Here is a 450,339-nt window from a genome sequence, read left to right on the forward strand (position 1 = left end):
ACTACTCAATGACCACACTCGACCGCACCGATCAAGATAGTTGACGCTGACCGCTCAGAATAGTTGACGCCGGGCAGCCGGATCGAGTTTTCCCTCTGGAGACGCCACGAGAAAGCCACGCTCAAGCGCACGTCGGACCTGCTTTTCATCGCAGCCTTCGAGCCGAGCGAACTCGCGGCGCGTGACCATTTCAACCTTGGGTTCGGACATCGGTGCGGACATTCAGTGCGGACATTGTTTTGAACTTGGCGCGGGGCGAGAGACGCGCGTGCGCAGTGCCCACGTTTCCTCAAAACCCCGGAAGGACCCGTTGTTTTTTAGCACACCCCTGGAAATGCACATGGATGGTGCGAAATGACGAAAAGACGCCGAAAACGCACCGATGCAGGTCGCTTCGCGGTCAAAAGCGCTTTCGCGAGACGGGGGTGACCGAAGTGACACACCCTTTCGAAGCATCACGACCTTCCACCGGCAACTCATCGGCTCGCCTTCTTCGACTCCGCAGCCAGGGCAGCGCTCATCCGAGACCCTGCAGCCTGCTGCGGCGAGCTGTGCACTTCGCCCCCGGCTCCGACTCGCGGGTTGCGAGCGGCCCGCGCCAGGTTGCGAGGATCCGCACTCACCGTCGCAGGCATGGTCTCCAGCAACGCGATGGCTTCCTTCCGAGGCATCCGGTCCTTGAATGCCAGCAACGCGGCAAGCTGAGGATTCTTCGCCGCTGCATCGCAGGACATGATGGCTTGGCACCGAGCCCTCTCCCGCGTGCGCGCGGCAGCGATCGGCCCGTCACCCCCCATCTCGGCGTCTTCATCCTGAGGAAGGCTGCCCGCGGCCAAAGGGTCAGATCTGAAATCCGACCCGCTAGCAGGCGCTGCATGTGCAGTGGCGGGCCTCGTGCCGCTGTCGGACTTGCTGCCGCCGCGAATGGGCGGGGCCGGCTTCGCGCCCTTCTTAGCATTCGGCGTCTTGCTCACCCCGAAAAAGTGGGCGAGGGAAAGATTGATGGCGACCCGGCGCAGCGCTGTCATCGGCTTTTTGACGTTCATTTGGCTGACGCCAGCGCCTTGGCCAGCGCGGAGCCCATTTCGAAGTTGAAGTTCGCGCTGATCAGTGCCTCGGCGCGGTCACGGTAGTTCAGGTGCTGCTTCACCGGCATGGCATCACCAAAGCGCACCAGCAGCTTCAGGTGACCGGTCGTGTTCATGAGCCTGGCGCCGCCACGGGCGCGGCCGGCCTTCAGCGTCTTGACATGAGGCCGCTGCCACACGCCGCTCACGCTCTTGCCGCTCTTCGTCTTGACAGTGCCCACGAAGATGTCGGATCGGGCCTTCAAGGCCGCCAGCTTCGACTTGGAGAAGTTGCCGTACTGGTTGAGCATGGCCTTGTCCTTCGGGTTGAGCCAGGTCTTGCCCTTGCCGATCAGCTTGTGGTCGCCGCCGAACTCGAACGGCGCCAGGTACGAAGCCGCGATGTCCTGGACGAACACGACGGCCTCGAGGTCGTCCTTGCGGGCGGGCTTCACCTTCACGGAGTTCATCGTGAACGGCGTCGGCCGGTCGAAGACGGACTGCATCGCCGCCTGCTCGCCGCGCTGCACGATCTTGGCAAGCGACGTCAATGCCGTGGCCGTGGCGAAGGGAAGCTGCTTCTCGATCAGCATGGTCATGCCGCGCGAGAACTCCTTCAGGTTGGTGCGAATCGAGATGTCCATCACGGCGTGCCGATCAGGCCACGGTGTCGACAGGCAGGCCCGCCGCTTCAGATGCGCGCTGCACCAGTTGGGCATGCTTGTCTTGCTGCGCCTTCGTGTCAGCGGCAACGAGTCGACCAGCCTCGACGTACATCTGCTCGAGCTGCCGCAAGATGTCACCGGTCACGACGCCTTCTTGGCGATCGGAATGCTCGATCGTCACCAGGCCGTTGGCGGCTACGCCGAGCCACACAGGCAACCCACGTGTGGCTGTGATCGTCTTGAGCCGACTGAAGACATCGGCGGCGGCCGGCGGATCGACATGCACAGCGATGCTGCCCGGGCCAGCGGTCAGCGCTGAATTGATGGCAATGAATTTCACTTGGTACCTTTCAGTTGTTGGGTGCCCCGATACGCTCGGGGCGGGCGTCCAACGCTCGCGGAAGGAATTGACATTTCCGACGACGCTGGCTGCCGGTGTTGCGTCCACCGCCGGCTGGGACCCGAGCGACCAGGCCGCGGCACCCTAATGCTGCTACCTGGCCCTTCCCGGCTTCATCGCGTGTCAGGCTTGCGCTGCAGCCTCGGAGGCCTGCTGGCCAGCGCGGCCGTGATAGGCTCTGCCCGAGCCCTTCACGACGTACGGCAGCTTCTGGCGGCTCGCAACCGTCTCGTAGGGACGATGTGAGGAGACCGCGGCAAGCGCCTTCTCGACGGGCGTGATCTGCTCGCGGATCGCGACGGCGAACTGCTGTCCCTCGGCATCGGGTTCCTGGTCATGCAGCCGATTGCTGGTCAGGCGTTCCGCCAAATCCATGCCGGTGAGGTACTGCGTGTAGGTCAACGGATCCGGCACCAGCGCATTGCTGAGGAAGTCCCTGTTCAGTCGCCAGCTGATGGCCTTCGCCTTGACCATGATGTTCACGAGAGGCTTGATCACCGCCCCGATCTCTACCGACATCTGTTCCTTGGTGGCCGTCACCCAGACCTGGTACTCGCTCTGCAGCGTCACACCGTTGGCAGCAACCTCGGCATCGACCGAGGGGGCCCTCTTCTCCAGTTCGACGATCTTCAGCAGCGCGCTTTCGATGTCTGCGGTCTTGGTGGTGCACTCCACCTTCTTTCCGTCGATGGTCTTGCGCAGCGCCTTCTTGGTGCCGCCGTCCTCGGCGAGCGCCTCGTCGACCTGCAGTCCGGCGATCTCCTGCTGCAGGGCGGCCTCCTCCGCTGTCAGGCTCGTGACCGTCTTGCCGGCCTCGTCAACGATTTCGCGGATCTTCTTCGCGCGTGCGATGGATGCGTTCACAGCGTCGACGGCTGCGAGCAGTTCGGGATGAACTACGTAGGCAGGGTGGAGTTGGACTTTCATGGCTGTTCCTTGGTGGTGGTGGTAGTGAAGATGAAGAGCACGTCACTCAGGCGTGTTCGTGGTCGCAGGGCCAGGCTGAACGCCGCCGTGCACGTGTGGATTGCCGATCTCGACGCCGTCGTGCTTGATGCTGGGCGTGTTGACGAAGTTGATGGGCTTGCCACCGCCGTCGATCACGATGCCGGTGCGGGTGATGTAGACCGACTGGCCTTGATCGTCATGGATGGCGACCTCACCGGGCTTCAGGTCTCGCATCCGGTTCTTCTGGTCGTTGGTCGCGATGACCACGCCGTTCGAGCGATCGCCACCGACAAACACGGTCACCGCATGACAGCCAGGCAGCGGCCGGGATGCAAGGCCGTACTCGCCCAGACGAGGCATGGCGTCGTGAATCTCACCCTCACCGAGCTGGACCTGCAGCTGTTGAACGACATCGTCGTCATTGCTGAACGTCACACGGCCGAGGCCGACCACAAGCTGCATGCGCCGCCAGAGTTTGCTGATCGCTTCGTTCATCGGTTGTGCCCCTCGTTGCTGTAGTTCGGCTTCCAGTACGGATCGCCGCGGCCGTTCAATTCCGCCTTCGTGGGCAGCTGGACGACGGGGGTTGGCAGGAAGGCATCGGGCGGCATCAGCGTGATGGCGGCGGTCGTGCCTGATTTAGCGTCGCGCCGGTAAGTGACCTCGGTGATCAGCCAGACTTCATACCTATCGTCGTAGCCGGCCTTCACGGATGGGAGCATCACCGGCACCAACGTGTTGGGCGTCCACAGCTTGCCGGCAGCATCGCGCCAGCCGTCGGTGATCAAGTTGATCTGCGCTGAGCGGCCGATGCGGCGGTTCTTCTCCCATATCACGCGCTTCTGGGCGAAGTCATAGCCGCCCGATGGCGCCTCGGAGATGATGATGCGGCCCCGATAGCGGGACACGCCAGCGTCTTGAGCGAACGCGAGCAGGTTCCCGCCCTCTCCCAGATCCTTGGTGCGATCCATGCTCTGCATCACACACGTGTAGACCGAGAAGCGGCCGTCCATCGACCTCGTCATGGTGCAGGACTCCACGTTGACGCCCTCGGCGAAGCCGCTCGCTGCGACCACCTGTGCCGCCTGGCTCAGCATCAGGTTCCCGTCCGGCATGTCGTACGCGAGCAGCGCACCGAAGCGGCACACACGCTCGATGATTTCCCAGGCGGTCTCACCGAGCATCAGGTTGAACTGCTGGATGACCACGCCCTTGCTGCCGGGCGCAGACACTTCGATGCCATACAGCTTGGCCAAGTCGCGTGCGATGGAGTACGCGTTCGGCGCCATGATCTGGCCGCCAGGCCATTCCGCGGCGCAGTCCACCAGATCCGCGCATTTGCCACGACCGATGACGGTGAGGCTGTGCTGCTCAGGGGTCATCGCGTTGACGATGCGGTCGACATACCCGGTCAGGACGAGGTCACGGCCCATGCGGACGACGCACTCGTCGCCGGCCAGCACTGGCACCAGCCAAGGCTTGTCGACGTTGCGATCCGTCAGCGAGATCTCGAAGTCAGAGGGACACCGTTCGATCCCGCGCGTAACGCGGACATCAACCCATTCGCTCATCTCTCGGCCGTTCACGGCCAAAGTGAGCTGGTCTTCTGGGATCCAGCTCATGGGCCCACCCCCATGTTCATGCCGACGGCGACGGGGACACGCGCACCGTCCGCGCTCCGGGCCGTGGCGGTCACGCCTGGCGGGAGGCCGCTGAGATGAATCTCAAGCGACTGCTTGATGGACGTTGCAGCTGCAGCGCGCCCTGCCGCCTCGCCGTCGGCATTGGCCGGCCGCTCGTACAGCCGCGACACGATCGATGCGGCCTGGCGCTCGTCGCCGGCGCCCTTGAGGGCGTCGCCCGCACGCTTCTCCGTACCCTGCGTGAGTTCGTAGTTCACAAAGCCCCGTTGTTCCTCTAACGAGGCTTGTCGGATGTTCTTGCCGGCCCACTTCATGAAGGCGCGCTGGCGGTCGTCGTGCCACTGCGCGACGCCGTATGCGTTGCCGCCGTCTCCGATGGCCGCCGTGTTGAAGCCCGACTCCTTCTGCAGGTTCGCCGCGATGCCGATCGCTTGCGCGTCCGACCAGCCCTTCGACTTGAAGAAGTCCACCGCGGTGCGGGCGCTGCCGGTCTGGTCGACATGGCTCCGGGCCTGCTCTGGGTTGATCCAGTCGTAGACCTTGCCGCCGACCGAAATGCCGTTCTTGTCGAGCAGGGTGTTGATGCCCTTGCCGACTTCCCAGCCGACCATGCCGCCAAAGGCCAATGCACCAGCTGCTCCAACACCCGAGAGCGCCTTCGACAGCAGGCCGGCCGAAGCTTCCGCACCACCGATCGCAGTGCCGAGAGCGGCCAGGCCGGTCACTGCGAGAGGGATGGTCCTGATGGTCAGCTCGGCCAAGCCCACGCCGACGTTGGTGATGCTCAGCAGCAGCGGGCCTGCCATGACGGCGCCGACACCGATCGCAGCGACCTTCCAGCCGCCGATCGACTCGACGAAATCGCCGATGCCCTTCCCCGCGTTCTGGGTGTCTGCGAACAGACCCCGAAGGTCGATCTCCTTGAGCCAACCGGCGAAGTCCCTGGCCCACACGCCGATCTGGCTGCCGATCGCCTCGCGGTTCTTGCCGATGAAGGTCGTCATGTCCTCGATCAGCGGTTGGAACACGGGGATCAGCGCGTCGCCGATCGTGTTCCGCAAGCCCTGCCCGGCCAAGTCGAGATAGTTCAGCGCGGTGCCGAAGCGCTCAGCTCGCGCGACCTGCGCCGGGCTCATCTCGGCGCCCAGTGCGCGCGCATTGCGCTCGAGCTCCTTGATGCCCTGCGAGCCGAGCCGCAGCAACGGCAGGCTCGCCTCCAGGCCGAAGCTGCGCGCGATGACGCCCTGCGTGTGCGCGCTGGATGTCGCCGCGATGGCATCCGAGAGTTCGTAGAACGCACGCGACGCGTCCATCGAACCGTCGGCCGTTTTGTGCATGCCGATGTTGAGCTTGTTCAACACCGCGAGGGCATCGTTGTTCCGTCCGTAGAAAGCGTCCTGCATCGTGTCGCCGAGCGACCTCACGCTGCCGGTCAGGTCCTCCGACGTCAGGCCCGCCGCTTGCGCGGCGCCGCGCAACGACTGCAGGCGCGTCGACGACGTGCCCAAGGTCTGCGCGGTGCGCGACACCTCGGAGCCGAGCCGGCCCCACTGATTGGCCAGCGTCACGATGCCGGCGATGGAGCCGCCGCCCACCAAGGCCAGGATCGGCGCTCCGATCTTGCTGACCTCGGAGACGGCGCCCCGCGCCTGCCCCGCCACATTAGCGATGGACTTCGCCATGGCATCGAGACCGAGTTCGCGGCCGAGCGCCTTGGCGGATTTCTCCACGTCGCGCAGCGGTCGCGAGATGTCGGCGACCGATGCGTTGATGCGCTTGACGACGGCCGTGGCCTGGTCGACCGCGCTGATAGTCAGCTTGAAGCTATTCACGATGGGATTCCTTGTTCATGCGCTGGGCCTGAGCAAGCCACCAGCTCAGTTCCGACCACGTCAGCCCCCACGCATCGCGCGGGGACCACCGGTAGAACCTGGTCAGATCGGCGACAACGTCTCGCCAGTTTTCTGGTCGGCCTTGCTGAAGCTGTCCAAAAAACTGCCGGCCTCCTTGAAGTCGCGTTGGCCCAGCGACTCGACGACCTTGCGCGGGACCTTGGCAACGATGCTGATCAGGTTGATGACCACGCCGAAATTCGTGGTGGCCTGCGCGGCCTTCTCCAGCTCGCCGGCCGTCGGCTCGCGCAGTTCCAGCGCGTCGTAGGTGACGTCGCCCAGGATGACGGGCGTGCGCAGCTGGACGAGCTTGGTGGTGGTATCGGTCATGAGGAAGTCCTTGAAGTTGAGGTTGTGCCGGCATGTCGGAATGACGCGCGCCGGCGGGCGCTTGGGATGGGAGAGCCCCGAGAGCGGGGGCACCTTGCAGAAGATGGCGAGCGGCGACGGTCATTTCGCACCGCCGCGATGGCTGGCCCAGTTCATCGGAATGACCGTCACGCCTTCGCGCAGGCGGTCGTACACGCGCGGGCCGAGCGTGGTCTTGATCTCGGGCGTGGGCAGATTCGAGATGAGCACCGTTGGCCGCTCGAGGCGGTAGCGCATGTCGACGATCGTGAAAAGCTGTTCAGCCTCCCAGTCGCTGCCGCGCGCGACGCCGATCTCGTCCAGCACAAGCAAGGGCACGCTGCCGAGGCGCTGAAGGAGCTGTTCGCCAGTCTCGAGCTCACCTTCCCAGGCTCTCCCCGAAGTGGCCTTCGTGCCGAAGCTGGCCTTGATCATCTGCATGATTTCGTGAACGCCGTGCACGCAGGCGCCCATGCCGCGCTGGTCGATCAGGTGGAGTGCCATGGCAGAGCCGAGATGCGTCTTGCCCGCACCAGGCTGACCGATGAGCCAGAGGCCACCGCCACCCGTGGAGGTGCAGGTCGAAGCGAAGGCGCGGCTCGCTTCAAGGGCGACGCGCTGCGCTGGCGTTCGAGCGACAAAGGTATCGAACGTGGTTCGCTTGAATCGGCCTACGAGCCCGCTTTCACCATGGTTCCAAATGCGGGAGCGCTCCGCGTCCGCAGCAGCCTTCGCCTGACGCTCTGCCGCTTCGCGGACGGTCCGTCGTTCGTCGGCCAAGCGAGCGCACTCCGGGCATCGCGACATCACGTGGTTGCCCCAACGTTGCACCTTGTACGTGCCGTGCCCTAGCGTGCACTCGCGCTGATCTTCGTCAGCCACGTCAGTCTGGTGCGGGACCATAGGCCACTCCTGCGTAACGCGCCTCGCCGAAGTCGTCATGGCGGCTGGGTCCGGTCTTGCCGGCGCGGCGCTGGCCAGTCGCGGCTTGGCACGTGGCCTTGAGAAAGCTCGCCGGGTCGGCCGGCTGCTCGACGACAGAGCGGCGCACCGCTTCGAGCACGACGTCATCGCCGTAGTCCCTCACGAGCTTGCCGACGAAGGTGCCGCACTGCGCTTCCGGCATGCCGGCATTGCTGAGCAAGGACTTCCCTGCCTTCTAAAGCTCGGCCTTCGTGGACGGCGTCGGCGGCGCCGACTGAGCCGCAGGCTCTGAACTTTCGGAATCAGGATTCAGAGATGAGGGAATCAGAGAATCAGAGAAGAGGGAATCAGCCGGGATTACCCCCCCTGCCATGGCACCTAAGCCCGAGGCTTGCCCGGTGCTTGCCTCGGGCATGTCTGAGGCATTGGCTTCATGCGATGGAATGGAAGCATCGGGCTTGCCTTGGGCTTCGTCGCCATCTGATGGATCAAAAGCCCCGGGCTTTTCATCCATGGGATCGGGCTTGGGCTCGACGTATCCCGGCATCGCGGGCAGTTCGCTGGGCTTCTCCTTGCGGTGCGGGTTCTGGTGCTTGGCGAAGGCCAGGATCTGAATCAGGCGCTTGCCGTCGACCACGTAGCGAGCGATGAAGCCCCACTGCGCGAGCTCGGCGAGCAGCGGCTCAACCTCGACCGAGTCATAGGCGAACAGGTCGCCCTTGATCCGCTTGGGGCGATCTTCGAGACGACCCTTGCGGTCAGCGATCGTCCACAGGCCGGCGAAGCACAGCCGAGCGAAAGCGGAACACTCGGCCAGATCTTCGTTCTTGAAGAACCCGGGCTTGATGTTTCTCGCGCGGGCCATCAGTCCTCGATTCCCGCAACGCGTGCGTCGATGGCACCGGTGAGACGTTGAGCCATCAGCGCGAGCCCTCCAGAGCCTTCTGGATCTGACGCATCAAGGCGCGGAGCTTCTCGCCTTCGCCGGCTGCTCGCAGTTCCTGAGCACGGACGAACAGTTCGTCGGGCAACGCATCGCCGCGCTTGATGCGAGCGACGAGCTCGAGGCCCTGCTGGCAGCCTGCGAGCGCACCGGTGACAGGATCATTGAAAGAGGTGAGCATCAGTCCCACTCCAAAGTGCGCACCGTCTGAACGGCGCTGAGGTGCTGCTTGGCCATCAGCAGAAGTGCATCGACGTAGTCGGGCGGAAAGCACCGCATGTCGGCTGCGACAACGCGGAGGCCGGCATGGGCCAGGACCTGCGCGAGCTTGTCGAGGTGATCGCTCAGCAGGCGGGAGATGGTCGACTCGGACACGCCCATGGCGGTCGCGATCGCGGTCTGGGTGGCGTCACGCTGCGTGGCCTTCAGGACTGAAGCCACGATCTTGCGAGCGCGCTCGTCAGGTGGGTCGAGCTTCATGCAGCGTCTTTCGAGGCAGTGCGGCGAGTTGCACGCGCATGCGCGGCTTTCAAGCCCGTGCAATGCCAGGCCGCGCGTCTTGCTGGTGCTTCCAGGCACGGAGCCAGAGACTCCATCTCCATGAACACACCACACCGCCCTACCCCCTTCGAGCCAGTCGCAGCGCTACCGCTCGCCGACGGCACCGTCTTGCACCGCAGCGTGCGCACGGCCATGTCCAGCAACCTGACTGCCGCGCCAGCGCCGAAGACGACGCTTGTCACGTCGCAAATGGTGATGTCGGTCATGCGCGGCGCCTTGCGCATCCGCATGACGGTGTGGGACATGGAGACCAGCCGGCGCGGACCGCAGCAAGGCATGGCGCGCAGCCAGCGGAGCGCGCTGTGAACGGCACGGGTGCCCACACCCTCCAGGGGCAGAATGGAAGTTCCTACACAACCATCCCCTGGAGGGGCAGACACGATGGATCCACTCGAAGCTATCGAGGAGCGGTTGGACTGGCTAGAGGCAGAGAATGCAGCCGTCATAACGATGCTGGTTGCATTCATTCGTGTTGCCCCCGATCCCAAGGCGCTACACCTCGCTTTGACGGCATCGTTCGAATCGGCTGCTGGCCCAAAGGCCGGTCCGTTTCAGAACATGTCGGATGCGCAGGTAGGGTACGCCCGCGAGATCGTGGAGCACATGGGAACGCTCGCCACCAGATTTGGACAGGCTCCTGGGTAGCGGCGCAGTTGCGGCAAATCTGCAGCCTTTGGTGGCGTGTGCTGCGCATCTCAGGCTGCCTTCGCTTCAACCGGGTCGATGCCCGCCTGCATGCGCAAGACATCCCACGCGACATCTGGACGGAGGTCTTCGCAACGGACAGCGCCATTGGTGGCGCGTTCGATCGCAGGACACTTTTCGGCCGGCACACGGCGGACGCTCCTAGCCCATTGCCACACAAGCTGACTTTGACAACCAAGAGCCGCAGCGAGCGCGGTCTGCCTGCCACGGGCCACATCGACGTATTCGCTTAATTTCATCAGCAAATACTAAGCGATATGACTAGCAATATCAAGCGCCATGTACATTGTGTCGGCAAAGCACATCGCTTGAAATAAGCATTGTGAAAACCGTTGCCCAGATCCGTCGAGAGAACCTGGAACTCCTAAGGAAGGAGTTCGGGACACTGGAGGCGCTTGCCGTACGCGCAGAAACAAGCTCCGTCTACCTCAGCCAAGTCCGGAATCAGACGATAGATCTGAAGACTGACAAGCCGCGCCAGATGGGGGGGTCGATGGCGCGACGCCTTGATCGTGCGTGCAACAAGCCCAACGGGTGGATGGATACAGATCACGCAGGGGAGGCTGCAGATCCGAACGCAGTAGACCCTCCGGTGATTGCCTCGGTAGATCAGAGGGTTCGAGTACCCGTTGTCGGCTCCGCACGCATTGACCGAGAGGAGTTCGTTGTTGATACCTCGCAGGGCGGCGGCTACGTAGTCGGTCTTTCCGGGGACGAACCCGACAACCTGTACGCCGTACGCATCGTCGGGGACGCGCCTTTTGGCTTTCTACGGGAAGGCCAATTTTTGGTCTTTGAGAGAAGCGGCGATCCCTTTCTGAACCTGTACTTCCTTGCGACGATCGACAACAAGCCGCAGTTGGCCGAGCTACTGAACAAGCGCGAGGACCGCGTGTCTGTAGAGGCGATGGTGAGCAAGAAGCGCGTCGTGTTCGACGTGTCTGAACTCACGGGCGGGGTGGACTGTGTGATGTGGGTTGTCTCCGCTGGGAAGTTTGAGGCACCAAGCGCCACGCCCGCTTGATATAAAGCGATTCGCTTGATTTTTTTGCGCGTGGCGCTTAATATTCAGGTTCGGCTGTTCTGGCCGCCTGGAGTGCCACATGCAAACCCTCTTCCGCGCCTTTGTCGCACTGCCCGCTAGGCTCTGCCTTGACGGCAGCCGGCACCAAGAGCGCACCGTCTTCTTCCAGGCGGAGTACGACCACGTCAACGGCGGCAATGCGGCCGCGGGGCGCGCACTCGAGCAACTGCTGACGCTCGCATGGGGCGTCGATGCCAGCGGCTGGTGCGAAGCCGGCGGCGTCTACAACATCACCCGCGAGCGTGGCCTGCTTGAGCAGGCCGTCGGGGACGGCGATACGCGGCTGCTGGAAATTGGATGGGGTGGCATGGCCGCATATCCACTACGCGAAGCGGGCCGACGTCGATCTGTTCGTCACGCCGCGGAACCGCGCCCGCATCGAAGCGGCTTTCGACCAAATCGCTGCGCTGGCGGTGCCAGCATGAACGCGCTGCACGACATCCGCACAGGCACGCGCCTTGTCCGCCGCGGTGCGATCGCGCTCGTGGCCATCGGCGGTCTCTTCGCCCTCTTCCTGGTCGGCTTGGCGCTGCGCGCTCTCTGGAGGGCGGCATGAGCAACTCCGACCTGCAGGACAACCGGCAGTTGCGCGAGCTCTTCTCGATGCCACCCGCCAGGCCGGTGGCCAGCACTGCACTGGCTGTGCCTGTGTTGCCGCCACGGGAGCGCGTCACCGGTGACGACGAAGTCGATGCTGTGCTGTGGCTGCAGCAGGTAGCGCGCACCGGACAGCCACCCCTCATCGCCAAAGCCATGGAGGCGGCGAAGCTCATCACCACGCCGATGAGAGCCTTGGCAGACCGGTACGCGCAGCACCTGCTGCGCCAGCATCCCGGGCAGGTCATGTTCACCGCGATGGCAACGATGGGATTCGGCGAGATCGAGAAGATCGCCGAGGTGTCGGTCGCTCGCGAGAAGCGGCGCCATGCCGCCCTCTTCCAATACGGAACGGTCGAGGAGATCTTCGCCAAGACGCCAGCCGAACTGGCCTGCGAGAAGGCGCTTCGCGGAGTGAGGAAAAGCAAGTCGTGGCCCACCTACTCAGACAGCATTGCGGACCAACGCTTTCCAAAAGACCCAGCACTGAAGCCGCACACCTTGGCCGACTGCCTCCATGTGATGAGATACAGCGACCGGCTGTACGCCCTCCGCAACGACGCATCGGACCACGCTGGCGACCACTGGCCAGCTTTTCAAGCCTACGACGTCTTTGCCTTCCGCGCGATGGCGCGCATCCGCCCTCGCTCCCGCGATGAGGCGCTGGCAGTACTGGAACACATGATTGCGAATGAGCAGATGGACTGTGACGAGACCAACGACATCCTGCGCAATCTGATCGGCTTGGGCAGCGAGGTGGCGCTGTGATCGCCGCCTTCGAACTGATCGAGCAAGCCACAGCCTTGCACATGGCCCAGCCGGGTGCCCAGCAACCCGACGAAGGACTGTCCTCGGTCGAGACCAGCGGGAACCGGAGGGTCGTCGTCCTGCGCAACGTGAACGGCGTGCTGGTCGTCTATCGCGTCCTGCGCGACGGCACCCTGTCGCTCGTCGCCGGCGTGCCGAAAGGACTGAGGCAATGAGCCCCCACATCAGAGCCGGCCCGTGCACCGCCGTTCTTTCCCTCCGCACAAAGAGCGAAGCCGAAATGCGCTTGGACCTGCATTCCGGCTTCTGTGACCCGCAACCCCAACAAGGAAAAACGAACCATGACGAAGGTTAGCACGCGACCACAAACTGGCGCCGCGACAAGCGGAAAGCGTCCGATCACCGACCGAGATGTATCGAGCGCCGCACTATCAGACGCCGATGCCGCGACTGGCATCACCGCGGCATTTGGTGCAATCCACGACGCGCTTCGAGTCGCATCCAACACCGACGAGTCACATCAGCATTCCGGCGAGTCTGATCGGTTGCTGCGCATCGCAGCCGACATCGCAGCAAGCGCCCGTGCCAATCCTGCGACAGCCGGCGGCGCCGAGAACATTGGCTTCGACATCGCAGCGCTCGTCAATGCTTCCCAGCTCGTGCCAGGCGATACGTGCTCCGTGGAGCGAGTGGCGCTGATCGATGAAGCTCGACCGCATTTGGAGTTCCTAACTGGCTGTTTGAATGTGCTGGAAGGGCAAGTGATGCAGCCACGATCGGCGCTCAATGCTGCGGTCGATGCGGCTGACCTCTCAGGCGAAGCGCTGGGGAAGAACGACCTGGGGTTGGGTCGCTCGCCGGCCCAGATCAAGACCGTCTTTGAACACATCGCTATGCACGCACGGACCCTTGAGTTGCTGTTGGGCGAGCTTGTCGCTCATGGCGGCGACGCCTATTGCGCTGCGGAGTTGACGACGAAAATTAACGCTTCCGAGATCATCGCCGCAAACATAGGTGCGATGGCCGACGACGCGATCGACGGCGAGATCTACGGGGACTGGCACAGCTGGATGTACGGGTCGAAATTCGCAGGCGCAGGAAAGGCGGTGCAAGCATGACCACAGTTGCAACCCGTCCTGCACATTCGGCAGCGACTGCCAATCCAACAAAACCCGAAAGCTGGCTCGACTACCTCCCCCTCGTACAACTTCGCGCTGACGGTCTCCTCGAGCACGTGTCTATGTCGAACATCGATTGCGACAATGAGACTTTGTATCGCCTGCCCCGCATTGCGCTGAAGACGCTCCAGAACATTCGCGCAGAAATGGCGCGCGAGAAAGTGGACGAAGCTATCTACGACGCCAGCGCTCTGATCGTCGCCGCCATGGCAACGGCTGAGGTCGATAGCCCCGCGTTCACTTCTTTGCACCAAGCGCTGGGCCTCGTTCACGGCCTCATGTGTGCCCACGAGCCAAACACAAGACCCAGTAACTTCGATGAGGTGAAAAAGGCGCTCGCCCTTGCTCCGGTCGGGAGGTCTGTTGAGGTGCGGGAGCGTGCCGAAGTCACCCAAAAGCCCGAATGTGCTGCGCAGGATGATCGTCGTCTGAGCATCGCTCGCGACGCCACCCACGAGATCGATGCGATTCTGCGGCTCCTCCGCAAAACGCGTCACGACAACGAAAGCTTCCTGGACGTGTTCAACGGGCTGTCGCTCCGATTGCTCGCTCTGAACAGCGTCGCTATTTCCGTGTTCGGCGACGACGCGGACTTTTGCACCGAGGAGATGCAAGCGGTAGTCCGCGGAGCCGATGCATGAACGCCGTCCACGCAACCACGGCCGGCGTGAAGCACTTCGAAGACCGGCTTGGAGACAACTACATCGGCACCGCTCAGGCGCTGCTCGACGCCGGCATCGTCACGCTGGGCCAATTACCGGGGATGCCCGTCATGCCGAAGGCCTCCGTGTCGTTCCTCGACGGCGAGCAACTGCCGCGCCAGGCCCGCGCCGTCCACGACGAACGCTGGATGCGCGTGAGCCTGTACGGAAACAAGGTGATCGTCTCCAAGGGCATCAGCGCCGAGGAGCGTGAGCGGCGTGATGCCGCGAAGGCCGCCGCAGCAGAGGCTGAGCGGAAAACTCGTGGCTTCCCTGCGATCGGCATTGATGCGGCCGCGCGCGAAGTGGCGCAGGCAAGCGCTCAGTTCCAGGTCGGCGACGCCGTGATGGTCGGTGGCCAGCCCGCGGTCGTGACCGGCTCATTCCGCCTGCGTGCGGTGACAGACAAGGATGGCGAGTACGTCGACCAGGATGGAGGCCGGCTGGCATACCAACCGGGCTACGTGTGCCGGGACACCGACGGTGGCGATTACTTCTGGCCTGCGCACAAGGTCAGGCTGCCCGACGGCTCGCGCTCGCACCTTCGGTTGGTGCGTGAACGGGTCGAGGTCGCTGCGCCGATCGAACCGGTGGCGCCGGTGCTTACGTTCTGGCCCTTCCCTGTTGTCGGCAGCACATTCATGGGCGCGCCCATCACCGTTCCGGGGATGCAGGCATGAGCACGGGCAAGCCATGAAGGGTTACGCCGTCGTCATCGGACCAAAGCGGAAGGTACTCGCGATCTCGAGAAGAGCCTTCGAGTGCCGCCACGAGGCCGCTGCAATGCTGGACTACCAAGCCATAGCCGGACTCACGGGCACGCATCACAACGTGACTCGTGTCCTCGGCGAGCATGGCGCAGCGCTGGTGCGCATCGACTACCGCCTGGCCCCTGCCGTAATGCAGAACAAAGGGACAAAGTGAGCGAATTCCTCGAGCCCGACGAATTGAAGCAACTGACGGCCTGCACGCCGGCGACGAAGCAAGACGCCTGGCTCACCGAGCACGGCATCCCGCACCAGGTCGATCGAAAGCGCGTGATCGTTTCCAGGGAACACGTCCGCGCTTGGCTGGAGGGTCGCCCACTGCGATCATCTGCCGGGCCGAACTGGGAAGCCGTCAATGCCTAAAGTCACGAAGTACCCGCGCCTGCGCGTGCACGTCCGCAAGGGCAAGAACGGGCAGCGCCGGACGTACTACTTCTACGACATGCGGCCCGACGGCCTGCCGGACATTTCGCTTGGGAAGGACTACGCCGAAGCCATCGCCCAATGGCGGGAACTGCACGAGCGGAAGCCGCGCATCGTGGGCCGCCTGCAGGAGGCCTTCGAGCAGTGGGAGCGGGATGAGCTGCCCGGCTACGAGAACCCCGAGACGCGCCGCAGCTACGGGCGCCAGTTGAAGCGCATCGCCAGCGTCTTCGGCGGCATGACATGGGACGAGGTGACGCTGCCCATCCTGCACAAGTACCTCAAGGTTCGGAAGGCCAAGATCCAGGGCAACCGCGAGCTGTCGGTGCTGTCGATCGTGTGGGGCAAGGCCCGGCTCTGGGGAATGACCCGGCTGCCGTGGCCAGCGGCCGGCGTGAAGAACTGGAAGAACGAGGAATCGGCACGCGAGTTCGAGGTAACGGACCCGCTGTTCGAGGCCGTCTACTGGCAGGGCGACCAAGTGCTGCGCGACTGCATGGACATCGCCACCGCGACAGGAATGCGCCTGACCGACGTGCGCACCGTGCTGCTGCCCGCGGACAACATCCTGCGTCTCAAGGCCAGCAAGACGAACAAGGGCGCCGATTTCGACTTGGCGCTCTCCCAGGTGCTGCCCGACCTGATCCAGCGCCGACGCGCCATCAAGGCCGATCACCTGATGCTGCTGTCGACGGCTGCAGGAAAGCACATCACGGCCCGCATGCTGCGCGACCGATGGGACGAAGCCCGCGAGCGCGCAGCCGTGATCGCCGGAATCTGGAATGCCGACGACTTCGGACGTGAGCTGAAGGCGATGTATCTGCGAGACATGCGCAAGCGCGCCGCCAACCTCGCGGAGGATCTCGAGGCAGCGTCGAAGCTGCTGCAGCATTCGAATTTAAAGCTGACGGAAACCCACTATCGACAGCGTGCCGTGAAGTTGAAACCGGTGCGATAAATGCGTTCCGCAAAGAATCGGCTCCAGAGGGAAAACGGGGCATCGATTTTCAGAGCTATTGCGGAACAGATCGGCTCCTAGCCCGCATGGATGCTACATTCGCGGTGAGACTCAAAATCCCCCGCCGCAAGGCGTGCCGGTTCGATTCCGGCCCCGGGCACCACGGTTTGCACCGTGCTTCGAGAGCATTCTCCAGTGCTCCGCTTGTTTGGCCATGACGCCGGCCTTGCACCTAGAATCCCGCCCGCGACTGCCGCGGTGCCCCTCCGCCGTGGGATCGCAGACTCCAGGAGATGCTGATGGCTACCGCAAAATCCACCCCGTCCCCGCGCCGGCTTCTTCGCTGGACGCTGACCCTCATCGTCGTCGCGGTGGTGATCTATGCAGTCATGTCGGTCGTCAGCTATCTCAAGCCCAGTCTGCATCTGCCAAGCATCGGCGGCGACCGGGACAGCGAAAAACGGGCAGCGATGGAGCTGTGCTGGCAGGAACAGGGCACGACCAAGCCCGGCACGCGAATCGAAGGTGGCGCATGCGACACGCTCGATCGCCTGTTCATGCCCAAGATCACCTCGGAAGCCTACGGCATCTACAACCCCAGCGCGAACACTCAGCTTCGCTGAGCCGCTGACGGCCGCTCCTCCAGCCGGCTAGGCAATCTGCACGAGCGCGGCATCGACGCGCGCCATCTCACGCAGCAGCACATCCACTGCCCCCAGAATCAGCGGCCAGTCCCGGTTGCGCAGTGCCGTCTGAACGGCCATCGCCGCGTTGGCGGCACGGAGCGCGGCGATGCTCGACAGCGCTCCCCTGAGCGTGTGGGCATGCTCCGCCACCAGGTCATGGTCGTGCGCATTCGCCGCCGACAGGATTTCCCGCCCGCGCTCGGCCATGTCGGCCCGCATCACCGCAGCCACCTCCAGCGCAGCACGCAGATCGCCACCCATGTTCTGCAGGAAGGCCTCGAGGTCGATCGCCTGCGACACATCGAACATGCCCGCCCATGGCGTCGGCATGAATGGCGGCATCGGCGCAGGAATCGTCGTGTCGACCGAAGCGCCCGAAAGCTCGACAGGCGCCGTCGGGTCGCCAGCCAGCGTCGGCGAGTCGATGCCCGACGGCATGTCGCGCGACGGCCGGCCTGCCGCCTCCAACGCCTCGCGGATCGCCTGAGCCAATTGCGCCAACGCGACCGGCTTGGAAACATAGGCATCCATTCCGGCGGCCAGGCATTTCTCGCGATCGCCCGCCATCGCGTGCGCCGTCAGCGCCACGATCGGCGTGCGGCGCCCGCGCGGGCGCGCCGACTCCGCCGCGCGGATGCGGGCCGTCGCGTCGAAGCCGCTCAGCAGGGGCATCTGGACATCCATCAACACCAGATCGAATTCACGTGCCTGCCAGCGGCGAACCACCTCTTCGCCGTCGCGGGCCACCGTCACGGCGTGGCCCATCTGGGCCAGCAGATGGGACATCAGCAGTTCGTTGACGGCATGGTCCTCGGCAAGCAGCACGTCCAGCCGCGGCGTGGGCACCGGTTCGAGAGGCATCGGCTCCGTCTGGACATTCAGTTCGTCTTCCGCCTGCGCGAAGACTGCCGTGAAACGAAAGGTACTCCCCTCATTCGGTCGGCTGATCACATGGATCACACCGCCCATCATCGCCACCAGGCGCGCGCAGATCGCCAGGCCCAGCCCCGTCCCGCCAAAGCGACGGGTGGTCGAGGCATCCGCCTGGGTGAACGCCTCGAAGATCTGCTGCTGCTTTTCCGCCGAGATGCCGACACCCGTATCGCGCACGGTGAACAAGAGGCGGAATTGATCGCGCGATAGATCGACCTGGTTCGGCGCCATTCGGATGGTGACCATCACGCGGCCACGGTCGGTGAACTTGACCGCATTCGAAACGAGGTTGGAAATGATCTGCCGCAGCCGCCCGGGATCGCCTTCGATCTTGCGTGGCACCTCGGGGGCGATGTCGACGCCGAGGTGCAGGCCCTTGGCCTCTGCCGCCGGCGCATGAAGCGCCACGGCTTCCCTGACCCAGCGCGCCAGATCGAAGCGGATCTGCTCGAACACCAGCTTGCCAGCTTCGATCTTCGACAGATCGAGGATGTCGTTGAGCAGCGCGAGCAAGGAAGTCGACGACCGATCGATGAGATCGAGATACTGGCGTTGCTGCGGGTCGAGAGGCGACTGATTCAGCAGCCGCGTCAGCCCCATCACCGCGTTCAGCGGAGTCCGCACCTCGTGGCTCACGTTCGCTAGGAACTCGCTCTTGGCGCGGTTGCTGGCCTCGGCCTGCGCGCGCGCCTGCTCGACCTCCGCATGCATCGTCCGCCGCGCCGTGACGTCGGTATTGAAGCCCGTGAGCCGCAACGGCGCGCCCCGGGCGTCGCGCTCGGTCACCGTTCCCATGCTTTCCAGCCAGATCCAGCCATCGGCGGCGGCCACGCGGTGTTCGACGGCGTAACGTCCCTCGGGCTCGCGCAACGCCTTCTTCAGCGCGGCCCGGACGGCGGGGACGTCTTCCGGGTGAACGCGCTTCTCCAGATCCGGAAGACTCCAGCTGCCGGCGCTGCGTTCTTCGCCCAGCATCTGGTCCCAGCGTGTGCCCAGGGCGACGCAGCCGGCGCCAACATCGAGTTCCCATTGCGCGATGCCGGCCGCCTCGGTCACCATCAGATGCCGCCGCGCCAATTCCAACGTTTGCCGCATGGCATCGATTTCCGCTGCCTGCCGCCGAACGATGGCATCCCCGGCCTCCTTTTCGCCGACAAGCCGTCCCATCCGGCGCAGCAGTTCGACCTGCCTCAACTTCATCGACTCCAGGCGATCGGACATCGCTTGCGGAGAGTCTTCGCCAGATTTTTCGGTCATTTGGGTACAAACGTATTCAGACGTGATAATCCCAGCGCCCGCACCGCGGGCGCCTCGCTCGTCCCCTTCATCCGGAAATCACCCTTGCGCGCAGCCCACCATGGCTCAAGACGTTACCTTTGCTTTCAGTGCGCATGAGTATGCACGGTAACTTTTTGTTCGATGACCTGGGACGGGATCAATCGATCGCGGCCACCGTTCTTCTGGTCGATGACCAGCCGGTGATCGGCATGGTCGTCCGAAAGATGCTTTCGGTCGACGCAGGCATCGCCTTCCATGTCTGCATGCGGGCGGCCGAAGCGATCGATACGGTCAAACGCCTGCGGCCGACGGTGATCCTGCAGGATCTCGTGATGCCGGGCGCCGACGGGCTGGAGCTGCTGCACACCTATCGGGCGCAGGCCGAATCGCGCGACACGCCCATCATCGTGCTCTCGTCGAATGACGATCCGGCGGTCAAGAAGGCCGCCTTCACGCTGGGTGCCAACGATTACATGGTCAAGTTGCCAGAGCCGATCGAACTGGTGGCGCGCATCCGCTATCACTCGCGCTCCTACATGGCGCTGATTCAACGCGACAACGCCTACCGGGCATTGCGCCTGAGCCAGGAACAGTTGCTCGAGAGCAATCTGGAGCTTCGCCGCCTCACCAATTCCGATGGATTGACCGGCCTGGCCAATCGGCGGTATTTCAACGAATACATCACGCAGGAATGGGTCGCGGCCCAGGAAGCCGGGACCGTGCTGTCCTTGCTGATGATCGACGTGGATTTCTTCAAGAGCTACAACGACCGGCTGGGGCATCTCGCGGGCGATGACGCCTTGCAGCGGGTCGCGCTGGCAATCGACCGGGCCCGCAGCGATCACCCAGCCAGTCTGGCGGCGCGCTTCGGCGGCGAGGAATTCGCGCTGGTCCTGCCCGGCGTCGACGCCGCGGGCGCCTGGGCGACCGCCGAAAAATTGCGAACCCAGGTCGAAGCACTGGAAATGAGCCATCCGTCGCCTTCCGGGCCGTATTTGACCGTCAGCGTCGGCGCCGCGACCGTCACGCCCAACTTCGACAATTCACCGACGTCGCTGATCGAACGCGCGGACGCCCATCTCTACGAAGCGAAATGCAAGGGTCGCAATCGGGTGAGTGCAGATGGCAAATCCCACGAACCGGCGCGGGAATCTTCCAGCTAGTCGGGGACACATGCCAACCTGTCACGCACGTAAGGCGTTGTCAGATAACAGCAGTGTGGGATCCGGGTGAGGGACGTTTGTTGTCAATCCCCCGCGCCTCCGTGACAATTGGTAATTGCCTATGAACTTTCCAGAAACACCCCTCGGCTACTACGAACGAACTTCCTGCTCCGCTCAATGGCTGGAGTTCAACCGGGCTCTTGCCGCCGAATTGAGCTCTGGATTACCGCCAGAAGAAGTTCGGCAACTGTTCGCGCGGATCGGCGCGCAGGTAGCGGGCGCGCTGCCCATCAGCCGTTGCGACTCCGTCGCAGAACTTCAGGCCGGGTTCAATTCCCGTTGGGAAAGCATCTCCTGGGGTTTCAGCAGCCTGAAAGAAGAGGCTGACTATCTGGAAATCACGCACGCCTGCAGCCCGTTTGCCATGGCCTTCGGCCCGGCATCCACAGACTGGGCCGGCGGCTTCTTCGAAGGCGCCTACCAGACATGGTTTGCGTCGCAAGGCATTCCTGCCGGGCTGCAGGTTCGTGTCGATGCCGCCGTTGCCGACGGCTCCACGCAAATCGTCTTGAGATTGGGCAAACAGCCATGAGCGTAATGGCAAGTCGCGTCAAGCCGAATTCCGCTGCGCCGCGGAGTGAAAAGGGTTGCAATGAGTGACAACGACCACGGAGGCGAAGACGTCGCAGGTCTGTTTCGCAAGTTCGGCGGTGATGTCAAGGGCTACCGGGAATTCGCCACGGAACCTCAGATGCACGAGCCGGCGCCATCGTGGCGCCTGGTATCCGGCGCCCGTGCGGGTGCCGCCGCACCGCAACCCGCACCGGCTGCGGCAGCACCGGTTCCCGCACCCACCCCGGTTGCACCCGCAGCTGCAGCGCCAGCGGCGGCACCCGTGAAATCATTGTTTGCACGGCCGGCGACTGCGCCGGTGGTGTCGCCCGCGAATGCCGTCGCACCGCTGCCGGCTCCGGCCGCTGCGTCGCAGACGCCGACGGCGAGCCCACTTACAGCACTGACAGGTTTGGCCGTTGCAGGCCAAACGCCGTCACCCGCACAGTCCACGTCCGCCGCGGCATCTGCCGTGCGCGAGCTGGACATTCTGTTTGCCCGGCTTGACGGGCAGCCGCCCCCGCAAGCGCCCGAAGCCGGCGGAAGCGGGCTGCTGTCCCGCTGGCGCAGGCCTTCCTGACGATGCACGTCATTGCCGTCATTGCGGCCAAGGGGGGCGTTGGGAAGACGACGGTGACTGCCAATCTGTGCACCACCCTGGCCGAGGCCGGGCATCAGGTGCTGGCGATCGACATGGACCCGCAAAATGCGCTGCGCTTCCACCTGTCGAACGACATCCAGGCCTGTGAAACGGGGCTGGCCAGCGCCCTCACGGGTGCACGCACCTGGACGGAAGTCATCCAGCCCGGCCGCGCCGGCACGCTGTTGCTGCCCTTCGGCACGGTCGACGACCAGCACCAGATCGAACTTGAACAGTATCTCGCCGGATCGCCGACGTGGCTGGCCGATACGTTGGCAAGCTTCGGCCTGCCGTCCCAGACCATCGTGCTGATCGACACGCCGCCCGGCCCGTCCGTCTACCTCCAGCAGACGCTGCGTGTGACGAATTTCAACGTCGTGACGATGCTGCCCGATGCTGGTTCGTTCGCAACCTTGCCAATCACCGATCGGATGATTGAGAAATATTGCACACCTCGGTCAGATTTCTTCGGAAATGGCTACCTGGTGAACCAGGTCGACCCAGGCAAAAGACTGAACCGCGACATACTCGAAGCGCTACGTGCCGACCTGGGCTCGCAGATGCTGGGCGTCGTTCACCAGGACCAGGCCGTCAGCGAGGCGCTGGCATCTGCCCTGACCGTGCGCTCCTATGCACCCTACTCCCAAGCCGCGCAGGACTTTTCCGAGTGCGCCGAGGTGTTGGTGCAGCGGCTGTCGATACCTGCACCCGCCGATGCCCGAGCAACCGCCTTGAGCCCCGACACGCCTACTCACTGACGCCATGAAGAACCCTGCATCGTTGCGCTCCGTTCCGAGCCGACTGGTCGACCTGCTGGGTGCCCAGCCTTTCCGGGGCATCGCCTGGGTACTGACACTGACCATCGTTGGCGTGCTGATCATCACGCCGATGACGCTGCAGCAGCAGCTGATCCTGTCGATCGGCATTCTGGTCGCAGCCATCCTCGTGAACCGCACGAAGGGAAAGCTCGGCACGCTGGTGTTGATCTTCCTGTCGGTCATCGTCTCGTCGCGCTACATGTACTGGCGCATCACCGAAACGATGTTCATGGACAACCTGCTCGACCTGGTGCTGGGCTTCGGGCTGCTCGTCGCCGAGGTCTACGCTTTCATCGTGCTGCTGCTGGGTTACGTGCAGACGGCCTGGCCGCTCGAGCGCAAGCCGGAGCCACTGCCCGAGGACTCCAGCACCTGGCCGACCGTCGACCTGTTCATCCCGACGTACAACGAGTCGCTGTCGGTGGTGCGATCGACGGTGCTTGCCTCGCAATCCATCGATTGGCCGCAGGACAAGCTCAAGATCTACGTGCTCGACGACGGCCGGCGCCCCGAATTCCGCGAGTTCTGCGAGCAGGTCGGCGTGATCCACGTCACCCGCGACAACAACCGCCACGCGAAGGCCGGCAACATCAATGCCGCGCTGAAGAACACCAGCGCGGAATTCGTCGCGATCTTCGATTGCGACCACATCCCGACGCGATCCTTCCTGCAGATCACCATGGGGCTGTTCAAGGATCCGAAGCTGGCCATGGTCCAGACGCCCCACTATTTCTTCTCGGCCGACCCGTTCGAGAAGAACCTGGACACCTTCGGCACCGTTCCCAATGAAGGCGAGCTGTTCTACGGCCTGATCCAGGACGGCAACGACCTCTGGAATGCGACCTTCTTCTGCGGCTCCTGCGCCGTCCTGCGCCGCACCATGGTGGAAGAAGTCGGCGGCATTGCCGTCGAGACCGTGACCGAAGATGCCCACACCGCGCTGAAGCTCCACCGCCTGGGCTACAGCACGGCGTATCTGGCGCTGCCGCAGGCCGCGGGCCTGGCCACCGAAAGCCTTTCCGGCCACGTGGGCCAGCGCATCCGCTGGGCGCGGGGCATGGCGCAGATCTTCCGGGTCGACAACCCGCTGTTCGGGCGCGGGCTCCAGTGGGCACAGCGGCTGTGCTACGTCAACGCCATGCTGCACTTCTTGTACGGCCTGCCGCGACTCATCTACCTGACCGCCCCGCTGGCCTACCTGCTTTTCGGTGCCAGCGTGATCCATGCCTCGGCATCGATGATCTTCGCGTACGCGCTGCCGCACATCTTCCACGCCAACCTGACCAACAGCCGGATCCAGGGGCGCTTCCGCTATCTGTTCTGGAACGAAGTGTACGAGGCGGTGCTGGCCTGGTACATCTTCCGGCCGACGGCGGTGGCGCTGATCAACCCCAAGCTCGGCAGTTTCAACGTGACGGCCAAGGGCGGTCTGATCCAGGAAGAGTACTTCGACACCTCGATCGCCAAGGCCAGCCTGTTCCTGCTGGCGCTGAACTTCCTGGGCGTGGCGGCCGGCCTCTGGCGGCTGACCTGGGTCGACCCGGACAACATCGCGACGGTCTGGCTGAATTTGGCCTGGACGTTCTACAACCTGGTGATCCTGGGCGCCTGCGTGGCGGCGGCCAACGAGTCCCGCCAGGTCCGCGGCGCACACCGGATCGCGCTGCGCGTGCCGTCCACGCTGCACTTCCCGGACGGCCACTCGATGCGCTGCCATACCTACGACTTCTCCAGCAGCGGCCTGGGCATCGACCTGCCGACCGAACTGCCGGCCGAGAACGGTGCGCCCGTCGAGGTGGCGCTGTTCCGTGGCGACATCGAATCGCGCTTCCCTGCGACCGTGCGCTTCAACCGCGGCAAGCGCATCGGCATCCAGTTCGATCCGCTCAGCTTTGCGCAGGAACGCGCGCTGGTGCAATGCACGGCGGCACGTGCCGACATCTGGGCGGCACGCTGGGGGAATCACCCGCGCGTCGGCGCGCACAAGGTGATCGGGCACATTGCGGCCATCAGCATGGTGGGTTTCCGCCAGATGTTCTCGCACTACTACCGCTCGGCAGCCAAGAAGCTGCGCCCCGCACGTCGGCCTGCCGAGCCAGCCAAAGAACCCTCCTGATCCGGTCCGTTTCACACGCTCTACCCATGAATCACCGCACTCCGAAACGAGCTACAGCCATCGCCTTGGCCCTCTTGGCCTGGAGCACGGGCTCGATCGAACTGGCCTCCGCGCAGACACGCAACCGCGTCACCACCCACCGTGCGGCGGCGGTGGCGCCCGTTGCCGCGACGGCCGCAGCGGCCGTGGCACCTGCCGGAAGCGCCACTGTGGCGCCCGTTGCAGCGGCGCCCCTGGCGGGAACGCTGCGCGAGCTGAACCTGACACAACTCGGCATCGACTACGCCATCAAGCTGCGCGGCGTGAGCGGCACGGTCGGCATCCCGTTCAGCGTTCGCGCGGATGAACTGATCACGGGCGCGTCGCTGCACCTGAACTACGCCTATTCGCCGGCGCTGATCCCCGAGCTCTCGCACATCAAGGTGAGCGTGAACAACGTGCTGCTCAGCACCCTGCCGGCGGACAAGGCCAATGCGGGCAAGCCGCTGACCGCCGACATTCCGATCGATCGCCGGCTGATCACCGACTTCAACCGGATCGACCTGGAGCTCGTCGGCCACTACACACGGGATTGCGAAGACCCGATGCACACCAGCCTCTGGGCCACGGTCGACGCATCGACGACGCTGCGGCTGAACGTCGCGCCGCTGAACACGGTCAACGACCTGGCGGTGCTGCCGCAACCGTTCTTCGACCGGCGCGACGTGCGCCGCCTGAAGCTGCCTTTCGTGTTCGGCAACGCCACGGCCACGCAGACACTCGAGGCCGCCGGCATCGTGTCCTCGTGGTTCGGCGCACTGGCCGGCTACCGCGGCGCGACCTTCCCGGTCAGCAACGGCGACCTGCCGCTGAGCAATGCGGTCGTGTTCGCGCTGCCCGACGCCACGATTCCCGGCGTCTCCCTGCCGTCCATCCAGGGCCCGGGGCTCGCCATCGTCGATCACCCACAGGACCCGCACCTGAAGCTGCTGGTCGTGAGTGGCCGCACGCCTGCCGAATTGCGCACGGCTGCATCGGCGCTGGCCCTCAACAACCGCGCGCTCACGGGCGCCACGGCCGGCATCCCCGAGTTCGAAATGCCGGCCGCCCGCAAGCCCTACGATGCGCCGCGCTGGATTTCGAGCGATCGCCCGGTGCAGCTCGGCGAGCTGGCACAGGCCTCGGATTTCTCGGTCGCCGGCTACACGCCGAACGTCATCCGGCTGAACATGCAGTTGCCGCCGGACCTGTTCACGTGGCGCAGCCGCGGTATTCCGCTCGACCTGCAATACCGCTACACGCCGCGCGTCCGGGCCGACCAATCGACCCTGAACCTGAGCGCCAACGACACCTTCATCGGATCGCTGCCGCTGCGCACGGCGTTCCCGACCGGTGACCACTGGTTCAACCCGGTGAGCCAGAAGCTGATGGCCGACGGCACCGTGCCGGAACGCAAGGAAGTGCTGCTGCCGACGCTGGCCGTCGGCTCGCGCGCCCAGCTGCAGATGCACTACTACTTCGAGCCTTCGAACGGCAAGTGCCTGCCGTTGCTGGACAACGTGCGTGGCGGCATCGACCCGATCTCCACGATCGACGTGTCGCACTTCCCGCACTACATCGCCATGCCCGAACTCGCGGCGTTCGCCAACAGCGGCTTCCCGTTCAGCCGGCTGGCCGATCTGGCCGACACGGCCGTCGTGCTGCCGGACCAGCCCGACGCCAGCGATACCGAAACCTACCTTGCTGTCATGGGCCAGTTGGGCAACGCCACCGGATTCCCGGCACTGCGCCTGACGGTCGGCCGTTCGTCGAACATCGGCCAGCTTTCCGACAAGGACCTGCTGGTCATCGGCAACCTGCAGAACCAGCCGCTGTTCACGCAGTGGGCTGCGCAGATGCCGCTGAAGCGCAACAACACCGCGCAGCAATACCGCTTCGGTGCCTGGGTCGACGAAGCGTTGAATTTCGTGACCGGCACCCGCAAGCGGGAAGACTTGCCGTCGAGCGCGCAGATCTCGATCGTGGACGACGGCGAGGATGCCGTGATTGCCGGCTTCGAATCGCCGCTGCGCGCGCAGCGCAGCGTGGTCGCGGTCGTCGCCACGGCGAAGTCGCAGCCTTCGCTGGTGAATGCGCTGATGACGCCCGACTTGATCAAGCGCATCCAGGGCAGCATGTCGCTGGTGCGCGGCACGCAGGTCAGCAGCGTGTTGACCGGTGACACTTATTACGTCGGACGGCTGCCTCCGGTCGCATGGCTGCAGTGGAATCTGTCGCGCAGCCCGATCGTTTTGATCATCGGCGCCGTGCTGATTGCCTTGATCGGCTCGGCTGCCGCTTATGCCAGCCTTCAGTTGCGGGCCCGCAAGCGCCTCCAGTAGGAATCGTTTGATCGCTCAATGACGCAACCCGACTTCGACGCCTTTCGCGAACCCGTGCTTGCGGGCCGTCGTCGCCTGCTGCAGGCGACGGCCTTGCTGCCGCTCGTCGCGGCGGCGCCTTCGTGGGCGCAGACGGCCGCGAGCAACTGCCTGAGCGTGTCCGACTGGACGACGTTCGCGACCCGGCACATCCAGGCCGACGGCCGCATCGTCGACTTCGACACGCCGCAGCAGCAGTCGACCTCGGAAGGCCAGTCCTACGGATTGTTCTTCGCGCTGGTGCACAACGACCGCCCGACCTTCGACCGCGTGCTCGAGTGGACGCACAAGAACCTGGCGGACGGCGACCTCGCGAAACGCTTGCCGTCATGGCAATGGGGCAAGAAGCCCGAAGGCGGATGGGGTGTGCTCGACAGCAACTCGGCCGCCGACTCGGACCTGTGGATTTCCTACACCCTGATCGAGGCATCGCGGCTCTGGAAGGACCCGTCGCTCCACAAGCTGGCTCGCGCCATGCTCGCCATGGTGGCGAAGGACGAGGTGATCAAGCTGCCGGGCCTGGGCCAGATCCTGCTGCCCTGGCCGCGTTCGGTCGCGACCGGCCCCGACTGGCGGCTCAACCCGAGCTACCTGCCATTGCAACTGCTGCGGCGGCTTGCGGAAGACAACCCGGGCGGCCCCTGGAACGAGATCGCCCAGAACACCGTGCGCATGCTCAGCAATGTGTCGCCGCAGGGCTACGCGCCGGACTGGTGTGCCTGGTCCGAAGACGACAAGACCTTCGTCGCCGACCCGAAGAAGCCGAACATCGGTGGCTATGACGCGATCCGTGTCTATCTCTGGGCCGGCATGCTGCATCGACAGGACCCGGCCCGCGCGCTGCTGCTGAAGACGCTGTACGGCCCGCGCCGCGCGATCGAGCAGCAGACCATGCCGCCGGAGTACGTCGACACCGCGACCGGTGCGATGCGAGGTAGCGGAGGCGTCGGATTCGCAGGCGCACTGCTGCCCTACCTCAAGGCGCAAAACCTCACCGCTGCAGTCGACGTCCAGGCGACGCGCGTGCGCAACCGTCTGGCGACCAGTTCGGCACCGGGCGCGCCATCGCCTCTCCCGTACTACGAGCGCATGTTGATTCTTTTCGGTCTGAGCTGGCTCGAAGGCCGGTATGCGTTCAGCAAATCCGGCCAACTGCAACCCAATTGGAGACTCCTATGTCCACCCGACCGGCCGGCATGAGCCCGGATACCCGCCCTGCGAAGCGCCTGAAGACGCGCCGCTCCACGGCCAGCCAGTTGATGGCGTGCATCGGCATCTTCGGCGCGTTGTGTGCCAGCGGCGCAGTGCATGCCCAGGCCGACGCCAACGCCGCGCTCGTCGAGCAAGGCACCTATTGGCAGAACATGGGCCGCGCCGACCTCGCCGAGGAAAGCTGGCGCAAGCTGCTGCGGGTCGACCCGCAATCGGCCGATGCGCTCTATGGCATGGCGCAGGTAGAGCTGTCGCGCGGCAACGCCGAAGCGGCACGTACCTGGGTCACACGCTTCAACACGGCCCACCCGAGCGATGCGCGCGCCCAGCGGCTGCGCCAGCAGGCGTCGCAGGGCACGGCCCCGTCGAGCGACCTGCAGCGCGCCCGCGCCGCCTCGCAGGCCGGCCGTTCGGCCGAAGCCGTGCAGCTCTACCGCAGCGTGATCGGCAACGGGCCGGTGCCCGACAACCTGGCCTTCGAGTATTACCAGGTGCTCGGCGGCACGCCGCAGGGTTGGGACGAAGGCCGGCGCGGCCTCGAACAGCTCGCCAAGGATCGCCCCGACAACCTCAACGTGCGGCTTGCGCTCGCGCAACTGCAGACCTATCGCGAGCCCACGCGCCGCGAAGGCATCCGCAACCTGGCGGAGCTGAGCAAGCAACCCGGCGTCGGCACCACCGCGCGCGCCAACTGGCGTCAGGCGCTGATCTGGCTGGATGCCCGCGCCCCGGACGCCACGCTGTACCGCGACTTCCTGACCGGCGGTGCCGATCCGGCCGTGACGGCGCGGCTCGAAAGCCTGACCGCGCCCAAGGTGGCGGCGCCACCGCCAGCGCCGCCGTCGGCGTCACAGCTGGCCGGTGCGCCGCTGGGCGAGGGCTTCCAGGCGCTCGACCGCGGCGATCAAGCCACGGCCGAGGCCCGCTTCCAGCAGGTGCTGAAGATCAAGCCGGGCGACAGCGATGCGACCGGCGGCCTTGGCCTGATCCGGCTGCGGCAGGAGCGTTTCGGTGAAGCGCAGGAACTGCTCGAGCAGGCCTCGCGCGGCGGCAACCGCAAATGGGCGCAGGCGCTCGCGAGCGCCAGCTACTGGAACCTGATGGGCCAGGCCAACACGGCGCGCCAGAACGGCGACCTCGGCAACGCGCTGGCGCTGTACGAGCGCGCGGTGCGCATCGACGGCCGCGAGCCTTCGGGCGTGATCGCGCTGGCCGACATCCGCTCGGCCAACGGCGACTTCACGCAGGCCGAACAAGGCTACAACCGCATCCTCGAGGCGAAGCCGAACGATCCGCAGGCGCTGCGTGGCCTGATCGGCGTCTACAGCCAGACCGGCCGCAGCAACGAAGCGCTCGCACTGTCCCAGCGGCTCACGCCCGAACAGGCCAGCCAGATCGGCGGATTGCAGACCGCGCGCGTCGAGCAGGCCCGTGCGCAGGCACGCCAGCAGATCGATGCGGGCGACCTGGTCGGTGCACAGCGCACGCTGGAAGATTCGCTGTTGATCGCGCCGGACAGCCCGTGGATCCGCCTCGACCTTGCCAACCTGTACCGCCGCCAGGGCTTCGCGGCGCAGGCGCGCGGCGTGATGGACGGCCTCCTGCTGTCGCAGCCGGACATGCCGGATGCGCTCTATGCCAGCGCGCTGCTGGCGTCCGACGCCGGCGATCCGATCGGCGGCCTGCAGTACCTCGAACGCGTGCCGGCCGGCTCGCGCACGCGTGACATGACGCAGCTGCAGCGCCGTCTGTGGGCGCTCGGACAGGCGCAGCAGGCGCAAGCACTGGCGCGTCAGGGCCAGAACGGTGCCGCGCGCAATGTGCTCGCGCAGACCGAATCGCTGCTGGGCAATGACATGCCCACCGAGATCTGGGGCCAGCTCGCCAACGCCTATGCGGACATCGGCGACACGCCGCGTGCCCTGGCCATGAGCCGTCAGCTGCTGACGCGCAACCCGAATCCGCCGATCAGCGACCGCCTGCTCTACGCATCGATCCTGATGAAGACGCAGCAGGACATCGAGCTGGCCGCCGTGCTGCGCCAGCTGCAGGCTTCGCCGATGACACCGGCGCAGCGCAGCGACTTCGACGCACTGCGCACCAGCTACAGCCTGCGCCAGACCGACGCGCTGCGAGAGGCCGGCAACCTGGAGGCCGCCTACAACGCGATGGCGCCGGTGTTGTCCGAGCGACCCAACGACCCGCAGGTGATGGGCGCGCTGGCGCGGCTTTACACCGCAGCCGGCGACGACCAGCAAGCGTTGACGCTCTACCAGCGTGTCCTGCAGCGCACGCCGACCGATCTCGACACGCTGCTCGCCGCGGCCTCCGCGTCGACGGCCATCAAGGACAACGCAGGCGCCGAGGCCTATGCGATGGCGGCGCTCAAGCAGGCGCCCGATCAGTCGCGCGTGCTTGCAGCCGCAGGCCGCGTGTACCGCGGCGCCGGCGACCATACGCGCGCCGAGCAGTATCTGCGCGCCGCCGTGGCGGCGGAGAACCGGGCCGCGACGGGCGTGGGCCTGGCATCGGCCGGCGGTGGACGTCCGACGGGCAATCCGTTCGCGGGCATCACCGGCGGTGCGCCGTCGGGAGCGGCCTTCGGCCTGTTCCAGACCTCGACACCGGCGGCGGCGCCAGCCACGCCTGCGTCCCCGTTCGCGGGCATGCGTGGCAACAATGCCGCCCTGCCGGCAGCGATGGCATTGCCGATGTCCGGCACGGCCGTCGCGCCGGCCAACGTCGGCGGTGCCTACCCGAACTATGCGGGCGCAGCCGTCGCGGCAAGCGGTGGCGTGGTGCCGTGGACCACTCCCGGCGCGACCGCGCAAAACAGCACGTCGACCGCACGCACGACAGCCACGACGGCACGCAACGCCGTGGCCAGCAACGCGGCGACCGGCACCAATGCCAACCGCGTGCGCACCTCGGCCACGCTGCCGGCGGCGCGCAGCACGACCACGGCGAACGCCGCCAACAACATCAACACCTGGCAGACGCCTGCGGGCACCAACATGGCTCAAGCGCCGGCCTACCCGGCCTATCCTGCAGCCTCGATGGCCGACAGCCTGCCTGTGCCCGGCCAGCCGCGCGCAGCGACGAGCCTGCCCAGTGCGCCGGGCTGGAATGCACCGCTGCGCACGCCGACCAATCCGCTGCTGTCGGAACTGCAGTCGCTGCAGTCCGAGCGCAGCACCTCGGTCAGCGTCGGTACCGTCTACCGCAACCGCGCGGGCGAAGACGGCATGAGCAAGCTGTCGGACCTGCAGATCCCGATCCAGGCGCGCATCCCGATCGGTGGCAGCGGTACCAAGATCGTCGTCAGCGCGACGCCGACGGTGATCGACGCCGGCACGCTGGGCTCCGACTACTCCACGACCAGCCGCTTCGGCAGCGGGCCATCGGGCGCACTCAACCAGGCGCTCGGCACGGTGCGTGCACCCGATTCGCAGAACGCCAGCGGCCTCGGCCTGGCCGTCGGCGTCGAGACCGAGCATCTGTCCGCCAACATCGGCACGACGCCACTGGGCTTCCAGGAAAGCAACGTGATCGGCAACGTGACCTACAGCGGCAACCTGACGGACAACCTGTCCCTGAAGGCCGACCTGTCGCGCAAGCCGGTGACGGACAGCCTGCTGTCTTTCGCAGGCACGGAAGACCGCCGCACCGGCGACAAATGGGGCGGAATCATCGCCACCGGCGGCCGCATGGACATGACGCACGACGACGGCACCTTCGGTGTCTACGGCTACGGCTCCTACCACTCGGTGACCGGCACGAACGTGCAGAGCAACAGCCGCGTGGAAGGCGGCGGCGGGCTCTACATGCACCTGCTGCGCGGCGCGGGCAACACCCTCACCGCCGGCATGAACATCGGGTTGATGAGCTACGACAAGAACCTGAGCTACTTCACCTATGGCCACGGCGGCTACTTCAGCCCGCAGAGCTATGTGAGCGTGGCCTTCCCGGTGGACTGGCAAGGCCGCAACAACCGGCTGTCGTGGCGGGTCAACGCGTCGCTGGGCATCCAGGCTTTCAAGCAGGACGATGCGAACTACTTCCCGAACGATGCGACGCGCCAGGCCAATGCGGCAAGTTCCGCGGCAGCCGCCACGGCACTCGGGCTGACCACCACGACGTTCACGGGCATCTACCCCGGCACCTCGCACACCGGCCTGGCCTACAACGTGGCAGGCGTGCTCGAGTACCAGGTGGCGCCTCAGCTCTACCTGGGCGGAACGGTCGGCCTGAACAATGCGCAGAACTATCGCCAACTGACGGGCGGTATCTACCTGCGGTACATGTTCGGGGAAGGCAGTTCGTTCGCCAACCCGACCATGGGCACGACGCTCAACCCCGTCACGTCGCCGTACACGCCGCTGCTCTGAAGCCGCACGTCGGCGAGAGATCGCCGACCCACAAAAAAAGGGCCCGCTTCGGGCCCTTTTTTCGTCTGGAGGATCAAGTCGGACGGGCGGTGCGCGGTGCACGCCCGCCACGTCAGCAATCGGAGCCGCGCCCCCAAGGCGGATTGCTTTCGAAGCCCGCGATCCATGCCGGAACCTGGGCTGCCGCCAGCGGCTTGGCGATCCCGTATCCCTGTCCGAGGTTGCAGCCCAGCGCAAGCAGCGCATCGCCGTGCGCGATGGACTCGACGCCCTCGGCGATGGTCTTGCGTCCGAGCGCCTGCGCCAACAGGAGGATTCCCTTGACGATCGCTTGGTCCTCCGGATCATCGAGCATGCCGCTCACGAAGGACTGGTCGAGCTTCAGCGAGCTCAATGGCAGACGGCGCAGGTAGGCCAGCGACGAATAGCCGGTGCCGAAGTCGTCCATGGTGACCGGCACCCCCATCTCGGTACAGGCCGTGATGAACTGCGACACGGCTGCGAAATCCTTGATCGCGGTGGTCTCGAGAATCTCCAGTTCCAGCACGCCGGCCGGCAGCTGCGGAAAGCGCCCGAGGTGGAAGTTGAGCCGTTGCACGAAGTCGGGCCGCAGCATGTGCCGCGCACTGATGTTGACGCTCACCGCGGTCTGCACACCCAGACTCAGCCATTCGGCCGCCTGGCTCACGGCCTCGCCGATGGCCCAGTCGCCGAGATCCTCGACCAGCTCGTGATCCTCGATCAGGTTCACGAACTCGGCCGGCTGCAGGAGACCGCGCTCCGGATGCTGCCAGCGGATCAGCGCCTCGAAGCCGATCACCACGCCGCACCGCATGTCGACCTTGGGCTGATAGGCCAGCAGGAATTCATTGCGCTGCAAGCCTTCCTTGATGGCCAGCAAGACCTGTCGCTCCTGCTGCTCGTCGCGTGCCTGGCTCGCGTCGAAGAAATGGATGTTGCTGCCGCCCGGCCTCTTGGCCAGGAACACCGCGTTCTGCGCGTGCTGCAGCATCACCTCGGTTTCCTGTTCGCCATAGGGCATCAGCGCCACGCCCATGCTGGCACGAAGGCGCGCCAACCGGTCCTGCAGCCGATACGGATGCGTGAGCCGTGCGAGCAGTTGTTCGGCGAATTCCTCGCACTGCTTTCGACCGGTGAAGGAAAGCACCAGCGCGAACTCGTCGCCGCCGATCCGCGCCACCGTCGCGTCGTATGGTGCAGCGGCCTTGAGGCGACGCGCCACCTCGCGCAGCACGGCATCGCCACCTTCGGGTCCGAAGCGGTCGTTGATGTCACGGAACCGGTCGATGTCCAGATAGCAGACGGCCAGCAGGCGGCCTGGATGGCCGGCATGGACATGAAGCGTCTGGTCGAGTTCATCGACCGAAGGAATGCGATTGGGCAGGCGGGTCAGTGGATCGCGTCGCGACAGCACGTCGAGCCGTTCGCCGCGCAATCCGCGCGAGCTCAGCGCGAAGGTCCAGAGAATGCAGCGGTCTTCCATTCGCTCGCCGCGCATGTCGACCTGCACGTCCCTGCCATGGCTGCCAAGCAGGGTGACACCGGGGTACTCGATCACGCCGAGCGCCGGGACCGGGATCTCGTTGCCCGTGGTTCCTGCCGAGCCCGAGGGCGAGGCATACACGTCGACCAGCGGCAGGTCGGCCAGTTCGCCGGGGGCGTATCCGAGCAGTTTGTGCGCGTCCTCGTCGGCCCAGAGAATCCGCCCGTCGCAAACCTTGAAGTGACCGGCGACGACGCGGGAGGGCATTGTTGAACGAGAAATCGGTGGGCTATAGAACGAAGAAAGACACTGGCCGCCATTTCGCGGACGGGCAGCTATTGTTGATCCAAAGCGTCTTTCGAAAGGGCATTTTTGTGCACTATTTGTGCAAATGCGACGCCGCTGGACTCAGCGTGAATCACGGTCCATCTCATGTTCACGGTAGTGCCGCGCCTTGTCCTCATACATCGCACGGTCGGCACGAAGGAGCGCGGCATCCAGCGTGTCGTTGGCGCCATGGCAGGTCGCCATGCCCACCGCGAGGCTGAGGGTCAGGCCGGTCTGGCCGGCATAGAACTGGTTGTTGAGTTCGAGCAGCGAAGCCACGCGGTCGCGCGCGGCTTGCGCACCGCGCTCGTCGGTCGCGGGCATCAGGATCGCGAACTCGTCGCCGCCGATGCGTGCAGGCCAGGCCGGTGAATCGACGGCCTTGGCCAGCACTTCGCCGACGCGTCGCAACAGGCCGTCGCCCGCGGCATGCCCGTTCTCGTCGTTGACCTGCTTCATCCCGTTCAGGTCGATGGCCAGCACCGACACGGGCCACGGACCTTTGCGCGACAGCCGATTCAACTCCTCCGTGTAGAAGGTCCGGTTGTTGAGCTGGGTCAGCACGTCGTGCTTGCCCAGATACTCCAGGTAGGCCTCGGCCTTCTTGCGCGCCGTGATGTCCATCAGCGACACCAGCACGAGATCCCAATGGGCCAGATGGTCGGCCATCACGGAGAACTGCATGTGGATGTGGATCAGTTCCCCGGTCAGCGAGTAGTTGACGACCTCCCGCTGCTGCAGCGTCTTGCCGTTCCACAGATCCTGCAGTTGCTCGGCGAAGGAGTCGCGCATCTCGTCGCGGAACACGCGCGGGATGTTCTGCAGGAGCATCTTCTTGTCGGTCGCGCCGAACATGTGGAGCGTCTCGCGGTTGACGTCGATCACGCGGATTTCCTGCATGCAGCGCGTGACGAACTCCGGATGCACCTTGATGAAGGTCGAGAAGTCCGTGATGCCGCGCTCACGGATATCGCCGAGCAGGCGCTTGATCACGCTGAAGTCCTCGACCCAGAGCGACACCGGCGAATGATCGAAGAGGTTGCGCGCATGGCGCTCGCTGTCGGCGCGTTGGCGCTTGGCAGCGACTTCGGCCGTGATGTCGTCAAGCGAAATGAGCGCGCGGTCCCAGCTCGTCTCATGGCCCGGAAGCATGCGGATGCGCACGCGCACGTCGAGCCGGCGGCCATCGAGCGTGTAGTTCACGGTCTGGGTCTGCACGCTCAGGTTGCCCTGCCACAGCTGATTGAGCTCGTACAGCGCAGAGGCGGTCATGTCGCCGCGGAAAATGCTGTCGAGCCGCGACAGCAGCTCGTCCTGCGAAGATGCCGCGAACAGGCTCAGCGTCGCCTGGTTGACGCGAAGCACCTGGTAGGTGGACAGGCATTCGCGTACACGCGACGGATCTTCGGTCAGATAGGCGGTCAGGTCCTGAACGCCTTCGGCACGCCATTCGTCGAACAGTTGCTTGAGTCGGCTGTAGTCCTCGAGCCAGAGCGACACGGGCGCGAGATCGAACATGGCATCGAGATCGGTAGAGGGTGACATTCGTTTGCGGCGCCTGGAAATTCCCAAGCGCAATTGTCATGCCGCCCAACCCTCGGAAACAATTCGTTTCCTCCTAAGTTGGTGGGTGAATACGCCACTTTGGCACACGATGAGCCGCTGTTTTTCAGGATTCGAGTACCGGTTTCGACTGTGGTGCGGGCGACGCCTGCCTGCGCATGATCCAGTTGAACAGCGGCGTGGCCATCAGCGTGGTCGCGATGGCCATTAGGACCAGCACCGCAAACAAGCCCGGCTCGATGACGCCCGCCTGCAGGCCGATGTTGATGATGATCAGCTCCATCAGCCCGCGCGCATTCATCAGCGCGCCGATCGCCATCGCGTCCCTGCCGGCCTCCCCGGAAAGCCGGGCCGCGGCCCAGCATGCCAGCCCCTTGCCGCAGAACGAGGCGGCCAGGATCGCCGCAGCGGCCAGCAGGATGCCCGGCTCGAAGAGGACCGCCATGCGCGTATTCAGCCCGGAATAGGTGAAGAACATCGGCAGCAGAAAGATCACGACGAAGGGCTGCAATTGCTCGCGCAGCTTTTGCGTGAGCGCCCCGCGCGGCAAGACCGCGCCCAGCAGGAAGCCGCCGAAGACCGCATGGATGCCGATCGCGTCCATGGCGAACGCGCTGAGCGCGAAGAGCACCAGCACCGTCGCCAGCAGCGTCGAGCTCAGGGGTGCGTCGGGCTGCACGTGGCGCGCCAGTCCGCGCAGCAACCGCGAGCCGATGAAGATCATGAACAGGGCAAAGGCCACGCCGCCGCCGATGGCCGCGTAGGCACCGCCCCACGATCCGCCGAAACTCGCCAGGACGATGGCCAGGATGCACCAGGCCGCCGCGTCGTCGACCGCGCCGGCCGTGAGCGCCAGCGTGCCGAGCGGTGTCCCGGCCAGGCCGCGCTCGTGGATGATGCGGGCCAGCATCGGGAAGGCCGTGATGGCGATGGCGGCGCCCAGGAACAGCCCGGCCTCCATGGGCTTGGCCTTGGCGGCGAAGAGGCCCGGAATGCCGTGCAGCCACGGGATCATGGCAAAGGCCAGCACGAACGGCACCACGATGCCGGCAGCGGACACGGCCGCGGCACTGCGGAAGCGGCTGCGGAAGTGGTCCGAGCGGAATTCCGTGCCGACCAGGAACATGTACATGCCGACGCCGAGCTGCCCGCCGACGTAGAGCATGCCCAGCGTCTCCTTGGGGAAGACGGCACGCTGCAGTTCGGGCCAGACCCAGCCCAGCAGCGACGGACCGAGCGCCACGCCGGCAATCATCTCGCCCACGACCTGCGGCTGCCCCAGCTTCTGCGCCAGGCGCCCCACCAACTGGCATGCAGTGATGATCACCGCGATCTGGAGGAAGAAATAGACGGAGAGCTGGGCAGTGGTCATGCGCTGGCACCTGGGTGTTCGACCGGGCCGAAGCGGCCATGTCCGGTTGGCATTATCTGTACGGCCCCCTGACCGGCAACGCCAGGTGCCGCCAGCGCGGCGCTGTCTCGCTCAATCGACAGGGCGCAGACCGCTGGCGACCGTCGGATGCCGCAGCCGCACACGCAGCTCGCGCTTCAGCCGTGCGTTGTCGAGCCGCCGCGACTCGCCCATGAAACTCAGCATCGACAACGGCAACTGTGTTTGCGCTACGTCGCGTGCGATGCGCGGCGGCCGGGGCAGGCCGTACAGGTCCGCCGCGAAATCGAAGTAGTCACCCATCTTCATGTCGGTGTCGTCGCTCGCATGGAAGACGCGAGGCGCGCCGCCGCGCCACAGCGCTGCAAGGCAGGCGCGCGCCAGATCGTCGGCGTGGATATGGTTGGTGTAGACGTCGTCCTCGCTGCGCAGCACCGGCGTGCCCTTGAGCAGCCGCGTGCGGGGCGTGCCGCCTTCCCGGTCGGGTGCATAGATCCCCGGAATGCGCAGGATCCGCACGGCCACGCCGGCCCGGCCGAACTGGCGCACCCGGCGCTCGGCGTCGACACGCCGGTGCGCGCGCGGCGTATGCGGATCGACGGCGCGCGTCTCGTCGATGCGCGCGCCACCGCAGTCGCCGTAGACACCGCTGGTCGAGCCATAGACCAAGGCCTTCGGCAAGGTGCGCAACCGAAGCGCGCGCAGCAAGCCTGCCGTTCGCAGGTCCCGCGACCATCCGGCGCCCTCCGCCACGTTGGCAGGTGGCGCCAGGTGCAGCACGCGTGTCGCCAGTCCGGCCAGCCGCCGCAGGCTGGCCGGCACGTCCAGATCGACCCGTATCGGCGTGGCGCCTGCGGCTCGCAACACGGCCAGGCGTTCGGGCGACGATGTGGTCGCCATGAGCCTGACGCGGCCGGCCAGCGGCGCTGCCACACGCAGGCCGACGTCGCCGCATCCGACGATCAAGACCCTCGCGCGGCGGAAACGGGCGGGCCGTGCGCCGAGCGGATGACTGATTGAAGGCAAAATCCGTTCTCCCCTTCGAGTTCCGTTCAGAAAATCCCCATGACCAGTGCAGCGCCGAATGCGGCAGGCTTCCAGATCACCGTCGAACCCAGTGGCCGCCAGTTCCTGGCCCAGGGAGACGAATCCATTCTCGCCGCGGGCATCCGCCAAGGTGTCGGCCTGCCGTATGGCTGCAAGGACGGCGCCTGCGGTTCGTGCAAGTGCCGCAAGCTGTCGGGCGAGGTCACGCACGGCCCGCACCAGAGCAAGGCCCTGAGCGCCGAGGAAGAAGCCAGCGGCTTCGTGCTCACCTGCTGCGCGACGGCGCAGAGCGACGTGATGCTCGAGTCGCGCCAGGTCACCGAACTCGGCGCCTTCCCGATTCGCAAGATGCCGGCGCGGGTGCTGTCGCTGGTGCGCAAATCGCACGACGTGATCCAGCTGCGCCTGCAACTGCCGGCCGGCGAGCCGCTGCAGTTCCATGCCGGGCAATACGTCGAATTCCTGTTGCGCGACGGCTCGCGCCGCAGCTACTCGATGGCCAATGCGCCGCACACGCTGAGCGAACCGGGCACCGGCGTCGAGCTGCACATCCGCCACATGCCCGGCGGCAAGTTCACCGACCACGTGTTCGGCGCGATGAAGGAGAAGGAAATCCTCCGCATCGAAGGGCCGTACGGCAGCTTCTTCCTGCGCGAGGAGTCCGACAAGCCGATCGTGCTGCTCGCGTCCGGCACCGGTTTCGCGCCGATCAAGGCACTGATCGAGCACATGAAGTTCAAGGCGGTCGACCGGCCGGCCACGGTCTACTGGGGCGGACGCCGGCCCGAAGACCTCTACATGGACGACTGGCTGAAGACGCAGCTCGCCGAGATGCCGAACCTGCGCTATGTGCCGGTGATCTCCAACGCAGTGCCCGAGGACAACTGGACCGGCCGCACCGGCTTCGTCCACCGCGCGGTGCTGGAGGACTTCGCCGACCTGTCGGGCCACCAGGTCTACGCCTGCGGCGCACCGATCGTGGTCGACTCGGCCAAGCGGGACTACGTGGCCGAAGCCGGCCTGCCCGAGGACGAGTTCTACGCCGATGCCTTCACGACCGAGGCCGACAAGGCCGTGCCCTGAGCTGGGCACGGGCGTGGCGGCAACGCCGCAGTGACTTTCAACGACAGGGACAACGAGGCTCGGGACAAGAGCCCCAGACCAAAAGAGACACCATGAATTCCAGGCACTTCCTTCTCTCGCTGTTGTCGGCGGCCGCACTGCTGGCGGCCACGACGCAGGCATCGGCGCAGCAGCGCACCATCCGGCTCATCGTGCCCTACGCAGCCGGCGGTCCGCTCGATGTGACGTCGCGCGTGCTGGCCGATGCGGTCAAGGATGCGCTCGGCGTCGTGATCATCGACAACAAGCCGGGTGCCGGCGGCAACATCGGCGCCGATGCGGTCGCCAAGGCGGCGCCGGACGGCCTGACCATAGGCCTGGCCGCGACGGCAACGCATGCGGTGAACCCATGGCTCTACAGCAAGATGCCGTTCAACGCGGCAACGGACTTCACGCCCATCACCCAGATGGTCCGCGTCCCCAACGTGCTGGTGATGAACGCCGAAACCGCCCAGCGGCTCAAGATCAACACCCTCGGCGACCTGATCGCCTATGCCAAGGCCAACCCCGGCAAGCTGAACTATGGCAGCGGCGGCAACGGCAGCGCGGGCCATCTCGCAGGCGAGATGTTCAAGCAGCAGGCCGGCATCTTCGCCGTGCATATCCCGTACAACGGCGGTAACCCGGCCCAGCTCGCGCTGCTGTCGGGCCAGGTCGACTTCAACTTCGACAACCTCGCCACGGCCGCACCCAACATCCGTTCGGGCAAGCTCAAGGCGATCGCGGTCACGACGCTCGAGCGCAGCAGCGCGCTGCCCAACGTACCGCCGGTGGCCGACACGCTCAAGGGCTTCTCGATCGACACGTGGTGGGGCCTGGTCGCACCGGCCGGCACGCCGCACGACGTGGTCGTCAAGCTCAGCCAGGCCTTCATCGCGGCCCTGCATACGCCGGAAACCAAGGCGCGCTTTGCCACGCTGCTGGCCGAACCGGTGGGCAACACGCCGGAACAATTCGGCGCGTTCATGAAGAGCGAGCTGGCCAAGTACGAAAAAGTCGTCAAGGTCAGCGGGGCGAAAGTCGACTGAGCCCCAGGCTTGCTCGCTTCGCGTAGCCACCACCCCCTTCCGGGGGCAACACCGGCGGCCCGGCGAAGCCGGTTCCGCGGTGTTTCTGGCAAGTCAAAGGCCGCGCGGTGCGGCCAGGGGTCACTCTCCCAGATACGCGGCGCGGACCTTCGGGTCGTTCAGCATGACCTTGGCGTCGCCGCTCATGGTGATCAGGCCGGACTCCATCACGTAGCCGCGGTCGGCCAGCTGCAGCGCACGGCTCGCGTTCTGCTCGACCAGCATCACGGTCACGCCCTGGTCGTACACGGTCTTCACCACTTCGAAGATCTTGTCGACCATGATCGGCGACAGGCCCATCGAAGGTTCGTCCAGCAGCAGCACCTTGGGCTGCGCCATCAGCGCCCGGCCCATCGCCAGCATCTGCTGCTCGCCGCCCGACATCGTGCCGGCCAGCTGGTCCTTGCGTTCGCGCAGACGCGGGAAGATCGTGAACATGCGCTCGATGTCCGTCGCGATGCCGCCCTTGTCGTTGCGGATGTAGGCGCCGATCTGCAGGTTCTCGGTGATCGTCATGCGCGTGAACACCCCGCGCCCCTCGGGGACCATCACCAGGCCTTCGCCCACCAGGTCCCACGCACCGCGGCCCTTGATGCTGCGCCCCAGGAACTGGATGTCGCCATCGGCATACGGCAGCGTGCCGGTGATGGCCTTCATGGTGGTCGTCTTGCCGGCACCGTTGGAGCCGATCAACGAGACGAGCTCGCCTTCATGCACCTCGAAGTCCACGCCCTTCACAGCCTGGATGCCGCCGTAGGCGACCTTGAGGCCGCTGACCTTCAACAGCACCTTGCCCGCCGGCTTGGTGGCGGCCGGCACCGCCACGGGAGTCATTGTTTCGTTCATCAGATAGCTTCCAGCGTCATGTCTGTTTCAGAAATACCGCGGAACCGGCTCTGCCGGGCCGCTGGTATTGCCCCCGGCAGGGGGTGCGGAGCGCTACACGAAGTGAGCGCGACCTGGGGGCGAGCCATCAGTGGCCGCCGGTGCCGAGGTACGCCTCGATCACCTTCTCGTTCTTCTGCACTTCCGCGGGCGTGCCCTCGGCGATCTGCTTGCCATAGTCGAGCACCGTGAGGCGGTCGCACAGGCCCATCACCAACTTCACGTCATGTTCGATCAGCAGGATGGTGCGGTTGTCCTTGCGGATGCGGCTGATCAGCTCGCGCAGCATGACTTTCTCGGTCGCGTTCATGCCGGCTGCGGGCTCGTCGAGCGCGATCAACTGCGGGTCGGTGGCGAGCGCACGCGCAATCTCGAGCCGGCGCTGGTCGCCATAGCTCAGCGTGCGCGCCTTGTAGTCGGCGAACTTGCCGATGCCCACGTAGTCGAGCAGTTCCAGCGCACGCTGCGCGATGGCGGCTTCTTCGGCCTTGAAGCTGCCGGTGCGCAGGATCGCGCCGATCACGCCCGAATGGGTGCGCACGTGGCGCCCGACCATCACGTTCTCGAGCGCCGTCATGTCGGCGAACAACCGGATGTTCTGGAACGTGCGTGCAATGCCGGCCTTGGCCACCTCGTGCACGGCGGTCGGCTGGTAGGGCTTGCCGGCCAGTTCGAAGCTGCCGCTGTCGGGCGTGTAGAGCCCGGTGATCACGTTGAAGAAGGTCGTCTTGCCGGCGCCGTTCGGGCCGATCAGGCCATAGACCTGGCCGCGCTGGATCTTGATGCCGACGTCCGACAGGGCCTGCAGCCCGCCGAAGCGCTTGGAAATGCCGCGGACTTCGAGGATGGTTTCCGTCATGTCTGTTGCTCCATCCATCTCAGGGGTTGATCGACATCGGACGCGAAGCCGAACCCGGCACCTCGTCGGCGGGGCTGTCGATGCCGGGTGCGTCGAGAGGCGTCACCGGCGTGGCGTCGCCGCCCTTGCGGCGCAGCGACTTGCCGTGCTCCGGTGACGGCCACAAGCCGCGCGGCCGCACCAGCATGATCACGATCATGGCCAGCGCAATGAACAGCTGGCGCAGGATCGACGCATCGAGCCGGCCGTCCGTCATCGCCTGCAGCGGACCCGCGACGTAGCGCAACACTTCGGGCAGGGCCGCGAGCAGCACGGCGCCCAGGATCACGCCCGGCAGATGGCCGATGCCGCCCAGCACGACCATCGCGACGATCATCACGGACTCCATCAGGCTGAACGACTCGGGCGAAACGAAGCTCTGGAACGACGCGAACATCGCGCCCGACACGCCGCCGAAGCTGGCACCCATGCCGAAGGCCAGCAGCTTCATGTTGCGGGTGTTGATGCCCATCGCCTTGGCTGCGATTTCGTCCTCGCGGATCGCCATCCAGGCGCGACCGACGCGCGACAGTTGCAACCGGTGCGAGATGATCACGGTGAGGATCACCAGCGCCAGGAACAGGTAGTAGTACAGCGAGACCGAAGAGATCGTGTAGTCGCCGATCTTGTACGGCTTGCCGAGATTGAGGCCCCAGAAGTGCACCGGATCGATGGCGTCCAGCCCCTTGGGGCCGTTGGTCACGTTGTACGGATGGTCGAGCGTGTTCAGGAACACGCGGATGATCTCGCCGAAGCCGAGCGTCACGATCGCGAGGTAGTCGCCGCGCAGACGCAGCGTCGGTGCGCCGAGCAGCACGCCGAACATGCCGGCCAGCACCAATGCCAACGGGATCACGATCAGCAGCGGCGCATGCAGCCCGCCCGGGAACATCGCCTTGATGGCCGGGAAGGTGTCGGTCAGGTGCGGCGAGCCGAGCAGTGCGTACAGGTAGGCGCCGATCGCGAAGAAGGCGACATAGCCCAGGTCGAGCAGGCCCGCATAGCCCACGACGATGTTCAGGCCCAGCGCCAGCATCACGTAGAGCAGCGCGATGTCGACGATCCGGACCCAGGCATTGCCCTGGGTCTGCAGCAGCAGCGGCAGCGCCAGCAGGGCGACGGCGGCGACCAGGAAGACGATGATGTTCTTGCTTTTCATGTGCGTGCTCCTTCAGGCGCGGTCGGCCACGCGTTCGCCCAGCAGGCCCGATGGCCGCACGGTGAGCGTCAGGATCAGGATCACGAAGGCGAAGATGTCGCTGTGCTGGCTGCCGAGCACGCCGCCGGTGACCGTGCCCAGGTAGCCGGCGCCGATGGCTTCGATGAGGCCCAGCAGGATCCCGCCGACCACCGCACCAGCCAGGTTGCCGATGCCGCCGAAGACGGCCGCAGTGAAGGCCTTGAGACCGGGGCCGAAGCCCATTGCGTGCTGCGCGATGCCGTAGTTCGAGGCGTACATCACACCCGCGATGGCGGCCAGCACGGCACCGATGATGAAGGTCGCCGAGATCACCATGTCGGGCCGGATGCCCATCAGCGAGGCGACCCGCGGATTTTCTGCCGTGGCGCGCATGGCGCGGCCGAGCTTGGTGTAGTTCACCAGCCAGGTCAGGATGGCCAGCGAGATCGCGGTGACCACGAGGATCATGATCTGCGTCGGCGAAATGGACGCCCCGCCGACGACGATCGACTCGCTGGGCAGCAGGGTCGGGTACGCCTTGTTGGTCGGGCGCCAGATGATCATCGCCAGCGTCTGCAGCAGGATCGACATGCCGATGGCCGTGATGAGCGGCGCCAGCTTGGGGCTGTTGCGCAGCGGCCGGTACGCGACCTTCTCGATCACGAAATTGAGCGTGGCGGCCACCACGCAGGCGATGATCAGCGCCAGCAGGAGGATCAGCCAGCCGGGTGCGCCGGGCATGGCGTCACGCATCAGCCCGATCGCGGTCCAGCTGGTCAGCGCGCCGACCATGAGCACCTCGCCGTGCGCGAAATTGATGAGGTTGATGATGCCGTACACCATGGTGTAGCCCAGGGCTATCAAGGCATACATGCTGCCGAGAACCAGACCGTTGATGATCTGCTGCAGCAATATTTCCATAACGAGAATTCCCTCTGTGTGATTGCACCCGGGTGTGGTGCTTTCCTCATCAAGTGCAACGGATCGGCACTGTCAGCCCATCTAGCAAAAAACCCGCCAGCGTGTGCCGCCAGGGGTTTGTCGGCGGGATTGTAGTCAGGGCCGACGAGGCCGCCGCAGAGCATGGGACAGGGTTTTCCCGCTTCGCTCATGCCGTTTCGGCGCACGGTCATGCGCAGCGTGAATGGACGCCAGAAGGCATTCCAAGCGTGCCGCCATGCGGCACGGGTCAGGTGCTGGCGGCGTCGTTGAGTCGACGAAGCTCGCGCAGCTTCTCGGCGATGCGGATCTCCAGTCCGCGCTCGACCGGCCGGTAGAACGGGGGCGTTTCCATGCCGTCCGGCATGTAGTTCTCACCCGCGGCGAAACCGCCCTCCTCGTCGTGCGCGTAACGGTAGCCCTTGCCGTAGTCGAGCTCTTTCATCAACTTGGTCGGCGCGTTGCGCAGGCGCATCGGCACCGGCCGCGTGCCATCCTTCTTGATGAAGGCGCGCATCTCGTTGTAGGCCTTGTAGACCGCGTTCGACTTGGGCGCGATGGCGAGATAGACCACGCATTCGGCCAGCGCCAGCTCGCCTTCGGGCGAACCCAGCCGCTCGTAGACTTCGGCTGCATCGAGTGCGAGCCGCAGCGCGCGCGGATCGGCCAGCCCGATGTCCTCGGTCGCCATGCGGACCAGCCGGCGCGCCATGTAGCGCGGGTCCGCACCGCCATCGAGCATGCGCACGAACCAGTACAGCGCCGCATCCGGGTCGCTGCCGCGCACCGATTTGTGAAGCGCGCTGATCGTGTCGTAGAACTGCTCGCCGCCCTTGTCGTAGCGCCGCATGCGCTCGCCCAGCACGCGCAGGAGCCAGTCATCGCCGATCGCATCGAGCTTCTCGGCACCCGCCGCGACGGCCAGTGTTTCGAGCGTGTTGAGGAGCCTGCGTGCGTCGCCGTCGGCATAGGCGACCAGCCGGTCGACCGCCTTGTCCTCGATCGCCGGAACGGCGCCGATCTGCTGCGCACGCGCCACGATCTGCTTCAGGTCGTCCTCGGCCAGTGACTGCAGCACGTACACCGCCGCCCGCGAGAGCAAGGCGGAATTGACCTCGAAAGAAGGGTTCTCGGTGGTCGCGCCGATGAAGGTGAACAGACCCGACTCGACGTGCGGCAGAAACGCATCCTGCTGGCTCTTGTTGAAACGATGCACTTCGTCGACGAACACGATGGTGCGGCGCTGCTCGAGCCCGTCGCGTGCGATCGTCGCCCGCTCGACGGCTTCGCGGATGTCCTTCACGCCACCCAGCACCGCACTGATGCTGAGGAACTGCGCGTCGAAGGCATCCGCCATCAGCCGCGCGATGGTGGTCTTGCCGGTGCCGGGCGGCCCCCAGAGGATGCATGAATGCGGCTGGCCGGATTCGAAGGCAATGCGCAGCGGCATGCCCGGGCCGAGCAGGTGCTGCTGGCCGATCACCTCGCCCAGCGTCTTGGGACGCAGGCGTTCGGCAAGGGGAATATGGTTGGAATTGGCCATGGCGGGGGCGGATTCTCGCTTGGCAAGCGCTCGGCGCGCCGCCGACCGCCGAGACCCGAAGCCTTACTGCTTGATCACGTCGGCGCCGGCTGGCGTCTTGAACGCAAAAGTGCCAGCACCGAGCGCCGGATTGACTTCGACCTTGCTGAACTTGAGCACCGACCGCTGGCCGAAGCTGTCGAGGATCTCCAGCGCCGCGAGCGCATCGCCCTGGAAGCCGACCTGCACGTTCTGCAACTGACCGTCCTTCGTCTTCGGCGTGGCCTTGACCCATTGCAGGCCGTCGCGCTCCGGCGCCGCCTCCAGGGTGAAATCGGCCTGCAGCGCCGTCAGATCGGACGCCGATGCGATGAGCGCAGCCGGTGTCGAACCCAGCGCCTGCGACTGGGTCCGCTGCGTCACCTGATTCAGTTCGGCGTCGTACAGCCAGAGATTCTGGCCGTCCGCCACGATGCTTTGCGCAAAGGGCTTGCGGTAGTCGAACTTGAATTGGCCCGGCCGCTGGAATTCGAAGGTGCCGCTGGACGTCTTGGTGCGCACCGGCTGGCCTTCGCGCGAGGGTGCAGTCACAGTCTGCGTGAAGTCCGCACGGCCCGACTTCGCAGTCTTGACGAAAGACTCCAGGCTTTCCATGCCACCGGCCAACGCACTGCCGGCGATGGCGATCAAGGAAACAGCAAGCAATTTCTTCAGCATTCGTTGGGGTCCCATCAGTCCGGTCATTCGGTGCGCGCAGGCACCAGGATTTCGCGCTGGCCGCTGGTGCTCATCGAACTGACCAGCCCGGCCTTTTCCATGTCTTCGACCAGCCGCGCGGCGCGGTTGTAGCCGATCTTCAGGTGACGCTGCACCAGCGAGATGCTGGCCTTGCGATTCTTCAGGACCACTTCGACCGCCTGGTCGTACATCGGATCCTTCTCGGCATCGCCACCGTCTCCATTCAGATCGCCGTCACCATCGACAGTTCCACCTTCGAGCACCCCTTCGATGTAGTCCGGCTCCCCTTGTGACTTGAGGTAAGCCACCACACGATGCACCTCCTCGTCGCTGACAAAGGCACCGTGCACGCGGATCGGCAAGCCGGTACCGCTCGGCATGTAGAGCATGTCGCCCATGCCGAGCAGCGCCTCGGCGCCCATCTGGTCGAGGATGGTGCGGCTGTCGATCTTGCTGGACACCTGGAACGCGATGCGCGTCGGGATGTTGGCCTTGATCAGGCCGGTGATCACGTCGACGCTGGGCCGCTGGGTCGCCAGGATCAGGTGGATGCCTGCAGCCCGCGCCTTCTGCGCGAGTCGTGCGATGAGCTCCTCGATCTTCTTGCCGACCACCATCATCAGGTCGGCGAGCTCGTCGATCACCACCACGATGTGCGGCTCGCGGCGCAGCGGTTCCGGATCGTCCGGCGTCAGGCTGAACGGGTTGTAGATGAACTCCTCGCGCGCCTTCGCCTCGTCGATCTTGGTGTTGTAGCCGGCCAGATTGCGCACGCCCAGCTTGCTCATGAGCTTGTAGCGGCGCTCCATCTCGGCCACGCACCAGTTCAGGCCGTGCGCGGCCTGCCGCATGTCGGTCACGACCGGCGCCAGCAGATGCGGAATGCCTTCGTAGACCGACATTTCGAGCATCTTCGGGTCGATCATCAGCAAGCGCACATCGCGCGCCTCGGCCTTGTAGAGGAGGCTCAGGATCATCGCGTTGATGCCCACCGACTTGCCCGAGCCGGTGGTGCCCGCCACCAACACGTGCGGCATCTTGGCCAGATCCGCGACCACCGGATTGCCGATGATGTCCTTGCCGAGGCCCATGGTGAGCATCGACTTGCCTTCGTGATAGATCTGCGAGCCGAGGATCTCGCTCAGCTTGATGGACTGGCGCTTGGCGTTCGGCAGCTCGAGCGCCATGTAGTTCTTGCCCGGAATGGTCTCGACCACGCGGATCGACACGAGGGACAGCGACCGCGCCAGATCCTTGGCAAGGCCGAGAATCTGCGAGCCCTTGACGCCGGTGGCCGGCTCGATCTCGTAGCGCGTGATCACCGGGCCCGGCGAGGCCAGCACGACGCGGACCTCGACGCCGAAGTCCTTGAGCTTCTTCTCGATCATCCGCGAGGTCATCTCCAGCGTGTCGCTGGACACCGTCTCCTGCCGCGCCTGTGCTGCATCCAGCAGATCGACCTGCGGCAGCTTGCTGTCGGGGAGCTCGCGGAACAGCGGCTTCTGGCGCTCCTTGACGACGCGGTCGCTCGCTGGAAGTTCGGTCAGTGCCGGCTCGATCTGGACCGGTGGCGCTGCCGGGCGACGCTTCGGACGCGGCGCAGCCGGCGGTGCTTCGCCTTCGAGTACCGGCTCGGTCGGCTCGTCGAATACGCGGTCACCGGCAGCAAGCTCTTCCCGCTCCCGGGCGGCCTGCCGGCCCATCGCCAGATCCTGCGCAATCTCGCGCTTCTCGCGCCGCGTCTCGAACAGCGAGTAAACCCGCGCGCCGATGGCTTCGGCGATCTGGCTCCACGAAAAACGAAAAACCAGTGCGGAGCCCACCACACCCGCGGCAATCGCGATCAGCGCGGAACCCGTGAATCCGGTCCACTTGACGCTGGGCGGCCCGACCAGATAGCCGAGGACGCCACCGCCATGTCCTGGCAGCCGGAACTCGAGGCGGTAGAGGCGCGACCACTCAAGCACGGCACTCGCGCAGAGGAGCAGCAGCAAACCCAGCCAGAAAGCCAGCCGACTTCGGTTGAAACGCCCTCGTGGCGTCGTGTCCGCACTGGTCCCCGCGGCCTCTCCGCCACGCAGCCAACCGGCCAGCGACGACAGCCAGACGCGCATGCCGGCGGCCAGGCACCACCAGATCGAGTAGCCCGCCATGAAGTAGCTGCCATCGGCAACCCAGGCACCAATGCGCCCCCCCCAGTTCTTGACCTCGCCGCCGGAGCCTGAGGTCGACCAGGCCGCATCGGACGGCGTGAAGCTCAGCATTGCGAGCAGCCAGAAGAGCAGGACGGCAAAGCCGACGATCAGCGAGATCTCCTGGGCGAAACGCATCGCCCGCAATCGAACGGGTGGCGTGGCAGTGGAGGATTGAAGTGTGTTCAGTGAATAGGTCATGAAAGGCACGGCACCTGCCCGCGGTCAGGCTGCGGGGGCAAACGAAGACTACAACGGAAACGCCGACGCCCCAACGGCGGCTGTGGAGCAGCCGCCGCCATGGCCTCCTGCGAAATCCCGCTCAGGTGAGTGAAGAAAGCCGGTCCTTGACCAGCATGGAGCCGTCGGGAAGCGTCTGGACAAAGCCACGCTCCTCCAGATCCTTCATGACGCGGCTCACCATTTCCCGAGAAGCTCCGACCATTTTCGCCAGATCCTGCCGCGAGATCCGGTCGCGGATCTTCAGATCGCCGGTACCGTCGTCGACGGCAAATTCAATCAGCGAGCGTGCCACGCGGCCGTAGACATCCATCAGTGCGAGCGACTCGATTTTTCGGTCTGCATTGCGCAGGCGCTGAACGAGCCCACGCATGATGTTGTGCGCCATCGACGAGTTTTCAGGCAGGCAGCGCGAAAAGGCATCGCGGTCGAGCACCAGAACGTCGGTCTGGACCTCCGTGCGCACCGTCGCCGAGTGCGGTTCGTCGTCGATAAGGCTCATTTCACCGACGTAGTCACCAGGATGCAGGGTCGCCAGGATCACCTCACGGCCTCGCCCGTCGGAGCTCACCACGCGCGCGCGCCCGGTGAGGATGATGTACAGCGCGTCCGATTTCTTGCCCTGCTCCACCACGTTCTCGGCGCGCTTGAACCGTCGCTTGACGATAGCGTCTGCAATGTGAGCCGACTGCGTTGGCGTCAACGCAGAAAACAACGGCACGCGTCGTAGCAATTCGAGGTTGGACAGCATCGACATTCATCATTCCCTGATGCGCACTTGGCTCTTGTCCACATTCATGGATAAATACAATCGCGCGTATTGAAAACACTCTCGGGCCGGCCAGCGCCCCTCGGGTGATACTCCCTAACAATCACCCTCAAAATGTACACGCTGAACACGTGTCACTCCCAGGCTTCTTACCATGTCTTCTACACAACACGCCAAGGTTCTGATCCTCGGGTCCGGCCCCGCTGGCTATACGGCCGCCATTTATGCGGCCCGCGCCAATCTGCAACCGCTGTTGATCACCGGCATCGCTCAGGGTGGTCAGCTCATGACCACCACCGAGGTCGACAATTGGCCTGCTGACATTCACGGCGTGCAGGGCCCTGAATTGATGCAGCGCTTTCTGGAACATGCTGAGCGCTTCAAGACACAAATCGTGTTCGATCACATCAACAAGGTCGACTTCAGCAAGCGCCCCTTCACGCTCACCGGCGACAGCGGCACTTACACCTGCGACGCGCTGGTGATCGCCACCGGCGCATCGGCCAAATACCTGGGGCTGGAATCGGAGCAGAACTTCATGGGCCGCGGCGTCTCGGGCTGCGCGACCTGCGACGGCTTTTTTTACCGGGAACAGGAAGTGTGCGTGATCGGCGGAGGCAATACTGCCGTCGAAGAAGCGTTGTATCTCTCGAACATCGCAAGCAAGGTCACCCTGGTCCACCGCCGCGACAAATTCAAGGCAGAGCCCATCCTCGTGGACAAACTGCATGAGAAGGCGGCCGAAGGCAAGATCGAGCTGAAGGTGCACAACACGCTCGACGAGGTGCTCGGCGACAGCACCGGCGTCACCGGTATTCGGCTGCGCAACACGTTGACGGGGGAGACGGAACAGATCGATTTGAAGGGCTGCTTCATCGCGATCGGTCACCATCCGAATACGGACATCTTTCAGGGCCAGCTCGAGATGAAGGACGGCTACATCGTGACCCGATCCGGCCTGCAAGGCTTCGCGACGATGACGAGCGTACCGGGCGTGTTTGCTGCCGGCGATGTACAGGATCACATCTATCGCCAGGCCATCACGAGTGCCGGTACCGGCTGCATGGCGGCGCTCGACGCGCAACGCTTCCTGGAGCAGGACGGCACCTTGTAATCTGCGGGCTCGCGCACTGCGCGTCGGCTCCGTTCAGTCGGAAGTCGGCTTGGCGGCCGACTTCGGTATGTTGCCGGCATGTGCCGTGGAAGGCTATAATCCGAGGCTTTGCCGAAAAGGGCTCATTCTGAGCGCCCGGCATCCGGGGTACCGCCACCCGTTTCTGGCGAGGTCAAGCTGCAAACCACCCCGCAAGGCCCCTCCAGGGTTGCGCGTGCGAGGTGCCAGCTGTTCAAGAAAGAGTGTCCAACATGGCACGCGTATGTGAAGTCACGGGCAAGGGCCCGATGGTCGGGAACAATGTTTCCCACGCAAACAACAAAACCAAGCGCCGGTTCCTGCCGAACCTGCAATACCGTCGTTTCTGGGTCGAGACTGAAAACCGCTGGGTTCGCCTGCGTGTTTCGAGCGCCGCACTGCGCCTGATCGACAAGAACGGCATTGATGCCGTGCTCGCAGACCTGCGTGCACGCGGCCAAGCTTAAGGAGCTGAATCATGGCAACAAGCAAAGGCGGACGCGAAAAGATCAAGCTGGAATCCACTGCGGGTACCGGCCATTTCTACACGACCAGCAAGAACAAGAAGACGACACCTGAAAAGCTGTCGATCATGAAGTTCGATCCGAAGGCGCGCAAGCACGTCGAATACAAGGAAATCAAGCTGAAGTAATTTCGGTTTGGCTTTCAAAAAACCCGCTGCGATCCAGCGGTTTTTTTGTTGTGCTGTCGATGCGTCTCTTTACTTCATCAATCAAAAACTGCTGATTGCAAAGAGCGTAAAAAAACCGGCACAAGGCCGGTTTTTTTGAGGGGGCGGACACCTATCCGCGCCGATGATCAATTGATCATTTCATTACGCACGCGCCGCGCGCAACCGCGTTGAAAAATCACGCAGCCCTGCAATGCCGCTCGCTTCGGCACGGTGACACCAAGCTGCCAGGTCCGACGCAAGCTGTTCGCGGGAATGCGAAGTATTGAGCCAAAGCTGGCGCAGCTCTTCACGCATCGTCACCATCTTGTCGAGCACGGGATGCGCCTCGCGCGCCTGGACGAGTTGCGTACGGGCCGACGCAGGCACCTTGTCGGCATCTCGATGCAACCAGCGCTTCGCGGCACGCAATACCGAGAGGTCAGACCCCTTGGCCTTCAACACGGCCAGCTCACCCTTGGTGACACGACGCATCTCGCGTGCATAGCCCGCCATGACTTCGTAACGGTTCGCGATCACGGCCTCCAGCGTCTTTTCGTCCGCTACCGGCTTGACATCGCCCGTGAGCATCCTCGGCGGCAATTTCTTGACCTTGGCCCAGCCGATTTTTTGCATCAGATTGATGTAGACCCAGCCAATGTCGAACTCGTATTTCTTGACGGAGAACTTGGCAGACGTCGGATAGGTGTGGTGGTTGTTATGCAACTCCTCACCGCCAATGATGATGCCCCAGGGAATCAGGTTGGTACTGGCGTCGGTCGCCTCGAAATTGCGATAGCCCCAATAGTGACCGATGCCGTTCACCACGCCGGCAGCCCAGAACGGAATCCAGACCATCTGCACGGCCCACACGGCCAAGCCAATCGCACCAAACATCGCCAGATTCAACACCATCATCAAGCCGACGCCCTGCCAGCTATAGCGGCTGTACAGATTTCGTTCGAGCCAGTCGTCAGGCGTGCCATGGCCGAAACGCTCGATGGTGTCGCGATTCTTCGACTCTTTTCGATACAGCTCGGCGCCACGCCACATCACTTCATCGATGCCCTTGACTTGGGGACTGTGCGGATCGTCAACGGTTTCGCACTTTGCATGGTGCTTGCGGTGAATGGCAACCCATTCCTTGGTCACCATGCCGGTGCCCAGCCAAAGCCACAGCCGGAAGAAATGCGACGGAATCGGGCCGAGATCCATTGCACGATGCGTCTGCGTGCGATGCAGGAAGATCGTGACGGCGGCGATCGTGATATGCGTGGTGGCGAGCGTGTACAACACGATCTGCCACCACGTGAGATCCCACAAGCCGTGTCCGAGCCAGTCGATGGCCGCGTTCAAGACGGCAGAGTCAGGAAGCATCATTGAAATCTTTACTCCATGGCCACACGAAGGTGCAGCCTCCAGGTCGAGTGCGATTTTAAAGGTCCGGCCCTGAAAAGGGGTCTAAATCCTTGATGTAACGCACGTTTTCCTGTTGTTTGGAGTCCTCGCACTACTTGCGGTTCCACACCGCGGCAAAGAAACCGTCGGTCGCATGCAGATGGGGCCAGAGGCGAAGGTAAAGCGTGCCGCTTTCACCCCCCGCACACAGTCGAGCGGCGTCGACCACCTTGAGGCCCGTCAGCAAGCTGCCCGCATCCTCCGCCACAAAGTCGGGGTTGGCCGCCGCGAAAGCTTCCGCGATGGCTTCGTTTTCCTCTGGCAGCACACTGCAGGTCGCGTAGATCAACCGACCACCAGACTTCACGAGCCGCGCAGCACTCTGCAAGATCGCCGCCTGCTTCTCCGTCAACTCGGCCACCGCCTTGGCCGATTGCCGCCACTTCAGGTCCGGATTGCGTCGCAAAGTGCCAAGGCCGGAGCACGGCGCATCGACCAGCACACGGTCGATCTTGCCCGCCAGGCGCTTGATGCGATCGTCACGCTCGTGCGCAATGGCGGCCGGATGGACGTTCGACAACTTGCTGCGTGCGAGCCGCGGCTTGAGCGCATCGAGCCGATGTGCCGACGTATCGAAAGCGTAGAGCCGACCGGTGCTGCGCATCGTGGCGCCGATCGCCAACGTCTTGCCGCCGGCGCCGGCGCAGAAATCGACCACCATCTCGCCTCGCTTGGCATCCAGGAGCAGCGCCAGCAGTTGCGAACCTTCGTCCTGCACTTCGATCGCTCCGCGCGTGAAAGCGTCCAGCTTTGTGAGCGCCGGCTTTCCATCGATCCGCAAACCCCAGGGCGAAAACGGCGTGGCCTCCGCTTTGATCGACACTGCAGCAAGCTCCTTCTGCACATCGGCGCGCTTGTCGTTCAACGCATTCACGCGCAGATCGAGGGGCGCGGGTTGCTGAAGGCTTTCTGCCAGTGGCCAGAAGCCCGTGCCGAGCTGCGCCTTGAGCGGTGCCACCAGCCACTCGGGCAGGTTGTGCCGATGGCGTTCAAGCAGATCCTCCTGCTTCACGCCGTCGCAGTTGTCCAGCCAGCGCTTTTCGGTGTCGTTGAGCGCGCTTTTCAGGAAGTCGCGCGGACCGTGAAAGCCGAGGATCGCCATCCGGCGCTCCTTCGACCCCGTCCCGGAGGGCGACAGGTGATCGAACAGGAGCTTCTTGCGCAATACGGTGTAGACCGTCTCGGCCAGCGTGGCGCGCTCGCGTGGCCCGAGCTCGCGGTGCTCGCGAAAGAAGCGTGAGACGACCTGATCGGCCGGGTGATCGAATTTAAGAACCAGGCCGACCAGGTCGGCGGTGGCTTCCAGCAAAACTTTGGGGTGCATGGCCCGATTGTCTCAGCCAAGCCGCGAAGACGACATTCACGCAGAATCGCGCGCATGAAAGATGACGACTTGCCTCCGCTGATCGAGACGACACCAGGCCGCTACCGGCATTACAAGGGCGGCGAATATGAGGTGATCGGCACCGTGCGCCACAGCGAAACGCTGGCGCCGATGACGCTGTACCGCGCGCTCTACGGGCAACGCGGCCTCTGGGTGCGCCCCGCCGCCATGTTCGAAGAATCCGTGGAGATCGACGGCGTCCGGCAGCAGCGCTTCACGCGCATCGCCTGACCTTCGCTGGACAGCTCAGGCGACGGCGATCGCCGCCGTCCCAGCGAGCCAGCCCGCAATGGCACGCGGATAGAGCTTGTGCTCCTGCGAGAGCACCCGCTGCGCCAGCATGTCGGCGTTGTCGCCAGGCAGCACCGGCACGACGGCCTGATCGAGGATCGGCCCATGGTCGAGTTCCGCAGTCACTTGGTGAACAGTGGCACCGGCAACCCGGCATCCCGCTTCGATGGCGCGCCGATGCGTGTGCAAGCCCGGAAACGCCGGCAGAAGCGACGGGTGGATGTTCAACAACCGCCCCTCATAGCGCGTCACGAATTCCGGCGTCAGGATGCGCATGAAGCCCGCGAGCACCACCAGCGCCGGCGCATGCGCATCGACGGTTGCCGCCAGTGCCGCATCGAAGCTCTCCCGCGTCGGGAATGCCTTGTGTGGAACGACCGCCGTCGCAAGCCCCTCGCCTGCCGCAAAAGCCAGGCCGCCGGCGTCCGGGCGATTGCTCACCACGGCGGCGATGCGCGCGCCGAATCGCGCGTTCCAACGTTCGCTTTTTGCGGCGCGGACGATGGCGGCCATGTTGGAGCCTTCGCCGGAGATCAGTATCACGATGTTCTTCATGGGACGCGGGATTATCCGTGGAGCCGCTTGCGGTCCCATGGGAGACGATCGCTCACATGGCGGCACGGCGTCGTGTGCGACGCAACGCGGGCGGCATCGATTTGTCACCGCGCGGACAGCCAATTAGCGCACGACCGTGCTAAAACTCCGGCTTCCCGGAGACACGCCGCCGATCGACGCGGCCCCCATCAACACAGCGAGGCACGCATGGATTTGAGCTTCACGCCCGAAGAACAGCAGTTCCGCGAAGAGATTCGCGACTGGGTCAAGAACAACCTACCGAAAGAGATTTCGCACAAGGTCCACAACGCGCTCGAATTGACGCGCGACGATCTGCAGGGCTGGGCGAAGATCCTCGGCAAGAAGGGCTGGCTCGGCTACGGCTGGCCCAAGGAATTCGGTGGACCCGGCTGGACCGCGGTGCAGCGCCATCTGTTCGAAGAAGAAACAGCGCTGGCTGGCGCGCCCCGGATCGTCCCCTTCGGCCCGGTGATGGTTGCACCCGTGATCATGGCTTTCGGCAACGCGGAGCAGCAGAAGCGCTTCCTGCCAGGCATTGCCAGCGGTGAAGTCTGGTGGAGCCAGGGCTACAGCGAGCCAGGCTCGGGATCCGATCTCGCTTCGGTCAAGACCAAGGCCGAGCGCAAGGGCGACAAGTACATCGTCAATGGCCAGAAGACCTGGACCACGCTCGGCCAGTACGGCGACTGGATGTTCAACCTCGTGCGCACCAGCAACGAAGGCAAGCCGCAGACCGGCATCAGCTTCCTGCTGCTCGACATGAAGTCGCCAGGCGTCACGGTGCGTCCGATCAAGCTGCTCGACGGCAGCTTCGAGGTCAACGAGGTGTTCTTCGACAACGTCGAGGTGCCGGCGGAGAACCTGATCGGCGAGGAGAACAAGGGCTGGACCTACGCCAAGCATCTGCTGTCGCACGAACGCACCAACATCGCCGACGTGAATCGTGCCAAGCGCGAGCTCGAGCGGCTGAAACGCATTGCCAAGAGCGAGGGCGTCTACGACGACCCGCGCTTCCGCGACGAGATCGCCAAGCTCGAAGTCGATGTCGTCGCGCTCGAGATGATGGTGCTGCGCGTGCTGTCCGCCGCCACGTCGGGCAAGAACTCGCTCGACGTCGCCGGCCTGCTCAAGATCCGCGGCAGCGAGATCCAGCAGCGGTATGCCGAACTGATGCTGCTGGCCGGCGGCCCGTATGCCCTGCCGCTGATCCGCGAAGCCATGCACGCCGGTTGGCAAGGCGACTTCCCTGGTGGCAATCCGGCGCTGGCGCCACTCGCATCGACCTTCTTCAACATGCGCAAGACCACCATCTATGGCGGCTCGAACGAGGTTCAACGCAACATCGTCGCGCAGACGGTTCTGGGCTGAGGAGACACACATGGACTTCAATTTTTCGGACGACCAGGAACAGCTGCGCGACGCAGTGCGCAAGTGGGTCGACAAGGGCTACGCCTTCGAACGCCGTCGCGGCATCGAAGCCAAGGGCGGTTTCTCGCGCGAGGCCTGGGACGAACTCGCTGAGCTGGGACTGGGCGGCCTCTACATCTCCGAAGAGGACGGCGGTCTCGGCATGGGCCCGGTCGCGGGCATGGTCGTGATGGAAGAACTCGGTCGCGGCATCGTGCTCGAGCCCTTCGCTCAGGCCTTGATCGCCGGCGGCGTGCTGAGCGGCTACGCCGGCACCGAACTGAAGGAAGCATGGTTGCCGCGCATCGCCGGTGGCCAGGCGATCGTCGTGCTGGCGCATCAGGAGCGCAAGGCGCGCTATCGGCTCGATGTGTGCGCAGCCACCGCGACGAAAGCTGGCGCCGATTGGACGGTCACCGGACACAAGAGCCTGGTGCCGGTGGGCGACGAAGCGGACGCCTATCTCGTTCCGGCGCAGGTCGACGGCAAGATCGCCCTGTTCCTCGTCGAACGCAGCGCGAGCGGCGTCGTGGCCCACGGCTACGGCACGCAGGACGGCAGCCGCGCCGCCGAAGTCGTGTTCGACAAGGCGGCCGGCACCTTGGTCACCGCCGATGGCCTGGCGGCGCTCGAGCACGCGATCGACATCGGCATCGCGGCGACCTGCGCAGAAGGCGTCGGCGTGCTGGACAAGACGCTCGACGTCACGGTGGAGTACCTGAACCAGCGCAAGCAGTTCGGCGTGACGATCGCCAGCTTCCAGGCGCTGCGCCACCGGGTGGCGGACATGAAGATGCAGCTCGAACTCGCACGTTCGATGAGCTACTACGCCACGCTCAAGCTCAACGCGCCGGCCGGCGAACGTCGCCAGGCGTTGGCACGTGCCAAATACCAGCTCGGCGTGTCGATGCGCTATGTGGCGGCGAACTCCGTGCAACTGCATGGCGGTATCGGTGTGACCGATGAATACATCGGCAGCCACTATTTCCGCAAGCTGACCCAGCTCGAATTCGCCTTCGGCGATTCGATGCATCAGCTCGGCGAAGTGTCGGCACGGCTGCAGGACACGGCCGGCGTGTTCAATTAATCGGGCACTGCGCACCCGCCTTCCCGGGACAACACCAGCGGTCCGGCAAAACCGGTTCGCGGCACCCTGGGAATGGCGGGCTGGCAGCTGGATCGAGCTGAGCGCCTTCGGGCGCTTTTTTCACGTTGGAATGGAGCTTGCACATGCATTCGCGCCGCACACTCATCGCCATGGGCATCGCCTCGACCCTTCTTGCCGCCTGCGCAGCTGCACCGTCGCTCGACGCGCGGCCGCCGATCGTGTTCGTTCACGGCAACGGAGATTCGGCTGCGCTCTGGCAGACGACGATCTGGCGTTTCGAATCGAACGGCTGGCCGCGCGAGCGGCTGTTCGCCTTCGACCAGCCGATGCCGCTCGCACGCGACAACGACGCCGTGGCGCAGCCCGGACGCAGCTCGACGGCCGAATCCATGGCGTTCCTGAAGGCGGAGGTCGACGGCGTCCTGAAGGCGACGGGCGCCCGCAAGGTCGTGCTGATCGGCAATTCCCGCGGCGGCAACGCCATCCGCAACTATGTGCAGAACGGCGGTGGCGACCAGGTGGTCAGCCACGTCGTGCTGGGTGGCAACCCGGCGCACGGCATCTGGGCGATCAAGGGCTTCAACGAGGGCAGTGAGTTCTCCGCGTTATCGCCCTTCATCCAGGCACTGAACGCGCCGAAGGGTCCGGCCGGCGACGAGGTCACGCCTGGCGTACGCTGGCTCACCTTGCGCTCCGACAACAACGACAAGTACGCCCAGCCTGACGGCCTGTGGCTCGGCGCACCGGGCAAGGCGACGAACATCGGCTACGACGGACCGGCACTGAAGGGCGCGACCAACGTCGTGCTCCCGCGCGCCGACCACCGCGAGACCTCCTTTTCGCCGGCAGCGTTCGACGCCACCTGGCGCTTTCTGACCGGCAGCGCGCCGGCCACGCTGCAGCCGATACCGGAGGCACAGATCACGCTGTCCGGCCGCATCACCGGCCTGGGTACCGATTCGCTGCGGCCGACCAGCGGCAACTTCACGAACAACCTGCCACTGCCCGGCGCGCACCTCAGCGTGTTCGCGGTCGATCCGGCGACGGGCCTGCGTCGCGGCGCGGCCGCCTGGGAACAGACGATCGGCGCCGACGGCCGCTGGGGACCATTTGCCGCGGCCTCGGGCACGGCCTTCGAATTCGTGATCGCCGCAGACGGCTACGACACGACGCATATCTATCGCAGCCCTTTTGCACGTTCGAGCGCGGTCGTGCAGATGCGGCCCGAACGTGTCGCCGCCGCGGACCGCGATGCGCCTGCGCTTGTGGTCCTCACGCGACCGCGCGGCTACTTCGACGCGCAGCGCGACACGATGCGCCTGGACGGCAGCGCAGTGCTGCCCGGCGTGCCGGCACGCGGTGCCGGTGTCGCGAGTGCAAAGCTGCGGCTCACGGACGCCACACCCCGTGCCGTGCTTGCGGACTTCAACGGCGAGCGGCTGGCCGGACAGAGTTGGCCGCTGGCCAGCGGGCACGTGACCGTGCTCGAACTGAGCTATTGACCGACAGCGGCGTTGGAAACGACAGCCGTCGCGATCGCCAGTGCAGCGCTCTGCGTTCGTCAGTTGTGCAGGCGCGAACTCTGCGGCAGGTGCGCCATCAAGAACTGCATCTGGTCAGCCAGGATGCGGCGGTTGCGCAGGATGAAGTCCTCCCAGAGGCTGGGCACGTACGGCGCGTACAACAGCGGCATGTTCGCCTGCTCCGGCGTGCGGCTGCTCTTGCGATGGTTGCACGGCTTGCAGGCCGTGACGACGTTCATCCAGACGTCGATGCCGTTCTGCGCGAACGGAATGATGTGTTCGCGCGTGAGTTCGTCTTCGTGGAAATGACCGCCGCAGTAGGCGCAAACGTTGCGATCGCGCGAGAACAGCTTGCTGTTGGTGAGACCCGGGCGCTGGTTGAAGGGGTTGATGCGCGGCACGCCCTTGGTGCCGATGATGCTGTTGATCGCAATCTGCGACTGCTTGCCGGTCACCGCATTGTGACCGCCGCGAAACACGGCGACCTGCGCGCCGACTTCCCAGCGCACCTCGTCCGCCGCGTAGTGGATCACGGCCTGTTCCAGCGTGATCCACGACTGGGGCAGCCCTTGGGCAGACAACTTCAAGACCTTCACCACTCGCCTCCTCAAAACAGGGAAGAAACTCGGAAAGACCAGGGTCGGCATGCAAACCGGTACGGCACGCACGCTGACGCAGTGCGTCACAATATACCGGCTTTATGACAGATATGCTTTGCGTTGCCCGTCCAGCGGGCATGCGGTGCTATCAAAAATATATCAACTCATGCAGGTTTTTCGCGGCTTTCGGCATCCCGGCGTGGCGCCGGCCTGCGCCCTGACCATCGGCAACTTCGACGGCGTCCACCGCGGTCACCAGGCCATGCTGGCGCTGCTCAATACGGAGGCGCGCCAGCGCGGCCTGCCGAGTTGCGTGCTCACGTTCGAACCGCATCCGCGCGACTATTTCGCGGCACTCAACAAGCGGCCCGAACTCGCGCCGGCGCGAATCGGCACCTTGCGCGACAAGCTCGCCGAACTCGCCGGCAGCGGCGTGGCACAGACCATCGTCCTGCCCTTCGATGCGCGGTTGGCGGCGCAGACACCCGACGAATTCATCCGCGACGTATTGATCGAAGGCCTGGGCGCGCGCTACGTGCTGGTCGGCGACGATTTCCGCTTCGGTGCCAGACGCGCCGGCGACTACGCGATGCTCGATCAGGCCGGCATCCAACATGGCTTCGACGTCGCGCGGATGAACAGCTATGAAGTGCGCGGATTGCGCGTGTCGAGTTCCGCGGTGCGCGATGCGCTGGCCGAAGGCCGCATGGGCGACGCCCACACGCTGCTCGGCCGGCCCTACGCGATCTCGGGGCACGTGGTTCATGGACGCAAGCTCGGCCGCGCGCTGGGCGCATCCGCACCGGGCCGCGACGACGGCTTCCGCACGCTCAACCTGCGCTTCAAGCACTGGAAGCCCGCCGCCAGCGGCATCTTCGCCGTGCTGGTCCACGGGCTGGCCGACCGGCCGCTGCAGGGTGTCGCCAACCTTGGCGTGCGGCCGTCGCTCGACGCCAACGACGTCAACGGCGGCCGTGTGCTGCTGGAAACCCACTGCCTCGATTGGCCCGCAGAACTGGGTTCCGAAGGGGCCTACGGTAAAATCGTGCGTGTGGAACTGCTGCACAAACTGCACGACGAATTGCGCTACACCAGCCTGGAAGCCCTGACTGCGGGCATCGCGAAGGATGGCAAGGACGCACGCGCGTTCTTTGCTTCCACCCACGCGGAAACCCACCGTCAGACCACGCGCGACCGAATTTAGGGCGGGAAGCCTTTCCCGCTCCTTCGCCATTCGTCGCGTGCCGCGCCCCGTCTTTCAGCGCCGCACGCCCTCACCGATTCTTCGCGCGTTGCATGGCAGCGCAGACCTTCTGGAACCTCCATGGCTGACAACAAAACCGACGGCGGCACCGATTACCGCGCCACCCTGAACCTGCCCGACACTCCCTTCCCGATGCGCGGCGACATGTCGAAGCGCGAACCCGGCTGGGTCAAGGAATGGGACGACACCGGTCTCTACAAGCGCCTGCGCGACGCCCGTCACGGCGCGCCCAAGTTCATCCTGCACGATGGCCCGCCGTACGCCAACGGCCAGATCCACATGGGCCACGCGGTGAACAAGATCCTGAAGGACATGATCACCAAGGCGCGCCAGCTCGAAGGCTTCGACGCGCTCTACGTGCCGGGCTGGGACTGCCACGGCCTGCCGATCGAGAACGCCATCGAGAAGAAGTACGGCCGCAACCTGAGCCGCGACGACATGCAGGCCAAGAGCCGTGCCTTCGCGACCGAACAGATCGCGCAGCAGATGGCGGACTTCAAGCGGCTCGGCGTGCTCGGCGAATGGGACCATCCGTACAAGACGATGGACTTCGCGAACGAGGCCGGCGAACTGCGCGCGTTCAAGCGCGTGATCGAGCGCGGCTTCGTCTACCGCGGATTGAAGCCGGTGTACTGGTGCTTCGACTGCGGCTCTTCGCTGGCCGAGTTCGAGATCGAATACGCCGACAAGAAGTCGCAGACGATCGACGTTGCCTTCAAGGCGCACGATCCGGCAAAGCTTGCCGCCGCGTTCGGCCTGCCGGCGCTGGCCAAAGACGCCTTCGCGGTGATCTGGACGACCACCGCCTGGACCATCCCGGCGAACCAGGCGCTGAACCTGAACCCCGAACTCGACTACGCGCTGGTCGACACCGAGCGCGGCCTGCTGGTGCTGGCCGAGTCGCTGGTCGAGATGTGCATGAACCGGTATGCACTGGACGGCAAGGTCCTGGCCGTGGCCAAGGGCGAGAAGCTCGGCGGGCTCGAATTCGAACATCCGCTGTACGACGTCGACGCCGGCTACCGGCGCCTGTCGCCCGTCTACCTGGCCGACTACGCGACCGCCAACGACGGTACCGGCCTGGTGCATTCGTCGCCGGCCTACGGCCTGGACGACTTCAACTCCTGCGTCGCGCACGGCCTCGCCTACGACGACATCCTGAATCCGGTGCAGGGCAACGGAACCTACGCGGCCGACTTCCCGCTGTTCGGCGGCGAGCACATCTGGAAGGCCGTGCCGGCCATCATCCAGGCGCTGCGCGACGCCGGCCGCCTGCTGGCGACCGAAACCATCACCCACAGCTACCCGCACTGCTGGCGCCACAAGACGCCGGTGATCTACCGTGCCGCGGCGCAGTGGTTCATCCGCATGGACGAAGGCGAAGGCGTCTTCACCAAGGACAAGGCGCCGAAGACGCTGCGCCAGACCGCGCTCGAAGCGATCGAGCAGACCAGCTTCTATCCCGAGAACGGCAAGGCGCGCCTGCACGACATGATCGCCAACCGGCCCGACTGGTGCATCTCGCGCCAGCGCAGCTGGGGCGTGCCGATCCCGTTCTTCCTGCACAAGGATTCCGGCGAGCTGCATCCGCGCACCATGGAAATCCTCGACCAGGCAGCCGACATCGTGGAGCGCGGCGGCATCGAGGCCTGGAGCCGTGTGACGACCGAGGAAATCCTCGGTGCCGAAGATGCGCCGAGCTACACCAAGAGCACCGACATCCTCGAGGTGTGGTTCGACTCGGGCTCGACCTTCTATCACGTGCTGCGCGGCACGCATCCGAGCGTCCACCATGACGTCGGCCCCGAGGCCGACCTCTACCTGGAAGGCCATGACCAGCACCGCGGCTGGTTCCATTCGTCGCTGCTGCTGGCGTCCGCGCTCGAAGGCCGCGCGCCCTACCGCGGCCTGCTGACACACGGCTTCACGGTCGACAGCCAGGGCCGCAAGATGAGCAAGTCGCTCGGCAACGGCATCGATCCGCAGGAGATCAGCAAGAAGCTCGGCGCGGAAATCATCCGCCTCTGGGTGGCTGCCAGCGACTATTCGGGCGACATCGCCGGCGACGACAAGATCCTCGCGCGCGTGGTCGATGCCTATCGCCGCATCCGCAACACGCTGCGCTTTCTGCTGGCCAACACCAGCGATTTCGACATCGCCAGGGATGGAGTGCCGCTCGACCAGCTGCTGGAAATCGACCGCTACGCGCTCAACCGCGCCGCGCAGTTCCAGGCCGAGGTGCTCGCGCACTACAAGGTCTACGAGTTCCATCCGGTGGTCTCGAAGCTGCAGGTCTATTGCTCCGAAGACCTCGGCGCGTTCTACCTGGACGTGCTGAAGGACCGCCTCTACACGACCGCCCCCGGCTCGCTGGCCCGCCGCAGCGCGCAGACCGCGCTCTGGCACATCACGCAGGCGATGCTGCGCTGGATGGCGCCGTTCCTGAGCTTCACGGCCGAAGAGGCGTGGACGCTGATCGGCAACGGCGAATCGATCTTCACCCAGGTCTACAGCGACCTCGGCACGCCCGACGAAGGCCTGCTGGCCAAGTGGTCGCGCATCCGCGAGATCCGCGACGGCGTGAACAAGGAGATCGAAGCGGTGCGCACGACCGGGCAGGTCGGCTCGTCTCTGCAGGCCAACGTCGCACTCACGGCGATGCCGGAAGACCATGCGCTGCTGGCGTCGCTGGGCGACGACCTGAAGTTCGTCTTCATCACGTCCGCCGTCGAATTGCTGGCTGGCGAAGCGCCCGCCACCGTGGTCACCGCGAGCACCGACACCAAGTGCGAACGCTGCTGGCACTGGCGCGCGGACGTCGGCCACGACGCGGCGCACCCGACCCTGTGCGGGCGCTGCACGAGCAACCTCTACGGCGCGGGCGAAGCGCGGAGCGTCGCGTGATGGCCCGCGCAGCCGCCTCCAGGAAGTCGAGCGGATCGGCCTCGCTCGGCGTCTGGCCCTGGCTGGGCCTGGCGCTGATCTTCTTCATCATCGACCAGTTCACCAAGACGCTGATCCTGGGCTATTACCACCTGGGCGATGCGACCCGGATCACCAGCTTCTTCAACATCGTGCGTGCGCACAACACCGGCGCAGCCTTCTCGTTCCTGGCGGACGGCACCGGCTGGCAACGCTGGCTGTTCACCGCGATCGGCGTGGCTGCGGCGCTCTTCATCGTCTGGATGTTGCGCACGCATGCGGGCCAGAAGCTGTTCTGCTTCGCGATGGCCTGCATCCTGGGTGGCGCGATCGGCAACGTGGTCGACCGGCTGATGCATGGCTACGTCGTCGACTTCCTCGACTTCCACCTGGCCGGCCGGCATTTCCCCGCCTTCAACGTGGCCGACAGTGCCATCACGCTCGGTGCGATCTGCCTGATCCTGGACGAATTGCGGCGCGTGCGTCGAGGCAAATAGCCGTGGGCAGCGGGGCGTATAGTCCTCCGCTTCCATGAAGCATCTACTGAACTTGCTGGCAGCCATCGCGCTGCTGGTGTGGGGTACCCATCTCGTCCGCACAGGCGTATTGCGCGTGTTCGGTGCCAACCTCCGTACGCTGCTCGCACGCAGCATGCGCAACCGCTTCACGGCCGCGCTGTCCGGCATCGGTGTGACCGCGCTCGTGCAGTCGAGCACGGCCACTTCGCTGATGACCTCGTCCTTCGTGGGCCAAGGCCTGATCGCCCTGCCCGCGGCACTGGCTGTGATGCGCGGCGCGGATGTCGGCACGGCCCTGATGTCGGTGCTGTTCTCGACCGACCTGTCCTGGCTCTCGCCGCTGTTCATCTTCGTCGGCGTGGTGCTGTCGATCACCCGACCGGAGCGCGCCGCCGGCCGGGTCGGCCGCGTGTTGATCGGCCTCGGCCTGATGCTGCTCGCGCTGCAACTGGTGGTACAGGCGACCGGCCCCCTGTTCGAATCGCCCGCCATGCGCGCCGTGCTGGCGTCCATCAGCAGCGACGTGCTGCTCGAGATCACGATCGGCGCCATGCTGGCCGTCGTTGCGTACTCCAGCCTGGCCGTGGTGCTGCTGGTGGCCGCGATGGCGACGTCCGCGGTGGTGCCGCTCGACGTCGCGCTGGGCCTGGTGCTGGGCGCCAACCTCGGCAGCGGCGTGCTCGCGGTGTTGACGACCGCCAAGGCCGACGTCGCCGTCCGGCAGGTGACCGTCGGCAATCTGCTGTTCAAGCTGCTGGGCGTGGCGGTGGCTGCGCCATTCGTCGGCATGTACCTGCGCTACGCGCGGCCCTACATCTCGGATGCGACGCAGCTCGTGGTGCTGTATCACCTGGCCTTCAACGTGGTCGTGAGCCTCGGCTTCATCGGCCTCACGGACTGGATCGCGGGCCTCGTGCGACGCATGCTGCCCGTGCCGCAGAAGCCGCCCTCGACCAGCCGTCCGCAGCACCTGGACCCGTCCGCGCTGTCGACACCTTCGCTCGCCATCTCGAACGCCGCCCGCGAGGCACTGCACCAGGCAGACGTGGTCGAGACCATGCTGATCGGCATGCTCAGCGTGATCCGCACCAACGACCTGCGCCTGGCCGACGAACTGCGCAAGCTCGACGACACGGTCGACCGCCTCTACTCCGACATCAAGTACTACCTGACGAAGATCTCGCGCGAGGCACTGGGCGAAGAAGAAAGCAAACGCTGGACCGACATCATCAGCTTCACCATCAACATGGAGCAGGTCGGCGACATCATCGAGCGCGTGATCATCGATATCGAGGACAAGAAGATCAAGCCGCAGCGCAACTTCTCGGAGGCCGGCATGGCCGAGATCGTCGAACTGCACGAGCGGCTGGTGGCCAACCTGCGCCTCGGGATGAGCGTGTTCCTGAACGGCAACGTGCGCGATGCGCAGAAGCTGCTGGAAGAGAAAGCGCGTTTCCGCGACCTGGAACGGGCCTATGCGAGCTCTCATCTGTTCCGGCTGATGGACCGCACCGCTCCGAGCATGGAGACGAGTTCGCTGCACATCGACCTGATCAGCGACCTGAAGCGCATCAACTCGCACATCTGCTCGATCGCCTACCCGATCCTCGATTCGGCCGGTGCGCTGGCGCCCAGCCGGCTGCGTGAAGCCAGGCTCACGCCGGTCGAAGACAACAGCTGAAGGTGCTCGCCGGACGGCAACGTTCGGCGCGCCGAATCAGACGAATCAGACCGGTTTGGCCGACACGCCAGCGGCCTCCGGCACCACCGGCCGCCGCGCATAGCGCTGCGCCAGAACCGCGCAGACCATCAGTTGCATTTGATGGAACAGCATGATCGGCAACACCACGGCGCCGACCGCCGGCGCCGCAAACAGCACGTGCGCCATCGGCACGCCGCTCGCCAGGCTCTTCTTGGAACCGCAGAAGACGATGGTGATCTCGTCGGCCTTGTCGAAGCCGAGCTTGCGCGCAATCCACGTGGTCAGCACCAGCGCCAACGCCAGCAGCACGGCACACACCACCAGCAAACCGATCAGCGAGCGCAGCGGCACCTGGCTCCACAGGCCTTCGATGACGGCTGCACTGAATGCGGTGTAGACCACCAGCAGGATCGAACCGCGGTCCACGAGCGTCAGCATCGGCGCACGGCGCTTCACCCACGCACCAATCCAGGGACGCAGCAGATGGCCTGCGATGAAGGGCACCATCAACTGCAGCAGGATGCTGCCGATCGAGCCGAAGGCCGAGCCCGCCGCGCCGCCCGGCACCACGATCAGGTTGACCAGCAACGGCGTGACGAACACGCCCAGCAGCGTGGAAGCCGATGCACTGCAGACCGCCGCCGGCACATTGCCGCGCGCCAGCGAGGTGAAGGCGATGGCCGATTGCACGGTGGCCGGCAGCACGCAGAGATACAGGATGCCGGTGTAGAGCGCCGGCGTGACCAGCGGCGACAGCACCGGCTTCAGCACCAGGCCGAGCACCGGGAACAGCACGAAGGTGCAGGCCAGCACCAGCAGGTGCAATCGCCAATGGCCGATGCCGGCCACGATCGCTTCGCGCGACAGCTTGGCGCCATGCAGGAAGAACAGCAGGCCGATGGCCACCGTCGTCAGACCGTTGAAGAACGTGGCGGTAGCGCCGCTGGCGGGCAGCAGCGAGGCCAGCACGACCGTGCAGACCAGGGCCAGGGTGAAGTTGTCGGGGAGGAAGCGTGAGCGTGCCATGGCGCCATTGGGCCAGCGTGCCATTCAAAAGAGAAATGGATTTATCTGATAGATATATGATTTCATGACATGAATATCAGCCTGCGCCAGCTTCGCGTCTTTCTCGCCGCTGCCCAGCAGCGCAACTTCAGCCGGGCCGGTGATGCGGTCGGGCTCACGCAGCCGGCGGTCAGCCGCTCGATTCTCGAACTGGAATCGCAACTGGGCCTGAAGCTGCTGGACCGCACGACGCGCGAGGTGGTGCTGACGGAAGCCGGCCAGTCGCTCTCGGCACGGCTGGAGCGTGTCCTCGACGAGCTCGACCAGACGCTGCTGGACGTGAAGAACATGGCCAGTGCACACCGTGGCCGGGTGCGCGTCGCGAGCAGCCCGACGCTGTCGGCCAACCTGATGCCGGCCTGCATCGCCGCCTGCGCCACGCAGGAGCCCGACATCCAGCTGGTGCTGCTCGATCGCATCCAGCAGGACGTGCTCGACAGCGTGCGCGGCGGCGAGGTGGATTTCGGCGTGGTGATCGAACCCTCGGCCACCGATGACCTGCACTGCGAGACGATTCTCCAGGACCCCTTCGTGCTCGTGGTGCCGCACGACCATGCGTTGGCGCAACGCGAGAGCGTGGACTGGTCGGCACTCGACGGGGAAGCACTCGTCCTGCTCGATCACGCGTCGGGCAGTCGCCGGCTGATCGACACCGCGCTGACGGTGCATGGCGCGCACTGCGAGGTGGCGCAGCAACTCGGCCATCCGACCACCGTGTTCCGGATGGTCGAGGCGCACATCGGCATCAGCGTGATGCCGGCGCTGTCGGTACCGGCGGAAGGCCTGGGCCGGCTCGCCGCCATACCGCTGCTGCCGCGCGTGCAACGCGACATCATGCTGGTCCACCGGCGCAACCGGGCACCTTCGCCGCTCGCGCTGCGTGTGTGGCAGCTGGTGCGCGACACGGTGCAGGCCGGCCACCCGCCGGACGCGGCCCTCAGAGCGTGAGGATGGTGCAGCCCGTGGTCTTGCGCGCCTCGAGGTCGCGGTGCGCCTGCTGCACGTCTTCCAGCGCGTAGCGCTGATCGATCGGAATCTTCACGGCGCCGCTCTCGACGACGGCGAACAGATCGTCGGCCATCGCCTGCGTCGCCTCGCGCGTCGCGATGTGGGTGAACAGCGTCGGCCGCGTGACGTAGAGCGAGCCTTTCGACGCGAGCGTCCCGAGGCTGATCGGCGGCACCGGCCCCGAGCCGTTGCCGAACACGGCCAGCAGGCCGAACGGCCGCAGGCACTCGATCGAGCCCTCGTAGGTGTCCTTGCCGACCGAGTCGTAGACCACCTTCACGCCCTTGCCGCCGGTGATCTCCTTCACCCGCGCCGCGAAGTTCTCGGTGCTGTAGTTGATCGCATGCGCCGCGCCATGTTCCAGCGCGAGCTTGCACTTCGCATCGGAACCGGCCGTACCGATCAGTTGCAGGCCGAGTGCCTTGGCCCACTGGCAGGCGATCAGGCCGACGCCGCCGGCTGCGGCGTGGAACAGGATGAAATCGCCGGGTTGCAGTCCTTCGGCGGGCAGCGTCTTCTTCAGCAGGTACTGCGCCGTCAGGCCCTTGAGCATCATCGCGGCGCCGGTCTCGAAGGAGATGGCGTCGGGCAGCTTGCAAACGCACTTGGCGGGCATCACGCGCAGTTCGCAATAGGCGCCCGGTGGCTGGCTGGCATAGGCGGCGCGGTCGCCTGGCTTGAGGTGCGTCACGCCTTCCCCGACGGCCTCGACGATGCCCGATGCCTCCATGCCCAGTTGCAGCGGCATCGCGAACGGATAGAGCCCGCTGCGCTGGTAGGTGTCGATGAAGTTCAGGCCCACGGCCTTGTGGCGGATGCGGATCTCGCCCGGCCCGGGTTCGCCGACGCTGACATCGACGATCTGGAGTTCTTCGGGACCGCCATGGCGGTCGATGCGTACGGCTTTGCTCATCGGATTCGTTCCTGGAAAAACGGGAACGCCGATCCTGCCACGGACCGATGCCCTTCGCAGACGCGGCAGCGACCGGAATCGCCTCGGCCGTCCGCTAGAGTCCTGCCCCAATGACCAAGCGCCTGACTCCTGCCACCGCCCTGCTGCTGAGCCTTCCACCCTTGCTCTGGGCGTCCAACGCGGTCATAGGCCGTGCACTGCGCGACATGGCGTCGCCACTCACCCTGAACTTCGTGCGCTGGCTGCTGGCTTTCGTGCTGATGCTGCCGCTGGCCGCCGCGGTGCTGCGGCGCTCCAGCCCGCTGTGGGCCCACTGGCGTCGCTACACGGTACTCGGCCTGCTGGGCGTGGGCATCTACAACGCGCTGCAATACCTGGCGCTGCAGACGTCGACGCCGCTCAACGTGACACTGGTGAGTTCCAGCATGCCCTTCTGGATGCTCGCGACCGGCACGCTCTTCTTCGGCCAGCGCGTGAGCCGCAACGAGATCGCGGGCGCGGTGCTGTCGATGCTCGGCGTGCTGCTGGTGCTGAGCCACGGCCAATGGCAGCAGCTGCTCGCATTGCGGCTGGTACCGGGCGACCTCTACATGATGCTGGCGACCATCGCCTGGTCGTTCTACAGCTGGATGCTGGTAGGCACGAAGGAACCTGCGGACATCCGGCACGACTGGTCGGCTTTCCTGATGGCGCAGATGGTGTTCGGGGTCGGCTGGTCGGGGCTCTTCTCCGCCGGCGAATGGGCGGCCGGCGCGAGCCACATGGACTGGAGCTGGACGCTCGCCGGCGCACTGCTGTTCATCGCGATCGGGCCGGCCATCCTCGCGTTCCGCTTCTGGGGCGCCGGCGTCCACCAGGCGGGGCCGAAGGCGGCCGGCTTCTTCATCAACCTGACGCCGCTGTTCGCAGCGCTGCTGTCGGCCGCCTTCCTGAAGGAGATGCCGCACTGGTACCACGGCGCGGCCTTCGCGCTGATCGTCTGCGGCATCGGGATCTCGGCCAGGCGCTGAACTCAGTAGGTGCCGGGGTAGGCGCCGCCGTCCGCGAGCACGTTCTGGCCGGTGATGTAGCCGGCCTGCAGGCTGCACAGGAACGCACAGATCGAACCGAACTCCTCCGGGTTGCCGAAACGGCCCGCCGGGATGGTCTTCTCGCGCGCGGCGCGCACGGCTTCGATGTCCTTGCCCGACTTCTTGGCGGCGCCGGCCATGTTGCCCTTGAGCCGGTCGGTATCGAACGAACCGGGCAGCAGGCTGTTGATGGTCACACCCTTGGCCGCGATCGACGAACGCGCCACGCCCGCGACGAAGCCCGTGAGCCCGCTGCGTGCGCCGTTGGACAGGCCGAGGATGTCGATCGGCGCCTTCACCGAACTCGAGGTGATGTTCACGATGCGGCCATAGCCGCGCGCCGCCATGCCGTCCACCGTCGCCTTGATGAGCTCGATCGGCGTCAGCATGTTGGCGTCGACGGCCTTGATCCAGGCGTCGCGGTCCCAGTCGCGGAAATCGCCGGGAGGCGGACCGCCCGCGTTGGTCACGACGATGTCGTAGTCGGCATGCGCCGCGAACGCCGCTGCGCGGCCCTCGGGGGTCGTGATGTCGGCCGCGACCTGCTTGACGAACGGCGTACCCGCCGCGCCTGCCGCGACCTTGGCGAGCCTGGCCGCCGCGGCGGCCAGATCGTCCGCGCCGCGCGCGACGATCACCACGTTCACGCCTTCGCGCACCAACGCTTCCGCGCAGCCCAGGCCGAGACCCTTGCTCGCGCCGCAAACCAAGGCTGTCTTGCCTGCAATTCCAAAGTCCATTTTTGATGCTCCGGGCTCATCGCCCTGTTCGTGTGAAAACAAAAATGCCAGTGATCACCAGCACCGTGCCCGCCGCGATCCACGCGGTGAACGGCTCGCCAAGGATCACCACGCCCATCAGGATGGTCGACATCGGGCCGATCATGCCGGTCTGCGCCGCCATGGCCGCACCAATGCGCTCGACCGCCATCATCACGGCCAGCACCGGCAGCGCGGTGCACAGCGTCGCGTTCAGCACCGACAGCCAGAGGACCTCCGGCGCCAGGGTGAACAAGGTGTCGACCGGCCGCAGCAGCAGGAACTGCACGATGCAGCAGAGGCAGGCCACCGTCGTCGCCAAGCCGACCAGCCGCAGCGAACCGAGCCGCTTCACGAACTCGCCGCTGCCGACCAGGTAGACCGCATAGCTGATCGCGCTCAGGAAAACGAGCAACGTACCCCACGCGGCCGAGGCGCTCTGCCCCATCTGCAGCTCATGGCCGAAGACCAGCAGCACGCCGGCATAGCTGATCGCCATGCCGGCCGTCTGCCAGCGCGTGATGCGGCGGCGGTAGAACAGCCAGCCGAACATCAGCACGAGCGTCGGATTGAGATAGAGGATGAGCCGTTCGAAGCTCGCGGAGATATAGGCCAGTCCGGCGAAATCGAGAAAGCTCGCGAGGTAGTAGCCCGATACGCCGAGGCCCAGCACGCCGAGCCAGTCGCGCCGCGTGAGCGCCGGCTTGCCGCGGCCGGCCCACCATGCCATGAGAGCGAACAGCGGCAGCGCGAACAGCATGCGCAGCATGATGAGCGTGACCGCATCGACGTCGTGCCGGTAGGCGAGCTTGACGATGATCGCCTTGCCGCTGAACGCGATCGCGCCCAGCACCGCCAGCACCAGCCCGCCGCCGAGCTTCTTTTGCGCAGCGGCCAATCAGAACCCCGCAGCCAGGCCGTCGCGGCGCGGATCGCTGGCGACCACATAGCCTTCGACCGACGGCTCGCCCGCGCGCCAGATGAACTGGCCGGCGCCGAAGTCGAGGTAGGTGTCGTTGATGACGTCGAGCTGGTGGCCCATGGCCGACAGCCCCTGCACCGTGGCCGGCTTCATCGCGCCTTCCACGTTCAGGTTCAGGCCGCTGTTGAAACGCCAGCGCGGCGCATCGCAGGCCGCTTGCGGGTTTTGGCCGTAGTCGATCATGCGCACCAGCGTCTGCATGTGGCCCTGCGGCTGCATGTTGCCGCCCATCACGCCGAAGCTCATCACAGGCTGGCCGTCCTTCGTGAGGAAGGCCGGAATGATGGTGTGGAAAGGCCGCTTGCCGGGCGCCACGATGTTCGGGCTGTCGGCCTTCAGGCTGAAGCCATGGCCGCGGTTCTGCAGGCTGATGCCGAACGACGGTTCGACGCAGCCCGAGCCGAAGCCCAGGTAGTTGCTCTGGATGAAGCTGACCATCATGCCGCTCTCGTCGGCGGCCGTGAGGTAGATGGTGCCGCCCTTGACCGGATTGCCGGCCTTGAAGTCCTGCGCCTTGTTCAGGTCGATCAGCCGCGCGCGCGAAGCCAGGTAGGCATCGTCGAGCATCTGTGCCGGCGTGACCTCCATCGACGCCGGGTCGGACACGTAGCGGTAGACATCGGCGAAGGCCAGCTTCATGGCCTCGATCTGCAGATGCTGGGATTCGACCGAGTCGACCGGCAGCGAGGCGATGTCGAACTTCTCGAGGATGCCCAGCGCCATCAGCGCCGCGATGCCCTGGCCGTTCGGCGGGATCTCGTGCAGCGTGTAGCCGCGGTAGTCGCGCGCGATCGGCGTGACCCATTCGGGCTGGTAGGCCGACAGGTCCTGCACCGTCATGGCACCACCGTTCTCGCGCGAGAACCTGGCGATCGCCTCGGCGATCTCCCCGCTGTAGTAGGCCTCGCCCTCGGTCGCCGCGATCGCCTTCAGCGCGCGCGCCGCCGCGGCAAAGCGGAACAGTTCGCCGACTTCCGGCGCACGGCCCCACGGCAGGAAGGTCTGCGCAAAGCCGGGCTGCGACTGCAGCAGCGGCGTGGCGGCCAGCCACTTCTGGCGCACGATCGGCGGTACCAGGTAGCCACGCTCGGCGATCTCGATGGCCGGCGCCAGCAGGTCGGCGAACGGCAACTTGCCGAAGCGCTTGCTCAGCGCCACCCAGCCGCGCACGGCGCCGGGCACGGTGACCGAGTCGATGCCGCGCATCGGCGGCGTGGCCGCATCGGCGCCGTACTTGCGCAGGAAGTAATCGGGCGTCCAGGCCTGGGGTGCCGGTCCGGACGCATTGAGGCCATGCAATTGCTCCCCGTCCCACAGGATGCAGAACGCGTCGCTGCCCAGGCCGTTGCTCACGGGCTCGACCAGCGTCATCGCCGCGGCTGTCGCCACGGCGGCATCGACGGCATTGCCGCCCTGCTGCAGGATGCGAAGACCGGCCTGCGACGCCAGCGGATGGGAAGTCGCCACCACGTTGCGGGCGAAGACCGGAACGCGGGTGGAAGGATAGGGATTGCCGTAGTCGAATTTCATCGGACGTTGCTCGTTCAATTCGGAGGCCTGTCGCCAGGCGAATCATCGATTCTGACGGGTTCATGCGCGCGGCGCCCAACGACAAACGGCGCCCACAGGCGCCGTTCGGTTATTTGCGCCAGGCGCAGCGTCAGTCTTCGACGAAGGCTTCTTCGCGCTTCGACTTCACCGCAGGCAGCAGCACGATGATGAGCAGCAGCAAGGCTGCGCCCAGCAGCGTGGCCGAGATCGGACGCGAGACGAACACGCTCCAGTCGCCACGCGACAGCAGCAGCGCACGACGCAGGTTCTCTTCCATCATCGGCCCCAGGATGAAGCCCAGCAGCAGCGGCGCGGGTTCGCAGCCGAGCTTGAAAAACATGTAGCCGATGAAGCCGAAGGCGCCCACCATCCAGATGTCGAAGGTGTTGTTGTTGGTCGAGTACACGCCGATGGCGCAGAACAGCACGATCGCCGGGAACAGGTACTTGTAGGGCACCGACAGCAGCTTGATCCACATGCCGATCAGCGGCAGGTTCAGGATCACCAGCATCGCATTGCCGATCCACATCGAGGCGATCAGGCCCCAGAACAGTTCCGGGTTGCTGGTCATGACCTGCGGGCCGGGCTGGATGTTGTGGATGGTCATCGCACCGACCATCAGCGCCATCACGGCGTTCGGCGGGATGCCCAGCGTCAGCAGCGGAATGAAGGACGTCTGCGCACCGGCGTTGTTGGCCGATTCGGGCGCGGCCACGCCGCGGATGTTGCCCTTGCCGAAGGGCACTTCACCGGGGTGCAGCTTGGTCTTCTTCTCGATCGTGTAGGCCGCGAAAGCCGCCAGCAGCGCACCGCCGCCGGGCAGAATGCCCAGCGCCGCGCCGAGCGCCGTGCCGCGCAGCACGGCAGGCACCATCCGCTTGAAGTCTTCCTTGGTGGGGAACAGGCCCGACACCTTGGCGGTGAACACTTCGCGCTCTTCTTCGGGACGCGACAGGTTCGAGATGATTTCACCGTAGCCGAACACGCCCATGGCGATCGCCACGAAGCCGATGCCGTCGGTGAGTTCCGGAATGTCGAAGCTGAAGCGCGCGACGCCCGAGTTCACGTCGGTACCGACCAGGCCCATCAGCAGGCCCAGCACGATCATCGCGATCGCCTTGAGCAGCGAACCCGAGGCCAGCACCACGGCACCGATCAGGCCCAGGATCATCAGCGAGAAGTACTCGGCCGGGCCGAACTTGAAGGCGACTTCGGTCAGCGGCGGCGCGAAGGCAGCCAGGATCAGCGTACCGACGCAGCCCGCGAAGAACGAGCCGAGGCCGGCCGCGGCGAGTGCAGGCCCGGCTCTGCCTCGGCGTGCCATCTGGTAGCCGTCGATCACGGTCACAACGGAAGATGACTCGCCCGGCAGGTTCACCAGAATGGCGGTGGTCGAACCGCCGTACTGCGCGCCGTAGTAGATGCCGGCCAGCATGATGAGTGCGGACACCGGCGGCAGTGCGTAGGTCGCGGGCAGCAGCATCGCGATGGTCGCGACCGGACCGATGCCCGGCAGCACGCCGATCAGCGTGCCCAGGATGCAGCCGATCAGGCAGTACAGCAGGTTCGTGAAGGTGAACGCGACGCCGAAGCCAATCGACAGGTTGTTGATCAAATCCATGACGTTGTTCCTCAGCCCGTGATGAAGGTCGGCCAGACCTGGATCTGCAGCTTGAGCGCCCAGATGAATGCGATGTAGCTGCCGATGGCCAGAATGGTGGAGAGCACCAGCACCTTCTTGAAGTCGAACTCGTTGCCGGCCAGGCTCGAGATGATCACCAGTGCATAGATCGCCAGGATCATGCCCATGGCCGGCAGACCGATGCTCGGCAGGCCGCCGAGCAGGACGCCGAACGCCAGGTTGGCGCCGATGATGAACACCACCTGCTTCCAGGCCCACTTGCCGATCTTGTCGCCGCTTTCCGTCTCCACGGTCAGGCCGGTGAACATGATGCCGACGCCGATCAGCGCCATCACGATGCCCAGCATCAGCGGGAAGTAACCGGGCCCCATGCGGGCGCCACTGCCTACGTTGTAGGTCGAAGCCCCCCATGCGAAGGCGATGCCTACGACGGCAAACATCAGCCCTGCAAAGAAGTCTTTCTGACTTTTGATCTTCACGAACAATCTCCTCGAAAAATTTCGAACGGCAGATTGTGTGGTCAGCTTCCAGTCAGGCTGATGTGGATTCCACCTATCGGGGGTTAAGGGATAACCCCCGCCCGGCTCGCGGTCCGGGCCCGGTCATTCAGTCCAGCGGCGGCGTCGCGCTCAGGACTTCGTCGATGGTCGTCAGGCCTTCTGCCACGCGCAACGCACCGGCAAGCCGCAAGGGCTGCATGCCGTCGACAGCGGCCTGGCGGCGCAGCGCCGTGAGATCGGGCGTGCCGCCGACCTTCGACTTGAAGTCTTCCCCGATGCTCAGCAGTTCGTAGAGCCCCGTCCGTCCCCGGTAGCCCGTCATCCGGCAGTCAACGCATCCAACGGCCTTGCAGGCGCGCACCGCACCCGTGATCTGCCATGGCCTGACCAGCGCCGCGAGCGTCTCGCGCGTGACGGTTTCGTCGGGCTGCTTGCAGCTCGGGCATAGCGTACGCACCAGCCGCTGCGCCAGCACCCCGAGCATTACCGCATTGACCAGATAAGCCGGCACGCCAAGCTCCATCAACCGCGTGATGGCGCTCGGCGCATCGTTGGTGTGCAGCGTGCTGAAGACGAGGTGGCCGGTGAGCGCGGCCTGCACCGCCATCTCGGCGGTGGCGAGATCGCGGATCTCGCCGACCATGATGACGTCCGGGTCCTGCCGCATCAGTGCCCGCAGGCCTTCGGTGAAGCCGAAGTCCAGCTGCGGCTGCACCTGCGTCTGGTTGAACGCGGGCTCGATCATCTCGATCGGGTCCTCGATGGTGTTCACGTTGACCTGCTCGGTCGCCACGCGCTTGAGCGTGGAATACAAGGTCGTGGTCTTGCCCGAGCCGGTCGGCCCGGTGACCAGCACGATGCCGTGCGGCCGCGTGACGAGCTGCTGCCAGCGCTGCGCGTCATGGGGCGCGAACCCCAAGGCGTCGAGGTCCTTCACCGCCGTGTCGGGGTCGAAGATGCGCATCACCATCTTCTCGCCGAAGGCCGTCGGCAAGGTCGACAGGCGCATCTCGATCTCGTCGCCGCGCATGTTGCGCGTCTTGATGCGGCCATCGAGCGGCCGGCGCTTCTCCACCACGTCCATCCGGCCGAGCAGCTTGATGCGCGCGATCATCGCGTTCATCACGCCGATCGGCAGCTGATAGGCCGGATGCAGCACGCCGTCGATGCGAAAACGGATCACGCCCTGGTCGCGCCGCGGCTCCAGGTGGATGTCGCTGGCTCGCTGGTCGAAGGCGTATTGCCACAGCCAGTCGACCACCTGCACCACGCCCTGGTCGTTGGCATCGAGCTGGCGGTTGCTGCGGCCCAGCTCGACCAGTTGCTCGAAGTTCGCACCGCCGGTGCTGCCACCGGCCTTCTGCGCGGCACGGACCGATTTCGCCAGCGCGTAGAACTCCGCCGTGTAGCGCTGGATGTCGGTCGGACTCGCGAGCACGCGCCGCACCGTGCGGCGCGACTGGCGCTCGACCTCGGCGATCCAGTCGACCAGGAAGGGCTCCGACGTCGCCACGACGAGCTCGCCCGGCCCGACCTGCACCGGCAGCACCTTGTGGCGCTCGGCATAGGCGGCGCTCATCGTGTCCGCGACCTTCGAGACGTCGACCTTGAGCGGATCGATGCGCAGGTAAGCGAGACCCGTGCGGCCGGCCAGCCACTGCGTGAGCATCTCGATGTCGAGCGGCTTGCCGTCGGCCTCGCGCGGCATCGACACGCTGGCCAGCCGCGTCAGCGGCGCCTGGCGGCTCTCGGCCTGGGCGCAACGCGCAAGGGTGCGGCGCGCCTCGGCCGGCGAGATCAGGCCATCGCCGGCCAGCCATTCGATCAGGCGCCGCAACTCCAGCGGCCCTTCGTGGCGCCGAAGCGCCGTCTCTGGCGTGGCCGGCGTGTTCATCGGACCTGCGGCTTGAACACCTGCAGCCACTTGCCCGCCGGCAGTCCCCAGCGGCTCTGGATGGTCTGGGCGCGCAACGCCAGCGCCTCGCGCTTCGGCCGGCTCGGCGTGCGCTGGGCCAGCACCACGGTGTTGCCCTCGCGCGTCGGCTTGAAGGCCCAGACGGCATCGGCGCCGAACACCGACACGATCTTCGCCAGGCTGCTTTCATAGCTCGACGAACGGCCGAACAGGTTCACCGTCATCGCGCCTTCGTCGGTCAGCAGCGCGCGGCAGTCCGCGTAGAAGTCCTCGCTGTCGAGCACCGGCGCCGCGGCTTCGTGGTCGTAGAGATCGACCTGCAACGCGTCGACCGTGCCCTGCCACTGCGGCTTGCGGATCTCGACTGCCGCATCGGCGATGACGACGCGCAGCTTGGCGTCGTCGGCGGGCAGCTTGAACCAGCCGCGGCAGGCAGCGAGCACCTGCGGATTGAGTTCGATCGCCGTGGTGCGCATGCGCAACTGCTTGCGGCAGAACTTGGTCAGCGTGGCCGCGCCCAGGCCGAGCTGCATCGCATGCCGGCTCATCACGCTGGACGGCTCGACGAACAGCAGCCAGGCCATCATGCGCTGCACGTACTCCAGTTCGATCTCGTACGGCGCGTCCATCTTCATCGAGCCCTGGATCCATTCGGTGCCCAGGTGGAGGTAGCGGATGTCGCCCCAATCGGAGAAATTGACTTCGGGAAGCGGTGGAGACTTGGTGGCCATCATGCAAGCCCGTGACGGGCAAAGACGTCGCGCCACGCATCGAGCTTGCGTTCGAAGCTCCACGATGCGTTGGCGGGACTGGTGGAAGGAAGCTTGTAGACAGGCAAGCTGGCCACGCCGCCGGCCGCCAGCGCAGCCACGACGTGCTGCGAATGGCGATAGCTCTCGGCGCCGTTGTGCGCGATGGCCGCGAGCTTCGGCAGCTTCAGGCCGCCGAAATCGTTGACCACCGCATCGCGGATGGCGGAATCGAGGCTGCCCTCGCGCGCGCAGGCCGCGTACACGTCCCACACGCCAAGGCCGCGATCGAGCAGCCACTGCGTGCGCGCCGCATAGCCGCCTTCGGCCGGCGGCAGGGGGTGTTGGGGCCAGACGGCTTGCAAGATCTTCCAGAAGTGGTTTTGCGGGTGGGCATAGTACTGCCGAGCTTCCAGCGAGCGAACGCCTGGAAAACTGCCGAGGATCAGCACCGCGGTCTGCGCCGAGACGATCGGTGCGAGCCCGGTCAGCGGGTCTTGTTGCGTGGTCATGGGTTTCGATTGCACAACAAAAAACCCGCCGAAGCGGGTTTCATGGTCAGGACGCTGAAAAAGCTCAAGGCTTCTTGGCGGCTGCGTTCTCTGCGGTACCAGGGATCTTTTCGCCGATCGCGTGGCCGGCGCTGCGCATGCCATCAGCGGTCTTGTGGCCGACATTGGCGACGGCATTGCCGGTCTTTTTGGCGACCTTCTTGGTGCCCTTGGCGGCCTTCTTGGTGGTGCTCTTGGTGGCATCCCAGGCTTTTTCGCTGCCTGCCTTGACCTTCTCGGTCACGGTCGGCTGGGTTGCCGGTGCCGGCGCCACAGCGGTGGTCGTCGTGGTCTGTGCCACGGCCGACAGGCCGATGGAAGCAAGTGCCAGGGCCAGAACGGCGGGAACGGTACGGATGAAAGACGACTTCATTGAAAAACTCCTTGGATGAGTTGTGTGTTGTGTGACAAGGAGGCTGTCACTGCCTTCTCAACGAACGCTCAGGCAGAAAGGATGACAGCAAAAACACGCTCGCCTCATCAATTGATCACATACGGGACATCGGCCTACACGCGCAGCCGGTGGTTCTCCGACGCCGCCATCAACGGCGCGAGCCGAGGCATCGCTGCGCAGGCATTCGCGGTCGTGGCCTCGGCGACCGCTTCCAGGGAGATCCCTCGCAAGCCCGCCACCACCTGCGCAATGCGCGGCAGCTCGCCGGGCTCGTTGCGCCCCTGCGGCTCGCCGGCCGCGCGCTGCGCCTGCGTGCGGTAGAGCCAGTGAGGCTGGATGTCGGGCGCGTCCGTTTCCATCACGATCGACTCGAGCGGCAGCGTTGCGGCGAGCCGGCGCAGTTGCAGCGCACGCTCGAAGGTCACGGCGCCGCCGAAGCCGAGCTTCAGCCCGAGCTCGATGCATGCCCGGGCCTGCTGCTCGCTGCCGTTGAACGCGTGCGCAATGCCACGCCATGGTGCGCCGCCCGATGTCTGGCGCAGATGCTTGAGCACCTTGTCGACCGACCGGCGCACATGAATGAGCACCGGCAGGTCGTGCTTGCGGGCAAGTTGCAACTGAGTGTGAAAGAAATGCGTCTGCCTGTCGTCGTCGAGACCTTCGACGAAGTAATCCAACCCGATTTCGCCGACGGCCACCAGGCGTGGATCGTCACGCCGCGCCGCCAGCGCCATGTCGAGCGCCACCAGATCGTCCTCGCTCGCCTGGCCCGTGCACAGCGGATGGACACCCAGCGCGTAGGCATCGCCTTGTGCATGCGCCAACTCGCGCACACGCGAAAAATTGAAGGCACCGACCGCTGGAATCACGCACATCGACACGCCGGAAGACGCCGCACGCGCACGGATCTCCGGCATTTCATCCCCGAACTCGGGCGCGTCCAGGTGACAGTGTGTATCGACGAATCCGGTCATGGACTGATGATGCCCGATCGGATGCAAAGAGGCACAAAGCATGCTACTGTGACTTTTTCCACGCATCACTTTTTCACCGGAGGTGACCATGCGCAGGCCCGCCTTTTACAGCCGCTCACCGCAGCCGTCACAAGACGCGGACGGGCTCGCCACGGATGCCGCAGCGGCGGCCGCGCCGGTCGGTTCAGCGCCGAAGACCCGGTGGCAGCCGGGCCGGAAGTCCTTCGCGGCACTTTTGGTGCTCGTCGTCGCGATGGCCGGCGGTGGCCTGGCGCTCTGGCCCCGCGGTGGCCAGGGCGCGCTGACGCAGAAGGACATCGACGCGGCCGTGCTGCGTACGCTGCAGACCAACACGCTGCCGTCGCCCGCAGCACGCGCCGCGGAAGTGATCCGTCCCTCCGTGGTCCGCGTGGTGAGCTACGGCACGGAGCGCGCCACGCCGGAGGCCAAGACCGAGAAGCGGGGCCGCAACATGGCACGCGGCAAGGCGCCTGAAGCGGACCCGGCGCCAGGCACCGAGGTCGAACGCGGCGTCGGCACCGGCGTGGTGATCATCGACAAGGGCGTGATCCTCACCAACCTGCATGTGGTCGCCGGCGCGGAGAAGATCAAGGTCACCTTCTACGACGGCCTCGAGGCCACCGCCATCGTCACCGGCACGCAGCCGGAAAACGACCTCGCGGTGCTGCAGGCGCAGAAGATTCCCGATGACCTGATCGCCGCCACGATGCGCTCCACCGCCGACCTGATGCCGGGCGACCAGGTGGCCGCGGTCGGCTTTCCCTTCGGCATCGGACCGTCGGTGTCGGCGGGCGTCGTGTCCGGCCTCAAGCGCTCGTTCCGCTCGCCGGAAGGCAAGCAGGAACTCGGCAACCTGATCCAGTTCGATGCGGCGGCCAATCCGGGCAATTCCGGCGGGCCGCTGGTCAACATGGACGGCGAGGTGGTGGGCATCGTCACCGCCATCCTCAACCCCACCCAGCAGCGCACCTTCATCGGCATCGGCTTCGCGATGCCGATCGAGAACGCGGCCTCCGCGATCGGCACGCCGCCGTTCTGAACCACCTTCTCCTTCGACGAAAGCACACGCATGAGCACAGAGAACTTTTCAACGTCGCCCGCTACCGCCGAACTGATGGAGCAGATCCTCTACGAGGTGAAGCGGGTCGTGGTCGGCCAGGACCGCTTCCTGGAACGGGTGATGGTCGCGATGCTGGCGGGCGGCCATCTGCTGGTCGAAGGCGTGCCCGGCCTGGCCAAGACGCTGACCATCAAGACGCTGTCGGACACCATCCAGGGGCAGTTCAAGCGCATCCAGTTCACGCCCGACCTGGTGCCGTCCGACCTGATCGGCACGCGCATCTACAACCAGAAGACCGGCGACTTCAGCACCTCGCTCGGTCCGGTGTTCGCCAACCTGCTGCTGGCCGACGAAATCAACCGGGCCCCCGCCAAGGTGCAGAGCGCGCTGCTGGAAGTGATGCAGGAACGCCAGGTGACCATCGCCGGCGAGACGCACAAGGTGCCGAAGCCCTTTCTCGTGATGGCGACGCAGAACCCGATCGAGACGGAAGGCACCTACCCGCTGCCCGAGGCGCAGGTCGACCGCTTCATGATGAAGATCCTGGTGGACTATCCGACCGACGAAGAAGAATTCGTGATCGTCCAGCGCGTGATCGGCACGCCGGTGACGGTCAATGCGGTCGCGACCACCGCGCAGCTCGCGGCCCTGCAGGCGGAGGCGCGCCAGGTGTATGTCGATCCGTCGCTGATCCAGTACGCGGTCAAGCTGATTTCGGCCACGCGCACGCCAGAGAAGCACGGGCTCAAGGGCATGGGCCGCTTCATCACCTTCGGCGCGAGCCCGCGGGCGACCATCAACCTGACCGAAGGCGCACGTGCGCTGGCCATGCTGCGCGGCCGCAGCTACGCGCTGCCCGAGGACATGACCGCGCTGGTGCCCGACGTGCTGCGCCACCGCGTCACGCTGTCGTACGAAGGGCTGTCGGAAGGGCTCACGCCCGACGGCCTGATCGAGAAGATCATGCGCGCCATCCCCGCGCCACCCAAGCCGCTCGAGCATGAAAAACTGGTGGCGTAAGAAGCCGCCGCCGGCCGCGGCGAACGACGCGCGTGTGGCCGCCGTCGACGTGCCCGCGGGCGCGGCCGAGCGGCTGCTGCAGCGGCTCGAATGGACCGTCATCCGCCGGCTCGACGGCCTGCTGCAGGGCAATTACCGCACGCTGATGCGCGGGGCGGGGCTCGACCTGGCCGACCTGCGCGAGTACCAGCACCATGACGACGTGCGCCACATCGACTGGAACGTCACGGCGCGGGTCGGGACACCGCATGTGCGCGTGTTCACCGAAGACCGCGAGATGTCGGCCTGGTTCGTGCTCGACCTGAGCCACTCGATCGACTTCGGCTCGGGTGCGAAGGCCAAGCGCGAGATCTCGATCGGCTTCGTCGGCGTGCTGTCGCGCCTGCTCACGCGGCACGGCAACCGCGTCGGCGCACTGGTCTACGGCAGCGACATCGAGGCCGTGATCCCGCCGCGCAGCGGTCGCCGGCATGTGCTGCACCTGCTGCATTCGATGCAGCGCCGCGCGGACAAGGGCGAAGCGGCGGACCAGAAGGCGCAGGGCATGACGCGCCTGTCCGACCTGCTGCGTTCGGCCGCCGGGATGATGCCGCGCCGCTCGACCGTGTTCGTGGTGTCCGACTTCCTCACCGAACCCGGCTGGGAGAAGCCGCTCGCGCAACTGACCCAGCGCCACGAAGTGACCGCCGTGCGGCTGTTCGACCCGCTGGAGCGTGAACTGCCCGATCTCGGCCTGGTGCCGCTGCGCGACGTCGAGACCGGCGAACAGCTGTGGGTCGACACGCACGATCCGGGCTTCCGCAAGCGCTTTGCACGCATCGCGGCCGAGCGCGAAGCCACACTGCGTGAATCGCTGGCGAAGGCCGGTGTCGACACGCTCGAACTCTCGACCCACGACGATCTCGCCGTCGCCATCATGCGTTTCGCGGACATGCGCAAACGCCGGGTGCGCGCCGGCGGGGCCGCCCCGAAGACGGCTGCTGCATGACGCGCGAGGTGCCCGAATGAATTTCCTCTGGCCTCAGTTCCTCTGGCTCCTGCTGGCGGTGCCGCTGCTGGTGCTGCTGTACATGTGGCTCATGCGCCGCAAGAAGAAGCTGGCGCTGCGCTACGCCAGCCTGTCGATCGTGCGCGAGGCGATGGGTGTGCGCCAGAGCATGCGGCGGCACATCCCGCCGCTGCTCTTCCTGCTGTCGATGGTCGCGATGCTGGTGGCCGCTTCGCGGCCGATGGCGGTCGTGACCTTGCCGTCGAACCAGCAGACCATCATCCTCGCGATGGACGTGTCGGGCAGCATGCGCGCCACCGACGTGCTGCCGAACCGGCTGGTGGCCGCGCAGGAAGCCGCCAAGGGCTTCATCAAGGATCTGCCGCGCACCGTCAAGGTCGGCATCGTCGCCTTCGCCGGCAGCGCGCAGGTCGCGCAACTGCCGACCACCAACCGCGACGACCTGGTCACCGCCATCGACAGCTTCCAGCTGCAGCGGGCCACGGCCACGGGCAATGCGATCGTGGTGTCGCTCGCCACGCTGTTCCCCGATGCGGGCATCGACATCTCGAACTTCAGCGCGCCGAATCGCGCACGTGGGATTCCGATCGAGCAGGCCGGCAAGGCGGCGCCCAAGGAGTTCGTGCCGGTCGCACCGGGTTCCTACACCTCGGCCGCGATCATCATGCTGACCGACGGCCAGCGCACCACGGGCGTCGACCCGCTCGATGCGGCCAAGGTCGCGGCCGACCGCGGCGTGCGCGTCTACACGGTCGGCGTCGGCACGGTGGATGGCGACACGATCGGCTTCGAAGGCTGGTCGATGCGCGTGCGGCTGGACGAGGACACGCTCAAGTCCGTGGCCAACAAGACGCAGGCCGAATACTTCTATGCCGGCACGGCCAACGACCTGAAGAAGGTCTACGACACGCTGAGCTCACGGCTCACGGTCGAGAAGAAGGAAACCGAGGTGTCGGCGCTGTTCGCACTGGGCGCCGCACTGCTGGCGCTGCTGTCCGCCGGCCTCTCGCTGTTCTGGTTCAACCGGATTCTTTGAACCGGGGCGCACGCGGCAACGCGTGCGCGTCGACGGTGCCGCCGGCCAGGATGAAATGCCCGCCCGCCACATGGTGCAGCGTGCGCAATTCGTCGTGGCCCTCGAAGTTCCAGCGCCCGTTCGCAAAGACGCGCTCGTCGGCCTGCGCGGCGACGACCTCGCCGAGGAACAGGTCGTAGCGATCCTGGATCGCGGGCTCGGGCAGCAACCGGCATTCGAGCCAGGCCACGCAGCCCTCCAGCAGCGGCGCGGATGTCGCTTCGCCGGCAAAGGCGTTCACGCCGTAGGCCGCGAACTTGTCGATGCCTTCGTCCTGCGTCAGCGCCAGCCCCGAACTGCTGCCGAGCGTCTCCGTCAGGTCGGCCTGGGCGCGGGTCGGTACCTGCAATGCGAAGCTGCCCGAGGCCTCGAGCAGCTTGCGCGTCCAGGTGCTCTTGTCGAGCACCACGGCCACCTTGGGCGGACTGAAATCCAGCGGCATCGCCCAGGCTGCCGCCATGATGTTCCGCTGCCCGCCATGCGCGGCGCTGACCAGCACGGTCGGGCCATGGTTGAGCAGGCGGTAGGCCTTGTCGAGCGGGACGGTACGGCGGTGCGGGTCGGTCATGAATGCGGTGCGGGGGATGGCGATGCGCCCATGCTAGCGGCCATCCTCCGGCGCCGCAGGCAGCGGCCCAACCACGCCGCGGCGCGGTGCCGCACCGGCAGCGGCGTCTTCAGGCGCGCGTGGCGCCCGCACGCGACTCGATGGCCGCCTTGAGCCCGGGGCACAGGCCGAGCAGGAACAGCAGCTCGGCCACCACGAACAGCGGACCGATCAGCAGGCCGACCACGTCGTCGACGAAGGCCGGCTTGCGTCCTTCGAAGTGGTGGCCGACGAACTGGATCACCCAGCCCACGAGGAACCCGCCCACGCCGATGGCGAGCCAGACCGCCGTCGACTGCGAGGCGGCCCAGCCGCCGAACCACAGCGCCGCCGCGAGCAAGGCCGTGAGCAGCAGCCCGAAGCGCAGGTCCAGCCGCAGATAGAACAGCGATGCCGCCACCACCGCCAGCAGCGCGATCGACAGCGTCAAGCCGCCGACCTCGAAAGCCGGCCGCGACAGCAGCACGGCCACCGCCAGGACGATCATCGGCACGCCGATGAAATGGGTGAGGATGTTGCGCTCGCTGCGGTGGTATTCGGCGTACTGCGACAGCTGGTCGGTCAAGGTCTTCATCGGATGGCTCCTTGGCATGGGATGCGCCGATTGTTGGCGCCCGAGGCCGGGCGGGCTGTCCGATTGGAGTCCATGAAGGCGCCGAATCGCCCCGGGATTTCCCCAGGATGCCGCACCGTTCAGCGCATGGCGCGCACGTGGGCCGAGGTCGGCCCGAACGAGCCCAGCAGCACCGGCAGCGGCGTGACGGCGGCCGTCCGTTCCAGCCACTGCGCGCTTGTCCTGACCGGCGCCGCGTCGTAGTGCGGGACGGCACGGGCGATGCGCTGGGTCAGTGCCGTCTGCTGCGCGATGCCGGGCGCATCGAGCCAGGGCAGATCGGACATGGGGTCGGCCTCGCCCTCGATGTCGTAGCCGTCGCACCAGCGCAGGCCACCCGCCCTGTCGATGGCGTCCAGATGGCTCACCAGCAACCCATCGAGCCGGCCCGCGGCGCGCAGCGCGTAACGCAGAAGCAAGGCGTCGGGATGGCCGCGGCGGAACCGGCCCTGCCAACCGGCGTCGCCGTTGTGCGGCTCGGCCAGCACGTCGAGCGCCGCGTCGCAGGTCGGCAGCGGGCCGGCGCCGTGGCGTGTGAGATGGCTGCGCAGCACGCCCAGATGACGTACCGGCGCTTCGATGCCCGCATCGCGCAGGACGGCCTCGACGGCCTGCGTCGAGATCGCGCTCCAGGTGGTGTGCGGGTGAAAGCCGCGCGTCTCGTCGAGCAGCACGCCCTGTGCGCCTTCGAAAACCACGCAGCCCGGCCGGGCCAGCCGGTCGGCCACGGCGTCGAGGCCGACCGCGGGCACCCGTTCGATGCAGGCGCGCGACATGGCCAGCCAGCGTTGCGCCACCGGCGGCGAATCGAGCAGCGCGCGTTCGCGCTCCGCCTCCGCATGCAACGGCGGTCCGTCCGCGAACTCCTGCTGCAGGCGCCGCCGGATCGCCTCCAGCCGGTCGAGCGCAACGCGCGGATCGGCCAGGTCGCCGTAGCGCAGCACTTCGTCCGGCGCCACCAGGGCGTGCCGCACCGTCTCGCCGACGCCGACGCCACAACTGCCGTGGGCCTGCGCGCCGCGCCGCCACTCGCGCAGCCGGCCCGCGGCCTGGTGGAAGGGCGTGGTGACGCGGCATCGCGCGTCGATCCGCAGGCGCTCGAAGCCGTCCGTCACGCCGGCACGGCACAAGGCGGCGTGCTCGGCCAGCAGGCCCGAGGGATGCACCACCACCGGGCTCGCGAGCAGTGTCTCGACCCCGGGCACGAAGCTGCCTGCGCCGAACTGCGAAAAGGTGTGATGCCGACCATCGGGCAACACCACGTTGTGCCCCGCCTGCGCGCCGCCGTTGAATCGAACCACCGTATGCGCACCCTCGGTACGACACAGGTGATCGGTGAAGAGCCCCTTGCCGCAGTCGCCGAAACCCAGGCCCAGCAGCGAGACATAGCGCGTCACGATCGACGGGCCGGGCCCGGCCTCATCCGAACAGCTTTTTCCACCACGAGCCGGCGCCTCTGCCGGCGGACGCTGCGCGCCTGGGCGCGTTCGGGTCGAGCTGCTCGGCGTAGCCCTCCAGCGCATGCACGACCGACGCGATGCGGGCCTTCGGCGTCGCGTGCGTGCTCATCACGCGGGTGAGCGCATCGAGATCGGGCACGGCGCGCTCGGTCAGCGCCACGATGCCGGCCGCCACCGCGCAGGCGTCGGCCGGCGCATCCATGCAGATCACATGGTCGCCCAGCAGTTCGCGCCAGCGCGCCTCGCAGTTGCGGCGGCGCTGCGCGTCCGGGATCAGGAAGAACAGGTGGTACGTTTCGGCGGCTGCGGCGATCACCTCCTCGATCGGGATGTCCTCGTCGAGCTTCTCGCCGATCAGCGCCTCGATCTGGTGGCGCGATACCGCCGGGTACGGCCGTTCGTCGCCCGTCATGAACAGGTAGCCGCGCTTCCTGCGCTTCGTCCAGGCATCGGTGTCGGTGTGCTGCGCCAGCACGTAGAAGGCGAGCTCGTAGCTCTCTTCGCCGCTGCCGCCGCCACCACCTTCGAGGTAGCTCCAGGTCAGCCACTGGTCCATGAGTTCGGCGGTCGACTCGAACTGCCCGACCTGCAGCGCCGCCCGGTCGGACGTGGCGTCGCCGATCGCCATGAACATCAGCTGCGGGTCGGCCACGCCGCAGTCCGTCAGCAGCGTCATGAAGGTCGGCAGCTCCTGGCGCGCCAGCAGCTCCGGAATGTCGCCCATCGAGCCGGTGACATCGAGTGCGAAAACGACCGGCAGCGAATTCGGATGGTCGGCGTTGTCGCGCGATTCGCGCACCTTCAGCCCGCGCGGATCCATCAACGCATGCACGCCACGCTGCGTGAACACCTCCTGCCCGGGTTGCGCCGCACGGTCGGCGAGCAATGCCGCGTGTGCCGAATGCGAGTAGTTGCCATAGCCCATGTGCTTGTCGCTCCTTGAATGTCAGGCGCCGTGAGACGCGGGGTTGAACGGGACGAATCGGGGCGCACCGAAGGAGGCGAGCGCCGCGTCGGACAGTGCCGTCTCGATGCCCGCCGCACCCCACGCCGCGCAGGCGGTGGGCGCTTCGCTGCAGCGGCGCAGCAGCTCGGCCAGCGGCGCCGGCGTGCGTGCGCCAACGCCCGGCGCGTCGACGCCCGTGCGGCCGTGCAACACCGCACGCACCGTCCAGGCCACCTGCCGCAGGTCGCGCGCCACGGCGGCCGCATGGGCGGCGCCCTCGCGGTGGCGCGCCTGCGACCAGCCGATCATCAGCACGCCATGATCGCGGGGATGCACCAGCGTGTGCGCGGGGCTCAGGTCGCCATGCGTCCAGCCGGCCGCGTGCAGGAAGCCCAACACTTCCAGCAGGCGACGCCACATCCAGACGGCATGCCGTGGGTCGATGCCATCCGGCTGCGCCTGGACGACGCTCGCCAGGCTGCCCCAGTAACCAGCCGGATGACGCAGCAGCAGCGCAGGGTGCGAGTCACCTGTCCCGGATTGCGCCTGCCCCAGGCCGACCGGCTGCGGCAGCCGTCGCGTGAAGTAGCTTGCGCCTGCGCCACTCAACGATTGCAAGGTGCGCAGCGCATCGAACTCGCGGGCCAATGCATCACGCCCGCTGTCATCGCACGCAAGCTTGAGGGTGATGCGTTCTGCCGCCACACCGAGGCGCTCGACGAGCAGCACCTCGCCGTGCGCGCCCTGGCCCAGCGTGGCCAGCACGCGATAACGCGCGTCGCGCCAGACCCACACCGGCCCCGGTGCGGCAACGGAACGCGCACGCAGCCAGGCGGCATGGAAGGTTGCGCGTTCGACCGTCTCGGCGCCGCGCACGATGGTTGCGCCGCAGTACGCGCACTGCACGGTGCGCCAGCGTGCCACGCGCGGCAGCGGTGCGGCGCATTGGGGACATGCGAGTGCAACGGAAGAAAACATCGATCGGTGCCACGGGCTTCAATGAAAGCCAGGATACCGGAGCCGCCACCACCGGCCGTAGGCGGCGGACGCGTGATGGCGCTGAGGCGGGGCTAGTCCGCCAGCCGGCCGGCCACCAGCCGCAGCACGCGGTCGCAACGCGCTGCGAGCGCTTCGTCGTGCGTGACCATCACGAAGGCCGTGCCATGGGCGCGCGCCAGTTCCAGCATGAGCGCGAACACGCCATCGGCGGTGCCACGGTCCAGGTTGCCGGTGGGTTCGTCGGCCAGCACGCAGTTCGGCTGCGTGACCAGCGCCCGCGCGATCGCCACGCGCTGGCGCTCGCCGCCGGACAGCTCGGCCGGGCGATGCAGCAAGCGCTCTTTCAGGCCGACCGCGGAGAGCATGTCGGTCGCCGTCCGCGCCGCCTCGACAGGATCCATGCGCCGGATCTTCAGCGGCATCGCCACGTTGTCGAGCGCGCTGAATTCGGGCAGCAGGTGATGGAACTGATAGACGAAACCCAGGTGCCGGTTGCGCAGGCGGCCCTGCTCGGCCGCGTCGACCTTGGCGATGTTCTGGCCGAGCAGTTCAACGCTGCCGGCGCTCGGCGCATCGAGCCCGCCCATCAGGTGCAGCATCGTGCTCTTGCCCGAACCCGAGGCGCCGACGATGGCCAGCGTCTCGCCGGCATGCACGTCGAGGTCGACGCCATGCAGCACGGTCAGGTCGATGCGCCCTTCGTGGAAGCGCTTGGTCAGGCCGCGGACCTTCAGGACGACGTCACTCATAGCGCAGCGCCTCCGCAGGGTTCACGCGGCTCGCGCGCCAGCTCGGATACAGCGTGGCGGCAAAGGCCAGGATCAGCGAGATGATGGTGATGGGCATGATGTCGGAGCGCTGCGGATCGCTGGGCATCCGGCTGATCAGGTAGATGTCCTTGGGCAGGAAGCTCGCGTGGAACAGCTGCTCCAGCGCGGGCACGATGACGTCGATGTTGTAGGCGATCAGCAACCCGAGTAGCAGGCCGCCGATGGTGCCCATCACGCCGACCATCGCGCCCTGCACGACGAAGATGCCCATGATGCTTTTCGGGCTCGCACCGAGCGTGCGCAGGATCGCGATGTCGGCACGCTTGTCGGTCACGGTCATGACCAGCGTCGACACCAGGTTGAAGGCGGCCACGGCCACGATCAGCGTGAGGATGATGAACATCATCCGTTTCTCGACCTGCACGGCCGCAAACCACGTCTTGTTCTGGCGCGTCCAGTCGCGGATGAGCACGGTATCGGGCATCACGGCTGCGAGCTGGTCGGCCACCTCGCGCGCCTGGTTCAGGTCCTTCAGCTTGAGCCGGACGCCGCTCGGCCCTTCGAGGCGGAACACGCGTGCCGCGTCCTCGGTGTGGATCATCGCGAGCGTGGAGTCGTATTCATAGTGGCCGGAGTCGAAGGTGCCGACCACGGTGAACTGCTTGAGCCGCGGCACCACGCCGGCCGGCGTCACCTGGCCGCCCGGCGCCACCAGCGTGACCTGGTCACCGGTGCGCACGTAGAGCGACCGCGCCAACTCGCCGCCGAGCACGATGCCGAATTCGCCCGGCACCAGCCTCGCCAGCGCGCCATGCTGCGCGGTGGTGCCGATGTCGGTGACCTGCGGCTCCAGCGCCGGGTCGATGCCGCGGACCAGGGCGCCCTTCATGTCTTCGCCGCGCGCGATCAGCGCCTGCGTGGCGATGAACGGCGCCACGCCGATCACCTGCGGGTTCTTGCGCGCCGTGGCCATCACGCCGGCCAGGTCGGGCAGCGCCTGGCCGTCGCGCGAGAACAGCTCGATGTGCGACACCACGCCCAGCATGCGGTCGCGCACTTCCTTCTGGAAGCCGTTCATCACGCTCAGCACGATGATCAATGCCGCCACGCCGAGCCCGATGCCGAGCATCGACACGCCGGAGATGAAGGAGATGAAGCCGTTGCGCCGGGTGGCGCGGCCGGCCCGCGTGTAGCGCCAGCCGAGTTGCAGTTCGTAGGGGAGTCGCATCAGGCCTCCTGCCCAGCCGCCTCGGAAGAGGCCGGCCGCCTCCGGTGCGGCAAGGGGTACGCGGAGTGCGGAACATGGGGGCGTGTCATGGGCCGGGATTGTGGCATCCCGCCCGGCGCCTCATGGCCGGGCGCGACAATAGGCCCATGGTTTCCACCGCTCCCTCCCGTCACTTGATCATCCCCTTCGCGGGCCGCCGTTCCCCAGGTTGCGAAGCCGCACTGGCGCAGCTCGATCTGCCCAACCTCGAATCACTGCTGGGCCGGCTCGCGCTGGCCGACGACGACACGCAGGACGACAGCACGCTGTCGCCGCCGCACGAACGCGCACTGGCACGTGCCCTGGGCATGTCCGCCGAAGACGGGCGCATCGCCTGGGCCGCGCGCGAGGCGCAGAACAGCGGGCTGTCGCGTGCCGGTTCGGGCGAGCCGTGGGCGGTGGTCACGCTGTGCCACTGGGAGGTCGCGATCGACGAAGTGGTGCTGGACGACCCGGCCGGCATCACGATCGATGCGGCCGAGTCGCAGGCACTGCTCGAAGCGGCACGGCCCTTCTTCCAGGAAGACGGCATCTCGCTGCGGCCCTCGGCCGTGCCGGGCCGCTGGCTGGCGCGCGGCGAGGTGTTCCGCACGCTCGCGACGGCGTCGCCTGACCGCGCAGCCGGACAACCGATCTCGGCCTGGGCGCCGCTCACCGATGCGCTCAAGCCCGTGCGCAAGCTGCAGAACGAGATGCAGATGCTGCTCTACACCCAGCGCGTGAACGACGAACGCACGGCGCGCGGCGCGCAGCCGATCAACTCCTTCTGGCTCAGCGGCACCGGCGTGCTGCCGAAGGACGCCGGCGCGACGAAGGGCGCCGAACCCACCATCACCACCACGCTGCGCAGCGCCGCGCTGAACGACGACGGCGCCGGCTGGGCCGCCGCCTGGCAGGCGCTCGATGCCGGCCCGGTTGCCGAACTGCTCGCGGCCTCCACCGCTGGCGGCGAAGTCGTGCTGACGCTGTGCGGCGATCGCGGCGCGCGCCGCTTCACGGCGCAGCAGCGTGGTGCCGGCCAGTGGCTCAAGGGTCTGTTCCGCCGCACGTCGGCGCGCACCGTGCTCGCAGCGCTGTGAAGATCGTCGCCCGCGACATCCCGCCGCGCAGTGTCTGGGCACTCGAACAGGCCGGCGTGCACCCTTTGCTCGCGCGGCTCTATGCGGCGCGCGGCGTGCTCGCCAAGGACGAGCTCGACGACGGACTCGCCCGCCTGCTGCCGCCCGACACCCTGCGCGGCACGCGCGAAGCCGCCGTGCTGCTGGCCGATGCGATCGCGGCCGACCAGCGGCTGTGCATCGTCGCCGACTACGACTGCGACGGCGCCACCGCCTGCGCAGTGGCGGTGCGCGGCCTGCGGCTGCTCGGCGCTCGGCACGTGACGTACCTCGTGCCCGACCGCGTGGTCGACGGCTACGGCCTCACGCCGCCGATCGCCGAGCGCGTGGCCGATGGCGGCGCCGACATGCTGATCACCGTCGACAACGGCATCGCCAGCGTCGAAGGCGTGGCCGCCGCCCAGGCGCGCGGCCTGCAGGTCCTGGTCACCGACCATCACCTGCCGGGCACCGAACTCCCGCAGGCGGACGTGCTGGTCAACCCCAACCAGCCGGGCTGCGGCTTCGAGAGCAAGAGCATCGCCGGTGTCGGCGTGATGTTCTACGTGCTGCTGGCGCTGCGCTCGGAGCTGCGCGCGCGCGGCGTCTTCACGCCGGCCAGCCAGCCGAAGCTCGACGCGCTGCTGCCGCTGGTGGCGCTCGGCACGGTGGCCGACGTGGTCAAGCTCGATGCCAACAACCGCCGCCTGGTCGCGCAAGGACTGCGCCGCATCCGCGCGGGCGCCATGCCGGCCGGCATCGCCGCACTGTTCAAGGCGGCCGGCCGGCAGGCGCCGGTCGCGACCACCTTCGACTTCGGCTTCGCGCTGGGGCCGCGCATCAATGCGGCGGGCCGTCTTGCCGACATGACGCTCGGCATCGAATGCCTGCTGACCGACGACGCCGGCCGCGCGGAAGAACTCGCGCGCCTGCTCGACGGCATCAACCGCGATCGGCGCGACATCGAGGGCGGCATGCGCGACCAGGCGCTGCTGCTGGCCGAGTCGCTGTTCGGCGCGAACAGTGAAGGTCAAGGCGACGGCAAGGACGTGCCGACCGCCGCGATCAGCGTGTTCGGCGATGCCTTCCACGAAGGCGTCGTCGGCATCGTGGCGTCGCGCCTCAAGGAGCGCTTCCACCGGCCGACCTTCGTCTTCGCGGCCAGCGGCGCGCCGGGCAAGGAACACGAACTCAAGGGCTCGGGCCGATCGATCCCGGGCTTTCATCTGCGCGACGCGCTCGACCTGATCGCCAAGCGGCATCCGGGTGTGCTGCTGCGCTTCGGCGGCCATGCGATGGCGGCCGGCTGCACGCTGGCGCGCGATCAGTTCCCGGTGTTCGAACGCGCGCTCGCCCAGGTCGCGCAGGAGTGGCTGACGGCCGCCTCGCTCACGCGGCAGATCGAGACCGACGGACCGATCGCCGCCGAATACATGCGCGTGGACATGGTCGACACGCTGCACCACGAGGTCTGGGGCCAGGGCTTCGCGCCGCCGACCTTCAGCGACGAGGTCGAGGTGCTGTCGCAGCGGCTGGTCGGCGAGAAGCATCTCGCGCTCAGGCTCAAGCACCGCGGCAAGCCGGTCGACGGCATCTGGTTCGGCCACACCGATCCGTTGCCGCAGAAGGTCACGCTGGCCTTCCGGCTCGACGCGGACGAGTGGCAAGGCGTGCGCCGGGTGCGCTTCCTGGTCGAAGGCGCTGAAATTGGCTAACCCCCAGGCTTCGCGCACTGCGTGTCGCTTTCGCCAACCCCCTTGCAGGGGGCGACACCGGCGGACCGGCTGAGCCGGTTCCGCGGTGTCTCTGGCACGGAGCCGGTGGTCGGGTGGGTCCGTGGGTCAGCCGGCGTCGCCTTGTTTGGCCAGGACAGAGACCAGTTCGGGCACCAGGGTCTGGGGCTCGCTGTGGCGGGTGCCGACCTGGTAGGTCGCGAGCACGCCGTCGGCGATGGCACGGGCCGAGTGGCTGTTCTCGGCCATGGTGGCGTAGTAGCTCAGGTCCTTCTGGGCATTCGACATCGAGAAGCGCAGGCCGTTGGCGTCGCGTGCCAGCAGGTAGGGCTTGAGGCGCTCCAGCGCCACGCCGCCGCCGCCGCCCTTGGTCAGCACGTCGACCAGCACCTCGGGCGCGATGCCGGCGCGTTCGGAGCACGCAGCCGCCTCGGCCAGCAGCGCCACCATGCCGAGCGACACGTAGTTGTGCAGCAGCTTCATGCGGTGGCCCGCACCGATCGCCCCGGCATGCGTGATGTTCTCGGCGAAGCAGGCCAGCAACGGACGGCATTCATCGAACAGCGCAGCGTCGCCGCCGACCAGCAGGTTCAGCCGGCCTTCCGCGGCCTCCTTCGGCGTGCGCGTCATCGGCGCATCGAGAAAGCGGCCACCCGCGGCCTGCACCGCGGCGGCCACGCGCTCGGTCGATTCGGGGATGGCGGTGGAGCAGTCGATCACGACGCTGCCCGGCTTCAGGCCTTGCAGCACGCTGCCTTCGCCCAGCAGCACGGCCTCGACCTGGGGGGTGCCGGTCACGCAGAGGATCACGACGTCGACCGCTGCGGCCAGCGCCGCGGCGCTGTCGAAGCTGGTGGCGCCGGCCGCCTTGAGCGCGTCGAGCGGCTGGTTGCCCGGATGCTCGAGCACCGCCAGCGGATGGCCGTGCTTGAGGATGTTGCTGGCGATGCCGTGGCCCATCATGCCGATGCCGACCATGCCGATCTTTTTCATGTGTTGTCTCCTGACAGATGAAGATGAATTGCGGGTTCCGGCACGCGCCGGCAGCCCAGCCCGCGATCATCGCATCCGGTCGAACGCATGGTTGAGCCCGAGGACCACGCTGCGCGCGCCCTCCGGCCCGATACGCGCCACGCTGAAGTCGACGCTGACCAGCGGCGTGACATTGACGCGCAGGCCGGCGCGCGTCGTCCACTGCGCGAACGCGCGGTTGCGCTCGGCGATCAGCGACAGCGCCGGATTCAATGCCCACTCGCCCGCCACGCCGCCGCGGCCGCTTCGTGCGCCGGTGCCCGTGGCCCAGTCGCTGCCGAGGTTCACGTGCACCAGCACGGCCGACGTGGCCTGCCAGCTCACGGGAACGACGAACTGGCCGCCCGCGCGCTCGTCGCGTCGGCCATGGCTGACGTCGAACACGGCACCGCCGGACAGCGCGGCGCTGAGCGGCGCATCCGCCGCCTGGCCGAAAAAGGTCCACTTGAGCTGCGGACCGGCGAACACGCCGCTGTTCCCGGCGGTCGCGGCGCGGTCGAAGTTGAGTCCCCATTCGATCGGCCCGAAGCGGCAGGCCGGACCGAGGTGCTGAAAGCGCTGCGCCGACGCGCCGCCGGTGCGCCCGGCCCACACCTCGTACTGGCACTGGCCGGGGTCGAGCGTGCCGGCGTCATCGACGTCGAAGTGGCCGCCCGCGCCGGCGCTGCCTGCCGCCAGGCACAGGGCCAGGGCGGCCATTCGCACCTTCGCGCATCGTTGGGGAGTGGGCTGTCTGGTCAAGGAAGCGCGATGCTGCCACAGGGCCATGTCACCGCCATGACCCGCCAGCCGGAGAGCCAGGCAACGGGGCCGACGCTAGATCTCGAACTGCGGCTGCAGCTCGCGGATGCGCTTCATCGCGACGCCGGCCGCGGCCGTGCGCGTTTCGACGCCGAGCTTCACGTACACGCGTTCCAGGTGCTTCTTCACCGTCGCGGGGCTGCTGCCGACGATGTCGCCGATGTCGCGGTTGGTCTTGCCCTTGACGACCCAGTAGAGCACTTCGGCCTCGCGCGCCGTGAGCTTCAGGCTCAGGCTCATGGCTTCGATGACCGACATGTCGGACACCTCGCGCATGATGATCAGCCAGTCGCCCGAACCGGCCGGCGCGGCTTCACCGTCCCCGTCGCCTGTCTGCTGATGCAGGCGCAGGTTGAGGCTGGTCGCGCCCAGCGCGATCGACAGCGCCGGCGGCTCGATCTGCCGCTGCTGCGCGTCGGGTGCATGGCGCTGCAGCCATTCGAGCACCAGGGCCGGCGTCTGCGGCGCGACGGTCGCGCAGTAGCGCTGCAGCAGGTCGCGTGCGAGCACGGTCTGCCAGATGATCCGGCCTTCGGGCAGGCGCACGGTGATGCTGGCGTAGCCGAAGGCATCGAGCGCATTGCGCGCCTGCCCGGCCTGCTGCGCCTCCTGCCGCGCGCGGCGCGCGCCCTGCAGGTGGACGTTCATGCGCGCCAGCACTTCCTTCGGCTTGATCGGCTTGGTCACGTAGTCGACGCCGCCCGCTTCGAGCGCAGCCACCAGATGCTCGGTCTCGGTGAGCCCGGTCATGAAGACGATCGGAATGTGCGCCGTCGCCACGTCGGCCTTGAGCCGGCGCGCGACCTCGAAGCCGTCCATGCCCGGCATCATCGCGTCCAGCAGGATGATGTCGGGCCGGGCCTGCGCGGCACGCGCCAATGCGGCTTCGCCACCGGTCGCCACCAGCACGGTGTAGCCGGAATCGTCGAGCGCATCGTGCAGCACGGCCAGGTTGTCCGGCACGTCGTCGACGATCAGCACCAGGTCGCTGTTGCCGGCAATGCTGCGGGCCGACTCGCTCACAGCGCCTCCGGCCGCACGGGACGCGCATCGCCGGACGAAGACGCCGCGGCGCCGCCGTCCATCCGTTCGAACTGGAACTGGCGCGCCAGGCCGCGCTGGACAGCGGTCCAGGCCGCGCATTCGGGCTGGGCCGCATCGATGTCGTCGAGCTGATTCATGATCCCCCGAAAATAACCGAGGCCGATGGCTTCCTGCAGCGTGCGCAGCCGTTCGGCCGACGGCCGGACCATCGCAGGCGCCGGCGCAGCCACCTGCGGCGCGGGCGGATCGGTCCACTGCAGGCGCAGCCGGCGCTCCAGCCAGTCGATCAGTTCGCTGTGGCGCACGGGCTTGACGAAGAAGTCCTCGGGCGCGATGCCGACATCGTTGTCCAGCCGCTTGTCGAAGGCATTGGCCGAGACGATCGCCACGCTGCCGGGCGCCAGGCCGATGCCGAAGGCGCGTGCGCGGCGGATGGTTTCCCAGCCGTCGATGCCGGGCATCGCCAGGTCGACGAACATCGCATCGGGACGGAAGCCGGCGGCGATCAGGTCCAGCGCGTCGTGGCCGCTCGCGGCCGAACGCAGCTCGAAACCCAGCGGCGCGAGCACGTGCACGAGCAGATCGCGATCGGCTTCCTCGTTGTCGACCACCAGCACGCGGCGGCGCGGCCCGGCATAGCCGCGGCGCACGGGCGAAGCCGCCTGCAACGGTGCGAGCGCCGGCAGCGGGCCGTGCACGCGCGGCAGGAACAGCCGCACGCGGAACACCGAGCCGATGCCGGGCGTGCTCTGCACCGACATCTCGCCGCCCATCAGGTCGGTCAGCATCTTCGCGATGGTCAGGCCCAGGCCGGCACCGGGCGCAGCCGCGCGCGCGGTGGTGCCCAATGCGTCGCCGCGCGCGAAGGGCTCGAAGATGCGGTCGATCTCCTGCGCCGACATGCCGGGGCCGGTGTCCTCGATCTCCAGCGCCGCGAATTCGCGCGCATAGCGCAAGCGCAGCGTCACGCTGCCGCTCGCGGTGAACTTGATCGCGTTGCCGAGCAGGTTGATGAGGATCTGGCGCACACGCTTCTCGTCGGCGCGCACGGCGTGGGGCAGCTCGCCGGCGGGCTCGAAATGGAAGGCGAGCCCCTTCTCCGCGGCCTGCAGCTCGAACATGTCGGCCAGTTCGCGCATCGCATCGGCGAAGTGCATGGGCCGCGCATGCAGCGTGAGCTTGCCGGCCTCGATGTGGGCGATGTCGAGCGTGCCCTCGATGAGCGACAGCAGATGCTCGCCGCCGCGCCGGATCACCGCGACCGCCTGTTGCCGGTGCGGCGGCACGGCGGCGTCTTCGCCCATCAGCTGCGCATAGCCGAGGATCGAGTTGAGCGGCGTGCGCAGCTCATGGCTGATCGCGCTGATGTAGCGGCTCTTGGCCTGGTTCGCATGGTCGGCCGCGAGCTTGGCCTGTTCGGCGGCGTGCTTGGCCTGCTCGGCCACTTCGCGCGCCTCGTCGGCGCTCTGCTTGGCGGCCTGCAATGCGCGGTCGGTCTCGCGGTGCAGTTCGATCTCGCGCACCAGCAGGTGGGTCTGGCGGTTCGACTCCTCCTGCGCCACGCGTCGGCTTTGATGCGCAAGCACCAGCCACCAGGCGACGATGCCGGCGATCAGCAGCAGCGCCATGTAAGACTTCAGGAAGCCGGAACGCAGCGAGGCCTGCTGGGCAGTGAACAGCGAGGTCGCCAGTTCGCCCGCCGGCATCATGCCGAGCGCGCCTTCGCCGAGCGCGCGCAGCTCCTGCTGGTAGAGCACGCCGAACACCGCCGCCAGCACCGGCACGACGATCAGCGTGAGCAGCATGAAATGGCCGAGGCCCGTGTCGAGATAGGGCCAGACGCGCCGCGGCAGCAGCCAGCGCAACGCGCCCGACCATTGCGCCGACAGGCTTGCCTGCGGTTTGCAGAGGTCGCCGCAGCGCGCGTCGAGCGTGCAGCACAGCGAGCAGATCGCGCCCTGGTAGGCCGGGCAATGCGCCATGTCGGGCGCCTCGTATTCGCGCTCGCAGATCACGCAGCGGCGCAGCACCGGCGTGAACGCGTGGGACGCGTGGCCGGGCTCGACGCGGGCCCAGCGCACGGCATGCCGCGCATCGTTGACCGGGCCGCGCGCCAGGTAGTACTTGCCGCGCGTCACCCAGGCGATGAGCGGTGCGGTGACCAGCGCCGTGCCCATCGCGATCAGCGCGGAAAACGCCTGCGCCATCGGGCCGAACACGCCCAGGTGCGCGGTGATCGACAGCGCCGACGCCAGCGCCATCGCGCCGACACCGACCGGGTTGATGTCCCACAGGTGCGCGCGCTTGAACTCGATGCCCGGCGGCGAGAGTCCGAGCGGCTTGTTGATGACCAGGTCGGCCACCACGGCCATCATCCAGGCGATCGCGATGTTGGCGTAGAGGCCGAGCACGTCGCCCAGCGCCTCGAACACGTTCATCTCCATCAGCATGAACGCGATCAGCGCGTTGAAGACCACCCACACCACGCGGCCCGGATGGCTGTGCGTGATGCGCGAGAAGAAGTTGCTCCAGGCGAGCGAGCCCGCATAGGCGTTGGTCACGTTGATCTTGAGCTGCGAGATCACCACGAAGAACGCGACCGCCCAGACCGCCCAGCCGTAGTTCGGGAACACGTACTCGTAGGCCGCCAGATACATCTGGTTCGGGTCGACCGCGCGCTCGGGCGGCACCATGTGGCTGATCGCCAGATAGGCGAGCAGCGCGCCGCCCAGCATCTTGAGCACGCCCAGCACGACCCAGCCGGGCCCGCCCATCAGCACGCAGCTCCACCAGCGGCCGCGCGTTGCGGGCGTGCTGGCCGGCATGAAGCGCAGGTAGTCGGCCTGTTCGCCGAGTTGCGTGATCAACGCGATGCCGACGGTCAGCGCGGCACCAAAAAGACGCATATCGAAGCCGGCGATCTCGGTTTTCAACCCACCGTAGTGCGAAATGCCGGCAAAGGCACCCGGATCGCGCACCAAAACGAAGACAAAGGGCACGACCAGCATCACCAGCCAGATCGGCTGCGTCCAGATCTGCAGCCGGCTGATGGCCGACACGCCGTGGGTGACCAGCGGAATCACCACCAGCGCGCAGACCAGATAGCCCCAGACCGGCGGAATGCCCAGCGCGAGTTCGAGCGCATAGGCCATCACTGCCGCCTCCAGCGCAAAGAAGATGAAGGTGAAGGATGCGTAGATCAGCGAGGTCAGCGTCGAGCCGATGTAGCCGAAGCCCGCGCCGCGCGTCAGCAGGTCCATGTCGACGCCGTAGCGCGCGGCATACACGCTGATCGGCAGGCCGGCCAGGAAGATGATCAGCCCGGTCATCAGCACGGCCCAGAACGCATTGACGAAGCCGTACTGCACCAGCAGCGTGGCACCGACCGCCTCCAGGATCAGGAAGGATGCCGCGCCGCCGAAGGCCGTGTTCGCCACACGCCACTCCGACCACTTGCGAAAGCGCTGCGGCGTGTAGCGCAGCGCGTAGTCTTCCAGCGTCTCGCGCGCCACCCAGCTGTTGTAGTCGCGCCGAACCTTGACGATGCGCTGCGGCGCCTCGTCGGGCTGGGGGAGTTCGGTGGTGGTGTCGGTCACACCAATCCGGTGCAGCTTTCATGCCTGTTCCCTGGCGGCGCATCCATGGCGGCACGACTGTTGCAACGGATCTCGTTGCCGATAATGGCCCGATCCCTCTCTCCTTCGATCCGCCCATGGAACTGACACCGCGCGAAAAAGACAAGCTGCTGATCTTCACGGCCGCGCTGCTCGCCGAACGCCGACAGGCCCGCGGCCTCAAGCTCAACTACCCGGAGGCGATCGCGCTGATCTCCGCCGCCGTCATGGAAGGTGCCCGCGACGGCAAGAGCGTCGCCGCACTGATGAGCGAGGGCCGCAACGTGCTGACCCGCGCCGACGTGATGGACGGTGTGCCCGAGATGATTCCCGACATCCAGATCGAGGCGACCTTTCCGGACGGCACGAAGCTGGTCACGGTTCACCAGCCGATTCCATGACTCGCCCCCAGGCTGCGCGCACATCGTGTCGCCTCGCCAACTCCCTACCGGGGGCAACACCAGCGGTCCGGCGAAGCCGGTTCCGCGGCGTTTCAAGAAAAAGCTCGCAATGAACAGCGCTGCGACACCTACTTCATTCAGATCTTTGGAGACCTTCTCGATGCGAACTCGCCTCAAGTCCACCCTGGCCCTCGTGGCCGCCATTGCATCCGCATCGCCGATGCTGGCCTCGGCCCACATCGGCGTCGACGGCGCGGCACATGACCACGCGGGCTTCCTGCAAGGCTTCGTGCACCCGTTCACCGGCTTCGACCACATGGCGGCGATGGTCGCCGTCGGCCTGTGGAGCGCGCTGATCGCACGCGGCACCCGCGACCTGCTCTGGGCTCCGCTCGGCTTCGCGGCCATGCTGCTGGCGGGTGCGCTCGCCGGCCTGGCCGGCCTGCAGATCCCTGCCGTCGAGCCCATGATCGCGGCCTCGCTGCTGGTGATCGGCCTGCTGGTCGTCACGCGGCTGCGCCTGCCCGGCCCGGTCGCGGCGGCGGTGGTCGGCGTGTTCGCGGTGTTCCATGGCGCGGCGCACGGCTACGAGCTGGCCAGCGACAGCGGCGCCGCCGCTGCGATCGCCGGCATGGTGCTCGCCACCGCCCTGCTGCACGCGGCCGGCATCGCCGCCGGCTGGATGCTGCGCCAGCGCAGCGCCTGGCTGCCGCGCGTGGTCGGTGCGGCCGTCGCGCTGTTCGGCGCGGCCCTGCTCGCCCAGATCGCCTGAGGCCGAACGATGATTCCCGGCGAACTCATCACCGACGACGGCGACCACACGCTGAACCCTGGCCGCCGCACGCTCACGATGGTCGTGCAGAACACGGCCGACCGGCCGATCCAAGTCGGTTCGCACTACCACTTCGCGGAAACCAACGGCGCGCTCGGCTTCGACCGTGAAGCCGCACGCGGCATGCGCCTGAACATCGCGTCCGGCACGGCCGTGCGCTTCGAGCCCGGCCAGCAACGCACGGTCGAGCTCTGCGATTTCGCGGGCGACCGCACGGTCTACGGCTTTCGCGGCCTCGTTCAAGGGAAGCTCTGACATGGCAACGATTGGACGCCGCGCCTATGCGGAAATCTTCGGCCCGACCGTGGGCGACCGGGTCCGGCTGGCCGACACCGACCTGCTGATCGAAGTCGAGGCCGACTACACGCTGCGTGCCGGCGGCTACGGCGAAGAAGTCAAGTTCGGCGGCGGCAAGACGATCCGCGACGGCATGGCGCAGTCGCAGAAGATGCGCTCCGAAGGCGCGGTCGACACCGTGATGACGAACGCGCTGATCCTCGACCACTGGGGCATCGTGAAGGCCGACATCGGCCTGAAGGGCGGGCGCATCGTCGCCATCGGCAAGGCCGGCAATCCGGACGTGCAGCCGGGCGTCGACATCGTCATCGGCCCGGGCACCGAAGTGATCAGTTGCGAAGGCAACATCGTCACCGCGGGCGGCATCGACAGCCACATCCACTTCATCGCGCCGCAGCAGATCGAAGAGGCGCTGAGTTCGGGCGTCACGACCATGCTGGGCGGCGGCACCGGCCCGGCGACGGGCACCTTCGCCACCACCTGCACGCCCGGCCCGTGGCACATCGAGCGCATGCTGCAGGCGGCCGACGCGTTCCCGATGAACCTCGGCTTTCTCGGCAAGGGCAACGCGAGCCTGCCGGCCGCGCTGCACGAGCAGATCGACGCCGGCGTGATCGGCCTGAAGCTGCACGAGGACTGGGGCACGACACCGGCCGCGATCAGCAACTGCCTGGATGTGGCCGACGCCACCGACACGCAGGTGGCGATCCACTCCGACACGCTCAACGAGTCGGGCTTCGTCGAGAACACCATCGCGGCCGTGAAGGGCCGCGGCATCTGCGCCTTCCACACCGAAGGCGCGGGCGGCGGCCATGCGCCCGACATCCTGCGCGTGGTGGGCGAGGACAACTTCCTGCCCTCGTCGACCAACCCGACGATGCCCTACACCGTGAACACGCTCGACGAGCACGTCGACATGCTCATGGTCTGCCATCACCTCGACGCCGGCATCGCGGAAGACCTCGCCTTTGCCGAATCGCGCATCCGCAAGGAAACCATCGCGGCCGAAGACATCCTGCACGACCTCGGCGCCATCAGCATGTTCAGCTCGGACTCGCAGGCGATGGGACGGGTCGGCGAAGTGATCATCCGCACCTGGCAGACGGCGCACAAGATGAAGACGCAGCGCGGCAAGCTGCCGGAGGACGGCGCGCGCAACGACAACTTCCGCGCCAAGCGCTATGTGTCGAAGTACACGATCAACCCGGCCATCGCGCACGGCATCTCGCACGAGGTCGGCAGCATCGAGGTCGGCAAGTGGGCCGACCTGGTGGTCTGGAAGCCGGCCTTCTTCGGCGTCAAGCCGTTCACGATCATCAAGGGCGGCACCATCGCGATGGCTGCGATGGGCGACCCGAACGCATCGATCCCGACACCGCAGCCGGTGCACTACCGGCCGATGTTCGGCTCGTACGGCAGCTCGCTGCACCGCAGCTCGCTCACCTTCGTGTCGCAAGCCGGCCTGAACGCGGGCATCGGCCAGCGCTACGGGCTGCACAAGACGCTCGCCGCCGTGAAGAACATCCGCGGCGTTCGCAAGCAGCAGATGGTGCACAACGGCTACACGCCGAAAATGGAGATCGATGCGCAGACCTACGCGGTGCGTGCCGACGGCCAGCTGCTGGTGTGCGATCCGGCGGTGTCGCTGCCGATGACGCAGCGGTACTTTTTGTTTTGAGGCTAGCGGGACTCGGGCACGACGTGAGAACGAACCCAGGCAGCAAGTGCTGGCTCGTCCAGTTTGCCTGCCGCAAGATCCAAAGTGGTGAACACGCAGTCGGCGTCCTCCGCAGTCAGGATGAATCCGTTGAGCGCCAGAAACAGTTCCATCGCGACGAACGCCGTTCGCTTGTTCCCATCGATGAAAGGGTGGTTGCGCGCGATGCCGAAACCATAGCTCGCAGCCAAGGCCGGCGCGTCAGGCTCACCATAGTGGGCCAGTTGCTGCGGCCGTGACAAAGCCGACGCGAGGAGGCTGTCGTCTCGCACGCCAGCGCCACCACCGTGTTCGGCCAGTTGCTCATCGTGGATTGCGCGGATCACAGCCGCATCGATCCAGATCCAGGCCCTCGATGGCTCACTCACTTGGCCAACTCACGCAGGACGTCGCGACGCTTCTTCATGATGCGACGCGCCGCCGTCATCTGTTGCTCGAATTCGGTGCTGTAAGGTGTCAGCGTCACCCCGTTCACCGCCTCGGTCATGAACAGCGTGTCGCCCTTCTCGAGCTTCAGGCGGGCCAGTACTTCCTTGGGCAGGATCACACCCACGGAGTTGCCGATCTGGGTGAGTTTGAGTGCCGACATCGCGAATCCCTTGGTTATAACGGTTGTTATATTATCGACGGCTCACTGCCGGAATCAAGTCCCATGCTCAACGCCAGCAAACTGATGCCCCAGGGCGGAGGCCTCGCCCCCGTCTTGCTCAAGCGCGCCGCCACGGTCGAACTCGACTGGGACGTGCGCCAGAAAAGCCGTTTCGACGCCACCGATTCGCAAGGCCGCCAGATCGGCGTGTTCCTGCCGCGCGGCACCGCCGTCCGCGGCGGCGACGTGCTGGTGGCGGAAGACGGCTCGCTGATCCGCGTGATCGCCGCACCGCAGCCGGTGCTCGTCATCACGCACTGCAGCCAGCACGGCACTCCGTTCGACCTCACGCGTGCGGCCTACCACCTGGGCAACCGCCACGTGCCGATCGAACTCAAGCCGGACCACCTGAAGATCGAGCCCGACCACGTGCTGGCCGCCATGCTGCGCTCGATGCATCTGATCGTTCATGAAGCCGAGGAAGCCTTCGAGCCCGAAGGCGGCGCCTACGGTTCGCATGGTGCGACGGGCGGTCACAGCCACGGGCACGGGCACGGACACGATCACGCGCACGGACACGATCACGCGCACGACCATGGACATTCGCACGGCAAGACCCCGGTCGGCCCGGTCCTGCACCCGGATGCGTACGGTGGCGCGCACGACCATGACCACGGTCACGACCACGCCCACTGATGCCCGACTCACCGGGCGCCCTGCCCGCCTCCAGCCTGCTGCAGCTGATCTGGCTCGCCTCGCCGGCCCTGCCGATCGGCGGCTTCTCGTATTCCGAGGGGCTCGAGGCCGGCGTCGAATCGGGCGAGCTGGCGAGCGAGGCCAGCGCCGCCGACTGGATCGCCGATCAGTTGCACCTGAGCCTGGCGCGTGCCGACCTGTCGATCGTCGCGCAGGCCATCGCCGCCTGGCGCAGCGGCGACGTGGCGCGTCTCCATGCGCTCAACGCCTGGGTGCTGCAGACGCGCGAATCGGCCGAGTTCCTGCTCCAGACCGAACAGATGGGCCGCTCCTTCGTCGAATGGCTCAAGCTCCATCACGCCGACGTTGCCGCCCGCTTTGACGGCATGTCGATCACCTATCCGGTGGCGTTCGCCTTCGCCGCCAGCCGCACCGACGCAGGCGTGCGCGACAGCTGCCTGGCCTTCGCCTTCGGCTGGGCCGAGAACATGACCGGTGCGGCCGTCAAGTGCGTGCCGCTGGGCCAGAGTGCCGGCCAGCGCATGCTGGGGCGGCTCGCGCAGGAAATCCCGGCTGCGGTCGACCTGGCGATCGCCCTGCCGGACGACGCCCGCCAGGCCTTTTCACCCATGCTCGCCATCCATTCGGCGCGGCACGAAACCCAATATTCCCGGCTCTTCCGGAGCTGATTCCAGAGACTCGAACGATGGCTTCCGCACTGCACCACATTCCTCATCGCACCAAGAAACTGCCGCCCCTGCGCGTGGGCATCGGCGGACCGGTCGGCTCCGGCAAGACGACGCTGCTGGAGATGCTCTGCAAGGCGATGCGCGACAAGTACGACCTGATCGCGATCACCAACGACATCTACACCAAGGAAGACCAGCGCCTGCTGACGGTCGCCGGTGCGCTGCCGGCCGAACGCATCATGGGCGTGGAAACCGGCGGTTGCCCCCATACGGCGATCCGCGAGGACGCATCGATCAACCTCGAGGCGATCGACCGCATGCTGGGCGACTTTCCGGACGCCGACATCGTGTTCGTCGAGAGCGGCGGCGACAACCTGGCGGCGACCTTCAGCCCCGAATTGAGCGACCTCACGATCTACGTGATCGACGTCGCGGCGGGCGAGAAGATCCCGCGCAAGGGCGGCCCGGGCATTACCAAGAGCGACCTGTTCGTGATCAACAAGACCGACCTGGCGCCCTACGTCGGCGCCGACCTGGGCGTGATGGAAGCCGACACGCAGCGCATGCGCCGCCAGCGGCCTTACGTGATGACCAACCTGAAGACCAACACCGGCCTGGCCGAAGTCGTCGCGTTCATCGAGAAGCGCGGGATGCTGGTCGACGCCTGAGCCCGGCTCGGCGGACGACGTCAGAGCTCGCCGCCGTCCTTGAGCTGCCGCGCCTTGTAGACCAGCCGCACGCTGGCGCGGCGCGGATCGTCGACATGCTGCGCATAGACATCGGTGTCGCCCGACACCCACGACGCATAGGCATTGCCCGGATCGCGTGCGCCGACTTCGGGGCCGAACGCGGCGCGCCCCCACTCCAGCAACTGCGCGAAGGCAGCCGCGCCATGGTCGGGCTCGACCTGCGCCGCCGCGACGTACTCGACACGCCGCAATATGCCCGCAGCAAAGTAGAAGGTCGCCTCGAACGGCAAGCCGGCCAGCACCGTCGGCGCCAGCCGCCAGCTTCCGGCCAGGCCACCAGGCAGGCGCTGTGGGCGCGCCACGCGCTCCAGGGCCGGCACCACCGCCTGCAGCGCATCGGCGCTCATGCCGATCTGCACGCCGGGCGGCAGGGCCTGTGCGTGCACGGCCGTCAGGCAGAACGCCGGCAAAGCCCCCGTCAGAAGGCGGAGGACAGTCAGGGAAAAGATTCGCATCACAAGAACAATATCTCAGTCGGCGGAAGCGAAGAACGCGGGCTCGGCGCTGTCGGACTTCGATGGCAAGTCGAAGTTCAGGAAAACCGCGGTCTTGAAACCGACACAAAAGCCCGTATCATTAGCACTCGCTGAAGCTGAGTGCTAACAACCAGCCAACGCTTCGAGTCGACCGGCTGTCGCCCCGTCTTGGGAACGACACCACAACCAAACCCCGTTTCTTTCCAGGAGATGCAATGAACCTTCGTCCTTTGGCCGATCGCGTGATCGTCAAGCGTGTTGACAGCGAAACCAAGACCGCCTCCGGCATCGTCATCCCCGACGCAGCCGCTGAAAAGCCCGATCAAGGCGAAGTCCTGGCCGTCGGCCCGGGCAAGCGCAACGACAAGGGCGAACTGGCCGCACTGACCGTCAAGGTCGGCGACCGCGTCCTGTTCGGCAAGTACAGCGGCCAGACCGTCAAGGTCGGCGGCGACGAGCTGCTGGTCATGAAGGAAGACGACCTGTTCGCAGTCGTCGAGAAGTAATTCTTCTCCATCGCTCCCTTCCCATCATTCAAATCCTTTCGGAGTAAATCAACATGGCAGCAAAAGACGTCGTCTTCGGCGGTGAAGCCCGCGCTCGCATGGTCGAGGGTGTCAACATCCTGGCCAACGCGGTCAAAGTGACCCTGGGCCCCAAGGGCCGCAACGTGGTGCTCGAACGCTCGTTCGGCGCCCCCACCGTCACCAAGGACGGTGTGTCGGTCGCGAAGGAAATCGAACTCAAGGACAAGCTGCAGAACATGGGCGCCCAGCTCGTGAAGGAAGTGGCCTCCAAGACCAGCGACAACGCTGGTGACGGCACCACGACCGCCACGGTACTGGCACAAGCCATCGTTCGCGAAGGCTTCAAGTACGTGGCCGCGGGCATCAACCCGATGGACCTGAAGCGCGGCATCGACAAGGCCGTCACGGCCCTGGTCGCCGAGCTGAAGAAGGCTTCGAAGCCCACGACCACGTCGAAGGAAATCGCACAAGTCGGCTCGATCTCGGCCAACAGCGACGAAACCATCGGCAAGCTCATCGCTGACGCGATGGACAAGGTCGGCAAGGAAGGCGTGATCACCGTGGAAGACGGCAAGTCGCTGGACAGCGAACTCGACGTCGTCGAAGGCATGCAGTTCGACCGCGGCTACCTGTCGCCCTACTTCATCAACAACCCGGAAAAGCAATCGGCGATTCTGGACAACCCCTTCGTGCTGCTCTACGACAAGAAGATCAGCAACATCCGTGACCTGCTCCCCACGCTGGAACAAGTCGCGAAGTCGGGCCGTCCGCTGCTGATCATTGCCGAAGAAGTCGAAGGCGAAGCCCTGGCGACGCTGGTCGTGAACACGATCCGCGGCATCCTGAAGGTCGTGGCCGTCAAGGCACCTGGCTTCGGCGACCGCCGCAAGGCCATGCTGGAAGACATCGCCATCCTGACGGGCGGCAAGGTCATCGCCGAAGAAGTCGGCCTGACGCTCGAGAAGGTCACGCTGGCCGACCTGGGCCAGGCACAACGCATCGAAGTGGGCAAGGAAAACACGATCATCATCGACGGCGCTGGCGCTGCCGGTGACATCGAAGCCCGCGTCAAGCAAGTGCGCGTTCAGATCGAAGAAGCGACCAGCGACTACGACCGTGAAAAGCTGCAGGAACGCGTGGCCAAGCTGGCCGGCGGCGTTGCAGTGATCAAGGTCGGCGCTGCCACCGAAGTCGAAATGAAGGAAAAGAAGGCTCGCGTCGAAGACGCCCTGCACGCCACCCGCGCTGCAGTGGAAGAAGGCGTCGTGGCTGGCGGCGGCGTGGCTCTGCTGCGTGCCAAGCAAGCTGTCGGCGACTCGATCAAGGGCGACAACGCCGACCAGGACGCCGGCATCAAGCTGGTGCTGAAGGCCGTCGAAGCGCCTCTGCGCGAAATCGTGAACAACGCCGGCGGCGAAGCCTCGGTGGTGGTGAACGCCGTGTTGGCCGGCAAGGGCAACTACGGCTTCAACGCTGCGAACGACACGTACGGCGACATGCTCGAACTGGGCATCCTGGATCCGACGAAGGTCACCCGCACCGCACTGCAGAACGCCGCTTCGGTGTCCTCGCTGCTGCTGACGACCGAAGCCATGGTCGCGGAAGCACCGAAGGAAGAGTCCGGCGCTGGCGGCGGCATGCCCGACATGGGCGGCATGGGCGGCATGGGTGGCATGGGCATGTAATTGCCTGTGTGAGCCTCCTGCTCACAATCAAAAAGGGCCGCGCAAGCGGCCCTTTTTTCGTTCATTCAGCCTGTAAAGGAAATTGACAATCGGCGGGTACCATACGCATCGTTACCCCCGCCGGGGCAGATCATTTCAGAGGAAAAGCAGCGCAGATGGCCAACGCTTTGCCAGCGCGTCTTCGCGGCCGTGGACCATCGGGTTTCACGCTGATCGAAGTCATGGTGGTCGTCGCGATCGTGGCCATCCTCGCAATGGTCGCATTGCCGACCTATGCGACGTACATCAAGAAAAGCCGTGCACGCTCCGCAGCCAGCGACCTGATCTCGCTGAGCCTGAATCTGGAGAACGGCTTCCAGAAGACGTTGAGCTATCCGGTCACGACAACAACCGCCACGGCGGACACGCAGAAGGCAATGCCAGGCTGGACGCCGACGCAGAGCGCCTATTTCACCTACACGCTCACATCGACGGCCTCGCCGTCCGCCTACACCGTCACGGCCGCCGGCTTCGACGGCATGGACTGCACGCTGGTCCTCCAGAGCGACAACACGCGCACGGCCACCGGCGACGCCTGCGGATTCACCACATGGTGAGCCACGGCACCGCGGGCAGCCCGCAGATACAGCGACAGCGCGCGTGCGCACGTGGTTTCACGCTGGTCGAGCTGATGGTGACGATGACGATCCTCGCGCTGCTGCTGGCCGCAGCCGTTCCACTGACGACCGCCTGGATCAACGGCGCACGCGTGCAGGACGCGCAAAGCCGCCTGCTGCAGGGCTACAGCGTCGGCAAGGCGATCGCGCTGCGCAATCCGACGCAGGCGCAAGTGCCGGACCCGGCGGCGGGCCTTCGGCTCACCGCTGACGGCACGCTGCTCGCCTGTTCCGGCGACCCGGCTGCCAGCAGTTGCGCCGTCGGCGAGGCAGCCGTGAAGTGGCAGACCGTGCTTCCCGCAGGCATCACCGTCGTCCTTGGCGACAACGCGACGACGCGCACGCTCGGCATCGACAACACCAGCCTGCCGCTCGGTGCGGCCCGCTTCCTGATCAGCAAGGGCGACCAAAATGCCGGCGGCACGTTCCAGTAGCCGCAACGCCCAGCGCGGCGACGCGATGCTCGAGGCGCTGATTGCGATGGTGCTGCTCGGCGTCATCGGCCTGGGCTTGAGCTATGCAGCCGCGCGCACGCTTTATGGCCAGCGCTATCTCAATACGCAGAACATGGCGGTGACGCAATTGCGGCAGGTGTTGCAGCAGACCGGCGTGACTGCGCTGTGCATCGACGGGGTTGCGCCTTCGGCTCTCCACATGGCCGGCAACGACTTCACGCTCGACTTCAGTTGCCAGCGCGGCAATGTGACCATCAGCCTGCCCGACGGCAGCAACGCGGTCACGCTGAGCGGCGCCACCGCCCCGGTCACTGCATTGAGCCTGTCGACACCAAGCACCGCCGCGAGCCGCGCCCTGTTTGGCGGCGACGGCCGGATCGCCGTGCAGCCATGAGCCGGCAGCCGCGCGCGGACCGCGACGCACAACGGGGCGCCGGGCTCATCAGCCTCCTGGTCGGCATCGTGATCTCGATGCTGATCATGCTGGCGATGATGACGCTCTACCGCGACACCATCCACGCCGCGGTCGGTGCCGGCCAGGACGCCAGCGCGGATGGCCAGCGGGCTTCCGGCCTGCTCGCCGCACAGATCCAACTGCAGGGGGCAGGCTTCGGCCTCGCGACGCCGGCACTCGGCACCGATCTCATCGTGCTCGGCAACGCGACGTTCGACAACGGCACGCAACGCCTGAACGGCTCGGTCGCCGCGGCAGGTGTCGACGGCAATGCGATCGTCTGGAGTTTCGATACGCGCAACGGCGCCGGTGTCCAGTGCAGCGGCCTCTATGCGCCAGCCGGCGGCGGCCTGCAACGGCTGCTGCCCACGCCCTGTGCAGCCGGCACGCTTTGGGCCAGCACGACCTGGACGACGAGCACGCTGGTGACCGACACCCGCCCGGTGACGTTCGCGGCGGCCGCCACCGATGCCACGGGCTGCCAGCCTTTCGGCCTGGCCGTCACCGGTGGCGTGCTGGTGACACTGAAGAGTGCGCACAGCACGGTGTCGACGGGTACCACGCCCGTGCCATCGACCCCGCCGGGCCTGCCCATCGAGATCACGGTGTGCCTCGCCAATTTCTCGGCGCCTGCGGCATGACACCACGCTCATCCTCGTCTCGCAAGCGGCGCGCCCGTCCGCATCGCGCGTCGCGCCATCGCCAGCACGGCATGGCCACGGTGCTGGTGATGCTGCTGGTCGGGTTGTCGCTCTCGGCCACGGTGTTCGGGCTGATGCAGCACATCCGCGGCACACAGGAGCAGAGCCTGTCGCTGCACGCCCAGACACAGGCACAGATCAAGGCATGGACGGGCGTGTCGATCGTCCGAAGCTATCTCTCGGGATTGCAGGAATCCGGCCATCTGGCGGATCTGGCGGCGGCGGTGGATGCGGCAGCGGCCAAAGGCACGCCCGGTGTGGACCTCACGCTCACGGGTGTCGACGGCATCACCGCGCGTGTTGCGGCCGTCAGTGCAGTCGGCGCCGGCAGTGGCGACCTCAGGCAATACACGGTGGAAACAACGGGCTCCACGGCGGTCGGCACCCGGGCTGAAGCCAGTTCGACCCTGCAGGTGGTGTTCCAGACCGGCTCGACGGCCACCGCCACCAACACCAACGTCATCTCCTTCAACAAGAACCTGCAGCTCAGCGGAAGCATCCAGGTGCAGGGCGAAGCCGGCAAGAGCTACCAGATCAACGTGCTGGGCGACGTAAGCACCGGCGGCAACAGCATCACGGGCGTCAGCGTGATCAGGTCGACCGGCTCCGTCGATATCGGCAGCGGCTCATCCTTCGACACCTTGCAGGCCAACGGCGACATCCGGCTCACGGGCAGCGTCTCGGGGCAGCAGAACCTGCAGGCGCGCGGCAACATCTGCCTGTCCGGCGCCGCGGCGGCAAGGGGCACGGTGCGCGCCAACGGGTCGGTGGTGGGCGACGGGAGCGCGGCCTTCGGCGACGTGTCGACCATCGGCATCAGCGACAACACCGGCACGGTGCTCTGCGGTGCGCGGCAGCTCGACTGGGGCGCAGACCTGCAGGGCAATTCCGGCGCCGTGAACGTGCGGACCAAGGGCAGCGTGCGGATCAGTTCGGGTTCGATCTCCGGCACGCTGCGGGCCGAGAAGAACCTGGTCGACACCAACTGGGGCGGCACCGAATACGGCGCCGTGGGCGGTACCGTCACAGGCGCCGACCCCGCGACCGCCACCTGGGTGACCGTCACACCCGGCCTTCAGGTGCCGGTGTCGAGCGTGTCCGAGATCGCCATCTCGACTTCGAGCTTCAACGCCAACGAGATCGAGTCGGCAGCCAACTACGTCTTCAAGATAGACAGCAATGGCTACAAGGTGGTCACGGTGCGCAATGTCTCGGGCATTGCCAGCGGCGACTACTTCCTGGGCGACTACGACGGCGGCTACAAGGACTACCTGTGCACTGCGCTGGCCTCGGGTTCGACCAGCGGCAGCCCGAAATGCGCCTCGCCGGCAGTCTCTGTCGCGGTCACGATCTGCAAGGGCTACTCGGACAACAACAACTGCTTCGGCTACGGCAATGGCACCTGGACGCTCAACGGGACGAGCATCGCGCAGGGCATCGCCTGGTTCAAGGGCAACCTGACGGTCGGCAACGGCACGTACTTCAACACCTTCATCGCGACCGGCAACATCGCAACCAGCGGCAGCACGGTCGTCTATGCGCCCAACTACGCCGGTTACAGCGGCGCGGTGAGCGGCGTCACTTATGCACCGACCGGCATCTGCACGAACAGCTACTTCCCGAAGCTCTATCCAACGCAGCTCTGCAACACGACCGCGAAAACCTACGACTACAGCGCGAGCAACGGCCTCGGCAATTACGCGTTGATGGCGGGCAGCACCGACGGCACGACCTACACCGGCGGCAGCATCACGCTGGGGGCGTCGAACACCATCTACGGCAGCATCAAGGCCGGCAACGAATTCAGCAGCGGTGGCAGCACGACGGTGTACGGCTACATCACCGCACTGGCGCAGGGCACGTCGACCAGCAACGCCATGGGCGCATCGACGACGATCAAGCTGACCAACCTGCCTGCGGGCTATGAGCCGGGCGCGAACGGCACCAGCAGCAGCAGTTCAGGGTCGAGCAGTGGCGTGATCGCCCTCTGGAGCCGTTACCTTTGATCGGACAGGGCCGGGCCGTGCCCGGCACGCGGCCCCGTCGCGAGCGAGCTCAGGCCTGGCGAAGCCGCGCCAGCAAGCCAGCCGTGGAGGCGTCGAGGCCCGAAGCGTCGCCCGAAGCAAGCCGTGGCTCGATGTCCTTGGCCAGCACCTTGCCCAGCTCGACACCCCATTGGTCGAAGCTGTTGATTCCCCACAGCGCGCCGCTGGTGAACACGCGGTGTTCGTACATCGCGAGGAAGGCACCGAGCGCCTTTGGCGTGAGCTTCTCGAACACGAAGAAGGTGCTCGGCCGGTTGCCCGGAAAGTTCTTGTGCCCACCCGCGTCGGACTTGCCCACCATCAACGCCTGGGCTTGCGCCAGTGCGTTGGCCAGCAGCTTGGCGTGATGCCCTTCGAGGTGATGCGACGCGTCGCGCACCGCCACGAACTCGAGCGGTGTGACGTCGGTGCCCTGGTGCAGCATCTGGAAATACGCATGCTGGCCGTTGGTGCCGGGCTCGCCCCACAGCACGGGCGACGTGCCGAAGTCCAGCGCTGCGCCGGTCGCATCGACCTGCTTGCCGTTGCTTTCCATCTCCAGCTGCTGAAGATAGGCCGGCACGCGCTTGAGCGCGCTGTGGTACGGCGCGATGCTGCGGCTGGTGAAGCCGTGGAAGTTGCGATACCAGACGTCGAGCAGCCCCAGCCGCACCGGCAGGTTCTGCGCAAGCGGCGCCGTGCGGAAATGCTCGTCCATTGCATGCGCGCCGGCCAGCAGCGCACGGAAGCCGTCGGCGCCGATGGCCAGCGCGATCGGCAGGCCGATGGCCGACCACAGCGAATAACGGCCACCGACCCAGTCCCAGAAGCCGAAGGTGGTCTCGATGCCGAAGCTGCGCGCAGCGTCGACGTTGGTGGTGAGCGCAGCGAAGTGGCGTGCGATGTCGGTGCCGCCGGACTGCGTGAACCAGCGCTTGGCCGACTGCGCATTGGTCATCGTCTCGGCCGTCGTGAAGGTCTTGGACGCGATCAGGAACAGCGTGTGTTCCGGCGCCAGGCCCTTGAGCACGCCATCGAGCTCGTGGCCGTCGACGTTGGAAACGAAGTGGAAGCGCTTGCCCGGCGCCACGAATTCGCCCAGCGCCAGCACCGCCATCTGCGGGCCGAGATCGGACCCGCCGATGCCGATGTTGACCACATCGGTGATCGTGTGATCGCCGCGCACCTTCTCGGCCCAGGCGAGCATCGCGTCGAGCGTTGCATGCACCTGCTTCAGCTCGGCAGCATTGCGCGCCTGCGCACGGGCGTCGTCCGCCGGTGCGCGCAGCAGGAAATGCATCACCGCGCGGTCTTCGGTGTTGTTGATGTGCTCGCCTGCGAACATGGCGTCGCGGTGCGCTTCGAGACCACATTCGCGCGCCAGCGCCAGCAGCAAGTCCTCGGTCTGCGCATCGATCAAACTCTTCGAGAGATCGCCGAACACATACGGCGCCGATTGGCTGAACCGCTCGAAACGCCCGCCGTCCGCTGCAAAAGCCTCGCGCAGGTCAAAGCCTGCGCCGGTGCTCTCGTAGTGCGCCTGCAGCGCCTTCCAGGTCGCTGCGCGATCGCAGCGCAAACCGAAGCTCATACGACCGCTTCCATCAGCTTTTCGAGCTTGACCGCGTCGGCTGCGAAGGCACGGATGCCTTCGGCGAGCTTCTCGGTCGCCATCGCGTCCTCGTTGAGCGCGAAGCGGAAGCCTGGCTCGTCGAAGGTGACCTTGGGGATGTCCAGGTCCTTCGAAGCCTTGGCGTCGAGCGCATGCTTCAGCGGTGCGTCGCTGGCAGCGAGCTCGGCCAGCAGGTCGGGGCTGATGGTCAGCAGGTCGCTGCCGGCCAGGGCTGCGATCTGGCCCACATTGCGGAAGCTGGCACCCATCACTTCGGTCGCGATGCCGTGCTTCTTGTAGTAGTCGAAAATCTGCCGCACCGACTTCACGCCGGGGTCGTTGGCGCCAGCATTCGCAGCCTCGTCCCACTGGCTGCCGGCCGATTTCTTGTACCAGTCGTAGATGCGGCCGACGAAGGGCGAGATCAGCTTGACGCCGGCTGCGCCGCACGCCACGGCCTGCGCAAAGGAGAACAGCAGCGTGAGATTGGTGTGGATGCCCTTTTGCTCCAGATGGCGGGCGGCTTCGATGCCTTCCCAGGTCGAAGCGATCTTGACCAGCAGGCGCTTCTCGGTGTCGATGCCTTCGGCGCGGTAGAGCGCCACGATGCGCTCGGCGCGCGCCACGGTGGCCGCGGTGTCGAAGCTCAGGCGCGCGTCGACTTCGGTCGACACCCGGCCCGGAATCAGCGTGAGGATCTCGGTGCCGAAGCGGACGAGCAGGCGGTCGATGACCTCATCGACGGGCTTGCCCTTGTGCTTCTTCACGGCCTCTTCGAGCAGCGGCTTGTAGTCGGCCTTCTGCACGGCCTTCAGGATGAGCGACGGATTGGTCGTCGCGTCCTGCGGCTTGAACTGGGCAAGTTGACGGAAGTCGCCGGTGTCGGCAACCACGGTGGTCCATTGGCGGAGGGCGTCGAGTTGGTTCATGCAAAACATTATCCCGCCGCAAAACTACATTGCGTGTCGTCCGCGACTGACGGTCCATACGCTGTTGCCCACATAGCGTCGAGGTTTGTCCGCTTACAGAGGGAATCCCATGTCGACCCGCAAAAACCGCGCGCTCCCGCCCCCCCCCGCTTTCGATGACCATGCGCGCAGCGTGTCCATCGGCACACTGGCCGCAGCCTTCTGCGTCGGAGGCACCCTGACGCTGCTTGCGATGAACGAGGTGCGCAAGAAGCGCCGCCGCGTCGTTGCCGGTCCCGCGGACGGCGCACCGCTGATGCGTGCGCCGCTGCAGGTGGTGGCGCCCGTCGACGTCAAGCGCTATGCCGGCATGTGGCATGAGCAGGCGCGCCTGCCGAATCGTTTCCAGAAGCAATGCACCGGGCCGGTGACCGCGCAATACACCCCGCTGGCGGACGGCAGCATCGAGGTGCGCAACCGCTGCATCCTGGCCGACGGGAATTTCGAGGAGGCGGTGGGTACCGCGCGCACCGTGCCCGTGGCCGGCCTGCCAGGCGCAGGACGGCTCGAGGTGCGTTTTGCACCATCGTGGCTGTCCTGGATTCCTGCGGTGTGGGCCGACTACTGGATCCTCAAGCTGGACCGGGACTACCAGGTCGCGCTGGTCGGCACACCGAATCGCGAGTATCTCTGGGTGCTGTCGCGTGCGCCGGTGCTGGAGCCTGCAGCGCTGAACGCCGAACTCGACTACGCGCGCACGCTGGGGTTCGATGTCGACAAGGTCGTCCTCACCGGCCAATAGCGCGCCAGTTGTGCTGGCAGAGAGGCCGGATGCGTGCAATGGATGGCGTGCCAACCGAAAGCCCGCGCCGCTTCGACATTGGCAGCCGAGTCATCGATGAAGACCGTCTGCTCCGGTGCCAGGCCATGCCGCACGGCAAGCAGTTCATAGATCTCGCGATCGGGCTTGATGAATTTCACATCGGCAGAGAACACGCCGCCATCGAACCAACCCATGAACGCATGCAGCTTTTCGAGGACACGCGCATAGGGAGCGGGCATGTTCGACAGGAAGTACAGACGCAGATCGCTGCAGGCCTCCCGTTGCACACGCAAGCTCTCCAGCAACGCCACGGTCGTGGGAATGGGCATGAGGCGTTCGCCCAGATTGCCCAGCATCACGTCCAGTTGGTCCAGCGGCAAGGACAGGCGCTGCGCCATGCGCTGCAGCGTGACGTCGAGTGCGCGCGTGCCTTGATCGAAGGCTTGCCAGTCCTCGTGGTGAAACATGGAACGACTGAGAGCGGATGCGGCTTCCGGCGTGGGCGCATGCTCGGGAAGATGCGTGCGTACCAGGACGGCCGGCTCCCAGGTGAAGACCACGGCACCGAGATCGAAGACGACGTTCATACCCGCATTGTTCCACGGCATTAAAGTCGGGGACGCCGCTGTAAGCGGCACCCTTTTGACAACCCCAGGGATGCTTCGACATGAGTTTTGACCTTGTTCTGTTTGGCGGCACCGGCGATCTCGCATGGCGCAAATTGATGCCCGCGCTGTTCCAGGCGTTCCGCCATGGCAGCCTGCCCGAAGATGGGCGAATCATCGGTGTGGCACGAGACGATCTGTCGGACGACAAATACCGCGAGCTGATCGAATCGCGCTTCAAGGCGGTCGAAGGCGCCAAGCGCCCGAATCCGGAGGAGTTCAAGAAGTTCGCATCGATGCTGCACTTCCTGCGCATGGATCTGTCGAAGCCCGAGGACTATGGGCGCCTCAAGGATCTGCTGGAGACGCGCAACGCCGACACGGTCGTGATGTACGTGGCCACGGCGCCGGCCCTGTTCACGCAGGCGGTCGAGCAGATTGCGGCTGCCGGCCTGAACACGCCACGCACGCGCATCGTGCTGGAAAAGCCGCTGGGCCACGACCTCGCATCGAACCGGGCGATCAACGAAGCGGTCGGCAAGGTGCTGAACGAGAAGCAGGTCTTCCGCATCGACCATTACCTTGGCAAGCCGTCGGTCCAGAACCTGTTCGCGATGCGCTTCGGTAACGCGCTGTTCGAGCCGATCTGGCGCCGCGAGCACATCGCGAACATCCAGATCACGATCGCGGAAGACCTCGGCGTCGAGAAGCGTGGCGCCTTCTACGACCAGACCGGCGCGCTGCGCGACATGGTGCAGAACCACGCGCTGCAGCTGGTCTGCGCGATCGCGATGGAGCCGCCGATCAATGCGCACGCCGACGCCCTGCGCGACGAGAAGCTCAAGGTGCTGCGTTCGCTCAAGCCCTGGACGCCGGAGACGCTCGGCCTGCATGCGGTGCGCGGGCAGTACACGGCCGGAACGGCCTACGGGGAGCGCGTGCCGGGCTATCTCGAGGAGCCCGGCATCGATCCGCAGAGCCGCACGGAAACCTTCGTCGCGCTGCGCACCGAGATCGCCAACTGGCGCTGGGCCGGCGTGCCTTTCTACATCCGCACCGGCAAGCGGCTGGCGTCGCGGGACGCACGCATCGAAGTCAACTTCCGCCCGACGCCGCACGCGATCTTTCGCGCGCCGGCCGGTGCGGTGAACAAGCTGGTGATCAATCTGCAGCCGAAGGACGGGCTGGAACTGCATCTGCTGGCGCAAGGCCAGACCAACCGCAAGCGCAGCAACGGCGCGAGCGATGCGGTGCAGCCGCTGACGCCGGTGCAGCTCGACCTCGACTTCGACAAGCGCTTCGGCAGCGAACGTGTCGGCGCCTACGAGCGCCTTTTGCTGGACGTGATCGACGGCCGGCTCAACCTGTTCGTGCGCAGCGACGAGCAGGAAGAAGCCTGGCGCTGGGTCGAGCCGTTGATCGACAGCTGGAGTTCGGACGGCGGACCGCGACCGTACGCGGCCGGCACCTGGGGACCGAGCGCGTCGAGCGCGATGATTGCGCGCGACGGCTTCGCCTGGGGCGAAGAGCAGTAATCGGTTCTCCCTCAGGCTTGCGCACTTCGTGTCGCAGCGCCAACCCCCTTCCGGGGGCAACACCAGCGGCCCGGCAGAGCCGGTTCCGCGGTGTTCCTGGCAAGGGACGCTTCATCACCAACGGGTAACGAACGCTAGATCCGGCCCTCTTCCACCGCGTGGCAGGCGACTTTGACGCCGCGCAGCATCTGCAGCGGTGGACGCTCGGCCTTGCAGCGCGCGTTGGCATGCGGGCAACGCGGATGGAAGGTGCAGCCGGTCGGCGGATTCAGCGGATTCGGCACCTCACCCTGCACCGGCGTGCGCGAGCGGCCGGTGTGCTTCATCTGCGGGATCGCGTCCAGCAGCATGCGGGTGTACGGATGCTGCGGTGCGTCGAAGAGCTTGTGCTTGTCGGCGACCTCGACCAGCCGGCCGAGATACATCACGCCGACCTGATCGGCCACATGCCGCACGACGGCCAGGTTGTGCGAGATGAACAGATAGGTCAGGCCCTGCTTGCGCTGCAGGTCCTTCATGATGTTGAGCACTTGCGCCTGCACGCTGACGTCCAGCGCCGAGGTCGGCTCGTCGCAGACCAGGAACTCGGGCTGCGTCGCCAGTGCGCGCGCGATGGAGATGCGCTGGCGCTGCCCGCCCGAGAACTGGTGCGGGTACTTCGACATGTCGAGCGGGCTCAGGCCGACCGACTGCAGCAATTCGCCGACACGCTGCTTGAGCGCGGCACGCCCGCTCAGGATGCCGTGCTCGCGCAGCGGCTCGCCGATGATGTCTTCCACGATCCAGCGCGGATTCAGGCTCGCATACGGGTCCTGGAAGATCATCTGGATGCGCCGGCGCAGCACGCGGCCGGCGGGCGTCTTGAACTCCGCGTGCGCCTCGCGGTTGTCGAACAGCATGTCGCCGCGCGTCGGCGCATACAGGCCGACCATGAGGCGCGCGACCGTGCTCTTGCCGCAACCGGACTCGCCGACCAGCGCCAGCGTCTTGCCCTTCTCGATCTCGAAACTCACGCCGTCCACGGCATGGAGCAGCTGGCGCGGCTTGCGTTCCAGCACGCGATTCAGCCATGGCGGGGACACGTCGAAGATCTTGGCCAGGTCGCGAACCTCGACCAGCGGCGCGGACTTGTGCACGCTTTCGGTGGGCTGAACGGCGCTCATGCGGCAGCTCCCTGACGCACCAGGGCGACGTGTGGATCGTGCGCGTCATGCAACCAGCAGGCGGCGCGCGTGGCACCCGCATTCAGCAGGTCGGGACGCTCCTGCGTGCAACGTTCGAACACGCGCGGGCAGCGCGGGTTGTAGGCGCAGCCACGTGGAATGGCATTGAGCCGCGGCATCGCACCGTCGATCTGGTTCAGCCGCTCGCGGTCGACCTCGATGTCGGGGATCGCGGCCATCAGCCCCATCGTGTAGGGATGGGCCGGTTGATGGATGACCTCGTGCACCGGCCCCATTTCGGCCACGCGGCCGGCATACAGCACCGCGACGCGATCGCAGGTTTCGGCGATCACGCCCATGTCGTGCGTGATCAGCATCACGGCCGCGCCGCGCTCCTTGCAGATGCGCTTGAGCAATTGGATGATCTGCGCCTGGATCGACACGTCGAGCGCCGTGGTGGGCTCGTCGGCGACGATCAGCTTCGGCTCCGCTGCCAGCGCCAGGGCGATGACCACGCGCTGCCGCATGCCGCCGGAAAACTGGTGCGGAAAATGGTCGATCCGCTGCTCGGCGGCGGGAATGCCGGTGTCCTGCAGCAACGCGATGGCACGGCGCCGCGCCTCGGCAGCCGTCACCGGAAGGTGCGTGCGGATCGTCTCGATCAATTGCCGGCCGACCGTATAAAGCGGATTCAGCGAGGTGAGCGGGTCCTGGAAGATCGCGCCGATCTTGCGGCCACGGATATGGCGCATCTGGTCGTGCGACAGGCTGTCGATGCGCTGGCCTTCGAGCAGGATTTCACCACCCGCCACGCGCCCCGGCGGTTCGAGCAGGCCGATGATGGCCGCGCCGGTCAGCGACTTGCCGGCGCCGGATTCGCCGACCACGCCCAGGATTTCGCCCGGCGCGATGCTGAAGGAGATGTCGTCCAGCGCGCGCAACGTGCCGTGGCGGCTGGGGAATTCGACGACGAGATTGCGGACTTCGAGCAATGGCGTGGACATCAGCGCAGCCTCGGGTTCGTTGCGTCGCGCAGCCAGTCGCCCAGCAGGTTCACGCTCAGCGCGATCAGGACCAGCATGAGGCCGGGGAAGACCGTGATCCACCATTCGCCGGAAAACAGGTAGTCGTTGCCCACGCGGATCAGCGTGCCCAGCGAGGGAGAGGTCGGCGGCACGCCGAGCCCGAGAAAGGACAAGGTGGCCTCGGTGATGATCGATGTCGCGACCTGGATCGTCGCGAGCACCATCACCGGCCCGGTCACGTTGGGCAGCACGTGCTTGAGCATGATCCGCAGCGGCGACACGCCGGTCACACGGGCTGCCTGCACGTATTCCTTGTTGCGCTCCACCAGCGTGGAGCCGCGCACCGTGCGCGCGTATTGCACCCAGCCGGTCAGCGTGATCGAGATGATCAGCACGGCAAAAGCCAGCGACTCGTGTGCGCCGGGGAACAGCGCGCGACCGACACCGGAAATCAGCAGCGCGACCAGGATCGGCGGGAAGGACAGCATCACGTCGCACAGGCGCATGAGAAAGGTGTCGAGCCAGCCGCCGAGAAAACCCGCCAGCAGACCGAACAGCACGCCCACGACCACCGAGAGCACGACCGACACCACGCCGACGATCAGCGAGATGCGCGCGCCGTAGATCACGGCGGACAGGATGTCGCGCCCCTGGTCGTCCGTGCCGAGCAGGTACTTGCTGGTGCCGCCCTCCGCATACCAGGCGGGCGGCAGGCGCGCGTCGCTCAACTCCAGCGCCGCCAGATCGAAGGGATTGTGGGGCGATACCCAGCCGGCAAACACCGAGCAGAAGATGCAGACGAACGCGATCACCGCCGCCGCGATGGCGACGGGGGAGGTCCGAAAGCTGTAGCCGACATCGCTGTCGAACCAGCGCGCGATTGTTTTGTTCATCGTGAGATCAAAGCAAGGGCCGAGCCCTCTTCAAGAAACGCCGCGGATCCGGCCCTGCCGGTCCGCTGGCGTTGCCCCTGCAACGGGGTTGGCGGCTGCGACACGACGTGCGCGCAGCCTGGGGATGAACCAGCTTATGGCTTGATGCTCATCCACTTGAAGGGCATGTAGTTGTCCGCCATCTGCGTCAACTCGACCTTCTTGCTCACGCCCCATGCCAGCGTCTGCTGGTGCAGCGGCAGGTGGCCGATGTCGTCCGTGTGCAGCGCAAATGCTTCCTTGATCATCGCGTCGCGCTTGGCCTTGTCGGTTTCCGACTGGATCTTCTTGGTCAGTTCGTCGACCTTGGGATTGCAGTACGCACCCAGGTTGAACTGGCCGGCGCCCGTCTTGTCGTCCGGGCAGGCCATCAGCGAACTCAGCGCGTTGTGCGAGTCGTAGGTGGTCGGCGTCCAGCCCAACAGGTAGAAGCTGGTGTCGCGGCGCAGGACCTTCGGGAAATACGTGCCCTTGGTTTCGGTCGCGAGGTTGATCTTCACGCCGATGCGCGCAAGATTCGAGGCCACGGCCTGGCAGATCTGGCCGTCGTTGACGTAGCGATCGTTCGGGCAGTTCATCGTCACTTCGAAGCCGTTCGGGTAGCCGGCGTCGGCCAGCAGCTTCTTCGCCGCTTCGACGTCATACGGCAGACGCTTGTCCTGCTCGGCGCTCCAGCCGTTGATGCCGGGGCCGACCATCAGGGCGGTCGGACGCGAGGCCCCGCGCATCACCGTGCGCTGGATGCCGACGATGTCGATGCCCTGGTAGAAGGCCTGGCGAACGCGCTTGTCCTTGAACGGGTTCTTGCCCTTGACGCTGGAATACAGCAGCTCGTCGCGCTTCTGGTCCATGCCCAGGAAGATGGTGCGCAGCTCGGGGCCGGCGATCACGCGGGCGTTCGGGCTGGCGTTGATGCGTGCCACGTCCTGCACAGGCACCGGTTCCATGACGTCCACTTCGCCGGAGACCAGCGCTGCAACGCGAGTGGCCGGGTTGGCGATCGGCGTGAAGATGACTTCCTGCACGTTGCCTTCGATCTTGCCCCAGTAGTTGCCATTGCGGACGAACACCGTGCGCACGTTGGGCTGGCGCTCGCGCACGCGGAACGGCCCGGTGCCGTTGGCCTTGAACGAGGCAGTGTTCTCGATGCCCTTCCGGCGATCGACCGGCACGGTGGCCTTGTTTTCTTCGCACCACTTCTTGCTCATGATCATGAGCGTCGTGATCACGTCCGGCAGGATGGGGAACGGGCCCTTGGTTTCGATCTCGATGGCGTAGTCGTTGATCTTGCGCAGCTCCTTGATGTCGGTCGTGTTCGACTTCAGGTCGGAGCCGTCGCCAGCCGCACGGGTGAAGCTGAAGAGCACGTCGTCGGCAGTGAACGGCGTGCCATCATGGAACTGCACGTTCTTGCGGAGTTCGAAGCGCCACACGGTGGGCGAGGTCTGCTTCCAGCTGGTGGCGAGCAGCGGCGCAACGGTCAGGTCCTTGTTGCGGCCCACGAGCGTTTCATACACGTTCGCCGTGGTGCTCAGTTGCAGCGACTCGTTCAGCGAATGCGGGTCGAGCGACAGCGAGTCGCCCTGGTTGGCAATGCGGATCGTCTGCGCATTGACCATGCCGCTTGCGGCGCACAACGCAGCCAGGACGGACGCTGCGACCACGGTGGATTTGAATTTCATGAAAAGACTCCAGGCTGCGTTGGAAAAAAAGCTTCGGGGAAGCTTCAGGACGGAAAGAACGGCATCGCCTGCTCGGCAAGGCTGGCATGCAGTGCGGCGCCGAGCGGCAGGATGTCGTCGTTGAAATCGTAGCGACTGTTATGCAGCGAAACGCTGCCGGCGCCGCCGCTGACGCCCTGCCCGATGCGCAGATAGGCGCCAGGCCTGGCCTGCAACATGAACGAGAAATCCTCGGCGCCCATGCTGGGCTCCATGGCGCGGTCCACGCTGTTCGCGCCGACCAGCGATTCGGCCACGTCGGCCGCGAAGGCCGCTTCGCGTGCCGTGTTGATCGTCGCGGGATAGATGCGTTCGTAGTGGACAGTGGCCGTCGCGCCGAAGCCCGCGGCCACCCCGCTGCACAGCTCGCGCAGACGGTGTTCGATCATGTCCTGCACCTGGGCGCTGAAGGTTCGCACGGTGCCGACCAACGTTGCCTTCCCCGGGATCACGCTCATCGCACCGAGGTCGCCGGCCTGCATGGCACACAGACTCACGACCGCACTGTCGATCGGCCGGACGTTGCGCGAGACCAGGCTCTGCGCCGCGGTGATGATGTGCGCCGCGACGAGCACAGGATCGACGGTCATGTACGCGTGTGCGCCATGGCCGCCACGCCCCGTCACCTCGATCGTGATGCGGTCGGCGGCAGCCATCATCGCGCCCATGTTGATGCCGATGGTGCCCGGCCGCATCGACGGCCAGTTGTGCATGCCATAGACCGACTGCACGGGAAAGCGCTCGAACAGCCCGTCCTCGATCATCACGCGCGCGCCGGCATACCCCTCTTCGCCCGGCTGAAAGATCAATACGGCCGTGCCGTCGAAGTTGCGCGTGCGCGCAAGGTAGCGCGCCGCGCCGACCAGCATCGTCGTGTGCCCGTCGTGACCGCAACTGTGCATGAGACCATTCTTCGCCGACTTCCAGCTGAAATCATTGTGCTCGGTCATGGGCAGCGCATCCATGTCGGCGCGCAGGCCGACCATCGCACCGCGGGTATCACGCTCACCCTTGATCACGGCAACGAAGCCGGTCTTGCCGATGCCTTCATGAATCTCGTCGATGCCAAAAGAACGCAAGGCTTCCTTCACACGGGCTGCGGTGTACACCTCCTCGAAGCCGAGTTCAGGATGGGCGTGCAGATCACGGCGCAAACCGATGAGTTCGGAATGGAACTCGGCGATGTGTGCAAACGCACGGCCACCGGCTTTCCAGCGCACGTCGTCCATCAGTGGCCTCCTGCCTTGCCGACGCGAAGACGCGGATCAACGGCGAAGTACAGCAGGTCGACGACCAGATTGATGACCACGAAGATCAAGGCAATGAGACACAGATAGGCAGCCATGACCGGAATGTCCGCGAAGGTCACCGCCTGGATGAACAGCAGCCCCATGCCGGGCCACTGGAACACGCTCTCCGTGATGATCGCGAAGGCAATCAGGCCACCCAACTGCAGCCCGGTGATCGTCATCACCGGAACCAGCGTGTTCTTCAGCGCATGCCCGAAATGGATGGCCCGATTGCTGAGCCCCCGCGCACGGGCGAACTTGATGTAGTCCGTGCGCAGCACCTCGAGCATCTCGGCTCGCACAAGACGCATGATCAGCGTCAGCTGGAAGATGGCCAGCGTGATGGCTGGCAGCACCACATGCATCCAGCCATCCACCTTGAAGAGTCCCGATGTCCACCAACCGAACTGCACGGTTTCACCTCGGCCGAAGCTGGGAAACCAACCCAGATGAACTGCGAAAACAAGGATCAACAAAATACCGATGAGGAAAGTCGGCAGTGACACGCCAACCAGCGACACGGTCATCAGCACCTGGCTGAAGAAGCTGCCGCGTCGCAGAGCGGTATAGACGCCCATCGGTATGCCGATGAACAGAGCCAGAACGGCGGCAACGATTGCCAGTTCGAAGGTCGCCGGGAAACGCTCCCCAATGAGCCGCGACACCTTCGCACCCTGCCGCAAGCTCAAGCCGAATTCGCCCTGCACCGCATTGGACAGAAAGTGCCAGAACTGTACGAAAAATGGCTTATCCAGCCCCAGGTCGGAGCGCAACTGCTGAATCTGCTCCGGTTTGGCGTCTTGCCCGAGGAGGAATACGACTGGATCCCCAACGTACTGGAACAACAGGAAGGAAATGAAGGCGACAGCGACCATCACGATCGCAGCCTGAATCAAGCGGCGCAAAACAAAGGCGAACATTCAGGCTAGATCAACTGTAAAGAGCACACATGCTATATCAGCAAGGCGCGTGCCCGACATGGGGCAAAACCTCGGAATCGGACAAAGAAAAAGCCTCCCGGCTTGCGCCGGGAGGCTTTTCATACATTCGATCGAAACTGGCTTACGCCAGTCGTTGATCAGAACGAGTGACGGATACCGAAGTCGTAGCCGGTCGAGCTCTTGGAAGCGCCAGCAGCGTAGCCGCTCGTAGCGGTCAGACCGAAAGCACCGAACGAGTCCTTGTTCTTCGTGTAAGCAGCGGTAGCGTACAGAGCCGTGCGCTTCGACAGGTTGTGCACGTAGCCGATAGCGTACTTGTTAGCCTTCGGATCCGGAGCGTTGTCGAACTTCGCCTTGACGGTCGACCACGAAGCGCGAATCAAGCCAGCACCGATCGGAGCGGTCACGCCGATCAAAGCACCGTCAAGATCAACACTGTCCGAACCAAAGGTAGGCTGGACCGAATTGAAGTCGGTCGTCACACGCGACAGTTCGCCGAAGATCTTGACGACGCCGAGGTCGTAGGAAGCACCCAGGTTAGCAGTCTTGTTCTTGGCACCGTTGGTGGCCGACACGTCGGTCACGGTCGATTCGCCGTAAGCAACAGCAACGTCCAGCGGGCCGTTGGCGTAGCCGAAGCGAGCGCCAGCGTACTGGGTAGCCTTGCTGTTGTAGGTCGTGTTGTCGTCGGTCTTGAGGTTTTCATGGAAGCCGTATTGGGCTTGACCATAGAAACCACCCAGGTTCGACGGCAGGAAGTAAGCGACCATGTTGTTGGCGCGAACGTAGTTCGAGTTGGCTGCGGTGCCGTTGGCGAGCAACACAGCGCTGTTCGCTGCAAAGATCGCGCTGGTGCCGACGCCGTTGGTGCCGAACGGATCGAACACGGTGTCGTTCCAGAACGTAGCGGTGTAGTCGCGGCCGATACGGATTTCACCGAAACCGCCCGACAGGCTCACCGTCGAACGACGGTTGAAGAGTTGCGACGACGAGGTAGCCAAGCTACCAGCGCCGGCGGTGCCAGCGTCGTTGCCCAGACCGGCTTCCAGCCAGAAGCTAGCAGCCAGACCACCACCGAGGTCTTCCGTACCACGGAAGCCCAGACGGCTGGAGTTGTAGCCCGAGTTGGTTTGTTGCCACGAGCTGGTCTTGGCGCCAACGTTGGGCTTGTTTTCGTAGTAGCTGACGCCTGCGTCAACGATACCGAACAGGGTGACGGACGATTGAGCCGAGGCCATACCGGCAACCGCGAGGGTAGCCAGAGCAACTAGAGATTTTTTCATTGCAAGTTTCTCCAAGGTTAAACATAGGGCTCCGGTGCAGAGGATTGACTTGCTTCACACAAGTGAACCCACCGGACCCCGGGCCAACCTCCTTTTGGGAAGTTGTTGCTATTGCACCAGAGGCGCTGCACCAGAGCAAAAGAATTCACCTGAAAAGCCCAACGGATCACAGCTTCCGTTGCAGTCGTGCAACACGCGGAGGCGACTTGATCTTCCGCAATATGAAAAGATTCAGCAGCTTCGCAAGTGAACACCCAGCGCTTCAGCGTGAAAGAATAGAGAGATGACGCGCTCCCTCGACCCTCTATTGCAAGCAGCGGACTCTGCACTGCGCACCGTGTTCGCCCGCCCCAATGCCACGCGGCCGGCTCCGGAACCCATCGCTCCACCCGGTCGCCTGACTGAAAGCGAGCGAAAGCACTCCGGAGCGCTCATGCGCGTGAATCATGTGGGAGAAGTCTGTGCACAGGCGCTGTATACGGCCCAGGCTGCAGTCACCAAGGATGCAAGGCTGCGCGTACACCTGCTCGAGGCAGCTCACGAAGAAACGGATCATCTGGCATGGACTCGTCAACGCCTGGACGCGCTGGGCGCCAAACCTTCAATGCTGAATCCGGTCTGGTACGCAGGCGCCTTTGCTCTGGGACTCGTCGCCGGAAAACTCGGCGACCCCTTGAGCCTGGGCTTCGTTGCCGAAACCGAGCGCCAGGTCGAAGCACACCTGGACAGCCATCTCAGTCGATTGCCCGGCGGTGACACGGAGTCGCGCGCCGTGGTTCTGCAAATGAAAATCGACGAAGCGCGACACGCATCGGCAGCTGTGGACGCGGGCGGCATTGAGTTGCCTCCACCCGCCAAGGCACTGATGCGCGTGGCATCCAAGGTGATGACGACGGTCGCGCATCGAATCTGAGAAGCAACGCGCGATCGGCGCTTGCTTTCAAGCTTCGATCAGATCGAAGCTCGTCGTGATCTCTGCCATCTTCCCGAGCATGATGCTGGCCGAGCAATAGGTTTCATGGCTCAGAGCGATCGCACGCTCGACGGCCGCAGCCGGTAACCCCTTGCCGACCACAGTGAAATGCATATGGATCTTGGTGAACACCTTGGGATCCTTGGGTGCTCGCTCGCTCGTGAGCTTGACGCTGCAACCCTCGACCTGATGTCGGCCGCGCTTCAAGATCAACACGACGTCATAAGCCGTGCAGCCGCCCGTTCCGGCGAGAAGCAGTTCCATCGGGCGAGCCGCCAGATTCTGGCCGCCATTCTCCGGCTTGGCGCTGTCTTGCGCGCCATCCATCACAACGACATGTCCGCTGCCGGTCTCCGCGATGAAGCCCATCGCCGAGCGTGCGCCCGTCTGTCCGGTCCAGCTTACTGTGCATTCCATATTCGATCTCCGAGGGCGAAATCAGCGCTAAGGCCGCGATCCGCCTGACTTTGTGTGTGGGAAAAACATCGCTCCTTGTTGCATTGCAACAAACAGTCGGTATACTTTAGTCCATCGCTCATCCACTGGATGGGCATCGTTTGTCTCCTCCACCCTCTCAATTGGTGGATTTAGCCCCAGACCGCAAGGTCTGGGGCTTTTTTCTTGGCCGTGCGAAATCACCGACTTGACGGGCGCGGCGCTCATCAGCGGACTCGGCGATCCAGCCGTTCATCAAGGCTGCCCGGTCCAAGAACGGAGCGCATCTGCAGCCACGGAAAAAGCGTCCGCCCCGGGCCTCTTATCATCGACGCCAGTCATTGGTGAAAAGTCCCCCCTTGAAAACAGCCGAGAACTCGCAAGGTCCTGCCACGCTCACGCCCGCGGACTACCTGAAGAAAATCCTGAACGCCCGCGTCTACGACGTGGCGGTGGAATCAACGCTCGACCACGCGAGACAGCTGAGCGCGCGACTTCACAACACCGTGCTTCTCAAGCGCGAAGACCAGCAGCCCGTATTCAGCTTCAAGCTTCGCGGGGCTTACAACAAGATGGTCCGCCTGAGTCCGGAACAGCTGGGCAAGGGTGTGATCTGCGCCTCCGCCGGCAATCACGCGCAAGGCGTTGCACTCGGAGCACGCAAGCTCGGCACGCGCGCAGTGGTGGTCATGCCGGTCACGACCCCTGGACTCAAGGTCGATGCCGTCCGCGGTTTTGGTGGTGAAGTCGTGCTGCATGGCGACAGCTATTCCGACGCTTACGCTCATGCGCTCGAGCTGCAGGCCGCCCAGGGCCTGACTTTTGTGCATCCGTTCGATGATCCCGACGTCATCGCCGGGCAAGGCACGATCGCCATGGAAATACTGCGGCAGCATCAAGGGCCGCTCGATGCGGTGTTCGTCGCCATCGGCGGTGGCGGCCTGATTTCCGGTGTCGCCAACTACATCAAGGCCGTCCGCCCCGAGATCAAGGTGATCGGCGTACAGATGAATGACTCCGACGCCATGATGCAGTCGGTCGCGGCACAAGAGCGCGTCACATTGGCCGACGTGGGACTGTTCTCGGATGGCACGGCCGTCAAGCTCGTCGGCCAGGAAACCTTTCGCATCACGCGCGAACTTGTCGACGAATTCATCACGGTCGACACCGATGCCGTCTGCGCGGGCATCAAGGATGTGTTCATCGATACCCGCAGCATCGTCGAGCCCGCCGGGGCCTTGGCGGTCGCGGCGATCAAGCAATATGTCGAAACGCACGGCAAGCGCGGCGAGACCTACGCCGCCATCCTGTGTGGCGCCAACATGAACTTCGACCGGCTGCGATTCGTCGCGGAACGTGCCGAGGTCGGTGAGGAACGCGAGGCCTTGTTCGCTGTCACGATCCCCGAAGAGCGCGGCAGCTTCAGGCGCTTCTGTGAAATCGTGAGCCAGTTGCCCGGGCCGTCGGGTGCGTCCGGGGCGCCGCGCAGCGTGACGGAATTCAACTACCGCATCAGCGACTCGAAAGAGGCGCACGTGTTCGTCGGCCTGACGACGACGGTGCGCGGCGAGTCGGCCACCATCGCGCAAACCTTTGCGGCGCAGGGTTTTCGTTCGCTCGACCTGACCCACGATGAGCTCGCCAAGGAGCACATCCGCCACATGGTCGGCGGACGGAGCGGGTTGGCGCATGACGAACGGCTGCTGCGCTTCATATTTCCTGAACGCCCCGGCGCGCTTCTCAAATTCTTGAGCCTGATGCGGCCGAACTGGAACATCAGCCTGTTCCATTACCGCAACCAGGGTGCCGACTACGGCCGCATCCTGGTTGGCTTGCAAGTCCCGAACACCGAACACGCGGAGTTCGACGAATTCCTGCGGACGCTGGGCTACCCGTTCATCGAAGAAACCGCGAATCCCGTCTACCAGCTATTCCTGAAGCGCTGATCAGCGCGACGGCAGTGGCGCCGGTGGCGTCATGGCTGCCAATGGCCGCGTCGGGAGCTGCAGCGTGAGCGCTGCGGGCGCATCGATGCTCGCACCCAGTGTGGCTTGACGCACACCGACCGACTGAAGCACGTAGCCCTCGCCCACCGACATGCCCACGCGGAACGGGCGCGCCGGCTTGCCATCGACGGCAATCAATGCGGCGCCGCGCTGCGCGCTGTCGGCGATCACGCCCATCAATGCGAAGCGGCTTGCCGCGTCCGGCTGGTTCTTGACGACGGCCTGCGCCGGCAGCACGCCGAACAGCTGCGCGACGGCTGCGGAATCGATGGCCGACACGGGCGGTGCAATGACCGCAGGGGGCGCAAGCCCGTCGTTGGGTGCGGAGAGCCGCAGCCCCCAGAAAACGACGCTGGCCGCGGCCAGCGCCCACAAGCCAAGGGTGGCGGAGGCCGCAGGCCAGCGAGCGGGGGCATAGGGAACTGACATAGGCGCGGATTATCATTCAGCGCACGCGATCAGACGCGCTTCCTTCACGTACCAACGCCATTTCTCATGCCATCTTCCAACCGCTCCGGTTCGCGCGCACTGCAGCGCGGCTTCACACTGATTGAATTGATGGTCGTGCTGGTCATCATCGGCGTGCTGGCGGCCCTGATCGTGCCCAACGTCATCGGCCGCGCGGACGATGCCCGCGTCACTGCGGCACGCACCGACGTGAACAATCTCATGCAGGCGCTCAAGCTGTACCGGCTCGACAACCAACGCTATCCAACCGGCGAACAAGGACTGCAAGCCTTGCTCACCCGTCCGACCACCGGGCCGGCGGCTCCGAACTGGAAGCCGTATGTCGAAAAACTGCCCAATGATCCGTGGGGCCGCCCTTATCAATACCTGAACCCCGGCATCAAGGGCGAGATCGACGTGCTCTCACTCGGCGCAGACGGTCAGCCGGGCGGCGAGGGCAACAATGCAGACATCGGCAGTTGGCAGTAGCCGGATCGTCCCGCGCAGCCGCGCTGGCTTCACGCTGCTCGAATTGCTGGTGGTGATCGCCATCATCGCCATGGCGACCATGGGCGTCGGCTTCGCGATGCGCGACGCCGGCCAGACGACGCTCGATCGCGAAGGCGAAAGATTGGTGGCCCTGCTCGAATCCGCGCGTGCGCGCTCCCGGGCCAGCGGCGCTACCGTGCGCTGGCACCTCACGCCCGAAGGCCCGGGCGCCTTCGCATTCGATGGCCTGCCGCCCGAAGCATTGCCCAACGAATGGATGTCGACCGGCATCGGCGCGCAGCCCATCGCGGCCGACGGAACCGCCGTGCCGGCACTGCAGCTCGGACCGGAGCCGATCATTGCTGCGCAACAGCTGGTCTTGACGAGCGTCGGCCCGCCGGCGCGCGAGCTGCGCATCGGCACCGATGGCTTGCGGCCTTTCGCGATCGTCTCGCCATGACGCACCGGGCTTCCCGCGGTTTCACGCTGATCGAGGTGATGGTCGCGCTGGCCATCGTCGCCATCGCGCTGGCGGCAGGCACGCAGGCGACCGGCGCCCTGTCCCGCAATGCGCAACGGCAATCGGACTCGATGCTGGCGCAGATCTGCGCCGAGAACGAACTGGTGCGCGCCCAGTTGTCGCTGCAGATGCCGCCGATCGGCGACGTCGGCCGAACCTGCACGCAGGCCAACACCAGTTTCGGCGTCACGGTGTCGACCACCGCCACGCTAAACCCGAGCTTTCGCCGGGTCGACGTGCAGGTGCGCGACGTCGACAACTATTCGATCATCCGCATCTCGACCGTGGTGGGCCGCTACTGATGACGCGGCGCGCCGACCGGGGCTTCACCCTGATCGAACTGATGGTCGCGATCGCCGCGATGGCGATCCTCGCGCTGATGAGCTGGCGTGGCATCGACGGAATGATGCGTTCGCAGACGCTGAATCGGGACCGCAGCGACGCGGTGCTCACCGCGCAGGCGGCGCTGGCGCAGTGGAGCGCCGATCTCGACGGCAGCCTGGTGCTGACCCAGACGGCGATCATCCCGGTCGATTGGAACGGGCGCGTGCTGCGCCTGACTCGACGCGCCAACGACGGCGTGCAGTCCATCGTGCAGGTGGTCGCATGGACGCAGCGGAACGACGGCGCGGGCACGTCGCGCTGGTATCGCTGGCAGTCGCCCGCGCTGCATACGCGTGGCGACTGGCAGCAGGCCTGGACCCGTGCCGCCGCCTGGGCACAGGACGGAGGGGACAACACGGGCGGTACGCAGATCGCACTGATGCCGTTGCAGAGCTGGTCGCTGCTCTACTTCGTCAATGGGAACTGGGTACCCGCCGAGACCGTCAGCCTGAGCACGACGACGCGGATTCCGAACGGCATCCGCCTCGTGCTGGATCTGTCGCCGGGAGCGTCCCTGGCCGGCGAGATCACGCGTGACTGGATGCTGCCGACCTACACGCCGCTGCCGGCAAGATCATGAAGCTGCATCGCAACGCCCCGCGACGCCAGGCTGCCGCCGCTCATCAATCAGGCGCGGCACTGCTCATGGCGATGCTCACCGTGACGCTGGTTGCCACCTTTGCCGCGGCCGCGCTCTGGCAGCAGTGGCGCTCCGCCGAGGTCGAAGCGGCCGAGCGTGCGCGCATGCAGTCGGCCTGGGTGCTGATCGGCGCACTCGACTGGTCGCGGCTGATCCTGCGGGAAGACGGTATCGCGCAAGGCACGGTCGACAATCTCACGGAACCCTGGGCGGTGCCGCTCGAGGAAGCCAAACTCACCGCCTTTTTGTCGGCCGACAAGAACATCGCCAGCGATTCGCTCGACGGCCTGCCCGACGCCTTTCTGTCCGGTCGCATCGTCGATGCCCAGTCGAAGCTGAACGTGCGCAACCTGGTGACCGCCACGGATTTCGCGCCGTCCCCCAAAGACGTGGAAGCCTTCAAGCAGCTGTTCTCGTTGCTCGGCCTGCCGTCCCAGGAAGTCAATCTCCTGACCACGAGCGTGCAACAGGCGGTCGCCGTGTCGACCCAGTCGACATCCAGCGGCGACAGCAGCAGCAACAGCGGAGGCAACGCACCTCTGATGCCACTTCAGGAAGATCAACTCACGTGGTTCGGGCTGTCGCCTTCGACGGTTGCAGCCCTCGCGCCTTACGTCACGGTGCTGCCGGAGCGGACCCGTCTCAACATCAACACGGCAAGCGCCGAAGTGCTCGCCGCGAGTGTTCCGTCGATTGGCATGGCAGGCGCCAAACTGCTGACCTTGCGACGCATGAGCACGGTCTTCAGCGATCTGGCGGCCGCCAACAGCCTCTTCCAGAATACGACGGCATTCAACGACACCGACTACGCGGTGTCGACCAGCTACTTCGAAGTGCTGGGCCGGCTTCGACTCGACGACGTCTGGGTCGAGGAACGGTCCTTGCTCTTGCGCGTAGCCGGATCTGCGCGCAGTGCAGCTCCGACGATCATCTGGCGCCAACGTGGTGCAGGCACCACGACGGTGGAGACCAAACAGTGAGCTGTCAATACCATGTCTTAATCATGACCCATGGATTTTTGATCGCCGATGCTGCAGTGCCCATCGGATATACATTCTTTGCTATTGAATAAGTAGCATTCGGTACCTTCCCGCCTCCTACAATAGCGACCCTCCAACAAGACCCATGGCTGTGCTGCTCGTCACCATTCCCCTGCCGCCCGCGCCTGCCGGAGGCGAATACGGCTGGGCTTCCTGGTCCGGCGACGGCCGGCAGCTGCGCGCCAGCGGCAGCGCCGTTCCAGCCCTCCTGCCCAGCGGCAACGAGGTGACGCTCGGCGTCCCCGCTGCCGCACTGTCGTGGCACCAGATCACGCTGCCGCAGGGCAGCATGAGTGGCGGCGTGCGCCTGCGCTCCATGCTCAACGGCCTGCTCGAAGACCGCTTGCTCGACGATCCCGAGCAATTGCATTTCGCACTCGAACCCGGCGCGCGTACTGGAGTCCCCGTCTGGCTTGCAGCCTGCCAGCGCACCTGGTTGCGCAACGCCGTGCAGGCGATCGAAGCCACGGGCCGTCGGGTGACCCGCATCGTCCCCGAGTGGGCACCACAGCCGGCCGACGCCTCGACACTGGTTTTCGCCACGGGTGAGCCGGACGACGCGCGGCTCACCGTCTGCGATGCCAGCGGCGTCGCGACCCTGCCGCTCGACATCGGCAGCCTGAAGCTGCTGGGCACGCTGCCGCCCGACACGGTCGTGACCGCCGAGCCCGCCGTGGCGCAGTTGACCGACAGCCTGTTCGAACGGCCGATACCGATCGCCACCGCCGACGAGCGCTGGTTGCAGGCCAGCCAGTCGCCGTGGGACCTTGCGCAGTTCGACCTCGCATCCACCGGCCGCGCCCGCGCGGGCAAGAAGTTCGCGTCGATCACGGCCAGCCTGTTGCATGCGCCCCAGTGGCGCGCCGCACGCTGGGGCGCACTCCTGCTGGTGCTCGCGCAGCTGATCGGCGTGAACGCGTGGGCCTGGAAGGAGCGCAATGCACTCGAAGCCAAGCGCGCCGCGGTCCGCAACATCCTGACGCGGACCTTCCCGTCGGTGCAACTCGTCGTCGATGCACCCGTGCAGATGAGCCGCGAGGTAGCCGCACTTCAACAGGCGACCGGAGGCCTCGCGGCCTCCGACTTCGAACCGATGCTGGCCATGCTGGCGGCCAGCCTGCCACCCGGCCGCGTGCCCACCGCCATCGACTACAACGCCGGCCAGCTGCGCCTGCGTGGCCTCGGACTTCAGCCAGCCGATACGCAGCGCATCGCCGGCGCCCTCTCGTCGCGTGGCTACAGCGCCCGCAGCGAGGCCGACCTGCTGCTGGTCCAGGCGGATGCCGCACGATGAACAGACTCGACGCCCTCAACACACGCCGCAAGCTCTGGTGGTCGCAACTCGCGCCGCGCGAGCAACGCATGGTCGCCATCGCACTGACGCTGGTTGTCCTGGCGCTCCTCTGGTGGGTCGCACTCGCACCCGCATTGCGTACGCTGACGGAAGCACCGGCTGCACACGCACAGCTCGACGCGCAGTTGCAGCAGATGACCACGCTGCAGGCACAGGCCAAGTCCCTGCAGGGCCAGCCGCGGATCAGCCGCGAAGACGCACTGCAGGCGCTCGACGCATCCGTCAAGCAGAACCTCGGCCCGAACGTGCAGATGCAATCGGCCGGCGGCAACGAAGGCGTTACCGTCAGCGTACGCGCCTCACCTGCGGACGGCATGGCGCAATGGCTTGCACAGGCGCGCGGCAACGCACGTGCCGTGCCGCGCGAAGTGCACCTGACGCGCAGCCAGAGTGCGTCGGCCACACCCGCCGCGCCCGCATTAGGCAAACCCGCGTCTCCACCCCAGGTGGCGGCAGCCGACGCGCCTCGCGCTCCGAATTGGGACGGCACGCTCGTGATGAGCCTGCCCGCACGCTGAAGGCGCCACGCACGCATGGTCGCTCGCACGCTCCCCCCCGTTGCCGCTCGTCACGGATGGCGCTGGGCCATTCTCGGCATGGTGCTCGGCGTCGTGCTGGCGCTGGTGGCGTATGCGCCGGCACGCTGGCTCGCCGCAGGTGTCGACCGCTGGACCACCGGACACCTGAAGCTCGTCAATCCGCGCGGCACCGTCTGGAACGGCACGGCCAATCTGGTCCTGGCCAGCGGTGTCGGCGGCGCCGAGGCGATATCGGTGCCTGGCCGCTTCGGCTGGACGCTGCGCCCGCGCTGGGACGGAATGGCCGCCGTGCTCGACCTGGCGTGCTGTGCACCGCAGCCGCTGGGGCTGATCGCCCGGCCTCGCAGCGGCGGCATACAGCTCGCGCTCGGCGACGGGCAGTCGCGCTGGCCGGCGGCGATGCTGGTCGGCTTCGGCGCTCCCTTCAACACGCTCAAGCCCGAAGGCACGCTCGACCTTTCGACGCGATCCTTCTCGGTACAGCTGAACGGCCAGAAAGTCGCCATGACTGGCCTGGCCACGCTCGACGCCACCGACATCTCCTCGAGCCTGTCGACCTTGCGGCCGATGGGCAGCTACCGCGTGACACTCGAAGGCGGCGCTGCCACCAGCCTGCTGCTCACGACGCGCGACGGCAGCCTGCTGCTCAATGGCAGCGGCTACTGGACCGGAACGGCCATGCGCTTCAACGGCGAGGCCAGTGCAGCGCCGGGCCGTGAGAGCGCGCTTTCGAATCTGTTGAACATCATCGGGCGGCGCAACGGTACGCGCTCGCTCATCACACTGGGTTGACCATGAAGAATCCTTCGCACGGCGTTCGCATCGGCCTTGTCGCACTCGCGGCGCAGTTGCTGATCACGACCTGCATTCCGCCGGCCTTTGCACAGGACGCCGGACCACGGCGCGGCGAGCCGATCACGCTGAACTTCAGCAATGCCGAGATCGAGTCCGTCGCCCGCACGATGGCGGTCGTGACCGGGCGCGACGTGGTCGTCGACCCGCGCGTGAAGGGCACGATCAACCTGCAGACCGACCGCGCGATCGCGCCGGCCGCTGCCTTCAACCAATTCGCGGCGGCGCTGCGCCTGCAGGGCTTCGCGATCGTGCAGGCCGACGGGCTCTACAAGGTCGTGCCCGAAGCCGATGCCAAGCTGCAGAGCAGCACGGTCGCAAGCTCGACCGGTGCGGCCGCCGGCATGAGCGGCAACCAGATCGTCACCCAGGTCTTCAAGCTCAACTACGAGTCGGCCAACAACGTGCTGCCGGTGCTGCGCCCGCTGATCGCGCCCAACAACACCATCAACGTGAATCCCGGCAACAACTCGCTGGTGATCACGGATTACGCCGAGAACCTGCAGCGCCTCGCGCGCATCGTGGCTTCGCTCGACGTGCCCAACGCGTCGGACATCGACGTGATTCCGCTGCGCTACGCGATCGCGGCCGATCTCGTGCCGCTGATCACGCGCCTGCTCGAAGGCGGCAGCAGCACCACAGGTGCCGGCGCGGCACCGGCCGCACCCGGCGGCGCCGATGCATCGTTCCGGACCTCGCTGCAGGCCGATCCGCGCAGCAATGCACTGATCCTGCGGGCAGCCAATCCGGCGCGCGCGCAACTCGTGCGCTCGCTGATCGACAAGCTCGACCGCCCGGCGATCGACAGCGGCAACGGTGCCGCGGGCAACATCTATGTCGTCTACCTGAAGAATGCCGACGCCGTGCGCCTGGCCACCACGCTGCGGGCCGCCATCGCGAGCGACGCGCGCGGCGGCACGGGCGGCACCGGCTCGAGCGCCGGCACGTCGCAGCAGAACACGTCGGTCAGCACGCCCACGAGCCAGAGCGCGACTTCCAGCGGCACGACCAGCACGGCCGCCACGTCGGCACTCAACAACGCGAATCAGCCGTCCACCGGTGGCCAGATCCAGGCCGACCCGTCGACCAACTCGCTGATCATCACGGCACCGGAGCCGCAGTACCGGCAGCTGCGCGCCGTGATCGACAAGCTCGATGGCCGACGCGCGCAGGTCATGGTCGAGAGCCTGATCATCGAGGTCAACGCCGACAAGGCCGCCGAGTTCGGCGTGCAGTGGCAGTCGGCCATCGGCAGCACGGGCGCCATCGGCACCAATTCGAGCCTGGCCGGTACCAACATCTTCAACCTGACGTCCGCCACGTCCAGCACCGGCGTGGCCCAGCAGCCGTCGAGCGGCCTGAACATCGGCCTGGGCGCAACGGTCGGCGGCGTCAGCGTGCTGGGTCTGGTGGCACGTGCACTGCAGAGCAACAGCGAAGGCAACGTGCTGTCGACGCCCAACCTGCTCATGCTCGACAACGAGGAAGCCAAGATCGTCATCGGCCAGAACGTGCCCTTCGTGACCGGCCAGTACACCAGCACCAGCAGCAGCACGAGCACGGTCAACCCGTTCCAGACCATCGAACGCAAGGACGTCGGCCTGACGCTGCGCGTGCGTCCGCAGATCAGCGAAAACGGCACCGTGAAGATGACCGTCTTCCAGGAGGTGTCGAGCGTGGTTGCATCGACCGTGAACAACACCAATGGCCCGACGACGAGCAAGCGCTCGATCGAGTCGAGCGTGGTGGTCGGCGACGGCAGCATCATCGTGATCGGCGGGCTGCTGCAGGACGAGTATTCGCGCAGCGACGAGAAGGTGCCCGTGCTCGGCGACGTGCCTGTGTTCGGCAACCTGTTCAAGAGCCAGACCCGCAGCCGCACCAAGACCAACCTCATGGTGTTCCTGCGCCCGGTGGTCATTCGCGACAACGCGTCCGGCGAGGTGCTTGCGGAAGACCGCTACGAATCGATCCGCGCCATGCAGAGCAACGTGCAGGCCGACAACGCCAACGTGATGATGCGCAACGTGCCGACGAGCATCGTCCTGCCGCCGATGCCGCCTTCACCCAGCGGCACCAGCCGCCGGATCGAGGGTACGCGGCTGATTCCGCCGCCGCTCGGCGACATTCCGATGCCGGTCGTCCCGCCGCTCAAGGGCACGCTGCCGCCGACGGCGGACCCATCGACCCAACGCGAACTGCCCTGATGCGCTATCCCCTGCCCTACGCCTTCGCCCGCAGCCAGCAGCTGCTGCTGGAAGAAACCGACGACGGCAGTTTCACGCTCTGGATGCCGCAGACGCCGCCGCGCAGCGCGCTCGGCGAGGTGATGCGCAAGTTCCAGGTCAAGACCTTCGAGCCGCTGCCGACCGAGCAGCTCGCGCAGCGCATCAGCGCCGCGTACGCACAGGGCGAATCGAACGCCGCGGCCGTCGTGAGCGAAGTCCAGAACGACGCAGACCTGTCGCGCATGATGCAGGAGCTGCCCGCCGTCGAGGACTTGCTCGCCAGCGCAGGCGACGCGCCGATCATCCGCATGCTGAATGCGCTGCTCACGCAGGCGGCGCGCGACGGCGCCAGCGACATCCACATCGAACCGTACGAGCGGACATCGTCGGTGCGCTTTCGCATCGACGGCACGCTGCGCGAAGTCGTGCAGCCCAACCGTGCGCTGCACGCGGCGCTGATCTCGCGGCTGAAGATCATGGCCGACCTCGACATCTCCGAGAAGCGGCTGCCGCAGGACGGCCGCATCTCGCTGCGCATCGGCACGCGCGCGGTCGACGTGCGGGTGTCGACGCTGCCCAGCGCGCACGGCGAGCGCGCGGTGCTGCGGCTGCTGGACAAGACCGAGAGCAAGCTCACGCTCGAATCGGTCGGCATGCAGGGCGAAACGCTCGCACGCTTCGAGAAGCTCATCGGCCAGCCGCACGGCATCATCCTGGTGACCGGCCCGACCGGTTCCGGCAAGACGACGACGCTGTACGCCGCGCTGAGCCGGCTCGACTCGTCGAGCAGCAACATCATGACGGTCGAGGACCCGATCGAGTACGAACTCGCGGGCGTCGGCCAGACCCAGGTCAACGCCAAGATCGAGCTCACCTTCGCGAAGGCGCTGCGCGCGATCCTGCGGCAGGACCCGGACGTGATCATGATCGGCGAGATCCGCGACTTCGAGACCGCGCAGATCGCGATCCAGGCCTCGCTGACCGGCCACCTGGTGCTGGCCACGCTGCACACCAACGACTCCGTCAGCGCCATCACGCGTCTGACCGACATGGGCGTCGAGCCCTTCCTGCTGAGCTCCTCGCTGCTGGGCGTGCTCGCGCAGCGGCTGGTGCGCCGGCTCTGCCCGGTGTGCGCCACGGCATCGCCGACCGGCGGCATGGAACCCGTGGGTTGCGATGCCTGCGGACAGACCGGCTACCAGGGACGGACCGGCATCTTCGAGCTGCTGGTGGCCGACGACGCGGTGCAGTCGCTGATTCACAGCCGCGCGCCCGAAAGCCAGATCCTCGCCACCGCCGAGCGCGGCGGCCTGCATTCGATGCGCGAAGACGGCGAACGCCTGGTGGAAGCCGGCGTCACGTCGCGTGCCGAGTTGCTGCGCGTGACGCGCGACTGACCGCAAAGACAGCGAGGACGACGCCATGCCCGCCTATTCCTTCGAAGCCGTCGACGCCCAGGGCGTCGCGCGCAAGGGCGTTCTCGAGGCCGATACCGCCCGCAGCGCGCGCGGCATGCTGCGCGTCCAGAACCTGATCCCGCTGGAAGTCACGCTGGTCGGCAACGTGGCCGGCCAACCGCAGACGGCCAGCATCTGGCGGCGCTCGATCGGTGGCGGACGGGTGTTCAACGCCACCGGGCTGTCGGTCTGGACGCGGCAGATCGCAGGGCTCGTGTCGTCCGGGCTGCCGCTCGAACGCGCGCTGACCGCGCTGACCGACGAAGCCGAGAGCGAGCAGCAGCGCAACCTGGTCGCCTCGCTGCGCGCCGAGGTCAATGCGGGCTCGCCGTTCGCACGCGCGTTGTCGCAGCATCCGCGCGAGTTCTCGCCGATCTACACCGCCGTCATCGGCGCCGGCGAACAGACCGGCAACCTGGGCCTGGTGCTCGAACGCCTGGCCGACGACCTGGAAGAGCGGCAGGCGCTGCAGCAGAAGCTGATCGGCGCGGCGCTGTATCCGGCCATCGTGACGCTGGTCGCGATCGTGATCGTGATCTTCCTGGTGAGCTATGTCGTGCCGCAAGTCGCGAACGTGTTCGCGGGCACCAAGCGCGCACTGCCTTTCCTTACCGTCGCGATGCTCTCGCTGAGCGACTTCGTGCGCAGCTATGGCTGGGCGATGTTGATCGCGCTGGTCGGCCTCGGGTTCTTCGCGAAGGTGGCGCTCGCACGCGATGCCTTCCGCGAGAAGTTCGATGCGGCCTGGCTGCGCATCCCGCTCGTCGGCAAGCTGGCGCGCGGCTACAACGCGGCGCGCTTTGCCAGCACGCTTGCGATGCTCGCGACGGCTGGCGTGCCCATCCTGCGGGCGCTGCAGGCCGCCGCGGAAACGCTGAGCAACCGCGCCATGCGCGCGGACGCGCTCGATGCGCTCGTGCTGGTGCGCGAAGGCGCGCCGCTGGCCTCCGCGCTGGCGCAGAAGAAGCGCTTTCCGGGCATCGTCTCGATGTTCGCGCGGCTCGGCGAACAGACCGGCACCTTGCCGCTGATGCTGCAGCGCGCCGCCAACCAGCTCGGTGCCGAAGTGCAGCGCCGCGCGATGCATCTCGCGACCATCCTCGAGCCGCTGCTGATCGTGGGCATGGGCGGCGTGGTGATGCTGATCGTGCTGGCGGTGCTGATGCCGATCATCCAGCTGAACCAGTTCGTGAAGTAGCGCCATGGCCGCGACGCTCGAAGACAAGCTGGTCATCGCGATCTCTTCGCGTGCCCTGTTCGACTTCGAAGAAGAGAACCGGATCTTCGACGCGGCCGATCCAAGGCCGTACATGCAACTGCAGCAGGACCGGCTCAAGGTGCCTGCCAAGCCGGGCGTCGCCTTCTCGCTCGTGCGAAAGCTGCTCGACTTCAATTCGGGCAGCGCGCGGCGTGTCGAGGTGGTCATGCTGTCGCGCAACGACCCGGTCAGTGCGCTGCGCATCTTCCATTCGGCGAAAGAGGCCGGCCTCCAGCTGGAACGCGGCGTGTTCACGCAGGGCCGCGACCCGTTCAAGTACCTGAGGCCGCTCGGTGCGCATCTCTTTCTGTCTGCCAACGAAACGGACGTCGCCGAGGCCTTGAAACTCGGCTTTCCCGCGGCCCGCGTTCTGACGGAGTCGGTCACGGCCGGCATCAACTACCCACGGGAGCTGCGCATCGCATTCGACGGCGATGCCGTTCTCTTCTCCGATGAAGCGGAGCGCGTCTACCAGGCCGATGGACTCGCGGCCTTCCAGACGCATGAGACCGATAACGCGGCGCTTCCGCTGTCCGGCGGGCCTTTCAAGCCGCTGCTCGCAGCCCTGCAACAACTGCAGCAGCAAGCCGACGTGTCGGGCATGCGCATTCGGACGGCACTGGTGACGGCTCGCAGTGCGCCAGCCCACGAGCGCGCCATCAACACACTCATGAACTGGGGCCTCGCCGTTGACGAGGCGATGTTCCTCGGTGGCCTTGAAAAAGGCCCGTTCCTGCGCGAATTCGAACCCGACTTCTTCTTCGACGACCAGACCGGTCACGTCGATGCCGCCGCGCGGCACGTGCCTTCGGGCCACGTGTCGAGCGGCATCAGCAACCCGCGCTAACCCCCCAGCCGAGCCGCCCCGAGGCGCGCTGTCGCTGCGTGCCGACGGCACGCGGCGTGCCCGCGTTCGCCCGTATGTCGCGACGCAAACAACGCTGCGTTGTCATCGATGCTTAACGGCACGGTCACGTGCGGCCCATAAGCTCAATTCCACCAATTTGCAACAACGCAAGGAAATGCACATGGCCTACGTTCGTCTTCACATTCCGACAGCACGCCGACAGCGGCTCGCGTTTGCCGCCACGCTGGTGGCCTTCACCTGCGCACTGGCCGCCTGCGGCGGCAGCGACAACGCTGCGACACCCACGACACCAACGACTCCCACCACACCGACCACGCCCGAAACACCCGCGACGCCCACCACGCCGGACACCACCGTCAAGCCCGTCATGCGCTGCGCGCCCTGACATCCACACACCCACGAGACGACCATGACTTCACGACGCAACTTCCTGCGCGGCACGGCCTCCGCCGGTATCGCCGCCGCAACGCTCGCCGCCTTTCCGCCCGCCATCCGCCGCGCGCTGGCCATTCCGGCCAACAACGCGACCGGCACGATCATGGATGTGGAACACATCGTGATCCTGATGCAGGAGAACCGGTCCTTCGACCACTATTTCGGCACGATGATGGGCGTGCGGGGCTTCGGCGACCGCTTCACGATTCCGCTGCCCAAGGGGCTGAACGTCTGGCAGCAGAGCGATGCCAATGGAAAGCCGATCCTCCCCTACCACCTCGACGGAACCAAGGGCAACGCCCAGCGTGTGAGCGGTACGCCGCACTCGTGGAGCAACGGCCAGGACGCCTGGGACGGCGGCCGCATGTACCAGTGGCCGCGCTACAAGAACACGGCCTCGATGGGCCACTACAAGGAAGCCGAGCTGCCCTTCCAGTTCGCGCTCGCCAATGCCTTCACCGTGTGCGACGCCTACCACTGCGCGATGCACACCGGCACCAATTCCAACCGCATGTTCCACTGGACCGGCACCAACGGGCCGACGGGCGCCAACGTGGCGACCGTGAACAACGAGTGGGACGACATCGGCCCTTCCACACTGGGCTACACGTGGAAGACCTATCCGGAGCGCCTGGAAGAAGCCAAGGTCAGCTGGTTCATCTACCAGAACATGCCGGAGAACTACACCGACAACCCGCTCGCCGGATTCAAGCAATACCGCAAGGCGAACGAGGCTTCGGGCAAGCCGGTCAGCCATGACGATGCCGTCGTTTCGCCGGCCTACGACCCGGCCAGCGACGAAACCGGCAACCCGCTTTACAAAGGCATTGCCAACACCATGCCCGACGGCGGTCTCCTCGGGACCTTCAAGCAGGACATCCTGAACGGCAAGCTGCGCCAGGTCACCTGGATCGTCGCACCCTCGACCTACTCGGAACACCCCGGACCGTCGAGCCCGGTGCAAGGCGCCTGGTACATCCAGGAAACGCTGGACGCGCTCACCGCCGTGCCGGAGGTCTGGAGCAAGACCGTGCTGATCGTCAACTTCGACGAGAACGACGGCTACTTCGACCATGTCCCGTCGCCCGCCGCGCCGTCGCTCGGCACCGACGGCGTCACGCCCGCCGGGCTGACCACGCTGACGGACAGCGAAATCGCCTTCGAACGCTTCACGCACGTGAGCCCGCCGGGCACCACGGGCCAACCCGCCCCGGACAAGCGTGTGTACGGCCCGGGCGTGCGCGTGCCGGCCTACGTCATCTCGCCGTGGAGCCGCGGCGGCTGGGTCAACTCGCAGGTCTTCGATCACACCTCGGTGCTGCGCTTCATCGAGGCACGTTTCGGCGTCAAGGAAACCAACATCAGCCCGTTCCGCCGTGCCGTGTCCGGTGACCTCACCAGCGCCTTCAACTTCGCGACGCCCAACAGCGAAGTGCTGCCGACGCTGGCTGGCCGCAAGAGCAAGGCGGACGCGGACACGCTGCGCGCCCAGCAACAGGCGCTCGCGCAGATCGTGCCGCCGACCACGCAGCAACTGCCGCAGCAGGCCACGGGCACGCGGCCGTCGCGTGCGCTGCCCTACGAGCTCCACGTGAAGGCCAAGGCCGACGCGACGGCGGGCACCGTGAAACTGCAGTTCGCCAACACTGGCAAGCAGGCCGCGGTGTTCCATGTGTACGACAAGCTCAACCTCGATCGGCTGCCGCGCCGCTACATGGTCGAAGCCGACAAGACGCTGGAAGACAGCTGGACGGTCGCCACCGACAACGCCGGCCTGTACGACCTCTGGGTGCTGGGGCCGAACGGCTTCCACCGCTACTTCAAGGGTGACCTCAATGCGCTGCGTGCGAGCGGAGCCGCCAATCCCGAAGTGAAGGTCTGCTATGACATCGCCAACGGCAACGTCTACCTGACGATGACGAACACGGGCAGCAAGGCCGCCAAGTTCACGATCCGCGCCAAGGCATACCGCGACGATGGCCCGTGGACCGCCACGGTCGCCGCAGGCGCCTCGGTCGATCAGCACTGGGAGCTCGCGGCCAGCGGCCAGTGGTACGACTTCATCGTGAGCAGCGACGCCGATGCGAGCTACGTGCGCCGCTTTGCAGGCCGCGTCGAAACCGGCAAGCACACGGTGAGCGACCCGGCGATGGGACTGGGCGACCTCTGAGTCAAGCCATCCCCCGCCCGTGCGCGTCGCGCATCGGGCGGGGTTTAAGCGTGGCCTAAGCGCAGGCGCGCGACCCGCGGCTAGGATGGCACATCGCGCCGACGAGCGCTCACGATGGCTGCACACCGATGTCCTCAGGCTCTGCGCGTTCTGCGTCCTTCCTTTCAGCGCTGCGCCGCATCGGCCGGCTGGCGGTGCCCTACTTCCGCTCCGAAGACCGATGGAAGGCGCGCGCCATGCTCGCCGCGGTCGTGGCGCTGAACCTCGGCACCGTCTACGTGGCGGTCCTGCTCAACGAGTGGAGCCGGGTCTTCTACGACGCCCTGCAGGCCAAGGACCAGACCGTGTTCTGGACCCAGTTGGCGCGGTTCACCTATATCGCGATGGCCGGCATCCTGGTGGCCATCTTCAAGTTCTACATCACCCAATTGCTCCAGATGCGCTGGCGCGCCTGGATGACGCGCAACTACCTGAGCCGCTGGCTGGCCAACAAGACCTTCTACCGGCTGGAGCTTGCGCGCTATGCGAGTGCGCCTTCCACGGCTGCAGGCGACGCCACGCCCGACAACCCCGACCAGCGGATCCAGGAGGACATGCAGCTCTTCACCGACTACACGGTGACGCTGTCCATGGGCATCCTGAATGCCGTGGTGACCCTGGTGAGCTTCATCGGCATCCTGTGGGTCGAGTCGGGCCCGCTCTCCTTCACGCTGGCGGGCACGGCGATCACGGTGCCCGGCTACATGGTCTGGGTTGCGCTGATCTATTGCGTGGTGGGTACGACCATCACGCACTTCATCGGGCGGCCGCTGATCGGCCTGAACTTCCAGCAGCAGCGCTTCGAAGCCGACTTCCGCCATCACCTGGTGCGGGTGCGCGAGCACAGCGAGGCGATCGCGCTCGACCGCGGCGAGACGGTCGAACACGGCCAGCTCGACATGCGCTTCTCGGCCGTGCTGCGCAACTACCTGCAACTGATCCGCCAGCAGAAGAATCTGGTGGCCTTCACGTCCTCGTTCGCGCAGCTGGCGGTCGTGTTCCCCTTCTTTGCGGCGGCGCCGCGCTTCTTCAGCGGCGCGATCCAGTTCGGCCAGTTGATGCAGATCTCGCGCGCCTTCGGCACCGTCCAGGACTCGCTGAGCTGGTTCGTCGACAACTACGACCGCGTCGCCGTATGGCGCGCAACCGCCGATCGCCTGACCAGCTTCGATGCCGCGATGAACGCGCATGCCGAGAACGCCACGCCGCCATTGCTGCTCGCCCCTGAAAGCGGAACCGCCGATGGCCTGCGGGCCGATGGCCTGGACATCGCCTTGCCGGACGGCACCCGGCTGCTGCACGACGCGTCGCTCACGGTGCGCCCGGGTGACAGCGTGCTGCTGCAAGGCCCGTCGGGCAGCGGCAAGTCGACCCTGTTCCGCAGCTTCGCGGGGATCTGGCCCTTCGCGAGCGGCCGCCTGCAGGTACCGCCGGACGCCATGTTCATTCCGCAACGGCCCTATGTGCCGGACGGAACGCTGCGCGATGCGCTGGCCTATCCGCGTCCAGCCTCGGACTACAGCGATGCGCAGCTCACGCAGGCGCTCGACGACGCGCTGCTGCCCGGGCTCTCGGCACGGCTCGACGACAGCGACTCATGGGGCCAGAAGCTGTCCGGCGGCGAGCAGCAGCGTCTGGCCATCGCGCGGGTTCTGCTGCGCCAGCCGAAATGGCTGTTCGCCGACGAGGCCACCAGCGCGCTCGACCCCAAGGCCGAAGAGACGCTGTACGCGCGGCTCTCCGCCGATGTCAAGGCACGGAACGGCGCGCTGGTGTCGATCGCGCACCGGCCTTCGGTCGGTACCTTCCACGACCGGCGCTGGACGCTGGTGCCGGCCGGCGACGGCGCCGCCGCGCGCTACACGGTCGAAGCGACCTGAGCCCGGCCGACCCGGACGCGCCGCGGCGCCATTTCACGCGCCGCGGTACTGTTCCCAGCCCTTTTGGCGCAGCACGCAGGCCGGACAGCTGCCGCAGCCATAACCCCAGGCATGCCGGTGCGTGCGGTCGCCCTGGTAGCAGGTGTGCGTGTGCTCGACGATCAGGTCGACCAGCGCGTCGCCGCCGAGCCGGTGCGCCATCGCCCACGTTGCGGCCTTGTCGATCCACATCAACGGCGTCTCGATGACGAGGCGACGGTCCAGGCCGAGCGACAGCGCGAGCTGCATCGCCTTCATCGTGTCGTCGCGGCAATCGGGGTAGCCGGAGTAGTCGGTCTCGCAGACGCCGGTCACGATGACCTGCAGCCCGCGGCGATAGGCCAGCGCGCCCGCCAGCGTGAGGAACAGCAGGTTGCGCCCCGGCACGAAGGTGTTGGGCAGGCCGTCGGCCTGCATCGCGAAGGCGACCTCGTCGGTCAATGAAGAGCCGCCGATCTGCGAGAGCGAGTCGACGTTCAGCAGATGGTCGTCGCCCAGCCTCGGCGCCCATTGCGGAAAGCGCTCGCGCAGCTGGTCGCGCACGGTCTGGCGCACGTCCATCTCGATGCGGTGGCGCTGGCCGTATTCGAAGCCGAGCGTTTCGACGCGCTCGTAGCGGCTGAGCGCGTCGGCCAGGCAGGTGGTCGAATCCTGGCCGCCGGAGAAGAGGACGAGGGCGGTGGTGTGCATGGGAAATCTCCTGTCGGACAAGCGCGCAAGTTTCGCAGCATGCGCCGACCCGCCGCTAGGATGCGCCGCATGACGACCAAACACCTCGTGGCCTGGGCCGCCACCTTCCTCGTTCTGCTGGTGATCGACGGGCTCTGGCTCGGCGTGATCGCCAAGAACCTGTACCAGCAGGGCATGGGCGACCTGATGGCGTCGCAGCCACGGCTCGGCTTCGCGGCGGCCTTCTATTTGCTCTATCCGATCGGCCTGGTGTTCTTCGCCGTGCTGCCGGGCGTGGAGGCCGACAGCGTGTGGCGCGGCGCCCTGGTGGGCGCGCTGTTCGGCCTGTTCGCCTATGGGACCTACGACCTGACCAATTCGGCCGTGGTGCGCAACTGGCCGATCGGCCTGAGCTTCATCGACATGGCCTGGGGCACCTTCGCCAGCGGCCTGGCATCGGCGGGTGGAACGGCAGCGCTGCGCTGGTTCGCTGCGCGCTAGAAGCCGGGAGCCGAGAGCCGCTAGAGAAAGCGCTCCAGCAGCTTGCGCGAGGCGCGGTCCAGCGCCTTCGCATCGGGGATGCGGAACTGCACGCCGCTCGCGCTCGCGATCAGCAGCGAACCGCCAGCCAGCCGTCGGATGTCTTCCTCGGCCTTGAGCACGAACTGCGTGTCGCCGCGGTCGGTGCTCACGGTCCAGGTGCTCGGCACGCCGAAGCTCGACACCCGGTGCAGCCGGAGCAAGGTGGGTGCGAAGTCGCGCACGGCCAGTTCGGCATCGAGCAAGGCGCGCACCGTCGACGGCAACTGCGCCATGTGGTCGATCCAGACGCGCTCGCGACCATCGCTGCCGACCAGCGACAGCCCGTCCGATGGCGCCGTCAGCGGAAAGGCCCGCACCGGCACGACCCCCGCATGGCGCTCGCCTTGCGCATCGATCAGCACCAGCCGCCCGAAGGCGTCGCGCTCGAGTTGGAAGTCCATCGCCATCATGCTTCTCCCGCCGGATGGGCCGCATGGCCAGACAGCGCTGCAGCGGTGGCGACGGCAACGCCCACACGCTCGTCGGCCGCGCCCTCGCTCGCCTCGTCATCGGCCGTGCGCAGCTGCGCCTGATACAGCCGCCAATAAGCGCCCTGCTGCGCCATCAGCGCTTCGTGCGGGCCGACCTCGACCACTTCGCCCCGGTCCATCACCACGAGACGATCGGCCTTGCGCAAGGTCGACAGCCGGTGTGCGATGGCGATGGTCGTGCGGCCCTTCACGAGGTTGTCGAGCGCCTTCTGGATCTCCTTCTCGGTCTCGGTGTCGACCGCCGAGGTCGCCTCGTCGAGGATCAGGATGCGCGGGTCGATCAGCAGCGCACGCGCGATGCTGATGCGCTGGCGCTCGCCGCCCGACAAGCCCTGGCCGCGCTCGCCGACCAGCGAGTCGTAGCCATGCGGCAGCCGCAGGATGAAGTCGTGCGCATGCGCTGCGCGCGCGGCGGCGACGATCTCTTCGCGCGTCGCCTCGGGCTTGCCGTAGGCGATGTTCTGGGCGATGGTCCCGAAGAACAGAAAAGGCTCCTGCAGCACCAGCCCCACATGGCGCCGGTAGTCGGCCACGGCGAAGCGCCGGATGTCGATGCCGTCCACCGCGATGGCGCCGTCCGTCACGTCGTAGAAGCGGCAGATCAGGTTGACCAGCGTGCTCTTGCCGGAGCCGCTGTGGCCGACCAGGCCGATCATTTCGCCGGGTTCGATCGCCAGGCCCAGGTCGCGGATCACCGCGCGCGAGCCGTAGCGAAAGCCGACGCCGCGCATCTCGATGCGCCCGCTGAGGCGCTCCACCTTGACCGGGTTCGCGGGCTCGGGCACGTTGCTCACGTGGTCGAGGATGTCGAAGATCCGCTTCGCACCGGCGGCGGCCTTCTGTGTGACCGAGACGATGCGGCTCATCGAATCCAGCCGCGTGTAGAAGCGGCCGATGTAGGCGATGAAGGCAGTGAGCACGCCGACCGTGATGCTGCCGCGCGCCACCTGCCAGATGCCGAAGCCCCACACGACGAGCAGCCCGATCTCGGTCAGCAGCGACACGCTGGGCGTGAACAGCGACCAGGTCTTGTTGAGCTTGTCGTTGACCTGCAGGTTGTAGTCGTTGGCGGCATGGAAGCGGTCGGCCTCGCGCTTCTCCTGCGCGAAGGCCTTGACCACGCGGATGCCGGGGATGGTGTCGGCCAGCACGTTGGTGACCTCGCTCCAGACGCGGTCGATCTTCTCGAAGCCGGTGCGCAGCCGGTCGCGCACGACGTGGATCATCCAGGCGATGAAGGGCAGCGGCACCAGCGTGACGACCGCGAGCAGCGGGTTGATCGACACGAGGATCACGGCGGTCATCGCGATCATCAGCACGTCGGTGAGGAAGTCGAGCGCATGCAGCGACAGGAAGACGTTGATGCGGTCGGTCTCGGAGCCGATGCGCGACATCAGGTCACCGGTTCGCTTGCCGCCGAAATAGTCGAGCGGCAACGTGAGCAGGTGCTCGTACGTGGTGGTGCGCAGGTCGGCGCCGATGCGCTCGGACACCAGCGCCAGCAGATAGGTGCGCGCCCAGCCCAGTCCCCAGCCCGCGAGCGCGGCGATCAGCAGCGCGGCCAGGAAGGTCGCGACCTTGCCGACGGGTATCTGCTGGCCGTTCTGGAACGGAATCAGGATGTCGTCCATCAACGGAATCGTGAGGTACGGCGGCACCAGCGTGGCGGCGGTCGATGCCAGCGTCAGCAGGAAACCGGCAATCAACTGCTTGCGATAGGGCCGCGCGAAGCGACCGAGGCGCAGCAGAACCCAGGTGGACGGCGGCTTTTGCGCCTCGGTGTCCGACGCCTGCCATTCGTCGACATCGGCCGGTGCATCGGGTGTGGTGCCCACATGGCGGTTTCGCAAATCGAACAGCTTGGCGAGCCGCAACGCGGCCGGCTGGTGCGCCAGCGTGTAGCGCCAGCGTGCGACCAATCCTTGCGGGCCGCACAGGTCGAGCGTGCCCACGCCCGCGTGGTCCGACAGGTGCAGTTCGAACTGGCCGTCGGCCAGAAGCCATTCGCGCCATGGGTCGCCATCGCCTTCTTGCCGAGCGAAAAGGCGCTTGTCAGTCAGCGCCAACAAACCAGAACTGAATCGAAGTTCAGCGTCAAGGTCAACCACAAGGGTCGCCAGAACGTTCTCCGCGGTTGTGAGCCGGCTTTGCAGCGCAAGGGCAGCCGCTTCCGTTTCGCCCTCCGGGGTGCCGACTGGATCGTGATGTTGCATTGTGTTTCTGAATCTCCGGCCCGCCCCGAACCACCTCGTGGTGCCGTCTGGGCGCCAATTCTGATCCAGGCCTGTGGTCGCGTCTGACAGCGCACGGCGATGGATCAAAGCACATCGAACGTTCCCATGACCCGTTTCGACGACATCCGGCTGCTGCGCATCAATTATTTGCGCGGCCCCAATCTCTGGACCTACCGGCCCGTGCTCGAGGTCTGGCTCGACCTGGGCGCGCTGGAAGACTTTCCGTCCAACCTGATCGAGGGCTTCACCGAACGGCTCACCACGCTTCTGCCTGCGCTGATCGAGCACCACTGCGGTGTCGGTGAGCGTGGCGGCTTCATCCAGCGCCTGAACGAAGGTACCTGGTCGGGCCATGTGCTCGAACACGTGGTGATCGAGCTGCTGAATCTGGCCGGCATGCCGACCGGCTTCGGGCAGACCCGCAGCACGTCACAGCATGGCGTCTATCGCATGGTGTTCCGCGCCCGCGACGAGCAGGTTGCACGCGTCGCGCTGACCGAAGGCCATCGGCTGCTGATGGCCACCATCAATGGCGTTCCGCTCGAAGCGGCCGACGTGCAGAAGGCAGTGGACGCGGTCAAGGCCAGCGTGGAAGACTGCTACCTGGGGCCCAGCACCGCGTGCATCGTCAGCGCGGCAACCGACCGCGGCATTCCGCACATGCGGTTGAACAAGGGCAACCTGGTGCAGCTCGGCTATGGTGCGAAGCAACAGCGCATCTGGACGGCCGAGACCGACCACACCAGCGCCATCGGCGAGTCGATAGCGAGCGACAAGGAACTCACCAAGTCGCTGTTGCAGAGCTGCGGCGTGCCGGTGCCCGAAGGCCAGGTCGTCGACAGTGCCGAGGAAGCCTGGGAAGCCGCCGAAGACATCGGTCTTCCGGTGGTCGTCAAGCCGTCGGACGCCAACCACGGACGCGGCGTGTCGCTGGAACTCATGACGCGCGAAGAGGTGATGGCCGCGTTCGCGGTGGCCGAACCGGAAGGCAGCGACGTGATGGTCGAGCGCTTCGTGCGCGGCAACGAACACCGGCTGCTGGTCGTCGGCGGTGAGGTCGTCGCCGCAGCGCGCGGCGAAGTCATCACGGTGACCGGCGATGGCAGTGCGACGGTGGCGGCCCTGATCGACAGCCAGCTCAACAGCGATCCGCGGCGTGGCGCCGAAGAGGAGTACCCGCTCGACGTGATCGACATCACGACCGACGCCAAGCTGCAGCTCGAACTCCGGCGCCAGGAGCTCGACGCGACATCGGTGCCCGCCGCGGGCCGCGTGGTCACGATCCAGCGCAACGGCAACCTCGGCGTCGACTGCACCGACCAGGTCCATCCTGAGGTCGCGCACGCAGCGGTCCTGGCGGCCCGCGTGGTCGGCCTCGACATCGCCGGTATCGATCTGGTGGCGCAGGACATCGGCCGGCCGCTGGAAGCGCAGCGCGGTGCGATCGTCGAAGTCAACGCCGGTCCGGGCCTTCTGATGCATCTGAAGCCCGCCGTCGGGTCGCCGCGACCTGTCGGCCGCGCGATCTGCGATCACCTGTTTCCCGAAGGCGATGGCGACGAGCTGCCCGGCCGCATTCCCGTGATCGGCGTGGCCGGCTCGCGCGACACCGCCGCGCTGGCCCGGCTGGTCGCCTGGCTGATCGGCCTCGGCGGCCGCCACACCGGGCTGGCCTGCCGCGACGGCCTGTTCCTCGAACGCCGACGCGTCGACGCGCGCGACAGCGCCAACTGGGAAGCCGGTCACCGGCTGCTGGTGAACCGCGCCGTGCAGGCCGTGGTCATCGAGAACGGCGCCGAAACCATCCTGCGCAGCGGCCTCGCGTATGACCGCTGCGAAGTCGGCATCGTGACCGACCTCGAGGGCGCCGAGGCGCTCGGCGAGTTCGACATCACGCAAGGCGACCAGCTGGTCAAGGTGTTGCGCACGCAGGTCGATGTCGTGCTGCCGGAAGGCACCGCGGTGCTGAATGCGGCCGACGCCCGCGTCGCGGGCCTCGCGCCGCTGTGCGACGGCGCGGTCATCTTCTATTCGAACGAACCGGGCGCTGCGGCGTTGACGGCGCATCAGGCAGCCGGCGGCAAGGCGGTGCTGGTTCGCCAGGACCGTGTGGTGCTGGCCAAGGGATCGAGCGAGTCCTTCCTCCCGGGCCTCGGCCGCCTGACCGCCTGGCGCGCGAACCATGCCGGCGTGAGTCTCGACAGCCTGCTCGCTGCCGTGGCCGCCGCATGGGCCCTGAACATTCCGCTCAACCTGATCGGCGCCGGCGCCGAAGCTTTCGAAGCGGACCTGCAGACGGCGCTCAGCTCGCTGCAGCTCTCGCAAACCCTGCTGCCGTCCGAACTCCAACAACTCGCCTGATCGCCCGCGGCACGGAGACGTTGCCGCAGCGACCCCACCGCCATGGAAGTCACACGCATCCGCGCCCTGCGCGGCCCCAACCTCTGGAGCCGCCACACCGCCATCGAAGCGATCGTCGCCTGCACCGGTGCCGAGAACGCGGTCGAGCAATTGCCGGGCTTCGAGACCCGCTTGCGCGCGCTGTTCCCGACCATCGGTGAGCTGCACCCGATGGTGCTGGGCCAGCCGCTGGCGCTGGCGCACGTGCTGGAGAACGCTGCGCTCGCGCTGCAGTCGCAGGCCGGCTGCCAGGTGATCTTCGGCCACACCACGCGCACGCTGGACGAAGGCATCTACCAGGTCGCGGTGCAATACAGCGAGGAAGCCGTGGGTCGGCGCGCGGTCCGGTTGGCGGAAGCGCTGATCGCCGCCGCGTTGGGCGACGGCCAGTTCGATGCCAACGCGGCGATCACGGAACTGCGTGACCTGGACGAGTCCGAGCGGCTCGGCCCGAGCACGGGTTCGATCGTCGAAGCCGGCGTCGCACGCGGCATCCCTTACCGCAGGCTCACGCGCGGCAGCCTGGTGCAGTTCGGCTGGGGATCGCGCCAGCGGCGCATCCAGGCCGCCGAAATCGACAGCACCAGCGGCGTGGCCGAGTCGATCGCACAGGACAAGGAGCTCACCAAGCAGCTGCTCAATGCCGCCGGCGTGCCGGTACCCCTCGGCCGGCCCGTGGCCGACGCAGCGGACGGCTGGGCCGCCGCGCTGGAGATCGGCCTGCCGGTCGTGGTCAAGCCGCAGGACGGCAACCAGGGCAAGGGCGTGACGGTGAACATCGTGTCGCGCGAACAGCTCGACGCGGCCTTCGCCTCCGCGGCGGTCCATGGCGAAGTCATGGTCGAGAAATTCCTGCCGGGTTTCGACTATCGCCTGCTGGTGGTCGGCGACCGGCTGGTGGCAGCGGCGCGACGCGATCCGCCGCAGGTGATCGGCGATGGCGCGAGCACCGTGCGCCAGCTGGTCGATACCGTCAACCTGGACCCGCGACGCGGAGAAGGCCACGCGACCTCGCTGACCAAGATCCGGCTCGACGACATCGCGATCGGCCGGCTCGAATCACAAGGCCTGACGCCCGACAGCGTGCCGACGCTCGGCCAGCGCGTCGTGCTGCGCAACAACGCGAATCTGTCGACCGGCGGCAGCGCGACGGACGTCACCGATACCGTGCATCCCGAGATCGCGGCGCGCGCGGTGGACGCGGCGCAGATGGTCGGCCTGCACATCTGCGGCGTCGACATGGTCTGCGAGAACGTGCTGCGTCCGCTGGAAGAACAACACGGCGGCGTGGTCGAGGTCAACGCCGCGCCCGGCCTGCGCATGCACATCTCGCCCTCCTTCGGCCGCGGCCGTGCGGTCGGCGAAGCGGTGATGGACACGCTCTACGCTGACGGCGACGATGGCCGGATTCCGGTCGTCGCCGTGACCGGTACGAACGGCAAGACCACCACGGCGCGGCTCATCAACCACCTGCTCGCATCGAGTGGCCTGCGCACCGGCATGACCAATACCGATGGTGTCTGGGTCGACGGCCGTCAGACCGACAGCGGCGACTGCAGCGGCCCCAAGAGCGCACGCAACGTGCTGCTGCACCCGGAAGTCGATGCGGCGGTGTTCGAAGTCGCACGTGGCGGCATCCTGCGCGAAGGCCTGGGCTTCGACCGCTGCAAGGTCGCCGTGGTCACCAACATCGGCAGCGGCGACCACCTGGGCTTGAACTACATCACGACGGTCGAAGATCTGGCCGTGCTGAAGCGCGTGATCGTCCGGAACGTCGCGGCAGATGGCGTGGCCGTGCTGAACGCCGCGGATCCGAACGTTGCCGCCATGGCATCGAGCTGCCCCGGCGGCATCATCTTCTTCACCGCGGATCGCCAGCATCCCGTCATGGCCACGCACCGCGCGCAAGGCAAGCGCACCGTCTACGTCGACCAGGGTCAGCTGGTCGCAGCCGAAGGCTCCTGGCGCGAACGCGTGCCGCTGCGCGACGTACCGGTCACCCGAAACGGCTCGCTCGCCTTCCAGGTCGAGAACGTGATGGCGGCGGTGGCCGCGGCCTGGGCGGTCGGGCTGGACTGGGACACCATCCGCAGCGGGCTCGCGAGCTTCAAGAACGACGCGGCCGGCGTGCCGGGCCGCTTCAACATGATGGAGTACCGCGGCGCCACCGTGATCGCCGACTATGGCCACAACACCGATGCCATGAAGGCATTGGTGGCCGCCGTGGACACCCTGCCGGCCAAGCGGCGCTCGGTGGTGATCAGCGGCGCGGGCGACCGGCGCGACAGCGACATTCGTGATCAGACCCAGATTCTGGGCGCCGCGTTCGACGACGTGATCCTCTACCAGGACGCCGCACAGCGCGGCCGCGCCGACGGCGAAGTGATGGCGCTGCTCCGTCAGGGCCTGCAGGACGCACGCCGCACGCAGCACATCGAGGAAATTCGCGGTGAATTCATCGCGATCGACGCCGCTCTGGCGCGTCTGCAACCGGGCGATCTGAGCCTCATCCTGGTGGACCAGGTCGAAGAAGCGCTGGCGCATCTTGCCCAGCGCATCGACGCGGGTTGAACGACGCGGGCGCCATGCCCGCTCATCCACGCATGCCGCGTGAAAGACTGGTCCCACATGCGGCGGTGGCTCCGAACGTCAATTGCGGCATCTCCGTCCCACACACGCGGACACACGACGGGCTCACAACTGCATCTCCCGAGGCCCCAGTGCCTCGAACGCACGCCGCACCGCGGCAAACGCAGGAGATACACATGATTCGTCAAGCCATTCCCTCGATCACGGCTCTGTTTCTGGCCATCGGCGGTATCTCCGCCGCTGGTGGCGCCGCCGCCCAGACACCCGGTTCCACAACCGAGCTCCAGCGTGAGCGTGCCATGTGCGATGGCGTGAAACAGGACCGTGCAGCCTGCCTGCGCGAAGCGGGCGCGGCGCAGCAGGAAGCGCGCCGCAACGGGCTGACGAGCGCGAGCTCGACGCGCTACGAAGACAACGCGCTTGCACGCTGCCAGCTGCAGCCGATTTCGGACCGCGCGGCCTGCGAAGCCCGTGTCACCGGCTCGGGTGCGGGTCGCACTTCCGTCGATGGCAGCGTCGCCGGTGGCGGTCTGATTCGCGAAACCGTGACGCCGATTCCTGCACCTGCCCGTTGATCCCCGTTAACTGATACCCGCCAACGTGCATCCCGTGGACCCGCGGGATGTTCGAGTCCTAACTTTCGGTGGCCTCCAGGCGATAGCCCTTGCCATAGACGGTGCGCAGTACATATCCACGCTCGCCCGTGAGCGTGAGCTTGCCGCGTAGACGGTAGATATGGCTGTCCAGGGTGCGTGATGTCGCATCGTCGCCTTCGTAGCCCGCTTTTTCGATCAGGTAGGAGCGGGAGACGGCATTTCCCATGTTCCGAAACAAGGCGAGAGCAAGCTTGAATTCGCTCTCGGTGAGCTGGGTCGTCCTCGGCTCGACCCGTTCCCTTGCTTCAGTTCCGCCAGCTCCGTTTTCCGGCGCGTATGACACCGTGCTGTGAAAACGATCGAAGTGCCAGCTTCCGAATTTGAGATTGTGCGGTTCGGTATTGACGGTTGCTGGCCGCTTGTAGAGCCGGGCGAGCCGTGCTCGCAGTTCAAGCGGCCGGAACGGCTTGATCACATAGTCGTCTGCGCCGCGTGTCAATGCGCGCGCCACATCGCTCTCGGACGTGCGTGCGCTCAACATCAATACGGGTGTCAGGTCGCTCCGCTCCTCGCGCAGCCAACGAAGTAATTCGACGCCGTCGAGATCGGGCAAATTCCAGTCGAGAATCAGTAAATCGAAAGTTTCGCGGCGCAATGCTCTGCGTAAATTTTCGCCTTGCGCAAAGGTCACGCACGTCGTCTCTTCATATTCTGAATTGAGCGGCGCCCTCAAAATTCTAACCAGCTGCTCGATCTGCACAGGATCGTCGTCGAGTATGGCTATGCGCATAATTTTGCAAGTTTTTGCTGTTAGATCGAATGACTGTTAGCGCAATAGATCGCAGCGATGCGCCTTTGCATGTTCGATTTTTTAATTCATGATAATAACTATTTGATGGCATTTTCGATCAAAAAATGGTTCGTGCGGCACCAAATTCTCCACATCCATCACAAAATCCGTAATCGGATCTTCCCTGTGGCAGCCGAAAATAACGAAAATGGCGGGGCCACAAAATCGGCGATGCCTCGGACTTCCGATTCAGGCACTTCACAATGCTCTCTTTTCACTCGCTCATTGCCTCGACTGCAGCGTTTGCGCTCGACGCGTCGGCCATGTCGGGTACCGACCTGCCACCCTTGACCAACAAGCCCGCTCTCGCAGTCGCCCTTATCGTCGTGGCTGTAGGCACTGCTGGACTCGTCTGGGTTGCATGGTCTCGTTGGCGGCAGTTGCACATTCGACGCAGCGCCAGTCTGGTGACATTGGTACATGGCACTCCAACCGATGCAATGGTTGACTTGCTTCTTGTATGCACAGATGCCGGTATGAGGCAACCGTACGAGCAATGGCTGTCGACCGAGGTGCTTATACGCACTGCCATCACCGCAGAAGAAACCGTGGACCGACTGATAGACAGTCGGCCCGACATCGTGTGGTTGATCTTGGACCCGGATACAACCTCCATGATCGGGCTTGCACAAGAGCTTCGTGCCATGCAGGCAGACGCGTACGAGGCGCCGAGTTGGATCGTTGCATTGACGTCCGATGCGCCCTCTCAACGCGCAGCAGATGAAGCCGGGATATTCGATCAAGTGTTGCCGGAACCGAAATCGCGTAGCGCCTCTGTCAATGTTTTCCATCAAATAGTCGCCAGCATGCCCAAATCGCACGGTGGGCCCTGGATTCAGCAGGCAACGGAAAGTGCGATGCCGGGATTTCTGGCGTCGAGACAAGCGCTTGCGCAATCCATTCACCGAGCTGTGCGTGAAAGACGAAATGCGGACGCAGCGAAATCGGCTCATACCTTGGCGGGAAGCCCGGGCATGCACAATTTCGATAGCGGCGTAGCAGCATGCAGATATATCGAACGGCACCATGCAACGGCGGAGTTCACGGAGCTTCTGCGTCGTGCGGATCAAATCAGCGATCTGATTGGCCAGATCGAGCTGCGCTAATAGGGCGGCGCACTCGACACAGGCATCGACGCGTCATGCTGCCTGCATCAGTTGCATCGAATTGCTCCTGACGGCAGAACGCCTTGTTGAAGTCTTCATCGAAGGCGCATCGACAGCATCCAGCTTATAGCCATCGCGATAAATCGAGCGCAGCACAAATTCAGTCGAATTGGCGAGATCGAGTGCTTTGCGGACTTTGCCAACATGAGCGTCGATGGTGCGTGTGCTCGACTCCAATTCGGCATTCCAGACACTCTGATAAAGCCTCTCGCGCGATACGTTGCAGCCCATGTTTCTGAACAGAAAGAGCGCAACCTCAAACTCCAGGCGTGTCAGACGGACCGGCACATCGCCGATGAATACCTGCTGCGTCCCGGCAACGAAGCGGTATCGACCAAAAGTCATCTGCCGCTGACCGGTAACCGCACTTTCCCTCGACAGGAACGCACACAGGCGGCATTCGAGTTCGTCGGCGGTCGAGGACAGCAAGGAGAAGTCATTGCCCTGCCGTTGCGACATGAACTCGCTCACCAGATCGAGCTGATGGGGTCCGACGAGCAAGAGGGTTGGAAGTCCGCCAAGCAACACGGCGGCGTCGCTCAAACGCTTTCGCGCCATGTCACCATCACCGCTCACCGCGATGATCAGAAGATCAAACGTCAGACCACGCTCCAGGGCCGGCCGCGCATCGTCTGCACAGCTGAACTGGTTGGAAATCCGACCTGGTGCTTGTATGGCCAGAGAGATGCGCCGCCTCAAGCCGACTTCGGGCGTGACGACAGCGATGCGCAGAGCCCGAGAACTGAAAGATTTCATGAATTCCGGTGGTTGGGTTTGCTTTGCCATGAAGTCCAAAGCGCCGGAATTTGCACTTACCTGTCAGGGATGGCCGCCATAACCGGCGGCCAAGCGAAGGGCACTGCAATGAGAACTTTGGATTGAACCAAAGTAGATGATCGTCACTCGAGCGAGGATCGTGCCTCGCTCGCGACAATTATTCAGACTTCAACGCATCAGCGCTTGGCAAGTGCGATGCGACCCAGTGCGAACACAGAATTCGGCGCCGTCACTTTCAGCGGCTTGGGCGTCGCCGGGCGGGCGAACAGGCGCTTCCGTGCAGGCGCGTTCTCCACTTCCACACCCTTCGCGATCTGGTCGTCGACGAGGCTTTGCAATGTGACCGAATCGAGGAACTCCACCGCCCGCCGATTGACGGTTGCCCATAGTTCGTCGGGGACACAACGTCCCGCATTCCCTCCGGCATGCGGGTCTGCCGAATCGGAAGCAGAACCGGCGGCATCTTCTATCGAAAAGATGATGTCGGCGACGGTAATGTCCGATGCCTTCCGGCCCAACGAGTACCCCCCGCCAGGACCGCGTGTCGATTCGACCAGCTTGTGGCGACGCAGCTTGCCGAAAAGTTGCTCCAGATAGGAGAGCGAAATGTGCTGCCGTTGGCTGATCGCGGACAACGTCACAGGGCCGGTGCGCACGCGCAAAGCCACGTCGATCATGGCAGTGACCGCAAAGCGGCCTTTTGTGGTGAGACGCATCGATTTTCCTTGTAATGAAGCAACAGAATGGACAACTGACGACGCTTGCGGATTCCCGTCAGGTTGCCGATGGCTGTGTGACCGTCAGTGTCACGATAAGTTTCCCAGATGTCCAACAAGTCCAATACCCCTAAAGACCTTTAGTTGGTGGGCTTTTTTGGTTCATTGCCATGAAAAACATCAAAAAAACAACAGCACATGTGAGCCATGCTGACGGTTGGCACCCTTCGTACGGCTCTCGTTCGCGCCGCTAGCGTTCGTCCTACACGCATGAGCGAAAAGGGGACGTCGTCAGCATCGATCGGGCCGGCGAACATCAACCATTCGTAACGAGGGTGCGCTTGCACTAGACCGATGCAGATGAACGAGTGGGATCGTACAGAGATGGGGTTTCCGCGAGCGCTGGCGGAAGCCGCGGCCCACCAATACGCGGGCGTCAAGCTGTCTGACTCAGGCTCACGCCAGCCCTTCATGACCGCTGCATCGGCCGACGAGCTGATGTCGACGTGGCTCGAGGTATTCGATGAGTCATCCGATTCCATTTGAGCAAGTTGCCCAGCCGGGCTCCTGCCGTTACGCATCACAGGCTGCCTCGCCAGCTATTGCACTTTTTCCTCAACAAGCAACCCCCACCCCATGAGCATCATCTGGACAATTTTGATCGGCTTTGTCGTGGGCTTGGTCGCTCGGGCGCTGCTGCCAGGCAGACAGTCGATGGGCTTCATCCTCACCGTGGTACTCGGTGTCGTCGGCTCATTGCTGGCCACCTACATCGGTCAAGCGGCTGGCTGGTACACCGCAGGAGCAGGTGCAGGATTCATCGCATCGGTAATCGGTGCGATCGTGCTGCTGGTGATCTACGGGATGGTCACCGGGAAGCGCTGAGGTCTGCGCGCCTCGCCGCGCGACTGATCGGCGGTAATAAGGTCCGTCCAGCGTCTGACTGGGAGACGGACCGCCAGCCAAGCCCCGTAAGGCTGTCTGAGCGAAGTGGCTCGCGCAATCGCTGACGGCAGCACGGAAAAAGGTCCGTCGATAGATGTAACCGTCACTTTTGGGCTGTTCTGGAAGCTGACTGCCGCGTGTTGACGCTCGCTCCATGGGTTGGCGTCGGCAGGTCTCTACGCAGCCAGCACTGCGCAAAAAAGGCCCGCACGTTGCCGTGCGGGCCCTGGCTCTGCAGGACAAACCTGCAGGCAGCGTCAATGAAGTGTGAAAGACCTTATCGACTGGGCGGGTCTGTGCGGGTCGGGTTTGTGGCAGCACGCGCCAAAAGCCCTTGCAACGTGACGCCAGTTGCACGTTTTTGGGCGGCCCGTCCAGTGAGAGGAACTGCTGGCGGCAGAGGAGTTCCAGCCGTGACCGCCTTATGCGTCTGCTGATGAGGCATCTGACTTCGGAGTGCAGCCGACCCGAGCTCCTGGAGCCGGGCCTTCTCCGCAGCCTCCTGCAGCTTGCGTTGCGCGTCAGTCATATCGTTACTGACCTGAAGGATCGGACACCAAACATCCAAACGTTTCTTGTCGACAGGACCCTTGCTGACTCTCTGCTGCAAAAGCAGGCGCGAGTTCACGCGCAGCGTCGCAAACTGCTCAGACTGGTAAGCCGCCTCCAAGTCTGTGATCTTCACTGCAGCTCGCGTGCCGTTGCGAGCGGCTGTCCACTTCATGCGTGCGCCCATGACCACAAGCTCACGCATCGCTCGCCCGGACCCTCCGCTCATGAAATCAAATCGCTCGGCAGCAGATACGGGGTCGATGTCCAAAGCTCCGTTTGCAACAACGATGTACTGCTGGATTCTCTCGATCAGCTTCGCTGAGTCTGTCGTTTCCGGTCGCACGAGAATCACGTCCGACAGCAGCCGTTCCTGGTCTTCCTGCTTGCGCTTGAGCAAGCGATGGATGAGGCTGAAGTTCGCCACGAATGTCATTGGCGGTCCGAGGTGGGTGAGCTCCAGCAGGAGCTTGGTCACCGCCGCAGACTCGCTGCCCATGTTGGTGAACTGCATCTCGTCAGCGACAAGATGGCAGCAACCAGCGACGTATCCGCGTTTGCGAATCAGAGCGGGATTCAGGGATCGCTGTTGCTGTTCTCTCATGGAAGCTCCGTACTGGCGCAGAAGTTCGGCGCGCCGGTCACGCTCTGAAGCTTTGTCGCCAATACGCAGTCGAGCAAAGGCGACCATCGGGATTCTTGTGCCATCGGGCAAGGTGATCGACTCGCCCTCCGGCCAGAGGCCTCTGATCGCTCGCGTCAATGCGCTTTTTCCGAGGCCGGCACCGCCAATAAGAGCAGTCGCAGGCAGCGGCTCGAACTCCAGGCTCTCCTGGTAGATGCCTGCGGAGAAGGAGTCCATTGATGGATATCGAACAAGCGCGTAGGCGTGAGATCTGCTGAGCAACCGACGAGCGATATCTACTCCTTGTCCGGTCGCGATATGCACTTCGTCTAGTCCAGCGCGGAGCCGCTCACTGGCAGTTTCCGGGCAGAACTGCCCCAAGCCCAGCAGTGGCTTTCCGAGGGTAGTCAGACGATCGCCAAGTGCTTGGTCGTCGAGCTCGAGCAGACGCCTGTACCTTTCTGCCCAGACGTTGAGCGTCGGTTGCTGCGCGCTCATCCCTTGAACTCCAGTGCTTTTTCCTCCGCTTTCGCCGGGGCATTTCTGGGGTTCGGCCTGCCGGATCGCCTGTGGATGGACTTCGCAGCGGGCCCGATTTCCTGCTGATTCTTCTGCGCTGTCACTGCGAATGCAACTGCGCGACCATCACGCTGGACCGCGCGAAGCTTACGCATCTTCTCTTCGTAATCATCGAGATCTTCAATGGTCTGATACAAGATCTCGTCATCCTCCCGGAGCGGATCTCGTGCTTCAACTTCAATCAGATGACCTTCATGTTCAATCCATGCGAATCGAACGACAACGTCAATGACGTAGCCAGAGATCTCCACCCCACCCTGGTTCCTGATCAGCGTGGGCAACGATGAGCCATCGAGCTCTGGCGAGGTGTAGCGCATTTCCTTCAGAAACAGCATTCCGTCGCGCGATGTGAACGTGACCGGCGTCAGGAACCTTCGGACCGCTTCAGAGAACGAGATGGCCTTCGAATCGTTTCTCCCCCTGACATTCATGTGTTTCCAGACTTCGATAGGCACCGCGTTGTTGACTTCATCCGCCATCTCTCGGGTGATTCGACTCAACGCACTACCGCTGCGATTGAGCTCTGCGCATTCATTGATGGTGTAGCGGATCAGCTGGATCGAGTTCATTCCAGTGACCACATGCGTAGGGATGCCTCTTGCATGCATCTCGCGCGCATTTTTTGACTCCACGGTTGCATTGGACTGCGGGTTGTGAGTGGGGCTCATGTCACGCCCGGACTTGAGCTCCGAAAGCTCGACGGAGACTTCCGCAGCGACGAATGCACCGCGATCGGATGAGAAGTTTGCAGGCAGTCCCTCGCCAGGAATGTCGTCGTCAGTCAGTTCAACGCCGAAATAGCGCCCCCACCGGGTCTTGCCAATCGCGCAACAAAACAGCGCCATCTTGTACGCCTTTGCTGTCTCACTCCCCAGCGCGAAGCCGATACCCACGATGGCACCTGATGCGGTGTCAACCAACTTGACGATGCAGATACGCAGCGCGATGAAATCATCCAAAATTCCTCGCGGAAATAGTTTGCTGTAGCTCGCATCGATAGAGCATTTCTCCATCAGGTTGGCGACCCCCTCTGACACCCTGCCAACGATTGCCTTCAGCTTGTTGCGGAAGCGCACTTCACCAAAAAGCGTAACCTGCAGCACCGAGCGCTTGAACGCGATTTCGCACCCGCGCTCGAACTGCGCAAGCGTTGGGAATGGCTCTCCGTTGGGTTGATGCCAGAAGTCGTAGCCCAGAGCGTCTTTGATCGGAACGCACTTGAATACGGCGACGATGGCCTCCGAGTAGATCCTGGGCATCGTTTTTCCGAGCCGAGCGAAGCGCAGGTACCCCTCACGAATCTTTGCTTGCATGACGGCGTCGCGTGGGTAGTGCGGACGGTGGGCGAAGTGCTTTGTTGGCGCTCCTCGGCGAACCTTCAGACGCTCCTCCGTGCAGCGGTCCCACTTCCCGTTGCGATGCATATTCGGGATCAAGGACCATTTATCCTCGCCGCAGCAGACGTAGGCAAACAGCCAGGTTCTAAACCGGCCCGTATTCTGTGGCGGGTCCGCTTGGGCAGCGAACTTGTTGACCACCTTAAACGGGTCTGACGCGCTGAGGATGGCAGGCATGTGCTGCAGTGCTTCGGCGATCAATGTCAATCGGTTATCCACGACGCTGCGGTGAGTTCGAATGCCGTGAGTCAGCCTGCGAGGGGTGGTATCCGTACGACTCAAATCCTGCCCCTCAAGTTCGCTAAGCCATGGAGGCAAGTTCATCTGCGCCTCAGCAGGAATGATTGCCTTCTCCAGCAGGCCTCTTTCGAGGTCTTTTCGCGGCAGCCTGATGATTTCAACCGAGGGCTTCTCCGTACCGAATTCGGCGAATACGGTGAATGCCTTGTCAGTTGAGTCCCCCACACGCCAGTAGCGCGTATCGGGCTTGAGGGTGATCCAGCCCACTGGGGCGATGTATTGGGTTCCGATGGCCATGTTGATTCTTCTTACCGGTTGAATAGATGGGCGTAGACGTCAAAGATGCAGCGCACCTCGTGTCGCAATGGATGGTTCACGACGACGGGCCGGAACAAGTCGACCCGAACGCGCTGGTACCAGATGGATTGCCACAAAGCCGCAAGGAATTGCTCGCGTTTCCAGCCCCGAGCAGTCCAAGCAACAAGCATCGAGAGAGGAGCGATTGCGTTCTTCATCGAGCCCCGTACGTCGTCTTCGAACTCCTGCACTTCGTCTGCCGGTCTTTGCAGGTCGTAGTCATGCCAACCCATCAGCTGATTCAGGTTGCAGAAGACGTTGTGATCTATATCGTTTCCAACGACTTGCACGGAGCGGATCCCCAACTCTGCGTTGAATACGCCAGTCACCTGAGCTCTAGCCTCGGCTCTCCGCAGCGCCCGCAAGGACCGCTTCCCGGGACCAGGCTTTCCGTGATCGCCCTCATTCAGTTTGATGTCCCAGTCCAGGCCGTAGATCCCCTGCTCGTCGACCATCATCAAGCGCAGATCGGTGATGTAGAACGCAGGGTCCCAGATGTCCTCGTCCACCGGTATGTTGGTCTCGTCCGCGTCAGTGGCGTTCGGGCACGCCCGGCTCAAAACCTTCGGATGCAGCTTCAGCGTCCCGAGAGCGTCAGCGATGGTGAGCGTCCCGCTGGTGGTTGGCAGCCTGAGGTTCGCTGCAGCAGGATGATTGGCGAAGGGATGCGGTCCGGGTGTCAACGCATACGCAGGGTTCTCATGCATATCAAGGACCCTCGGGTGGCGAATCGCAAGCAGAATTGCCTTGAGTTCGCTGATCGAGAGCGCGTGCATCTCGCGCTTGAGAAATTTGCTGTAGCGGATCGAAGGCCTAGAGATCACTGGGGCTTCCGCCCGGTTGGCCAAGATCGAGGGGATGTAATCGCTGCCGTACCTTGAGGGGAATTGGCGCGCCGCTATCGTCTCGATTCTTGCCGGCGTCAAAATGCGGCTCATACTGTTCTTTCATCATTCGCAACTACTCGCTGACGCAGTGCGTCAAGCGTGCAGGCGCGGGTGGGCCTGCAGGCAGATCGTTCAGATCTGCTGCTGCATAAATTTGGCGCGAGTTAACCCGCCGACGGCATTGACATACCGTCGGTATTTCGGCACGATGAAAGCAGTTGGGGATGGAACTTCAACTGCAGTTCTGGAAGCGCATGGCTTTGGCGAGCCATGCGCTTTTGTGCTTCTAGGTATCGCTATGGGCGTGTTTGGGCAATGTGTTTACGTGAGCAGTTCCTTCCAAAATCTGTTTGAAATCCTCCTCGCAGATGTCGGCAAGCTGCCGCCTTCTACTTGAGCGACGAAGAGTGGTTCTCTGATTCATAACAATCAGTGCCTGGGAATGCTAGCCAGGAGAGACGGCGTTTCGCGCCAGGAGCCGCCATAAAGGGCCGGCTGATTTGAGGCCTTCCGACAATTCATAGAAATTCGCCTCCTGCCTCCTCCGATCGGCGCCTTGATCTCAAATAAATTGTGCTAAGCAACTCCGAGAAATGCATCGAGAGCGTGCGGTAAGGGCACGCTTCGCCAGCATCGATTGACCTTTCGCCGACGTCAGGTGATATTGGGGACATGGTTTCTAGACGGATCACGCCACCGTTTCATGCAACGCTGCCAGTAGACGCGTCTTGCGCCACGTTTGACAAGACACCAGATACACCACCGACCGAGTTCAGAAAAGCAGATATCGGCCGAGAGCGCATCGATCAGATATCTAGGACGCTCACCAGTATTGGGGGGTGGATGCCGGACGAAACGCTATTCAGCCTGTGCAGCAGATGGCATCGGGTTTGTTCAAATGGTCTTGCTTCGTCCACGTGCTTAGACCTGTTTGGTCATCCGCGGATCGGCTCAGCGCAGGACTTCCCAGCCCGCGTAGCGTCCTTCGATGACCGCACTGGCGGCGCGCTTGGGCCTGCCAGATTGATCGCGGCGGAGCGTACCCACCTCAGGTATTACCTGCCATTCCATCGCGAGGAAGTCGTTAGAGCTGCAATCGATGCGGTCTGCGGCCCCAAGCTGGGGCCTCTCAAGATGCTGCTTGGTTTACCCGCGGCTCGCTTGCGGGCAAATCATCCGCTGAAGTCTTGCCCCGCATGTCGCATAGAAGATCAAAGAGACCACCAGGTTGCCTACTGGCACTTGGCGCACCAACTGCCGGGAGTCTGGAGATGCCATCTTCATGGCCATCCCCTGGAAGTCGCAGCGCCGAAAGTAAACGGATCGAGGCGCTTTCAGTGGGCACTGCCGGATGATCAAGAGTGCGGATTCGTATCACCGATCGATCGGCGCACGCTCTCCGACGAGCAGTGGCGGATGCTGATGCGCATGGCCACCGATGCGCAAGCTTTGTCGATGATGCCAGCGGGCCACCTTGCTGACCGGCGCCGACTGCGCAGTGCCTTCCAAAACGCTCTCGGCCGTGCCGACTATGTCGGCAGCTCGGGGCGGTTGAAAGTGAAGTTGATCGGCTCAGCGCTTCAGCGCCACCTCGGGCTGGTTGCGAGCGCCCCGGACTTCGGCGCTCTACGCATGAACGCCGATCAAGCAATGAACCTACTCCGCAAAGTCATGGCGGAGCGCTCGGGAGTGAAGCATCCAGCGAAGGTGCTCGCAGTCATAGGGTTGGTATTTGACGGCTGGAGCCACTTTCAGGACTGCTTCGACCGGGTGACAACATCCGCCATAGGGGAGCCATGCATCGGCCCATCGGTAAAATTCAAAACTGCGTCGGACTCGCCCGGCCATCCTGCGCAGGAACGCTTCTACGCGTTGGTCAAAAACGGAGCTGCCCCAAGCTCAGCAGCGAGAGCCGTCGGAGTCGATCCGCATACCGGACTGGCCTGGCTATCCAAACTCGGCATCTGCGCCAAAGGGCGACCCAAGAAGCTCGTCGACGAGTTACGAAGGTCGATGGTAAGAGCTTTGCGCGGCGGGATTGAAAAAGCATTGGTGGCAGCACGTTGCGAAGTTTCTGTAGAGACGGTCACCCGCGTGCTTCGCATCACACCGGGTTTACAGCGAGAGTGGCATGAGGCACGTGAAATACGGTCCCGCAAGCGCGCGCGCAGTCAATGGAGTCGCCTCGTCGAAAAATTCGGTCATCTCGGCGTCAAACAACTTCGACTTCGTGCTCCGGATGCGTTTGCTTGGCTGTATCGGAACGACAAGGCGTGGCTCAATTCAGTGAACGGATCTCTCCCTCGTATCAGATCCGGAAAGTCATCCAGGGTTGATTGGGGCGGTCGAGACAAGGTCTACGCTGCGGCCATTGGTTCCTTGTTCTCATCAAAGGTCGCCGCGGCACCCGGCTCCAGGGTCACTTTGCACGAGGTTCTTGCGGCCGTTCCTGAGCTGGCGCCAAAACTTGCGCAGCTTCATCTGCTTCCTTCTACAAGATCGGTTCTCGACTCCCTCACAGCGAAGCGACGCAGATCAGAGAAGACCAAAGAGTGGTTTCGAAAGAAGGGGATGTGCAACCGCTGATCCTCGTTTCATGCAACGCGAACTCCCATCTGTGATCATCAAACTTTGATGGTGTTTTGCGGATCGATTTCGCCATTCACATGATTTATTTTCAGAGAATTGGAGCAGTTCAATTATTGTTCTGAAAGATGATCGTCCCGCAGTTGCAGCCGCAAGAGTGGCTCGAGGGGTATCGTGGCCGAGTCGCTCGCATTCACGCCATTGATTCCAGATCGCAAGTGGAAGATGACTTGCAAGCGTTCGCCGAAGGGGCCGCCTCGACCAAAAAGCTGGGTATGGTTGAAGCAGTCTCTGCCGCACTGGGTCGTCCAGTCATAGACGTAGTCATGGCAAACACGCTCTGGCCTGCGCTAGTCTCCGTTAACCGTCCGTCCCGGGCAGAGATTGCGGCATTGGCGAGCAAAAGATCAAGCCGACACGTCTTCTCGAAGGCGCTTCGTCCGAGGTTCTGGTTCTGTCCGATGTGCGCGGCAGACGAGCGTGCCCGCTGGGGATACTCCGTCTGGCATCGTGCACATCAGGTACCCGGTGAAACTGAGTGCCAGATTCACGGCAATCCGCTACACGGCGTTCCCAGGATGAATCTCCTGCAGGCTATGCCACACGAATCCTCGCTCAACGGAACTTCTGTTCCACATCCTTTGGCCAAAGACGGAGAAACGTTGGTGGTCCGCCGGGCTCTGTCAGTGATACGTCAAAGCGCATCAGGTCAATTGAGCCTTTCTCTTGAAAAGTGCGAAAGCGCTCTGCGGACGAGGGCCGACGAGCTTGGGCTGAATAGCGCTACAAGCGACAGCGCCTCGGCCGTCGCGCAAAAGGTTTGTGAACTCTATTCGCCTGGCTGGTTGAAGGACGCCATGCCTGGCGGTCGCGCAGGCTTGACGACGTTCGCATTCGTCAATTCAATTCTTGGAACGCGCACGCAGGCAAGATCCTGTGCTGCGATCGCAATTGTCGCGGCAGCACTGTTCGACGACGTGGCTTCAACATTGCAGCAATGCTGTGTTTGATCTTCCGTTCGCAGCCATAGCGCCGAGCCGTGCCAACACATACAGCCCGAATTCGACGCCGCTGCGCAAAAATTTCGAGAAGACTGACGCCTACGCTTCAGGCGAACGGCGGTTGAACCAGTTGAGCGCTGGCTTGGACTAGAACCAAGCACCGAACTTTTGCGCGTGTCACCGCGTTGTAGAGCAATCTGCGCTTTTGGTCGTCGCTGCCAACGACCGCTGCAGGCCACAGCAAAATGACGTTGTCAAACTCTCGGTTCTTCGCGCCATGCACTGTCATTCCCCGCCACCCGCGGCCCTCGACTTTGCTGGATCGGCGACGTTGAGCAAAGACTTGGTCGATTGCCTTGCCTATCTCATCTCTGGAAAAACTGGCCTTGGAACGCGCTCGCCGTTGCACATCCATCCAATCCGTGACTTCCCGAGCGGCACGTGGGTCGCCAGCGCCTGTTAGAAGCGCGGTCACAGTTGGGATGTCGTTCGTCTCTTGCAACGCCAGAGACGCCGTGAAAGCGCTGGCAGCCTTCGATTCAGACTCTTCCCAGGCGACGGCGTAAGGTCCGGCGCCGTTAGACGTCGCGTTGGCCGCCGACCATGCGAGCGCATTCCGGGCAAACGTGCCAAGTGAAGGAGTGATGATTGCAACGCTTCTTCCACCTCCGTAGTAGCGCAAGTTGCCGTTTAGCCACGCGCCAGCGAGGGGCGGACGGGGCGTCAATTGGATCTTGAAGATATTCCCGGACTGCGGTGGCTGGCCGGCGCGAATAGCCGCCGCTGCGTCGAGCAGCTCCGCCACATTGGTTCGTCGTGGCTGGTTGAGTTCCTCGGGTTTACAAACCTCCTGGAGCCAAGCGCATGCGGGGTTCGGTCGCAATTGCTCATCGAGACACTGGAATTCGTCGGCCGCAACGAACACCTGCAACCGAACCGCCAAGCCTTGAACGAGGCGAAGTCGCGGCACGGTCAAATCCTGGGCTTCATCTACCAACAGGATGGGATACGACGCGGCGACCCAACTCCTCACCTCGCCGATTTGGACGAGATCTGCGGCCGCGTCACATACGCGGTCATACTCGCTCGGATCGATGTCCGCATGTCCGAGTCTGGATGCGAGAGACCTCCACCGTCGTACGAGTGACCATGCGAAGCTGTCGACAGTGGTGCAGTTTGCTCGCTTCCTGAGAATCGGCACTTGAGCGAGCCGCTCCTCGAGTCTGCGGCGCGATCCGTGCATGAAAGTCAGAGCAAGAACTTTCTGCCCCTCTGCCAATGGCGAGGCATCTAAGTGCGCACTCAGAGCCCGCATCAATTGATAGGTCTTGCCGCAGCCCGCGCCCCCTGAGAACGCCTGGATCGTCACGGCTGAAACACCCAAACTCCATCGCCATCGCGAACAAACCGCGCTGTCGCGTTTGAGCCAGCACAGGCGCATGCCAAGCCCGCCAAGAGATCAGCAGCTCGAGCACGGCACGCCGGCGTAGTCGCAATGGCCTCGGCGACAAGCTCGTAGGAGATGATGTCCATCTTCTTGGTCTTGAGGTATGCGACAGCGTCTGCCGCCGACACCGGCGCCACCTCGCCGAGCTCTGTGAGCTTAGGCACAGCGGTATCTTCATCCGCCAACAGAATCCAGCCCACTGCATCCTCGATCATGGCGCCGTTGTTCCAACGGACAATGGATGCGGGAGGTGACGGCGCGTTACGAAGTTGCCCCGCATACAGCAAGCCCTGTCCATCGCCATCCACAAGGCATGAGACGCGACGGTGCAGCCTAGTCATCAGGATGTGGGTCTCTATGACTTTGGCATCTTCCGTCGGGACCACGCCAACTTCGATGCCAAACGGCCTGCTCATGGTGTCGATCCAACCGGCCGTCATCATGAGCGGCCGCAAGATGCAACGGAGCAGCTGGAAGTCAGCTCGACCCTCGGGAATCAGAAGCGATGGCTGCATGAGCGCACTCAACACATCGACGCGGCTGTGCTGGAAGAATTTTCGCTGCCAGTTTGGTGCTGCCGCCGGCAAAGGGGCTTCCAAGAATGGCTCGGCTGACATCGCACCATCGTGCTTCTTGAGGATCAGCACCGACGTCGGGTCTGCCATGCTCGCGACCAGTGGCGAATGCGTTGTGACGAAAGTCTGCGTCGACAAGGCTTGCACGCGTTGCACCAAGCGTTGCTGGGCCGAAGGCGGCAAATGAACCTCCGGCTCCTCCAAGGCCATCAAGAATTCACCGCCTGAAGCGGCTCGTGCACGGCCGAGCTCAAGAAGCAGCAGCAGCCCTTGCATAGACACCAGCCCACTTCCTTGTCTCCCGGCAGGGATGCTGAATCCATCGGATGACGCAAAGTGGGCGGAGACGGCCTCCATGACCGCGCGACTATCGGTGCCAGTCAATCGGAGTTGAACTTTCGGCGCGTTGGGGAACGAGAGCGCCAATTCATTGTTCAGGTTCTGAATCAGCGGGGCGATGCCAGGATCCTCATCAATCGGCTGCTCGGGCGCTCGCAGCCGGTCGCGCTCAGCAAGTAGTGCCGTGGCTGGCTGCGCCGCTGCGGCCAAAACAGTTCGCTTGAAGAGTTCATTGCCGAAAGAAAACACCTTGTCCCACGTGCGGCTGGCTCTGACCAAATAGAAGCTCAGTTCCTGAATAAGCTTGCCCGGCACAGGAGCCGGCGGCTCCTCAGTGAAAGGGTCGATCGGCTCGTCGTGATCGTGGAAGTAGCGGAGCACTTCGACTGAAAGAGTCTCGGCGTCAAATCTCGCCTGCACCGCGATCTGGCAGCAAAGCTTCCAGGCAGGGTCGTCTCGCTGCGGATGCACCGTTCCGGATTCCTCATCCACCCATTTCACTACCGCCCTGCCGTCCCGGAACCATTGGCTGCTGTGCTCGGGATCGTCGTTCGGAAAATCCGTGATGGTGACCATCAGCCTGATCCGATCTGCTGGCTGCGGACAAGAACCGTAGAAGTCATGCTCCGTCAACTCTCGGACCAACCGATCTCGCCCGAGCAAGAGAGTCAGCGCTTCGATGAGCGTGGTCTTGCCGGTATTGTTGTCGCCGACGAAGACAGGGTGCTTACCGAATCGAATGAAACCAGCACGCACGCCACGGAAGTTTTCGATCTTGAGGTTAGAGACTCGCATTTTTGCTCTTGATTTCCTGCGTTTCCTGTCGTGGCTGCGCACTCCGATCCAAGTCGGAACGACTATCAAATCGTTCGGGCAGCCGTACTCGAACGATGCTTCTCTACGTCACCTATGGCAGTGGCTCTAACGTGGGAGGACGAACGTGCGCGGTAAACGTTTTTAGCGGCCGACATTCATCAACAAAGACTGACTGAAGTGTCGAGGAAGCCGGCAACTTCAGCGTTCGCTCTTTGAGGCAAAACGGCAGCACCCACAGCCGCATCCCGTTGGCCTTCGGAAAATCAAAGACGGTCAACGGTTCCATGAAGGCATCTGTCCTTGGGTAGATCAATACGATGTCCCCGGTGCCGTCCAGGTAGTGGTGACCGTAGGCGTACAACTGATAGAAGTCGGCCTGGCTGAGTTGGTATTTCTCGCGCCCGTTTTTCTTTGCCGCATCCAGCAGCTTCCACTTCGTATCCAGGACCAAGCGCGTGGTTTGCTTCTGCTTTACCAACAGATCGGGCTTCAAGCGGAACCATCGCTGGTCATCGTGCGCAACGAGGTGCTGGCTGCTTGCCTGTGCCTTCAGGACGAAGTCAGCGCGCAACTGCCTTGCCAAGTGCTTCTCGACATAGGCCTCGAACACCGCTTCCATCGGAAACAACAGCGACGGGGCATGGTGACTTCCCATCCCAGAGATAGGGCTGAGACCCTGCAGGATCAGCTTGGCCCAGTCCAGTGCAGACTCGTAGTAGCCCATCCCTCGATCCAGCCTGATTCGCTGAATGTCTTGGGCAATATCGACTGACGGCGGAACCTCTGAAAAGACAAAACTGAGTTCGCGCGCGACACGCTGGCTTTCCTGCGATCGGCACAGGGTCAGAACATGGCGAAGCGCCGTGTGAATCAGGCGGTTCTCTGCACGGTCCTGCGAAAACTCGTCATGCTCGGTAAAGAACCGGTCACGCCTGACCAGATTCTGGGAGATCTGCCGTGCCACCAACATCCGCCCACGAAGTGCAAAGAGGTTGTCCTGTCGCACGATATAGTCACTGCGCAGTCCGCGCTTGACGAGCGAACCGACGGCCAACAGGAACTGCTGGATGAACACCTCCAGGAGGGGCATGCGTTCAGCGACCAAGTCCGCGTTGGCTGTCTTGATGTGCCGAAACCCGGCCAGGCACTTCAACATCTCGATGAGGAGTGCGCGCGCCACTTCAGGCGACGTGTTCCTGCCGATCTTTGGAAGTACCTCGATCTGAAATCCGCATGGGGCACGAATGACGCCCACATAGCTGGTGACCTGAATTGCCCGCTGGCCGCTCAGTTGGGTCGGCTTGAGCCAGCCAGGGGCTTCATCGCCATTTCGCAGGGACTGCATGCCCAGCCAAGCGAAGACACGCCTGGGAACAGCAAGCCCGACCGCTCCGGCCTTTGCTTCGACGACCTTGTCGAACTCAAAGATCGTCAGGGAATTCATCCAGCGGTCACGGCAGGCTTGGCCGCATAGATGCCTACGTAGGCGTCCGGCTGATCAAGTGCGGCCGCGTTCAACTGGTAGCGAGAACGAATCGCGTACTGATCTAGCTCGTGCTCGCGGCCGAAGAGGGCCAGCAGGTCCTCCTCGCGGCCGATTTCATGCACGAATTGATGGTCCTGCTTGGCCTTCTGGTTATCGCCCAGAACCAGTCGAATCTTCTGCCAGTCCTCGAAGAAGTATTCCTCCAATAGCGGGATGATCTTGTTCCTGAAGACGGTCTTCAGCTCGCTGAACCGATCCGAATCTTTCAGGTCTTTGATGCGCGTGAAGTAGGCATGCCCCACCGTGTGGTCACGGTCGTACAAGGCCTCGATCCGCTTGTTCAGCATGGTCAGCAGCTGTTCGATGTTGATGTCTACGCCGTTGTGGGAGACGATGGTGCCTGCCAGAACCGAGGGCTTGGGCATCGACTCGATGAACTCAAAGCGACGGCGAAGCGCTGTGTCGACCAGTGCCAACGAGCGGTCTGCCGTATTCATCGTCCCGATCACATCAACGTTCGACGGCACGCTGAAGCTCTCCGTGGAGTACGGCAACGTCACGGCGACGGGATACTTCGCACCCTCGCGCTTGTCGACTTCTACGAGTGTGATGAGCTCGCCGAAGACCTTGCTGATGTTCCCGCGATTGATCTCATCGATCACCATCGCGTACTGCCGCGACGGGTTCTTGCGCGCCCGGTCACACAGCCTCAAGAAGGCGCCTGGTTTGATCTCGTAGCGCACCTCCCCGTTCGACGCGGAGGCTGTCTCGCTGTCTACCCGCTTCTTGCCGCGCTTGGTGATGACGGGGCGTAGGCCCTCTACGAACTCCTCATACCCATAGGATTGGTGGAAGGTGACAAACTCGTAGCGCTCGCCGTACTCGGCATCTGTGTAGTCAGACACGAGCAGGGCCTGCAAGTCGAACGTCTTGCCGGTTCCGGGTGGGCCGTAGTAGATGACATTCTTGGGCGGCTTGTCGCTCTTGGGCTCATCTTCAATGTCGTAGTCGTCGGGCCAGTAGCCGTTGCGTCCAGACCGTGCCCCGAGCTTGGCTGGCCAACTGCCTTCGTCCTTGTCGGCGGCCTCGAAAAGCTGAACAAGGTCGCTCGTGAGATCGGTTGGCTCAAGCTCATCCAACCCAGCAAAGGCGGACCAACTGACCCGGATGCCGTCCTTGCGCAAGAACAGCCATCCGACTGGCCCACCTTTGACGACGCCCTTCTCCTTGCGTCCGAAGCGCAGCTGGCTGTTGGTGGCCCGGGTGAACCACCAGTCCAGCCCCATTTCGTTCACTGCACGGGCAAGTCGGCCGAACAGCTCAGTCGTGGTGCTGGTCCACAGCGGCTGTCTTTCAACGAAGTCCTCGTGCCCCTTGAAGTGGTGCAGCAAAGACTCCTGGTCTTGCCCTGCCGAAAGTCCTAGCTGGTCGGCGACGTCGTCGTAGGTCAGTTTGAAGCTCTTGATCGATTCGACGCTCCAGTCGACCAGCGCTGTGAAGTCCAGGGCGAGCCCCTCGGCCGCTGACTTAACGGCCACGATGGGCGAGGACGTGAATGGCCCTCGGATCTGCTCGTACTTCTTCCGCAGCGCCGGGTCATTGACCTTGATATCCACGAGGTCGATCTTGACGACGAATCCAAGCTCGGCGTCAATGCCGACGGTGTAGGCCAGGCCCTCTGGTGCGTTCTGCGTCGGGTAAATCCGAGCCCAGTTGTAGTGGGTGAACTTCTTCTGCCACTGGTCGGTCGGCTTCCGGACGGTCTTGGTCTTTCCGTCCTTGAAAAGTTGCTGTTGCAGCGCCTCGGCCCAATGCTTGGTGACGTCGTAGGCTTGCCCCAGCTCTTCATAGACGCGCTGTTGCTCCGGGTTGGTCTTGTCGTAGACCGTCCCCTTCCATTTGTTCAGCAGCTTGAAATGGTCGCTGTTGAAATAGTTCTGTGCCATCGTCTCAAATCCCTTCGACGTCCATGCCGTGTTCGGCCAGCCAGATCTTTCGCCGCTCAAAATCAGGCAGTGCGCGCTCGACCCGCTGCCAGAACTCTGGTGTGTGATGCGGTTGATGCAGGTGTGCCAGTTCATGCACGACCACGTACTCGGCAATGCGCGGCGGTAGCAGGATGGTCTTCCAGTGGAAGTACAGCCAGTCGCCTTTGCCGCATGAGCCCCAGCGGTAGCCCAGGTCTTGCACCTTGAGGCCCACAGGCTGTACTTCCATGCGCGCAACGTAGTCCTGGACCTTTTCCCACAGCCAAAGCCTGGCCCGGGCGCTGTACCACTGAACCAAGTGGGTCCGGGCGGTTTCGACCAAGTCGCGGCGCAACATGAAGCGGCCATTCAGCAGCTTCAAGGCTGCGTCCTGTTGATCCACCAACCGCAGCCGGTAGCTCCGGCCCAGGTACAGAAATCCCTCGCCATCGACATAGCTCTTGGTCGGTACTGCCTTTTGCAGGCGATCCTTCTCTGCCAGCTTGGTGTAGATCCAGAAGCGCTTTTCCAAGACGAACTCGCGCAGACGTTCCTCTTCGACATCGGGCGGTGCCGACAGCACCAACTCACCGCTGCGATCCACGGTGATCTGCAGGGTCCTGCGCCGGGTGCTCGGCTTCAGTTCGAAGGAGAGATCGTCTACGGTCAGTACGCTCATGCCTTGGTCAACCTCTCATGGTTGGCGCGGGCGAGTTCAAGCAGGCGATCTTTCAGGGCCGACACATCACCGGGCGCGATCAAGCGGGATGTGCGCAGTGTTCTGAATATGCGCGCGCCTAGAGCGTCTTGTGCCGGGCGCTTGTGTGGCTCCCAGAAGGTGTCGGTTAATTCACCGGCAATCATGTCGACCAGCTCCACAGTCAGGTCCCGAATCTTCAGCAATTGCTCGTCACTCGGGCGCTCGGTGCCCACCACGGCCTCCAGCAGCATGCGCAGGAACGGCACGTAGTGTTCGGGCATGTCGGGCAGGCCTGCGTCATCGCTGGAGGCGCCCGCGCGCATGTCGCTGATGATCTTCTGCAGCGCTGTGATCAGGTCATCCCACTGGTCCGCCAACGTCTTCAGGATCTCGTTCAGGCGCTCGCTGAGCTTGCGGAACAGCACCGGGTCCTCATCCAGATGCTTGCGAATGTGCGAGCGGATGGCGTGTTCCATCTCGGACGCCTTGGCGCGGTCGTTCGCCTGCCGTGACAGATGCGAATCGAACTCCGCGTCAGTCAGTGCAATCGGCGGAATCTTGGGATCGACACCCAACGAGATCACATGGTCGTCGATCAGCTTGCGGACCTTGGCGCCTACATCCTTGCCCAGAACCGGCGTGTCCTTGTAGCGGTTGCGGGCTCGGGCGTAGATGTACGAGAGGGTCTTGGCGTCCTTGGAGAAGGGCAGGCCCTCAGGGCGCGGCAACACCATGTCCAGTGAACCCAGGAACTGCTTGAGCTTGACGGTGAATTCCGCGCGCAGCCGTTCGTCTGCCAGCACTTCGACGCAGGTCTCCGCGTCATCCAGCAATTCGATGCCGCGGCTGCGAAACAGGTCCACCACGCGCAGGTGCCGATCGCGCAGCGCCGGCACTTCGTCTTTCAGGCTTTGCAGTGCGCCCTGAATGTCCTCGTCGGCGTAGGCCGCCAGGGCTTCCTTCAGGTGCTGGGCCACGCCGTAGTAGTCCACCACGATGCCGCAGCGCTTGCCAAACCCCGTGCGGTTCACGCGGGCAATGGCCTGCAGCAACTCCGCCTCGCGGATCGGGCGGTCGAGGTACATCACGCCTTCAATCGGCGCATCGAAGCCGGTCAACAGCATCGACTTCACGACCAGGAAGGCCAGTGCGTCGGTCTTCTCTGGCTTGGTGTGGAACAGCGGCTTCTTGAAGCGCTTGATCCGCGTCTCGTTGGCCGCCGCGTCCGTCCAGTGCTTCCAGGCCGGATCGTCGTTGTTGCTTCCGGAAATCACCGCCGCGAACTCGATGCTCTTCAGCGTGTCGCGGTAACGCCAGGCTTGCACGATGGCCTGCACCTTGGGCGGCCGCTGGCACAGCGCCTCGTCGTCCAGCGCCTTGTCTTCCGGCGGCAGCGCGTCAGCTTCGGCGAGCAGTTCGGCACGCGCGGTTTCAAACGCAGCCACATAACGCACCGCCGCCAAGCGGCTGTAGGCCACCACCTGCGCCTTGTAGCCGTTGGGCAGGATGTTGGTCACATAGTGGCGCAGCATGTCGCGCGCCTTGTCCGCGATCAGCAGTGGGGCATCGAAGATCGGTCCCTTGGTGGCGTACTTCTGCTTGATCGCCTCCAGTTCCTCGACACTGCGATCGCGGAACAAGTCCTCGAACAACTCGTCCAGGCTGGCGCCGTCTTTGACCGCACCTTGCGCCGTACGCCCCTCGTACAGCACGGGCACGGTCGCGCCGTCTTCCTCGGCCTCTTTGATCGTGTAGCGGTCGATGAACTCGCCGAAGATCTCGTGGGTGCGCTTCTTGTCACCCATGATGATCGGCGTGCCGGTGAAGCCGATGCGCGCGCAGTTGGGCAACCCGGCCAGCAGGTTGGCGTGCAAGTCACCCGCCTGGGTGCGGTGCGCCTCATCGACGAGCACGAGGATGGTCTCGTCCTCGTTCAACACCTCGAAGGTCTTCGCCGCAGGCTTGGCTACATAGACCGCCGCAGCAGGCTCCTTCACGCCCATCTGCCCGTCTTGCCAGCCCTCCGGGATGTCGTCCTCGGTCAGGCCCGGCTCACCGGCGGCATCCGGGTCACGGTACTTCTGGATCGTGGCGAACAGCAGCCCGGGGCCCTTGCGGCGCACCAGCTTCTGCACGGCCACCGTCGACGTGGCCACCTCCACCACCTCGCCGGTCAGGGTGGCCGTGGCGCTCAGCTGGTCCTGCAAGTCCTTGCGGTCGGTCACCACCACCACTTTGAAGCGGCGCAGGGCGGCGTTGGTACGCAGCTTGCGCACCAGGAACACCATGGTCAGCGACTTGCCCGAACCCTGCGTGTGCCAGATCACACCGCCGCGCCGGTCGTACTCGCCATCTTGCAGGCGAGTCTTGCCGCTCTGCAGGCGCTCAATCGCCTTGTTCACGGCGCGGAACTGCTGATAGCGGCATGTCACCTTGATGGTCTGCCCGCCTGCCTGCATGAACAGGGTGAAGTGGCGAACGATGTCCAGCAGGTTTGCCTTGGTGAGCATGCCCGCCACCAACCGCTGCTGTTCGGACAGTGCGGCAACCCCCAGGCTGGCGGCAATGTCTTCTTCGCGCGCCGGGGTCACGGTCTTCCAGCTGGCAAAGTGCTCGAACAGGCCGCCGATGGTGCCCACACGCGCTTCGTCGAAGCTGGACGCAATCAGCAGCTGGTTGGTGAAGAACAGCGGCTCGTTGCCCTCGTTGTCTTCCACCTCGTAGTTCGCGTGCCGCTGGTTGCTGTACCGGCGCAGCTGGTCGATGGCTTCACTCAGTGGCTCAGGGACGGATGGGCTCTTGCACTCCACCACCACCAGCGGAATGCCGTTCACCAGCAGCACCAGGTCCGGCACGATGAAGGCCTTGCCGCTGTTGTAGCCCGGCGGGCAGTCCACGCGGTACTGGTTGACGACGGTGAAGGTGTTGTTCTCGGGCGTGTCCCAGTCGATGAAGCGGATGGTTTGGCCACGCCCGCCATCCCAGCCCGGTAGGCCGTCGACAGTGATGCCCAGCAGTAGCAACTCCGTTGCCGCCTGGTTGGCTTCGATTAGCTTGGGCCTTGCAATGCGCGTGATCGCCGCAACTGCCTCAGAGATGCGGCCCTCGTCCAGCCAGGGCACGAATGCCCCATCCACCTCGCGCAAATTGATCTCTGCCAGCTTGGCGCGCAGCACGCCTTCCTGGATCACCTCTGTGAAGCTGGTGCGGCCCGTGACAGTGGGCTCGTCGATGCTGCCCGAGATGTGCATCCACCCCAGGGCCTCCAGTTGCTCGACGAACGGCTTTTCAACGTCTTGAAGTTCCCATCCCATTACGAACCCTCTTTATAGGTTTAGATTTTTTATCAACCGTTCAGCGCCTATGGAATTCTCTTTTTCATTCAATTCATTCCAGATGGCTAACAGTTTTTCCCTAAGCGGCCGCAGCTTCTTCAAGAAATACTTCAGAGTCTTTCGATCAATTTCGCCAGCCAAAATGGAAAAGTCCAGCAAACTGAGGGAAACGTCAATCTTGTCAGAGTGCGTGATATGTAAGTGGGCAGTGTTGTGACTTACATTTTCTTTTCGAATTTCTACGCGAACTTTGTCTTCTCGCATGACAAGAAGTTCAGGCAGGAACTGATCCCCCAACAACTCTCTTCGATACTCTTCTTTCGCCAAATTCTCGGCGTCATAAGCATGAAAGCAGAGCTGTGAAAGGATTGAATCTGCATCATTACTTGATGCTGAAGCTGAGGTCATTGCCAGATTCGTCACCCGGACCCGACCAGTGAGGAGGTCGTCCATGGCCCCGGCCTTTTCTTGCTGGCGCTTGTGAAGCTCCTGCTGTTCGACCGTAAGCCTGGTCAACAGCGCGCGGAAGCGAGCGACGATTGCGATCTGCTCATCTTTTGTCGACGGCATCGGGAGTTCAAACGTTTCGACATCCACTTTTGTGATGTTCGGATCCTTCCGTGTACTGGCTGCAACTCGCTTCCACCTCGGTCTTCCGTGCTGAAGCGCACGTAACACGTACTCGGGCACAACGTCAGGGTCGTTGATCACTACGGCGCTGATTGCCTGGTTTGTCGCTGCAGGAGCGCCCAGCATTCCCGTTCGCCCAATCTGTTCCCACCCACCGTACATTGCGATCAAGACTGAGTCCGCTGGCAGAACCGGGCAGGAGCTCTCGCGGAGTGCCGCGACCGTGATGCACTCGTCTGTCTGGCGTATGACGTCTTCGTTCAGATCAAGCGTCTTCACCCAAGGCGTTCCGTCTAAGTGGAAATAGCGATCAGCCTTTCCGCGTGAGGGCGTACTTCCTGATTTGATTTCGCCAAGCGAGGCGACAGCCCGTAGAGTCCAGTCCTTCGGGATCCAGCCAATCCTGGACTCCTGATAGAGATGTGGTGCCTGCTCGTAGCTTGGGCGAAGGACGCCTTCGGCATCCAAACCGCGCGTTAGCAGGTCATGAAGCAAGCCCCGTTTGACCTGCTTCAGTTTCTTGACGATCGCCTCGGAATACTGAATTGTCGACTCAATAGTCGCCAACACTGCAGCGATCTGCGCTTGCTCTGGCTCTTCTGGATAACGCACAGGCAATGAAAGAAGTGCCGACTTTGGCAGATTCTTCATGCTGGCGCTTGTACCCGTGGCGTGAATTTCTACAAAGTGCCGGTACTCATGCGACTGAAGCACATATGACAGCCAGCGAACATTCGTTGGCACTTCAGCTCTTAACTTCAACTGCCAAATCCGGTCTGGCAAAAAGAGCGTCTCGTGAACGTCTTCCACATAACAAGACTCTCCGACCAACGCGGGAGTGTTCATGCGACTAACCAAAATGGAATTCGCCAGCACCGGCTCGGCTACCAGCCGACGCTCTGCTTGAACGACCGCCTTGTTCTGCTCAGGACGGAACACACATCCGCTCAAGGCACTGGTCTTTAGAACACCAAGTTCACCGGCGCGATGCGGCCTGTCCTCAGCGTTGACACTTACGCCGGCGTCGAGCGATTGAACACATCTACTGAGTTGAGCGCTAGTCCATTCAGACATAACGCAACCCTTTCAAGAAGTCCTGCAGGTGCTTGGCCGCTAGGTCACGATCACGCTCGATCTCGGTCAGCGTCACCTTGTACTTGCTCCACCAGTTCTCGAAAGCCGCCACGATGAGTTGACGCTGGCCTGTGACGTAGCGCTCCACGATCCGTTTCATGTCGTCATGCAGGATGGTCAGCAGCAACTTGGCGGCGTCCTCGGTCTCCAGGCCGTCCACGGCCAAGTTGAGCTGATCGGCGAAGACCTTCTTACGGTCGGCCAGCTGCTTCTTCACGTCCTTGAGAGCGTCGCGCAGTTCATCGAAGACGGCGAGCTGGTCCAGGATGGGCTGCAGAGTTGTCTCGATGGCTTGCTGTTTCTGAGCCTGGACGAGCAGTTCTGCGTCGTGCGCAGCAACTTCGCCGTCCAGGGCGGCGATCTCGGCAGCATTTGTTTGTTGAGTCTTAGGCTTGTCGAGCTTTTTCAGTGCGCTGGCGCTAGCCTTTCTGTCTTTCTCGATCGCCTTCACAATCCGAGCGATCTCTTTGATCTTGGCCTCCAGGTCCTTCTTCTTGGTCTTGAGCTGGGCCTCATCTACAGCATCGTCGTCATCGGCCTCGGCGGCTTCTTCGCCTTCGTCGTCGCTCGTGTCACTGGCCTTGATCTGGGCCTCGAGCTCGACCTTCTTGGCTTCCAGTTCCTCTATCTCATCGACGAAATTTCCCATCAGGAACTTGACCAGCTTGTGTTCGAGCGGGCTTTCCTTCTTGGCCTTGTCTTCCAGCGCGGTGACGATACTGGTGCGCCAAGCATCGACTACGCCGTGCGAGCCGCGCGCCATCAGGGTGAGGAAGTCGTACTTGGTCTGGTTCCAGAAACCGGCCACAATGCCGCGCACCTGGAAGGGGTCGAGCAACCCGATCTGTTCCAATGAGCCGCTGAAGCTGGCCAGCAACTCGTTTCGCAGGGCCACAAAGCTTTGTGCCCCCGCCAAATCGGCAATGCGCTGACTGTGAGCTGTCCACCAGGCTTCGAAGGCGGCGTAGATCGCTGCTTCCTTGGCCTGTAGCCCGACATTGGATTCGATTGCAGGTTTGAGTTCGGTCTTTGCGGTGAAGGCGGGCTTGAAGTCGTAGTAGGTGCCGTCCCGCTCGACGAAGATGTCCATCGGGTTCAAGCCGTGCGCGTCTAACAGCGCCTTCTTCTGCGGGTTCGCCACTTCGGCCTTGGGGACTCCACCTACCAAATGGGCGCGCACGTCATGCGGCTCAGGCGGCGGGGCGTTGTCGGCATAACGGCGAATGTTGAGGTTGTAGCCGTTGGCCTTGAGCGTGGTGTTGTCTACGATGGCCGAGAAGCCTGGCTCCTCCTTGTAGGCATCAAAGGTGGTGACGATCTTCTCGATATGCTCGGGCATCAGAAAGTTCTGCGCCCGCCCCTCGAAGTATTCGCGGTCGGCGTTGATGAACAGCACCTTGCCTTGGCGCTCCTTCGGCTTGCCGCTGACCTGTTCAGCACCGTTCTGCACCCGCTGTCGCAGCACTAGGATGCATGCTGGGATGTTCGTGCCATAGAAGAGGTTTGGCGCTACGCCGATAACGGCTTCCAGCAGGTCGTCTTCGATCATGCCGGCGCGGATGGTTCGCTCCTCTCCGCCCCGGAACAGCACCCCGTGCGGCATGACCGTAGCAATCTGCCCGCCATCGGCCAGCACCGCGACCATGTGCTGCAGGAACATCATGTCGGCCTTCTTGGCCCCCTGCGGTACCTCGCCATAGGTGAAACGCTCAGCTCGGAACTTCGGCTCCCAGGCCGTTTTTTCATCGGCGTCTTTGTCCTTTGAACCCCACACTTGCGAGAAGGGCGGATTGGCAAGGATGCGGTCGAACCTTCGAAGTTCTCCACCCTTGACATGCTGTGGATTCTCCAAGGTGTCGTCGTTGTGCAAATCTGCCGTGCTGATCCCGTGTAGAAGCATGTTCATCTTTGCGATGGACCACACCGTGCCGCTGTCTTCCTGACCATAGAGGTTGGCTTTGCGTCCCTCTTGCCCAAGCTCATCGATGTATTCCTTGGCGGAGATCAGCATGCCGCCCGACCCACAGCAGGGGTCATAGATGTGATGCTGCAGTTCCGGCTTGATCAAACGAACCATCATCCGCACCACCGAGCGTGGTGTGTAGAACTCCCCGCCCTTCTTCCCAGCGGAATCGGCGAAATTTCCGATCAGGTACTCGTAGGCAGCACCGAGTAGATCGGGAAACTCAAAATCCTCATTGCGAAGGCGATGCAAGCTGAAATGGTTAATCAGCCGACGCAGTTTGACGTCAGGAATCTTGCTCTGGCCGACTTTCTTGGTGAAGTTGATATGCTCCAAAACGTCATACAGGCTAGTGTTGCCAGTCTCCAGGCCGGCGAGCGCCTTGTTCAGGAAGTCGCCGACGTTCTGGTGGGCCTCGTTGAGCAGGTACCCGTATCGCGACTGGGGTGGCACCCAGAAGGAGCCCTCCTCCATGTACCAATCTTTCTGGTTGGCGCTCTCGATGGCTTCCGCCTCGCTCAAGCCCGCCGCCAGTTCCTCCTTGAGGATCTTCTCGCGGTGCTGGTCGAACACGTCGGAGCAGCGTTTGAGGAACAGCATTCCGAAGATGTATTCCTTGAACTCGGAGGCGTCCATCTTGCCGCGCAGGATGTCGGCGGCTTTGAAGAGGTGGCGTTCCAGCTGTGGGAGGGTTAAAGGCATTCAGGAAATCCGGTCTTGTTCGTTCAATCAATCGTTGCTGGGGCTTGCAGTCGTCGCCTACCCGAAGAGGCTGGACTGCTTGACGATGTAGCCCGCAGGCTTCTTCTGTTTTTCGATCGCGCCTTCGTCGACAAGGCGCTGCAGCCACGCCTTGGCTTGCGCGTTGGAAACGTCCAGAGCAGCGGCAACCTCGGCGTCCTTCATTGGGGCCTTCAGCAGCAACTGGATGACTTCCCGGACAGCGGCAAACAGCGTGTCGGCGGGTGTTGATGTTGTCGTCGGCAATGAGTCGTCTGCTTCAGGTTTGGCCTCAACTACTTGCGCGACTGAAGGAGCGGCATCTGGCGTTGGATCAACAGGCGCTTCGCTGGGTGCGGAAACCGGTGGCGGCGCTGGCTCATTCGGCGACTCATTCGCCGGTGGTGCCTCAGGAACTGCCGACAGCGTGGGCGCGACCTCGGACGGTCCATCACTGGGAAACAGCGCTAGGCCTGACTGCGGCGGCGCCGGCGGTATCGGCGTGGCGACATCGAACGCGCCCTCAAAGGCGTCGGCGTCTTGCGGGTTCGGCCAGGGGAGCGCCCCCTTGCTGCGCAGGGCGTCGAGTCCGGGAGACGACCCGCTCGTCGATCGAACGTACACGGGCACGAACTTGAGCTTGTCCAACTGCTCGACAGCACCAGTCCAGGTGCCGCCCTTGTTCAGATCGGAGCTGACAACCAGGGATGCATCGGCCAGAGCGTAGATCAGCTTGTTACGCTGCATCGCATTGCCGACGTTGAACCCCGCGCTTGGGTCGTAGGGAGAAAGCAGCACCAGTTGGCCATCGAGCAGCAGGTTGCGGTGCTCGCGGTTCATGGTCGTTTTTTCCAGGCTGTCCGCGAGGACGCCACTGACCTTGCCGCCCGCTTCGAGCGCACCGCGCATGGCAGCTTGGTCGATACCCTTGGCGCCGCCGGACACGAGCGTTCTTCCGGCTCGCGCAGCCAATCGGCCCACGGCCATCGTGTAGTCGATCAGCGAATCGTCCACGTGACGAGACCCGACCACGGCGAGACCACCTGACTCCAGCAGACTCATGTCGCCGCAGCCGTAGATCACTGCCGGGGCATCTTCGCGCAGGCGCGCCTTCAAGCGGCGGGGGTACTCGGCATCAGCGCGGCTGACCACCCAGATCGCGCGCGCTTGCCAGCGTTCAATGACTTGGCTGAGGAGGAAGCCTCGCCCCAGCAAACGCTGCAGACGGGCTTCATCAATCACTGGCTGGCAGGCACGCAGTAGATCGGCCGCGTCTGGCGACACGAGATCCGCAGGTTGGCGTTGAATTTCCCGCAGATGGCGGGCAAGGCGCTTGTATTCACCGAGCGACAAGAGCTCCGATGACGACGTGCCGCGTCCAGCGATCAGCGGCGCCGTCAACAGCAGGATCGCCTGGGTGTTGGGGGACAGGGTGGCAGTCATTCGTCATGCCCCGTCTGAGAGAGTGCCATCGGCCAGACCTCACCACTTCCGCTCTGGCGAAGCAGCCACGCGGCTACGGTCAACGTCCAGCGTGAGTCAACCATGTCATCGACCAAGATCACCGGCCCCTGCGGGATCGGCTGACCGTTGAGTGCCAGCGAGCCGTCGATGTTGCGCGCCTGCTGTGTACTGTTTGCCATCGTCTTCTGTTCGGGCCTGTCGTCTGTTTTCGCAATGACCATATGAAACGGCAGACCCAGCGCCGCAGCCAAGCGCTTCGCAAAATTCGGAACGAGATCAGGATGACGTAGCGATGGAACACACGTCATCCATGTCGGTCTGGGCTGAGGGTCCCACTCGTGAATCATCTTCACGCAGGCGCCAACTAGGTCGTCGGCGAACTTACCGTCGTGATACTTGCCTTGCCGGACCAGTCCGCCCCAGCCGGCGTCACCCCATACGCACAGAGCCTTGCCGGGCTGTGCTTGGTGGCCGAGGGCAATAAATCCCTTGACGCCGTACTGGGGCATCCCCCCATCAGGCCACTTCTTGCGGGGTTCGATGGGCAGGCTGGTGCGCCGAAGAAACGCAATGGCGTCGCGAACCAGCGCCTCATTCACTCCAGTGGGCAGCGGGGGAAGCGCGGGCTGGGTGACAACACTTGGATCACCGTCGAGCGCGCCGATCAAGAAACCCATGTGTTCACCGAAGGGCAGACTAACGTAGTCCTGCATCTGCTGATGTTCGTCACGTCGCAAGGCCGTCAGTCGCTCGGCGCGCGCCCAGAACCCCTCGCTCAGCGTGGCTGCCGTGAGCTGCCACTTGGTACCTTGTTTGGCGATGGGCGCTGGTGCTTCCAGGGAGAGCAGCGCGATCGTCTTGTCGACGCGCCCCTTGCTCAGGTTGACGCGACTCAGCAGCTCGGGGACGGACAGGCCGTTCTCTTCTTCCTCAAGTGCGCCCAAGACGTCGGCGACTTCCTGCCGGGTCGGGAACGCGCTTCGGATGAACCAGTCGGTGATGTCTGACTCTTCTTGGCCGCTGAGCAGCACGCCGTAGGCGGAGTCCAGCGCGCGCCCGGCACGGCCCACCTGCTGGTAGTACGCAACGACGGAACCAGGCATCTGGTAGTGGATGACAAACGCGAGGTCGGGCTTGTCGTAGCCCATGCCCAGCGCCGTCGTTGCGACCAGAGCTTTGACTTCGTTGTTGAGCAGCGCCTGTTCCAGCGCCTCTCGACGGTCGCCCGTTTCGCCCGTGTAGGCCTCGACATTGAAACCCCGGGTCTTGAGCCAGTCAGCGACTTGGTTGGCGTCGCGCACCGTCAGCGTGTAGATGATCCCGTGGCCCTGCAGTGTGGCCAGTTGCTCCGCCAGCCAGGCGAGGCGCTCGGCCTGGCTAGGCAAGCGGATGGTTTGCAGGGAAAGCGAGGTCCGATTCAAGTCGCCTCGCGAGACGTCCAGCTTGGGACCGAGCACGGCAGCAAGGTCCTCCATCACGCGGTTGTTCGCTGTTGCCGTGGTGGCGAGCAGTCGCAGGTTGGGCGGCAGCGTTTTGACGATCCGCTCCAACAGGCGATAGTGAGGGCGGAAGTCGTGGCCCCAGTCGGAGATGCAATGTGCCTCGTCGATGACCAGCATCGAAATCTGTGCAGCGATGCCAGCCAGAACCTGCGTGCGGAAGCGCTCGTTCGCCAGGCGCTCGGGCGAGATCAAGAGAATGTCGATTTCCCCACGAGCCAGCTTGGCCTCGACTTGGGTCCAGTCGTCGACGTTGTCGGAGTTGATCGTGGCAGCGCGAACGCCCATGCGCTCTGCTGCGGCGATCTGATTCCGCATAAGCGCCAGCAGCGGGGAGATCAGTAGGGCCGGACCGTTGCCGTCGTCGCGCAGAAGCTTCGTCGCGATGAAGTAGACGAAGCTCTTTCCCCATCCGGTCTTCTGAACGACCAGCAGGCGGCCACGGCCATCGACGATGTGGCGAATCGCATCTTCTTGGTCTTCACGGAAATTGGCGTCGGCGCGTCCCGAGCCGATCCGGAGCAAGTCCAGCGCGCGTTGTGGGTTGTACGTCATGTCATCACGCTCCTATATCGACGATTTCCTGGGTCGGCGTTTTCAATCGCGTGACCGCGTCAGCTTCTTGTTCGTCAATTGATGACTGGGCAAGAAAGCCGACGAGATCCAAGACCTCGTCAAACGCATTCGGTGCTGTGATCTCTAGTGCCATTCAGTTTGGTCCCTTATTCATTTCGCAGGCTTCGAGGACTTCCGCGCAGCCTTAGGCAGCTTTCCAGCCTTCATTAAGGCGGATCGTTCGGGTTGCGCTGCGCGCAGTCGGCCTGGCAAGTAATTGCTGACATCGACCTCGAAGCGCGGATGCCCAAGGCGCTGCATCAGCACCGCAACTGTCGAGAGGGATGCGAAAGTTCTCGCTCCACCACGAGAGCTTGCGAGTACCGCCTTCCGCTCTCCAAAGTGAACTTCCAGAACGAATCCACCTGTTTGACCAAGAGCGATCACGTGCGAGATCACGCGGGCTGCAATCAGCTCGCGCAGTGGCGCTTCTTGCAAAAGCGCTATTGCTTGATCGTGAGATTCGCTTGTAGGCTTTTCCATGAATTCCTCAACCTGGAAGGCGAGCCACATATTTTGACCCCTGTACCCACAGGATAGGTCATCATTTTATATGAAGTGATTCACCGAAAACGCGATAGTGCCGCAGGCCGTGCGTTCGGCTTGGCGCTACTGGGGGCGGGCGCGGAAGGTAGCGCTGACTCATCGATCGGGGGAAAAACCCGGTTCTTGCTCGTGGTCCGGTGCGAGGAGGCTTACGACAGGTCCCAGACTTCGATCACAAGGGAATCCGTCGGCTTGCAAGAGGCAATGCGTTCGACGTAAGCCGTGAAGTCGCCAATCCAACCGGCAGGCATGAAGTAGTCGTCACCGTGGACGGGGAAGTCACTGTGCGCTGGGGGCTTGCCATTGGCGATGAGCGGGAGCGCCGCTGCCGCGATCGTGCTGAATCGAGTCGGGTAGCCGTTGCCCGACTCGAATTTCGCTAGTCTGCGCTCGACCAGACGATCAATCCAATCCACACCACCAATGCTGCTGCGCCAGGTCGCAAGCGTCCGTACGTCGCCAACCTTCATTGGCTCGTCACCGCCAGCGATCGAAATAACAATGAACCAGCCCAACATTGCCGCAACCCTCCTCGCCATCGGAAGTGCGACACCGATGGTCAATGCCTACCCGCACATCAAGGCAGGAGACGTGCTATTTTCTTCCTATGAAGCCGGACAAGAAATTCCCAGGGCAAGCAGCTCAATCTGAGCTATCAAGTGGCCGCGGGCAGAGCCCTCTGCTCAACACGAAGTTGCACATGCGTTTGATGCTTGAAGGCGGTGCAAGGCCGTCGACACTTGCGTCAGCGATGGAGGCACTGGCACGCATCCGTGAGAAGCGAGATGCGCAGGCCCGGAGCAGCAGGTAGTGAAATCAACAACTTACATCAGCCGCAATTGCGGGACTTCGCCGCAATTCACCGCAAAGCGCGGTGCCTTGTGAGAGCTTGAGGTTTTTGAAACCATGTTTTCGCCCCGCGATCTCGACCTGAAGAGTTTGGCGCTACACAAGCTGGTCGCGCAGAAAATGCGCTCGGACCCGTCGCTGTTCTTGAAGGCGCGGAACAACCTCGAACGCCTGGCAGATCGGCACTGCGGTAGTCCCGATCTGTACGCAACAGCTTGGCTTGCTGTATTCGAGCAAGGCCTCGACGAGGCCCTCGCTGTCGCGACGTCGGACACAGAGAGGGGGCAGTCCATGCGGTCGAGCTCCCCATTTGCGAGCATTTTGAGTGAGAGTGAGCGTCTTGGTTTTCTCAAGGCGTGGGCATCTCGAACCCCGCGAGGATGCGCCCTGTAAGAGCGTCGTGCCGCCAAGTCCTCAAATTCCGGAGTTACAAGTAAGCGACGCCAGGGGAATTCGCGACGGAGTTTATTTCTGCTCGACGGACCTTATTCCCCCCGATCACGACGCGTGGGAGCCTGGCGGCATCACTCCACCGTCACGCTCTTCGCCAGATTGCGCGGCTTGTCGACGTCCGTGCCGCGCGCGCATGCCGTGTGGTAGGCAAGCAGTTGCAGCGGTACCACGTGCAGCAGTGGCGATAGTGCGCCGTAGTTTTCGGGCATGCGGATCACATGGATCCCTTCGCTGTTTTGCAGGCGGGTATCACCATCCGCCAGTACATAGAGCACACCGCCGCGCGCGCGCACTTCCTGCAAGTTGCTTTTCAGCTTTTCGAGCAAGGCGTCATTGGGGGCAACGGCCACCACCGGCATTTCACTGGTGACGAGCGCGAGCGGCCCGTGTTTGAGCTCGCCCGCGGCATACGCCTCGGCATGGATGTAGGTCACTTCCTTGAGCTTCAGCGCGCCCTCCAGGGCAATCGGGTAATGCAGCCCGCGCCCCAGGAACAACGCGTTTTCCTTGCGCGCGAAGTCTTCGGCCCAGCTGATCAGCTGCGGTTCCAGCGCCAGCACCGATTGCAAGGCGACCGGCAGATGCCGCATCTCCTTCAGGTAACGGGCTTCGTCCGCGTCGCTCAGCCGGCCCTTGGCCTGCGCCAATGCAAGCGTCAGCAGGAAGAGGCCGGCCAACTGTGTCGTGAACGCCTTGGTCGACGCCACCCCGATCTCGACACCCGCACGCGTGATGTAAGCGAGCTTGCACTCCCGCACCATGGCACTGGTGGCGACGTTGCAGATGGTCAGCGTGTGCTCCATGCCCAGCCCGCGTGCATGCTTGAGCGCCGCGAGCGTGTCCGCCGTTTCGCCCGACTGCGTGATGGTGACGACCAGCGTCCGGGGATCGGGCACGGAATCGCGGTAGCGGTATTCGCTCGCGATCTCGACCTGGGTGGGAATCTTCGCGATGCTTTCGAGCCAGTATTTGGCCGTGCACCCGCTGTAGTAGCTGGTACCGCACGCAAGGATCAGCACCTTGTCGATCTCTTTGAAAACACGATGCGCGCTGGCTCCGGGGCGGCGTGTGCCTTCACCATCCTGCCCGACGCCGTCGAACAGTTCGGGCACGATGCCCTCCACGCCTTCGAGGGTGTCGGCGATGGCGCGTGGCTGCTCGAAGATCTCCTTCTGCATGTAGTGCCGGTACGGGCCAAGTTCGGCTGCACCGCTGTGCGCGTGCACGGTCCGCACGGGGCGCTGGGCAGGCGTGACCGGTTTGTGGTTGCGGTCGACGATCCAGTACTTGCCGGGCTGCAGATCCACCACGTCGCCTTCGTCGAGGTAGACGATCTGGTCGGTCACGCCCGCAAGTGCCATGGCATCGCTGGCCAGGAAGTTCTCCCGGCCGTCCTTGCCCACGCCGAGGATCAGCGGCGAGCCCGCGCGCGCACCGACGACACGGTGAGGTTCGTCGCGGCAGATCGCAGCGATCGCGTAGGCACCGTGCAGTTGCAGCACTGCCGCCTTGACCGCCTCGAACAGGTCGCCGTCGTAGACGCTGTCGATCAGGTGGGCGATGACCTCGGTGTCGGTCTGGCTCGCGAACACATAACCCTTGGCCTGCAGCATGGCGCGCAAGGCTTCGTGGTTCTCGATGATGCCGTTGTGGACCAGTGCAACGCGCGGCGCGCGGCTGCTGTCCGCACCGACCCCGGCGCCATGGCTGAAATGCGGATGCGCGTTGTGCACGGCCGGCGCGCCATGCGTCGCCCAGCGCGTATGGGCGATGCCCGTGAGCCCCTGAACACGATCCTCGTGAACCTGTGTGAGCAGGTCCGCCACGCGCGAGGTCGTGCGTGCACGCGTCAATCCATCTGCATGGACGGCAACGCCGCAGGAGTCATATCCGCGGTACTCGAGCCGCTGAAGACCCTGGACGAGCACAGGAACGATGTCGCGATAGGAAGCGGAGCCGACGATGCCACACATGATGATTGCCTCGAGTCGTTGGGAACGGCTTCATGCTAGCGCCTCTAATTAGAAATTAATTTCCACATAAACATTGAATGTGAACTATTATTCCATTTAATATGGAATTTGAAATTAAATTTCATGAATGAGAAATTACTTTCAGAAAAATCTCTCGACGCCATCGACCTGAAGCTTCTCGATCACATCCAGAGCGATGCCTCGGAGACGAACCAGCAATTGGCAGCCATCCTGGGCATCTCGCCGCCGACCTGCCTGCGGCGCGTCCAGCGGCTGCGCGCGCTCGGCTTGATCGAACGGCAGATCGCGCTGCTCTCCCCGGCACGCATGGCCGTACTCCAGGGCCATGGACTGGAGGCGATCGTCGAGGTTTCGCTGGATCGCCAGGACGACCAGGCCATGCAAGCCTTCGAAGACCGCGTGGCACCCGATGCCGAGGTGCAGCAGTGCTATCGCGTGTCGCCCGGGCCGGACTTCGTCCTGGTCGTCGCCGTGCGCGACATGCCTGGCTACCTGGCGCTGGCGCAACGGCTGTTCAACACCGATGCCAACGTGCGGAACGTGAAGGCCTTCTTCAGCGTGAAGCGCGCGAAGTTCGCCCCGCGCGTTCCCATCTGAAACACGCCGCTGCGCGGCGGGTCACTTCTTCTTCGGGCGCTGCCAATTGGCAAAACTGACCTGGCGCGCGCGCGAAACGGTCAGCGCACCCGGCTCCGTGCTCTTGGCGATCGTCGAGCCGCCACCGATCGTGCCGCCCGCACCCAGCGTGAGCGGCGCCACCAGCACGCAGTTGCTGCCGACATGGACGTCGTCGCCGATCACGGTGTGATGCTTGTTCGCGCCGTCGTAGTTGGCCGTGATGCTGCCCGCGCCATAGTTGACGCGTTCTCCCACCGTGGCATCGCCCAGATAAGCCAGGTGGTTCGCCTTGGCGCCACGGGCCAATGTCGAGTTCTTGACCTCGACGAAGTTGCCGATGTGCACTTCCGGCCCGAGTTGCGCACCCGGGCGCAGTCGCGCGAACGGCCCGATCAGCGCGCCCGCGCCGATCGTCACACCGATCTTTTCGCCGTCGATGTGCGTGAAGGGCTGCAGCACGGCGCCGGCATCGATGCGCGCATTGGCGATCACGCAGTTCGCGCCGATGCGCACGCCGTCGCCCAGCGAGACCGCACCTTCGAACACGCAATTCACGTCGATCTCGACATCCATGCCGCAATCCAGCGTGCCGCGCAGATCGAAGCGCGCCGGATCGGCCAGGCGCACACCGTCCTCCATCAGGCGATCGGCCTGCCGCCGCTGCAAGGCACGCTCGAGGCCCGCGAGTTGCGCCGGATTGTTGATGCCGGCAACCTGAAGCGCGTCGGTCGTGACGTGCGCCACCACGGGCACGCCATCGGCCACCGCCATGGCGACGATGCCGGTCAGGTAGTACTCGCCCTGGGCGTTGTCGTTGTCCAACCGTGCAAGCCAGCCCTTGAGCAGCGCCGCGGGCACGGCCATCACGCCGCTGTAGATCTCGCGGATCGCACGCTGGGCTGCATCGGCATCCTTCTGCTCGACGATCGCCTGCACATCGCCGCGCCCGTCGGCGGCACGCACCACGCGGCCATAACCTGTGGGATCGTCGAACGCGATGGTCAGCAATGCGAGCTTGCGGCCGCCGCTGGCCGCCAGCAGCGCGCGCAGGGTGTCGGGGCCGATCAGCGGAACGTCGCCCGACAGCACCAGCACCGTGGCATCGTCGCGCAGGACTGGCATGGCCTGCTGCACCGCATGGCCGGTGCCGAGTTGCGGCATCTGACGAACGAACTGCAACGCAGGCATGCGGGCGTCCCGACCCATGGCCGCTTCGACCTCCTCGGCGCCGTGCCCGGTCACGACCACCACGTCGCGCGCACCGATCTGCGCGGCCGTCTGGACGACATGCGAAAGCAACGCGCGCCCACCCAGGCGATGCAACACCTTGGGCAAAGTACTTTTCATGCGCGTGCCTTTGCCCGCTGCCATGATGACCACGTCGATCGGTCCCTGTTCGTCCTGCGGAATCTGATTCATGCCACTGCCTTCCATGCATTGCGCCAAGCTGGCAAAGATTATCGGGGCGCTGCTCCTGGGTGCCGCGCTGTACAGCTGCAGCGCCATCAAACTCGCCTACAACAATCTGCCCGAGTTCACGTATTGGTGGCTGGACGGCTACCTGGACTTCAACGGCGCCCAGTCGCCCCGGGTCAAGGAGCAACTGGCGCAGTTGCTCGCCTGGCATCGCAAGAATGAGCTGCCCAAGCTGATCGCGCTGGTCCAGAAAGCCGAGCAGATGGCGCCGAACGACGTCACGCCGGCACAGGTCTGCGCATTCACCGAGGATGTGCGCATGCGCCTCCTGGCGGTCGCCCTGCAGGCCTCCCAGCCCGGCGCGGAGCTGGCTCTGAACCTGGGCGATGCGCAACTGCAGCAGCTCGAACGCAAGTACGCGAAGAACAATGCGGACTACACCAGCGACTGGCTGGAGCGCAGTCCGACGAGACAGCATCAAAAGCGATACGACGAATTCCTCGAGCGCAACGAAGACTTCTACGGCACGCTCGATGCCGGGCAGCGCCGCCTGATGCGACAACTCACGGACCGCTCGATCTTCGATCCGCGGCGTGTCGATGCCGAACGCCGCCAGCGCCAGCAGGAATCGCTCGTGCTGCTGCGAGGCTTCAGCAACAGTGCGGCGACGGCGAACGAGGTCCGCGCCGCCATCGACGCCTATGCCCAGCGCATCGCCGACCCGCCGGCCGGCACGTGGCGCGATTACCAGCAAGCCCTGCTGCAGGAAGGCTGCAGCAATGTCGCCGCGCTCCACAACACGACGCGGCCGGAACAACGCGACCGCGCCGTGCAACGCCTGCGCGCCTACGAACAGGATTTGCGCGACCTGGCCGCTGCACCATGAACGCCTCGGCACGAGCCGGCGTCGGTCGTCAGATCAGCGGCACGGCCCGCAGTGGCCGCTCGAAATAGTCGCCCAGGGCCTCGAGCGCCGTCGGATCGAGGATGCGAAGCCAGCCGTTGTCGAGCTTGTGCAGGCCGAGGCGCTGAAGCCGGCGCAGCGTCTTGTTGGTATGGACCAACGAAAGACCCAGCGCATCGGCGATGTGCTGTTGATTGAACGGAAATTCGACCCAACCGTCGCGCACCATGCCCACGCGCTCGGCTCGCCGGTAGAGATGCATCAGCAGCATGGCAACACGCTCGCCGGCATTGCGGCGACCCGCAGTCACCAGGTTGTCGTCGACCATCTTCTCCTCGCGTGCCGCAAGCCACGTGATGTCGTAGCCGAGCTTCGGCGCCGACTGGAACAGATCCCAGAGCCGGTCGCGCGCGAACACGCAAAGCGTGGCGCCGGTCACGGCCTCCACGCCGTGGGACTGGCCGTCGGCAAACTCTTCCTGAAGACCGATGAAGTCACCCGGCAACAGGAAATTGAGGATCTGGCGGCGCCCGTCGCTCAACGTCTTGTAGCGGAAGGCCCAGCCGGAATAGAGCGTAAAAAGCCGCGGACTGAGCCGGTGCTCCTGGATGATCGGCTGGCCGGCATCGACCGAACAGACGCCGCTGCGAAAAGACTCGATGGTCCCGAGATCCGCAGGCGTCACATGCGTGAAAGCGGGGTTGCTGCGCAGTGCGCAGACTTCGCATGGATTGGGCCCGCGAGGGGGGAACACGGGAGCGGGGTAGTCCTCAGGTTTCACCTTCCCACTATAGGTGAGCGCCGAGTGTCTTTTCACATAGCTCGATGCAGGAAGGCTGCCTAAACTTTCGCACGCATCCGCTGGCGACATGACAGAACTTCACGAAATCCTCTACGGCAGCCTGCTGTCACCCGCACAACCGCCCAACATCGTCGGCCAGATCGTCTCCCAGGCCCGCCATCGCAACGAGGCGCGCGGCATTACCGGACTGCTGGTCTTCGACGGCATGCGGTTTTGCCAGCACTTCGAGGGAAAGGAACCGGACGTTCTGGCGCTGATGGCCACCATGGCGCGCGACCCGCGTCACATGGACGTCCGCGTCCTGCATCGCGGGCCGATCGAGCGTCGGCGCTACGCACGCTTCGACCTCGGCCTGACGCAAGGCGAGGATGGCGACGATCTCGCCGATGTCTTCGCCCTGGAAGGGCGCGCTGCGCTCGATCACTTCCTGATGTTGCGGCCGGGCTTCGACGTCAACGGCTGACGCCGGGCCAGGCCTGTCCGGCTCAGGCAGCGTCGACCGTGGCCGACTCGGCGTCCCAGCTGTAGGTGGCGCCGAAGCTGTCCCATGGCTCCATCACGAGCCGCTGCCCGGACGCGACCCGCAGCGAATCGCCGGGCGCGAGGACGAGATCCTCGCTGCCCCACTGATCGGTGGCATCGCGCGTGACCCAGACCCGGCCTTGGCGAATCCGCAAAATACTCGCGCTGCCGGCTTTCAGCGTCATGGCCTGACCGGCCTCCAGCTGCCACGCACCGCGGCGCACCGCCGGCGGAACGGCGGTGGCGCGCGTCGGCAACGACAGGGACGAGAGCGAGGAAGATGCAGCGGACATGACGGTAACTCCAAGGTTCTACCGAAGCGCAACAGCGCGATTCGGGAATGAATGATCTTCCCGAGGCCGTTGGCAGTCCAATGAAAAGGAGGTAGCCTACTGATTCCGTTTTCGCATCAATCCATGCAGCACTCCCAAACCCATCTGCGGTCGCGGCCGATCTCTGCGGGCCATCTGCGCGCCTTCGAGGCGGTGGCGCGGCACCTCAACTTTCGCGCGGCGGCCGAAGAGATGGCGCTCACGCAATCCGCCGTGAGCCGGCAGATCCAGTCGCTCGAGGAGGAGGTCGGGGTCGCGCTGTTCCTCCGGCACACGCGGGCGGTCGAGCTGACGAGCGCGGGCGCGCAATTGCTGCTGGCGGTGCAGCAGTCGCTGCCGCGCATCGACGGCGCCGTGCGGCAGATCCGGCAGAGCGCGGGACGCAAGAGCGTGTCGCTGACCACCTTTGCGTCGTTCGCATCGATGTGGCTGATCCCGCGGCTCGAGGCCTTTCAGCGTGACAACCCGGAGATCGACATCCGCATCGACGCCAGCGACGTCGCGCTCGACATGGACGTGGCCGACGTCGACGTGGCGCTGCGTTATGGCCCGCGCGAAACGATGCCGGGCGGCGCGCTGCGGCTGTTCGGCGAAACGCTCACGCCGGTCGCAAGCCCGTGGCTTCTCAAGAGCAGCAAGCCGATCGGCGGCCCCGCGGACGTCGCGTCCTTCACGCTGATCGAGGCCGGCGATGCGCATCGGTCGCACCTCGAATGGCTGACCTGGCGGCGCTGGTTCGAGGACCAGGGCATGAGCCACGCGCAGCCGCGGCGCTGGCTTTACTTCAACTACGCCTACCAGATGGTGCAGGCCGCGCTCACCGGCCAGGGTGTCGTTCTGGCGCGCAGCTCGCTGATCGCGGAGAGCCTGGCCAATGGCGACCTGATCGAGATCCTGCCGCAGCACCGCATGGACTCGCCGATGGCCTATTGGCTGATCATCGGCCCGCGCAGCGCCCTGCGTCCGGAGATCAAGGCTTTTTGCGAATGGCTGCAGGCGCAGGCCGCCACCACCCGTGAAACGATCGGCGAAGTGCCCGACCCGGACACCATCGACGACTTCAGCTGAAGGCCGACAGCGTCAACCCACCGGCCAAACGACGCCGTTGTCGTTCAGGATGGCGTCGAGCGGAACGTCGTGCGCCTCGGGGTCGAGGTTTTCCAGGAAGCCGTCCGTGAAGCCCAGCCCGACGGTGAACGGGCGCGGCTGCAGCGACGCCAGCGTGCGGTCGTAGAAGCCGCCGCCGTAGCCCAGCCGATAACCGCCAGCGCTGTAGCCCAGGCAGGGCACGAAGAGCAGCGTCGGCACGATCAGTTCGGTGTCCTTCGGCTTGGGAATGTCGTAGGCATCGTTCTCCATCGGGCAACCCGGGTACCACGAGTGGAACGTCAGCGTCTTGTGCTCGCGGTTCACCACCGGCAGCCCGATCCGGCGGCGGTGCGGTTCGTCGAGCAGCTCGCCGTCTTCCTTCCAGCGATGCAGCGCCGGCAGCGGATCGAATTCGCCCTTGATCGGCCAGTAGGCGCCGATCACGGTGTCCGGCCGGCCCACCAGCCAGATGCGCAGCACACGCTGCAGCAGATCGACCCGGCGTTGCCGATCGGTCATTCCCAGGCGCTGTTCGATCAACGCCGCGCGCAGCTGGGCCTTGATAAATGCCGTGGTTTCGCCCCGGCCTTGCGCGCTTCCTTCGTGTGGCTTGTCCATAATCACCCGATGCAGTTTTCAGCCATTTTGGCACCCCGGCGATCCATACTGGGCGCGCTTGCGCTGGCCCTGGCCGTCCTGGTGCAACCCGCGTGCGCCCAGACCCCGAACGACGACGTGCTTCTGCAGATGAAGCAGGCCTTCCAGCGCGGCGACAAGGCTCGCCTGAGCGCCCTGCTTCCGCAAGCCCGCGGCCATGCCCTCGAACCCTGGGCCGCCTACTGGGAGCTCAAGGCCCGCCTGCAGGAAGCCAATCCGATCGAGGTGCAGGACTTTCTCGCGCGCTACGCCGGCACCTACCAGGAAGATCGCTTGCGCAACGACTGGCTGCTGCTGCTCGGCCAGCGCCGCGACTGGGACGGCTTCAGCACCATGCATGCGGGCTACCGCATGGGCGACGACCCGCAGGTACGTTGCTACGCGATCCTGGTCGACGCGCTGCGCAGCGGCGTCGCCACCAAGGCACAGGCCGACGAGGTGCGCGACGACTGGCTGCGCCAGCGTGACGCCGACGACGGCTGCCTGACCGCCGTGGACCGCCTCTATGCCTCGCGCCTGATCGCACCTGAAGACGTCTGGAAGAAGGCGCGCCTGGCCATCGAGGCCAATCGTCCGCAGGCCGCGCGCGGCGCGGTCACCATCGTCGCGCCCGATGCGCTGCCGATGTTCGACCAGCTCAACGCCAGTGCCCCCAAGTTCCTGCGCGGTGCGGTGGTCGCAGCCTCGAAGGCACGCAAGGAGATGGTGCTGCTCGCGCTGATCAAGATCACCATCTCCGACCCCGAGATGGCCGCATCGCAGCTCGACGGCAAGTGGGGCTCGATGCTCACCGCCGAAGAAAAGAACTGGCTCTGGGGTGCGATCGGCCGGCAGGCCGCCACCAAACTCTCGCTCACCGCCAACAGCTATTTCGCCAACGTCACCAGGAACAGCGACCTGTCCGACGACATGCTGGGCTGGAAGGTCCGCGCTGCATTGCGCGCCGGTCTCTGGAAGGACGTCCAGACCGCCATCGCGAGCATGAGCACCGATGCGCAGCAGGATCCGACCTGGGTCTACTGGCGGGCCCGCGCGCTGCTGGCGCAGGGCGGCGACCAGCGCCGCGCCCAGGCGCAGGTGCTGCTCGAGACCATCGCCGGCATGCGGGGCTTCTACGAGATCCTGGCCCTGGAAGACCTCGGCCAGCGCGTGGTGGTGCCGACCCGGCCGACGCCGCTCACGCCCGAGGAAAAGGCGGCCGCACGCAACAACCCGTCGCTCATGCGCGGGCTCTACGCGATCGCGATCGGCCTGCGCCCGGAAGGCGTGCGCGAATGGAACTACGCGACCAACCTGCACGACAAGGGCGGCATGGGCGACCGCGAACTCCTGGCCGCCGCCGATCTGGCCTGCAGCCGCGAGGTCTGGGACCGCTGCATCAACACCAGCGAACGGACCAAGGGCGCGATCGACATCGACCAGCGCTTCCCGATGCCCTTCCATGACACCGTGCTGCGCAAGAGCCAGGACATCGGCCTCGACCCGGCCTACGTGTACGGCCTGATCCGCCAGGAGAGCCGCTTCGTGATGGATGCGCGCTCCGGCGTCGGCGCCTCCGGCCTGATGCAGGTGATGCCCGCCACGGCGCGCTGGACCGCCAAGAAGATCGGCATGAGCGACTTCACCGCCGGCCAGCTCAACGAGCGCGAGACCAACATCACGATCGGCACCAACTACCTGAAGCTCGCGCTCGACGACTTCGACGGTTCCATGGCGCTGGCTGCCGCCGCCTACAACGCCGGCCCGGGCCGGCCGCGCAGCTGGCGCAACGGGCCGGTGCTCGACGCGGCGATCTGGGCCGAGAACGTGCCCTTCACCGAAACGCGCGACTACGTGAAGAAGGTGCTGGCCAACACCACCAACTACGCCGCGCTGATCAGCGGGCAGCCGCAGTCGCTCAAGAGCCGCCTCGGCCGGGTCGGCCCACGCGATGCAGCCGAACCAGAACCCAACAAGGACCTGCCCTGATGCGATGGTGGGAGACGGTCGCCGACACGGTAGCGTCCGAATTCGCGGACGTCGGCGACGTCGCCCAGCTGACCCGCATCGTGCTGCGGCTCACGCTCGCCGGCGCGCTCGGTTTCGTGCTGGGCTTCGAGCGCGAACGCCAGGGCAAGGCCGCGGGAATGCGCACCCACATGCTGGTGGCGATCGGCTCGGCGCTGTTCGTGCTGATTCCGCAGCAGACCGGCATCGTGCCCGCCGACATGAGCCGGGTGATCCAGGGCCTGGTGGCCGGCGTCGGCTTTCTGTGCGCCGGCACGATCCTCAAGCAAGGCAAGGACGACCAGGAGCAGCAGGTGCAGGGGCTGACCACCGCGGCCGGCCTCTGGATGACGGCCGCCATCGGCATGGCTTGCGGACTGGGCCGCGAGACCACGGCGCTGCTCAGCACGCTGCTCGCGCTCGCCGTGCTGGCGCTGGTGCCGCACATCGCCGACATGGTGGACAAGGTCGGCAGCGCGCGCCGGCCTCCGCGCTGAGCCGGACACCGGGCCAGGGCGCATCAATCGCGCACCCAAAGAGCATCAAACGAAGGAACACGCCGCGCTAGGATTCCGGCTGCACGTCGCACCGCACACGGAGAAACTCATGCGCAAGCTCTACATCGGCAACAAGAACTACTCGTCCTGGTCGATGCGACCCTGGGTGCTCCTGAAGCAGGCCGGCATCGCCTTCGAGGAGGTGCCGGTGCGCTTCGATTCCTTCGACGCAGGCTCCGAATTCCGGCGCACGGTCGATGCGCTGAATCCATCCGGCACCGTGCCCGTGCTGGTAGACGGCGATCTCGTGGTGTGGGACACGCTGGCCATCGCCGAATACCTCGCGGAAAGCTGCCCCGATGCAAAGCTCTGGCCCGTCGATGTCGCGCAACGTGCCCGCGCGCGCAGCATCTGCGCCGAGATGCACGCTGGCTTCCGTTCGCTGCGCAACCTCTGCGGCATGAACATCGAGGCCGACCTCTCGCAGCAAGGCGCGCTGATCTGGCGCGACCAGGCCGGCGTGCGCAGCGACGTGGCGCGCATCGTGTCGATGTGGAGCGAGCTGCTGGCGGCCCACGCCGGCAGCCATGCGGACGGCATGCTGTTCGGCCGCTTCAGCATCGCCGACGCCTACTTCGCGCCGGTCGTGATGCGCCTCACGCGCTACGCGCTGCCCGTGCCGGCGGACGTCGCCGCGTACATGGCACGGGTCGAGGCCTTGCCGGGCGTCAAGGCCTGGATCGATGGCGCGCTCGCCGAGCAGGACTTCCTCGCCTTCGAGGAACCCTACCGGCTCGCGCGCTGAACGCCGCCTTAGAACTTGTAGGTCACGGCGAGGTACGGAACGATCGGGTCGATCTTCAGCCGAGCCTCGCTGGTCGCCACCGTGTTGCCGGCCACCGAGGTCGTCAGCTTGGCGGTCGTCTTCAGCGGGATGTACGACACCGAGAACGACACGCCCCAGTGCGGATCGAACTGGTAGGCGGCACCGACGTTGAAGACGGGCGCAAAGGAGCTGTCGAGCTTGGCGGTGGTCGAGCTCAACGCCGGCGGCACGCCGATCTGGCTCGAGATCCCGCCCTGAAGACCCGGCGTGAGGCTCACGCTGCGATAGAACACATAGGTCGCACCCAGCCCGACGAAGGGCCGGAACTGCGCCTGGCCTTCATTGAAGTAATACTTGGCAAGCACCGTGGGGCTCCATTGCCGCGCCTCGCCCAGTTCGCCGATGCCGCCCAGCGTGCCGGTGCCGCTGAGCTTGAACTTGGGCGGGATGCCGAGCACGCCCTCGACCGCCCAGTGGCTGTCGACGAAGTAGGTGAGGTTGAGACCGAGCGTGTCCGAATTGCCGACCGTGGCGCCCGACCCAGGCACCTGGCGATTCACAGGCGACGTGAAGGTCAACGGCTGGCTCGAATCCTGCGGCGAGAAATGCAGCCAGCCGGCACCGACCTGCCAGTCGCCGGCCTGCTGTGCGAAGGCGCCGGCCGAGCCGAGCGCGGCGGCTGCACCGATTGCGAGTGCTGTTGTTTTGAGATGTTTCATCGGGTCTCCTGAATTGAAACTGGCGTGCCACCGTGGATGCCCGGCGCCGCCGATTTACGAACGATCGTGCTTTTTCAAGCGTCGCTAGTATCGATCACCATGAAAACCTATCTTGTCGGTGGTGCGATACGCGATGCACTGCTCGGCCAGCCCGGCAGCGATCGCGACTGGCTGGTCGTCGGCGCGACACCCGAAGCGATGGCAGCGCAAGGCTATCTGCCGGTCGGCCGCGACTTCCCCGTGTTCCTTCACCCCCGTACGCGCGAGGAGTACGCGCTGGCGCGCACCGAGCGCAAGAGCGCGCCCGGCTACCGCGGCTTCACGATCCACGCCTCGCCCGAGGTCACCCTGGAACAGGATCTCGCGCGGCGCGACCTGACCATCAATGCCATCGCCCTGCCCGCCGAGCTGGCCGACGCCGGCCTGGCAGCGCTCGATCCGACCACCTTGGCCGATCCGTTCCATGGCCAGGACGATCTGCGCGGCAGGCGGCTGCGCCACGTGACCGATGCCTTCCGCGAAGACCCGGTGCGCATCCTGCGCGTTGCCCGCTTCGCCGCCCGCTTCGCCGATTTCGAGGTCGCGCCGGAAACCATGTCGCTGATGCGCGAGATGGTCGAGGCCGGCGAGGCCGACGCGCTGGTGCCCGAGCGCGTCTGGCAGGAACTCGCACGCGGCCTGATGGAAGACGCGCCGTCACGCATGTTCGAGGTGTTGCGCAGTTGCGGTGCTTTGCGCGTGCTGCTGCCGGAGGTCGACCGGCTCTGGGGCGTGCCGCAAACGGCGACGCACCATCCGGAGGTCGACACCGGCGTTCACCTGATGATGGTGCTCGACATGGCGGCCCGGCTGCGCACGACGCTGCCGGTGCGCTTCGCCTGCCTGGTGCACGACCTCGGCAAGGGCACGACACCCGCCGACGTGCTGCCACGCCACATCGGCCACGAACAGCGCAGCGCCAAGCTGCTGCGCGGCCTGTGCGAGCGCTGGCGGGTGCCGGTGGAGCTGCGCGAGCTGGCCGACGTGGTCGCCCGCGAGCACGGCAACATCCATCGCAGCGGTGAGCTGAATGCAGCCGCGCTGGTGCGCCTGCTCGAGCGCTGCGACGCCTTCCGCAAACCCGAGCGATTCGGCCAGGTGCTGGAGGCCTGCGAGTGCGACGCGCGCGGCCGGCTCGGCTTCGAGGAGCGGCCGTATCCGCAGCACGGCCGACTGCTCGCCGTGCTGTCGGCCGCGCAATCCGTCGACACCGCCAGCGTCGCCGAAGCGGCACGCCTGGCCGGCGCCACCGGGCCCAAGATCGGCGAGGCCATCGGCCGCGCACGTGTGGCGGCCGTCGCCGCCGCTGTCCCGGCAATGGCTGCCAACGACTGAAATTCCCCCGCCAATGCGCGGCATTGACCGACGCGCCCCTCGACATCGGGCTGCTATGGTTTCAGCCAGATGCAGACGTTACCGACACCACCCCAGCTCACGCCCGACGCGGCCCTCTTTCTCGACTTCGACGGCACACTCGTCGCGCTTGCGGAAACGCCCGAGGCCATCGAAGTTCCTCCCGCGCTGGTCTCGCTGCTGACGGATCTTCAGACGCTGCTGGGCGGCGCGCTGGCCATCGTGTCGGGTCGACAGATCGACATGCTGGATCGCTTTCTCGCCCCGCTGCGCCTGCCTGCCGCCGGCGAGCACGGCGTGCAGCGCCGCGATGCCGACGGCCACATGAAGGAACAGCATCCACCGGAACTCACGGCCGTGCTGGACGCCGCGAATGCGCTGGCGGGCGTGCACCCCGGGCTGCTGGTCGAACGCAAGCACGCGGCCATCGCGCTGCACTACCGGCTCGCGCCGGACCTCGAAACGGTCTGCCACGACGTGATGGCCCGCGTGATCGAAGGGCAGCCGCAGCTCGAATTGCTGCACGGCAAGTTCGTCTTCGAAGTCAAGCCGGCCGGCGTGAACAAGGGCGTCGCGATCGATGCCTTCATGCAGGAGCCGCCGTTCGCAGGCCGCAGACCGGTGTTCGCGGGCGACGACACGACCGACGAAACCGGCTTCGCGGTGGTTCAGCCGCGCGGCGGCGTGGCGATCAAGGTCGGCACAGGTCCGACGCTCGCGCAGCATCGCGTCGACTCGCCGCTCGCCATCTACGAATGGCTGGTGGAGGCGCGCAACCTGCTGGCGCAATCGACGGGCACGCAGGAGGCGGCCCGATGAGCCGGCTCGTCGTCGTCTCCAACCGCGTGGCCGACCCGCGCAAGCCGGCAGCCGGTGGCCTCGCGGTCGCGCTGGGCGAATCGCTGCAGCAGACCGGCGGCCTCTGGTTCGGCTGGAGCGGCACCGTCGTCGAAGACGGTCCGACCGGCGAAGGCGAGCTGCACCAGCAGCAGGCCGGCAAGGTCACGCTGGCCACGCTTGACCTGAGCCGCGAAGACCACGACAGCTACTACCTCGGCTACAGCAACAACGTGCTGTGGCCGGTGTTCCATGACCGGCTCGATCTCGCCAACTTCGATGCGGGATACATCACCGGCTACCGGCGCGCCAATCAGCTGTTCGCGCGCAAGCTGGTGCCGCTGCTGAAAGAAGACGACATCATCTGGGTGCACGACTACCACCTGATCCCGCTGGCCGCCGAGCTGCGCGCGATGGGCTGCAAGCAGCGCATCGGCTTCTTCCTGCACATTCCGCTGCCGCCGCAGATCATCATGGCCGCGATACCGCAGCACGAATGGCTGATGCGCTCGCTGTTCGCCTACGACCTGATCGGCTTCCAGGCGCAGCAGGACGTGCAGCACTTCGAGCGCTACGTGCTGAACGAGGCGCGCGGCCAGGCGCTGGGCGACGACATGTTCCGCGCCTGGAACAACACGGTGCGCGCCAGCGCCTTCCCCATCGGCATCGATGTCGACGAATTCGCGGCGCTCACGCATGCGAAGGAAGCGCAGGACATGTACACGACGATGAAGCGCGAGTATTCGCAGCGGCGCCTGCTGCTGGGCATCGACCGGCTCGACTACTCCAAGGGCATCCCGCACCGCGTGCGCGCCTTCCGGGAACTGCTCGCCAACTACCCGGAAAACCGCCGCAGCGCAACGCTGATCCAGATCGCGTCGCCCACCCGTGAGACGGTCGATGCCTACGGCGACATCCGGCGCGAGCTCGAATCGCTGTGCGGCGCAGTCAACGGCGACTACGGCGAACTCGACTGGATGCCGGTGCGCTACATCCATCGCATGGTGGCGCGCAAACGCGTGCCGGGCCTGTGCCGGGCGGCGGCGGTCGGCCTGGTCACGCCGCTGCGCGACGGCATGAACCTGGTCGCCAAGGAATATGTGGCGGCGCAGGACCCGGCCGATCCGGGCGTGCTCGTGCTGTCGCGTTTCGCCGGTGCGGCCGAGCAGATGAAAGAAGCGCTGCTGGTGAATCCGTACGACACGCACGGCACCGCCGAAACCATCCAGCAGGCGCTGCAGATGCCGCTGGACGAGCGGCGCTCGCGCCATCAGCGGCTGCTGCAACGCATCCGCGACCAGGACGTGCACTGGTGGCGCAACACCTTCCTCGACACGCTGAAGAGCGTCCCGAGCGAACGCGCCTGACGCCGGCCGCGCTCAGCCGGCCGCCGCGTCCGGCCGTTGCGCCAGATGCGGCGACAGCAGGTCGACCAGCCAGGCCATCAGCGCCTGCACCCGCTTCGGCAGATGTCTCCGGTGCGGATACAACAGCCAGACCGGCATCGGCTCGGCCGTGAACTCGGGCAGCACCTCGCGCACGTCACCGTGCGTCTGCATGGCCGCGAGCCCGATGCGCGGTGACTGGATCAGGCCCAGCCCGGCGAGGCACGCCGCTTCGTAGGCGTCGGTGTTGTTGACGGTCACGACGCTGCGCATCGGCCGCAGCCGCCAGGTGTCGCCGTCGCGGTACTCGAAGCCGCCACCCGATGTGCCGGCACTGCCATAGCGCACCAGCAGATGGTCATCGAGGTCTTCGAGCGCGCGAGGCATGCCGTGGGCCGCCAGGTACGCAGCGCTCGCGCAGTTGGCCATCGGCATCTCGCCCAGCCGGCGCGCGACCAGGCCGGAATCCTCGAGCCGGCCGATGCGCAGCACGCAATCGAAGCCCTCGTGCACGAGATCGACACGCCGATCGGTCGCGCTGATCTCGATCTCGAGCTGCGGATGCGCGGCGATGAATGCCGGCAACTGAGGGATCACGAGCTGACGCGCGAGCTTGATCGGCAGGTCGATGCGCAGCCGACCGCGCAACGCACTCGGCGACTGCTGGAACAGCGATTGCACCTCGTCCGCTTCGGCCAGCAACAGCTGGCTGCGCTCCAGCAATTGCTCGCCGTCGGGCGTCAGGCGCACGGTGCGGGTGGTGCGTTGCAGCAGCCGGGCGCCGAGTTCGGCCTCGAGTTGCTGCACGCTGGTCGAGATGCGCGCCTTGGGCAGGCCGAGCTGTTCCGCCGCACGCGTGAAGCTGGCGAGTTCGGCGACCTTGACGAAGATGCGGAGCGCGGCGAGTTCCATGGGCTGGGTGGGTTGATGCGCAGCAGGCCCAACGTGGGCTGAAAAAAAGCGTCAGCTGAAAGGACGGCCCAATCCACCCATTGTTCAGCCAGGAAGAACAGTCTTCTCCGGAAGCGGGAGTTTATCGATGGATTGTCTGAACCTACAGTTCATTCCATCGCAACCCAACCGGAAAGCACACCATGAATGCACCCATCGCCCTCGTGACCGGCGCCAGCCGCGGCCTCGGCAAGAACACCGCCCTGAAGCTCGCAGCGCGCGGCAGCGACCTGATCCTGACCTACCGCAGCGGCGCCGATGAAGCGCAGCAGGTGGTGAAAGAGATCGAGGCGCTGGGCCGTCGCGCCGTGGCCCTGCAGCTCGACGTGGCCCGCAGCGCCGGTTTCGCCGCCTTCGCGGAGGAAGTGAAGGCCGCGCTGACGCGCATCTGGCAGCGCGACAGCTTCGACCATCTCGTCAACAACGCCGGCATCGGCATCCACGTGCCGTTCATGGAAACGAGCGAGGAACAATTCGACACCCTGATGAACACGCATCTGAAGGGCACCTTCTTCCTCACGCAGAAGCTGCTGCCGCTGCTGGCCGATGGCGGCCGCATCGTGAACATCTCGACCGGCCTGGCGCGCTTCACGCTGCCCGGCCATGCCGCCTATGCGGCGATGAAGGGTGGCATCGAAGTGCTGTCGCGCTACATGGCCAAGGAGCTCGGCGCGCGCGGCATCGCGGTCAACGTGGTCGCGCCGGGCGCGATCGAGACCGACTTCGGCGGCGGCGTGGTGCGCGACAACGCGCAGATGAACGCCGGCATCGCATCGCAGACCGCGCTCGGCCGGGTCGGCCTGCCGGACGACATCGGCGGCGCGATCGCATCGCTGCTGGAACCCGGCAACCGCTGGATCACGGGCCAGCGCATCGAGGTGTCGGGCGGCATGTTCCTGTGAGCGGACACACCCGCCGCGCCGGACTGGAGGCTCAGTCGACCAGCGCGAGCGCAGCGTAGTCGCCGACCTTGTCGCCCAGCCCGGCGGCTGCCAGCTGCACGCCCTGCGTGAGCGGCTTGAGCTTGCCGTCGATCTGCGCCTGCAGGCGCGGCAGCAGGAAGTCGCGGTTGTGCCAGAACACGCTGCCGCCCAGGCTGATGCGCTGCAGGTCGAGCGTGGCGACGAGGTTGTAGAGCATGCGGCCCATCACGCGGCAGAGTTCGTCGGCCGTCTTCACGGCCTCGGGCTCGCCGGCCACGGCAGCGGCGAACAGCTCGGGCGCCGGTCGCGAGAAGCGGCGCGCGATCGAATTGCCCGCCACCAGGCCTTCGACGTCGCCGACATTGCCGCAACCGCACAACGCGTGCTGGTTGTCGTCGTCCGCCACGAAGCTGTGGCCCGCATGGCCGGCATTGCCGTTCTTGCCGCGCAGCACGCGCCCGTCGACGCACAGGCCGACGCCCACGCCGGTGCTCCAGGTCACGTAGGCGCAATGGTCAAGCCCTTGGAGGGCGCCCCAGCGGCGCTCGGCCTCGAGTGCCGAGACGGCGTCGTTCTCGACCCTCACCTGGCGAAATCGCTTGCGCAGCGGCGCTTCGAGCACCGCCGACATCCAGTCGTTCGGCAGGCCGCGCGCCGGGCCGGCCAGGCCGCCGCACATGTTGGGCGTGGCGAGCTCGATGCAGCCGTCGTTCAGCACGAACGGACCGGCCGACGAGACGCCGATGGCATCGATGCTCTCCGGCGCGACGCCGGCCTTGGCGCAGGCCGCGTCGACCAGCCGCATCACCTGCAGCGCGATCGCATCGTTGTTGCCGCTGGTGGCGGTGGGCTCGGACTGGCGCACCAGCAGCTCGCGGCTGCCGGTCTCGGCAAGGCTCACGGCCACCTTGGTGCCACCGATGTCGACGCAGGCTTTCATGGGAAGTGTCCTGGAAGAGGTTGTGAAGGATCAGACCAGTTTTGCCACCAATGCGGCGATCGTGCTGAGCACGACGGTGCTGCCGATCGGCAGTTGCCACAGCCGGCCGAACAGGCGGAACTCGAAATCGCCCGGCAGGCGGCCGAAGCCGAAGCGGCGCAGCCATTGCGTGAACCCGCTCATCAGCACGAGCGCCAGCAGCACCACGATCAGCCAGCGGATCATCGGCGCCTTCAGGCCGCTGTCGTTGCAGCGGCGGAAGCGGCGGAGGAACCGAGCATCGCCAACGCCTCGCGATGCAGTTCGGGCGTGGCCGCGGCGATCACGCGGCCGTCCGACTTCAGGCCGAGCGGCCGGCCTTCCCAGTCGGTGACCACGCCGCCCGCCGCTTCGATCAGCCCGGTCGGGCCGAGGTAGTCGTAGGGTTGCAGGCCGGTCTCGACGACCAGGTCGATCGTGCCGCCGGCGAGCTGCGCGTAGCCGTAGCAGTCGCCGCCGAAGCGCCGCATGGCACAGCGCCGGCTCAGTGCATCGAAGGCCAGCCAGTCGGCTGCATCGAAGATGTCGGGCGAGGTGGTGACGATGCGTGCCTCGGCGACGCGGGTGCAGCCGCTGACCCGCACCGGCGCGCCGTTGCGGTGCGCGCCCACGCCGGTCTGGCCGATCCAGCGCTCGCGCAGCACCGGCATGTCGACCATGCCGAGCGTCACGCGGCCGGCCTCGAGCACCCCGATCAGCGTGCCCCAGAGCGGCGATCCGGTGATGAAGCTGCGCGTGCCGTCGATCGGATCGAGCACCCAGACGCGGCCGGCATCCAGCTGCAGCGCGCCGTGCTCCTCGCCGTAGATGCCGTCGGCCGGCAGTTCGGCGCCGAGGATCTCGCGCATCGCCGTCTCGGCGGCGCGGTCGGCCAGCGTGACGGGGCTTTCGTCCGACTTGGTGATGATGTCCAGCGGCGTTCGGAAATAGGCCATCGACTGGGCGGCGGCGGCATCGGCGAGCGCGTGGGCAATGCGCAGGAGGTCGGGCGAAGAGGTCATGGAATGGTTCGGCAGTCGAATCCGCGATTAGAACCGAGCGCGCCGCAAAATCGGGGCATGCAACGCATCGGACTCATCTCGGACACGCACGGGCTGCTGCGCCCGGAAGCCCTGGCCTTTCTGCAGGGCTGCGACCACATCGTGCACGCCGGCGACATCGGCGACCCGGCCATCCTCGAGCGGCTCGCGGCGCTGGCGCCGCTGACGGTGGTCCGCGGCAACAACGACCGGGCCGACTGGGCCGCGTCCATCGCCGACACGGAGTTCGTGAAGATCGGCGGCGTGTGGCTCTATGCGCTGCACGACATCGCCGAACTCGATCTCGATCCGGCCGCAGCCGGCATCCAGGTGGTCGTGACCGGCCATTCGCACCAGCCGGCGATCGACCTGCGCGACGGCGTGCTGTTCGTGAACCCGGGCAGCGCGGGACCGAGGCGCTTCAAGCTGCCGATCGCCGTCGGCGAACTGCAGGTCGACGACGCCGGAACCATCACGCCGCGGATCGTCGGGCTGGACATCGCCCCGGCCGCCTGACCGCAGCGCGCCGCAGGACGACCGGTTGCTACAGCGTGTGCGTGCGGTCGCCGGCCGTGAAGCCGATCGCGTCCCAAGGCTCGCCCACGCACAGGCCGATCACCTTGAACAGCTCGCCCATCTCGTGCTCGTGGATCAGCTTCGCTGCCGTGGCGCGCACCGGCAGCGCGGCCTGGTCCGAGAAGCCGAGCAGCCCGCAGTTCATCAGGAAGCGCGCCTGGCTGCAGTAGCCCATCACCGACAGCCCGGCGTTCTGCGCCGCCAGCGCGATGCCGGTGAAGTCGACGTGCGCCGTGATGTCCTTCAGCCCGACGTCGACCAGCGGATCGCCGTCGGCCTGGTGCGCGCGGTGGCACATCACGGTGCCCATGTGGCGTTGCGGGTGGTAGTACTCCGACTCGGGGAAACCGTAGTCGATGAAGAACGCCGCGCCGCGCTTCAGGCGCTCGGCCAGCGTCGCGATGAAGGCCTCGGCCTGCGGATGGATTTCGGTCAGGTAGTCGTGCGGGCCGTCGATCTCGACCGGCGGACGGTGTTCGGTCGGGCGGTCGTCCCAGGCCCAGCCATCGCCGTCGGGCCGCGGCATCACGCCGCGCTCGTACCAGCGCCCGCCCACGCGCGCGATCAATTGCACCGGCATCGCATCGAGCACCTCGTTGCCGACCACCACGCCGGCCATCTCTTCAGGTAGCGCATCGAGCCATTCGACCTTGCCCGCGTACCTGGCGAGCAGGGTCTGCTGGCGCTCGCGCAGGGTGCCGGAGAGGTCGACGATGCGGTAGCGCGCCACGCGGTCGCCGAGCGCATCGAGCAGTTGCAGCGCCAGCGCGCCGGAACCGGCGCCGAATTCCCAGACCTCGTCGGTGCCGGTCTGCGCCAGCGCCTCGCCGACCTGCACGGCCAGCGTGCGGCCGAACAGCGGGGACATTTCCGGCGCGGTCACGAAATCGCTGCCGGAGCCGGGCATCGTGCCGAACTTGCGGCTCGAATTGGCGTAGTAGCCGAGCCCGGGCGCGTACAGCGCCAGCGCCATGAAGCGGTCGAAGCCGATCCACCCACCGGCGCGCTGAATGGCCTGACCGATCAGACGGTCGAGGGCGGTCGTTAAAATTTCGGGTCTTGTCGTCACGCGGCGATTGTCTCCGCTCCTTCCCTCCCATGCCCTCTTCCACCGCTGCGCCCGCTGTGCGCACCGTTCTCATCACCGGCGCCGCCAAGCGGCTGGGCCGCGAGATCGCGCTCGCGCTGGCCGACGGCGGCTGGCAGGTTGCGGTGCACTACCGCCAGTCGGCCGACGAGGCACGCCAGACCGCCGCCGACTGCGCAAGCCGTTCCGGCCTGCCCGCCGCCATGGTGAGCGCCGACCTGGCCGACGAGGCGCAGGTTCGCGCGCTGGTGCCGCAGGTGGTGTCGCAGTTCGGCCGGCTCGATGCGATCGTCAACAGCGCGTCGCTGTTCGAGCACGACGCCGCCGCCAGCTTCGGCTTCGATCTGTTCGAGCGGCACCTGCGCAGCAACACCGCCGCACCGATCCTGCTGGCGCAGGCGCTGCATGCGCACCTGCTGTCGCGCGGCGCGGAGGCCCATGGCGCGGTGGTCAACATGCTCGACCAGAAGCTCTGGAACCAGAACCCGGATTTCCTGAGCTACACGCTGTCGAAGGCCGCACTGGAAGCCGCCAACACGATGCTCGCGCTCGCGCTCGCGCCGCAGTTGCGCGTGGTCGGCGTGGCGCCGGGGCTCACGCTGACCAGCCACATGCTGAGCGACGAGAAATTCAACGCGCTGCACGCGTCCGCCAGTCCGCTGGGCCGGTCGTCGACCGCAGCGGACGTCGCCGCCACGGTGCGATTCGCGCTGGAGAACCGCTCCATGACCGGCACGACGCTGCTGGTCGACGGCGGCCAGCACCTGATGAAATTCGAACGCGATTTTTCGCTGATGTAGAGAGAGCCGCATGCTGACCAAGGGCACCCAAATCCTCACGCTGAGCAGCCTGCGCTTCGACGCGAACCTCGGCATCCTCGACCAGGAGAAGGTCGCGCCGCAGAAGATCCAGGTCGACGCGGAATTGAACCTCGGCACGCAGCCGCTGCTGCCGTCCGACGACGACATCATGCATGTGCTGGACTACCGCAAGGTGCGCCGCATCATCATCGAGGAGTGCACGGCCGTGCACGTGAACCTGCTCGAAAGCCTGATCGGCAAGCTGGCGCACCGGCTGATGCAGCTGCCCGGCGTGCTGGGCGTGCGCGTGAAGATCGCCAAGCTGGAAATATTCGAGGATTGCGAAGTGGCGATCCGCGTCGAAACCGGGCAATGGTCGTAAGGGAGATATTCGAATGAGCGCCATCTGGACCGAAGACGAAGCCACCATCACGGCTGCAAGCCAAGCCGCGCCGCAAGACAGGACGCTGAAGATCGAGCGCGAGACGCACAAGCTCGAGAAGCGGCTGTGCCGCCAGGTCGGCCAGGCGATCGTCGACTACAACATGATCGAGGAAGGCGACAAGGTCATGGTCTGCGTCTCGGGCGGCAAGGACAGCTACGCGATGCTCGACATCCTGCTGAAGCTGCGGGCCCGCGCGCCGATCCACTTCGACCTGATCGCCGTCAACCTCGACCAGAAGCAGCCAGGCTTTCCGGAAGAAGTGCTGCCGAAGTACCTGAGCGAACTCGGCGTGCCCTTCCACATCGAGAACCAGGACACCTACAGCATCGTCAAGCGCGTGATCCCCGAGGGCAAGACGACCTGCGGCCTGTGCAGCCGGCTGCGCCGCGGCATCCTGTACCGCGTGGCGGACGAGCTCGGCGCGACCAAGGTCGCGCTCGGCCACCACCGCGACGACATGCTGCAGACCTTCTTCCTCAACATGTTCTTCGCCGGCAAGCTCAAGAGCATGCCGCCCAAGCTGGTGAGCGACGACGGCCGGCACATCGTGATCCGCCCGCTCGCCAACGTGGCCGAGAAGGACCTGGTGCGCTGGGCGCAGCACCGCGAGTTCCCGATCATTCCCTGCACGCTGTGCGGCAGCCAGGAGAACCTGCAGCGCAAGCAGGTCGCCGAGATGCTGCGCGAGTGGGAAAAGAAGCACCCGGGCCGCATCGAGAACATGTTCACCGCCCTGCAGAACGTGGTGCCTTCGCATCTGCTGGACGGAACGCGGCACGACTTCAAGGGTCTCAAGGCGACGGGCGTCGCCGACGATGAAGGAGACAAGGCCTTCGACGCGCCCGATTTCAGCCTGGCGGCCACGGCACCGTCGGCGCTCCGCATCGTGCAGTTGTAAGCCGATGCAGCGGAGCCCCCCGACGCCGGCCATGGCCGCCGGGCTTTTCCGTACTGCGCCTGGAGAGACGACATGAAACGTTTGCTGACTTCCCTGATCACCGTGGCCGCGCTCGCCGGCCTGACCGGCTGCGCGACCCGCTGGGTCGTCGACAGCGATGTGCAGAGCTTCTCGAAGATCGCTGCCGTGCCGGCAGGCGCGACCTTCCGCTTCGAGCGACTGCCCTCGCAGCAGAGCGGTGCCGCCATGGAATCGCAAGCGCAGCTCGAGGCGATGGCGCAGCCCGCACTCGAACGCGCCGGGCTGAAGCGCGACGACGCGGCGCCGCGCTTCAGCGCGCAGGTCGGCGCGCGCGTGAGCGCCGAGCTGTCGCCCTGGGCCGACCCATGGCTGCAGGCCGGCCCGTGGGGCCCGCGCTACGGTGGCTGGGCGCTGGGCTACGGCCGCGTGCCGTACGGCGGCTTCGGCTATGGCTGGTACGGCCCCGGCTTCCCGCCCGCAGCCAATCCCTGGTACGAACGCGAGGTCAGCATCGTGCTGCGCGCCCTGCCCTCGAACGAGGTCGTGTACGAGACCCGCGCCCGCAACGACGGGCCCTACACCTCGAGCCCGGCCATCCTGACGGTCATGTTCGAGGCGGCGCTGCACGGCTTCCCGAACCCGCCGCAGGGTGCGCGCCGCGTCGACCTCGAGATACTGCCCCGGCAGCCCTGAATCCAACCTGCACGCCCATGGACGCTACGCGACTGATTGCCGTTCGACACGGAGAAACCGAATGGAACGTGGACACGCGCATCCAGGGCCAGCTCGACATCGGCCTGAACGCCACCGGTCTCTGGCAGGCCGGCCAGGTCGGCCGCGCGCTGGCCGACGAGCCGATCGCCGCGATCTATGCGAGCGATCTCTCGCGCGCCTGGCAGACCGCCGCCGCGATCGGCGCCGCACGCGGGCTGGACGTCCAGGCAGAACCGCGTCTGCGTGAGCGCGCGTTCGGGCACTTCGAGGGCCGCACCTTCGCAGAGATCGACGCCGAGCTGCCCGAGCAGGCGCGGCTCTGGCGCACGCGCGATCCGGATTTCGAACCCGCAGGCGGCGAGTCGCTGCTGCGCTTTCGCGACCGCATCACCGCGGTGGCTGCCGAACTGGCCGCGCGCCACCCCGACGAGCTGATCGTGCTGGTGGCCCACGGCGGCGTGATGGACGTGCTCTACCGCGCCGCGACCGGCCAGTCGCTGCAGGCGCCGCGCACGTGGCACCTCGGCAACGCGGCGGTCAACCGGATGCTCTGGACGCCGCAGGGCTTCACGCTGGTCGGCTGGGGGGACATCGCGCACCTCGACAAGCCAGCGCTCGACGAAACCACGACCTGAGTCGTCGACGGGGTCTCGGCCCACAGCGGCCGCGCGAACCCGCCCGCTAAAATCCGGCTGCGCGGCATCGTTCCGTCGTCATCGGCTTTCGACCCGCGCACTTGCCAGCCTCTGGATATACCCATGAATCGCTGCACCAGCCCCACCCGAACCTTCCTGCTTTCACCTCTTGTCGCGCTGTGCGCGTGCGCCGCGCTGATGCTGTCGGCAGGGGTCCGTGCGCAGGAAGCGGATGCCGGGGACATCGGTGGCACCCAGAGCGAAGCTGCCGCGGGCGGCCGCAATTTCCCCGAAGGCACACTGCGCGGCAGCCTGGTGATGGTGCAGGCGCCGCAAATCCTGCTCGATGGCCGCGCCGACCGGCTGTCGCCGGGCGCGCGCATCCGCAACGCACGGAACATGCTGCTGATGCCGGCCACGCTGATCGGCCAGAAGCTGCTGGTCAACTACACGCGCGACGCTTCCAACCTGGTGAGCCAGGTCTGGGTGCTGACGCCCGACGAGGCCCGCGTGGCGCGCACGTCCGCCGCACGCCCGTCAGGCGGCTTCTGGCCCTTCGCCGTCAGCGCCGGGCCGCGTGACGATGGCAAGACGCCTTTCGACCAATTGCCGAAGTTCGGCGAGTGACCGCCTTCTTCCAAGACACGACACAAGACACACGACCGCCCACGGTCCGCACCGCTCCCACCATGACCAAAAAAGTCTTCATCAAAACCTTCGGCTGCCAGATGAACGAGTACGACTCGGACAAGATGGCCGACGTGCTGAATGCCGCCCAGGGCTACGAACCGACGCAGGACGTCGACGAGGCCGACCTGATCCTGTTCAACACCTGCTCGGTGCGCGAGAAGGCGCAGGAAAAGGTCTTCAGCGATCTCGGGCGCATCAAGCATCTGAAGGCCAAGGGCGTGAAGATCGGCGTCGGTGGCTGCGTGGCCAGCCAGGAAGGCCAGGCCATCATCGCCCGCGCGCCCTACGTCGACGTCGTGTTCGGCCCGCAGACGCTGCACCGCCTGCCCGAACTGCTGGCGCAGCGCGAGACGCTGGGCCGGCCGCAGGTCGACATCAGCTTTCCGGAGATCGAGAAGTTCGATCACCTGCCGCCCGCCCGGGTCGAGGGCGCGACCGCGTTCGTGTCGATCATGGAAGGCTGCTCGAAGTACTGCAGCTATTGCGTGGTGCCCTACACCCGGGGAGAAGAAGTCAATCGCCCGCTCGACGATGTGCTGGTCGAGATCGCCGGCCTGGCCGACCAGGGCGTGCGCGAGGTGACGCTGCTGGGGCAGAACGTCAACGCCTACCGCGGCCGCATGGGTGACACGGCCGAGATCGCCGATTTCGCGCTGCTGATCGAGTACGTCGCCGAAATCCCGGGCATCGAACGCATCCGCTACACGACCAGCCATCCGAACGAGTTCACCCCGCGCCTGATCGAGGCCTACGCGAAGGTACCGCAGCTGGTGTCGCACCTGCATCTGCCGGTGCAGCACGGCAGCGACCGCATCCTGATGGCGATGAAGCGCGGCTACACCGCGATGGAATACAAGAGCACGGTGCGCAAGCTGCGCGCCATCCGCCCCGAACTCGCGCTGTCGAGCGACTTCATCGTCGGCTTCCCCGGCGAGACCGACGACGACTTCGCGAAGATGATGAAGCTCATCGACGACTGCCGCTTCGACGCGAGCTTCAGCTTCATCTTCAGCCCGCGGCCCGGCACGCCGGCTGCGGCGCTGCAGGACGACACGCCGCACGAGGTGAAACTGGCGCGCCTGCATCAGCTCCAGGCCGTCATCGACACCAACGTGAAGGCGTTCGGCCAGGCCCTGGTCGGCACCACGCAGCGCGTGCTGGTCGAGGGCGCATCGCGCAAGGACGCCAAGGAGCTCATGGGCCGCACCGCGTGCAACCGTGTCGTCAACTTCGAAGGCGATGCGCGCCTGGTCGGCCAGATGATCGACCTGCGCGTCACGCGTTCGCTCGCCTACACGCTGCGCGGCGAAGTGCCGACACGTGAATCGGCACCGACGACCGGCGCCGCACTCGCGCAGGTCGCCGCCTGATGCGGCGGCTCAACTACGCGCGTGGCTCGTTCCAGCAGCTGCTGCTTTTCGCGTTCCTGCTGATCACCGCGCTGCTCGTCGGCGTCGCGCTGAGCTCGGTGTTCCAGTACGACGTGCTGATGCGGCAGAGCCGCGACGCGGCGGCGAGTGCGCTGACGCTGTCGGGCGCCGCGCAATCGCTGGCCGAGCGCAGCGCCGCGATGGAGCGCGCCGGCCGCCAGTCGCTGGTGCTGAACGACGCCGTGCTGCGCCGCCGCTTCAACGACGCCGCGCGCGACGCGCAAGGCATCCTCGACCGGCTGGTGGCCAACGGCCTGGAGCCGACACCGGTCGACGCCTGGCGCGCACAGCACGGGCAGATCGACGGCCTGCTGTCCGGCCCGGTCGAAACCGCACTCACGCGCGAAGGCACGATGGCGATGCAGTTCCGGGATCTCGATGCGCTCAACACGCAGATCGCGCAGGCCGCGCAGATGCTGATCGAGACGCGCAACCGGGCGCTGGCCGAGCGCATCGAGAGCGCGCGCACGCGCCTGATGCGGCAGGTGGTCGCCGCCAGCGTGCTCGCCGTGACACTGGCGCTGGCTTTCGGCATCTGGCTGGCGCGCCCGTTCAAGCGGCTGGAACGCGCGATCGTCGGGCTCGGCGAGAACCGGCTGGACGAGCCGATCGACATCCGCGGCCCGGCCGACGTGCGTCGCCTGTCGGAACAGCTCGAATGGCTGCGGCTGCGGCTGACCGAACTCGATGCCGACAAGGCACGCTTTCTGCGTCACGTTTCGCATGAACTCAAGACCCCGTTGGCGGCATTGCGCGAAGGCGTGTCGCTCCTGGAAGACGGCGTGACCGGCGCGCTCAACCCCGCGCAACGGGAAGTCGCACAGATCCTGCAGCAGAACGCGATCACGCTGCAGAGCCAGATCGAGGCGCTGTTGCGCTTCAACGCCGCGGCTTTCGAGGCGCGCGAGCTGCGCCGCCAGCGCACGCCGCTGCTGCCGCTGATCGAGGAGCAGGTCGATTCGCAGCGTCTGCAGTGGCAGGCGCACGGACTGACGGTCAAGGTCGAGGGCGAGCCGCTGTCGATCACGGTCGACCCGGTGAAACTGGGCACCGCGATCGCCAACCTGCTGTCGAATGCGATCCGGTTCTCGGCGCGCGGCGGCACGATCACGCTGGCGGTGTCCGGCACCGCCGACACCGCGCGCATCGACATCGCCGACGCCGGCCCCGGCGTGGCCGACGGCGACCGCGACCGCATCTTCGAACCGTTCTATCGCGGCGAACGCCAGCCCGAGCACGCATTGAAAGGCACAGGGATCGGTCTGTCGATCGTGCAGGAGTACATTGCAGCTCATGGCGGACGCATCGCGCTGCTGCCCGGCGGACCGGGCGCGCGTTTTCGCATCGAGCTGCCGCGCACGGCCTGACGGCTGAGCAACACACCCACAGGCCCCCACGCGCTTTCCGAGCCATGTTCTTGTCGTTCGTCCACAAACCCGCTGTCATCCTGATGGTCGCAGCGCCCCTGCTGCTGACCGCCTGCCAGACTCCACCACCCGCGCCGGAAACGCCCACCGCCGCCGCGCAGACACCGCCGGTGGCGGCGCCCGTGGCCGTGATGCCGGTCGAAGCAGAACCGGTCGCACCGGCCACGCAACCACCGCTCGCCTTCACGCCCGCCACGATGGGACCGATGACTGCGATGCTCGCTTACGCCGACAAGCTGCGGCCGCTCGGTGCGGCCGACCTGGCGGCCGAGCTGACCCGGCTGGGCGACCCTGGCGAGGTGCCGGCAACACAGATGCGCGTCGCCCTGGTGCTCGCGCAGACGCGTGTGCCCGCCGACCTCGCGCGCGCCCTCGGACTGATGCAGCGCGTGATTTCGAGCGCGTCTCCCGACGCGGCACCGCTGCAGCCGCTGGCGCGCGCACTGGCTGCCCGCTACATGGAACAGCGTCGCGTCGAGGACGATCGCGATCGCCAGGTACAGGCGCTGCGCGACAGCCAGCGCCGCATGGATCAATTGAACGATCGCATCGAGGCGCTGCGCGCCATCGAGCGCAGCTTTGCGCGTCCCAACCAACTGCCAGGCAATGGCGGCGGAGCCCGGCCATCCCCATGAGTGAAGACAACGCACCCGTACCGTCCAAGGGCGCACGCCTGCTGGTCGTCGACGACGATCCCGACATGCTTCGGCTGCTGTCGATGCGGCTGAACTCGGTCGGCTACCAGGTGACCGCCGTGACCTCGGCCGAATCGGCGCTGACGCAGCTGGAGATCGAGCATCCGCAACTCGTGCTGAGCGACGTGCGGCTGCCCGGGCGCGACGGACTCGCGCTGTTCGACGAAATCCGCAAGCACCATCCGACGCTGCCGGTGATCCTGCTCACGGCGCATGGAACGATCCCGGACGCGGTCGAGGCCACCGCCCGCGGCGTCTTCACCTACCTGACCAAGCCCTACGACGGCCGCGAGCTGCTCGACAAGATCGCGCAGGCTCTGGCACTCGGTGCGCCGCCGACCACGCCCAGCAAGAGCGGCGACGAGAGCTGGCGCTCCGACATCGTGAGCCGCAGCAACCGCATGGCCGAACTGCTGGCGGAAGCGCGCATGGTCGCGAAGTCCGACGCGTCCGTGCTGCTGCGCGGCGACAGCGGCGCCGGCAAGGAAATGCTCGCACGGGCGATCCACAAGGCGAGCGCACGCGCCGCCAAGCCCTTCGTCGCCGTCAACTGCGGCGCGATTCCGGAGGCACTGCTCGAGTCCGAGCTGTTCGGTCACATGAAGGGCGCGTTCACGGACGCGGTCGCCAATCACAAGGGCCTGTTCCAGCAGGCCGACGGCGGCACGCTGCTGCTCGACGAAATCGGCGACATGCCGCCGGCGCTGCAGGTCAAGCTGTTGCGCGTGCTGCAGGAGCGCGCGGTGCGCCCGCTCGGCGCCAGCCAGTCGATCGACGTCGACGTGCGGATCATCTCGGCCACGCACCGCGACCTCGACGCGGCCATGGAAGCCGGGCAATTCCGTGAAGACCTCTATTACCGGCTGAACGTGGTCACGCTGACGCTGCCGCCGTTGAGCGCGCGCCGCGAAGACATTCCGTTGTTGGCAAACCACTTCCTGCAGCGGCTGTCGACCAAGTACAACAAGCGGCTGTCGGGATTTGCGCCCGAAGCGCTGAAGGCGCTGACCACCGCGTCCTGGCCCGGCAACGTGCGGCAGCTGTTCAACGTGGTCGAGCAGGTGTGCGCATTGTCGAGTTCGCCTTTGATTCCATTGGCACTGGTGCAACGTGCGTTGCGCGTGCCGAGCATCGAGGTTCAGACCTATGCAGAAGCCAAGCAGCGTTTCGAGCGCGACTACCTGGTCGGATTGCTGAAGCTGACCGATGGCAATGTCGCGGATGCCGCCCGGATGGCAGACCGCAATCGCACCGAGTTCTACCGCCTGCTGCAGAAGCACGAACTCACGCCCGGGCACTTCAAGGCGGACCCCGCGTCGCCTGCAAGTTGAAGGCATCGTTTGCCTGTCGCTGTAGAGCGACGAAGATAAATCGTTGATTTTGTTGAGTATTTTCCAGACCCCCTGCAAGCTCGTCGTGATTTGACGACAAGAACAGGGGTTTTAGGGCCTCAAAGCGGTCCAAGCTGCAAAAACCAACTCCAAAATCTCCTCAAGTCGTTGTCACACAACGATTTTTCCATGCTGGCACAGGGATTGCCCCTGTAGAGGCATGACAGCACTCATCAGCACCTCTTTTGCAATGCGCGCCGGCCGCGGCGCCAGGCGTCAAAAGCAGGTTTCCCTCTCAAGGCCTCACGCCGCGAGCCATTCGCTGATGGCGCTCGACGCCGCAAGCGGCGCTTCTCCCGAATGCGTGTTCAAGCGCTTTCCGGCAATTGGCGACACGCCTTCCCTCAACAAGCAACGTGGGTGAGCAGCACATGAAACCGAACGATTTCTCGCAGTTGAACATCCTGAACGACGCCGATCTCAGCCAGCGCAGCGCGCTGCGCGAAGAGCGTCATCCCAATTCCGTCACCGCGCCGCCGATCAACCGCGGTTCGATGACGCCCCGCCCATGGCGCGGCTTCTGGAACAGCCTCGGCACCGCCGCACTCGTGAAGCTGGGTGCGGGTACCAAGGCACCTGCTGACGTGCGGGTCGCGGCCGAGCAACCCTGGCAGCGTGCCGCGAAGCAACGACGTCTCGCCTTCATGATGCTCACGCTGCTGAGCACCGTGATCGCTTCCACGCTGTTCGCCAGCGTGCAACCGGACTACGACAACATCTGGCTCGAATACGGTCAGATCGGCCTGTATGGCTTGCTGTCGGGCTGGGTCGTCACCGGTTTCGTGACCGCACTGATGGGCTTTTATGTCTCCGTTCGCGGCGACAAGCATGCGCTGTCGGTCAAGCAGGTCGCCAACCATCCGATGAACCCGGATGCACGGACCGCCATCATCATGCCGATCTGCAACGAGGACGTGTCCACCGTGTTCGCCGGCCTGCGCGCCACTTGCGAATCGGTGGCAGCCACCGGCCACGCCAAGCAATTCGACGTGTTCGTGCTGTCCGACAGCTACAACCCCGAAACCGCCGCCGCCGAACGCGCCGCCTGGGAAGACTTGCGCGCCGCGCTGGCCACGAGCCCGAACCAGCCGCAGGTGGAGGTGTATTACCGTCTGCGCACCCGTCGCACGCACCGCAAGGCCGGCAACGTGGCCGACTTCTGCCGCCGCTGGGGCAAGGACTACCGTTACATGGTCGTGCTCGACGCCGATTCCGTGATGAGCGGCGACTGCCTGACCTCGATGGTCAAGCTGATGGAAGCCAATCCCAACGCCGGCATCATCCAGACCGCGACGCAGGCCATCGGCCACGTCACGCTGCATGCCCGTGCGCAGCAATTCGCCTCCCGCGTGACGGGTCGTCTGTTCACGCTGGGCATGCAGTTCTGGCAACTGGGCGAATCGCACTACTGGGGTCACAACGCGATCATCCGCGTCGAACCCTTCATGAAGCACTGCGCGCTGGCACCGATCAAGGGCAATGGCGGCATGTCGGGCGGCATCATGTCGCACGATTTCGTCGAAGCTGCACTGATGCGCCGCGCTGGCTACAACGTCTGGCTGGTGTCCGACCTGGTCGGCAGCTACGAGCAGCAACCGCCGGACCTGCTGTCCGAATTGCAACGCGACCGCCGCTGGTGCCAGGGCAATCTGCAGAATGCCCGCCTGATGGCCGAACCGGGGATCCATTCCGTGCACCGCGCGATGTTCGTGACCGGCACGATGGCCTATTGCTCTGCGCCGCTGTGGCTCGCCTTCCTGACCCTGGGTACTGCGCTCTGGCTCAGCGGCTCCAGCCTGGTGTCGAGCTTCAACGTGCTGCCGATGGAACTCGCCGGCCTCTGGCTCTGGACGCTGTGCCTGCTGTTCCTCCCGCGCCTCCTTGGCATCGTCGCCGTGGTCATGCGTGGCGAACAAGGTCAGTTCGGTGGTGTCTCCGGCCTGATCAAGAGCTCGGTGCTCGAAAGCGGTCTCGCCATCGTGCAAGCGCCGGTTCGCATGCTGGCCCACTCGCTGTTCGTCATCGTGGCCCTGACCGGCATCAAGCTGGACTGGAAGTCGCCTCCGCGTGAAGCCGCCGCCGTGCCATGGAAGATTGCAGCATCGCAACTCGCACCGATGTCGCTGGTGGTCGCTGCCCTGGCCGTGGGCATCGCGCTGATCGACGCAAGCGCGCTGGTCTGGCTGATGCCCGTGGGCCTGCCGTTGCTGCTGGCGATCCCGCTGACCGTGCTGACCAGCCAGATCGCACTGGGCACTACGCTGCGCGATCGCGGCTACCTGTTGATTCCGGAAGAGTCGCGTTCCCCTGCCGTGCTGCGCCGCGCCTGGATGCACGCACTGCGCCTGGCTCGCCCCGCTCTCGCGACTGCCTGAGCACCAACCGATAAAAAAAGAAGCTTCGATTTGCTGTCACCCAAGGGCCCGTCCCCTGGAAATTGAAAAGGCCCGCTTCGGCGGGCCTTTTTCATGGGTCGACCGGAATACGGCCGAACCTCGTTGCGTCGCGGGATGACGCTCAGAAGCGAGGCATTCCGCCACCGCCACCCATCGGCGGCATTCCCTTCATGCCGCCCATCTTCTTCATCATCTTCATCAGGCCGCCGCCCTTCATCTTCTTCATCATTCCCTGCATCTGTTCGAACTCGTTGAGCAGCCGGTTCACCTCCTGAACCTGCACGCCGGCACCCGCAGCGATACGGCGCTTGCGCGTAGCCTTGAGCAGCTCGGGCTTGCGGCGCTCCAGCGGCGTCATGCTCTGGATGATTCCTTCCTTGCGGCGGATGTCGCGCTCGGCGCGATTCATATCGACTTCGGTCGCCTTGGCTGCCATCTGCGCGGGCAGCTTGTCCATCAGGCTCGACAGTCCGCCCATCTGCTTCATCTGCTGCAGCTGGCCAAGAAAATCGTTGAGATCGAACCCAGCGCCGCTCTTGACCTTGGCCGCCAGCTTCTGAGCAGCCGCCACGTCGACACCCGCCGTCACCTGCTCGACCAACGCAACGATGTCGCCCATGCCGAGAATGCGGCCCGCGTGACGCTCGGCGTCGAACACTTCCAGGCCGTCGATCTTCTCGCTGGTACCGGCGAACTTGATCGGCACGCCGGTGATCTGCCGCACCGACAAGGCCGCGCCACCGCGCGAATCGCCGTCGGTCTTGGTCAGGATGATGCCGGTGAGCGGCAACGCTTCCTTGAATGCCTTTGCCGTGTTGATCGCATCCTGGCCTTGCATGGCATCGACCACGAACAGCGTCTCGACCGGGTTCAGTTCGGCATGCAACTGCTTGATCTCGCTCATCAGCACTTCGTCGATCGCCAGGCGGCCCGCGGTGTCGACCAGCAGCACGTCAAAGAAGTGGCGTCGTGCATGGTCGAGGGCTGCGCGCGCGATGTCGAGCGGCTTCTGGTCCGGCGTGCTCGGAAACCATTCGGCACCGGCCTGCTTCGTGACCGTCTTGAGCTGCTCGATCGCGGCCGGGCGGTAGACGTCGCCGGACACCGTGAGCACCTTCTTCTTGCGCTTCTCGATCAGATGCTTGGCGAGCTTGGCAGTCGTCGTGGTCTTGCCCGCACCCTGCAGGCCGGCCATCAATATCACGGCCGGTGGCTGTGCGGCCAGATTGATGTCGGACACGCCCTCGCCCATGGTCGCCGCGAGTTCGCGGTTCACGATGCCGACCAGCGCCTGCCCCGGCTTGAGAGAACCGAGCACCTCCTGGCCCAGCGCCTTGTCCTTCACGCGGGCGATGAAGTCGCGCACCACCGGCAGCGCCACGTCGGCCTCGAGCAGAGCCATGCGGACTTCGCGCAGCATGTCCTGCACATTGCTTTCGGTGATGCGGGCCTGCCCGCTCATCGTCTTGACAAGGCGGGAGAATTTTTCGGTAAGGGCTGTCGCCATGGGAGAAGTACCTTGCTGCCCGTCAAACGCGGGCCGGTGGAAAGTCGTGAAGCTGAAGTCCTGTTCGGCTGCCCAGCCCCGTGCAGGCCACTGCGAAGATGCCTTCGGCGATCCGTCGCTGTGCTCCCGGCGGGGCAGCGGCCCGGCCACATGAAGTGCGCGGACCCTGAGGGAGAGCCATTAAACTCCTGCGATGATTTTAGCGATCCCCTCCCCACTCGGCGTGGCACTGGGCATCGCCACCGCGGCAGCCTACGGCTTCATCGCCGGCACGGCCTCGCGGTTGACCCGGCAGACGACCCAGGCAGTCCTCGGACTGGCATGGCTGCTGCACGCGTTGGCGCTGGCCTGGGGCCTCATCGGCCATGTGCCGCGCTTCGGCTTTGCACCTGCACTGTCTGTCACGGCGTGGCTCGTGCTGACTGTCTACGCCGTTGAAAGCCGGCTGTTTCCGCAACTCGCCGTGCGGCGCGTGCTGGCCGGACTGGGCGCGGCAGTGGTGCTGCTGGCCGTGTTGTTCCCCGGTACGCCATTGCACGTGACCGCATCGCCGTGGCTGCCGCTGCATCTGGCGCTCGGCATTGCGTCCTATGGCCTGTTCGGCGCTGCCGTGGTGCACGCCTGGCTGATCACGCGGGCGGAAAAGCAGATCCGGTTGGCTGCCGGTCCGCAGACCGGCGTGCCCCTGCTCACGCTCGAACGCCTGACCTTTCGTTTCGTGACGGCAGGCTTCGTGTTGCTGTCGGCCACGCTGCTGGCCGGCGTGCTGTTCGGCGAGACGCTCTACGGCCAGGCCGGCCGCGGCTGGAAGTGGGATCACAAGGCTGTGTTCTCGGTGCTGGCCTGGATTGCCTTTGCGGTGCTGCTGACAGGTCGAGCCCGCTTCGGTTGGCGCGGCCGGACGGCGCGCCGCGTGCTCTATGCGGGTGCGGCCCTGTTGCTGCTCGCCTATGTCGGTTCGCGCTTCGTGCTCGAAGTGCTGTTGCATCGCGCACCATGAAATACCTTCTCGTCTTCTTCGTCGTCTTCTTCGCAATCTGGCTTTGGCGAAAGAATCGCCGCGACGAAATGCGCGAGCGCGCGGTTCCGCCGCGCCGGCCCGCACCGCCTGCCGTCGGTGCGCCGCAGGCCATGTTGCGCTGCGCACATTGCAGCCTGCATCTGCCGGCGGGCGACGCAGTGCGCGGAGCGCACGGCATGTATTGCAGCGCCGCGCATCGCCAGGCTGCCGAACGCTGAACCGGCGCGCATGACGCTCCTGCTCTGGTCGCGCGGCGAGCCGACAACCGACTGGAGCCTGCTCGAACAGCCGCCCGGTACCGGCGGCGCGTTGCAGCGTCTATGGCGCGGCTTTCTGGCCGCACGCGGCTTCATCGCCATCGTGCTGCTGGCGCTGCAACTGCTCACCGCCATGCGGAACCTTCCCGTTCCCTGGGCGGCGCTGGCGCTGTCGGTCGTCTACCTCATCGCCGCATTGCTGACGATGCAACTCTCGCGGTTCATGTCGCCGATCCGTGGTTTGGGAGGCGTCTGGCTGGTCACGATCGGCGTCGACTTGACCATCTTCACGGCGCTGCAGCTGCTGGAAGCGGGCAACATCAACTACGCGCCGCTGTTCGCGCTCCCCGTGCTGATGGGTGCAGTCCTCGGCACGGTTGCGGTCGGGCTCGGCACCAGTGCGTTGGTCACGCTGCTGCTGCTGGCGGATGCGGGCTGGCACTGGCTGCGCATGCCGGCGGATGCTTCGCCACGCTTCGTGCAGGCCGCCCTGACCGGCACCGGCCTGTTCGTGGTCGCGTTGCTGGCACACGAACTGGCGCGTCGGCTGGCGCGCGAGGAAGCACTGGCGCTTCGCAACCGAGACACGGCGCAGATGCACGCGCAGGTGAATTCGCTCGTGATCGAGACGCTCGCCGACGGCGTGCTGGTGATCGATTCGCGCGGCCGGGTGCATGCAGCCAATCCGGCGGCGGCAGACATGCTTGGCCAGGAAATCGCCCGCCGGGACACACCCTTCACGCTGGCCGCGCAACCTGCCTGGCATGCGCTGGCTGCGCTGGCCGATCAGACATTCGAGCGACAGGCCAACCAGGTGCAGGAACTGCCCGTTGCGCAGGCCGAAGGCGCCGTACGCGAAGTGCGCGTGCGTACCCAACTGACACCGGCAGGCGACCCTCTGGGCGACGGGTTGTGCGTGATGTTCCTGCAGGACCTGCGGGAGCTCGAGGCACGGATCCGCACCGAAAAGCTCGCGGCCATGGGACGCATGTCGGCCGCGGTTGCGCACGAGATCCGCAATCCGCTGGCGGCGATCACGCAAGCCAGCGCACTGCTCAACGAGGACTTGAGCGACCCTGCACACCGCAGGTTGGCAACGATGGTGGAGCACAACGCGCAGCGCCTGGCGCGCATCGTGGACGACGTGCTGGATGTGGCACGTGTCGGCAGGCAGCGGCTTCTTGCACTGGGCGAACATTTGCCGCTCGACACCACGATCGAGGCGCTCGCGCAGGAGTGGACGCGACACACACGCCGCACGGGCGTGCTCCTGCAGCTGAATGCCCCCGGCTGCGATGTCTGCTTCGACGCCGAGCATCTGCGGCGCATCCTGGTGAACCTGCTGGACAACGCGTCGCGCTATGCGAGCGATCGCGAAGGTGCCATCCGGCTTCGCACGCGGCTCGACGCCGATGGCCGCGCAAGCCTGCAGGTCTGGAGCGATGGCAGCCCGCTGGAGCCCGCTGTGCAACGCCACTTGTTCGAGCCATTCTTCTCGTCCGAAAGTCGCTCCAGTGGCTTGGGGCTCTTTCTCTGCCGCGAATTGTGCGAGCGCCACGGCGCGGCCATCGGCTACCGGCGGCGGTCGCTGGCCGACAGCGACGCCGAAGGCAACGAATTCTTCGTGGCGTTCGCACCTGCCGATACGCGGCTGAGAGAATAGGTCGGTGAGCACCTTGAACCCATCCACCGTGCGCGCCGCGCAGATTCTCGTGGTGGACGACGAGCCCGACCTTCGCACCCTGTATGAACTGACGCTGTTGCGCGAGGGCTATCGCGTCGAAGCGGCCGGCAGCATCCTCGAGGCGCGACAGCATCTGGATGCCGGGCAGTTCGACGCCGTCATCACCGACATGCGCCTGCCCGACGGCCGCGGCATGGAGATCCTGCAGCACATCCAGCAGACCCAGCGAAGCGAGCGCTGCGTGGTGATGACCGCCTATGGTTCAGCCAACAACGCGGTCGAGGCCCTGAAGGCCGGTGCCTTCGACTACCTGACGAAGCCGGTCGACCTCAAGCAGTTTCGTACCGTGGTCGCGTCGGCCGTGCAGGCGCTGCAAGCGCCCAAGCCCGCAGCGACAGTGCCCGACGCAGCCCGCCTTGCGATGGCGGGGGGCGCCGGCCAGGCTGCACTCGATCGGCTGGTCGGCGACTCCGAACCGATGCAACTGGTGAAATCGCGGATCGTCAAGGTGGCGCGCGGCATGGCGCCGGTGCTGGTGCGCGGCGAGTCCGGCACCGGCAAGGAGCTGGTCGCACGTGCGATCCATGCCTGCAGCCAGCGCGGTGACGGCCCGTTCGTGGCCGTGAACTGCGGTGCGATTCCTGAAAACCTGCTCGAAGCGGAATTCTTCGGTGCGCGCAAAGGCGCATACACCGGTGCGTCGCAGGACCGCGACGGGTATTTCCAGGCCGCGCGCGGCGGCACGCTTTTCCTCGACGAAATCGGCGACCTGCCGCTCGCGATGCAGTCGAAACTGCTGCGGGCGATCCAGGAACGCAGCGTGCGTCCGCTCGGCTCGACGCAGGAAGATGCGGCCGATGTCCGTATCGTGAGCGCGACACACAAGAACCTGCAGATCGAAGTCCAGGCCGGGCGCTTCCGTCAGGATCTGTTCTATCGGCTCAACGTGATCGAGATCGCGATGCCCGCCCTGCGCGACCGGCGCGAAGACCTGCCCGCGCTGTGCGATGCGTTGCTGGTCCGCATCGCGCAGGAGGCCGGCATGACGGCGCCGGTGCTCTCTCCTGCCGTGGTCCATCGACTGGCCGTGCATCCTCTGCAAGGCAACGTGCGCGAGCTTGAAAACCTGCTGCACCGCGCAGTCGCGTTGAGCGACGGCAACGAGCTGCACCTTGACGGCATGGACACGGACGCCGGTTCATCCCTGTCGCTTGCGCAGGCCGAATTTCAGTCGCAAGCGCTCGCCGCCATCGACCGGACCGAGGCTGCTGCGGCCGCATCGGCCGGCATGTCCAGACCGGTCTCGCTGCCGCCCATTCCCACGGATCTGCAGGACTACCTCGATCGGCAAGAGCGCGATGTGCTCGTGCGGGCGCTGGCGGAAAGCGGCTTCAATCGCACCGCGGCCGCCGCACGGCTCGGATTGAGCTTGCGCCAGATCCGCTACCGCATCGCGCGATTGAACATTGCGACGCCGAATGGCGATGAAAACGCTGCGGGTGGCGGTGATGACTGAGTCCACCACGGGCGGGTCGCTGTGGCACGACGGCTGGTACAGGCCGGCCCGCGCATTGCCGTCACCGAACTTCGGACCGCGGCCTGCGGCGGCGTCGATCGACCTGATCGTGGTGCACTCGATCAGCCTGCCGCCCGGACACTATGGTGGTGACGAGGTCCAGCGCCTGTTCACCAACCAGCTCGACTGGGATGCGCACCCCTATTTCAGCGCGATCCGAGGCATTGAAGTCTCGGCACATTTCTATTTGCGGCGCGACGGCGAACTCCTGCAGTTCGTGAGCTGCGATGCACGCGCCTGGCATGCCGGGGCTTCTTCGTGGCGGGGGCGCACGAACTGCAACGACGACTCCATCGGCATCGAGCTCGAGGGCCTCGAAGGCGAGAGCTTCGAGACACGGCAATACGAGGCACTGGTGCCACTGTGCACAGCACTTGCCAAGCACTATCCGATCCGCTTCGTGGCCGGGCACGAGCACATCGCGCCGGGTCGTAAGCATGATCCCGGCGCCGGCTTCGACTGGCCCCGGTTGCAGCGCGGATTGGCCTCGTCCGGCGTCGAGTTCCCCCTCGATCGACCTCCGCTCTGAGATTTTTTCAATCGCCTGCTGACAAGCGATGGATCGGCTCAAAGACCTCAAGCTGGCCGGCCCGAGAAGAAGAACCTGAGCATCCATGCGGCTTTCCGGCGAAAAAGCGGCGGAAGGCCGCACCAGCCGGTGGATCTAGCTCGTCAAGCCAGCGGTCACGCGGCATTGCCACGGACGGCAGCGGGCTGAGGCCTGGTACATGCGCTTGAAATTGACATAAAACGCTACATATAGTGGCTTGCGACCCCCTCAGGCCCTAGATATAGTGTGCGCTCCCCGGCACTCAACGCCGGTGCGACTGCCGACATGGCACCGCCGTCCCCCAGAATTCCATCGAGGACCGACCGAATGCAAACTGCTCTCCACACTCCTTCCGCCACGCGCGCCGCCCCCACGCAGACCTCTGCACCGTCGCGCGACACCGCAGGCACGCCGGGCGCCAATGCGCTCGCAAACTATCAGATCATTCGCCGCAATGGCGCTGTCGTTCCCTTCGAACCGAACAAGATCGCCATCGCGATGATGAAGGCCTTCCTGGCCGTGCACGGCACGCAGGGCGCCGCCTCCGCCAGCGTGCGCGAAACCGTCGACACGCTGACGCAGGCCGTCGTGCGCGCGATGGTGCGCTCGCGCCCGGGCGGCGGCACCTTCCACATCGAGGACGTGCAGGACCAAGTCGAACTCGGCCTGATGCGCGGCGGCCACCACGACATCGCTCGCGCCTATGTGCTCTACCGTGATCGCCGCGCGCAAGAACGCGCCAAGCAGGAAACGCAGGAGACGCCAGCCGCGCCTGCACTGCACGTGCTGGACCGTGGCGAGCGCGTCGCGCTCGACGTGAACGAGCTCAAGGGCCTGATCGAGTCCGCTTGCACCGGTCTCGGCGACAGCATCACCGCGGCGCCGATCCAGGCCGAGACGATGCGCAACCTGTACGACGGCGTGCCGCTCGACGAGGTCTACAAGGCCTCGATCCTGGCCGCCCGCACGTTGATCGAGAAGGACCCCGACTACACCTTCGCGACCGCACGCCTGCTGCTGCACACGATCTTCAAGGAAATCATCGGCCGCGAAGTGATGCCCGCGGAGCGTTCGCAAGCCTACGTCGACTACTTCCCGCAGTTCATCAAGAAGGGCGTCGACAACGACCTGCTCGACGAGAAGCTGCTGCAGTTCGACCTGCCGCGCCTGGGCGCCGCACTGAAGGCCGAGCGCGACAACCAGTTCGACTACCTCGGTCTGCAGACGCTGTACGACCGCTACTTCCTGCACGTGCGCAAGACGCGCATCGAACTGCCGCAAGCCTTCTTCATGCGTGTGGCCATGGGCCTGTCGCTGAACGAGATCGACCGCGAAGCACGTGCCATCGAGTTCTACGAAGTGCTGTCGTCCTTCGACTTCATGTCGTCGACCCCGACGCTGTTCAACGCCGGCACGCTGCGCTCGCAACTGTCGAGCTGCTACCTGACGACCGTGCCCGACGACCTCGACGGCATCTACGAGTCGATCAAGGAAAACGCGCTGCTCTCGAAGTTCGCGGGCGGCCTGGGCAACGACTGGACCCGCGTGCGCGCACTGGGCTCGCACATCAAGGGCACGAACGGCGAATCGCAAGGCGTGGTGCCTTTCCTGAAGGTCGTCAACGACACGGCCGTGGCGGTGAACCAGGGCGGCAAGCGCAAGGGCGCCGTCTGCACGTACCTCGAAACCTGGCACCTCGACATCGAGGAGTTCCTGGAACTGCGCAAGAACACCGGCGACGATCGCCGCCGCACGCATGACATGAACACCGCCAACTGGATCCCCGATCTGTTCATGCGCCGCGTGATGGAAAAGGGCACCTGGACGCTGTTCTCGCCCTCCAACGTTCCCGACCTGCACGACCTGTTCGGCGCCGACTTCGAGCGTGCCTACGTGGCGTATGAAGAGAAGGCGGCGCGTGGCGAGATCAAGCCGAGCCGCACGCTCCAGGCGTCCGACCTGTGGCGCAAGATGCTCACGATGCTGTTCGAGACCGGCCATCCCTGGATCACGTTCAAGGATGCCTGCAACGTGCGCTCGCCGCAGCAGCACGCCGGCGTCGTGCACTCGTCGAACCTCTGCACCGAGATCACGCTGAACACCAGCGATACGGAAACCGCGGTCTGCAACCTCGGCTCCGTGAACCTGCTGCAGCATCTGAAGGACGGCAAGGTCGACCAGGTCAAGCTGAAGAAGACGATCTCGACCGCGATGCGCATGCTCGACAACGTGATCGACATCAACTACTACGCCGTGAAGAAGGCGCGCGACTCGAACCTGCGCCACCGCCCGGTCGGCCTGGGCCTGATGGGCTTCCAGGACGCGCTGTACGAACTGCGCATCCCGTACGCTTCGCAGGAAGCCGTGCAGTTCGCCGACGAATCGATGGAAGCGATCTGCTACCACGCCTACTGGGCATCGACCGACCTCGCGAAGGAACGCGGCAAGTACTCGAGCTACAAGGGCTCGCTGTGGGACAAGGGCATCCTGCCGATCGACTCGCTCGACCTGCTCGAGAAGGCCCGCGGCGGCTACGTCGAGGTCGACCGCTCGTCGACGCTCGACTGGGACACGCTGCGCCAGAAGATCAAGGCCGACGGCATGCGCAACTCCAACTGCGTGGCCATCGCACCGACCGCAACCATCTCGAACATCATCGGCGTCGACGCCTCGATCGAACCCTGCTTCGGCAACCTGTCGGTCAAGTCGAACCTGTCGGGCGAGTTCACCGTGATCAACCACTACCTGGTGCGCGACCTGAAGCGCCTGGGCCTGTGGGACGACGTGATGGTCATGGACCTGAAGCACTTCGACGGCTCGCTGCGCCCGATCGACCGCGTGCCGCAGGATGTGAAGGCGCTCTACGCCACGGCATTCGAGGTTCCGACCACGTGGCTGGTCGAGGCCGCCGCACGCCGCCAGAAGTGGATCGACCAGGCACAGTCGCTGAACATCTACATGGCCGGCGCTTCAGGCAAGAAGCTCGACGACACCTACAAGCTGGCCTGGCTGCGCGGCCTGAAGACGACCTACTACCTGCGCACGCAAAGCGCGACGCACGCCGAGAAGTCGACGGTGCAGTCAGGGCGTCTCAATGCCGTGTCATCGGGCGGTGCCAATGCATCGACGGCCGCGGCGTCGGGCATGAGCGCCCTCGAAGCTGCGGCGCTTGCAGCGCAGGCTCAGATGAGCGCCATGCCTGCCACCGATATCGCTTTCTGCGGTGTCGATGACCCGACATGCGAAGCCTGCCAGTGACGGGACGTTGATGCGATGCTGATTCGCGGCATCGCCTGACACAAGGCGATGCTCGCGAGCAACATAAGCATGGATAAGCACGAGATAATTCGGGCGCGGTGATGAGCTGCACTTTGCAACTCACATCGTTGCTCACATAATTTGAGCATTGGATTTTTCTATGTTGACCTGGGACGAAGAAGTCAAACCATCCTTGCCAAAGGACATGCAACAAGGATTGCATCATTCATCGCAAAGCGGCGCGTCGTTGGCTCGCCCGATGGAAGTCCCGACTTCGCAAACAGCGCCCGCAGCACGCCCGCAGACTCCGGCAACGCCGGCTGTCGCGCACCGCGTGAACGCTGCCGACAAGCGCATCATCAACGGCCAGACCGACGTCAACCAGCTGGTGCCGTTCAAGTACAAGTGGGCCTGGGAAAAGTACCTCGCCACCTGCGCCAACCACTGGATGCCGCAAGAGGTGAACATGACGCGCGACATCGCGTTGTGGAAGGACCCGAACGGCCTGACGGAAGACGAGCGCCGCATCGTCAAGCGCAATCTCGGCTTCTTCGTGACGGCCGACTCGCTGGCCGCAAACAACATCGTGCTGGGCACCTATCGCCACATCACGGCGCCTGAATGCCGGCAGTTCCTGCTGCGCCAGGCTTTCGAAGAAGCGATCCATACACACGCCTACCAGTACATCGTCGAATCGCTCGGCCTGGACGAAAGCGAGATCTTCAACGCATACAACGAGGTGCCGTCGATCCGCAACAAGGACGAGTTCCTGATCCCCTTCATCGAAGCGATCAGCGACCCGAACTTCAAGACCGGCACGCACGAGACAGACCAGACGCTGCTCAAGTCGCTGATCGTGTTCGCGTGCCTGATGGAAGGCCTGTTCTTCTACGTCGGCTTTACGCAGATCCTCGCACTGGGCCGCCAGAACAAGATGACCGGCGCTGCGGAGCAGTATCAGTACATCCTTCGCGACGAGTCGATGCACTGCAACTTTGGCATCGACCTGATCAATCAGCTCAAACTGGAAAATCCGCATCTCTGGACTTCCGAATTCAAGGCGGAGATCAAGGGCCTTTTCATGAAGGCCGTCGAGCTCGAATACCAGTACGCCGAAGACACCATGCCGCGCGGTGTGCTCGGCATGAACGCCTCCATGTTCAAGGGCTATCTGCGCTACATCGCCAATCGGCGCGCGCAACAGATCGGCCTCGATACGCTCTTCCCGAACGAGGAAAACCCGTTCCCCTGGATGAGCGAAATGATTGACCTGAAAAAAGAGCGGAATTTCTTCGAAACCCGCGTGATCGAGTACCAGTCGGGTGGAGCGCTCTCCTGGGATTGATCGAAATCCATAACAATCAATGAATTCAGGAATTGCCCTCGCCAACGACGCACCAGAGAGTGTGGCTGGCAGAGGGCTTAGGTGTTCATGGCGCTGGAGCTTGATATCCAACGCCATGAATCGCTCCATGCTCACAAGCGTGCATGGAGTGCTTCAAGAGGTTGATTTTTCAACTTGATCAAGGAGAAAGAAATGGCAACTGCAAAGAAAGCGCCGGCGAAGAAAGTCGCGGCCAAGAAAGTCGTAGCAAAGAAGGTCGTCGCCAAGAAGGCGCCGGCGAAGAAGGTCGTCGCCAAGAAGGTTGCAGCCAAGAAGGCTCCAGCCAAGAAGGCTCCGGCGAAGAAGGTCGTTGCGGCCAAGAAGGCTCCGGCGAAGAAGGTCGTCGCAGCCAAGAAGGCTCCGGCAAAGAAGGCCGTCGCGGCCAAGAAGGCTCCGGCGAAGAAGGCCGTCGCAGTGAAGGCACCGGCCAAGAAGGTCGTCGCCAAGAAGGCTCCTGCCAAGGCACCGGCGAAGAAGGTCGTCGCCAAGAAGGCTGTTGCAAAGAAGGCTCCCGCCAAGGCACCTGCTGCCAAGAAGGCTGCCAAAGCACCTGCGAAGGCGCCCGTCGCCCCTGCCCCTGCGGCACAGACGACCTTGAACCCGCAAGCTGCCTGGCCGTTCCCGACGGCAAGCAAGCCCTGAGCGTTCACGACGCCTTGACGGCAAAAAGCCCGGCACCGAAAGGCGCCGGGCTTTTTTCATGCGCGACCGCGCGCAGGACTACAGAGCCAGCGCTGCGCGATCGATCTGGTAGTTCTGCGGCCCGCGCGCGGCGATCTTCAGCGCGCCGATGCGGTTACCCAATGCAGCGCATTGAGCGAGTGGCCATCCCAGCTCGAGGCCGAACAGCAGCGCACCGCGCCACGCGTCACCACAACCGGTCGGATCGACGATCGCAGTCGGTGTGACAGGAGGCACCTTCGTGCATTCGCCACCCACCCACACCTCGCAGCCGTCGGCGCCCAACGTGACCACCAGGCCCTTCACGCGGCGTGAAATATCGGCACTGCTCCAGCCCGTGCGATCGCTGAGCATCTTTCCCTCATAGTCGTTGACCGTGACCCAGTCCGACTGCTCGATGAAGCGAGCGAGTTCATCACCATTGAACATCGGCAAGCCCTGGCCCGGATCGAATACGAACGGGATGCCAGCCAGCTTGAACTGCTCCGCATGCTGCAGCATTGCATCGCGTCCATCAGGCGAAATGATGCCCAGCTTGATGTCGCTGCGCGCTTCGATGCGTGTGACATGCGCCTGCTGCATCGCTCCCGGATGGAAGGCCGTGATCTGGTTGTTGGCCATGTCGGTCGTGATGAAGCACTGCGCCGTGTATGTGTCCGTCAGTTCACGGACGAACTCGGTGCCGATGCCCAGGCTCTGCAAGCGCGCGATGTAGTCGACGCCGTCGCTGCCAACGGTCGCCATCGGCAACGCCTTGCCTCCGAGCGCGTTGAGGCTGTACGCGATGTTGCCCGCACAACCGCCGAAGTCGCGCCGCATGGCCGGAACCAGGAAGGACACATTGAGGATATGCAACTGATCGGGAAGTATCTGATCGGCGAAACGGCCGTCGAAAGTCATGATCGTGTCGAACGCGAGGGAACCGCAAATCACTGCTGCCATGGAATGAATCGTTGGGTTGGAAAAACGTAAGGGGCGCTCAGGGATAGAACGCGTCGAGGTGATAGCCGGCAATGAGCGGCTGCAACGCCTCGGCCTGCGACGGAGCGATCGCCAACGGCAGCACGGTGGAATGCTCACCATGGGCGCTCAGCACCATTGGCGCGCCGAAATCGGCCGGGCGCAACACACGCCGCAGAACCGGACGCTCCTGCGTGTCGAGCAGGGAAATCTCGACAGCGGGCATGGCCAGCGGCATCGCAGACTGATTGCGCAGGGTGAAGCTCAGCAGATAGCCATCGTCGGTCTTCTGCCGCACGAAAGTCGAACCGTCGATCGCGATATCGTCGATATTGCGCAGCGGCGACACCGTGCAACCAGCGAAACGGCACCAGGCAAGCATCGCCGGACGAAGCGCCGGCTGGCGCGCCACGAGCACGTCGTGCGTCTGGGCAAGCACCTGTGAGACCAGCACGAGCAAGGCGACCAGCGCCAGGACAATGAGCGCGACGCGCCGCCACATGCTGCGGCGGCGGTCCATTTGGGGATCGGCATCGCCAAGAAAAGAGAAATCGGATTCGTGCGATCGACGCTCGAGCCGTGCGCCGTCCCTGGCCGGGCCGGCCGGCTCGCTGGGTGTCCTGACGATGAAGGGCGCAATCTTCTCGCCGGCCAGGCCATCCTGGCCGTGCCGAGCGGCGCCCTCTCCCAGAGAGGTCAAAGGAATGGGACCGCCGATGATTTCGGCAGCAGGCGGCTCGGGCCGCGTGGCATCGAGGTCGGAAGACGACCAGAAAGGATCGACCCTTTCCTCACTTTTGCCACCCAGTTCCAGCGACGGAAGCTGTTCCCAAGACGTATTGGCCGCCGACGTGGAGATCCAGGGCAGATCATCGTCCAGCGGCACCTCGTCTCCTGGCGATGCGATGACCGATTCGGCATTGGGCACGCCGCTCCCAGCAGCATGCGCATCTTCACCGGCAGCATGCGCCTCGACCACAGGAACGGGATGCGATGGGTCCACCATGTGATCGTTCGCATCGAACACCCGGCTGCAGCGACCGCAACGCACCCAGCCATCCGAAATGCGCAACTGATCAGGCACCACCTTGAACGTGGTGCTGCACGCAGGACAGCGGGTGGCGAGGCTCATGATGCGGCGATCGTCAAGAAAATGCCTCGATGCCGACTGCCGGCTACAGCCGCGCCGTCATCAGGATCCAGCCATCTTCGCTGTCGCTCACTTCCAGCGTGGCATGGGGTGCGTAGGCCGCCTTCAACTCATCCGCCTGCCGCGCGAGGATTCCCGCAAGCACGAGCGAGCCGCCGGGCGCCACGCGCTCGCACAGCAGCGGCGCCAGCACCTTGAGCGGCGTCGCCAGGATATTGGCCAGCACCGTGTCGTAGCGGCCTTCGGCAGCCTCGGGAAGACCTGCATTCAGTGCGACGTTGTTGGCCTGCGCATTGAGCCTGGTCGACTCGACCGCCGCTTCGTCGATGTCGACGGCATCGATGCCCGCTGCGCCGAACTTCGCCGCACCGATCGCCAGGATGCCCGAACCGCAGCCGTAGTCGAGCACACGACCCAACGTCGTGCGCTGCCGTGTGGCGATCCAGCGCAGGCACATGCGCGTTGTCGGATGCGTGCCGGTGCCGAAAGCCAAACCCGGGTCCAGCCGGATCACCTCACGCGCTTGCGCGGGCGGCTCGTGCCAGGTCGGCACGATCCAGAATTCAGGCGTGATCTCGACCGGCGCGAACTGCGACTGCGTGAGCCGCACCCAGTCCTGCTCGGCCACCTCGGCCACACCGATCAGTTGGCAATCCGCAAAGAAATCCTGCGCCGACAGCAAGGCGGCCGCTTCGCGCGCCAGCAACTCGGTCTGGAACAGGGCAATCACGCGGGAGCGCTGCCAACCCTCCTTGGGCGGCGGCATGCCGGGCTCGCCAAACAGCGCCTGCTCGGCATCGGTCTGCGCGTCGGCGTCTTCCACCGAGACACTCAGCGCATCGAGCGCGTCCAACGCATCGCTCACCGTCTCGACGCGGTCCTCGGGCGCCATGAGGCGAAGTTCAAACATGGCAGCAACCCTTCATCAGGAACACCAAGGCACCGGCGGTCACGCCGGGCCTCGAACGCGGCCCCTTCAACGGGCAGCTGGCAGGGCCACGCGATCCGCGCGTCGCCCCCGGTTCGTTCATCGCTTGTGCGCGAGCAGCCACTCTTCGAGATAGTGGATGTTGGTGCCGCCAGCCATGAAGCTGGCATCGACCATCAGTTCGCGGTGCAACGGGATGTTCGTCTGGATGCCTTCGATCACAGTCTCGTTCAGCGCCGTGCGCATGCGCGCCAGCGCTTGCTCGCGCGTGTCGCCATGCACGATGATCTTGCCGATCATCGAGTCGTAGTTCGGCGGCACGAAGTAGTTCGTGTAGACGTGAGAATCGACGCGCACGCCCGGTCCGCCCGGCGGATGCCACATCGTGATGCGTCCAGGCGATGGCGTGAACTTGTACGGATCCTCGGCGTTGATGCGGCACTCGATCGAATGGCCCCGCATCTCGATCTGGCGCTGGGTGAACGGCAGCTTTTCGCCAGCGGCCACCATGATCTGCGTCTTCACGATGTCGATGCCGGTCGTGAACTCCGTCACGGGATGCTCCACCTGCACGCGGGTGTTCATCTCGATGAAGTAGAACTCGCCGTTCTCGTAGAGGAATTCGAAGGTGCCGGCGCCGCGATAGCCGATCTTCTTGCAAGCCGCTGCACAACGCTCGCCGATCTTCTCGATCAGCTTGCGAGGAACGCCAGGGGCGGGCGATTCCTCGATCACCTTCTGGTGGCGACGCTGCATCGAGCAGTCGCGCTCGCCCAGATAGACGGCGTTCTTGTGCTTGTCGGCAAGAATCTGGATCTCGATGTGCCGCGGGTTCTGGAGAAATTTCTCCATGTAGACGGCCGGATTGTTGAAGGCCGCGCCCGCTTCCGCCTTGGTCATCTGGATCGCATTGACCAACGCCGCCTCGGTATGGACCACGCGCATGCCACGTCCACCACCGCCGCCAGCCGCCTTGATGATCACCGGATAACCGATCGCACGCGCGATCCGCTTGTTGGTGGCCGCATCGTCGGACAGTTCACCCTCCGACCCTGGCACGCAAGGCACGCCCGCCTTGATCATCGCCTGCTTGGCCGACACCTTGTCGCCCATGATGCGGATCGACTCGGGCGAAGGGCCGATGAACTGAAAACCGCTCTGCTCGACGCGCTCGGCGAAATTGGCGTTTTCGCTCAGGAAACCATAGCCGGGGTGGATCGCTTCCGCATCGGTCACCTCGGCTGCCGAAATGATCGCAGGCATGCTGAGATAGCTCTGCGCCGACGCGGCCGGTCCGATGCAGACGGCTTCCTGCGCGAGCTTGACATATTTCGCCTCGCGGTCTGCCTCGGAATAGACCATCACGGCCTTGATTCCGAGTTCACTGCAGGCCCGCTGGATTCTTAAGGCAATCTCACCGCGATTGGCGATCAGGATCTTCTTGAACATGGTCACTCGATGATGAACAGCGGCTGACCGTATTCGACCGCCTGTCCGTTTTCGCCGAGGATCTGGGTGATCGTGCCCGCCTTGTCGGCTTCGATCTCGTTGAGGATCTTCATCGCCTCGATGATGCAGATCGTCTGGCCTTCCTTGACCTGGGAGCCGACCTCGACGAACGACGGTGCGCCCGGACTCGAAGCGCGGTAGAAGGTGCCGACCATGGGCGACTTGACCGTGTGGCCCGTTGCGACCGGTGCCGCGGCAGGCACAGGAGCAGCCGCAGCCACGGGCGCTGCGACGGCACTGGGCGTGGCCGCCTGCTGCACATATTGGACCGGTGCCGCTTCGCCGGCCTTGACGATGCGGACCTTGCCTTCGGCTTCAGTGATTTCCAGTTCGGAAATGTTCGATTCGGACACCAGGTCGATCAGTGTCTTGAGCTTGCGCAGATCCATGGGACTCCATCACCGGCATCGCCGGCTATTAGGACATAACTCGCTTGAAAAGCGGCTTATTGAGACGTTCTGACGGGAACCGCCAGTCGTGGGCGCGGATTCTAACCGTGAACTTCAGGTCCGCAGCCAGCTCTCGAGATCGGCTGGCTCGAGCTTGCCCATTTTACGCGCGGCCACCGTGCCGTCGGCAGCGATCACCAGCGTGAAGGGCAGGCCTCCGCCGGTATTGCCCAGCTGGCGCACGAGTTCGGTCCCTTGCAATCCTGCGAGACCCACAGGAAATGTGACGGCCGTATGCCCAAGGAATTTTCGGACAGCGCTGGGCTGATCGATAGCCAATCCGACGACTTGCCAGCCGTTCGCAGCCTGATCGCGAAAAAAGCGATCAACCATGGGCAATTCCTCGATGCACGGCGGGCACCAGGTCGCCCAGAAATTGATGAGCAGCGGCTTGCCCTTGAGCGACGCGAAATCGAGTTCTCCACCCTCCGGGCGATCGAACTTCGAGGCCCAGACCGTCGCGTCCAGACGCTCGCGTGTGGATGTGGGGGCGGTTCCGTGACGCAGCCAGGCACCACCCACACCAGCCACCGCAGCTGCGGCTGCCACGCCGCCAAACAGCAGCCCACGCCGTGTCGATGACGATGAATTCATACCCCGTCCTTTTCGATAAGTCTCCGCAAGGCAGCCAGATCGCCTCTCGGCACACGTCCCTGCGCATCCGGCTTGAGTGCGCCGCGCAGATCGTCGAAGTCGTACACCAGCAGATGCACACCGACTTCTTCGCCGAGCAGGCGACTCATGGCATGCACGCTGAGCGCCTCGACCTGCTCGCCATGGAAACCCGTCACCATGCGCGGTTCGTAATCGACATGGTGGTCGATCAATGCGATCTCCGCGGATTTGGAATCGTCGCAGAACAGCTGGACGTAGACATCGGACAGGCGGGTCGCCGTTCCATGCCACACCGAGCCGCCCACATGCGGGCGAAAGGCCTCCATGCGCGCCATCCATTCCAGGGCCAGCACACGCAGCGCATGCAGCTCCCGCGGCTGCGTGTCGGCGCAGAACAGCGTGATGTAGTCACGCACCTCGGTTTCGACCTCGTCGTTGTTGGGCAACGCGGTGCGTGTCGGCAAGCCCATTTCGCGCACGGCACGGCGTTTGGCCGGGCCGTATTCGAGCCCCTCCTCCACCACGAGGCGGGCAGCGACGGCGGCAATTTCGCGCTTGGACATGTCCATCGGCCCATTTTGCCCGCAGCCCGCCTTTCACAGAAGCCCTTGTACAGAGCGTCCCTAGAATTGCCTGGATGCATATTCACATTCTCGGCATCTGCGGCACCTTCATGGGAGGCGTTGCCGCACTGGCACGCGAAGCCGGCCATCGTGTGACGGGCTGCGACGCCGGCGTCTATCCACCGATGAGCGATCAGCTGCGTGCGCTTGGGATCGATCTGATCGAAGGTTTCAGCGCAGACCAGATGGCGCTGAGACCCGACATGTTCGTGGTCGGCAACGTGGTTTCTCGATCCCGACTGGCGGATGGGACGCCGAAATTCCCGCTGATGGAGGCGATCCTCGATGCAGGCGCGGCCTATACCAGCGGACCGCAATGGCTCGCTGAACATGTACTGCAGGGTCGCCACGTGCTCGCCGTCGCAGGCACGCACGGCAAGACGACGACCACGTCGATGCTCGCCTGGATCCTCGAGCGCGCCGGACAGGCACCCGGCTTCCTCGTCGGTGGCGTACCGCTGGATTTCGGCGTGTCGGCCCGGCTCGGCTCGCAGCGTCCGTTCGTGATCGAGGCCGACGAATACGACACGGCATTCTTCGACAAGCGCAGCAAGTTCGTGCACTACCGGCCACGCACCGCGATCCTGAACAACCTCGAGTTCGACCACGCCGACATCTTCGAGGACCTGCGCGCGATCGAGCGGCAGTTTCATCATCTGGTGCGCACCGTGCCCGGTGCCGGCCGGGTCGTTGCAAATGCTTCCGAGGAAAGCCTGAAGCGCGTACTGGCGCAAGGCTGCTGGAGCGAGCTCGCGACCTTCGGCGCCGAAGGCATGTGGCAGGCGCGCGGCGCCCACGACGCCTTCGACGTTCTGCACCGCGGCGAGCCTGTCGGACGCGTCGAATGGGCGCTTTCGGGCCAGCACAACCAGATGAATGCGCTGGCGGCGATCGCGGCCGCCGACCATGTGGGCGTGGCGCCGATGACGGCCGCCGCGGCGCTGGGCAGCTTCCAAAACGTCCGCCGCCGAATGGAACTGCGCGGCAGCATCGAACGAGACGGCGGCTCGATCACGGTGTATGACGATTTCGCACACCATCCGACCGCCATCCGAACCACACTCGACGGCTTGCGGCGCAAGCTCGATGCGGGCGGGCGCACGACGGATCGCATCCTTGCCGTCTTCGAACCACGCAGCAACACGATGAAGCTCGGAACCATGGCGGCGCAATTGCCGTGGAGTCTCGAGGCCGCCGACCTGTCGTTCTGCCATGCCGGCGGGCTCGACTGGGACGCCGCTGCCGCACTCGCCCCCATGGGCACGCGGGCGCAGGTGACAGACGCGATCGATCCGCTGGTGGCACAAGTCGCCGCCGCCGCCCGACCCGGCGATCACATCGTCTGCATGAGCAACGGCGGCTTCGGCGGCGTGCACGACAAACTGCTCGACGCGTTGCGTCGCGAGGCTCGATGAACATGGCGACACGCGTACAGCAACTGATCGAGCTGCTGCAATTGCAGCCGCATCCCGAGGGCGGCTGGTACTGCGAAGTCTTTCGCTCGGCCGCGCAGGTGACACCGGCCGTCGACGAACGCCCGTCCCGTGCCGCGCTCACGACGATCTATTTCCTGCTGGAGGCGCAGCAGCATTCACGCTGGCACCGCGTCCTCTCGGACGAAGTCTGGGTGCATCTGGAAGGTGCGCCGATCGCCCTCTGGACCTGCGACGCCGCCTTGCGCACGGCGCCCGCCCACGTGCGACTGGGACCGGTCGACGCGCACGGCACCCGGCCGCAACATGTGGTGCCCGCCGGCCAATGGCAGGCCGCCCGCACACTTGCGACGCATGGCCATGGCGACTTCGCGCTGGCCGCCTGCATGGTTGCACCGGGCTTCGACTTTGCCGATTTCTCGATGATGCCTACGGACAGCGACGAAGCAGCGCTGATGCGCCATCACTGGCCGGATCTGGCAGACATGATCTAGCCATCGACGGCCGCGCGCCCGATCAGCCTCGTCGTTGCTTGACCGCCTGCGACAACGTATCGAGCACCTGCACCGAATCGTTCCAGCCAAGGCAGGCGTCCGTGATGCTCTTGCCGTATTCGAGGCCCGACAGCGTGTCCTTGCCCGGCGTGAACTTCTGTGCGCCGGCCTGCAGATGGCTCTCGATCATCACCCCGAACACGCTGCGGCTGCCGCTGGCGAGCTGGCCTGCGATGTCGCGCGCCACATCGACCTGCTTCTGATGCTGCTTGCTGCTGTTCGCATGGCTGCAATCGACCATCAACGTCGCCGGCAACTGGGCCGCTTCGAGATCTCGGCAAGCTGCAGCAACGCTGGCCGCGTCGTAGTTCGGAGCCTTGCCGCCGCGCAGGATCACGTGGCAGTCCTTGTTGCCGTTGGTCTGCACGATCGCGACCTGGCCGTTCTTGTGGACCGACAGGAAATGGTGGCCGCGCGCGGCGGCCTGGATCGCATCGGTCGCGATCCGGATGTTGCCGTCGGTGCCGTTCTTGAACCCGATGGGCGCCGAGATACCGGATGCCAGCTCACGGTGGACCTGGCTCTCGGTGGTGCGCGCACCGATGGCACCCCAGCTGATCAGATCACCGATGTACTGCGGCGAGATCACGTCGAGGAATTCGCTGCCCGCCGGCAAGCCCAGGCGGTTGATGTCGATCAGCAGCTGGCGCGCCATGCGCAAGCCTTCGTCGATGCGGAAGGTTTCGTCGAGGTACGGGTCGTTGATCAATCCCTTCCAGCCGACCGTGGTTCTCGGCTTCTCGAAGTAGACGCGCATCACGATCTCCAGCGTGTCGGCGTATTTTTCTCGCTCGGCCTTCAGGCGCCGTGCGTACTCGATTGCTGCGGCCGGATCGTGGATCGAGCACGGCCCCATCACCACCAGCAGCCGGTCATCCTTGCCGGCCATGATGTTGTGGATGTTCCGGCGGGTGTCGGTGATCAGCGTCTCGACGGACGTGCCGTGGATCGGGAAGAAGCGGATCAGATGTTCGGGAGGGGGAAGCACGTTGATGTCCTTGATGCGTTCGTCGTCGGTCTGGCTGGTTTTCTCGACGCGCGCATACCAGCGGTCGCTGGTCGGTGCAAAGGGATGGGTCATCGTTCGGCTCCTTGGTCTGTGGACTTGACTATCGAAAGGGCATAAAAAAACCGCCGGGGCGTGAGCGCCGGCGGTCTTTGGAGGGGGTGTACGTTTGTTTTACGCGCTCGCCTCTAGGCCGCCGGAGATCCGGAACCAAAAGTACGAAAAATAAAAAGCAGCGCGCAAAGACATGGGAGGCACTCTAGCACAGGACACGAAGACGCATGTCAGGCCAAACCCCAGCCATCCCGACCATTCCAGAAACAACACGGAACGGGATTGACAGAACGCCGGCACGAAATAAGCCACGCCAGAGCGGCGAGCCAGAAACACCGCGGAACCGGCTCTGCCGGGCCGCTGGTGTTGCCCCGGAAGGGGGTTGGCAAAAGGTGACACGACGTGCGCCGAAGCCTGGGGTTGAGCCAATGTCAGGCGGTGCCGCCAACCGTGAGGCCGTCGATGCGCAGCGTCGGCTGACCGACGCCCACGGGCACGCTCTGGCCTTCCTTGCCGCAGACGCCGACACCCGAATCCAGCGCCATGTCGTCGCCGATCATCTTCACGCGCGTGAGCGCATCCGGCCCGTTGCCGACGAGCGTCGCGCCCTTGACGGGATAGAGGATCTTGCCGTTCTCGACCCAGTAGGCTTCACTGGCAGAGAACACGAACTTGCCGCTCGTGATGTCGACCTGACCCCCGCCGAAGTTGGTCGCGTACAGGCCCTTCTTGATGCTGGCGACGATTTCCTCAGTCTTCTTGTCCCCGCCAAGCATGTAGGTGTTGGTCATGCGCGGCATCGGCACGTGGGCATAGCTTTCGCGGCGGCCGTTGCCCGTGGGCTTGACTTTCGACAGCCGGGCGTTGAGCGAGTCCTGGATGTAGCCCTTCAGGATGCCGTCCTCGATCAGCACGTTGCGCTGGCTCGCATTGCCTTCGTCGTCGACGTTCAGCGATCCGCGGCGATCGGCGATCGTGCCGTCGTCGAGCACCGTCACGCCCTTGGCAGCGACGCGCTCGCCGACACGGCCTGCGAATGCGCTCGAACCCTTGCGGTTGAAGTCGCCTTCGAGGCCATGGCCGATGGCCTCGTGCAACAGAATGCCGGGCCAGCCCGGGCCGAGCACGACGGTCATCTCGCCGGCAGGCGCAGGACGCGATTCGAGGTTGGTGAGCGCGGCCTTCACGGCGTGGTCGACGTATTCGGTGATCTGTTCATCGCCGAAATAGGCCAGGCCGAAACGGCCGCCACCGCCGCCCGAGCCGATTTCGCGGCGACCGTTCTGTTCGGCGATCACGGTGACCGACAGCCGGACCAGCGGGCGCACATCGGCCGCGAGCGTGCCGTCCGCGCGCGCGATCAGCACCACGTCGTACTCGCTGGCCAGGCCGGCCATCACCTGCGCCACGCGCGGATCGCGCGAACGTGCCAGCTTCTCGACCTTTTCGAGCAGCTTCACCTTGGCCGCGCTGTCGAGCGTGGCGATTGGGTCGACGCCGCCATAGAGCGACCGGCTCGACGCGATCTTGCGCGTCGGCGTCTTCACGCGGGCGGTACGCCCGGCCGACGATATGGACCGGACGGTGCGCGCCGCGTCGAGCAAAGATGCCTCCGAAATGTCGTCGGAATAGGCAAAAGCGGTCTTCTCGCCGCTGACCGCGCGCACACCGACACCCTGGTCGATGCTGAAGCTGCCCGTCTTGACGATGCCCTCTTCCAGGCTCCAGCCTTCACTGCGCGTGTACTGGAAATAGAGGTCGGCGTCGTCCACCTTGTGCGCGGTGATCTCCGCCAGCGCACGCGACAGATGCGACTCGTCGAGACCGAAGGGCGTGAGCAGGAGCTGCTGCGCCGTGGCGAGGCGCTCGATGGTGGGTTCGCGAGAGATCATGAAGGCATTCTAGGCCGCCCTCCGAGGCGCGCCCCCCGCCTCAAAGAAGCCCCACAGCATCATGGGAACACCCATGAACGCGCGCTTGCCGGCGCCACCGGCCGGGCCCAGAAAATCGACGGAGCCGCACGCGAAGCGACGAGAGGCTCTGGAAACGGTCAACCCTGCGTCAATCGCTTCGCCCGCGAAATCGACATCAGGATGCCCAGCGCCAGCCCCAGCGTCACCATCGCCGTGCCGCCATAGCTGATGAACGGCAAAGGCACGCCCACCACCGGGAGGATTCCGCTGACCATGCCCATGTTCACGAAGGCGTAGGTGAAGAAGATCATGGTGACCGCGCCGGCGAGCAGCCGCGAGAACAGCGTCGGCGCACCGGCCGCGATCGCCAGGCCGCGAAAGATCAGGAAGGTGAAGGACGCGATCAGGATCAGGTTGCCGATCAGCCCGAACTCCTCCGAATAAGCCGCAAAGATGAAATCGGTGGTGCGCTCCGGAATGAATTCCAGATGCGTCTGCGTTCCCTGCATGAAGCCCTTGCCGCCGGTACCGCCAGCACCGATCGCGATCATTCCCTGGATGATGTGAAAGCCTTTGCCGAGCGGGTCCTTCGACGGATCGAGCAGCGTGCAGACCCGCTGCTTCTGGTAGTCGTGCAGCACGCGCCAGTCGAAGCCGTCGGCGCACAGCGTGGACTCGTAGCCGATGATCAGCGTCACGGCGATCACGCCGATCAGCACCGGCGGCACGATCAGCTTCCAGGACAACCCCGCGAAGAAGATCACCGACAGCCCGGCCGCCAGCACCAGCAGCGCGGTGCCAAGGTCCGGCTGCTTCATGATCAGGCCGACCGGGACTGCCAGCAGCAAGGTCGCCACCGCGAAATCCAGCGGCCGCAACTGCCCTTCGCGCCGCTGGAACCACCAGGCCAGCATCAGCGGCATCGCAATCTTCAATATCTCGCTGGGCTGGATCACGATGCCGATGTTGATCCAGCGCGTCGCACCCTTTTTCGTGATGCCGAACAGCGCCACCGCGATCAGCAGCGTGACGCCCGTGGCGTACAGCGGCACGGCGAAGGTCATCAAGCGCTGGGGCGGAATCTGCGCGACCACGAACATGATGAAGGCGGCCAGCACCATGTTGCGGCCATGGTCGATGAAGCGCGACCCATGGTCGTAGCCCGACGAATACATGGTGAGCAAGCCCGCGCCGGCCAGCAGGAGGACTGCAAATGCAAGAAATCCGTCGAAACCCTGGAACACGGGCGCGATCCGTCGCACGAGCGACGGCTGGTTGAAGACGGCAGACATGGGCGCGGATTATCGGCGCTGCAGGCTTCGGCTGCTGCCATGCGCTCGACACAATATTTCGTGACAATACGCGCCCTCGCGCGGCCACCGCGCACCAGCGTTCTTCCGCATGTCCCCCGCGCCCACGCCCACCACCCATCTGCTCTACCTTCACGGGTTCCGATCGTCTCCTCAATCGACCAAGGCCCGGATCCTGGCCGCCCGCGTGGCCGAGCGATATCCCACGCTGCACTGGTGGTGCCCGCAGCTGCCGCCCTCGCCGCGCGAAGCCATGGCGCTGATCGAGGAAGGCACGGCGGATTGGCCACGCGAATCGATGGCGGTGATCGGCTCGTCGCTGGGCGGCTTCTATGCCACGCATCTGGCGGCAACCACCAGCTGCCGCACCGTGCTGCTGAACCCGGCCGTCGATCCGGCACGCGAGCTGGCGCACTACATCGGCGAGCAGGCGGCCTGGCACGATCCGACGCAGCACTTCTTCTTCCAGCCCGAATTCATCGGCGAACTGCGCGCGCTCGAAGTCGGTGCCCTGCCGGCGCCCGAGCGCGTCCTCGCCATCATCGCCAAGGGTGACGAGGTACTGGACTGGCGCGAAATGACGGCGCGCTATGCCGGCTGCCGCATCGAGTTGCTGGAGGGCAGCGATCACGGGTTGTCGGACTTCGAGACGCAGCACCTCGACGAGGTGATGCGTTTCATCGACCCGGCCTGATTCCGGCTCATGCGGCAAAGCCGGTCGGCACGCATGGGACAATCGCGCCCATGTTTGTATTGTTCGAAGAAGCCGGAAAGTACCTCGGCGGCCGCCTGATGTCGGAGGCCGAATCGTCGGCGCAGGTCGAGCTCGACACCGGGAAACGCGTCAAGGTGAAAGGCGCCAACGTCGTGTTGCGCTTCGAGAAGCCGGCGCCGCCCGAGCTGATCGCCGAAGCGAAGGCGCTCGTCGCCACGATGGACCTCGATCTCGCCTGGGAATTCGCGCCGGAGGGCGAATTCGGTTTTGCCGACCTGGCGAGCGACTATTTCCAATCGAATCCGACGCTGCAGCAGCAGGCGGCCTCGTTGCTCGCGCTGTTCGAGGCACCGCACTACTTCCGCCGCGCCGGCAAGGGCCGCTTCAAGAAGGCACCGGCCGAGATCGTGCAGCAGGCGCTCGCCGCGATCGAGAAGAAGAAGGTCCTGCAGGCGCAGATCGCCGAATGGGCCGAGCAGCTCGCCGATGGCATCTGCCCGGCACCCGTGCGGGAGCAGCTCTACAAGATCCTGTTCAAGCCGGACAAGAACGCGCCTGAATACAAGGCGGTGGTCGATGCCGCGCGCGCCACGCAGCGGGCGCCGCTCGACCTGCTCGAACGCGCGGGCGCCATCGATTCGCCCTACCAGTTCCACTGGCGCCGTTTCCTGTTCGAGAACTTCCCGAAGGGCACCGGCTTTCCGGCGCTCGCGGCGCCCGCCATCGCCGACGAACTGCCGCGCGCCGACGGCGTCGAAGCGTTCTCGATCGACGACTCACAGACGACCGAGATCGACGATGCGTTGTCTGTGCAGGGCCTGGGCAGCGGCACCGTCGTGGTCGGTATCCACATCGCCGCGCCCGGCCTGGCCCTGGTGCCCGGCAGCGCGATCGACCAGGTGGCGCGCAGCCGCATGTCGACGGTCTACATGCCCGGCTACAAGATCACCATGTTGCCGGACGACGTGGTCGCCGCGTACACGCTGCAGGAAGGGCGCGACTGCCCGGCCGTCTCGCTGTACGCCACCTTCGACGAGGCCACGCTCGCACTGACCGCCACCGAGACGAAGATCGAGCGCGTGCCGATCGTCGCCAACCTGCGGCACGACCAGCTCGATACCGTCGTCACCCAGCCCTGGCTGGAAGACGCCGCCGTGCAGAGCGAAGGCACGCCCGAGATCGCGGCCCGGCTGCGGGCACCGCTGTCCTTCCTGTTCCGGCTCGCAAAACAGCTCAAGGCACAGCGCGAGGTGGTGCGCGGCAAGCCGGAGAACTTCACCCGGCCCGACTACAACTTCCGGCTCGTCGGCAACGACGGCGAACCGGTCGGCAACGAGCAGGTCCAGATCAGCACCCGCCAGCGCGGCGCGCCGCTCGACCTGATCGTGTCGGAAGCCATGATCCTGGCCAACAGCAGCTGGGGCGGCTGGCTCGGCGAGCTCGGCGTGCCCGGCCTCTACCGCAGCCAGGCCAGCATGGCGCCTGGCGTCAAGGTGCGCATGGGCACGCGCGCGCTGCCGCACGCCGGCCTGGGTGTGAAGAGCTACGCCTGGAGCACCTCGCCGTTGCGTCGCTACACCGATCTGGTGAACCAGTGGCAGATCATCGCGGCGGCCCGCCACGGCCGCACCGCGGCGCTGGCCGCGCCGTTCAAGCCGAAGGACGCCGACCTGTTCTCTATCCTCTCGGGTTTCGACGCGGCCTACAGCACCTACAACGCCTACCAGGGCGGCATGGAACGCTTCTGGACGCTCAAGTACCTGCAGCAGCAGGGCATCACCGAGCTGGAGGCAACCGTCATCAAGGATGTGCCCAACGGTGCCCTGGTGCGCGCCGACACGCTGCCGCTGGTGTTCCCGGTCGCCGGCCAGCAGCCGCGCGGCGCCCGTCTGCGCGTGAAGCTCGGCGAAATCGACGAGATCGCGCTCGACGTGCACGGCACCGTGCTCGAACGCCTCGACGCGGTGGCTGAAGCCGCCATGGACGACGACGGCGCCGAAGAGGAAGAAGTCGCCGGCCCGATCGCGATCGCGGTCGACATGACGGACAGCGACAGCCCGGCGTCCGCCGCCAGCACGCCCGCCTGACGGCGGACGGCCTCGCGCATTCCGGACGAGCAGCGCGGTGCCATGCGGCTGAAGGACCTGAGCACCCTGCAGATCGCGCTGGGCCTGTCGGTCCTGGCGCACGCGGCGCTGCTCGGCGTGCGTTTCGCCGCGCCGGCGGCTTTCGACCGGATGTTCCAGGACACGCCGCTCGAAGTCATCCTCGTGAACGCATCCACCAGCGAGCGGCCGGACAAGGCCACCCTGATTGCGCAGCGCTCGCTCGCCGGCGGAGGCGATCTCGACAAGGGCCGCGCGACCAGCCCGCTGCCGCCGTCCAGCTTCACCTCGCCCGGCGACGCCAGCGAAGACGTGCAGCGCCAGGTCGAAGCGATGCAGGCGCAGCAGATGCTGCTGCTGTCTCAGCTCAAGGACCGGCTCGCCACGATGCCCGTGGAAGATCTGCGGCCCTCGGGCACGGCGGCCGACGCATCTGCCCAGGCGGAAAGACGGCGCCAGCTCGTCAACCTGCTGGCCGAGATCGAACGCCGCGTGAACGAGGAAAACGCACGCCCCAAGAAGCACTTCGTCAGCCCTGCGACCCGCGAGGCAGCGTATGCGGCCTACATCGACACCCTGCGCCGCCGCATCGAGGCACGCGGCACGGAGAACTTCCCGCAGATCGCAGGCAACAAGCTCTACGGCGAACTCATGATGCTGATCACGGTGAACCACGATGGCCGGCTGCTGGCCGCCGAGGTTGCCGAGCGTTCGGGCAATGTCGCGCTCGACAGCCGGGCGCAGGCGATCGTGCGCAGCATCGGCAGCTTTGGCAATTTCACTGCAGCCATGCGCCGCCAGGCCGACCAGATCGTGCTGCCGGCGCGCCTGCGCTTCACCCACGACGAGACGCTGGAAGCCCAGCTCTCCGCCCGATGACAGAGACGACAGACCACCGAGACCACTGCATGGACATCTATTGCGTGATGGGCAATCCCGTCGAACACAGCCGCTCTCCCTGGATCCACGCGCGCTTCGCGGCGCTGACGGGCCAGACCCTCGACTATGGGCGCCGCCTGGCGCCCATCGACGATTTCGCCGGCGCCATCGCGGCCTTCCGCGCCGACCCCGCCGGCACGGCGCGCGGCTGCAACGTGACGGTGCCTTTCAAGTTCGAAGCCGCCGCACTGGCGCAGCAGCTGACGCCCCGCGCCACGCTGGCCGGCGCCGTCAACCTGCTGAGCTTCCGCGAAGACGGCGTCCACGGCGACAACAGCGACGGCATCGGACTGGTGAACGACATCGTGCGCAATGCCGGCGTCGCACTGGCCGGGCGCGACCTGCTGCTGCTGGGCGCCGGTGGTGCTGCAGCCGGCGTGCTCGGGCCGCTGCTCGAAGCCGGTCCGCGCCGCATCGTGGTCGCGAACCGCACGCTCGCCAAGGCCGTCGCGCTCGTCCAGCGCCATGCAGCGCTGGCGCTGCGCCACGGCGTTCAGCTGGAAGCCCAGGCGCTCGAGACGATCGACGGCACGTTCGACCTGCTCGTGAACGGCACCGCCTCGAGCCTCTCGGGCGGCGAGGTGCCGGTGGATGCCCGCGTACTGAAGCCGGGCGCGCTCGCCATCGACATGATGTACGGCCCCGCTGCCGCCGGCTTCCTGGCATGGGCGCGCGCGCATGGCGCCGTGCCGCGCGACGGGCTCGGCATGTTGGTCGAACAGGCCGCGGAAGCCTTCGAGGCCTGGCGCGGCGTGCGGCCGCCGGCGGCACAGGTCCTGGCGGAATTGCGCGCCATCGTGGACGCCTGAGCATGCGCTCTCTTCTGCGCTGGGTGTTCTGCCTGCTGATTGCAGGACTCGCATTGCAGCTCTTCTTCGTCCTGCGCATCGCGGCCATGGCCGTGATCGATCCGCAGTCGACCGCGTTCCAGCGCTCCGAAGCGTGGCGCATCGCCACGAAGGGCCGCAGCAATGGCGCGCGCGACTGGGCGCAGCAATGGGTGCCCTACGACGAGATTTCGGACACGCTCAAGCGCGCGGTGATTGCCAGCGAGGACGGCGAATTCATCTACCACCGGGGCATCGAGTGGGAAGCGATCGAGCGCGCGCGCCAACGCAATGCCCAGGCCGAAGCGATCGCCGCCCGGCGCGCCGCACAGGCCCGCGCGCGCGGCAAGGAACCTGCCGCCGCCAGGTTGCGCGGCGGCTCGACCATCACGCAGCAGCTCGCGAAGAACTTGCTGCTGTCGGGCGAACGCACGATGCTGCGCAAGGGCCAGGAACTCGTGCTGGCGACGACGCTGGAGCTGCTGCTGAGCAAACGGCGGATCCTCGAGATCTACCTCAACAGCGTCGAATGGGGCGAAGGCGTGTTCGGCGCCGAGGCGGCCGCGCAGCGCTATTTCAAGAAGCCCGCCGCACGGCTCAGCGCCAACGAAGCCGCGCGCCTTGCCGTGATGCTGCCAAGCCCGAAGTTCTATGAACTGCGGCTGGGTTCTGCCTACCTGGGCGGCCGCGCCGCCACCATCGTGGCGCGCATGCCATCGGCCGAACTGCCCTGAGCGCCGAGGCTCAGCGGGCCGTCACGTCACCGGTCCGCAGCCGGCAGACCGTCGTTCGGCCCGAGCCATGCGGCCGGCGCGCCGGCTCTGCAAACGTATCGATCTCGACGAAGCCGCCCTTGCGCATCATGCCGGCGGACGCGGCGTTCTCTTCGTGCCGATCGATGTAGACGTCCTTCAGGCCCTGCGCCGCCAGCACGGCAACGGCTGCCGTCAGCAACCGGGCACCGATCCCCTGGCCTGCGTACGCGCGATGCACGACGGCCTCGCAGATGTAGCCATGCGGCGCATAGGCATCGGCTGCGCCCTGGTAACGCGCGAAGTGATGCGTCGTACAGAAGGTCACTGCGCCGACCAGCTCGCCCTGGTCGAGCGCGAGCACGCCACCGGTGCGGTCGGCACCGGCATTGCCGATCCGCGCAAGGTGCTGTGCGACCTCGTCAGGTGGCAGCCAGTTCCAGGGGTTCGGGCCATGGGACAGGATCAGGTCGGACAGCGCGGCAACGTCGGCGGCGGTCGCGGCACGGAAATGCAAGGTCATGCGGGCTTTCCAGTTTCGAGCCGCCGGGCGCGCCACGCTTCCAGCAGCAGGATCGAGACGAGTCCGAGGCCGTATGCGAGCACGTCGTTCCAGTCGGGCGTGCTGCCCAGCAGGACGCGCAGCACGCGGTTCGGCACTCTCCAGTGCCACAGCGCCGCGAGGTACTGGCCGAACTCCAGCGCGCAGCCGATGCCGAACGCGGCAAGCGCCAGATAGAGCGGACGCACGGCCAGCACACTGCGAAACACCGCGTGCAGCCACATCACCGCGAGCACGTCGCCGAAGAAGCCGCGCAGCCAGCCCGTGCGGGCGCCGACCGTGGCAAGCAGCACGAGCATCACGAGGAGCGCGAGCGCCCAGGTCAGCGCAGCCGGATTGAAGCGCAAGGACAGAACGGTTTTCATGGCCCGTATCATCGCCGCCATGTTTGCTGCGAAGTTGTTGGGATGGGTGTTGCTCGGTGTCGTGCGTCTTCTCACGGGTGCCCAGGCGCGCTGGTGGGGTTGTCCGCCGAAGGCCGAGCAGCGGATCTATTTTGCGAATCACCAGAGCCACATCGACCTCGTCATGATCTGGGCTGCTCTGCCCGAGGAATTGCGCAGCATCACGCGGCCGATCGCGGCGCGCGACTACTGGGCCAACACACCGTTCAAGCGCTGGATCACGACCGAGCTGTTCAATGCCATCTACGTCGAACGCGGCGGCACGCCGCCGCCGGCTGAAGAAGGCGCACCGGCGCCCGACCCGATGGCGCCGCTACAGCCGCTGATCGATGCGCTCAAGAGCGGCGACTCGATCATCATCTTCCCGGAAGGCACGCGCGGCCACACAGGCGAGCCGCAGAAGTTCAAGTCCGGCCTGTTCACGCTGGCCGGCATGTTCCCCGACGTCGTCTTGGTGCCGGCATGGATCGACAACGTGCAGCGCGTCATGCCCAAGGGCGAGGTCGTGCCGGTGCCGATCCTTTGTTCGGTGACTTTCGGGGCACCGATCGCCCTCGGTGCGGGCGAAGAGCGCCGCGCCTTCCTGGACCGTGCGCGCGATGCGGTCGTCGCACTGCGGGACGTCTGAATGAATGCCTTTCTCCGCGGCCTGACGCCGCCGCAGCAGGTTGCTGCGCTGTTCCTCATCGTCTTCGGCGTGCTCACGCTCGTCAGCATCGGCACGCTGCTGATCGGCCTGCGCGAACGCCGCAATGCCGCGCATGGCGACGCCTGGATGCGGGAGTTCCAGGACTTCCGTGCGCTGCTGCGCACCACCTGGTTCATGGTCGTCGTGTTCTGGATCGGCTGGGCGCTCGGCCCGGGCGTGGCGAACGTGCTGTTCGGGCTGATCTCCTTCTTCGCGCTGCGCGAGTTCATCACGCTGTCGCCCACGCGGCGTGGCGATCACCGCAGCCTGATCCTGGCTTTCTTCGTCGTGCTGCCGATCCAGTTCGTGCTGATCGGCACCGCGCATTTCGACCTGTTCACGGTGTTCATTCCGGTCTACGTGTTCATCGCCATTCCGGTGGTGAGCGCGCTGTCGAACGACTCCAGCCATTTCCTCGAACGCAATGCCAAGCTGCAGTGGGGCATCACGGTCTGCGTCTATGGCCTGAGCCACGTGCCGGCGCTGCTGATGCTGTCCTTTCCCGGCTACGAGGGCAAGAGCGCGTTTCTCGTGTTCTTCCTGGTCTTCGTCGTGCAGACCTGCATGGTGGTGCAGCATCTGATCGCGCGGCGTTTCGCCTACATCTCTCCCGAGGACCTGGCCGCCAAGCCGGCCCGCCAGCTGTCGCCGCTGCGCAGGACGCTGCAGAAATGGCTTGCCCGCCAGCCCTTCGCACCGAACATCAGCCGCAGCTTCAACTGGGCGAGCTGGGGTGCCGGCATGGCGATCGCCAGCGTGGTCGGCGCGCTGATGTCCTTCATCACGCCCTTCAAGTTCGGCCAGGCGCTGGCGATGGCACTGATCGCCTGCGTGGCGGGCTCGATGGGCCACCTCGTGATGAAGGCGCTCAAGCGCGATCGCGGCATACCGAACTGGGGCAAGAAGGGCGTCGGCGTGACCGGCGCCAACGGCCTGCTCGACCGGGTCGACGCGCTGTGCTTCGCCGCGCCGATCTTCTTCCATTCCGTGCGCTGGTACTTCGGGGTCTAGGCGCATGCGAATTCTCGGCATCGACCCCGGCCTGCAGACCACGGGCTTCGGCGTGATCGACGTGGACGGCCATGCGCTTCGGTACGTGGCCAGTGGCACCATCAGCACCAAGAGCATCGCGCGCGAGGACCTGCCGGCTCGGCTCAAGGTGCTGTTCGACGGCATCGGCGAGATCGCGTCGCGCTACCAGCCGGATGCGTCGGCGGTCGAGATCGTGTTCGTGAACGTGAACCCGCAGGCCACGCTGCTGCTGGGCCAGGCGCGCGGCGCCTGCCTGACAGCCCTGGTCCACGGCAACCTGCCGGTGGCGGAATACACCGCGCTGCAGATGAAGCGCGCCGTGGCCGGCCATGGCCAGGCGGCGAAGGCGCAGGTGCAGGAAATGGTCAAGCGCCTGCTCGATCTGCCGGGCCTGCCCGGCGCCGATGCGGCGGACGCGCTGGGCATCGCGATCACGCACGCGCACGTCGGCCGCTCGATGGCACGGCTGAGCGCCGCGGCAGAATCGTCGAAGGCGGCGGGCGCACCCGCAGATGCGCCCATGCGGCGATACAGGGACGGCCGAAGCCGCTAGGTGGAGCTAGATGGATCGCCGCCGGCCGCTCAGGCCATGCGCTCGGCGATCAGCACGGCGAAGAAGCCGCAGGCCGCAAGCAGCGTCCACTTGAGCACGATCCAGCCGAAGCGCCGGTACTTCATCTGCCCCGTACCCGCATAGAACGCGAAGGACACGCCCGCGACCAGGAGCAGCAGCAGAATGACCCAGCGGAACAGAAGCATCGTGCTGCGGTGCCGCGTTACCAGGCGCGCGCGATCCCGGCAAAGCCGGCGGGCGCACGCTTCTCGTCGTCGAAGGTGACGATCTCGAAGGACTCGGGATGCGACATCAGTTCACGCAGCAGCTTGTTGTTCATCGCGTGGCCCGAACGGAAGGCGCTGTAGGCCGCCAGCAAGGGCCGGCCGACCACGTAGAGGTCGCCCATGGCATCGAGGATCTTGTGCTTGACGAACTCGTCGTCATAGCGAAGACCGCCTGCATTGAGCACCTTGGTGTCGTCCATGACGATCGCGTTGTCGAGCCCGCCGCCGAGCGCCAAACCCTTGCTGCGCATGTATTCGACTTCCTTGGTGAAGCCGAAGGTGCGCGCACGCGCGATGTCGCGGCTGTACGAACCGCTGCCCAGGTCGAACTCCACGCGCTGGCCGGTCGAGTCGACCACGCGGTGGTCGAAGTCGATCTCGAAGCTGAGCTTGAAGCCGTGATACGGCTCCAGGCGCGCCCACTTCACGTTGCTGCCCTCGCCTTCCCGCACTTCGACCGGCCGCGTCACCTTGATGAAGCGCCGCGGCGCCTGCTGCAGCTCGATACCGGCGCTCTGCAGCAGGAACACGAAGGAAGACGCCGAGCCGTCGAGGATCGGCACCTCGTCGGCCGTGATGTCGATCACCAGGTTGTCGATGCCCAGGCCCGCACAGGCGGACATCAGGTGCTCGACCGTCTGGACCTTGGCACCGCCGTTGGAAACCGTCGACGCCAGCCGCGTGTCCGTGACCGCCTCTGCCGTCATCGCGATGTCCACCGGCTCCGGCAGATCGACCCGCCGAAACACGATGCCGGTGTCCGGCGCCGCAGGCCGCAGCGTCAGTTCGACGCGTTGACCGCTGTGCAGCCCCACGCCGACGGCGCGCGTGATGGACTTGAGTGTTCGTTGTTTCAGCACCGGGCGATTTTAGAAGCCCGACGCTCCCCGCGTCCCGTGAACATCCCTATTTCGCCCATAGAAAAAGGGCGTCGCAAGACGCCCTGATTTCCGTGTACAGCGACCGAGGGATCAGTCTGCTTGGCGGCGGAGGAAAGCCGGGATCTCGAAATCGTCCATGCCGCCCGACGACAGCGCGTCCACCTTGGCCGCAGCCATCGTGCGGTTGGTGCGCCACACGCTGGGCACGGCCATGCCTTCGTAGTTGGGCTGGTTGCCACCGTGCTGCATGCCACCGGCGCTTGCATGGCCCACGCCGCTCAGGGTCGGAACGGTGAACGGGATGTTGTCGGTGCCGGTGCGGATCACTTCCAGCGTCGGCGCCTGGCGGCGTGCGTCGGGACGCGACAGGCCGGTGGCCACCACGGTCACGCGCATCTCGTCGCCGAGGTTCTCGTCGTAGGCGGCGCCATAGATCACGTGCGCATCGGGCGATGCATAGGCACGGATGGTGTTCATCGCCAGCTTCGATTCCGACAGCTTCAGCGACGCCTTCGATGCCGTCACCAGGACCAGCACACCCTTTGCGCCCGACAGGTCGATGCCTTCCAGCAGCGGGCAGGCCACGGCCTGCTCCGCGGCGATGCGCGCGCGGTCCGGGCCGCTCGCGGCCGCCGTGCCCATCATCGCCTTGCCGGGCTCGCCCATCACGGTGCGCACGTCTTCGAAGTCGACGTTCACGCCGCCGTACTCGTTGATGATTTCCGAGATGCCGCCGACTGCGTTCTTCAGCACGTCGTTGGCGTGCGCAAAGGCCTCGGCCTGCGTCACGTCCTCGCCCAGCACCTCGAGCAGCTTCTCGTTCAGGATCACGATCAGCGAGTCGACGTTGGCTTCGAGTTCGGCCAGGCCGCTGTCGGCGTTGTTCATGCGCTTGCCGCCTTCCCAGTCGAAGGGCTTGGTCACGACGCCGACGGTCAGGATGCCCATTTCCTTGGCGATGCGCGCGATGACGGGTGCGGCGCCGGTACCGGTGCCGCCGCCCATGCCGGCCGTGATGAACAGCATGTGCGCGCCATCGATCGCCGCGCGGATCTCGTCGACCGCGAGCTCTGCCGCCTCACGACCCTTGTCGGGCTTGCCGCCCGCGCCCAGGCCGTTGGTACCGAGCTGGATCAGCTTGGGCGCGTTGCTGCGCGACAGCGCCTGCGCGTCGGTGTTGGCGCACGAGAACTGAACGCCCTGCACACCGCGTTCGATCATGTGCGCCACGGCATTGCCACCGCCACCGCCGACGCCGATCACCTTGATTTGCGTGCCTTGGTTGAACTCTTCTTCCATTTCGATCATTTCGATGGCCATTTTTTTAACTCCTTGAATTTGCAGTTGCCGTTTGTTTGCAGACGATTTTTTCTTCAATCACCGGTTGTTTTTTAAGGCGGCCCGGTGCGTCGCCATCGCTCGTTGAAATGCAGGGGTGGGCTTCCGCGCGCCAGCCACAAGGGGTGGTATGTCATGGTCAGAAGTTCCCCACGATGAAGTCCTTGAAGCGGCCGAAGGCGGTCTTGACGGACCCGTTCTTCTGCGCCACCTTGTAGCCGCGCATGCGGGCCGTGCGTGCTTCTTCGAGCAGGCCCATCACGGTGGCGGCGCGCGGCTGCGCGACCATGTCCGACAGCGCGCTCGAATACTTCGGAATGCCGCGACGCACCGGCTTCAGGAAGATGTCTTCGCCGAGTTCGACCATGCCGGGCATCACGGCGCTGCCGCCGGTGAGCACCACGCCGGAGGACAGCACTTCTTCATAGCCCGACTCGCGCACCACCTGCTGAACCAGCGAAAAGATCTCTTCGACGCGCGGCTCGATCACACCGGCCAGCGCCTGGCGGCTCAGCATGCGCGGACCGCGGTCGCCCAGGCCGGGCACTTCGACCTGCGTGTCTGGGTCGGCCAGCAACTGCTTGGCGAAACCGTTCTCGACCTTGATGTCCTCGGCGTCCTTGGTCGGCGTGCGCAGCGCCATCGCGATGTCGCTGGTGATCAGGTCGCCGGCGATCGGGATCACTGCCGTATGGCGGATCGCACCGTTCGTGAAGATGGCCACGTCGGTCGTGCCGGCACCGATGTCGACCAGCACCACGCCCAGTTCGCGCTCGTCCTCGGTCAGCACCGCCTGGCTCGACGCCAGCGGGTTGAGCATCAGCTGCTCGACCTCGAGGCCGCAGCGCCGCACGCACTTGATGATGTTTTCCGCCGCGCTCTGCGCACCGGTCACGATGTGCACCTTCGCCTCGAGGCGCATGCCGCTCATGCCGATCGGTTCCTTCACATCCTGGCCGTCGATCACGAATTCCTGCGGCTCGACCAGCAGCAGGCGCTGGTCGCTCGAGATGTTGATGGCACGGGCCGTCTCGACCACGCGCGCCACGTCGGCCGGCGTGACCTCGCGGTCCTTCACCGCGACCATGCCGCTGGAGTTGATGCCGCGGATGTGGCTGCCGGTGATGCCGGTGTAGACGCGGCCGATCTTGCAGTCGGCCATCAGCTCCGCTTCCTTCAGCGCCTGCTGGATGCTCTGAACGGTCGCGTCGATGTTCACCACCACGCCGCGCTTGAGGCCGTTGCTCGGTGCCACGCCCATGCCCGCGAGCTTGAGCTCGCCGTTGGGCAGCACCTCGGCCACGACCACCATCACCTTGGCGGTGCCGATGTCGAGCCCGACAACCAGGTCCTTGTATTCTTTGGGCATGCAGTGTCCTCGCTAGTTCGCTTATTTCTTCTTGGGATCGGCCGCGACCGTGGTCACACCACGCAGACGCAGCGCATAGCCCTGGTTGTGGCGCAGGTCCGCGCTCTCGACCGACGCCACGGTGCGGCCGTATTGCTGCGCCACCGCCCCCACCGTGCGCAGAAAGCCCTCGGTCCGCTCGACCACCTGTTCGCTCTGCCCGCGGCCGAGCTCGACCACCGCGCCGGTGTCCAGCAGGACATGCCAGCTGCCACGGCTCGAGAGGCCGAGTTCGACCACGGTGATGTCATAGGGCCGGAACAGCGGCGCGAGCAGCCGGTACATGCCCAGCACCTGGCTCGCCTGGTCGTCGGGGCCCTCGAGGCGCGGCAGGTTGTCGTCGACTTCGGCCACGTTGGCCTCGAAGACCTCGCCGAAGCCATTGACCAGCTTCGACTCGGCCTCGTCACCCCAGTGCGCCACCGGCACGTGCTCGGTGAGCGTCGCGCGCAGCTTGTTCGGGAACTCGCGCCGCACGACGGCCTTGCGCACCCACGGCACCGACTCGAAGGCCTTGCGCGCACGGGCCAGGTCGACCGTGAAGAAATTGCCTGCAAGCTGCGGCGCGACGTTGGCGCGCAGCGTGACCGCGTTGTTGTGCGTGACCTCGCCGTCCACCTTGATGGCGGCGATCGGGAAGAAAGGCTGCCGCAACACCCACCATGCGCCCGCGGCCAGCAGCAGGCACGCGCACAGCGCGAACACGATGTTCGCTGTGACGTTCATGAGCTTGACGTCGAACGGGACGGGCATCGCGGCAGCCATCACACGCCGCCTTTCGAATCGAGCGAGGCGAACGAGAGCACGCGCAGGCAGAGGTCTTCGTAGGCGATGCCGGCCGCGCGCGCCGACATCGGCACGAGCGAATGCGTCGTCATGCCGGGTGACGTGTTCATCTCCAGCAGGAAGTGCTTGCGGTCGCTGGCACGGATCATCAGATCGGCGCGGCCCCAGCCGCGGCAGCCGAGCTGCCGGTAGGCGGCCAGCACGGTGTGCTGGATGGCCTGCTCTTCGTCGGCCGGCAGACCGCTCGGGCAGTGGTACTTCACGTCGTCGGTGAAGTACTTGTTCTGGTAGTCGTAGGCGCCTTCGGGCGCGGCGATGCGCACCACCGGCAGCGCGCGAGCGTCCAGGCCGCTGCCCAGCACCGCGCAGGTGACTTCGTCGCCTTCGATGAACTCCTCGCAGAGCACGTCGGGGTCGTAGCGGACCGACAGCTTCACGGCGTCCTGCATCTCGGAGTAGCCCCTGACCTTGGTCACGCCGATCGACGAGCCTTCGCGCGGCGGCTTCACGATGAGCGGCAGGCCCAGCACGTCGGGCACGGTGCGGATCTGTTCGCGGCTCTGCTGGTCGGCCGCCAGGCGCACGTACTTCGGTGTCGGCAGGCCGTCGGCCTGCCAGATCCGCTTGGTCATGACCTTGTCCATCGCCACGCTCGAAGCCATCACGCCCGAGCCGGTGTACGGAATGCCGAGCAGTTCGAGTGCGCCCTGCACGGTGCCGTCCTCGCCATGGCGGCCATGCAGCGCGATGAAGCAGCGGTCGAAGCCGTCGCGCCGCAGTTCGACCAGGTCGCGCTCCGCGGGGTCGAAGGCATGCGCGTCGACACCGCGCGAACGCAACGCCTCCAGCACGCCGGTGCCCGACATGAGCGACACCTCGCGCTCGGCCGATGTGCCGCCGAACAGCACGGCAACCTTGCCGAAGCTCTTGGGATCCAGGGGGTTCACAGCACCCGTCCTTCGCGCGTCACGCGCTCTGCAGCATGCGGTCTGGTGCCGCCTAGTTCCACCACCCTGGCCGGCACGGCGCCGATCGAACCGGCACCCATGCAAATGACGACATCACCATCGCGCGCGTTGTCCAGGATCGCCTGCGGCATCGCCGTGATCTGGTCGACGAACACCGGCTCGATGCGGCCGGCCACGCGCAGGGCACGCGCCAGCGACCGGCCATCGGCCGCGACGATCGGCGCCTCGCCGGCGGCATAGACGTCGGCGAGCAGCACGGCATCGGCGTTGCCCAGCACCTTGACGAAATCCTCGAAGCAGTCGCGCGTCCGGGTGTAGCGGTGCGGCTGGAACGACAGCACCAGCCGGCGTCCCGGGAACGCGCCCCGCGCCGCGGCGATCGTGGCCGCCATCTCGACCGGATGGTGGCCGTAGTCTTCGATCAGCGTGAAGCTGCCGATGCCCTGCGCCGGCAGAACGGCTACGTTGCCATAGCTCTGGAAGCGCCGGCCGACGCCGGTGAACTCCGACAGCCCGCGCTGCACGGCCTCGTCGGGCACGTTGAGTTCGACCGCGACGGCGATCACGGCCAGCGCATTCAGCACGTTGTGCTCGCCGACCAGGTTCAGCACGATGGCCAGGTCGGGCAGCGTGACGCCGTTGCGGCGCTGCGCCGTGAAGTGCATCTGCGTGCCGACCGCACGGACGTTGACCGCGCGCACCTGCGCGCCTTCGTGGAAGCCGTAGCTCGTGACCGGGCACGACACCTGCGTGACGATGTCGCGCACCGCCGGATCGTCGGTGCACAGGATCGCGACGCCATAGAAGGGCATGCGGTGCAGGAAATCGACGAAAGCCTTCTTGAGCTTCGAGAAGTCGTGCCCGTAGGTCTCCATGTGGTCGGCGTCGATGTTCGTGACGACCGCCATCACCGGCAGCAGGTTCAGGAAGGACGCGTCGGACTCGTCGGCCTCGACCACGATGTAGTCGCCGCTGCCCAGCTGCGCGTTGGCACCAGCGCTGTTGAGCTTGCCGCCGATCACGAAGGTCGGGTCGAGCCCGGCAGCGGCCAGCACGCTCGCCACCAGGCTGGTGGTGGTCGTCTTGCCGTGCGTGCCGGCGATCGCGATGCCCTGCTTCAGGCGCATCAACTCGGCCAGCATCATGGCGCGCGGCACGACCGGAATGCGCTTCTCGCGCGCCGCGACGACCTCGGGGTTGTCGGCCTGCACGGCAGTGGACGTGACGACGGCGTCGGCCCCCGCGATGTTGACCGCGTCGTGACCGATGAAGGTCTGGATCCCGAGGCTCGCCAGGCGCCGCAGCGTCGCGCTGTCGCTCAGGTCCGAGCCCGAGATGCGGTAGCCGAGGTTCAACAGCACCTCGGCGATGCCGCTCATGCCGGCACCACCGATGCCCACGAAATGGATCTGTCGGATGGCGTGCTTCATTTGGCGAGCTCCTCGCAGGCACGCACGACGGCCTCGACGGCCTCGGTCTTCTTCATCGATTGGGCCTTCGAGGCCTTGTCCACCAATGTGGATCGGTCGGTTGTCTGTAGCAAGTCAGCCAGCAATTCAGGTGTGAGTTCGGTCTGTTGAACGAGCCAGCCGCCGCCCGCGTCGACAAGGAAGCGCGCATTGGTGGTCTGGTGATCGTCGACAGCGAAGGGAAAAGGCACGAACAGCGCTGCTGCGCCGACGGCCGCGATTTCGGTGACGGTGCTGGCGCCGGCACGCGCGACGATCAGGTCGGCGTCGGCATAGGCACGGGCGGTGTCTTCGATGAAGGGCGTGAGCTCGCCGTCGACGCCGGCAGCCGTGTAGTTGGCACGCAACTCGTCGATCTGCTTGGCGCCGCTCTGGTGGATGACCTGCGGCCGCTGCGCCGGTGCGATGCGCGCCAGCGCCTGCGGCACGATGGTGTTGAGCGCACGCGCCCCCAGGCTGCCGCCGACCACGAGCAGCTTCAGCGGGCCGCTGCGGCCGGCGAAGCGGGCTGCCGGATCGGCCTGCGACGTGAACGACGCACGCAGCGGGTTGCCGATCCACTGCGCGTTCTTCAGCACGTTCGGGAACGCGGTGAAGACGCGGTTGGCAACGCTGGCCAGCACCTTGTTCGTCAGGCCGGCGACCGAGTTCTGCTCGTGCAGCACCAGCGGACGGCCGAGCAGCACGCTCATCAGGCCGCCCGGAAAGCTGATGTAGCCACCCAGGCCGACGACCACGTCGGGCCGCACCCGGCGCAGCACGGCAATGCTCTGCAGCAGCGCGCGCAGCAGGCGCAGCGGCAGCAGCGCCATCGTCATCACGCCCTTGCCGCGCAAGCCGCCGAACTGGACCGATTCGAAGGCGAAGCCACGCGGCGGCACCAGCTTTTCTTCCATGCTGCCGGGCGCGCCCAGCCAGTGCACGCGCCAGCCGCGCTCGCGCAGCGCCTCGGCCACCGCCAGCCCCGGGAAGATATGGCCGCCGGTACCGCCGGCCATGACGAGTGCGACGCGGCTCACAACCGCCCCCCCTTCATCAGCACGCGGTTCTCGTAGTCGATGCGCAGCACGATCGCCAGCGCGATCAGGTTCATCAGGATCGCGGAGCCGCCGAAGCTCATCAGCGGCAGGCCGAGCCCCTTGGTCGGCAGCGCGCCGAGGTTCACGCCCATGTTGATGAAGGTCTGGAAGCCGATCCACATGCCCACGCCTTGCGCGACCAGCCCGGCGAACACGCGATCGAGCGCGATCGCCTGGCGACCGATGTGCATGATGCGTCGCGTCAGCCAGAGGAACAGGCCGATCACCAGCAGCACGCCGACCAGTCCGAACTCCTCGCCGAGCACGGCGAGCAGGAAGTCTGTGTGGGCTTCGGGCAGCCAGTGCAGCTTCTCGACGCTGCCGCCGAGGCCGACACCGAAGATCTCGCCGCGGCCGATCGCGATCAGCGAATGCGACAGCTGATAGCCCTTGCCCAGCGCGTGCGCCTCGCTGAAGGGATCGAGGTAGGCGAACAGCCGTTCGCGGCGCCATTCGCTGGTCATCACCATCACGGCGAAGGCGACGACCATCAGCGCGGCGATCACGAAGAACATGCGCGCATTGACGCCGCCGAGAAACAGGATGCCCATCGCGATGATCGCGATCACCATGAAGGCGCCCATGTCGGGTTCGGCCAGCAGCAGCATGCCGACCACCACGACGGCGACGCCCATCGGCAGCACGGCGCGGAAGAAGCGTTCCTTGATCTCCATCTTGCGCACCATGTAGCTGGCGGCATAGAGCACCATCGCGAGCTTGGCGAGCTCCGAGGGCTGGAAGTTCATGACGCCCAGCGGCAGCCAGCGGCGCGCGCCGTTGACCACGCGGCCGACGTGCGGCACCAGCACCGCGACCAGCAGCAGCAGCGACGCGACGAACAGCCAGGGCGCGACGCGCTCCCAGGTCTTCATCGGTATCTGGAAGGTCAGCAAGGCGGCCACGAAGGCGATCGCCAGGAACAGCAGGTGGCGGATCAGGAAGAAGGCCGGGCCGTAGCCCGCACGCGCGAATCGCGGGTTGTCGGGCAGCGCGATCGAGGCCGAATAGACCATGACCAGGCCCCAGGCGAGCAACGCCATCGTCACCCAGAGCAGCGCCTGGTCGAAGCCCAGCACGCGCATCGGCACGGCCGCGGTCTGCGTCATCGTGCCGCCGCGCAGGCGCACCGGCAGATGCATCGGCAGTGCGTCGATGCCGCTCTTGGCGGCGCGGCCGAACCAGCCGCGCCAGCGGCTGCGGCCTTCTTCGGGGATCGATGCGGCGGCGCTGTTCATGCGGCGTGGTCCTCGGTCGACTGGGCAGGCGCATCGGCCAGCGCCTGCACGGCCTCGCAGAACACCGCGGCGCGATGCGCGTAGCCGGTGAACATGTCGAAACTCGCGCAGGCCGGCGACAGCAGCACGGCGTCACCCGGGCGGGCGCGACGCGCAGCCAGTTGCACGGCTTCCTCCATCGACGCGGCATTCAGCAAGGTGACGCCGGTCGATGCCAGCGCGGCCTCGATCTGCGGCGCGTCGCGCCCGATCAGCACCACGGCGCGCGCGAACCGGCGCACCGGTTCGGCCAGCGGCGCAAAGTCCTGGCCCTTGCCATCGCCGCCGAGGATCGCGACGATGCGGCGATCGACACCCAGGCCACCCAGCGCAGCCACGGTCGCGCCGACATTGGTGCCCTTGCTGTCGTCGAAGTATTCGACCTCGCCGACGATCGCGATCGGCTCCACGCGATGCGGCTCGCCACCGTATTCGCGCAGGCCGTAGAGCATCGGCGCGAGCGCGCAGCCGGCAGCCGACGCGAGCGCCAGCGCGGCAAGCGCGTTCATCGCGTTGTGCTGGCCGCGGATGCGCAGCGCATCGGCGGGCATCAGCCGTTGCACATGGATCTCTTCCTCGTGCACCGCGCCGCGCTTGCGCTTGATCGTCTCGTCGGCTTCGAGCGCGCGCACCAGCCAGCCCATGCCGTTGATGCGTTCGATGCCGAAGTCGGATGGCCGTTGCGGCAGGCTCGCGCCGAAGGTGATGTGGGCGCGGATCTGCGGGCGCTGCAGCTTGGCGCGAACCGGCGGCGGCAGCATGGCCATCACCATCGCGTCGTCCCGATTCAGCACCAGCAGCGTCTTCATACCGAAGATGCGCGACTTGGCCGCGGCATAGGCCTCGAGGCTGCCGTGCCAGTCCAGATGATCCTGCGTGACGTTCAGCACGGTCGCGGCGGTGGGCTCGAAACCCTGCACGCCGTCGAGCTGGAAACTCGAGAGCTCGAGCACCCAGACTTCGGGCAGCGTGTCCGCGTCCATGTGCGCGGACAGCGTGTCGAGCAGCGTCGGGCCGATGTTGCCGGCCACCGCCACGGTCTTGCCGGCGCGCGCGACCAGTTGGCCGGTGAGCGAAGTGACGGTGGTCTTGCCGTTGGTGCCGGTGATCGCGAGCACGGCCGGCGTGTAGCCCTTCGGTGCAGCGGGCGGCGCGATGACCGGAACGGGCGCCTCGGCCTCATCGTCGACCGCGCCGGTGGCATCGGCCGATTCAGCGGTCGGCTCAACCGGCGCCGGCACGGTGTCCGCGGCCGATGCGGACGCGTCGACGGCGGCAGGCGTTTCGGCGACGTCGTCGTCGACCGGCGTTGCGGTGTCCACGTCCAGAGCCGCCGACGGCGCGTCCCGCAGGTCCGCCAGCGCGCGTGCGAACAGATCCAGCTCGCCACCGACCGGCAGCCCGATGGCACGCGCGGCATCGAGCAGCGGTGCCAGCGTGGCGGGCATCAGCCCCGGTGAACGATAGACCGCGCGAATCGACGTGCCTTCGACCAGCGCGGCGTTCAGCGGGCCGCCGACGAAGACGGCGTTGGGCAATTCCTCGCGCAGCGTGCCGAGCAATGCCGGCGCGTCACGCGTGTCCGCGACGGTCACATGCGCGCCATGGCGCGCGCACCAGCGCGCCATCGCCAGGCCGGACACGCCCAGGCCCAGGATCAGCACATGAAGGTCGTGGAGATGCTTCATCGGGTCAACGCAGCTTGAGGGTCGACAGGCCCACGAGGCACAGCAGCATCGTGATGATCCAGAACCGCACGACGACCTGGGTCTCGCGCCAGCCGCTCTTCTCGAAATGGTGATGCAGCGGTGCCATCTTCAGCACGCGCCGGCCCACGCCATAGCGCTTCTTGGTGTACTTGAAGTACGCGACCTGCGCCATGACCGAAATCGCCTCGACCACGAAGATGCCGCCCATCACGAAGAAGACGATCTCCTGGCGCACGATGACCGCCACCGTGCCGAGCGCGCCGCCCAGCGCCAGCGCGCCCACGTCACCCATGAAGACCTGCGCCGGATGGGTGTTGAACCAGAGGAAGGCCAGGCCCGCACCCGCCATGGCCGAGCAGAACACCAGCAACTCGCCCGCGCCCGGGATGTTCGGGAACAGCAGGTACTTCGAGAACACCGAACTGCCGGTCACATAGGCGAACACGCCCAGCGCGGAGCCGACCATCACGACCGGCATGATCGCCAGCCCGTCCAGGCCGTCGGTCAGGTTCACGGCATTGCTGGAACCGACGATCACCAGGTAGGTCAGGATCACGAAGCCGATGCCGCCCAGCGGGTAGCTGACTTCCTTGAAGAAGGGCACGAGCAGGTTGATCTTGGGCGAGAACTCGAGCGAGAAACCCGAGCGCACCCAGGCGAAGAACAGCTCGAGCACGCGCCAGTTGGAGCTCTCGGAAATGCTGAACAGCAGATAGAAGCCGGCGATCAGGCCGACCACCGATTGCCAGAAGTACTTCTCGCGCGAACGCATGCCTTCCGGGTCCTTGCGAACGACCTTGCGCCAGTCGTCGACCCAGCCGATCGCGCCGAAGCCCAGCGTGACCCACAGCACGATCCAGACGAAGCGGTTGCTGAGGTCGAACCACAGCAGGGTCGACACGGCGATCGAGAACAGCACCAGCACGCCGCCCATCGTGGGCGTTCCGCTCTTGCTGAGATGCGATTCCATGCCGTAGCCACGGACCGGCTGGCCGATCTTCAGCGCGGTGAGCCGGCGGATCGCATACGGGCCGACGGCGAGTCCGATCAGCAGCGCCGTCGTCGCCGACAGCAGCGCGCGAAGGGTGAGGTACTGGAAGACGCGCAGGAACCCGAACTCGGGCGAGAGCGTCTGCAACCATTGGGCGAGACTCAGCAGCATGAATGGGCGCGCGGTTCATGCAGCATGACCGGCCTCCTTGTTGTTGTAGGACGGGCCAGCGGCGGGGCTGGCCTGGGTGGCTTGAAGGGCCTGGATAGCTTGGACAACGCGCTCCATCTTCATGAAGCGCGAGCCCTTCGCGAGCACGCTGGCAACCTGCGGCAGTTGCGCATGCACGGCGGAAAGAAGTGCGTCGATGTCGGTGAAGTGGCGGCCCGCCGGCGCCGCATCGTTGCCGACGAAGGCACGCACGGTGTGGGCGGACTCGGCGCCCAGCGCGAACAGCGTCTCGATGCCGCGCTCGCGCGCATACGCACCGACCTCGATGTGGAAATGCTCGCCCTGGTCGCCGACTTCGCCCATGTCGCCGAGCACCAGCAGGCGCGGACCCGGCAGGCCGGCGAGCACGTCGATCGCGGCGCGCACGGAATCCGGATTGGCGTTGTAGGTGTCGTCGACCAGCGTGATCGCATGCCCGCCTGCGAGTTGCAGCGCGCTGGCCTTGGAACGGCCCTTGACCGGCTCGAAGGCCGAAAGCCCCCGGGCGATGTCTGCGAGCGACACGCCCGCCGCCAGCGCGCAGGCGGTGCCGGCCAGCGCGTTGATCACGTTGTGCCGGCCGGCGATGCGAAGCGCGAAGCGCAAGGACCCGGTCGCCGTGCGCGCCTCGACCTGCCAGGCACCACCCTGCCACTCGGCACGGACCAGCGACACGTCGGCGTCGGCCGACTCGCCGAAGCTGATGCAGCGCCGCGTCGGCCGTGCCTTTGCCAGGCTCGTCCAGAGCGCGGTGAAGGCGTCGCCATGCGGGAACACGGCCGTGCCATCGGCCGGCAGCGCGTCGAACACCGCGGCGTTCTCGCGCGCCACCGCTTCGACGGTCGCCATGAATTCCTGGTGCTCGCGCTGCGCGTTGTTGACCAGGGCGACGGTCGGCTGCGCCATCGCGGCGAGCCGTGCGATCTCGCCCGGATGGTTCATGCCCAGTTCGACCACGGCGAGTTCGTGCGACGCGCGCAGCCTCAGCAAGGTCAGCGGCACACCGATCTCGTTGTTGAAATTGCCGACGGTCGCGAGCGACCGTTCGCCACGCGCGGCGGCGAGGATCGACGCGATCATCTGCGTCACGGTGGTCTTGCCGTTGCTGCCGGTGACGGCGATCAACGGCAGCGCGAACTGGGCACGCCAGCCGGCCGCCAGCGCGCCGAACGCGACCAGGGTGTCCGGCACTTCGAGCCCTGCCAGCTGAGCGGCTTCGAGCCCGCCGTGCGCCAGCGCGGCCACGGCACCTTGCGCGCGCGCCTCGGCCAGGAAGCCGTTGGCGTCGAAGCGCTCGCCCTTGAGCGCGACGAAAAGGTCGCCTGCCGCCAGCGTGCGCGTGTCGGTATGGAGCCGGGCAATCGGCGTGGCGGGGTCGCCCACCAGCCGCGCACCGGGCAGCCAGGCCGCTGCCTGGCCGAGCGTCATCATCATCGGTACCTTCGTCGTCATGACGCGCTCCTGCGAGTGAGCGCGTCGAATGCATGCGTGCGGTCGGAAAAGGCGATGCGTTCGCCGGCAATGTCCTGCCAGGCTTCATGGCCCTTGCCGGCCAGCAGCACCACGTCCTCGGGTGCCGCCTGGGAGATCGCATCGGCGATCGCGCGGGCACGATCGGCCTCCACGCGCACGGCCGACGGGTTGGCGAAGCCGAGCAGTATCTGGCTGATGATCGCGCCCGGAACCTCGCTGCGCGGGTTGTCGCTGGTGACCACGACCATGTCGGCGCGCTGCTCGGCGACGGCGGCCATCATGGGGCGCTTGGTCGCGTCGCGATCGCCGCCACAGCCGAACAGGCACCAGAGCCGTCCGCCGCGCTGCTGCGCCAGCGGCCGCAGGCCGACCAGCGCCTTGTCGAGCGCATCGGGCGTGTGGGCGTAGTCGACCACGGCCAGCGGCTGGCCCGGCACGCTCACGCGCTCCATGCGGCCCGGCACGCTGCTCAGCCCGCCGCACGCGGCCACAGCCGCATCGAGCGGCATGCCCAGCGCACGCAGGGCACCGATCACGCCAAGCAGATTGGCCACGTTGTACTGGCCGATCAGCGGCGTCGCGAGCCGCACCGGCGCAGCGCCCTCCTCGACCACGCCGAAGGTCAGGCCCTGCGCGTCGTAGCCGACGTCGACCGCCGACAGCCGCGCGGGCGCGCCAGCGGCCGACAGCGTCCAGACGTCGAGCGCGCCGGTGCCGGTGTCGAGCAGGTTGGCGACCAGCGACGCCCCATGCACGTCGTCGATGTTGACCACCGCGGCACGCAGGCCGGGCCAGCGGAACAGCTCGGCCTTGGCCTGCCAGTAGGCGTCCATGCTGGCGTGGTAGTCCAGATGGTCCTGCGTGAAATTGGTGAACACCGCGACCTCGATGCGCGTGCCGTCGAGCCGGCGCTCGGCGATACCGATCGACGACGCCTCGATCGCGCAGGCAGCGAAGCCGCGCGCCACGAAGCGGCGCAGCTCGCGCTGCAGCATCACGGGGTCGGGCGTGGTGAGCCCGGTATAGGCCAGTTCCGACGGGATGCCGATGCCGAGCGTGCCGATCAGCGCGCACGGGCCCTGGTCCGGCCGCTGCGACAGCGCCTCGGCCAGCCACCAGGCGGTCGAGGTCTTGCCATTGGTGCCGGTCACGGCGATCACCGACAGCTGGCTCGACGGCTGGCCATAGAAGGAGGACGCGATGGGGCCGGTCGCCGCCTTGAGACCGCTGTAGCGGGCGATGGCGTCGTCGTCGAAGCCGAAAGCCTCGACGCCCTCGCGTTCGACCAAGCAGGCCACGGCACCCTGCGCGAGCGCCGAGCCCACGTGCGCGCGGCCATCGGTCGCGGCGCCGGGCCAGGCGATGAAGGCGTCGCCGTCGCCGATACGGCGGCTGTCGGCATGCAGGTCGCCGGGCACGCAGGAACGCAGCCAATGGGCGGCTTCGTTGGCGGAGGAGAGATGGATGTCGTTCATCAGAAGCTCTCTTCCACGCCCTGCGTGATCACCAGCGGCTTGACCGCCAGGTCGGGCGGCACGTTCATCATGCGCAACGTCTGCTGCACGACTTCGCTGAACACCGGTGCGGCCGCCACGCCGCCGAAGTACTGGCCGTCGCTCGGCTCGTCGATCATCACGCCGACGATGATGCGCGGCGCCTCGATCGGCGCCATGCCGGTGAACCAGGCGCGGTACTTGTTGCTCGCGTAGCCCTTGCCGACCTGCTTGTGCGCAGTGCCCGACTTGCCGCCCACCGAATAGCCGACGGTCTGCGCGAGCTGGCCGGTGCCGCCCGGGCCTGCGGCCATCTGCAGCATCCGGCGCACCGCGTGCGCGTTCTCGGCCGAGAACACGCGCACACCGACGGCGGGCTCGGCGCTCTTCAGGATCGTCAGCGGAATGATGCTGCCGTCGTGCGCGAACGAGGTATACGAATGCGCCATCTGCAACAGCGACGCCGACAGGCCGTAGCCGTAGGCCATCGTGGCCTGCTCGACCGGCTTCCAGTTCTTCCAGGGCCGCAGGCGGCCGGTGACCGCGCCGGGGAACTGGATCTGCGGCTTCTGCCCGTAGCCCAGCGCCGTGTAGGTGTCCCACATCTCCTGCGGCGACATGCGCTGCGCGATCTTCAGGGCACCGACGTTGCTCGATTTCTGGATCACGCCCTCGACGGTCAGCGAACCGTAGTTGTGGGTGTCGCTGATGGTGAAGCCGCCGATCTGGAAACGGCCCGGCGAGGTCTCGATGATGGTCGACGGCTTCACGCGGCCGGCTTCCAGCGCCATGCCGACGGTGATCGGCTTCATCGTCGAGCCGGGCTCGAAGGTGTCGGTCAGCGCGCGATTGCGGAGCTGCTCGCCGGTCAGGTTCTGGCGCTTGTCCGGCACATAGCTCGGGTAGTTCGCCAAGGCGAGCACTTCGCCGGTGATCGCATCGAGCACCACCACGCTGCCGGCCTTGGCACGGCGCGCGGTGACGGCGTCGCGCAGCTTCTGGTAGGCGAAGAACTGCACCTTGCTGTCGACGCTGAGCTGGATGTCGCGGCCGTCGAGCGGCGGCACGGTTTCGCCCACGCCTTCGACCACGCGGCCGAGCCGGTCCTTGATCACGCGGCGCGAGCCGGCCTTGCCCGCCAGGTCCTTGTCGAACTGGAGCTCGATGCCTTCCTGGCCATGGTCCTCGACGTTGGTGAAGCCCACCACGTGCGCCGCGGCTTCGCCTTCCGGGTACTGGCGCTTGTATTCCTTGCGCTGGTAGATGCCCTTGATGTTGAGCTCGGCGATCTGCTTGGCGACCGGCGCGTCGACCTGGCGCTTGATCCAGACGAAGCTCTTGTCCTCGTCCTCCAGCTTCTTGTCGAACTCTTTCTGCGGCATTTCCAGCAGCTTGGCGACCTGCCGCAGCTTGGCCTTCACGTCGGCGTCGTCGCGCTCGATGTCTTCGGGGATCGCCCAGATGCTGGGCGCCACCACGCTCGACGCGAGCAGCAGGCCGTTGCGGTCGAGGATGCGGCCGCGATTGGCCGGCAGCTCGAGCGTGCGCGCAAAACGCACCTCGCCCTGGCGCTGGAAGAAGTCGTTGCCGATCACCTGCACGAAGACCGCGCGGCCGGCCAGAATCAGGAAGCCGACCGCGATCGCGGCCACGATGAACTTGCTGCGCCAGACCGGCGTCTTGCTGGCGAGCAGCGGACTCGTGGTGTAGCGGACGCTGCGGCTGCGGTTGCTCATTGGCGCGCTCCCGTGCCGCGCGCTGCGGCCGGTACGGCGGGCGCCGCCGCAGCGATGGCGGGAATCACCGTGCCGTCCGGACGCACGTACTGCGTGATGGCCGGCGTGGTGGTGCGCATCTTCAGCTGTTCCTGAGCCAGCTTCTCGACGCGCAGCGGAGTGGCCTGCGCGCGCTTCTCGACCTGCAGGCGCTCGCCGTCGACCTCGAGCCGGCGCGCCTCGGTGGTCGCGCGATCGAGTTCGGTGAACAGCAGCCGCGAGCGGTACTGGGTGTGCACCAGGTACAGCGCCGTCGCGAGGACGGCCAGCAGCAGCAGGATGTTCAGGCGCGCCATGTCAATGCGCCTTCCAGACGACGGCACCGCGAGCGGCCATGATGTGCATCGGCGTCATGCGTCCGTCCGTTCCGCGATGCGGAGGATCGCACTGCGCGCACGCGGATTGCCCGCCACCTCGGCGTCCGACGGGCGAATGCGGTCCAGCGCGCGCAGCTTCATGGCCTTGGGCGCGGCGAAGGGGGCGCGGCGGTCGTACACCTCCTTCGAGTGCTTGGCGATGAACTGCTTCACGATCCGGTCTTCCAGCGAATGGAAGGCGATCACCGCCAGCCGGCCACCCGGCGCGAGCACGTCGAGGCTGGCTTCTAGCGCCTGTTGCAGCTCTTCAAGCTCGGCGTTGATGAAAATCCGAAGAGCCTGAAATGTGCGCGTTGCAGGGTTCTGGCCCTGCTCGCGGGTTTTGACCGCGCCAGCCACGAGCTCGGCCAGCTCGGTGGTGGTTGAAACTGGGCCCCGTTCTTGTCGGCGAGCAACAATCGCCTTTGCAACCTGAACAGCAAACCGTTCTTCGCCATAGTCACGGATCACCTCTGCAATCTGTTGGGTTTCGGCCGTCGCCAGCCAGTCGGCCACGCTTTCGCCGCGCGTGGTGTCCATGCGCATGTCGAGCGGGCCGTCAAAACGAAAAGAAAAACCCCGTGCGGGGTTGTCGATCTGGGGAGAGCTGATGCCGAGGTCCATCAGCAGCCCGGCGACGCTGGACGGCGCCAGCTCCCCGATGTCACGGAAGCCTTGATGGCGGATGGAAAAACGCGCATCGGCGATGCGCGCCGCCTCGGCGACGGCTTCCGCGTCCTTGTCGAAGGCGATCAATCGGCCTTCCGGCGACAACCGCGCGAGGATGGCGCGCGAATGACCGCCGCGCCCGAAAGTCGCATCCACGTAGCAGCCGGAGGACGCGTCGCTGCGGCCGTCGAACAGCGCGTCGACCGCCTCCTGCAGCAGCACCGTCGTGTGGGTGAAGTTGGTGTCCACGGCCGGCCTCAGAAAGCGAAATCCCGCAGCGCTTCGGGCACTTCGCCCTTGGAAGCCTCGGCTTCCTTGGCGTCGTAGGTCGGCTTGTCCCAAAGCTCGAAATGGTTGCCCATGCCGAGCAGCAAGGTGTGCTTCTCGATGCCGACGGACTTGCGCAGTTCGGGCGACACCAGCACGCGGCCGGTCCCGTCCATCTCGACCTCCATGGCGTTGCCCAGGAAGATCCGCTTCCACCACTGGGCCTCGATCGGCAGCACGGCGACGCGGGCAAGGAACTTCTCCCATTCGGGGCGGGGGAAGATCATCAGGCATCCGTGCGGATGCTTGGTGATGGTCAGTTGTCCGGCTGCAAGGGCGTTCAGCACGTCACGATGCCGGGTCGGCACTGAAAGCCTCCCCTTGTCATCGAGATTGAGCGATGAAGCACCTGTGAACACGACTACCGGACCCCTGTTGTGGGAACGGCGGGCCGGCCCGATTAGCCGCCTCTACACACCGTTTTTCCCACCAAACTGCACTTTTTTGCACCGAGGCCACTGTATCAGCAAAATTTCGGGGTGCAAGAGCGGGGTTCTGGTATTTTTTGTAATGGAATCAATGACTTAGCGTCGCTTCTGCAACCTTAAAAAAGACGAATATCGTTGCAAATTAAGCACTTAGCTCATGCAATGAATGTGTTGCTTGAAGCGCTTTTGTAACGACGCGTTCAAAGAATGAACCGGGACAGATCCTCGTCATGGCTCAGCGCAGCCAGGCGTGAATCGACGTAGGCCGCGTCGATCCGGATCGACTGACCTTCGAGCTTCGCCGCATCGAAGCTCACCTCGTCGAGCAGGCGCTCCATCACGGTCGACAGCCGCCGTGCGCCGATGTTCTCGGTGCGTTCATTGACCTCGAAGGCGATGGTGGCGAGCCGCGTGATGCCTTCGGGCGCGAAGTCGAGCGTGACGCCTTCGGTGGCGAGCAACGCCTGGTACTGCTTGACCAGCGAGGCGCGGGTCTGCATCAGGATGCTCTCGAAATCCGCCACCGACAAGGACTGCAACTCGACGCGGATCGGAAACCGCCCCTGCAACTCGGGAATCAGGTCGCTCGGCTTGCTCAGGTGGAACGCGCCGCTCGCGATGAAGAGGATGTGATCGGTGCGGACCACGCCGTATTTGGTGGTGACGGCCGTGCCCTCGACCAGCGGCAGCAGGTCGCGCTGCACGCCCTGGCGCGAGATGTCGGAACCCTGGGCCTCGCTGCGGGTGGCGACCTTGTCGATCTCGTCGATGAAGACGATGCCGTTCTGTTCGGCGTTCTGGATCGCCTGCGCCCGGATCTCTTCCTCGTTGACCAGCTTGGCGGCTTCCTCGTCGATCAGCAGGCGCATCGCCTCGGCGATCTTGAGCTTGCGCGTCTTGCGCTTGCCCTGGCCCATCTGGCCGAACATGCCGCGCAGCTGCTCGGTCATTTCTTCCATGCCCGCCGGGCCCATGATCTCCAGAGGCGCGCGGGTCTCGGCCAGATCGAGTTCAATTTCCTTGTCGTCCAGCGCGTGTTCGCGCAGCTTCTTGCGGAAGGCCTGGCGCGTGGCGTTGCCGCCTTCGGCCGCGGCGCCGCCCGCATCGGCCGTGCGGGCCGGCGGCAGCAGCACGTCGAGGATGCGGTCTTCCGCGGCGTCCTCGGCGCGGATGCGGACCTTGGCGCTTTCCTTCTCGCGGGTCTGCTTGACGGCGATTTCGGCCAGGTCGCGAATGATCGCGTCGACGTCCTTGCCGACGTAGCCGACTTCGGTGAACTTGGTCGCCTCGACCTTGATGAAGGGCGCATTCGCGAGCCGTGCCAGCCGCCGCGCGATCTCGGTCTTGCCGACACCGGTCGGGCCGATCATCAGGATGTTCTTGGGGGTGATCTCGGCGCGCAACGCGCCCTCGACCTGCTGGCGGCGCCAGCGGTTGCGCAGCGCAATGGCCACCGCGCGCTTGGCTGCCGGCTGCCCGACGATGTGGTTGTCGAGCTCGGAGACGATTTCCTGGGGAGTCATGGACATGGTCAGAGCGCTTCCACCGTGTGGTTCATGTTCGTGTAGATGCAGATTTCGCCGGCGATCGCGAGCGACTTGCGCACGATCTGTTCGGCCGACAGCTCGGTGTTGTCGATCAGCGCCTTGGCGGCCGACTGGGCATAGGCGCCGCCGGAGCCGATGGCGATCACGCCATCCTCCGGCTCCAGCACGTCGCCGTTGCCGGTGATGATCAACGAGGTGGTGGCGTCGGCCACCGCGAGCATGGCCTCGAGCTTGCGCAGCACGCGGTCGGTGCGCCAGTCCTTGGTCAGCTCGACGGCCGCACGGGTCAGGTGGCCCTGGTGCTTCTCGAGCTTGGCCTCGAAGCGCTCGAAGAGCGTGAAGGCATCGGCGGTGGCGCCGGCAAAACCGGCAAGCACCTTGCCGTGATAGAGCCGCCGCACTTTGCGGGCCGTACCCTTGATGACGATGTTGCCGAGTGTGACCTGCCCGTCCCCCCCAATGGCGACCTGGTCGCCCTGGGGAGTCTTGCGGCGCACGCTCACGATAGTGGTGCCGTGAAACTGTTCCATCGAAGTCATTTAGGGGTGCGCTCGAGCAATGCAAGCCCGTGCCCGGCGGCGCATGCAACTTTCAGTACGTTCAGTGCCGCAGCATCACGCTGGCGTGCGCCGCGACGCCGACCGTGCGAAACAGCGCCGCCAGCAGGCGATGCACCTCGACCAGGTGGACACGCTCCCCGCTCGCCTCGCGCGCTGCGACCCAGTTGCGCAACTCGCCCGCCGCGGCGAGATCGACCCGCACCAGCGCGGCACAGGAAATCACCGGTGCCGCGCGGCGCGCCAGTTCGGCGTCGAGTCGCTGCCAGATCGACAACACCGGCCCCGCAAGGTCGCCCGCGAGCAGGCCGAGACCGGTCGGCACGACGGCCGGGCGCTCGAACTCGAAGTCCGACAGCGCAAAGGCCGGCACCGGCGCGCTGGCCGGCGCGGGCGGTGGATCGATCGATTCGCAATGCGCCTGCGGGTCCTGCCAGGGCGGAGGCGACACCTCGTAGGTGATGCAGTAGTTCAGCGCCACGAGCTCGAAGGCATCGGCATCGTTCATCAGGCGCAGCGCGGCCATCCGCAACCGCCACCAGATGTCCTCGACGCTGCGGTCGCCCGTCGGCGTGGCCTCGTCGAGTACCGCCAGCAGGCGAGCGCCACCCATCTGCCGCAACTCGACCGACAGGCCGGCCCAATGGCTGAGGAGCACGCACAGCGGCGACGCGGCATTCGGCGCGATCGATGTCAGCGCGCGCCAGTCGAGCGACCACACGGCGCCGGCCGCCGTTAAGGCACGGGTGAGCTCACCCAGGCCTTCGCGCGTGAGCCGTGGCTCGCTGCGCCAGTCCGCGGGAAGACCGTCAGCCTGCGCCGGTTCGGCGACCGGGACATGGACGGAAGCCGTCCGCACCCCATGCGCAAGCACACGAAAAGAGACCCACGGCGGCGACGCACGGCGAAAGCGCTGGGCATACCGGGCACCCGCCCTGTCGAAGCGCTCGGCATTGCCGATCGCCCGGTAGAGATCGAGCAGGGTCAGCCAGATTTCCTCGTCGTCGAGGTGCGCGCCGTCGGGCGCCAGCATCCGAAGCAGGATCGCCTCTGCGCCGGCATCGTCGCGCTGCGCGAAACGCACCGCCGCCTCTTCGAGATCGTCATGCGCCGCGCCATCGGGCATCGGCATGGTGGTGCTCACGGCCCCCAGCAAAGTGGTCGGCGCGCCGGGATCCATGCCGCGGGAGACGTCCGGCGCCGCGCTCCGCGGCGGCATGCCTGGCCGGGTGTCGGCATAGGCGCGTTCGTGCCGGTCGGCCGATATGGACGGGGTCGAAGTCGAGGTCGAGATGCTGCCGTCGTTCTGGGTCGCACGCACCTTCCACCACTGCTGCGACATCTGCGCCTCGATCTCGTCGATCTTTCGAAGCGTCAGCGCGCGGCTGTCGGAGTGGCTCGTGTGCGCGGTCGGCGAGGACGACGCCCGGGTGGAATCGCGGTCCGCCGATGCTTCTTCGCGCCGGCGCAGCCTGCGCAGGATCTCGAACTCGCGGCGCCGCACGAAATCGTTGCGCTGGCGCCGCTCCAGGATCGCCCGGAGTTCGTCCCGGCTGTAGCTGCTGTCGGCGGCCGGCGCGTCCGGCCGATCGAGGTCCGACCAGTCCTTGAGCGGATTCCGAACGAACTTCACCACCTTCCTGAGGAGGCGGCCGGAATCTTCCTTGGCCATGGCGCAAGTGGCCTGTCAGCCCGATCGGCGAACCGACCGGATGGCCGGCAGATCAGTCACCGAACATCTTCTGCTTGAGTTCGCGGCGCTGTTGCGCTTCGAGGGACAGCGTGGCGGTGGGGCGCGCCAGCAGTCGGCCGACGCCGATGGGTTCACCGGTTTCGTCGCAGTAGCCGTAGTCGCCGGCGTCGATGCGCTGGATCGACTGCTCGATCTTCTTGAGCAGCTTGCGCTCGCGGTCGCGTGTGCGCAGTTCGAGTGCGTGCTCTTCCTCGATGGTGGCGCGGTCTGCCGGATCGGGCACCACCACCGTGTCTTCACGCAGGTGCTCGGTGGTCTCGCCGGCGCTGTCGAGGATGCCCTTCTTGAGCGCCACCAGCTTCAGGCGGAAAAACGCCATCTGCTTGTCGTTCATGTATTCGGAATCCGGCATCGCGATGACTTCGGCATCGCTGAGCTCCTCGACGGCCTTTTCCTTCCAGTTGTTCGCGAGCTTCGGGTCCTTCTTGACCGCCACGTGCGGCGGTGGAACGAGCGCCGTGGAGGTGATCTGGGTGAAGCTCGACTTGGCGGCGGTCGATGCGACCGACTGCGCCATCGACGGCACGGTCAGCTGCGACAGGCGCGACACACGTCCGCCACGCGCAGCGGGAGCGGCGATCGATGCGGAAGGTGACGCCGGGGCGGGAGAAGAGGCGGCAGCCGTTTTTTTCATGGGGAGCGGTGGGGCAGGTAATGTGGCCTTGCGGCCGACCGGTTGGGACAGGGGCGAAGCCGCGGCAGCGGCCTTGCCCGGAGCGGGCGGAGAGACGGAAACCGGGATCGCCGCCGACGCGGCCGACCGGACGGCCGGTGTCTTGCTGACGACCGGTGACGCGGCGGGCTGGGCCTTGGCGGCTGGCTTCTTCACGGTGACGGGCTCCTTCGAAGAACTGGAAAGCGCTTTCGGGGGGTGTCTCTTCCCACGCAAAAACCGTGCTCCGTCCCTGAGGAAAGGGCCACGGCTGCGTAACAGGCGCGCGATTGTATAGAGAACTCGCAGCGCCGGGCCCGTCAAACCCGCCCGAGCCTCACACGAGGCACTGATCCAGCCCCTGTTCCAGGATTTCTCGCGGCAGTTCGAGGCCGATGAACACCATGCGGCTCTGGCGCTGCTCGTCCTTGCCCCATTCCGGCCCGAGGTCGCTGCCCATCAGCTGGTGCACGCCCTGGAAGATCACCTTCCGGTCGGTGCCCTTCATGCTGAGCACGCCCTTGTAGCGCAGCATCCGCGGGCCGTAGATGTTGACGATGGCGCCCAGAAAGTCCTCGAGCCGCGCAGGGTCGAACGCCCGGTCGGCCCGATAGACGAAGCTCTTGACGTCGTCGTCATGGTGATGGTGGTGGCCATGGCCCTCGTGGGCGTGCGACGGATGGTCGCAGTGCTCGCCATGCGCGTGGTCATGGTCGTGGTCGTGCTGGTCGTCTTCCTTCAGGAAGTCCGGGTCGATGTCCAGCTTGGCGTTCAGGTTGAAGCCGCGCAGGTCGAAGATGTCCTTGAGCGGCACCTCGCCGAAATGCGCCTTCTGCTGCGGCGCGCGCGGGTTCATGTGCTTGAGCCGATGGATCAGCGCATCGGTCTCTTCGGCCGACACCAGGTCGCTCTTGCTGATGAAGATCTGGTCGGCAAAGCCGACCTGGCGGCGCGCTTCCTGACGATCGTTGAGCTGCTGGGGCGCGTGCTTGGCATCGACCAGCGTGAGGATCGAGTCGAGCAGGTAGCTCTCGGCGATCTCGTCGTCCATGAAGAAGGTCTGCGCGACCGGGCCGGGATCGGCCAGTCCGGTGGTCTCGATCACCACGCGGTCGAAATCGAGCAGGCCCTTGCGCTTCTTGGCGGCCAGCAGCTGGAGCGCCTCGCGCAGGTCTTCGCGGATGGTGCAGCAGACGCAGCCGTTGCTCATCTGGACGATCTGCTCCTTCGACTCGGTCACGAGGATGTCGCTGTCGATGTTCTCCTCGCCGAATTCGTTCTCGATCACGGCGATCTTCTGGCCATGCGCCTCGGTCAGGATGCGCTTGAGCAGCGTGGTCTTGCCGGAGCCGAGAAAGCCGGTGAGGATGGTGGCGGGAATGAGGGCCATGGCGGTACTCCGAGAACGGGAAAGGCGGGAAGTCTAGCGACAGGGCCGCAGCCATGCTGGCGCAGGTGAAATGCGCTGCACGGCCGGGCGGTATTTCTTCAGGGCTTGCGCACCACCACCAGCCCCTTGAGGTATTCGCCCTCAGGAAACTCGATGGTCATGGGATGGTCGGGCGCGGCGCCCAGGCGTTCGCTGATGAAGCCGTCGACGCCGGCATCGATGCCGGCGGAGGCGACGATCTTGTGGAACAGGTCGGCGCCGATGCCGCCCGAGCACGAGAAGGTCAGCAGCACGCCGCCCGGCGCCAGCAGCTTCAGGCCCAGCCGGTTGATGTCCTTGTAGGCGCGCGCGGCGCGCTCGGCATGCGCCACGGTCGGCGCGAACTTGGGCGGATCGAGCACGATCGCGTCGAAGGTCCGACCCTCGTCCAGAAAGCGCCGCAGCGACGCGTTCACGTCGGCATCGATGAACTGCGCGTTGGCACCTTCGAAGCCGTTCAACGCCAGGTTGGCGCGGGCACGTTCGAGCGCCGGCAGCGACGAGTCGATCGAAGTCAGCTCCGCGCCCTCGACGGCATCGGCCGCCTTCAGGCCGGCGAGCGCCGCCACGGTGAAGCCGCCCGTGTAGCAGAAGCAGTTCAGCACGCGGCGAAAGCGCCGGTGCCGCGCCATCTCGGCGAAGCGCTGGCGGCTGTCGCGCTGGTCGAGATAGAAGCCGGTCTTGTGGCCGGTCGCGATGTCGAGCGACAGGCGCCAGTCGTGCTCGCGGATCACCTGCTCGGTCGCGCCGTCGCCGCGCAGCCAGCCGGTGACCGGCTTCAGGCCTTCGCGCTCGCGGCCGCTGGCGTCGGAACGCTCGTAGAACCGCGACAGGCCCGTGGCCGCCAGCAGCGCATCGACCAGCACGCTCTTCCAGCGCTCGGCGCCGGCCGACAGGAACTGCGCGACCAGCGTGTCGCCGTAGCGGTCGACGATCAGGCCCGGCAGTCCGTCGGCCTCGCCGTGGACCAGCCGCACGCCGTCGCTTTGCAGCTCGAACAGCCCGCGCGCGGCCACCGCGCGCTGCACCCGGCCCGCCAGGAAGGCGGCGTCGATGCGCTGGGTTTCGTCGAAGCTCCAGATCCGCGCGCGGATCTTCGATGCCGGGCTGCACGACGCCCAGGCCAGGAAGCGGCCGTCATGCGTTTCGATGCGCACGGTCTCGCCAGGGTCGCCGTTGCCCTTCTCGATGGCCGAATCGAACACCCATGGGTGGCGCCGCTGGAGCGAACGCTCCTTGCCGGGCCGCAGTCTCAATGTCTTCATGTGTCTTTCTTGACCGGCGCATCGGCCGGTTCGGGGCGCGCCTGCGCGCGCGGGTGAGCCGCGTCGTACGCCTTGGCGAGATGTTGGAAATCCAGTCGCGTGTAGACCTGCGTGGTCGCGATGTTCGCGTGCCCGAGCAGTTCCTGCACACCGCGCAGGTCGCTGCTGGACTGCAGCACGTGGCTGGCGAAGGAGTGGCGCAGCATGTGCGGATGCACCGCCGCGGCGAGGCCGGCCTTCAGGCTGCGGTCCTTGACGACCTTCCAGATCGACTGGGCCGAAAAGCGCGTGCCGTTGCGGCCGATGAAGAGCGCAGCGGCGCCCGCCGGGTCGCGCAGTTCGGCGGCCGGCAAGGCAGCGCAATCGCCGCGCCGCGCCAGCCATTCGCGCAGCGCCGCTGCGGCCTTGCTGCCGAGCGGTGCGCTGCGGCGCTTGCTGCCCTTGCCGAACACGTGGACATCGGCCGAATCCAGGTCGACCCAGCCGAGTGCGTCCTTGCTGGCGCGCAGGTCGAGGCCGGCCAGTTCGCTCACGCGCAGGCCGCAGCCGTAGAGCAGTTCGACGATCGCGCGGTCGCGCGTCTCGGTCCACGGGTCGGCGGCTTCGTCGTGCAGGTCGGCCAGCCGCACCGCATCGTCCACGGCCAGCGCCTTCGGCAGCGGCCGATCGGCCTTGGGTGCGCGCACGTCCTGCACCGGATTGGCGCCGACGAAACCTTCGTGGCCCATCCATCGATAGAAACTGCGCCAGCAGGACAGCACCAGCGCGATGCCGCGCGGCTCGCGGCCCGCGCCATGCATCTGCGCCATCCAGCGCCGGATGTGGGCTGGCAGAACGCGGTCCAGCCGCAGCCCGGCCTCGGCCGCCTTGTCGGCCAGCATCTGCAGGTGGATCGCATACAGGTCCGACGTGCGCGCGGCCAGCCGGCGCTCGACGCGGACGTGCGCGAGGTAGCGGTCGATCCAGTCGGCGGGCTGCAGAGGTGCGTCAGAAGCCATGCAGGGCATTGTTGATGATCGCCAGCGGCTCGCGCAATGCGCCGCGAAAGCCCATGCCCCATTGTTCCCAGCAGCGCGTCGGCGCGGCGGCGTACTGCACGCTGTCGAATGCGCGCACGAAGCCGGTGGCGCGCGCCAGCCGCTCGGTGCGCCACAGGTGATACGGCTCCGACACCACGATCACGCGCCGCACGCCGGCCGCCAGCAGCAGCGGCTGCGACAGCACGAGGTTCTCGCGGGTCGATTGCGACGCCGACTCGCGCAGCAGCGGCCCGGCATAGCCGATCGAACGTGCGTGGGCTTCCATCACGTCGGACTCGTTGCGGCCGTCTTCCTTGTCGAAACCGCCGGACATCAACAGCTCGCGGGCCAAACCGGCCCGCACCAGCGCGACGCCGGCATCGACGCGCCCGGTGAGGCATGGGTTCGGCTCGCCGTGCCGATAGGCGCGGTTGCCGAGGATCAGTGCGACGTCGGCCGGCTGCGGCGCCTGCGCCAGGCGCGCCTGCGCGTCGCGCCAGAGGGTCAGCCAGAGCGCGCCATAGACCAGCAGCACGGCCAGCGCGCCGATCGACGCCAGGCGGCGCAGCCGCCGGCTCAAGAACGCAGCCGCGCGAGCGCGGCCGAGGCCAGCTCGCCGATGCGTTCCAGGAAATCGGTGCCCATGTCGGCATGAAAGCGCTGCCCGTCCGGCGAGGCCAGCACCAACAAACCGAAGGCCGGCGCGCCGGCGGCGGGACGCAGCGGAATCAGCGCGATCGACACCGCGGCGCGCGCGTCCTCGAGCCAGCCCGACGCCTCGACGCCGGCGTTCAGCCCGCAGAACGGCGTGGCCAGCGAGGTGGCGAAGGCCTTCACGTCGTCGCTCACCCACTGGGCGTAAGGCTCGTCGCGGAACACGGTGTCGCAGTCCCAGACCTTGATGGCGGCCTGCGGCACCATGAAGATCGATTGCAGCTCGTCCGCGATCCGGTAAGGCAGGCCGCGCGGTTCGCGCACGGTCAGGAGACCGGTGGTCCAGCGCTGCAGGCGGTCGGCCGTGACCACGTTGTCGGTGCCGTTGCGCACCATGTCGATCACTCGATGCTCGAGCGCCTTGATCTTCTCGCGCAGCATCTCGGCCTGGCGCTCCTGCAGGCTGACGGCACGGCTGCCGTGCGGGCTGCTGAGCTGCACCTGCGACAGCAGTTGCGCATGGCGCGTGAAGAAGTCGGGCGTGTTCGCCAGGTAGTTGGCGATGTCGTCTTCGGTGATCGGGTTCATGTCGGAAGCGTGGATGGGAGTCATGGCAGGTCGGGTACCTCGATGTCGCCTTCGAACACGGTGATGGCTGGGCCGGTCATGCGCACGGGCTGGCCGAGGCCGGCCCATTCGATGGTGAGCACGCCGCCGTGCGTCTGCACGTCGACGCGGTGGTCGAGCAGGCCGAGCCGGATGCCCGACACCACGGCCGCGCAGGCGCCCGTGCCGCAGGCCAGCGTCTCGCCCGCGCCGCGCTCGTAGACGCGCAGCCGCACGTGCGTGCGGTCGACCACCTGGAGAAAGCCCGCGTTCACGCGCTGCGGAAAACGCGGATGGTGCTCGATCAGCGGGCCCTGCGTGGCGACCGGTGCGGTGTCGACGTCGTCGACCAACTGCACCGCGTGCGGATTGCCCATCGACACCAGCGCCAGCGGCACGATCGCGCTGCCGGCTTGCGTGCCGAGCGCCAGGTGCCAGGTTTCCCACGCGCCGTCGGGTTGCGGGTCGAGGCCGGCGGCGTCGAACGGGATCCGTGCGGGCTCGAACACCGGCGCGCCCATGTCGACCGTGACGCGGCCGTCGGCATCCATGCGCGGCTCGATCACGCCCGACAGCGTCTGCACGCGCACGGCCTGCTTGTCGGTGAGTCCGCGCTCGTGCACGAAGCGCATGAAGCAGCGCGCGCCGTTACCGCACTGCTCGACCTCGCCGCCATCGGCGTTGTGGATCACGTACTGGAAGTCGACGCCCTCGGCCGGCGACGGCCGCACGGTGAGGATCTGGTCGGCGCCGACGCCGAAATGGCGGTCGGCCAGGAAGCGGTATTGCGCCGTGCTCAGGGCCAGCGGCGCGCGGGTTTCGTCCAGCACGACGAAGTCGTTGCCGGCGCCCTGCATCTTGGTGAAGCGGATTCGCATGGCCGGATTATCCGCCGCGTCGGCCAGCGCAGCGCCTGCAGGCCGCAGAGGGCGGGCCAATGCGCCCGATGTGCACTTTTCAAGAACATAAAACTCCAAAATCGATGCTTACGCCGCGCGTTGTCGCGTGATAACTTTTGTTTCGTCGCAGCCGTTCCATCCCTGGAGCGGACGACGGACCAGCGAGGTATGACGTGACGTCGGCGGGCTTTTCCATTGGTTGTATCGAACGGTGCCCGACCCATGATCTCGTCCATCGCCCTGCGCTATTTCGCGGAAGTCCATCGCAGCGGATCGTTCCGCTCGGCAGCAGAGAAGCTGTTCGTCGCGCCCTCGGCGCTGAGCCGCCAGGTGGCGTTGCTGGAGGAAGACATCGGCGCGCCGCTGTTCGAGCGCGGCCGGGGCCGGACGCGGCTCAAGCTGACGGCCGCCGGCGAAATCCTGGTCCAGTACGCGCGCAACATCGAGAACGACCAACAGCGCGTGCGCTCGGACATCGAGTCGCTCAAGGGCCTGCGCAAGGGCGAGATCCGCTTCGGCATTCCGGAGACCTTCACGCGGCACTTCATCCCGCAGTTCCTTGCGCGCTTCAGCAAGCTCTACCCGCGCATCACCTTCCATGTCGAGGTGTCGGGCACGCCCACGCTGGCACAGATGCTGCTGCGGGACGAACTCGACGTGATCCTCGGCTTCAACGCACCGGCCCTGGCCGATCTGCAGAACATCTTCGAACGCCTGCTGCGCACCTGCATCGTGGTGGCGGCCGACCATCCGCTGGCGGACCGCGAGTGGGTGCGGCTGTCGGACTGCGTGGGCCACAACATCGCGCTGCCCGACGAGACCATCAGCGTGAAGGCGGTGTTCGACGAGATGTTCGCCAAGGCCAAGCTGCGGCCGCAGCCGGTGCTGACGAGCAACTCCTACGAGCTGCTGCGCTCGGTGTCGGTGGCGGGGATGTCGATGGCCATGGTCAACGAGCACATGCGCTACCCGAACGACAACTCGCCGAACTACCGCTACATACCGATCCGCGACCCGCGCGTGAAGCCGCAGCGCTTTGCGCTCTGCGTGCGGCGCGGCCGCAACCTGTCGGTGGCGGTCCACACCTTCACCGAGCACCTCCACAACGACCTGCGGCAGGCGCAGACCGGCTGAGTGCACGGCGCGCCTCCTCCCACCCGATTCCGCAAAGGACAGCATGAGCCCCACGATCGACGCCCCACGCAGCGCTTCCGCCGAGGAGGTGCCCGTGCTCCACCTGGGCGACTGGCTGGCCGGCGGCAGCCCCGACGCGCTGGTGCAGGAACTGCAGGCCGCGTGCACCGGCACCGGCTTCTTCTACGTGGCCGGCCACGGCGTGCCGCGTGCCGTGGTGCAGGACGTCTTTGCCGCCTCGCGCCGCTACTTCGAGTTGCCGCACGACCTGCGGCTGCAGGACCGGATCGATGCGCGCTTCCTGCGCGGCTTCATGCCCTACGGCATCAACCAGCATGCCGGCTATGCGCCCGACCTGAAGGAAAGCTACGAATTCGCGCTCGACCTGCCGCTGACCGATCCGGATGTGGTGGCCGGCCGGCCGCTGCACGGGCCGAACCGCTGGCCCGAGGGCGCGCCCTGGCTGCGGGCGCCGGCCGAAGCCTACTTCGACCACACGATGGCGCTCGGCAAGCACCTGATGCGGCTGTTCGCGCTCGCGCTGGGCCAGCCCGAAGGCTTCTTCCTGCAGTGGTGCAGCAAGCCGATGGTGCAGTCGCGGCTGTTCCATTACCCGCCGCAAACGCCGGCCACCGGCGACGCGCTCGGCGTTGCGCCGCACACCGACTACGGCATGGTCACGATCCTGGCGCAGGACCCGATCGGCGGCCTCGAGCTGCAGCGGCGCGACGGCGAATGGGTCGCCGCGCCCTACATCGAGGACACCTTCGTGGTGAACCTCGGCGACATGTTCCGGGTCTGGACGAACGACCTGTTCGTCTCCAACCAGCACCGCGTGGTCAACCGCACCGGCCGCGAGCGCTACTCGATCCCGACCTTCTTCAACCTCGACTACGACACGCCCGTGGCCTGCCTGCCGGGCTGCCAGTCGGTGGACAACCCGCCGCGCCATGCGCCGATCAAGTCCGGCGACTACCTGGTCAAGCGCTTCGGCGAGGTCCAGAAATACAAGAAGCAGGCCGCTTGAAGCCAGCCGACAGCGGGCGGCCGTCCGCCCATCGCCAGTCCAGTTCCTCGCACCGTCCACACACCTTTCTGCACCCTTCGCATCCCCGATGCCCTTCCAGGAGTTCACCCCGATGATGTCCCGCACCGCCCTCACCGCTCGCCCCGCCTCCCGTCCGGCCCGCCACCTGTTCTGCGTCGCCGCCCTGCTCGCCTGCACGCTGGCCGGCCAGGCCAGCCTGGCGCAGACCGCCGCCGCGCCGCTCAAGAAGGTCCGCATCGCGATCGGCACGCGCGTCGTCAACATCGCCTACCCATGGCTCACGATGCCGGCCGCACTCGGCTACTGGAAGGCCGAAGGCTACGACGTCGAGGTGCTGCCGATCGGCGGCTCGCTCGAAGCCATCCAGCAGTTGGCCGCCGGCAACGTCGACTTCGTGCAGGTCAACTCGAGCGTGATCGTGCAGTCGAACGTCAACAACAAGCTGTCGCTGCGTTCGGTGATGCTGTCCACCGTGAACGACTGGTCGGTCGTCGCGCTCGAGGGCGGCCCGATCAAGGACTTCAAGGATTTCAAGGGCAAGACGATCGGCGTGCCGGCGCTCTCCACCGGCGGCATGCCGATGCTCAAGGAATACCTGCGTGCCAACGGCCTGGAGCCGGACGTGGACGTGTCGATCGTCGCGGTGGGCTTCGGCGCGCCGGCCTATGAAGCCATCCGCTCGAACAAGGTGCAGGGCCTGATGTTCTTCCAGGCGGCCATCACCGGCTTCGAGAACGCCGGCGGCAAGTTCCGCTACTTCAACGGCGCCGACTGGCGCAAGCAGCCCGACTTCACGCTCGCGACCACCCAGAAGACCATCGACGCCGACCCGGCCATGGTGCAGGCGGTGGCGCGCGGCGCGGTCAAGGGCGTCGAGTTCTCGATGGCGAGCCCCGACTGCACGCGCCGCGTGCAATGGAAGACATGGCCCGACACCAAGCCCTCCGGCGCGGGCGACGAAGCCACCCAGGTCAAGTGGGACATGGCCAACCTGCAGGCGCAGCAGACCGGCATGAAGGAAGCCTTCGCGCTCAGCGGCGGCAAGCAGTGGGGCGCCTACACGCCGGCCGAGTACGGCACGCTGCAGGACTTCCTGCTGCGCGCGGACCTGATCAAGAGCCGGCTGCCGAACGAGAGTTTCATCGTCGGCATCCCCGGCTTCTACGACAAGATCAACAGCTTCGACCACGCGGCGGTCAAGGCGCAGGCGGAGGCATGCGTTGGCTTCTGACGCCGTGTCGGCAGCGGCCCCGCTCATCCGCGTCTCGGGCCTGAACAAGCAGTACGCGACGCGCAGCGAAGGCACCGTCACGGCGCTCAGCGACGTGAACTTCGAGATCGCGCAAGGCGAGTTCGTCACGGTGGTGGGCCCGAGCGGCTGCGGCAAGACCACGCTGCTGAAGATCCTTGCGGGCATCCTGCGGCGCTCGTCGGGCGACGTCACGCTGGCCGGCCGGCCGATCGACGGGCCTTCGCGCGAGGTCGGCGTCGTGTTCCAGGCGCCGATCCTGCTGCCCTGGCGCACCGTGCTGAAGAACATCCTGCTGCCGGCGCAGCTCCAGAAGCGCGACCTGGCCACGCACACCGCACGCGCCCGCGCCTACCTGGCGACCGCCGGGCTGGCGGACTTCGCCGACAAGTACCCGAACGAACTCTCCGGCGGCATGCAGCAACGCGTCGGCATCGGCCGCGCGCTGGTGCACGACCCGGCGCTGCTGCTGATGGACGAGCCCTTCGGCGCGCTCGACGCGATGACGCGCGACACCATGAACATGGAACTGCTGCGCGTCTGGGACGCGAGCCGCAAGACGGTGATGCTGATCACCCACAGCATCGCCGAGGCCGTGCTGCTGGCCGACCGGGTGATCGTGATGTCGCCGCGGCCGGGCCGCATCGCCGAGATCATCGACATCGACCTGCCGCGCCCGCGCGACCTCGACATGATCAATTCGCCCGAGTTCGGCCGCTACGTGAAGGCGATCCGCCGGCACTTCCAGTCGGCCGGGAAGATCGCACCGGCGACCGCACCGGGAATGGCGCCAGGGAGCGCGGCATGAAGGCGCTGCGCCGGCCCGAGGTCGTCCTGGGCGTGCTGCTCTTCATCGTGCTGGTCGGCGGCTGGGAGCTGATCGTCCGGCTGCTCGACGTGCCGCCGATCGTGCTGCCGCCGCCATCGGAGGTGGCGCGCGCGATGGTCGACACCATCGGCTCGCGCTCCTTCGCGTCGCACCTCGGCATCACGCTCTACGAGATCCTCGCGGGCTTCGCGCTCGGCGGCCTCGCAGGGCTGCTGCTGGGCGTGGCGATCGGCCAGTCGCGGCTGCTGGAGAAGACGCTCTACCCGTACCTGGTCGCTTTCCAGAGCGTGCCCAAGGTCGCGATCGCGCCGCTGTTCGTGATCTGGTTCGGCTTCGACGCGGGCTCGAAGATCGTCATCACCGCCACGGTCGCCTTCTTTCCGGTGCTCGCCAACACGATCGCCGGGCTGCGCGCCACGCCGGCCGACCAGATCGAGCTGATGACCGCCTTCACCGCCACGCGCTGGCAGACCTTCTGGGGCGTGCGGCTGCCGCAGGCGCTGCCCTACATCGCGGTCGGCGTGGACGTCGGGATGATGATGGCCGTGATCGGCGCCATCGTCGGCGAGTTCGTCGGCGCCAAGGCCGGCCTCGGCTTCCTGATCCTGCAGAAGAACTTCAGCATGGACATGGCCGGCGTCTTCGCGATCCTGATCGTGCTGTCGGCCATCGGCGTCGGGCTGCACCTGCTGATCCAGTGGCTGCGGCGCCGGCTGATCTTCTGGGTCGACCACGACCCGGACGACGCCGCGCCCGGCTAGCAACGCGTCCGCTTCCTCCCGCCCTGCCCTCCTTCAACCCCAAGGCGCCGCGCATCGCCGCGGTGCCGCACGACTGCGCACCATGAAAACCACACCCGTCACGCCCGCCGACCTCATCGCCTCCGTCCTCGCTCTGCCGCCGCTGGCCAACGACGCCGACGGGCAGCCGTCGCCCGTTCAGAACCGCGCCATCGCGGCCTGGCTGCAGTCGGCCGGCGTGAGCAGCTTTCTCTACGGCGGCTGCGCCAACTTCTTCAATGCGCCGATCAACGACTACGCCGCGCTGCTCGACGCCATCGAGGCGCCGGCGCGTGCCGACGACTGGGTGATCCCGTCGATCGGCCCCGACTACGGCAAGGCGCGCGACCAGATCGCCGTGCTGCGCGAGCGCGACTTCCCGACCGCCATGCTGCTGCCGCTGCTGCAGGTGACGCCCGAAGGCGTCGCCACCGGACTGCGCAAGCTGTCCGACTTCTATGGCAAGCCGCTGATGGTGTTCTTCAAGAGCGCCGACTACGTGCGCGCACGCGACCTGGCCGCGCTGCTGGCCGACGGCGTGCTGTGCTGCGTCGAATACGGCATCGTCGGCGCGAGCGAACCCGAGCCCTTCCTCGCGGAGCTGCTGGCCGCGACCGGCGACGCGTCGCGCATCATCGACGGCCTGGGCGAGCGCACGGTGGTGGGCAACGCGCGCCACGGGCTGAAGGGCTTCACGACCGGCTCCGGCCTGGTCGGGCCGCACCTGTCGATGGCGCTGCTGCGCGCCGTCCAGGCCGGCGACCTGGCCACCGCCGCCCAGTTGCGCGAGCACTTCCTGCCGCTCGAAAAGATGCGTGGTGCGCACGGACCGATCCCGGTACTGCACGAGGCGGTGCGCCTGGCCGGCATTGCCGACACCGGACCGATCAGCCCCTTCTTCTCGAACTGCACCGGCGATGCGCTGCTCGCGGAGATCGAGGCGGTGGCGGGCACGCTGAAGGCGAAGAGCCTGGCGGCCGCAGCGGCCGGCTAGACCCAGCCGGCGCGCCGGAAGCGGTAATACAGGTAGCCGCAGAAACCGCCGATCAGCGCCAGCGCCATGGCATAGCCGTAGCGCCACTTCAGCTCCGGCATGTGCTCGAAGTTCATGCCCCAGATGCCGACGAAGGCGGTGCACACGGCAAAGATCGCGGCCCAGGCCGCCAGCCGCTTCGTGACCTCGCCATCGGCGATCGTCACCATCGACAGGTTGGCCTGGATGGCGGTGCCGATGGTGTCGCGCATCGCATCGATCGTCCCGTTGATGCGGCTCAGGTGGTCGAGCACATCGCGAAAGTACTCCTGCGTGCCGATGCAGATCTGCGGCACCCGGCCACCGTGCAGCTTGTTGGCGCCTTCCAGCAGCGGCGCGACCGCGTGCTTGAGCACGGTCAGACGCTGCTTGAGCCCGTACAGGCGCTGGATGTTCTCGCGTGCGCCGCCCTGGGTGAAGATGCTCTCTTCGATGGCTTCGAGTTCGACGTCGAAGGCATCGATCGCGGGGAAGTAGCGGTCGACCACCGCGTCCATCAGCGCATACAGCACGAAGCCGGGGCCGTTCTTCAGCAGCTCGGGCTCGCGCTGGCAGCGCTCGCGCACCTCGACGAAGCCGTGCGTGCTGCGGTTGCGCACCGACACCACGTAATTGCGCCCCACGAACACGTCGAGCTCGCCGACCTGCATGGCGGTGCGATGGTCCTTGGCGTCGGCGTCGGGCAGGTGCAGCACGACGAAAAGCGAATCGCCGTACTCCTCGACCTTGGGCCGCTGATGGCCGTTCTGCGCATCCTCGACCGCCAGCGGATGCAGGTCGAAGGCCTGCTGCAGTTCGTCCATCTCGGCCTGGGAGGGATCGTGCAGCGCCACCCAGACGAAGCAGCGCGGCAGCGAGATGTATTCGCCGATCCGGGCCACCGGGATGTCGGCGAGCTTGGTGCCGTCTTCGTAAACAACACAATTGATGAGCATGCAGGGCCCTGGGGCGCGTGGAGACGCGTGCATCTTCCCATGCGCCCGCCAGCACGGCGCACCGGCCTGCAGCGCGCCGGCATGTGGGGCGCGGCTGACGCCGCCGGCGCCGACCGCGCGGCCTGCCGATAATCGTCCGATGGTCCGCCCCACACAACTCATCCATCCCCAGCGCGAACCCGCGCCGCTGCGGCCTGCCGCCACCATCCTGCTGCTGCGCGACGGCCCCGAAGGCCTGGAGGTGCTGATGACGCGGCGCTCCGACAAGGCCAGCTTCGCGCCCGGCGCCTATGTGTTCCCCGGCGGCGGTATCGATGCCGGCGACGCCGCGGCGCATGCGCTGGCCGCCCGGCGTCCGACGCAGGGCGACGCCCAGCTCACCCAGGCGATCGCCGCGATCCGCGAGAGCTTCGAGGAGCTCGGCGTGCTGCTCGCACGCGACGCCGACGGCGCGCCGGTGTCGCCCGACACCCTCGCCGCCATGGACCGCAGCACCGCGGACGGCACGCTGCCTTTCGCCGCTCAGTGCGCCGCGCAGTGCCTGCGGATCGCGGCCGACCAGGTCTTCACCTTCGCGCACTGGATGACCGACCGCGACCTGCCGCGGCGCTTCGACGTGCCCTTCCTCGTCGCCCGCATGCCGGACGGCCAGCAGCCGGTGGCCGACGAGACCGAGCAGTTCGAGCCGGTCTGGGTGCGCCCCGCCATCGCGCTGGAGCGCCACAAGGCCGGCAGCTTCTTCCTGATCTTCCCGACCGTGCGCACGCTGGAACGGCTGGCGGCCTATGCCACGGTCGACGCCGTGCTGCAGGCCTGCGCGCACGAGGTGCCGCTGTTCACCAGTTGCCCGCGCGCCGGGCTGCTGGGCGGCGAGGAGGCGCGCTACATGGAACACGAGACGGCCTTCGGCGAACTCGCGCTGGTCTGTCCGGACGGCCAGATGCTGCATGCACTCGACTGGCAGAGCAGCACGCCGGTCGCGCTGCTGAACAACGTGCGCCGCCTGACCGCGCCCAACCCGAGCGTGATGACCGGCCCCGGCACCAACAGCTACATCGTCGGCGACGCGGCCACCGGCTACCTGGTGGTCGACCCCGGTCCGAACGACCCGGCCCACATCGAGCGGCTGTGGCAAGCCACCGGCGGCGACGTCCGGCTGATCGTCTGCACCCACTCGCACGCCGACCATTCGCCGGGCGCCGCGCCGCTGCAGGCGCTGTGCGCCGGCCGGCCGCCGATCCTCGGCCTGGCGTCGAAGCCGACCTCGCGCCCGACCGCGCGCTTCACCCCCGACCGCGAGCTCGCCGACGGTGAGCGGCTGGTGTTGCGCGGCGCGTCCGATGCCGCCACGCACACGCTGCGCGTGATCCACACGCCCGGCCACGCGGCCAACCACCTGTGCCTGATGCTGGAGGAAGACGGCCTGCTGTTCTCCGGCGACCACATCCTGAACGGCAGCACCACGGTGGTCGATCCGCCGGATGGCAACATGAGCGCGTACCTCGATTCGCTCGACCGGCTCGACGCGGCCTGCGACGAAGCCGGCGCCGACTTCATCCTGCCCGCGCACGGCTACGTGCTGGGCACGGCGCGCGCCGGCATCGCCTACCTGAAGCAGCACCGGCTGAAGCGCGAGGCGCGGGTCGCCGCCGCCATGCGCGAGCGGCCTGACGGCACGCTGGACGACTGGCTGCCGATCGCCTACGCCGACGTGCCCGAGCGCATGTGGCCCGTGGCGGCGCGCTCGCTGACCGCGCATGTCGAACGGCTGCGCGAACTGGCCGCCGCCGGAGACGCCGTTTGAACGCCGATCGCGGCGAGCGCGGCCGCCACGACGCGGGCGACGACGAAGGCATCCGGCTGGCCAAGCGCGTGGCGGCGCAGGTCAACTGTTCGCGGCGCGAAGCCGAGCTGCTGATCGAGAACGGCGCCGTGCGGGTCGACGGTGCGGTGGTCGAGGTGCCGCAGGTGCGTGTCAGGCCGGCGCAGCAGGTGGACGTCGATCCATCGGCGCGGCCCGAGCCGGTACAGGCCGTGACGATCCTGCTGAACAAGCCGCCGAAGATCGCCTTCGACGCGCCGGTCCAGAAGCTGCTGGTGCCTGCGCGACGCAGCGAAGCCGACACGTCCCGGCGCCCGACGCTGCAGCGCCACTTCGTCGACCAGCGTTGCCTGACGCCGCTCGAGACCGGCGCCAGCGGCCTGATCGCGTTCACGCAGGATCCGCGCATCGCGCGCAAGCTGATCGAGGACGCGGCGCTGATGGAGTACGAGGTGATGGTCGACGTGACCGGCGAGGTCGGCCCGCAGGCGCTGCACCGCTTGAACCAGTCGCCGGTGATCGATGGCCGCGCGATGCTGCCGGCCAAGGTCAGCATCGGCCGCCAGAACGACGGCGTGACCGGCCTGCGCTTCGCGATCAAGGGCGTGTGGCCCGGCCAGATCGCGCAGATGTGCGACGAGGTCGACCTGCGCATCGTCGGCATGAAGCGCATCCGCGTCGGCCGCATGCCCCTCGCCGGCCTGGCGCCGGGCGAGTGGCGCTACCTGCTGCCGAACGAGAAGTTCTGAAAAAAGTGTGAAGCTCGCCGATAAGCCGGATTCTGTGCACCGGCGCTTTCTTGCGAAAACGCCGGCGTGACCGCCATTACTCTGGGCCGCCGGTCGCCCGGACGGCTCGATGCCACCTACCCGCCAGCCATCCGCGGAACCACGGGATCAGGAGGTCGCGGCGTACCGCTCGCTCCGTGCGCTGGCCTATTTGGTGTTGCTGCGCGCAGAGATTGCCCGTTTCACCCGAACTGAATCGGCTCGTCTCTGTTGCTCTGATCCTCACCTCACGGTGGAGAGTCGTTAACTCCTGCGCTGTCCTGTGCAGTCCGGACGTTCCTCCAGTGCGGTCTTTCGACGCGATGTCTTGCGACATCACCCCTTTCGGGCTTGCACCAGCGGCGGTCTGGCGTGCTTCACGACACGGATTATCTCGCGACAATGGCCGTCCACCGTTTTGTCGACACCAGGAGACCGGATCCATGAAAGCCCAGAACATCCTCGAGACCATCGGCCGCACCCCGCACGTGCGCATCCAGAAGCTCTTCGCGGGCACGGCCAGGCCCGCGCAGCAGGTCTGGATCAAGTCGGAGCGCAGCAACCCCGGCGGCTCGATCAAGGACCGCATCGCGCTCGCGATGGTGGAAGACGCCGAACGCTCCGGCGTGCTGAAGCCCGGTGGCACGATCGTCGAGCCGACCTCCGGCAACACCGGCGTCGGGCTGGCGATGGTCGCAGCGGTCAAGGGCTACAAGCTGGTGCTGGTGATGCCCGACAGCATGTCGATCGAACGCCGCCGGCTGATGCTCGCCTATGGCGCGAGCTTCGACCTGACGCCGCGCGAGAAAGGCATGAAGGGCGCGATCGCCCGCGCCGAGGAACTGGTCGCGGCCACGCCCGGCGCCTGGATGCCGCAGCAGTTCGACAACCCGGCCAACGTGGCGGTCCACGTGCGCACCACGGCCGAAGAGATCGCAGCCGACTTCCCCGATGGCCTCGATGCGCTGATCACCGGCGTCGGCACGGGCGGCCACATCACCGGCGTCGCGAAGGTGCTGAAGGCGAAGTGGCCGAAGCTGCGGGTGTTCGCGGTCGAGCCGACCGCCTCGCCGGTGATCTCGGGCGGCAGCCCGGCGCCGCACCCGATCCAGGGCATCGGCGCGGGCTTCATTCCGAAGAACCTCGACACCGCACTGCTCGACGGCGTGATCCAGGTCGATGCCGAACCGGCGCGCGAGATGGCGCGCCGCTCGGCCCGTGAAGAAGGCATGCTGGTCGGTATCTCGTCGGGCGCCACGCTCGCGGCGATCGCGCAGAAGCTGCCCGACCTGCCGGCCGATGCGGTGGTGCTGGGCTTCAACTACGACACGGGCGAGCGCTACCTGTCGGTCGAAGGCTTCCTGCCGGCCTGAACCGGCGTCGTGCGGTGCGTGGTGCGTGCGGCCTTCAAGGGCTGCGCGACACCATCAGTTGCCAGAGATTGCATCCATTGATGCAACTCGGCGCGCCCGGATGGGCGTCGAGCACGCTCACGACGGCTGGTGGGCTGGCGGCAACGGCCTGCCCATCGCGCGTGCTGTCGGCCGGTGTCGGCGCCGCGACGGCCAATGCCATCACGCCGCTGGCGGCCAGTACCTTGGTGACGATCAGCATGAGTGTCTCCTGCAGTTATCGGTCAACGCTTCCAAGATAGACCTCCCGTCGCGGGCGCGCTTCCGTAGTTTCCCCGTCGGCTTTTGTCCTACCCGGACGCGCGTCATGCGGCGCATTCGCGGCTTCCCTACAATGGCGGCCCCGCGAAAGCCACCTGCCCGACGACCCCGGGCCGCATGCCATGCTCCGCCTTTCCGAAATCAAGCTCCCGCTCGATCCGCCCGCCGATGCGCTGCCCCGCGCCGTGCAGGGCCTGCTCGGTGTCGATGCCGACGCCATTGCCCACATCCATGTCCACAAGCGCAGCTTCGACGCGCGCAAGGCCGACCTGCTCCAGGTCTACATCGTCGACGTGACGCTGGCCGATCCGTCGCAGGCGCCGAAGCTGCTCGCCAAGCTGGCGGGCAATCCGCGCGTCACGACGACGCCCGACATGACCTACCGCCCCGTGGCGCAGGCACCGGCCGACCTGCCGCTGCGTCCGGTGGTGATCGGCTTCGGCCCGTGCGGCATCTTCGCGGCGCTGATGCTCGCGCAGATGGGCTTCAAGCCGATCGTGCTGGAGCGCGGCAAGACGGTGCGCCAGCGCACCCGCGACACCTGGGGCCTGTGGCGCAAGAGCACGCTCAACCCCGAGTCGAACGTGCAGTTCGGCGAAGGCGGCGCCGGCACCTTTTCCGACGGCAAGCTCTACAGCCAGATCAAGGACCCGCGCTTCCTCGGCCGCAAGGTGATGGAAGAGTTCGTCAAGGCCGGCGCACCGCCCGAGATCCTCTACGTCGCGCACCCGCACATCGGCACCTTCAAGCTGGTGAAGGTGGTGGAGAACATCCGCGAGCAGATCGTGGCGCTGGGCGGCGAGATCCGCTTCGAGCAGCGCGTGACCGACGTGCACATCGAGCAGGGCCATCTGCGTCGCCTCACGGTGCTCGACCAGCAGACCGGCACGTCGAGCGAGATGCGCTGCGACCACGTCGTGATGGCGCTGGGCCACAGCTCGCGCGACACCTTCGAGATGCTGCATGCGCGCGGCGTGCACATCGAGGCCAAGCCCTTCTCGATCGGCTTCCGGGTGGAGCATCCGCAGGGCCTGATCGACCGTGCGCGCTGGGGCCGCCACGCCGGCCATCCACTGCTGGGCGCGGCCGACTACAAGCTGGTGCACCACGCCGTGAACGGGGCAGGAAAGGGCCGCTCGGTCTACAGCTTCTGCATGTGCCCGGGCGGTACCGTGGTCGCGGCCACGAGCGAGCCGGGGCGCGTCGTCACGAACGGCATGAGCCAGTATTCGCGCAACGAGCGCAACGCCAATGCAGGCATCGTCGTCGGCATCGAGCCGAAGGACTATCCGGGCTGGGAGAACAGCGAATCGGGTGGCGAGCCCGGCTCGCCGCTGGCCGGCATGGTGCTGCAGCGCGAGCTCGAATCGAAGGCTTTCGTGCTCGGCGGCAGCGACTACCGCGCGCCGGGCCAGCTGGTCGGCGACTTCATCGCCGGCACGCCGTCGACCGCGCTCGGCAGCATCGTGCCGTCGTACAAGCCGGGCGTCACGCCGACCGACCTGCACCAGGCGCTGCCGGCCTATGCGATCGAGGCGATGCGCGAGGCCTTTCCGGCCTTTGGCCGCAAGATCAAGGGCTTCGACACGCACGACGCGGTGCTGACCGGCGTCGAGACACGCACCTCGTCGCCGATCAGGATCACGCGCGGCGAAGACTTCCAGAGCCTCAACGTGCGCGGCCTGTATCCGGCCGGCGAAGGCGCGAGCTACGCCGGCGGCATCCTGTCGGCGGGCGTCGACGGCATCAAGGTCGCCGAAGCGGTGGCACGCGCCATCGCACACTGAACACGACGGGCGACCGCACAGGGGAAAACAACATGGCCGACGACTTTCACTTCTACCAACCGGCGCTGGGCCACGGCCTGCCGCACGATCCGTTCAACGCGATGGTCGGGCCGCGCCCGATCGGCTGGGTCTCGTCGCAGGACGCCGAGGGCCGCCTCAACCTGGCGCCCTACAGCTTCTTCAACGGCTTCAACTACACGCCGCCGATCGTCGGCTTCGCGAGCATCGGCGCCAAGGACAGCCTGCACAACATCCGCGCGACCGGCGAGTTCGGCTGGAACCTGGCCACGCGCCCGCTCGCCGAGCAGATGAACCAGACCTGCGCGGCGGTGCCGCCCGAGGTCGACGAGTTCGCGCTGGCCGGGCTCACGCCGGTGGCGTCGCGCGTCATCGCGGTGCCGCGCGTGGCCGAGAGCCCGGTGTCCTTCGAGTGCAAGCTCACCCAGATCGTGCAGTTGCAAGGCGCCGACGGCAGTGCCGTCCAGACCTGGCTGGTGCTGGGCGAGGTCGTCGGCGTGCACATCGCGCGTCATCTGCTGAAGGACGGCATCTACGACACCGCCGCGGCGCAACCGATCCTGCGCGGCGGCGGCCCGGCCGACTACTTCGAGATCACCGCCGAAAGCCGCTTTCGCATGTTCCGGCCCCGCTGATCCCGGAAAATAGCCCCATACCGCGCGGCTTCGTGCCGCGCGACTTCCCCTTTCCACCCTGCCGAGCGGACCTGAATCGATGTCCGGCCGGTGATTCTCCAGAGCATCCGATGACCGAAACCACCGACACCACTGCAGCCGCGATCGACGCCAGCGAGGCGCCAGCGGCTGCGCGCCAGGACCGCCGTCCGCGCAACCGGCGCGGCAAGGGTGGCGGCGGCGGCGCACAGGCGCAGTCGCAGCAGAACCGGCCGGCCCAAGCACAGGTGCAGGCGCAGCCAGGGCAGAAGCCGCAGCAGGCCGCGCCGCAACGCAAGGTCAATCCGCTGCTCGAGCGCCTGTTCGAGCTGTACCCGAACCTGTTCGGCGCGCGCTTCCTGCCGCTGAAGCTCGGTGTCTTCGAAGACCTGGCCGCGCGCCATCCGGACGTGCTGCCGCGCGAGGAACTCAAGATCGCCATGGGCCAGCACGCGCGTTCGACGCGCTACCTCGAAAGCGTCGCCGCCGGCCTGCAGCGCCACGACCTCGACGGCAAGCCGGTCGAGCCGGTGGCACCCGAGCATGTGCACCACGCGATCATGGAAGTGTTCCGCCGCCGCCAGGTGCGCACCAAGGACGATCTGCGCCCGCAGCTGCACAAGCGGATCATCGCGGCGATCGAGGCGTCCGGCATCGGGCGCGAGGCCTATGCAGCGCGCGTGCGTTCGCGCGACGCGGAAGCCACCGCTGCGCTCGACGACGCACTGGCCGAACTCGGCCGCCAGGCCGCCAAGCGCGAGGCCTTGATGCGGGCCTTCGAGGCGAGCGGCAAGACCGAAGCCGAATTCGCCGACATGTACGGCATGGAGCCGAAGGAAGTCGGCAGCACGCTGGCCCGCGCCCGCATCGATCGCCAGCATGCGCTGGCTGCGGCAGAGGCGGCGGCAGCGGCCGAAGCCGCTGCACAGGCTGCAGCGGAAGCGGCGGCAGAAGCGCCTGCGGCCGATGCCGAGCCGGTCGATGCATCGACGGAAACGTCGTCGACGGAGACCACCGAACCGACGCTCGACGCCGCCAAGCCCGACGGCACGGCGACCGCCTGACGACGCTGGCGCCCGAGCGCCATCACCATGGAAAAAGCCGGCACGAGGCCGGCTTTTTCGTGGGCGGAAGAATGATCAGCCGCGTGCGTTTTCCAGCGCGGCGATGCGCTCCTCGATCGGCGGATGGGTCGCGAACAGCTTGCCCATCTTGCCGGTGATGCCCATCGCCTCGACCGCCTTCGGCAGCTCGCCGGCCGGCAGGCCGCCCAGGCGGGCCAGCGCGCTCATCATCGGCTGCTTGCGGCCCATGAGCTGTGCGGCGCCGGCGTCGGCGCGGAACTCGCGCTGGCGCGAGAACCAGGCCACGACGATCGCGGCGGCGAAGCCCAGCACGATGTCGAGCACGATCGTGCTCACGTAGTAGCCGATGCCGGGGCCCGAGCTGCGGTCGTCGCCGCGGCGCAGGAAGCTGTCGACCGCATAGCCGATCACGCGCGACAGGAACACCACGAAGGTGTTCATCACGCCCTGGATCAGCGCCATCGTGACCATGTCGCCATTGGCGATGTGCGCGACCTCGTGGCCGATCACGGCCTCGACCTCGTCACGCGTCATGTTCTGCAGCAGGCCGGTCGACACGGCGACCAGCGACGAATTCTTGAACGCGCCGGTGGCGAAGGCGTTGGGCTCGCCTTCGAAGATCGCGACTTCGGGCATGCCGATGCCGGCCTTGTCGGCGAACTTGCGCACGGTGCCGACGATCCACGCCTCGTCGGGCGTTTGCGGGTTGTCGATCATGTGCAGGCCGGCGGTCCACTTGGCCATCGGCTTGCTGATCAGCAGCGAGATGAAGGCGCCGCCGAAGCCCATGATCAGCGCGAAGCCGAGCAGTGCCGTGAGGTTGAGCCCGTTCGCGGTGAGGAAGCGGTTGACGCCGAGCAGACTGGCGACGATGCCGAGTACCGCCACGACCATGACATTGGTCAGGACAAACAGAAGGATGCGTTTCAAGATTGATTTCTCCGTAGGGAAACTGACGCCCAGTTGGGGGCCGGAAAGCCCGCTTCAAGCTGGATCGTGGCGCCGCATCTTGCTGTTTTGTGTTGTTCTGGCGTTGCCGCGTGGACGAAAGACGTCCGAGTCATCATAGAAGGAAAAGTTCTCGTTTTCGGGGCACCAGCCCGGGATGCCGAGCACCGGCAACGGCACGAAGGGCTTGCCGCCCAGCCATGCCGGTGCGAGCGCTTCGGCCAGCAGCGCATCGGTGTGCGCCATGCCGCTGCGCTCGCCTTCCTCAGCTTCGCGGCCGACCGGCAACGGGAGGCGCAGCACGTGCGCCGTCGCCGCCTTGCGCGGCTGCACCAGCTTCTCCAGCAGCGCATGCCCGAAGATCCAGAGGCGCGCCTGTGCCCACAGCGCGCGCTCCGTCACGAACAGCCGCGGCCAGTCGCGCGCGATCAATGCGTCCCACAGTGCAGGCGGCGCATCGAGCAGCGCGCCGTTCTCGTCGAACAGCGTGAGCGCGTCGCGCAGCGGGCCCCGCGTGGCGCCGACGCCGGCGCGTGCGATCTCGCTGGCCTGCAGCCGGTTGAGCTGGCGCTTCGCCATCGGGCAGTGCAGCCAGACCAGGCCGTTGAAGAAGTCGTGCAGGTTGTCGCGGGTCGGCACCTCGCGGGTCCGGAAGATGTACGACTCGTAAGGCTCGCTGTCCGGCAGCCGGTCTTGCGGCACGAAGCGGATGGCATCCGCCGCCGCGCCGACAGCGGATGCCTGCAACGCCGCGGCGGTGGCGCCATGCGCCGTGTCGGCCATCGCATGTCTTGCGCGTTGCGCGGCCGGCGCGCCGATGTCGGCATGGCGCACCAGCCAGGGCCGCGACCAGTCGATGGCCGCCAGGCTCGACGCCGTCAAGGCTGCGGCGCGTCCGTCCAGCGGATGCGGTCCGGATGCTGCAGCACCGCGAACTCGGCGGTGAGCTTGTCGAAGAGCTTGAGCGAGCTGCCGTGCTTGCCCAGCAGCCCGGCGGCACGCAGCGCCTGTGCCACGTCGTTCAGCGGCACGTCGGCGCCGGTGCGCAGCGCGGGCACGGCCTGGAGGATGAACTCCGCCGCCTCCGAGGTCTGCGGCACCGGCTTGGCGCGGGCCGCGGATGTCTTGCGGGCGGTCTTGCGCGCCGGTGCGGGCGACGCGGACGGCACAGACGACGCGGCAACGGCGGGCGCAACGGTCGGCGCAGGCGTGGCGGCCTGGGCCGGCGCGGCGGCGGCTTTGGCGCGCGCCGGCGTGGCGGACCGGGTCCGTGCCGCCGCCTTGCGAGCCGGCGGCGCATCGCTCGCCACCTCACGCGACCCAGCGCCCTGGTGCGCCAGGTCGACGAACGTGTCGTACACCGTCATCGTCTCCTCGCCGGTCTTGCCCTGCTGGCCGATGCCGCACACGCGGCAGCCCTTCTCGCGCAGCCGGATCACGAGCGGCGCGAAGTCCGAGTCGGAGGACACCAGCACCGCGACGTCGGGCCGCTCGGCGATGGCGAGGTCCATCGCGTCGACCGCGAGCGCGATGTCCGTGCTGTTCTTGCCAGCCGAGAGATTGACCATCGGCCGCACCGACAGGCGCTTGAACAGCGCCTGGTGCTTCAACGCCGTCTCGGCATTGCCGTAGGCGCGGCGCACGTGCACGGCGCCGTATTCGGCCAGCGTGCGCTGCACGGCCTGCTCCATCACGTCGGCCGAGACGTTGTCGGCGTCGATCAGCAGCATCACGCGGCGCGCCGCGACGGCCGTGCCGGCCGGGTTCATGCGAGCTTCCAGTTCAGCGTCTCGCCACCGCGCAGCGGCTTGAGCGTCGCCTCGCCGTAGGGCACGGTTTCGGGCACGGTCCAGGTCTCGCGCTTCAGCGTGACGGTGTCGGTGTTGCGCGGCAGGCCGTAGAAGTCGGCGCCGTGCAGGCTGACGAAGCCTTCGAGCTTGTCGAGCGCGCCGGCGTTGTCGAAGGCTTCGGCATAGAGCTCGACCGCGGTCATCGCGGTGTAGCAGCCGGCGCAGCCGAGCGCGTGCTCCTTCAGGTGCGCGGCGTGCGGCGCGCTGTCGGTGCCGGCGAAGAAGCGGTCGCTGCCGCTGGTCGCGGCTTCGACCAGCGCCACGCGGTGCGTTTCGCGCTTGAGCACCGGCAGGCAGTAGTAGTGCGGCCGGATGCCGCCGGTGAAGATCGCGTTGCGGTTGTAGAGCAGGTGGTGCGCCGTGATGGTCGCCGCGGTGAAGCGGTCGGCGTCGCGGACGTACTGCGCGCCTTCCTGGGTGGTCAGGTGCTCGAACACGATCTTGAGTTCGGGCAGGTCGCGCCGCAGCGGGATCATCACGCGGTCGATGAAGACGGCCTCGCGGTCGAACAGGTCGACGCTCGGGTCCGTCACTTCGCCGTGCACCAGCAGCAGCAGGCCGTGCTTCTGCATCGCCTCGAGCGTCTTGTAGGTGTTGCGCAGGTCGGTCACACCGGCGTCGCTGTTGGTGGTCGCACCGGCCGGATAGAGCTTGAGCGCACGCACGCCGGCATCGGCGGCACGGGCGATCTCGTCGGGCGGCAGCTTGTCGGTCAGGTAGAGCGACATCACGGGCTCGAAGCTGCGCTCGGCGGGCATCGCGGCCAGGATGCGGTCGCGGTAGGCCAGTGCCTGTTCGGCGGTGGTGACCGGCGGACGCAGGTTCGGCATGATCAGCGCGCGGCCGACCTGGCGGGCGGAATGCGGTACCACCGCCTCCAGCGCCGCGCCGTCGCGCACGTGCAGATGCCAATCGTCGGGGCGGATCAGGGTCAGGGAGTCATCGGTTCGTGTCATGGCCGGAATTGTCGTCGGCCTCCGCGCTCGACGATAGGCCGCCGGAAGCACCGGCGATCGGCGGCTCGGCACGTCGCCGGCCGGCACGCCGCTTGCTGCGTTCATAAAATCGATAATCGATTTCTTCCTATATTCATACGCTATGGCCAGCAAGACGACTCCGAGGACTCCGCGCCGCGCCGCCGCGCCCGCCCCTGCGCCGGCCGCCAGGCCCGACCCGCTGTTCAACCAGTCGCTCGAAAAAGGGCTGGCGGTGCTGCGCGCCTTCGACGCCGCGCATCGCACGATGACGCTGGCCGAGCTGGCCGAGCGCACCGACATGAGCAAGGGCTCGGCGCAGCGCACGGTCCACACGCTGCAGGTGCTGGGCTACGTGGGCAAGCATCCGCAGACGCGGCGCTTCCAGCTGCTGCCGCGCACCATCGAGCTGGGCTACAACTACATGGCGGCCAACGCGCTGATCCGCATCGCCAACCCGTATCTGTCGCAGCTGGCCAACGCGAGCGGCGAGACCGCCAGCGTGACCGAGCCGGTCGGCGACGAGATGGTCTACGTGGCGCAACTGGTGACGTCGAAGTTCATTCCGGTGCTGACGCCGGTCGGCATGCGCATCCCGATGTACTGCACGAGCTCGGGCCGGGCCTGGCTCAGCAGCCTGCCGGACGAGCAGGTGCGGGCGCTGCTGCAGGCCACCGCGCGCAGCGCACGCACGCCGGCCACGCTGACGGACATCGACGCCATCATGGTCCGCATCGACGAGTGCCGGCGCGTGGGCTACGCGACCAATGCGGAGGAGCTGTTCCTCGGCGACATGGGCATCGCCGCGCCGATCCTGGACCGGCACGGCGCGGCACTGGGCGCCGTGCACGTGTCGCCGCCGACCAGCCGATGGACCATGGAAGAAGCGCAGAAGAAGCTGGCGCCGATGGTCATCGAATGCGCGCGTGCGATCGCCAGCGCCATCACGCACTGAGCCTGCGCCGGGTGCACTGCTTTCGCGCAGTCATCTATCGTTAAAACGCAAATTCGTATCGAACATCGATTTCATCAAAGCGATTTCCATTGGCATGTCACTTGCTTGAGGGCGAATACATCGCAACTCCAAGGTCGACCTCCCCATGAAGATCCATTTGTTGAAGTCCCTTCCCGCGCGCCGACTGGGTGCCGGCACAGGCGCACTGCTGATCGCCGCGGCGATGTCGCTGGCCAGCACGGCCGTGCTGGCGCAGGAAAAGGTGCTGCGCATCGCCATGACCGCCGGCGACATCCCGCGCACTTCCGGCCAGCCCGACCAGGGCTACGAAGGCAACCGCTTCACCGGCATCCCGATGTACGACAGCCTCACGCAGTGGGACCTGAGCTCGTCGACCAAGGCCAGCGTGGTGATCCCCGACCTGGCGGTGTCCTGGGCGGTCGACGAGAAGGACCGCACCAAGTGGGTGTTCAAGCTGCGCCCGGGCGTGAAGTTCCATGACGGTTCGCCGTTCAACGCCGATGCGGTCGTCTGGAACGTCGACAAGGTGCTGCGCAAGGACGCGCCGCAGTTCGACCCGGCACAGATCGGCGTGACCGCCTCGCGCATGCCGACGCTGCGCACGGCCCGCAAGATCGACGACCTGACGGTCGAGCTCGTCACGTCCGAGCCCGACTCCTTCCTGCCGATCAACCTGACCAACCTGTTCATGGCGTCGCCGGTGCAGTGGGAGAAGAAGCTCGCGGCCGTGCCCGCCAGCGTGACCGCTCCGGCCGAGCGCAGCAAGGCCGCCTGGACGGCCTTCGCCGCCGACTTCTCGGGCACCGGCCCGTTCAAGGCCTCGAAGTTCGTGCCGCGCGAACGGCTGGAGATCGTCAAGAACCCCGACTACTGGGACGCCAAGCGCCGCCCGAAGATCGACCGCGTCGTGATGCTGCCGCTGCCCGAGGCCAGCTCGCGCACCGCGGCGCTGATGTCGGGCCAGGTCGACTGGATCGAGGCACCCGCACCGGACGCGCTCGACGCCATCAAGGCCCGCGGCTTCAAGCTGTATTCGAACCTGCAACCGCACCTCTGGCCGTGGCAGTTCTCGCTGCTGCCCGACTCGCCCTTCGCCGACAAGCGGGTGCGCTATGCGGCCAACCTGTGCCTGAACCGCACCGCGCTGAAGGAATTGCTCGGCGGCCTGATGGTCGAGGCGACCGGCGTCGCCGAGCCCGGCAACCCCTGGCGCGGCAACCCCACGTTCCAGATCAAGTACGACCCCGTCGCCGCCAAGAAGCTGATGGCCGAGGCCGGCTATTCGGCCGCCAAGCCGGTCAAGGTGAAGGTGCAGACCTCGGCCTCCGGATCGGGCCAGATGCAGCCGCTGCCGATGAACGAGTTCATCCAGCAGAGCCTGAAGGAATGCTTCTTCGACGTGGAGTTCGACGTGGTCGAATGGAACACGCTGTTCTCCAGCTGGCGCCTCGGCGCGAAGGACCCGGGCGCACACGGCGCGCACGCCACCAACGTGAGCGCGGCGACGATGGATCCGTTCTTCGCGATGGTCCGCTTCGTGAGCACGAAGGCGTTTCCGCCGACCTCGATGAACTGGGGCTACTTCAGCAACCCCGAGGTCGACGCGCTGGTCGACAAGGCCCGCACCACCTTCGACGAGAAGCAGCGCGACGTGGCGCTGGCGGCGCTGCAGGCCCGCATCATCGACGAGGCGCCGTTCCTCTTCGTGGCGCACGACGTCGGTCCGCGCGCGCTGTCGCCGAAGATCAAGGGCGTGGTGCAGCCGCAGAGCTGGTTCATCGACTTGGCCACGATGACACTTGACTAACCCCCAGGCTTGCTCGCTTCGCGTAGCCGCCAACCCCTTTCCGGGGGCAACACCAGCGGCCCGGCAAAGCCGGTTCCGCGGTGAGGACTTGGCTCTCCCCCAGGCTTCGGCGCACTGCGTGTCGCCTTTCGCCAACCCCCTTCCGGGGGCAACACCAGCGGCCCGGCAAAGCCGGTTCCGCGGTGTTTCTGGAATGAAGGCCGTCCTTTAGAGGCGGTCTCTGAATAAGAAGCGCGCCCCACATGATCAGCTACCTACTGCGCCGCATCGGATACGCCCTGCCCATCATGCTGGGCGTGTCCTTCCTCTGCTTCATGCTGGTGCACATCGCGCCGGGTGATCCGCTGGTGTCGATCCTGCCTGCGGATGCGTCGGTCGACCTGCAGCGGCAGATGATGGCGCTGTACGGCTTCGACAAGCCGTGGCCGGTGCAGTTCGCGTCGTGGCTGTGGCGGGCGCTGCATGGCGACCTGGGCACCTCGATCGCGACGGCGCGGCCGGTGACGCAGGAGGTGTTCAAGGCCGTGGGCAACACCTTCATGCTGGCTGCGCTTGCGACGCTCATCGGCTTCGCCTTCGGTTCGCTGTTCGGCTTCGTCGCGGGCTACTTCCGCCATTCGTGGATGGACCGCGCGGCCTCCTTCATCTCGGTCATCGGCGTCAGCCTGCCGCACTACTGGCTCGGCATGGTGCTGGTGATCATCTTCTCGGCCAAGCTGATGTGGCTGCCCGCCACAGGCGCCGGCCCCGACGGCTCGGGCCTGTGGAAATGGGACCTGGAACACGTCAAGTACCTGATCCTGCCCGCGCTGACGATGTCGTTCATTCCGATGGGCATCGTCTCGCGCACCGTGCGGGCACTGGTGGCGGACATCCTGTCGCAGGAGTTCGTGATCGGGCTGCGCGCGCGCGGGCTGAACGACTTCGGCGTGTTCCTGCACGTCGTCAAGAACTGCGCGCCGACCGCGCTGGCTGTGATGGGCCTGCAGCTCGGCTACCTGCTCGGCGGCTCGATCCTGATCGAGACCGTGTTCTCCTGGCCCGGCACCGGCTTCCTGCTGAACCAGGCGATCTTCCAGCGCGACCTGCCGCTGCTGCAGGGCACGATCCTCGTGCTCGCGCTGTTCTTCGTCGGACTCAACCTGATCGTGGACGTGCTGCAGACGCTGTTCGATCCAAGAATCGAAAGGGCCTGAACATGTCGACGACAGCTTCCATCGCCGGCACCGCACCCGTGCAGGCCGTGCGCTCGCGCAGCCACGGCGCCAACGTGATGCGCCGGCTGCTGCGCAATCCGGTCGCGATGATCGCGGCGGCCATCATCCTGGCGCTGATCGGGATCGCGATCCTTGCGCCGTGGATCATGCCTGCCGATCCGTTCGTGACCTCGATGTTCAAGCGGCTGCGACCGGTCGGCACGCCGGGCTATCCGCTGGGCACCGACGAGCTGGGCCGCGACCTGCTGTCGCGCCTGATGCTCGGCGGCCGGCTCTCGCTCTTCATGGGCATCGCGCCGGTGATCATGGCCTTCGTGATCGGCAGCGGACTCGGCGTGCTGGCCGGCTACGCGGGCGGCGCGGTCAACACGGTCGTCATGCGCTGCATCGACGTGCTCTACGCCTTTCCGTCGGTGCTGCTGGCCATCGCGCTGTCGGGTGCGCTGGGCGCGGGCATCACCAACGCGCTGATCTCGCTGACGGTGGTGTTCGTGCCGCAGATCGCGCGCATCGCCGAGAGCGTGACCACGCAGGTGCGGCGCAGCGACTATGTCGACGCGGCGCGCGCCTCGGGTGCATCGGCGCTGACCATCGTGCGCCGGCATGTGCTGGGCAATGTGATCGGCCCGATCTTCGTGTACGCCACCAGCCTGATCTCGGTGTCGATGATCCTGGCCTCGGGCCTGTCCTTCCTCGGGCTCGGCGTGAAGCCGCCGCAGCCCGAATGGGGCCTGATGCTCAACACGCTGCGCACCGCGATCTACAGCCAGCCGCTGATCGCGGCACTGCCGGGCGTGCTGATCTTCGTGACCTCGGTGTCCTTCAACATGCTGGCCGACGGCCTGCGCAGCGCGATGGAGGTGAAGCAATGAACGGCACCGCGACGACGCCCGCATCCGCACCGGGCGATGTGGGCGATGTGGGCGATGTGGGCGATGTGGCCGATGTGGTCGACCCGCGCGACATCGGCGGCCCGCGCCAGCCGCTGCTGCGCGTGGACAGGCTGCAGAAGCACTTTCCGCTGAAGCGTGCGCCGCTGTCCTTCGGCCGCGGCCCGCGGCCGGCCGTGCGCGCGGTCGACGGCGTGAGCTTCGACATCCGCAAGGGCGAGACGCTCGGCGTGGTCGGCGAATCCGGCTGCGGCAAATCGACCACCGCGCGCCTGCTGATGCAGCTGATCGAACAGGACAGCGGCGAACTGGTGTTCGACGGCGCCACGGTCGGCTCGCGCGAGCTGCCGCTGCGCGAGTTCCGCCGGCAGACGCAGATGGTGTTCCAGGACAGCTATTCGTCGCTGAACCCGCGCATGACGATCGAGGACTCGATCGCTTTCGGGCCGACGGTGCACGGCGTGTCGGCGCGCGAGGCGCTGAACCGCGCGCACGACCTGCTCGCGCGCGTCGGGCTCGAACCCGCGCGCTTCGCCGGCCGCTACCCGCACGAGCTGTCGGGCGGCCAGCGCCAGCGCGTGAACATCGCGCGCGCGCTGGCGCTGGCGCCGCGGCTGGTGATCCTGGACGAGGCGGTGTCGGCGCTCGACAAGTCGGTCGAGGCGCAGGTGCTGAACCTGCTGGAAGACCTGAAGCGCGACTTCGGCCTGACCTATCTCTTCATCAGCCACGACCTGCACGTGGTGCGCTACATGTCGGACCGGGTGCTCGTGATGTACCTCGGCCAGGTGGTCGAGGTCGGCACGGCCGCGCAGGTGTTCGACGCACCGCGCCACCCGTACACGCGTGCGCTGCTGCGCTCGATGCCCAGCGGCGACCCGATGCAGCGCACGACCGAGGCGCCGCTGTCGGGCGACCCGCCGAACCCGATCGATCCACCGCCCGGCTGCCGCTTCCACACGCGCTGCGCGTTCGCCCAGCCGGTCTGCAGCCAGCAGATGCCGGCCTTCGCCGAGACCGCCGCCGGCCACGGCGTGGCCTGCCTGCGCTGGCAGCCGGAATCCGGCTACGTGCCGACGCCGGACTTTCCCGACATGGCGGCCGAAGCCGCGCCGGAGGTGGCCCATGGCTGAGCACGACCCCGCTGCCACCGCCGCCCCGCTCGCTGTCGAACTGCAGGACCTGCGCGTCGAATTCATCGCGCCCGGCAAGCGCATCGAGGCCGTCAACGGCGTCGACCTGCGGCTGCACCAGGGCGAGGTGGTGGCGCTGATCGGCGAATCCGGCTCCGGCAAGAGCGTCACGCTGCGCACCGTGATGCGGCTGCATCCCGAACGCAGTTCGCGCATCACAGGCAAGCTCGCGGTCAACGGGCGCGACGTGCTCGGCCTGTCGCCGCGTGCGCTGGCCGGCCTGCGCGGCAAGGAAGTCGCGATGATCTTCCAGGAGCCGCTGCTCGCGCTCGATCCGGTCTACACGGTCGGCGCGCAGATCATCGAAGCGGTGCGCCGGCACGAAGGCCTGAGCCGGAGCGAGGCGCGGGCACGCGCGCTGGCGCTGTTCGAGAAGGTGCGCATCCCGAGCCCGGAACGGCGCCTGGCCGCCTATCCGCACGAGATGTCCGGCGGCATGCGGCAGCGCGCCATGATCGCGCTCGCGCTGGCTTGCAACCCGAAGGTGCTGCTGGCCGACGAGCCGACCACCGCGCTCGACGCCACCGTGCAGATCCAGATCCTGCTGCTGCTGCGCGAACTGCAGCGCGACCTCGGGCTGTCGGTGATCTTCGTGACGCACGACATCGGCGCCGCGGTCGAGGTGGCCGACCGGATCGCGGTGATGTATGCCGGGCGGATCGTGGAAGAAGGCACGGCGCGCGACCTGATCCTGTCGCCGCGCCACCCGTACACCATCGCGCTGCTCAAGAGCCGTGCGCACGGCGCGATGACGCGCGGCAGCCGGCTCGAAACCATCGGCGGCGCGCCGCCCGACCTCTCGAAACTGCCACCCGGATGCGCGTTTGCCGCGCGCTGTCCGCTGGCCCTCGACGCCTGCCGTGCCGCGCAACCGCTTGCGGTCGAGGTGTCGCCGGGCCACCATGCGCGCTGCATCCGCACCGATGTGTCCGCCGACCTGTTGCGGCGCCCCCGGCCCGCGGACGAATTCACGCCGACCGACGTCGCCACCGTTCCGCCTCTTTGAAACGCCCATGCCCCTGCACGACCCTGCCCACGCCTTCGTCCCCTACCCCGACGCGCCGGTGCCGCGGGCCGCGACCGGCCCGTTGTCGGACCTGAGCTTCGGTGTGAAGGACCTGTTCGACGTGGCCGGCTACCCGACAGGCGGTGGCAGCCCGATCGTGCTGGCCCTGTCCGGCATCAAGGCGCGCCACGCACCGGTGGTGCGGACGCTGCTGGACGCGGGCGCCCGCTTCGTCGGCAAGACCGTGACCGACGAACTGGCCTTCTCGATGAACGGCAACAACGCGCACTTCGGCGCGCCGGTCAATGGCGCGGCGCCGGAGCGGATCACGGGCGGTTCGTCGTCCGGATCGGCATCGGCTGTCTCGTCCGGGCTCTGCGACTTCGCGCTCGGCAGCGACACCGGCGGCTCGGTGCGGGCGCCGGCCAATCACTGCCACCTGTACGGCCTGCGCCCGACGCACGGCCGGATCAGCCTGGAAGGCGTGCTCGACCTGGCACCGAGCCTGGACACCTGCGGCTGGTTCGCGCGCGACATCGGCACCTTTGCGCGCGTGGGCGATGTGCTGCTCGGCACCGATCCGGCGCCGCTGCCGTCCGCGCCGCGCCTGCTGTGGCCGACGGACGTCTGGGCGCTGCTGGCCGAACCGGTCGCGCGGGCGCTGGCGGGCGCGGCCGAACGCGTGCAGTCGGTGCTCGGCCAGGCGGCGCCGGCCGGGCCGGTCGCGCTCGACGGCTGGGACGCGATGTACTGGAATTTCCGCTACGTCCAGGGTCGCGAGGCCTGGCTCACCGACGGACCGCTGATCGAGCGCTACGCGCCGCCGCTCGGGCCCGGCGTGGCGGAGCGCTTTGCGTGGTCTCGCGACGTGACGGACGCGCAGGTCAACGCGGCGAGAGCCTTTCGCGATGCCTTCCGAAAGCGGCTCGCCGATCTCCTCGGCCACGACGGCGTGCTGCTGATGCCCACGATGCCCGACATCGCGCCGCGCCGCGATGCGGTCGACGCCAGCCTGGAGGACTACCGCAACCAGTCGATCCGGTTGTTGTGCATCGCGGGGCTGGCCGGCTTTCCGCAACTCTCGATGCCGCTGGCGCGCCGCGACGGCGCACCGCTCGGCATCTCGCTGCTCGGGCCGGCGGGCAGCGACCGCTCGCTGATCGCGCTGGCCGAGCGGATCGGGACGTGAAAAAGGCGCCTCTCGGCGCCTTTGTGCTTTCTGCGACTGCTCTCGAAGGAGCGCGCCGGATCAGCCGCGCATCTCGAGCGTCCGGTTGACCTTCAGCGCCACCAGCGTGCAGACCGCGCCCGACAGCAGGTACAGGCTCACATAGCCGACGCCGAAGTGCGCCGACAGGCTGAGCGCCACGAGCGGCGCGAAGGCGGCGCCCAGCAGCCACGCGAGGTCGGAGGTCAGCGCAGCGCCGGTGTAGCGGTAGTGCGCAGCGAAATTGGCGGTGACCGCACCGGCCGCCTGGCCGTACGACAGGCCCAGCAGCGCGAAGCCGACCAGGATGAACGCGTCCTGGATGATCGGGCCGCCGTTCGACAGGAAGGGCATGATCCCGCTGAAGATCGCGATCAGCACCGCCAGCCCGCCCAGTGTGTTGCGCCGGCCGATGCGGTCGGCCAGCCGGCCCGAAGCCATCGTGGCGAAGATCGCGATGAACGCACCGATGATCTGGATGGTCAGCACCGCATTCACTTCCTGCGACGCGTTCAGCGCAATCCACGACAGCGGGAACACCGTCACCAGATGGAACAGCGCGTAGCTGGCCAGTGCCGCGAAGGCGCCGATGAACAGGTTGCTGCCGCGCGCCTTGATCAGTTCGCCCACCGGCGTGGGTTCGAGTTCGCGCTCCTTGAGCATCGCTTCGTATTCGTTGGTCACGACCAGCCGGAGCCGGGCGAACAGCGCCACGACGTTGATCGCGAAGGCCACATAGAAGGTGTAGCGCCAGCCCCAGTCGAGAAAGTCGGCGACCGACAGGCTCGAATGCAGGAACAGGAACAGGCCCGCGGCGATGATGAAGCCAATCGGCGCGCCGAGCTGCGGGATCATCGCGTACCAGCCGCGGCGCTTGGCGGGCGCATTGAGCGCCAGCAGCGACGGCAGGCCGTCCCAGGAGCCGCCGAGCGCGATGCCCTGGCAGAAACGCAGCACCGACAGGAACACGATCGACGCGAAGCCGATGTTCGCGTAGCCGGGCAGGAAGGCGATGCCGGCGGTCGAGAAGCCCAGCAGGAACAGCGAGATCGTCAGCTTGGCGCCGCGGCCCCAGCGATTCTGGATCGCCATGAAGGCGATGGTGCCGATCGGCCGGGCGATGAAGGCGAAGGAAAAGATCAGGAAGGCCCAGAGCGTGCCTTCGAGCCGGTTGGTGAACGGAAAGAACACCGCCGGAAACACCAGCACCGAGGCGATGCCGTAGACGAAGAAGTCGAAATACTCGGAAGCCCGCCCGATGATCACGCCGACGGCGATTTCACTGGGTGCAACGCCGGAGTGGTCGGTGGTGGTCTGGCGAACGTCGCGTTCCATCTGGGTGGTGGAGGGTTCGGCGTAAGACTCGCTGAACGTTGTGCTGGACATCGGTTTCTCCCGTGACTATCGTGTCGCTCTTCATTTGGTACTACGCAAGCCTCTCATCCGTGTCGAGAGCTTGCTGTAGGACAAAACGTCCAATCGCCATCCGAGGCAAGTGAACGTAAATTCTGCACGTTTCCGTCTACGCTTTCCATCCTGGCATGCCCTCCCTCAAGTCCCTCCGCGGTCTGCTTATGATTCCCGCTGCCGCGCTGCTCGCGGGCTGTAGCGGCGTGGTCATGAATCCCTCCGGCGACATCGCGATGCAGCAGCGCGATCTGATCCTGATCTCCACCGTCCTGATGCTGCTGATCATCGTTCCGGTGATCATCCTGACCTTCGTGTTCGCCTGGCGCTACCGCAAGGCCGCCAACAACCCCGATTACGCACCCGACTGGGACCACTCGACGCAGCTCGAACTGGTGATCTGGGCCGCTCCGCTGCTGATCATCATCGCGCTGGGCGCGCTGACCTGGATCAGCACCCACACGCTCGACCCGTACCGCACGCTCGACCGCCTGGACGCCGAACGCGAAATGCCCGCCGACGCCAAGCCGCTGGTGGTCGAAGTGGTGGCACTCGACTGGAAGTGGCTGTTCCTCTATCCGGAACAAGGCATCGCCACCGTGAACGAACTGGCCGCGCCGGTCGACCGGCCGATCACCTTCAAGATCACGGCCTCGACGGTCATGAACTCCTTCTTCATCCCGGCGCTCGCCGGCCAGATCTACGCGATGCCCGGCATGGAAACCAAGCTGCACGCGGTGATCAACAAGCCGGGCGAGTTCGAAGGCTTCTCGGCCAACTACAGCGGCGCCGGCTTCTCGGGCATGCGCTTCAAGTTCCATGGCCTGAGCGACGGCGATTTCGACAAGTGGGTCGAGGCCGCCAAGACGCAGGGCAGCCCGCTCAACCGCGATGGCTACCTCAAGCTCGAGAAGCCCAGCGAACGCGAACCGGTACGCCGCTACGCCAGCGTGTCGGCCGGGCTCTACGACGCGATCCTGAACCGCTGCGTCGAGAGCAACAAGATGTGCATGAAGGACATGATGGCGATCGATGCCACCGGCGGCCTCGGCCTGCCCGGCGCGCACAACATCGCCACACTCGACAAGGCAACGCGCGAACGCATCGGTCCGGACGGCCGGCCGCAACGCAACTACGTCGGCGCGATGTGCAGCGTCAACGACCCGCCGGAAGCGCTGGACCAGCCCATCGAACGGGCGATGTAGAACCAGGCTCCAGCGCGCTCTTCAGCGATACCAGCCACGCACCCGCTGCCACGGCGCCGTCATCGGCGCCGACCCATTTTTGCTACCCGGACCCATGATGTTCGATCACCTCGACCTTACGAAGCTCATCTTCGGCCGCCTCTCCTGGGAGGCGATCCCATACCATGAACCGATCCTGCTCGCGACCTTCGCGGCAGTGCTGCTCGGTGGTGCTGCGCTGCTCGGTGCGCTGACCTATTTCCGCGTCTGGGGCTACCTGTGGCGCGAGTGGTTCACCAGCATCGACCACAAGAAGATCGGCATCATGTACGTGATCCTGGGGATCATCATGCTGCTGCGCGGCTTTGCCGACGCACTCATGATGCGGCTCCAGCAGGCGATCGCGTTCGGCGACAACACCGGCTACCTTCCGCCGCACCACTACGACCAGGTCTTCACCGCGCACGGCGTGATCATGATCTTCTTCGTGGCGATGCCGCTGGTCACCGGCCTGATGAACTTCGTCGTGCCGCTGCAGATCGGCGCACGCGACGTGGCCTTCCCCTTCCTGAACAACTTCAGCTTCTGGATGACCGTCAGCGGCGCCGTGCTGGTCATGGCTTCGCTGTTCGTCGGCGAATTCGCGAAGACCGGCTGGCTCGCCTATCCGCCGCTGTCGGGCATCCTGCAGAGTCCGGACGTGGGGGTCGACTACTACATCTGGTCGTTGCAGATCGCGGGGGTCGGGACGCTGCTCTCGGGCATCAACCTGCTCGTGACCATCATCAAGATGCGCGCGCCCGGCATGACCATGATGAAGATGCCCGTCTTCACCTGGACGTCGCTGTGCACCAACGTGCTGATCGTGGCCGCCTTCCCGGTGCTGACCGCCGTGCTGGCACTGCTGTCGCTCGACCGCTACGTCGGTACCAACTTCTTCACGAACGACTTCGGCGGCAACCCGATGATGTACGTGAACCTGATCTGGATCTGGGGCCACCCCGAGGTGTACATCCTGATCCTGCCGCTGTTCGGCGTGTTCTCGGAAGTCGTGTCGACCTTCAGCGGCAAGAAGCTCTTCGGCTATGCGTCGATGGTCTACGCCACGGTCGTGATCACGATCCTGTCCTACCTCGTTTGGCTGCACCACTTCTTCACGATGGGTTCGGGTGCGAGCGTCAACAGCTTCTTCGGCATCACGACGATGATCATCTCGATCCCGACCGGGGCGAAGATCTTCAACTGGCTGTTCACGATGTACCGCGGCCGCATCCGCTTCGAAGTGCCGATGCTCTGGACCATGGGCTTCATGTTCACCTTCGTGATCGGCGGCATGACGGGCGTGCTGCTGGCGGTGCCGCCGGCCGACTTCGTGCTGCACAACAGCCTGTTCCTGATCGCCCACTTCCACAACGTGATCATCGGCGGCGTGCTGTTCGGCCTGTTCGCCGGCATCAACTTCTGGTTCCCGAAGGCCTTCGGCTTCAAGCTCGACGAGTTCTGGGGCAAATGCTCGTTCTGGTTCTGGCTGGTCGGCTTCTGGTTCGCCTTCGCGCCGCTCTACGTGCTCGGCCTGATGGGCGTGACGCGCCGCGTGAACCACTTCGAGGACGGCTCGCTGCAGATCTGGTTCCAGATCGCCGCCTTTGGTGCGGTGCTGATCGCACTGGGCATCGCCAGCTTCCTGATCCAGCTGTTCGTGAGCTTCCGCCGCCGCGAGTCGCTGCGCGACCACACGGGCGACCCGTGGGACGCACGCACGCTCGAATGGTCGACCTCGTCGCCGCCGCCGGCCTACAACTTCGCCTTCACGCCCGTGGTGCATGACAGCGACGCCTGGTACGACATGAAGCAACGCGGCTACGTCCGTCCGCTCGAAGGCTTCATCCCGATCCACATGCCGAAGAACACCGGCGCCGGCATCATCCTGGCGGGCCTGAGCACCGTCTGCGGTTTCGCCCTGATCTGGCACATGTGGCTGCTGGCGGTGGTCGGCTTCGTCGGCCTGCTGGTCGTCGCGATCACCCATACCTTCAACTACAAGCGCGATTACCACATCCCTGCGGACGAAGTCGTCCGCACCGAAGCCATCCGCACCCGACTCCTGTCGAGCCAAGCATGACCGCCACTACCCTCACCGACTCGGTGGACGCGCCGGACAACCTGCGCTTCTACATGCCCGAAGAGCACCATCCCCAGAACGGGACGCTGCTCGGCTTCTGGCTCTACCTGATGAGCGACTGCCTCATCTTCGCCTGCCTGTTCGCCGTGTACGCGGTGGTGGGCCGCAGCTATGCGGCCGGCCCGTCGGGCGCCGACCTGTTCGACCTGCCGCTGGTGGCCGTCAACACCTCGATGCTGCTGCTGTCGTCGATCACGTACGGCTTCGCGATGCTCGAGATGCAGAAGAAGAAGGTCGGCGGCACGCTCGCATGGCTGGCGATCACCGGCCTGCTGGGCTGCGTCTTCATCGGCCTCGAGCTGTATGAGTTCGCACACCTGATCCACGAGGGCGCGGGCCCGACGCGCAGCGCGTTCCTGTCGGCGTTCTTCACGCTGGTCGGCACGCACGGCCTGCACGTGACCTTCGGCCTGATCTGGCTCGTCGTGCTGATGGTGCAGGTGGCACGTGGCGGCCTGGTCGCCGCCAACCGCCGCCGCCTGATGTGCCTGTCGATGTTCTGGCACTTTCTGGACGTGGTCTGGATCGGTGTCTTCACCTTCGTTTACCTGATGGGAGTGCTGTGATGAGCGCCAACCACCATGCGCCGGCCGCCGGCCACCACGACGACCATGGCCACGGCCATGACGACCACGATCACGACGACGGCGCGAGCCACAGCACCTTCAGCGGCTACATGACGGGCTTCGTGCTCGCCGTGATCCTGACGGTCATTCCGTTCTGGCTGGTGATGGCCAAGGTCTTCGACAAGCCCAGCGTCACCGCGATGGTGGTGCTCGGCTTCGCCGCGGTGCAGATCGTGGTCCACATGATCTACTTCCTGCACATGAACACCCGCTCCGAAGGCGGCTGGACGATGCTGGCGCTGATCTTCACGATCATGCTGGTCGTCATCACGCTGGCGGGTTCGCTCTGGGTGATGTTCCACCTGAACCACAACATGATGCCCATGTCGGTGCACGACATGAAGAACATGCCTTGACGGCCTCGAGGCAAGGCGACGCAACGGACGCCGCGACGCGCGGCCCGCGCGGCAGGGGCGCCCTGCTGACGCTGGCCCTGCTCGCGGCGTTGCTGTTTGCGGGCTTCTTCGCGCTCGGCACCTGGCAGGTCGAACGCCGCGCATGGAAGCTCGATCTCATCGCCCGCGTCGAGCAGCGCGTCCATGCAGCGCCCGAGGCGGCGCCCAGCCCCGCGCAATGGCCGCAGGTCAGCGCCGCCAACGACGAATACCGGCGCGTCCGGCTGGCCGGCACCTTCCTGCACGACCGCGAGACGCTGGTCCAGGCCAACACCGACCTCGGTCCGGGTTTCTGGGTGCTGACGCCGTTGCGGCAGGCCGATGGCAACACGGTGCTGGTCAACCGCGGCTTCGTGCCGCCCGAGGCCCGCGAGCGCGCCACCCGCAGCGGCAACGAACCACAGGGCGACACCACGGTCACCGGCCTGCTGCGCATCACCGAGCCGAACGGCGGCTTCCTTCGCAAGAACGATCCGGCAGGCAACCGCTGGTATTCGCGCGACGTGCAGGCCATCGCGGCTGCACGCGGGCTCGGCGGCAGCGTGGCGCCCTATTTCGTGGATGCCGACGCGGGGACATCGCCGGGCAACGCCATGGAACGCACCTGGCCCGCCGGCGGGCTGACCGCCATCGCCTTCCACAACAGCCACCTGGTCTATGCGATCACCTGGTACGGCCTGGCGCTGATGGTTGCCATCGCGGCCTGGTACGTCGGCCGCGAGGAGGGCCGGCTGCGGCGCCGTGCGCATTGACGAGAATGCGGGTTGCATGACCCCATCGACCTCGCACCCACCCACGCCGACATCCACACGGACACCGGGCGGCACGGACACCGTCGCCACGCTGCCGCGCCCCAGCGGCGCGGCGGTCCTCGACAACGCGACGGCCCGCAAGAACATGCAGCTGCTGATCCAGCTGCGCTGGATCGCGGTGGTCGGCCAGGTCGTGACCATCCTCACCGTGCATTTCGGTTTCGGCATCCAGTTGCCGATCGAGCCGATGCTCTGGGTGCTGGCGTGCCTGGCGGTGTTCAACGTCGCCAGCCGGCTGCGCTGGCGCACCCACCGCGAAGTGGCGAACGGCGAGCTGTTCGTCGCGCTGCTGGTCGATGTCGGCATGCTCACCGCGCAGCTCTACCTGAGCGGCGGCGCCACCAACCCCTTCACCTTCCTCTACCTGCTGCAGGTGGCGCTGGGCGCGATGCTACTTCGGCGATGGTCGACCTGGGCGATGCTGGCCGTCACGGCCGCCTGTTTCGCCATGCTGGCGCTGTTCGGCCGCCCGCTCGCATGGCCGCCCGACCACGACCGCGGACTCGCGAGCCCGTACATCCAGGGCATCCTGATCTGCTTCGCGCTGAACGGCGCGCTGCTGGTGGTCTTCATCTCGCGGATCAGCCGCAACCTGCGGGAACGCGACGGCCGGCTCGCCGGCCTGCGCCAGCGCGCGGCGGAGGAAGAACACATCGTGCGCATGGGCCTGCTCGCCTCCGGCGCGGCACACGAGCTCGGCACGCCGCTGTCGACACTCGCGGTGATCCTGGGCGACTGGCGGCGCATGAAGCCCTTTGCCGGCGACGCAGAACTGCTGCAGGAGCTCGACGAGATGCAGGCCCAGGTCAAGCGCTGCAAGACGATCGTCAGCGGCATCCTGCTGTCGGCCGGCGAGGCCCGCGGCGAGTCGTCGGTGGAAACGACCGTGGGCACCTTCATGGACGACCTGGTCGCCGAATGGCGCGCCACGCGGCCCGTCACCTCCTTCGCCTACGACAACCGGTTCGGCCATGACCTGCGCATGGTGTCCGACTCGGCGGTCAAGCAGATGATCTGCAACGTCCTCGACAATGCACTCGAGGCATCGCCGCGCTGGCTGCGCCTCGAAGTCGCGCGCGACGTCGAGGCCCATGCGCTGACGATCACCGTCAGCGACGTCGGTCCCGGTTTCGCGCCGGGCATGCTGGCGCAGCTCGGCAAACCTTACCAGTCGAGCAAGGGCCGGCCCGGCGGCGGACTGGGGCTGTTCCTGGTCGTCAACGTGGCGCGCACGCTGGGTGGCAGCGTCACGGCATTCAACAGCCGCGAGGGTGGCGCGGTCGTGACGATCAGCCTGCCGCTGGCGGCCATCGCGCTCGAAGAGGACGAAGAAGATGGAAGCTGAACGCCGGCTGCTGATCGTCGAGGACGACGCCGCCTTCGCACGCACGCTCGGCCGCTCGTTCGAGCGCCGCGGCTATGCGGTGTCGCACGCGGCCAGCCTGGACGACGTGGTCACGCTGCTGCAGACCGGCTCGCCCGGCTATGCGGTGGTCGACCTGAAACTCAACGGCGACGCGTCCGGCCTGGCCTGCGTGCAGGCGCTGCATGCGCACGACGCCGACATGCTGATCGTCGTGCTGACCGGCTTCGCGAGCATCGCGACAGCGGTCGAGGCGATCAAGCTCGGTGCCTGCCACTACCTGGCCAAGCCCTCGAACACCGACGACATCGAGGCCGCCTTCGGCCGCGCCGAGGGCACGACCGAGGTCGAGCTCACGAACCGCGCGACCTCGATCAAGACGCTCGAATGGGAGCGCATCCACGAGATGCTGGCCGAGACCGGCTTCAACATCTCCGAGACCGCGCGCCGCCTGGGCATGCACCGGCGCACGCTGGCACGCAAGCTGGGCAAGCAGCAGGTCAAGTAGCCGGCGGCCGGGTCAGGCGGCCTGCTCGGCGGGCAGCCCCGGGATGCCCACGCTCTCGGCATTGCGCAGGCAGTCGAGCATTTCCGCCACCGCCGAACGCTTGGCGCTGCCGGCGTTCCAGTACATCGACACCGAACCGAAGCCCGACAGCCGCATCGGCAGGATGCGCATCGCGCCCAGCCGCGCGAAGCGCTGGGCCGTGCGATGCGAGGCCACGCCGATCATGTTGCTGTTGTTGAGCAGCGTGACGTTGACGGTGACCGAGTTCGATTCGACATGGTCGCGCGGCAGCGTGCGGCCCTCGGCGGCGAGCGCGGCCTCGAGCGCATCGCGGATCGGCGTGCCCTTGGGCCAGACCAGCCAGCGGTAGTCGAACATGTCGGCCCAGTCGAGCGTCTCGTGCTTGAACAGCTGGTGCTGCGGCCGCGCGACGAAATGCAGCGGCTCCATGTAGAGCACCTCGGTGCGGATCAGCTCCTGGTCGTACGCCGCCGTGGTGCGGCCCACGATGATGTCGAGCTCGGCGTTGGCGAGCTGACGCATCAGCAGGTCCATGGTGCTTTCGACCAGCCGCACATGCGAGCGCGGCATCTGCTGCAGCAGGCGCAGCACCGCCAGCGGCACGGTGTCCGACGCGGAAGCGCCCGAGGTGCCGACCGCGACCAGGCCGCTGCCGCCTTCCAGCATGGCCGACATGTCGTCGCGCGCCATGTCGAGCTGCGCCTCGATGCGCTGGGCATGCGCGATCAGCGCATCGCCATGCACGGTGGGCCGCAGCCCGCGCGCGAGCCGCTCGAACAGCGGCAGGCCGATGTCGTCTTCCAGTTCCTTCAGCCACTTCGACAGCCCGGGCTGCGTGGTGTGGAGCTCCTGCGCCGACTGGCTCATGTTGCCGGTGCGCGCCAGGCTCAGGAGCATCTGCAGGTTGCGCAGACGCAGCCGCTGCGTCCAATCCATGGGGTTAACCCTCAGAGCAATACGCATCCCGATATGGATGCGAACAAAAGATGATTTTACGGAGTATGGGTCGCTGGAAATAATTGCCGCATCGAAGCGCAAGAGGCCAATGCCGACCCGCTCTTGCCATTGCCCATCTCGCCATCCCGTTTTCCAGTGGAGACAAAACGACATGCCCGCCAACACCACGCCCGACGAAAGCCGCAGCGCCTACTACGCCCGCATCGGCCAGCAGAACATGGCCCCTCTGTGGGAATCGCTGCACGCCCTGGTGCCCAAACAGCCGCGGCCCAAGGCCGTCGCCGCGATCTGGAAATACGCCGACATCCGCTCGCTGGTCATGCAGGCCGGCCAGGTGATCAGCGCCGAGGAAGCCGTGCGCCGCGTGCTGATCCTCGAGAACCCCGGCCTGCCCGGCACGTCGAGCATCACGTCGACGCTGTACGCGGGCCTGCAGCTCATCATGCCGGGCGAGATCGCGCCGAGCCATCGGCACACGCAATCGGCGCTGCGCTTCATCGTCGAGGGCAAGGGCGCCTGGACCGCCGTCAACGGCGAGCGCACCACGATGCACCCCGGCGACTTCATCATCACGCCGTCCTGGAACTGGCACGACCACGGCAACCCGACGATCGAGGAAGGCGGCGAGCCGGTGGTCTGGCTGGACGGGCTGGACATTCCGCTGCTGGTGCACCTGGACGCCGGCTTCGCCGAGAACCACAGCGAATCGATGCAGGCCGTGGTGCGGCCCGAAGGCCACAGCTGGGCGCGCTTCGGCCACAACATGATGCCGGTGCGCCACAAGGTCAGCGACCCGACCTCGCCGATCTTCAGCTACCCCTATGCGCGCAGCCGCGAGGCGCTCGACAGCCTTTATCGCCTGGGCGAACTCGACGCCTGGGACGGCGTGAAGCTGCGCTACACCAACCCCGCGACCGGCGGCTGGCCGATGCCGACCATGGCGACCTTCATGCAGCTGCTGCCAGCCGGCTTCCAGGGCAAGACCTACCGCAGTACCGACGCCACCGTGTTCAGCGTGGTCGAGGGCCGCGGCACGGTGCGCATCGGCGACCAGCACTTCGAGTACCAGCCGCGCGACGTGTTCGTCGTGCCTTCATGGCAACCGGTGCAGCTGGCCGCGGTCAGCGACGCGGTGCTGTTCAGCTACTCCGATCGGCCCGTGCAGGCCGCGCTCAACCTGCTGCGCGAAGAGCGCAGCTGATCCTTTCTCCTCCTCCGATTCTTCAGGGAAAACACACCATGGCTTTCGTCTTCAACCCCGCTCCCACCGTCGCCGTCCCGGTTGCCGGCAGCGACGAGCAGTTCGCGGTGCGCCGCGTGTACTGCGTCGGCCGCAACTACGCCGCGCATGCCCGCGAGATGGGCTTCGACCCCGACCGCGAACCGCCCTTCTTCTTCTGCAAGCCGGCCGATGCCGTGATTCCCGTGGCCGACGGCCAGACGCTGGAACTGCCCTACCCGACGAAGACCGCCAACTACCACTACGAGGCCGAACTGGTGGTCGCGATCGGCAAGGGCGGCTCGGACATCCCGCGCGAGAAGGCGCTCGAACATGCGTGGGGCTACGCCGTCGGCCTGGACATGACCCGCCGCGACCTGCAGATGAAGATGCGCGAAATGGGCCGCCCCTGGGAAATCGGCAAGGCCTTCGATGCGTCGGCCCCGATCGCGCCGCTGCACAAGGCAGAGACCGTCGGCCACTTCGACAGCGCAGCGATCTGGCTGACCGTGAACGGCGCCGACCGCCAGCGCAGCGACGTGTCGCACCTGATCTGGTCGGTGGCCGAGACGATTGCCGACCTGTCGACCTACTTCCGCCTCGAACCCGGCGACCTGATCTACACCGGCACGCCCGAAGGCGTGGGCGCCGTGGTGCGCGGCGACCTGATGAAGGTCGGCGTCGACCGCCTGGGCGAACTGTCGGTGCGCGTGGTCTGATGCAGCTCTACAACTTCTTCAACAGCTCGACGTCGTACCGCGTGCGCATCGCGCTCGCGCTGAAGGGGCTGCCGTACGACTACGTGCCGGTGAACATCCGCACCGGTGCGCACCGCGACGCGGCCTACGTGGCCGAAGTGAATCCGTCGGCCGCGGTGCCCGCACTGGTCGACGGCGACTTCAGCCTGGGCCAGTCGCTGGCGATCATCGACTACCTCGATGCGCAGCATCCGGTGCCACGGCTGCTGCCGCAGGACCCGGTGGCCCGCGCCCGCGTGCTGGAACTGTCGGCCGTCATCAGCTGCGACATCCATCCGGTGAACAACCTGCGCGTGCTGCGCTACCTGCAGGACAAGCTCGGCGTGACGCCCGCGCAGAAGGACGCCTGGTACCGCCACTGGATCGACGAAGGCCTGGCCATCGTCGAGCGCCTGCTGGAACGCCACGGCCACGGCGACTGGTGCTTCGGCGATGCGCCGACGCTGGCCGACTGCTGCCTGGTACCGCAGATCGCCAACGCACAGCGCATGGGCTGCGACACCTCGGCGTACACGCGCACGATGCGCGTCCATGCGCATGCCAGCGCCCATCCGGCCTTCGAGGCGGCCGAGCCGCGCCGGCAGCCCGACCACACCGCCTGAGTGCCGGCGGGCATCGCCCGACCGGCCCGGCGCCACCCGGCGCCCTGCAAGTGCCAAGCGTGCCGCAGGGCGCCGTCCAGAGAACCAGTGAGAGAGACAAGATGTCCGCCAACCCGCCCCTTCACGTTCCGTCCTTCATCGACAGGCAGCCGGTCTCGCGCTTCCAGGTCATGATCGTCGCGCTGTGCTTCCTGATCGTCGCCATCGACGGTTTCGACACGGCCGCCATCGGCTTCATCGCACCGGCCATCGGTGCGCAATGGAAGCTCACGCCGGTGCATCTCGCGCCGCTGTTCGGCGCCGGCCTGATCGGGCTGATGATCGGCGCGCTCGGCATCGGCCCTTTCGCCGATCGCTATGGCCGCAAGGTGGTGCTGCTGGCCAGCGTGTTCTTCTTCGGCCTCATGAGCCTGTTGTCGGCCTGGTCGTCGTCGCTCGAAATGCTGATCGCGCTGCGCTTCCTGACCGGCGTCGGCCTGGGCGGTGCGATGCCCAATGCGATCACGTTGACCGCCGAATATTGCCCCGAACGCCGCCGCTCGCTGATGGTGATGACGATGTTCTGCGGCTTCACGATCGGCTCCGCACTCGGCGGCCTGGCCGCTGCCGGCCTGGTCGAGGCCTATGGCTGGCATTCGGTGCTGGTGCTCGGCGGCGTGTTGCCGCTGATGCTGCTGCCGGTGCTCGCGCTGCTGCTGCCCGAATCGGCCCGCTACCTGGTGGTGGCCGGCAAGCGCACCGACGACGTGCTGCGCACGCTGCGCCGCATCGCACCCGGCGGCGTGCCTGCCCACGCGAGGCTCGCCATGCCGCCCGCGGCCCGCGCCGGCTCGCCGGTCAGCCATCTGTTCGCACCCGGCCTGCTGCGCGGCACGCTGCTGATGTGGCTGGCGTTCTTCTGCAGCATGCTGGTGATCTACCTGCTGTCGAGCTGGCTGCCGACAGTGCTGAAGAGCACCGGCGCGACGCTCAAGACCGCGGCGCTCGTGACCATGCTCTTCCAGGTCGGCGGCACGATCGGCACGCTGATGCTCGGCTGGCTGATGGACCGGCTCAACCCGCATTACGTGCTGATGGTGGCCTACGTGGTGGCCGGCGTCTGCATCGCGATGATCGGCACCTTCGGTGCGCAGCACACGGTGGTCGGCGTGCTGGTGTTCCTCGCGGGCTTCGGCGTGTCGGGCGGGCAGGTCGGCGCCAACGCGCTGTCGGCCGCCTTCTACCCGACCGACTGCCGTGCCACCGGCGTGAGCTGGGCCAACGGCATCGGCCGCATGGGCTCGGTGCTGGGCTCGATGGGCGGCGGCGTCATGCTGTCGATGGGGCTCGGGCTGCCGACGCTGTTTGTGGTGGTCGGCGTGCCGGCGGTGCTGGCCGGCCTCACGCTGATGGTGCTGGGCCTGCACCGCGCGCCGCGGCCGGTGACGGCCTGACCGGCCTCAACTGAAGGGATTGAACGCACTCTGCGGATTCAATCCGTGCTCGGCATTGCCCTGGACGGTGGGGTCGTCTTCGCGCTGGGTGGGCTCGCCGGCACCCATCTTGGCCAAGGTGCCCACAGGCCCCAATATCATGGGTGCGCCACCAGCGTAATAGGGATGGTAGACGACCGTTTCCAGAACGGTGGACGGCTGTTTCGGCAAGCTGTCGGTCAACGCATTGATCGCCTTTTGGTCTATGTAGGGCTGGAGGGCCTGATCTCCCTTGATCTGCTGTGTGATGCTGTTTTTGATTTGGCGGAGGATGTCGGCGCCCAGGTTGCGCAGCAGGACGACCAGGACGTTGACCAACACGGTTTCCTGCACGGACAGCGGGCGATACACCTGCGGTGCATCCTCCGGGTTCTCCAGCATCGCGATCGCCCTTAGGATGACCCCGTGGTCCACCATGCCGCGGATGGTCGCGATCAGCGCCGACGCACTGATCTTGACCGCGTTCAGGTGCTTGTTCCCTTCAAGCAGCTTCGCGATCATGTTCTGGATGTGGTTCCAGTTCACCGCGGCCCCGACCATCCCGGGCGCGACCGGCGGCTTGACCTTGCCGCCCGGGTCCGGGTGTTCGTAGTTCAGGACGCTCTTGATGATGGCTTCCCCGACGACGAGGAAGACGTAGGGCCACGAGACGGCGATGCTGCGCATGACCGGGTTGGTGGCGAATCTCTCGAGCAACTCCACCTCGACCTTGTGCGCCGCGGCCATGGAGACACCTGCGGCAATTCCTGCCTTGGCGAAATTGCCGAGGTACTTGCGCAGATCCGCGAACTCCGGCGCGGTGCAGAAATGCTGCCCCAGGCGAAAGGCCATCTGTTCATCCGTCGGAGCATGCGGGCCGTCGAGACCCAGGAGCTGCACGGCGTCCTTCAACGAGATGTCGGGCACCTGGTCTCCCGGCGATGCGTAGATGTCGTTCTGCGCGGCAGCCGTTTTCGAGGCGTCCCAGATGGGCACGCCGCCAAGTTCGCCTGTCACCTTCCTCTCGGGCGCATTGCGGCCTTGATAGCCGGTACGGTCGCCAGAGGGGTCTTGCACGCATGAGTCATGGAGACCCCGCAGCTGCGCCTGAACCTCGCTCGCGGACCTGGTTTCGTGCCTGGGAATAGCGCCAGTCGACATCGTCGGCTCCTGTAGTTGAAGGCTGCGCAGTGTGTTTTGGCCATCGTCCGCGCGCGACGGCCCGTACGAAGCCGATCCATGCCAAACGAAGTTGGCGATGCGAGCAGCAGACGAGCCGGCCGGCTAAGGAAACCCCCGATGGAAGCAAGGCATCGTGCTGGCTACGATCCGCGCAGCCTTGTCAAAGGGTCGGGTGCGCTGCGCATCCACCGGTGGCACAACAACGACGCCAAGATCCACCCGCTTCGCGCCCAGTGCGCCCGCTCCGATGCCCCTCCCACCCGAAACCGGCCCGGCACTCGATGCCGCCAGCCCGCTGCCGCCGGACCTCCCCGCCGCCGACGAACCCACGCGCGTGCCGCTCGCCATCGAGGACTGGGCGACCGTGGCCATCATGGGCCTGCTGGCCTGCATCACCTTCGCCAACGTGCTGGTGCGCTACTTCACCGACAGCTCGTTCGCCTGGACCGAGGAGTTCTCGGTCTTCCTGATGATCCTGCTCGCCATGGTGGCGGGCTCCGCCGCCGTGGCGCGCGACCGGCACATCCGCATCGAGTACTTCTCCGAAAGCGGCTCGATGGCGCGGCGCAGGCGGCTCGCGCAGTTCGGCGCGGCCATGGTCGCGGCGCTGTTCTTCCTGATCGCCGGGCTCAGCGTGCGCATGGTCTGGGACGACTACCGCTTCGAGGAAACCTCGCCCGGCATCGGCGTGCCGCAGTGGTGGTATTCGATCTGGCTGCCGATCGTGTCGACCGCCATCGCGCTGCGTGCCTGCGGGCTGTTCAGGCGCCGCGGCCGCCGTGACGACGGAGCGGTGGAATGATCGCGACCCTGTTGTTCGTCGCCTTCGTCGTGATGATGCTGATCGGCGTGCCGATCGGTGCGGCGCTCGGGCTGGCCGGCGCGGCCTGCATCGCACTGGCCAATGCCGACGCGCAATGGTTCGGCTTGCTGGCCGTGCCGCAGAACTTCTATGCGGGGCTCGGCAAATACCCGCTGCTGGCGATTCCGATGTTCGTGCTGGTCGGCTCGATCTTCGACCGTTCGGGCGTGGCACTGCGGCTCGTCAACTTCGCGATCGCCATCGTCGGCCGCGGCCCCGGCATGCTGCCGCTGGTCGCGATCGTCGTCGCGATGTTCCTCGGCGGCATCTCGGGCTCCGGCCCCGCGAACGCGGCCGCCGTGGGCGCGGTGATGATCACCGCCATGTCGCGCGCCGGCTACCCGGCCGCGTTCTCGGCCAGCGTGGTCGGCGCGGCAGCGGCCACCGACATCCTGATCCCGCCCTCGGTCGCCTTCATCGTCTATTCGGTGCTGGTGCCCGGCGCGTCGGTGCCCGCGCTGTTCGCGGCCGGCATGGTGCCGGGCATCCTGGCCGGCCTGGCGCTGATCATTCCGGCGGTGTGGATGTCGCGCTCGAACAAGATGGGCGCGCTCGAGGCCTCGCTACCGCGCCCGGCCTTCTGGAAGAGCTTCCGCGAAGCGACCTGGGGCCTGGCCGCACCGGTGCTGATCCTCGGCGGCATGCGCGCCGGCTGGTTCACGCCGACGGAGGCGGCCGTGGTGGCGGTGTTCTACGGCCTGTTCGTCGGCATGGCGATCTACCGGACGATCAAGGTGCGCGACCTGTTCGTGATCCTGCGCGAATCGGGCGAGCTGTCGGCCGTGATCCTGCTGGTGGTTTCGCTCGCGGGCATCTTCGCGTACTCGCTGTCGACGCTCGGCGTGATCGACCCGGTCGCCAAGGCGATCGTCAATTCGGGGCTCGGCGAATACGGCGTGCTGTCGCTGCTGATCGTGATGCTGATCACCGTCGGCATGTTCCTCGACGGCGTGTCGATCTTCCTGATCTTCGTGCCGCTGCTGTGGCCGATCGTGCAGTTCTACAAATGGGACCCGGTGTGGTTCGGCGTGATCCTCACGCTGAAGGTGGCGCTCGGCCAGTTCACGCCGCCGCTGGCCGTCAACCTGATGGTGTCGTGCCGCATCGCCAACGTGCGCATGGAAGAGACGGTGCGCTGGGTCGGCTGGATGCTGTTCGCGATGTTCCTGGTGATGGTGGCCGTGATCATCTGGCCGCAACTCGCGCTCTGGCTGCCGAACCGCCTGGGCTACTGACCGGCACCGCACACGCCAACGAAGATCGATTCCAAGGAGACAAGACCATGACAATCCGCCGCACCCTGCTCGGGCTCGCCATCGCCGCAACGGCACTCGGCTTTGCCACCGGCGCCGCCGCGCAGGCCGCCTACAAGGCCGAATACAAGCTGTCGCTGGTGCTCGCACCGCCGACGCCCTGGGGCCAGGCCGGCCAGCTCTGGGCCAACCTCGTGAAGGAGCGCACGCAGGGCCGCATCAACATCAAGCTGTACCCGGGCGTCTCGCTGATCCAGGGTGACCAGACGCGCGAGTTCAGCGCACTGCGCCAGGGCGTGATCGACATGGCGGTCGGCTCGACCATCAACTGGTCGCCGCAGGTCAAGCAGCTGAACCTGTTCTCGATGCCCTTCCTGATGCCCGACTACGCCGCGGTCGATGCGCTCACGCAGGGCGAGGTCGGCGCCGATCTGTTCAAGGCGATCGACAAGGCCGGCGTGCTGCCGCTCGCCTGGGGCGAGAACGGCTACCGCGAGGTGACCAACTCCAAGCGCGCGATCCGCACGCCGGACGACCTCAAGGGCATGAAGATCCGCGTGGTCGGCTCGCCGCTGTTCGCCGACCTGTTCAGTGCGCTGGGCGCCAACCCGACGCAGATGAGCTGGGCCGATGCGCAGCCGGCGCTCGCCAGCGGTGCGGTCGACGGCCAGGAGAATCCGCTGTTCCTGTTCACCGTGCTGAAGATGCAGAACGTCGGCCAGAAATTCCTGACCACCTGGGGCTACGTGGCGGACCCGCTGATCTTCGTGGTCAACAAGGAGATCTGGGCCTCGTGGACGCCGGCCGACCAGGCGATCGTGAAGCAGGCGGCCATCGACGCCGGCAAGCAGGAGATCGCGATCGCCCGCAAGGGCCTGATCGAGGCCGACAAGCCGGTCTACAAGGACATCGCCGCGATGGGCGTGACCGTGACCCAGCTCACGCCCGACGAGCGGGCGGCGTTCGTGAAGGCCACGCGGCCGGTCTACGAAAAATGGAAGCCGACCATCGGCGCAGAGCTGGTGACGAAGGCCGAGAAGGCCATCGCGGCGCGCAAGCCCTGAGGCGCCGGTCGGGCGGCGACAGCGCGGCGGGCGCGGCCTGCTTTCGCGAACGGGAACGGCGCTTCGCATCGGCATGGTTCGACAAAGCCTTCGGCTCCTAGGCTGCTGGCTTCCGAATCACTCCGAGGCCTCCGATGAATGCGCGACTCCCCCACACCGGCATCGACGCCACGGACGAAGAAAAAGCCTACGACGACGCACCGTACGAGTCGAATCCGTTTGCCCATACCCAGCCTGCACGTTTGGCAGCGGTCGCGCGGCTGTTCGGCCTGAATCCGGCGGCGGTCGGCACGGCTCGGGTGCTGGAGCTGGGCTGCGCGTCCGGCGGCAATCTCATTCCGCTTGCCGTGCACTTCCCGCAAGCCCGGTTCGTCGGCATCGACATCTCCGGCCAGCAGATCGCCAACGGCCAGAGACTGGTCACGCAACTTGGCTTGCAGAACATCGAATTGCGGCATCTGGACATCCAGGCCTTGACGCCCGGCGACGGCCAGTTCGACTACATCGTGTGCCACGGCATCTACAGCTGGGTACCCGCGTCGGTGCGCGATGCCATCCTGCGCGTCTGCAGCGAGAACCTGAAGGACGACGGTGTGGCTTTCGTGAGCTACAACACGCTGCCCGGATGGCACTACGTGCAGCCGGTGCGCGACCTGATGCTGTACTGGACACAGGACATCGCAGCGCCGCAGCAGAAGGTCACCGCCGCACTGGAACTGCTGGAACAACTGAAGGACGTCTCGGAAGATGTATCGGGGAATCTCTACCGCAAGGAATGGGAAATGCTGAAGGGAGCCAGTGCGTCGTACGTCCTGCATGACCACCTGGAGCAGACCAATGCGCCGTGCTATTTCAAGGATTTCGCAGCGCACGCGCAACGGCACGGCCTGGCCTATCTGAGCGACATCGCCTTCCGCAGTCACAGCCCGTTGAACATCACGCCCCTCATGACCGATCTGGCCGACCGGTACGCTGGCGACGACATCGTGCGCGCCGAACAGTTGCTGGACTTCATGCGCCGACGCCGGTTCCGCGAGAGCCTGCTGGTCAAGCAGTCGCGGCAACAGCGGATCGATCGCAGTTCGCCATTGACGCGGCTGGACGACCTGCACTTCCGGCTGCTCCGTCGGTTCATCAAGGACCCGGCACCACCTGCTCGCATGACGGCGATCTGGTGGCATTCGAAGGCCCACATCTACCGCCAGGGTGCAGTCACGGTCAAGTCGGACACGCGGGCGCAATCGATCGTGCTGGACTGGATGACCGATCATGCGACGTCTGCCGACACCTTCACGCTGGACGATCTGGTCGCGCACGCCGTCGCGAACGGCGAGACGCCGACACAGGCGCGCGATGACATCCGGATGCTGCTGTGGGAACTGCTGGGCACCACCGCATTGCGTGCACTGGCCTGCGCCGTGCATGCACCGACACCTGGCGACATGCCTGCGGCCACCCCGCTTTCACATGCCGCCGCTGCGCTCGGCAGCGACACCACGGCCAACATATTCCACGACCGCGTCCGGCTGTCGGAACCGCAGCGTCGTCTGCTCCTGCTGCTGGACGGCACGCGCAATGCCGCAGCGCTGGCCGATGCCCTGGGCGAAGGATCGACCGAAGAAACCGTGCGCGCCGAGATCAGCGCCCTCGCCGAGCAGCACGTCCTCTGCTGAACGTTCGCTCCGAAAGCAGAAAGGCACCCGGAGGTGCCTTTCTGCTTGTTGCTCCCAGCCTCGGTCAGTGCTGGAGGATCTTGTTCAGGAAATCCTTGGTGCGCGGCTGGCGGTTCTCGGGATGGCTGAAGAACTCGTCCTTGGCGCAGTCTTCCAGGATGCGGCCGCCCACGTCGATGAAGATCACGCGGCTCGCGACCTTGCGTGCGAAGGCCATCTCGTGCGTCACGACCATCATGGTCATGCCTTCCTTGGCCAGGCTCACCATCACGTCCAGCACTTCGCCGACCATCTCGGGGTCGAGCGCCGAAGTGGGTTCGTCGAACAGCATCACGATCGGGTCCATCGACAGCGCACGGGCGATCGCCACGCGCTGCTGCTGGCCGCCGGACAGCTGGCCCGGAAACTTGTCCTTGTGAGCCATCAGGCCCACGCGGTCGAGCATCTTCAGGCCGCGCACCTTGGCTTCGTCGGGCTTGCGGCCCAGCACCTTGATCTGTGCGATCGTGAGGTTCTCGGTCACCGACAGGTGCGGGAACAGCTCGAAATGCTGGAACACCATGCCGACCTTGGAGCGCAGCTTCGGCAGGTTGGTCTTGGGGTCGTGCAGCGGAATGCCGTTGACGGTGATCTCGCCCTTCTGGAAGGGTTCGAGCGCGTTCACGGTCTTGATCAGCGTCGACTTGCCCGAGCCCGACGGGCCGCAGACCACGACCACGTCACCCTTGGCAATATTCACCGAGCAGTCGTTCAGCACCTGGACCGGGCCGTACCACTTGGAAACGTTCTTGATTTGAATCATGTTTTCGGACATTTTTTCTCTCCGGTCAGCGAATGATTGCGATCTTTTTATGCAGACGCTTCACGAAGTACGAGAGCGTGTAGCACATCACGAAATAGACGACGGCGGCCAGCAGGTAGGCCTCGATCGGCCGGCCGTAGTTCTTGCCCGCGGTTTCCAGGCCCTTGAGCAGGTCGTAGGCGCCGATGGCGTAGACCAGCGAGGTGTCCTGGAACAGGATGATGGTCTGCGTGAGCAGAACCGGCAGCATGTTGCGGAAGGCCTGCGGCAGGATCACCAGCTTCATGTTCTGGCCGTAGGTCATGCCGACCGCCATGCCCGCGAACACCTGGCCGCGCGGGATCGACTGGATGCCGGCCCGCATGATCTCGCTGAAGTAGGCGGCCTCGAAGGCGATGAAGGTGATCACCGCCGAGCCTTCGGCGCCGATCGGGCGGCCGATCAGGAAGGGCACCAGCAGGAAGAAGCCCAGGATCACCATCACCAGCGGGATGCTGCGCATGCCGTTGACGTAGACGGCCGCCGGCGCATCGAGCCACTTCTTGCCCGACAGGCGCATCAGCGCCAGGATCGTGCCGAAGACGATGCCGCCGATGGTGGCGACGACGGTCAGGATGACGCTGAAGTACAGGCCGTTCAGCACGAACTTGCTGATGACGTCCCAGTTGTAGAACGAAAAGTCGAGATTGCTCATGTCAGTGTCCTCCGCCACCAGCCGAGACGATGAAGCCCGGCACGCGGGTCTTCTTCTCGATGAATGCCATGAGGCGGTTGATCGCGAATGCGGAGATGACGTACAGCGCGGTCACGGCCAGGAACATCTCGATCGGCCGCGAGGTCTCTTCGCTCGACTGGATGAAGAACATCGTGAGTTCGCTCACCGACACCGCGAAGGCCACCGACGAGTTCTTGAAGATGTTCATCGTCTCGCTGGTGAGCGGCGGAATGATGATGCGGTAGGCCATCGGCAGGATCACGTAGCGGTAGTACTGGAAGGTGGTGAAACCCATCGCCATGCCGGCATAGCGCTGGCCCTTCGGCAGCGCCTGGATACCGGAGCGCACCTGCTCGGCGATCCGCGCCGAGGTGAAGAAGCCCAGCGCCAGCACGACCAGCACGAAGCTCGGCACGTCCTTCATCGGCGAGACGAGCGCCGGGATCACGTGGTACCAGAGAAAGATCTGGACGAGGAGCGGAATGTTGCGGAACAGCTCGACCCAGGCATTGCCCAGGCGCACCAGCCATGGGCTGTCGGGCAAGGTGCGGATGATGCCGATCAGCGAGCCGAGCACCAGCGCCACGATCAGCGCAAGCAGCGCGACCGACAGCGTCCAGCCCCAGGCCGAGAGCATCCATTGCCAATAGGTCGGGAATTTCCCGCCGGGGTCTTGCAAGAAGACCTGCCAATCCCAGTTCGATCCCATCGGGACTCTCCTTCTCTTCCAGATCGTTGTTATGAAATGCGCTGTTGAAAACAAACGCCCGCCATTGGAGGGCGGGCGTTGCAGGTCGATCGCCTCGAATTACTTCTTGGCGTAGTCTTCCATCGGCTTGTCGTTCGGGGCAGCCCAGGCAGCCTTGGTCGCGTCGGACAGCGGCAGGCCGACCTTCACGTTGGCCGGCGGGATCGGCTGCAGGAACCACTTGTCCCAGAGCTTGTTCAGGTCGCCGTTGGCAATCTGTGCCTTGATGCTGTCGTCCACGGCCTTCTTGAAGGCCGGGTCGTCCTTGCGGATCATGATGGCGATGGGTTCGACGCTCAGCACTTCGCCGACGATCTTGTAGTCGGCCGGAGCCTTCGACTTGGCGATGTTCGACGCCAGGATCGAGCCGTCCATCACGAACGCATCGGCGCGGCCGGATTCGAGCAGCAGGAAGCTGTCCGAGTGGTCCTTGCCATAGAGTTCCTTGAAGTCGATGCCGGTCGCGCGTTCGTTCTTGCGCAGCGTCTGCACCGAGGTCGTGCCGGTGGTCGTGGCGACGGTCTTGCCGGCCAGGTCCTTGATGCCGGTGATGCCCGAGTTGGCCTTGACGGCGATGCGCACTTCTTCCACGTAGGTCGTCACGGCGAAGGCGACGTCCTTTTGGCGGGTGGCGTTGTTGGTGGTCGAGCCGCACTCGATGTCCACGGTGCCGTTCTGCACCAGCGGAATGCGGTTCTGCGAGGTCACGGGCTGGTACTTGGTCTCGAGCTTCTTGCCGAGCGACTTTTCCAGGTCCTTGATGATGTTGGCGCAGACGTCGTAATGGAAGCCGGTGTAGACGCCGTTGCCGAGCGTGTACGACAGGCCTGACGATTCACGCACACCTTCGGTGATGACGCCCGAGGCCTTGACCTTGGCCAGGGTGTCGTTGGCTTGCGCGAATGCGCCGCCCACGGCGAGCGCGGAAATCGCGAGTGCCAGAACTTGCTTCTTCATACGGAAAACTCCTGAATATTGACTGAAAGGAAGACAACGAATTTTAGATATTCACATTTCAGGGAATACCCGAGCCACACCGGTGCAGCGCGCACCGTCGGCGATCATGCCAAGTGTTCGCAGGCTTCGGTTTGGTGCATCCGATTATTTTTGCGTTGCTCTGCACAGACTTAGCAGCCTTTGTGCCCGAACGTTTCAGAGCCGATGCCGTATCGGCAAGTCTTCATGCGCTGATTTCATGACTGCCGCATGACGCCGCATGCGCATCGGCATCGGCGGCGCCTTGTCAGGCGGCTGGCTGCGTGTCGACCAGATAGCGCCACAGCGCATCGACCGCGCGCTTGCCCGATCGCGCTTCGCTTCCGCCCTTGGCACTGCGCGCGGGAGACTTCGCCGCAGCGGGCGCGGCGGGCCGCTCGCGGTAGGCACGGATCTCCATCGTGGCTTCCAGGCTGTCGATCTCGGGCGGCAGCGCGCTGACCAGCTTGCGTGCCTTCACTTCCTTGCGCACCGCGCTCTCCGGCAGGAAGGCGATGCCATGGCCTTCGAGCGCCATCGCCTTCAGGCCCTCGGACATGTCGGTCTCGTACACGCGGTCGAGGTGGATCGCGATGCCCGATTCCTTGATCAACTGGTCGACCACGCCGCTCAGATACGCGCCCGGCGCGTAGCCCAGATAGGGCAGCAACTGGCCCGGACGGCCGGGCAGCCGGTAGCGCGGCGCGCCTTCCGGGTCCGGCTTGACCCAGGGCGCGACCACCTCCTGGCCGAGACGCACCATCTCGTAACGGGTGGTGTCGAGCTGCAGCGGCTGCGACGGATGCTGGTAGGCGATCAGCACGTCGCAGCTGCCTTCGACCAGCCGGAGCACCGCATCGTGGACATTGAGCGCGATCAGCCGGCTCTTGATCGGGCCGAAATGCTCGCGCAAGGTGCTCGCCCAGGCCGGGAAGAAGGTGAAGGCCAGCGTGTGCGGCACGGCGAACTCGATCACGTCGTGGGCCGCCGCCGAGTGGCCGCGCAGCATCGCACGCGTGCTCTGGAGGCTCTGCAGCATCTCGATCGCCTGGCCATACAACGTCTGGCCGGCCGGCGTGAGCCGCGTCGGGTAGGCGCTGCGGTCCACCAGATCGGTGCCGGCCCAACCCTCGAGCGCCTGGATGCGACGGGAGAACGCCGGCTGTGTCACATGCCGCAGTTGCGCCGAACGGCTGAAGCTGCGGGTCTCAGCCAGGCTGACGAAATCTTCGAGCCACTTGGTTTCCATGGGCGGCGATTATGTTCGTTGCGCATGAGGCTGCGGCACGTGGGCGCGCGTCACACCGGTGAAACCGGCCCCTTTCCAGAGAAATGTCCTTCCGCGTTGGCAAGGAAGCGGTCGACGGAGGCCTGCACCGCTTCCGGCGACCAGCCGGCCACGTGCGGCGTGAGCACCACGTTGTCGAGTCCGATCAGTGGCTGCGGCGGCAGCGGCTCGCTCTCGTAGACGTCGAGGCCTGCGCCGCCCAGGCGGCCTTCCGTCAATGCGGCGGCCAGCGCTTCGGTATCGACCACGCTGCCGCGCGCGATGTTGACCAGCACGCCGCGCGGCCCCAGCGCGTCCAGCACCTCGCGCCCGATCAGGTGCCTGGTGCCTGCGCCGCCCGGCGTGGCCACCACGAGGAAATCGGCCCATTGCGCGAGCGCCAGCAGGCTGTCGAAGTAACGGTGCGCGGCGCCCTCCTTCGGGCGGCGGTTGTGATAGCCGACCGCGATGTCGAAGCCCGCCGCGCGCCTGGCGATCTTCTCGCCGATCATGCCGAGCCCGACGATGCCGAGCTTGCGGCCCGAGACGTTCGGCGGGAACGAAATGGCCTCGCGCCAGACGCCGTCGCGGCATTGCCGGTCGAGCTTCACGATGCCGCGGACGGCGGCGATCAGCAGGCCGAACGCGTGGTCGGCCACGCAGTCGTCGTTGGTGCCCGCGCCATTGGCCACGACGATGCCGCGCGCCCGCGCCGCATCGATCGCGACGTTCTCGTAGCCCGCGCCCATCGCGCAGATCAACTCCAGCTGCGGCATCGCATCGATCTCGGCCTGGCTGAGGCCGAGGCCGCCGTTGGTGAGCACGGCGCGCAAGCGCGCGCCCTGCGTTGCCACCGCCGCGGCGCGCGACGCCTTGTCGATGGCATAGGTCACGTCGTACACCTGCTCGATCTGCGCCAGATGCGCTGGGGTCTGCATGTTCAGCACGAGCAGAGGAATCTTCCCGGTCATTCGAATCGCTCCTGGGTTCGGTTTCAAGAAATGGGGTGGCGGCCGCGCGTCACAGGAGGCCGGGCGCAGCCTCGATCTTCTGCATGGCCCACATCTGGGCATAGCGCCCCTGTCGGGCCAGCAGTGCAGCATGCGTGCCACGCTCGACGATGACACCGCTTTCGAGCACGAGGATCTCGTGCGCGTCGACCACGGTCGACAACCGGTGCGCGATCACCAGCGTGGTCTTGTTCTGCGCGGCGCTCTGCAGCTCGGACTGGATCGCGCGCTCGTTGGCGGAATCGAGCGCCGACGTTGCCTCGTCGAAGATCAGGATCGGCGGGTTCTTCAGCATCGTGCGCGCGATCGCCACCCGCTGCTTCTCGCCGCCCGACAGCTTCAGCCCGCGCTCGCCGACCGGCGTGTCGTAGCCCTTGGGCGTGGCGGCGATGAAATCGTGGATGCGCGCGGCCCTGGCGGCGCCTTCGACCTCCTCGCGCGTGGCGTCGGGCCGGCCGTAGGCGATGTTGTATCGCACCGTGTCGTTGAACAGCACCGTATCCTGCGGCACGATGCCGATCGCCTCGCGCACGCTGGCCTGCGTGACGGCGCGGATGTCCTCGCCGCCGATCGTGATGCGGCCCTGCTGGATGTCATAGAAGCGGTACAGCAGCCGCGCGAGCGTCGACTTGCCCGAGCCCGACGGCCCGACCACCGCGACGGTCTTGCCCGCCGGTATCTCGAAGCTCACGTGCTTGAGGATCGGGCGCGAGGGCTCGTAGGCGAAGCTCACGTCCTCGAAGCGCAGGGTCGCGTCATGCCCCGCGAGCGGCTGCGCGCCGGGGGCGTCGCTGATCTCGCGGTCCTTCTCCATCAGCACGAACATCTTGTCGAGATCGGTCAGGCTCTGCTTGATCTCGCGGTAGATCACACCCAGGAAGTTGAGCGGGATGTAGAGCTGGATCATGAAGGCGTTGACCATCACCAGGTCGCCCAGCGTCATGCGGCCGGCCGACACGCCGGAGGTCGCGCGCCACAGCATCAGCACCAGGCTGACCGCGATCAGCAACTGCTGGCCGGTGTTGAGCATCGAGAGCGTGCGCTGGCTCTTGATGGCGGCACGCCGGTAGCGGTCGAGGCTGGCGTCGTAGCGCTTCGCCTCGAACTCCTCGTTGTTGAAGTACTTGACGGTCTCGTAGTTCAGCAGCGAATCGACCGCACGGCTCTGCGCCGTCGAATCGAGCTCGTTCATGGTCTTGCGGAACTGCGTTCGCCATTCGGTCACGGTCACGGTGAAGCCGATGTAGAGAACCAGTGCGGCGCCGGTGATCCAGACGAACAGCATGTCGAACTTCGCGCCCAGGATCGCCAGCACCATCACCAGCTCGATGATGGTCGGCACGATGCTGTAGAGCGACATCGAGATCAGCGAATGCACGCCGCGCGTGCCGCGCTCGATGTCGCGCGTCATGCCGCCGGTCTGGCGTTCGAGGTGGAAGCGCAGGCTCAGCGCATGCAGGTGGCGGAACACCTCGAGCGCGATGCTGCGCGCCGCGCCTTCGGTCGCCTTGGCGAAGACCAGCTCGCGCAGCTCGCTGAACAGCGAGGTCGAGAAGCGCAGCAGGCCATAGGCCAGCAGCAGCGCGACCGGCACCACGAGCAGCGCCTGCGCCACGTCGGGCTTGGGCGTCATCGCGTCGACCAGGTTCTTCAGCAGCAGCGGCACGCCGACGTTGGCGACCTTGGCGCCGATCATGAAGGCCAGCGCCGCGAGCACGCGCCACTTGTACTGCCAGAGATAGGGGAAGAGGCGGCGCAGCGTGGCCCAGTCGGAACGGTCGCTGCGCGCGGGCTGGCCGGTGGTGCCGCCGGCCGGTGCGTGGGGAGGGGAAATGGCTTCGCCGCTTCGGCGCATGAGGGACAATCGTGGTCGTTGTTTTCCTCAGATTGTGCCCATGTCCGAATCCCCAAGTGCCCATGCGGCTGCTGTCCTGAAGAGCCTGCCGACCGACATGGAACTGGTGCTCAAGGTCATTCCGATGCCCGGCGACTGCAATGCCAACGGCGACATCTTCGGCGGCTGGGTCATGGCGCAGTGCGACTTGGCCGGCTCGGTGATCCCGGCGCGCTATACCAAGGGCCGGATGGCGACGGTGGCCGTCAACGAGTTCATCTTCAAGCAGCCGGTGCGCATCGGCGACATCCTGTCCTTCTATTCGAAGCTGGTGCGCCTCGGCAACACGTCGGTCACCGTCACGGTCGAAGTGTTCGCCGAACGCTTCCAGGCGCAGGGCCAGTACATCAAGGTCACCCAGGCCAACTTCACCTACGTGGCCATCGACGACAGCGGCCGTCCGCGGCCGCTGCCCAAGGCCTGAGCGGGCCCGGCCGCCCACCGCCCGGCGCACCCGGCTCAGGTGCGGATCAGAACTTCGAGAAGTCGGGCTTGCGCTTGTCCATGAAGGCCTGGAAGGCCTCGCGCGCCGCCGGCGACCGCATCGCCTTGCCGAAGCTCACGCCCTCGACGTCGATGCGTTCCAGCACCGGCGCCTGCTGCGACAGCTTCATGAGCCGCTTGGTTTCCATCAGCGCCGACAGCGGCTTGGCGGCCAGCTTGCGTGCCTGCTGCTGTGCGATGCCGTTGGCCTCGGTCGGCGGCACCACGCGGTTGACCAGGCCGATCTCCAGCGCGGCTTCGGCCATGAAGGGCTCGCCCAGCAGCAGCGCTTCGGCCGCGCGGTGGTAGCCGAACATCTGCGGCGCCAGCAGGCTCGAGGCCGCTTCGGGCACCAGGCCGAGATTCACGAAGGGCATCGAGAACGCGGCGTTGTCGCCCGCATAGACCAGGTCGCAATGGAACAGCAGCGTGGTGCCGATGCCGACCGCCGGGCCGCAGACCGCGGCGATCACCGGCTTCGGAAAGGTGGCGATGACACGCAGGAAATGCATGGCCGGCGATTCGGGCATCGGCGCATCGGCCGGCGCGCTGGCGGCCGTCATGAAGTCGGCGATGTCGTTGCCGGCGCTGAAGATCGTCGGGTCGCCCTGGATCAGCACGGTGCGGACCGCGTCGTCCGCAACGGCCTGCTCCAGCGCAGCCGACAGCGCGACATACATCGCGCCGGTGATCGAGTTCTTGCGTGCGACGCGGTTGAAGGTCAGCGTCAGCACACCGGCTTCGGTGTGGCTCAGGATGTCGGTCATGGAAGAAGTCTCCTCGGAAGATGAAGTTGGGCGCCGCGGCCTTCAGGCCGCAAGCGCCTCGCGAACGAAGTCGAGCCGGTCCTGGCCCCAGAACATCTGCTCGCCGACGAACATTGTCGGGGCGCCGAAGATGCCGCGCGCCACCGCCTCCTGCGTGGCCGTCTTGAGCCGGTCCTTGACCTCGGGCGCACCGGCCAGCGCCAGCATCGCCTGCGGATCGAAGCCCGCGCGCTGCAGCATCGCACCGACCTCGGCCGGCTCGTTGAGGTTGCGCGGCTCGACCCACATCGCGTGGAAGACGGCATCGACGTAGGCGCCGAAGCGCGCGGGCTCGGTCATCTGCAGGCCGATGGCACCGCGCATCAGCGTCAGCGTGTTGATCGGAAAGTGCGGGTTGAGCACGAAGGGCACGCCATAGCGGCTCGCGAAGCGCTGCAGGTCCGCATTCATGTACGGCCCCTTGTGCAGGATCTGCGCGGGCGAATGGTTGCCGGTGGCCTGGAACACGCCGCCCAGCAGCATCGGCTTCCAGACCAGCGCGGCGCCGGTGTCGGCGCAGACATGGGGCAGCTGCGTCGCGGCCAGATAGGCGGCCGGACTGCCGAAATCGAAATGGAATTCCACAGTTTTTGCCATGACGTCTCCTTTGGAATGACCTTTCCAGAAATGCCGCGGAACCGGCTTTGCCGGGCCGCTGGCGTTGCCCCCTGCAAGGGGGTTGGCGAGGCGACACGAAGTGCGCGAAGACTGGGGGTGTTCAAAACTTCTCGGACCAGGGCCGCAGGTCGAGCTCGTGGGTCCAGGCATCGCGCGGCTGCGCGTGCAGCATCCAGTAGCTGTCGGCGATGTGGTCCGGATTCAAGATGCCGTCCTGCGCCTTCAACGCATAGCGCTCGGGGAAGTTGCTGCGGATGAATTCGGTGTCGATGGCGCCGTCGACCACCACGTGCGCCACGTGCACGCCCTGCGGCCCCAACTCGCGCGCCATCGACTGCGCCAGCGCACGCAACGCCATCTTGGCACCCGCGAAGGCGCCGAAGTTGGCGGCGCCGCGCAGCGAGGCCGTCGCGCCGGTGAAGATGATCGTGCCGCGGTGGCCGCCGGCCGGCATGTCGCGCGCCACCATCCGCTTCGCGACCTCGCGGCCGTTCAGGAAGCCCGAGAAGCAGGCCATCTCCCAGACCTTGAAGTACTTGCGCGCGGTTTCGTTGAGGATGCTGTCCGGCACGTTGGCGCCGATGTTGAACACCAGCACCTCGATCGGGCCGATCGTGGCCTCGATCTGCGCCACCAGCGCAATGACCTCTTCCTCCTTGCGCGCGTCGCAGGCGAACGCATGCGCCACGCCGCCGTCGGCCGTGATCTGCGCCACCAGCGGCTGCAGCTTGTCGAGGCTGCGGCGCGTGACGCAGGCCACGTAGCCTTCACGCGCGAAGCGGCGCGCGATGGCGCCGCCGGTCGCGTCGCCGGCACCGACGATCAATGCCGCTCGGGGCTGCGTCGTCGCCATCGTCATTCCTTGAAGTAGACGATCTGGGTCGACGTGGCCAGCAGATGGCCGGCCTCGCTCCAGAGCTGCACCGCCTGATCGAAGAAGCCATTGCGAAACTGCAGGCCGCTCGCGCGCCCGAGCAGATAGCCGGTGCCGACTTCCGCCAGTTGCGCCGCGTCGGCATGGAAGTACGTGGTGATCGACACGGTGCCTGCGGGCACCACCTTGCGCCGGCGCAGCCACACCCGCGGATAGAACATGTCGCTCATGGACGCGAGTGCGGGAAAGTCGGGTGTGCGCGGCACGCCGTCGCGCATCCACAGCCGCGTCTCGCTGTGGTCGCCGCCGCCATCCCAGACGGCCGGAATGCCGCCCTGGATCATGCGCATCTCGTACTGGTTGATCCACGCCACGCCCGCAGGCCCGGCCGTCATCGCCGCCACATCGGCCGGCTGCGGCACCTCGGGCATGGGCATGTCGTTCTGGCTCCAGGTCTCGCGCCGATGCGCCGTGACCACCGTGGCCGTCGTGGTCACCTGCGGCACGCCGGCCGCGTCGGGCTGCGTGATCTGCAAGGTCCAGTGCTGGGTCGACCGGTTGGTGCGCACCGGCGTGGCCTGGACATCGAAAGCGCCCGCGACGATCGCCGATGCGTAGTTGACCGTGAGCGCGATCGGCGTACCGAGCAGATCGGGATGCCGCATCACCGCCTGCAGCAGCACCGCCGCAGTGGTCCCGCCGAACGGGCCGACCATGTTCCAGTAGTCGGGGCTCGTCGTCCCGGTGAAATGCCCCGCGCGGATCCCGCTGGGGTCCAGCGCGATGGCCTTGTCGAATACGTGTTGCGTCATACCTTATCTCCTACACATCGCTGCGGCGCCCCCTTCGTGGACCGCCGCGGAACCGGCTCTGCCGGGCCGCTGGCGGTGCCCCCTGACAGGGGGTTGGCGTAGCGACACGCAGTGCGCGAAGACTGGGGGTGGGGCTTCAGACCCTCTCGAATATCCCTGCTGCGCCCTGCCCCATGCCCACGCACATCGTGACCATGCCGTACTTGAGATTCTTGCGCCGCAAGGCGTGAACCACTGTCGCCGAACGGATAGCACCGGTCGCGCCGAGCGGGTGGCCCAGCGCGATCGCGCCGCCCATCGGGTTGACCTTGCTGGGGTCGAGGCCCAGCGTGTTGATGACGGCCAGCGACTGCGCGGCGAAAGCCTCGTTCAGCTCGAACCAGTCGATGTCCTCGTGCTTCAGGCCGGCGTAACGCAACGCCGCGGGAATCGCCTCGATCGGGCCGATGCCCATGATGTGCGGCGGCACGCCCTTGCTTGCGAAGCTCACGAAGCGTGCGAGCGGCGTCAGGTCGTACTGCTTGCAGGCCTTCTCGCTGGCGAGGATCAGTGCGCCCGCGCCGTCGGAGGTCTGCGAGCTGTTGCCGGCCGTCACGGTGCCGCGCGCGGCGAACACCGTGCGCAGCTTGGCAAGGCCTTCGATGCTGGTGTCGGGACGCGCGCCTTCGTCGAGGCTCACGGTGCGCGTCTTGGCGATCGCCTCGCCGGTCGCGAGGTCGGGCGTGCGGTCGGTCACCTCGACAGGCGTGATCTCGTCGGCGAACTCGCCGGCCTGCTGCGCCGCCAGCGCCTTCTGGTGGGAGGCCAGCGCGAAGGCGTCCTGCGCGTCGCGGCCCACCTTCCATTGCTGCGCGACCTTCTCGGCCGTGAGGCCCATGCCGTAGGCGATGCCGACGTCACCTTCGCGCTCGAAGATCGACGGCGACAGCGAGGGCGAATTGCCCATCATCGGCACCATGCTCATGCTCTCGACGCCGGCCGCGATCATCACGTCGGCCTCGCCGACGCGGATGCGGTCGGCCGCCATCTGCACCGCGGACAGGCCCGACGCGCAGAAGCGGTTGACGGTGATGCCGCCCACGCTGGTCGGCAGGCCGGCCAGCACCGCACCGATGCGCGCGACGTTCAGGCCCTGCGCGCTTTCCGGAATCGCGCAGCCGCAGATGATGTCTTCGATGGCACGCGGATCGAGCCCGGGCACTGCGGCCAGCGCGGCCTTCAGCGTGGTGGCCAGCAGGTCGTCCGGCCGGTAGTTGCGGAAGAAGCCGCGGTGCGACTTGCCGATGGGCGTGCGCGTGGCGGAGACGATGTAGGCGTCCTGGACTTGTTTCATGACTGACTCCTGGGTATTCCGGATATGGCTCCTTCCCCCTCCGGGGGAAGGTTGAGATGGGGGCTCGCGGCGCTCTCGCGACGAAGGGTGCGGGCATTCGCCTGGGCAGCGGGTGTTGCGTGGTTGCGCATGGTGTGGTGTGAGGCTGCGGCCCCATCCCTGCCTTCCCCCGGCGGGGGAAGGAGCAAGACGGGGTCAATTCCGCAGCGGCTTCCCCGTGCTCAGCATCCCCATGATCCGTTCCTGCGTCTTCGGATGCAGGATCAGCGAGCAGAAGGCCTTGCGTTCCAGCGTCATCAGGTATTCCTCGGTGACCAGCGAGCCGGCATCCACGTCGCCGCCGGTCACCACGCCGGCGATCAGGCTCGCGATGTGGAAGTCGTGCGCGCTGATGAAGCCGCCGTCGCGCATGTTCACCAACTGGCCCTTGATCGTGGCGGCACCGCTGCGGCCGGCCACGCGGAAGCTGCGGCGCAGCGGCGCGCGGTAGCCGGCATCGGCCATCGCCTTGGCCTGCTGCAGCGCGACGTAGAGCAGCTCGTCCTTGTTCGGCACGATCACGTCGCTGTCGAGCAGGTAGCCCAGCTTCTTCGAGTCCAGCGCACCGGTGCCGACCTTGGCCATCGCCGCGGCGGTGAAGCCTTCGGTGAGGAAGGGCAGCAGGTCGGTGCCGGTCGACGCCGCGGCGTTCTCGGCCGCGCGGCGTGCGATGTAGGTCAGGCCGCCCGCGCCGGGCACCAGGCCCACGCCGACTTCCACCAGGCCGATGTAGCTTTCCATCGCGGCGACGCGCTTTGCCGAATACACGGCCAGCTCGCAGCCGCCGCCCAGCGCCAGGCCGCGGATCGCGGAGACCACCGGCACGCTGGCGTAGCGGATCTTGAGCATCACGTTCTGCAGCTCTTGCTCCGCGCCCTCGACCGCGCCGATGCCCGCGACCACGAAGGCCGGCAGCATCGCCTGCAGGTCGGCGCCGACCGAGAACTTGTCGTCCGGCGACCAGATCACCAGGCCCTTGTATTCGGCCTCGGCCAGCTCGACGGCGGCGCCGAGCGCTTCCGCCACGTCGGGGCTGATGGCGTTCATCTTCGAATGGATGCTGGCGATCAGTACTTCGCCATCGAGCGTCCAGACGCGCACGTCGCCCTCGTCGCTGATCGTGGTGCCGGCCTCGCTGGCGTCCGGCGCATCGGCGCCGAGCACGCTCTCGGGGAACAGCTGGCGCTCATGCACCGGCAGCTTGCGCTGCGGCACGAAGGCGCCGGCCGACGCGCTCCACGAACCCGCGGGCGTGTGCACGCCGCCGGCCTCGGCCACGGGACCTTCGAACACCCACTTCGGCAACGGCGCGCTGCTGAGCGCCTTGCCGGCGTCGATGTCTTCCTGCACCCACTTCGCGACCTGCGCCCAGCCGGCTTCCTGCCAGAGCTCGAACGGGCCCTGCTTCATGCCGAAGCCCCAGCGCATCGCGAAGTCGACGTCGCGCGCGCTCTCGGCGATGGTGGCCAGGTGCACAGCTGCGTAGTGAAAGCTGTCGCGCAGGATGGCCCACAGGAACTGGCCTTGCGGGCCTTCGCTGTGGCGCAGCAGCTTCAGGCGCTCGGCCGCCGGCTTCTTCAGCATGCGGCCGTAGACCTCGTCGGCCTTCTCGCCGGAAGGCACGTAGTCGCCCTGTCCTCCCTTGCCTCCGATGTCGAAGCGCAGGATGTCGCGGCCGACCTTCTTGAAGAAGCCGGCCTTGGTCTTCTGCCCCAGGTTGCCGAGTTCGAGCAGCCTGGCGAGCACCGGCGGCGTCGCGAAGTTGGCGTAGAACGGATCGGTCTCGACACTCAGGTTGTCCTGCAGCGTCTTCACGACATGGGCCATCGTGTCGAGGCCCACCACGTCGGCGGTGCGGAAGGTGCCCGAGCTGGCACGGCCGAGCTTCTTGCCGGTGAGATCGTCCACCACGTCGGGCGTGAGGCCGAACTTCTCGACTTCCTTCAGCGTGGCCAGCATGCCGGCGATGCCGACGCGGTTGGCGATGAAGTTGGGTGTGTCGTGCGCACGCACCACGCCCTTGCCGAGCGTGCTGGTGACGAAGGCTTCGAGCTGGTCGAGCACCGCGGGCTCGGTGGTCGGCGTGTTGATCAGCTCGACCAGGAACATGTAGCGCGGCGGATTGAAGAAGTGGATGCCGCAGAAGCGCGGCTTCAGCGCTTCGGGCAACGCCTCGCTGAGCTTGGTGATAGACAGGCCGGACGTGTTCGACGCCAGGATCGCGTGTTTGGCGACGTGCGGCGCGATCTTCCGGTACAGGTCGAGCTTCCAGTCCATGCGCTCGGCGATCGCCTCGATCACCAGGTCGCATTCGCCGAGCCTGGCGAGATCGGTTTCGTAGTTGGCCGCCTCGATCAGCACGGCATCGGCCACGTCGCCGAGCGGCGCGGGCTTGAGCTTCTTCAGGTTGTCGATGGCGCGCAGGACGATGCCGTTCTTCGGGCCTTCCTTGGCCGGCAGGTCGAACAGCACCACCGGCACGCGCACGTTGACGAGATGGGCGGCGATCTGCGCACCCATCACGCCGGCGCCGAGCACGGCGACTTTCTTCACATTGAATCGGGACATGGTTCTTCCAGTATTTATTGGGCTCGGTTCCAGACTTGGGTACGCCAGAAGGGACCGAGGTAGCCACGCACTTCGAGCTTCTTGCCGCCATCGACGGGCGTGAAGCTCGCGCGGTATTCCTTGCCGTTCTCGGGGTCGAGGATCTTCCCGCCTTCCCAGACGTCCTTGCCTTCGGTCTTCTTGCCGCCGCGGATGATCTCGAGGCCGGCGATCGGCTTGCCCTTGCGGTCGTCCGTGCATTCGTCGCAGACCGCATCGGGCTTGCCGTCCTTCTTCAGCGAACGTTCGATGCGGCCGGCCAGGGCACCGCCGGACTCCTCGATCCGGATCTCGGCCTTGACCTCACCGGTCTTGTCGTCGACGTTGTGCCAGAGGCCCACGGGCGAACTCTGGGCCAGCGCAGACGCGGCGCCGGCGGCCAGGAGGAAAGCGGCAAGGATGGTCTTCATGGGTTGTCTCCGGTGTTGTCGTTCGCTGTTCGCGTCTTGCGTCTCTGATCAGGCCAGCGCCGCATCCGTGTCCATCAGCACCTTGCTGCCGCTGCGCGCGGTGCGCATCAGCGTCGCGGTCTCGGGGAACAGCTTGGCGAAGTAGAAGCGCGCGGTCTGCAGCTTGGCGACGTAGAACGGGTCGGTGTTGCCGGCGGCGATCTCGCGCAGTGCCACCTGCGCCATGCGGGCGAACAGGTAGCCGAACACGAAGTGGCCGGCCACGCGCAGGTAGTCCACCGCGGCGGCGCCGACTTCGTCGGGGTTCTGGAAGCCCTTGAAGCCGATCTCGGTCGTGAACTTGGTGAGCTGCTCGCCCAGCACCGCGACCGGCGTGATGAACTCGCTCATCTTCTCGTTCACGCCTTCTTCGGCCACCAGGGCACCGACCAGCTTGCCGAACTTCTTCAGCGACGCGCCGTTGTTGCCCAGGATCTTGCGGCCCAGCAGGTCCAGCGACTGGATCGTGTTGGTGCCTTCGTAGATCATGTTGATGCGGTTGTCGCGCGTGAACTGCTCCATGCCCCATTCCTTGATGAAGCCATGGCCGCCGAACACCTGCATGCACGCGTTGGTCGCGATGTGGCCGTTGTCGGTGATGAAGGCCTTCACGATCGGGGTCAGCAGCGCGACGAGCTCGCCGCTGTCCTTGCGCACCTTCTCGTCCGGATGGCCGTGCTCCTTGTCGAGCAGCAGCGTGCAGAAGATCTGCAGTGCGCGCGCGCCTTCGGCATAGGCCTTGGCGGTCAGCAGCATCTTGCGCACATCGGGGTGCACGATGATCGGATCGGCGTCCTTGTCCTTCGCCTTCGGGCCGGTCAGCGAACGCATCTGGATGCGGTCCTTGGCATAGGCCAGCGCGTTCTGGAAGGCCACTTCGGTCAGGCCGAGCGACTGGTTGCCCACGCCCAGGCGGGCGGCGTTCATCATCACGAACATCGCGGCCAGGCCCTTGTGCGGCTGGCCGACCAGCGTGCCGACGGCGCCGTCGATCACGATCTGCGCGGTCGCGTTGCCGTGAATGCCCATCTTGTGCTCGAGGCCGCCACAGTAGATCGGGTTGCGGCTGCCGAGCGAGCCGTCGGCATTGACGTTGAACTTCGGCACCGCGAACAGGCTGATGCCCTTGCTGCCCTTGGGCGCGTCCGGCAGGCGGGCCAGCACCAGATGGATGATGTTGGCGGCCATGTCGTGCTCGCCGGCCGAGATGAAGATCTTGTTGCCGGTGAGCTTGTAGGTGCCATCGGCCTGCGGTTCGGCCTTGCTGCGCAGCATGCCGAGGTCGGTACCGCAATGCGGCTCGGTCAGGCACATGGTGCCGGTCCATTCGCCGCTCACCAGCTTGGGCAGGTAGGTCTTCTTCTGCTCGTCAGTGCCGTGCGCGACCAGCGCTTCGTAGGCGCCATGCGACAGGCCGGGGTACATCGTCCAGGCCTGGTTGGCCGAGTTGAGCATCTCGTAGAAGCACTGGTTCACGACGAAGGGCAGGCCCTGGCCGCCGAAGGCCGGGTCGCACGACAGCGCCGCCCAGCCGCCTTCGACGTACTGCGCATAGGCTTCCTTGAAGCCCTTGGGCGTGGTGACTTCGTGCGTGGTCTTGTCGAGCACGCAGCCTTCTTCGTCGCCGCTGATGTTCAGCGGGAAGGTCACTTCGGACGCGAACTTGCCACCCTCTTCCAGCACGGCATTGATCGTGTCGGTGTCGATGTCGGCATGCGCGGGCAGCGCCTTGAGCTCGTCGGTGACGTGGAACAGCTCATGCAGGACGAAGTGCATGTCACGCAGCGGCGGGGTGTAGGAAGGCATCGGAAGGTCTCCAGGAACAGGCTAAGAAGAAGAAAGAAGAGAGAAAAGGAAAGACGAAACGGGTTCAGCGCACCGGGCGCAGCTTGCCCGCGGCCGCCGCGCGCGTTGCGCCGGGCGCACCCGGGCTGGCGTTGCGTGCAAGGATGTTGTCGAAGCCGATGTGGGCGCGGTCGATCGACCCGTCCACACGAAGGAAGCGCGCCTCGTAATGCAGCGCGAGGATCAGGCCGTGGACCTCGAAGGCCATCTGGCGCTCGTCGGCGCCGGCCAGCAGATGGCCCTCGGCCTTGGCCAGCACGATGGCCTGGTACACGGCGGCCTGCCAGATGCTGACCGACTCGACCAGCGCATCGCGCACCGGGCCGGGCCGGTCGTCGAACTCCGACGCGCCGCTGATGTAGATGCAGCCAGAGTCGATCTCGGTCGAGGTGCGCTTCATCCAGTTGGCGAACATCGCGCGCAGGCGGGGCAATCCGCGAGGCGCCTGGATGGCCGGGTAGAAGACCTCCTGCTCGAAGCGCGCGTGGTACTCGCGCACCACCGAGATCTGCAGTTCCTCGCGCGAGCCGAAGTGCGCGAAGACGCCCGACTTGCTCATCTTGGTGAGCTCGGCGACGGCGCCGATCGACAGGCCTTCAAGCCCGATCTGGGCCGCCAGCGCCAGCGCCGCATCGACGATGACGGCTTTGGTCTGCTGGCCCTTCTGGGCGCTGCGAACCGATTTGGCGGGGACGGAAGAGGTGGGCATGCGGGCTGCAGAATAAAACGAACGATCGTTCTATTTTGCAGGAGATTCCGCCCACGCGGAAACCCAAAGACCGACTTGCGGCGCGGGTTATAGAGGGTGCGGCGCTGCCGCCGTCAGTCGTACTGCTGCCCGGTCCGGATCAGTTCGGGCGTGCCGATCACTTCGTTCAGTCCATCGAAATCCAGCATCCGGTCGCGCCAGGGCTGGGTCGTGCGGTGCTGCTGGAGGCTGCCGTAGTAGCCCTGCAGCGTATGGACCACGGCGCGTGCGGTGCCACCCGGGAAGATCGCGATCCGGAAGCCATGGGCCTGCAGCGCATCGGCGTCCTGGATCGGCGTCTTGCCGCCTTCGACCATGTTGGCCAGCAGCGGCACGCGATGCGCGAAGCGGCCACAGGCCACGTCCATCTGCGCGGGCGAACGCAGGGCCTCGATGAAGAGCGCGTCAACGCCGGTTTCGAGGTACGCCTCGGCGCGGTCGAGCGCGGCGTCGATGCCCTCGATCGCCAGCGCATCGGTGCGCGCGAGGATCAGCGTGTCGGCCGACTGCCGTGCGTCGAGCGCGGCCTTGAGCTTGCCGACCATTTCGCGCGCCGGGACCACGCCCTTGCCGTCGAGATGGCCGCAGCGCTTGGGAAAGGTCTGGTCCTCGATCTGGATCATCGCGGCGCCGGCGCGCTCGAAGCCGCGCACCGTGCGCTGCGTGTTGAGCGCGTTGCCGAAGCCGGTGTCGGCATCGACGATCACCGGCAGCCGCACGCGCTCGGTGATGTGGGCGAGCGTGTCCTGCACTTCGGTGAAGGTCGTCAGGCCGATGTCGGACCGGCCGAGCCGCGTGTAGGCGATCGATGCGCCCGACAGGTAGAGCGCCTCGAAGCCGGCCTGCTCGGCGACCAGCGCACTCAGCGCGTCGTACACGCCGGGCGCCAGCACGATGTCCTTCGATGCGAGCCGGGTCTTGAGGGAAGGTGAGGTCATTGCATGTCTTTCTGGCGCACCAGCGCCGCGGCGGTCGCTGCCGCGAGGAAGCCGCCGGCCACCGCGCTCAACAGCCCGTTGCCGGAGAGATAGCCCCAGACCGCATCGCCGGACACGCCACCCGCGGCGCCGCCGGCGGCCAGCAGGTTCGGCAGCGGCGCGCCGTCGGCACGCAGCACGCGCATGTCGGGTGCGACGTCGAGTCCGCCCTGGGTGTGGAACAGCGCGCCGGTCACCTTGACGGCGAAGTACGGCGCATCGAGCCCGCGCCGGAAGCGGCGGCCGTCAGGCTGCACATCGGCACGGCGCATGGCGTCGAGCGTGGCCTGCAGCACCGCGGCATCGCAGCCGATGCAGGCCGCGAGCGCCTCTGTCGATTCGCAGCGGCGCAGTGCGCCGGCCGACTCGGCATCGCAGAAATCGGGAAAGCCGCGTGCCAGGTCGAGCAGCGGCGCGTCGAACACGTTCCAGGCGATGCCGCCCGGTTGCGCGAGCACGTGGACCGCGGCCTCGGAATAGCCGAGCGTCTCGTCGTGGAAGCGCCGGCCTGCGCCGTTGACCTGCACGCCGCCTTCCATCATCACGGCCCAGGACATCAACGCGCCCTGCGGCGTCACCCAGGAACCGTGGCCCTGGTAGCCACCGAGGTCACGCAGCCGCGCGCCCAGCGCCTCGCCCCAGACGATCGCGCTGCCGTCGTTGCCGGCATGGCCGCCGAACGCGGCGTCGGCCATCTCGGGCAGCAGCGCGCGCACCATCGCCGCGTTGCCGCCGAAGCCGTTGCAGGCGAGCACCAGCGCGTCGCAGCCCAGCGTTTCTTCCTGGCCGTCGGGGCGCAGGTAGCCCACGCCGAGTGCGCGGTCTGCGGCGTCGACGTACAGCACGTCGACCACCGCCTGCGTCAGCACCGGAATGCCGGCCGCCTCGACCGCCGCCTGCAGGCGTGCCATCAGCGACGCGCCGGTCCTGGGCGGCAGCGTGTGCATGCGGTGCCGGGTGTGGCCGGGGTAGAGAAAGCCGTCGAGCACCTGCCAGTCGAAACCGTGCCGCTGCTGCAGCGCATCGAGCGCCGGACCGATGGCCCGCGCATAGGCCTGCAGCAGTGCCGGCGCGGCGCGGCCGTGCGCCTTGGCCTGGATGTCGGTGGCGAAGCGGGCGGCGCTGTCGTCCGCAATGCCCTGCGCGCGCTGCGCGAGCGTGCCGGGTGCCGGGATGAAGCCGGAGGACAGCGCGGTCGAGCCGCTCGGCACCGCATCGCGTTCGAGCACGACGCAGTCGATGCCGGCGTCGTGCAGCATCAGCGCGGTCGTGAGCCCGCAGGCGCCCGCGCCGACGATCGCGACGTCGACATGCACCGGCGCATCGAGCCGCGCGGCACGCCGGATGCTGCGTCGCGGCATGCGGCCGGCGGGCGCCGCGTTCATCCGATCGATCCGATGAAGGCCGCACAGTCCGTGACCTCGGCCACGTTGCGCATGTCCGCCAGCGAGGTCTGGTGGCGCTCTTCGCCGAAGGCCGCGCAGCCATCGCCCAGCACCAGCGTGCGGTAGTCGCGCATGTGCGCGTCGCGCACCGTGCTCGCCACGCCGCCGTTGGTCACGATGCCGCAGACCGCCACCGTGTCGATGCCGCCGCGGCGAAGCACCCAGTCGAGCTGGGTGTTGAAGAAGGCGGAGTACGCGACCTTGCTGACCGTGACGTCGATCAGCCCGGCCAGCGCGTCGACGTTCGCCTGGCCCCAGCTGCCCGGTGCGAAGTCGCCCTTCTTCAGGTAAGGCCGCAGCGCCTTCAGGTGCGGCGACACCATCGGCTCGCCGGACGCGCCGGGCCACAGCGTGAACTGGCTCGCGACCACCAGGCCGCCCGCGGCCTTGAGCGCCCGCGCCACGGCAGCCACGCGCGCGGGCAGCAGCAGCGCCGGCGGATTGGTGTCGCCGCCGCGCGCATAGGCGCCGTTGGCATCGAGGAAGTCGTTCTGCAGGTCGATGATGACCAGCGCCGTCTTCGGCGCCACGAGTTTCGCGTCACTGCTCATTGGTGTACCTCCGTGCTCCACACTGCGGTGCGAGCTTGCTTGGGACTGCGCTCATGCTGGCCTCACCAGCAGGTTGCCGAAACGATCCACCTCGGCATGGAAGCCGGGTTCGAGCCACACGGTGGTGTCGGCCTGTTCCAGGATCGCCGGGCCGTCGACGCGTGTGCCGATCGGCAGTTCGAGCCGTGCGTAGCGCGCCGCCTCGTGCCACCGGCCTTGATGGAACACGCGCTGCGTGCCGAGCGACGCCGTGCTGCCCGCCCCTTCAGGCGCCAGCACCGCGAGGTCGAACTTGGGCCGCACGCCGATGCGCGCGTAGCGCAGGTTCATCACGCGGATGCCGATGCCCTCCAGCACGCGGCCGAAGGCAGCGGCGTAGGCCGCCTCGAACGCGGTACGGACCGATTCGCGCGTGAGCGTCGCGCCGCTGCCTTCGGGCAGCAGCACCGGCAGCGTGTGGGTCTGGCCCGCATAGAGCATGTCGAGCGCGACCACCTCGCGCACCGCGTCGAAGCGCACGCCCGACGAATCGAGCCGCTCCTGGCAGGTCGCCGCCAGCGTCGCGATGCGCTGCTGCAGGTCGGCCACGTCGAGCTCGGCCAGGGGCCGGTTGATGGTCTGGACCGCGTCGTGCCGCATGTCGGCGATCACGCAGCCCAGCGCCGATGTCACGCCCGGATAGCGCGGCACGATGCCGGTGGCCACGCCGACCTCGCGCATCATGGCGCAGACGTGCAGCGCACCGCCGCCACCGAAGGGCATGTAGGCGAACTTGCGCGGATCGTGCCCGCGCTCGATCGACACCAGCCGGATCGCGCCCGCCATGCGCGCGTTGGCCACCGTGAGGATGGCTTCGGCCGCGGTGTAGGCGTCGAGGCCGAGCGGCCCGGCGACGTGCGTCTCGATCGCCTCGCGCGACTTGCCCGCATCCAGCGCGGCCAGCAGGCCGCCACCCAGCGGCCGGTCGGCGGCGATGCGGCCGAGCAGCACGTTGGCGTCGGTCACGGTCGGGCGCATGTTGCCGCGGCCGTAGCAGGCCGGGCCGGGCACGCTGCCGGCCGACTCGGGGCCGACCTGCAGCATGCCGCTCGCGTCGACCGAGGCGATCGATCCGCCGCCCGCGCCGATGGTCTCGATCTGGATCATCGGCGAGCGGATCACCATGCCGAATTCGATCGCGGTCTGCGCGGCCAGCGCGGCTTCGCCGTTCGCCACCAGCGACACGTCGAAGGACGTGCCGCCCATGTCGCCGGTGATCGCGTCCGGAAAGCCCGCGGCGCGTGCGATCTCGGCGCAGGCGATCACGCCCGCCGCCGGGCCCGAAAGCGCGGTGCGCACCGGCAGGTCGCTGGCCGTCCGGCGCGACATCACGCCGCCATTGCTCTGCACCACCAGCAGCTCGCCGTCGAAGCCCTGCCCGCGCAGGTCGGACTCCAGGCGTTCCAGGTAGCTGCCGACCACCGGCTGCAGCGCCGCGTTCAGCGTGGCCGTGGAGCAGCGCTCGAACTCGCGGATCTCGGGCAGCACTTCGTTCGCCGAGGTCACATAGGCGTTCGGCCAGAGCTCACGCACCGCGGCCACGGCCAGCCGCTCGTTGGTGTCGTTCGCATAGGTGTTGATGAAGAACACGCAGACCGCTTCGCAGCCGGCCTCGAGCAGCGCGCGCGTCTGGCCGCGCACCTGGTCGAGGTCGACCGGCGTGTGCAGCGTGCCGTCGGCCAGCACGCGCTCGTCGACCTCCAGCCGCAGGTCGCGTGGCACCACCGGCAGGAAGCTGCCGCGCAGGCCCCAGGTCTGCGGCCGGTCGCGGCGGCGCATCTCCAGCACGTCGCGGAAGCCGCGCGTGGTGATGATCCCGGTGCGCGCGACCTTGCGTTCGAGCAGCGCATTGGTGCCGACCGTGGTGCCATGCACGATGGTGGCGATGGCCGCCGCCGAGTCGGCCACGCGTGCCACGCCGTTCATGAAGCCGCGCGCTTCCTCGCCGCGGGTCGACGGCACCTTGACGATGCGCGCCGTGCCCCTGGCTTCGTCGAGCACGAAGAGGTCGGTGAAGGTGCCGCCCACGTCCACGCCGACCACGAGGCCGGCGGTCGAGGGAATGTCTGCTGCTGTCATGTCGATGCCTTGCCCTGCTCTGCGCCGTCGTCGGCGACCACCTGCTTCACCTGCCCCACGTATCCCATCGCGCCGTCGTTCTGGCGCGCCGCGCTGCCGCGTTCGGCGAACGGCCCCCAGCCGCCGCCGCCCGGTGTCTCGAGCCGGACCCGCTCGCCTTGCGCGAGACGGATGCCGTGCATCTTCGACACCATCGGCGGCGTGTGCCAGGCACCATCGTTCTCGTAGCTGAAGACGTTGACCGCGCCGCTGCCGCCGCCGGCCACGCCCTTGGGCGGCGACACGCCGCGCTCGCCGAAGACGAACACCTCGGCGTCCTTCTCGAGCAGTTCGATCTCGTAGACCGCACCGAGGCCGCCGCGGTACTTGCCCTCGCCGCCCGAGTCGGCGCGCAGCGACCATTCGGTGAAGCGCACCGGATACGCGGCTTCGAGGATCTCCAGCGGCGGAATGGTCGCGGTGGAGATCGGCGCGTTGGCATGCGACAGGCCATCGCCGGACGAATGCCCGCCGTGGCCGCCGCCGAAGAAGCTGAACATCACCCAGCGCTGGCCTTCGCGGCCCTTGTCGCTGCGGTGGCCGGCGATCGACAGCGCATTGATGGTGCCGTAGGCCTGCGCCACGGCACGCGTCGGGTCGGCCAATGCGGCTGCGCTGTGGATCACGTCGATCATGCGCAGGATGGTCTCGGTGTAGCCACCGACCGGGCGGGGCCGCTCGGCCGTGATGACCAGGCGGTCGGGCATCACGAAGTCCACCGCATCGAGCACGCCCGCGTTGGCGGGCACGTCCGGGAACAGGTGCTTCAGCGCCACGTAGCAGGCCGCCACCGAGGTGGCGCGCGAGATGTTCACCGGCCCCGCGCATTGCGCCGAGGTGCGCGAGAAGTCGAGCGTGAGCCGGTCGCCGGCCACCGTCATGTCGAGCGCGATGGTCAGCGGCGTGTTGACGATGCCGTCGTTGTCGAGCAGGTCCTCGAAGCTGTAGCGGCCGTCGGGCAGCGAAGCGATGTGCGAGCGCATCAGCTTCAGCGCGCGGCTGCGCAGCTCGCCCATGGCCTGCAGCACCAGCGCGTCGCCGTACTCGTCGAGCAGGCCGTCGAGGCGCCTGGCGCCGAGTTCGAGCGCGGCGAGCTGGCCGTTCAGGTCGCCCCAGAGGCTCTCGGGCAGGCGGGTGTTGGCACGCAGGATGGCCAGCACGTCTTCGTCGAGCACGCCGCCGCGCACGATGCGCACCGGCGGTATCTGCACCGCCTCTTGCCAGCACTCGGTGGCCGCCGGGTTGTAGTTGCCGGGCACCGCGCCGCCGACGTCGTGCCAGTGCGCGGCCGAGGCCATGTAGCAGTAGAGCTTGCCGTGGCGGAAGAAGGGCTTCACCAGCTTGAAGTCGTTGGCGTGCGTGCCGCCGTCGTACGGGTCGTTGCTGATCCAGATGTCGCCGTCCTGCATGCCGCCGCGCGGCGCCGCGGCCTTGGCGGTGGCGCGCACGGCGAAGGCCATGGCGCCGACGAACACCGGAAGGCCCGACTTGCCCTGCACCAGCGTGTCGCCGGTGGCGGCGTCGTACAGGCCGTGGCAGGCGTCGTGGGCCTCGGCAATGATCGGATTGAAGGCGCTGCGGTAGAGCGTCGCGTCCATCTCGTCGGCCACCTGTTCGAGGCGTCCGCGCAGCACGGCGAGCGTGACGGGGTCCATCGCGGCAGGCGCCGGCGTGGATGTGGTTTCAGGCATCGAGGGGTTCCTTGCCAGCACGCTGGCGCAGTTGGTTCATCAGTCCGCCGGCGCGGACCATGTCCAGGAGAAAGCCGGGAATGGGCTCGCACGCGAGACGCGCGCCGCCGGGTGCGATCAACGCCGGCGCCGTCAGGTCGAGCCCGATGCGGTCGCCGTCGGCCAGCGCGTCGACGTCGCCGCAGGTCAGCAGCAGCAGGCCGAGGTTGAAGGCGTTGCGGAAATAGAGGCCGCTGTACGACGGCGCGATCACCGCGGCGACGCCGAGCAGCACCAGTGCCTCGGCCGCCTGCTCGCGCGAGGAGCCGATGCCGAAGTTCGGCCCGGCGACGATCACGTCGCCGCGCTGCACCTCGCGCGCGAACTCGGGGCGCACGGTTTCGAGGCAGTGCTTCGCGATGGTCTCGATGCCGAACTTCATCGCATGGCCGGGCGCGAGCAGGTCGGTGTCGATGTCGGCGCCGAGGCGCCAGACGCGATGGGTCCGTGCCGTCGATGGCATCGGCGCGCTCATGCCAGCACCTCGCGTGGATCGGTGACGCAGCCGCGCAGCGCCGTGGCCGCCACGGTGTACGGCGAACCCAGGTACACCTGCGCACTCGCCGAGCCCATGCGGCCCTTGAAGTTGCGCGCGGTGGTGGACATCACGGCGACGTCGTCGCCCATCGGATCGCCATAACCGGCGCAGGCGCCGCAGGCGGTCGGGAACAGTTCGGCGCCGGCGTCCAGCAGCACCTGCAACACGCCCTCGTCGCGCGCCTGGTCCTGGTCGCGCAGGCTGGCGGGCGCGACGATCAGCCGCAGGCCGGCCGCCACGCGGTGGCCGCGCAGCACGTCGGCGGCGGCGCGCAGGTCGGCCAGCTTGGCGCCGGTACAGGCGCCGATGTAGGCGACGTCGATCGGCGTGCCCGCGTAGTGGCTCACGCCGCGCGAGTTCGCCGGGCTGTGCGGCGCCGCGACGTGCGGCTCCAGCGTGGACGCATCGAAGCGGTGGCGGGTCAGCACCGCGTCGGCGTCGGTGAACCAGGGCGCGGTGTCGACCGGTGGCGCGCCGGCCTCGGCGAGGAAGGCGCTGGTGGTCGCGTCGGGCGCGATCAAGCCGGCCTGCGCGCCGAGTTCGGCGCTCATGTTCGACAGCGTCATGCGCTCCTGCATCGACAGCGCCTGCACCGCCGGCCCCGCGAACTCGACCGCCTGGTAGCGCCCGCCGTTCATGCCGAAGCGGCCGATCATGTGCAGCATCATGTCCTTGGCGGTGACGCCGGCGGGCAAGGCGCCGTCCCACCACATCTGGATGGTCTCGGGCACGCGCAGCCAGATCTGGCCGGTCACGACCACGCCGAGCATCTCGGTGCTGCCGACGCCGAACATGTAGGCGCCGAAGGCACCGCCGGTGGGCGAATGCGAGTCGCCGCCGACGCACAGCATGCCAGGCCGGATGTGGCCGTGCTGCGGCACCACGACGTGGCAGATGCCCATGCTGTCGTAGACGTGCGGCAACTGCTGGTCGCGCGCCCAGTCGCGTGCGATGCGCACGATGCGGCGGGAGTCGTCGTCGCGTTCGGGCACGTAGTGGTCCATCACCAGCACGACGCGCGACTTGTCCCAGATCTGCGCGCCCAGCGATTCGAGCATCGGCTGCAGGCGGCGCGGCCCGGAAGAGTCATGGAACATCGCCATGTCGACCGCGCAGGTCACGATCTCGCCGACCGCGACCTGCTCCCGGCCGCAGGCCCGTGCGATGAGCTTCTGGGCCAGCGTCTGCGGCGGTGTCCTCGGCTGCACGTGCGACGACGCGGCTTCGGCTTTCAGGGAAGTGTCGGCTTGCATTGCGCGGCTCACAGTCCGAGGTAGGCGCGCCGCAGGTCGTCGCTGGCGAGCAGGTCCTGCGGCAGGCCGGAGAAGCGGATGCTGCCGTTCTCCAGCACATAGGCGCGGTCGGCGATCTCGAGCGACTGGCCGACGTTCTGCTCGACCAGCAGCACGGCGAGCCCGTCGTCGCGCAGCCGGCGGATCAGCGCGAACATCTCTTCCACCAGCAGCGGCGACAGGCCGAGCGATGGCTCGTCGAGGATCAGCAGCACCGGCTCGGCCATCAGGCCGCGGCCGATCGCGAGCATCTGCTGCTCGCCGCCGCTCATGGTGCCGGCGTTCTGCCCGATGCGCTCCTTCAGCCGCGGGAAGATGCCGAACACCTTCTCGAGGTTGCTGGCGCGGCGCTCGCGGGCACGGGTGAACGAACCGAGCTCGAGGTTCTCCAGCACGCTGAGGTTGGGGAACACCTTGCGGCCTTCGGGCACCTGGATCAGGCCGGCCTTCACCACGTCGCGGTAGTGCGCGCCGCTCAGGTCGTGGCCGTCGAAGCGCACGCTGCCGCTCCAGGCCGGCACCAGGCCGCACATCACCTTGTTGAGCGTGGACTTGCCGGCACCGTTGCTGCCGAGCAGCGCGACCATCTCGCCCGCGTTCACCTGCAGGTCGACGCCACGCAGCACCTCGACGCGGCCGTAGCCGCCGCGCAATGCGTTGATCTCGAGGAGTGCGGTCATGGCGTGCTCCCCGCTGCGGCCTTGCGCAGGCGCGCGGCCGTGCCATGGCCCAGATAGGCCTCGACCACCCGGTCGTCCGACGTCACTTCGGCCGGACTGCCCTCGGCGATCAGCTGGCCCTGCGCCAGCACCCAGACATGCTCGGCCAGGTGCATCACCGCCTGCATCACGTGTTCGATCATCAGCACGGTCACACCGCTGTCGGCGATGCCGCGCACCACCGGCATCATCTCGGCGATCTCCTGCGGGTTGAGGCCGGCCAGCACTTCGTCGAGCAGCAGCAGGCGAGGCCGGGTGGCCAGCGCACGCGCCAGTTCGAGCCGCTTGCGGCCGGCCACCGTGAGGTCGGACGCGGGCTTGTCCAGCTGCGCCGCCAGGCCGACCTGTTGCGCCACCTGCTCGGCGCGCTGCAGCGCCGCGCCGCGATGGCGCTCGTGCAGGTGTGCACCGACGGCGATGTTCTCGCGCACGGTCTGCGCCGCGAAGGGCTTCACGATCTGGAAGGTGCGCGTCATGCCGAGCAGCGCATTGCGATGCGGCTCGCGGCCGGTGATGTCCTCGCCGGCGAAGCGCACGGTGCCGCTGTCGGGCCGCAGGAAGCCCGACATCAGCGCGAACAGCGTGGTCTTGCCCGCGCCGTTCGGGCCGATCAGCGCGCTGAGGCTGCCCTCGCGCACCGACAGGCTCACGTTCTGCACGGCCTTCAGGCCGCCGAAAGCGCGCGACAGGCCCTGGATGGCGAGCAATGCGTCAGTCATGGCTCTTTCCCTTCGCGCCCTGGGCCGACCAGAGCTGCCGCACCGACTGCCCGATGCCCGCGATGCCGCGCGGCAGGAAGATGACGATCAGCACCAGCACCACGCCATAGATCACCATGTTGATGCCCGGCAGTTCGCCGAACAGGTTGCGCGTGAAGTCGGCCAGCACATGCAGCACGACCGCGCCGAGCACCGGCCCCCACAGCGTGCCCATGCCGCCCACGATGGCCGCGACCAGCGCCTCGACCGAGGTCACCGAGCCATAGGCGATGCCCGGGTCGATGTACTGGAACACCTGCACATAGAACGCACCCGCCGCGCCCATGAAGGCGGCCGACAGGCAGATGGCTGCGAGCTTGACGCGGAACGGGTTGACGCCGACGGCGCGCGCCGCGTCCTCGTTGTCGCGCACCGCCTGCAGGTAGGCGCCGAAGCGGCCGTTGCGCAGCCACCAGGTCACGAGCAGCGCCGCCACGACGAAGCCCAGCACGACCCACAGGTAGCCCGCGCGCGACGCGAACTGCATGTTCGCGACCGACTCGCGCAGCGGCACCATCAGCCCGACGCCGCCGCCCGTGAAAGGCACCGACACCGCGACGATGCGGAAGACCTCGGCAAAGGCCAGCGTGACGAGCGCGAAGTACGAGCCCTTGAGCCCGTAGCGAAAGCTCAGTCCGCCGACGAACAGCCCGACCACCGCCGCGCCGGCAACCGCCAGCGGCAGCGCGGCCCAGGGGTTGATGCCGCCCTGCAGTTGCGCGATCGCCTGGACGTACGCGCCCGTGCCGAAGAACAGCGCGTGGCCGAAGGAGAACTGGCCGCCGAAGCCGCCGAGGATGTTCCAGGCCTGCGCGATCAGGGTGGCGTAGAGCGCCATCATCACGAAGTTGAGCGCGACGCCGGAGGTCGTCACGAGCGGCACGCAGGCCACCAGCACGGTGAAGAGCGCGATGCCGGCGAGCTGCCGGCCGCCGGATGAGGACGTACCGCTCATGCCTTCGCTCCGAACATGCCCTGCGGCCGGAACAGCACGACGGCGATGAAGATCGCGAAGATGCCGAGCTGCCCGAGCGAATCGCCCAGATAGAGCCCGCCGAGCGACTCGATCACGCCCACCAGGAAGCCGCCGATCAGTGCGCCGACGAAGCTGCCCATGCCGCCGAGCACGACGATGGTGAAGGCCACCAGCACGAAGCCGCCGCCGACCTGCGGGTTGACGTAGTACGCCGGCAGCAGGAAGCAGGCGGCCGCGCCGAGGCAGGCCAGCCCGATGCCGAAGCTCATCGCATAGACGTGGTCGACGTCGATGCCCATCAGCTTGGCGCCCTCCTTCTCCTTGGCCACCGCGCGGATCGCGCGGCCGAGGTCGGTGCGGCCCATGATCCAGAACAGGAGCGCCGACACCACCAGCGCGCCCGCGAAAGCCACCAGCTTGGGCACCGCGATCATCGCGGGCCCGATGGCGACCGTGCTCAGCGAATAGGCGGTGTCGATGTTGCGCGTGTCGGACTTGAAGAACAGCAGCGCGAGGTTCTCCATCACGATCGAGATGCCGAGCGTGGCCAGCAGGATGTTCTCGTCCTTGCCGTGGCCGGCGCGGTTGATCACGATGCGCTGCAGGCCATAGCCGAGCGCGAACATGCCGGCCACGACGACCGGCAGCGCGAGGTACGGGTCGATGCCCAGCCGGTCCTTCAGGAAGTAGACCGCGTACAGCGCCAGCATCAGGCTGGCACCGTGCGCGAAGTTGATGATGTGCAGGACGCCGTAGATCAGCGTGAGCCCGAGCGCGATCAGGGCGTAGACCGCGCCGGTCGTGAGCCCGTTGAGCAGCGAGGGAAAGAGAATGCTGAAGTCGAACATCCGGCGTCGCTACTCCGTTCAGGCCTTCAGCGGGAACAGCGGTTCCACTTCGCGGTAGTCGCGCGGAATGATCACCTTGATGTCGTTCTTCACGACCTGCGTCATCAGCGGCTGCGCGCCCTCGTTCTGGCCGTTGACGAACTTCGTCGGACCGTACGGCATGATGTGATTCGAGAAGGTGCTCTTCTCCAACGCATCGATGATGGCGGCGCGGTCGGTCGACTTGGCGCGCTCGATCGCATCGGCCAGCACCGTCATCGCGGTGTAGGTCATGAAGACCTCGTAGCTGAAGAACTGGCCTTGCGCCTCGACCCGCTTGCGCAGCTCCTGCGCGCGCTTGTCCTTCGGGTTGAACCAGTGGTTGCAGTCGATGATGCCGTTGGCCGCGTCCGGAAATTCCTTCACGAACTTGTAGCTCGACGCGGCACCGCCGAGCACCGAGAAGATCGCCTTGGGCTGCACCTTCTGCTGCTGCATGGTGCGCACCAGCAGCGCGTATTCGTTGTAATAGTTGGCCGGAATCACGATGTCGGGGTTGATCGACTTCATGCGCAGCACGATGTTGTTGAAGTCGCGCGTCGGGTTCGCGTGCTTCACCACTTCCTTCACCTCGAAGCCGTAGCCCGGCAGCTCGCGCGACAGCAGTTGCGCGGTGCCGGCACCGAACAGCGACTCCTCGTGGATGATCATCACGGTCTTGGCCGGATTGCCCGCGGCCTTGTTCAGCACCAGCAGGTTGGCCATCGCGACCTCGGTCGACTTCTTGTAGCCGGGGCCGAAGCGGAAGGTGTTCTTCAGGCCGCGCTCGACGATCTGGTCGGCCACGCCGACATCGACCACGTGCGGCAGGTTGTACTTGGCCGCGGCCTGCGTGGTGGCCAGGCAGATCGCCGAGGCGAAGGCGCCGACGATGGCCGACACGCCGGCTTCGTTCATCTTCTCGACCTCGGCCGCGCCGGCTTGCGGCTGCGACTGCGCGTCGCCCAGCAGCGCCTCGAGCTTCGCACCGCCGAGCGACTTGATGCCGCCCGCCTTGTTGATGTCCTCGATGGCCAGCTGCGCGCCGAGCCGGCACTGCTGGCCCGAATAGGCCAGCGCGCCGGTCACCGGATGCAGCACGCCGACCTTGATGGTCTTGGGCTGCGCACCCGACACGAGCGGGAAGGCGATGGCGGTGGCCATCGCAGCGGACTGCGATACGAAGCGGCGGCGATTCTGCATGGGGCTTTCCTTTTCAGTTGAACTGGGCTGACACGTCATTGCTGACCCACACCTTGGCGTCGATGCCGCCCACGCGGGACAGCTGCATCTCGTAGGTGTATCGGTCGGGCCGGTAGAGGCCGTGCAGCCATTGCACGGGCCTGTCGGCGTCGTCATAGATCAGCCGGCGCACCGCGAGCAGCGCGGAGCCGACCGAGACTTCGAGGTGCTGCGCGAGCACGTTGTCGGCCAGGCGCGCGGAGATGGTCTGGTGCGCACGGCCGACCTTCACGCCCGACTCCTCCAGCAGCACGAGGATCGGCTTCTTCGCGAGCTCGCGGCGACCGAAGCGCCGCGCGATGCCGGCGGGCACGTAGGTCGTGATGTGGGACAGCGGGCCTTCGCGGGTGGAGCGCACGCGCACCGCTTTCTGGACCGGGTCGCCGAGCTGCAGCTGCAGCGCATCGGCGACCTGCGTGGACGCGGTGATGGTCGCCACGTCGATCACCTTGACCGACGTGTGCAGGCCCATCGTCACCAGGTTCTCGAGCAGCCCGCGCAGGTTGGCGCGCGACATGCCCTCGGTGCCGCGGGCATCGTTGGCGGCCGGCGGTGCCAGTGCCCGCGTGCGGCGGCCCGGGTTGCGCGAGATCAGGCCTTCGGCGGCCAGGCGTTCGAGCGCGCGGCGCACGGTGACGCGCGCCACGCCGAATTCGGCCATCAATGCCAGTTCGCCGGGCAGGCCGTCGGCGAAACGGCCCTCGTCGAGTTGCTCTCGCAACACCAGGTAGATCTGGTGGTATTTCGGCAAAGGCATCTGCGACATGCGGCCGATGTTTTGCTACTTCGAATGTTCTGTCAATGAGACATTTGAAAATGGAACGCGGCGCCGCACATTGGTGCACTGCAGCACTTCACGCCCCGTTCGAGGGCGACGAACCGGCCGACGGATACGGAAGCCGGGACGGCCAGCCGGCCTCGGCCGGCGCGCTCAGCCGACCCAGACCGGGCGCAGTTGCTGCTGCAGCGCCGCAATGATGGAGGCCGCCACCGGATGAATGCCGGGGCCGACGCGCGGCAGCACCTCCGCGCGCACGGTGCCGAAGCGGCTCTCGGCCGTCAGCGCGAGCCGGTTGCGCGCAACTTCGCCGGGATGGCTCACGCGGATGCGCGTGGCGTCCAGCCCCGGACCGGCCAGGGCGGCGGCGGCGGCCACGTTCACGCTGTTCGGGAACAGGGCCGCCGCGTCCCGCACGCTGCCCCGGAAGCGCTCGCCCGCCGGTTGGGCGCCGCCGGGCGGCAGCTCGATTTCCAGATCGAGCACGGCATCGGGATCGACGCTCGACATCGCCACGCCGTCCAGCCCGGCGATCGCACCGGCCAGCACGCGCAGCCGGTGGCCATGCAGGCGGGCCTGCCGCGCGATGCGCGCGCTCAGGTCCGCATCGGCCAGCGCCGCGGCGCTCACCGTCCAGAGGTCGGCGACGGCGAGCGCCGCCACGGCGTGGGCGGCCAGCGCGGCGGGGCCAGCGGCCTCGACGATCAGGTCGGGCGCGCTGCCCAGGAAGGCATCGACATCCGTCGTCATCCAGCGCTCGGCATCGGCGGGCGCCTGTCGCACCAGCACGGCGGCCAGCGTCCATCCGTCGAGCGCGCCGTCGCGCCAGGCCCGCACGACCGGCCCACCGATCCGGCCATGGCCGATGAGTGCGAAGCGCCGCGGCGCAGGCGTGTTCGTGGAAGGCTTGTCGATGGCGTTCACAGATCGATCTCCAGGTGGCTGGCCGGCACGGCGATGCAGGCCAGGCAGTCGCCCTCGTCCGCGACGGCCGTGGCTGCGAAGTGATGGACATGGCCGGCGCGCAGGCCGACGCGGCAGCTCTCGCATTGGCCGACGCGGCATCCGCCGGCAGCCGGTATGCCGAGCCGCTCGGCCATCGCGAGCAGGCTGCGGTCGTGGCCGTCCCACACTGCACGGCGTCCGCTGCGCAGGAAGTGGATGTCGAAGCGGCCACCGCCCACCGGTGGCGGTGCGGCCGCCTCGAAGCTCTCGCTGAAGATCGCGAAAGGTGGCACGCCGCGCGCGCGCAGGCCGCCGCGGAACTCGCGCAGCATCGTCGGCGAACCGCACAGGTAGAAGCGCGCGTCGGCATCGAACCATGCCGCGCCGATGTCGCGGACGCTGATGCGACCGATGCGATCGGGCGTGCGGTCGACCGACACGGCACCGCTGCGGCTGTAGCGGTCGACGATGGTCAGCGCAGGCAACGCGCGGGCCAGTGCGGCCAGCCGCGAGGCGAAGGCATGGTGACCCGCATCGCGGTTGCCGTAGAGCAGCAGCATGGGTGGCGATGCCGACGTTGACGGCCGGGCGGCCGCCATGGTTTCGAGCATCGACAGGAAGGGCGTGATGCCGATGCCCGTGGCGATCAGCACGGTCGGCCGCGCCGGCGTGACCGGCAGCAGGAAGCGACCGTCCGGCGACTGCGCCTGCACGGCCAGTACGGCGCCGGGCTGCGCCTCGAAGTGGCGGTGCAGCGCATCGGACAGCGCCGCGCCGCGTCGCACTGCGATCCGCCATTCGGGATGGCCTGCGACGTCCGCGGCGTGGATCAGCGAATAGAAGCGCTCCGTGCGCGCGAGGCCGGGCAGGTCGAAGGCCAGGCGGACATGCTGGCCCGGCCGGTGGTCGGGCAGCAACGTGCCATCGGGTGCCGCCAACCCGAGTTCGATCACGCCGTCGGCCGGGCGCGAGAGGCAGCGCAGCGTCAGCGTCTTCCAGCCGCGCCAGCGCCGGACGGCCGCCACGGCCTGCACGTCGCAGGGGTAGGCGCGCAGCGGTACCGAGCCGGACGGGCCGTCCGCCACCGCGGCGTCGACGAGCGCGTTCATGTTGCTGTGGTCCGGACTGAGCGGATCGACCGGCCCGAGTCCCAGGTCCTCGCAGGCCTGCCACCAGCCGAAGCTGGCCATGACCACGTCCGGCGCCAGGTCGTCGTCCAGCACGGCCCGGAAGCGCGCCGCGCCGCGGGCGGTGTGCACCTCGAACGCATCGCCGGGCGCGATGCCTCGCGCGTCGGCGAGTGCCGGATGCAGGCGCGCCTGCGGCTCGGGCTCGCGCGCACGCAGCGTCGCCAGGCCGCGGTGCTGGCTCTGGCAGTAGTAGCCGCTCTTGGCGCAGCACAGCGTGAGCGGCCACGCCGCGGCCGACGACGGGCTGCCGGCATCGAAGCGCGCCCGCGGTGCGACGACCTCCGGCACCGGCGGGATGCCCTCGGCCGCAAAGCGCGACGCATGGATCTCGACGCGCCGGCTCGGCGTCGCAAAGCCGCGCACGCCGCCTTCCGCAGCCGGCTCGGCGTACTGGCGCGGACGCTGCACGAAAGGCAGCCTCACCATGCCTTGCGGCTGGGCACGCAGCGCGGCCACCGTGAGGCCCAGCGGCGCCAATGCATGGTTCCAGCCGCGCTCGACATCGCCGTCGAAGAAAAGGTCGCCGTGGCCCAGCCGCACGGCCAGGTCGAACACGATGTCCAGGTCGGCATGCGCCTCGCTCCGCGGCGCCGGTGCGACCACCGCCGGCCGCAGCTGCACGGTGTGCTGCGCGGCGGCATCGATCTCGAAACCGATACGCAGGCCCTCGCGCTCGTAGGGCGTGCGCACCGGCAGCAGGTAGTCGGCGTGGCGCGCGGTGGGCGTCTCGAACAGGTCGCAGTGCACCTGGAACTCGAGCCCCTCCAGCGCCGCGCGGATGGCCTGCGAATCGGGCTGGGACATGAGCAGGTTGGCGCCGAAGCCGACCAGCGCCCGCACCCGGTAGGGCTCGCCCTGCACGACCGCCCGATGGAAGTCGGCGCCGAGCGTCCAGCCATGCGCCGGCGGGCCGAGCGGGCGCTGCGCCAGCCCCAGCGCGCGGGCGGCCTGTGCCGGATCGAGCAGCGTCCGGTCGCTGATCTTCGCTGCGGGCGCACGCGCCAGGTGCAGGTTGCCGCCGGGCGCATCGACGCTGCCAGTGATGGCATAGAGCAAGGCGATCGCGCGGTCTGTCTGCGTCGCGTTGGCGTGCTGGGCGATGCCGGTCCAGCTGAAGTAGCTGATGCGCTGTCCGGCCTCGCCGATCATCCGCGCCGCCTCGCGCACCTGCGCTTCCGGCACGCCGGTGAAGGCCTCGACCGCCTGCGGCGTCCAGGGCTCGCATGCGGCCATGTAGTGCGCCATGGCGGGCCGGCAGGCGACTGGGCCATCGGCCGTCTCGACGACGAAACGGCCCGAGAGCGCGAGCACCGCCGACAGCGACGGGGCCATGGCCTCCGAGGTGTCCAGCGCCACCGGCGCGCCCCGCGCCTGGTGCCAGGCCAGTGGCCGCTCGCCCTGCCCTTCGGCGTTCCCGGGCGCATGCGGATGCAGGTCGCGGGCGGTCAGCGGCCGGCCGTCGTCCTCGCGGATCAGGAAGGGCGCGTTGGTCCAGCGGCGCACGAAGTCGTCGTCATGCCGGCCTTGCGCGATCAGCTCGCGCGCCAGGCCCAGCGCGAGCGCCGCGTCGGTGCCGGGCCGCACCGGCAGCCACAGGTCGGCCTGGCGCGCATGGCGCGTGCGCACCGGGTCGACGACCAGCAACTTCGCGCCGCGCGCCTGCGCAGCCGCCACGCCCTGCGCCTGCGCGAGCCACACGTTGCCGGGGTTGAAGCCCCACAACATCACGAGCTCGCTGTTCGCGTAGTCGGGCATGCCGATGCCGGTGCCGAAGGTGAAGGCATGGTTGTGGTCGCGATGCCAGTTGCAGATCTCGACGCCGGTGAGGAAGTTCGGGCTGCCGAACGCGAAGACCAGCCGCTCGATCCACTCGAGGCTGTCCGACAGCGCGGTGGCGCCGGGCGATGCGCTCGCGAAGGCGACGGCGTGCGCGCCGCTCTCCGCGCGGATGGCCATCAGCCGCGCGGCGATGTCGCCGAGCGCTTCGTCCCATGAAACCTCGACCCAGCCCGGGTCGGGATCGCTGCGCGGGCGCGTGCGGCGCAAGGGCCGCGTGAGCCTTGCCGGGTGGTACTGCAGTTCGGGGCCGGCGCGGCCCTTGGCACACAAGGCACCGCCGGTCGGATGGCCTGCCAGCGGCTCGACACCCGTCAGGCGGCCGTCCTCCACGACGAACTGCGCGCCGCAGCGCGAACGGCACAGCGCGCAATAGCCCGCGACGCGTGGGGCCTGCTGCATCATGGCCGCCGCGGCATGCGGATCAGCCGTTGGTCTCGCCCAGCGGCACCACGCTGAAGTCGCCGTGGTGCAGCGGCCGCTTCTCGAGCCGCGTGATCTTGAAGCGCGCACCGCAGGCCGGGTCGGTGGACGCGATCAGGCAGTCCGACGTCATCCAGTCGTTCGGATGCGTCGGGCGCTGCTTGGCCGGGATGAAGGGCAGCACGGCCAACATGCCGTACAGCGAGAAGGTCGGGTTGTCCGCGGGCAGCACGATGCGCCCGCCGATCACGTCGAAGTAGTCGCCCTTCTTCACATGCATGACGAAGGGCCGGTCGGACTCGACCACCTCGACGCGCAGGTCATAGAGCTCGAACACATCGGGCGTTCCCGCCGCGGTCTTCTGGGTGTGGTCCATCTTCACTCCGTGGGGTTTGGGTTTCAGCCGCGCAGGGCTTCGAGCTGGGGCGACATCTCCATCTTCTCTGGAGCGCCGTGCGTGTTCTGGTTCATCTGCATGATCTTGGCGTGCACGCTTTCCTTGTCGCGCTCCACGTCGTAGCAGTCGCCCAGCGCACCGGGCATGGCGCTCGCCAGGGCGTCGAGCTTCGCGGTGTCCTCGGCATCGAGCTGCAGCCGGAAGATGTCGAGCGTCTCGTCGAGGTGCTTCGCGTCCTTGGCGCCGACCAGCGCGCAGGCGACCTGCGGCTTGTCGAGCACGTAGCGCGCCGACACCGCGGCGATGTTGCTGCCGTGCTTCTTCGCGATGCCGTCGAGGTCGCGCAGCATCGACTGGAAGACCTCCCAGCCGCCGAACTCCTCGACCATCAGCCGGTACTTCACGAGCGACCGGTTGGCGTAGGGCTGCGGCGGATCGGCCTGGCCCAGCCAGCGGTTCGACAGGAAGCCGCCGGCGATGGTGCCGTAGCAGAACAGGTGGATGCCGTTGTCGCGGCAGAAGTCGACCATGCCGCGCTCGGGGCGCAGGTCGAGCAGCGAATACTGCAGCTGGTTGGTGAGCAGCGTGACGCCGGCGCCGACGATCTCCTTCATGTGCGCGACGTTGAAGTTGGTGGTGCCGATGTGCGCCACCTTGCCGGCCTTCTGGAATTCCTGCAGCCACAGCAGCGCCTGCGTGCAGCCGGGCACGTCGTAGTCCCACCAGTGGAACTGCACGAGGTCGAGCCGCTCGACGCCCAGCCGGCGCAGCGACAGGTCGACGGCTACTTCGACGTCGCGCTTCGTCAAGCGCGGGATCAGGTCGATGTCGGGCGTGTACTTGGTCGACACCCGCAGCCGCTTCGCGAGCTCGGGGTATTTGCGGCGGAACACGCCGATGGTGTCCTCGACGCCCACATAGTGGTCGGCGCAGTCGAAGGCGTTGATGCCCGCCTCGACGAAGCGGCGCATGTCCTCGACGGCGTCTTCCTGGGCGTAGGGCGTGCCGTGGCGCGTGGCGAGCTGCCAGTTGCCCTTGGCCACGCGCGAGATGGTGTAGTCCGGCGCGAGCGTGATGGTTTCGATGGTCATGTGGATCTCCTGGTGGCGGCGCGGCTCAGAAGCCGGCCTTCTGGTTCAGGGCCTGCATCTCTTCGAGCGGGATCGTGCTCTCGGTGACGATGGCGCCATTGCTGAGCTTCCAGATCAGCATCGGCCCGCTGACGTCGCCGTTCTTGTCGAAGCGAAACGCGCCGGTGGCGCCGACGTAGCGGATCTTCTGGCCGGCCTTCAGCGCGTCCAGCCCCTTCTTGAGCCCTTCCACGCCCGGGCCGACCTCGATGCCGGCGGGGTCCTGCACGGCGCGCATGGCGTCGCGGATCGACGCGCCGTCGAGCTTGGGCGCGGCCTGCATCGCCAGCAGCGTGACGGCCGCGGCGTCGTACATCGTGTGCAGGCCGGGGCCGACCGCGGGACGGTTGTAGGCCGTCTGGAAGTCGTGGTTGAAGGCATCGGCGGTGGGGCCGGTCGCCTGGCCGTTGTCGATGCCGACGGCCTTGTCGAGGAAGCGCTCGCCCACGCCCTTGATGACGTCCATCGACCGCATGGTGTTGTGCAGCACGACGTTCCGGGTGCCGCCCAGCGCGAACCATTCGCGCAGCAGCACCGTGCCGTCCGCCGACAGGCCGACCAGCACCAGCGAATCGGGCTCGAGCGCCAGCGCCTTGGTCACGTCGGACCGGTAGGACGGCTGGTTCTCGGCATAGCCGAAGCTGCCCACGACCTTGCCGCCCATCTTCTCGATGGCCGTCTTGGTGTCGGGCGCCACGCCGTTGCCGAAGTCGTTGTTGATGTACATGATCACGGTCTTCTTGTAGCCGCGCTCGGTCACCGCCTTGGCATGCGCGAGCGCCGTGGTGCGCGCCGTGGGAATGGTGCGGAAGAAGTAGCCGCCGGTCTTGCCCTCTTCGGCCATGCGCGTGAGCGTGGGCGTCACGGCGCAGCAGGCCACCGTCGGGATCTTGTTGGGCACCGAGACCGAGTTCACGACCGCGAGCGCCGTGCCGCTGCCGACGAAGCCGACCAGCGCGTTGACCTTCTGCACGTCGACCAGGAAGCGCGCGGCGTCCAGGCCCACGGACGGCTGGCTGGTGTCGTCGCGCAGCACGAACTCGACCTGGCAGCCCTTCACGCCACCGGCCTTGTTGACCTGGTCGACCGCGAGCTTGCCGGCGTCGGCGATCACCTTGCCGATCGCTCCCTGGGCACCGGTGAGGGCCACCACGCCGCCGAGCTTGGGACACTCCTGCTGCGCGAAGGCCTGGCCCGCGGCCATCGCAAGGCCCAGCGCGGCCACGGCCGGCCACCTGCTTTTGTAAACGCTCATGTCATGACTCCTGGAGGGTTGGGAAGGAAGCAATGGAAGCAAAGGAATGGCGGTGCGAAGGGCATGGCGCGCCTCAGGCGGCGCGACGCGGCCCGAACAGGCCCTGCGGCCGGAACAACAGCGTGGAGACCAGCACCAGCCCGACGAGAATCGATTGCAGCGCGCCGCCCTGCGCCTGCCATTGGGGCGGCAGTGCCGAGACGATGGCGGCGCCGGAGAGCGTCCACAGGCCCCAGATCACGAAGCTGCCGGCGATGGCGCCCGCATTGCTGCCGCTGCCGCCGACGATCAGCATGGCCCAGATCTGGAACGTGAGGATCGGCATGAATTCGCCCGGGCTCGTGGTGCCCACGAAGCCCGCATAGAGCGCCCCCGACAGTCCCATGAGCATCGCGCCCATCACGAAGGCGGTGAGCCGGAAGCGCACCACGTTCTTGCCGAGCGCCGCGCACACCGCTTCGTCTTCGCGCAGGGCGCGCTGCACGCGGCCCCATGGCGACCGGAGCAACGCCTGCAGTGCCGTGTAGACGAGCGCCAGGATGCACAGGACGATCACGAGATACGCCCAGGCGAAGCCTTGCGGGCCCAGCGACTCGAACGGCCGCGGAATGCCCACCAGGCCGCGCGAGCCGCCGGTGAGCGGCTCGAGGTTGTTGACCAGCACCTGGATGGACGACGCGATGCCGAAGGTCGCGATGGCGAGGTAGTCGCTGCGCAGGCGCAGCGTCGCCATGCCCACGAGCAGCGCGACGACGCCGCTGATCACCAGCGCACCCGCGAGGCCGAGCGCGAACGGCGCGTTCAGGCGCACCAGCAGGTCCTGGCTCACCGGCATCGTGAGGATGGCCAAGCTGTAGCCGCCCACCGCCAGGAAGCCGACGACGCCGGCATTGAACTGGCCCGACACGCCCCATTGCAGGTTCAGGCCGAGCGTGGCGATCGACAGGATGGCGGCCACGGTGACGAAGAAGATCAGGTAGGACAGCATGTCAGTGATGCCCTTTGGGCGCGAACAGGCCGGCGGGGCGGAAGTACAGCACCAGCAGCAGCAGCACGAAGGGCACCAGCGGCTTGTAGGTGCTCGGGATCACCAGGGACACCAGGTTCTCCGTCAGGCTGATCAGCAGCGCGCCGAGCACGGCCCCGCTCACGCTGCCGACTCCCCCCAGGATGGCGGCGGTGAAGAGCGGCAGCAGCAGGTTGAGCCCCATCTCCGGGCGCAACTGCACGGTGACGCCGTAGAACACGCCCGCCAGCGCCGCGAGCATCGAGGACACGATCCACGTCATGCGCACCGCGGCGGCGATGTCGATGCCCGCGATGCCCGAGAGCACCGGGTTCTCCGCCACCGAACGCATCGCGATGCCGTAGCGCGTGCGCTGCAGGAAGACCCAGAGCCCCGCCAGCACCACCATCGTGACGCCGAACACGAGGATCTGGTCCGGCATCACCAGCACGCTGCCGGGCAGCCGCACCGCCATCTGGATCTCGGTGCTGTAGTTGTGCGGGTCGGGCCCGAACAGGAGCAGCACGAGGTTGCGCAGCACGAGCGCGAGGCCGAAGGACGCGAACACGAGCGTGAGCGGATCGGCCCCGCGGCGGCGCAGCCGGCGGTACACCAGGGCGTCGAGCAGCAGCGAAACGGCCACCGCCACGATCATGGCGAAGGCCAGCGCGAGCGGCAGGCCCCAGCCGAAGGAGAAAGGTCCGAGCGGCTCGGCCAGCGCGCCGCCCGCCACGCCGGGGCCGGCCACCATCGCGAGCAGGAACAGCGCCGCGTAAGCGCCCACGCCCAGCAGGTCGCCGTGCGAGAAGTTCGCGAAGCGCAGGATCGACAGGCTGAAGGTCACGCCGATGGCGCCCAGCGCCACGATCGCGCCCGACAGCAGGCCGTCGACGATGGCCTGGGCGATCATGCGGCGCCCTCCTCGACGGCGGATGCCGGTGCCGCCGCATGCTGCGCGTGGCGGCCCAGGTAGAGCTCGCCGACCACCGGGTCGTCCTGCAGCGCGCGGGCCGGGCCTTGGTGCGCGACGCGGCCGGTGACGAGGATCAGCCCGCGGTCGGCGATGCGCAGGCCGGCCTTGACGTTCTGTTCGACCATCAGCACCGCGATGCCGCTGTCGGCGATCCGCCGGACCTGCTTGAACACTTCGGACACCATGAGCGGCGACAGGCCGGCGCTGGGCTCGTCGAGCAGCAGCAGGCGCGGTGCCGTCATGAGCGCACGCGCCATGGCGAGCATCTGGCGCTGGCCGCCCGAGAGCGCATGCCCCGCATGCGTGCGGCGCGCGGCGAGATCGGGAAAGCGCGCGTAGGCCTCGTCGAGACGCTGCTTCAGTTCGGACTTGAGCAGGTAGCCGCCAACGCGCAGGTTCTCGTGCACGGTCAGCGAGGTGAACACGTTCGCGTTCTGCGGCACGAAGCCCACGCCGGCCGCCGCGAGACGATGGGCAGGTGTCGTCGTGATGTCCTGGCCGGCGAGCATGACGCGGCCGCCGAACTTCGGCACGACGCCCGCCAGCGACTTCACGAGGGTCGACTTGCCCGCACCGTTGGGCCCGAGGATCACCAGGATCTCGCCCGCATGCACGTCCAGCGACACGCCATGCACGATGGGCAGGTCGCGCGCATAGCCGGCGACGACGTTCTCGGCACGCAGCACCGCGTCCGTCATGGTTGATCTCCGAGGTAAGCCTCGAGCACGCGAGGATCGTTGCGCACCACGTCGGGCGACCCTTCCATCACGACCTTCCCTTGCGCCATCACGATGACCGGGTTGCACAGGCGCATGACCATGTCCATGTTGTGTTCGATCAGCAGGAAGGTGATGCCGCGCCGGTTCAGCAGAAGGATCCGCTCGACCAGGCTTTCGAGCAGCACCGGGTTCACGCCCGCGGCCGGCTCGTCGAGCAGGATCATCGAAGGCTTCGCCATCAGGATGCGTGCCAGTTCCAGCAACTTCTGCTGGCCGCCGGACAGCACGCGCGCCGGCTGGTCCGCGAGATGCGAGAGTCCGACGAAGTCGATGACCTCGCGGGCCTGCGCGAGGTTCGCCGCGTCCTGCGCGCGCACCTTGCCGCGCTGCAGCCAGGTGTTCCAGAAGCGCTCGCCGGCCTGGCCGGGCGGCACCAGCAGCATGTTCTCGACCACCGTGAGCGAACCCAACGGCCTCGGAATCTGGAAGGTGCGACCCAGGCCGCGATGGAACACCTGGTGCGCGGGCAGCCCACCGATGCCATGGCCACCCAGCGTGATGGTGCCGGCGTCGGGCGCATGGCTGCCGGCGATGGTGTTGAACAGGGTGGTCTTGCCCGCACCGTTCGGACCGATCAATCCGGTGATGGTGCCGCTGCGGACATGCAGGCTCACGCCATCGACCGCACGCAGCGCCCCGAAGGTCTTGACGACGTTTTCAAGCTGCAACACTGGCTTGCGACTCCTTGGCGCCGATGGGAAGCGGATTCTCCGGCCAGACCCGTCGGGGCCACTCCGGGATTCCACTGAAACATCCAGAAATTTACCGAATTCGGTATATTTTTATACTGACATTAGCAAGTGCCATGCCCGGCGCGGATCGCGGTCGCGGCGGTACGGGCGGGGGAATCCGCCCCGCCTGCGCACCGTTATGGTTGCTTCTTGCCGCGCTTCGCAGCCGGCGCGCGCACCGACGGTGCCGTTTGGGGCGTGGGCGCGGGCCATGGTCCAGCGGCCGTGCCGGCGACCAGGCGCGGCCGCCGGCGCAGGCGCCGTCCGGTCGCGCGCTCCCAGGCGCCCTCGAGCAGCCCGATGCGGTCGAGCGTGGCCTTGTCGATCAGGTCGGGGTCGCCGCTCTCGATGGCTTCCAGCGAGTTGACGAGCGTGCGCGTGGAGACGCTGATGTCCTCCAGCTCGGCCAGCGCATGCATGCGCACCGGCTCCATGCGGCGCAGCAGGATTTCCATCATCTGCACGATGACGCTGTTCTGCGTGGCACGCGCCACCGCGATGTTGAAGCGCGTGCTGGCGATGGTCATGAGCTCCATGCCCTGGTGCGTGATGCGCTTCTTGCGGTACGGTGCGCTGGCCTGCTCGCTCAATGTCACGGCCTCGTGCATGGCCTGGAAATCGGCGGGTGTCCCGTAGGCCGCAGCCATGCGCGAGACGTGCGGCTCGATCAGCCGGCGCGCTTCGAGCACGCCCGCGATGTCATCCATCGGCAGCTCGGGCAGCGGCAACCCCGCGAGCTCCGGCGGAATGGACTCGCTGATCACGAAGATGCCGCCGGAAGAACCCGGCAGCACGTTGAGGACGCCGCCCTGCACGAGCAGCTTGATGGCCTCGCGCAGGGTCGGGCGCGACACGCCGAGTTGGGTCGACAGGTTCTGTTCGGACGGCAGGCGCTCGCCCACTTTCACGTCGCCGGCCCGGATGGCCTCGGAGATGCGGTAGGCCACGATCTCCGCCGGCCGCACGAGCTGGACCGGCTGGAACACGAAACGGGTCGATTGGATACGCGCCACGGATGGATGACCTCTTGACGGGGGTTGGAGTGCAACGCAACGCGGGCCGGCGAGCCCGCGTCCGTTCGACGTTCAGCGCCTGAAGGCGATCACTTCCTGGCGCTGCTCGCCGAGGCCTTCGACGCCCAGCGTCATCACGTCGCCCTTCTTCAGGTAGAGCGGCGGCTTCATGCCGAGCCCGACGCCAGGCGGCGTGCCGGTGCAGATGACGTCGCCCGGCATCAGCGTGATGAACTGGCTCACGTAGCTCACGATCTTCGCCACGCTGAAGATCATGTTGCGCGTGGTGCCTGTCTGCACGCGCTTGCCGTTGAGGTCGAGCCACAGGCCGAGCCGCTGCGGGTTGGGCACCTCGTCGCGCGTGACGAGCCAGGGGCCGATCGGGCCGAAGGTGTCGCAGCCCTTGCCCTTGTCCCAGGTGCCGCCGCGTTCCATCTGGAACTCGCGCTCGCTCACGTCGTTGACGGTGCAGTAGCCCGCGACGAAGTCGAGCGCTTCCTTCTGCGACACGTGACGCGCGGTCTTGCCGATGACGAGGCCGAGCTCCACTTCCCAGTCGGTCTTGACCGACCCCTTGGGCAGCATCACGGGGTCGTTGGCGCCCTGGATGCAGCTCGTGGCCTTCATGAAGATGATGGGTTCCTTCGGAATCGGCGCGCCGGACTCGGCCGCATGGTCCGCGTAGTTGAGGCCGATGGCGATGAACTTGCCGATCTGCGCGATGGGTGTGTCCAGGCGCGGCTTACCGCGGACCAGCGGCAGCTTGTCGGTCTTCAGCTTGCTCAGCTTGGCGAGCGCGGCATCGCCGAGCTGCTCGGGGCCCAGGTCCTTCACGACCGCGCTGAGATCGCGCAGCTTGCCGTCGTTGTCGATGAGGCCGGGTTTTTCCTTGCCGGGGTTGCCGTAGCGGACGAGTTTCATTGCTTCCTTTCGATGCACATCTTGAATGTCGGAAGCCTCGCAGGCTACCCCAAACATGCGGCGCCGTCAGAATGGACCTTCCCTCGCTTCATGAAGAAATCGCCATGCCTCTTCTCCTTGCAGAGCCGCTGCGCCAGCAGTGCGCAGCCATCCTGACCGCCGCCGGCAGCGCGCCGACGGAAGCCGCGCAGGTCGCGGCCAACCTCGTGCTCGCCAACCTGAGCGGGCACGATTCGCACGGCGTCGGCATGCTGCCGCGCTACATCGACGCAGTCGCCGAAGGCGGCCTGCGGCCCAACACGTCGGTGCGCACCAACGTCGATCTCGGCAACCTGCTGGCCCTCGACGGCCAGGGCGGCTACGGCCAGATCGTCGGCGTGCAGGCCACCGAAATGGGCATCGCGCGCGCCAGGCAGCACGGCAGCTGCATCGTCACGCTGGCGCATGCGCACCACCTCGGCCGCATCGGTCATTTCGCCGAGATGGCAACGGCGCAAGGGCTGGTGTCGCTGCACTTCGTCAACGTGCTGTCGCGGCCGGTGGTCGCGGCCTGGGGCGGCGGCGATGGCCGCTTCGGCACCAACCCGTGCTGCATCGGCGTGCCGCTCGCAGGTGCCGAACCCTTCGTGCTGGATTTCGCGACCAGCCGCGTCGCGCAAGGAAAGATGCGCGTCGCGCACAACAAGGGCGAGCGCGTGCCGCCCGGCTATCTGATCGACGAGCAGGGTCGCCCAACGGACGATCCGGGCGTGGTGGTGGTGCCGCAGAACAAGGGCAACGAGCCCGGTGGCGGCCTGTTCGGTGCGCTCATGACCTTCGGCGAACACAAGGGCTATGGCCTGGCCGTGGCGTGCGAGCTGCTGGGTGGCGCCCTCACCGGCGGCGGCACCTGGCACAAGCCTGCCGACGCATCGCGCTCGGTGTTCAACGGGATGCTGACCGTGCTGATCGATCCCGCGAAACTGGGCACGCAGGCCAGCTTCGCGCAGGAGGCGCAGGACTTCATCGCCTGGCTGCGGCAGAGCCCTCCCGGTGCCGGTTTCGACGCGGTTCAGATCGCGGGCGAACCCGAGCGTGTGGCACGCCGTGCGCGCGAACGTGACGGAATCGATATAGATAGTTCAACGTGGAAGGAAATCGCCGAAGCCGGCCAGAGGGTGGGTGTGACAGTGGGGGCGAACGTCTCACAGGTTTGAGGGATGCGAGCCAAAACTCCGCTCAGAACAATGCGGCGCAAGTAGCCCGGTTTCGCTGATGGCGTCGAAGCGGGCTGCTCATGAGCCATCCCGCATTCAATCCTGACGGAGCCCTCGGTGAAATCATTCCGCATACGACCTTCCCTGTTGCCATGTTCGTGGGCCATTGCCCTGCTGCTGACCGCTTGCGGCGGTGGAGGCGGTGGCGGTGGCAGCGCCGATGGCACGTCGCAGCCATCGACCGTCAGCATCGCGACCAGCGGCGTGGCTGCCAAGGGCCTGCTGTCCGACGCCAAGGTCCAGGTGTACGGGATCAGCGGCGGCAAGGTCGACGAGAGCACCGTACTGGTCGAAGGAACGACCGACGCCGGTGGCGCGTACAAGCTGAACATCGCGCGCACGGGCCTGGTCATGGTCAAGCTCAGCGTGGTGGCCGGCAAGACGCTGATGTACGACGAGGCGACCGCATCGTCGGTCGAGCCACCGAGCACCTTCACGCTGCGCGCCGTACTCAACCTGAACGCCGGCGACACGCCGTCCATCAACCTCAACCCGTTCACCGATGCGGCTGCCGCGCAGGCGCTGGCCTCCAGCGACGGCCTGACCGCGGCCAGCGTGGCCAAGGCGAATGCCGACATCGGCACGGCGCTCGGCTTCAACCCGCTGAGTGCCGCCGCCACCTTCGACGCCACCGACAGGAGCAAGCCCGAAAGCCAGCTCGCGCTGGCGCTGGCGGCCATCTCCGAGATCGCGAAGGACACCGACAGCGCAACGCTGCTCGGCTGTACCGAGACCGCCACGGCGGCGCAGATCGCCTGCGTGGTCAAGAGCATCTCGGACAAGTCCCTGGCCAATGCAACGGTGGTGCTGCAGCTCCAGAACAAGATCGCGACCGTGCGCGACGTCAAGGACGTGCAGGTCAACGTCGACGTCCAGGCGGTGAGCAGCACGGACCCCGCCGCAACCGGAACACCGCTCGACAACGCCAAGGCCTTCTTCGCCACGCTGCGCAGCAATGCCAAGGCGCTGAACGCGACCGACATGTCGCTGCAGACCGAACTGAAGACGCTGGCAGACGGCGTGAGCCAGCGCTCCCTGCCGCTCGCGCAGAAGGGCCTGGAAGCGCTTCAGATCGGCCAGAAGGCGATCGAGTTCTGGCGCGACATCAAGGTCAACAACGCGGCCTTCACGAACAACCGCTCGTTCACGGCCAACGGCGGCGCACTGGGTGGCTGCAGCCTTTACCAGGACAAGAACTACACCGTGCTGGCGACCGACAAGGACAACACGCTGTACGTGGCGTGCGGCGGTGCGGAGACACGGGTGCGGGCCACCGACTCGAACGGCTACGTCGCCAACTGCACGACCGAGGGCAGCAACTGCTACACGGCATGGAGCATCCGGGTCAGGATGCAGCCCGGCGCCGATGCCGACACCTTCCTCATGAACACCCAGACGCGCAAGGCCGCCTGGGTGCTGACGGGTGGCGTGCCCCAGGAAGCGACGGCGCGGCGCATCAACTATGGCGCTGACTTTCCGGGCAACGCAGCCACGATCGTCTCGCACCGGGACAACGGCATCTACACGGCCTTCAGCCTCAACGGCGAGCTGTCGCCCTCGTTCGAGATCACCCAGGAATCGACGCCGATCTACGTATCGGGCCAATACCAGGGCAACACGCCGGCGGTGGTCGAGCTGCTGGGCGACAAGCACAACGTCGCGCTGGCAGCCAGCCTCACCGACGTGAGCGCAGGCCTTCACAAGCTGTCTGCCGAAGGCTCCGTGGAAGTGGTCAAGGCCGGTGTGGTGGACAGCCGCATCGAGCTGCAGCCCGGCTCCTATGTGACCATCGGCGAAGGTGCCGCCATCGTCCAGAGCGAAGCCCTGTTCATGCTGAAGGCCAGCACGCCGGACGGCGGAGTGACCGGCAGCCTGAAGGTGTCCGCCTTCGCCGCCGACGCCGATGTGCAGGACGTGCTTCCCACACGCATCGACTTCAGCGGCAGCGTCCAGCGCGCAGGCCGCGACTTCTTCAGCGGCAGCTTCACGTTGCGCGACAGGAACCGCCCGAACTTCCATAGCCTGCAGGCGCCCAGTGCCAGCAACTTCGCGCTGTACGAGCTCACGGCCGCCGGTACGCTGGACATCCCGACCCGTCCGGTGCTGACGGCATCGCTGAGCTACAGCGAGAAGACGGCAGCCGTGAAGACGGTGGCTGCATCGGGGCAATACAAGCAGGGCGCCATCACCATCAACGGGCAGTACAGCGAAAGCGGCGTCGCCCCTGGCGTTGCGGTGCTGGAGAGCACGACGGGCATCAGGGTCGTGCTGCCGAACATCGATGGCGTGACGACGGTGGACGTGACCAGCAACGGCACCAAGGTGGGCGTGCTGAACCTGTCGAACTCACGCGTCACGTATTCCGACGGCACCTTCGAGCAGTACTGACCTGCCACGCGACGCCGGCAACGGCTTCGTGAACCGACAGCGCCCGCCTCGTGCGGGCGTTTCCACTCCTCCCCCGCGCCCCATGATGCCGAATCACATCTCTTCTTTTTCCATTCCGGCGCTGCTTGTCGGGCTCTGCCTGACGAGCGCGGCCGCGGCGCAGGATGGCCGGTGGCAGCTCCACACGGCGCTCTCGGATGCCTTCGCATCCAATGGCATCCCCGTGGCCGCGATCGAACAGCCGGGCTGGGCCGATCACCGCGCGCCCGCATCGGGCAACAACCATGCGTGGCGCGCCATCCGCGCGGAGGCCGGCGCCACACATCCGTCCGGCTGGTCCTTCGGTGCGCTGGCGCGCAGCGAGGCCTTCCTGTCGGTCAGCGGCGACGCGGCACGGCTCTATGCCATCGATCAGGCCGGCGAATCGCCCGCGGCCGGGCAGACCTATGCGGTTCGTGCCGAACTGCAGGGGTGGCGCGGGCGCGGCGTCACCGTGGGCACGCCATGGTGGCCGGTGGCCGGCAACTGGCGCTGGTCGGCCCAGGCCGATGCCTTGCGGCTGGACCGCCTGCGCACAGGCGGCCTCGACGGCAGCATCGGCTACACCGCCAGCGGGGCCTATGACATCGCGGCCGAGGGCTATCGCAGCGATGCGCGGATCACCGGCCCGTTCCTGGGGCCGTCGGACCCGACGGGCTGGGGCGGCACGGTCTCGCTGGCATTCGAAGGCAAGCCCACCGACGATCTGCACGTGCGGCTCGAGGCCCGCGATCTGTTCTCGCGCCTGCATTGGGGCGCGCTGGCCACCGAGAGTGCCGTGGCCAACACCCGCGTGACCAGCCGCAATCCGGACGGCAGCCTGGACTACGGCCCGGCCATCTCCGGCCGTCAACGCCTCGAGACGATGGATGCCCGCATCGGCACGCAATGGATCGCCCGCCTGGCCTGGCAGAAGCCGTTGCTGCCCGGCATCGACGAAGGGGCATGGACCATCGAGGCGTCGCGCAAGGCCGGACTGAATCTGGTGTGGCTGGGCTGGCAGTCGCAACTGGATTTCGGCGACAGCGCACCGGCCGATCGCCGTTTCCGCTGGCGGCTCGTGGTGGAGCCTCACCTGGGTGCACTCGGTGGCGAAGTCCGGTACGCCGGCTGGTTCGTCCGACTGGTATCGGACAGCACGAACCACTATGCGCGCCTGCGCCAATGGCAAGTCGGCTGGACGCTGGCGCTGTGACGCGGCAGCGCCGGCCCGCGCGCGGCAGTTAAAGCATCAGGGCGATGCTCGCCTCGAGGTGCTCCGACGGCAACCGGCGAAAGCCCGAACGCGCATAGCGCTGCAGCCGTCCGGCAACGAAAGCCGCCAGCGCCGACGCACGCACCTGCGCGTCGACCGTCGGCGTGGCCGAGCCGCCGGCGGCGGCCGCGTCGCGCAAGGCCTGGCGCAGCATCGACTCGAGCTTGTCGAAGAACTGGTTCATGCGGCTCTGCAGCCGCTCGTTCTCGTAGACCAGCGCATCGCCCACCATCACACGCGTCATGCCCGGATTCTTCTCGGCGAACTGCACGAGCAGCGACACGATGCGTGCCGCCTTGTCGCGCGCCGGCGCATCGCGATCGAGGATCTGGTTGACCAGCGTGAAGACGCTCTGCTCGATGAACTCGATCAGGCCTTCGAACATCTGGGCCTTGCTCGCGAAGTGGCGATAGAGCGCCGCTTCGCTGACGTCGAGCCGCGCAGCCAGCGCTGCCGTCGTGACGCGCTCGCCACCGGGCTGCTCGAGCATGGCGGCCAGCGTCTGAAGGATCTGCACGCGCCGCTCGCCCGGCTTGGGGCGCTTGCGTGCGGGGGGCGGCGCGGCGATGACGGCGACGGGCTCCACCGTCGGCGCACTTGTGTCTTCTTCGGGCAAGGGCTGCATCTTGTTGTTGTTCTTTGAAAGACGCACGCGCTCAGCGGGCGCGGATCATGGTGCCGTAGGCCTGGTCGGTCAGGATCTCGAGCAGCATCGCATGCGGAACGCGGCCATCGATGATGTGCACCGCATTCACGCCGCTCTTGGCCGCGTCGAGCGCGCCCTCGATCTTCGGCAGCATGCCGCCGGAGATCGTGCCGTCGGCGAAGAGGTCGTCGATTTCACGGGCGCTCAGGTTGGTCAGCAGGTTGCCGGCCTTGTCGAGCACGCCGGGCGTGTTGGTCAGCAGCATCAGCTTCTCGGCCTTGAGCACGGTCGCCAGCTTGCCGGCGACCACGTCGGCGTTGATGTTGTAGCTTTCGTTTTCCTCGCCGAAGCCGATCGGGCTGACGACGGGAATGAAGGCGTCGTCCTGCAGCGCCTTGACCACGCTCGGATCGATCGAGACGATGTCGCCGACCTGGCCGACGTCGTGCAGGAGGCTCGGGTCATTGCGGTCGGCGAGCTTGAGCTTCTGCGCGCGGATCAGGCCGCCGTCGCGGCCGGTCAGGCCCACGGCCTTGCCGCCGGCCTGGTTGATCAGACCCACGATGTCCTGCTGCACTTCGCCGGCGAGCACCCATTCGACCACCTCCATGGTCTCGGCATCGGTCACGCGCATGCCCTGGATGAAGCTGCCCTTCTTGCCGAGCTTGTTGAGCGCGGCCTCGATCTGCGGACCGCCGCCATGGACCACCACGGGGTTCATGCCGACCAGCTTGAGCAGCACCACGTCTTCGGCGAAGTCGGCTTGCAGCGCGGGGTCGGTCATTGCATTGCCGCCGTACTTGATGACGATGGTCTTGCCGTGGAACTTGCGGATGTAGGGGAGCGCCTGGGCAAGGATCTCTGCCTTGTCGCGCGGGGGAATGTTCAGGACGGGGTCGGTCATGGTCATGGCGTGTCGATGCGCTGCGGTTCGGTGGATGGGAAATTGTGCCGCATGCGCGGGACAAAGCGGTCATGCCGAAACACGAGCCGCTCCACGCTGACCAGCAGCAGGGCCAGATCGATGCCGACACGGGCTGTCCAGGCGAAGGCGGCACCGACCAGGCCGAAGGCGTGCATCCCGTACCAGAGCAGCGGAAAGTAGAGCAATGCCTCGAACAAATGCAGTTGCGCAGTGACCCGCGGCAGGCCGACGGCCTGCACCGTGGCGAAGGGAATGAAAGCGACCCCGTTCAGCCACAGCCCCAGCGAGAGAATCACGAGGATCGGGGCCGAACGGCTTGCGAAGTCACTGCCAAGCCAGCGCGCCAAACCCCATTGCGCGCCCAGGGCAAGCGCGAGGCAGATCGGCACCAGCACCGCCGCAACGATCGACAGGCAGCGGAGATACAGCACGCGAGCAGACGCACGGTCCTGCATGAACAACGCCGCCAAACGCGGGAACAGCGCACTGGTCAGCGCGCCCGGCACGATCAGGATGCGGGCGACCAGCTCCGACGGCACCGTGTAGTACGCCACCACCGCTGCGCCCAGCACCGCGGAGATCAGGAAGCGATCTGCGGTGACCATCAAGGGGCTGACGATATTCGACACGGTCATCCATGCGCCAAACGACATCAGCCCGTGCACGGAGCGTCGGTCGAATCGGACCCGCGCCAAGTCGACCGCCATGCGACGACGCACGAGATACCAGTGCGCTGCGGCGAACAGCAGCCGTGCGGCCATCAGGGAGACCACCATCGGAACCAGCGAGGGGCCGAAGACGAGCACGCTCAGCGCCGGCAGCCCGAACGTGCCGAAGCCAAGCATCGAGCGCATCAGGTTGACGCTCCTGAAGTCCTCATGGGCTTCGAGCACGCCCCGCAAGGCGACCGTCCCCGTGGTGACCGGCACACCGATGGCAGCGATCAACAGTGCCAGAAATGCATCCTGGCGCAGCGGTGCGGAGACATGGAGGATGTCGACGGCCAACGGCCAGGCGACGATGGCCAGCGCCACGCCTCCGACGGCGCCCGCTGCAATCGCCAGCAGCAGGCCACTCTTGATCAACACAGGGAGCTCGTCGGCACCATCGAACGCAAGCCTGTGGGAGATCTGCTGCGTCAGCGCGCGGCCGAGACCGAAGTCGAAAAGGCTGAAATAGCCCATCAGCGCCCAGATCAGCGTCAGGACCCCGAAGGTCTCCGTCCCCGTGTGCCGGAGCAGGTAGGGAACCGACAGTGCGCCGACAGCCAGCGGCGCCATGGCACCACCGAGGTTCCACAGCACATTTCGGCGCAGCGACGACATGACAGATCAGACGCCGCGCCGCACGATCACGGACGCAACCAGCGTGGAACCTTGAAGCGCACGATCATCAGGTAGGCGGTGATATACGTCGCGACGAACAGCACGCAGAAAAGCATCAGCAGAAAAGTGTTGCGCCAGAAAAGCACCGCGGGCACCACGGACGTTGCCGAGAACATCCACAGGTACGGGGACGTGCGGTTGTTGCGCGACAGCAGTTGCCGGGCTTCGTCCTCGAAGAAAGCCACGCGCACGATCCGCCTGAAGATCAATTGATGGAAATGCAGTGCATCGGCCATGCCCGGCGACTGCCCGCGCGCCAGCTTGCGATAGATCGAGAACAAAGTCTCCCAGACCGGGTAGATCAGAAGCAGCATGGGGAACCAGGGCGACACGATCGGGTGCCGCTGCACGAGCATGACGCACGCGACGGCAATCACGATACCCCAGACATACGCACCACCGTCACCGGCAAAAATGCGGCCACTCGGATAGTTCCACAGCAGGAAGCCGAGCGTCGCGCCGAGCAGGCACATCACCATGGCGGCCAGTTGGCGGTCTCCCACCTGAAGCGCCACGTGCGCGATGGCCAGACAAATCAACGCCGCCACCGTGGCGGCCAGACCGTTGTAGCCGTCGATGATGTTGAATGCATGCGGCAATCCACCGATGGCGAGCACGGCCAGCAAGACGCCGGCGTAGGGCACGACCTGCAGCCAGCCGTCGATCAGCGGAATGCCGATGCGATAGACGCCCAGCTTCAAGAAAAAGCACAGCAGGAGCGCGGAGCCCAAGGTCAGCCCCAGGCGGTAGCGCACGGGAACACGCTGCGTGATGTCTTCCACGACCCCGCCCAGCACAGCCGGCAGGATGCACAGCAGCAACAGGCCGGAGGAGGCCACGCCCCAATCGACGTTGAAGGGGTCACCGAATGTGCCGGCAGACAGCCAGGCGGCGGCCATCCCCAGCAGGATGCCGGCGCCGCCGAGCCGGGGGACGTGCCCCTTGTGAAAGCGCTGCGGCATGTCGGCTGCATAGCGACGCGCATGGCGACGGGCGCGTCGCATGAACGTCAAGACGGCCAGGGCAGCAATGAAAAAACCGATGAAGAGCAGCGAGATCATGGGGTTGGAGGGGGACCTAGAATTCCCCTCGAAATTAGACCATGCCGATGTCCACTTCTGCCTCTCATACAGTCACCGTGTCGATTGTCAGCCACGGTCAGTTGGCGCTGGTGCTGCCACTGCTGGCCCAACTCGACCAGCACTGCGCGCACTGCATCGACAAGGTCATCCTGACCATCAATGTGGCGGAGCCGGACTTGCTGGTCGGCCGGAACTGGCGTTTTCCTGTCGAGCGCATCGACAACACGACACCGCTGGGGTTCGGCGCCAACCACAATCAGGCCTTCAAGCGCGGCGCCAGCACCTGGTTCCTGGTATTGAACCCGGATATCCGCCTCGACAGCGATGTGCTGACGCCGCTGACGATGCAGGCGACCGCGGACTGCGGGCTGCAGACTCCGCGCATCTTCGAGCCGGACCAGACACGCCCGGAACAGCATCGGGCCATCATCACGCCAGTGGAAATCCTCACTCGCCGGCGAAGCACCTACGTACAGCCGGGTGAACCGGCCTGGATCCCCGGCCTGTTCATGATGTTTCGCAGCCGTGCCTACGCGCAGATCCAGGGCTTCGATGCCGAGCGCTTCTTCATGTACGGCGAGGATTTCGACATCTGCGCTCGCCTCGCGCTTTCAGGCTGGCGAATTCAGGTCGATGAACACGCCATGGCCCTGCACGACGCCAGACGGGCCAGCCACAGGAGCCTGCAACACCTTTATTGGCACGTCAGCAGTCTGCTGAAGATCTGGACTTCACCGATCTTCTGGCGTTACCTGAGATTCCAGCGGAGAAAAGACCACACGCCTGCCTGAAGAGGCAGGAGCGATCCGGCTCAGGGCAGCCGAGGCGGCGTGATTCTCTTGTCCATCTGGCGCCAGATGGCCGCAATGCCGGCGCGTCGACCGCGCTGCAATTGACGTCGCTTCTTCCACATGGCCGGCAGGCCACGCACGGCGTCGCGCTTGGCGCGCAGGATCACCGGACCTCGGCCACTCATGCAGAACCAGACGATGCTCGACAAGGTCAGCAACAGATGCAACGGCAACAGGATCCAGAAAAGCAGGCCGGGCACGTTCTTCACGAATGTCCAGAGCAGATTCCGATGACCATGGTAGGTCGCGAAATCGCTATGCTGCCCTCCAGTCGTCGCCGATCCCACATGGTGCACCACCGCATCGGGAACATAGACGGTACGGTGGCCATTCAGCCGCAGCCTGAATCCGAGATCGACATCTTCCACGTAGCAGAAGTAATCCTCGTCGAATCCACCGCATTCGATCAAGACGTCGCGTCGGTACATTGCGGCGGCGGCGCAGGGTGCGAAGACCTCGCGTGAAACGAGATCCGGCGCCGCCATTTTCCTTCCGTATCCGCGCCTGTACACCTGCCCACTGATCAGGTAGCCGTCACCGATGCCGTCGAGCAATTCCGGATTTCCGTGCTGCATTTGCCGGCAGCCGAACGCAGCCACTTCAGGATTCGCTTCCGCCGCAGCCAGGAGACGCTCCAGCCAATCAGGCTCGGCAAAAGCATCCGGATTCAGGAGCACCACCCAGTCGGTATCGGCTTTCGATATGGCGACGTTGTTTCCCGCCGCAAATCCCAGGTTCGCATTCATTCTCATCAGAATGAGCTCTGGAAACCGGGATTCCAATGTGTCGATGGAGCCGTCGGTGCTCGCGTTGTCCACGACGAATACTCGATCGGCCTTGACCGTCTGCCGTGCAAGATGCGAAAGGCATCGGTCAAGAAGAATGCCGCCATTGAAATTGACGATGACGACGCTGACGGTCATGGCGATGAACTGGTGCGCCAGATCTCGGCAAGCTCATCGACATAGGTACCGATGGACTTGGGCTGCACCGTATTTGCACTCAGGCGCGCAAGCAGGTCTGGATCACTAATCACCTGCTTAAGCGCCCCTGCCAGCCCCTGTACGTCACCAGGCTCGAACAGCAGGCCCGTGACGTTGTCGCGCACGACTTCGGAGATGCCAGGATGATTGGAAGCCACGACGACGCAGCGCGACGCCTGGGCCGAATAGATCACGAGCGGCGTGTTTTCATACCAGAGCGATGGAACGACCAGCACATCCAGTCCGGCCATCACCTCCGCGATTTTCGTATTCGGAAAGACGCCGGAAAGTTCGATGCGCGCGTCACCGGCCGCAAGCGCCGACAGCTGCGCCGCATAGTCCGGAAACTCGTTGGCATTCCCGTAAATCCTGAGGACAGCATCGGCCTCGGGCAGCGACCTGAATGCCTCCAGCAACACATGGCTTCCCTTGTGAGGCGCCAGTGTGCCGATGAACCCGATCTGCACCGGACGTGACTTTTCCGAGCCTCTTATGGGGGCGTTCATCGCGGGCAATTCGATACCGAACGCGGAACACACGACCAACTCCGCGTGCACCCCATGTTCGACCAGCTTTTTCTGCATGAACTGGTTGGGTGCCACGATCCGCTGCAAATGGTTCAGTCGGCGGACATTCCGATGCAGGCGCTCGCCCAATGCATCCACTTCAACCTGCAGCGGATAAGGAGGCAATTGCCTCCTCCGAGTCAGCCTGACGAGAAGATCCGCAGCCGGCACAGGCAGGTTCCTCGCAATGCTTCGGACCACTTCGTTGCGCGAATTGCTCTGCGCGAAATGCTTGACGCAATTTCCCGAGTCGGCGCTGGGACCAGAACACAGCGAACCGTCCGGGTAGACCAACTGGGCTGTCGTGCAAATGGACCAGAAATCCGTCGGCGTCATGAAGCAGGGAACGCCATGCCGGACCGACTCTTCGATCAAGCCGGTACCCAACCTGTTCAGATGGAAAAAGTGAACGATATCGGGCTGAAATTCGTCGAGGATCTTCGCAAAGAATTCGGCGGCCAGCCGATTGTCGTATCCGACTTCGATCATCGAGCGCTGATCGCCCATCGGCGTATACGCGTGATGGAACCGATAGACGTGCATTCCTTCATATTCGTACTCATCGGCACGCAGCTCGTCGGCCAACGAAGCGCTGCCGGGATAGCCGGTCATGATCCTGACCGTCTGACCCCGAGCAATCAGCTCTCTCGCGACCGAGCGTGTCAGTACCTCGGTGCCTGCTGAATGATCAGGAAAGAATTGATGCGTAACCAGAAGAAATTTCATCCGGACTGAACAATCTTCTAGCGCCTGGCGTCATCGAACGCCTGCTTCATCCATTCAGCAGTCCGCACCATGCCTTCGGCCATCGTCACCTTGGGCGTCCATCCCAATTCCTTGCAAGCCAGCGCATTGGACAGCACGCTCACCGGAACATCGAAAGCCCTCGCCTTCGAATACCGAACATCGAGTTTGGCGCCCACGCATTGCTCGATCATGGCGATCAATTCATTGAGACTCACCCCGATGCCGGAACTGATGTTGAATACGCGTTGGTCTCCAGCGTAATTCAGCGCACGCACGAAAGCGTCGGCCACGTCGCTGACATGAATGTAGTCGCGCGTCACGCTCCCGTCGCCCCAGATATCCAGAGGCATTTTCCGCAATGCCCGATGCAGAAAAACACCAATCGCGCCCTGTGCGGTCTCGACCCGTTGCCGCTCGCCATAGGGATTGGAGACACGCAGGCTCAAGCTTCGGATTCCATGCAGGCGCTCGTAGATCTGCAGATACTTCTCGACCATCAACTTGGTCACGCCATAGGAGACCAGTGGCTCCGTAGGATGCGCTTCATCCACGGGCACGTAACGCGGAGTGCCGTAGACCGTTCCACCCGAAGAAATGAAGATCAGCTTCTTGACGCCGCGCGCGACCATCGCATCGAGCATTTGCAGGCTCGAGATCACATTGCTCTGAACATCGTAGATCGGGTTGTCGTTCGAGCTTTTCGGCAATGTCGTCGATATCAGGTGAATGACGGCTTCCATGCCATTGACCGCCTCGCTGACCTCATACGAGCTGCCGAAATCACCTTCGATCCAGGTCATTTTTTCGGAGGCACTGAACGCCCGATAGGGCTTGACCCTGGGACGCTCGAATATGCGCAGCTCGTGCCCTTCCATGAGCAGACGATCGACGATCGTCGAGCCGATGAAGCCACCTCCTCCAAGGACCAATATTTTCATTTCGTGGGGTTTTATTAGATTACTTCAGTTCAACGATGGATCTTGGCAAGCACGCGGCGCGCAACGGCCTTGATCACCCTGTTGCCCAGCAGCCATACGCCGATGCGGGTCTGGCTCAACGCGATGGCAAACCGCGCGACGGCCTGGGCCTCGGGTGAAGTCGCTGCTCCGCCATTGCTGGAATTCCACAGCCAATGCACGGCGTCCCCGAGTCGCTTGTTCTCGAGCGCCATGGCCGCCAATTCCCGACCGACACCGGGGCTGACAGGATTGCGGGGCGCGTCGAGCCGGAATGCATGCGCGCGGTCCATCAATTGTTCGAATCGATCGATCATCGTCGACCAGGAGAATTTCGACGCGGCAAGCGTTCTGCAGCGCGCAGCACGCGCCATCCGGACGTCCGGGTTCACCAGCATCGCATGCACGGCCTGTGCATAGGCATCCAGTTCGTGCGGCCCCTGGGCAATGAGATCCCCTGCAGACGGCTCGACGATCTCGCCCTGTCCACCCACATAGGCAACCACGGGAACCACGCCGGCCGCCATGGCTTCGAGCAAGGCGATCGAGATGCCCTCGTATTGCGAGGGCATCAGCAAGATATCCGACACGACGAGAAGATCCAGCCACTTCTGGTGCGGCAGCGATCCCAGCAGCCGCACATGGTTTTGCAAGGCCCGCTGCGCCACCAGTTCTTCAACCTGACCACGCAACTCTCCGTCGCCGATGATGAGTGCCTGAAACTCGGCGCCCTGCGACTTCAGGGCTGCGAGGATCTCGATGAGCAGAAGCGGCCGCTTCTGGTCACACAAACGACCGGCGAACACGATCACCGGCACATCGGGTTTCAGCCCCCACTCGGCAACGACAGAAGACTTCAGGTCCGGCACGTCCGCAGCTGATGTTGTCCGGATCCCTGTGTGCATGAGCTCGATGCGCCGTCCATCGGCGCCCCGGTCCTGCATCCATCGACCCAGATGCGACGTGGTCACGATGTTCACATCGAGCAATTCCTGATAGCCCACGCCGAAACGTGGATGCCCGCCGTTGAGCCAGTTCTCTTCCTCGACATGGCACATGTCCAGAAAAGCAACATTCGAACTGTTTGCGCGCATGTAAGGAAGCATTTGGTAGCCGATGGTGCTCCCTGTGATGAGCACTGTGTCGATGCTCCTGGAGTTGATCAGATACGCAAGAAAACGCGGGTAGTCCGACTCCGACAGGATATTCGGCAGTACGAAAATATCGGGGGTGAAGCGGGCGAATTGATGCTCCCATCGATGATCGGCGGGCAGCGTCGCGACGATCGTGATCTGATGGCCACGTGAAGCCAGTCCTTCGATCAGATCGAGGTTTACCCGATCCGCCCCCCCCGTGACCATCCAGGGAATCACCAGCATCAAGTGCCGCCCCTGCAGTTCGCCATTCAACCGATTGGCAATGGGTGCACCGTCCCGGACGGTTTCATACGGCGTCGGCGTGCGACGGACGGGCTCAGGGAAATGCTGCTCCAGTCCCGCGTATTTCGAACGCATCAGCGCTTCGAACTCCGCATTGGTTGTCCCGGCGCTCATGATCTGTTCAAAGCGGCTGTTGCTGCGCTTGCGGTACCACTGAAGGTACTCTTTCAACGTGTAGCCCCAATGGCCGGCCTTGGCCATTGCGAGCCAGAAATCCCAATCCTCGTGTCCGAAACGGATCGACGCGTCGAAGCCGCCGGCGTCGCTGTAGGCAGCTCGCCTGATGACGGAGATCGGCGGCCCTGAATTGTTCAGGACATGCTGCTTGCCGGTGCCAAAGCCCGTTGCATGCAAAAAGCATTGATTACCAAAGACCACGCTGAAGGAATTGCAGAATGCAAATTCAGGATTGGACTCGAGAAACCAGACGCATTTTTCCAGGTACGTGGGTTCGATCATGTCGTCGCTGTCGATCAGCGCGACATACCGTCCCCGCGAAAGTTCGAAGCCCGCATTCCGTGCAGCGCTGGGGCCTGCATTTTCCTGGTGCACCAGCTTGACCCGGTGATCGCGCGAAGCGATCTCCTTCAATTGGGCGATGGAATCGGGTTCGGTCGAACCATCGTCCACGACGATCCATTCCCAATTCTGCAGCGACTGCGCCTTCAACGATTGGAAGGTTTCGAGAAAGACCTCGTCCGTGTTGTAGTAGGGCGTGATGATGGAAACATCGGCTTGCGCCGGTGTCGCCGTCCGCTCAAGCACATACATTGCCGACGCAGGCCGTCGACCGGGTGGGTTATCGAAATCAGGCGCGAGATGATCAACCATGAAGTATTTTTATTTATATAGGATTTGTGCGCTCGTCGGACCGCAAAACTTGATTGGAGCGTCGATCCCTCAGGAGAAGCAATGGCTTTTCGATCAAGAAATACGTGCAGGTCGCCAGAGAATATGCAGCAACCAGAAAAACAGGGTAAACAAGCCAAGGGTTCGGGTAAATGAAATCAAACAACGTCAATTTACGAAGCACCTCCATGCTGACCGCAAATGCCACGATATGCCCAAGATACAAAGAATAGGAAGAAAGACTGGTATACCTGATGAAGCGATTCAACACATTCAGCCTGGTCGGCTGAATGGCCGCAAACCTCGGAACCAATCCCGCGAATGCAATGGCCGACAAAGTGAAATAAATGCCGACACTCACATTGTTCGGCGCGACCCCGAAATACTCCCATTTGATGTATGCCATGCACGCAACCGCCATTAAACCGAAGATCCACCATGCGCGAAGAAGTCTGGCATAAACGAAAGGATGCCATTTGGCCAGGTAGGCAACGGCCACGCCGCAGCCGATCGCGTCCAGGCGGAACATCACGATATGGCGAACATGCGGATCCAGATTGTCGAATACGCCGTTCTCGTCGAAGAGAGCGAGACGCAGCGCCAGCGGAACCACCAAAAATACGACGATCGTCCAGCGTGCGGCCTTGCGGGAGCGCCAACCCAAGCCGATCAAAAAGAACATCAACAACGGAAACAGGAGATAAAACCACTCCTCCACCGCAAGACTCCAGGTCAATCGATAGAAATCCGGCATGGGCCATGCCAGATTTTGGGAGAAAACCAGATATTCCGTCTGATGGGAAACGCTGGACATGCCACCACGGTAGATATAAAGCTCGACCAGGAAGAAGAAGAAATAGAGTGGCAACGTCCTCATCCACCGGCGATACCAGAATCGAACCAATCCGCGGTCACGCTCGGCAGCCCAGGCCTCGGATTCCTTGAGAAGAATCCGTCCAATCAGAAAGCCGCTGAGGCAAAAGAACAGGTCGACACCAAAAATCGCAAGAAAGCCGACTTCTGCGACATAGCGATTCGGATTCGAATGCTGGAACATGTGCCCCAGCACCACGGACAGGATGGCCGCAGCACGGCAGACATCCAGGCCGAACATCCGGTCTGGCGATTTCATTGGCGGTCCTTTCTGTCGGCGCTATTCATTTCTGGCAGTGGCCGCACGATCGAATACATAATTCCGCGACCAGAGAATCTTGCAGCATGCGCCATCGGGCGCTGAGAATTGTCCGACGGTAACCTCTGACACGCTCAGGTCCTTGAAGCTCTTGGTGTACGAACACACCGTTTTCCCTTCGGCCAGAATCTTCGCCTCTTTCTCGGAAGCGAGGCTGAAATCGAGATTCGCATATTTCGACGATTTTCCATAGGGCACGGGGAACACATGCAGGAAAAATCGATCCTTGTATTTCTCGATATTGCAATCGGGCACAACGATGGTGAGGCCAGCCTTGGCGAGCGTGATGCCCAAGCCAGTCGCCAATGGCTCGGCCCCCGGCCCACTCGACGGTTCAATGATTTCGCTGATCAAAGCAAAAGGCGGTGTCGCGTCCCTTTTCTTCGCGATGACCACCGCAGACACACCGATAACCACGGCACAAGCCGTTGCAATCATCATTCTTGAATCTATCGACATAGGAGATCAGTGACGGGAATGCTGTAGAAGATATTCGACATTGGCAACGAATTGATTTTCCGTGAAACGGGCTTCATAGACTTCCCGTCCCGCAGCGCCAATTCCTGCAAGGGCCTGCCGATTTGAAATGAGCCATGCCAGCTTTTCAGCGAGCTGAGAGGCACTTTCGCTGGCGAAGATCAATGCGTCCTGGCCGTCATGCAACAGCGTTGCATGCCCGATTGCCGACGAACAGACGCAGACCTTGGCAAACATCAGGCCTTGCGTAATGGCAATGGGCATGGGATCCGATCGCGACGCGGAAACGACCACATCCGTCTCCGCGTAAAGATCGTTCAAACGATCCAAAGGAACATTGGGAATGCACTCGACCTGAGGAAGCCTGGAGGCACGGGTGCGAATGGCTTCTTCGAAGCTTGCGAACCACTGCGTCGACGAACCGACGATGCGAAACAAAGCAGCCGACCGCTGAGCGTCGGACAGCAGTTCGATGGCATCCAGAAAAATGTCCTGGCCTTTGCGGGGCTCCAATGAGCCAGCGATCGTGACCACCAATCGCCCGTCGGGGCGCAAAACCGCTGGCCTCGATGCGTCTTCGCAGCCATACAACAACATCACCAATTTCTGGTGCTCGACAAACCGCCCCGCTGGCGCAAAACAGAGCGGACTGCCCAGCCAGATGGCCTCGCATCGCTCGAAAAGCGTCGCCAGATCCGGCGCATGCTGGGTCACGAGATAGTCGAAACCCGCGGTTTCTTCGTGGATCCACCACATCAACCGCTTTGCGACGGCACCGTGATGGCGAACGAAAGGGTACGAGGAGAGCGAGGTGGCAATCACCCGTTCGAAGCTCGCTACCGCAGTTTGGCTGCTCGCATGCGCTGGCTGATAGGCCAGGATGAGCGGATCGACGATCACCGGAAAGCCGTGCGCCTCGAATTCGGCACGAATGTCGCCGTCGACCGGAGACCAGATCACCGGCACATCCCCGGTGAGCTTGCGAATTGCCTGCGCCAGATAAAGAACCACGCGGGGGGCGCCTGTTCGAGACAACTCGTGGACCACCAGCAAGGTCTTGTGCGCGCGCGTCGAGAATTTCACGCCGTGCGAGTCGCTCAAAAATACTTCCTTGGCCAGGTCTTCATTCGCTTTCTTGCCGAAGGCATCCCGCGGCCGATCGTATTTCGCCGGACGACCGAGGTAATTTCGAAGCAATGCCCAGCCTGCCGACAATCTCGAACGTATTTTGGCGAGTCCGCCGAATTGCAACGATTGCTGCAATTCAAACAACGCCGCTTCCGCTGTCTGCAACCGTGTACGTGTTTCCAAGTCCAGCCCACGCCAGGCAGCGAGTTCCAGCGATTGCATTTTTTCTATTTCGACATAGCTGGAGATCCTGGCGAGCGTTTCCTCATACGCAGCATGCAATTCAAGCCGCCATTTCTCCGCCTGGGCCATCGAGACCCGTTGATCCGCAATCACGCGCAGCGCCGTCCCGGCAGCGTCTGCAGCGCCCGCTCCTCCCACCAGCGCTTTTGCGACGTCATCGAAATCGGAATCGCCCGTGGCTCTCGTCACAAAACCACCGATCAGCTCCGACAACAGGTCGAATCGTCCTCCGCCTCGCAACCAGGGGATCAGCAGATCCGACGCGACGCGCGCATGCTCCTGCGACGTTCTCGCATTCACACGACCGTTCTGCGTGATGTTCGCGCCATGATTGCGATACGCCACCAACTGCTCGGGAAGAACGGCAAAGCCGGCATTCGAAATCAAGGCCCTGAGCCAGAACTCCCAGTCCGGTGTCAAGAACAGATCGGCATTGAACAAACCGATCGCTCGATGCACATCCGAACGCACCACTGCGCCCGAATGGCAGATATGGTTGGTCCATACCCAATGGACGGGATCGTTCAAATCCAGATCGACATTGAACCAGTCGGCATACGGCGTAGCGCCGACCATCGGCGCACCAGATCGATCGATTTCGGAAACAAATACGCCACACACACCGACGCCGGGATTCGCGTCCAGAAATTCGCGTTGCCGCTCCAGCTTGGAAGGCAGGAAAACATCATCGGAATCCAGGCTCGCGATATAACGCCCGGACGCCTTGGAAAGTGCAAAATTGTAGGCCGCACAAGCACCCGAATTGACAGGCTGCCGATAAGACTGAATCCGCGGATCGTCGAACCCCTGAATGATCTCCCAGGATTCATCGGTGGATCGGTCGTCTACGATCAACAGCTCCCAATCCGGGCATGACTGATCCAGCACGGACTGTATCGCCGCGCCAATATAGGCGGCGTAATTGAACGAGGTCATGATGACCGAGAACGTGGGATTAATTCTTTACTCCCGGTTCATCGGTCTTGCCGGATTTCCAATGACGGTGATGCCGTCCGGCACATCCTTCGTGACGACTGCCCCCATACCGACAACCGCACCTGCACCGATTCGAATCGGCTTTTCGTGGGTGCCTTGCCTGATGACGGCATTCGTTCCGAGATAAGCGTGATCACCGACATGAACTCGTCCATTGCAACGAACACCCGGCGCGAATGTCACGTAGTCGCCTATTACGCAGTCGTGCGCGACATACGAAAAGATATTTGCATGGAAAAATTTCCCAATGTGCGCGTTCGCTGTGATGATGACATTGGGGCACAAGATCGCGCCCTCGCCGATATGGTTGTGCGAGAGATCCAATGAATTCGGGCTTCGAATGGTCAGCGGTATGGCATCTGCATTGAGCAGGCCGCGGACCGACTCGCGGACCTTGCTGTCTCCAATGGCAATATTGAAATATTTCTTTCCTGCCAGCGAATTGAACGCATCCACAGACACGACGGGGTGATCGTTGACGAGGTCACTTGCAGGCGCTCCCGTCTCTACAAAGAAGAGGTCGATCAGATGCTCTTCGACACCCAGCTGCAGCGAAGCGCTGTACCGCGCGTACGGCATGACTTCGCGGCCGAAACCGCCTGCGCCTACCAGACCGAAACTCACCCGGGACGTCAATCCACGCTCCTCACGAGATCGATGATGCGTTGCTGATCTTGCGCCTCGAGCGCTGGATAGATCGGCAGGCAGATCACCTCGTTGGCGATGCGCGTCGCCACCGGCAGATGGCCAGGATGCGATGACGGCATGTCCCTGTACATCGGGAAATTGCTGATCAAGGGGAAGAAATAGCGCCGCGCATGAATGCCGTGGTCTTTCAGCTTCTGGTACAGCCCGTCGCGGCTCAGCGGATAGCGCTCGTCGATCAGGACCGGGCAATAGGCATTGTTGGCCACCACGTTCTGCGCCGGCGGCGGAAAGCGCAAGCCCGCGACGCCGGCCAGCCCTTCGCGATAGCGCCGGGCAATCTCGGCGCGGCGCTCCAGCGCATGGTCGACGTACTGGAGCTGCAGCATGCCGAAGGCCGAATTGATCTCGGTCATCTTGCCGTTGATGCCGGGCGCGACCACGGTGACTTCATCGACAAAGCCGAAGTTCTTCAGCTGGTCGATGTGGAGCTTGGTCTGCGCATCGGGACACACGATGGCGCCGCCTTCGAAGGTGTTGAACACCTTGGTGGCGTGAAAGCTCAACACCGACAGATCGCCGTAGCGCAGCACGCTCTGGTCGGCATATTTCACGCCGAACGCATGCGCCGCGTCATAGATCACCTTGAGGCCGTGCCGATCGGCCACCGCCTGGATCGCGTCGACGTCGCACGGACGCCCGTACACATGGACAGGCATGATCGCGGTGGTCTCGGGCGTGATGGCCGCCTCGATCTTCCGGGGATCGATGTTCAAGGTCTCGGGATCGATGTCCACGAAGACCGGCTTGATCCCGTTCCACAGCAGCGAATGCGCGGTCGCGACAAAGGAATAGGGCGTCGTGATGACCTCGCCCTTGATGTTCAATGCCTGCAGTGCCGTGACCAGGGCGATGGTGCCGTTGGTGAACAGGGCCAGGTGCTCGACCCCGAGATACTCGCAGAGCGCTTTTTCAAGCTTCTGGTGGTAGGGACCGCCATTGGTGAGCGTCTTTTTGTCCCAGATCTCCTGAAGATAGGGAATGAATTCCTCCAGCGGAGGAAGACTCGGCTGAGTCACGTAAATGGTCTTGCCCGAAGACATCCGGAAGCCTTTCTTTTTCTGGTCGAAGACGCGCGCACCGTCAACGGCGCGCCGTGTCTCCGGCGTGGGTGCGGTAACTTCTCACGTCGTTCGGCCAATAGGCCGCGGCGTGGATCGGCAGGCTGTGGCCACGGCCGACCTTCATCGAGACGGCGACCGGAACCCAGTCGCAGATCTCGGCCTTGGCGATCGACAGATCGAGCGGCACGGACAGCACCGCGGAAATCACGTAGTCGCCTTCGCGCAAGGACACGCGGAACGCCCAGTCGATCACGACGGTCTCGTCTTTCGCGACGTCGGTGAAATGACAGTCCTCGATGCCGGTGTCCGAATAGATCACATCGAAGCCATTGCGATCCCGGATGTGGTAACCGACACCCAGAAGCGCCACGTTGGCGGCACTCCTGAACTTCATCCGAAGCACGACCTTCTGCCCGAAGTCGACCGCCTCCAGCTTCCTGCCGTCCTCGCCGAGCAGCTGGACATTCAGGAATTCGGCCTTGCCGTTCTGGGTCCGATGGAATCCCGAATTTTCCCGGAAACTCTTTTCCTCGAGAAGATCGGCGGCGTCGACCGGCGATTGAGATTGCGCAGCGCTGTCGGACACGTCCAGCCCGGGCGCGATGGTGGCCTGCGACTGGCGCTCGCGAATGCCGGCGCTGTAATAGGCCTCGACCACGTCGTCGGTCGATCCGGCCGCGGCTACCTTGCCACGATCGAGATACACCGCCTTGGTACACAGCGCCTTCACGGCGCTCGTGTCATGGCTCACGAACAGCACCGTCACGCCTTCCTGCATGAGACGCTTCATGTGCTCCATGCACTTGGCCTGGAAATAGATGTCGCCGACGGAAAGCGCCTCGTCGACGATCAGGATGTCCGCGTCGACATGGACCGCCACGGCGAAGGCGAGCCGCACGAACATGCCGGACGAATAGGTCTTGACCGGCTGGTCGAGAAAATCGCCGATGTCCGCGAAACGGACGATGTCCGAGAACCGTGCGTCGATCTCGGCCTGCTCGAGGCCGAGAATCCCGGCGTTCATGTAGATGTTCTCGCGACCGGTGAATTCGCCGTTGAAGCCCGCACCCAGTTCGAGCAGCGCGGCAACCCGGCCGTTCATCTGGACCGTGCCGCTGGAGGGCGTCAGCGTGCCGCACAGGATCTGCAGCAGCGTGGACTTGCCGGCGCCATTGCGGCCGATGATCCCGACGGTTTCGCCCCTGCGGATGTCGAAGGACACGTCGCTCAACGCGGCGAACGATTTGAAGTAGTCGTGCCGCTGCAGTCCGAACAGCCTGCGCAGGCGCGGCAGGATGAACTGCTTCAGGCGCTCGCGCGGCGATGCGTAGATCTCGAACGACTTCGTGACGTGGCGGATCCGAACCGCGAGCTCGTCCGGTGCCGCGCTCATGTCAGAGGACATCAGAGAACCCTTTTCTGGTTTTCTGAAACCATGCATATCCGAGCCAGGCCACGATCACCGCCGCGACGGCGTAGATCGCGAGACCGGTCCAGTCCGGCAGATGGCCCCATATCAATACGGCTCTCGCCTGCTCGATGATGAACGTCAGCGGGTTGGCCATGATCACGCCGCGGAAGGCCTCGGGCACCGCCGTCACGGGATAGAAGACCGGCGACACGAACATCATGACCGAGGTGATGATGCCGATGGTCTGGCCGATGTCCCGCAGGAACACGCCCAGCGACGCGAGCATCCATCCGATGCCCACCAGCAGGACGACCAGCGGCAGCAGCACCAGCGGCAGCAGCAGCGCCGTCCAATGCAGGAAGCCGTTGAACAGCAGGAATGCCACGAGCAGCACCGCAAAGCTGATGCAGGCATGGAACAGCGCGGCGCCCATGGCGACCACCGGCAGGATCTCGAGCGGAAAGACCACCTTCTTCACGAAGTTCACGTTCGACGTGATCAGCGTCGCCGACTTGTTCAGCACCTCGCTCGCCAGCGCCAGCACGATCAGCCCGACGAACAGCACCACCGCGAATTGCGTGCGGTTCTCTTCGACGCCGGACGGCCCCCATCGCGACTTGAAGACCTCGGAAAACACGAAGGTGTAGACCAGCAACATGAAGACCGGATTGAAGAACGACCAGATCAGGCCGATGGCCGAGCCCCGGTAGCGGCCCACGACCTCCCGCCGGGTCATCTGAAGGATGAGCTTGCGCTGGCGGAACACGCCGCCGGCCATGGCCGCGAGCGAGGTCGGCCGTGCGGCATGCGGGTCGACGATCGACGACGGCCTGTTCATGAAAAATGCTCGGACTGCAGGAAGCGCGTCGCGTTGCGGTCCTTCACGGACAGCGTGGGCGGGCCGTCGAGCGGCCAGGCGATGCCCACGGATTCGTCGTCCCAGGCGACGGTACGTTCATGCTGGGGCGCCCAATAGTCCGTCGTCATGTAGATGATTTCGGCGGCATCGGTCAATGCCAGGAAGCCATGCGCATAGCCCTTGGGAATCCAGAGCATCCGCCGGTTGTCCGCAGACAGCTCCTGGGTCACATGCCGGCCGAAGGTCGGCGAGTTCCGGCGCAGGTCCACGGCGACATCGAAGATCGCACCGCTGACGACGCGAACCAACTTTCCTTGCGCCTGCTGGATCTGGTAATGCAGGCCCCGCAGGACGTTCTTTGCCGACCGCGAATGGTTTTCCTGGACGAACGTCACTTCCTCGCCCAGCACCTTCTCCAGCTTCCCCTTGTTGAAGCTCTCGAAGAAGAATCCGCGGTCGTCCTTGAAGACGTCGGGCTCGAGCAGGACCACGCCTTCGCAGGCCAGAGGGGTCGCCTTCATCAGAACACCTTCTCGTTGAGAACCCGACGCAGGTACTTGCCGTAGCCGCCCTTGGCCAGCGCATCGGCCATTTTTTCGAGTTGCGCACCGTCGATCCAGCCTTGCCGGTAGGCGATCTCTTCGGGGCACGCGACCTTCAGGCCCTGCCGGTTTTCGAGCGTCGCGATGAACTGGCCCGCCTCGAGCAGCGATTCGTGCGTCCCGGTATCCAGCCAGGCATAGCCACGCCCCATGATCTCGACGTGGAGATTGCCGGCCACCATGTAGAGCTTGTTGAGGTCGGTGATTTCCAGCTCGCCGCGGGGCGACGGCTTCAGGGTCTTGGCCATCTCGACGGCCTTGGAATCGTAGAAATACAGGCCCGTGACCGCATAGCTCGACTTAGGCTTCAGCGGCTTTTCCTCAAGCGACAGGGCTTTTCCGTCGCCATCGAATTCGATGACGCCATAGCGTTCCGGGTCCTGCACGTGATAGGCGAATACCCTGGCCTCATCGACGTTCTGCGCGGCCTTGCGCAGCAGGTCCTGCAGGTCGTGGCCGTGGAATATGTTGTCGCCGAGCACCAGAACGGACGGCGCGTCGCCCAGAAACTTGTCCCCGATGATGAAGGCCTGCGCCAGGCCATCCGGGCTCGGCTGCACCGCGTACTGCAGGTTCATGCCCCACTGGCTGCCGTCACCGAGCAGTTGCTCGAAGCGTGGCGTGTCTTGCGGCGTGCTGATGATCAGCACGTCGCGAATGCCGCCGAGCATCAACGTGGTCAGCGGGTAATAGATCATGGGCTTGTCGTAGACCGGGAGCAGTTGCTTGCTGATCGCGAGCGTGGCCGGGTGCAGGCGCGTGCCGGAGCCGCCAGCCAGGATGATGCCTTTGCGTTGCGTCATTTGTGAGTCCGGAATATCTGTGAATCGAGGAATGAGGATCAGAGCGTCTCGCGCAGCATGCGCGCAACGCCCGTCTGCCAGTGCGGCAGGACCAGGCCGAAGGTGGATTGCAGCTTGGCGGTGTTCAGCCGCGAGTTGTGCGGCCGCTTGGCCGGCGTCGGGAACGCGCTGGTCGGCACCGCATCGACTGCGTCGGGCAAGGCCTTGAGTTCGACGCCCGCAGCCTGCGCCTGTTCGAGCACGAAGCGCGCGTAGCCGTGCCAGCTGGTTTCGCCGCCGGCGACCAGGTGGTAGAGCCCGAACTTGGCGGGGTCCTGAAGCGCCGCGCGGATGGCATGCGCAGTGACGTCGGCCAGCAACTCGGCACCGGTCGGCGCACCGAACTGGTCGTCGATGACGGTCAGACGATCGCGCTCCTTGGCCAGGCGCAGCATGGTCTTGGCGAAGTTGCCGCCACGTGCGGCATAGACCCAGCTGGTGCGGAAGATCAGGTGCCTGGCGCAGTGCTGCGCAACCAGTTGCTCACCTTCGAGCTTGGTCTGGCCATAGACGCTCAGCGGCCCGGTGGCATCGTCTTCCTGCCACGGCGTGCTGCCACTGCCGTTGAAGACGTAGTCGGTGGAGTAATGGACCATGAGCGCACCGATCTGCTGCGCCGCCTGAGCCACCACACCGGGCGAGGTCGCGTTTAGCTTGCGCGCAAATTCGACTTCGCTCTCGGCCTTGTCGACCGCGGTGTGGGCGGCCGAGTTGACGATGACGTCGGGGCGGATCTTCAGGACGGTCTCGGCGAGCTGCTCGGGGTGACTGAAGTCGGCATGGAAGTCGGTGCTGTCGAAGTCCAGCGCCACCAATTCGCCCAGCGGCGCGAGGCTTCGCTGCAGCTCCCAGCCGACCTGGCCACCCCTGCCCAGGAGCAGCAGCTTCATGCGCCTGCCTTGGCCGAGGAAGCCGGTGCGGACGCCGCGTCGTACTGCTTCTCTACCCATTCCCGGTACGCACCGCTCTGCACGTTCTTCACCCAGTCGGTGTTCTCCAGGTACCACGCGACCGTCTTGCGGATGCCGCTGTCGAAGGTCTCGGCCGGCTTCCAGCCGAGCTCGCGTTCGAGCTTGCGCGCGTCGATGGCATAGCGGCGGTCATGGCCGAGGCGGTCGGTCACGTAAGTGATCTGCTCGCTGTAGAGCTTGCCGTCGGCGCGCGGGCGCAGTTCGTCGAGCAGCGCACAGACCGTCTTCACGATCTCGATGTTCGGCTTCTCGTTCCAGCCGCCGACGTTGTAGGTCTCGCCCAGGCGACCGGCCTCGAGCACGCGGCGGATGGCGCTGCAGTGATCCTTGACGTACAGCCAGTCGCGCACCTGCATGCCGTCGCCATACACGGGCAGGTTCTTGCCGGCCAGCGCGTTCACGATCATCAGCGGGATGAGCTTCTCGGGGAAGTGATAAGGGCCGTAGTTGTTGGAACAGTTGGTGGTCAACACCGGCAACCCATAGGTGTGGTGCCAGGCGCGCACGAGGTGGTCACTGGCGGCCTTGCTGGCCGAGTACGGGCTGTTGGGCTCGTACTTGTTCTCTTCGCTGAAGGCCGGATCGGTGGCCGACAGGCTGCCGTAGACCTCGTCGGTGGAGACGTGCAGGAAGCGGAAGGCCGCCTTCTCGTCGGCCGGCAGGGCGTTCCAGTAGCCGAGCACCGACTGAAGCAGGTGGAAGGTGCCCACCACGTTGGTCTGGACGAAGTCGCCAGGCCCGTGGATGGAACGATCGACGTGCGACTCGGCGGCGAAGTTGAGCACGGCACGTGGGCGGTGCTCAGCGAGCAGCCGATCGATCAGCGCGCTGTCGCCGATATCGCCCTGGACGAAGATGTGCGCAGGATTCGACTTCAGTGAGGCGAGTGTTTCGAGGTTGCCCGCGTACGTGAGCTTGTCGAGGTTGACGACAGCCTCGTTGCTGCCCGCTAGCCAATCGAGGACGAAATTGGCGCCAATGAAGCCGGCTCCGCCGGTGACCAGGATCATGTGGGTTCTATCTGTTGGCTGTTACCGACGCTGCGGCAAAGCCCCTGATTATCCCACCGTGACTTATTGTTACGAGACGCATGTTTGTAGGAATTGGCAAGCAAACTGTGGTCTGGAGCCAGGCGAGGCATGACTCATGCTACCGAGCCATCGACGCGCCTAGAGCGCACTTTTGCAACAGACTGCCTTGTTACCCTACGATCTGTTCAAGCAGATCAAACAGCATCTGTTAACTAATTTACTAATTGCATCATCCGCACAAGGTATCAATGACCACTCTGATCCACCCGATCGTCCTCTGCGGCGGCAGCGGCACCCGACTCTGGCCCCTGTCGCGCAAGGCATTGCCCAAGCAGTTCGCACCCCTCATCGACGGCAAGAGCCTGCTGCAGCTCACGCTCGAGCGCCTGAGCGCCCTCAATTCGAATATCACCTGCATCGCCTCGGAAGATCACCGCTTCCTGGTCCAGGAAACCGTGGAGAACGCCCGCATCGGCGGTCGCCAGATCCTCGAGCCCGTCGCACGCAACACCGCCGCTGCCATGGCCGCCGCTGCGCTGCTGGCCGACCCGGACGACCTCCTGCTGTTCGCGCCCGCCGACCACCACATCCCCGACGCCGCCCTGTTCGCCAAGACCGTGCGCGGTGGCGTCGAGGCCGCCCTGGCTGGCCGCATCGTCACCTTCGGCGTGGTGCCGACCTTCCCCAGCACCGCCTACGGCTACATCGAAGCCGGTGCCGCCCTCGAAGACCAGACCAGCCAGAGCGTGGTGCGCTTTGTCGAAAAGCCGAATGCCGAAGTCGCCCAGTCGCTGCTGCTGAAGGGCGGCTACTTCTGGAACGCCGGGATCTTCCTGGTGCAGGCCCGTACGTTGATCGAGGCGCTGCGCGCGCATGCGCCCGACATCCTGGCGTCCTGCGAACGCGCAACGGCCGCCATGTCGATCGACGGCAGCTTCGTGCGCCTGCAGCGTGAAGCCTTCGAAGGCTGCCGCAGCGAGAGCATCGACTACGCGGTGCTGGAGAAGCACGGGGAGATCGCCGTCGTGAAGTTCGAAGGCGCCTGGAGCGACGTGGGCAGCTGGAACGCGGTGGCCAACCTGTATGAATCGGACGAGGACGGCAACCGCCTGAGCGGCAAGGCCAGCACGCTGAATTCGCGCAACACCTTCGTGCACGCGCCGCACCGCCCGGTGGTGGCGCTGGGCACGGACGACCTGATCATCATCGACACGCAGGACGCGGTGCTGGTGGCGAGCGCGGCCTGTGCCGAGCAGGTGAAGGACGTGGTGAAGATGCTGACGGAATCGGGCCATCCGGAAGCGACCGATCACCGTCGCGTGGGTCGCCCGTGGGGCGCCTACGACAGCATCGACCTGGGTGCGCGCTTCCAGGTGAAGCGCCTGACGGTGAAGCCGGGTGCCAAGCTGTCGCTGCAGATGCACCACCACCGTGCCGAGCACTGGATCGTGGTGCAGGGCACGGCGAAGGTCACGCGCGACGAAGAGACGCTGCTGGTGCGCGAGAACGAGTCGATCTACCTGCCGCTGGGCGCGGTGCATCGGCTGGAGAACCCGGGCAAGACGATGCTCGAGGTGATCGAGGTGCAGACCGGCGGCTATCTGGGCGAGGACGACATCGTGCGCTTCGATGACACCTATGGGCGCGTGACTTCGATCCTGGCGAAGGTCGCCAAGTAAACGGATCTGCGTGCCGGCCGATGCGCCGGCACGGCACGCGCTATCGTGTGGCATCGCACTTCAGGAGCATCCGCATGACGAGCAAGGACGACGACAAATCCACCGACCGCATCCGCGACTCCGCCCAGCAGATCTGGCTGGCGGGGCTCGGCGCCTTCGCCAAGGCGCAGCAGGAAGGCAGCAAGGTGTTCGAGGCGCTGGTGAAGGACGGCGTCGGCGTGCAGAAGAAGACGCAGGCCGCTGCCGAGGAAACCTTCACGCAGGCGCAAGCCCGCATGGCCGGGCTGGCCGGCGAGTTCGGCGCCAAGGCCTCCGGCGGCTGGGGCAAGCTGGAGAACATCTTCGAAGACCGCGTCGCGCGTGCGCTGGAGCATCTCGGCATTCCCAGCGCCGCGGAGGTCGCAGCGCTGAAGGCCCGCATCGAAGTGCTGGAAACGCAGCTGAAACAGGCAGCGCCGCCCCGCCCGGCCGCAGCCCGCACGCCGCGCGGCCCCAAGACTGCAGCCCGTCCGGCGGCCGAGTCCGCAAAGACACCGCGGACCCCGCGCCGCCGCACGCCCCGCAGCGACGGCTGACCGCCGGCCCGGATCGGCCGTACGACCGATCCGGAATTGCGCCCCGCGCGCGCCGCACTTGCGCTAGAGTGTCCCGAAGAGACAAACACGGGGCTCCTCATGGCCAAGAAAGCACCGCGCCGCACGGCGGAGCGCATCCTCGAGGCGGCGCTCGACCTGTTCAACCGTTTCGGCGAGCCGAACGTGTCGACCACGCTCGTGGCCGGCGAGCTCGGCATCAGCCCCGGCAACCTCTACTACCACTACCCGGCCAAGGACGAGCTGATCAACCGGCTCTATGCCGGCTATGAAGCCGACCTCGACGAACTGCTGCATGCCGCCGAAGGCGTCCACGACGTCGAGGATGCCTGGTTCTTCATGCACAGCCTGTTCGAGCTGATCTGGCGCTACCGCTTCCTGTACCGCGACCTCAACGACCTGCTCAGCAAGAACCGGCATCTCGAGACCCAGTTCCAGCTCGTGCTGAAGAACAAGGCGCGCGGCATTCGCACGCTGATCGCCGGACTGAGCCGGTCGGGCCACCTCGACATCGACATGCGCGAGATCGACGCGCTCTCGCAAAGCATGGTGGTCGTCCTGACCTACTGGCTCAGCTACGAGTACGTGAAAAACCCGCGCGAAGCGCTCGAACCTGCGCATGCACAGGCCGCGCTGCTGCGCGGCGCCCAGCACACGCTGCAGTTGCTGGCGCCCTATCTCGAACCCGACCAGCGTCGGCATTTGCTGACGCTGACCCATGCCTACGGCCGCGAAGATATGGCCGCTCCCACTCCCGCGTGACGCCATGCCGCACACCGAACCCGCGCCCCGAACACTGGCACCGCCCGTGTCCTCCGCAGCCGGACGGCCTGCGCTGCCGACGACGCCCTGGGTCGCGCTGCCTTATGCCGACGTCACCCGCCTCGACGCCATGAGCCTGCGGCCACTCTGGCCCCGGCTGCACGCGGGCCAGGCGCGGCCGACACCGGCCACCGACGCGCTGGTCGAAGGATGGGCGCTTTACCACAGCGGCGAATTCGAACAGGCGGCGGCCGTGGGGCTGCGCAACGGTGCCGAAGGCCACGCGCTCACCAATCAGGCGACGGCCATCTACGCCAACTACCTCGAACCCCGGGAAGCCGTCCGGCTCGCGCTGTTCCGGCAGGTCGCCGAACGCGCGACCCAGCAGGCCGAAGCGGAACCGGACGACTGCCAGGCGCTGTACTGGCAGGCCTATGCGCTCGGGCGCTACAGCCAGGCGATCAGCGTCGCGCGGGCGCTCGCGCAGGGACTGGGCAGCCGGGTGAAAGAGGCGCTCGAGCGCGTGATCGCGCTGCGGCCGCAGCATGCGGATGCGCACATCGCGCTGGCGGCGTTCCATGCGGAAGTGATCGACAAGGTGGGCCCGCTGGTCGGCCGCATGACCTACGGCGTGCGGGCCGAAAGCGCCGAGGCCCTGTTCGAGCGCGGACTCGAGCTCAATCCGAACTCGGCCAGCGCGCTGATGGAATACGCGCGCGGTCTGATGATGCTGCATGGCGAAGACTGCACGAACCGCGCCACGGCGCTGTACGAACAAGCCGCGGCCCTGACGCCGGGCGACGCACGTGAACGGCTGGACCAGGAGCTCGCGCGCCAGGGACTGACGGAATAGCGCACGACGGCGGGACGCGCCGAGGACGCGCTGACACTAAGATCGCCGGATCGTTTTTTCCATCCTGCATCTCCGCGCCATGTCCGACCTCAACGCCCTCTTCGAAGCCGCCCAGGCCAACTCCAAACTGCTTGCCACGCGCCCCGACAACCCGACGCTGCTCAAGATCTACGGGCTGTTCAAGCAGGCCACCGAAGGCGACAACACGGCCAAGCGCCCGAGCTTCAGCGACGTCGTTGGCCGCGCCAAGTGGGACGCCTGGACGGCCCAGAAAGGCGCGAGCGCCGACGAAGCCAAGCAGAAGTACATCGACCTGATCGAGGCCCTGCGGGCGGCCTGAACCCAGCCGTCCGAGCGGCCGACGCGGCAAGCCCGGCCGGTTCGAAACCTCTCAGGCGACCGTGCCGCCCGGCGTCTGGCTCGCGATCATTTCGTCGAGATTGCGCGTGACCTTCTCCTCAATCCGGTCGCTGAACACATCGAGCAGGAAGCCCAGCTTGATGTCGATCGTGAAGAGGCTTGCCGTGACCCGGACCGTGCCGTCGACACCCGGTCGCTTGAAGTAGGCCGTGTCGTCCTGTGCACCTTCCTCGTAACGGCAGCTCATGCCGTAGTCGCGCTCGGCCTCCGCGACCCATTGCAGCGCGATCTCGCGGGCACGCTCGATGCCCAGCGCATGGTTTCGTTCGATGTGGATGTCAGGCACCAGGTGTTCCGTTCGTGGAGGTGGAGGTTGCGCCCTCGCGGGCGGTGTGCGTGGGTGGGGCGACACCGCGCAGCACGCGGTAACGCTCGTCCTTCGGAAGCGCCGCGATCCGGCGCACCTCGGCATAGAAGCGCGGCCAGTCCTCGCCTTCCTTCTCGAAGACCGCCTGGAACGCGGGCACCAGATCGTCGTACGCTGCCTGCGCGCCGAAGCTCGCGTTGTTCGCTCGCGCGACGAAGTTGTCATAGGCGTTGCGGCGATTGGCCGGCCAGCCGGCCTTGAGGCTTTCGTAGCGCGCACGGAAGTCGGCCATCACCGCCGCCTTCATCGGCTCGACGGCCGCCCAGTCGGCGGCCCGCGCCTCACGGGAGTCGTAGACCGCCTGCAGGCGCCGGCGCGTGTCGAAGGTCAGGGCGCGGAACTGCTGGCGCCGCGCGTCGAAGTCGGCGTATTCGGTGCGCGCCGCTTCGCTGGCCCGCGTGGCCAGCCAACGTGCGCCGCCGATCCGCTCGACCGCGGTCGCGAAGGACTCGTTGAAGAGCGTGTCGCCAGAAACATAGAGAAGCTGGTGCGACAGCTCATGGAAGATCAATCGCGCCAGCTCGCCTTCCGGGTAACCGATGAAGGTGCTCAGCAGCGGATCGCCGCCGGCCCAGTTGAGCCAGCCGAGCGTGGAATACGCGGGCACCGGGTACACCGACGTTTCCATGCCGGCCTCGCGCTGCGCGGCGGCCTCGTTCGTGGCGGCCGACTCGTCGTAGTAACCGCGGTAGCCGACACAGCCTGCGACCGGGAAGCACCAGGTCTTGAGCGTGAGCGAATATTTCGGCGCCGCCACCACGTTCCAGAGCGCGGCGCTGCGATGCAGATCGGCGTAGGCGGTGTAGCTCGGGTTGTCGGGCAGGCCGAGATCGGTCACGGCGAAGCGGCGGATGCGCTGGGTGAGCTCGAGCTTGGCCCGCAGCGCTGCGGAGGTGGCCGGGTCCTGCAGCCATTCCGGCACCGGCCGGGCGGCGCGCATCACGCCGATGTGCCCGCTGGCCGATTGCCAGTAGTAGCCGAGATCGGCACAGCCCGTCAGCGCCAGCAGCAGGGCGAGCGACAAGACCTTCAGCACGCGCTGCCCGGGACGCCGGCGCACCGGCGCACCTCCGGCGTCGCGGTCGATGCGAACTCGAGCTTGCCTGGCGTGGCCCCGCGCGCCGCTCACAGAGGCTCCACCTGCACCAGGCAGTCGTAGAAAGTCGGGCCACGGCCGATGTCGGTCAGGCGCTGGCTGGTGAGCTCGTTGACGTTGGTGCCGTCGAAGCCGAGCTTGCGCCACCAGATGCCCATGCCGTGGACGACGCCGGGCCGTGCGCGGCGCGACACCTCGGCGCGGCATCGATGCACGCCGCGCGCATTGAACACGCGCACCATCGCACCGTTCTCGATGCCGCGCGACGCGGCATCGGCGGCGTTGATCTCCAGCAGCGGCTCGCCCTCGATCGCGCGCAGGCTGGTGACGTTGGCAAAGGTCGAATTCAGGAAGTTGCGCGCCGGCGGCGAGATCATCGCCAGCGGGAATTCGGTCGAACTGCCGGCCGGCTCGTGGTTGGGCAGATGGTCGGGCAGGCCGTCCAGGCCCTGTGCCGCGAGCCGCGCGCTGAAGAACTCGCACTTGCCCGACGGCGTCGGGAAGTTGCCCTGTGCGAACGGCGCTTCGGGCAATCGCACGCTGGTGAAGCCCTGCGTCTCCAGCTGGGCGAAATCGACCGCGTCCGCCGCGAAGGCGCTGCGGCACAGCGCCTCGTCGCTGTCGGCAAAGCAGGGCTCGTCGAAGCCCATGCGGCGCGCCAGCTCACGGAACACCCAGGCGTTGCTGCGCGCCTCGCCGCGCGGCGCAATGGCCGGACGGTTGAGCAGCACGTCCGTGTGGCCGTAACTGGTGTGGATGTCCCAGTGTTCGAGCTGCGTCGTCGCGGGCAGCAGGTAGTCCGCGTAATCGGCGGTGTCGGTCGGGAACTGCTCGAGCACCACGGTGAACAGGTCCTCGCGCGCGAAGCCGGCGGCGACCTTGGCCGACTCGGGCGCCACCGCCACCGGATTGCTGTTGTAGACCACCACCGCCTCGACCGGGTTCGCGGCGTCCAGCAGCGCGTCGCCGATCGTGCTCATGTTGATGGTGCGCGGGCGCCGGCCGGCCAGCAGGTCGGGCCGCTGCAAGGCCGCGCGGTCGACCGGGAACACGCCCGAACTGCTCAGCAGCACACCACCCGAACGATGCCGCCAGGCACCGACCAGCGCCGGCAGGCAGGCCACGGCGCGCGCCGCATTGCCACCGCCGCGCACCCGCTGCATGCCGTAGTTCAGCCGGATCGCAGCCGGCGTGGTCGTCCCGTAGTCGCGCGCCAGCGCAACGATCTGCGCTTCCGGCACGCCGCACACCGCGGCCGCGCGCGACGGCGGCCATTGCAGCGCGCGCTCGCGCAGCGCGTCCCAGCCCAGCGTGTGCTGCGCGATGTAGTCGTGGTCGAGCCAGTCGTGCACGATCAGCTCGTGCATCAGCGCCAGGGCCAGTGCGGCATCGGTGCCGGGCAGCAGCGCGATGTGCTCGTCGCACTTGTCGGCCGTCTCGGTCTTGCGCGGGTCGATGCACACCAGCCGCGCGCCAGCCCGCTTGGCGGCCTGCGCGTGGCGCCAGAAATGCAGGTTGCTGCCGATCGAGTTGCTGCCCCAGATCAGGATCAGCTTCGACTCGGCGAAGGCCTCGATGCGCATGCCGACCTTGCCGCCCAGCGTGTAGTTCATCGCCTCGCCGCCGGCGGTCGAGCAGATGGTGCGGTCCAGCAGCGACGCGCCGAGCTTGTGGAAGAAGCGCCGGTCCATCGACTCGCCCTGCACCAGCCCCATGGTCCCGGCATAGCTGTAAGGCAGCACCGCCTGCGCGTTGCGCTGCGCGATGGCGCCGAGACGCGCGGCGATGTCGTCGAGCGCCTCGTCCCACGACACCGGCGCGAACTGCCCCGCGCCCTTCGGCCCGACCCGCTTCATCGGCTGCACCAGCCGGTCGGCATGGTCGTTGCGCTCGATGTAGCGCGACACCTTGGTGCAGAGCACGCCACCCGTGTGCACGTGCGCCGGGTTGCCCTGCAGCTTGATCGCCACGCCGTCTTGCACGGTCGTGACGAGCGCGCAGGTGTCGGGGCAGTCGTGCGGACAGGCACCGAGCACGGTGCGGGTGGACGAAGCCGGTGCGGCAGCAACAGCAGTCTCGGAAGGTGCCAGGGTCTCAGCCATCGGTTCAGCCTGATCGTTGTGTTCGTGGGAAACGTGCAAACGTCGATTTTCGGGTCGGCGCGCCCGGGTCAGCGCAGCAGCTCGGTCACCGTGTGGATCAGCAGGCCGACCAGCCCGCCCACCAGGGTGCCGTTGATCCGGATGAACTGCAAGTCGCGGCCGATATTGCGTTCCAGTTCGCGCGTCATCTCGTCGGCGTTCCACTGCGCCACCCGCTCGACGATGTAGCGCCGGATGTCCTCGCGGTAGCGTTCGATCGCGAGCGGCGCGGCGGCCGTGATCTGCTCGTTGATCCAGCGCCGGATCCCGGCGTCCTGCGCCAGCCGCGCGCCGACCGAGCCCGCCATCTGCGCGATGCGCTGGCGGATCGTCGAATCGCCGCGGCCGAGGTCGTCGTGCAGCCAGGCCAGCAGTTCGCGCCAGAGGTCGTGAAGGTATTCGCCCAGCGCCGGATGCGCCTGCAGCTCGGCACGGATCTGCTCGCCGCGCGCATGGAATTCGGGGTCGTGCCGCAGCCGCAGCACGAAGTCGTCCATGAAGGCATCGAAGCGCTTGCGCAACGGATGCGTGGGTTCGGCCGCCAGTTCGTTGAGCGTGCGCGCCACCGCGGCGACGATCTTCCGGGTGCCCAGCCGCGCCGCCATCTGGTCGAGGCCGACGTATTTCAGCGTCTTGACCTCGCGCGCGATGGCTTCGGTGATGCGGGCCTGCACGTCCTCGTCGTCCATCAGCGCGGCCACCTGCGCCAGCACGTCGTCGAGCAGCGCCTGGTGCCGGCCGCCGGCCGTCAGCGCGTCGAGCGCCTGCCCCAGCAGCCGCGACAGGTCGACCTTGGCCAGCCCGGCGACCGCGGCGCGCCCCAGGAAGTCGCGCACCCGTGCATCGTCGAATGCGCCCAGGCCGTAGCGCACCACGGTGACCGCGTGCTCGCCCAGCTTGTCACCGGTGGCCGGCTGCGACAGCCAGTTCGCCAGGCGCCCGGCCGGGTCGAACTGCGCGAGCTTGGCCAGCACCTGCGGCGTGCTCAGGAAGTTGTCGACGATGAAACCGGCGAGCTTGGCGCCGATCCGGTCCTTGTTGGCCGGAATGATCGCGGTATGCGGGATCGGCAGGCCGAGCGGATGCCGGAACAGCGCGACCACCGCGAACCAGTCGGCGATCGCGCCGACCATGGCCGCCTCGGCGAAGGCCGCCACGTAACCCCAGGCCGGATGCCGCGCGGCCAGCACGCTCGCCACCGCATACAGCAGCGCCGCGGCGCACAGCAGGCCGAGGGCGATCCGCTTCATCGCGATCAGGCGATCTCCCGCGTCGCGGCCAGGTCGAGCAGGAAGCGCTCGCAGCGCGCGAGCTGTTCGATCGACACGTATTCGTCGGGCTGGTGCGCCTGCGTGATGCTGCCCGGGCCGCAGACCACGCTCGGGATGCCCGAGGCCTTGAACAGGCCGGCCTCGGTGCCGAACGCCACCAGCGTGGTGCCGCTTTCGCCCGACAGCCGCTGCGCGAGCCGCGTGATCGCGTCGTCGGCCGAGCCGAGGAAGCTGGGCACTTCGCAGATCGTCTCGAAGCTGAAGCCGGCGTCCGGCGCGACCTTCTTCATCGCATCCTCCTTGCCGCGCGCGTAGGCAATGACCTCGTCCTGCATCAGCGCGGCGTCCGCGGTCGGCAGGTTGCGGAATTCGTAGCGGAATTCGGCGTCGCGCGGCACCACGTTGTCGGCGATGCCGCCATGGAACTGGCCGACGCTGGCGGTGCTGAAAGGCACGTCGAAGCCGTCGTAGCGCGGCTCCTCGCGCTCGAAGCCCTCGGCCATGTCGCGCAGCTTGCCGACCACACGTGCCGCCATCTCGATGGCGTTGACCGACTGCGGCGTGAGCGAGGAATGCGCTTCCTTGCCGCGCACGCAGCACTTGTAGCGGTAGACGCCCTTGTGGGCGATGGCCGGCACCATCGACGTCGGCTCGCCGATCACGCAGGCCAGCGGCCGGATGCCGGCTTCGCGCATGTCGGCGATCAGCTCGCGCACGCCGAAGCAGCCGACTTCCTCGTCGTAGCTGAAGGCGAAATGGACCGCGAACGGCGAATCGCTCGCCAGGAAACGGTCGGCGTTGGCCAGCGCCAAGGCGATGAAGCTCTTCATGTCGGCCGAACCGCGGCCGTACAGGCGCTGCTCGCCGTCGCCCTCGCGCACCACGGCGGACAGCGGATCGACGCTCCAGGCCTGGCCGTCCCACGGCACGGTGTCGGTGTGGCCCGACAGGATCACGCCGGCCGGTTTGCCTTCGCCGAGCGTGGCGAACAGGTTGGCCTTGGTCCGGTCGGCGTTGTAGGTGAGCCGGCTCTGCACCCCGAGCGTGGCCAGATGGTCGCGCGCGAAATGGATCAGTTCCAGGTTGCTGTTGGCGCTGATGGTGTTCATGCGCACGAGCGCCTGCGCAAATGCCAGGCCGCGGTCGGAAAGTGTGTGGGGCATACGGGACATTCTCCGGGAGTCCGCGCGGCCACGCCGGCCGTCGGGCAATCCGAAAGCCTTCCGGCTGCACGAAATGTGCCCAAGGCCGAGTACCCGCCGGGGCCGCAGGCACGCTCTTTGCGGGCGGAAGGCGCAAAGCCTAGACTGTCTCCCATGAAACTCCTCGATTCGCTCGTCACCCAGGCGGCCGGAATCGCCGCGATCCGTCGCGACATCCACGCCCACCCCGAACTCTGCTTCCAGGAAGTCCGCACCGCCGACGTGGTGGCGGCCAAGCTGACCGAATGGGGCATCCCGATCCACCGCGGACTCGCCACCACCGGCGTGATCGGCATCCTCAAGAACGGCACGAGCAACCGCGCGATCGGCCTGCGCGCAGACATCGACGCGCTGCCCGTGACCGAACTCAACACCTTTGCCCACGCCAGCCAGCACAAGGGAAAGATGCACGCCTGCGGCCACGACGGCCACACCGCGATGCTGCTGGCCGCGGCGCAGCACATGGCCAAGCACCGCAACTTCGACGGCACGGTCTATCTGATCTTCCAGCCGGCCGAGGAAGGCGGCGGCGGCGCCCGCGAGATGGTCAAGGAAGGCCTGTTCGAGAAGTTCCCGATGGACGCCGTGTTCGGCATGCACAACTGGCCCGGCATGAAGGTCGGCCAGTTCGCCGTGAGCCCGGGCCCGGCGATGGCCTCGAGCAACGAATTCAAGATCACCATCCGCGGCAAGGGCGGCCACGCGGCGCTGCCGCACACCGGCATCGACCCGGTGCCGGTCGCCTGCGAGATGGTGCAGGCCTTCCAGACCATCCTCACGCGCAGCAAGAAGCCGACCGACACCGGCCTGATCTCGGTCACGATGATCCATGCCGGCGAGGCGAGCAACGTGATCCCCGACACCTGCGAGCTGCAGGGCACGGTGCGCACCTTCACGCTCGAGGTGCTCGACCTGATCGAGCGGCGCATGCGCAAGATCGCCGAGCACATCGGCGCCGCGCACGACACCGAGGTCGATTTCTACTTCCATCGCAACTACCCGCCGACCATCAATTCGGCGGCCGAAGCCAACTTCGCGCGCGGCGTGATGGCCGGCATCGTGGGCGAAGACAACGTGCTGGTGCAGGAAGCCGCGATGACCGCGGAAGACTTCTCCTTCATGCTGCTGGCCAAGCCCGGTGCCTATGCCTTCATCGGCAATGGCGACGGCGCGCACCGCGACATGCACCACGGCGGCGGGCCCTGCACGCTGCACAACGGCAGCTACGACTTCAACGACGACCTGATCCCGCTGGGCGCGACCTGCTGGGTCGAGATGGCCGAACAGTTCCTCAAGCCCCAAGGCACGGCCGCGTGATGGCAGGCGCCGACGCCACGATCGCCGCGTTCTCGCCGACCTACGCGCAGGCACGCCGCAAGTTCCTGCAGGCCTGCGTCGCGGCCGGCCTGCAGGTCGACACCTACCCGCATCCGCTGAAAGGCCGCGAGGGCGAAGACCTGGCGACCGACGTGGCCTACGACGGCCCGGCCGGCGCCACACGGCTGCTGCTGGTCAGCAGCGGCTGCCACGGCGTCGAAGGCCATTGCGGCAGCGGTGTGCAGGTCGCCGCGCTGCAGGACGCGGCCTGGCGCCAGGCCGCGCACGACGCCGGCGTCGGCGTGCTCTACGTGCATGCGCTGAATCCGCACGGCTTCTCGTTCGGCCGGCGCGTGACCAACGAGAACGTCGACCTGAATCGCAACTTCGTCGACTTTTCGCAGCCGCTGCCGGTCAACACGGCGTATGCCGGGCTGCACGCGCTGCTGCTGCCGCGCGAATGGCCGCCGACCGCGCAGAACCAGGCCGAGCTCACCGCCTGGATCGGCACGCACGGCGTGCCGGCCTATCAGGCGGCCGTGAGCGCGGGCCAGTACGAGTTTGCGGACGGTCTGTTCTATGGCGGTCAGGCACCGACCTGGAGCAACCGCACCTTCCGGCAGATCCTGCGCAAGCACGTCGGCCAGGCGCGCCGGCTCGGCTGGATCGACCTGCACACCGGCCTCGGCCCGTCGGGCGTGGGCGAACGCATCTATGCCTGCAAGGGCGAGGACACGGCCGCCTATGCACGCGCCAACGCCTGGTGGGGCTCGCCCGGGACGCCGGTCACCTCGATCTACGACGGCTCATCGACCTCGGCGCTGCTGAGCGGCCTCAACTGGAACGCGATCTACGACGAATGCCCGCAGGCCGAACACACGGCGATCGCGCTGGAGTACGGCACGCTGCCGATCCTGGAGGTGACCGGCGCGCTGCGCGCCGACCACTGGCTGCACAAATACCCGGAAGCCGCGGCGCCGGAGCTCGCCGACGCCATCCGGGCGCGCATGCTGGAAGCTTTCTACACCGACACCGACGCGTGGAAGAAGCAGGTCATTGCGCAGGCGCGCGAGACGATGCAGCAGGCGGTGGCGGGCCTGAACGCCTGACGATTCAGTTGGCGGCGCGCCGCTGCGCGATCACCAGCAGGCCGTCCATGATCAGCCCGTCGACCAGCTCGAAAGGGCTGACCATCGATGGCGCCATCTTCCAGCCCGCACCGCCGGTCATGTAGCAGGCGGGCTCGGCGCCGCAATGTGTCGTCACGTGCTGGCGCATGCGCTCCACCGCACCGGCGATGGCATAGGTACCGCCACTGGTCAACGCATCGCTGGTGTTGGTCGGAAAAGGGGTCACCTCACCGGTCGGCACGTGCAGGCCGGCCGTGCCGGACTCCAGCGCACGCAGCATGATCCCGTGGCCCGGCAGGATCAGGCCGCCGAGGAACTTGCCAGAGGTGTCGATCGCCTCGACCGTCACGGCCGTGCCGATCATCACGACCACCATCGGCCGCACCGGTCCCTGCGACAGCATGCGGTGGCGTGCACCGATCATTGCGACCCAGCGGTCGGCGCCCAGGCGCGTCGGATGGTCGTAGCCATTGACCAAACCGGCCTCGGCCGCGCTCGACATCACCCAGCGAGGCGTGCAGTCGAAGCGCTCCTCGATCTGTTCCTCTGCGCGGCGCCGCAGGGCATCGCCGGCCACCACGCAGCCGAGCATCGACGATGGCGCGGGAAACGCCAGCTCGGCCCAAGGTCCGTCTGCGAGGCGGTCGATGTGATCGAGGAACTCGGCGCCCTGTGCATGCAGCACCGCACCCGGCCGTGCCGCGTCGTAGAGCGCCCATTTGAGCCGGGTATTGCCGATGTCGATGGCGAGGAATGTCATCGTGCGATTATTGCGGTTCGAAAGGATTCCGCGGCGGCGCGCTAGTTCTGCTTCCAGGGGAGCCCGCGGAAGCGCCAGCCACCCACACGGCCGCGATGGCCTTCGGCGTCCGGGTTGCCTTCGAAGCCTTCGAGGATGTTGTAGGCCTCCAGGCCCAGTTCGGTGGCGCGCCGTGCGGCCGCGATCGAACGCACGCCGCTGCGGCACAGCATCACGGCCTTCTTGCCGGCCGGCACGGCGTCGCGCAGGCCGTCGTCGAAGCCCGCGTTCGGCACCATGCCGGGCCATTGCTTCCAGGCCAGCGGCAGCGCGCCGGGCACAAAGCCGACCCATTCGCGCTCGGCGTCGCTGCGCACGTCGACCAGCACGGCGGTGCCGTCGGCAACCCATTGCGCGGCCTGCTCGGGCGTGACGTCGCCCGCGTAGCCGTCAGCCGGCGTGAAACCCTTGTCCTGATTCGATCCCGTGTCCATGGCGACCCTTTCCTGCGTTTGATTGATTCGACCGGTGCGCATTCTTGCAGCCCGCGGCAAGCCATCCGCCGGGCAGGGGCGGCGCCCGCTCGCTACAGTCGGCGCCAAGGAGCTTCCATGAGCACATACGACTTCGATCTCTTCGTCATCGGCGGCGGCAGCGGCGGCGTGCGCGCGGCCCGCATGGCGGCACAGCGCGGCGCCCGCGTCGCGCTGGCCGAAGTCGCCGAACTCGGCGGCACCTGCGTCAACGTCGGCTGCATCCCGAAAAAGCTCTACAGCTATGCGGCCGGCTATGCCGATGCGTTCGAGGAAGCCGCCGGCTACGGCTGGACGGTCGGCGAACCGCGTTTCGACTGGGACGTGCTCAAGCAACGGCGCGCACACGAGATCCGCCGGCTCAACGGCGTCTACCGCGGGTTGCTGGAGACCGCGGGCGTCACGCTGATCGCAGGCTGGGCGCAGCTGACCGGCCCGCATGGCGTGCAGGTCGGCGAGCGGCACCACAGCGCCCGCACGGTGCTGATCGCGACCGGCGGCATGCCTTTCGTGCCGGATCTGCCCGGCCGCGAGCATGGCCTGGTATCGGACGCGATGTTCGACCTCGCCCCGTTCCCGAAGCGTCTGGTGGTGGTCGGTGGCGGCTACATCGCGTGCGAGTTCGCATCGATCTTCAACGGCCTGGGCACCCAGGTCACGCTGCTGCAGCGCAACGCGCACCTGCTCAATGGCTTCGACCACGACCTGCGCGAATTCCTGGCACGCGAGATGGGCAAGGCCGGCGTCGACATCCAGCTGAACGCCGATCTGTCGATGCTGCGGCGCAACGACCAAGGCGGCGCAAGTGGCAGCGTGACGGCCGTGCTCTCCCGCGGCCAGCAGATCGAGGCCGACGCCGTGCTGTTCGCGACCGGGCGCTCGCCCAACACGCAAGGGCTCGGGCTGGAAACGGCCGGCGTGGCACTCGACGCGCGCGGCGCCGTCGTGGTCGACGGCAACTACCGCAGCTCGGTCAAGTCGGTCTATGCGATCGGCGACGTGTCGACCCGGCTGCAGCTCACGCCGGTGGCGCTGGCCGAGGCGATGACGGTGGTCGACGCGCTGTTCGGCGACGGCCGGCGCAGCGTCGACTACGAGTACGTGCCGACGGCCGTCTTCACCCATCCGAACGTCGGCACCTGCGGCTACACCGAGACCGCGGCACGCGCGAAGTTCGGGCAGGTCACGATCTTCAGCAGCGAATTCAAGGCGTTGCGCCACACGCTGTCGGGCAGCAGCGAGCGCATCTTCATGAAGCTGGTGGTCGATACCGCGAGCGACCGCGTGGTCGGCCTGCACATGGTCGGGCCGGACGCAGGAGAGATCGTGCAGGGCTTCGCGGTCGCGATGCGCGCGGGTGCCACCAAGGCGATGTTCGACACGACCATCGGCATCCACCCGACCGTGGCCGAGGAGTTCGTGACGATGCGCGAGCCGATGACGGCATAGCGTCGGCGAGGCGCCGGCATGGCGCTGGCGGGTCGCGGATCGTCAAGGCCGCATTGCACAATGTGCACATGCCCTACATGCCGCCTTTCATCGCTCCCGCCCGCTTCACCGATGCCGCCGCCGCCCTCGCCCAGGTCCAGCAGATCTACCAGGGCGCGCTGACGCATCTGCGCAGCTCGATGCTGCGCTTCGTCGCCGGCGAATCGCTGCCGGGCCGGGTGCGCGCGTGCTACCCCTTCGTGCGCATCCACACGCACACGGTGTCGCGCCAGGTGCCCGACACCACGTCCAGCTTGAGCTACGGCTTCGTGGCCGGCCCGGGCCGCTACGAGACCACGCTGACACGCCCCGACCTGTTCCATCGCTACTACCTGGAGCAGTTTCGCCTGCTGCTGGAGAACCACGGCGTGGAGCTCGAGGTCGGCACCTCGACGCAGCCGATCCCGATCCATTTCTCCTTCGCCGAGAACGACCACATCGAAGGCACGATGAGCGTCGAGCGCCGCGCACTGATGCGCGACGTGTTCGACCTGCCCGATCTCGCCAGCATGGACGACGGCATCGCCAACGGCACCTACCGCGCGAAGCCGGGCGAACCGGAGCCGCTGGCGCTCTTCACCGCGGCGCGCGTCGACTACTCGCTGCACCGGCTGCGCCACTACACGGGCACCGCGCCGGAGTGGTTCCAGAACTTCGTGCTGTTCACCAACTACCAGTACTACATCGACGAGTTCATGGCGCTCGGCCACAAGGAGATGGCCGACCCCGACAGCCCGTACGTCGCCTTCATCGAGCCCGGCAACGTGACGAGCTACCGCGTCGGCTACGACGGGCCCGAGGGCGGTATCGCGCCGCCACGGCTGCCGCAGATGCCGGCCTACCACCTGGTGCGCGCGGACCGCACGGGCATCACGATGGTCAACATCGGCGTCGGCCCGTCGAACGCCAAGACCATCACCGACCACATCGCCGTGCTGCGTCCGCATGCCTGGATGATGCTGGGCCACTGCGCCGGCCTGCGCAACAGCCAGCAGTTGGGCGACTACGTGCTGGCGCATGCCTATGTGCGCGAGGACCATGTGCTCGATGAAGAACTGCCCCTGTGGGTGCCGATCCCGGCGCTGGCCGAGATCCAGCTCGCGCTGGAGAAGGCGGTGGCCGCGGTCACGCAGGTCGGCGGCCCGGACCTGAAGAAGATCATGCGCACCGGCACGGTCGCGAGCACCGACAACCGCAACTGGGAACTGCTGCCCGAGAACGAACCGCAGCGCCGCTTCAGCCAGAGCCGCGCCGTCGCGCTCGACATGGAAAGCGCGACCATCGCGGCCAACGGCTTCCGCTTCCGTGTGCCCTACGGCACCCTGCTGTGCGTGAGCGACAAGCCGCTGCACGGCGAGATCAAGCTGCCCGGCATGGCCAACCACTTCTACCGCGAGCGGGTGGAACAGCACCTGCGCATCGGCATGAAGGCGATCGAGATCCTGCGCAGCGAAGGCTCGAGCCAGTTGCACAGCCGCAAGCTGCGCAGCTTCGCGGAAGTGGCGTTCCAGTAAGGCGGAGGCGGACGATGGCAACGTTGGGCGACTTGAGCCGGCTGGTCTATTCGACCGAACAGGGCCGCATCTGCCCGGACTGCGGCCAGCCGGTCGCGGGCTGCACCTGCAAGCAGGCCAAACCGGCGCCGAAGACCGACGGCATCGTGCGCGTGGCGTACGAGACCAAGGGCCGCAAGGGCAAGGGCGTGACGGTGATCCGTGGCGTGGCGCTCGACGCCGACGCGCTCGCGCAGCTCGGCAAGCAGCTCAAGTCGGGCTGCGGCTCCGGAGGCACGACCAAGGACGGCGTGATCGAGATTCAGGGCGACCACCGGGACTTCGTGATCGCGGCCCTGCAGAAACAGGGCATGGTCGTCAAGCGCAGTGGCGGCTGAATGAGGCTGACCTCGAAAGAGTGCAATGAAACCTGAAGACCTGGAGCGGCTGGTCACGCTCGAGATGCCCTTCGGCAAGTACAAGGGCACGGTGATCGCCGACCTGCCCGGCAACTACCTGACCTGGTTCGCGCGCGAAGGCTTTCCCAAGGGCGAGATCGGCCGGCTGCTGCAGCTGATGCACGAGATCGACCACAACGGGTTGAAACCCTTGCTCAAGCCGCTACGCCGATAGCGCGAAGTTCGGCACCGGTGATCCGCGAGAGGGAGAACACGGGGCCGGGCGAACGTATCTGCGATGCGCCGCTGGCAGCTGATCCGAACAGCCGCAAGAGGACACGAAGAACGGGACACGAAGAACGCGCCCTCGCCGGCGCTTCCGCAACGGCTTTCAGGCCTTGGGGTTGGCCGCGGCCCGAAGCTTGTCCTTCTTGCTCGGACGCCGCCCCTTGATGCCGCCGTTGCCGGGAGCATCCGGCGAGCGGCTGTCTGCCGCCGCGTCGACGATGCCTGCAGTCGCCGCAGCCAGCGTGGACACCTCGACCGGCTCGAAGCCTGCAACCCGTTCGCGCGGGACGCTCAGGCCCTGGCGCTTTTCGATCAGCCGGAAGTGCGCTTCCATGTCGGCCGGTATGAAGCTCAGCGCCAGCCCGCTCTGCCCGGCGCGGCCGGTACGCCCGATGCGATGCAGATAGTCGACCGCCGAGCGCGGCAGGTCATAGTTGACGACCACGGGCAACTGGGCCACGTCAATCCCGCGTGCGGCCAGATCGGTGGCGACCACGACGCGCACGCGCGACGTCTTCAGGTCGGTCAGCACCTGGTTGCGCTTGCCCTGGCTCAGCAGGCCATGAAAGGGTTCGGCCTCGATGCCGGCCTTGCGCAACTTGTCCGCCACGATCTCCGATGCGTGCTTGGTCGCAACGAACACCAGCACGCGGGTCCAGCCGCTGTCCTTCAACAGCCGAACCAGCAACTGGGTGCGCCTGCGGGCATCGACTTCGATCGCACGTTGCGCGATGGCGGGCACGGTCTCGGGCGCCGCGGCAACCTCGACACGCACCGGATCGCGCAGCACGCGCTCCGCCAGCGCGTCGGCCGCCGCAGGAAACGTCGCCGAGAACAGCAGGTTCTGCCTCTTCGCCGGCACCAGCGCCAGGATGCGCCCGACTTCCTCCGCAAAGCCCAGGTCGAGCAATCGATCCGCCTCGTCGAGCACCAACATCGTCAGCGTCGAGAGCCGCAGCGCGTTGTGGTCGACCAGATCGAGCAGGCGCCCCGGCGTCGCGACGACCACATCGACACCACCGCGCAGCGCCATCAACTGCGGATTGATCGAAACGCCGCCGAAAGCGACGGCGATCTTCAGACGCACCGGCAGGTGCTGCGCGAAGCCACGCACCGTCTCGCCAACCTGAGCCGCCAACTCGCGCGTCGGCACCAACACCAGCGCGCGCAGGCGGCGTGGTGCCGCATCGTCGGCCATCAGATGCTGCAACAGCGGCAATGCATAGGCGGCTGTCTTGCCGGAACCCGTCTGTGCCATTCCTCGCAGGTCTCGCCCCTGAAGAATCGGGGGAATCGCCTCGGCCTGGATCGCGGTGGGCATCGAATAGCCCTGGCTGATCGCGGCACGTGCCAAAGCGGGAGCGAGACCCAAAGAAGAAAAAGGCATAGAAAAAGAACGGATATGGGGAGACGAATGAGGTGTGCAGGATAGCCAGCATCGCGCGCATACCGGTCTTTTCAGACGGAGCGATGGCAAATTCTTCCAGAATAAAAATATTCAATAGCACAAACGAGGGTCATTGAAATTCGATGTTTTTTTGCCACTATTTCGTATACGAAAAGCATTTCACCCAAAACGCCAGGAGTGGACGACAATCCGCGACCGTGCAGCGTTTTACGTAATGCACGGATCCGGTGATCGGTCAGTTTCGCGCCACAGCGCTGTTCAGTTAGTTGTGATTCTGGGACTCCATCGCTTTGTGTTATTGGTTTGATTTAGGAGTCCCTCCATGGGCAAGAAACTCTACGTAGGCAATTTGGCTTACTCCGTTCGCGACAACGATCTGGAACAAGCGTTTGGCGAATTCGGTGCTGTGACCAGCGCCAAGGTCATGATGGAACGCGAAACCGGCCGTTCGAAGGGCTTCGGCTTCGTCGAAATGGGTTCGGATGCTGAAGCACTCGCAGCCATCGAAGGCTTGAACGGCCAATCGCTCGCAGGTCGCGCACTGACCGTCAACGAAGCCCGTCCGATGGAACCCCGTCCGGCTGGCGGCGGCTTCGGCGGTGGCGGCCGTAGCGGCGGCGGCGGTGGTGGCGGCTACGGTGGTGGCGGCGGCGGCGGTTACGGCGGCGGTGGCGGCCGTAGCGGTGGCGGCGGCGGTGGTGGTTACGGCGGCGGCGGCGGTGGCCGCGGCGGCTACTAAGCCCTCTCTGCATCAGTGAAAAAAGGCTCCTTCGGGAGCCTTTTTGCTTTGTGTGATGCCCTCTGGCGTCGCCGCTGCGGCCAGGGCTTTCTACGCATTTGTCCCTAGAAGCAGGTCAGCCAGCCGTCAGGCTAGCCCAACGACGCTCACCGCTCCAAATCGGAGGGTCGAGACAAATGGGAATCAAGAATCAGGCGGACTTCTTTTCAGGAGTCATGTTCACTGCCGTGGGCGCCGTCTTCGCGGTAGGTGCCACCGCCTACAACATCGGTGACGGCGCACGGATGGGTCCGGGCTACTTCCCACTGATGCTCGGTGTCCTGCTGGCGATCCTGGGCCTGATCATCATCTTCCAGGCGCTCGTGGTGGAGTCCGTGGACGGCGGCAAGATCGGCAAGTGGGCCTGGAAGCCGCTGTTCTTCGTGATCGCTGCCAATCTTGCTTTCGGCGTCCTTCTTGGCGGACTGCCCAGCATCGGATTGCCCGCCATGGGAATGATCCTGGCGATCTACGCGCTGACCCTCATTTCGAGCCTGGCGGGCAACCAGTTCCAGCTTCGCGATGTGCTCGTGCTTGCCACCATCCTGGCGGCGGGTAGCTATGTGGCTTTCATCTGGGCGCTCAAGCTGCAGATCCAGGTCTGGCCCACCTTCATCGCAGGTTGAGGAGACCGACCACATGGAACTGTTCCACAACCTGGCCATCGGCTTCGGTGTCGCGTTCACCTTCACCAACCTTCTCTACTGCCTGATCGGCTGCATCCTGGGCACGCTGATCGGCGTGCTGCCGGGCATCGGACCGGTCGCGACCATCGCGATGCTGCTGCCCGCGACCTACGCGCTGCCGCCGGTGTCCGCACTCATCATGCTGGCCGGCATTTACTACGGCGCGCAGTACGGCGGCTCGACCACGGCGATTCTCGTGAACCTGCCGGGCGAATCTTCGTCCGTCGTGACCTGCATCGACGGCTACCAGATGGCGCGACAGGGGCGCGCGGGACCCGCGCTCGCCGCAGCCGGGCTGGGTTCGTTCTTCGCGGGCTGCGTCGGCACGCTGATCCTGGCCGCCTTCGCGCCGCCGCTGACCGAACTGGCCTTCAAGTTCGGCCCGGCCGAGTACTTCTCGCTGATGATCCTGGGCCTGATCGGCGCCGTGGTGCTGGCCTCGGGCTCGCTGCTCAAGGCCGTCGCGATGATCGTGCTGGGCCTGCTGATGGGGATCGTCGGCACCGACGTGAACTCGGGCGTCGCACGCTTCAGCTTCGACATTCCGGAACTCACCGACGGCATTGGCTTCGTCGTGATTGCGATGGGCGTTTTCGGCTATGGCGAAATCATCGGCAACCTCTCGCAGCCCGATGACGAGCGCGAAGTCTTCACGGCCAACGTGAAGGGCCTCTGGCCCACCGGCGAGGATTTCCGACGCATGACGCCCGCCGTGCTGCGCGGCACGGCGCTCGGCTCTGCACTCGGCATCCTGCCCGGCGGCGGTGCGCTGCTCGCCGCTTTTGCGGCCTACGCGCTGGAAAAGAAGATCCAGATGAAGCCGGGCGAAATTCCGTTCGGTCGCGGCAACATCCGGGGCGTTGCGTCACCGGAATCGGCCAACAACGCCGGTGCGCAGACGTCCTTCATTCCGCTGCTGACGCTGGGCATCCCGCCCAATGCCGTGATGGCGCTGATGGTCGGAGCGATGACCATCCACAACATCCAGCCCGGCCCGCAGGTCATGACCAGCAACCCGGAACTGTTCTGGGGCCTGATCGCCTCGATGTGGATCGGCAACGCGATGCTGATCATCCTGAACCTGCCGCTGATCGGCATGTGGATCAAGCTGCTGACGGTGCCCTACCGGTTCCTGTTTCCGGCGATCGTGCTGTTCTGCGCCATCGGCGTGTATTCGACCAACAACAACACCTTCGACGTGTGGATGGTCGGGCTGTTCGGCTTCATCGGCTACCTGTTCCTCAAGCTCAAGACCGAGCCCGCGCCGCTGCTGCTGGGCTTCATCCTGGGTCCGATGATGGAAGAGAACCTGCGCCGCGCGCTGCTGCTGTCGCGCGGCACCTGGAGCGTGTTCGTCACGCGGCCGTTGTCGGCCGGCCTGCTGGCCGCGGCGGTGCTGCTGCTCGTGATCGTGCTGCTGCCCGCGGTCAAGTCCAAGCGCGAGGAAGCCTTCGTAGAGGAATAGGCTCTCCCCCAGGCTTCGCGCACTGCGTGTCGCTTCGCCAGCCCCCTTCCGGGGGCAACACCAGCAGCCCGGCAAAGCCGGTTCTGCGGTGTTTCTGGTATGCCGAACTCAGGCCTTGCGGGGCTTGACGCGCGAGGCGGCTTCCTTGGCGTTCAGGCGGGCGGTGTCGATGTCGGTGGCGCGTGCCAGGGCGACGCCCATGCGGCGCTTGACGAAGCTTTCCGGCTTGCCGAACAGGCGGATGTCGGTGCCGGGGATCTGCAGGGCTTCGGCGACGCCGTCGAACACGATGCCGTGTGCATCGACACCGCCGTAGATCACGGCACTCGCGCCCGGGCTGCGCAGGGTGGTGTCCACCGGCAGGCCGAGGATGGCGCGGGCGTGCAGCTCGAACTCGTTCTGCCACTGCGTCGCCATCGTCACCATGCCGGTGTCGTGCGGACGCGGGCTGACCTCGCTGAACCAGACCTCGTCGCCCTTCACGAACAGCTCGACGCCGAACAGGCCCTGGCCACCCAGGTCCGAAGTCACCTTCTCGGCGATCTGCTGCGCCTTCTGCAATGCGGCCGACGCCATCGGATGCGGCTGCCAGCTCTCGACGTAATCGCCGCTGACCTGCACATGGCCGATCGGGTCGCAGAACTGCGTCTGCACGGTGCCCGACGCGTCCAGCGCGCGCACGGTCAGCAGCGTGATCTCGTAGTCGAAGTCGATGAAGCCTTCGACGATCACACGGCCGTGGCTCACGCGGCCTCCGGCCATCGCGTAGTCCCAGGCGGTCTTCACGTCGGCGGGACCATCGATCTTGCTCTGGCCCTTGCCCGAACTGCTCATCACCGGCTTGACGATGCACGGGTAGCCGATGCCGCCATCGATCGCCGCCTGCAGTTCGTCGAGCGAATCGCAGAACTTGTACGGGCTGGTCGGCACGCCCAGCGTTTCGGCGGCGAGCCGGCGGATGCCTTCGCGGTCCATCGTGAGCCGGGCGGCGCGCGCGGTCGGGATCACGCGAACCACGCCCGCGGCCTCGAGTTCCTGCAGCATCGGCGTCGCGATGGCCTCGATCTCGGGCACCACGAGCTGCGGCTTCTCGGCTTCGATCAAGGCCTTCAGCTGTGCCGGGTCGCTCATGGTGATGGTGCGTGCGTGGTGTGCGACCTGCTGGCCGGGCGCGTCGGCATAGCGGTCGACCGCAATGGTCTCGACACCGAGGCGCTGGAGCGCGATCAGCACCTCCTTGCCGAGCTCGCCGGAGCCCAGCAGCATGACGCGGGTCGCAGAAGGAGAAAGTGGGGTGCCGAAGGTTGGCATGAGAGCGTGCTCCGAGGGGAAAACGGCGCACTTTAATGCAATGGCGATGTCGCCGCGGCGAACGACTGCGTAAAAACGCTGCGCCACAATCAATGCCATGCGAGGGCGTGCCCTCCTCCTCTTTTCTTTTTCATATTCATTTTCCAAGGAGTTTTCTCATGGCGATTCAAACGGTCGGGATCATCGGCGCGGGCACGATGGGCAACGGCATCGCGCAGGCATGCGCCGTGTCGGGCATCAAGGTGGTGATGGTCGACATCTCGCAGGCCGCGGTCGACAAGGGCTTGTCCACGGTGTCGAGCAGCCTGGACCGGCTGATCAAGAAGGAAAAGCTCACGGAAGACCAGAAGAGCGCCGCGCTCGCGCTGATCCAGGGATCGACCCGCTACGACGATCTGAAGAGCGCGCAGCTGGTGATCGAGGCCGCGACCGAGAACCACGAGCTCAAGCTGAAGATCCTCAAGCAGGTCGACGCGCTGCTGCCGCCGGACGTGATCGTCGCGTCGAACACCTCGTCGATTTCGATCACCCAACTGGCCGCCGCCACGTCGCGCGCCGACCGCTTCATCGGCATGCACTTCTTCAACCCGGTGCCGATGATGGCGCTGGTGGAGATCATCCGCGGCTACCTGACCAGCGACGCGACCCACGACGCCGTGAAGGAACTCGCCGTCGCGCTGGGCAAGTCGCCGATCACGGTGAAGAACGCGCCCGGCTTCGTGGTCAACCGCATCCTGGTGCCGATGATCAACGAGGCCTTCTTCGTGCTGGCCGAAGGCCTCGCCACGGCCGAGGACATCGACGCCGGCATGAAGCTCGGCTGCAACCAGCCGATCGGCCCGCTGGCACTGGCCGACATGATCGGCCTGGACGTCTGCCTGGCGGTGATGGAGGTCTACCTCGAGCAGTTCGGCGACTCCAAGTACCGTCCGTGCCCGCTGCTGAAGGAGATGGTTGCTGCGGGGCAGCTGGGCCGCAAGACCAAGCGCGGCGTGTACATCTACTGACCCCCAGGCTTCGGCGCACTTCGTGTCGCCTTTCGCCAACCCCCTACCGGGGGCAACACCAGCGGCCCGGCAAAGCCGGTTCCGCGGTGAGTACTTGGCTCGCCCCCAGGCTTGCTCGCTTCGCGTAGCCGCCAACCCCCTACCGGGGGCAACACCAGCGGCCCGGCAAAGCCGGTTCCGCGGTGTTTCACGATAAGTCAAAGACAGAAAGACAGAAAGACAGGAGACAAGACGCCATGACCGCCATTTCCACCACGCCACCGCCAGAAGGCTGCATCGACACCCAGGTGCTCGACCACGTGCTGCTGATCGGCATCAACCGGCCGGCCAAGCGCAACGGCTGGACCCCACCGATGTTCAGGCAGCTCGCCGAGGCCTACACCCGGCTCGACGACGACCCGGCGCTGCGGGTCGGCGTGCTGCATGCGTTCGGCGACCACTTCACGGCGGGCCTCGACCTGCCCGCGGTCACCGAGTACATGAAGCGCGGCGAGAAGGCGGTCCCGCAAGGGCTGGTCGAGCCGCACGACTTCGGGCTCGAAGGCTACCGCCGCCGGACCAAGCCGATGGTGGTGGCGGTCAAGGGCATCTGCTTCACGGTCGGTATCGAGCTGATGCTGGGCGCCGACATCGTGGTGGCGGCCGACGACTGCCGCTTCTCGCAGATGGAGGTCCAGCGCGGCATCATGGCCACCGGCGGCGCAACGCTGCGCATGGCCGAACGCGCCGGGCTGGGCAACGCGATGCTGCACCTGCTGACGGCCGACGAGTTCGGCAGCGCCGAAGCCTATCGCCTGAACTTCGTGCAGAAGGTCGTGCCTGCAGGGCAAGAGCTTGATGCGGCGCTCGCCATTGCGCAGCGCATCGCCGCGCAGGCGCCGCTCGCGGTCGTGGCCACGCGGCTCAACGTGCTGAAGGCCATCGAGCACGGCCCGCTCGCCGCGGTGTCGGAATTCATCGAGACGCAGAAGCGCCTGTCGAACAGCGAGGACGCGGCCGAAGGCGTGCGCTCCTTCATCGAACGGCGCCCTGCCCGCTTCACCGGCCGCTGAGCCCCATGCCCTGACGCAGCGCCGCCGAACCGGCGGCCGCATGCCACCAGCAACGGGCCGACATGATCGGCTGCCGCCTTCACCCCACTCGCATCAGGGCTGTGCTTACAAATTGAATTGCACGCAATTCAATTGTTCGACATAATTCAGCCCATGCGCACCGAACCCACCATCGACGAGATGCTCCTGCTGGACAACCAGCTGTGCTTCGCCGTGTATTCGGCATCGCTGGCCATGACGCGGCTCTACAAGCCACTGCTCGAAAAACTCCAGCTGACCTACCCGCAATACCTCGTGATGCTCTCGCTGTGGGAGCAGGACGGCCCCATGGTGTCCGCGCTCGGCGAGCGGTTGTCGCTCGACTCCGGCACGCTCACGCCACTGCTCAAGCGCCTGGAGGCCAACGGCTTCGTGACCCGCGTGCGCGACGTGGCCGACGAGCGCCGCGTGCACATCATGCTGACATCCGCCGGCCGCAAGCTCAAGACGCGGGCGGGCGGCGTGCCGGGCTGCCTGCTGGCCGCCACGCAATGCTCGGTGCCCGAACTCGTCGCGCTCACGCAGCAGATCCAGGCGCTGCGTGACCGCATCAAGGCCGCCTGAACACCCTCTTTTTCACCCGCCTCGATACCGGGGCATTTCTCCACCACCGAAAGGAACCACCATGACCACGAAACTCGACAAGGTGCTCTACACCGCCGAAGCCCACACCATCGGCGGCCGCGACGGCGCAGGCAAGTCCAGCGACGGCGCAATCGACGTCAAGCTCAGCTCGCCCGGTTCCGGCAAGCCCGGCACCAACCCCGAGCAGCTGTTCGCCGTGGGCTATGCCGCCTGCTTCATCGGCGCGATGAAGGCCGTCGGCCCGAAGATCGGCGTGAAGGTTCCGGACGACGTCGCGATCGACTCGAAGGTTTCCCTCGGCCCGACCAACGGCGGCGCCGCCTACGGCATCTCCGTGGCACTGGCCATCACGCTGCCGGGCCTGGACGCCGAACAGAAGCAGAAGCTGGTCGACACCGCTCACCAGGTCTGCCCGTACTCGAACGCCACCCGCGGCAACATCGACGTCGAAATCACCATCGCCTGATCGGGCGATGCAGAGGCCCGGGCCGTCAGGTCACGAGCCCTCGAGGCGACTCGGCTCGATGCCGCGTCGCCTTTTTTCATGTCGCACGGGCGACCGCCGCCGAGGGTGGCTGCGGTGGCGGGTTTCACGGGCCTCCGCTAAGGTTTGCGGCATGGGCGCGGCGCCGGGCCGCCCCCAGCCAGCGCGCACCACAGTGCAAGGTATTTCAATGAGCACCACCGCCCTCCTCGTTCGCCGCGATCACCTCGCCGAGACCCGCCTGCGCGAAACCACCGACACGCCGCTGCAGCCCGGCGACGTGCGCGTGCGCATCGACGCGTTCGCGCTCACGTCCAACAACATCACCTATGCCGCATTCGGCGAAGCGATGAGCTACTGGCAGTTCTTCCCGAGCGGGGAGGACGGCTGGGGCCAGATCCCGGTCTGGGGTTTTGCCAGCGTGGTGCAGTCGCTGCATCCGGGCGTGGCGGTGGGCGAAAGGCTCTATGGCTACTGGCCGATGGCCTCGGCCACCGTGCTGCGGCCCGGCCGTGTGTCGCCTGAGCGCTTCACCGACGCGGCACCGCATCGCGCCGAACTGCCGGCGGTCTACAACCAGTATTTCCGCTGCACGGCCGACCCGCTCTACACGCCGGACACCGAAGACGTGCAGGCGCTGCTGCGCCCGCTCTTCATCACCTCGTGGCTGATCGACGACTTCCTCGCGGACAACGATTTCTTCGGCGTGCGCTCGGACGCCACGCCCGGCGTCGTGCTGCTTTCGAGCGCGTCGAGCAAGACGGCCTACGGCACGGCCTTCCAGCTGCACCAGCGCGCCGGCATCGAAGTCGTCGGGCTGACCTCAGACGCGAACAAGGCCTTCTGCGAAAGCCTGGGCTGCTACCACCGCGTGATCGGCTACGACGCGCTCGATTCGATCGCCGCCGATGCGCCCTGCGTCTACGTCGACTTCGCCGGCAACGGCGAGCTGCGCCGCCGGATCCACACCCGCTTCACCGGCCTGCGCTACAGCAGTTCGATCGGCGGCACGCACGTCGAGCAGTTGGCGCCGAGCGGCGCCGGCAAGAGCCTGCCCGGCCCGCGCGCCACGCTGTTCTTCGCGCCGGCGCAGATCAAGAAGCGCAGCGCCGAATGGGGCGCCGACGAATTCGGCCGGCGCATGGCCGCGGCCTGGCATGCGTTCACCGCGCACGCGACCGGCGCGCAACCGCCATGGCTCGGCGTGCAGCATCACGATGGCCCCGCGGCCGTGCAGTCGGCCTATGCCGAGGTGCTGGCCGGCCGGGGCGATCCGCGCGTCGGCCACATCCTGTCGCTGTCGCGCTCGCGCTGACGGCATCGCCCTCGATCGGCCGCGCCATCGCGGCCGGATGGCGACGCCAGGTAGCGACAATGGGCCGATGACCCTTCCCGACGCGCCCGCGAACACCCATCCCTACGAGAACCTCACACCCGACGTGGTGCTCGATGCGCTCGCGACGCTGGGCCTCCACGGCGACGGCCGGCTCACGGGCCTCAACTCCTACGAAAACCGCGTCTACCAGGTGTACCTGGAAGACCGCAGCGCGGTGGTCGTCAAGTTCTACCGGCCCGGACGCTGGAGCGAAGCCGCGATCCTCGAAGAACACGCCTTCGCGCTCGAACTCGCGGCGGCCGAAGTGCCTGCCGTGCCGCCGCTGTCGTTGAACGGCGCCACGCTGCACCACCACGGCGGTTTCGCGTTCAGCGTGAGCCCGTACCGCGGCGGCCGCGGCCCCGAGCTGGACGACTTCGAAGTGCTCGAATGGGTCGGCCGCTTTCTTGCGCGCATCCACACCATCGGCCGCGCGCGGCCTTTCGAGGCGCGGCCGGCGCTCGACCTGCAGACCTTCGGCATCGCCTCGCGCGACTGGCTCCTGGCCAACGACAAGATCCCGCTCGACGTGCAACGCGCCTGGGAAGACGCCTGCAAGGAAGCGCTCGACCGCATCGCGGCGACCGCCCTGTCGCCCACCGCGGCCGACAGCGGCCTGCGCAAGCTGCGGCTGCATGGCGACGTGCACCCGGGCAACATCCTCTGGACGCCGACCGACCGGCCCGGCGGCGGGCCGCACTTCGTCGACCTGGACGACGCGCGCACCGGCTTCGCGGTGCAGGACCTGTGGATGCTGCTGTCCGGCGAACGCGCACAGCGCACCTCCCAACTGAGCGGCCTGCTCGACGGCTACGAGCAGTTCCGCGAATTCGACCGCCGTGAACTCGCGCTGATCGAGCCGCTGCGCACGCTGCGGCTGATCCATTACAGCGCCTGGCTGGCACGCCGCTGGGAAGACCCGATCTTCCCGATCAACTTCCCGTGGTTCGGCTCCAGCGACTACTGGAAGGGCCAGGTGCTGATGCTGCAGGAGCAGTGCGAGGCGATGGACGAAGAGCCGCTCTACGCCTGACGCGCCTGATGCGCCTGGCGCACCGGCGGCGCGCAATGCACGCTCAGGCGCGCTGCCGGTAGCTGCGCTGCAGCAGCGCCCCGATGCCGAGCACGAAGACCAGCGTCACCATCAGCAGCATGAAGGCCAGCGCCGCGCCGAAGGGCCAGTTGTTCAGGCCGACGAACTGCTGGTAGATCTCGGGCGTCATCATCTTGAAGCGCGGCCCGCCGATGAGCACCGGCGTGGCGTAGGCGTTCATGCACAGGATGAAGACCAGCGACATGCCGGCGATCACGCCCGGCATCGCCTGCGGCAGCACGACACGGCGGAACACCGTGAACGGCCGCGCACCCAGGTTGGCCGCGGCCTCCTCCACGTTGCGCGGAATGCCTTCGATCACGCTGGCCAGCGTCATGACCATCAGCGGCAGCACGATCGTGACCATCACGCCGATGACGGCCCACCGGTTGAACATCAGCTGCATCGGCTGCTGCGCCAGGCCGAGCCATTGCGCGGCCGAATTGACGACGCCGCTGTTGCCCAGCAGCGCCAGCCAGCCGGCCGAGCGCACCACGTTGCCCACCATCAGCGGCAGGATGGTCGCGAGCGTCAGCCACATCTTCCAGCGACGTGTCATGCGCGCCAGCGTGTAGCCCGCCGGCAGGCCGGCGAACAACGCCAGCACCGTAGTGGCCGCAGCCACCTCCAGGGTCAGGACCAGCACGTCGCGGAAGTACGGATCGGCGAACACCTGGACATAGTTCTGCAGCGTCAGCGCCTCCACCATGAGCTCCGTGGGCGTGTAGATGTTGAGCGAATAGCGCAGCAGCATCGCCATCGGGGCCACCATCATCGCGAGCACGATCGCGATGGCCGGCAGGGTCAACAGGCGCATCGCTCAGGCCTTGAAGTCGCGCGACCAGTACTGCTGCAGCTTGGGCATCGCCTGCGCGAGGTAGCCGAAATCGGGCACCTTGAAGTTGGCCTGCTCCTGCGGCGTGAAGGAGATCTGCGCGGCCAGCTCGGGCGGCAGGCTGGCGTTGGTCACCGTCGGTACGTAGCCCATGCGCTCGGCGAACGCGGTCTGCGCACGCGGGTCGAGCATGGCGTTGAGGTAGGCGAAGGCGTTGTCCTTCTGCTGGCTGTTCTTCGGCACCACGGCCGTGAAGGTGGTGGGCATGATGCCTTCGCGCGGCACCGCGGCGGCCACGCTGACGCCGGCGCGGCGCCACTGGTAGACGCGTGCGCGCCAGGCCAGCGTGATCCAGATGTCCTCGGACTTGAGCGCCTGCGCGACCGCTTCGTTGGTCGCGAAGATCTTCGGCGACAGCGCCTTCAGCTCGCCCAGCTTCGCCATGCCCGGATCGAGATCGGCCAGCGTGCCGCCGGCCGCGAGCGCCGCGGCGGCGATGTTGTACGGGAACAGGATGTCGGCAAAGCCGACACGCCCCTTGTACTTCGGGTCCCAGAGATCGTTGAGCGACTGCGGCGGCGTCTTGATCTTCTCGGGGTTGTAGGCGATGACCATGCCCGAGTAGATGTGCGGCACGGCCTGCGGCTGGCGCAGCGCGGCGATCGCGTTCTTCGCGTTGGGCACGTTGTCGTCGGTCAACGTCTCGAAGAGGCCCATCTGCGCGAGGCCGCTGGACTCGAAGTCGACCAGCGACACCACGTCCAGGCTGCCGCGCCGGCTGCTGCGCTCGGCGATCAGCTTGGCCTTGCGCGGGCCGCCGTCATCCGCACTCTGCACCGCCTCGATGCCCATTGGCTTGAGCAGTGGCTGCTCGACGTTCTTGCCGAGCAGATCGCCGTAGTCGCCGCCCCAGGTGGCGATGACGACGCGGCCGCCGGTGGCGGCCATGACGGGACACGCGGCCAGCGGCAGCGACGCGGCGGCAAGGAGCATGGAACGGCGGGAAAGCGAAGGGTTCATGGTGGTCTGACGGGAAGGGTTGGAAGGAAGGGAAAGGAACGGCTCTCGGCCTGATGCAGCGATGCGATGCCGCCGCGGCGCTTCAGGCGGCCGCCGCGTCGGCGGGCAGCGCCAGCGCGTGCTCGGGCGGCCAGTGCAGCGACACCGCCTCGCCCGGCTGCAGCCCGCGCGTGCCCGCGCCCTGCGCCAGCGTGCTGGGCTGCGACACCGCGAACGCGCCGACATCGGTCTCGAAGTGCCACTCGGTCGTACCGCCCAGGTAGGTGCCCAGGCGCACGCGTGCCGGCAGGCCGGGCTCGCCCGCGGCACCGATCCGCACGCGGTCGGGCCGCACCATCAGCGCCAGTTCGCGGCCGGCCGGCGGCATGTCGGCCGTGGCGCAAGGCAGCGCATGCACACCCGCACGGAACACCCCCGGCGACTCGATGCGCCCCGGAACCAGGTTGCAGCGCCCGATGAAGTTCGCGACGAACTGGTCCACCGGCTGCTCGTAGACCTGCTGCGGCGTGCCGATCTGGCGCACCCGCCCGCGGTCCATCACGGCCAGCCGGTCGGCCGTGGTCAGCGCCTCTTCCTGGTCGTGCGTGACCAGCAGCGTGGTCAGGCCGAGGCGTTGCTGCAGCGCCCGGATCTCCAGCCGCACTTCCATGCGAAGGCGCGCATCGAGATTCGACATCGGCTCGTCCAGCAGGAACACGGTGGGCTGGACGACCAGCGCGCGCGCCAGGGCGACGCGCTGCTGCTGGCCGCCGGACAGCGCCGCGGGCCGGCGGTCGGCCAGGTGCTCCAGCTGCACCAGCCGCAGCGCCTCCTTCACGCGCGTGGCCTGCTCGCCGCGCGGCACCTTGCGCATCTGCAGGCCGAAGGCGACGTTCTCGGCCACGCTCATGTGCATGAAGAGCGCGTAGCCCTGGAACACCATGCCGGTGTCGCGCGCATGTGCCGGGGTGTGCGTCACGTCCCGTTCGCCGAACAGGATGCGGCCGGCGCTCGGCGGCACGAAGCCCGCCACCATGCGCAGCGTGGTGCTCTTGCCGCAGCCCGAGGGGCCGAGCAGCGCGAGCAGTTCGCCCTGGGCGACGTCGAGGTTGAGGTTCTGCACTGCGACCGTGCGGTCGTACACGCACTGCAGGTTGTCGAGACGAAGGTAGCTCAAGAGGTCACCCGGGACAGACTGACGAAACGATCCGCCACCAGCAGCAGCAGGCCGATGAGCACGGTCTGCACCGTGCCGACCGCCGCCAGCGTCGGGTCCATGTTGAAGTTGAGGTAGCTCAGCATTTCCACCGGCAGCGTCGTGTAGCCCGGACCCGTGAGCATCATGGTCATCTCCAGGTTCTCGAAGCTCGCGATGAAGCTGAAGACGGCCGCCGCCACGATGCCGGCGCGCATCGAGGGCAGCGTGACGCGCAGGAACACCGTGGCCGGCCGCGCACCCAGGTTGGCCGCCGCCTCTTCCGGCGCACGGCCCAGGCCCTGCAGGCTGGCGGACACCAGCCGCACGGTCCATGGAATGGCCAGCAGCGCGTGCGCCGCGATCAGCCCGGGCAGCGTGGCGACGATCTGCAGGTCCGCCGCGTTGTCGATCAGCACGAAGAACACGTAGATGCCGGTGCCGAGCACCACGCCGGGAAATGCCAGCGGCGACAGCAGCAGCGCAGCGAGCGCACGCCGCCCGCGAAAGCTGCCGCGCTCGATCGCATAGGCCGCCACCGTGCCGGTGCCGACACCCACCAGCGCCGACACCGCGGCCAGCTGCAGCGACAGCGCGAAGCTGCTCGCGAACTGCGGCTTGTGCCAGGCATTCGCGTACCAGCGCAGCGAGTAGCCCTCGGGCGGAAACGTCATCATCGGCTGCGAGAAGAAACTCAGCCAGGCGACGGTGACGAGCGGCAGCAGCATCGCCGCATAGACCAGCACGACGGTCGTGCGCCGCGCGAGCGTGGTGCCCTTCATGCGCAGGCCTCCGCGAGCACGGCGCGCAGCGGCCGGCCCATCGACTGGCCTTCGCGCGCCGTCGAGGTCAGCACGAAGGGCAGCGGCGGTTGCACCGAACGCAGCGCGTCGAGCGCCATGTCGCGCACGATCACGACCAGGAAGCGGTCCGGCGTGCGGGCAGCCAACGGCACGAGCGGCGCGAAGAGCGTTCCGACGCTCTGCACCAGCAGCGGTCGCGACAGCCCTGCCACGCCCACCAGCCCCTTCACGCGCAGCAGGCGCTCGCCGCACAGGCCGGCGAGGTTGTCGAGCCATTCGGCGAGCGCGCCGTGATCGACGGGCGCGTCGAAGCGGCACAGGCCGGTACGGATGCGGGCATGGGCCAGCAGGTCTTCGGCGGATTCGCCACCAGCCTCCTCCTGCGGAATGCGGCCGATGCCCTGCATGTGCTCGACGCCGGCGAGCGATGCCAGCGGCGCCAGCGCGGCCAGCGCACGCGCAGCCGGCGCGGCATCGCTCACCAGCTCGGCCAGCGGATTGATGCGCGCCACGCGTGCGCGGGCCGCCGCCACGGCCGCCGGGCCGGCGACGTCCTGGCGCGTCAGCACGATCCGCTGCGCGCCCGCGATCTGCGCAGCCGCTTCGGGCAGCGCCAGCGTGTCGGGGCCGCGTTCGCAATCGAAGGTGCTGACGACGCACACGCGCAGGTGTTCGGCAAGCGGCCCGAGGCTGCGCAGCACCGGGCCGGGCCGCGACAGGCCGCTCGTCTCCAGCACGATGCGCGCGAGCGGCGGCAAGCCGCGTTCGGCACGGTCCTCGATCAGCATGGCGATGGTGCCGGGCAGGTCGCTGCCGATCGCGCAGCAGACGCAGCCGTTGCTCAGCAAGGCCATCGGCACCTTGGCGGCCGTGCTGGACAACACCGCGCCGTCGAGGTCGATCTCGCCGACCTCGTTGACGATCACGGCCGTGTCGGCCGCCTGCGGCTGCTGCAGATAGGCCGCCAGCAGGGTCGTCTTGCCGCTGCCGAGGAAGCCCGTGAGCACGATGAGCTCGACCGGCGTGGGGCGCGCAGCGCCGGGCGTGCTCATGCCGTGGCCGCTCCGATTTCGGCTTCGGCGTGGCTCGCCGCCACCATGCTGCGCACGTCGGCCAGCAGCTCGGCCGGGTCGTAGCAGATGCCACCCGCGATGGTGTGGCGCAGCGCGCGCTGCCATTCGACCGACTGCGTGTCGTCGTTCAGGCGCATCGCGCCGGTGCCGTAGAGCAGCTTGAAGTCCTCTAGCGGATTCTGGTCGTGCACCAGCAGGTCGGCGCGCTTGCCGACCTCGACGCTGCCGCAGTCGTCCTCGATGCCCAGGAGGTGCGCGCCTTCGAGCGTGGCGGCGCGCAGCACCTCGAGCGGGTGGAAGCCGGCTTCCTGCAGCATCTCCAGTTCGCGCACGAAGCCGAAGCCGAAGACCTGGAAGATGAAGCCCGAGTCGCTGCCCGCGCAGACACGGCCGCCGCGGTTCTTGTACTCGTTGATGAAGCGCATCCAGAGCCGGTAGTTCTCCTTCCACTCGATCTCGTTCTTCGTCGACCAGCGGTACCAGTACGAGCCGTGGCCGCCGCGATAGGGCTGGAAGTAGTCCCAGTAGCTCTTCCAGGTGTATTCGTCGTGCCAGTCGGCGCGGCGCGTGCGCATCAGGTCGCGGTTGGCGTCGTAGATGCCGAAGGTCGGCACGAAGGTGAAGCCGAGTTCCAGGAAGCGGTCCATCGTGTCGCGCCACTTCGCGCTGCCCGGCTGCGCGGCCTGGCCGAAGGTCTGGCCGGCGACCGAGAAGCGGAAGTACTCGTCGCTGTAGTTGTAGTCGGCCGGATAGTCCTGCACCACGCGCTGCTCGAACAGCGCCTCGGGCAGGCCGTAGTAATGCTCGGCGCTGGTCAGGCCCCAGCCGGCGGTGGTCAGCGCGTTCATGCGGGTGACGGCGGTCTGCGCATGGTGGCAGCCGCTGCGCAGGCCGAGCGCGGCGCACTCGGCAAGTGCGGCTTCCATGATGGCCGGCGGCGCGCCGAAGAACTTCACGCCGTCGGCGCCGCGCGCCTTCAGCCGGCCGAGCCACGCACGGGCCTGCTCGGGCGAATGGATGGTCTTGAGGATGTCGTTGACCGCCGGAAAGTAGGCGTGCGCCACGATCCGCGGCGCGGCGATGGTGCCGGCCGCCGCGCGCTCGCGCTGGTCGAGCGTCCAGCCCAGGCCGTTGAAGCAGCCCATCTCGCGCACCGTCGTCACGCCGTGGGCCAGCCACAGCTTGTAGACGTAGTCGGCCGGTGGAACGCTGCCCGACACGAAAGGCGAGCCGATGTGCGCATGCGAATCGACGAAACCCGGCGTCACGAACTTGCCGTGGCAATCGATCTCGTGTTCTCCGGCAGCGGGCCGCGCGGCCGGGTCGATCGCCTTGCGCGGCGCGCCGACGGTGCGCATCTCGACGATCCGGTCGCGCTCGATCACGATGTCGACCGGACCGATCGGCGGCGCGCCGGTGCCGTCGATGACGGTGGCACCGCGCAGCACCAGCCGGCCGAACGGTCCGGTGCCGCGGTCGCGGCCGGTGGCGCGCGGCTTCTCCTTGCCGCCGCGCATCGCACGGCCGACCGAAATCTCGTCGCCCGCCTCGACGGCTGGCGCTTCTCCGGAAATCGCTGTCACTCAGAACTCCTCGAAACATCCGGAATGCCGGATCACGAGGCGATTGTTTCGAGCAGGGGCGGGTGCCGTCTCGTTCAATCCTGCTGGGTGGACAGCATGTTCTTGCTGTGCCGCTGCCGCGGCACTGGCCTCAATGGCGCGCTCAGGCGCGCCGTTGCTGCGCCTGCCGGTAGCCCAGCGGCGTCACGCCCTCGGCCTTGCGGAACAGCCGGGCGAAATGGCTGGAGTCGGAAAAGCCGCAGTCCATCGCGATCTGCAGGATGTTCTTGTCGGAGAACGCCAGATCGGCCTTGGCCAGGCGCAGCCGGGACGCGGTCAGATGCGCATGCGGCGTCACGCCGTAGCGCTGCTTGAACTGGCGCGCGAAATGGAACTCGCTCATGCCCGCGATCCGGGCGAGCCGCGCCACCCCGAGCGTCTCGTTCGGATGCCGTTCGACATGCGTGAAGGCGGCCTGCAGGCCCTCGTGTTCGGCCACGGCCCGCTGCGCGCGGCCCGTCACCTGTTCGTAGTTGCGCAGCAGATGCGCCACCAGCGACTGGGCGATGCCGTCCGCATACATGCGCCCGGCCGAGCCGGCGTCGCTGAGCGCCCCGACGAACTGGGTGCCCAGCAACCGTCCGATGTCGTCGGGCCGATAGAGCGGCCCGACGCCTTCCTGGAAGCCGTTGAATTCGATGCCGAAGCGGCGCGCCGCGGTCTTCAATCCGCTGAGGGGCAGATGGATGTGCAGGAGGTCGAAGGGGCTCGACGTGCTGAACCCGGCGCGCTTGTCGGCATTCGTCTGGATCAGCCTGACGCTGCCGCCGCGGATCGGACCGGTCCACACCTCCTGGTCATCGATGTGCGAGCAGGCCTGCATCGGCTGCAACACCATCGTGAGCAGCAGCAGGTCGGGCGGGCTCACCATCGAGAACTCGAAGGGGCTGGCCGTCGTGCGGGTCCACCGCAGGATGGACGCGCCGGTGGCAGGCAGGTCGACCAGCGCCCCGGCGCAGCGCATGCCCCACGCATGTTCCAGATGATCGAGGGCGCGCGGCAGGGGCATGGAAGTCAGGGGTCGGAGGATGTCGCTGGCGGTGGCGAGTCCGGCAAACGGTGTGCCGCCGATCCTCGCGTCGAATGCAGGCCAAGCATATTCCAGACCATCCGCGCCCCGGATGGCCGGGCGGGCGGCGCGGCCCGGTTGCCGGCCGCACCACCCTCCCGGCCGTCAGACCAGCAGCGCGTTCACCCGTCGCACGTACGCCGCGGGATCTTCCGGCAGGCCGCCTTCAGCCAGCAGCGCCTGGTCGAACAGGATGTTCGCGAGGTCGTCGAAGTGGGCCGAATCGGCCAGCTTCTTCACCAGCGCATGGTCGGCATTCACCTCCAGCACCGGCTTCAGGTCGGGCGCCGGCTGGCCGGCCTGCTTGAGCATGCGGGCGAGCTGCGTGCTCATGCCGCCGTCCTGCACCACGAGGCAGGCGGGCGAATCGACCAGACGCGTGGTCACGCGCACGTCGCCGGCCTTGTCCTTCAGCGCTTCCTTCAGGCGGTCGAGCACCGGCTTGAAGGCTTCGGCGCTTTCTTCCGCCGCCTTCTTCTCGGCCTCGTCCTGCAGCTTGCCGAGATCGACCGCGCCCTTGGCCACGCTCTGCAGCGGCGTGCCGTCGAATTCGGTCAGGTAGTTCAGTGCCCATTCGTCGACGCGGTCGGTCATCAGCAGCACCTCGATGCCCTTCTTCTTGAAGACCTCGAGCTGCGGGCTGTTGCGCGCACCGGCCAGCGTGTCGGCGGTGATGTAGTAGATGGCGTCCTGGCCGTCCTTCATGCGCGCCTTGTAGTCGGCGAAGCCGACGCTCACCGTGTCGGTGGTGCTGGAGGCGAAGCGCAGCAGCTTGGCGATGCGGTCGCGGTTGGCGGTGTCCTCGCCCAGGCCTTCCTTGAGCACGGCGCCGAACTCGGCATAGAACTTCGCGTATTTGCCCGCGTCCTCATCGCCGGCGAACTCGGCCGCCGCCTCGGCTGCGGGAAGGGTCGCGTCCTTCTTGTCGACCACGTCGGTGACCTCGGTCGGCTCGGGCGCGGGCACCGATTCGCCGGAGCCGACGTCGATCTTGCCGGCGGCCGCCTCGGCAGCGCTCTTCTGCTTCTTGGCGAGGTCTTCCAGCATCGACAGCACGCGCTTGGTGCTGCCTTCGCGGATCGCCTTCACGTCGCGGCTTTCCTGCAGCAGCTCGCGGCTGACGTTCAGCGGCAGGTCGGCCGAGTCGATCACGCCCTTCACGAAACGCAGGTAGCTGGGCATCAGCGCCTCGGCATCGTCCATGATGAAGACGCGCTTGACGTAGAGCTTCACGCCCGCGCTCTTGTCGCGGTTCCACAGGTCCATCGGCGCCTTCGACGGGATGTACAGCAGCTGCGTGTACTCGGTGCTGCCTTCCACGCGGTTGTGGCTCCAGGTCAGCGGCGGGTCGAAGTCGTGGCCGATGTTCTGATAGAAGGCCTCGTACTCTTCCTTGGTGACGTCCTTCTTGCTGCGCGCCCACAGCGCGCTGGCCTTGTTGACGGCTTCCCATTCGCCGGTCTTGACCATGTCGCCGGGCTGGTCGTTCTCGCCTTCCTTCCACTCTTCCTTCTCCATCAGGATGGGCAGCGAGATGTGGTCGGAGTACTTGGCGATGACCGACTTGAGCTTCCAGGCGTTGAGGTATTCCTCGGCCTCGTCGCGCAGGTGCAGCGTGACGCTGGTGCCGCGCACCGGGCGCTCGATGTCGTCGACCTCGAAGTCGCCGGTGCCGGTGCTGGCCCAGCGCACGCCCTGGTCCGCCGGCAGGCCGGCACGGCGCGATTCGACCGTGATGCGGTCGGCCACGATGAAGCCCGAATAGAAGCCCACGCCGAACTGGCCGATCAGCTGCGCGTCGGCCTTCTGGTCGCCGCTGAGCTTGCTCATGAAGTCCTTGGTGCCGCTCTTGGCGATCGTGCCCAGGTTGTCGATGGCTTCCTGCTTCGACAGGCCGATGCCGTTGTCGGCGATGGTGATCGTCTTGGCGTCCTTGTCGAAGGACACGCGCACCGCGAGTTCGGGCGCGTCTTCATACAGCGCGGCGTTGTTGATCGCCTCGAAGCGCAGCTTGTCGCAGGCGTCGGAGGCATTGGAGATCAGCTCGCGGAGAAAGATCTCCTTGTTCGAGTACAGCGCGTGCGTGACGAGGTGCAGCAGCTGCGCGACCTCGGCCTGGAAGGGGAGCTTGGTGGAAGTGGTGTTGGCCATGTCTCGGGGGGGAAAACAAAAATCGGATGGTCAAAATTCTACGAATATCCGCCGCGCATCCTCTGGGAGCGGCCACGGCGACAGCAGCCACATGAGGTCGGCCGCCAGGAAAACAAGCCGGCGCCGCAGCGGCTCGCCGCGGCGCCGGGTCCCCGCCTCGCCCCCCTACCGCATGGCCGCCGCCGGAGGCAGAATTCGCGTCTCGGCGGCCCTCGCCCGCAACCACCCGCCATCGGCCCGCCTCCGTCATCTCCTCCACCGCACCGCCCGTGCCCGCCGTCATGCCGCACTCCGCACCCGCCATGCCCGCCGCGATGCGCCACTGGTCGACGCAGGCCGTGCCGCCGGCGCAACGGCTGGACTACTGGGTGGGCGCCATCTGTGAAGGCTTCCTGGAGATGACGGTGACCAGCGCGATCAGCGCCGATTTCCATTCCAGCCTCGACTCGGTGGACTGGGGTCCGGTGGGCATCCACCGTGTGCTCGGCGGTGCGCAGGACGTCTACCGCACCCGCACGGCCATCGCGCGCGCCAGCCAGCACAGCTATTTCCTGCTGTACAAGTCCGACAGCGTATGGACTGCGGCGCAGGAACAGACCCGGGCGCGCCTGCTGCCGGGCGACCTGCTGCTCGTCGACTCGCGGCGGCGCTACGAATTCCACTTCACGGAGAGCGCGAACACGGTCTCGCTGGAACTGCGGCCGGACTGGGTCGCAACCTGGCTGCCACACGTCGACGGACTGCTCGGCCAGCGCATCGACGGGCAGACCGGATGGGGTTGCGCACTGGGCGCGGTGGCGCGCCAGCTCACACCCGAACTGGCGCTCGCGCCGCCACTGCCTGCCACGCTGCTGAGCGACCAGCTCGGCGCCCTGCTCGCCCTCGCATCGGGCAACGGCGCGTCCGCAGCCGGCGCGCCGAACGACGCGCTGCGCGCGCGCATCGTCGATGCCCTGCGCCAGCGCCATGCAGAACCCGGACTCACGGCCGCCGTGGTCGCCGCGGGGCTGGGCATCTCCGCGCGAACGCTGCACCGCAACCTGGCCGCCGGCGGCCAGACCTTCGCGCAACAGCTGATGGAATGCCGCATGGCGGTGGCGCGGCGGCTGCTGGCCGACGCACGCTTCGACCGGCTCACCGTGGCGGAGATCGGCCGGCGCGTCGGCCTGCTGGACGCCTCGCACTTCGTGCGCGCTTGCCGCAGCCGGCTGGGCGCAACACCCGCCCAGATCCGCCGCGGACGCTGAGCCGACGGCGGGCACTGAGCCGGCGGCGACCGCTGGCAGCATCCGGCCACCGGTGTGGCGCGATCCGGCCATCCGGCAGCCGCCGCGAAACCTAGAGTCCGGTCTTCACCACTGGAGACTGCGATGTCCGAAACCTATGTTCTCGTCCACGGCGCCTGGCACACCGGTGCCGAAATGGAGCCCACTGCCGCGCAGTTGCGGGCGGCAGGCCATGTCGTCCACTGCCCCACGCTGGCCGGCAACCGGCCCGGCGACGACCGCAGCACCATCGGCCTCGAAGAGGCGATCGCATCGCTGGTCGCGTTCGTCGAGCAGCATGACCTGCAGCACATCCGGCTGGTCGGCCACAGCTATGGCGGCATGGTGATCTCGGGCGCGGCCGAGCGGCTGTCGCCGCGTGTGCGACGGCTGGTCTACGTCAACGCCTTCGTGCCGCTCGACGGGGAATGCCTGAACGACCTGGTGCCGGCGCACTATGTGCAGATGTTCGACGCCGTCGCGGCCTCGAATGGCAACGCGGTCATGCTGCCCTTCCCGGTCTGGCGCGAAGCCTTCATCAACGATGCCGACCTGGCGCTGGCAACCGAGAGCTTCGGCACGCTCAATCCGCACCCCTACCGGACCTTCACCGATCCGGCGCGTCTGCCGCACCCGCTGGCCGAGTTGACCGTGGGCAAGTCATACGTCAACTGCCGCCAGGACACGGCGCTGCCGCACAGCCTGGGCTGGCACCCGCGGCTGTCGGAGCGCCTCGGGTTGTTCCGGCTGGTCGAGTGCGACGGCAGCCACGAAACGTGGTTCACCAATCCACCGGTGCTGGCGGCGGCGATCCTGGCGGCCGGGCGCGACTGAACGCACGACGGCCGGCCCGAGGCCGCTGCCGTCGACCGCCCAACCGGCTCAGGAACCGGCCGGACGCGGCATGGCGATGGCGGTCGACTGGCCGATCGCTTCGGTGCCGGTCGGGTGCGACGCCGCGAAGGCGCCCTTGTACACCTCGTCGCTGGAGATGTTCGACGCCGGCATGACCATGCTGGTGGACTGGCCGGTCGCTTCGGTGCCGGTCGGATGGGCGGCGGCCACGGCCGAGGCCTGCACTTCGTCCGAGGACATCGTGGAATTCAGCAGCGCCTGGCTGGTCGACTGGCCGATGGCTTCGGAACCGCCACCATTCCAGGCCTGTGCCGAGGCGGCCGCGCTGCCCACCGTTGCGGCGAAGGCCAGTGCGCCGATGGCGAGAATGCGATTGGAAACTTGCATGTTGATCTCCTCGAGGATGGATGCCGGTCTCGATCCGCAGACGGCATGCCTGCGGATGACCTGGACGCCACTCTAGGCATGCAGAGTGAGCGCAAAGTGAGCGAAAAATGAGCCGGGAATTAGCCCTGCGAGCGCCCTCGCGGGGCCGGCGATCAGCCCAGGTACACGCGTGCGACCAGGCCCGGGCCGCCCTCTTCCGCATCGCGATTGCGCAGCACGATGCGCAGGCCGTAGCGAACCGCCACCGCCTGCGCAATGGCCAACCCCAGCCCGCTGCCGCCGACACCGGAGCCGGGCACGCGGAAGAAGCGGTCGAACACGCGGTCCATCCATTCGGGCGGAATGCCGGGGCCCTGGTCGATCACGTCGACCACCGCCTGCCCTTCGGCCTCATGCACGCGCACGTCCACCGTGCTGCCCGGCCGGCTGTAGCGCAGCGCGTTGTCGATCAGGTTGTCGAACACGCATCGGAGTTCGCCCGAAGGCGCGTCGACCCGCGGCGCGATGCGGCCGTCGAAGCCGATGTCCACGCCGCGCTGGTCCGCCAGGACGATCAATTGGCCGACGCTCTCGCGCAGCAGCGCCACCACATCGGCCGGCTCGCCGCGCGTCGGCGGGAGCGCCTCCTGGCGCGACAGCGACAGCAGCTGCTCCACCAGGTGGCTGGTGCGCCGCACGCCCGCCTCCAGTTGGGCGAAGCGCGCCGCGGCCTCGCCGGCCGGCAGATGGGGGCGCAGGTTCTCGATCTGCAGGGCGATCGCGGCGATCGGGCTGCGCAACTCGTGCGCCGCATCCTGCACGAAGCGGCGCTGCGTGGCGAAGGCGGCCCGCAGCCGCGCCAGCAGGCCGTTGAACGCGTTCACCAGCGGCGCGATCTCGTCGGGCACGCGCGCGACCGACAGATCGCGCAGGTGGTGTTCATCCTGCTCCCCCAGCTCCCGCGCCACGTCGCCCAACGAACGCAAGGCGGCCGACACGATGAGGCCGAGCAGCAACAGCGCGATCGGCAGCAGCAGCGCGATCGGCAGCCCTTCGAGCAGCGCGCGCCGCACCACGCGCTGCTGCCGGAAGCGGTCGCTCTGCACCACCTGCACCCGCGGCCGGCCGACGCGCGCGTCGGGTGGCGCGGCGGTGTACACGCGCCAACCGCCCTCCTGGTCCACGCCGTCGCTCACATCGTGGAAGCCGGGTCTGGCCTGCAGCGGCACCTGCAGCGCCGGCCATGAACTCGCGAGCAGCGTGGTGCCGTCGGCGCTCCATATCTGCAGCACGAAGGCGCCGCGGTCCAGGTCGGCCGCGGCGGCCAGCGGCTGCAGCTGCGCCGGCTTGTGATTGGCCGCGTAGGAATCGGCGACGAGACGCATCTGGTCGTCCATGAAGTGATCGACCAGCCGCCCGTAGGCGACATAGGCCAGCCAGCCGGTCAGCCCCGCGGCGACCAGGTGCAGCGTGAGCAGCCAGAGCAGCAGCCGGCCGCGCAGCGATCGGGGCCGCAGCAGTGGCGACCTCATCGGGACGGAACGCGCCAGCCGAGCCCGCGCACGTTGCGGATCGCGTCGGGTCCGAGCTTGCGCCGCATGCCGTGGATGAGCACGTCGACGGCATTGCTCGTGACCTCGTCGCCCCAGCCGTAGATGCGGTTCTCCAGCTGCTCGCGCGACAGGATCGCGCCCGGACGCTCCAGCAGCGCATGCAGCAGCGCGAATTCGCGCTGCGTCAGGGCCTCGCGCTCGCCGTCGATCAGCACCTCGCGGGTGGTCAGGTCGAGTTGCATCGTGGCGTTGCCGATCACCGAGTGCGCCGCGCCGTCGCGCCGGCGCACGATGGCCCGCATCCGCGCCAGCAGCTCGCGGAACTCGAAGGGTTTGAGCAGGTAGTCGTCGGCGCCCAGGTCGAGCACCAGCACACGGTCGTCCAGGCTGCCACGCGCGGTCAGCACCAGCACCGGCGTGGCGTCGCCGCGTTCGCGGGCACGGCGCAGCACCTCGGCGCCGTCCTGCTTGGGCAGGCCCAGGTCGAGCAGCGCGCAGGTGTAGCCGCCGTCGGCCAGCGCGCTCTGGGCGAGCGCGCCGTCGCGCACCCAGTCGACCGACCAGCCCGCGCCCTCGAGCGCCTGCGACAGGCTGCGGCCGATCATTTCGTCGTCTTCCACCAGCAAGGCGCGCACGGCATCCCCCAACAGCCCGAAATCACGGAATTGCGCAGCCTAGCAACAATTTGTTAGGTGCGGATGAGGCCATTCCTAGAATAAATCGCCGCACCGCATCGTGGGGGGCAAGTCACATCAACATCAGGGAGTTCACAAGAATGGAACACAGCACTTTGCAAAAGTGGGCGGCCGAGTTCATCGGCACGTTCTGGCTCGTTTTCGGCGGCTGCGGCAGCGCCGTCCTCGCTGCCGGATTCCCCGGCCTGGGCATCGGCTTCGCCGGCGTGTCGCTGGCCTTCGGCCTGACCGTGCTCACGGGCGCCTACGCGTTCGGCGGCATCTCGGGTGGCCACTTCAATCCGGCCGTCTCGGTCGGTCTCGCGATCGCCGGGCGCTTCAAGCCTGCGCAACTGCCGGGCTACGTGGTGGCACAGGTGCTGGGCGGGATCGCGGCCGGCGCCACGCTGTACCTGATCGCGTCCGGCAAGCCCGGCTTCGACGCAGGCGGCTTCGCGACCAACGGCTACGGCGCGCATTCGCCCGGGCAATACAGCCTGCTGGCCGCACTGGTCTGCGAGATGGTGACCAGCGCCGTCTTCCTCATCGTGATCCTCGGCACCACCTCGGTCCGCAATCCGGCAGGCTTCGGCGGGCTGGCCATCGGGCTGTGCCTGACGCTGATACACCTGGTGTCGATCCCGGTGACGAACACCTCGGTCAATCCGGCACGCAGCACCGGCGTGGCGCTGTTCGGCCCGGCGTATGCCAGCGCGCAGCTCTGGTTGTTCTGGGTTGCGCCCATCGTCGGTGCCGCGATCGGTGCGCTGATCTACCGGCTGCTGCTGTCCGCGCCCGGCGAGTACAAGCCGCATCCGACGCTGGCACGCGACGCGGCGGCCTGAGGGGCCCGACGGGGCCTGACGCCCGGGCGTCCGAAGCCTGGACGCCCTAGAAGCGCTCGTCCGGCCCCAGGTAACGCCACTGGCCCGCGGGCAGGTTGCCCAGCACGACGCGGCCGATGCGGATGCGCTTGAGGCCGACGACCTTGAGCCCGACCTGCTCGCACATGCGGCGGATCTGGCGCTTCTTGCCTTCGGTCAGCACGAAGCGCAACTGCTCGGGGTTCTGCCAGTCGACCCGGGCCGGCTTCAGGCGCTGGCCGTCGAGGCTCAGGCCGTGGCGCAGGCGCGCCAGCTGGGCCGGCGGAAACGCCCGCTGCACATCGGTGGTCACCTCGGCGCCCGGTGCGCTGCCCGGCGGCGCCCAGATCACGCGCACCAGGTATTCCTTCTCGATGCCCGAGTCCTCGCCGATCAACTGGCGTGCCACGCGGCCGTCCTGCGTGAAGACCAGCAGGCCGACCGAATCGATGTCGAGCCGCCCGGCCGGCGCGAGGCCGCGCGTCTGCGGCGGCGAGAAGCGGTTGCTGCTCGGGTCCTCGCGCCAGTGCGTGCGCGGGTTGATCAGCATCACGGCCGGCTCGTGGCCGTCTTCGGCCTGGCCGCTCACGTAGCCCATCGGCTTGTGAAGAATGATCGTGACCTGCGTCGCCTGGTGGCCCTGTGCCTTCTTGTCGACCTCGACGCGATCGGCCGGCGTGACCTTGACGCCCATCGGCGCGACCTGCCCGTTGACCTTGACCCAGCCCTGCTCGATCCAGAGATCGGCCTCGCGCCGCGAGCAGATGCCGAGTTCGGCCATGCGCTTGTTGAGGCGCACGGCGCCGGAAGGAGGTGATGTGGGCTCGGTCATTCGAAGGATGGTTGGACGCGCGCAGGGCCGAAAGCGCCGTGCGCGCGGGTCGCCAATTATCCGTGTGCGCGATCCCAGGTGCGATCGGTGCCTGCGCCGGCGCGTCGGCCTGCGGCGATCAGCCGGCCTTCGGGTCGAAGCCCAGCGTCTTCATGGCCGGGCCGACCGCCTGCGGCGCGTAGCCGTCCCAGGGTGCGTTGCCTTCGTCGAGCCGGTGGTGGATGTCGGCCACCGTCCAGTGCGCCCCGCTGCGGATCGACTCGACCTCCTCCCAGCGGATCGGCACCGACACGCCCATGCCGGGCCGCGCCCGCGCCGACCAGGCGCAAGCGGTGGTCGCGCCGAAACCGTTGCGCAGGTAGTCGATGAAGATCTTGCCAACGCGGTTCTTCGGCCCGCTCTTGGCCACGAAGATCTGCGGCAGCGTCCGGGCGAGATGCTGCACGACGGCCTGCGAGAAGGCCTTGACCGTGTCCCAGCCATGCTGCTTCCGGATCGCCACGACCACGTGCAGCCCCTTGCCGCCGCTGGTCTTGACGAAGGCCTCGAGCCCGAGCTGCCGCAGGAACACCCGCATCAAGCCCGCGGCCTGCTGCATCGTCTTCCATGCCACGCCTTCGCCGGGGTCGAGGTCGAAGGTCATGCGGTCGGGCTTGTCGATGCGGGTCTTCAGCGCGTTCCAGGTGTGCAGCTCCACCACGTTCATCTGAGCGGCCGACAGCAGCGCCTGCGCGCTCGGCAGCTCCATCAACGGTGCGTGGTCGGGGTCCAGCGCCGGGTCGAGCGACTTCACGCCGGGGATCTTGCCCTCCAGGTGCTTCTGGAAGAACAGCTCGCCACCGATGCCCGAGGGCGCCCGCACCAGCGACACCGGCCGCGCCTTCAGGTGCGGCAGGATCAGCGGCGCCACCAGGCCGTAGTAGCGCACCAGGTCGAGCTTGGTGAAGCCGGTCGAGGCGTCGATGACGCGTTCGGGATGGGTCACATGCAAGGAGGACATCGGGGTTTCCGGCAGCTGGTCGCCGCCCTTGGGTTTTGCCGCCGGCGTGCGCACGGCCTTGGCGGCCCGCGTGGTCTGGCGGGTCTTTGCGGGATTGCCGACGGCGTCCGCGCCGGCATCCGCATGCATCGGCTGTTCGCGCACGATGGCGCGTGCGGGCTTGTCGCTGCGCAGGCCGTGGAACACCGAATGGCGGATGCGGCCGGTGCCGGTCCATTCGCCGAAGGAAAC

General features: G+C 66.2%; 421 protein-coding genes, 1 tRNA gene, 1 other RNA gene and 2 pseudogenes (1 of these 425 only partly in view). 191 read left to right on the forward strand and 234 right to left on the reverse strand.

Translation table 11 applies throughout. The annotated features are described in order from the left end of the window. Positions 1–54 precede the first annotated feature (54 nt). The 14 genes from AC07PZ_RS13950 to AC07PZ_RS14015 form a co-directional block, all read right to left on the reverse strand. Positions 55–210 carry a hypothetical protein gene (locus AC07PZ_RS13950; RefSeq protein ID WP_495295703.1) on the reverse strand — a complete coding sequence of 52 codons (156 nt, stop codon included), beginning with the start codon at positions 208–210 and terminating at the stop codon, positions 55–57. A 266-nt stretch (positions 211–476) separates the two neighbouring features. Beyond that, positions 477–1,046, reverse strand: coding sequence for a hypothetical protein (locus AC07PZ_RS13955; protein WP_495295704.1), 570 nt, complete (start codon positions 1,044–1,046; stop codon positions 477–479). Further along, positions 1,043–1,711 (reverse strand): hypothetical protein, encoded by a 669-nt coding sequence (locus AC07PZ_RS13960; protein WP_495295705.1) that lies wholly within the window; start codon positions 1,709–1,711, stop codon positions 1,043–1,045. Before AC07PZ_RS13960 ends, AC07PZ_RS13955 begins: the two co-directional genes overlap by 4 nt. A gap of 13 nt (positions 1,712–1,724) precedes the next feature. After that, positions 1,725–2,072 carry a hypothetical protein gene (locus tag AC07PZ_RS13965; protein WP_495295706.1) on the reverse strand — a complete coding sequence of 116 codons (348 nt, stop codon included), beginning with the start codon at positions 2,070–2,072 and terminating at the stop codon, positions 1,725–1,727. Between the two features lie 183 nt (positions 2,073–2,255). Further along, a complete protein-coding gene (locus AC07PZ_RS13970) occupies positions 2,256–3,059 on the reverse strand; it encodes a hypothetical protein (protein ID WP_495295707.1) in 804 nt (267 codons plus the stop codon). A 42-nt stretch (positions 3,060–3,101) separates the two neighbouring features. After that, on the reverse strand, positions 3,102–3,575 hold the full coding sequence (locus AC07PZ_RS13975) for a phage baseplate assembly protein domain-containing protein (RefSeq protein WP_495295708.1): 474 nt from the start codon (positions 3,573–3,575) through the stop codon (positions 3,102–3,104). Next, the gene (locus AC07PZ_RS13980) at positions 3,572–4,702 is read right to left on the reverse strand and encodes a phage baseplate assembly protein (protein ID WP_495295709.1); all 1,131 of its coding nucleotides are present in this window, start codon (positions 4,700–4,702) and stop codon (positions 3,572–3,574) included. The genes AC07PZ_RS13975 and AC07PZ_RS13980 overlap by 4 nt, the downstream gene beginning before the upstream one ends. After that, positions 4,699–6,555: a phage tail tip lysozyme gene (locus AC07PZ_RS13985; protein WP_495295710.1), complete on the reverse strand. Its 1,857-nt coding sequence runs from the start codon at positions 6,553–6,555 to the stop codon at positions 4,699–4,701. The genes AC07PZ_RS13980 and AC07PZ_RS13985 overlap by 4 nt, the downstream gene beginning before the upstream one ends. A gap of 102 nt (positions 6,556–6,657) precedes the next feature. Beyond that, positions 6,658–6,945: a phage tail assembly protein gene (locus tag AC07PZ_RS13990; protein ID WP_495295711.1), complete on the reverse strand. Its 288-nt coding sequence runs from the start codon at positions 6,943–6,945 to the stop codon at positions 6,658–6,660. A gap of 120 nt (positions 6,946–7,065) precedes the next feature. Next, positions 7,066–7,743, reverse strand: a complete 678-nt coding sequence (locus tag AC07PZ_RS13995; RefSeq protein ID WP_495295712.1) for an ATP-binding protein — start codon at positions 7,741–7,743, stop codon at positions 7,066–7,068. Positions 7,744–7,846: 103 nt separating this feature from the next. After that, on the reverse strand, positions 7,847–8,107 hold the full coding sequence (locus AC07PZ_RS14000; RefSeq protein WP_495295713.1) for a hypothetical protein: 261 nt from the start codon (positions 8,105–8,107) through the stop codon (positions 7,847–7,849). A 15-nt stretch (positions 8,108–8,122) separates the two neighbouring features. Continuing rightward, positions 8,123–8,752 carry a hypothetical protein gene (locus tag AC07PZ_RS14005; protein WP_495295714.1) on the reverse strand — a complete coding sequence of 210 codons (630 nt, stop codon included), beginning with the start codon at positions 8,750–8,752 and terminating at the stop codon, positions 8,123–8,125. Positions 8,753–8,807: 55 nt separating this feature from the next. Beyond that, positions 8,808–9,011, reverse strand: coding sequence for a hypothetical protein (locus tag AC07PZ_RS14010; RefSeq protein WP_495295715.1), 204 nt, complete (start codon positions 9,009–9,011; stop codon positions 8,808–8,810). Continuing rightward, positions 9,011–9,310 carry a helix-turn-helix domain-containing protein gene (locus tag AC07PZ_RS14015; protein ID WP_495295716.1) on the reverse strand — a complete coding sequence of 100 codons (300 nt, stop codon included), beginning with the start codon at positions 9,308–9,310 and terminating at the stop codon, positions 9,011–9,013. The genes AC07PZ_RS14010 and AC07PZ_RS14015 overlap by 1 nt, the downstream gene beginning before the upstream one ends. 120 nt (positions 9,311–9,430) lie before the next feature. On the opposite strand from AC07PZ_RS14015, the gene AC07PZ_RS14020 reads away from it, so the two are divergent. Next, positions 9,431–9,697, forward strand: coding sequence for a hypothetical protein (locus AC07PZ_RS14020; protein ID WP_495295717.1), 267 nt, complete (start codon positions 9,431–9,433; stop codon positions 9,695–9,697). Positions 9,698–9,772: 75 nt separating this feature from the next. Next, positions 9,773–10,036, forward strand: coding sequence for a hypothetical protein (locus tag AC07PZ_RS14025; RefSeq protein ID WP_495295718.1), 264 nt, complete (start codon positions 9,773–9,775; stop codon positions 10,034–10,036). Positions 10,037–10,086: 50 nt separating this feature from the next. On the opposite strand, the gene AC07PZ_RS14030 is transcribed toward AC07PZ_RS14025, so the two are convergent. Continuing rightward, positions 10,087–10,335, reverse strand: a complete 249-nt coding sequence (locus AC07PZ_RS14030; protein ID WP_495295719.1) for a transcriptional regulator — start codon at positions 10,333–10,335, stop codon at positions 10,087–10,089. Between the two features lie 83 nt (positions 10,336–10,418). On the opposite strand from AC07PZ_RS14030, the gene AC07PZ_RS14035 reads away from it, so the two are divergent. The 12 genes from AC07PZ_RS14035 (at position 10,419) to AC07PZ_RS14090 (ending at position 17,195) form a co-directional block, all read left to right on the forward strand. Then, positions 10,419–11,120, forward strand: coding sequence for a hypothetical protein (locus AC07PZ_RS14035; protein WP_495295720.1), 702 nt, complete (start codon positions 10,419–10,421; stop codon positions 11,118–11,120). A 79-nt stretch (positions 11,121–11,199) separates the two neighbouring features. Beyond that, positions 11,200–11,736, forward strand: coding sequence for a hypothetical protein (locus tag AC07PZ_RS14040; RefSeq protein WP_495295721.1), 537 nt, complete (start codon positions 11,200–11,202; stop codon positions 11,734–11,736). Continuing rightward, a complete protein-coding gene (locus AC07PZ_RS14045) occupies positions 11,733–12,545 on the forward strand; it encodes a hypothetical protein (protein ID WP_495295722.1) in 813 nt (270 codons plus the stop codon). Before AC07PZ_RS14040 ends, AC07PZ_RS14045 begins: the two co-directional genes overlap by 4 nt. Further along, a complete protein-coding gene (locus AC07PZ_RS14050; RefSeq protein WP_495295723.1) occupies positions 12,542–12,760 on the forward strand; it encodes a hypothetical protein in 219 nt (72 codons plus the stop codon). Before AC07PZ_RS14045 ends, AC07PZ_RS14050 begins: the two co-directional genes overlap by 4 nt. A gap of 126 nt (positions 12,761–12,886) precedes the next feature. Then, positions 12,887–13,663: a hypothetical protein gene (locus AC07PZ_RS14055; protein ID WP_495295724.1), complete on the forward strand. Its 777-nt coding sequence runs from the start codon at positions 12,887–12,889 to the stop codon at positions 13,661–13,663. Then, positions 13,660–14,364 (forward strand): hypothetical protein, encoded by a 705-nt coding sequence (locus tag AC07PZ_RS14060; protein ID WP_495295725.1) that lies wholly within the window; start codon positions 13,660–13,662, stop codon positions 14,362–14,364. Before AC07PZ_RS14055 ends, AC07PZ_RS14060 begins: the two co-directional genes overlap by 4 nt. Further along, positions 14,361–15,104: a hypothetical protein gene (locus tag AC07PZ_RS14065; protein WP_495295726.1), complete on the forward strand. Its 744-nt coding sequence runs from the start codon at positions 14,361–14,363 to the stop codon at positions 15,102–15,104. The genes AC07PZ_RS14060 and AC07PZ_RS14065 overlap by 4 nt, the downstream gene beginning before the upstream one ends. Positions 15,105–15,117: 13 nt before the next feature. Further along, positions 15,118–15,348, forward strand: coding sequence for a hypothetical protein (locus AC07PZ_RS14070; protein WP_495295727.1), 231 nt, complete (start codon positions 15,118–15,120; stop codon positions 15,346–15,348). Beyond that, positions 15,345–15,554, forward strand: coding sequence for a DUF4224 domain-containing protein (locus tag AC07PZ_RS14075; RefSeq protein WP_495295728.1), 210 nt, complete (start codon positions 15,345–15,347; stop codon positions 15,552–15,554). The genes AC07PZ_RS14070 and AC07PZ_RS14075 overlap by 4 nt, the downstream gene beginning before the upstream one ends. After that, positions 15,547–16,572 (forward strand): site-specific integrase, encoded by a 1,026-nt coding sequence (locus AC07PZ_RS14080; protein WP_495295729.1) that lies wholly within the window; start codon positions 15,547–15,549, stop codon positions 16,570–16,572. The genes AC07PZ_RS14075 and AC07PZ_RS14080 overlap by 8 nt, the downstream gene beginning before the upstream one ends. Positions 16,573–16,652: 80 nt before the next feature. Beyond that, a tRNA-Leu gene (locus AC07PZ_RS14085) sits at positions 16,653–16,735 on the forward strand. A gap of 136 nt (positions 16,736–16,871) precedes the next feature. Beyond that, positions 16,872–17,195 (forward strand): hypothetical protein, encoded by a 324-nt coding sequence (locus tag AC07PZ_RS14090; RefSeq protein ID WP_495295730.1) that lies wholly within the window; start codon positions 16,872–16,874, stop codon positions 17,193–17,195. A 27-nt stretch (positions 17,196–17,222) separates the two neighbouring features. Here the strand turns inward: AC07PZ_RS14090 and AC07PZ_RS14095 are convergent, their stop codons facing one another. Continuing rightward, positions 17,223–19,412: an ATP-binding protein gene (locus AC07PZ_RS14095; protein WP_495295731.1), complete on the reverse strand. Its 2,190-nt coding sequence runs from the start codon at positions 19,410–19,412 to the stop codon at positions 17,223–17,225. Positions 19,413–19,582: 170 nt separating this feature from the next. On the opposite strand from AC07PZ_RS14095, the gene AC07PZ_RS14100 reads away from it, so the two are divergent. The 7 genes from AC07PZ_RS14100 to AC07PZ_RS14130 all read left to right on the forward strand — a co-directional run bounded on the left by AC07PZ_RS14100 (position 19,583) and on the right by AC07PZ_RS14130 (position 32,817). Further along, on the forward strand, positions 19,583–20,632 hold the full coding sequence (locus AC07PZ_RS14100; protein ID WP_495295732.1) for a diguanylate cyclase: 1,050 nt from the start codon (positions 19,583–19,585) through the stop codon (positions 20,630–20,632). A gap of 121 nt (positions 20,633–20,753) precedes the next feature. After that, the gene (gene bcsD, locus AC07PZ_RS14105) at positions 20,754–21,224 is read left to right on the forward strand and encodes a cellulose biosynthesis protein BcsD (protein ID WP_495295733.1); all 471 of its coding nucleotides are present in this window, start codon (positions 20,754–20,756) and stop codon (positions 21,222–21,224) included. Positions 21,225–21,826: 602 nt separating this feature from the next. Continuing rightward, the gene (gene bcsQ / locus AC07PZ_RS14110) at positions 21,827–22,642 is read left to right on the forward strand and encodes a cellulose biosynthesis protein BcsQ (protein WP_495295734.1); all 816 of its coding nucleotides are present in this window, start codon (positions 21,827–21,829) and stop codon (positions 22,640–22,642) included. A 4-nt stretch (positions 22,643–22,646) separates the two neighbouring features. Further along, a complete protein-coding gene (bcsA, locus tag AC07PZ_RS14115; RefSeq protein ID WP_495295735.1) occupies positions 22,647–24,818 on the forward strand; it encodes a UDP-forming cellulose synthase catalytic subunit in 2,172 nt (723 codons plus the stop codon). 65 nt (positions 24,819–24,883) lie between these two features. Continuing rightward, positions 24,884–27,178 carry a cellulose biosynthesis cyclic di-GMP-binding regulatory protein BcsB gene (bcsB, locus tag AC07PZ_RS14120; protein WP_495295736.1) on the forward strand — a complete coding sequence of 765 codons (2,295 nt, stop codon included), beginning with the start codon at positions 24,884–24,886 and terminating at the stop codon, positions 27,176–27,178. Positions 27,179–27,196: 18 nt separating this feature from the next. Beyond that, positions 27,197–28,417: a cellulose synthase complex periplasmic endoglucanase BcsZ gene (gene bcsZ, locus AC07PZ_RS14125; protein WP_495295737.1), complete on the forward strand. Its 1,221-nt coding sequence runs from the start codon at positions 27,197–27,199 to the stop codon at positions 28,415–28,417. After that, a complete protein-coding gene (locus AC07PZ_RS14130; RefSeq protein ID WP_495295738.1) occupies positions 28,393–32,817 on the forward strand; it encodes a cellulose synthase subunit BcsC-related outer membrane protein in 4,425 nt (1,474 codons plus the stop codon). Before bcsZ ends, AC07PZ_RS14130 begins: the two co-directional genes overlap by 25 nt. A gap of 112 nt (positions 32,818–32,929) precedes the next feature. Here AC07PZ_RS14130 and AC07PZ_RS14135 read toward each other — a convergent pair whose 3' ends face one another. From AC07PZ_RS14135 to AC07PZ_RS14150, 4 genes are all read right to left on the reverse strand, one after another. Next, positions 32,930–34,588 (reverse strand): putative bifunctional diguanylate cyclase/phosphodiesterase, encoded by a 1,659-nt coding sequence (locus AC07PZ_RS14135; RefSeq protein WP_495295739.1) that lies wholly within the window; start codon positions 34,586–34,588, stop codon positions 32,930–32,932. Positions 34,589–34,729: 141 nt separating this feature from the next. Next, positions 34,730–36,193 carry a sensor domain-containing diguanylate cyclase gene (locus tag AC07PZ_RS14140; RefSeq protein WP_495295740.1) on the reverse strand — a complete coding sequence of 488 codons (1,464 nt, stop codon included), beginning with the start codon at positions 36,191–36,193 and terminating at the stop codon, positions 34,730–34,732. Between the two features lie 124 nt (positions 36,194–36,317). Beyond that, entirely contained in the window at positions 36,318–37,583 is a 1,266-nt protein-coding gene (locus tag AC07PZ_RS14145; RefSeq protein ID WP_495295741.1) for a cation:proton antiporter, read from the reverse strand. Between the two features lie 111 nt (positions 37,584–37,694). Further along, on the reverse strand, positions 37,695–38,627 hold the full coding sequence (locus tag AC07PZ_RS14150) for an SDR family oxidoreductase (RefSeq protein ID WP_495295742.1): 933 nt from the start codon (positions 38,625–38,627) through the stop codon (positions 37,695–37,697). Between the two features lie 39 nt (positions 38,628–38,666). Between AC07PZ_RS14150 and AC07PZ_RS14155 the strand changes: the two genes are divergently transcribed. Together AC07PZ_RS14155 and AC07PZ_RS14160 are read left to right on the forward strand one after the other, a co-directional pair. After that, positions 38,667–39,731, forward strand: coding sequence for a CDP-6-deoxy-delta-3,4-glucoseen reductase (locus tag AC07PZ_RS14155; protein ID WP_495295743.1), 1,065 nt, complete (start codon positions 38,667–38,669; stop codon positions 39,729–39,731). Positions 39,732–39,823: 92 nt separating this feature from the next. Then, the gene (locus AC07PZ_RS14160; protein ID WP_495295744.1) at positions 39,824–40,798 is read left to right on the forward strand and encodes a Bug family tripartite tricarboxylate transporter substrate binding protein; all 975 of its coding nucleotides are present in this window, start codon (positions 39,824–39,826) and stop codon (positions 40,796–40,798) included. A 120-nt stretch (positions 40,799–40,918) separates the two neighbouring features. On the opposite strand, the gene AC07PZ_RS14165 is transcribed toward AC07PZ_RS14160, so the two are convergent. The 8 genes from AC07PZ_RS14165 to AC07PZ_RS14200 all read right to left on the reverse strand — a co-directional run bounded on the left by AC07PZ_RS14165 (position 40,919) and on the right by AC07PZ_RS14200 (position 50,188). Then, positions 40,919–41,683 carry an ABC transporter ATP-binding protein gene (locus tag AC07PZ_RS14165; protein ID WP_495295745.1) on the reverse strand — a complete coding sequence of 255 codons (765 nt, stop codon included), beginning with the start codon at positions 41,681–41,683 and terminating at the stop codon, positions 40,919–40,921. 127 nt (positions 41,684–41,810) lie between these two features. Further along, a complete protein-coding gene (locus AC07PZ_RS14170; RefSeq protein ID WP_495295746.1) occupies positions 41,811–42,581 on the reverse strand; it encodes an ABC transporter ATP-binding protein in 771 nt (256 codons plus the stop codon). Between the two features lie 19 nt (positions 42,582–42,600). Next, positions 42,601–43,779: a branched-chain amino acid ABC transporter permease gene (locus tag AC07PZ_RS14175; RefSeq protein ID WP_495295747.1), complete on the reverse strand. Its 1,179-nt coding sequence runs from the start codon at positions 43,777–43,779 to the stop codon at positions 42,601–42,603. A gap of 12 nt (positions 43,780–43,791) precedes the next feature. After that, positions 43,792–44,721: a branched-chain amino acid ABC transporter permease gene (locus tag AC07PZ_RS14180; RefSeq protein ID WP_495295748.1), complete on the reverse strand. Its 930-nt coding sequence runs from the start codon at positions 44,719–44,721 to the stop codon at positions 43,792–43,794. 268 nt (positions 44,722–44,989) lie between these two features. Beyond that, positions 44,990–46,282, reverse strand: a complete 1,293-nt coding sequence (locus AC07PZ_RS14185) for a replication-associated recombination protein A (protein WP_495295749.1) — start codon at positions 46,280–46,282, stop codon at positions 44,990–44,992. A 63-nt stretch (positions 46,283–46,345) separates the two neighbouring features. Then, positions 46,346–46,978: an outer membrane lipoprotein periplasmic chaperone LolA gene (gene lolA / locus AC07PZ_RS14190; protein ID WP_495296121.1), complete on the reverse strand. Its 633-nt coding sequence runs from the start codon at positions 46,976–46,978 to the stop codon at positions 46,346–46,348. 23 nt (positions 46,979–47,001) lie between these two features. Further along, entirely contained in the window at positions 47,002–49,392 is a 2,391-nt protein-coding gene (locus AC07PZ_RS14195) for a DNA translocase FtsK (protein ID WP_495295750.1), read from the reverse strand. Positions 49,393–49,513: 121 nt separating this feature from the next. Next, entirely contained in the window at positions 49,514–50,188 is a 675-nt protein-coding gene (locus AC07PZ_RS14200) for a Crp/Fnr family transcriptional regulator (protein ID WP_495295751.1), read from the reverse strand. Positions 50,189–50,354: 166 nt separating this feature from the next. On the opposite strand from AC07PZ_RS14200, the gene trxB reads away from it, so the two are divergent. From trxB to rpmG, 3 genes are all read left to right on the forward strand, one after another. Further along, positions 50,355–51,314, forward strand: coding sequence for a thioredoxin-disulfide reductase (gene trxB / locus AC07PZ_RS14205; protein ID WP_495295752.1), 960 nt, complete (start codon positions 50,355–50,357; stop codon positions 51,312–51,314). A 251-nt stretch (positions 51,315–51,565) separates the two neighbouring features. Next, complete coding sequence (gene rpmB, locus AC07PZ_RS14210; protein ID WP_028251282.1) at positions 51,566–51,799, forward strand: 50S ribosomal protein L28; 234 nt, start codon at positions 51,566–51,568, stop codon at positions 51,797–51,799. An 11-nt stretch (positions 51,800–51,810) separates the two neighbouring features. After that, positions 51,811–51,984 (forward strand): 50S ribosomal protein L33, encoded by a 174-nt coding sequence (rpmG, locus tag AC07PZ_RS14215; protein WP_296306076.1) that lies wholly within the window; start codon positions 51,811–51,813, stop codon positions 51,982–51,984. A 183-nt stretch (positions 51,985–52,167) separates the two neighbouring features. On the opposite strand, the gene AC07PZ_RS14220 is transcribed toward rpmG, so the two are convergent. Both AC07PZ_RS14220 and AC07PZ_RS14225 read right to left on the reverse strand, forming a co-directional pair. Beyond that, on the reverse strand, positions 52,168–53,382 hold the full coding sequence (locus AC07PZ_RS14220; protein ID WP_495295753.1) for a DesA family fatty acid desaturase: 1,215 nt from the start codon (positions 53,380–53,382) through the stop codon (positions 52,168–52,170). A 130-nt stretch (positions 53,383–53,512) separates the two neighbouring features. Further along, positions 53,513–54,784: an RsmB/NOP family class I SAM-dependent RNA methyltransferase gene (locus tag AC07PZ_RS14225; RefSeq protein ID WP_495295754.1), complete on the reverse strand. Its 1,272-nt coding sequence runs from the start codon at positions 54,782–54,784 to the stop codon at positions 53,513–53,515. Positions 54,785–54,838: 54 nt separating this feature from the next. Here AC07PZ_RS14225 and AC07PZ_RS14230 point away from each other — a divergent pair, with 54 nt between their 5' ends. Continuing rightward, complete coding sequence (locus AC07PZ_RS14230) at positions 54,839–55,075, forward strand: DUF1653 domain-containing protein (protein ID WP_495295755.1); 237 nt, start codon at positions 54,839–54,841, stop codon at positions 55,073–55,075. 15 nt (positions 55,076–55,090) lie between these two features. Here the strand turns inward: AC07PZ_RS14230 and purN are convergent, their stop codons facing one another. Beyond that, the gene (purN, locus tag AC07PZ_RS14235) at positions 55,091–55,690 is read right to left on the reverse strand and encodes a phosphoribosylglycinamide formyltransferase (RefSeq protein ID WP_495295756.1); all 600 of its coding nucleotides are present in this window, start codon (positions 55,688–55,690) and stop codon (positions 55,091–55,093) included. 207 nt (positions 55,691–55,897) lie between these two features. Between purN and AC07PZ_RS14240 the strand changes: the two genes are divergently transcribed. From AC07PZ_RS14240 to AC07PZ_RS14250, 3 genes are all read left to right on the forward strand, one after another. Further along, the gene (locus tag AC07PZ_RS14240; RefSeq protein ID WP_495295757.1) at positions 55,898–57,079 is read left to right on the forward strand and encodes an acyl-CoA dehydrogenase family protein; all 1,182 of its coding nucleotides are present in this window, start codon (positions 55,898–55,900) and stop codon (positions 57,077–57,079) included. A gap of 10 nt (positions 57,080–57,089) precedes the next feature. Then, entirely contained in the window at positions 57,090–58,205 is a 1,116-nt protein-coding gene (locus tag AC07PZ_RS14245; protein WP_495295758.1) for an acyl-CoA dehydrogenase family protein, read from the forward strand. A 143-nt stretch (positions 58,206–58,348) separates the two neighbouring features. Continuing rightward, the gene (locus tag AC07PZ_RS14250) at positions 58,349–59,728 is read left to right on the forward strand and encodes an alpha/beta fold hydrolase (protein ID WP_495295759.1); all 1,380 of its coding nucleotides are present in this window, start codon (positions 58,349–58,351) and stop codon (positions 59,726–59,728) included. A gap of 59 nt (positions 59,729–59,787) precedes the next feature. Here AC07PZ_RS14250 and AC07PZ_RS14255 read toward each other — a convergent pair whose 3' ends face one another. After that, positions 59,788–60,345 carry an HNH endonuclease gene (locus tag AC07PZ_RS14255; protein WP_495295760.1) on the reverse strand — a complete coding sequence of 186 codons (558 nt, stop codon included), beginning with the start codon at positions 60,343–60,345 and terminating at the stop codon, positions 59,788–59,790. 169 nt (positions 60,346–60,514) lie between these two features. On the opposite strand from AC07PZ_RS14255, the gene AC07PZ_RS14260 reads away from it, so the two are divergent. From AC07PZ_RS14260 to AC07PZ_RS14275, 4 genes are all read left to right on the forward strand, one after another. After that, positions 60,515–61,552 (forward strand): bifunctional riboflavin kinase/FAD synthetase, encoded by a 1,038-nt coding sequence (locus AC07PZ_RS14260; protein ID WP_495296122.1) that lies wholly within the window; start codon positions 60,515–60,517, stop codon positions 61,550–61,552. Positions 61,553–61,672: 120 nt separating this feature from the next. Then, complete coding sequence (gene ileS / locus AC07PZ_RS14265) at positions 61,673–64,516, forward strand: isoleucine--tRNA ligase (RefSeq protein ID WP_495295761.1); 2,844 nt, start codon at positions 61,673–61,675, stop codon at positions 64,514–64,516. Next, positions 64,516–65,031, forward strand: coding sequence for a signal peptidase II (lspA, locus tag AC07PZ_RS14270; RefSeq protein ID WP_495295762.1), 516 nt, complete (start codon positions 64,516–64,518; stop codon positions 65,029–65,031). Before ileS ends, lspA begins: the two co-directional genes overlap by 1 nt. Before the next feature lie 34 nt (positions 65,032–65,065). After that, complete coding sequence (locus AC07PZ_RS14275) at positions 65,066–66,733, forward strand: Na/Pi cotransporter family protein (RefSeq protein ID WP_495295763.1); 1,668 nt, start codon at positions 65,066–65,068, stop codon at positions 66,731–66,733. 45 nt (positions 66,734–66,778) lie between these two features. Here AC07PZ_RS14275 and AC07PZ_RS14280 read toward each other — a convergent pair whose 3' ends face one another. Continuing rightward, positions 66,779–67,780 (reverse strand): bile acid:sodium symporter family protein, encoded by a 1,002-nt coding sequence (locus AC07PZ_RS14280; RefSeq protein ID WP_495295764.1) that lies wholly within the window; start codon positions 67,778–67,780, stop codon positions 66,779–66,781. Positions 67,781–67,849: 69 nt separating this feature from the next. Between AC07PZ_RS14280 and AC07PZ_RS14285 the strand changes: the two genes are divergently transcribed. Then, positions 67,850–68,767, forward strand: coding sequence for a LysR family transcriptional regulator (locus AC07PZ_RS14285; protein ID WP_495295765.1), 918 nt, complete (start codon positions 67,850–67,852; stop codon positions 68,765–68,767). Here the strand turns inward: AC07PZ_RS14285 and AC07PZ_RS14290 are convergent. After that, a complete protein-coding gene (locus tag AC07PZ_RS14290) occupies positions 68,757–69,740 on the reverse strand; it encodes a quinone oxidoreductase family protein (RefSeq protein ID WP_495295766.1) in 984 nt (327 codons plus the stop codon). The two genes, AC07PZ_RS14285 and AC07PZ_RS14290, sit on opposite strands and share 11 nt — an antisense overlap. A 110-nt stretch (positions 69,741–69,850) precedes the next feature. Between AC07PZ_RS14290 and AC07PZ_RS14295 the strand changes: the two genes are divergently transcribed. Continuing rightward, positions 69,851–70,750 carry a DMT family transporter gene (locus tag AC07PZ_RS14295; protein WP_495295767.1) on the forward strand — a complete coding sequence of 300 codons (900 nt, stop codon included), beginning with the start codon at positions 69,851–69,853 and terminating at the stop codon, positions 70,748–70,750. A 2-nt stretch (positions 70,751–70,752) separates the two neighbouring features. Here the strand turns inward: AC07PZ_RS14295 and AC07PZ_RS14300 are convergent, their stop codons facing one another. From AC07PZ_RS14300 to AC07PZ_RS14345, 10 genes are all read right to left on the reverse strand, one after another. Further along, a complete protein-coding gene (locus tag AC07PZ_RS14300) occupies positions 70,753–71,550 on the reverse strand; it encodes an SDR family oxidoreductase (protein WP_495295768.1) in 798 nt (265 codons plus the stop codon). Between the two features lie 16 nt (positions 71,551–71,566). Continuing rightward, the gene (locus AC07PZ_RS14305) at positions 71,567–72,466 is read right to left on the reverse strand and encodes a DMT family transporter (RefSeq protein WP_495295769.1); all 900 of its coding nucleotides are present in this window, start codon (positions 72,464–72,466) and stop codon (positions 71,567–71,569) included. Then, on the reverse strand, positions 72,467–74,080 hold the full coding sequence (locus AC07PZ_RS14310) for a gamma-glutamyltransferase family protein (protein ID WP_495295770.1): 1,614 nt from the start codon (positions 74,078–74,080) through the stop codon (positions 72,467–72,469). A gap of 130 nt (positions 74,081–74,210) precedes the next feature. Continuing rightward, positions 74,211–75,722 carry a tripartite tricarboxylate transporter permease gene (locus AC07PZ_RS14315; RefSeq protein WP_495295771.1) on the reverse strand — a complete coding sequence of 504 codons (1,512 nt, stop codon included), beginning with the start codon at positions 75,720–75,722 and terminating at the stop codon, positions 74,211–74,213. Positions 75,723–75,733: 11 nt separating this feature from the next. Further along, positions 75,734–76,222, reverse strand: coding sequence for a tripartite tricarboxylate transporter TctB family protein (locus tag AC07PZ_RS14320; RefSeq protein WP_495295772.1), 489 nt, complete (start codon positions 76,220–76,222; stop codon positions 75,734–75,736). Positions 76,223–76,349: 127 nt separating this feature from the next. Further along, the gene (tfpB, locus tag AC07PZ_RS14325) at positions 76,350–78,137 is read right to left on the reverse strand and encodes a type IV pilus assembly ATPase TfpB (protein ID WP_495295773.1); all 1,788 of its coding nucleotides are present in this window, start codon (positions 78,135–78,137) and stop codon (positions 76,350–76,352) included. Then, positions 78,134–78,889, reverse strand: a complete 756-nt coding sequence (locus tag AC07PZ_RS14330) for a class I SAM-dependent methyltransferase (protein ID WP_495295774.1) — start codon at positions 78,887–78,889, stop codon at positions 78,134–78,136. Before AC07PZ_RS14330 ends, tfpB begins: the two co-directional genes overlap by 4 nt. Then, on the reverse strand, positions 78,889–79,419 hold the full coding sequence (locus AC07PZ_RS14335; protein ID WP_495295775.1) for a DNA-deoxyinosine glycosylase: 531 nt from the start codon (positions 79,417–79,419) through the stop codon (positions 78,889–78,891). The genes AC07PZ_RS14330 and AC07PZ_RS14335 overlap by 1 nt, the downstream gene beginning before the upstream one ends. A gap of 64 nt (positions 79,420–79,483) precedes the next feature. Continuing rightward, positions 79,484–79,831 carry a hypothetical protein gene (locus AC07PZ_RS14340; RefSeq protein WP_495295776.1) on the reverse strand — a complete coding sequence of 116 codons (348 nt, stop codon included), beginning with the start codon at positions 79,829–79,831 and terminating at the stop codon, positions 79,484–79,486. A gap of 134 nt (positions 79,832–79,965) precedes the next feature. Then, positions 79,966–80,826, reverse strand: coding sequence for a TatD family hydrolase (locus AC07PZ_RS14345; RefSeq protein WP_495295777.1), 861 nt, complete (start codon positions 80,824–80,826; stop codon positions 79,966–79,968). A gap of 88 nt (positions 80,827–80,914) precedes the next feature. Here AC07PZ_RS14345 and AC07PZ_RS14350 point away from each other — a divergent pair, with 88 nt between their 5' ends. Genes AC07PZ_RS14350 through AC07PZ_RS14365 form a run of 4 tightly spaced genes read left to right on the forward strand, consistent with a single transcriptional unit; the run spans position 80,915 to position 84,972 of the window. Next, the gene (locus tag AC07PZ_RS14350; protein WP_495295778.1) at positions 80,915–81,886 is read left to right on the forward strand and encodes a S1C family serine protease; all 972 of its coding nucleotides are present in this window, start codon (positions 80,915–80,917) and stop codon (positions 81,884–81,886) included. Positions 81,887–81,916: 30 nt separating this feature from the next. Further along, positions 81,917–82,927 carry an AAA family ATPase gene (locus AC07PZ_RS14355; RefSeq protein ID WP_495295779.1) on the forward strand — a complete coding sequence of 337 codons (1,011 nt, stop codon included), beginning with the start codon at positions 81,917–81,919 and terminating at the stop codon, positions 82,925–82,927. Then, entirely contained in the window at positions 82,908–83,915 is a 1,008-nt protein-coding gene (locus AC07PZ_RS14360) for a DUF58 domain-containing protein (RefSeq protein ID WP_495295780.1), read from the forward strand. Before AC07PZ_RS14355 ends, AC07PZ_RS14360 begins: the two co-directional genes overlap by 20 nt. A 16-nt stretch (positions 83,916–83,931) precedes the next feature. Continuing rightward, positions 83,932–84,972 (forward strand): VWA domain-containing protein, encoded by a 1,041-nt coding sequence (locus AC07PZ_RS14365; protein ID WP_495295781.1) that lies wholly within the window; start codon positions 83,932–83,934, stop codon positions 84,970–84,972. Here AC07PZ_RS14365 and AC07PZ_RS14370 read toward each other — a convergent pair. The 7 genes from AC07PZ_RS14370 to AC07PZ_RS14400 all read right to left on the reverse strand — a co-directional run bounded on the left by AC07PZ_RS14370 (position 84,956) and on the right by AC07PZ_RS14400 (position 91,634). After that, positions 84,956–85,579 carry a flavin reductase family protein gene (locus AC07PZ_RS14370; RefSeq protein WP_495295782.1) on the reverse strand — a complete coding sequence of 208 codons (624 nt, stop codon included), beginning with the start codon at positions 85,577–85,579 and terminating at the stop codon, positions 84,956–84,958. The genes AC07PZ_RS14365 and AC07PZ_RS14370 overlap by 17 nt on opposite strands. Before the next feature lie 109 nt (positions 85,580–85,688). Beyond that, positions 85,689–86,192, reverse strand: a complete 504-nt coding sequence (locus tag AC07PZ_RS14375) for an Mpo1 family 2-hydroxy fatty acid dioxygenase (RefSeq protein WP_495295783.1) — start codon at positions 86,190–86,192, stop codon at positions 85,689–85,691. A 119-nt stretch (positions 86,193–86,311) separates the two neighbouring features. Next, entirely contained in the window at positions 86,312–87,628 is a 1,317-nt protein-coding gene (locus AC07PZ_RS14380) for an adenylosuccinate synthetase (protein WP_495295784.1), read from the reverse strand. A 22-nt stretch (positions 87,629–87,650) separates the two neighbouring features. After that, on the reverse strand, positions 87,651–88,616 hold the full coding sequence (locus tag AC07PZ_RS14385; RefSeq protein WP_495295785.1) for a VWA domain-containing protein: 966 nt from the start codon (positions 88,614–88,616) through the stop codon (positions 87,651–87,653). A gap of 21 nt (positions 88,617–88,637) precedes the next feature. Beyond that, a complete protein-coding gene (locus AC07PZ_RS14390) occupies positions 88,638–89,615 on the reverse strand; it encodes a lipopolysaccharide kinase InaA family protein (RefSeq protein WP_495295786.1) in 978 nt (325 codons plus the stop codon). A 92-nt stretch (positions 89,616–89,707) separates the two neighbouring features. Then, a complete protein-coding gene (gene lolD, locus AC07PZ_RS14395) occupies positions 89,708–90,385 on the reverse strand; it encodes a lipoprotein-releasing ABC transporter ATP-binding protein LolD (RefSeq protein WP_495295787.1) in 678 nt (225 codons plus the stop codon). Continuing rightward, positions 90,378–91,634 (reverse strand): lipoprotein-releasing ABC transporter permease subunit, encoded by a 1,257-nt coding sequence (locus AC07PZ_RS14400; protein ID WP_495295788.1) that lies wholly within the window; start codon positions 91,632–91,634, stop codon positions 90,378–90,380. The genes lolD and AC07PZ_RS14400 overlap by 8 nt, the downstream gene beginning before the upstream one ends. Positions 91,635–91,807: 173 nt before the next feature. Here AC07PZ_RS14400 and AC07PZ_RS14405 point away from each other — a divergent pair, with 173 nt between their 5' ends. Together AC07PZ_RS14405 and recJ are read left to right on the forward strand one after the other, a co-directional pair. Then, positions 91,808–92,752 (forward strand): hypothetical protein, encoded by a 945-nt coding sequence (locus AC07PZ_RS14405; protein WP_495295789.1) that lies wholly within the window; start codon positions 91,808–91,810, stop codon positions 92,750–92,752. Beyond that, positions 92,749–94,485 (forward strand): single-stranded-DNA-specific exonuclease RecJ, encoded by a 1,737-nt coding sequence (gene recJ, locus AC07PZ_RS14410; RefSeq protein WP_495295790.1) that lies wholly within the window; start codon positions 92,749–92,751, stop codon positions 94,483–94,485. The genes AC07PZ_RS14405 and recJ overlap by 4 nt, the downstream gene beginning before the upstream one ends. Positions 94,486–94,611: 126 nt before the next feature. Here recJ and AC07PZ_RS14415 read toward each other — a convergent pair whose 3' ends face one another. The 4 genes from AC07PZ_RS14415 to AC07PZ_RS14430 form a co-directional block, all read right to left on the reverse strand. Beyond that, positions 94,612–95,496, reverse strand: a complete 885-nt coding sequence (locus AC07PZ_RS14415; RefSeq protein ID WP_495295791.1) for an NAD(P)-dependent oxidoreductase — start codon at positions 95,494–95,496, stop codon at positions 94,612–94,614. Positions 95,497–95,562: 66 nt separating this feature from the next. Beyond that, complete coding sequence (locus AC07PZ_RS14420) at positions 95,563–96,234, reverse strand: PA4824 family protein (protein ID WP_495295792.1); 672 nt, start codon at positions 96,232–96,234, stop codon at positions 95,563–95,565. A gap of 117 nt (positions 96,235–96,351) precedes the next feature. Continuing rightward, entirely contained in the window at positions 96,352–97,359 is a 1,008-nt protein-coding gene (locus AC07PZ_RS14425) for a response regulator (RefSeq protein ID WP_495295793.1), read from the reverse strand. Continuing rightward, positions 97,356–100,976, reverse strand: coding sequence for a hybrid sensor histidine kinase/response regulator (locus AC07PZ_RS14430; RefSeq protein ID WP_495295794.1), 3,621 nt, complete (start codon positions 100,974–100,976; stop codon positions 97,356–97,358). The genes AC07PZ_RS14425 and AC07PZ_RS14430 overlap by 4 nt, the downstream gene beginning before the upstream one ends. Before the next feature lie 116 nt (positions 100,977–101,092). Here AC07PZ_RS14430 and AC07PZ_RS14435 point away from each other — a divergent pair, with 116 nt between their 5' ends. From AC07PZ_RS14435 to ureC, 4 genes are all read left to right on the forward strand, one after another. Continuing rightward, a complete protein-coding gene (locus tag AC07PZ_RS14435; protein ID WP_495295795.1) occupies positions 101,093–101,395 on the forward strand; it encodes an urease subunit gamma in 303 nt (100 codons plus the stop codon). Between the two features lie 160 nt (positions 101,396–101,555). Then, positions 101,556–102,167: a HupE/UreJ family protein gene (locus tag AC07PZ_RS14440; protein WP_495295796.1), complete on the forward strand. Its 612-nt coding sequence runs from the start codon at positions 101,556–101,558 to the stop codon at positions 102,165–102,167. A 9-nt stretch (positions 102,168–102,176) separates the two neighbouring features. Then, positions 102,177–102,482: an urease subunit beta gene (locus AC07PZ_RS14445; RefSeq protein ID WP_495295797.1), complete on the forward strand. Its 306-nt coding sequence runs from the start codon at positions 102,177–102,179 to the stop codon at positions 102,480–102,482. Between the two features lies 1 nt (position 102,483). Continuing rightward, positions 102,484–104,202, forward strand: a complete 1,719-nt coding sequence (gene ureC / locus AC07PZ_RS14450; protein WP_495295798.1) for an urease subunit alpha — start codon at positions 102,484–102,486, stop codon at positions 104,200–104,202. Positions 104,203–104,204: 2 nt separating this feature from the next. Here ureC and AC07PZ_RS14455 read toward each other — a convergent pair whose 3' ends face one another. Together AC07PZ_RS14455 and AC07PZ_RS14460 are read right to left on the reverse strand one after the other, a co-directional pair. Next, positions 104,205–104,609: a type II toxin-antitoxin system death-on-curing family toxin gene (locus AC07PZ_RS14455; RefSeq protein ID WP_495295799.1), complete on the reverse strand. Its 405-nt coding sequence runs from the start codon at positions 104,607–104,609 to the stop codon at positions 104,205–104,207. After that, the gene (locus AC07PZ_RS14460; protein ID WP_495295800.1) at positions 104,606–104,830 is read right to left on the reverse strand and encodes an AbrB/MazE/SpoVT family DNA-binding domain-containing protein; all 225 of its coding nucleotides are present in this window, start codon (positions 104,828–104,830) and stop codon (positions 104,606–104,608) included. The genes AC07PZ_RS14455 and AC07PZ_RS14460 overlap by 4 nt, the downstream gene beginning before the upstream one ends. A 63-nt stretch (positions 104,831–104,893) precedes the next feature. Between AC07PZ_RS14460 and ureE the strand changes: the two genes are divergently transcribed. From ureE to ureG, 3 genes are read left to right on the forward strand one after another with little or no spacing between them, the layout of a single operon-like run. After that, on the forward strand, positions 104,894–105,526 hold the full coding sequence (gene ureE / locus AC07PZ_RS14465) for an urease accessory protein UreE (protein WP_495295801.1): 633 nt from the start codon (positions 104,894–104,896) through the stop codon (positions 105,524–105,526). Further along, positions 105,526–106,215 carry an urease accessory protein UreF gene (locus AC07PZ_RS14470; protein ID WP_495295802.1) on the forward strand — a complete coding sequence of 230 codons (690 nt, stop codon included), beginning with the start codon at positions 105,526–105,528 and terminating at the stop codon, positions 106,213–106,215. Before ureE ends, AC07PZ_RS14470 begins: the two co-directional genes overlap by 1 nt. A 17-nt stretch (positions 106,216–106,232) precedes the next feature. Beyond that, positions 106,233–106,883, forward strand: a complete 651-nt coding sequence (gene ureG, locus AC07PZ_RS14475; protein ID WP_495295803.1) for an urease accessory protein UreG — start codon at positions 106,233–106,235, stop codon at positions 106,881–106,883. A gap of 20 nt (positions 106,884–106,903) precedes the next feature. Here ureG and AC07PZ_RS14480 read toward each other — a convergent pair whose 3' ends face one another. Continuing rightward, positions 106,904–107,350 carry a hypothetical protein gene (locus tag AC07PZ_RS14480; protein WP_495295804.1) on the reverse strand — a complete coding sequence of 149 codons (447 nt, stop codon included), beginning with the start codon at positions 107,348–107,350 and terminating at the stop codon, positions 106,904–106,906. Between the two features lie 305 nt (positions 107,351–107,655). Here AC07PZ_RS14480 and AC07PZ_RS14485 point away from each other — a divergent pair, with 305 nt between their 5' ends. From AC07PZ_RS14485 to AC07PZ_RS14515, 7 genes are all read left to right on the forward strand, one after another. Then, positions 107,656–107,946, forward strand: coding sequence for a co-chaperone GroES (locus tag AC07PZ_RS14485; RefSeq protein ID WP_076197711.1), 291 nt, complete (start codon positions 107,656–107,658; stop codon positions 107,944–107,946). A gap of 53 nt (positions 107,947–107,999) precedes the next feature. Continuing rightward, positions 108,000–109,652: a chaperonin GroEL gene (gene groL, locus AC07PZ_RS14490; RefSeq protein ID WP_495295805.1), complete on the forward strand. Its 1,653-nt coding sequence runs from the start codon at positions 108,000–108,002 to the stop codon at positions 109,650–109,652. 155 nt (positions 109,653–109,807) lie between these two features. Then, entirely contained in the window at positions 109,808–110,248 is a 441-nt protein-coding gene (locus AC07PZ_RS14495; protein WP_495295806.1) for a type IV pilin protein, read from the forward strand. Next, the gene (locus AC07PZ_RS14500; protein WP_495295807.1) at positions 110,242–110,742 is read left to right on the forward strand and encodes a pilus assembly FimT family protein; all 501 of its coding nucleotides are present in this window, start codon (positions 110,242–110,244) and stop codon (positions 110,740–110,742) included. Before AC07PZ_RS14495 ends, AC07PZ_RS14500 begins: the two co-directional genes overlap by 7 nt. Further along, positions 110,720–111,157: a type IV pilus modification PilV family protein gene (locus AC07PZ_RS14505; RefSeq protein ID WP_495295808.1), complete on the forward strand. Its 438-nt coding sequence runs from the start codon at positions 110,720–110,722 to the stop codon at positions 111,155–111,157. The genes AC07PZ_RS14500 and AC07PZ_RS14505 overlap by 23 nt, the downstream gene beginning before the upstream one ends. Continuing rightward, the gene (locus AC07PZ_RS14510) at positions 111,154–111,858 is read left to right on the forward strand and encodes a PilW family protein (protein ID WP_495295809.1); all 705 of its coding nucleotides are present in this window, start codon (positions 111,154–111,156) and stop codon (positions 111,856–111,858) included. The genes AC07PZ_RS14505 and AC07PZ_RS14510 overlap by 4 nt, the downstream gene beginning before the upstream one ends. Continuing rightward, positions 111,855–113,924 (forward strand): hypothetical protein, encoded by a 2,070-nt coding sequence (locus AC07PZ_RS14515; protein ID WP_495295810.1) that lies wholly within the window; start codon positions 111,855–111,857, stop codon positions 113,922–113,924. The genes AC07PZ_RS14510 and AC07PZ_RS14515 overlap by 4 nt, the downstream gene beginning before the upstream one ends. A gap of 49 nt (positions 113,925–113,973) precedes the next feature. Here AC07PZ_RS14515 and pgi read toward each other — a convergent pair whose 3' ends face one another. Together pgi and tal are read right to left on the reverse strand one after the other, a co-directional pair. Then, positions 113,974–115,533: a glucose-6-phosphate isomerase gene (gene pgi / locus AC07PZ_RS14520; protein WP_495295811.1), complete on the reverse strand. Its 1,560-nt coding sequence runs from the start codon at positions 115,531–115,533 to the stop codon at positions 113,974–113,976. Next, entirely contained in the window at positions 115,530–116,483 is a 954-nt protein-coding gene (gene tal, locus AC07PZ_RS14525; protein WP_495295812.1) for a transaldolase, read from the reverse strand. Before tal ends, pgi begins: the two co-directional genes overlap by 4 nt. A 109-nt stretch (positions 116,484–116,592) precedes the next feature. Between tal and AC07PZ_RS14530 the strand changes: the two genes are divergently transcribed. Next, a complete protein-coding gene (locus AC07PZ_RS14530; RefSeq protein WP_495295813.1) occupies positions 116,593–117,264 on the forward strand; it encodes a lipocalin family protein in 672 nt (223 codons plus the stop codon). On the opposite strand, the gene AC07PZ_RS14535 is transcribed toward AC07PZ_RS14530, so the two are convergent. Continuing rightward, entirely contained in the window at positions 117,210–117,872 is a 663-nt protein-coding gene (locus AC07PZ_RS14535; RefSeq protein ID WP_495295814.1) for an HAD family hydrolase, read from the reverse strand. The genes AC07PZ_RS14530 and AC07PZ_RS14535 overlap by 55 nt on opposite strands. 80 nt (positions 117,873–117,952) lie before the next feature. Between AC07PZ_RS14535 and zwf the strand changes: the two genes are divergently transcribed. Further along, on the forward strand, positions 117,953–119,425 hold the full coding sequence (gene zwf / locus AC07PZ_RS14540) for a glucose-6-phosphate dehydrogenase (RefSeq protein ID WP_495295815.1): 1,473 nt from the start codon (positions 117,953–117,955) through the stop codon (positions 119,423–119,425). Positions 119,426–119,559: 134 nt separating this feature from the next. Here zwf and AC07PZ_RS14545 read toward each other — a convergent pair whose 3' ends face one another. The 7 genes from AC07PZ_RS14545 to AC07PZ_RS14575 all read right to left on the reverse strand — a co-directional run bounded on the left by AC07PZ_RS14545 (position 119,560) and on the right by AC07PZ_RS14575 (position 127,779). Then, positions 119,560–120,588: an ABC transporter ATP-binding protein gene (locus tag AC07PZ_RS14545; protein WP_495295816.1), complete on the reverse strand. Its 1,029-nt coding sequence runs from the start codon at positions 120,586–120,588 to the stop codon at positions 119,560–119,562. Further along, positions 120,585–121,592 carry an ABC transporter ATP-binding protein gene (locus tag AC07PZ_RS14550; protein WP_495295817.1) on the reverse strand — a complete coding sequence of 336 codons (1,008 nt, stop codon included), beginning with the start codon at positions 121,590–121,592 and terminating at the stop codon, positions 120,585–120,587. The genes AC07PZ_RS14545 and AC07PZ_RS14550 overlap by 4 nt, the downstream gene beginning before the upstream one ends. After that, a complete protein-coding gene (locus tag AC07PZ_RS14555; RefSeq protein WP_495295818.1) occupies positions 121,592–122,506 on the reverse strand; it encodes an ABC transporter permease in 915 nt (304 codons plus the stop codon). Before AC07PZ_RS14555 ends, AC07PZ_RS14550 begins: the two co-directional genes overlap by 1 nt. Positions 122,507–122,640: 134 nt before the next feature. Further along, positions 122,641–124,227, reverse strand: coding sequence for an ABC transporter substrate-binding protein (locus tag AC07PZ_RS14560; protein WP_495295819.1), 1,587 nt, complete (start codon positions 124,225–124,227; stop codon positions 122,641–122,643). A 44-nt stretch (positions 124,228–124,271) separates the two neighbouring features. Beyond that, positions 124,272–125,495: a M20 aminoacylase family protein gene (locus AC07PZ_RS14565; RefSeq protein WP_495295820.1), complete on the reverse strand. Its 1,224-nt coding sequence runs from the start codon at positions 125,493–125,495 to the stop codon at positions 124,272–124,274. After that, the gene (locus AC07PZ_RS14570) at positions 125,495–126,475 is read right to left on the reverse strand and encodes an ABC transporter permease (RefSeq protein WP_495295821.1); all 981 of its coding nucleotides are present in this window, start codon (positions 126,473–126,475) and stop codon (positions 125,495–125,497) included. The genes AC07PZ_RS14565 and AC07PZ_RS14570 overlap by 1 nt, the downstream gene beginning before the upstream one ends. 158 nt (positions 126,476–126,633) lie before the next feature. Then, positions 126,634–127,779, reverse strand: a complete 1,146-nt coding sequence (locus AC07PZ_RS14575) for a porin (protein WP_495295822.1) — start codon at positions 127,777–127,779, stop codon at positions 126,634–126,636. A 283-nt stretch (positions 127,780–128,062) separates the two neighbouring features. Between AC07PZ_RS14575 and coq7 the strand changes: the two genes are divergently transcribed. After that, the gene (gene coq7 / locus AC07PZ_RS14580) at positions 128,063–128,692 is read left to right on the forward strand and encodes a 2-polyprenyl-3-methyl-6-methoxy-1,4-benzoquinone monooxygenase (protein ID WP_495295823.1); all 630 of its coding nucleotides are present in this window, start codon (positions 128,063–128,065) and stop codon (positions 128,690–128,692) included. A gap of 27 nt (positions 128,693–128,719) precedes the next feature. On the opposite strand, the gene AC07PZ_RS14585 is transcribed toward coq7, so the two are convergent. Next, on the reverse strand, positions 128,720–129,169 hold the full coding sequence (locus AC07PZ_RS14585) for an OsmC family protein (protein WP_495295824.1): 450 nt from the start codon (positions 129,167–129,169) through the stop codon (positions 128,720–128,722). Positions 129,170–129,546: 377 nt separating this feature from the next. Here AC07PZ_RS14585 and ilvA point away from each other — a divergent pair, with 377 nt between their 5' ends. Beyond that, a complete protein-coding gene (ilvA, locus tag AC07PZ_RS14590; RefSeq protein WP_495295825.1) occupies positions 129,547–131,133 on the forward strand; it encodes a threonine ammonia-lyase, biosynthetic in 1,587 nt (528 codons plus the stop codon). Here ilvA and AC07PZ_RS14595 read toward each other — a convergent pair whose 3' ends face one another. After that, positions 131,134–131,622 carry a type II secretion system protein N gene (locus AC07PZ_RS14595; protein WP_495295826.1) on the reverse strand — a complete coding sequence of 163 codons (489 nt, stop codon included), beginning with the start codon at positions 131,620–131,622 and terminating at the stop codon, positions 131,134–131,136. 66 nt (positions 131,623–131,688) lie between these two features. Between AC07PZ_RS14595 and gspG the strand changes: the two genes are divergently transcribed. From gspG to AC07PZ_RS14670, 15 genes are all read left to right on the forward strand, one after another. Next, on the forward strand, positions 131,689–132,129 hold the full coding sequence (gene gspG / locus AC07PZ_RS14600; protein WP_495295827.1) for a type II secretion system major pseudopilin GspG: 441 nt from the start codon (positions 131,689–131,691) through the stop codon (positions 132,127–132,129). Beyond that, the gene (locus AC07PZ_RS14605) at positions 132,104–132,589 is read left to right on the forward strand and encodes a pilus assembly FimT family protein (protein ID WP_495295828.1); all 486 of its coding nucleotides are present in this window, start codon (positions 132,104–132,106) and stop codon (positions 132,587–132,589) included. The genes gspG and AC07PZ_RS14605 overlap by 26 nt, the downstream gene beginning before the upstream one ends. After that, complete coding sequence (gspI, locus tag AC07PZ_RS14610; protein WP_495295829.1) at positions 132,586–132,951, forward strand: type II secretion system minor pseudopilin GspI; 366 nt, start codon at positions 132,586–132,588, stop codon at positions 132,949–132,951. Before AC07PZ_RS14605 ends, gspI begins: the two co-directional genes overlap by 4 nt. After that, the gene (locus AC07PZ_RS14615; protein WP_495295830.1) at positions 132,951–133,613 is read left to right on the forward strand and encodes a PulJ/GspJ family protein; all 663 of its coding nucleotides are present in this window, start codon (positions 132,951–132,953) and stop codon (positions 133,611–133,613) included. The genes gspI and AC07PZ_RS14615 overlap by 1 nt, the downstream gene beginning before the upstream one ends. Continuing rightward, the gene (gspK, locus tag AC07PZ_RS14620; protein ID WP_495295831.1) at positions 133,610–134,653 is read left to right on the forward strand and encodes a type II secretion system minor pseudopilin GspK; all 1,044 of its coding nucleotides are present in this window, start codon (positions 133,610–133,612) and stop codon (positions 134,651–134,653) included. The genes AC07PZ_RS14615 and gspK overlap by 4 nt, the downstream gene beginning before the upstream one ends. A 145-nt stretch (positions 134,654–134,798) precedes the next feature. After that, a complete protein-coding gene (gspL, locus tag AC07PZ_RS14625) occupies positions 134,799–136,007 on the forward strand; it encodes a type II secretion system protein GspL (protein ID WP_495295832.1) in 1,209 nt (402 codons plus the stop codon). Beyond that, positions 136,004–136,585 (forward strand): type II secretion system protein M, encoded by a 582-nt coding sequence (locus AC07PZ_RS14630; protein WP_495295833.1) that lies wholly within the window; start codon positions 136,004–136,006, stop codon positions 136,583–136,585. Before gspL ends, AC07PZ_RS14630 begins: the two co-directional genes overlap by 4 nt. A 15-nt stretch (positions 136,586–136,600) precedes the next feature. Next, positions 136,601–137,398, forward strand: a complete 798-nt coding sequence (gene gspN / locus AC07PZ_RS14635; protein ID WP_495295834.1) for a type II secretion system protein N — start codon at positions 136,601–136,603, stop codon at positions 137,396–137,398. A 2-nt stretch (positions 137,399–137,400) separates the two neighbouring features. Further along, positions 137,401–139,665 (forward strand): type II secretion system secretin GspD, encoded by a 2,265-nt coding sequence (gene gspD, locus AC07PZ_RS14640; protein WP_495295835.1) that lies wholly within the window; start codon positions 137,401–137,403, stop codon positions 139,663–139,665. After that, the gene (gene gspE, locus AC07PZ_RS14645) at positions 139,665–141,083 is read left to right on the forward strand and encodes a type II secretion system ATPase GspE (protein ID WP_495295836.1); all 1,419 of its coding nucleotides are present in this window, start codon (positions 139,665–139,667) and stop codon (positions 141,081–141,083) included. Before gspD ends, gspE begins: the two co-directional genes overlap by 1 nt. 25 nt (positions 141,084–141,108) lie before the next feature. Further along, positions 141,109–142,341 carry a type II secretion system inner membrane protein GspF gene (gspF, locus tag AC07PZ_RS14650; protein WP_495295837.1) on the forward strand — a complete coding sequence of 411 codons (1,233 nt, stop codon included), beginning with the start codon at positions 141,109–141,111 and terminating at the stop codon, positions 142,339–142,341. A gap of 4 nt (positions 142,342–142,345) precedes the next feature. After that, positions 142,346–143,248, forward strand: a complete 903-nt coding sequence (locus tag AC07PZ_RS14655) for a 5'-nucleotidase (RefSeq protein ID WP_495295838.1) — start codon at positions 142,346–142,348, stop codon at positions 143,246–143,248. Between the two features lie 181 nt (positions 143,249–143,429). Further along, entirely contained in the window at positions 143,430–143,654 is a 225-nt protein-coding gene (locus AC07PZ_RS14660; protein ID WP_495295839.1) for a hypothetical protein, read from the forward strand. A gap of 24 nt (positions 143,655–143,678) precedes the next feature. Next, positions 143,679–145,874 (forward strand): phosphocholine-specific phospholipase C, encoded by a 2,196-nt coding sequence (locus tag AC07PZ_RS14665; protein ID WP_495295840.1) that lies wholly within the window; start codon positions 143,679–143,681, stop codon positions 145,872–145,874. Positions 145,875–146,002: 128 nt separating this feature from the next. After that, positions 146,003–147,793 (forward strand): ABC transporter ATP-binding protein/permease, encoded by a 1,791-nt coding sequence (locus AC07PZ_RS14670; protein ID WP_495295841.1) that lies wholly within the window; start codon positions 146,003–146,005, stop codon positions 147,791–147,793. A 33-nt stretch (positions 147,794–147,826) separates the two neighbouring features. Here the strand turns inward: AC07PZ_RS14670 and queC are convergent, their stop codons facing one another. Then, positions 147,827–148,522: a 7-cyano-7-deazaguanine synthase QueC gene (gene queC / locus AC07PZ_RS14675; RefSeq protein WP_495295842.1), complete on the reverse strand. Its 696-nt coding sequence runs from the start codon at positions 148,520–148,522 to the stop codon at positions 147,827–147,829. Positions 148,523–148,591: 69 nt separating this feature from the next. Between queC and AC07PZ_RS14680 the strand changes: the two genes are divergently transcribed. Continuing rightward, the gene (locus AC07PZ_RS14680; protein ID WP_495295843.1) at positions 148,592–149,002 is read left to right on the forward strand and encodes a DUF2177 family protein; all 411 of its coding nucleotides are present in this window, start codon (positions 148,592–148,594) and stop codon (positions 149,000–149,002) included. Positions 149,003–149,022: 20 nt separating this feature from the next. Here AC07PZ_RS14680 and AC07PZ_RS14685 read toward each other — a convergent pair whose 3' ends face one another. Together AC07PZ_RS14685 and AC07PZ_RS14690 are read right to left on the reverse strand one after the other, a co-directional pair. After that, positions 149,023–149,484: a cyanophycin metabolism-associated DUF1854 family protein gene (locus AC07PZ_RS14685; protein ID WP_495295844.1), complete on the reverse strand. Its 462-nt coding sequence runs from the start codon at positions 149,482–149,484 to the stop codon at positions 149,023–149,025. A gap of 5 nt (positions 149,485–149,489) precedes the next feature. After that, on the reverse strand, positions 149,490–151,787 hold the full coding sequence (locus AC07PZ_RS14690) for a cyanophycin metabolism-associated ABC transporter (RefSeq protein ID WP_495295845.1): 2,298 nt from the start codon (positions 151,785–151,787) through the stop codon (positions 149,490–149,492). A 126-nt stretch (positions 151,788–151,913) separates the two neighbouring features. Here AC07PZ_RS14690 and AC07PZ_RS14695 point away from each other — a divergent pair, with 126 nt between their 5' ends. From AC07PZ_RS14695 to AC07PZ_RS14705, 3 genes are all read left to right on the forward strand, one after another. After that, positions 151,914–154,169, forward strand: coding sequence for a cyanophycin synthetase (locus tag AC07PZ_RS14695; protein ID WP_495295846.1), 2,256 nt, complete (start codon positions 151,914–151,916; stop codon positions 154,167–154,169). Between the two features lie 42 nt (positions 154,170–154,211). Beyond that, complete coding sequence (gene cphA, locus AC07PZ_RS14700) at positions 154,212–156,779, forward strand: cyanophycin synthetase (RefSeq protein ID WP_495295847.1); 2,568 nt, start codon at positions 154,212–154,214, stop codon at positions 156,777–156,779. A gap of 194 nt (positions 156,780–156,973) precedes the next feature. Then, positions 156,974–157,372, forward strand: a complete 399-nt coding sequence (locus tag AC07PZ_RS14705; protein WP_495295848.1) for a hypothetical protein — start codon at positions 156,974–156,976, stop codon at positions 157,370–157,372. 58 nt (positions 157,373–157,430) lie between these two features. Here AC07PZ_RS14705 and AC07PZ_RS14710 read toward each other — a convergent pair whose 3' ends face one another. After that, positions 157,431–158,183 carry a response regulator transcription factor gene (locus AC07PZ_RS14710; protein ID WP_495295849.1) on the reverse strand — a complete coding sequence of 251 codons (753 nt, stop codon included), beginning with the start codon at positions 158,181–158,183 and terminating at the stop codon, positions 157,431–157,433. Between the two features lie 263 nt (positions 158,184–158,446). Between AC07PZ_RS14710 and AC07PZ_RS14715 the strand changes: the two genes are divergently transcribed. Next, entirely contained in the window at positions 158,447–159,349 is a 903-nt protein-coding gene (locus tag AC07PZ_RS14715; protein ID WP_495295850.1) for an Hpt domain-containing protein, read from the forward strand. Positions 159,350–159,382: 33 nt separating this feature from the next. Here AC07PZ_RS14715 and AC07PZ_RS14720 read toward each other — a convergent pair whose 3' ends face one another. Together AC07PZ_RS14720 and AC07PZ_RS14725 are read right to left on the reverse strand one after the other, a co-directional pair. Further along, positions 159,383–160,195, reverse strand: coding sequence for a winged helix-turn-helix domain-containing protein (locus AC07PZ_RS14720; protein WP_495295851.1), 813 nt, complete (start codon positions 160,193–160,195; stop codon positions 159,383–159,385). A 167-nt stretch (positions 160,196–160,362) separates the two neighbouring features. Then, positions 160,363–160,902: an Rrf2 family transcriptional regulator gene (locus tag AC07PZ_RS14725; RefSeq protein ID WP_495295852.1), complete on the reverse strand. Its 540-nt coding sequence runs from the start codon at positions 160,900–160,902 to the stop codon at positions 160,363–160,365. Positions 160,903–161,256: 354 nt separating this feature from the next. On the opposite strand from AC07PZ_RS14725, the gene AC07PZ_RS14730 reads away from it, so the two are divergent. Both AC07PZ_RS14730 and AC07PZ_RS14735 read left to right on the forward strand, forming a co-directional pair. Next, complete coding sequence (locus AC07PZ_RS14730; RefSeq protein WP_495295853.1) at positions 161,257–161,448, forward strand: hypothetical protein; 192 nt, start codon at positions 161,257–161,259, stop codon at positions 161,446–161,448. Positions 161,449–161,538: 90 nt separating this feature from the next. Continuing rightward, the gene (locus AC07PZ_RS14735; protein ID WP_495295854.1) at positions 161,539–161,787 is read left to right on the forward strand and encodes a GlsB/YeaQ/YmgE family stress response membrane protein; all 249 of its coding nucleotides are present in this window, start codon (positions 161,539–161,541) and stop codon (positions 161,785–161,787) included. A gap of 337 nt (positions 161,788–162,124) precedes the next feature. Here AC07PZ_RS14735 and AC07PZ_RS14740 read toward each other — a convergent pair whose 3' ends face one another. The 3 genes from AC07PZ_RS14740 to AC07PZ_RS14750 are packed head-to-tail and all read right to left on the reverse strand — an operon-like array spanning position 162,125 to position 166,532. Continuing rightward, positions 162,125–163,519, reverse strand: coding sequence for a hypothetical protein (locus AC07PZ_RS14740; RefSeq protein ID WP_495295855.1), 1,395 nt, complete (start codon positions 163,517–163,519; stop codon positions 162,125–162,127). Then, positions 163,516–165,534, reverse strand: a complete 2,019-nt coding sequence (locus AC07PZ_RS14745) for a TnsB C-terminal domain-containing protein (protein ID WP_495295856.1) — start codon at positions 165,532–165,534, stop codon at positions 163,516–163,518. Before AC07PZ_RS14745 ends, AC07PZ_RS14740 begins: the two co-directional genes overlap by 4 nt. An 11-nt stretch (positions 165,535–165,545) precedes the next feature. Then, positions 165,546–166,532 (reverse strand): PDDEXK family nuclease, encoded by a 987-nt coding sequence (locus tag AC07PZ_RS14750; RefSeq protein WP_495295857.1) that lies wholly within the window; start codon positions 166,530–166,532, stop codon positions 165,546–165,548. A 792-nt stretch (positions 166,533–167,324) separates the two neighbouring features. On the opposite strand from AC07PZ_RS14750, the pseudogene AC07PZ_RS14755 reads away from it, so the two are divergent. The 4 genes and pseudogenes from AC07PZ_RS14755 to AC07PZ_RS14770 form a co-directional block, all read left to right on the forward strand. After that, positions 167,325–167,765, forward strand: a pseudogene (locus tag AC07PZ_RS14755) (TniQ family protein); the annotation flags it as partial. A 132-nt stretch (positions 167,766–167,897) separates the two neighbouring features. Continuing rightward, a complete protein-coding gene (locus AC07PZ_RS14760; protein WP_495296123.1) occupies positions 167,898–169,067 on the forward strand; it encodes a TnsD family Tn7-like transposition protein in 1,170 nt (389 codons plus the stop codon). A 128-nt stretch (positions 169,068–169,195) separates the two neighbouring features. After that, positions 169,196–169,618: pseudogene (locus AC07PZ_RS14765) on the forward strand (TniQ family protein); the annotation flags it as partial. 27 nt (positions 169,619–169,645) lie between these two features. Next, on the forward strand, positions 169,646–170,077 hold the full coding sequence (locus AC07PZ_RS14770) for a hypothetical protein (RefSeq protein WP_495296135.1): 432 nt from the start codon (positions 169,646–169,648) through the stop codon (positions 170,075–170,077). A gap of 97 nt (positions 170,078–170,174) precedes the next feature. Here the strand turns inward: AC07PZ_RS14770 and AC07PZ_RS14775 are convergent, their stop codons facing one another. From AC07PZ_RS14775 to AC07PZ_RS14835, 13 genes are all read right to left on the reverse strand, one after another. Further along, positions 170,175–171,437 (reverse strand): ATP-binding domain-containing protein, encoded by a 1,263-nt coding sequence (locus AC07PZ_RS14775; protein ID WP_495295858.1) that lies wholly within the window; start codon positions 171,435–171,437, stop codon positions 170,175–170,177. Beyond that, entirely contained in the window at positions 171,434–173,224 is a 1,791-nt protein-coding gene (locus AC07PZ_RS14780; RefSeq protein ID WP_495295859.1) for an ATP-dependent nuclease, read from the reverse strand. The genes AC07PZ_RS14775 and AC07PZ_RS14780 overlap by 4 nt, the downstream gene beginning before the upstream one ends. 112 nt (positions 173,225–173,336) lie before the next feature. Continuing rightward, positions 173,337–174,689: an McrC family protein gene (locus AC07PZ_RS14785; RefSeq protein WP_495295860.1), complete on the reverse strand. Its 1,353-nt coding sequence runs from the start codon at positions 174,687–174,689 to the stop codon at positions 173,337–173,339. Continuing rightward, complete coding sequence (locus AC07PZ_RS14790; protein WP_495295861.1) at positions 174,686–176,677, reverse strand: McrB family protein; 1,992 nt, start codon at positions 176,675–176,677, stop codon at positions 174,686–174,688. The genes AC07PZ_RS14785 and AC07PZ_RS14790 overlap by 4 nt, the downstream gene beginning before the upstream one ends. Positions 176,678–176,681: 4 nt before the next feature. Next, complete coding sequence (locus tag AC07PZ_RS14795) at positions 176,682–177,377, reverse strand: M48 family metallopeptidase (RefSeq protein ID WP_495295862.1); 696 nt, start codon at positions 177,375–177,377, stop codon at positions 176,682–176,684. Further along, positions 177,374–180,712 carry a type I restriction endonuclease subunit R gene (locus AC07PZ_RS14800; protein WP_495295863.1) on the reverse strand — a complete coding sequence of 1,113 codons (3,339 nt, stop codon included), beginning with the start codon at positions 180,710–180,712 and terminating at the stop codon, positions 177,374–177,376. The genes AC07PZ_RS14795 and AC07PZ_RS14800 overlap by 4 nt, the downstream gene beginning before the upstream one ends. Positions 180,713–180,724: 12 nt before the next feature. Further along, positions 180,725–182,314: a restriction endonuclease subunit S gene (locus AC07PZ_RS14805; RefSeq protein ID WP_495295864.1), complete on the reverse strand. Its 1,590-nt coding sequence runs from the start codon at positions 182,312–182,314 to the stop codon at positions 180,725–180,727. 115 nt (positions 182,315–182,429) lie between these two features. Further along, positions 182,430–185,162, reverse strand: coding sequence for a type I restriction-modification system subunit M (locus tag AC07PZ_RS14810; protein WP_495295865.1), 2,733 nt, complete (start codon positions 185,160–185,162; stop codon positions 182,430–182,432). Positions 185,163–185,219: 57 nt separating this feature from the next. Beyond that, entirely contained in the window at positions 185,220–186,623 is a 1,404-nt protein-coding gene (locus tag AC07PZ_RS14815) for a DNA-processing protein DprA (protein WP_495295866.1), read from the reverse strand. Next, a complete protein-coding gene (locus AC07PZ_RS14820; protein WP_495295867.1) occupies positions 186,620–188,698 on the reverse strand; it encodes a RecQ family ATP-dependent DNA helicase in 2,079 nt (692 codons plus the stop codon). Before AC07PZ_RS14820 ends, AC07PZ_RS14815 begins: the two co-directional genes overlap by 4 nt. Positions 188,699–188,702: 4 nt before the next feature. After that, the gene (locus tag AC07PZ_RS14825; RefSeq protein ID WP_158725106.1) at positions 188,703–188,852 is read right to left on the reverse strand and encodes a hypothetical protein; all 150 of its coding nucleotides are present in this window, start codon (positions 188,850–188,852) and stop codon (positions 188,703–188,705) included. A gap of 17 nt (positions 188,853–188,869) precedes the next feature. Then, positions 188,870–189,271 carry a ParC-related protein gene (locus AC07PZ_RS14830; RefSeq protein WP_158725107.1) on the reverse strand — a complete coding sequence of 134 codons (402 nt, stop codon included), beginning with the start codon at positions 189,269–189,271 and terminating at the stop codon, positions 188,870–188,872. A 182-nt stretch (positions 189,272–189,453) separates the two neighbouring features. After that, positions 189,454–189,822 carry a hypothetical protein gene (locus tag AC07PZ_RS14835; protein WP_158725108.1) on the reverse strand — a complete coding sequence of 123 codons (369 nt, stop codon included), beginning with the start codon at positions 189,820–189,822 and terminating at the stop codon, positions 189,454–189,456. On the opposite strand from AC07PZ_RS14835, the gene AC07PZ_RS14840 reads away from it, so the two are divergent. After that, positions 189,806–189,955 (forward strand): hypothetical protein, encoded by a 150-nt coding sequence (locus AC07PZ_RS14840; protein ID WP_158725109.1) that lies wholly within the window; start codon positions 189,806–189,808, stop codon positions 189,953–189,955. The two genes, AC07PZ_RS14835 and AC07PZ_RS14840, sit on opposite strands and share 17 nt — an antisense overlap. Positions 189,956–190,677: 722 nt before the next feature. Here AC07PZ_RS14840 and glmS read toward each other — a convergent pair. Then, complete coding sequence (glmS, locus tag AC07PZ_RS14845; protein WP_495295868.1) at positions 190,678–192,579, reverse strand: glutamine--fructose-6-phosphate transaminase (isomerizing); 1,902 nt, start codon at positions 192,577–192,579, stop codon at positions 190,678–190,680. Between the two features lie 123 nt (positions 192,580–192,702). Here glmS and AC07PZ_RS14850 point away from each other — a divergent pair, with 123 nt between their 5' ends. Further along, positions 192,703–193,197: an Lrp/AsnC family transcriptional regulator gene (locus tag AC07PZ_RS14850; RefSeq protein ID WP_495295869.1), complete on the forward strand. Its 495-nt coding sequence runs from the start codon at positions 192,703–192,705 to the stop codon at positions 193,195–193,197. A gap of 21 nt (positions 193,198–193,218) precedes the next feature. Here the strand turns inward: AC07PZ_RS14850 and glmU are convergent, their stop codons facing one another. Beyond that, positions 193,219–194,637, reverse strand: coding sequence for a bifunctional UDP-N-acetylglucosamine diphosphorylase/glucosamine-1-phosphate N-acetyltransferase GlmU (glmU, locus tag AC07PZ_RS14855; protein ID WP_495295870.1), 1,419 nt, complete (start codon positions 194,635–194,637; stop codon positions 193,219–193,221). On the opposite strand from glmU, the gene AC07PZ_RS14860 reads away from it, so the two are divergent. Beyond that, a complete protein-coding gene (locus tag AC07PZ_RS14860; protein WP_495295871.1) occupies positions 194,636–195,520 on the forward strand; it encodes a DUF6279 family lipoprotein in 885 nt (294 codons plus the stop codon). The two genes, glmU and AC07PZ_RS14860, sit on opposite strands and share 2 nt — an antisense overlap. 28 nt (positions 195,521–195,548) lie before the next feature. Here the strand turns inward: AC07PZ_RS14860 and AC07PZ_RS14865 are convergent, their stop codons facing one another. Beyond that, complete coding sequence (locus AC07PZ_RS14865) at positions 195,549–196,319, reverse strand: Crp/Fnr family transcriptional regulator (protein ID WP_495296124.1); 771 nt, start codon at positions 196,317–196,319, stop codon at positions 195,549–195,551. An 88-nt stretch (positions 196,320–196,407) separates the two neighbouring features. Here AC07PZ_RS14865 and AC07PZ_RS14870 point away from each other — a divergent pair, with 88 nt between their 5' ends. After that, complete coding sequence (locus AC07PZ_RS14870; RefSeq protein WP_495295872.1) at positions 196,408–196,803, forward strand: BLUF domain-containing protein; 396 nt, start codon at positions 196,408–196,410, stop codon at positions 196,801–196,803. Positions 196,804–196,825: 22 nt separating this feature from the next. Here AC07PZ_RS14870 and AC07PZ_RS14875 read toward each other — a convergent pair whose 3' ends face one another. Then, on the reverse strand, positions 196,826–197,155 hold the full coding sequence (locus AC07PZ_RS14875) for a DUF2917 domain-containing protein (protein WP_495295873.1): 330 nt from the start codon (positions 197,153–197,155) through the stop codon (positions 196,826–196,828). Between the two features lie 123 nt (positions 197,156–197,278). Between AC07PZ_RS14875 and AC07PZ_RS14880 the strand changes: the two genes are divergently transcribed. Further along, positions 197,279–198,262, forward strand: coding sequence for a LysR substrate-binding domain-containing protein (locus AC07PZ_RS14880; RefSeq protein WP_495295874.1), 984 nt, complete (start codon positions 197,279–197,281; stop codon positions 198,260–198,262). A 12-nt stretch (positions 198,263–198,274) separates the two neighbouring features. On the opposite strand, the gene AC07PZ_RS14885 is transcribed toward AC07PZ_RS14880, so the two are convergent. Next, on the reverse strand, positions 198,275–198,901 hold the full coding sequence (locus AC07PZ_RS14885) for a 5-formyltetrahydrofolate cyclo-ligase (RefSeq protein ID WP_495295875.1): 627 nt from the start codon (positions 198,899–198,901) through the stop codon (positions 198,275–198,277). 9 nt (positions 198,902–198,910) lie between these two features. Here AC07PZ_RS14885 and AC07PZ_RS14890 point away from each other — a divergent pair, with 9 nt between their 5' ends. From AC07PZ_RS14890 to AC07PZ_RS14900, 3 genes are all read left to right on the forward strand, one after another. Then, the gene (locus tag AC07PZ_RS14890) at positions 198,911–200,908 is read left to right on the forward strand and encodes a lytic transglycosylase domain-containing protein (RefSeq protein ID WP_495295876.1); all 1,998 of its coding nucleotides are present in this window, start codon (positions 198,911–198,913) and stop codon (positions 200,906–200,908) included. Beyond that, positions 200,908–201,423: an MgtC/SapB family protein gene (locus AC07PZ_RS14895; protein ID WP_495295877.1), complete on the forward strand. Its 516-nt coding sequence runs from the start codon at positions 200,908–200,910 to the stop codon at positions 201,421–201,423. The genes AC07PZ_RS14890 and AC07PZ_RS14895 overlap by 1 nt, the downstream gene beginning before the upstream one ends. 109 nt (positions 201,424–201,532) lie before the next feature. After that, positions 201,533–202,228 carry a glutathione S-transferase family protein gene (locus AC07PZ_RS14900; RefSeq protein WP_495295878.1) on the forward strand — a complete coding sequence of 232 codons (696 nt, stop codon included), beginning with the start codon at positions 201,533–201,535 and terminating at the stop codon, positions 202,226–202,228. Between the two features lie 8 nt (positions 202,229–202,236). Here AC07PZ_RS14900 and AC07PZ_RS14905 read toward each other — a convergent pair whose 3' ends face one another. Continuing rightward, positions 202,237–202,968 carry an OmpW/AlkL family protein gene (locus tag AC07PZ_RS14905; protein ID WP_495295879.1) on the reverse strand — a complete coding sequence of 244 codons (732 nt, stop codon included), beginning with the start codon at positions 202,966–202,968 and terminating at the stop codon, positions 202,237–202,239. Between the two features lie 99 nt (positions 202,969–203,067). Here AC07PZ_RS14905 and AC07PZ_RS14910 point away from each other — a divergent pair, with 99 nt between their 5' ends. From AC07PZ_RS14910 to otsA, 3 genes are all read left to right on the forward strand, one after another. Next, entirely contained in the window at positions 203,068–204,342 is a 1,275-nt protein-coding gene (locus tag AC07PZ_RS14910) for a multifunctional CCA addition/repair protein (RefSeq protein WP_495295880.1), read from the forward strand. Between the two features lie 69 nt (positions 204,343–204,411). Further along, entirely contained in the window at positions 204,412–205,179 is a 768-nt protein-coding gene (gene otsB / locus AC07PZ_RS14915) for a trehalose-phosphatase (protein ID WP_495295881.1), read from the forward strand. Beyond that, complete coding sequence (otsA, locus tag AC07PZ_RS14920; RefSeq protein WP_495295882.1) at positions 205,176–206,564, forward strand: alpha,alpha-trehalose-phosphate synthase (UDP-forming); 1,389 nt, start codon at positions 205,176–205,178, stop codon at positions 206,562–206,564. The genes otsB and otsA overlap by 4 nt, the downstream gene beginning before the upstream one ends. Before the next feature lie 12 nt (positions 206,565–206,576). Here otsA and AC07PZ_RS14925 read toward each other — a convergent pair whose 3' ends face one another. Next, positions 206,577–207,494: a LysR family transcriptional regulator gene (locus AC07PZ_RS14925; RefSeq protein ID WP_495295883.1), complete on the reverse strand. Its 918-nt coding sequence runs from the start codon at positions 207,492–207,494 to the stop codon at positions 206,577–206,579. 182 nt (positions 207,495–207,676) lie between these two features. Between AC07PZ_RS14925 and AC07PZ_RS14930 the strand changes: the two genes are divergently transcribed. Then, entirely contained in the window at positions 207,677–208,435 is a 759-nt protein-coding gene (locus tag AC07PZ_RS14930) for an SDR family NAD(P)-dependent oxidoreductase (RefSeq protein WP_495295884.1), read from the forward strand. 31 nt (positions 208,436–208,466) lie between these two features. Here the strand turns inward: AC07PZ_RS14930 and AC07PZ_RS14935 are convergent, their stop codons facing one another. Genes AC07PZ_RS14935 through hisN form a run of 3 tightly spaced genes read right to left on the reverse strand, consistent with a single transcriptional unit; the run spans position 208,467 to position 210,436 of the window. After that, entirely contained in the window at positions 208,467–209,396 is a 930-nt protein-coding gene (locus AC07PZ_RS14935; protein WP_495295885.1) for an ROK family protein, read from the reverse strand. Between the two features lie 30 nt (positions 209,397–209,426). Then, positions 209,427–209,621 carry a DUF2905 domain-containing protein gene (locus AC07PZ_RS14940; RefSeq protein ID WP_495295886.1) on the reverse strand — a complete coding sequence of 65 codons (195 nt, stop codon included), beginning with the start codon at positions 209,619–209,621 and terminating at the stop codon, positions 209,427–209,429. Between the two features lie 8 nt (positions 209,622–209,629). Beyond that, positions 209,630–210,436, reverse strand: a complete 807-nt coding sequence (gene hisN / locus AC07PZ_RS14945; protein WP_495295887.1) for a histidinol-phosphatase — start codon at positions 210,434–210,436, stop codon at positions 209,630–209,632. Positions 210,437–210,493: 57 nt separating this feature from the next. Between hisN and AC07PZ_RS14950 the strand changes: the two genes are divergently transcribed. Then, positions 210,494–210,970, forward strand: coding sequence for a metallophosphoesterase family protein (locus AC07PZ_RS14950; RefSeq protein ID WP_495295888.1), 477 nt, complete (start codon positions 210,494–210,496; stop codon positions 210,968–210,970). Between the two features lie 28 nt (positions 210,971–210,998). On the opposite strand, the gene AC07PZ_RS14955 is transcribed toward AC07PZ_RS14950, so the two are convergent. Continuing rightward, positions 210,999–212,099: a class I SAM-dependent methyltransferase gene (locus AC07PZ_RS14955; RefSeq protein ID WP_495295889.1), complete on the reverse strand. Its 1,101-nt coding sequence runs from the start codon at positions 212,097–212,099 to the stop codon at positions 210,999–211,001. Between the two features lie 29 nt (positions 212,100–212,128). Here AC07PZ_RS14955 and AC07PZ_RS14960 point away from each other — a divergent pair, with 29 nt between their 5' ends. From AC07PZ_RS14960 to mdoH, 12 genes are all read left to right on the forward strand, one after another. After that, on the forward strand, positions 212,129–212,917 hold the full coding sequence (locus AC07PZ_RS14960) for an SDR family oxidoreductase (protein WP_495295890.1): 789 nt from the start codon (positions 212,129–212,131) through the stop codon (positions 212,915–212,917). 10 nt (positions 212,918–212,927) lie between these two features. Continuing rightward, positions 212,928–213,299 (forward strand): dihydroneopterin aldolase, encoded by a 372-nt coding sequence (locus AC07PZ_RS14965; protein ID WP_495295891.1) that lies wholly within the window; start codon positions 212,928–212,930, stop codon positions 213,297–213,299. Positions 213,300–213,312: 13 nt separating this feature from the next. Next, positions 213,313–214,260 carry a tRNA 2-thiocytidine(32) synthetase TtcA gene (gene ttcA / locus AC07PZ_RS14970; protein WP_495295892.1) on the forward strand — a complete coding sequence of 316 codons (948 nt, stop codon included), beginning with the start codon at positions 213,313–213,315 and terminating at the stop codon, positions 214,258–214,260. Between the two features lie 72 nt (positions 214,261–214,332). Next, positions 214,333–214,974 (forward strand): DUF4136 domain-containing protein, encoded by a 642-nt coding sequence (locus AC07PZ_RS14975; RefSeq protein WP_495295893.1) that lies wholly within the window; start codon positions 214,333–214,335, stop codon positions 214,972–214,974. A gap of 17 nt (positions 214,975–214,991) precedes the next feature. Continuing rightward, a complete protein-coding gene (locus AC07PZ_RS14980) occupies positions 214,992–215,630 on the forward strand; it encodes a histidine phosphatase family protein (protein ID WP_495295894.1) in 639 nt (212 codons plus the stop codon). A gap of 123 nt (positions 215,631–215,753) precedes the next feature. Next, entirely contained in the window at positions 215,754–216,257 is a 504-nt protein-coding gene (locus tag AC07PZ_RS14985) for a hypothetical protein (RefSeq protein ID WP_495295895.1), read from the forward strand. 62 nt (positions 216,258–216,319) lie between these two features. Beyond that, positions 216,320–217,690: a tRNA (N6-isopentenyl adenosine(37)-C2)-methylthiotransferase MiaB gene (gene miaB / locus AC07PZ_RS14990; RefSeq protein WP_495295896.1), complete on the forward strand. Its 1,371-nt coding sequence runs from the start codon at positions 216,320–216,322 to the stop codon at positions 217,688–217,690. Then, complete coding sequence (locus AC07PZ_RS14995; protein ID WP_495295897.1) at positions 217,690–219,117, forward strand: sensor histidine kinase; 1,428 nt, start codon at positions 217,690–217,692, stop codon at positions 219,115–219,117. The genes miaB and AC07PZ_RS14995 overlap by 1 nt, the downstream gene beginning before the upstream one ends. A gap of 83 nt (positions 219,118–219,200) precedes the next feature. Then, positions 219,201–219,812: a hypothetical protein gene (locus tag AC07PZ_RS15000; RefSeq protein WP_495295898.1), complete on the forward strand. Its 612-nt coding sequence runs from the start codon at positions 219,201–219,203 to the stop codon at positions 219,810–219,812. Beyond that, positions 219,809–221,203, forward strand: coding sequence for a sigma 54-interacting transcriptional regulator (locus AC07PZ_RS15005; RefSeq protein WP_495295899.1), 1,395 nt, complete (start codon positions 219,809–219,811; stop codon positions 221,201–221,203). The genes AC07PZ_RS15000 and AC07PZ_RS15005 overlap by 4 nt, the downstream gene beginning before the upstream one ends. Before the next feature lie 220 nt (positions 221,204–221,423). After that, positions 221,424–221,627: a hypothetical protein gene (locus AC07PZ_RS15010; protein ID WP_495295900.1), complete on the forward strand. Its 204-nt coding sequence runs from the start codon at positions 221,424–221,426 to the stop codon at positions 221,625–221,627. A 7-nt stretch (positions 221,628–221,634) separates the two neighbouring features. Next, positions 221,635–223,638 carry a glucans biosynthesis glucosyltransferase MdoH gene (gene mdoH / locus AC07PZ_RS15015; RefSeq protein WP_495295901.1) on the forward strand — a complete coding sequence of 668 codons (2,004 nt, stop codon included), beginning with the start codon at positions 221,635–221,637 and terminating at the stop codon, positions 223,636–223,638. A 142-nt stretch (positions 223,639–223,780) separates the two neighbouring features. Here the strand turns inward: mdoH and ffh are convergent, their stop codons facing one another. Next, entirely contained in the window at positions 223,781–225,166 is a 1,386-nt protein-coding gene (gene ffh, locus AC07PZ_RS15020) for a signal recognition particle protein (protein WP_495295902.1), read from the reverse strand. Positions 225,167–225,359: 193 nt separating this feature from the next. Between ffh and AC07PZ_RS15025 the strand changes: the two genes are divergently transcribed. The 8 genes from AC07PZ_RS15025 to AC07PZ_RS15060 all read left to right on the forward strand — a co-directional run bounded on the left by AC07PZ_RS15025 (position 225,360) and on the right by AC07PZ_RS15060 (position 235,538). Then, the gene (locus tag AC07PZ_RS15025) at positions 225,360–226,166 is read left to right on the forward strand and encodes a cytochrome C assembly family protein (protein WP_495295903.1); all 807 of its coding nucleotides are present in this window, start codon (positions 225,360–225,362) and stop codon (positions 226,164–226,166) included. Beyond that, the gene (locus AC07PZ_RS15030; RefSeq protein WP_495295904.1) at positions 226,163–226,405 is read left to right on the forward strand and encodes a PP0621 family protein; all 243 of its coding nucleotides are present in this window, start codon (positions 226,163–226,165) and stop codon (positions 226,403–226,405) included. Before AC07PZ_RS15025 ends, AC07PZ_RS15030 begins: the two co-directional genes overlap by 4 nt. A 10-nt stretch (positions 226,406–226,415) precedes the next feature. Next, positions 226,416–228,107 carry a two-component system sensor histidine kinase NtrB gene (locus tag AC07PZ_RS15035; protein ID WP_495295905.1) on the forward strand — a complete coding sequence of 564 codons (1,692 nt, stop codon included), beginning with the start codon at positions 226,416–226,418 and terminating at the stop codon, positions 228,105–228,107. A gap of 4 nt (positions 228,108–228,111) precedes the next feature. Beyond that, the gene (locus AC07PZ_RS15040; protein ID WP_495295906.1) at positions 228,112–229,644 is read left to right on the forward strand and encodes a sigma-54-dependent transcriptional regulator; all 1,533 of its coding nucleotides are present in this window, start codon (positions 228,112–228,114) and stop codon (positions 229,642–229,644) included. Continuing rightward, positions 229,613–230,233, forward strand: a complete 621-nt coding sequence (ampD, locus tag AC07PZ_RS15045) for a 1,6-anhydro-N-acetylmuramyl-L-alanine amidase AmpD (protein ID WP_495295907.1) — start codon at positions 229,613–229,615, stop codon at positions 230,231–230,233. Before AC07PZ_RS15040 ends, ampD begins: the two co-directional genes overlap by 32 nt. Positions 230,234–230,581: 348 nt before the next feature. Beyond that, entirely contained in the window at positions 230,582–233,512 is a 2,931-nt protein-coding gene (locus tag AC07PZ_RS15050; protein ID WP_495295908.1) for a ribonucleoside-diphosphate reductase subunit alpha, read from the forward strand. A gap of 160 nt (positions 233,513–233,672) precedes the next feature. Next, positions 233,673–234,857, forward strand: coding sequence for a ribonucleotide-diphosphate reductase subunit beta (locus AC07PZ_RS15055; protein ID WP_495295909.1), 1,185 nt, complete (start codon positions 233,673–233,675; stop codon positions 234,855–234,857). 192 nt (positions 234,858–235,049) lie between these two features. Continuing rightward, on the forward strand, positions 235,050–235,538 hold the full coding sequence (locus AC07PZ_RS15060) for a histone H1-like DNA-binding protein (RefSeq protein WP_495296125.1): 489 nt from the start codon (positions 235,050–235,052) through the stop codon (positions 235,536–235,538). A gap of 78 nt (positions 235,539–235,616) precedes the next feature. Here the strand turns inward: AC07PZ_RS15060 and AC07PZ_RS15065 are convergent, their stop codons facing one another. The 7 genes from AC07PZ_RS15065 to AC07PZ_RS15095 form a co-directional block, all read right to left on the reverse strand. Continuing rightward, a complete protein-coding gene (locus AC07PZ_RS15065; protein WP_495296126.1) occupies positions 235,617–236,519 on the reverse strand; it encodes a carbohydrate kinase family protein in 903 nt (300 codons plus the stop codon). Positions 236,520–236,556: 37 nt separating this feature from the next. Next, on the reverse strand, positions 236,557–237,669 hold the full coding sequence (locus tag AC07PZ_RS15070; protein ID WP_495295910.1) for a zinc-ribbon and DUF3426 domain-containing protein: 1,113 nt from the start codon (positions 237,667–237,669) through the stop codon (positions 236,557–236,559). Between the two features lie 43 nt (positions 237,670–237,712). Further along, complete coding sequence (gene prmA, locus AC07PZ_RS15075) at positions 237,713–238,597, reverse strand: 50S ribosomal protein L11 methyltransferase (RefSeq protein ID WP_495295911.1); 885 nt, start codon at positions 238,595–238,597, stop codon at positions 237,713–237,715. A 117-nt stretch (positions 238,598–238,714) separates the two neighbouring features. After that, entirely contained in the window at positions 238,715–240,064 is a 1,350-nt protein-coding gene (gene accC, locus AC07PZ_RS15080; protein ID WP_495295912.1) for an acetyl-CoA carboxylase biotin carboxylase subunit, read from the reverse strand. Between the two features lie 2 nt (positions 240,065–240,066). After that, a complete protein-coding gene (gene accB, locus AC07PZ_RS15085) occupies positions 240,067–240,513 on the reverse strand; it encodes an acetyl-CoA carboxylase biotin carboxyl carrier protein (protein ID WP_495295913.1) in 447 nt (148 codons plus the stop codon). A gap of 114 nt (positions 240,514–240,627) precedes the next feature. Then, the gene (locus tag AC07PZ_RS15090) at positions 240,628–241,167 is read right to left on the reverse strand and encodes a TlpA family protein disulfide reductase (RefSeq protein ID WP_495295914.1); all 540 of its coding nucleotides are present in this window, start codon (positions 241,165–241,167) and stop codon (positions 240,628–240,630) included. Next, positions 241,164–241,757 (reverse strand): hypothetical protein, encoded by a 594-nt coding sequence (locus AC07PZ_RS15095; protein WP_495295915.1) that lies wholly within the window; start codon positions 241,755–241,757, stop codon positions 241,164–241,166. The genes AC07PZ_RS15090 and AC07PZ_RS15095 overlap by 4 nt, the downstream gene beginning before the upstream one ends. A gap of 68 nt (positions 241,758–241,825) precedes the next feature. On the opposite strand from AC07PZ_RS15095, the gene mpl reads away from it, so the two are divergent. Both mpl and AC07PZ_RS15105 read left to right on the forward strand, forming a co-directional pair. After that, complete coding sequence (gene mpl / locus AC07PZ_RS15100) at positions 241,826–243,226, forward strand: UDP-N-acetylmuramate:L-alanyl-gamma-D-glutamyl-meso-diaminopimelate ligase (RefSeq protein WP_495295916.1); 1,401 nt, start codon at positions 241,826–241,828, stop codon at positions 243,224–243,226. Between the two features lie 2 nt (positions 243,227–243,228). Further along, complete coding sequence (locus AC07PZ_RS15105; RefSeq protein ID WP_495295917.1) at positions 243,229–243,738, forward strand: cupin domain-containing protein; 510 nt, start codon at positions 243,229–243,231, stop codon at positions 243,736–243,738. Positions 243,739–243,760: 22 nt separating this feature from the next. Here AC07PZ_RS15105 and AC07PZ_RS15110 read toward each other — a convergent pair whose 3' ends face one another. The 3 genes from AC07PZ_RS15110 to rodA form a co-directional block, all read right to left on the reverse strand. Beyond that, entirely contained in the window at positions 243,761–244,879 is a 1,119-nt protein-coding gene (locus AC07PZ_RS15110; RefSeq protein ID WP_495295918.1) for a 3-deoxy-7-phosphoheptulonate synthase, read from the reverse strand. A gap of 410 nt (positions 244,880–245,289) precedes the next feature. Next, positions 245,290–246,750: a metalloprotease TldD gene (gene tldD / locus AC07PZ_RS15115; RefSeq protein ID WP_495295919.1), complete on the reverse strand. Its 1,461-nt coding sequence runs from the start codon at positions 246,748–246,750 to the stop codon at positions 245,290–245,292. 158 nt (positions 246,751–246,908) lie between these two features. Next, the gene (gene rodA / locus AC07PZ_RS15120) at positions 246,909–248,063 is read right to left on the reverse strand and encodes a rod shape-determining protein RodA (protein WP_495295920.1); all 1,155 of its coding nucleotides are present in this window, start codon (positions 248,061–248,063) and stop codon (positions 246,909–246,911) included. Positions 248,064–248,172: 109 nt separating this feature from the next. Here rodA and AC07PZ_RS15125 point away from each other — a divergent pair, with 109 nt between their 5' ends. Genes AC07PZ_RS15125 through AC07PZ_RS15145 form a run of 5 tightly spaced genes read left to right on the forward strand, consistent with a single transcriptional unit; the run spans position 248,173 to position 253,401 of the window. Further along, the gene (locus tag AC07PZ_RS15125; RefSeq protein WP_495295921.1) at positions 248,173–248,775 is read left to right on the forward strand and encodes a YqiA/YcfP family alpha/beta fold hydrolase; all 603 of its coding nucleotides are present in this window, start codon (positions 248,173–248,175) and stop codon (positions 248,773–248,775) included. Between the two features lie 50 nt (positions 248,776–248,825). After that, positions 248,826–250,883 (forward strand): ribonuclease catalytic domain-containing protein, encoded by a 2,058-nt coding sequence (locus AC07PZ_RS15130; protein WP_495295922.1) that lies wholly within the window; start codon positions 248,826–248,828, stop codon positions 250,881–250,883. A 42-nt stretch (positions 250,884–250,925) separates the two neighbouring features. Beyond that, on the forward strand, positions 250,926–251,780 hold the full coding sequence (locus tag AC07PZ_RS15135) for an energy transducer TonB (RefSeq protein ID WP_495295923.1): 855 nt from the start codon (positions 250,926–250,928) through the stop codon (positions 251,778–251,780). A 29-nt stretch (positions 251,781–251,809) separates the two neighbouring features. Next, positions 251,810–252,649, forward strand: a complete 840-nt coding sequence (gene aroE / locus AC07PZ_RS15140) for a shikimate dehydrogenase (RefSeq protein ID WP_495296127.1) — start codon at positions 251,810–251,812, stop codon at positions 252,647–252,649. Between the two features lie 2 nt (positions 252,650–252,651). Further along, positions 252,652–253,401 (forward strand): transglycosylase domain-containing protein, encoded by a 750-nt coding sequence (locus tag AC07PZ_RS15145; RefSeq protein ID WP_495295924.1) that lies wholly within the window; start codon positions 252,652–252,654, stop codon positions 253,399–253,401. Between the two features lie 10 nt (positions 253,402–253,411). On the opposite strand, the gene AC07PZ_RS15150 is transcribed toward AC07PZ_RS15145, so the two are convergent. Continuing rightward, positions 253,412–253,942, reverse strand: a complete 531-nt coding sequence (locus AC07PZ_RS15150) for a GNAT family N-acetyltransferase (protein WP_495295925.1) — start codon at positions 253,940–253,942, stop codon at positions 253,412–253,414. Further along, on the reverse strand, positions 253,939–254,346 hold the full coding sequence (locus AC07PZ_RS15155; protein ID WP_495295926.1) for a ribosomal maturation YjgA family protein: 408 nt from the start codon (positions 254,344–254,346) through the stop codon (positions 253,939–253,941). Before AC07PZ_RS15155 ends, AC07PZ_RS15150 begins: the two co-directional genes overlap by 4 nt. On the opposite strand from AC07PZ_RS15155, the gene AC07PZ_RS15160 reads away from it, so the two are divergent. The 3 genes from AC07PZ_RS15160 to ruvC are packed head-to-tail and all read left to right on the forward strand — an operon-like array spanning position 254,345 to position 256,658. Further along, entirely contained in the window at positions 254,345–255,013 is a 669-nt protein-coding gene (locus tag AC07PZ_RS15160; RefSeq protein WP_495295927.1) for a lysophospholipid acyltransferase family protein, read from the forward strand. The genes AC07PZ_RS15155 and AC07PZ_RS15160 overlap by 2 nt on opposite strands. Continuing rightward, entirely contained in the window at positions 255,014–256,084 is a 1,071-nt protein-coding gene (locus tag AC07PZ_RS15165; RefSeq protein WP_495295928.1) for a phosphatidate cytidylyltransferase, read from the forward strand. 4 nt (positions 256,085–256,088) lie between these two features. After that, positions 256,089–256,658, forward strand: coding sequence for a crossover junction endodeoxyribonuclease RuvC (gene ruvC / locus AC07PZ_RS15170; protein ID WP_495295929.1), 570 nt, complete (start codon positions 256,089–256,091; stop codon positions 256,656–256,658). 29 nt (positions 256,659–256,687) lie between these two features. Here the strand turns inward: ruvC and AC07PZ_RS15175 are convergent, their stop codons facing one another. The 27 genes from AC07PZ_RS15175 to dapF form a co-directional block, all read right to left on the reverse strand. Further along, a complete protein-coding gene (locus tag AC07PZ_RS15175) occupies positions 256,688–256,864 on the reverse strand; it encodes a hypothetical protein (protein WP_495295930.1) in 177 nt (58 codons plus the stop codon). A gap of 17 nt (positions 256,865–256,881) precedes the next feature. Continuing rightward, complete coding sequence (gene lpxC, locus AC07PZ_RS15180; protein WP_495295931.1) at positions 256,882–257,805, reverse strand: UDP-3-O-acyl-N-acetylglucosamine deacetylase; 924 nt, start codon at positions 257,803–257,805, stop codon at positions 256,882–256,884. A 111-nt stretch (positions 257,806–257,916) separates the two neighbouring features. After that, positions 257,917–259,146: a cell division protein FtsZ gene (gene ftsZ / locus AC07PZ_RS15185; RefSeq protein WP_495295932.1), complete on the reverse strand. Its 1,230-nt coding sequence runs from the start codon at positions 259,144–259,146 to the stop codon at positions 257,917–257,919. A gap of 157 nt (positions 259,147–259,303) precedes the next feature. Further along, positions 259,304–260,533, reverse strand: a complete 1,230-nt coding sequence (gene ftsA, locus AC07PZ_RS15190) for a cell division protein FtsA (protein WP_495295933.1) — start codon at positions 260,531–260,533, stop codon at positions 259,304–259,306. 21 nt (positions 260,534–260,554) lie between these two features. Next, positions 260,555–261,337, reverse strand: coding sequence for a cell division protein FtsQ/DivIB (locus AC07PZ_RS15195; protein ID WP_495295934.1), 783 nt, complete (start codon positions 261,335–261,337; stop codon positions 260,555–260,557). Beyond that, complete coding sequence (locus tag AC07PZ_RS15200; protein WP_495295935.1) at positions 261,337–262,305, reverse strand: D-alanine--D-alanine ligase; 969 nt, start codon at positions 262,303–262,305, stop codon at positions 261,337–261,339. Before AC07PZ_RS15200 ends, AC07PZ_RS15195 begins: the two co-directional genes overlap by 1 nt. Then, entirely contained in the window at positions 262,302–263,756 is a 1,455-nt protein-coding gene (gene murC / locus AC07PZ_RS15205; RefSeq protein ID WP_495295936.1) for a UDP-N-acetylmuramate--L-alanine ligase, read from the reverse strand. The genes AC07PZ_RS15200 and murC overlap by 4 nt, the downstream gene beginning before the upstream one ends. Then, positions 263,753–264,793, reverse strand: coding sequence for an undecaprenyldiphospho-muramoylpentapeptide beta-N-acetylglucosaminyltransferase (gene murG, locus AC07PZ_RS15210; protein WP_495296128.1), 1,041 nt, complete (start codon positions 264,791–264,793; stop codon positions 263,753–263,755). Before murG ends, murC begins: the two co-directional genes overlap by 4 nt. 17 nt (positions 264,794–264,810) lie before the next feature. Next, positions 264,811–266,109 carry a putative lipid II flippase FtsW gene (ftsW, locus tag AC07PZ_RS15215; protein ID WP_495295937.1) on the reverse strand — a complete coding sequence of 433 codons (1,299 nt, stop codon included), beginning with the start codon at positions 266,107–266,109 and terminating at the stop codon, positions 264,811–264,813. Then, the gene (gene murD / locus AC07PZ_RS15220) at positions 266,106–267,836 is read right to left on the reverse strand and encodes a UDP-N-acetylmuramoyl-L-alanine--D-glutamate ligase (RefSeq protein ID WP_495295938.1); all 1,731 of its coding nucleotides are present in this window, start codon (positions 267,834–267,836) and stop codon (positions 266,106–266,108) included. Before murD ends, ftsW begins: the two co-directional genes overlap by 4 nt. A gap of 4 nt (positions 267,837–267,840) precedes the next feature. Next, a complete protein-coding gene (gene mraY, locus AC07PZ_RS15225) occupies positions 267,841–269,019 on the reverse strand; it encodes a phospho-N-acetylmuramoyl-pentapeptide-transferase (RefSeq protein WP_495295939.1) in 1,179 nt (392 codons plus the stop codon). A 15-nt stretch (positions 269,020–269,034) separates the two neighbouring features. Further along, positions 269,035–270,510, reverse strand: coding sequence for a UDP-N-acetylmuramoyl-tripeptide--D-alanyl-D-alanine ligase (locus AC07PZ_RS15230; RefSeq protein WP_495295940.1), 1,476 nt, complete (start codon positions 270,508–270,510; stop codon positions 269,035–269,037). Then, positions 270,507–272,006: a UDP-N-acetylmuramoyl-L-alanyl-D-glutamate--2,6-diaminopimelate ligase gene (locus AC07PZ_RS15235; RefSeq protein ID WP_495295941.1), complete on the reverse strand. Its 1,500-nt coding sequence runs from the start codon at positions 272,004–272,006 to the stop codon at positions 270,507–270,509. Before AC07PZ_RS15235 ends, AC07PZ_RS15230 begins: the two co-directional genes overlap by 4 nt. Further along, on the reverse strand, positions 272,006–273,760 hold the full coding sequence (locus AC07PZ_RS15240; RefSeq protein WP_495295942.1) for a peptidoglycan D,D-transpeptidase FtsI family protein: 1,755 nt from the start codon (positions 273,758–273,760) through the stop codon (positions 272,006–272,008). The genes AC07PZ_RS15235 and AC07PZ_RS15240 overlap by 1 nt, the downstream gene beginning before the upstream one ends. Beyond that, positions 273,757–274,095 carry a cell division protein FtsL gene (gene ftsL, locus AC07PZ_RS15245; RefSeq protein ID WP_495295943.1) on the reverse strand — a complete coding sequence of 113 codons (339 nt, stop codon included), beginning with the start codon at positions 274,093–274,095 and terminating at the stop codon, positions 273,757–273,759. Before ftsL ends, AC07PZ_RS15240 begins: the two co-directional genes overlap by 4 nt. 54 nt (positions 274,096–274,149) lie before the next feature. Next, the gene (gene rsmH / locus AC07PZ_RS15250; RefSeq protein ID WP_495295944.1) at positions 274,150–275,073 is read right to left on the reverse strand and encodes a 16S rRNA (cytosine(1402)-N(4))-methyltransferase RsmH; all 924 of its coding nucleotides are present in this window, start codon (positions 275,071–275,073) and stop codon (positions 274,150–274,152) included. 8 nt (positions 275,074–275,081) lie between these two features. Beyond that, positions 275,082–275,510 (reverse strand): division/cell wall cluster transcriptional repressor MraZ, encoded by a 429-nt coding sequence (gene mraZ, locus AC07PZ_RS15255; protein WP_495295945.1) that lies wholly within the window; start codon positions 275,508–275,510, stop codon positions 275,082–275,084. A gap of 269 nt (positions 275,511–275,779) precedes the next feature. Then, entirely contained in the window at positions 275,780–277,108 is a 1,329-nt protein-coding gene (gene hslU, locus AC07PZ_RS15260; RefSeq protein ID WP_495295946.1) for an ATP-dependent protease ATPase subunit HslU, read from the reverse strand. Between the two features lie 2 nt (positions 277,109–277,110). After that, the gene (gene hslV, locus AC07PZ_RS15265; protein WP_056508874.1) at positions 277,111–277,656 is read right to left on the reverse strand and encodes an ATP-dependent protease subunit HslV; all 546 of its coding nucleotides are present in this window, start codon (positions 277,654–277,656) and stop codon (positions 277,111–277,113) included. A gap of 70 nt (positions 277,657–277,726) precedes the next feature. Continuing rightward, the gene (locus AC07PZ_RS15270; RefSeq protein WP_495295947.1) at positions 277,727–279,316 is read right to left on the reverse strand and encodes an STAS domain-containing protein; all 1,590 of its coding nucleotides are present in this window, start codon (positions 279,314–279,316) and stop codon (positions 277,727–277,729) included. 91 nt (positions 279,317–279,407) lie between these two features. Next, positions 279,408–280,265, reverse strand: coding sequence for an RNA polymerase-binding protein DksA (gene dksA / locus AC07PZ_RS15275; protein WP_495295948.1), 858 nt, complete (start codon positions 280,263–280,265; stop codon positions 279,408–279,410). Positions 280,266–280,425: 160 nt separating this feature from the next. Beyond that, the gene (locus AC07PZ_RS15280) at positions 280,426–281,478 is read right to left on the reverse strand and encodes a CobW family GTP-binding protein (RefSeq protein WP_495295949.1); all 1,053 of its coding nucleotides are present in this window, start codon (positions 281,476–281,478) and stop codon (positions 280,426–280,428) included. Positions 281,479–281,576: 98 nt separating this feature from the next. Further along, the gene (locus AC07PZ_RS15285; protein ID WP_495295950.1) at positions 281,577–282,782 is read right to left on the reverse strand and encodes a class I SAM-dependent rRNA methyltransferase; all 1,206 of its coding nucleotides are present in this window, start codon (positions 282,780–282,782) and stop codon (positions 281,577–281,579) included. After that, complete coding sequence (locus AC07PZ_RS15290; protein ID WP_495295951.1) at positions 282,779–283,780, reverse strand: tyrosine-type recombinase/integrase; 1,002 nt, start codon at positions 283,778–283,780, stop codon at positions 282,779–282,781. Before AC07PZ_RS15290 ends, AC07PZ_RS15285 begins: the two co-directional genes overlap by 4 nt. After that, complete coding sequence (locus tag AC07PZ_RS15295) at positions 283,770–284,381, reverse strand: YdcF family protein (RefSeq protein ID WP_495295952.1); 612 nt, start codon at positions 284,379–284,381, stop codon at positions 283,770–283,772. Before AC07PZ_RS15295 ends, AC07PZ_RS15290 begins: the two co-directional genes overlap by 11 nt. Next, positions 284,378–285,067 carry a DUF484 family protein gene (locus AC07PZ_RS15300; protein WP_495295953.1) on the reverse strand — a complete coding sequence of 230 codons (690 nt, stop codon included), beginning with the start codon at positions 285,065–285,067 and terminating at the stop codon, positions 284,378–284,380. Before AC07PZ_RS15300 ends, AC07PZ_RS15295 begins: the two co-directional genes overlap by 4 nt. Further along, a complete protein-coding gene (dapF, locus tag AC07PZ_RS15305; RefSeq protein ID WP_495295954.1) occupies positions 285,064–285,939 on the reverse strand; it encodes a diaminopimelate epimerase in 876 nt (291 codons plus the stop codon). Before dapF ends, AC07PZ_RS15300 begins: the two co-directional genes overlap by 4 nt. A 243-nt stretch (positions 285,940–286,182) precedes the next feature. Here dapF and AC07PZ_RS15310 point away from each other — a divergent pair, with 243 nt between their 5' ends. The 6 genes from AC07PZ_RS15310 (at position 286,183) to AC07PZ_RS15335 (ending at position 291,993) form a co-directional block, all read left to right on the forward strand. Continuing rightward, positions 286,183–287,094, forward strand: coding sequence for a LysR family transcriptional regulator (locus AC07PZ_RS15310; protein ID WP_495295955.1), 912 nt, complete (start codon positions 286,183–286,185; stop codon positions 287,092–287,094). A gap of 43 nt (positions 287,095–287,137) precedes the next feature. After that, positions 287,138–288,121 carry an isopenicillin N synthase family dioxygenase gene (locus AC07PZ_RS15315; RefSeq protein ID WP_495295956.1) on the forward strand — a complete coding sequence of 328 codons (984 nt, stop codon included), beginning with the start codon at positions 287,138–287,140 and terminating at the stop codon, positions 288,119–288,121. 112 nt (positions 288,122–288,233) lie between these two features. Continuing rightward, positions 288,234–289,373 carry an ABC transporter substrate-binding protein gene (locus AC07PZ_RS15320; protein WP_495295957.1) on the forward strand — a complete coding sequence of 380 codons (1,140 nt, stop codon included), beginning with the start codon at positions 288,234–288,236 and terminating at the stop codon, positions 289,371–289,373. Beyond that, positions 289,363–290,199 (forward strand): ABC transporter ATP-binding protein, encoded by an 837-nt coding sequence (locus tag AC07PZ_RS15325; RefSeq protein ID WP_495295958.1) that lies wholly within the window; start codon positions 289,363–289,365, stop codon positions 290,197–290,199. Before AC07PZ_RS15320 ends, AC07PZ_RS15325 begins: the two co-directional genes overlap by 11 nt. Then, on the forward strand, positions 290,196–290,981 hold the full coding sequence (locus AC07PZ_RS15330; RefSeq protein ID WP_495295959.1) for an ABC transporter permease: 786 nt from the start codon (positions 290,196–290,198) through the stop codon (positions 290,979–290,981). Before AC07PZ_RS15325 ends, AC07PZ_RS15330 begins: the two co-directional genes overlap by 4 nt. 82 nt (positions 290,982–291,063) lie before the next feature. Beyond that, positions 291,064–291,993 carry a dihydrodipicolinate synthase family protein gene (locus AC07PZ_RS15335; RefSeq protein ID WP_495295960.1) on the forward strand — a complete coding sequence of 310 codons (930 nt, stop codon included), beginning with the start codon at positions 291,064–291,066 and terminating at the stop codon, positions 291,991–291,993. Here the strand turns inward: AC07PZ_RS15335 and AC07PZ_RS15340 are convergent. Further along, on the reverse strand, positions 291,990–292,967 hold the full coding sequence (locus AC07PZ_RS15340) for a magnesium and cobalt transport protein CorA (protein WP_495295961.1): 978 nt from the start codon (positions 292,965–292,967) through the stop codon (positions 291,990–291,992). The two genes, AC07PZ_RS15335 and AC07PZ_RS15340, sit on opposite strands and share 4 nt — an antisense overlap. Before the next feature lie 139 nt (positions 292,968–293,106). Here AC07PZ_RS15340 and AC07PZ_RS15345 point away from each other — a divergent pair, with 139 nt between their 5' ends. Both AC07PZ_RS15345 and AC07PZ_RS15350 read left to right on the forward strand, forming a co-directional pair. Next, complete coding sequence (locus tag AC07PZ_RS15345; protein ID WP_495295962.1) at positions 293,107–294,771, forward strand: MBL fold metallo-hydrolase; 1,665 nt, start codon at positions 293,107–293,109, stop codon at positions 294,769–294,771. Then, positions 294,768–295,538 carry an RNA pseudouridine synthase gene (locus AC07PZ_RS15350; RefSeq protein ID WP_495295963.1) on the forward strand — a complete coding sequence of 257 codons (771 nt, stop codon included), beginning with the start codon at positions 294,768–294,770 and terminating at the stop codon, positions 295,536–295,538. The genes AC07PZ_RS15345 and AC07PZ_RS15350 overlap by 4 nt, the downstream gene beginning before the upstream one ends. Before the next feature lie 5 nt (positions 295,539–295,543). On the opposite strand, the gene rnpB is transcribed toward AC07PZ_RS15350, so the two are convergent. Further along, an RNA gene (rnpB, locus tag AC07PZ_RS15355) (RNase P RNA component class A) lies at positions 295,544–295,935 on the reverse strand. 64 nt (positions 295,936–295,999) lie between these two features. On the opposite strand from rnpB, the gene cysK reads away from it, so the two are divergent. Beyond that, positions 296,000–296,929 (forward strand): cysteine synthase A, encoded by a 930-nt coding sequence (gene cysK, locus AC07PZ_RS15360; RefSeq protein ID WP_495295964.1) that lies wholly within the window; start codon positions 296,000–296,002, stop codon positions 296,927–296,929. A gap of 34 nt (positions 296,930–296,963) precedes the next feature. Here the strand turns inward: cysK and AC07PZ_RS15365 are convergent, their stop codons facing one another. Then, the gene (locus AC07PZ_RS15365; protein WP_495295965.1) at positions 296,964–297,170 is read right to left on the reverse strand and encodes a hypothetical protein; all 207 of its coding nucleotides are present in this window, start codon (positions 297,168–297,170) and stop codon (positions 296,964–296,966) included. Between the two features lie 181 nt (positions 297,171–297,351). Between AC07PZ_RS15365 and AC07PZ_RS15370 the strand changes: the two genes are divergently transcribed. The 3 genes from AC07PZ_RS15370 (at position 297,352) to AC07PZ_RS15380 (ending at position 300,751) form a co-directional block, all read left to right on the forward strand. Beyond that, the gene (locus AC07PZ_RS15370) at positions 297,352–299,016 is read left to right on the forward strand and encodes an NAD(P)/FAD-dependent oxidoreductase (RefSeq protein WP_495295966.1); all 1,665 of its coding nucleotides are present in this window, start codon (positions 297,352–297,354) and stop codon (positions 299,014–299,016) included. Between the two features lie 32 nt (positions 299,017–299,048). Beyond that, complete coding sequence (locus AC07PZ_RS15375) at positions 299,049–299,669, forward strand: flavin reductase family protein (RefSeq protein ID WP_495295967.1); 621 nt, start codon at positions 299,049–299,051, stop codon at positions 299,667–299,669. 110 nt (positions 299,670–299,779) lie between these two features. Further along, positions 299,780–300,751, forward strand: a complete 972-nt coding sequence (locus tag AC07PZ_RS15380; RefSeq protein WP_495295968.1) for a ProQ/FINO family protein — start codon at positions 299,780–299,782, stop codon at positions 300,749–300,751. Between the two features lie 75 nt (positions 300,752–300,826). Here the strand turns inward: AC07PZ_RS15380 and htpX are convergent, their stop codons facing one another. Genes htpX through pyrC form a run of 4 tightly spaced genes read right to left on the reverse strand, consistent with a single transcriptional unit; the run spans position 300,827 to position 304,526 of the window. Further along, positions 300,827–301,702 (reverse strand): protease HtpX, encoded by an 876-nt coding sequence (htpX, locus tag AC07PZ_RS15385; RefSeq protein ID WP_495295969.1) that lies wholly within the window; start codon positions 301,700–301,702, stop codon positions 300,827–300,829. Positions 301,703–301,756: 54 nt separating this feature from the next. Beyond that, a complete protein-coding gene (locus AC07PZ_RS15390; protein WP_495295970.1) occupies positions 301,757–302,602 on the reverse strand; it encodes a DUF3025 domain-containing protein in 846 nt (281 codons plus the stop codon). Next, on the reverse strand, positions 302,599–303,489 hold the full coding sequence (locus AC07PZ_RS15395) for an NYN domain-containing protein (RefSeq protein ID WP_495295971.1): 891 nt from the start codon (positions 303,487–303,489) through the stop codon (positions 302,599–302,601). The genes AC07PZ_RS15390 and AC07PZ_RS15395 overlap by 4 nt, the downstream gene beginning before the upstream one ends. Next, a complete protein-coding gene (gene pyrC / locus AC07PZ_RS15400) occupies positions 303,486–304,526 on the reverse strand; it encodes a dihydroorotase (protein ID WP_495295972.1) in 1,041 nt (346 codons plus the stop codon). Before pyrC ends, AC07PZ_RS15395 begins: the two co-directional genes overlap by 4 nt. Before the next feature lie 142 nt (positions 304,527–304,668). Here pyrC and AC07PZ_RS15405 point away from each other — a divergent pair, with 142 nt between their 5' ends. From AC07PZ_RS15405 to AC07PZ_RS15435, 7 genes are all read left to right on the forward strand, one after another. After that, positions 304,669–305,499: an IclR family transcriptional regulator gene (locus AC07PZ_RS15405; RefSeq protein WP_495295973.1), complete on the forward strand. Its 831-nt coding sequence runs from the start codon at positions 304,669–304,671 to the stop codon at positions 305,497–305,499. Positions 305,500–305,722: 223 nt separating this feature from the next. Beyond that, positions 305,723–307,327: an ABC transporter substrate-binding protein gene (locus AC07PZ_RS15410; RefSeq protein WP_495296129.1), complete on the forward strand. Its 1,605-nt coding sequence runs from the start codon at positions 305,723–305,725 to the stop codon at positions 307,325–307,327. A gap of 242 nt (positions 307,328–307,569) precedes the next feature. Beyond that, entirely contained in the window at positions 307,570–308,523 is a 954-nt protein-coding gene (locus AC07PZ_RS15415) for an ABC transporter permease (RefSeq protein WP_495295974.1), read from the forward strand. Positions 308,524–308,525: 2 nt separating this feature from the next. Beyond that, positions 308,526–309,416, forward strand: coding sequence for an ABC transporter permease (locus tag AC07PZ_RS15420; protein WP_495295975.1), 891 nt, complete (start codon positions 308,526–308,528; stop codon positions 309,414–309,416). Beyond that, on the forward strand, positions 309,413–310,567 hold the full coding sequence (locus AC07PZ_RS15425; RefSeq protein WP_495295976.1) for an ABC transporter ATP-binding protein: 1,155 nt from the start codon (positions 309,413–309,415) through the stop codon (positions 310,565–310,567). Before AC07PZ_RS15420 ends, AC07PZ_RS15425 begins: the two co-directional genes overlap by 4 nt. After that, positions 310,560–311,633: an ABC transporter ATP-binding protein gene (locus AC07PZ_RS15430; RefSeq protein ID WP_495295977.1), complete on the forward strand. Its 1,074-nt coding sequence runs from the start codon at positions 310,560–310,562 to the stop codon at positions 311,631–311,633. The genes AC07PZ_RS15425 and AC07PZ_RS15430 overlap by 8 nt, the downstream gene beginning before the upstream one ends. A 7-nt stretch (positions 311,634–311,640) precedes the next feature. Further along, positions 311,641–312,822 (forward strand): amidase, encoded by a 1,182-nt coding sequence (locus AC07PZ_RS15435; RefSeq protein ID WP_495295978.1) that lies wholly within the window; start codon positions 311,641–311,643, stop codon positions 312,820–312,822. Between the two features lie 60 nt (positions 312,823–312,882). Here AC07PZ_RS15435 and AC07PZ_RS15440 read toward each other — a convergent pair whose 3' ends face one another. Next, positions 312,883–314,226, reverse strand: a complete 1,344-nt coding sequence (locus AC07PZ_RS15440; protein ID WP_495295979.1) for an MFS transporter — start codon at positions 314,224–314,226, stop codon at positions 312,883–312,885. A gap of 155 nt (positions 314,227–314,381) precedes the next feature. On the opposite strand from AC07PZ_RS15440, the gene cyoA reads away from it, so the two are divergent. The 7 genes from cyoA to AC07PZ_RS15475 all read left to right on the forward strand — a co-directional run bounded on the left by cyoA (position 314,382) and on the right by AC07PZ_RS15475 (position 321,317). Next, positions 314,382–315,452: a ubiquinol oxidase subunit II gene (cyoA, locus tag AC07PZ_RS15445; protein ID WP_495295980.1), complete on the forward strand. Its 1,071-nt coding sequence runs from the start codon at positions 314,382–314,384 to the stop codon at positions 315,450–315,452. A 97-nt stretch (positions 315,453–315,549) separates the two neighbouring features. Beyond that, complete coding sequence (gene cyoB, locus AC07PZ_RS15450; protein WP_495295981.1) at positions 315,550–317,553, forward strand: cytochrome o ubiquinol oxidase subunit I; 2,004 nt, start codon at positions 315,550–315,552, stop codon at positions 317,551–317,553. After that, a complete protein-coding gene (gene cyoC / locus AC07PZ_RS15455; protein ID WP_495295982.1) occupies positions 317,550–318,179 on the forward strand; it encodes a cytochrome o ubiquinol oxidase subunit III in 630 nt (209 codons plus the stop codon). The genes cyoB and cyoC overlap by 4 nt, the downstream gene beginning before the upstream one ends. Next, positions 318,179–318,595: a cytochrome o ubiquinol oxidase subunit IV gene (gene cyoD / locus AC07PZ_RS15460; protein WP_495295983.1), complete on the forward strand. Its 417-nt coding sequence runs from the start codon at positions 318,179–318,181 to the stop codon at positions 318,593–318,595. The genes cyoC and cyoD overlap by 1 nt, the downstream gene beginning before the upstream one ends. Then, entirely contained in the window at positions 318,592–319,386 is a 795-nt protein-coding gene (locus AC07PZ_RS15465; protein ID WP_495295984.1) for an SURF1 family protein, read from the forward strand. The genes cyoD and AC07PZ_RS15465 overlap by 4 nt, the downstream gene beginning before the upstream one ends. A 16-nt stretch (positions 319,387–319,402) precedes the next feature. Beyond that, positions 319,403–320,791 carry an ATP-binding protein gene (locus AC07PZ_RS15470; RefSeq protein ID WP_495295985.1) on the forward strand — a complete coding sequence of 463 codons (1,389 nt, stop codon included), beginning with the start codon at positions 319,403–319,405 and terminating at the stop codon, positions 320,789–320,791. Beyond that, positions 320,781–321,317 carry a response regulator transcription factor gene (locus tag AC07PZ_RS15475; protein WP_495295986.1) on the forward strand — a complete coding sequence of 179 codons (537 nt, stop codon included), beginning with the start codon at positions 320,781–320,783 and terminating at the stop codon, positions 321,315–321,317. The genes AC07PZ_RS15470 and AC07PZ_RS15475 overlap by 11 nt, the downstream gene beginning before the upstream one ends. 12 nt (positions 321,318–321,329) lie before the next feature. On the opposite strand, the gene AC07PZ_RS15480 is transcribed toward AC07PZ_RS15475, so the two are convergent. Then, positions 321,330–322,274, reverse strand: coding sequence for a LysR family transcriptional regulator (locus AC07PZ_RS15480; protein ID WP_495295987.1), 945 nt, complete (start codon positions 322,272–322,274; stop codon positions 321,330–321,332). A 172-nt stretch (positions 322,275–322,446) separates the two neighbouring features. On the opposite strand from AC07PZ_RS15480, the gene gtdA reads away from it, so the two are divergent. The 4 genes from gtdA to AC07PZ_RS15500 all read left to right on the forward strand — a co-directional run bounded on the left by gtdA (position 322,447) and on the right by AC07PZ_RS15500 (position 326,307). Beyond that, positions 322,447–323,496, forward strand: coding sequence for a gentisate 1,2-dioxygenase (gene gtdA / locus AC07PZ_RS15485; protein ID WP_495295988.1), 1,050 nt, complete (start codon positions 322,447–322,449; stop codon positions 323,494–323,496). A gap of 38 nt (positions 323,497–323,534) precedes the next feature. After that, entirely contained in the window at positions 323,535–324,233 is a 699-nt protein-coding gene (locus tag AC07PZ_RS15490) for a fumarylacetoacetate hydrolase family protein (RefSeq protein WP_495295989.1), read from the forward strand. Further along, positions 324,233–324,874, forward strand: a complete 642-nt coding sequence (gene maiA, locus AC07PZ_RS15495) for a maleylacetoacetate isomerase (protein ID WP_495295990.1) — start codon at positions 324,233–324,235, stop codon at positions 324,872–324,874. Before AC07PZ_RS15490 ends, maiA begins: the two co-directional genes overlap by 1 nt. Positions 324,875–324,975: 101 nt before the next feature. Further along, on the forward strand, positions 324,976–326,307 hold the full coding sequence (locus tag AC07PZ_RS15500) for an MFS transporter (RefSeq protein ID WP_495295991.1): 1,332 nt from the start codon (positions 324,976–324,978) through the stop codon (positions 326,305–326,307). Between the two features lie 6 nt (positions 326,308–326,313). On the opposite strand, the gene AC07PZ_RS15505 is transcribed toward AC07PZ_RS15500, so the two are convergent. Next, a complete protein-coding gene (locus AC07PZ_RS15505) occupies positions 326,314–327,402 on the reverse strand; it encodes a hypothetical protein (RefSeq protein ID WP_495295992.1) in 1,089 nt (362 codons plus the stop codon). Positions 327,403–327,754: 352 nt separating this feature from the next. On the opposite strand from AC07PZ_RS15505, the gene AC07PZ_RS15510 reads away from it, so the two are divergent. The 4 genes from AC07PZ_RS15510 to AC07PZ_RS15525 all read left to right on the forward strand — a co-directional run bounded on the left by AC07PZ_RS15510 (position 327,755) and on the right by AC07PZ_RS15525 (position 332,359). Then, positions 327,755–328,309, forward strand: a complete 555-nt coding sequence (locus tag AC07PZ_RS15510) for a TRAP transporter small permease (RefSeq protein WP_495295993.1) — start codon at positions 327,755–327,757, stop codon at positions 328,307–328,309. Then, on the forward strand, positions 328,306–329,604 hold the full coding sequence (locus tag AC07PZ_RS15515; RefSeq protein WP_495295994.1) for a TRAP transporter large permease: 1,299 nt from the start codon (positions 328,306–328,308) through the stop codon (positions 329,602–329,604). Before AC07PZ_RS15510 ends, AC07PZ_RS15515 begins: the two co-directional genes overlap by 4 nt. A 47-nt stretch (positions 329,605–329,651) precedes the next feature. Continuing rightward, positions 329,652–330,686: a DctP family TRAP transporter solute-binding subunit gene (locus tag AC07PZ_RS15520; protein ID WP_495295995.1), complete on the forward strand. Its 1,035-nt coding sequence runs from the start codon at positions 329,652–329,654 to the stop codon at positions 330,684–330,686. Positions 330,687–330,820: 134 nt separating this feature from the next. Continuing rightward, positions 330,821–332,359 (forward strand): methyltransferase regulatory domain-containing protein, encoded by a 1,539-nt coding sequence (locus tag AC07PZ_RS15525; RefSeq protein WP_495295996.1) that lies wholly within the window; start codon positions 330,821–330,823, stop codon positions 332,357–332,359. Positions 332,360–332,423: 64 nt separating this feature from the next. On the opposite strand, the gene AC07PZ_RS15530 is transcribed toward AC07PZ_RS15525, so the two are convergent. From AC07PZ_RS15530 to AC07PZ_RS15560, 7 genes are all read right to left on the reverse strand, one after another. Continuing rightward, positions 332,424–333,161 (reverse strand): amino acid ABC transporter ATP-binding protein, encoded by a 738-nt coding sequence (locus AC07PZ_RS15530; RefSeq protein WP_495296130.1) that lies wholly within the window; start codon positions 333,159–333,161, stop codon positions 332,424–332,426. Between the two features lie 25 nt (positions 333,162–333,186). Beyond that, the gene (locus AC07PZ_RS15535) at positions 333,187–333,855 is read right to left on the reverse strand and encodes an amino acid ABC transporter permease (protein ID WP_495295997.1); all 669 of its coding nucleotides are present in this window, start codon (positions 333,853–333,855) and stop codon (positions 333,187–333,189) included. Position 333,856: 1 nt separating this feature from the next. After that, entirely contained in the window at positions 333,857–334,585 is a 729-nt protein-coding gene (locus tag AC07PZ_RS15540; RefSeq protein ID WP_495295998.1) for an amino acid ABC transporter permease, read from the reverse strand. Between the two features lie 99 nt (positions 334,586–334,684). Continuing rightward, positions 334,685–335,581: a transporter substrate-binding domain-containing protein gene (locus AC07PZ_RS15545; RefSeq protein ID WP_495295999.1), complete on the reverse strand. Its 897-nt coding sequence runs from the start codon at positions 335,579–335,581 to the stop codon at positions 334,685–334,687. A 286-nt stretch (positions 335,582–335,867) separates the two neighbouring features. Then, positions 335,868–336,848: a LysR substrate-binding domain-containing protein gene (locus AC07PZ_RS15550; RefSeq protein ID WP_495296000.1), complete on the reverse strand. Its 981-nt coding sequence runs from the start codon at positions 336,846–336,848 to the stop codon at positions 335,868–335,870. Positions 336,849–336,898: 50 nt separating this feature from the next. Then, positions 336,899–337,837, reverse strand: coding sequence for a 2-hydroxyacid dehydrogenase (locus AC07PZ_RS15555; RefSeq protein ID WP_495296001.1), 939 nt, complete (start codon positions 337,835–337,837; stop codon positions 336,899–336,901). Positions 337,838–337,886: 49 nt separating this feature from the next. Further along, the gene (locus AC07PZ_RS15560) at positions 337,887–339,731 is read right to left on the reverse strand and encodes an ABCB family ABC transporter ATP-binding protein/permease (RefSeq protein ID WP_495296002.1); all 1,845 of its coding nucleotides are present in this window, start codon (positions 339,729–339,731) and stop codon (positions 337,887–337,889) included. A 40-nt stretch (positions 339,732–339,771) separates the two neighbouring features. On the opposite strand from AC07PZ_RS15560, the gene AC07PZ_RS15565 reads away from it, so the two are divergent. Further along, positions 339,772–340,194: an acyl-CoA thioesterase gene (locus AC07PZ_RS15565; RefSeq protein WP_495296003.1), complete on the forward strand. Its 423-nt coding sequence runs from the start codon at positions 339,772–339,774 to the stop codon at positions 340,192–340,194. Between the two features lie 46 nt (positions 340,195–340,240). On the opposite strand, the gene AC07PZ_RS15570 is transcribed toward AC07PZ_RS15565, so the two are convergent. The 33 genes from AC07PZ_RS15570 to AC07PZ_RS15730 form a co-directional block, all read right to left on the reverse strand. After that, positions 340,241–341,020: an enoyl-CoA hydratase gene (locus tag AC07PZ_RS15570; RefSeq protein ID WP_495296004.1), complete on the reverse strand. Its 780-nt coding sequence runs from the start codon at positions 341,018–341,020 to the stop codon at positions 340,241–340,243. A 42-nt stretch (positions 341,021–341,062) separates the two neighbouring features. Further along, a complete protein-coding gene (locus AC07PZ_RS15575) occupies positions 341,063–341,656 on the reverse strand; it encodes a 2-hydroxychromene-2-carboxylate isomerase (protein ID WP_495296005.1) in 594 nt (197 codons plus the stop codon). Between the two features lie 121 nt (positions 341,657–341,777). Then, a complete protein-coding gene (locus AC07PZ_RS15580; protein WP_495296006.1) occupies positions 341,778–342,530 on the reverse strand; it encodes an SDR family oxidoreductase in 753 nt (250 codons plus the stop codon). A 2-nt stretch (positions 342,531–342,532) separates the two neighbouring features. Further along, positions 342,533–343,363 carry an acyl-CoA thioesterase gene (locus tag AC07PZ_RS15585; protein ID WP_495296007.1) on the reverse strand — a complete coding sequence of 277 codons (831 nt, stop codon included), beginning with the start codon at positions 343,361–343,363 and terminating at the stop codon, positions 342,533–342,535. A 136-nt stretch (positions 343,364–343,499) separates the two neighbouring features. Next, positions 343,500–344,696: an acetyl-CoA C-acyltransferase gene (locus AC07PZ_RS15590; RefSeq protein WP_495296008.1), complete on the reverse strand. Its 1,197-nt coding sequence runs from the start codon at positions 344,694–344,696 to the stop codon at positions 343,500–343,502. A 195-nt stretch (positions 344,697–344,891) separates the two neighbouring features. Next, entirely contained in the window at positions 344,892–347,303 is a 2,412-nt protein-coding gene (locus tag AC07PZ_RS15595; RefSeq protein WP_495296009.1) for a 3-hydroxyacyl-CoA dehydrogenase/enoyl-CoA hydratase family protein, read from the reverse strand. Between the two features lie 14 nt (positions 347,304–347,317). Further along, the gene (locus AC07PZ_RS15600; protein ID WP_495296010.1) at positions 347,318–347,752 is read right to left on the reverse strand and encodes a DUF2147 domain-containing protein; all 435 of its coding nucleotides are present in this window, start codon (positions 347,750–347,752) and stop codon (positions 347,318–347,320) included. A gap of 48 nt (positions 347,753–347,800) precedes the next feature. Continuing rightward, entirely contained in the window at positions 347,801–349,597 is a 1,797-nt protein-coding gene (locus AC07PZ_RS15605; protein ID WP_495296011.1) for an acyl-CoA dehydrogenase C-terminal domain-containing protein, read from the reverse strand. 64 nt (positions 349,598–349,661) lie between these two features. Continuing rightward, positions 349,662–350,345 carry a TetR/AcrR family transcriptional regulator gene (locus AC07PZ_RS15610; protein ID WP_495296012.1) on the reverse strand — a complete coding sequence of 228 codons (684 nt, stop codon included), beginning with the start codon at positions 350,343–350,345 and terminating at the stop codon, positions 349,662–349,664. 113 nt (positions 350,346–350,458) lie between these two features. Further along, positions 350,459–351,322, reverse strand: coding sequence for an isocitrate lyase/PEP mutase family protein (locus tag AC07PZ_RS15615; protein ID WP_495296013.1), 864 nt, complete (start codon positions 351,320–351,322; stop codon positions 350,459–350,461). Then, positions 351,319–352,746, reverse strand: a complete 1,428-nt coding sequence (locus AC07PZ_RS15620; RefSeq protein WP_495296014.1) for an FAD-dependent oxidoreductase — start codon at positions 352,744–352,746, stop codon at positions 351,319–351,321. The genes AC07PZ_RS15615 and AC07PZ_RS15620 overlap by 4 nt, the downstream gene beginning before the upstream one ends. Further along, complete coding sequence (locus AC07PZ_RS15625) at positions 352,743–353,357, reverse strand: cysteine hydrolase family protein (protein ID WP_495296015.1); 615 nt, start codon at positions 353,355–353,357, stop codon at positions 352,743–352,745. The genes AC07PZ_RS15620 and AC07PZ_RS15625 overlap by 4 nt, the downstream gene beginning before the upstream one ends. Positions 353,358–353,408: 51 nt before the next feature. Next, positions 353,409–355,475, reverse strand: a complete 2,067-nt coding sequence (locus tag AC07PZ_RS15630) for a hydantoinase/oxoprolinase family protein (RefSeq protein ID WP_495296016.1) — start codon at positions 355,473–355,475, stop codon at positions 353,409–353,411. Next, entirely contained in the window at positions 355,472–357,205 is a 1,734-nt protein-coding gene (locus AC07PZ_RS15635) for a hydantoinase B/oxoprolinase family protein (RefSeq protein WP_495296017.1), read from the reverse strand. Before AC07PZ_RS15635 ends, AC07PZ_RS15630 begins: the two co-directional genes overlap by 4 nt. Beyond that, positions 357,198–357,719: a LeuD/DmdB family oxidoreductase small subunit gene (locus AC07PZ_RS15640; RefSeq protein WP_495296018.1), complete on the reverse strand. Its 522-nt coding sequence runs from the start codon at positions 357,717–357,719 to the stop codon at positions 357,198–357,200. The genes AC07PZ_RS15635 and AC07PZ_RS15640 overlap by 8 nt, the downstream gene beginning before the upstream one ends. Next, the gene (locus tag AC07PZ_RS15645) at positions 357,716–359,035 is read right to left on the reverse strand and encodes a 3-isopropylmalate dehydratase large subunit (RefSeq protein WP_495296019.1); all 1,320 of its coding nucleotides are present in this window, start codon (positions 359,033–359,035) and stop codon (positions 357,716–357,718) included. Before AC07PZ_RS15645 ends, AC07PZ_RS15640 begins: the two co-directional genes overlap by 4 nt. Positions 359,036–359,043: 8 nt before the next feature. Next, positions 359,044–359,754 carry an ABC transporter ATP-binding protein gene (locus AC07PZ_RS15650; protein ID WP_495296020.1) on the reverse strand — a complete coding sequence of 237 codons (711 nt, stop codon included), beginning with the start codon at positions 359,752–359,754 and terminating at the stop codon, positions 359,044–359,046. Beyond that, a complete protein-coding gene (locus AC07PZ_RS15655) occupies positions 359,751–360,512 on the reverse strand; it encodes an ABC transporter ATP-binding protein (protein ID WP_495296021.1) in 762 nt (253 codons plus the stop codon). The genes AC07PZ_RS15650 and AC07PZ_RS15655 overlap by 4 nt, the downstream gene beginning before the upstream one ends. Then, a complete protein-coding gene (locus tag AC07PZ_RS15660; RefSeq protein WP_495296022.1) occupies positions 360,505–361,506 on the reverse strand; it encodes a branched-chain amino acid ABC transporter permease in 1,002 nt (333 codons plus the stop codon). The genes AC07PZ_RS15655 and AC07PZ_RS15660 overlap by 8 nt, the downstream gene beginning before the upstream one ends. Continuing rightward, positions 361,503–362,375: a branched-chain amino acid ABC transporter permease gene (locus AC07PZ_RS15665; protein WP_495296023.1), complete on the reverse strand. Its 873-nt coding sequence runs from the start codon at positions 362,373–362,375 to the stop codon at positions 361,503–361,505. The genes AC07PZ_RS15660 and AC07PZ_RS15665 overlap by 4 nt, the downstream gene beginning before the upstream one ends. Before the next feature lie 18 nt (positions 362,376–362,393). Next, the gene (locus AC07PZ_RS15670) at positions 362,394–363,596 is read right to left on the reverse strand and encodes an ABC transporter substrate-binding protein (protein WP_495296024.1); all 1,203 of its coding nucleotides are present in this window, start codon (positions 363,594–363,596) and stop codon (positions 362,394–362,396) included. Positions 363,597–363,609: 13 nt separating this feature from the next. Next, a complete protein-coding gene (locus tag AC07PZ_RS15675; protein ID WP_495296131.1) occupies positions 363,610–364,392 on the reverse strand; it encodes a GntR family transcriptional regulator in 783 nt (260 codons plus the stop codon). 174 nt (positions 364,393–364,566) lie between these two features. Then, positions 364,567–365,337 carry an aspartate dehydrogenase domain-containing protein gene (locus AC07PZ_RS15680; RefSeq protein ID WP_495296025.1) on the reverse strand — a complete coding sequence of 257 codons (771 nt, stop codon included), beginning with the start codon at positions 365,335–365,337 and terminating at the stop codon, positions 364,567–364,569. Then, the gene (locus tag AC07PZ_RS15685) at positions 365,334–368,786 is read right to left on the reverse strand and encodes a molybdopterin-dependent oxidoreductase (protein WP_495296026.1); all 3,453 of its coding nucleotides are present in this window, start codon (positions 368,784–368,786) and stop codon (positions 365,334–365,336) included. Before AC07PZ_RS15685 ends, AC07PZ_RS15680 begins: the two co-directional genes overlap by 4 nt. Before the next feature lie 22 nt (positions 368,787–368,808). Next, the gene (locus tag AC07PZ_RS15690; protein WP_495296027.1) at positions 368,809–369,183 is read right to left on the reverse strand and encodes a TIGR04076 family protein; all 375 of its coding nucleotides are present in this window, start codon (positions 369,181–369,183) and stop codon (positions 368,809–368,811) included. 23 nt (positions 369,184–369,206) lie between these two features. Continuing rightward, positions 369,207–370,295 carry an aldo/keto reductase gene (locus AC07PZ_RS15695; protein WP_495296028.1) on the reverse strand — a complete coding sequence of 363 codons (1,089 nt, stop codon included), beginning with the start codon at positions 370,293–370,295 and terminating at the stop codon, positions 369,207–369,209. Between the two features lie 25 nt (positions 370,296–370,320). Continuing rightward, positions 370,321–371,589, reverse strand: a complete 1,269-nt coding sequence (locus AC07PZ_RS15700) for an ABC transporter substrate-binding protein (protein WP_495296029.1) — start codon at positions 371,587–371,589, stop codon at positions 370,321–370,323. A gap of 73 nt (positions 371,590–371,662) precedes the next feature. Further along, positions 371,663–372,577 (reverse strand): branched-chain amino acid ABC transporter permease, encoded by a 915-nt coding sequence (locus AC07PZ_RS15705; protein WP_495296030.1) that lies wholly within the window; start codon positions 372,575–372,577, stop codon positions 371,663–371,665. A 1-nt stretch (position 372,578) separates the two neighbouring features. Further along, positions 372,579–373,505 (reverse strand): branched-chain amino acid ABC transporter permease, encoded by a 927-nt coding sequence (locus AC07PZ_RS15710; protein WP_495296031.1) that lies wholly within the window; start codon positions 373,503–373,505, stop codon positions 372,579–372,581. Then, positions 373,502–374,266 (reverse strand): ABC transporter ATP-binding protein, encoded by a 765-nt coding sequence (locus AC07PZ_RS15715; RefSeq protein ID WP_495296032.1) that lies wholly within the window; start codon positions 374,264–374,266, stop codon positions 373,502–373,504. Before AC07PZ_RS15715 ends, AC07PZ_RS15710 begins: the two co-directional genes overlap by 4 nt. Next, a complete protein-coding gene (locus tag AC07PZ_RS15720) occupies positions 374,263–375,018 on the reverse strand; it encodes an ABC transporter ATP-binding protein (RefSeq protein WP_495296033.1) in 756 nt (251 codons plus the stop codon). Before AC07PZ_RS15720 ends, AC07PZ_RS15715 begins: the two co-directional genes overlap by 4 nt. Before the next feature lie 197 nt (positions 375,019–375,215). Continuing rightward, positions 375,216–376,091: a FadR/GntR family transcriptional regulator gene (locus AC07PZ_RS15725; protein ID WP_495296034.1), complete on the reverse strand. Its 876-nt coding sequence runs from the start codon at positions 376,089–376,091 to the stop codon at positions 375,216–375,218. A gap of 72 nt (positions 376,092–376,163) precedes the next feature. Then, a complete protein-coding gene (locus tag AC07PZ_RS15730; protein ID WP_495296035.1) occupies positions 376,164–377,012 on the reverse strand; it encodes a fumarylacetoacetate hydrolase family protein in 849 nt (282 codons plus the stop codon). Positions 377,013–377,116: 104 nt separating this feature from the next. On the opposite strand from AC07PZ_RS15730, the gene AC07PZ_RS15735 reads away from it, so the two are divergent. From AC07PZ_RS15735 to AC07PZ_RS15745, 3 genes are all read left to right on the forward strand, one after another. After that, positions 377,117–378,208, forward strand: a complete 1,092-nt coding sequence (locus AC07PZ_RS15735; RefSeq protein ID WP_495296036.1) for a malate/lactate/ureidoglycolate dehydrogenase — start codon at positions 377,117–377,119, stop codon at positions 378,206–378,208. A 117-nt stretch (positions 378,209–378,325) separates the two neighbouring features. After that, the gene (locus tag AC07PZ_RS15740; protein ID WP_495296037.1) at positions 378,326–380,656 is read left to right on the forward strand and encodes a hypothetical protein; all 2,331 of its coding nucleotides are present in this window, start codon (positions 378,326–378,328) and stop codon (positions 380,654–380,656) included. Positions 380,657–380,738: 82 nt separating this feature from the next. Beyond that, the gene (locus AC07PZ_RS15745; protein ID WP_495296038.1) at positions 380,739–381,890 is read left to right on the forward strand and encodes a hypothetical protein; all 1,152 of its coding nucleotides are present in this window, start codon (positions 380,739–380,741) and stop codon (positions 381,888–381,890) included. A 28-nt stretch (positions 381,891–381,918) separates the two neighbouring features. On the opposite strand, the gene slmA is transcribed toward AC07PZ_RS15745, so the two are convergent. The 4 genes from slmA to AC07PZ_RS15765 are packed head-to-tail and all read right to left on the reverse strand — an operon-like array spanning position 381,919 to position 385,967. Beyond that, positions 381,919–382,575: a nucleoid occlusion factor SlmA gene (gene slmA, locus AC07PZ_RS15750; protein ID WP_495296132.1), complete on the reverse strand. Its 657-nt coding sequence runs from the start codon at positions 382,573–382,575 to the stop codon at positions 381,919–381,921. 31 nt (positions 382,576–382,606) lie between these two features. Next, entirely contained in the window at positions 382,607–383,500 is an 894-nt protein-coding gene (gene argB / locus AC07PZ_RS15755; protein ID WP_495296039.1) for an acetylglutamate kinase, read from the reverse strand. 2 nt (positions 383,501–383,502) lie between these two features. Next, the gene (locus AC07PZ_RS15760) at positions 383,503–384,846 is read right to left on the reverse strand and encodes a flippase (protein ID WP_495296040.1); all 1,344 of its coding nucleotides are present in this window, start codon (positions 384,844–384,846) and stop codon (positions 383,503–383,505) included. 26 nt (positions 384,847–384,872) lie between these two features. Next, positions 384,873–385,967 carry a glycosyltransferase family 4 protein gene (locus tag AC07PZ_RS15765; protein ID WP_495296041.1) on the reverse strand — a complete coding sequence of 365 codons (1,095 nt, stop codon included), beginning with the start codon at positions 385,965–385,967 and terminating at the stop codon, positions 384,873–384,875. A gap of 41 nt (positions 385,968–386,008) precedes the next feature. Here AC07PZ_RS15765 and AC07PZ_RS15770 point away from each other — a divergent pair, with 41 nt between their 5' ends. Then, the gene (locus AC07PZ_RS15770) at positions 386,009–386,779 is read left to right on the forward strand and encodes a glycosyltransferase family 2 protein (RefSeq protein ID WP_495296042.1); all 771 of its coding nucleotides are present in this window, start codon (positions 386,009–386,011) and stop codon (positions 386,777–386,779) included. A gap of 20 nt (positions 386,780–386,799) precedes the next feature. On the opposite strand, the gene AC07PZ_RS15775 is transcribed toward AC07PZ_RS15770, so the two are convergent. From AC07PZ_RS15775 to rfbB, 15 genes are read right to left on the reverse strand one after another with little or no spacing between them, the layout of a single operon-like run. Beyond that, positions 386,800–387,762: a glycosyltransferase family 2 protein gene (locus AC07PZ_RS15775; RefSeq protein WP_495296043.1), complete on the reverse strand. Its 963-nt coding sequence runs from the start codon at positions 387,760–387,762 to the stop codon at positions 386,800–386,802. Beyond that, positions 387,759–389,114, reverse strand: coding sequence for a glycosyltransferase (locus AC07PZ_RS15780; RefSeq protein WP_495296044.1), 1,356 nt, complete (start codon positions 389,112–389,114; stop codon positions 387,759–387,761). Before AC07PZ_RS15780 ends, AC07PZ_RS15775 begins: the two co-directional genes overlap by 4 nt. 17 nt (positions 389,115–389,131) lie before the next feature. Next, positions 389,132–390,073 carry an NAD-dependent epimerase/dehydratase family protein gene (locus AC07PZ_RS15785; RefSeq protein WP_495296045.1) on the reverse strand — a complete coding sequence of 314 codons (942 nt, stop codon included), beginning with the start codon at positions 390,071–390,073 and terminating at the stop codon, positions 389,132–389,134. Between the two features lie 29 nt (positions 390,074–390,102). After that, complete coding sequence (locus AC07PZ_RS15790) at positions 390,103–392,361, reverse strand: glycosyltransferase (protein ID WP_495296046.1); 2,259 nt, start codon at positions 392,359–392,361, stop codon at positions 390,103–390,105. Between the two features lie 13 nt (positions 392,362–392,374). Continuing rightward, a complete protein-coding gene (locus tag AC07PZ_RS15795; RefSeq protein WP_495296047.1) occupies positions 392,375–393,511 on the reverse strand; it encodes an acyltransferase family protein in 1,137 nt (378 codons plus the stop codon). A gap of 21 nt (positions 393,512–393,532) precedes the next feature. Further along, complete coding sequence (locus AC07PZ_RS15800; RefSeq protein ID WP_495296048.1) at positions 393,533–394,012, reverse strand: hypothetical protein; 480 nt, start codon at positions 394,010–394,012, stop codon at positions 393,533–393,535. Between the two features lie 24 nt (positions 394,013–394,036). Continuing rightward, positions 394,037–396,379 (reverse strand): glycosyltransferase, encoded by a 2,343-nt coding sequence (locus AC07PZ_RS15805; protein WP_495296133.1) that lies wholly within the window; start codon positions 396,377–396,379, stop codon positions 394,037–394,039. Between the two features lie 3 nt (positions 396,380–396,382). Then, positions 396,383–397,039 carry an acetyltransferase gene (locus AC07PZ_RS15810; RefSeq protein ID WP_495296049.1) on the reverse strand — a complete coding sequence of 219 codons (657 nt, stop codon included), beginning with the start codon at positions 397,037–397,039 and terminating at the stop codon, positions 396,383–396,385. 8 nt (positions 397,040–397,047) lie between these two features. Beyond that, complete coding sequence (locus AC07PZ_RS15815) at positions 397,048–398,163, reverse strand: DegT/DnrJ/EryC1/StrS family aminotransferase (RefSeq protein WP_495296050.1); 1,116 nt, start codon at positions 398,161–398,163, stop codon at positions 397,048–397,050. Positions 398,164–398,203: 40 nt separating this feature from the next. Continuing rightward, positions 398,204–399,589, reverse strand: coding sequence for an ABC transporter ATP-binding protein (locus AC07PZ_RS15820; RefSeq protein ID WP_495296051.1), 1,386 nt, complete (start codon positions 399,587–399,589; stop codon positions 398,204–398,206). Beyond that, complete coding sequence (locus tag AC07PZ_RS15825) at positions 399,579–400,433, reverse strand: ABC transporter permease (RefSeq protein ID WP_495296052.1); 855 nt, start codon at positions 400,431–400,433, stop codon at positions 399,579–399,581. Before AC07PZ_RS15825 ends, AC07PZ_RS15820 begins: the two co-directional genes overlap by 11 nt. Continuing rightward, positions 400,430–400,975, reverse strand: coding sequence for a dTDP-4-dehydrorhamnose 3,5-epimerase (gene rfbC, locus AC07PZ_RS15830; protein WP_495296053.1), 546 nt, complete (start codon positions 400,973–400,975; stop codon positions 400,430–400,432). Before rfbC ends, AC07PZ_RS15825 begins: the two co-directional genes overlap by 4 nt. Further along, positions 400,975–401,859: a glucose-1-phosphate thymidylyltransferase RfbA gene (rfbA, locus tag AC07PZ_RS15835; protein WP_495296054.1), complete on the reverse strand. Its 885-nt coding sequence runs from the start codon at positions 401,857–401,859 to the stop codon at positions 400,975–400,977. Before rfbA ends, rfbC begins: the two co-directional genes overlap by 1 nt. 38 nt (positions 401,860–401,897) lie before the next feature. Next, entirely contained in the window at positions 401,898–402,788 is an 891-nt protein-coding gene (rfbD, locus tag AC07PZ_RS15840; RefSeq protein ID WP_495296055.1) for a dTDP-4-dehydrorhamnose reductase, read from the reverse strand. Next, on the reverse strand, positions 402,785–403,879 hold the full coding sequence (rfbB, locus tag AC07PZ_RS15845) for a dTDP-glucose 4,6-dehydratase (RefSeq protein WP_495296056.1): 1,095 nt from the start codon (positions 403,877–403,879) through the stop codon (positions 402,785–402,787). The genes rfbD and rfbB overlap by 4 nt, the downstream gene beginning before the upstream one ends. Before the next feature lie 269 nt (positions 403,880–404,148). On the opposite strand from rfbB, the gene AC07PZ_RS15850 reads away from it, so the two are divergent. From AC07PZ_RS15850 to AC07PZ_RS15870, 5 genes are all read left to right on the forward strand, one after another. Next, positions 404,149–405,579 carry a mannose-1-phosphate guanylyltransferase/mannose-6-phosphate isomerase gene (locus AC07PZ_RS15850; protein ID WP_495296057.1) on the forward strand — a complete coding sequence of 477 codons (1,431 nt, stop codon included), beginning with the start codon at positions 404,149–404,151 and terminating at the stop codon, positions 405,577–405,579. Between the two features lie 74 nt (positions 405,580–405,653). Then, entirely contained in the window at positions 405,654–406,154 is a 501-nt protein-coding gene (locus tag AC07PZ_RS15855) for a phasin family protein (protein ID WP_495296058.1), read from the forward strand. A 99-nt stretch (positions 406,155–406,253) separates the two neighbouring features. Continuing rightward, positions 406,254–406,934, forward strand: a complete 681-nt coding sequence (locus tag AC07PZ_RS15860; RefSeq protein WP_495296059.1) for a TetR/AcrR family transcriptional regulator — start codon at positions 406,254–406,256, stop codon at positions 406,932–406,934. 4 nt (positions 406,935–406,938) lie between these two features. Further along, positions 406,939–407,787 (forward strand): hypothetical protein, encoded by an 849-nt coding sequence (locus AC07PZ_RS15865; protein ID WP_495296060.1) that lies wholly within the window; start codon positions 406,939–406,941, stop codon positions 407,785–407,787. Positions 407,788–407,866: 79 nt separating this feature from the next. Next, positions 407,867–408,127: an acyl-CoA-binding protein gene (locus AC07PZ_RS15870; RefSeq protein WP_495296061.1), complete on the forward strand. Its 261-nt coding sequence runs from the start codon at positions 407,867–407,869 to the stop codon at positions 408,125–408,127. Between the two features lie 51 nt (positions 408,128–408,178). On the opposite strand, the gene AC07PZ_RS15875 is transcribed toward AC07PZ_RS15870, so the two are convergent. The 5 genes from AC07PZ_RS15875 to argE all read right to left on the reverse strand — a co-directional run bounded on the left by AC07PZ_RS15875 (position 408,179) and on the right by argE (position 414,245). Further along, on the reverse strand, positions 408,179–408,493 hold the full coding sequence (locus tag AC07PZ_RS15875; RefSeq protein WP_495296062.1) for a polyhydroxyalkanoic acid system family protein: 315 nt from the start codon (positions 408,491–408,493) through the stop codon (positions 408,179–408,181). Further along, positions 408,486–409,634 (reverse strand): aminopeptidase, encoded by a 1,149-nt coding sequence (locus AC07PZ_RS15880; RefSeq protein ID WP_495296063.1) that lies wholly within the window; start codon positions 409,632–409,634, stop codon positions 408,486–408,488. The genes AC07PZ_RS15875 and AC07PZ_RS15880 overlap by 8 nt, the downstream gene beginning before the upstream one ends. Positions 409,635–409,699: 65 nt before the next feature. Continuing rightward, entirely contained in the window at positions 409,700–411,772 is a 2,073-nt protein-coding gene (locus tag AC07PZ_RS15885; RefSeq protein WP_495296064.1) for a molybdopterin-containing oxidoreductase family protein, read from the reverse strand. Between the two features lie 68 nt (positions 411,773–411,840). Continuing rightward, positions 411,841–413,061: a DUF445 domain-containing protein gene (locus tag AC07PZ_RS15890; protein ID WP_495296065.1), complete on the reverse strand. Its 1,221-nt coding sequence runs from the start codon at positions 413,059–413,061 to the stop codon at positions 411,841–411,843. 5 nt (positions 413,062–413,066) lie between these two features. After that, on the reverse strand, positions 413,067–414,245 hold the full coding sequence (gene argE / locus AC07PZ_RS15895) for an acetylornithine deacetylase (RefSeq protein ID WP_495296066.1): 1,179 nt from the start codon (positions 414,243–414,245) through the stop codon (positions 413,067–413,069). A gap of 153 nt (positions 414,246–414,398) precedes the next feature. On the opposite strand from argE, the gene AC07PZ_RS15900 reads away from it, so the two are divergent. Further along, positions 414,399–415,601: a M20 aminoacylase family protein gene (locus tag AC07PZ_RS15900; protein WP_495296067.1), complete on the forward strand. Its 1,203-nt coding sequence runs from the start codon at positions 414,399–414,401 to the stop codon at positions 415,599–415,601. Beyond that, a complete protein-coding gene (locus AC07PZ_RS15905; protein WP_495296068.1) occupies positions 415,601–416,710 on the forward strand; it encodes a M14 family metallopeptidase in 1,110 nt (369 codons plus the stop codon). Before AC07PZ_RS15900 ends, AC07PZ_RS15905 begins: the two co-directional genes overlap by 1 nt. Before the next feature lie 4 nt (positions 416,711–416,714). Here the strand turns inward: AC07PZ_RS15905 and AC07PZ_RS15910 are convergent, their stop codons facing one another. Together AC07PZ_RS15910 and AC07PZ_RS15915 are read right to left on the reverse strand one after the other, a co-directional pair. Next, positions 416,715–417,491 (reverse strand): type III pantothenate kinase, encoded by a 777-nt coding sequence (locus AC07PZ_RS15910; protein WP_495296069.1) that lies wholly within the window; start codon positions 417,489–417,491, stop codon positions 416,715–416,717. 41 nt (positions 417,492–417,532) lie between these two features. Beyond that, positions 417,533–417,964, reverse strand: a complete 432-nt coding sequence (locus AC07PZ_RS15915; RefSeq protein ID WP_495296070.1) for a rhodanese-like domain-containing protein — start codon at positions 417,962–417,964, stop codon at positions 417,533–417,535. A 117-nt stretch (positions 417,965–418,081) separates the two neighbouring features. Here AC07PZ_RS15915 and gorA point away from each other — a divergent pair, with 117 nt between their 5' ends. From gorA to AC07PZ_RS15935, 4 genes are all read left to right on the forward strand, one after another. Next, on the forward strand, positions 418,082–419,452 hold the full coding sequence (gene gorA, locus AC07PZ_RS15920) for a glutathione-disulfide reductase (protein WP_495296071.1): 1,371 nt from the start codon (positions 418,082–418,084) through the stop codon (positions 419,450–419,452). A gap of 68 nt (positions 419,453–419,520) precedes the next feature. Then, entirely contained in the window at positions 419,521–421,005 is a 1,485-nt protein-coding gene (locus AC07PZ_RS15925) for an AMP nucleosidase (RefSeq protein WP_495296072.1), read from the forward strand. A gap of 14 nt (positions 421,006–421,019) precedes the next feature. Beyond that, positions 421,020–421,382: a translation initiation factor Sui1 gene (locus AC07PZ_RS15930; protein ID WP_495296073.1), complete on the forward strand. Its 363-nt coding sequence runs from the start codon at positions 421,020–421,022 to the stop codon at positions 421,380–421,382. Between the two features lie 25 nt (positions 421,383–421,407). Further along, positions 421,408–421,617, forward strand: a complete 210-nt coding sequence (locus AC07PZ_RS15935) for a DUF3820 family protein (protein WP_495296074.1) — start codon at positions 421,408–421,410, stop codon at positions 421,615–421,617. Between the two features lie 156 nt (positions 421,618–421,773). Here the strand turns inward: AC07PZ_RS15935 and AC07PZ_RS15940 are convergent, their stop codons facing one another. Then, a complete protein-coding gene (locus AC07PZ_RS15940) occupies positions 421,774–423,057 on the reverse strand; it encodes a DEAD/DEAH box helicase (protein ID WP_495296075.1) in 1,284 nt (427 codons plus the stop codon). 343 nt (positions 423,058–423,400) lie between these two features. Here AC07PZ_RS15940 and rbp point away from each other — a divergent pair, with 343 nt between their 5' ends. The 3 genes from rbp to AC07PZ_RS15955 all read left to right on the forward strand — a co-directional run bounded on the left by rbp (position 423,401) and on the right by AC07PZ_RS15955 (position 426,007). Next, the gene (gene rbp / locus AC07PZ_RS15945; RefSeq protein ID WP_495296076.1) at positions 423,401–423,817 is read left to right on the forward strand and encodes an RNA-binding regulator; all 417 of its coding nucleotides are present in this window, start codon (positions 423,401–423,403) and stop codon (positions 423,815–423,817) included. 176 nt (positions 423,818–423,993) lie between these two features. After that, a complete protein-coding gene (locus tag AC07PZ_RS15950) occupies positions 423,994–424,482 on the forward strand; it encodes a tripartite tricarboxylate transporter TctB family protein (RefSeq protein WP_495296077.1) in 489 nt (162 codons plus the stop codon). A gap of 13 nt (positions 424,483–424,495) precedes the next feature. Further along, positions 424,496–426,007 carry a tripartite tricarboxylate transporter permease gene (locus AC07PZ_RS15955; protein WP_495296078.1) on the forward strand — a complete coding sequence of 504 codons (1,512 nt, stop codon included), beginning with the start codon at positions 424,496–424,498 and terminating at the stop codon, positions 426,005–426,007. Between the two features lie 108 nt (positions 426,008–426,115). On the opposite strand, the gene purT is transcribed toward AC07PZ_RS15955, so the two are convergent. Next, a complete protein-coding gene (gene purT / locus AC07PZ_RS15960; RefSeq protein ID WP_495296079.1) occupies positions 426,116–427,318 on the reverse strand; it encodes a formate-dependent phosphoribosylglycinamide formyltransferase in 1,203 nt (400 codons plus the stop codon). A 158-nt stretch (positions 427,319–427,476) separates the two neighbouring features. Here purT and AC07PZ_RS15965 point away from each other — a divergent pair, with 158 nt between their 5' ends. The 6 genes from AC07PZ_RS15965 (at position 427,477) to AC07PZ_RS15990 (ending at position 432,893) form a co-directional block, all read left to right on the forward strand. Beyond that, positions 427,477–428,325, forward strand: a complete 849-nt coding sequence (locus tag AC07PZ_RS15965; RefSeq protein WP_495296080.1) for a 3-hydroxybutyryl-CoA dehydrogenase — start codon at positions 427,477–427,479, stop codon at positions 428,323–428,325. A gap of 236 nt (positions 428,326–428,561) precedes the next feature. Beyond that, the gene (locus tag AC07PZ_RS15970) at positions 428,562–429,377 is read left to right on the forward strand and encodes a crotonase/enoyl-CoA hydratase family protein (RefSeq protein ID WP_495296081.1); all 816 of its coding nucleotides are present in this window, start codon (positions 428,562–428,564) and stop codon (positions 429,375–429,377) included. A 153-nt stretch (positions 429,378–429,530) separates the two neighbouring features. Next, a complete protein-coding gene (locus tag AC07PZ_RS15975; protein ID WP_495296082.1) occupies positions 429,531–429,980 on the forward strand; it encodes a MarR family winged helix-turn-helix transcriptional regulator in 450 nt (149 codons plus the stop codon). 61 nt (positions 429,981–430,041) lie between these two features. Then, a complete protein-coding gene (locus AC07PZ_RS15980; RefSeq protein ID WP_495296083.1) occupies positions 430,042–430,467 on the forward strand; it encodes an organic hydroperoxide resistance protein in 426 nt (141 codons plus the stop codon). 208 nt (positions 430,468–430,675) lie between these two features. Continuing rightward, the gene (locus AC07PZ_RS15985) at positions 430,676–431,800 is read left to right on the forward strand and encodes a DUF2855 family protein (protein WP_495296084.1); all 1,125 of its coding nucleotides are present in this window, start codon (positions 430,676–430,678) and stop codon (positions 431,798–431,800) included. A gap of 67 nt (positions 431,801–431,867) precedes the next feature. Beyond that, positions 431,868–432,893: a serine/threonine protein kinase gene (locus AC07PZ_RS15990; RefSeq protein ID WP_495296085.1), complete on the forward strand. Its 1,026-nt coding sequence runs from the start codon at positions 431,868–431,870 to the stop codon at positions 432,891–432,893. Positions 432,894–432,936: 43 nt separating this feature from the next. Here AC07PZ_RS15990 and AC07PZ_RS15995 read toward each other — a convergent pair whose 3' ends face one another. The 8 genes from AC07PZ_RS15995 to htpG all read right to left on the reverse strand — a co-directional run bounded on the left by AC07PZ_RS15995 (position 432,937) and on the right by htpG (position 442,700). Beyond that, complete coding sequence (locus tag AC07PZ_RS15995; protein ID WP_495296086.1) at positions 432,937–433,770, reverse strand: ABC transporter permease; 834 nt, start codon at positions 433,768–433,770, stop codon at positions 432,937–432,939. Positions 433,771–433,773: 3 nt separating this feature from the next. After that, positions 433,774–434,808 (reverse strand): extracellular solute-binding protein, encoded by a 1,035-nt coding sequence (locus AC07PZ_RS16000; RefSeq protein WP_495296087.1) that lies wholly within the window; start codon positions 434,806–434,808, stop codon positions 433,774–433,776. A gap of 82 nt (positions 434,809–434,890) precedes the next feature. Then, entirely contained in the window at positions 434,891–435,964 is a 1,074-nt protein-coding gene (locus tag AC07PZ_RS16005) for an ABC transporter ATP-binding protein (RefSeq protein ID WP_495296088.1), read from the reverse strand. Next, positions 435,961–436,764 carry an ABC transporter permease gene (locus tag AC07PZ_RS16010; protein WP_495296089.1) on the reverse strand — a complete coding sequence of 268 codons (804 nt, stop codon included), beginning with the start codon at positions 436,762–436,764 and terminating at the stop codon, positions 435,961–435,963. The genes AC07PZ_RS16005 and AC07PZ_RS16010 overlap by 4 nt, the downstream gene beginning before the upstream one ends. After that, positions 436,761–437,837 carry a CobW family GTP-binding protein gene (locus tag AC07PZ_RS16015; protein ID WP_495296090.1) on the reverse strand — a complete coding sequence of 359 codons (1,077 nt, stop codon included), beginning with the start codon at positions 437,835–437,837 and terminating at the stop codon, positions 436,761–436,763. Before AC07PZ_RS16015 ends, AC07PZ_RS16010 begins: the two co-directional genes overlap by 4 nt. Beyond that, entirely contained in the window at positions 437,834–439,441 is a 1,608-nt protein-coding gene (locus AC07PZ_RS16020; protein WP_495296091.1) for an amidohydrolase family protein, read from the reverse strand. The genes AC07PZ_RS16015 and AC07PZ_RS16020 overlap by 4 nt, the downstream gene beginning before the upstream one ends. Positions 439,442–439,583: 142 nt before the next feature. Beyond that, a complete protein-coding gene (locus AC07PZ_RS16025; RefSeq protein ID WP_495296092.1) occupies positions 439,584–440,489 on the reverse strand; it encodes a helix-turn-helix domain-containing protein in 906 nt (301 codons plus the stop codon). Positions 440,490–440,654: 165 nt separating this feature from the next. Continuing rightward, positions 440,655–442,700, reverse strand: coding sequence for a molecular chaperone HtpG (gene htpG / locus AC07PZ_RS16030; RefSeq protein ID WP_495296093.1), 2,046 nt, complete (start codon positions 442,698–442,700; stop codon positions 440,655–440,657). A 302-nt stretch (positions 442,701–443,002) separates the two neighbouring features. On the opposite strand from htpG, the gene AC07PZ_RS16035 reads away from it, so the two are divergent. Further along, positions 443,003–443,947, forward strand: a complete 945-nt coding sequence (locus AC07PZ_RS16035) for a helix-turn-helix domain-containing protein (RefSeq protein WP_495296094.1) — start codon at positions 443,003–443,005, stop codon at positions 443,945–443,947. A 123-nt stretch (positions 443,948–444,070) separates the two neighbouring features. Further along, the gene (locus tag AC07PZ_RS16040) at positions 444,071–444,799 is read left to right on the forward strand and encodes an alpha/beta fold hydrolase (protein ID WP_495296095.1); all 729 of its coding nucleotides are present in this window, start codon (positions 444,071–444,073) and stop codon (positions 444,797–444,799) included. A 48-nt stretch (positions 444,800–444,847) separates the two neighbouring features. Here the strand turns inward: AC07PZ_RS16040 and AC07PZ_RS16045 are convergent, their stop codons facing one another. From AC07PZ_RS16045 to AC07PZ_RS16055, 3 genes are all read right to left on the reverse strand, one after another. Further along, on the reverse strand, positions 444,848–445,207 hold the full coding sequence (locus tag AC07PZ_RS16045; RefSeq protein WP_495296096.1) for a hypothetical protein: 360 nt from the start codon (positions 445,205–445,207) through the stop codon (positions 444,848–444,850). Between the two features lie 152 nt (positions 445,208–445,359). Next, positions 445,360–446,718, reverse strand: a complete 1,359-nt coding sequence (locus AC07PZ_RS16050; protein ID WP_495296097.1) for a sensor histidine kinase — start codon at positions 446,716–446,718, stop codon at positions 445,360–445,362. Beyond that, positions 446,715–447,374, reverse strand: a complete 660-nt coding sequence (locus AC07PZ_RS16055; RefSeq protein WP_495296098.1) for a response regulator — start codon at positions 447,372–447,374, stop codon at positions 446,715–446,717. The genes AC07PZ_RS16050 and AC07PZ_RS16055 overlap by 4 nt, the downstream gene beginning before the upstream one ends. Before the next feature lie 140 nt (positions 447,375–447,514). On the opposite strand from AC07PZ_RS16055, the gene aqpZ reads away from it, so the two are divergent. After that, entirely contained in the window at positions 447,515–448,258 is a 744-nt protein-coding gene (aqpZ, locus tag AC07PZ_RS16060) for an aquaporin Z (RefSeq protein ID WP_495296099.1), read from the forward strand. A gap of 46 nt (positions 448,259–448,304) precedes the next feature. Here aqpZ and AC07PZ_RS16065 read toward each other — a convergent pair whose 3' ends face one another. Both AC07PZ_RS16065 and ligD read right to left on the reverse strand, forming a co-directional pair. Further along, on the reverse strand, positions 448,305–449,108 hold the full coding sequence (locus AC07PZ_RS16065; RefSeq protein ID WP_495296100.1) for a pseudouridine synthase: 804 nt from the start codon (positions 449,106–449,108) through the stop codon (positions 448,305–448,307). A gap of 118 nt (positions 449,109–449,226) precedes the next feature. Then, positions 449,227–450,339, reverse strand: partial view of a DNA ligase D gene (ligD, locus tag AC07PZ_RS16070; protein WP_495296101.1) — the final stretch only. Its footprint extends 1,419 nt past the window's final position; only the last 1,113 of its 2,532 coding nucleotides appear in the window; its start codon lies off the right edge, out of view — the gene reads right to left on this strand; its stop codon occupies positions 449,227–449,229.

The sequence above is a fragment of the Variovorax sp. GW821-FHT10B04 genome (genome assembly GCF_059415645.1).

Coding starts and splice junctions, on each gene's coding strand:
- AC07PZ_RS13950 (WP_495295703.1), bottom strand. CDS start 210: ATGTCCGAACCCAAGGTTGAAATGGTCACGCGCCGCGAGTTCGCTCGG.
- AC07PZ_RS13955 (WP_495295704.1), bottom strand. CDS start 1,046: ATGAACGTCAAAAAGCCGATGACAGCGCTGCGCCGGGTCGCCATCAAT.
- AC07PZ_RS13960 (WP_495295705.1), bottom strand. CDS start 1,711: ATGGACATCTCGATTCGCACCAACCTGAAGGAGTTCTCGCGCGGCATG.
- AC07PZ_RS13970 (WP_495295707.1), bottom strand. CDS start 3,059: ATGAAAGTCCAACTCCACCCTGCCTACGTAGTTCATCCCGAACTGCTC.
- AC07PZ_RS13975 (WP_495295708.1), bottom strand. CDS start 3,575: ATGAACGAAGCGATCAGCAAACTCTGGCGGCGCATGCAGCTTGTGGTC.
- AC07PZ_RS13980 (WP_495295709.1), bottom strand. CDS start 4,702: ATGAGCTGGATCCCAGAAGACCAGCTCACTTTGGCCGTGAACGGCCGA.
- AC07PZ_RS13990 (WP_495295711.1), bottom strand. CDS start 6,945: ATGACCGATACCACCACCAAGCTCGTCCAGCTGCGCACGCCCGTCATC.
- AC07PZ_RS14005 (WP_495295714.1), bottom strand. CDS start 8,752: ATGGCCCGCGCGAGAAACATCAAGCCCGGGTTCTTCAAGAACGAAGAT.
- AC07PZ_RS14010 (WP_495295715.1), bottom strand. CDS start 9,011: ATGCTCACCTCTTTCAATGATCCTGTCACCGGTGCGCTCGCAGGCTGC.
- AC07PZ_RS14015 (WP_495295716.1), bottom strand. CDS start 9,310: ATGAAGCTCGACCCACCTGACGAGCGCGCTCGCAAGATCGTGGCTTCA.
- AC07PZ_RS14020 (WP_495295717.1), top strand. CDS start 9,431: ATGAACACACCACACCGCCCTACCCCCTTCGAGCCAGTCGCAGCGCTA.
- AC07PZ_RS14025 (WP_495295718.1), top strand. CDS start 9,773: ATGGATCCACTCGAAGCTATCGAGGAGCGGTTGGACTGGCTAGAGGCA.
- AC07PZ_RS14030 (WP_495295719.1), bottom strand. CDS start 10,335: ATGAAATTAAGCGAATACGTCGATGTGGCCCGTGGCAGGCAGACCGCG.
- AC07PZ_RS14040 (WP_495295721.1), top strand. CDS start 11,200: ATGCAAACCCTCTTCCGCGCCTTTGTCGCACTGCCCGCTAGGCTCTGC.
- AC07PZ_RS14045 (WP_495295722.1), top strand. CDS start 11,733: ATGAGCAACTCCGACCTGCAGGACAACCGGCAGTTGCGCGAGCTCTTC.
- AC07PZ_RS14055 (WP_495295724.1), top strand. CDS start 12,887: ATGACGAAGGTTAGCACGCGACCACAAACTGGCGCCGCGACAAGCGGA.
- AC07PZ_RS14060 (WP_495295725.1), top strand. CDS start 13,660: ATGACCACAGTTGCAACCCGTCCTGCACATTCGGCAGCGACTGCCAAT.
- AC07PZ_RS14065 (WP_495295726.1), top strand. CDS start 14,361: ATGAACGCCGTCCACGCAACCACGGCCGGCGTGAAGCACTTCGAAGAC.
- AC07PZ_RS14070 (WP_495295727.1), top strand. CDS start 15,118: ATGAAGGGTTACGCCGTCGTCATCGGACCAAAGCGGAAGGTACTCGCG.
- AC07PZ_RS14080 (WP_495295729.1), top strand. CDS start 15,547: ATGCCTAAAGTCACGAAGTACCCGCGCCTGCGCGTGCACGTCCGCAAG.
- AC07PZ_RS14090 (WP_495295730.1), top strand. CDS start 16,872: ATGGCTACCGCAAAATCCACCCCGTCCCCGCGCCGGCTTCTTCGCTGG.
- AC07PZ_RS14095 (WP_495295731.1), bottom strand. CDS start 19,412: ATGTCCGATCGCCTGGAGTCGATGAAGTTGAGGCAGGTCGAACTGCTG.
- AC07PZ_RS14100 (WP_495295732.1), top strand. CDS start 19,583: ATGAGTATGCACGGTAACTTTTTGTTCGATGACCTGGGACGGGATCAA.
- bcsD (WP_495295733.1), top strand. CDS start 20,754: ATGAACTTTCCAGAAACACCCCTCGGCTACTACGAACGAACTTCCTGC.
- bcsQ (WP_495295734.1), top strand. CDS start 21,827: ATGCACGTCATTGCCGTCATTGCGGCCAAGGGGGGCGTTGGGAAGACG.
- bcsA (WP_495295735.1), top strand. CDS start 22,647: ATGAAGAACCCTGCATCGTTGCGCTCCGTTCCGAGCCGACTGGTCGAC.
- bcsZ (WP_495295737.1), top strand. CDS start 27,197: ATGACGCAACCCGACTTCGACGCCTTTCGCGAACCCGTGCTTGCGGGC.
- AC07PZ_RS14130 (WP_495295738.1), top strand. CDS start 28,393: ATGTCCACCCGACCGGCCGGCATGAGCCCGGATACCCGCCCTGCGAAG.
- AC07PZ_RS14135 (WP_495295739.1), bottom strand. CDS start 34,588: ATGCCCTCCCGCGTCGTCGCCGGTCACTTCAAGGTTTGCGACGGGCGG.
- AC07PZ_RS14140 (WP_495295740.1), bottom strand. CDS start 36,193: ATGTCACCCTCTACCGATCTCGATGCCATGTTCGATCTCGCGCCCGTG.
- AC07PZ_RS14145 (WP_495295741.1), bottom strand. CDS start 37,583: ATGACCACTGCCCAGCTCTCCGTCTATTTCTTCCTCCAGATCGCGGTG.
- AC07PZ_RS14155 (WP_495295743.1), top strand. CDS start 38,667: ATGACCAGTGCAGCGCCGAATGCGGCAGGCTTCCAGATCACCGTCGAA.
- AC07PZ_RS14160 (WP_495295744.1), top strand. CDS start 39,824: ATGAATTCCAGGCACTTCCTTCTCTCGCTGTTGTCGGCGGCCGCACTG.
- AC07PZ_RS14165 (WP_495295745.1), bottom strand. CDS start 41,683: ATGAACGAAACAATGACTCCCGTGGCGGTGCCGGCCGCCACCAAGCCG.
- AC07PZ_RS14170 (WP_495295746.1), bottom strand. CDS start 42,581: ATGACGGAAACCATCCTCGAAGTCCGCGGCATTTCCAAGCGCTTCGGC.
- AC07PZ_RS14175 (WP_495295747.1), bottom strand. CDS start 43,779: ATGAAAAGCAAGAACATCATCGTCTTCCTGGTCGCCGCCGTCGCCCTG.
- AC07PZ_RS14180 (WP_495295748.1), bottom strand. CDS start 44,721: ATGGAAATATTGCTGCAGCAGATCATCAACGGTCTGGTTCTCGGCAGC.
- AC07PZ_RS14185 (WP_495295749.1), bottom strand. CDS start 46,282: ATGGCCAATTCCAACCATATTCCCCTTGCCGAACGCCTGCGTCCCAAG.
- lolA (WP_495296121.1), bottom strand. CDS start 46,978: ATGCTGAAGAAATTGCTTGCTGTTTCCTTGATCGCCATCGCCGGCAGT.
- AC07PZ_RS14195 (WP_495295750.1), bottom strand. CDS start 49,392: ATGACCTATTCACTGAACACACTTCAATCCTCCACTGCCACGCCACCC.
- AC07PZ_RS14200 (WP_495295751.1), bottom strand. CDS start 50,188: ATGTCGATGCTGTCCAACCTCGAATTGCTACGACGCGTGCCGTTGTTT.
- trxB (WP_495295752.1), top strand. CDS start 50,355: ATGTCTTCTACACAACACGCCAAGGTTCTGATCCTCGGGTCCGGCCCC.
- rpmB (WP_028251282.1), top strand. CDS start 51,566: ATGGCACGCGTATGTGAAGTCACGGGCAAGGGCCCGATGGTCGGGAAC.
- rpmG (WP_296306076.1), top strand. CDS start 51,811: ATGGCAACAAGCAAAGGCGGACGCGAAAAGATCAAGCTGGAATCCACT.
- AC07PZ_RS14220 (WP_495295753.1), bottom strand. CDS start 53,382: ATGATGCTTCCTGACTCTGCCGTCTTGAACGCGGCCATCGACTGGCTC.
- AC07PZ_RS14225 (WP_495295754.1), bottom strand. CDS start 54,784: ATGCACCCCAAAGTTTTGCTGGAAGCCACCGCCGACCTGGTCGGCCTG.
- AC07PZ_RS14230 (WP_495295755.1), top strand. CDS start 54,839: ATGAAAGATGACGACTTGCCTCCGCTGATCGAGACGACACCAGGCCGC.
- purN (WP_495295756.1), bottom strand. CDS start 55,690: ATGAAGAACATCGTGATACTGATCTCCGGCGAAGGCTCCAACATGGCC.
- AC07PZ_RS14240 (WP_495295757.1), top strand. CDS start 55,898: ATGGATTTGAGCTTCACGCCCGAAGAACAGCAGTTCCGCGAAGAGATT.
- AC07PZ_RS14245 (WP_495295758.1), top strand. CDS start 57,090: ATGGACTTCAATTTTTCGGACGACCAGGAACAGCTGCGCGACGCAGTG.
- AC07PZ_RS14250 (WP_495295759.1), top strand. CDS start 58,349: ATGCATTCGCGCCGCACACTCATCGCCATGGGCATCGCCTCGACCCTT.
- AC07PZ_RS14260 (WP_495296122.1), top strand. CDS start 60,515: ATGCAGGTTTTTCGCGGCTTTCGGCATCCCGGCGTGGCGCCGGCCTGC.
- ileS (WP_495295761.1), top strand. CDS start 61,673: ATGGCTGACAACAAAACCGACGGCGGCACCGATTACCGCGCCACCCTG.
- lspA (WP_495295762.1), top strand. CDS start 64,516: ATGGCCCGCGCAGCCGCCTCCAGGAAGTCGAGCGGATCGGCCTCGCTC.
- AC07PZ_RS14275 (WP_495295763.1), top strand. CDS start 65,066: ATGAAGCATCTACTGAACTTGCTGGCAGCCATCGCGCTGCTGGTGTGG.
- AC07PZ_RS14280 (WP_495295764.1), bottom strand. CDS start 67,780: ATGGCACGCTCACGCTTCCTCCCCGACAACTTCACCCTGGCCCTGGTC.
- AC07PZ_RS14285 (WP_495295765.1), top strand. CDS start 67,850: ATGAATATCAGCCTGCGCCAGCTTCGCGTCTTTCTCGCCGCTGCCCAG.
- AC07PZ_RS14290 (WP_495295766.1), bottom strand. CDS start 69,740: ATGAGCAAAGCCGTACGCATCGACCGCCATGGCGGTCCCGAAGAACTC.
- AC07PZ_RS14295 (WP_495295767.1), top strand. CDS start 69,851: ATGACCAAGCGCCTGACTCCTGCCACCGCCCTGCTGCTGAGCCTTCCA.
- AC07PZ_RS14300 (WP_495295768.1), bottom strand. CDS start 71,550: ATGGACTTTGGAATTGCAGGCAAGACAGCCTTGGTTTGCGGCGCGAGC.
- AC07PZ_RS14310 (WP_495295770.1), bottom strand. CDS start 74,080: ATGAAATTCGACTACGGCAATCCCTATCCTTCCACCCGCGTTCCGGTC.
- AC07PZ_RS14315 (WP_495295771.1), bottom strand. CDS start 75,722: ATGGATTTGATCAACAACCTGTCGATTGGCTTCGGCGTCGCGTTCACC.
- tfpB (WP_495295773.1), bottom strand. CDS start 78,137: ATGAACACGCCGGCCACGCCAGAGACGGCGCTTCGGCGCCACGAAGGG.
- AC07PZ_RS14330 (WP_495295774.1), bottom strand. CDS start 78,889: ATGGCCACCAAGTCTCCACCGCTTCCCGAAGTCAATTTCTCCGATTGG.
- AC07PZ_RS14335 (WP_495295775.1), bottom strand. CDS start 79,419: ATGACCACGCAACAAGACCCGCTGACCGGGCTCGCACCGATCGTCTCG.
- AC07PZ_RS14340 (WP_495295776.1), bottom strand. CDS start 79,831: ATGAAGTCGTCTTTCATCCGTACCGTTCCCGCCGTTCTGGCCCTGGCA.
- AC07PZ_RS14345 (WP_495295777.1), bottom strand. CDS start 80,826: ATGACCGGATTCGTCGATACACACTGTCACCTGGACGCGCCCGAGTTC.
- AC07PZ_RS14350 (WP_495295778.1), top strand. CDS start 80,915: ATGCGCAGGCCCGCCTTTTACAGCCGCTCACCGCAGCCGTCACAAGAC.
- AC07PZ_RS14355 (WP_495295779.1), top strand. CDS start 81,917: ATGAGCACAGAGAACTTTTCAACGTCGCCCGCTACCGCCGAACTGATG.
- AC07PZ_RS14360 (WP_495295780.1), top strand. CDS start 82,908: ATGAAAAACTGGTGGCGTAAGAAGCCGCCGCCGGCCGCGGCGAACGAC.
- AC07PZ_RS14365 (WP_495295781.1), top strand. CDS start 83,932: ATGAATTTCCTCTGGCCTCAGTTCCTCTGGCTCCTGCTGGCGGTGCCG.
- AC07PZ_RS14370 (WP_495295782.1), bottom strand. CDS start 85,579: ATGACCGACCCGCACCGCCGTACCGTCCCGCTCGACAAGGCCTACCGC.
- AC07PZ_RS14375 (WP_495295783.1), bottom strand. CDS start 86,192: ATGAAGACCTTGACCGACCAGCTGTCGCAGTACGCCGAATACCACCGC.
- AC07PZ_RS14385 (WP_495295785.1), bottom strand. CDS start 88,616: ATGGGCTATGGCAACTACTCGCATTCGGCACACGCGGCATTGCTCGCC.
- AC07PZ_RS14390 (WP_495295786.1), bottom strand. CDS start 89,615: ATGTTTTCTTCCGTTGCACTCGCATGTCCCCAATGCGCCGCACCGCTG.
- lolD (WP_495295787.1), bottom strand. CDS start 90,385: ATGAGTGACGTCGTCCTGAAGGTCCGCGGCCTGACCAAGCGCTTCCAC.
- AC07PZ_RS14400 (WP_495295788.1), bottom strand. CDS start 91,634: ATGCGACTCCCCTACGAACTGCAACTCGGCTGGCGCTACACGCGGGCC.
- AC07PZ_RS14415 (WP_495295791.1), bottom strand. CDS start 95,496: ATGAAAAAGATCGGCATGGTCGGCATCGGCATGATGGGCCACGGCATC.
- AC07PZ_RS14420 (WP_495295792.1), bottom strand. CDS start 96,234: ATGGCCGCCCTGGCCCTGTGCCTGGCGGCAGGCAGCGCCGGCGCGGGC.
- AC07PZ_RS14435 (WP_495295795.1), top strand. CDS start 101,093: ATGGAACTGACACCGCGCGAAAAAGACAAGCTGCTGATCTTCACGGCC.
- AC07PZ_RS14440 (WP_495295796.1), top strand. CDS start 101,556: ATGCGAACTCGCCTCAAGTCCACCCTGGCCCTCGTGGCCGCCATTGCA.
- AC07PZ_RS14445 (WP_495295797.1), top strand. CDS start 102,177: ATGATTCCCGGCGAACTCATCACCGACGACGGCGACCACACGCTGAAC.
- ureC (WP_495295798.1), top strand. CDS start 102,484: ATGGCAACGATTGGACGCCGCGCCTATGCGGAAATCTTCGGCCCGACC.
- AC07PZ_RS14460 (WP_495295800.1), bottom strand. CDS start 104,830: ATGTCGGCACTCAAACTCACCCAGATCGGCAACTCCGTGGGTGTGATC.
- ureE (WP_495295801.1), top strand. CDS start 104,894: ATGCTCAACGCCAGCAAACTGATGCCCCAGGGCGGAGGCCTCGCCCCC.
- AC07PZ_RS14470 (WP_495295802.1), top strand. CDS start 105,526: ATGCCCGACTCACCGGGCGCCCTGCCCGCCTCCAGCCTGCTGCAGCTG.
- ureG (WP_495295803.1), top strand. CDS start 106,233: ATGGCTTCCGCACTGCACCACATTCCTCATCGCACCAAGAAACTGCCG.
- AC07PZ_RS14485 (WP_076197711.1), top strand. CDS start 107,656: ATGAACCTTCGTCCTTTGGCCGATCGCGTGATCGTCAAGCGTGTTGAC.
- groL (WP_495295805.1), top strand. CDS start 108,000: ATGGCAGCAAAAGACGTCGTCTTCGGCGGTGAAGCCCGCGCTCGCATG.
- AC07PZ_RS14495 (WP_495295806.1), top strand. CDS start 109,808: ATGGCCAACGCTTTGCCAGCGCGTCTTCGCGGCCGTGGACCATCGGGT.
- AC07PZ_RS14500 (WP_495295807.1), top strand. CDS start 110,242: ATGGTGAGCCACGGCACCGCGGGCAGCCCGCAGATACAGCGACAGCGC.
- AC07PZ_RS14505 (WP_495295808.1), top strand. CDS start 110,720: ATGCCGGCGGCACGTTCCAGTAGCCGCAACGCCCAGCGCGGCGACGCG.
- AC07PZ_RS14510 (WP_495295809.1), top strand. CDS start 111,154: ATGAGCCGGCAGCCGCGCGCGGACCGCGACGCACAACGGGGCGCCGGG.
- AC07PZ_RS14515 (WP_495295810.1), top strand. CDS start 111,855: ATGACACCACGCTCATCCTCGTCTCGCAAGCGGCGCGCCCGTCCGCAT.
- pgi (WP_495295811.1), bottom strand. CDS start 115,533: ATGAGCTTCGGTTTGCGCTGCGATCGCGCAGCGACCTGGAAGGCGCTG.
- tal (WP_495295812.1), bottom strand. CDS start 116,483: ATGAACCAACTCGACGCCCTCCGCCAATGGACCACCGTGGTTGCCGAC.
- AC07PZ_RS14530 (WP_495295813.1), top strand. CDS start 116,593: ATGTCGACCCGCAAAAACCGCGCGCTCCCGCCCCCCCCCGCTTTCGAT.
- AC07PZ_RS14535 (WP_495295814.1), bottom strand. CDS start 117,872: ATGAACGTCGTCTTCGATCTCGGTGCCGTGGTCTTCACCTGGGAGCCG.
- zwf (WP_495295815.1), top strand. CDS start 117,953: ATGAGTTTTGACCTTGTTCTGTTTGGCGGCACCGGCGATCTCGCATGG.
- AC07PZ_RS14545 (WP_495295816.1), bottom strand. CDS start 120,588: ATGAGCGCCGTTCAGCCCACCGAAAGCGTGCACAAGTCCGCGCCGCTG.
- AC07PZ_RS14550 (WP_495295817.1), bottom strand. CDS start 121,592: ATGTCCACGCCATTGCTCGAAGTCCGCAATCTCGTCGTCGAATTCCCC.
- AC07PZ_RS14555 (WP_495295818.1), bottom strand. CDS start 122,506: ATGAACAAAACAATCGCGCGCTGGTTCGACAGCGATGTCGGCTACAGC.
- AC07PZ_RS14560 (WP_495295819.1), bottom strand. CDS start 124,227: ATGAAATTCAAATCCACCGTGGTCGCAGCGTCCGTCCTGGCTGCGTTG.
- AC07PZ_RS14565 (WP_495295820.1), bottom strand. CDS start 125,495: ATGGACGACGTGCGCTGGAAAGCCGGTGGCCGTGCGTTTGCACACATC.
- AC07PZ_RS14570 (WP_495295821.1), bottom strand. CDS start 126,475: ATGTTCGCCTTTGTTTTGCGCCGCTTGATTCAGGCTGCGATCGTGATG.
- AC07PZ_RS14575 (WP_495295822.1), bottom strand. CDS start 127,779: ATGAAAAAATCTCTAGTTGCTCTGGCTACCCTCGCGGTTGCCGGTATG.
- coq7 (WP_495295823.1), top strand. CDS start 128,063: ATGACGCGCTCCCTCGACCCTCTATTGCAAGCAGCGGACTCTGCACTG.
- AC07PZ_RS14585 (WP_495295824.1), bottom strand. CDS start 129,169: ATGGAATGCACAGTAAGCTGGACCGGACAGACGGGCGCACGCTCGGCG.
- AC07PZ_RS14595 (WP_495295826.1), bottom strand. CDS start 131,622: ATGTCAGTTCCCTATGCCCCCGCTCGCTGGCCTGCGGCCTCCGCCACC.
- gspG (WP_495295827.1), top strand. CDS start 131,689: ATGCCATCTTCCAACCGCTCCGGTTCGCGCGCACTGCAGCGCGGCTTC.
- AC07PZ_RS14605 (WP_495295828.1), top strand. CDS start 132,104: ATGCAGACATCGGCAGTTGGCAGTAGCCGGATCGTCCCGCGCAGCCGC.
- gspI (WP_495295829.1), top strand. CDS start 132,586: ATGACGCACCGGGCTTCCCGCGGTTTCACGCTGATCGAGGTGATGGTC.
- AC07PZ_RS14615 (WP_495295830.1), top strand. CDS start 132,951: ATGACGCGGCGCGCCGACCGGGGCTTCACCCTGATCGAACTGATGGTC.
- gspK (WP_495295831.1), top strand. CDS start 133,610: ATGAAGCTGCATCGCAACGCCCCGCGACGCCAGGCTGCCGCCGCTCAT.
- gspL (WP_495295832.1), top strand. CDS start 134,799: ATGGCTGTGCTGCTCGTCACCATTCCCCTGCCGCCCGCGCCTGCCGGA.
- AC07PZ_RS14630 (WP_495295833.1), top strand. CDS start 136,004: ATGAACAGACTCGACGCCCTCAACACACGCCGCAAGCTCTGGTGGTCG.
- gspN (WP_495295834.1), top strand. CDS start 136,601: ATGGTCGCTCGCACGCTCCCCCCCGTTGCCGCTCGTCACGGATGGCGC.
- gspD (WP_495295835.1), top strand. CDS start 137,401: ATGAAGAATCCTTCGCACGGCGTTCGCATCGGCCTTGTCGCACTCGCG.
- gspE (WP_495295836.1), top strand. CDS start 139,665: ATGCGCTATCCCCTGCCCTACGCCTTCGCCCGCAGCCAGCAGCTGCTG.
- gspF (WP_495295837.1), top strand. CDS start 141,109: ATGCCCGCCTATTCCTTCGAAGCCGTCGACGCCCAGGGCGTCGCGCGC.
- AC07PZ_RS14655 (WP_495295838.1), top strand. CDS start 142,346: ATGGCCGCGACGCTCGAAGACAAGCTGGTCATCGCGATCTCTTCGCGT.
- AC07PZ_RS14660 (WP_495295839.1), top strand. CDS start 143,430: ATGGCCTACGTTCGTCTTCACATTCCGACAGCACGCCGACAGCGGCTC.
- AC07PZ_RS14665 (WP_495295840.1), top strand. CDS start 143,679: ATGACTTCACGACGCAACTTCCTGCGCGGCACGGCCTCCGCCGGTATC.
- AC07PZ_RS14670 (WP_495295841.1), top strand. CDS start 146,003: ATGTCCTCAGGCTCTGCGCGTTCTGCGTCCTTCCTTTCAGCGCTGCGC.
- queC (WP_495295842.1), bottom strand. CDS start 148,522: ATGCACACCACCGCCCTCGTCCTCTTCTCCGGCGGCCAGGATTCGACC.
- AC07PZ_RS14680 (WP_495295843.1), top strand. CDS start 148,592: ATGACGACCAAACACCTCGTGGCCTGGGCCGCCACCTTCCTCGTTCTG.
- AC07PZ_RS14685 (WP_495295844.1), bottom strand. CDS start 149,484: ATGGACTTCCAACTCGAGCGCGACGCCTTCGGGCGGCTGGTGCTGATC.
- AC07PZ_RS14690 (WP_495295845.1), bottom strand. CDS start 151,787: ATGCAACATCACGATCCAGTCGGCACCCCGGAGGGCGAAACGGAAGCG.
- AC07PZ_RS14695 (WP_495295846.1), top strand. CDS start 151,914: ATGACCCGTTTCGACGACATCCGGCTGCTGCGCATCAATTATTTGCGC.
- cphA (WP_495295847.1), top strand. CDS start 154,212: ATGGAAGTCACACGCATCCGCGCCCTGCGCGGCCCCAACCTCTGGAGC.
- AC07PZ_RS14705 (WP_495295848.1), top strand. CDS start 156,974: ATGATTCGTCAAGCCATTCCCTCGATCACGGCTCTGTTTCTGGCCATC.
- AC07PZ_RS14710 (WP_495295849.1), bottom strand. CDS start 158,183: ATGCGCATAGCCATACTCGACGACGATCCTGTGCAGATCGAGCAGCTG.
- AC07PZ_RS14715 (WP_495295850.1), top strand. CDS start 158,447: ATGCTCTCTTTTCACTCGCTCATTGCCTCGACTGCAGCGTTTGCGCTC.
- AC07PZ_RS14720 (WP_495295851.1), bottom strand. CDS start 160,195: ATGGCAAAGCAAACCCAACCACCGGAATTCATGAAATCTTTCAGTTCT.
- AC07PZ_RS14725 (WP_495295852.1), bottom strand. CDS start 160,902: ATGCGTCTCACCACAAAAGGCCGCTTTGCGGTCACTGCCATGATCGAC.
- AC07PZ_RS14730 (WP_495295853.1), top strand. CDS start 161,257: ATGCAGATGAACGAGTGGGATCGTACAGAGATGGGGTTTCCGCGAGCG.
- AC07PZ_RS14735 (WP_495295854.1), top strand. CDS start 161,539: ATGAGCATCATCTGGACAATTTTGATCGGCTTTGTCGTGGGCTTGGTC.
- AC07PZ_RS14740 (WP_495295855.1), bottom strand. CDS start 163,519: ATGAGCGCGCAGCAACCGACGCTCAACGTCTGGGCAGAAAGGTACAGG.
- AC07PZ_RS14745 (WP_495295856.1), bottom strand. CDS start 165,534: ATGGCCATCGGAACCCAATACATCGCCCCAGTGGGCTGGATCACCCTC.
- AC07PZ_RS14750 (WP_495295857.1), bottom strand. CDS start 166,532: ATGAGCCGCATTTTGACGCCGGCAAGAATCGAGACGATAGCGGCGCGC.
- AC07PZ_RS14760 (WP_495296123.1), top strand. CDS start 167,898: ATGCTGATGCGCATGGCCACCGATGCGCAAGCTTTGTCGATGATGCCA.
- AC07PZ_RS14770 (WP_495296135.1), top strand. CDS start 169,646: ATGAATCTCCTGCAGGCTATGCCACACGAATCCTCGCTCAACGGAACT.
- AC07PZ_RS14780 (WP_495295859.1), bottom strand. CDS start 173,224: ATGCGAGTCTCTAACCTCAAGATCGAAAACTTCCGTGGCGTGCGTGCT.
- AC07PZ_RS14785 (WP_495295860.1), bottom strand. CDS start 174,689: ATGAATTCCCTGACGATCTTTGAGTTCGACAAGGTCGTCGAAGCAAAG.
- AC07PZ_RS14790 (WP_495295861.1), bottom strand. CDS start 176,677: ATGGCACAGAACTATTTCAACAGCGACCATTTCAAGCTGCTGAACAAA.
- AC07PZ_RS14795 (WP_495295862.1), bottom strand. CDS start 177,377: ATGAGCGTACTGACCGTAGACGATCTCTCCTTCGAACTGAAGCCGAGC.
- AC07PZ_RS14800 (WP_495295863.1), bottom strand. CDS start 180,712: ATGGGATGGGAACTTCAAGACGTTGAAAAGCCGTTCGTCGAGCAACTG.
- AC07PZ_RS14810 (WP_495295865.1), bottom strand. CDS start 185,162: ATGCCTTTAACCCTCCCACAGCTGGAACGCCACCTCTTCAAAGCCGCC.
- AC07PZ_RS14815 (WP_495295866.1), bottom strand. CDS start 186,623: ATGACTGCCACCCTGTCCCCCAACACCCAGGCGATCCTGCTGTTGACG.
- AC07PZ_RS14820 (WP_495295867.1), bottom strand. CDS start 188,698: ATGACGTACAACCCACAACGCGCGCTGGACTTGCTCCGGATCGGCTCG.
- AC07PZ_RS14825 (WP_158725106.1), bottom strand. CDS start 188,852: ATGGCACTAGAGATCACAGCACCGAATGCGTTTGACGAGGTCTTGGAT.
- AC07PZ_RS14830 (WP_158725107.1), bottom strand. CDS start 189,271: ATGTGGCTCGCCTTCCAGGTTGAGGAATTCATGGAAAAGCCTACAAGC.
- AC07PZ_RS14840 (WP_158725109.1), top strand. CDS start 189,806: ATGAACCAGCCCAACATTGCCGCAACCCTCCTCGCCATCGGAAGTGCG.
- AC07PZ_RS14835 (WP_158725108.1), bottom strand. CDS start 189,822: ATGTTGGGCTGGTTCATTGTTATTTCGATCGCTGGCGGTGACGAGCCA.
- glmS (WP_495295868.1), bottom strand. CDS start 192,579: ATGTGTGGCATCGTCGGCTCCGCTTCCTATCGCGACATCGTTCCTGTG.
- AC07PZ_RS14850 (WP_495295869.1), top strand. CDS start 192,703: ATGAATGAGAAATTACTTTCAGAAAAATCTCTCGACGCCATCGACCTG.
- AC07PZ_RS14860 (WP_495295871.1), top strand. CDS start 194,636: ATGCCACTGCCTTCCATGCATTGCGCCAAGCTGGCAAAGATTATCGGG.
- glmU (WP_495295870.1), bottom strand. CDS start 194,637: ATGAATCAGATTCCGCAGGACGAACAGGGACCGATCGACGTGGTCATC.
- AC07PZ_RS14870 (WP_495295872.1), top strand. CDS start 196,408: ATGACAGAACTTCACGAAATCCTCTACGGCAGCCTGCTGTCACCCGCA.
- AC07PZ_RS14875 (WP_495295873.1), bottom strand. CDS start 197,155: ATGTCCGCTGCATCTTCCTCGCTCTCGTCCCTGTCGTTGCCGACGCGC.
- AC07PZ_RS14880 (WP_495295874.1), top strand. CDS start 197,279: ATGCAGCACTCCCAAACCCATCTGCGGTCGCGGCCGATCTCTGCGGGC.
- AC07PZ_RS14885 (WP_495295875.1), bottom strand. CDS start 198,901: ATGGACAAGCCACACGAAGGAAGCGCGCAAGGCCGGGGCGAAACCACG.
- AC07PZ_RS14890 (WP_495295876.1), top strand. CDS start 198,911: ATGCAGTTTTCAGCCATTTTGGCACCCCGGCGATCCATACTGGGCGCG.
- AC07PZ_RS14895 (WP_495295877.1), top strand. CDS start 200,908: ATGCGATGGTGGGAGACGGTCGCCGACACGGTAGCGTCCGAATTCGCG.
- AC07PZ_RS14900 (WP_495295878.1), top strand. CDS start 201,533: ATGCGCAAGCTCTACATCGGCAACAAGAACTACTCGTCCTGGTCGATG.
- AC07PZ_RS14905 (WP_495295879.1), bottom strand. CDS start 202,968: ATGAAACATCTCAAAACAACAGCACTCGCAATCGGTGCAGCCGCCGCG.
- AC07PZ_RS14910 (WP_495295880.1), top strand. CDS start 203,068: ATGAAAACCTATCTTGTCGGTGGTGCGATACGCGATGCACTGCTCGGC.
- otsB (WP_495295881.1), top strand. CDS start 204,412: ATGCAGACGTTACCGACACCACCCCAGCTCACGCCCGACGCGGCCCTC.
- otsA (WP_495295882.1), top strand. CDS start 205,176: ATGAGCCGGCTCGTCGTCGTCTCCAACCGCGTGGCCGACCCGCGCAAG.
- AC07PZ_RS14925 (WP_495295883.1), bottom strand. CDS start 207,494: ATGGAACTCGCCGCGCTCCGCATCTTCGTCAAGGTCGCCGAACTCGCC.
- AC07PZ_RS14930 (WP_495295884.1), top strand. CDS start 207,677: ATGAATGCACCCATCGCCCTCGTGACCGGCGCCAGCCGCGGCCTCGGC.
- AC07PZ_RS14935 (WP_495295885.1), bottom strand. CDS start 209,396: ATGAAAGCCTGCGTCGACATCGGTGGCACCAAGGTGGCCGTGAGCCTT.
- AC07PZ_RS14940 (WP_495295886.1), bottom strand. CDS start 209,621: ATGATCCGCTGGCTGATCGTGGTGCTGCTGGCGCTCGTGCTGATGAGC.
- hisN (WP_495295887.1), bottom strand. CDS start 210,436: ATGACCTCTTCGCCCGACCTCCTGCGCATTGCCCACGCGCTCGCCGAT.
- AC07PZ_RS14950 (WP_495295888.1), top strand. CDS start 210,494: ATGCAACGCATCGGACTCATCTCGGACACGCACGGGCTGCTGCGCCCG.
- AC07PZ_RS14960 (WP_495295890.1), top strand. CDS start 212,129: ATGCCCTCTTCCACCGCTGCGCCCGCTGTGCGCACCGTTCTCATCACC.
- AC07PZ_RS14965 (WP_495295891.1), top strand. CDS start 212,928: ATGCTGACCAAGGGCACCCAAATCCTCACGCTGAGCAGCCTGCGCTTC.
- ttcA (WP_495295892.1), top strand. CDS start 213,313: ATGAGCGCCATCTGGACCGAAGACGAAGCCACCATCACGGCTGCAAGC.
- AC07PZ_RS14975 (WP_495295893.1), top strand. CDS start 214,333: ATGAAACGTTTGCTGACTTCCCTGATCACCGTGGCCGCGCTCGCCGGC.
- AC07PZ_RS14980 (WP_495295894.1), top strand. CDS start 214,992: ATGGACGCTACGCGACTGATTGCCGTTCGACACGGAGAAACCGAATGG.
- AC07PZ_RS14985 (WP_495295895.1), top strand. CDS start 215,754: ATGAATCGCTGCACCAGCCCCACCCGAACCTTCCTGCTTTCACCTCTT.
- miaB (WP_495295896.1), top strand. CDS start 216,320: ATGACCAAAAAAGTCTTCATCAAAACCTTCGGCTGCCAGATGAACGAG.
- AC07PZ_RS14995 (WP_495295897.1), top strand. CDS start 217,690: ATGCGGCGGCTCAACTACGCGCGTGGCTCGTTCCAGCAGCTGCTGCTT.
- AC07PZ_RS15000 (WP_495295898.1), top strand. CDS start 219,201: ATGGTCGCAGCGCCCCTGCTGCTGACCGCCTGCCAGACTCCACCACCC.
- AC07PZ_RS15005 (WP_495295899.1), top strand. CDS start 219,809: ATGAGTGAAGACAACGCACCCGTACCGTCCAAGGGCGCACGCCTGCTG.
- AC07PZ_RS15010 (WP_495295900.1), top strand. CDS start 221,424: ATGACAGCACTCATCAGCACCTCTTTTGCAATGCGCGCCGGCCGCGGC.
- mdoH (WP_495295901.1), top strand. CDS start 221,635: ATGAAACCGAACGATTTCTCGCAGTTGAACATCCTGAACGACGCCGAT.
- ffh (WP_495295902.1), bottom strand. CDS start 225,166: ATGGCGACAGCCCTTACCGAAAAATTCTCCCGCCTTGTCAAGACGATG.
- AC07PZ_RS15025 (WP_495295903.1), top strand. CDS start 225,360: ATGATTTTAGCGATCCCCTCCCCACTCGGCGTGGCACTGGGCATCGCC.
- AC07PZ_RS15030 (WP_495295904.1), top strand. CDS start 226,163: ATGAAATACCTTCTCGTCTTCTTCGTCGTCTTCTTCGCAATCTGGCTT.
- AC07PZ_RS15035 (WP_495295905.1), top strand. CDS start 226,416: ATGACGCTCCTGCTCTGGTCGCGCGGCGAGCCGACAACCGACTGGAGC.
- ampD (WP_495295907.1), top strand. CDS start 229,613: ATGAAAACGCTGCGGGTGGCGGTGATGACTGAGTCCACCACGGGCGGG.
- AC07PZ_RS15050 (WP_495295908.1), top strand. CDS start 230,582: ATGCAAACTGCTCTCCACACTCCTTCCGCCACGCGCGCCGCCCCCACG.
- AC07PZ_RS15055 (WP_495295909.1), top strand. CDS start 233,673: ATGTTGACCTGGGACGAAGAAGTCAAACCATCCTTGCCAAAGGACATG.
- AC07PZ_RS15060 (WP_495296125.1), top strand. CDS start 235,050: ATGGCAACTGCAAAGAAAGCGCCGGCGAAGAAAGTCGCGGCCAAGAAA.
- AC07PZ_RS15065 (WP_495296126.1), bottom strand. CDS start 236,519: ATGGCAGCAGTGATTTGCGGTTCCCTCGCGTTCGACACGATCATGACT.
- AC07PZ_RS15070 (WP_495295910.1), bottom strand. CDS start 237,669: ATGAGCCTCGCCACCCGCTGTCCTGCGTGCAGCACCACGTTCAAGGTG.
- prmA (WP_495295911.1), bottom strand. CDS start 238,597: ATGTTTGAACTTCGCCTCATGGCGCCCGAGGACCGCGTCGAGACGGTG.
- accC (WP_495295912.1), bottom strand. CDS start 240,064: ATGTTCAAGAAGATCCTGATCGCCAATCGCGGTGAGATTGCCTTAAGA.
- accB (WP_495295913.1), bottom strand. CDS start 240,513: ATGGATCTGCGCAAGCTCAAGACACTGATCGACCTGGTGTCCGAATCG.
- AC07PZ_RS15090 (WP_495295914.1), bottom strand. CDS start 241,167: ATGAATTCATCGTCATCGACACGGCGTGGGCTGCTGTTTGGCGGCGTG.
- AC07PZ_RS15095 (WP_495295915.1), bottom strand. CDS start 241,757: ATGGACATGTCCAAGCGCGAAATTGCCGCCGTCGCTGCCCGCCTCGTG.
- mpl (WP_495295916.1), top strand. CDS start 241,826: ATGCATATTCACATTCTCGGCATCTGCGGCACCTTCATGGGAGGCGTT.
- AC07PZ_RS15105 (WP_495295917.1), top strand. CDS start 243,229: ATGGCGACACGCGTACAGCAACTGATCGAGCTGCTGCAATTGCAGCCG.
- AC07PZ_RS15110 (WP_495295918.1), bottom strand. CDS start 244,879: ATGACCCATCCCTTTGCACCGACCAGCGACCGCTGGTATGCGCGCGTC.
- tldD (WP_495295919.1), bottom strand. CDS start 246,750: ATGATCTCTCGCGAACCCACCATCGAGCGCCTCGCCACGGCGCAGCAG.
- rodA (WP_495295920.1), bottom strand. CDS start 248,063: ATGTCTGCCGTCTTCAACCAGCCGTCGCTCGTGCGACGGATCGCGCCC.
- AC07PZ_RS15125 (WP_495295921.1), top strand. CDS start 248,173: ATGTCCCCCGCGCCCACGCCCACCACCCATCTGCTCTACCTTCACGGG.
- AC07PZ_RS15130 (WP_495295922.1), top strand. CDS start 248,826: ATGTTTGTATTGTTCGAAGAAGCCGGAAAGTACCTCGGCGGCCGCCTG.
- AC07PZ_RS15135 (WP_495295923.1), top strand. CDS start 250,926: ATGCGGCTGAAGGACCTGAGCACCCTGCAGATCGCGCTGGGCCTGTCG.
- aroE (WP_495296127.1), top strand. CDS start 251,810: ATGGACATCTATTGCGTGATGGGCAATCCCGTCGAACACAGCCGCTCT.
- AC07PZ_RS15145 (WP_495295924.1), top strand. CDS start 252,652: ATGCGCTCTCTTCTGCGCTGGGTGTTCTGCCTGCTGATTGCAGGACTC.
- AC07PZ_RS15150 (WP_495295925.1), bottom strand. CDS start 253,942: ATGACCTTGCATTTCCGTGCCGCGACCGCCGCCGACGTTGCCGCGCTG.
- AC07PZ_RS15160 (WP_495295927.1), top strand. CDS start 254,345: ATGGCCCGTATCATCGCCGCCATGTTTGCTGCGAAGTTGTTGGGATGG.
- AC07PZ_RS15155 (WP_495295926.1), bottom strand. CDS start 254,346: ATGAAAACCGTTCTGTCCTTGCGCTTCAATCCGGCTGCGCTGACCTGG.
- AC07PZ_RS15165 (WP_495295928.1), top strand. CDS start 255,014: ATGAATGCCTTTCTCCGCGGCCTGACGCCGCCGCAGCAGGTTGCTGCG.
- ruvC (WP_495295929.1), top strand. CDS start 256,089: ATGCGAATTCTCGGCATCGACCCCGGCCTGCAGACCACGGGCTTCGGC.
- AC07PZ_RS15175 (WP_495295930.1), bottom strand. CDS start 256,864: ATGCTTCTGTTCCGCTGGGTCATTCTGCTGCTGCTCCTGGTCGCGGGC.
- ftsZ (WP_495295932.1), bottom strand. CDS start 259,146: ATGGCCATCGAAATGATCGAAATGGAAGAAGAGTTCAACCAAGGCACG.
- ftsA (WP_495295933.1), bottom strand. CDS start 260,533: ATGCCCAAAGAATACAAGGACCTGGTTGTCGGGCTCGACATCGGCACC.
- AC07PZ_RS15195 (WP_495295934.1), bottom strand. CDS start 261,337: ATGGCTGCCGCGATGCCCGTCCCGTTCGACGTCAAGCTCATGAACGTC.
- murC (WP_495295936.1), bottom strand. CDS start 263,756: ATGAAGCACGCCATCCGACAGATCCATTTCGTGGGCATCGGTGGTGCC.
- murG (WP_495296128.1), bottom strand. CDS start 264,793: ATGGCCGGCGGTACCGGCGGCCATATCTTCCCGGGGCTGGCGGTGGCC.
- ftsW (WP_495295937.1), bottom strand. CDS start 266,109: ATGAACAGCGCCGCCGCATCGATCCCCGAAGAAGGCCGCAGCCGCTGG.
- murD (WP_495295938.1), bottom strand. CDS start 267,836: ATGAAGCATCTCCACGACCTTCATGTGCTGATCCTGGGCCTGGGCGTG.
- mraY (WP_495295939.1), bottom strand. CDS start 269,019: ATGCTGCTGAGTCTCGCCCAATGGTTGCAGACGCTCTCGCCCGAGTTC.
- AC07PZ_RS15230 (WP_495295940.1), bottom strand. CDS start 270,510: ATGACGACGAAGGTACCGATGATGATGACGCTCGGCCAGGCAGCGGCC.
- AC07PZ_RS15235 (WP_495295941.1), bottom strand. CDS start 272,006: ATGAACGACATCCATCTCTCCTCCGCCAACGAAGCCGCCCATTGGCTG.
- AC07PZ_RS15240 (WP_495295942.1), bottom strand. CDS start 273,760: ATGAGCAACCGCAGCCGCAGCGTCCGCTACACCACGAGTCCGCTGCTC.
- ftsL (WP_495295943.1), bottom strand. CDS start 274,095: ATGGCGCGCCTGAACATCCTGCTGCTGCTGGCCGTCCTCGCGACGGCG.
- hslU (WP_495295946.1), bottom strand. CDS start 277,108: ATGTCCATGACTCCCCAGGAAATCGTCTCCGAGCTCGACAACCACATC.
- hslV (WP_056508874.1), bottom strand. CDS start 277,656: ATGGAACAGTTTCACGGCACCACTATCGTGAGCGTGCGCCGCAAGACT.
- AC07PZ_RS15280 (WP_495295949.1), bottom strand. CDS start 281,478: ATGGCCCTCATTCCCGCCACCATCCTCACCGGCTTTCTCGGCTCCGGC.
- AC07PZ_RS15285 (WP_495295950.1), bottom strand. CDS start 282,782: ATGAAGACATTGAGACTGCGGCCCGGCAAGGAGCGTTCGCTCCAGCGG.
- AC07PZ_RS15290 (WP_495295951.1), bottom strand. CDS start 283,780: ATGGCTTCTGACGCACCTCTGCAGCCCGCCGACTGGATCGACCGCTAC.
- AC07PZ_RS15300 (WP_495295953.1), bottom strand. CDS start 285,067: ATGACTCCCATCCACGCTTCCGACATGAACCCGATCACCGAAGACGAC.
- dapF (WP_495295954.1), bottom strand. CDS start 285,939: ATGCGAATCCGCTTCACCAAGATGCAGGGCGCCGGCAACGACTTCGTC.
- AC07PZ_RS15310 (WP_495295955.1), top strand. CDS start 286,183: ATGATCTCGTCCATCGCCCTGCGCTATTTCGCGGAAGTCCATCGCAGC.
- AC07PZ_RS15315 (WP_495295956.1), top strand. CDS start 287,138: ATGAGCCCCACGATCGACGCCCCACGCAGCGCTTCCGCCGAGGAGGTG.
- AC07PZ_RS15320 (WP_495295957.1), top strand. CDS start 288,234: ATGATGTCCCGCACCGCCCTCACCGCTCGCCCCGCCTCCCGTCCGGCC.
- AC07PZ_RS15330 (WP_495295959.1), top strand. CDS start 290,196: ATGAAGGCGCTGCGCCGGCCCGAGGTCGTCCTGGGCGTGCTGCTCTTC.
- AC07PZ_RS15335 (WP_495295960.1), top strand. CDS start 291,064: ATGAAAACCACACCCGTCACGCCCGCCGACCTCATCGCCTCCGTCCTC.
- AC07PZ_RS15340 (WP_495295961.1), bottom strand. CDS start 292,967: ATGCTCATCAATTGTGTTGTTTACGAAGACGGCACCAAGCTCGCCGAC.
- AC07PZ_RS15345 (WP_495295962.1), top strand. CDS start 293,107: ATGGTCCGCCCCACACAACTCATCCATCCCCAGCGCGAACCCGCGCCG.
- cysK (WP_495295964.1), top strand. CDS start 296,000: ATGAAAGCCCAGAACATCCTCGAGACCATCGGCCGCACCCCGCACGTG.
- AC07PZ_RS15365 (WP_495295965.1), bottom strand. CDS start 297,170: ATGCTGATCGTCACCAAGGTACTGGCCGCCAGCGGCGTGATGGCATTG.
- AC07PZ_RS15370 (WP_495295966.1), top strand. CDS start 297,352: ATGCTCCGCCTTTCCGAAATCAAGCTCCCGCTCGATCCGCCCGCCGAT.
- AC07PZ_RS15375 (WP_495295967.1), top strand. CDS start 299,049: ATGGCCGACGACTTTCACTTCTACCAACCGGCGCTGGGCCACGGCCTG.
- AC07PZ_RS15380 (WP_495295968.1), top strand. CDS start 299,780: ATGACCGAAACCACCGACACCACTGCAGCCGCGATCGACGCCAGCGAG.
- AC07PZ_RS15395 (WP_495295971.1), bottom strand. CDS start 303,489: ATGAACCCGGCCGGCACGGCCGTCGCGGCGCGCCGCGTGATGCTGCTG.
- pyrC (WP_495295972.1), bottom strand. CDS start 304,526: ATGACACGAACCGATGACTCCCTGACCCTGATCCGCCCCGACGATTGG.
- AC07PZ_RS15405 (WP_495295973.1), top strand. CDS start 304,669: ATGGCCAGCAAGACGACTCCGAGGACTCCGCGCCGCGCCGCCGCGCCC.
- AC07PZ_RS15410 (WP_495296129.1), top strand. CDS start 305,723: ATGTCGCTGGCCAGCACGGCCGTGCTGGCGCAGGAAAAGGTGCTGCGC.
- AC07PZ_RS15415 (WP_495295974.1), top strand. CDS start 307,570: ATGATCAGCTACCTACTGCGCCGCATCGGATACGCCCTGCCCATCATG.
- AC07PZ_RS15420 (WP_495295975.1), top strand. CDS start 308,526: ATGTCGACGACAGCTTCCATCGCCGGCACCGCACCCGTGCAGGCCGTG.
- AC07PZ_RS15425 (WP_495295976.1), top strand. CDS start 309,413: ATGAACGGCACCGCGACGACGCCCGCATCCGCACCGGGCGATGTGGGC.
- AC07PZ_RS15430 (WP_495295977.1), top strand. CDS start 310,560: ATGGCTGAGCACGACCCCGCTGCCACCGCCGCCCCGCTCGCTGTCGAA.
- AC07PZ_RS15435 (WP_495295978.1), top strand. CDS start 311,641: ATGCCCCTGCACGACCCTGCCCACGCCTTCGTCCCCTACCCCGACGCG.
- AC07PZ_RS15440 (WP_495295979.1), bottom strand. CDS start 314,226: ATGTCCAGCACAACGTTCAGCGAGTCTTACGCCGAACCCTCCACCACC.
- cyoA (WP_495295980.1), top strand. CDS start 314,382: ATGCCCTCCCTCAAGTCCCTCCGCGGTCTGCTTATGATTCCCGCTGCC.
- cyoB (WP_495295981.1), top strand. CDS start 315,550: ATGTTCGATCACCTCGACCTTACGAAGCTCATCTTCGGCCGCCTCTCC.
- cyoC (WP_495295982.1), top strand. CDS start 317,550: ATGACCGCCACTACCCTCACCGACTCGGTGGACGCGCCGGACAACCTG.
- cyoD (WP_495295983.1), top strand. CDS start 318,179: ATGAGCGCCAACCACCATGCGCCGGCCGCCGGCCACCACGACGACCAT.
- AC07PZ_RS15470 (WP_495295985.1), top strand. CDS start 319,403: ATGACCCCATCGACCTCGCACCCACCCACGCCGACATCCACACGGACA.
- AC07PZ_RS15475 (WP_495295986.1), top strand. CDS start 320,781: ATGGAAGCTGAACGCCGGCTGCTGATCGTCGAGGACGACGCCGCCTTC.
- AC07PZ_RS15480 (WP_495295987.1), bottom strand. CDS start 322,274: ATGGATTGGACGCAGCGGCTGCGTCTGCGCAACCTGCAGATGCTCCTG.
- gtdA (WP_495295988.1), top strand. CDS start 322,447: ATGCCCGCCAACACCACGCCCGACGAAAGCCGCAGCGCCTACTACGCC.
- AC07PZ_RS15490 (WP_495295989.1), top strand. CDS start 323,535: ATGGCTTTCGTCTTCAACCCCGCTCCCACCGTCGCCGTCCCGGTTGCC.
- maiA (WP_495295990.1), top strand. CDS start 324,233: ATGCAGCTCTACAACTTCTTCAACAGCTCGACGTCGTACCGCGTGCGC.
- AC07PZ_RS15500 (WP_495295991.1), top strand. CDS start 324,976: ATGTCCGCCAACCCGCCCCTTCACGTTCCGTCCTTCATCGACAGGCAG.
- AC07PZ_RS15510 (WP_495295993.1), top strand. CDS start 327,755: ATGCCCCTCCCACCCGAAACCGGCCCGGCACTCGATGCCGCCAGCCCG.
- AC07PZ_RS15515 (WP_495295994.1), top strand. CDS start 328,306: ATGATCGCGACCCTGTTGTTCGTCGCCTTCGTCGTGATGATGCTGATC.
- AC07PZ_RS15520 (WP_495295995.1), top strand. CDS start 329,652: ATGACAATCCGCCGCACCCTGCTCGGGCTCGCCATCGCCGCAACGGCA.
- AC07PZ_RS15525 (WP_495295996.1), top strand. CDS start 330,821: ATGAATGCGCGACTCCCCCACACCGGCATCGACGCCACGGACGAAGAA.
- AC07PZ_RS15530 (WP_495296130.1), bottom strand. CDS start 333,161: ATGATTCAAATCAAGAACGTTTCCAAGTGGTACGGCCCGGTCCAGGTG.
- AC07PZ_RS15535 (WP_495295997.1), bottom strand. CDS start 333,855: ATGAGCAATCTCGACTTTTCGTTCTACAACTGGGACGTCATCAGCAAG.
- AC07PZ_RS15540 (WP_495295998.1), bottom strand. CDS start 334,585: ATGGGATCGAACTGGGATTGGCAGGTCTTCTTGCAAGACCCCGGCGGG.
- AC07PZ_RS15545 (WP_495295999.1), bottom strand. CDS start 335,581: ATGAAGAAGCAAGTTCTGGCACTCGCGATTTCCGCGCTCGCCGTGGGC.
- AC07PZ_RS15550 (WP_495296000.1), bottom strand. CDS start 336,848: ATGGAAACCAAGTGGCTCGAAGATTTCGTCAGCCTGGCTGAGACCCGC.
- AC07PZ_RS15555 (WP_495296001.1), bottom strand. CDS start 337,837: ATGACCGGGAAGATTCCTCTGCTCGTGCTGAACATGCAGACCCCAGCG.
- AC07PZ_RS15560 (WP_495296002.1), bottom strand. CDS start 339,731: ATGCGCCGAAGCGGCGAAGCCATTTCCCCTCCCCACGCACCGGCCGGC.
- AC07PZ_RS15565 (WP_495296003.1), top strand. CDS start 339,772: ATGTCCGAATCCCCAAGTGCCCATGCGGCTGCTGTCCTGAAGAGCCTG.
- AC07PZ_RS15570 (WP_495296004.1), bottom strand. CDS start 341,020: ATGACCGACATCCTGAGCCACACCGAAGCCGGTGTGCTGACGCTGACC.
- AC07PZ_RS15575 (WP_495296005.1), bottom strand. CDS start 341,656: ATGGCAAAAACTGTGGAATTCCATTTCGATTTCGGCAGTCCGGCCGCC.
- AC07PZ_RS15580 (WP_495296006.1), bottom strand. CDS start 342,530: ATGGCGACGACGCAGCCCCGAGCGGCATTGATCGTCGGTGCCGGCGAC.
- AC07PZ_RS15585 (WP_495296007.1), bottom strand. CDS start 343,363: ATGACGCAACACGTATTCGACAAGGCCATCGCGCTGGACCCCAGCGGG.
- AC07PZ_RS15590 (WP_495296008.1), bottom strand. CDS start 344,696: ATGAAACAAGTCCAGGACGCCTACATCGTCTCCGCCACGCGCACGCCC.
- AC07PZ_RS15595 (WP_495296009.1), bottom strand. CDS start 347,303: ATGTCCCGATTCAATGTGAAGAAAGTCGCCGTGCTCGGCGCCGGCGTG.
- AC07PZ_RS15600 (WP_495296010.1), bottom strand. CDS start 347,752: ATGAAGACCATCCTTGCCGCTTTCCTCCTGGCCGCCGGCGCCGCGTCT.
- AC07PZ_RS15605 (WP_495296011.1), bottom strand. CDS start 349,597: ATGCCTTCCTACACCCCGCCGCTGCGTGACATGCACTTCGTCCTGCAT.
- AC07PZ_RS15610 (WP_495296012.1), bottom strand. CDS start 350,345: ATGCCCACCTCTTCCGTCCCCGCCAAATCGGTTCGCAGCGCCCAGAAG.
- AC07PZ_RS15615 (WP_495296013.1), bottom strand. CDS start 351,322: ATGACCTCACCTTCCCTCAAGACCCGGCTCGCATCGAAGGACATCGTG.
- AC07PZ_RS15620 (WP_495296014.1), bottom strand. CDS start 352,746: ATGAACGCGGCGCCCGCCGGCCGCATGCCGCGACGCAGCATCCGGCGT.
- AC07PZ_RS15625 (WP_495296015.1), bottom strand. CDS start 353,357: ATGAGCAGTGACGCGAAACTCGTGGCGCCGAAGACGGCGCTGGTCATC.
- AC07PZ_RS15630 (WP_495296016.1), bottom strand. CDS start 355,475: ATGACAGCAGCAGACATTCCCTCGACCGCCGGCCTCGTGGTCGGCGTG.
- AC07PZ_RS15635 (WP_495296017.1), bottom strand. CDS start 357,205: ATGCCTGAAACCACATCCACGCCGGCGCCTGCCGCGATGGACCCCGTC.
- AC07PZ_RS15640 (WP_495296018.1), bottom strand. CDS start 357,719: ATGAGCGCGCCGATGCCATCGACGGCACGGACCCATCGCGTCTGGCGC.
- AC07PZ_RS15645 (WP_495296019.1), bottom strand. CDS start 359,035: ATGCAAGCCGACACTTCCCTGAAAGCCGAAGCCGCGTCGTCGCACGTG.
- AC07PZ_RS15650 (WP_495296020.1), bottom strand. CDS start 359,754: ATGACCGCACTCCTCGAGATCAACGCATTGCGCGGCGGCTACGGCCGC.
- AC07PZ_RS15655 (WP_495296021.1), bottom strand. CDS start 360,512: ATGACTGACGCATTGCTCGCCATCCAGGGCCTGTCGCGCGCTTTCGGC.
- AC07PZ_RS15660 (WP_495296022.1), bottom strand. CDS start 361,506: ATGAGCGGTACGTCCTCATCCGGCGGCCGGCAGCTCGCCGGCATCGCG.
- AC07PZ_RS15665 (WP_495296023.1), bottom strand. CDS start 362,375: ATGTTCGACTTCAGCATTCTCTTTCCCTCGCTGCTCAACGGGCTCACG.
- AC07PZ_RS15670 (WP_495296024.1), bottom strand. CDS start 363,596: ATGCAGAATCGCCGCCGCTTCGTATCGCAGTCCGCTGCGATGGCCACC.
- AC07PZ_RS15675 (WP_495296131.1), bottom strand. CDS start 364,392: ATGCCTTTGCCGAAATACCACCAGATCTACCTGGTGTTGCGAGAGCAA.
- AC07PZ_RS15685 (WP_495296026.1), bottom strand. CDS start 368,786: ATGCAGCAGGCCCCACGCGTCGCGGGCTATTGCGCGCTGTGCCGTTCG.
- AC07PZ_RS15690 (WP_495296027.1), bottom strand. CDS start 369,183: ATGGACCACACCCAGAAGACCGCGGCGGGAACGCCCGATGTGTTCGAG.
- AC07PZ_RS15695 (WP_495296028.1), bottom strand. CDS start 370,295: ATGACCATCGAAACCATCACGCTCGCGCCGGACTACACCATCTCGCGC.
- AC07PZ_RS15700 (WP_495296029.1), bottom strand. CDS start 371,589: ATGAGCGTTTACAAAAGCAGGTGGCCGGCCGTGGCCGCGCTGGGCCTT.
- AC07PZ_RS15705 (WP_495296030.1), bottom strand. CDS start 372,577: ATGCTGTCCTACCTGATCTTCTTCGTCACCGTGGCCGCCATCCTGTCG.
- AC07PZ_RS15710 (WP_495296031.1), bottom strand. CDS start 373,505: ATGATCGCCCAGGCCATCGTCGACGGCCTGCTGTCGGGCGCGATCGTG.
- AC07PZ_RS15715 (WP_495296032.1), bottom strand. CDS start 374,266: ATGACGGACGCGGTGCTGCGTGCCGAGAACGTCGTCGCCGGCTATGCG.
- AC07PZ_RS15730 (WP_495296035.1), bottom strand. CDS start 377,012: ATGAAACTCGTCCGCTACGGCAACCCCGGCAAGGAAAAACCCGGCCTC.
- AC07PZ_RS15735 (WP_495296036.1), top strand. CDS start 377,117: ATGCCTCTTCTCCTTGCAGAGCCGCTGCGCCAGCAGTGCGCAGCCATC.
- AC07PZ_RS15745 (WP_495296038.1), top strand. CDS start 380,739: ATGATGCCGAATCACATCTCTTCTTTTTCCATTCCGGCGCTGCTTGTC.
- slmA (WP_495296132.1), bottom strand. CDS start 382,575: ATGCAGCCCTTGCCCGAAGAAGACACAAGTGCGCCGACGGTGGAGCCC.
- argB (WP_495296039.1), bottom strand. CDS start 383,500: ATGACCGACCCCGTCCTGAACATTCCCCCGCGCGACAAGGCAGAGATC.
- AC07PZ_RS15760 (WP_495296040.1), bottom strand. CDS start 384,846: ATGTCGTCGCTGCGCCGAAATGTGCTGTGGAACCTCGGTGGTGCCATG.
- AC07PZ_RS15765 (WP_495296041.1), bottom strand. CDS start 385,967: ATGATCTCGCTGCTCTTCATCGGTTTTTTCATTGCTGCCCTGGCCGTC.
- AC07PZ_RS15770 (WP_495296042.1), top strand. CDS start 386,009: ATGCCGATGTCCACTTCTGCCTCTCATACAGTCACCGTGTCGATTGTC.
- AC07PZ_RS15775 (WP_495296043.1), bottom strand. CDS start 387,762: ATGACCGTCAGCGTCGTCATCGTCAATTTCAATGGCGGCATTCTTCTT.
- AC07PZ_RS15780 (WP_495296044.1), bottom strand. CDS start 389,114: ATGAAATTTCTTCTGGTTACGCATCAATTCTTTCCTGATCATTCAGCA.
- AC07PZ_RS15785 (WP_495296045.1), bottom strand. CDS start 390,073: ATGAAAATATTGGTCCTTGGAGGAGGTGGCTTCATCGGCTCGACGATC.
- AC07PZ_RS15790 (WP_495296046.1), bottom strand. CDS start 392,361: ATGGTTGATCATCTCGCGCCTGATTTCGATAACCCACCCGGTCGACGG.
- AC07PZ_RS15795 (WP_495296047.1), bottom strand. CDS start 393,511: ATGAAATCGCCAGACCGGATGTTCGGCCTGGATGTCTGCCGTGCTGCG.
- AC07PZ_RS15800 (WP_495296048.1), bottom strand. CDS start 394,012: ATGATGATTGCAACGGCTTGTGCCGTGGTTATCGGTGTGTCTGCGGTG.
- AC07PZ_RS15815 (WP_495296050.1), bottom strand. CDS start 398,163: ATGTCTTCGGGCAAGACCATTTACGTGACTCAGCCGAGTCTTCCTCCG.
- AC07PZ_RS15820 (WP_495296051.1), bottom strand. CDS start 399,589: ATGTCCTCTGACATGAGCGCGGCACCGGACGAGCTCGCGGTTCGGATC.
- AC07PZ_RS15825 (WP_495296052.1), bottom strand. CDS start 400,433: ATGAACAGGCCGTCGTCGATCGTCGACCCGCATGCCGCACGGCCGACC.
- rfbC (WP_495296053.1), bottom strand. CDS start 400,975: ATGAAGGCGACCCCTCTGGCCTGCGAAGGCGTGGTCCTGCTCGAGCCC.
- rfbA (WP_495296054.1), bottom strand. CDS start 401,859: ATGACGCAACGCAAAGGCATCATCCTGGCTGGCGGCTCCGGCACGCGC.
- rfbD (WP_495296055.1), bottom strand. CDS start 402,788: ATGAAGCTGCTGCTCCTGGGCAGGGGTGGCCAGGTCGGCTGGGAGCTG.
- rfbB (WP_495296056.1), bottom strand. CDS start 403,879: ATGATCCTGGTCACCGGCGGAGCCGGCTTCATTGGCGCCAATTTCGTC.
- AC07PZ_RS15850 (WP_495296057.1), top strand. CDS start 404,149: ATGACCACTCTGATCCACCCGATCGTCCTCTGCGGCGGCAGCGGCACC.
- AC07PZ_RS15855 (WP_495296058.1), top strand. CDS start 405,654: ATGACGAGCAAGGACGACGACAAATCCACCGACCGCATCCGCGACTCC.
- AC07PZ_RS15860 (WP_495296059.1), top strand. CDS start 406,254: ATGGCCAAGAAAGCACCGCGCCGCACGGCGGAGCGCATCCTCGAGGCG.
- AC07PZ_RS15865 (WP_495296060.1), top strand. CDS start 406,939: ATGCCGCACACCGAACCCGCGCCCCGAACACTGGCACCGCCCGTGTCC.
- AC07PZ_RS15870 (WP_495296061.1), top strand. CDS start 407,867: ATGTCCGACCTCAACGCCCTCTTCGAAGCCGCCCAGGCCAACTCCAAA.
- AC07PZ_RS15885 (WP_495296064.1), bottom strand. CDS start 411,772: ATGGCTGAGACCCTGGCACCTTCCGAGACTGCTGTTGCTGCCGCACCG.
- AC07PZ_RS15890 (WP_495296065.1), bottom strand. CDS start 413,061: ATGAAGCGGATCGCCCTCGGCCTGCTGTGCGCCGCGGCGCTGCTGTAT.
- argE (WP_495296066.1), bottom strand. CDS start 414,245: ATGCCCCACACACTTTCCGACCGCGGCCTGGCATTTGCGCAGGCGCTC.
- AC07PZ_RS15900 (WP_495296067.1), top strand. CDS start 414,399: ATGAAACTCCTCGATTCGCTCGTCACCCAGGCGGCCGGAATCGCCGCG.
- AC07PZ_RS15905 (WP_495296068.1), top strand. CDS start 415,601: ATGGCAGGCGCCGACGCCACGATCGCCGCGTTCTCGCCGACCTACGCG.
- AC07PZ_RS15910 (WP_495296069.1), bottom strand. CDS start 417,491: ATGACATTCCTCGCCATCGACATCGGCAATACCCGGCTCAAATGGGCG.
- AC07PZ_RS15915 (WP_495296070.1), bottom strand. CDS start 417,964: ATGGACACGGGATCGAATCAGGACAAGGGTTTCACGCCGGCTGACGGC.
- gorA (WP_495296071.1), top strand. CDS start 418,082: ATGAGCACATACGACTTCGATCTCTTCGTCATCGGCGGCGGCAGCGGC.
- AC07PZ_RS15925 (WP_495296072.1), top strand. CDS start 419,521: ATGCCCTACATGCCGCCTTTCATCGCTCCCGCCCGCTTCACCGATGCC.
- AC07PZ_RS15930 (WP_495296073.1), top strand. CDS start 421,020: ATGGCAACGTTGGGCGACTTGAGCCGGCTGGTCTATTCGACCGAACAG.
- AC07PZ_RS15935 (WP_495296074.1), top strand. CDS start 421,408: ATGAAACCTGAAGACCTGGAGCGGCTGGTCACGCTCGAGATGCCCTTC.
- AC07PZ_RS15940 (WP_495296075.1), bottom strand. CDS start 423,057: ATGCCTTTTTCTTCTTTGGGTCTCGCTCCCGCTTTGGCACGTGCCGCG.
- rbp (WP_495296076.1), top strand. CDS start 423,401: ATGGGCAAGAAACTCTACGTAGGCAATTTGGCTTACTCCGTTCGCGAC.
- AC07PZ_RS15950 (WP_495296077.1), top strand. CDS start 423,994: ATGGGAATCAAGAATCAGGCGGACTTCTTTTCAGGAGTCATGTTCACT.
- AC07PZ_RS15955 (WP_495296078.1), top strand. CDS start 424,496: ATGGAACTGTTCCACAACCTGGCCATCGGCTTCGGTGTCGCGTTCACC.
- purT (WP_495296079.1), bottom strand. CDS start 427,318: ATGCCAACCTTCGGCACCCCACTTTCTCCTTCTGCGACCCGCGTCATG.
- AC07PZ_RS15965 (WP_495296080.1), top strand. CDS start 427,477: ATGGCGATTCAAACGGTCGGGATCATCGGCGCGGGCACGATGGGCAAC.
- AC07PZ_RS15970 (WP_495296081.1), top strand. CDS start 428,562: ATGACCGCCATTTCCACCACGCCACCGCCAGAAGGCTGCATCGACACC.
- AC07PZ_RS15975 (WP_495296082.1), top strand. CDS start 429,531: ATGCGCACCGAACCCACCATCGACGAGATGCTCCTGCTGGACAACCAG.
- AC07PZ_RS15980 (WP_495296083.1), top strand. CDS start 430,042: ATGACCACGAAACTCGACAAGGTGCTCTACACCGCCGAAGCCCACACC.
- AC07PZ_RS15985 (WP_495296084.1), top strand. CDS start 430,676: ATGAGCACCACCGCCCTCCTCGTTCGCCGCGATCACCTCGCCGAGACC.
- AC07PZ_RS15990 (WP_495296085.1), top strand. CDS start 431,868: ATGACCCTTCCCGACGCGCCCGCGAACACCCATCCCTACGAGAACCTC.
- AC07PZ_RS15995 (WP_495296086.1), bottom strand. CDS start 433,770: ATGCGCCTGTTGACCCTGCCGGCCATCGCGATCGTGCTCGCGATGATG.
- AC07PZ_RS16000 (WP_495296087.1), bottom strand. CDS start 434,808: ATGAACCCTTCGCTTTCCCGCCGTTCCATGCTCCTTGCCGCCGCGTCG.
- AC07PZ_RS16010 (WP_495296089.1), bottom strand. CDS start 436,764: ATGAAGGGCACCACGCTCGCGCGGCGCACGACCGTCGTGCTGGTCTAT.
- AC07PZ_RS16015 (WP_495296090.1), bottom strand. CDS start 437,837: ATGAGCACGCCCGGCGCTGCGCGCCCCACGCCGGTCGAGCTCATCGTG.
- AC07PZ_RS16025 (WP_495296092.1), bottom strand. CDS start 440,489: ATGCCCCTGCCGCGCGCCCTCGATCATCTGGAACATGCGTGGGGCATG.
- htpG (WP_495296093.1), bottom strand. CDS start 442,700: ATGGCCAACACCACTTCCACCAAGCTCCCCTTCCAGGCCGAGGTCGCG.
- AC07PZ_RS16035 (WP_495296094.1), top strand. CDS start 443,003: ATGCCCGCCGCGATGCGCCACTGGTCGACGCAGGCCGTGCCGCCGGCG.
- AC07PZ_RS16040 (WP_495296095.1), top strand. CDS start 444,071: ATGTCCGAAACCTATGTTCTCGTCCACGGCGCCTGGCACACCGGTGCC.
- AC07PZ_RS16045 (WP_495296096.1), bottom strand. CDS start 445,207: ATGCAAGTTTCCAATCGCATTCTCGCCATCGGCGCACTGGCCTTCGCC.
- AC07PZ_RS16050 (WP_495296097.1), bottom strand. CDS start 446,718: ATGAGGTCGCCACTGCTGCGGCCCCGATCGCTGCGCGGCCGGCTGCTG.
- aqpZ (WP_495296099.1), top strand. CDS start 447,515: ATGGAACACAGCACTTTGCAAAAGTGGGCGGCCGAGTTCATCGGCACG.
- AC07PZ_RS16065 (WP_495296100.1), bottom strand. CDS start 449,108: ATGACCGAGCCCACATCACCTCCTTCCGGCGCCGTGCGCCTCAACAAG.